The 461,373-nt window shown below is 43.5% G+C and carries 370 protein-coding genes, 23 tRNA genes and 2 pseudogenes (1 of these 395 only partly in view); 197 read left to right on the forward strand and 198 right to left on the reverse strand.

The genetic code is table 11. The annotated features are described in order from the left end of the window. Positions 1 to 153 precede the first annotated feature (153 nt). Complete coding sequence (nadA, locus tag ACXAER_RS14940) at positions 154 to 1,209, forward strand: quinolinate synthase NadA (RefSeq protein WP_474830643.1); 1,056 nt, start codon at positions 154 to 156, stop codon at positions 1,207 to 1,209. Positions 1,210 to 1,331: 122 nt separating this feature from the next. Further along, a tRNA-Ser gene (locus ACXAER_RS14945) sits at positions 1,332 to 1,422 on the forward strand. A 54-nt stretch (positions 1,423 to 1,476) separates the two neighbouring features. Here the strand turns inward: ACXAER_RS14945 and ACXAER_RS14950 are convergent. After that, entirely contained in the window at positions 1,477 to 1,911 is a 435-nt protein-coding gene (locus ACXAER_RS14950) for a hypothetical protein (RefSeq protein WP_474830645.1), read from the reverse strand. Positions 1,912 to 2,361: 450 nt separating this feature from the next. Here ACXAER_RS14950 and ACXAER_RS14955 point away from each other — a divergent pair, with 450 nt between their 5' ends. After that, positions 2,362 to 4,875, forward strand: coding sequence for a TonB-dependent receptor (locus ACXAER_RS14955; protein WP_474830647.1), 2,514 nt, complete (start codon positions 2,362 to 2,364; stop codon positions 4,873 to 4,875). A 102-nt stretch (positions 4,876 to 4,977) separates the two neighbouring features. Here the strand turns inward: ACXAER_RS14955 and ACXAER_RS14960 are convergent, their stop codons facing one another. After that, complete coding sequence (locus tag ACXAER_RS14960; RefSeq protein ID WP_474830649.1) at positions 4,978 to 6,027, reverse strand: patatin-like phospholipase family protein; 1,050 nt, start codon at positions 6,025 to 6,027, stop codon at positions 4,978 to 4,980. A 217-nt stretch (positions 6,028 to 6,244) separates the two neighbouring features. Between ACXAER_RS14960 and ACXAER_RS14965 the strand changes: the two genes are divergently transcribed. Further along, complete coding sequence (locus ACXAER_RS14965; protein ID WP_474830651.1) at positions 6,245 to 7,273, forward strand: 2-dehydropantoate 2-reductase; 1,029 nt, start codon at positions 6,245 to 6,247, stop codon at positions 7,271 to 7,273. A 61-nt stretch (positions 7,274 to 7,334) separates the two neighbouring features. Here ACXAER_RS14965 and ACXAER_RS14970 read toward each other — a convergent pair whose 3' ends face one another. Then, a complete protein-coding gene (locus ACXAER_RS14970) occupies positions 7,335 to 9,830 on the reverse strand; it encodes a hybrid sensor histidine kinase/response regulator (RefSeq protein ID WP_474830653.1) in 2,496 nt (831 codons plus the stop codon). 150 nt (positions 9,831 to 9,980) lie between these two features. Between ACXAER_RS14970 and ACXAER_RS14975 the strand changes: the two genes are divergently transcribed. Then, complete coding sequence (locus tag ACXAER_RS14975; protein WP_474830655.1) at positions 9,981 to 10,340, forward strand: VOC family protein; 360 nt, start codon at positions 9,981 to 9,983, stop codon at positions 10,338 to 10,340. Positions 10,341 to 10,451: 111 nt separating this feature from the next. On the opposite strand, the gene asd is transcribed toward ACXAER_RS14975, so the two are convergent. Beyond that, positions 10,452 to 11,576, reverse strand: a complete 1,125-nt coding sequence (gene asd / locus ACXAER_RS14980) for an aspartate-semialdehyde dehydrogenase (RefSeq protein WP_474830657.1) — start codon at positions 11,574 to 11,576, stop codon at positions 10,452 to 10,454. A gap of 415 nt (positions 11,577 to 11,991) precedes the next feature. Here asd and ACXAER_RS14985 point away from each other — a divergent pair, with 415 nt between their 5' ends. Beyond that, positions 11,992 to 12,795, forward strand: coding sequence for an SDR family NAD(P)-dependent oxidoreductase (locus tag ACXAER_RS14985; RefSeq protein ID WP_474831274.1), 804 nt, complete (start codon positions 11,992 to 11,994; stop codon positions 12,793 to 12,795). Between the two features lie 208 nt (positions 12,796 to 13,003). Next, complete coding sequence (locus ACXAER_RS14990; protein WP_474830659.1) at positions 13,004 to 13,570, forward strand: cytochrome b; 567 nt, start codon at positions 13,004 to 13,006, stop codon at positions 13,568 to 13,570. A gap of 104 nt (positions 13,571 to 13,674) precedes the next feature. Here ACXAER_RS14990 and ACXAER_RS14995 read toward each other — a convergent pair whose 3' ends face one another. Continuing rightward, positions 13,675 to 14,631 carry a 2OG-Fe(II) oxygenase family protein gene (locus ACXAER_RS14995; RefSeq protein ID WP_474830661.1) on the reverse strand — a complete coding sequence of 319 codons (957 nt, stop codon included), beginning with the start codon at positions 14,629 to 14,631 and terminating at the stop codon, positions 13,675 to 13,677. A 298-nt stretch (positions 14,632 to 14,929) separates the two neighbouring features. Between ACXAER_RS14995 and ACXAER_RS15000 the strand changes: the two genes are divergently transcribed. Next, complete coding sequence (locus ACXAER_RS15000) at positions 14,930 to 15,700, forward strand: CmcJ/NvfI family oxidoreductase (RefSeq protein ID WP_474830663.1); 771 nt, start codon at positions 14,930 to 14,932, stop codon at positions 15,698 to 15,700. A 16-nt stretch (positions 15,701 to 15,716) separates the two neighbouring features. Here ACXAER_RS15000 and ACXAER_RS15005 read toward each other — a convergent pair whose 3' ends face one another. From ACXAER_RS15005 to ACXAER_RS15020, 4 genes are all read right to left on the reverse strand, one after another. Beyond that, complete coding sequence (locus ACXAER_RS15005; protein WP_474830665.1) at positions 15,717 to 17,321, reverse strand: sensor domain-containing diguanylate cyclase; 1,605 nt, start codon at positions 17,319 to 17,321, stop codon at positions 15,717 to 15,719. Continuing rightward, complete coding sequence (locus ACXAER_RS15010) at positions 17,314 to 17,757, reverse strand: hypothetical protein (RefSeq protein WP_474830667.1); 444 nt, start codon at positions 17,755 to 17,757, stop codon at positions 17,314 to 17,316. Before ACXAER_RS15010 ends, ACXAER_RS15005 begins: the two co-directional genes overlap by 8 nt. 9 nt (positions 17,758 to 17,766) lie before the next feature. Then, positions 17,767 to 19,011, reverse strand: coding sequence for a hypothetical protein (locus tag ACXAER_RS15015; protein ID WP_474830669.1), 1,245 nt, complete (start codon positions 19,009 to 19,011; stop codon positions 17,767 to 17,769). Positions 19,012 to 19,179: 168 nt separating this feature from the next. After that, entirely contained in the window at positions 19,180 to 20,094 is a 915-nt protein-coding gene (locus ACXAER_RS15020; protein ID WP_474830671.1) for a LysR family transcriptional regulator, read from the reverse strand. A gap of 116 nt (positions 20,095 to 20,210) precedes the next feature. Here ACXAER_RS15020 and ACXAER_RS15025 point away from each other — a divergent pair, with 116 nt between their 5' ends. From ACXAER_RS15025 to ACXAER_RS15035, 3 genes are all read left to right on the forward strand, one after another. Next, positions 20,211 to 21,200: a zinc-dependent alcohol dehydrogenase family protein gene (locus ACXAER_RS15025; RefSeq protein WP_474830673.1), complete on the forward strand. Its 990-nt coding sequence runs from the start codon at positions 20,211 to 20,213 to the stop codon at positions 21,198 to 21,200. A 187-nt stretch (positions 21,201 to 21,387) separates the two neighbouring features. After that, positions 21,388 to 21,885, forward strand: a complete 498-nt coding sequence (locus ACXAER_RS15030) for a M48 metallopeptidase family protein (RefSeq protein ID WP_474830675.1) — start codon at positions 21,388 to 21,390, stop codon at positions 21,883 to 21,885. Between the two features lie 189 nt (positions 21,886 to 22,074). Further along, complete coding sequence (locus tag ACXAER_RS15035; protein WP_474807835.1) at positions 22,075 to 22,494, forward strand: CBS domain-containing protein; 420 nt, start codon at positions 22,075 to 22,077, stop codon at positions 22,492 to 22,494. A gap of 124 nt (positions 22,495 to 22,618) precedes the next feature. Here the strand turns inward: ACXAER_RS15035 and ACXAER_RS15040 are convergent, their stop codons facing one another. Both ACXAER_RS15040 and ACXAER_RS15045 read right to left on the reverse strand, forming a co-directional pair. Beyond that, positions 22,619 to 25,660 carry an efflux RND transporter permease subunit gene (locus ACXAER_RS15040; RefSeq protein ID WP_474830678.1) on the reverse strand — a complete coding sequence of 1,014 codons (3,042 nt, stop codon included), beginning with the start codon at positions 25,658 to 25,660 and terminating at the stop codon, positions 22,619 to 22,621. A 3-nt stretch (positions 25,661 to 25,663) separates the two neighbouring features. Next, positions 25,664 to 26,746 (reverse strand): efflux RND transporter periplasmic adaptor subunit, encoded by a 1,083-nt coding sequence (locus tag ACXAER_RS15045; RefSeq protein ID WP_474831275.1) that lies wholly within the window; start codon positions 26,744 to 26,746, stop codon positions 25,664 to 25,666. A gap of 231 nt (positions 26,747 to 26,977) precedes the next feature. Here ACXAER_RS15045 and ACXAER_RS15050 point away from each other — a divergent pair, with 231 nt between their 5' ends. Continuing rightward, complete coding sequence (locus tag ACXAER_RS15050) at positions 26,978 to 27,592, forward strand: TetR/AcrR family transcriptional regulator (protein ID WP_474830680.1); 615 nt, start codon at positions 26,978 to 26,980, stop codon at positions 27,590 to 27,592. A gap of 758 nt (positions 27,593 to 28,350) precedes the next feature. After that, complete coding sequence (locus ACXAER_RS15055) at positions 28,351 to 30,471, forward strand: TonB-dependent receptor (protein ID WP_474830682.1); 2,121 nt, start codon at positions 28,351 to 28,353, stop codon at positions 30,469 to 30,471. 231 nt (positions 30,472 to 30,702) lie between these two features. Here the strand turns inward: ACXAER_RS15055 and ACXAER_RS15060 are convergent, their stop codons facing one another. The 7 genes from ACXAER_RS15060 to ACXAER_RS15090 all read right to left on the reverse strand — a co-directional run bounded on the left by ACXAER_RS15060 (position 30,703) and on the right by ACXAER_RS15090 (position 40,532). Continuing rightward, on the reverse strand, positions 30,703 to 31,191 hold the full coding sequence (locus ACXAER_RS15060) for an N-acetyltransferase family protein (protein WP_474830684.1): 489 nt from the start codon (positions 31,189 to 31,191) through the stop codon (positions 30,703 to 30,705). A gap of 112 nt (positions 31,192 to 31,303) precedes the next feature. Then, entirely contained in the window at positions 31,304 to 34,483 is a 3,180-nt protein-coding gene (locus tag ACXAER_RS15065; protein WP_474830686.1) for an efflux RND transporter permease subunit, read from the reverse strand. 9 nt (positions 34,484 to 34,492) lie between these two features. Continuing rightward, on the reverse strand, positions 34,493 to 35,641 hold the full coding sequence (locus ACXAER_RS15070; RefSeq protein WP_474830688.1) for an efflux RND transporter periplasmic adaptor subunit: 1,149 nt from the start codon (positions 35,639 to 35,641) through the stop codon (positions 34,493 to 34,495). A 121-nt stretch (positions 35,642 to 35,762) separates the two neighbouring features. Further along, a complete protein-coding gene (locus tag ACXAER_RS15075; protein WP_474830690.1) occupies positions 35,763 to 36,896 on the reverse strand; it encodes a GGDEF domain-containing protein in 1,134 nt (377 codons plus the stop codon). A 2-nt stretch (positions 36,897 to 36,898) separates the two neighbouring features. Beyond that, the gene (locus ACXAER_RS15080; protein ID WP_474830692.1) at positions 36,899 to 37,504 is read right to left on the reverse strand and encodes a PqiC family protein; all 606 of its coding nucleotides are present in this window, start codon (positions 37,502 to 37,504) and stop codon (positions 36,899 to 36,901) included. A gap of 236 nt (positions 37,505 to 37,740) precedes the next feature. Next, complete coding sequence (gene pqiB / locus ACXAER_RS15085; RefSeq protein WP_474830694.1) at positions 37,741 to 39,393, reverse strand: intermembrane transport protein PqiB; 1,653 nt, start codon at positions 39,391 to 39,393, stop codon at positions 37,741 to 37,743. After that, a complete protein-coding gene (locus tag ACXAER_RS15090) occupies positions 39,390 to 40,532 on the reverse strand; it encodes a paraquat-inducible protein A (protein WP_474830696.1) in 1,143 nt (380 codons plus the stop codon). Before ACXAER_RS15090 ends, pqiB begins: the two co-directional genes overlap by 4 nt. Before the next feature lie 164 nt (positions 40,533 to 40,696). On the opposite strand from ACXAER_RS15090, the gene ACXAER_RS15095 reads away from it, so the two are divergent. Then, positions 40,697 to 41,710, forward strand: a complete 1,014-nt coding sequence (locus tag ACXAER_RS15095; protein WP_474830698.1) for a hypothetical protein — start codon at positions 40,697 to 40,699, stop codon at positions 41,708 to 41,710. 117 nt (positions 41,711 to 41,827) lie between these two features. Here ACXAER_RS15095 and ACXAER_RS15100 read toward each other — a convergent pair whose 3' ends face one another. Then, positions 41,828 to 42,499 (reverse strand): fibrobacter succinogenes major paralogous domain-containing protein, encoded by a 672-nt coding sequence (locus ACXAER_RS15100; RefSeq protein ID WP_474830700.1) that lies wholly within the window; start codon positions 42,497 to 42,499, stop codon positions 41,828 to 41,830. A gap of 70 nt (positions 42,500 to 42,569) precedes the next feature. Continuing rightward, positions 42,570 to 43,520: an SDR family oxidoreductase gene (locus ACXAER_RS15105; RefSeq protein ID WP_474830702.1), complete on the reverse strand. Its 951-nt coding sequence runs from the start codon at positions 43,518 to 43,520 to the stop codon at positions 42,570 to 42,572. 244 nt (positions 43,521 to 43,764) lie between these two features. Here ACXAER_RS15105 and ACXAER_RS15110 point away from each other — a divergent pair, with 244 nt between their 5' ends. From ACXAER_RS15110 to ACXAER_RS15125, 4 genes are all read left to right on the forward strand, one after another. Beyond that, a complete protein-coding gene (locus tag ACXAER_RS15110; protein WP_474830704.1) occupies positions 43,765 to 44,664 on the forward strand; it encodes an AraC family transcriptional regulator in 900 nt (299 codons plus the stop codon). A 465-nt stretch (positions 44,665 to 45,129) separates the two neighbouring features. Beyond that, positions 45,130 to 45,465, forward strand: coding sequence for a hypothetical protein (locus ACXAER_RS15115; protein WP_474830706.1), 336 nt, complete (start codon positions 45,130 to 45,132; stop codon positions 45,463 to 45,465). Between the two features lie 21 nt (positions 45,466 to 45,486). Further along, positions 45,487 to 51,951 carry an FG-GAP-like repeat-containing protein gene (locus tag ACXAER_RS15120; RefSeq protein ID WP_474830708.1) on the forward strand — a complete coding sequence of 2,155 codons (6,465 nt, stop codon included), beginning with the start codon at positions 45,487 to 45,489 and terminating at the stop codon, positions 51,949 to 51,951. 4 nt (positions 51,952 to 51,955) lie between these two features. Continuing rightward, positions 51,956 to 52,645, forward strand: coding sequence for a hypothetical protein (locus ACXAER_RS15125; protein WP_474830710.1), 690 nt, complete (start codon positions 51,956 to 51,958; stop codon positions 52,643 to 52,645). A gap of 565 nt (positions 52,646 to 53,210) precedes the next feature. Here the strand turns inward: ACXAER_RS15125 and asnS are convergent. Then, positions 53,211 to 54,608 carry an asparagine--tRNA ligase gene (asnS, locus tag ACXAER_RS15130; protein ID WP_474807805.1) on the reverse strand — a complete coding sequence of 466 codons (1,398 nt, stop codon included), beginning with the start codon at positions 54,606 to 54,608 and terminating at the stop codon, positions 53,211 to 53,213. A gap of 456 nt (positions 54,609 to 55,064) precedes the next feature. On the opposite strand from asnS, the gene ACXAER_RS15135 reads away from it, so the two are divergent. Next, positions 55,065 to 55,442: a hypothetical protein gene (locus ACXAER_RS15135; RefSeq protein ID WP_474809298.1), complete on the forward strand. Its 378-nt coding sequence runs from the start codon at positions 55,065 to 55,067 to the stop codon at positions 55,440 to 55,442. Between the two features lie 136 nt (positions 55,443 to 55,578). On the opposite strand, the gene ACXAER_RS15140 is transcribed toward ACXAER_RS15135, so the two are convergent. Further along, a complete protein-coding gene (locus ACXAER_RS15140) occupies positions 55,579 to 56,547 on the reverse strand; it encodes a calcium/sodium antiporter (RefSeq protein WP_474830713.1) in 969 nt (322 codons plus the stop codon). Between the two features lie 250 nt (positions 56,548 to 56,797). Between ACXAER_RS15140 and ACXAER_RS15145 the strand changes: the two genes are divergently transcribed. Both ACXAER_RS15145 and ACXAER_RS15150 read left to right on the forward strand, forming a co-directional pair. Continuing rightward, positions 56,798 to 58,285, forward strand: coding sequence for a RimK family protein (locus ACXAER_RS15145; protein ID WP_474830715.1), 1,488 nt, complete (start codon positions 56,798 to 56,800; stop codon positions 58,283 to 58,285). Then, positions 58,282 to 59,553 carry a GNAT family N-acetyltransferase/peptidase C39 family protein gene (locus tag ACXAER_RS15150; protein WP_474830717.1) on the forward strand — a complete coding sequence of 424 codons (1,272 nt, stop codon included), beginning with the start codon at positions 58,282 to 58,284 and terminating at the stop codon, positions 59,551 to 59,553. The genes ACXAER_RS15145 and ACXAER_RS15150 overlap by 4 nt, the downstream gene beginning before the upstream one ends. A gap of 47 nt (positions 59,554 to 59,600) precedes the next feature. Here the strand turns inward: ACXAER_RS15150 and ACXAER_RS15155 are convergent, their stop codons facing one another. The 4 genes from ACXAER_RS15155 to bioA form a co-directional block, all read right to left on the reverse strand. After that, a complete protein-coding gene (locus tag ACXAER_RS15155; protein ID WP_474830719.1) occupies positions 59,601 to 59,882 on the reverse strand; it encodes a hypothetical protein in 282 nt (93 codons plus the stop codon). 316 nt (positions 59,883 to 60,198) lie between these two features. Continuing rightward, a complete protein-coding gene (locus ACXAER_RS15160) occupies positions 60,199 to 61,425 on the reverse strand; it encodes an ABC transporter substrate-binding protein (protein ID WP_474830721.1) in 1,227 nt (408 codons plus the stop codon). Between the two features lie 143 nt (positions 61,426 to 61,568). Then, positions 61,569 to 62,090 carry a DUF2937 family protein gene (locus ACXAER_RS15165; protein ID WP_474830723.1) on the reverse strand — a complete coding sequence of 174 codons (522 nt, stop codon included), beginning with the start codon at positions 62,088 to 62,090 and terminating at the stop codon, positions 61,569 to 61,571. Positions 62,091 to 62,265: 175 nt separating this feature from the next. Further along, on the reverse strand, positions 62,266 to 63,531 hold the full coding sequence (bioA, locus tag ACXAER_RS15170) for an adenosylmethionine--8-amino-7-oxononanoate transaminase (protein WP_474831276.1): 1,266 nt from the start codon (positions 63,529 to 63,531) through the stop codon (positions 62,266 to 62,268). A gap of 98 nt (positions 63,532 to 63,629) precedes the next feature. On the opposite strand from bioA, the gene bioB reads away from it, so the two are divergent. Genes bioB through bioD form a run of 4 tightly spaced genes read left to right on the forward strand, consistent with a single transcriptional unit; the run spans position 63,630 to position 67,967 of the window. Beyond that, positions 63,630 to 64,754 carry a biotin synthase BioB gene (gene bioB / locus ACXAER_RS15175; protein WP_474830725.1) on the forward strand — a complete coding sequence of 375 codons (1,125 nt, stop codon included), beginning with the start codon at positions 63,630 to 63,632 and terminating at the stop codon, positions 64,752 to 64,754. Further along, positions 64,754 to 66,115, forward strand: a complete 1,362-nt coding sequence (locus ACXAER_RS15180; protein WP_474830726.1) for an aminotransferase class I/II-fold pyridoxal phosphate-dependent enzyme — start codon at positions 64,754 to 64,756, stop codon at positions 66,113 to 66,115. Before bioB ends, ACXAER_RS15180 begins: the two co-directional genes overlap by 1 nt. A gap of 2 nt (positions 66,116 to 66,117) precedes the next feature. Further along, positions 66,118 to 67,200, forward strand: coding sequence for a methyltransferase domain-containing protein (locus ACXAER_RS15185; RefSeq protein WP_474830728.1), 1,083 nt, complete (start codon positions 66,118 to 66,120; stop codon positions 67,198 to 67,200). Continuing rightward, positions 67,197 to 67,967: a dethiobiotin synthase gene (gene bioD / locus ACXAER_RS15190; RefSeq protein ID WP_474830730.1), complete on the forward strand. Its 771-nt coding sequence runs from the start codon at positions 67,197 to 67,199 to the stop codon at positions 67,965 to 67,967. Before ACXAER_RS15185 ends, bioD begins: the two co-directional genes overlap by 4 nt. Here the strand turns inward: bioD and pepE are convergent. Then, entirely contained in the window at positions 67,938 to 68,660 is a 723-nt protein-coding gene (gene pepE / locus ACXAER_RS15195; protein ID WP_474830732.1) for a dipeptidase PepE, read from the reverse strand. The two genes, bioD and pepE, sit on opposite strands and share 30 nt — an antisense overlap. 93 nt (positions 68,661 to 68,753) lie before the next feature. Between pepE and ACXAER_RS15200 the strand changes: the two genes are divergently transcribed. From ACXAER_RS15200 to ACXAER_RS15215, 4 genes are all read left to right on the forward strand, one after another. Beyond that, positions 68,754 to 69,230, forward strand: a complete 477-nt coding sequence (locus tag ACXAER_RS15200) for a low molecular weight protein-tyrosine-phosphatase (RefSeq protein ID WP_014948910.1) — start codon at positions 68,754 to 68,756, stop codon at positions 69,228 to 69,230. Between the two features lie 57 nt (positions 69,231 to 69,287). Further along, positions 69,288 to 70,265: a FecCD family ABC transporter permease gene (locus ACXAER_RS15205; RefSeq protein ID WP_474830735.1), complete on the forward strand. Its 978-nt coding sequence runs from the start codon at positions 69,288 to 69,290 to the stop codon at positions 70,263 to 70,265. 16 nt (positions 70,266 to 70,281) lie between these two features. Further along, positions 70,282 to 71,229, forward strand: a complete 948-nt coding sequence (locus ACXAER_RS15210; RefSeq protein WP_474830737.1) for an ATP-binding cassette domain-containing protein — start codon at positions 70,282 to 70,284, stop codon at positions 71,227 to 71,229. A gap of 178 nt (positions 71,230 to 71,407) precedes the next feature. After that, positions 71,408 to 72,751: a class II 3-deoxy-7-phosphoheptulonate synthase gene (locus ACXAER_RS15215; RefSeq protein ID WP_474830739.1), complete on the forward strand. Its 1,344-nt coding sequence runs from the start codon at positions 71,408 to 71,410 to the stop codon at positions 72,749 to 72,751. Between the two features lie 110 nt (positions 72,752 to 72,861). On the opposite strand, the gene ACXAER_RS15220 is transcribed toward ACXAER_RS15215, so the two are convergent. The 3 genes from ACXAER_RS15220 to ACXAER_RS15230 form a co-directional block, all read right to left on the reverse strand. Continuing rightward, on the reverse strand, positions 72,862 to 73,179 hold the full coding sequence (locus ACXAER_RS15220; protein ID WP_474830741.1) for a hypothetical protein: 318 nt from the start codon (positions 73,177 to 73,179) through the stop codon (positions 72,862 to 72,864). Between the two features lie 181 nt (positions 73,180 to 73,360). Continuing rightward, positions 73,361 to 73,576 carry a DUF3820 family protein gene (locus ACXAER_RS15225; RefSeq protein ID WP_136781007.1) on the reverse strand — a complete coding sequence of 72 codons (216 nt, stop codon included), beginning with the start codon at positions 73,574 to 73,576 and terminating at the stop codon, positions 73,361 to 73,363. Next, positions 73,577 to 75,397 carry an ABCB family ABC transporter ATP-binding protein/permease gene (locus tag ACXAER_RS15230; protein ID WP_474830743.1) on the reverse strand — a complete coding sequence of 607 codons (1,821 nt, stop codon included), beginning with the start codon at positions 75,395 to 75,397 and terminating at the stop codon, positions 73,577 to 73,579. Positions 75,398 to 75,720: 323 nt separating this feature from the next. Here ACXAER_RS15230 and moaA point away from each other — a divergent pair, with 323 nt between their 5' ends. Continuing rightward, on the forward strand, positions 75,721 to 76,689 hold the full coding sequence (gene moaA / locus ACXAER_RS15235) for a GTP 3',8-cyclase MoaA (protein ID WP_474830745.1): 969 nt from the start codon (positions 75,721 to 75,723) through the stop codon (positions 76,687 to 76,689). A 129-nt stretch (positions 76,690 to 76,818) separates the two neighbouring features. Continuing rightward, positions 76,819 to 77,346: a GNAT family N-acetyltransferase gene (locus ACXAER_RS15240; RefSeq protein ID WP_474830747.1), complete on the forward strand. Its 528-nt coding sequence runs from the start codon at positions 76,819 to 76,821 to the stop codon at positions 77,344 to 77,346. 38 nt (positions 77,347 to 77,384) lie between these two features. Here the strand turns inward: ACXAER_RS15240 and ACXAER_RS15245 are convergent, their stop codons facing one another. The 5 genes from ACXAER_RS15245 to ACXAER_RS15265 all read right to left on the reverse strand — a co-directional run bounded on the left by ACXAER_RS15245 (position 77,385) and on the right by ACXAER_RS15265 (position 79,760). Further along, positions 77,385 to 79,007 carry a response regulator gene (locus ACXAER_RS15245; RefSeq protein WP_474830749.1) on the reverse strand — a complete coding sequence of 541 codons (1,623 nt, stop codon included), beginning with the start codon at positions 79,005 to 79,007 and terminating at the stop codon, positions 77,385 to 77,387. 339 nt (positions 79,008 to 79,346) lie between these two features. Beyond that, a tRNA-Val gene (locus ACXAER_RS15250) sits at positions 79,347 to 79,422 on the reverse strand. Positions 79,423 to 79,459: 37 nt separating this feature from the next. After that, positions 79,460 to 79,535 (reverse strand) — tRNA-Val (locus ACXAER_RS15255). Between the two features lie 37 nt (positions 79,536 to 79,572). Next, positions 79,573 to 79,648, reverse strand: a tRNA-Val gene (locus ACXAER_RS15260). A 36-nt stretch (positions 79,649 to 79,684) separates the two neighbouring features. Further along, a tRNA-Val gene (locus tag ACXAER_RS15265) sits at positions 79,685 to 79,760 on the reverse strand. A 793-nt stretch (positions 79,761 to 80,553) separates the two neighbouring features. Here ACXAER_RS15265 and gltX point away from each other — a divergent pair. From gltX to dusC, 9 genes are all read left to right on the forward strand, one after another. Then, positions 80,554 to 81,963, forward strand: coding sequence for a glutamate--tRNA ligase (gene gltX, locus ACXAER_RS15270; RefSeq protein ID WP_014948924.1), 1,410 nt, complete (start codon positions 80,554 to 80,556; stop codon positions 81,961 to 81,963). An 85-nt stretch (positions 81,964 to 82,048) separates the two neighbouring features. Then, a tRNA-Ala gene (locus ACXAER_RS15275) sits at positions 82,049 to 82,124 on the forward strand. Between the two features lie 92 nt (positions 82,125 to 82,216). After that, a tRNA-Glu gene (locus ACXAER_RS15280) sits at positions 82,217 to 82,292 on the forward strand. A 156-nt stretch (positions 82,293 to 82,448) separates the two neighbouring features. Beyond that, positions 82,449 to 82,524: transfer RNA gene (locus ACXAER_RS15285), tRNA-Glu, on the forward strand. A gap of 152 nt (positions 82,525 to 82,676) precedes the next feature. After that, positions 82,677 to 82,752 (forward strand) — tRNA-Glu (locus ACXAER_RS15290). Between the two features lie 350 nt (positions 82,753 to 83,102). Then, positions 83,103 to 84,032: a M14 family metallopeptidase gene (locus ACXAER_RS15295; protein ID WP_474830751.1), complete on the forward strand. Its 930-nt coding sequence runs from the start codon at positions 83,103 to 83,105 to the stop codon at positions 84,030 to 84,032. Between the two features lie 35 nt (positions 84,033 to 84,067). Next, the gene (locus ACXAER_RS15300; protein WP_025254684.1) at positions 84,068 to 84,289 is read left to right on the forward strand and encodes a hypothetical protein; all 222 of its coding nucleotides are present in this window, start codon (positions 84,068 to 84,070) and stop codon (positions 84,287 to 84,289) included. Further along, entirely contained in the window at positions 84,286 to 84,459 is a 174-nt protein-coding gene (locus ACXAER_RS15305; protein ID WP_474830753.1) for a DUF1289 domain-containing protein, read from the forward strand. Before ACXAER_RS15300 ends, ACXAER_RS15305 begins: the two co-directional genes overlap by 4 nt. A 320-nt stretch (positions 84,460 to 84,779) precedes the next feature. Then, positions 84,780 to 85,718, forward strand: coding sequence for a tRNA dihydrouridine(16) synthase DusC (gene dusC, locus ACXAER_RS15310; protein ID WP_474830755.1), 939 nt, complete (start codon positions 84,780 to 84,782; stop codon positions 85,716 to 85,718). Between the two features lie 26 nt (positions 85,719 to 85,744). On the opposite strand, the gene ACXAER_RS15315 is transcribed toward dusC, so the two are convergent. From ACXAER_RS15315 to ACXAER_RS15325, 3 genes are all read right to left on the reverse strand, one after another. Continuing rightward, the gene (locus tag ACXAER_RS15315) at positions 85,745 to 86,719 is read right to left on the reverse strand and encodes a transposase (RefSeq protein ID WP_474830757.1); all 975 of its coding nucleotides are present in this window, start codon (positions 86,717 to 86,719) and stop codon (positions 85,745 to 85,747) included. 311 nt (positions 86,720 to 87,030) lie between these two features. Continuing rightward, on the reverse strand, positions 87,031 to 87,213 hold the full coding sequence (locus tag ACXAER_RS15320) for a hypothetical protein (protein WP_474830759.1): 183 nt from the start codon (positions 87,211 to 87,213) through the stop codon (positions 87,031 to 87,033). A 46-nt stretch (positions 87,214 to 87,259) separates the two neighbouring features. Beyond that, positions 87,260 to 87,916 (reverse strand): arylesterase, encoded by a 657-nt coding sequence (locus tag ACXAER_RS15325; protein WP_474830761.1) that lies wholly within the window; start codon positions 87,914 to 87,916, stop codon positions 87,260 to 87,262. A gap of 16 nt (positions 87,917 to 87,932) precedes the next feature. On the opposite strand from ACXAER_RS15325, the gene ACXAER_RS15330 reads away from it, so the two are divergent. Together ACXAER_RS15330 and ACXAER_RS15335 are read left to right on the forward strand one after the other, a co-directional pair. After that, positions 87,933 to 88,631 carry an ABC transporter ATP-binding protein gene (locus tag ACXAER_RS15330; protein ID WP_474830764.1) on the forward strand — a complete coding sequence of 233 codons (699 nt, stop codon included), beginning with the start codon at positions 87,933 to 87,935 and terminating at the stop codon, positions 88,629 to 88,631. Continuing rightward, on the forward strand, positions 88,632 to 91,154 hold the full coding sequence (locus ACXAER_RS15335) for an ABC transporter permease (protein WP_474830766.1): 2,523 nt from the start codon (positions 88,632 to 88,634) through the stop codon (positions 91,152 to 91,154). A gap of 130 nt (positions 91,155 to 91,284) precedes the next feature. Here the strand turns inward: ACXAER_RS15335 and ACXAER_RS15340 are convergent, their stop codons facing one another. Continuing rightward, the gene (locus ACXAER_RS15340; RefSeq protein WP_474830768.1) at positions 91,285 to 92,181 is read right to left on the reverse strand and encodes a TIGR01777 family oxidoreductase; all 897 of its coding nucleotides are present in this window, start codon (positions 92,179 to 92,181) and stop codon (positions 91,285 to 91,287) included. 22 nt (positions 92,182 to 92,203) lie between these two features. Further along, positions 92,204 to 92,572, reverse strand: coding sequence for a dihydroneopterin triphosphate 2'-epimerase (gene folX / locus ACXAER_RS15345; protein ID WP_118489729.1), 369 nt, complete (start codon positions 92,570 to 92,572; stop codon positions 92,204 to 92,206). 73 nt (positions 92,573 to 92,645) lie between these two features. Between folX and ACXAER_RS15350 the strand changes: the two genes are divergently transcribed. Beyond that, a complete protein-coding gene (locus tag ACXAER_RS15350; protein ID WP_474830770.1) occupies positions 92,646 to 93,686 on the forward strand; it encodes an AI-2E family transporter in 1,041 nt (346 codons plus the stop codon). Between the two features lie 381 nt (positions 93,687 to 94,067). Here ACXAER_RS15350 and ACXAER_RS15355 read toward each other — a convergent pair whose 3' ends face one another. The 10 genes from ACXAER_RS15355 to ACXAER_RS15400 form a co-directional block, all read right to left on the reverse strand. After that, positions 94,068 to 95,399 (reverse strand): ATP-binding protein, encoded by a 1,332-nt coding sequence (locus ACXAER_RS15355; RefSeq protein ID WP_474830772.1) that lies wholly within the window; start codon positions 95,397 to 95,399, stop codon positions 94,068 to 94,070. After that, entirely contained in the window at positions 95,396 to 96,070 is a 675-nt protein-coding gene (locus ACXAER_RS15360; RefSeq protein ID WP_118489726.1) for a response regulator transcription factor, read from the reverse strand. The genes ACXAER_RS15355 and ACXAER_RS15360 overlap by 4 nt, the downstream gene beginning before the upstream one ends. A 1-nt stretch (position 96,071) precedes the next feature. Then, positions 96,072 to 96,341: a PepSY domain-containing protein gene (locus ACXAER_RS15365; RefSeq protein WP_474830775.1), complete on the reverse strand. Its 270-nt coding sequence runs from the start codon at positions 96,339 to 96,341 to the stop codon at positions 96,072 to 96,074. A gap of 445 nt (positions 96,342 to 96,786) precedes the next feature. Continuing rightward, positions 96,787 to 97,086, reverse strand: coding sequence for a YciI family protein (locus tag ACXAER_RS15370; RefSeq protein WP_474830777.1), 300 nt, complete (start codon positions 97,084 to 97,086; stop codon positions 96,787 to 96,789). A gap of 4 nt (positions 97,087 to 97,090) precedes the next feature. Further along, positions 97,091 to 97,900 carry a tryptophan synthase subunit alpha gene (gene trpA / locus ACXAER_RS15375; RefSeq protein WP_474830779.1) on the reverse strand — a complete coding sequence of 270 codons (810 nt, stop codon included), beginning with the start codon at positions 97,898 to 97,900 and terminating at the stop codon, positions 97,091 to 97,093. Next, on the reverse strand, positions 97,900 to 99,081 hold the full coding sequence (gene trpB / locus ACXAER_RS15380) for a tryptophan synthase subunit beta (protein ID WP_014976090.1): 1,182 nt from the start codon (positions 99,079 to 99,081) through the stop codon (positions 97,900 to 97,902). Before trpB ends, trpA begins: the two co-directional genes overlap by 1 nt. A gap of 20 nt (positions 99,082 to 99,101) precedes the next feature. Next, on the reverse strand, positions 99,102 to 100,511 hold the full coding sequence (trpCF, locus tag ACXAER_RS15385; RefSeq protein ID WP_474830781.1) for a bifunctional indole-3-glycerol-phosphate synthase TrpC/phosphoribosylanthranilate isomerase TrpF: 1,410 nt from the start codon (positions 100,509 to 100,511) through the stop codon (positions 99,102 to 99,104). Further along, positions 100,504 to 101,535 carry an anthranilate phosphoribosyltransferase gene (gene trpD, locus ACXAER_RS15390; RefSeq protein WP_474830783.1) on the reverse strand — a complete coding sequence of 344 codons (1,032 nt, stop codon included), beginning with the start codon at positions 101,533 to 101,535 and terminating at the stop codon, positions 100,504 to 100,506. The genes trpCF and trpD overlap by 8 nt, the downstream gene beginning before the upstream one ends. Further along, entirely contained in the window at positions 101,528 to 102,160 is a 633-nt protein-coding gene (locus ACXAER_RS15395; RefSeq protein WP_474830785.1) for an aminodeoxychorismate/anthranilate synthase component II, read from the reverse strand. The genes trpD and ACXAER_RS15395 overlap by 8 nt, the downstream gene beginning before the upstream one ends. Next, complete coding sequence (locus tag ACXAER_RS15400) at positions 102,157 to 103,893, reverse strand: anthranilate synthase component 1 (protein WP_474830787.1); 1,737 nt, start codon at positions 103,891 to 103,893, stop codon at positions 102,157 to 102,159. Before ACXAER_RS15400 ends, ACXAER_RS15395 begins: the two co-directional genes overlap by 4 nt. Positions 103,894 to 104,171: 278 nt before the next feature. Between ACXAER_RS15400 and ACXAER_RS15405 the strand changes: the two genes are divergently transcribed. The 6 genes from ACXAER_RS15405 (at position 104,172) to dkgB (ending at position 109,510) form a co-directional block, all read left to right on the forward strand. Beyond that, a complete protein-coding gene (locus ACXAER_RS15405; RefSeq protein WP_039216287.1) occupies positions 104,172 to 105,029 on the forward strand; it encodes a PHP domain-containing protein in 858 nt (285 codons plus the stop codon). Between the two features lie 240 nt (positions 105,030 to 105,269). Continuing rightward, complete coding sequence (locus ACXAER_RS15410) at positions 105,270 to 105,890, forward strand: L-threonylcarbamoyladenylate synthase (RefSeq protein WP_014948946.1); 621 nt, start codon at positions 105,270 to 105,272, stop codon at positions 105,888 to 105,890. Positions 105,891 to 106,111: 221 nt separating this feature from the next. Beyond that, complete coding sequence (locus ACXAER_RS15415; RefSeq protein WP_474830789.1) at positions 106,112 to 106,975, forward strand: segregation and condensation protein A; 864 nt, start codon at positions 106,112 to 106,114, stop codon at positions 106,973 to 106,975. After that, entirely contained in the window at positions 106,962 to 107,555 is a 594-nt protein-coding gene (gene scpB / locus ACXAER_RS15420; RefSeq protein ID WP_474807721.1) for an SMC-Scp complex subunit ScpB, read from the forward strand. The genes ACXAER_RS15415 and scpB overlap by 14 nt, the downstream gene beginning before the upstream one ends. 40 nt (positions 107,556 to 107,595) lie before the next feature. Continuing rightward, positions 107,596 to 108,492 (forward strand): 23S rRNA pseudouridine(2605) synthase RluB, encoded by an 897-nt coding sequence (gene rluB, locus ACXAER_RS15425; RefSeq protein WP_136781075.1) that lies wholly within the window; start codon positions 107,596 to 107,598, stop codon positions 108,490 to 108,492. Positions 108,493 to 108,706: 214 nt separating this feature from the next. Continuing rightward, positions 108,707 to 109,510 (forward strand): 2,5-didehydrogluconate reductase DkgB, encoded by an 804-nt coding sequence (dkgB, locus tag ACXAER_RS15430; protein ID WP_474830791.1) that lies wholly within the window; start codon positions 108,707 to 108,709, stop codon positions 109,508 to 109,510. Positions 109,511 to 109,806: 296 nt separating this feature from the next. Here dkgB and ACXAER_RS15435 read toward each other — a convergent pair whose 3' ends face one another. Beyond that, complete coding sequence (locus ACXAER_RS15435) at positions 109,807 to 110,379, reverse strand: sugar O-acetyltransferase (RefSeq protein ID WP_474830793.1); 573 nt, start codon at positions 110,377 to 110,379, stop codon at positions 109,807 to 109,809. Between the two features lie 41 nt (positions 110,380 to 110,420). Then, positions 110,421 to 111,092, reverse strand: a complete 672-nt coding sequence (locus tag ACXAER_RS15440; RefSeq protein ID WP_474830795.1) for a DUF4097 family beta strand repeat-containing protein — start codon at positions 111,090 to 111,092, stop codon at positions 110,421 to 110,423. Between the two features lie 709 nt (positions 111,093 to 111,801). Between ACXAER_RS15440 and ACXAER_RS15445 the strand changes: the two genes are divergently transcribed. Both ACXAER_RS15445 and ACXAER_RS15450 read left to right on the forward strand, forming a co-directional pair. Continuing rightward, positions 111,802 to 112,296 carry an arsenate reductase family protein gene (locus ACXAER_RS15445; RefSeq protein WP_474830797.1) on the forward strand — a complete coding sequence of 165 codons (495 nt, stop codon included), beginning with the start codon at positions 111,802 to 111,804 and terminating at the stop codon, positions 112,294 to 112,296. Between the two features lie 12 nt (positions 112,297 to 112,308). Beyond that, positions 112,309 to 113,595, forward strand: a complete 1,287-nt coding sequence (locus ACXAER_RS15450) for a DUF445 domain-containing protein (protein ID WP_474830799.1) — start codon at positions 112,309 to 112,311, stop codon at positions 113,593 to 113,595. 133 nt (positions 113,596 to 113,728) lie between these two features. On the opposite strand, the gene tmpT is transcribed toward ACXAER_RS15450, so the two are convergent. From tmpT to ACXAER_RS15480, 6 genes are all read right to left on the reverse strand, one after another. Continuing rightward, positions 113,729 to 114,382, reverse strand: a complete 654-nt coding sequence (gene tmpT, locus ACXAER_RS15455; protein ID WP_474830801.1) for a thiopurine S-methyltransferase — start codon at positions 114,380 to 114,382, stop codon at positions 113,729 to 113,731. Positions 114,383 to 114,484: 102 nt separating this feature from the next. Next, on the reverse strand, positions 114,485 to 114,841 hold the full coding sequence (locus ACXAER_RS15460) for an outer membrane protein assembly factor BamE (RefSeq protein ID WP_474830803.1): 357 nt from the start codon (positions 114,839 to 114,841) through the stop codon (positions 114,485 to 114,487). A gap of 124 nt (positions 114,842 to 114,965) precedes the next feature. Further along, positions 114,966 to 116,651: a DNA repair protein RecN gene (gene recN / locus ACXAER_RS15465; RefSeq protein WP_474830805.1), complete on the reverse strand. Its 1,686-nt coding sequence runs from the start codon at positions 116,649 to 116,651 to the stop codon at positions 114,966 to 114,968. A gap of 407 nt (positions 116,652 to 117,058) precedes the next feature. After that, complete coding sequence (gene dps, locus ACXAER_RS15470; protein ID WP_014976104.1) at positions 117,059 to 117,568, reverse strand: DNA starvation/stationary phase protection protein Dps; 510 nt, start codon at positions 117,566 to 117,568, stop codon at positions 117,059 to 117,061. A gap of 261 nt (positions 117,569 to 117,829) precedes the next feature. Further along, the gene (gene nadK, locus ACXAER_RS15475) at positions 117,830 to 118,705 is read right to left on the reverse strand and encodes an NAD(+) kinase (RefSeq protein WP_014948959.1); all 876 of its coding nucleotides are present in this window, start codon (positions 118,703 to 118,705) and stop codon (positions 117,830 to 117,832) included. A 90-nt stretch (positions 118,706 to 118,795) separates the two neighbouring features. Further along, the gene (locus ACXAER_RS15480) at positions 118,796 to 121,138 is read right to left on the reverse strand and encodes a fatty acid cis/trans isomerase (protein WP_474831277.1); all 2,343 of its coding nucleotides are present in this window, start codon (positions 121,136 to 121,138) and stop codon (positions 118,796 to 118,798) included. 210 nt (positions 121,139 to 121,348) lie between these two features. On the opposite strand from ACXAER_RS15480, the gene ACXAER_RS15485 reads away from it, so the two are divergent. Further along, the gene (locus ACXAER_RS15485) at positions 121,349 to 122,536 is read left to right on the forward strand and encodes an iron-containing alcohol dehydrogenase (RefSeq protein WP_474830807.1); all 1,188 of its coding nucleotides are present in this window, start codon (positions 121,349 to 121,351) and stop codon (positions 122,534 to 122,536) included. A 70-nt stretch (positions 122,537 to 122,606) separates the two neighbouring features. On the opposite strand, the gene ACXAER_RS15490 is transcribed toward ACXAER_RS15485, so the two are convergent. The 4 genes from ACXAER_RS15490 to ACXAER_RS15505 form a co-directional block, all read right to left on the reverse strand. Then, entirely contained in the window at positions 122,607 to 123,374 is a 768-nt protein-coding gene (locus ACXAER_RS15490; protein ID WP_474830809.1) for a 3-hydroxybutyrate dehydrogenase, read from the reverse strand. Beyond that, positions 123,367 to 124,437, reverse strand: a complete 1,071-nt coding sequence (locus ACXAER_RS15495; protein ID WP_474830811.1) for an extracellular catalytic domain type 2 short-chain-length polyhydroxyalkanoate depolymerase — start codon at positions 124,435 to 124,437, stop codon at positions 123,367 to 123,369. Before ACXAER_RS15495 ends, ACXAER_RS15490 begins: the two co-directional genes overlap by 8 nt. Further along, positions 124,434 to 125,594, reverse strand: a complete 1,161-nt coding sequence (locus ACXAER_RS15500) for an E22 family MetX-like putative esterase (RefSeq protein WP_474831278.1) — start codon at positions 125,592 to 125,594, stop codon at positions 124,434 to 124,436. The genes ACXAER_RS15495 and ACXAER_RS15500 overlap by 4 nt, the downstream gene beginning before the upstream one ends. Positions 125,595 to 125,919: 325 nt before the next feature. Further along, entirely contained in the window at positions 125,920 to 127,215 is a 1,296-nt protein-coding gene (locus tag ACXAER_RS15505) for a GntP family permease (protein WP_474830814.1), read from the reverse strand. Between the two features lie 263 nt (positions 127,216 to 127,478). Here ACXAER_RS15505 and ACXAER_RS15510 point away from each other — a divergent pair, with 263 nt between their 5' ends. From ACXAER_RS15510 to ACXAER_RS15520, 3 genes are all read left to right on the forward strand, one after another. Further along, a complete protein-coding gene (locus tag ACXAER_RS15510) occupies positions 127,479 to 129,857 on the forward strand; it encodes a TonB-dependent receptor (RefSeq protein WP_474830816.1) in 2,379 nt (792 codons plus the stop codon). 243 nt (positions 129,858 to 130,100) lie between these two features. Then, on the forward strand, positions 130,101 to 130,769 hold the full coding sequence (locus ACXAER_RS15515) for a response regulator (RefSeq protein ID WP_474830818.1): 669 nt from the start codon (positions 130,101 to 130,103) through the stop codon (positions 130,767 to 130,769). Between the two features lie 216 nt (positions 130,770 to 130,985). Next, positions 130,986 to 131,879 (forward strand): aspartyl protease family protein, encoded by an 894-nt coding sequence (locus ACXAER_RS15520; protein WP_474830820.1) that lies wholly within the window; start codon positions 130,986 to 130,988, stop codon positions 131,877 to 131,879. A 134-nt stretch (positions 131,880 to 132,013) separates the two neighbouring features. On the opposite strand, the gene ACXAER_RS15525 is transcribed toward ACXAER_RS15520, so the two are convergent. Continuing rightward, on the reverse strand, positions 132,014 to 135,535 hold the full coding sequence (locus ACXAER_RS15525) for a PAS domain-containing hybrid sensor histidine kinase/response regulator (protein ID WP_474830822.1): 3,522 nt from the start codon (positions 135,533 to 135,535) through the stop codon (positions 132,014 to 132,016). A gap of 246 nt (positions 135,536 to 135,781) precedes the next feature. Between ACXAER_RS15525 and ACXAER_RS15530 the strand changes: the two genes are divergently transcribed. Continuing rightward, positions 135,782 to 136,684: a tetratricopeptide repeat protein gene (locus ACXAER_RS15530; protein ID WP_474830824.1), complete on the forward strand. Its 903-nt coding sequence runs from the start codon at positions 135,782 to 135,784 to the stop codon at positions 136,682 to 136,684. 10 nt (positions 136,685 to 136,694) lie between these two features. On the opposite strand, the gene ACXAER_RS15535 is transcribed toward ACXAER_RS15530, so the two are convergent. Both ACXAER_RS15535 and ACXAER_RS15540 read right to left on the reverse strand, forming a co-directional pair. Beyond that, positions 136,695 to 137,204: a cupin domain-containing protein gene (locus ACXAER_RS15535; protein WP_474830826.1), complete on the reverse strand. Its 510-nt coding sequence runs from the start codon at positions 137,202 to 137,204 to the stop codon at positions 136,695 to 136,697. Between the two features lie 138 nt (positions 137,205 to 137,342). Then, positions 137,343 to 138,446, reverse strand: coding sequence for an L-dopachrome tautomerase-related protein (locus tag ACXAER_RS15540; protein WP_474830827.1), 1,104 nt, complete (start codon positions 138,444 to 138,446; stop codon positions 137,343 to 137,345). Between the two features lie 371 nt (positions 138,447 to 138,817). On the opposite strand from ACXAER_RS15540, the gene grpE reads away from it, so the two are divergent. Next, positions 138,818 to 139,441, forward strand: coding sequence for a nucleotide exchange factor GrpE (grpE, locus tag ACXAER_RS15545; protein ID WP_474830829.1), 624 nt, complete (start codon positions 138,818 to 138,820; stop codon positions 139,439 to 139,441). A 116-nt stretch (positions 139,442 to 139,557) separates the two neighbouring features. Further along, a complete protein-coding gene (dnaK, locus tag ACXAER_RS15550) occupies positions 139,558 to 141,486 on the forward strand; it encodes a molecular chaperone DnaK (protein ID WP_474830831.1) in 1,929 nt (642 codons plus the stop codon). 10 nt (positions 141,487 to 141,496) lie between these two features. On the opposite strand, the gene ACXAER_RS15555 is transcribed toward dnaK, so the two are convergent. Next, on the reverse strand, positions 141,497 to 141,652 hold the full coding sequence (locus tag ACXAER_RS15555; protein ID WP_474830833.1) for a hypothetical protein: 156 nt from the start codon (positions 141,650 to 141,652) through the stop codon (positions 141,497 to 141,499). 39 nt (positions 141,653 to 141,691) lie between these two features. Between ACXAER_RS15555 and dnaJ the strand changes: the two genes are divergently transcribed. From dnaJ to ACXAER_RS15575, 4 genes are all read left to right on the forward strand, one after another. Then, positions 141,692 to 142,825 (forward strand): molecular chaperone DnaJ, encoded by a 1,134-nt coding sequence (dnaJ, locus tag ACXAER_RS15560; RefSeq protein ID WP_015066791.1) that lies wholly within the window; start codon positions 141,692 to 141,694, stop codon positions 142,823 to 142,825. A 435-nt stretch (positions 142,826 to 143,260) separates the two neighbouring features. Then, a complete protein-coding gene (locus ACXAER_RS15565; RefSeq protein WP_474830835.1) occupies positions 143,261 to 143,743 on the forward strand; it encodes a c-type cytochrome in 483 nt (160 codons plus the stop codon). A gap of 478 nt (positions 143,744 to 144,221) precedes the next feature. Continuing rightward, positions 144,222 to 146,798 (forward strand): EAL domain-containing protein, encoded by a 2,577-nt coding sequence (locus ACXAER_RS15570; protein WP_474830837.1) that lies wholly within the window; start codon positions 144,222 to 144,224, stop codon positions 146,796 to 146,798. A gap of 201 nt (positions 146,799 to 146,999) precedes the next feature. After that, positions 147,000 to 148,904, forward strand: coding sequence for a propionyl-CoA synthetase (locus tag ACXAER_RS15575; RefSeq protein ID WP_474830839.1), 1,905 nt, complete (start codon positions 147,000 to 147,002; stop codon positions 148,902 to 148,904). Between the two features lie 202 nt (positions 148,905 to 149,106). Here the strand turns inward: ACXAER_RS15575 and ACXAER_RS15580 are convergent, their stop codons facing one another. Beyond that, complete coding sequence (locus ACXAER_RS15580; RefSeq protein ID WP_474831279.1) at positions 149,107 to 149,802, reverse strand: cytochrome b/b6 domain-containing protein; 696 nt, start codon at positions 149,800 to 149,802, stop codon at positions 149,107 to 149,109. Between the two features lie 392 nt (positions 149,803 to 150,194). Here ACXAER_RS15580 and dapB point away from each other — a divergent pair, with 392 nt between their 5' ends. The 7 genes from dapB (at position 150,195) to ACXAER_RS15615 (ending at position 159,380) form a co-directional block, all read left to right on the forward strand. Then, complete coding sequence (dapB, locus tag ACXAER_RS15585) at positions 150,195 to 150,998, forward strand: 4-hydroxy-tetrahydrodipicolinate reductase (protein ID WP_474830841.1); 804 nt, start codon at positions 150,195 to 150,197, stop codon at positions 150,996 to 150,998. Between the two features lie 372 nt (positions 150,999 to 151,370). Then, complete coding sequence (carA, locus tag ACXAER_RS15590; RefSeq protein WP_039230462.1) at positions 151,371 to 152,501, forward strand: glutamine-hydrolyzing carbamoyl-phosphate synthase small subunit; 1,131 nt, start codon at positions 151,371 to 151,373, stop codon at positions 152,499 to 152,501. A 13-nt stretch (positions 152,502 to 152,514) separates the two neighbouring features. After that, positions 152,515 to 155,736, forward strand: a complete 3,222-nt coding sequence (carB, locus tag ACXAER_RS15595; RefSeq protein ID WP_474830843.1) for a carbamoyl-phosphate synthase large subunit — start codon at positions 152,515 to 152,517, stop codon at positions 155,734 to 155,736. Between the two features lie 117 nt (positions 155,737 to 155,853). Continuing rightward, positions 155,854 to 156,330, forward strand: a complete 477-nt coding sequence (gene greA, locus ACXAER_RS15600) for a transcription elongation factor GreA (RefSeq protein ID WP_474830845.1) — start codon at positions 155,854 to 155,856, stop codon at positions 156,328 to 156,330. Positions 156,331 to 156,494: 164 nt separating this feature from the next. Then, a complete protein-coding gene (locus tag ACXAER_RS15605) occupies positions 156,495 to 158,345 on the forward strand; it encodes a hypothetical protein (RefSeq protein ID WP_474830846.1) in 1,851 nt (616 codons plus the stop codon). A 9-nt stretch (positions 158,346 to 158,354) separates the two neighbouring features. Continuing rightward, a complete protein-coding gene (locus ACXAER_RS15610) occupies positions 158,355 to 158,894 on the forward strand; it encodes an NUDIX domain-containing protein (protein WP_474830848.1) in 540 nt (179 codons plus the stop codon). 93 nt (positions 158,895 to 158,987) lie between these two features. Continuing rightward, positions 158,988 to 159,380, forward strand: a complete 393-nt coding sequence (locus ACXAER_RS15615; protein ID WP_474830850.1) for a DUF3224 domain-containing protein — start codon at positions 158,988 to 158,990, stop codon at positions 159,378 to 159,380. 125 nt (positions 159,381 to 159,505) lie between these two features. On the opposite strand, the gene ACXAER_RS15620 is transcribed toward ACXAER_RS15615, so the two are convergent. Beyond that, positions 159,506 to 159,955 (reverse strand): Hsp20 family protein, encoded by a 450-nt coding sequence (locus tag ACXAER_RS15620; RefSeq protein WP_474830852.1) that lies wholly within the window; start codon positions 159,953 to 159,955, stop codon positions 159,506 to 159,508. 390 nt (positions 159,956 to 160,345) lie between these two features. Here ACXAER_RS15620 and ACXAER_RS15625 point away from each other — a divergent pair, with 390 nt between their 5' ends. Continuing rightward, positions 160,346 to 161,527, forward strand: a complete 1,182-nt coding sequence (locus ACXAER_RS15625; protein WP_474830854.1) for an acetate kinase — start codon at positions 160,346 to 160,348, stop codon at positions 161,525 to 161,527. 50 nt (positions 161,528 to 161,577) lie between these two features. Beyond that, positions 161,578 to 163,716, forward strand: a complete 2,139-nt coding sequence (gene pta / locus ACXAER_RS15630) for a phosphate acetyltransferase (protein WP_474830856.1) — start codon at positions 161,578 to 161,580, stop codon at positions 163,714 to 163,716. A 64-nt stretch (positions 163,717 to 163,780) separates the two neighbouring features. On the opposite strand, the gene ACXAER_RS15635 is transcribed toward pta, so the two are convergent. From ACXAER_RS15635 to miaB, 6 genes are all read right to left on the reverse strand, one after another. Beyond that, positions 163,781 to 164,506 carry an NYN domain-containing protein gene (locus ACXAER_RS15635; RefSeq protein ID WP_474830858.1) on the reverse strand — a complete coding sequence of 242 codons (726 nt, stop codon included), beginning with the start codon at positions 164,504 to 164,506 and terminating at the stop codon, positions 163,781 to 163,783. Positions 164,507 to 164,582: 76 nt separating this feature from the next. Continuing rightward, positions 164,583 to 166,088, reverse strand: a complete 1,506-nt coding sequence (lnt, locus tag ACXAER_RS15640; RefSeq protein WP_474831280.1) for an apolipoprotein N-acyltransferase — start codon at positions 166,086 to 166,088, stop codon at positions 164,583 to 164,585. A 102-nt stretch (positions 166,089 to 166,190) separates the two neighbouring features. After that, on the reverse strand, positions 166,191 to 167,048 hold the full coding sequence (corC, locus tag ACXAER_RS15645; protein ID WP_334059216.1) for a CNNM family magnesium/cobalt transport protein CorC: 858 nt from the start codon (positions 167,046 to 167,048) through the stop codon (positions 166,191 to 166,193). Positions 167,049 to 167,164: 116 nt separating this feature from the next. After that, entirely contained in the window at positions 167,165 to 167,641 is a 477-nt protein-coding gene (gene ybeY / locus ACXAER_RS15650; RefSeq protein WP_474830860.1) for an rRNA maturation RNase YbeY, read from the reverse strand. Further along, the gene (locus ACXAER_RS15655; RefSeq protein WP_474830862.1) at positions 167,638 to 168,720 is read right to left on the reverse strand and encodes a PhoH family protein; all 1,083 of its coding nucleotides are present in this window, start codon (positions 168,718 to 168,720) and stop codon (positions 167,638 to 167,640) included. The genes ybeY and ACXAER_RS15655 overlap by 4 nt, the downstream gene beginning before the upstream one ends. Positions 168,721 to 168,749: 29 nt before the next feature. After that, positions 168,750 to 170,183, reverse strand: coding sequence for a tRNA (N6-isopentenyl adenosine(37)-C2)-methylthiotransferase MiaB (gene miaB, locus ACXAER_RS15660; protein WP_156078169.1), 1,434 nt, complete (start codon positions 170,181 to 170,183; stop codon positions 168,750 to 168,752). A 307-nt stretch (positions 170,184 to 170,490) separates the two neighbouring features. Between miaB and ACXAER_RS15665 the strand changes: the two genes are divergently transcribed. The 3 genes from ACXAER_RS15665 to ACXAER_RS15675 all read left to right on the forward strand — a co-directional run bounded on the left by ACXAER_RS15665 (position 170,491) and on the right by ACXAER_RS15675 (position 172,990). Further along, positions 170,491 to 171,690 carry an FAD-dependent monooxygenase gene (locus tag ACXAER_RS15665; RefSeq protein WP_474830864.1) on the forward strand — a complete coding sequence of 400 codons (1,200 nt, stop codon included), beginning with the start codon at positions 170,491 to 170,493 and terminating at the stop codon, positions 171,688 to 171,690. After that, positions 171,690 to 171,866 (forward strand): hypothetical protein, encoded by a 177-nt coding sequence (locus ACXAER_RS15670; RefSeq protein WP_474830866.1) that lies wholly within the window; start codon positions 171,690 to 171,692, stop codon positions 171,864 to 171,866. Before ACXAER_RS15665 ends, ACXAER_RS15670 begins: the two co-directional genes overlap by 1 nt. A 107-nt stretch (positions 171,867 to 171,973) precedes the next feature. Continuing rightward, entirely contained in the window at positions 171,974 to 172,990 is a 1,017-nt protein-coding gene (locus ACXAER_RS15675) for an acyltransferase family protein (RefSeq protein WP_474830868.1), read from the forward strand. On the opposite strand, the gene ACXAER_RS15680 is transcribed toward ACXAER_RS15675, so the two are convergent. Then, on the reverse strand, positions 172,987 to 173,580 hold the full coding sequence (locus tag ACXAER_RS15680; RefSeq protein WP_474830870.1) for a TetR/AcrR family transcriptional regulator: 594 nt from the start codon (positions 173,578 to 173,580) through the stop codon (positions 172,987 to 172,989). The genes ACXAER_RS15675 and ACXAER_RS15680 overlap by 4 nt on opposite strands. A gap of 152 nt (positions 173,581 to 173,732) precedes the next feature. Between ACXAER_RS15680 and ACXAER_RS15685 the strand changes: the two genes are divergently transcribed. Beyond that, entirely contained in the window at positions 173,733 to 174,284 is a 552-nt protein-coding gene (locus ACXAER_RS15685) for a carboxymuconolactone decarboxylase family protein (RefSeq protein WP_474830872.1), read from the forward strand. Between the two features lie 174 nt (positions 174,285 to 174,458). Here the strand turns inward: ACXAER_RS15685 and ACXAER_RS15690 are convergent, their stop codons facing one another. Beyond that, on the reverse strand, positions 174,459 to 174,866 hold the full coding sequence (locus tag ACXAER_RS15690; protein WP_474830874.1) for a hypothetical protein: 408 nt from the start codon (positions 174,864 to 174,866) through the stop codon (positions 174,459 to 174,461). Positions 174,867 to 174,880: 14 nt separating this feature from the next. Next, the gene (locus tag ACXAER_RS15695; RefSeq protein WP_474830876.1) at positions 174,881 to 175,063 is read right to left on the reverse strand and encodes a hypothetical protein; all 183 of its coding nucleotides are present in this window, start codon (positions 175,061 to 175,063) and stop codon (positions 174,881 to 174,883) included. A gap of 184 nt (positions 175,064 to 175,247) precedes the next feature. On the opposite strand from ACXAER_RS15695, the gene ACXAER_RS15700 reads away from it, so the two are divergent. From ACXAER_RS15700 to ACXAER_RS15710, 3 genes are all read left to right on the forward strand, one after another. Next, entirely contained in the window at positions 175,248 to 175,418 is a 171-nt protein-coding gene (locus tag ACXAER_RS15700; protein ID WP_474830878.1) for a hypothetical protein, read from the forward strand. Between the two features lie 351 nt (positions 175,419 to 175,769). Continuing rightward, the gene (locus ACXAER_RS15705; RefSeq protein ID WP_474830880.1) at positions 175,770 to 176,492 is read left to right on the forward strand and encodes a tyrosine-protein phosphatase; all 723 of its coding nucleotides are present in this window, start codon (positions 175,770 to 175,772) and stop codon (positions 176,490 to 176,492) included. A 496-nt stretch (positions 176,493 to 176,988) separates the two neighbouring features. Beyond that, the gene (locus ACXAER_RS15710; protein ID WP_474830882.1) at positions 176,989 to 178,389 is read left to right on the forward strand and encodes an undecaprenyl-phosphate glucose phosphotransferase; all 1,401 of its coding nucleotides are present in this window, start codon (positions 176,989 to 176,991) and stop codon (positions 178,387 to 178,389) included. 53 nt (positions 178,390 to 178,442) lie between these two features. On the opposite strand, the gene ACXAER_RS15715 is transcribed toward ACXAER_RS15710, so the two are convergent. The 4 genes from ACXAER_RS15715 to ACXAER_RS15730 all read right to left on the reverse strand — a co-directional run bounded on the left by ACXAER_RS15715 (position 178,443) and on the right by ACXAER_RS15730 (position 181,938). Next, entirely contained in the window at positions 178,443 to 179,552 is a 1,110-nt protein-coding gene (locus ACXAER_RS15715) for an O-antigen ligase family protein (protein ID WP_474830884.1), read from the reverse strand. Positions 179,553 to 179,840: 288 nt separating this feature from the next. Further along, the gene (locus ACXAER_RS15720; RefSeq protein ID WP_474830886.1) at positions 179,841 to 180,323 is read right to left on the reverse strand and encodes a hypothetical protein; all 483 of its coding nucleotides are present in this window, start codon (positions 180,321 to 180,323) and stop codon (positions 179,841 to 179,843) included. 33 nt (positions 180,324 to 180,356) lie between these two features. Further along, positions 180,357 to 180,965 (reverse strand): MYXO-CTERM sorting domain-containing protein, encoded by a 609-nt coding sequence (locus ACXAER_RS15725; RefSeq protein ID WP_474830888.1) that lies wholly within the window; start codon positions 180,963 to 180,965, stop codon positions 180,357 to 180,359. A gap of 397 nt (positions 180,966 to 181,362) precedes the next feature. After that, the gene (locus tag ACXAER_RS15730) at positions 181,363 to 181,938 is read right to left on the reverse strand and encodes a transglutaminase-like cysteine peptidase (RefSeq protein ID WP_474830890.1); all 576 of its coding nucleotides are present in this window, start codon (positions 181,936 to 181,938) and stop codon (positions 181,363 to 181,365) included. 327 nt (positions 181,939 to 182,265) lie between these two features. Here ACXAER_RS15730 and ACXAER_RS15735 point away from each other — a divergent pair, with 327 nt between their 5' ends. The 17 genes from ACXAER_RS15735 (at position 182,266) to ACXAER_RS15815 (ending at position 203,306) form a co-directional block, all read left to right on the forward strand. Continuing rightward, positions 182,266 to 183,459: an outer membrane beta-barrel protein gene (locus tag ACXAER_RS15735; protein WP_474830892.1), complete on the forward strand. Its 1,194-nt coding sequence runs from the start codon at positions 182,266 to 182,268 to the stop codon at positions 183,457 to 183,459. Further along, positions 183,456 to 183,989 carry a polysaccharide biosynthesis/export family protein gene (locus tag ACXAER_RS15740; RefSeq protein WP_474830894.1) on the forward strand — a complete coding sequence of 178 codons (534 nt, stop codon included), beginning with the start codon at positions 183,456 to 183,458 and terminating at the stop codon, positions 183,987 to 183,989. The genes ACXAER_RS15735 and ACXAER_RS15740 overlap by 4 nt, the downstream gene beginning before the upstream one ends. Positions 183,990 to 184,013: 24 nt before the next feature. Continuing rightward, positions 184,014 to 186,218 carry a GumC family protein gene (locus ACXAER_RS15745; protein WP_474830896.1) on the forward strand — a complete coding sequence of 735 codons (2,205 nt, stop codon included), beginning with the start codon at positions 184,014 to 184,016 and terminating at the stop codon, positions 186,216 to 186,218. A gap of 40 nt (positions 186,219 to 186,258) precedes the next feature. Then, positions 186,259 to 186,924 carry a hypothetical protein gene (locus tag ACXAER_RS15750; protein ID WP_474830898.1) on the forward strand — a complete coding sequence of 222 codons (666 nt, stop codon included), beginning with the start codon at positions 186,259 to 186,261 and terminating at the stop codon, positions 186,922 to 186,924. A gap of 38 nt (positions 186,925 to 186,962) precedes the next feature. Further along, positions 186,963 to 187,922 (forward strand): endonuclease/exonuclease/phosphatase family protein, encoded by a 960-nt coding sequence (locus tag ACXAER_RS15755; RefSeq protein ID WP_474830900.1) that lies wholly within the window; start codon positions 186,963 to 186,965, stop codon positions 187,920 to 187,922. Positions 187,923 to 187,931: 9 nt separating this feature from the next. Beyond that, entirely contained in the window at positions 187,932 to 189,296 is a 1,365-nt protein-coding gene (locus tag ACXAER_RS15760) for an oligosaccharide flippase family protein (protein ID WP_474830902.1), read from the forward strand. Then, positions 189,297 to 190,301, forward strand: a complete 1,005-nt coding sequence (locus ACXAER_RS15765; RefSeq protein WP_474830903.1) for a glycosyltransferase family 2 protein — start codon at positions 189,297 to 189,299, stop codon at positions 190,299 to 190,301. It abuts the gene before it with no gap. Further along, positions 190,298 to 190,807, forward strand: coding sequence for a serine O-acetyltransferase (locus ACXAER_RS15770; RefSeq protein ID WP_474830905.1), 510 nt, complete (start codon positions 190,298 to 190,300; stop codon positions 190,805 to 190,807). The genes ACXAER_RS15765 and ACXAER_RS15770 overlap by 4 nt, the downstream gene beginning before the upstream one ends. Before the next feature lie 3 nt (positions 190,808 to 190,810). After that, positions 190,811 to 191,827 carry a glycosyltransferase family 2 protein gene (locus ACXAER_RS15775; protein ID WP_474830907.1) on the forward strand — a complete coding sequence of 339 codons (1,017 nt, stop codon included), beginning with the start codon at positions 190,811 to 190,813 and terminating at the stop codon, positions 191,825 to 191,827. After that, positions 191,824 to 193,023, forward strand: a complete 1,200-nt coding sequence (locus tag ACXAER_RS15780) for a glycosyltransferase family 4 protein (protein ID WP_474830909.1) — start codon at positions 191,824 to 191,826, stop codon at positions 193,021 to 193,023. The genes ACXAER_RS15775 and ACXAER_RS15780 overlap by 4 nt, the downstream gene beginning before the upstream one ends. Beyond that, complete coding sequence (locus tag ACXAER_RS15785) at positions 193,020 to 193,949, forward strand: glycosyltransferase family 2 protein (RefSeq protein WP_474830911.1); 930 nt, start codon at positions 193,020 to 193,022, stop codon at positions 193,947 to 193,949. The genes ACXAER_RS15780 and ACXAER_RS15785 overlap by 4 nt, the downstream gene beginning before the upstream one ends. A gap of 360 nt (positions 193,950 to 194,309) precedes the next feature. Further along, positions 194,310 to 195,035, forward strand: a complete 726-nt coding sequence (locus tag ACXAER_RS15790; protein WP_474830913.1) for a WecB/TagA/CpsF family glycosyltransferase — start codon at positions 194,310 to 194,312, stop codon at positions 195,033 to 195,035. A gap of 28 nt (positions 195,036 to 195,063) precedes the next feature. Then, complete coding sequence (locus tag ACXAER_RS15795) at positions 195,064 to 196,368, forward strand: glycosyltransferase family 4 protein (RefSeq protein WP_474830915.1); 1,305 nt, start codon at positions 195,064 to 195,066, stop codon at positions 196,366 to 196,368. Positions 196,369 to 196,393: 25 nt separating this feature from the next. Then, the gene (locus ACXAER_RS15800; protein ID WP_474830917.1) at positions 196,394 to 198,280 is read left to right on the forward strand and encodes an acyltransferase family protein; all 1,887 of its coding nucleotides are present in this window, start codon (positions 196,394 to 196,396) and stop codon (positions 198,278 to 198,280) included. Positions 198,281 to 198,334: 54 nt separating this feature from the next. Next, positions 198,335 to 200,902, forward strand: a complete 2,568-nt coding sequence (locus ACXAER_RS15805; protein WP_474830919.1) for a class I adenylate-forming enzyme family protein — start codon at positions 198,335 to 198,337, stop codon at positions 200,900 to 200,902. 30 nt (positions 200,903 to 200,932) lie between these two features. Continuing rightward, on the forward strand, positions 200,933 to 202,267 hold the full coding sequence (locus ACXAER_RS15810; RefSeq protein ID WP_474830921.1) for a hypothetical protein: 1,335 nt from the start codon (positions 200,933 to 200,935) through the stop codon (positions 202,265 to 202,267). Continuing rightward, the gene (locus ACXAER_RS15815) at positions 202,257 to 203,306 is read left to right on the forward strand and encodes an acyltransferase family protein (RefSeq protein WP_474830923.1); all 1,050 of its coding nucleotides are present in this window, start codon (positions 202,257 to 202,259) and stop codon (positions 203,304 to 203,306) included. The genes ACXAER_RS15810 and ACXAER_RS15815 overlap by 11 nt, the downstream gene beginning before the upstream one ends. 40 nt (positions 203,307 to 203,346) lie before the next feature. On the opposite strand, the gene ACXAER_RS15820 is transcribed toward ACXAER_RS15815, so the two are convergent. Next, a complete protein-coding gene (locus ACXAER_RS15820; protein WP_474830925.1) occupies positions 203,347 to 206,160 on the reverse strand; it encodes a hypothetical protein in 2,814 nt (937 codons plus the stop codon). A gap of 158 nt (positions 206,161 to 206,318) precedes the next feature. On the opposite strand from ACXAER_RS15820, the gene ACXAER_RS15825 reads away from it, so the two are divergent. Then, entirely contained in the window at positions 206,319 to 207,128 is an 810-nt protein-coding gene (locus ACXAER_RS15825) for a 2OG-Fe(II) oxygenase (RefSeq protein WP_474830927.1), read from the forward strand. Positions 207,129 to 207,454: 326 nt separating this feature from the next. Here the strand turns inward: ACXAER_RS15825 and ACXAER_RS15830 are convergent, their stop codons facing one another. The 3 genes and pseudogenes from ACXAER_RS15830 to ACXAER_RS15840 form a co-directional block, all read right to left on the reverse strand. Continuing rightward, positions 207,455 to 208,408 carry a sulfotransferase family protein gene (locus ACXAER_RS15830; protein WP_474830929.1) on the reverse strand — a complete coding sequence of 318 codons (954 nt, stop codon included), beginning with the start codon at positions 208,406 to 208,408 and terminating at the stop codon, positions 207,455 to 207,457. A gap of 584 nt (positions 208,409 to 208,992) precedes the next feature. Beyond that, entirely contained in the window at positions 208,993 to 209,880 is an 888-nt protein-coding gene (locus tag ACXAER_RS15835; RefSeq protein ID WP_474830930.1) for a sulfotransferase domain-containing protein, read from the reverse strand. A 285-nt stretch (positions 209,881 to 210,165) separates the two neighbouring features. After that, positions 210,166 to 210,336, reverse strand: a pseudogene (locus tag ACXAER_RS15840) (IS30 family transposase); the annotation flags it as partial. Positions 210,337 to 210,781: 445 nt separating this feature from the next. On the opposite strand from ACXAER_RS15840, the gene ACXAER_RS15845 reads away from it, so the two are divergent. Then, a complete protein-coding gene (locus ACXAER_RS15845; protein ID WP_474830932.1) occupies positions 210,782 to 213,343 on the forward strand; it encodes a TonB-dependent receptor plug domain-containing protein in 2,562 nt (853 codons plus the stop codon). Positions 213,344 to 213,452: 109 nt separating this feature from the next. Here the strand turns inward: ACXAER_RS15845 and ACXAER_RS15850 are convergent, their stop codons facing one another. The 3 genes from ACXAER_RS15850 to ACXAER_RS15860 all read right to left on the reverse strand — a co-directional run bounded on the left by ACXAER_RS15850 (position 213,453) and on the right by ACXAER_RS15860 (position 217,549). Next, positions 213,453 to 214,547, reverse strand: coding sequence for a DUF917 domain-containing protein (locus ACXAER_RS15850; protein WP_474830934.1), 1,095 nt, complete (start codon positions 214,545 to 214,547; stop codon positions 213,453 to 213,455). Between the two features lies 1 nt (position 214,548). Then, a complete protein-coding gene (locus ACXAER_RS15855; protein ID WP_474830936.1) occupies positions 214,549 to 216,132 on the reverse strand; it encodes an ROK family protein in 1,584 nt (527 codons plus the stop codon). 73 nt (positions 216,133 to 216,205) lie between these two features. Next, the gene (locus tag ACXAER_RS15860; RefSeq protein WP_474830938.1) at positions 216,206 to 217,549 is read right to left on the reverse strand and encodes a purine-cytosine permease family protein; all 1,344 of its coding nucleotides are present in this window, start codon (positions 217,547 to 217,549) and stop codon (positions 216,206 to 216,208) included. Between the two features lie 152 nt (positions 217,550 to 217,701). Here ACXAER_RS15860 and ACXAER_RS15865 point away from each other — a divergent pair. After that, a pseudogene (locus ACXAER_RS15865) lies at positions 217,702 to 217,833 on the forward strand (Lrp/AsnC family transcriptional regulator); the annotation flags it as partial. 39 nt (positions 217,834 to 217,872) lie between these two features. Continuing rightward, the gene (locus ACXAER_RS15870; protein WP_474830939.1) at positions 217,873 to 218,184 is read left to right on the forward strand and encodes an Lrp/AsnC ligand binding domain-containing protein; all 312 of its coding nucleotides are present in this window, start codon (positions 217,873 to 217,875) and stop codon (positions 218,182 to 218,184) included. Positions 218,185 to 218,298: 114 nt separating this feature from the next. Here ACXAER_RS15870 and ACXAER_RS15875 read toward each other — a convergent pair whose 3' ends face one another. After that, positions 218,299 to 218,892 (reverse strand): acyl-CoA thioesterase, encoded by a 594-nt coding sequence (locus ACXAER_RS15875; protein WP_474830940.1) that lies wholly within the window; start codon positions 218,890 to 218,892, stop codon positions 218,299 to 218,301. A gap of 92 nt (positions 218,893 to 218,984) precedes the next feature. Between ACXAER_RS15875 and ACXAER_RS15880 the strand changes: the two genes are divergently transcribed. From ACXAER_RS15880 to ACXAER_RS15890, 3 genes are all read left to right on the forward strand, one after another. Then, a complete protein-coding gene (locus ACXAER_RS15880) occupies positions 218,985 to 219,605 on the forward strand; it encodes a flavin reductase family protein (RefSeq protein WP_474830942.1) in 621 nt (206 codons plus the stop codon). Positions 219,606 to 219,654: 49 nt separating this feature from the next. Further along, on the forward strand, positions 219,655 to 220,308 hold the full coding sequence (locus ACXAER_RS15885; protein ID WP_474830944.1) for a cupin domain-containing protein: 654 nt from the start codon (positions 219,655 to 219,657) through the stop codon (positions 220,306 to 220,308). Positions 220,309 to 220,375: 67 nt separating this feature from the next. Then, a complete protein-coding gene (locus ACXAER_RS15890; protein ID WP_474830946.1) occupies positions 220,376 to 221,374 on the forward strand; it encodes an acyltransferase family protein in 999 nt (332 codons plus the stop codon). 36 nt (positions 221,375 to 221,410) lie between these two features. Here ACXAER_RS15890 and ACXAER_RS15895 read toward each other — a convergent pair whose 3' ends face one another. The 15 genes from ACXAER_RS15895 to ACXAER_RS15965 form a co-directional block, all read right to left on the reverse strand. Further along, entirely contained in the window at positions 221,411 to 222,817 is a 1,407-nt protein-coding gene (locus ACXAER_RS15895; RefSeq protein ID WP_474830948.1) for an alanine/glycine:cation symporter family protein, read from the reverse strand. Positions 222,818 to 223,160: 343 nt separating this feature from the next. Next, a tRNA-Gln gene (locus tag ACXAER_RS15900) sits at positions 223,161 to 223,236 on the reverse strand. Between the two features lie 4 nt (positions 223,237 to 223,240). Further along, positions 223,241 to 223,325: transfer RNA gene (locus ACXAER_RS15905), tRNA-Leu, on the reverse strand. 32 nt (positions 223,326 to 223,357) lie between these two features. Then, positions 223,358 to 223,434 (reverse strand) — tRNA-Met (locus ACXAER_RS15910). 52 nt (positions 223,435 to 223,486) lie between these two features. Next, positions 223,487 to 223,562, reverse strand: a tRNA-Gln gene (locus ACXAER_RS15915). A gap of 2 nt (positions 223,563 to 223,564) precedes the next feature. Continuing rightward, positions 223,565 to 223,649: transfer RNA gene (locus tag ACXAER_RS15920), tRNA-Leu, on the reverse strand. Positions 223,650 to 223,684: 35 nt separating this feature from the next. After that, positions 223,685 to 223,760 (reverse strand) — tRNA-Gln (locus ACXAER_RS15925). Between the two features lie 4 nt (positions 223,761 to 223,764). After that, positions 223,765 to 223,849 (reverse strand) — tRNA-Leu (locus ACXAER_RS15930). A 35-nt stretch (positions 223,850 to 223,884) separates the two neighbouring features. Then, positions 223,885 to 223,961, reverse strand: a tRNA-Met gene (locus ACXAER_RS15935). A gap of 171 nt (positions 223,962 to 224,132) precedes the next feature. After that, on the reverse strand, positions 224,133 to 225,146 hold the full coding sequence (locus tag ACXAER_RS15940; protein ID WP_474830950.1) for a peptidylprolyl isomerase: 1,014 nt from the start codon (positions 225,144 to 225,146) through the stop codon (positions 224,133 to 224,135). 124 nt (positions 225,147 to 225,270) lie between these two features. Further along, the gene (gene ychF / locus ACXAER_RS15945; RefSeq protein WP_118489665.1) at positions 225,271 to 226,362 is read right to left on the reverse strand and encodes a redox-regulated ATPase YchF; all 1,092 of its coding nucleotides are present in this window, start codon (positions 226,360 to 226,362) and stop codon (positions 225,271 to 225,273) included. A gap of 41 nt (positions 226,363 to 226,403) precedes the next feature. Then, entirely contained in the window at positions 226,404 to 226,985 is a 582-nt protein-coding gene (gene pth / locus ACXAER_RS15950) for an aminoacyl-tRNA hydrolase (RefSeq protein WP_025254772.1), read from the reverse strand. A 5-nt stretch (positions 226,986 to 226,990) separates the two neighbouring features. After that, the gene (locus ACXAER_RS15955; protein ID WP_474830953.1) at positions 226,991 to 227,623 is read right to left on the reverse strand and encodes a 50S ribosomal protein L25/general stress protein Ctc; all 633 of its coding nucleotides are present in this window, start codon (positions 227,621 to 227,623) and stop codon (positions 226,991 to 226,993) included. Between the two features lie 334 nt (positions 227,624 to 227,957). Continuing rightward, positions 227,958 to 228,959 carry an NADPH-dependent aldehyde reductase Ahr gene (gene ahr / locus ACXAER_RS15960; RefSeq protein WP_474830955.1) on the reverse strand — a complete coding sequence of 334 codons (1,002 nt, stop codon included), beginning with the start codon at positions 228,957 to 228,959 and terminating at the stop codon, positions 227,958 to 227,960. A 129-nt stretch (positions 228,960 to 229,088) separates the two neighbouring features. Next, complete coding sequence (locus tag ACXAER_RS15965; protein WP_474830957.1) at positions 229,089 to 229,544, reverse strand: ribose-phosphate pyrophosphokinase; 456 nt, start codon at positions 229,542 to 229,544, stop codon at positions 229,089 to 229,091. A 606-nt stretch (positions 229,545 to 230,150) separates the two neighbouring features. On the opposite strand from ACXAER_RS15965, the gene ACXAER_RS15970 reads away from it, so the two are divergent. Then, a complete protein-coding gene (locus ACXAER_RS15970) occupies positions 230,151 to 230,456 on the forward strand; it encodes a hypothetical protein (RefSeq protein WP_474830959.1) in 306 nt (101 codons plus the stop codon). A gap of 75 nt (positions 230,457 to 230,531) precedes the next feature. On the opposite strand, the gene ACXAER_RS15975 is transcribed toward ACXAER_RS15970, so the two are convergent. The 4 genes from ACXAER_RS15975 to lolB all read right to left on the reverse strand — a co-directional run bounded on the left by ACXAER_RS15975 (position 230,532) and on the right by lolB (position 233,114). Then, complete coding sequence (locus ACXAER_RS15975) at positions 230,532 to 231,479, reverse strand: ribose-phosphate pyrophosphokinase (protein ID WP_012517998.1); 948 nt, start codon at positions 231,477 to 231,479, stop codon at positions 230,532 to 230,534. Positions 231,480 to 231,512: 33 nt separating this feature from the next. After that, a tRNA-Gln gene (locus tag ACXAER_RS15980) sits at positions 231,513 to 231,588 on the reverse strand. Positions 231,589 to 231,621: 33 nt separating this feature from the next. Next, positions 231,622 to 232,488, reverse strand: a complete 867-nt coding sequence (gene ispE / locus ACXAER_RS15985; protein ID WP_474830961.1) for a 4-(cytidine 5'-diphospho)-2-C-methyl-D-erythritol kinase — start codon at positions 232,486 to 232,488, stop codon at positions 231,622 to 231,624. Further along, the gene (lolB, locus tag ACXAER_RS15990; RefSeq protein WP_474830963.1) at positions 232,488 to 233,114 is read right to left on the reverse strand and encodes a lipoprotein insertase outer membrane protein LolB; all 627 of its coding nucleotides are present in this window, start codon (positions 233,112 to 233,114) and stop codon (positions 232,488 to 232,490) included. The genes ispE and lolB overlap by 1 nt, the downstream gene beginning before the upstream one ends. A 131-nt stretch (positions 233,115 to 233,245) precedes the next feature. On the opposite strand from lolB, the gene hemA reads away from it, so the two are divergent. The 6 genes from hemA to kdsA all read left to right on the forward strand — a co-directional run bounded on the left by hemA (position 233,246) and on the right by kdsA (position 239,712). Then, entirely contained in the window at positions 233,246 to 234,520 is a 1,275-nt protein-coding gene (gene hemA, locus ACXAER_RS15995) for a glutamyl-tRNA reductase (RefSeq protein WP_474830965.1), read from the forward strand. 15 nt (positions 234,521 to 234,535) lie between these two features. Continuing rightward, positions 234,536 to 235,621: a peptide chain release factor 1 gene (prfA, locus tag ACXAER_RS16000; RefSeq protein ID WP_474830967.1), complete on the forward strand. Its 1,086-nt coding sequence runs from the start codon at positions 234,536 to 234,538 to the stop codon at positions 235,619 to 235,621. Positions 235,622 to 235,657: 36 nt separating this feature from the next. Beyond that, a complete protein-coding gene (gene prmC / locus ACXAER_RS16005) occupies positions 235,658 to 236,497 on the forward strand; it encodes a peptide chain release factor N(5)-glutamine methyltransferase (protein ID WP_474830969.1) in 840 nt (279 codons plus the stop codon). A 151-nt stretch (positions 236,498 to 236,648) separates the two neighbouring features. Next, complete coding sequence (locus tag ACXAER_RS16010) at positions 236,649 to 238,214, forward strand: DUF3369 domain-containing protein (RefSeq protein ID WP_474830971.1); 1,566 nt, start codon at positions 236,649 to 236,651, stop codon at positions 238,212 to 238,214. Between the two features lie 257 nt (positions 238,215 to 238,471). Further along, positions 238,472 to 238,837 carry a SirB2 family protein gene (locus ACXAER_RS16015; protein ID WP_474830973.1) on the forward strand — a complete coding sequence of 122 codons (366 nt, stop codon included), beginning with the start codon at positions 238,472 to 238,474 and terminating at the stop codon, positions 238,835 to 238,837. Between the two features lie 20 nt (positions 238,838 to 238,857). Next, entirely contained in the window at positions 238,858 to 239,712 is an 855-nt protein-coding gene (gene kdsA, locus ACXAER_RS16020) for a 3-deoxy-8-phosphooctulonate synthase (RefSeq protein ID WP_474830975.1), read from the forward strand. Positions 239,713 to 239,773: 61 nt separating this feature from the next. On the opposite strand, the gene ACXAER_RS16025 is transcribed toward kdsA, so the two are convergent. Further along, a complete protein-coding gene (locus ACXAER_RS16025; protein ID WP_136781123.1) occupies positions 239,774 to 240,052 on the reverse strand; it encodes a hypothetical protein in 279 nt (92 codons plus the stop codon). Between the two features lie 216 nt (positions 240,053 to 240,268). Here ACXAER_RS16025 and ACXAER_RS16030 point away from each other — a divergent pair, with 216 nt between their 5' ends. From ACXAER_RS16030 to fusA, 5 genes are all read left to right on the forward strand, one after another. Next, the gene (locus ACXAER_RS16030) at positions 240,269 to 241,171 is read left to right on the forward strand and encodes a transcriptional regulator GcvA (protein ID WP_474830978.1); all 903 of its coding nucleotides are present in this window, start codon (positions 240,269 to 240,271) and stop codon (positions 241,169 to 241,171) included. Positions 241,172 to 241,241: 70 nt separating this feature from the next. After that, a complete protein-coding gene (locus tag ACXAER_RS16035; protein ID WP_474831281.1) occupies positions 241,242 to 241,892 on the forward strand; it encodes an alpha/beta family hydrolase in 651 nt (216 codons plus the stop codon). Between the two features lie 42 nt (positions 241,893 to 241,934). After that, the gene (locus tag ACXAER_RS16040) at positions 241,935 to 242,447 is read left to right on the forward strand and encodes a DUF423 domain-containing protein (protein WP_474830980.1); all 513 of its coding nucleotides are present in this window, start codon (positions 241,935 to 241,937) and stop codon (positions 242,445 to 242,447) included. Then, complete coding sequence (gene rlmM / locus ACXAER_RS16045; protein WP_474830982.1) at positions 242,440 to 243,537, forward strand: 23S rRNA (cytidine(2498)-2'-O)-methyltransferase RlmM; 1,098 nt, start codon at positions 242,440 to 242,442, stop codon at positions 243,535 to 243,537. The genes ACXAER_RS16040 and rlmM overlap by 8 nt, the downstream gene beginning before the upstream one ends. Positions 243,538 to 243,720: 183 nt before the next feature. Continuing rightward, the gene (fusA, locus tag ACXAER_RS16050; RefSeq protein ID WP_474830984.1) at positions 243,721 to 245,808 is read left to right on the forward strand and encodes an elongation factor G; all 2,088 of its coding nucleotides are present in this window, start codon (positions 243,721 to 243,723) and stop codon (positions 245,806 to 245,808) included. Between the two features lie 115 nt (positions 245,809 to 245,923). On the opposite strand, the gene cynS is transcribed toward fusA, so the two are convergent. From cynS to ACXAER_RS16080, 6 genes are all read right to left on the reverse strand, one after another. Beyond that, positions 245,924 to 246,373, reverse strand: a complete 450-nt coding sequence (gene cynS, locus ACXAER_RS16055) for a cyanase (protein ID WP_474830986.1) — start codon at positions 246,371 to 246,373, stop codon at positions 245,924 to 245,926. An 18-nt stretch (positions 246,374 to 246,391) separates the two neighbouring features. Beyond that, positions 246,392 to 248,269 carry a bifunctional protein-serine/threonine kinase/phosphatase gene (locus tag ACXAER_RS16060; protein ID WP_474830989.1) on the reverse strand — a complete coding sequence of 626 codons (1,878 nt, stop codon included), beginning with the start codon at positions 248,267 to 248,269 and terminating at the stop codon, positions 246,392 to 246,394. Positions 248,270 to 248,430: 161 nt separating this feature from the next. Continuing rightward, entirely contained in the window at positions 248,431 to 249,279 is an 849-nt protein-coding gene (locus tag ACXAER_RS16065; protein ID WP_179982984.1) for a formate/nitrite transporter family protein, read from the reverse strand. A gap of 493 nt (positions 249,280 to 249,772) precedes the next feature. Then, positions 249,773 to 251,839 (reverse strand): transglutaminase TgpA family protein, encoded by a 2,067-nt coding sequence (locus ACXAER_RS16070; protein ID WP_474830992.1) that lies wholly within the window; start codon positions 251,837 to 251,839, stop codon positions 249,773 to 249,775. A gap of 1 nt (position 251,840) precedes the next feature. After that, the gene (locus ACXAER_RS16075; protein ID WP_474830994.1) at positions 251,841 to 252,965 is read right to left on the reverse strand and encodes a DUF58 domain-containing protein; all 1,125 of its coding nucleotides are present in this window, start codon (positions 252,963 to 252,965) and stop codon (positions 251,841 to 251,843) included. Between the two features lie 36 nt (positions 252,966 to 253,001). After that, positions 253,002 to 253,949: an AAA family ATPase gene (locus ACXAER_RS16080; protein ID WP_474830996.1), complete on the reverse strand. Its 948-nt coding sequence runs from the start codon at positions 253,947 to 253,949 to the stop codon at positions 253,002 to 253,004. A gap of 233 nt (positions 253,950 to 254,182) precedes the next feature. Here ACXAER_RS16080 and seqA point away from each other — a divergent pair, with 233 nt between their 5' ends. The 7 genes from seqA to ACXAER_RS16115 all read left to right on the forward strand — a co-directional run bounded on the left by seqA (position 254,183) and on the right by ACXAER_RS16115 (position 263,104). Next, positions 254,183 to 254,992 (forward strand): replication initiation negative regulator SeqA, encoded by an 810-nt coding sequence (seqA, locus tag ACXAER_RS16085; RefSeq protein ID WP_474830998.1) that lies wholly within the window; start codon positions 254,183 to 254,185, stop codon positions 254,990 to 254,992. A 45-nt stretch (positions 254,993 to 255,037) separates the two neighbouring features. Continuing rightward, positions 255,038 to 256,690 carry a phosphoglucomutase (alpha-D-glucose-1,6-bisphosphate-dependent) gene (pgm, locus tag ACXAER_RS16090; RefSeq protein WP_474831000.1) on the forward strand — a complete coding sequence of 551 codons (1,653 nt, stop codon included), beginning with the start codon at positions 255,038 to 255,040 and terminating at the stop codon, positions 256,688 to 256,690. Positions 256,691 to 256,908: 218 nt separating this feature from the next. After that, the gene (locus tag ACXAER_RS16095; RefSeq protein ID WP_474831002.1) at positions 256,909 to 259,386 is read left to right on the forward strand and encodes a glycogen/starch/alpha-glucan phosphorylase; all 2,478 of its coding nucleotides are present in this window, start codon (positions 256,909 to 256,911) and stop codon (positions 259,384 to 259,386) included. 309 nt (positions 259,387 to 259,695) lie between these two features. Further along, positions 259,696 to 261,000 (forward strand): putative bifunctional diguanylate cyclase/phosphodiesterase, encoded by a 1,305-nt coding sequence (locus ACXAER_RS16100; RefSeq protein WP_474831005.1) that lies wholly within the window; start codon positions 259,696 to 259,698, stop codon positions 260,998 to 261,000. Between the two features lie 286 nt (positions 261,001 to 261,286). Next, positions 261,287 to 262,318, forward strand: coding sequence for a succinylglutamate desuccinylase (astE, locus tag ACXAER_RS16105; RefSeq protein ID WP_474831007.1), 1,032 nt, complete (start codon positions 261,287 to 261,289; stop codon positions 262,316 to 262,318). Next, entirely contained in the window at positions 262,311 to 262,721 is a 411-nt protein-coding gene (locus ACXAER_RS16110; RefSeq protein ID WP_474831009.1) for an HIT domain-containing protein, read from the forward strand. Before astE ends, ACXAER_RS16110 begins: the two co-directional genes overlap by 8 nt. A 56-nt stretch (positions 262,722 to 262,777) precedes the next feature. Continuing rightward, complete coding sequence (locus ACXAER_RS16115; RefSeq protein ID WP_014949040.1) at positions 262,778 to 263,104, forward strand: heavy metal-binding domain-containing protein; 327 nt, start codon at positions 262,778 to 262,780, stop codon at positions 263,102 to 263,104. 97 nt (positions 263,105 to 263,201) lie between these two features. On the opposite strand, the gene ACXAER_RS16120 is transcribed toward ACXAER_RS16115, so the two are convergent. From ACXAER_RS16120 to ACXAER_RS16145, 6 genes are all read right to left on the reverse strand, one after another. Then, positions 263,202 to 263,465 (reverse strand): DUF2897 family protein, encoded by a 264-nt coding sequence (locus tag ACXAER_RS16120; protein ID WP_474831011.1) that lies wholly within the window; start codon positions 263,463 to 263,465, stop codon positions 263,202 to 263,204. After that, complete coding sequence (locus tag ACXAER_RS16125) at positions 263,462 to 264,166, reverse strand: M15 family metallopeptidase (protein WP_474831282.1); 705 nt, start codon at positions 264,164 to 264,166, stop codon at positions 263,462 to 263,464. The genes ACXAER_RS16120 and ACXAER_RS16125 overlap by 4 nt, the downstream gene beginning before the upstream one ends. Before the next feature lie 9 nt (positions 264,167 to 264,175). Next, positions 264,176 to 265,312 (reverse strand): succinyl-diaminopimelate desuccinylase, encoded by a 1,137-nt coding sequence (gene dapE / locus ACXAER_RS16130; protein WP_474831013.1) that lies wholly within the window; start codon positions 265,310 to 265,312, stop codon positions 264,176 to 264,178. Continuing rightward, on the reverse strand, positions 265,306 to 265,653 hold the full coding sequence (locus ACXAER_RS16135; protein ID WP_474831015.1) for an ArsC family reductase: 348 nt from the start codon (positions 265,651 to 265,653) through the stop codon (positions 265,306 to 265,308). Before ACXAER_RS16135 ends, dapE begins: the two co-directional genes overlap by 7 nt. Positions 265,654 to 265,891: 238 nt before the next feature. Continuing rightward, on the reverse strand, positions 265,892 to 266,392 hold the full coding sequence (locus ACXAER_RS16140) for a PTS sugar transporter subunit IIA (RefSeq protein WP_474831017.1): 501 nt from the start codon (positions 266,390 to 266,392) through the stop codon (positions 265,892 to 265,894). A gap of 4 nt (positions 266,393 to 266,396) precedes the next feature. Then, positions 266,397 to 266,786 carry an ACT domain-containing protein gene (locus ACXAER_RS16145; protein WP_474831019.1) on the reverse strand — a complete coding sequence of 130 codons (390 nt, stop codon included), beginning with the start codon at positions 266,784 to 266,786 and terminating at the stop codon, positions 266,397 to 266,399. A gap of 481 nt (positions 266,787 to 267,267) precedes the next feature. Between ACXAER_RS16145 and ACXAER_RS16150 the strand changes: the two genes are divergently transcribed. Further along, positions 267,268 to 267,633 carry a VOC family protein gene (locus ACXAER_RS16150; RefSeq protein WP_474831021.1) on the forward strand — a complete coding sequence of 122 codons (366 nt, stop codon included), beginning with the start codon at positions 267,268 to 267,270 and terminating at the stop codon, positions 267,631 to 267,633. Positions 267,634 to 267,819: 186 nt separating this feature from the next. Here ACXAER_RS16150 and hppD read toward each other — a convergent pair whose 3' ends face one another. After that, a complete protein-coding gene (gene hppD, locus ACXAER_RS16155; protein WP_474831023.1) occupies positions 267,820 to 268,893 on the reverse strand; it encodes a 4-hydroxyphenylpyruvate dioxygenase in 1,074 nt (357 codons plus the stop codon). A 292-nt stretch (positions 268,894 to 269,185) separates the two neighbouring features. Beyond that, complete coding sequence (hmgA, locus tag ACXAER_RS16160; RefSeq protein WP_474831025.1) at positions 269,186 to 270,481, reverse strand: homogentisate 1,2-dioxygenase; 1,296 nt, start codon at positions 270,479 to 270,481, stop codon at positions 269,186 to 269,188. A 221-nt stretch (positions 270,482 to 270,702) separates the two neighbouring features. Between hmgA and ACXAER_RS16165 the strand changes: the two genes are divergently transcribed. The 3 genes from ACXAER_RS16165 to ACXAER_RS16175 all read left to right on the forward strand — a co-directional run bounded on the left by ACXAER_RS16165 (position 270,703) and on the right by ACXAER_RS16175 (position 272,661). Continuing rightward, positions 270,703 to 271,131, forward strand: coding sequence for a MarR family winged helix-turn-helix transcriptional regulator (locus ACXAER_RS16165; RefSeq protein ID WP_474831027.1), 429 nt, complete (start codon positions 270,703 to 270,705; stop codon positions 271,129 to 271,131). Positions 271,132 to 271,352: 221 nt separating this feature from the next. Beyond that, the gene (locus ACXAER_RS16170) at positions 271,353 to 272,426 is read left to right on the forward strand and encodes a patatin-like phospholipase family protein (RefSeq protein WP_474831029.1); all 1,074 of its coding nucleotides are present in this window, start codon (positions 271,353 to 271,355) and stop codon (positions 272,424 to 272,426) included. 158 nt (positions 272,427 to 272,584) lie between these two features. Further along, positions 272,585 to 272,661 (forward strand) — tRNA-Val (locus ACXAER_RS16175). A 231-nt stretch (positions 272,662 to 272,892) separates the two neighbouring features. Here the strand turns inward: ACXAER_RS16175 and ACXAER_RS16180 are convergent. The 3 genes from ACXAER_RS16180 to ACXAER_RS16190 all read right to left on the reverse strand — a co-directional run bounded on the left by ACXAER_RS16180 (position 272,893) and on the right by ACXAER_RS16190 (position 277,800). After that, positions 272,893 to 275,178, reverse strand: coding sequence for a carboxypeptidase-like regulatory domain-containing protein (locus ACXAER_RS16180; protein WP_474831031.1), 2,286 nt, complete (start codon positions 275,176 to 275,178; stop codon positions 272,893 to 272,895). Positions 275,179 to 275,520: 342 nt separating this feature from the next. Continuing rightward, positions 275,521 to 277,140, reverse strand: a complete 1,620-nt coding sequence (locus ACXAER_RS16185; RefSeq protein ID WP_474831033.1) for an ATP-binding protein — start codon at positions 277,138 to 277,140, stop codon at positions 275,521 to 275,523. Between the two features lie 18 nt (positions 277,141 to 277,158). Next, the gene (locus ACXAER_RS16190) at positions 277,159 to 277,800 is read right to left on the reverse strand and encodes a response regulator (RefSeq protein WP_474831035.1); all 642 of its coding nucleotides are present in this window, start codon (positions 277,798 to 277,800) and stop codon (positions 277,159 to 277,161) included. A 616-nt stretch (positions 277,801 to 278,416) separates the two neighbouring features. Between ACXAER_RS16190 and ACXAER_RS16195 the strand changes: the two genes are divergently transcribed. Then, entirely contained in the window at positions 278,417 to 280,141 is a 1,725-nt protein-coding gene (locus ACXAER_RS16195) for a sensor domain-containing protein (protein WP_474831037.1), read from the forward strand. Positions 280,142 to 280,244: 103 nt separating this feature from the next. Here ACXAER_RS16195 and ACXAER_RS16200 read toward each other — a convergent pair whose 3' ends face one another. The 6 genes from ACXAER_RS16200 to ACXAER_RS16225 form a co-directional block, all read right to left on the reverse strand. After that, positions 280,245 to 282,179, reverse strand: a complete 1,935-nt coding sequence (locus tag ACXAER_RS16200; RefSeq protein ID WP_474831039.1) for an EAL domain-containing protein — start codon at positions 282,177 to 282,179, stop codon at positions 280,245 to 280,247. Between the two features lie 191 nt (positions 282,180 to 282,370). Next, positions 282,371 to 283,444: an MBL fold metallo-hydrolase gene (locus tag ACXAER_RS16205; protein ID WP_474831042.1), complete on the reverse strand. Its 1,074-nt coding sequence runs from the start codon at positions 283,442 to 283,444 to the stop codon at positions 282,371 to 282,373. A 243-nt stretch (positions 283,445 to 283,687) separates the two neighbouring features. Continuing rightward, on the reverse strand, positions 283,688 to 286,735 hold the full coding sequence (locus tag ACXAER_RS16210) for an efflux RND transporter permease subunit (RefSeq protein WP_474831044.1): 3,048 nt from the start codon (positions 286,733 to 286,735) through the stop codon (positions 283,688 to 283,690). Positions 286,736 to 286,738: 3 nt separating this feature from the next. Next, the gene (locus ACXAER_RS16215; RefSeq protein WP_474831046.1) at positions 286,739 to 287,872 is read right to left on the reverse strand and encodes an efflux RND transporter periplasmic adaptor subunit; all 1,134 of its coding nucleotides are present in this window, start codon (positions 287,870 to 287,872) and stop codon (positions 286,739 to 286,741) included. Positions 287,873 to 288,145: 273 nt separating this feature from the next. Beyond that, the gene (locus tag ACXAER_RS16220; RefSeq protein ID WP_474831048.1) at positions 288,146 to 290,095 is read right to left on the reverse strand and encodes a monovalent cation:proton antiporter-2 (CPA2) family protein; all 1,950 of its coding nucleotides are present in this window, start codon (positions 290,093 to 290,095) and stop codon (positions 288,146 to 288,148) included. 1 nt (position 290,096) lies between these two features. Then, on the reverse strand, positions 290,097 to 290,735 hold the full coding sequence (locus ACXAER_RS16225; protein WP_474831050.1) for an NAD(P)H-dependent oxidoreductase: 639 nt from the start codon (positions 290,733 to 290,735) through the stop codon (positions 290,097 to 290,099). 231 nt (positions 290,736 to 290,966) lie between these two features. Here ACXAER_RS16225 and ACXAER_RS16230 point away from each other — a divergent pair, with 231 nt between their 5' ends. After that, positions 290,967 to 291,461: an acyloxyacyl hydrolase gene (locus ACXAER_RS16230; protein ID WP_474831052.1), complete on the forward strand. Its 495-nt coding sequence runs from the start codon at positions 290,967 to 290,969 to the stop codon at positions 291,459 to 291,461. A gap of 106 nt (positions 291,462 to 291,567) precedes the next feature. On the opposite strand, the gene ACXAER_RS16235 is transcribed toward ACXAER_RS16230, so the two are convergent. Beyond that, the gene (locus tag ACXAER_RS16235; RefSeq protein WP_474831054.1) at positions 291,568 to 293,865 is read right to left on the reverse strand and encodes a xanthine dehydrogenase family protein molybdopterin-binding subunit; all 2,298 of its coding nucleotides are present in this window, start codon (positions 293,863 to 293,865) and stop codon (positions 291,568 to 291,570) included. Continuing rightward, positions 293,862 to 294,353, reverse strand: a complete 492-nt coding sequence (locus tag ACXAER_RS16240; protein ID WP_474831056.1) for a (2Fe-2S)-binding protein — start codon at positions 294,351 to 294,353, stop codon at positions 293,862 to 293,864. Before ACXAER_RS16240 ends, ACXAER_RS16235 begins: the two co-directional genes overlap by 4 nt. A 232-nt stretch (positions 294,354 to 294,585) precedes the next feature. On the opposite strand from ACXAER_RS16240, the gene ACXAER_RS16245 reads away from it, so the two are divergent. After that, a complete protein-coding gene (locus ACXAER_RS16245) occupies positions 294,586 to 294,945 on the forward strand; it encodes a winged helix-turn-helix transcriptional regulator (protein WP_474831058.1) in 360 nt (119 codons plus the stop codon). 95 nt (positions 294,946 to 295,040) lie between these two features. Here the strand turns inward: ACXAER_RS16245 and ACXAER_RS16250 are convergent, their stop codons facing one another. Continuing rightward, on the reverse strand, positions 295,041 to 295,316 hold the full coding sequence (locus ACXAER_RS16250) for a putative quinol monooxygenase (protein WP_474831060.1): 276 nt from the start codon (positions 295,314 to 295,316) through the stop codon (positions 295,041 to 295,043). A gap of 299 nt (positions 295,317 to 295,615) precedes the next feature. Between ACXAER_RS16250 and ACXAER_RS16255 the strand changes: the two genes are divergently transcribed. Beyond that, positions 295,616 to 296,905 (forward strand): diguanylate cyclase, encoded by a 1,290-nt coding sequence (locus ACXAER_RS16255; RefSeq protein WP_474831062.1) that lies wholly within the window; start codon positions 295,616 to 295,618, stop codon positions 296,903 to 296,905. A gap of 45 nt (positions 296,906 to 296,950) precedes the next feature. Here ACXAER_RS16255 and ACXAER_RS16260 read toward each other — a convergent pair whose 3' ends face one another. The 7 genes from ACXAER_RS16260 to xdhA form a co-directional block, all read right to left on the reverse strand. Beyond that, on the reverse strand, positions 296,951 to 298,231 hold the full coding sequence (locus ACXAER_RS16260; RefSeq protein ID WP_474831064.1) for a urate hydroxylase PuuD: 1,281 nt from the start codon (positions 298,229 to 298,231) through the stop codon (positions 296,951 to 296,953). A gap of 44 nt (positions 298,232 to 298,275) precedes the next feature. Further along, positions 298,276 to 299,571: a guanine deaminase gene (gene guaD / locus ACXAER_RS16265; protein WP_474831066.1), complete on the reverse strand. Its 1,296-nt coding sequence runs from the start codon at positions 299,569 to 299,571 to the stop codon at positions 298,276 to 298,278. A 5-nt stretch (positions 299,572 to 299,576) separates the two neighbouring features. Beyond that, the gene (uraH, locus tag ACXAER_RS16270) at positions 299,577 to 299,903 is read right to left on the reverse strand and encodes a hydroxyisourate hydrolase (protein ID WP_474831068.1); all 327 of its coding nucleotides are present in this window, start codon (positions 299,901 to 299,903) and stop codon (positions 299,577 to 299,579) included. Positions 299,904 to 299,981: 78 nt separating this feature from the next. Next, entirely contained in the window at positions 299,982 to 300,485 is a 504-nt protein-coding gene (uraD, locus tag ACXAER_RS16275; protein WP_474831070.1) for a 2-oxo-4-hydroxy-4-carboxy-5-ureidoimidazoline decarboxylase, read from the reverse strand. 42 nt (positions 300,486 to 300,527) lie between these two features. Continuing rightward, positions 300,528 to 301,415, reverse strand: coding sequence for a xanthine dehydrogenase accessory protein XdhC (gene xdhC / locus ACXAER_RS16280; RefSeq protein WP_474831072.1), 888 nt, complete (start codon positions 301,413 to 301,415; stop codon positions 300,528 to 300,530). Beyond that, positions 301,412 to 303,790: a xanthine dehydrogenase molybdopterin binding subunit gene (xdhB, locus tag ACXAER_RS16285; protein ID WP_474831074.1), complete on the reverse strand. Its 2,379-nt coding sequence runs from the start codon at positions 303,788 to 303,790 to the stop codon at positions 301,412 to 301,414. Before xdhB ends, xdhC begins: the two co-directional genes overlap by 4 nt. After that, entirely contained in the window at positions 303,783 to 305,228 is a 1,446-nt protein-coding gene (gene xdhA / locus ACXAER_RS16290; RefSeq protein WP_474831076.1) for a xanthine dehydrogenase small subunit, read from the reverse strand. Before xdhA ends, xdhB begins: the two co-directional genes overlap by 8 nt. Before the next feature lie 416 nt (positions 305,229 to 305,644). Here xdhA and ACXAER_RS16295 point away from each other — a divergent pair, with 416 nt between their 5' ends. The 3 genes from ACXAER_RS16295 to ACXAER_RS16305 all read left to right on the forward strand — a co-directional run bounded on the left by ACXAER_RS16295 (position 305,645) and on the right by ACXAER_RS16305 (position 307,578). After that, positions 305,645 to 306,289, forward strand: a complete 645-nt coding sequence (locus ACXAER_RS16295; RefSeq protein ID WP_474831078.1) for a TetR family transcriptional regulator C-terminal domain-containing protein — start codon at positions 305,645 to 305,647, stop codon at positions 306,287 to 306,289. A 1-nt stretch (position 306,290) separates the two neighbouring features. Next, positions 306,291 to 307,220, forward strand: coding sequence for an allantoinase PuuE (gene puuE, locus ACXAER_RS16300; RefSeq protein ID WP_474831080.1), 930 nt, complete (start codon positions 306,291 to 306,293; stop codon positions 307,218 to 307,220). Between the two features lie 100 nt (positions 307,221 to 307,320). Next, on the forward strand, positions 307,321 to 307,578 hold the full coding sequence (locus tag ACXAER_RS16305) for a DUF3862 domain-containing protein (RefSeq protein WP_474831082.1): 258 nt from the start codon (positions 307,321 to 307,323) through the stop codon (positions 307,576 to 307,578). Between the two features lie 122 nt (positions 307,579 to 307,700). Here ACXAER_RS16305 and ACXAER_RS16310 read toward each other — a convergent pair whose 3' ends face one another. Continuing rightward, positions 307,701 to 309,032, reverse strand: a complete 1,332-nt coding sequence (locus tag ACXAER_RS16310; protein WP_474831085.1) for an NCS2 family permease — start codon at positions 309,030 to 309,032, stop codon at positions 307,701 to 307,703. Positions 309,033 to 309,356: 324 nt separating this feature from the next. On the opposite strand from ACXAER_RS16310, the gene ACXAER_RS16315 reads away from it, so the two are divergent. Beyond that, a complete protein-coding gene (locus ACXAER_RS16315) occupies positions 309,357 to 310,358 on the forward strand; it encodes an adenosine deaminase (protein ID WP_474831087.1) in 1,002 nt (333 codons plus the stop codon). Positions 310,359 to 310,419: 61 nt separating this feature from the next. Here ACXAER_RS16315 and ACXAER_RS16320 read toward each other — a convergent pair whose 3' ends face one another. Continuing rightward, positions 310,420 to 310,782 (reverse strand): Hpt domain-containing protein, encoded by a 363-nt coding sequence (locus tag ACXAER_RS16320; RefSeq protein ID WP_474831089.1) that lies wholly within the window; start codon positions 310,780 to 310,782, stop codon positions 310,420 to 310,422. 187 nt (positions 310,783 to 310,969) lie between these two features. Here ACXAER_RS16320 and ACXAER_RS16325 point away from each other — a divergent pair, with 187 nt between their 5' ends. From ACXAER_RS16325 to ACXAER_RS16335, 3 genes are all read left to right on the forward strand, one after another. Continuing rightward, a complete protein-coding gene (locus ACXAER_RS16325; RefSeq protein WP_474831092.1) occupies positions 310,970 to 313,075 on the forward strand; it encodes a two-component system response regulator in 2,106 nt (701 codons plus the stop codon). A gap of 203 nt (positions 313,076 to 313,278) precedes the next feature. Beyond that, complete coding sequence (locus ACXAER_RS16330) at positions 313,279 to 314,199, forward strand: diguanylate cyclase (protein WP_474807488.1); 921 nt, start codon at positions 313,279 to 313,281, stop codon at positions 314,197 to 314,199. A 154-nt stretch (positions 314,200 to 314,353) separates the two neighbouring features. After that, positions 314,354 to 316,357 (forward strand): ATP-binding protein, encoded by a 2,004-nt coding sequence (locus tag ACXAER_RS16335; RefSeq protein ID WP_474831094.1) that lies wholly within the window; start codon positions 314,354 to 314,356, stop codon positions 316,355 to 316,357. A gap of 183 nt (positions 316,358 to 316,540) precedes the next feature. Here the strand turns inward: ACXAER_RS16335 and ACXAER_RS16340 are convergent, their stop codons facing one another. From ACXAER_RS16340 to ACXAER_RS16390, 11 genes are all read right to left on the reverse strand, one after another. Then, positions 316,541 to 317,707 carry a purine nucleoside permease gene (locus tag ACXAER_RS16340; RefSeq protein WP_474831096.1) on the reverse strand — a complete coding sequence of 389 codons (1,167 nt, stop codon included), beginning with the start codon at positions 317,705 to 317,707 and terminating at the stop codon, positions 316,541 to 316,543. Positions 317,708 to 317,835: 128 nt separating this feature from the next. Beyond that, positions 317,836 to 320,253 carry a TonB-dependent siderophore receptor gene (locus ACXAER_RS16345; RefSeq protein ID WP_474831098.1) on the reverse strand — a complete coding sequence of 806 codons (2,418 nt, stop codon included), beginning with the start codon at positions 320,251 to 320,253 and terminating at the stop codon, positions 317,836 to 317,838. Between the two features lie 243 nt (positions 320,254 to 320,496). Then, positions 320,497 to 322,050, reverse strand: a complete 1,554-nt coding sequence (locus ACXAER_RS16350; protein WP_474831100.1) for a uracil-xanthine permease family protein — start codon at positions 322,048 to 322,050, stop codon at positions 320,497 to 320,499. 218 nt (positions 322,051 to 322,268) lie between these two features. After that, a complete protein-coding gene (locus tag ACXAER_RS16355) occupies positions 322,269 to 322,634 on the reverse strand; it encodes an AraC family ligand binding domain-containing protein (RefSeq protein WP_179983035.1) in 366 nt (121 codons plus the stop codon). A gap of 36 nt (positions 322,635 to 322,670) precedes the next feature. Next, positions 322,671 to 323,915, reverse strand: coding sequence for an allantoate amidohydrolase (locus ACXAER_RS16360; protein WP_474831102.1), 1,245 nt, complete (start codon positions 323,913 to 323,915; stop codon positions 322,671 to 322,673). Next, entirely contained in the window at positions 323,908 to 325,176 is a 1,269-nt protein-coding gene (locus ACXAER_RS16365) for a pyridoxal-phosphate-dependent aminotransferase family protein (RefSeq protein ID WP_474831104.1), read from the reverse strand. The genes ACXAER_RS16360 and ACXAER_RS16365 overlap by 8 nt, the downstream gene beginning before the upstream one ends. A 10-nt stretch (positions 325,177 to 325,186) precedes the next feature. Then, a complete protein-coding gene (locus ACXAER_RS16370) occupies positions 325,187 to 326,005 on the reverse strand; it encodes a sulfite exporter TauE/SafE family protein (protein ID WP_474831106.1) in 819 nt (272 codons plus the stop codon). A gap of 196 nt (positions 326,006 to 326,201) precedes the next feature. Further along, positions 326,202 to 327,779, reverse strand: coding sequence for a gamma-glutamyltransferase family protein (locus ACXAER_RS16375; RefSeq protein ID WP_474831108.1), 1,578 nt, complete (start codon positions 327,777 to 327,779; stop codon positions 326,202 to 326,204). A gap of 192 nt (positions 327,780 to 327,971) precedes the next feature. Beyond that, positions 327,972 to 329,255 (reverse strand): amidase, encoded by a 1,284-nt coding sequence (locus tag ACXAER_RS16380; RefSeq protein WP_474831110.1) that lies wholly within the window; start codon positions 329,253 to 329,255, stop codon positions 327,972 to 327,974. 274 nt (positions 329,256 to 329,529) lie between these two features. Next, entirely contained in the window at positions 329,530 to 330,093 is a 564-nt protein-coding gene (locus tag ACXAER_RS16385; protein ID WP_474831112.1) for a DUF924 family protein, read from the reverse strand. Between the two features lie 153 nt (positions 330,094 to 330,246). Continuing rightward, the gene (locus ACXAER_RS16390; protein WP_474831114.1) at positions 330,247 to 331,080 is read right to left on the reverse strand and encodes a MurR/RpiR family transcriptional regulator; all 834 of its coding nucleotides are present in this window, start codon (positions 331,078 to 331,080) and stop codon (positions 330,247 to 330,249) included. A 427-nt stretch (positions 331,081 to 331,507) separates the two neighbouring features. On the opposite strand from ACXAER_RS16390, the gene ACXAER_RS16395 reads away from it, so the two are divergent. After that, positions 331,508 to 332,134, forward strand: a complete 627-nt coding sequence (locus ACXAER_RS16395) for a CPBP family intramembrane glutamic endopeptidase (protein WP_474831116.1) — start codon at positions 331,508 to 331,510, stop codon at positions 332,132 to 332,134. Positions 332,135 to 332,181: 47 nt separating this feature from the next. After that, the gene (locus ACXAER_RS16400) at positions 332,182 to 333,660 is read left to right on the forward strand and encodes a mechanosensitive ion channel family protein (protein ID WP_474831118.1); all 1,479 of its coding nucleotides are present in this window, start codon (positions 332,182 to 332,184) and stop codon (positions 333,658 to 333,660) included. 46 nt (positions 333,661 to 333,706) lie between these two features. On the opposite strand, the gene ACXAER_RS16405 is transcribed toward ACXAER_RS16400, so the two are convergent. The 3 genes from ACXAER_RS16405 to ACXAER_RS16415 all read right to left on the reverse strand — a co-directional run bounded on the left by ACXAER_RS16405 (position 333,707) and on the right by ACXAER_RS16415 (position 336,783). Next, on the reverse strand, positions 333,707 to 334,972 hold the full coding sequence (locus ACXAER_RS16405; protein WP_474831283.1) for a DUF3080 family protein: 1,266 nt from the start codon (positions 334,970 to 334,972) through the stop codon (positions 333,707 to 333,709). Between the two features lie 101 nt (positions 334,973 to 335,073). Then, positions 335,074 to 335,835 carry a pteridine reductase gene (locus ACXAER_RS16410; RefSeq protein WP_474831120.1) on the reverse strand — a complete coding sequence of 254 codons (762 nt, stop codon included), beginning with the start codon at positions 335,833 to 335,835 and terminating at the stop codon, positions 335,074 to 335,076. Positions 335,836 to 335,898: 63 nt separating this feature from the next. Next, complete coding sequence (locus tag ACXAER_RS16415) at positions 335,899 to 336,783, reverse strand: fructosamine kinase family protein (RefSeq protein WP_474831122.1); 885 nt, start codon at positions 336,781 to 336,783, stop codon at positions 335,899 to 335,901. A 468-nt stretch (positions 336,784 to 337,251) separates the two neighbouring features. Between ACXAER_RS16415 and thrS the strand changes: the two genes are divergently transcribed. The 4 genes from thrS (at position 337,252) to rplT (ending at position 340,511) form a co-directional block, all read left to right on the forward strand. Further along, positions 337,252 to 339,168 (forward strand): threonine--tRNA ligase, encoded by a 1,917-nt coding sequence (gene thrS / locus ACXAER_RS16420; RefSeq protein ID WP_474831125.1) that lies wholly within the window; start codon positions 337,252 to 337,254, stop codon positions 339,166 to 339,168. A gap of 112 nt (positions 339,169 to 339,280) precedes the next feature. After that, complete coding sequence (infC, locus tag ACXAER_RS16425; RefSeq protein ID WP_179985174.1) at positions 339,281 to 339,820, forward strand: translation initiation factor IF-3; 540 nt, start codon at positions 339,281 to 339,283, stop codon at positions 339,818 to 339,820. A gap of 118 nt (positions 339,821 to 339,938) precedes the next feature. After that, positions 339,939 to 340,136, forward strand: coding sequence for a 50S ribosomal protein L35 (rpmI, locus tag ACXAER_RS16430; RefSeq protein ID WP_012518091.1), 198 nt, complete (start codon positions 339,939 to 339,941; stop codon positions 340,134 to 340,136). A gap of 18 nt (positions 340,137 to 340,154) precedes the next feature. Continuing rightward, positions 340,155 to 340,511 carry a 50S ribosomal protein L20 gene (gene rplT, locus ACXAER_RS16435; protein ID WP_012518092.1) on the forward strand — a complete coding sequence of 119 codons (357 nt, stop codon included), beginning with the start codon at positions 340,155 to 340,157 and terminating at the stop codon, positions 340,509 to 340,511. Between the two features lie 151 nt (positions 340,512 to 340,662). On the opposite strand, the gene ACXAER_RS16440 is transcribed toward rplT, so the two are convergent. Together ACXAER_RS16440 and ACXAER_RS16445 are read right to left on the reverse strand one after the other, a co-directional pair. Then, positions 340,663 to 341,034 carry a glutathione S-transferase N-terminal domain-containing protein gene (locus ACXAER_RS16440; RefSeq protein ID WP_474831127.1) on the reverse strand — a complete coding sequence of 124 codons (372 nt, stop codon included), beginning with the start codon at positions 341,032 to 341,034 and terminating at the stop codon, positions 340,663 to 340,665. Between the two features lie 394 nt (positions 341,035 to 341,428). Continuing rightward, complete coding sequence (locus ACXAER_RS16445) at positions 341,429 to 342,883, reverse strand: undecaprenyl-phosphate glucose phosphotransferase (protein ID WP_474831129.1); 1,455 nt, start codon at positions 342,881 to 342,883, stop codon at positions 341,429 to 341,431. A gap of 680 nt (positions 342,884 to 343,563) precedes the next feature. Here ACXAER_RS16445 and ACXAER_RS16450 point away from each other — a divergent pair. The 5 genes from ACXAER_RS16450 (at position 343,564) to ACXAER_RS16470 (ending at position 349,054) form a co-directional block, all read left to right on the forward strand. Beyond that, a complete protein-coding gene (locus ACXAER_RS16450; RefSeq protein ID WP_474831131.1) occupies positions 343,564 to 344,769 on the forward strand; it encodes an outer membrane beta-barrel protein in 1,206 nt (401 codons plus the stop codon). 83 nt (positions 344,770 to 344,852) lie between these two features. After that, positions 344,853 to 345,314: a polysaccharide biosynthesis/export family protein gene (locus ACXAER_RS16455; protein ID WP_474831133.1), complete on the forward strand. Its 462-nt coding sequence runs from the start codon at positions 344,853 to 344,855 to the stop codon at positions 345,312 to 345,314. 26 nt (positions 345,315 to 345,340) lie between these two features. Continuing rightward, a complete protein-coding gene (locus tag ACXAER_RS16460) occupies positions 345,341 to 347,557 on the forward strand; it encodes a GumC family protein (RefSeq protein WP_474831135.1) in 2,217 nt (738 codons plus the stop codon). Positions 347,558 to 347,566: 9 nt separating this feature from the next. Further along, positions 347,567 to 348,295: a tyrosine-protein phosphatase gene (locus ACXAER_RS16465; protein ID WP_474831137.1), complete on the forward strand. Its 729-nt coding sequence runs from the start codon at positions 347,567 to 347,569 to the stop codon at positions 348,293 to 348,295. Positions 348,296 to 348,298: 3 nt separating this feature from the next. Continuing rightward, positions 348,299 to 349,054 carry a VpsP family polysaccharide biosynthesis protein gene (locus ACXAER_RS16470; RefSeq protein WP_474831139.1) on the forward strand — a complete coding sequence of 252 codons (756 nt, stop codon included), beginning with the start codon at positions 348,299 to 348,301 and terminating at the stop codon, positions 349,052 to 349,054. Positions 349,055 to 349,132: 78 nt separating this feature from the next. Here ACXAER_RS16470 and ACXAER_RS16475 read toward each other — a convergent pair whose 3' ends face one another. From ACXAER_RS16475 to ACXAER_RS16495, 5 genes are all read right to left on the reverse strand, one after another. Beyond that, positions 349,133 to 349,543: a 3-phosphoshikimate 1-carboxyvinyltransferase gene (locus ACXAER_RS16475; protein ID WP_474831141.1), complete on the reverse strand. Its 411-nt coding sequence runs from the start codon at positions 349,541 to 349,543 to the stop codon at positions 349,133 to 349,135. A gap of 30 nt (positions 349,544 to 349,573) precedes the next feature. Further along, complete coding sequence (locus ACXAER_RS16480; protein WP_474831143.1) at positions 349,574 to 350,992, reverse strand: O-antigen ligase family protein; 1,419 nt, start codon at positions 350,990 to 350,992, stop codon at positions 349,574 to 349,576. Positions 350,993 to 351,030: 38 nt separating this feature from the next. Then, a complete protein-coding gene (locus ACXAER_RS16485) occupies positions 351,031 to 351,600 on the reverse strand; it encodes a hypothetical protein (RefSeq protein WP_474831145.1) in 570 nt (189 codons plus the stop codon). 121 nt (positions 351,601 to 351,721) lie between these two features. Next, positions 351,722 to 353,656 (reverse strand): bifunctional diguanylate cyclase/phosphodiesterase, encoded by a 1,935-nt coding sequence (locus tag ACXAER_RS16490; protein ID WP_474831147.1) that lies wholly within the window; start codon positions 353,654 to 353,656, stop codon positions 351,722 to 351,724. Continuing rightward, a complete protein-coding gene (locus ACXAER_RS16495; RefSeq protein ID WP_474831150.1) occupies positions 353,656 to 354,315 on the reverse strand; it encodes a transglutaminase-like cysteine peptidase in 660 nt (219 codons plus the stop codon). The genes ACXAER_RS16490 and ACXAER_RS16495 overlap by 1 nt, the downstream gene beginning before the upstream one ends. Before the next feature lie 393 nt (positions 354,316 to 354,708). Between ACXAER_RS16495 and ACXAER_RS16500 the strand changes: the two genes are divergently transcribed. The 10 genes from ACXAER_RS16500 (at position 354,709) to ACXAER_RS16545 (ending at position 365,609) form a co-directional block, all read left to right on the forward strand. Next, positions 354,709 to 355,848, forward strand: coding sequence for a glycosyltransferase (locus tag ACXAER_RS16500; RefSeq protein WP_474831152.1), 1,140 nt, complete (start codon positions 354,709 to 354,711; stop codon positions 355,846 to 355,848). 2 nt (positions 355,849 to 355,850) lie between these two features. Further along, positions 355,851 to 357,170, forward strand: a complete 1,320-nt coding sequence (locus ACXAER_RS16505; RefSeq protein WP_474831154.1) for an O-antigen ligase family protein — start codon at positions 355,851 to 355,853, stop codon at positions 357,168 to 357,170. After that, entirely contained in the window at positions 357,160 to 357,726 is a 567-nt protein-coding gene (locus ACXAER_RS16510) for a serine O-acetyltransferase (RefSeq protein ID WP_474831156.1), read from the forward strand. Before ACXAER_RS16505 ends, ACXAER_RS16510 begins: the two co-directional genes overlap by 11 nt. Further along, entirely contained in the window at positions 357,727 to 358,839 is a 1,113-nt protein-coding gene (locus tag ACXAER_RS16515) for a glycosyltransferase family 4 protein (protein ID WP_474831158.1), read from the forward strand. Beyond that, a complete protein-coding gene (locus tag ACXAER_RS16520; RefSeq protein WP_474831160.1) occupies positions 358,832 to 359,713 on the forward strand; it encodes a sulfotransferase family protein in 882 nt (293 codons plus the stop codon). The genes ACXAER_RS16515 and ACXAER_RS16520 overlap by 8 nt, the downstream gene beginning before the upstream one ends. 5 nt (positions 359,714 to 359,718) lie before the next feature. Beyond that, positions 359,719 to 360,552 carry a glycosyltransferase family 2 protein gene (locus ACXAER_RS16525; RefSeq protein ID WP_474831162.1) on the forward strand — a complete coding sequence of 278 codons (834 nt, stop codon included), beginning with the start codon at positions 359,719 to 359,721 and terminating at the stop codon, positions 360,550 to 360,552. Between the two features lie 70 nt (positions 360,553 to 360,622). After that, a complete protein-coding gene (locus tag ACXAER_RS16530; protein WP_474831164.1) occupies positions 360,623 to 361,579 on the forward strand; it encodes a hypothetical protein in 957 nt (318 codons plus the stop codon). 137 nt (positions 361,580 to 361,716) lie between these two features. Next, entirely contained in the window at positions 361,717 to 363,183 is a 1,467-nt protein-coding gene (locus tag ACXAER_RS16535) for an oligosaccharide flippase family protein (RefSeq protein ID WP_474831165.1), read from the forward strand. Between the two features lie 189 nt (positions 363,184 to 363,372). Next, entirely contained in the window at positions 363,373 to 364,029 is a 657-nt protein-coding gene (locus ACXAER_RS16540) for a hypothetical protein (protein WP_474831166.1), read from the forward strand. Positions 364,030 to 364,490: 461 nt separating this feature from the next. Next, on the forward strand, positions 364,491 to 365,609 hold the full coding sequence (locus tag ACXAER_RS16545) for a sulfotransferase family protein (protein WP_474831167.1): 1,119 nt from the start codon (positions 364,491 to 364,493) through the stop codon (positions 365,607 to 365,609). A gap of 61 nt (positions 365,610 to 365,670) precedes the next feature. Here the strand turns inward: ACXAER_RS16545 and ACXAER_RS16550 are convergent, their stop codons facing one another. Beyond that, entirely contained in the window at positions 365,671 to 367,794 is a 2,124-nt protein-coding gene (locus ACXAER_RS16550; protein ID WP_474831168.1) for a right-handed parallel beta-helix repeat-containing protein, read from the reverse strand. A 211-nt stretch (positions 367,795 to 368,005) separates the two neighbouring features. Between ACXAER_RS16550 and ACXAER_RS16555 the strand changes: the two genes are divergently transcribed. Then, positions 368,006 to 369,118, forward strand: coding sequence for a glycosyltransferase family 4 protein (locus tag ACXAER_RS16555; protein WP_474831169.1), 1,113 nt, complete (start codon positions 368,006 to 368,008; stop codon positions 369,116 to 369,118). On the opposite strand, the gene ACXAER_RS16560 is transcribed toward ACXAER_RS16555, so the two are convergent. Both ACXAER_RS16560 and ACXAER_RS16565 read right to left on the reverse strand, forming a co-directional pair. Continuing rightward, complete coding sequence (locus ACXAER_RS16560; RefSeq protein WP_474831170.1) at positions 369,104 to 370,237, reverse strand: glycosyltransferase; 1,134 nt, start codon at positions 370,235 to 370,237, stop codon at positions 369,104 to 369,106. The genes ACXAER_RS16555 and ACXAER_RS16560 overlap by 15 nt on opposite strands. Positions 370,238 to 370,248: 11 nt before the next feature. After that, positions 370,249 to 372,291: an acyltransferase family protein gene (locus ACXAER_RS16565; RefSeq protein ID WP_474831171.1), complete on the reverse strand. Its 2,043-nt coding sequence runs from the start codon at positions 372,289 to 372,291 to the stop codon at positions 370,249 to 370,251. A 238-nt stretch (positions 372,292 to 372,529) separates the two neighbouring features. Between ACXAER_RS16565 and pheS the strand changes: the two genes are divergently transcribed. The 5 genes from pheS to ACXAER_RS16590 all read left to right on the forward strand — a co-directional run bounded on the left by pheS (position 372,530) and on the right by ACXAER_RS16590 (position 377,942). Then, positions 372,530 to 373,510, forward strand: coding sequence for a phenylalanine--tRNA ligase subunit alpha (pheS, locus tag ACXAER_RS16570; RefSeq protein ID WP_015066912.1), 981 nt, complete (start codon positions 372,530 to 372,532; stop codon positions 373,508 to 373,510). Positions 373,511 to 373,524: 14 nt separating this feature from the next. Continuing rightward, positions 373,525 to 375,912, forward strand: a complete 2,388-nt coding sequence (gene pheT, locus ACXAER_RS16575) for a phenylalanine--tRNA ligase subunit beta (RefSeq protein WP_474831172.1) — start codon at positions 373,525 to 373,527, stop codon at positions 375,910 to 375,912. 3 nt (positions 375,913 to 375,915) lie between these two features. Continuing rightward, positions 375,916 to 376,215: an integration host factor subunit alpha gene (gene ihfA / locus ACXAER_RS16580; RefSeq protein ID WP_012518129.1), complete on the forward strand. Its 300-nt coding sequence runs from the start codon at positions 375,916 to 375,918 to the stop codon at positions 376,213 to 376,215. A gap of 114 nt (positions 376,216 to 376,329) precedes the next feature. Then, positions 376,330 to 376,875 carry a hypothetical protein gene (locus ACXAER_RS16585; protein WP_474831173.1) on the forward strand — a complete coding sequence of 182 codons (546 nt, stop codon included), beginning with the start codon at positions 376,330 to 376,332 and terminating at the stop codon, positions 376,873 to 376,875. 473 nt (positions 376,876 to 377,348) lie between these two features. After that, complete coding sequence (locus ACXAER_RS16590; RefSeq protein ID WP_061094791.1) at positions 377,349 to 377,942, forward strand: hypothetical protein; 594 nt, start codon at positions 377,349 to 377,351, stop codon at positions 377,940 to 377,942. A 60-nt stretch (positions 377,943 to 378,002) separates the two neighbouring features. Here ACXAER_RS16590 and ybaK read toward each other — a convergent pair whose 3' ends face one another. Then, positions 378,003 to 378,473, reverse strand: a complete 471-nt coding sequence (ybaK, locus tag ACXAER_RS16595) for a Cys-tRNA(Pro) deacylase (protein WP_474831174.1) — start codon at positions 378,471 to 378,473, stop codon at positions 378,003 to 378,005. Further along, entirely contained in the window at positions 378,470 to 380,947 is a 2,478-nt protein-coding gene (locus tag ACXAER_RS16600) for a penicillin acylase family protein (RefSeq protein ID WP_474831175.1), read from the reverse strand. Before ACXAER_RS16600 ends, ybaK begins: the two co-directional genes overlap by 4 nt. A gap of 98 nt (positions 380,948 to 381,045) precedes the next feature. Here ACXAER_RS16600 and nagZ point away from each other — a divergent pair, with 98 nt between their 5' ends. Further along, positions 381,046 to 382,056 (forward strand): beta-N-acetylhexosaminidase, encoded by a 1,011-nt coding sequence (gene nagZ, locus ACXAER_RS16605; RefSeq protein WP_474831284.1) that lies wholly within the window; start codon positions 381,046 to 381,048, stop codon positions 382,054 to 382,056. Between the two features lie 130 nt (positions 382,057 to 382,186). On the opposite strand, the gene ACXAER_RS16610 is transcribed toward nagZ, so the two are convergent. The 4 genes from ACXAER_RS16610 to ACXAER_RS16625 form a co-directional block, all read right to left on the reverse strand. After that, complete coding sequence (locus tag ACXAER_RS16610) at positions 382,187 to 382,702, reverse strand: cob(I)yrinic acid a,c-diamide adenosyltransferase (protein ID WP_474831176.1); 516 nt, start codon at positions 382,700 to 382,702, stop codon at positions 382,187 to 382,189. A gap of 230 nt (positions 382,703 to 382,932) precedes the next feature. Further along, a complete protein-coding gene (locus ACXAER_RS16615) occupies positions 382,933 to 384,693 on the reverse strand; it encodes a CsiV family protein (protein WP_474831177.1) in 1,761 nt (586 codons plus the stop codon). Position 384,694: 1 nt separating this feature from the next. Further along, positions 384,695 to 388,192: a transcription-repair coupling factor gene (gene mfd / locus ACXAER_RS16620; protein WP_474831178.1), complete on the reverse strand. Its 3,498-nt coding sequence runs from the start codon at positions 388,190 to 388,192 to the stop codon at positions 384,695 to 384,697. A gap of 58 nt (positions 388,193 to 388,250) precedes the next feature. Beyond that, on the reverse strand, positions 388,251 to 388,853 hold the full coding sequence (locus ACXAER_RS16625) for a PilZ domain-containing protein (protein WP_474831179.1): 603 nt from the start codon (positions 388,851 to 388,853) through the stop codon (positions 388,251 to 388,253). Between the two features lie 192 nt (positions 388,854 to 389,045). Here ACXAER_RS16625 and ACXAER_RS16630 point away from each other — a divergent pair, with 192 nt between their 5' ends. Next, complete coding sequence (locus ACXAER_RS16630) at positions 389,046 to 390,326, forward strand: lipoprotein-releasing ABC transporter permease subunit (RefSeq protein WP_474831180.1); 1,281 nt, start codon at positions 389,046 to 389,048, stop codon at positions 390,324 to 390,326. Between the two features lie 77 nt (positions 390,327 to 390,403). Beyond that, complete coding sequence (locus ACXAER_RS16635; RefSeq protein WP_118489551.1) at positions 390,404 to 390,967, forward strand: phosphoribosyltransferase; 564 nt, start codon at positions 390,404 to 390,406, stop codon at positions 390,965 to 390,967. 23 nt (positions 390,968 to 390,990) lie between these two features. Here the strand turns inward: ACXAER_RS16635 and ACXAER_RS16640 are convergent, their stop codons facing one another. From ACXAER_RS16640 to ACXAER_RS16660, 5 genes are all read right to left on the reverse strand, one after another. Continuing rightward, positions 390,991 to 392,433 (reverse strand): ATP-binding protein, encoded by a 1,443-nt coding sequence (locus tag ACXAER_RS16640; RefSeq protein WP_474831181.1) that lies wholly within the window; start codon positions 392,431 to 392,433, stop codon positions 390,991 to 390,993. Continuing rightward, positions 392,430 to 393,605, reverse strand: a complete 1,176-nt coding sequence (locus ACXAER_RS16645; protein WP_474831182.1) for an FIST signal transduction protein — start codon at positions 393,603 to 393,605, stop codon at positions 392,430 to 392,432. Before ACXAER_RS16645 ends, ACXAER_RS16640 begins: the two co-directional genes overlap by 4 nt. Positions 393,606 to 393,708: 103 nt before the next feature. Further along, the gene (locus ACXAER_RS16650; RefSeq protein WP_474831184.1) at positions 393,709 to 394,350 is read right to left on the reverse strand and encodes an energy-coupling factor ABC transporter permease; all 642 of its coding nucleotides are present in this window, start codon (positions 394,348 to 394,350) and stop codon (positions 393,709 to 393,711) included. 42 nt (positions 394,351 to 394,392) lie between these two features. Next, positions 394,393 to 395,202 (reverse strand): exodeoxyribonuclease III, encoded by an 810-nt coding sequence (gene xthA / locus ACXAER_RS16655; protein WP_474831186.1) that lies wholly within the window; start codon positions 395,200 to 395,202, stop codon positions 394,393 to 394,395. A gap of 230 nt (positions 395,203 to 395,432) precedes the next feature. After that, the gene (locus tag ACXAER_RS16660) at positions 395,433 to 396,113 is read right to left on the reverse strand and encodes a heme oxygenase-like domain-containing protein (protein WP_474831188.1); all 681 of its coding nucleotides are present in this window, start codon (positions 396,111 to 396,113) and stop codon (positions 395,433 to 395,435) included. Positions 396,114 to 396,387: 274 nt separating this feature from the next. Here ACXAER_RS16660 and ACXAER_RS16665 point away from each other — a divergent pair, with 274 nt between their 5' ends. Then, a complete protein-coding gene (locus tag ACXAER_RS16665; RefSeq protein WP_474831190.1) occupies positions 396,388 to 396,783 on the forward strand; it encodes a DUF2750 domain-containing protein in 396 nt (131 codons plus the stop codon). 16 nt (positions 396,784 to 396,799) lie between these two features. After that, a complete protein-coding gene (locus ACXAER_RS16670; protein WP_474831192.1) occupies positions 396,800 to 397,192 on the forward strand; it encodes a SufE family protein in 393 nt (130 codons plus the stop codon). 19 nt (positions 397,193 to 397,211) lie between these two features. Here the strand turns inward: ACXAER_RS16670 and ACXAER_RS16675 are convergent, their stop codons facing one another. Then, a complete protein-coding gene (locus tag ACXAER_RS16675; RefSeq protein ID WP_474831194.1) occupies positions 397,212 to 398,510 on the reverse strand; it encodes a glycosyltransferase in 1,299 nt (432 codons plus the stop codon). Between the two features lie 490 nt (positions 398,511 to 399,000). On the opposite strand from ACXAER_RS16675, the gene ACXAER_RS16680 reads away from it, so the two are divergent. Further along, positions 399,001 to 399,846 (forward strand): HDOD domain-containing protein, encoded by an 846-nt coding sequence (locus ACXAER_RS16680; protein WP_474831196.1) that lies wholly within the window; start codon positions 399,001 to 399,003, stop codon positions 399,844 to 399,846. A 37-nt stretch (positions 399,847 to 399,883) separates the two neighbouring features. Here the strand turns inward: ACXAER_RS16680 and ACXAER_RS16685 are convergent, their stop codons facing one another. Continuing rightward, positions 399,884 to 400,699, reverse strand: a complete 816-nt coding sequence (locus ACXAER_RS16685) for an acyl-CoA thioesterase (RefSeq protein ID WP_474831285.1) — start codon at positions 400,697 to 400,699, stop codon at positions 399,884 to 399,886. 169 nt (positions 400,700 to 400,868) lie between these two features. Here ACXAER_RS16685 and ACXAER_RS16690 point away from each other — a divergent pair, with 169 nt between their 5' ends. Further along, complete coding sequence (locus tag ACXAER_RS16690) at positions 400,869 to 402,191, forward strand: spinster family MFS transporter (RefSeq protein ID WP_474831198.1); 1,323 nt, start codon at positions 400,869 to 400,871, stop codon at positions 402,189 to 402,191. A gap of 71 nt (positions 402,192 to 402,262) precedes the next feature. After that, a complete protein-coding gene (locus tag ACXAER_RS16695; protein WP_474831201.1) occupies positions 402,263 to 403,075 on the forward strand; it encodes an alpha/beta fold hydrolase in 813 nt (270 codons plus the stop codon). Positions 403,076 to 403,198: 123 nt separating this feature from the next. Here ACXAER_RS16695 and glgC read toward each other — a convergent pair whose 3' ends face one another. Then, positions 403,199 to 404,485, reverse strand: coding sequence for a glucose-1-phosphate adenylyltransferase (gene glgC / locus ACXAER_RS16700; protein ID WP_474831203.1), 1,287 nt, complete (start codon positions 404,483 to 404,485; stop codon positions 403,199 to 403,201). Positions 404,486 to 405,133: 648 nt separating this feature from the next. On the opposite strand from glgC, the gene ACXAER_RS16705 reads away from it, so the two are divergent. Further along, positions 405,134 to 405,667 (forward strand): SRPBCC family protein, encoded by a 534-nt coding sequence (locus ACXAER_RS16705; RefSeq protein WP_474831205.1) that lies wholly within the window; start codon positions 405,134 to 405,136, stop codon positions 405,665 to 405,667. Between the two features lie 74 nt (positions 405,668 to 405,741). After that, positions 405,742 to 406,896: an MFS transporter gene (locus ACXAER_RS16710; RefSeq protein ID WP_474831207.1), complete on the forward strand. Its 1,155-nt coding sequence runs from the start codon at positions 405,742 to 405,744 to the stop codon at positions 406,894 to 406,896. On the opposite strand, the gene ACXAER_RS16715 is transcribed toward ACXAER_RS16710, so the two are convergent. From ACXAER_RS16715 to ACXAER_RS16745, 7 genes are all read right to left on the reverse strand, one after another. Continuing rightward, positions 406,865 to 407,878: a transposase gene (locus ACXAER_RS16715; protein ID WP_474831286.1), complete on the reverse strand. Its 1,014-nt coding sequence runs from the start codon at positions 407,876 to 407,878 to the stop codon at positions 406,865 to 406,867. The two genes, ACXAER_RS16710 and ACXAER_RS16715, sit on opposite strands and share 32 nt — an antisense overlap. Before the next feature lie 293 nt (positions 407,879 to 408,171). Continuing rightward, entirely contained in the window at positions 408,172 to 409,125 is a 954-nt protein-coding gene (locus ACXAER_RS16720; protein WP_474831209.1) for a hydroxymethylglutaryl-CoA lyase, read from the reverse strand. After that, positions 409,073 to 411,079, reverse strand: a complete 2,007-nt coding sequence (locus ACXAER_RS16725) for an acetyl/propionyl/methylcrotonyl-CoA carboxylase subunit alpha (RefSeq protein ID WP_474831211.1) — start codon at positions 411,077 to 411,079, stop codon at positions 409,073 to 409,075. Before ACXAER_RS16725 ends, ACXAER_RS16720 begins: the two co-directional genes overlap by 53 nt. Then, positions 411,069 to 411,869, reverse strand: coding sequence for an enoyl-CoA hydratase/isomerase family protein (locus ACXAER_RS16730; RefSeq protein ID WP_474831213.1), 801 nt, complete (start codon positions 411,867 to 411,869; stop codon positions 411,069 to 411,071). Before ACXAER_RS16730 ends, ACXAER_RS16725 begins: the two co-directional genes overlap by 11 nt. A gap of 11 nt (positions 411,870 to 411,880) precedes the next feature. Continuing rightward, positions 411,881 to 413,488 (reverse strand): carboxyl transferase domain-containing protein, encoded by a 1,608-nt coding sequence (locus ACXAER_RS16735; protein ID WP_474831215.1) that lies wholly within the window; start codon positions 413,486 to 413,488, stop codon positions 411,881 to 411,883. A gap of 253 nt (positions 413,489 to 413,741) precedes the next feature. Continuing rightward, positions 413,742 to 414,911 (reverse strand): isovaleryl-CoA dehydrogenase, encoded by a 1,170-nt coding sequence (locus ACXAER_RS16740; RefSeq protein WP_474831217.1) that lies wholly within the window; start codon positions 414,909 to 414,911, stop codon positions 413,742 to 413,744. Further along, entirely contained in the window at positions 414,908 to 415,315 is a 408-nt protein-coding gene (locus tag ACXAER_RS16745; RefSeq protein WP_179983106.1) for a MerR family transcriptional regulator, read from the reverse strand. Before ACXAER_RS16745 ends, ACXAER_RS16740 begins: the two co-directional genes overlap by 4 nt. Positions 415,316 to 415,666: 351 nt before the next feature. Here ACXAER_RS16745 and ACXAER_RS16750 point away from each other — a divergent pair, with 351 nt between their 5' ends. The 4 genes from ACXAER_RS16750 (at position 415,667) to ACXAER_RS16765 (ending at position 420,798) form a co-directional block, all read left to right on the forward strand. Continuing rightward, positions 415,667 to 416,842: a thiolase family protein gene (locus ACXAER_RS16750; RefSeq protein ID WP_474831219.1), complete on the forward strand. Its 1,176-nt coding sequence runs from the start codon at positions 415,667 to 415,669 to the stop codon at positions 416,840 to 416,842. Between the two features lie 93 nt (positions 416,843 to 416,935). Beyond that, positions 416,936 to 418,036: an alpha/beta hydrolase family protein gene (locus tag ACXAER_RS16755; protein WP_474831221.1), complete on the forward strand. Its 1,101-nt coding sequence runs from the start codon at positions 416,936 to 416,938 to the stop codon at positions 418,034 to 418,036. After that, complete coding sequence (kynU, locus tag ACXAER_RS16760; RefSeq protein WP_474831223.1) at positions 418,026 to 419,261, forward strand: kynureninase; 1,236 nt, start codon at positions 418,026 to 418,028, stop codon at positions 419,259 to 419,261. Before ACXAER_RS16755 ends, kynU begins: the two co-directional genes overlap by 11 nt. Before the next feature lie 103 nt (positions 419,262 to 419,364). After that, entirely contained in the window at positions 419,365 to 420,798 is a 1,434-nt protein-coding gene (locus tag ACXAER_RS16765; protein WP_474831224.1) for a diguanylate cyclase, read from the forward strand. Between the two features lie 76 nt (positions 420,799 to 420,874). Here ACXAER_RS16765 and ACXAER_RS16770 read toward each other — a convergent pair whose 3' ends face one another. Both ACXAER_RS16770 and sbcB read right to left on the reverse strand, forming a co-directional pair. Next, on the reverse strand, positions 420,875 to 422,530 hold the full coding sequence (locus tag ACXAER_RS16770; protein WP_474831225.1) for a FapA family protein: 1,656 nt from the start codon (positions 422,528 to 422,530) through the stop codon (positions 420,875 to 420,877). A 125-nt stretch (positions 422,531 to 422,655) separates the two neighbouring features. Continuing rightward, positions 422,656 to 424,086: an exodeoxyribonuclease I gene (gene sbcB / locus ACXAER_RS16775; RefSeq protein WP_474831226.1), complete on the reverse strand. Its 1,431-nt coding sequence runs from the start codon at positions 424,084 to 424,086 to the stop codon at positions 422,656 to 422,658. Positions 424,087 to 424,319: 233 nt separating this feature from the next. On the opposite strand from sbcB, the gene ACXAER_RS16780 reads away from it, so the two are divergent. From ACXAER_RS16780 to ACXAER_RS16790, 3 genes are all read left to right on the forward strand, one after another. Next, positions 424,320 to 428,078 carry an ATP-binding protein gene (locus ACXAER_RS16780; RefSeq protein WP_474831227.1) on the forward strand — a complete coding sequence of 1,253 codons (3,759 nt, stop codon included), beginning with the start codon at positions 424,320 to 424,322 and terminating at the stop codon, positions 428,076 to 428,078. 124 nt (positions 428,079 to 428,202) lie between these two features. Further along, a complete protein-coding gene (locus ACXAER_RS16785; protein WP_474831228.1) occupies positions 428,203 to 429,267 on the forward strand; it encodes an isoaspartyl peptidase/L-asparaginase family protein in 1,065 nt (354 codons plus the stop codon). Positions 429,268 to 429,448: 181 nt separating this feature from the next. After that, positions 429,449 to 429,868 (forward strand): CBS domain-containing protein, encoded by a 420-nt coding sequence (locus ACXAER_RS16790; RefSeq protein ID WP_474831229.1) that lies wholly within the window; start codon positions 429,449 to 429,451, stop codon positions 429,866 to 429,868. A 208-nt stretch (positions 429,869 to 430,076) separates the two neighbouring features. On the opposite strand, the gene ACXAER_RS16795 is transcribed toward ACXAER_RS16790, so the two are convergent. From ACXAER_RS16795 to ACXAER_RS16805, 3 genes are all read right to left on the reverse strand, one after another. Further along, a complete protein-coding gene (locus ACXAER_RS16795) occupies positions 430,077 to 432,308 on the reverse strand; it encodes a phytase (protein WP_474831230.1) in 2,232 nt (743 codons plus the stop codon). A 5-nt stretch (positions 432,309 to 432,313) separates the two neighbouring features. Beyond that, complete coding sequence (locus ACXAER_RS16800) at positions 432,314 to 433,432, reverse strand: metallophosphoesterase (protein ID WP_474831231.1); 1,119 nt, start codon at positions 433,430 to 433,432, stop codon at positions 432,314 to 432,316. Between the two features lie 81 nt (positions 433,433 to 433,513). After that, the gene (locus ACXAER_RS16805; RefSeq protein ID WP_474831232.1) at positions 433,514 to 436,219 is read right to left on the reverse strand and encodes a TonB-dependent receptor; all 2,706 of its coding nucleotides are present in this window, start codon (positions 436,217 to 436,219) and stop codon (positions 433,514 to 433,516) included. A 374-nt stretch (positions 436,220 to 436,593) separates the two neighbouring features. Here ACXAER_RS16805 and ACXAER_RS16810 point away from each other — a divergent pair, with 374 nt between their 5' ends. The 6 genes from ACXAER_RS16810 (at position 436,594) to ACXAER_RS16835 (ending at position 446,011) form a co-directional block, all read left to right on the forward strand. After that, entirely contained in the window at positions 436,594 to 437,505 is a 912-nt protein-coding gene (locus ACXAER_RS16810; RefSeq protein WP_474831233.1) for a diguanylate cyclase domain-containing protein, read from the forward strand. A gap of 62 nt (positions 437,506 to 437,567) precedes the next feature. Then, the gene (locus ACXAER_RS16815; protein ID WP_474831234.1) at positions 437,568 to 438,896 is read left to right on the forward strand and encodes a helix-turn-helix domain-containing protein; all 1,329 of its coding nucleotides are present in this window, start codon (positions 437,568 to 437,570) and stop codon (positions 438,894 to 438,896) included. Between the two features lie 462 nt (positions 438,897 to 439,358). Continuing rightward, positions 439,359 to 440,705 (forward strand): Na+/H+ antiporter NhaC family protein, encoded by a 1,347-nt coding sequence (locus ACXAER_RS16820; RefSeq protein WP_474831235.1) that lies wholly within the window; start codon positions 439,359 to 439,361, stop codon positions 440,703 to 440,705. Between the two features lie 100 nt (positions 440,706 to 440,805). Then, a complete protein-coding gene (hrpA, locus tag ACXAER_RS16825; RefSeq protein WP_474831236.1) occupies positions 440,806 to 444,801 on the forward strand; it encodes an ATP-dependent RNA helicase HrpA in 3,996 nt (1,331 codons plus the stop codon). A gap of 317 nt (positions 444,802 to 445,118) precedes the next feature. Then, on the forward strand, positions 445,119 to 445,421 hold the full coding sequence (locus tag ACXAER_RS16830) for a PilZ domain-containing protein (RefSeq protein ID WP_118495239.1): 303 nt from the start codon (positions 445,119 to 445,121) through the stop codon (positions 445,419 to 445,421). Between the two features lie 314 nt (positions 445,422 to 445,735). Next, positions 445,736 to 446,011, forward strand: a complete 276-nt coding sequence (locus tag ACXAER_RS16835) for a DUF2061 domain-containing protein (protein WP_474831237.1) — start codon at positions 445,736 to 445,738, stop codon at positions 446,009 to 446,011. A gap of 109 nt (positions 446,012 to 446,120) precedes the next feature. Here ACXAER_RS16835 and ACXAER_RS16840 read toward each other — a convergent pair whose 3' ends face one another. Further along, on the reverse strand, positions 446,121 to 447,314 hold the full coding sequence (locus ACXAER_RS16840) for a class I SAM-dependent rRNA methyltransferase (RefSeq protein ID WP_474831238.1): 1,194 nt from the start codon (positions 447,312 to 447,314) through the stop codon (positions 446,121 to 446,123). Between the two features lie 214 nt (positions 447,315 to 447,528). Between ACXAER_RS16840 and ACXAER_RS16845 the strand changes: the two genes are divergently transcribed. Next, on the forward strand, positions 447,529 to 448,506 hold the full coding sequence (locus ACXAER_RS16845; protein ID WP_474831239.1) for an NAD(P)H-quinone oxidoreductase: 978 nt from the start codon (positions 447,529 to 447,531) through the stop codon (positions 448,504 to 448,506). 112 nt (positions 448,507 to 448,618) lie between these two features. Here ACXAER_RS16845 and rnhA read toward each other — a convergent pair whose 3' ends face one another. After that, the gene (gene rnhA, locus ACXAER_RS16850; RefSeq protein ID WP_014949181.1) at positions 448,619 to 449,089 is read right to left on the reverse strand and encodes a ribonuclease HI; all 471 of its coding nucleotides are present in this window, start codon (positions 449,087 to 449,089) and stop codon (positions 448,619 to 448,621) included. A gap of 111 nt (positions 449,090 to 449,200) precedes the next feature. Here rnhA and dnaQ point away from each other — a divergent pair, with 111 nt between their 5' ends. The 9 genes from dnaQ to ACXAER_RS16895 all read left to right on the forward strand — a co-directional run bounded on the left by dnaQ (position 449,201) and on the right by ACXAER_RS16895 (position 455,963). Further along, the gene (gene dnaQ, locus ACXAER_RS16855; RefSeq protein ID WP_474831240.1) at positions 449,201 to 449,920 is read left to right on the forward strand and encodes a DNA polymerase III subunit epsilon; all 720 of its coding nucleotides are present in this window, start codon (positions 449,201 to 449,203) and stop codon (positions 449,918 to 449,920) included. 54 nt (positions 449,921 to 449,974) lie between these two features. Next, positions 449,975 to 451,471 carry a TIGR03503 family protein gene (locus ACXAER_RS16860; protein WP_474831241.1) on the forward strand — a complete coding sequence of 499 codons (1,497 nt, stop codon included), beginning with the start codon at positions 449,975 to 449,977 and terminating at the stop codon, positions 451,469 to 451,471. A gap of 216 nt (positions 451,472 to 451,687) precedes the next feature. Further along, positions 451,688 to 451,764: transfer RNA gene (locus ACXAER_RS16865), tRNA-Asp, on the forward strand. A gap of 30 nt (positions 451,765 to 451,794) precedes the next feature. Next, positions 451,795 to 451,871 (forward strand) — tRNA-Asp (locus ACXAER_RS16870). Between the two features lie 30 nt (positions 451,872 to 451,901). Next, positions 451,902 to 451,978 (forward strand) — tRNA-Asp (locus tag ACXAER_RS16875). 32 nt (positions 451,979 to 452,010) lie between these two features. Further along, positions 452,011 to 452,087, forward strand: a tRNA-Asp gene (locus ACXAER_RS16880). A gap of 311 nt (positions 452,088 to 452,398) precedes the next feature. Further along, complete coding sequence (locus ACXAER_RS16885; protein ID WP_474831242.1) at positions 452,399 to 453,952, forward strand: EAL domain-containing protein; 1,554 nt, start codon at positions 452,399 to 452,401, stop codon at positions 453,950 to 453,952. Between the two features lie 87 nt (positions 453,953 to 454,039). Further along, entirely contained in the window at positions 454,040 to 454,750 is a 711-nt protein-coding gene (gene lolD / locus ACXAER_RS16890; protein WP_474831243.1) for a lipoprotein-releasing ABC transporter ATP-binding protein LolD, read from the forward strand. Further along, the gene (locus ACXAER_RS16895) at positions 454,737 to 455,963 is read left to right on the forward strand and encodes a lipoprotein-releasing ABC transporter permease subunit (protein ID WP_474831244.1); all 1,227 of its coding nucleotides are present in this window, start codon (positions 454,737 to 454,739) and stop codon (positions 455,961 to 455,963) included. Before lolD ends, ACXAER_RS16895 begins: the two co-directional genes overlap by 14 nt. A 179-nt stretch (positions 455,964 to 456,142) precedes the next feature. On the opposite strand, the gene ACXAER_RS16900 is transcribed toward ACXAER_RS16895, so the two are convergent. Continuing rightward, complete coding sequence (locus tag ACXAER_RS16900; protein ID WP_474831245.1) at positions 456,143 to 457,489, reverse strand: dicarboxylate/amino acid:cation symporter; 1,347 nt, start codon at positions 457,487 to 457,489, stop codon at positions 456,143 to 456,145. Between the two features lie 114 nt (positions 457,490 to 457,603). Here ACXAER_RS16900 and ACXAER_RS16905 point away from each other — a divergent pair, with 114 nt between their 5' ends. Next, entirely contained in the window at positions 457,604 to 460,180 is a 2,577-nt protein-coding gene (locus ACXAER_RS16905; RefSeq protein ID WP_474831246.1) for a beta strand repeat-containing protein, read from the forward strand. A 344-nt stretch (positions 460,181 to 460,524) separates the two neighbouring features. Here ACXAER_RS16905 and astB read toward each other — a convergent pair whose 3' ends face one another. After that, positions 460,525 to 461,373 carry the 3' portion of an N-succinylarginine dihydrolase gene (gene astB, locus ACXAER_RS16910; RefSeq protein ID WP_474831247.1) on the reverse strand. Its footprint extends 492 nt past the window's final position, so 849 of the gene's 1,341 nt are visible here — the last part of the coding sequence; its start codon lies off the right edge, out of view; the stop codon is at positions 460,525 to 460,527.

Below are 461,373 nucleotides of genomic sequence, written 5' to 3' on the forward strand. Positions count from 1 at the left end.
ATTTTTACTTTGATCTGGTTAACTTAACCCCATGTAGTAGAAAGGTAAGTACAAATACGACTATTTAATTACGCTTATGTTGAATAGGTAGTATGTAATTTTTATGACAGTTGGGTATAATCCGCACCCTTGTCGCAACAGAGATGTAGGTTAATGTCAGTAGCATTTCGAGTGGATCAGGTAGAGTACCCGTTCCCAGCAAAACCACAGCCATTATCAGAAGCACGTAAAGCTGAGTTAAAGGCAGAGATCAAAGCCTTACTAAAGGCTCGCAACGCTGTGCTTGTCGCACACTATTACACCGACCATGAAATTCAGGCGCTTGCTGAAGAAACTGGCGGTTGTGTAGCTGACTCTTTAGAAATGGCGCGATTTGGTAGAGATGTAGAAGAGCAAACATTAATTGTTGCTGGCGTTCGCTTCATGGGTGAAACGGCAAAAATTCTTAGCCCTGAAAAAACCGTACTAATGCCTACCCTTGAAGCGACCTGTTCGCTTGATATTGGTTGCCCGGTAAAAGAGTTCAGCGAGTTTTGTGATCAGCACCCTGACCACACCGTTGTGGTTTACGCTAATACTTCGGCCGCTGTGAAAGCGCGCGCTGATTGGGTAGTGACCTCAAGCATCGCGCTTGAAATCGTTGAGCACTTAGACAGCCAGGGCAAAAAGATCATTTGGGGCCCTGACAGACACTTAGGCTCTTACATTGCCAAGCAAACCGGTGCCGACATGCTAATGTGGCAGGGCGAGTGTATTGTTCACGATGAGTTCTCTGCGCAGAAGCTTGCAGACATGAAGGCGCTATACCCTAACGCTGCAGTACTGGTTCACCCTGAATCACCAGCCAGCGTGGTAGAGATGGCGGATGCAGTTGGCTCAACCAGTCAATTGATAAAAGCATCGCAAACCATGGGTAACGACACCTTCATTGTTGCCACTGACAAAGGCATCTTTTACAAGATGCAACAGCTTACGCCAGAGAAGACGTTTATAGAGGCTCCAACGGGCGGTAACGGCGCTACTTGTAAAAGCTGTGCTCACTGCCCTTGGATGGCAATGAACGGCTTAGAAGCGATTAAGGCCTCTTTAACAGGCGAAACTGATGGGCACGAAATCTTTGTTGATGATGAATTGCGTAAAGGTGCACTTATTCCACTTGATCGCATGCTTAACTTCTCAGCCGAGTTAAAAGCGAAAGGCGGGCTATAAGCGCACGTTTTATAAGCACTTGTTGAATATTTTCCAGCAAGTTCTTGATTAAGCGCGCGGCTTTACCTACTATACGCGCGCTCAAAGGTTTTCGTAGTTGAAATCTTCTTGATACAAAATTTGGAGAGATGGCTGAGTGGCTGAAGGCGCACGCCTGGAAAGTGTGTATACGTTTATAGCGTATCGAGGGTTCGAATCCCTCTCTCTCCGCCAAATACAAAAAACCGGCTTTAGGCCGGTTTTTTTGTGCGTATAAATTAGCGCTGATTACTTAGCAACCTGCTGGTAAACTTTTATTAGGTCAGGAAGCTTTTTCGCGTAAATCGCTTTCTTTGTACCCGGGTGAAGTAGTTGGCTCACGAAAGTGCGTAGGAAGCCAAGTACAAAGGTTTGTACACGGTCAGCGTCTGCTTCGCTTGGATTGGCGATAAGCTTTTCTGTTTCTTCCTGTACTTTATGTACAATTGGATCCATGGTGTCTTTTCCTGCAACAAGGTCGTTACCTGTCACTACGCCTTTGCCAAGTAAGTCGCGTACGGCATCGTAAAGGTCGGCAGAAACAGCATTAGTTTGGCCCCAATTTGCGATATTGTACTCTTCAGAAATTTTATCTAGCTCGGCAGTTGGATCGCTAGATTTCAATAAACCTTCAATAAGTTTGTGTGCTTCAGTTTGTTTTACAGGTGTTGATAATTCTGACATGTTTGACTTCGCTTTATACTAAAAACGCGCTTTATAATTTTTTTAATACCTTCTGTCAAGTTGGTTGATAAAAAGTCTGATTTAATCAATTACTTGTATTTTTATTGTTGATGTTAGTAAGCCGAAAAACGAAGGTAAACATTTAGCAATATTCACTTTCTTTAACGAAATCGGCGTTACCTAATCGATTTCAATGATTTCAATATATTAAAATATTAAATATCACCTTTTAATTCCTACTTGGTTCCTCTACATCCCTCTGTTTTCTTGCTTTAGACTAAATTGTAACCGTTTTACCCGTCATCACTCTTATTATCATGTTATATACATTCTGTTTACATTTCGAATGATGCGTAGTTATTGTAATTACGACTAAATTTTGAGCCATGTTGAATTCGCCGCGCAAGCAAAGGCTCTTTACAACAATAATTAGCAAGAGAATCGTAAAAGATGAGTAAACGCTTACCCGCCCGCTTTAACTTAAACCGCACTACTAAATTAATTGCGTTGTGCTTAGGCTTGCATTGCCACGCCGCTATGTCGCAGGAAATTAACGAACAAGCTGAAGACGAGTTGTATGAACAAATACTAATCACCGCTTCTAAGCGAAGTACGGGGCTTCAGGAAACGCCTATCGCTGTGTCTGTTACTAGCGGAGAAGCTATCGAGCAAACTCAAGTACTAGATATTCAGGATTTACAGGCGTTAGTGCCAACATTAAGAGTGAACCCTTTACAACGTTCAGCAAATACCAATTTCTCGATTCGCGGTTTTGGCAATGGTGCGAACAACACGGGAATTGAACCTTCTGTTGGGGTTTTTATTGACGGTGTATACCGTTCAAGAGCCGCCGCACAAATTGGTGACTTACCGCGCGTCCAGCAGGTTGAAGTATTAAGTGGCCCGCAAAGCACACTCTTTGGGAAAAACGCATCGGCTGGGGTAATAAGTGTACGAACGCAAGGACCCTCTTTTACCGAAGAGGGTAAATTGACGCTAGGAGTAGGCAATTATGATCAGCGATTGCTAAAAGGGTACTATACAAATGGTATAACCGATGAGCTTGCATTTAGTTTGTCTGGTGGAGTGAACAAACGTGATGGTTATACTGAAAGCGTTGTTGATGGTGTAGATACGCTAAATAATCGTGATAGGTGGAATATCAGAGGGCAGGCTTTATACGAACCTAGCACCGACGTTAAGTTTAGATTTATTGCTGACTATAGTGAGATAGACGAACGCTGTTGCACTGTCGCGGACGTTATTAATGGACCTACAACGGCTGTCGTACGTGCATTAGGCGGTACCGTGTTAGAGACTGATGATCCCTTTGCTTTTAAATCTGCGCTGAATTTTAATCCCAGTAATACGGTAGAAGATGGCGGAGTCTCTCTGCAAATCGACGTTGATTTTGATACATTCGCGTTAACCTCTATCACCGCTTACAGAAACAATAAATCTGACTATTTCGCGGATGTAGATTATACATCGCTCGATATTTTGTCAGAGGAAGGGCACACAGAGATAGATACCTTCACTCAGGAACTTCGTCTTACTTCCCTTGGTGAAAATACATTGGATTGGATGTTCGGGATGTTCTACTTCTCAGAAGAGGTAGACACAGGTGATACCTTATTCTACGGACAAAACATTCGGTCTTATTTCGACGTACTGTTGAATTCGGGGGTTGCACAAGCACTCGCTTCGTTACCCACACCGTTGCCATTTGATGCAGTTTTCCCAGATGGATTTCTTGGCGCGTTTGAACCTTTGTATGGTCAGCCGGCGGGCACTTTTTTTAATGAAAACCAGTTCGTGAACAGCGAGTTTCTACAAAAAAATGATGCATTATCTGTGTTCTTTAATCTTGATTATCATATTTCAGATAGGCTCACTACAACAGTGGGCGTCAGTTACACAGAAGACGAGAAAGACGTATCAGTAGAACAAAACAATAACGAAGTGTTGTCCTCTATCGACATCATAAATGATCCCACAGTTTTCGGTGTGCCGTTATCAACAGCGGTACCGGCTTTAGCTGGTTTTATTCCCACGCTTCAAGGCGTTCAGTTTTTGCCTCCGCAACTCGTTTTTCCTAATACTGTAGAAGACGGTAATACTAACGATGATAAAGTGACATGGAGTGCGCGTATCGCATACGAGATTAATCAAAACTTTAATGTATTCGCTACTGCTGCTACAGGCTTCAAAGCCTCTTCATGGAACCTTTCCCGCGACACACGGCCGTTTGCTTCTGACCAATCGGCACTGGAATCTGGCAATTTGGCGCGTGTTAATCAGACGTATGGAACCCGCTATGCTGGGCCGGAAGAGTCAACGGTTTATGAATTGGGGGTAAAAGCAAGGTTCAAACGGGGAGCATTTAACGTCACGCTGTTCGACCAAACAATCGAAGGCTTTCAATCGAGTACATTTGTAGGTACGGGGTACGTGTTGGCGAACGCCGGGAAACAGTCAACGCAGGGTCTTGAATTTGATTCAACTCTAGATGTAACAGAGAATTTAGTATTTAGCTTTGCTGGGACAATTTTAGACCCAGTTTACGACTCTTTTGTTGGTGCAAATGGCGTGAATGGGCCAATCGATCTTTCAGGTACGCAGCCCGCAGGCATACATGAACGAAGCTTCGTTGCAGGCCTCACTTATCACTTAGAATTCGAAAATGGCACTACTGGCTTTATTCGAAGTGATTATCTACATGAGAGTGAGACACAACTTGTAGAGAATGTTCCACCTGAACTCACTCGTGAAGTTAATATGCTAAATGCCAGTGCAGGATTAACCTTTACTAACGGAATTAGTGTTCAACTATGGGTGAGGAATTTAAACAATGATGAATACTATTTGTCAGCATTTCCACCGCCCATACAGGCTGGCAGCTTCAATGCTTACCCAAGTCAGCCAAGAACTTTCGGCGCAACAGTATCTTACATGTTTGACTAGTAACTCGTAATTTCACAACGCAAAGCCAGCTATGGCCGGAGCATAGCTGGCTTTTTATTATTTTACTGCATTGATCGTGTTGAAAACCTTTGTAACCGTTTTTTAGGCGCTAAGACCTATTGATGCAGCAACTTGCCTAGCAGGCTTGGGTTGTATAGGACGCATCGCCTTTGGCGATGTAGAGCGTATGTTTCTGCCATAAGCGATTGAAGGTATTTCAATCTTTTTCAAAAATGAAGACCCCGCCATTAATCCCAGTTTGTAGTCATGGCGAAGCTGCGCGTCGGTGCTACCTAAAAGCTTACTTTGTAGCTTATCTGAAGCAAAAATTTGAATTACCTCAACGCCTTCAGGTGGATTTTCTATAAACGCCAATTCTTTTTGATACGCATGTTCGTGCTGCAGTAAATAGTCGATAGTTTTTGGGCAGGTTCCCGTTGCACACATTACTGCGCTTAACTTTTGTAGCCAAGGTGATTGAGCTTGAAAACCTTTATCAACGGTTCTAATCACCACGATTTTTGTAGCGCCCCGGTTATAAGCTTCTGTTACGGGCAAAGGCGCGGCTAAACCACCATCTAAGTAAAAATCTGTATTGGCAGCTTGCTTGGCTTCAATTTCAGTGTGAAGCGGAACGCCTTGTTTGTAAAGTAAGGGGAGGGCGCTCGAAGCCTTGATAAGATCGACCCAATTGTGAGTACTTTTCATCGGGTCGAGAAAGTACGCCTGTCTGTCTCTGGAATTTGTGGCGGTAAATAAAATTTCTCTGTCCGCAACATTAGCCTTCGCAGTCTCAAGATCAAGTAAACGGTTCGCTTCTTGGGTTTTGTCGAAATACCAGTCTAAATCGACAATATGCTTGCCCATCAAACCGCGGCCCATCTGAAAGAAACGCTTGTGTCGTGTTAAGCCTCGAATAAGACGTTTTGCATAGCCTTTTTGACGTGCAACAAAGCTTGTTAAGTTTTGCGAGCCTGCCGATGTGCCAATAAGGATATCGAAGGGGTCATGCCCAGCATCTAACCATGTATCAAGTACACCTGCTGTGAAAATACCGCGTTGACCGCCACCTTCTGCAACCAAAGCAACTTTGCTTTTGGCAGAATTTTCAGCGTTACGAGCATTAGTTGACGCGAGTTGTTGACCGAACATGATGACCTCTATTTGACCATATATAATTTGACTACTTGGTCTAATTGTAAGGAGATCACGTCTTAGGAGAAAATTGAAAGATTGAATCACATTAATAGGAAATATCTGATACAAAACGTTTTTTGTTATTTGTGTGTGATTTTTATGTTTACATTTCGATCGTTACGAAGCAGTCTGAAGAAATAGCAAAAAGTTAGACATGATAGGAAAAGCATCAATGAATATCGTGGTGTTAGGCGCGGGTAGTATTGGTTGTTATGTTGCAGGTTGTTTGTTGGCGTCCGGCCGTGCATTCAACAGTTCAAATATGCTTACGCTTGTTGGGCGCCAGCGATTACACAACGACATCGTAGAAAATGGCTTGAAAGTGACTGACTGGCAGGGCCGCAATCAAATGACCGACGCTCACCACGTCAATTTTTCATTAAATAACGATAGCTTAGCTAATGCAGAGATCATTCTACTTTGTGTTAAAAGCCAAGATACCAAGAGTGCTGCCAGCATCATTAACCAGTGTGCAAAGCCTAACGCGCTTGTTATTAGTCTGCAAAACGGTGTGGGTAACACTGACTTATTACGACAACATTTAACACAGGTTATTATTGCGGGCATGGTGCCATTCAACGTTTTTTACAAAGGAAAAGGACACTTCCATTGTGGTACAGAAGGAAACATCGCCATAGAAGACCCCAATAATCACTGTGCCGAGTTGGTGAAGGCACTTGAGAACGCTTCCTTGCCGGTGACGGTTTATAGAGATATGGCAGCGGTGCAGTATGGCAAGCTCATTATGAACTTGAATAACGCGGTCAATGCATTGTCTGGTATACCGCTTAAATCTCAACTAGGGGATAGGCAATACAGGTTGGTTATGGCTAAAGTATTGTCTGAAGCATTGAGGGTATTAGAAGCGGAAGGAATTACTCCAGCAAGAACCGGTAAGGTCATTCCCAAGCTGATGCCAAAAATTATGAAGCTGCCTAACTTTTTGTTCAAGGCGATTGCTGCATCGACGCTTAAAATCGACCCCGAAGCACGCTCCTCCATGTATGAAGATTTGGTACTAGGAAGGCGTACTGAAATAGATTACTTAAACGGAGAGATAGTTAGGTTAGGCAATAAACATCATATTGCTACACCAGTAAATAGCCATGTTGTTGAACTAGTTAAACAGAATGAGCAAAAACAAAAAGGAAGCCCGTGTATGTCGGCAGGCGCTTTGCTACCTACTGAAAAGCATCAGTAAAACTTACCGTCTGCAAAAAACTGATTAGCTATTTATTTTTGTGCAGCAAAATTAATAGCGATTAATTGTGTAAAAGGAATTTTTGAAGTGTATTCACCAAGTGCACTTTATCAACCGGTTTACCAACGTGAGCATTCATGCCTGCGGCTAGGCATTCGTCGATATCCTGCTGCATTGCATTTGCAGTCAACGCCACGATCGGCGTATTTTTCTTAAGGATTTGGCGGATGTGTCGTGTCGCGCTTATGCCGTCCACCTGCGGCATCTGGACATCCATAAGAACTAAGTCGAATTCTTGTTTTGCCATTGCATCAATGGCCTCTTGTCCGTTAGACGCATAATGCAGATCCAATTTAAACTCTTCCAATAACGCCTTCATTACCTCTACATTAATATCATTGTCCTCGGCTAATAACACCCGCTTTCCAGCCAATAAACAGTGAGAATCCTCCTCATTAGCTGCAGGAGGCATACTGTCTTCGTCTGCGGCTAAAGCAAAGTTTACGTCAAATGAAAATGTGGTTCCCTTGCCAAGTTCGCTTTCTACGGTTAAAGAAGAGCCCATTAATTTAAGCAGGTTGTTGGTAATATTAAGCCCCAATCCTGTACCGCCGTATTTTCGTGCGATAGAACTTTCCGCTTGCGTAAAAGGCGTAAACAGCTTTGCCTGGTTTTCTTTAGATATGCCAATACCGTTGTCCTTGACCCAGCAATGAAGGGTGCAATGACTATCGCAAGCCTCAGTAACGCGAACACCTATCTCGACGATACCATCTTTAGAAAACTTGATGGCGTTACTGAGCAAATTAGCCATAATTTGCTTAAATCTGAGTTCATCGAACATCAGCTCATTTTTGAGGTTTTCATCAACATTTAGCACTAGGTTCAGAGCTTTGCGCTGCGCTTGGTCAGAAAAAATGTCAATTAATGCACTAATACTCGATTTTACGTGATGCGGTCCTATCGCTAACGTTAGTTTGCCGGCTTCTATTTTCGAAAAGTCCAATAGGTCATTAATAAGCTGTAGAAGCATTTCCGATGCAGTGACGATTTTCTTTGTTAAATCTTTCGTTTCTAAATCAGATGAACGTTTAGCTACGGTTTGACCAAAGCCAATTATGGCATTCAGAGGCGTGCGGATCTCATGGCTAATATTTGATATAAATTCTGACTTGATGCGGCTGTGTAGTTCGGCTTTGTCTTTTGCAGTCGAGTACAGTGCATTCGCCTGTTTTGATTTTTTTAGCAGAATTAAAATGATTACAATGGTAACCATCGTTAATGCGACCAACACAGAAAGTAGCATTGAGAATAACTCTTGTGTCTGTTGCGCTTCGTTTTTCAACTTTAACGCTTCTTCAAAAGCTTTGTTCTCATTCTCAAGTAAGTTCGCTCTCTCTTTTTCTTGGGTAATTTGTTGGACCAAGTTAGCGCTTTCAATTAGTTCTAAATCTTCGTACTTTTTCGCTTGTAAATATGCTTCGTGAAACACCTCAAACTGTTCGAACGCTAGTTTATAATCACCTTTTGCTGCGGTGATATAAGCCGCAGTTTTGTCTAACTGCGCACGCCATGTCGTTTGTTCATCCTCCCGATTTTCATCATAAAGTTCGCGTGCAAGTGCTAACGATTGATAGGCCTCATCTAACTCACCTAAAGTAAGATGTGCTTCTGCTTTCAAACGATAAATTTCACTATTGTAAAAAGATGAAGAAAGGGGGTGGGCTATTACTTTTTCAGATAGCGCTATTGCAGCTTTTAATTTTCCAGCACGATAGTAAGTGGTTGCTATCCCGTAGGTTGCTAAAAATTCTGAATAGTTAATATCAATATTTTTATCGTGCTCAACGGCGCGTTCGAAGTAGCCAATAGCGTTATCATAATCACCTAAATTTCGGTATAAAATACCAATGGCATAAAGGTTGTCGCTTTCTAAAATTCGTTGGTTGGCCGCTTGCGCGCCAGCTAGTGACTTCTCGTAATAGCGCAAGGCAAGCTCGTAAGCACTTACCGACTGATAGTAATCTGCCACGATAGAATCGTAGAGAGGCCTGAGGTAAGAAAGATCATGAGTGACAAGCAAATCATTAACCGTATTAATAAGCTCTGCATTAGGAGCAAAAACCTGCCCCTCACTGTAAGTAAGAATTTGGTAGATTAGGGCATAGGCTTTGACATCAGCGGGAAGGGATGGCGTAGAAATTAACGCGTCAAAACGTTTGTAAGCTTCTGTGTAGTCTGCACTTATGCCATACATTCTCGCTATTCCTGCTGCGATAATGAGGCCATCTCTGGATTTATCTTCTAGCTCTTTTAATTCGCGTAAAATATTGTCATTCGGTCGCTGATGGATTAACAATTGGTAGCGAGCGTATAAAGCGGCGACCGTTCTTTTTTCGTCTACTATCAATGTATCTGATAGCAAAAGCGTTTCTAACTCATCAATTGCAGCGCCTATTGGCGTGGGCGAGACAGTTTCTACTTGCCGACTGATTTCGTTAACCCGGTCAGCTATCGAAGCGTGAACATGAAACGCAGCAAAACTTATTGCAAACACACATAATAATTTAGAACAAAAAAAACGGGTCAAAGTCAGGCGCCTCCCATACGAATGCAGCTTTTATATTAAACGATTAAGGTAGTTTATAACTTAGTCAATAAGTCTAAACTATTCGAAGGTACAACAACATTTCAGGGAGAAGAGAAAATGAATGAGAGTATTAAACTCAACTACGTTGAGTTTGGGTCATTAAACTTAAACGCATCTAAAACGTTTTTTGAATCTGCGTTCGGCTGGTGCTTTACTGACTACGGTAATGAATACAGCGCGTTTAGCAATGCCGGTTTGGATGGTGGGATATTCGCAGCGGAACGGGTTTCAAAAGCAGAGAGCGGGGCGCCCTTGTTAGTACTTTATGCCGCTGACATTGCTAAAGCTCAGCTTAACGTAGAAAGCGCGGGCGGTATGATTACCAAATCCTTATTTGATTTTCCCGGTGGGTGCCGTTTTCATTTTGTAGAGCCTGGCGGCAATGAACTTGCTGTTTGGTCTGAGTTAGTTAACTAGCATCATACTCTTTTCTAATGTTTTACGTACATTGCGAGGAATACTAGAAATAAAAAACGCCTTACCAGTTAATGGTAAGGCGTTTTAGGTTTTACTGAGTAAAATTAAGTTTTAGTTTTGCTCAAGGACAATACGCAGCATTCTGCGAAGCGGCTCTGCAGCGCCCCATAAAAGCTGATCGCCAACGGTGAACGCTGAGATATACTCAGGGCCCATGTTAAGCTTGCGGATACGACCTACTGGAATAGATAGCGTACCGGTTACCTTGGCTGGCGTGAGTTCCTGCATAGTCACTTCACGATCATCAGGCACGACTTTTACCCAGTCATTGTGTTTCGCTAAGATTTCTTCAATCTCGCTAACTGGCAGATCTTTCTTCAATTTAAGCGTAATCGCTTGGCTGTGACAGCGCATGGCACCTACGCGTACGCAAATACCGTCGATAGGTACTTCGCCGCCTTTTATGCCTAGAATTTTGTTTGCTTCGGCTTGGGCTTTCCACTCTTCACGGCTTTGACCTGAAGGTAGTTGTGAGTCGATATACGGGATCAGGCTTCCTGCAAGAGGAACGCCGAATTGCTCACTTGGGTAATCTGCGCTTCGTATAAACTCGGACACTTGCTGATCGATATCTAAAATTGCGGTAGCCGGATCTTCTACTTTATCTTTTACATTGCTGTGAATAGCGCCCATTTGGCTAATAAGTTCACGCATATGCTTAGCACCTGAGCCTGAAGCCGCTTGGTAAGTCATTGGTGATGCCCACTCAACAAGGTCTTTTTCAAATAGACCTCCTAGCGCAAGCAGCATAAGGGAAACGGTACAGTTTCCACCCACGTAGGTGCGAATACCTTTTTCAATACCACTATCAATTTCTTTACGGTTTACTGGGTCTAGTACAATGACCGCATCATCTTTCATGCGAAGGGCTGACGCTGCGTCAATCCAATAGCCGTTCCAGCCTGTTGCACGAAGGTCATCATAAACGGCTTTCGTATAGTCACCGCCCTGACAGGTAATAATAATATCTTGTTTTGATAGCGCCTCGATGTCGTGCGCATCTTCTAAAACACCTGCATCTTTGCCAGCAAAGTTTGGCGCTGCAATACCCTTTTGAGAGGTGGTAAAAAAGGTGGGCTCAATGTGCGCGAAATCTTGCTCTTCTTGCATTCGCTGCATTAAAACTGAGCCAACCATACCGCGCCAGCCCACTAAACCTACTTTTTGTTGTGACATTAAACTGAGAACCCTTGTTACTAAAATGAAAAGTACCTCATCACTTATGTTTGTAGCAATTGGCCAATACCCAGACCTTTTCGTTCATTGGTGCGTATTGGAAAAACATAAAAGTGATGTCGAGCACCGCGTGCCTAGCGCACTGGCGCAATACCTGTCGTTTTTATTTTTATCTTCGCAGTCTAAGTGTTATTTAGCGCGCTGGCTAGATGGTTTTTATAAATAATCTATTGCTGATATAAGCATTTTAAACACGATGAAAATGTAAGCTGTTTATTATATAGATTACCTTGAAACTGCTTTAACGAAACCTGCGCTTATCTAGTTTAGGCATTATTGATAACTTAATGTTAGGCAATTAATTAAAAGAAAGATTGAGCCATAACTTTTTAATAAAATTAACGGGTAGAGAGCAATAATGAAAACAGTATTGATTACAGGTGCCACTGACGGCATTGGTCTAGAAACGGTAAAGATGTTGGGCAAAGAAGGTCACAACGTAATTTTACATGGTAGAAATAACGCGAAACTGGAGAATATAAAAGGTGCGCTAGAGGCTCAATTTCCAGGAAGTACGTTTGATACTGTTCAAGCCGATTTATCTTCGTTCGATGATGTAAGGCAACTCGTAATTGCAGTAAAAGCCAAAAACAAACATCTAGATGTATTAATAAACAATGCCGGCGTATTTACAATGGAAAACCCTGTTACAAACACAGGGCTAGATGCCAGATTTATGGTTAACACCATAGCGCCTTATATGATCACTTTAGGGTTAATCGATGTAATGGACGCACAAAGTAGAGTGATAAATGTGTCATCGGCTGCACAGGCTCCTATTAATTGGAGCGCGTTACGTGGTGAAGTTCAGCTCTCAGATGGTGCTGCCTACGCGCAAAGCAAGCTAGCGATTACCATGTGGACCATGAACTTGGGCAGTAAATACAAAAATAATGGCCCTAAAATGGTATCGGTAAATCCGAAGTCGCTTTTGGGCAGCAAAATGGTGAAAAGCGCTTACGGTATTGCTGGGGGCGACCTGAAGCTTGGCGCACAAATTTTTATGGATGCCGCTTTCTCTGACCGGTTTGCCGATGTTGCAGGAGATTACTTTGATAATGACCATAATACCTTTGCAGCACCACATCCGTTTGCTAATGATCCTTCTCATATTAAAATGTTAATTGCCGAATTAGACGTCATCATCGCGGCGCATTAACGTTTTTGATGCGCTGTAAAATTAGCTTCTCTATTTTACGCTCTGATTAAATAGACAAGACTTCAAACACCTTTGCTAGTGAAAAATAGGCCTACAAATTGCTTTAAACCTTATTAGTAATCCCTCACAATGTGTGAGGGATTATAAAATGTTGAGATACGTTAGACGAATAATGTAGTTCTTAACATGGACAAAAAGTGAGGAAAGCATGCAGTACGATAGCCACAACAAATTTGCTACGACAACCGTATTTTTACACTGGCTGGTGGGGTTAACCATTATCGGGTTACTCGCTACCGGCATTTACATGTCAGAAAATGGTGTTTATGCGCTTTATCCATGGCACAAGGCCATTGGTTTTATCATCTTATTTGTCGCGTTAGCCCGCGTAATATGGCGTATGAAGAACGGCTGGCCCAGTGCAGCTGCTAACTACAAACCCATTGAACACAAGTTAGCCACAGTGGTGCACTGGGTTCTGATTATTGCAACATTAATGATGCCTATATCAGGTTTAATGGCCTCGGTACTCGGAGGGCACGGCTTATCCGTATTCGGGGTGGAAGTGTTTGCCCAAAACTTTAGTGTAGAAGACCCAGAAAAAACACTGCCTATCAATTACGAACTGTCTAAGCTGGGTGGAGCGATTCACTTCTATTTAGGATACACGGTAATTGTCGCTTTATCGCTACACATTACTGGCGCGCTTAAGCATCACATCATTGATAAGGACGGTACGTTAAAGCGTATGCTGGGTAAAACAATTAGTGAATAAAGTGTGACGCACTTAAATACATCTATCTAGATGTACCATTGAGTGAGTAATAGCACTAAGATGAAAAAGAAAGCCGAGTTATCTAATAACTCGGCTTTTGTATATTAGAAAGGCGCAAAACTATCTTTTGGCGCGTTGGGAACCGTCCATCTCGATTTAGCATCAGCTTTTGACGTTGGTAAAACGCCCCGCGGAATTTGCATACTATCGCCATAAAGCCATAGCACCATGTTAGTTCTGCTGCCACCAGTAATTGGCTGGGCGGCGTGAGGTACACTGCCTCTGTGCAGCATAGCAACACCTGGTGCAAACACTGTACGTGTTACCTTGCCCGTTTCCTGATTAAAGAAGTCAACTTCCGACCCTTTAAAGGTTTCCCCTGGCACATTGAGGTTGATATTCATTGTCGCTGCCGACGCGTCAGTGTGCGGTCTAAGCGATGTATCCATGCCTTCCTGATATTGAATTGAAAACCCGAACGTCTGGCTATCGAACCCCATTACTTCAGGAAATAGCATACGTGAAATAGGGCGCATGTACTTGTCCATAATTAGGTTATAAAACGTTTGGAACGCAGGTGCGGCCAAGTAACCTTCAGAACGTGCATCCAACATGCCGCCGTTGCGATTTAGCGCAATACCGTAAGGAGGGCGAAGGGGTATGCCGGCATCGGCTACACCGTCTAAATAAGCGCGCAGAAGATGAAGTTTTTCAACATCAAATAGCTGTGCCTGATATACACCTGGCAGAACCTCTTCCCATAAATTTGCTACAGCTTGTTCTTTAGCTGGGTCTTCCCAAGCTAGCGTAACAGCATTGCGAAGCGGTTCACTTATCAAGTTTTCTGTTACCCACTCAGCTAATTGCTCGTTTTGCTCACCCCATTCCTGCCATGCGCTCTTTAGTAATAAGCGGTTGCTGTCCCAAAAGCGTTGAACCGAGGGCGCTCGTTTTAACATTTCATCGTGGCTAGGAAGGACTAGCGAGCGTGCTTGTTGCAAGGCTCCGTTTGTTTCTTCAACGTTATCTATAGTTGCTCTTTGCGTTATTGAAAGGGTCATAAATATTCTCCGTTTAAATGCACTGTATCGGTGCAGGTTACTCGTTTGCATTGATGACAGTGCGTCGATGGCAAAAGAATATTGCACTTTTTAAACTTTAAAAATGCGTTATTTATAGAGTCAGAATATAGATTTTGTTGAAAATGGAAGTGTGCCAATAAATTATCAATAAAAACTAAATACTGCTTCAGTACTTATGGGGTTTTCCATTCAAATTGCTGTAGGTATAGTTCTCGACCTATTTAACGCTTCGTCTTAAAAACGAATAGCGTGCAACTTTTTAATGGGGGGAGATAAGATGAATGCTTCAGTTAATTACCATGTAAGAAAGCCTTTTACACAGGCATTTGAGTTTGACGTAGATGGTATTGATGGCAATTTGATATCGCCTGAACTTTTCTCGACCAATGTTGATGTCTACGACATACGAAATAGCGACGCGAATATTGGTTTCAAAACCCATGGAATTACTTTTTTAGAGGGGCTTAAAGCGGTTCCTTACCCATTCAATGAAGATGTAGAAGCACTATATAATCGTAAAATAGTGGAAATGCTCCAAACGCAAATTGGTGCGAAAGAAGTCTTGGTATTTGATCACACTGTACGTATAGATGATGAAAACGCGTCGCGCAGACCTGCGAGAAACGTGCACAATGATTACAGTGAAAAAGGCATTCAAAAGCGTCTTATCGATTTAGTTGGAGAAGAAAAAGCCGCTGAATATCACAAAGGGCATTTTGGTTTCGTAAACCTGTGGAGACCCGTTGAAAACACTATCATGTCTTCTCCCTTAGGTTTTATCTGCCCTGACTCCATGGATGTCGAAGACTGGATAAACATTGAGCTTTGGTATCCAGACCGCAAAGGGGAGATTTTAGGCGTAGCACCTAACCCTCAACATCGCTGGTTCTATAAATCTAAAATGCGCGTGGATGAAGGTATTATTTTTAATATTTACGATAACAGTGGGATCCCCCACTTAGCGCACAGTGCATTAGACATGAGCGAAGAAGGCGCTAAAAGTACAACGCGTAAAAGTATTGAAAGTAGAATGCTGGTAAAATATTAGGTTGGCGTAAAGAGCGCTAACTCATATCTTCATCATCTAGCCTGCACTGGTTAGCAAAGATAAGGTAGTCGTCTGGCGCCGATACTTTATTTTGTTTCGCTTTATACATAGCAATATCGGCCAGCTTAATCAGTGCATGCAAATTTCGACTTGTTTGAGGGTAAAAGGCAACGCCGACGCTCATAGAAACCACCGTTGGCTTGCTATCGTTATTAAAATAAAAAGGTTGTTTAACACCAGCATTCACTTTATCTACCACTTTCTGAACCGACTCTTTATCGTCCGCTTGCAGTAACAACATAAATTCATCGCCGCCCCAACGTATCGCGACATCGTTTTTGCGTATTTTTTCTTTCAATTGCTCAGCAACAAAAATGAGAACCTCGTCACCCGCATCGTGACCGTAAATATCATTTACCGCTTTAAAACCGTTAAGGTCAATCAGTGCCAACGCGAACTGGTGTTCCTTTCTCATGAGTTTGGTTATGAGCTTTTCACCGCCATTTCGATTGTAGATACCCGTTAAAGCGTCAAAATCTGCTTGTAGCGCAAGCTTTTGTAACTCTTGTCTACGACTCGAAATGTCATTTAACGTAAGCTGGTAGTAACGTTCACCTTCTTCTGTCAATAATGGGCTAGCAATAAGTTGAACCCAAATGGCATTGTCATTTGCGCTACTTTTTAGCTTGTACTCTCCCGTCGCAAACTCGTTTCGCGCAAAGGCTTCTTGAAGTGCAGCTTTCATTGCTTCTGGTGTTTCGAATAGTTCGTCTAACAGTTCGCCATAGCCTTGCTTTATTCCTAGCTCCGTTTTCTCTACTAAATCATTAAACGCGTCGTTTCGAAGCGCTATAGTGCCATTCTCAGCCATCAAAACAGTTGCAGTTTTGGCGTTTTCAAACAGCATTCTAAATCGCTTTTCAAGAAACTCGATTTCTTCTCTTAATTGCCGTTCTTGTGTAAATTGCTCTTCAACTTTGTTCAGCAGCTGGTTGGTGTCGTAGACGAGTTTGCCTATTTCACTGCGCGAGTGATATTTAGGCGTTGGGATCCTCTGAGATGTTCCAGGCGTGATTTGGTGTAAAGAGCGGCCTACTCGTAACATAGGGGAAATAATAATGTAGTAGGTGATTATCAACGCCACTATACCAACTACCAAGGCTTCAGCGTACAGTGAGTAGCTGTTGTCGATACTGGTTTTTTCTGCTTGGTGAATAATGTATTCGAAATTAGGGTAGACATTCACCTCAGCAAGCGATTCTTCTGGCATAAAAGGGTGCCTAACCACAAATACCCGAGGTTCAATGCTTTTATTGATAGCTTCAGTTACATTCGTCTGGTAATAAAGGGCCTCGCTTTTTATAGAGGCCGCTAGAATTTTGTCAGTTTTAACCAAACCATTAATGGCTTCTTTTGCTAAGTCTTCATCTTCTAAAAAAGCCGCGATGGATGCGGTTGCACCAACGGTTTGATAAAGCTCTTCGATATCCCTGTTAGCTTCGTTTATTTCGTTTTCATAAGTCACGCGATAAAAGAATTCAGCGGTAGTAAGTACCACTAACATTGCCGCTGCGACTAAAAACAGTGAAAAACGAAAACCTAGACCTTGTACGTTAATCAAAACGATAAACTACCTTCATGTTGCTTGTGACCGTCGACTCATAAACATAGGCCAGTGCCGATTCGTCTTCTTCAAGCCGCACCTTAATATCGTCGATGGTTTGCTCTACCGCAGGAGGTTTAACGCGGCCTGAGAATTTTAGTCGCGACCAATAGGCATTAACCCTCGCAAGAGGAAGGCCCACTAAAGACTTGTAAAACTGACTTTTCAATTCGGAATCTAGTTCTACATCAATAGGCGTGGCTTCTTTGCCATTTGGAAACGCTGAGTACTTACCCATAAATAGGTCTATTAAGCCTTTTTTGTCCAATACCTGCACATCATTGTTAGGGTTAGTGACAACGACAATTTTTTCTTGCGCTTGCGCCATAGAAAACATGCTTAGCATTAGTAGTGTTATAACAGTTATCAAGGGGATGGGTTTTAATAAATACATACTCCCCCCTTAAAAGCTAAAACTTAAGGCGAGGAATAGGGTGTGTGCTATACCGCCTTCATCGTCAACGACTAAACCATCGCGGGCACGAAGGCCGGTACCTCTTGCTTTAACGTTGGTTCGTTCAACTTGTGCCTTAAACGCTAGGTTTTCTCGTAGGTCCCAGCGCCAGCCCACAGAGAATGTCTTCTGCCGGTGAGCCAGTGTGCTGGCCACCTCTTCTACAAACATAGCGAGTTCAGCTGTAGCAGGAATGATGGGAAATTCAGGCTGCTCTTCGCTAAGAAAGTAGGTATCGGTTTCTGCAAAAGAAAATAGACCGTAAAAGGTATGCGCACCATAAAGGTAACTAATATTTAGAAAGCCGTTAAAAGAAGGCCTTAGTGCGACAGATTCTGAATCAATATGCGAAAGCTCACCGGATACTTCCCAGTCACCTAAATAACGGTTGGCATAAAGAGAGGTATACTGAATAGTAGCGTCGCGAAGTTGCAGTGAATCCGAAAAGTCAGCCGCGCCGCTCCAAAAAGGTTGTAATAACTCTACAGCGGAGGTGACTTGTGCTATATCAAAATTATCATTTCCAGCTTCAGTGCGCGTGTGTTTTAACGCTACGCTCCAATCAAAAGCGGTTAATTCAATGCCAAGTGTGCGTAAATTTTCAAAGGTGATAGGTTCGAAATCCCTACTTGAAAAGTCGCTTTCTCCTTTACCCCAAAACCCCTTTACCGATAGGTTAAACTCTTCATAACGTTTCAAGTAACTAATATCAGCGCCATCAAGGCTTCTAGCCGGGACAATGCCGTAAACTTCTGTAGGCACTTTCACCCAAGGGTAGGCAATAGATACATCCCTCGTATCACTAAAATGGAAGATATCGGCTGCAAGTCTTCCGGCTCTAACCTGCCACGAAGGCGTTAGGTTATAGCGCAAAAAAGCCATTTGCGTTATTGAGTCTATGTCCTGCTCATCTTGCTCTCTATAAACAAATTGCCCTACGAAGTCGAGGTTGTTTGACAGACTGTAATCGAGCTGCACGCCAATAAGACTTAAAGGCTTTAATGCAAAGCCATCTTTTTTGGCAAATTCGGCTTGAGCCCGGTCGTTTCGAAATTGATACTTGTTGGTATCAGCGGTAGCGGTTGCTAAGGTGCCAAAACCGCTAATCTTAAGTTTGCTTTGTTCTGCTGCTGCAACGTTAGCTAGCAGCAGGCTTAAGATGGCCGTGAAGAACAAGTACGGCTTTTTTATCATTGTATTACCCAATTTGAAGTCTGCCTTAAATGTTGCCTAAAAAGCATTGTTCTGACAATTTTACTTTAGTACAAGCATAGTAGAGAAACCACGAAGCTACTGAAAAGTTGGTGGTTTGTTTTGAAAATAAAAAAAGTGAGAAAACCAGTTCTCTTAAATGAGATAAACTTAAATAACTACGCCGTTTAACTTTTCGTCCCAATACGGCGTGCCGCTAAAGCGCTCAGCTAAAAAATCAATAAACGCGCGAACCTTAGGGGCTAATAACCGGTTGCTAGGATACACTGCCCATAGTGCACAATCGGTAGCAAGAGGATAGTCAGGCAGTATTTGAACTAACTCGCCACTTTCTAGATTAGGGTAGCTGCACCATGTAGCAGTAAGGGTTATACCACAGCCTTGAATACAGGCGTCGCGTACCGCTTCACCATTGTCCATACGCAAGTGATTAGGCGTTTTAATTGAAGTGATACCTTGGCTGGCTTTAAAGTCCCACACTTCTAAGCCGGTAAGATTGACTATTTTGTGATTTTTGAGATCTGCTGGCGTTTCTGGCTTACCGTATTTTTCAATATAGTTTTTTGACGCCACAATAATGCGTTTATCATCAGCTAGCTTTTTGGCGTGTAAGTTAGAGTCTTTTAATTCTGCGTCGCGAATGGCGACATCGAACCCACCTTCTACTACATCTAAAATACTGTCGCTGAACCTGAAATCGATATTTAGCTGTGGGTATTGTTCTAAAAATTCAGGGATCGCAGGTACTAAATGCATTCGACCAAATGAAGCAGGGGCGGTGACGCGTAATGTTCCTTGTGGCGTTAACGCGCCGATCCCCACGGCTGCTTGCGCAGTTTCAATACTGTCTAACACTTCTTGCGCATGGGGCAGAAAAAGCTTTCCATCGTCGGTAAGCGATACTTTCCGCGTGGTTCTGTGAATTAAGCGAACACCTAGCGTTTCTTCAAGTTTACCAATATGCGCGCTCGCCACGGCAGGTGAAATGTTAAGTTCACGCCCCGCTAAGCTGATATTTGCTGTGCTCGCAATACGCACAAAAAGCTTGAGGTGTTCTATGTTCATTTGAATTATCAATAAAATCTAAAAACTGTTTGTCTTTATACACCAATTATCATCTGAAGTTCTAGTACTTATGATTAGTCCCGTACCCAAACAACAGGCTTTAAAGGAGCTTAATCATGAAAGCGATGGTAATAAACGAATTTGGCGGTTCTGAACAATTTACACAAAACGATATTCCAGAGCCAACCGTAAAGGCCGGGCATGTTGTTGTGCGTATTGCAGCAAGCAGCGTTAACACAATCGACATGATGATTCGCCAATCGGGTGCCGACTTACCCTTTGCTCCACAACTACCAGGCGTGTTAGGTATGGACTTCGCAGGCACTGTTGAAGCTGTTGGTGAAGGCGTTACAGACTATAAAGTAGGTGATGAAGTTTACGGCTGTGCCGGTGGTCTTGGCGATTTACAAGGCTCACTTGCAGAAAAAATGCTGGCCGATGTTCGCCTTATCGCCCACAAACCTTCGTCTCTTTCTATGAAAGAAGCGGCAGCCATTCCTCTTGTAGGTATTACCGCGTTTGAGGGGCTAACTCGCGCACTCACCAGTGAGGGGCAAAAAGTACTCGTTCATGGCGGTGCTGGTGGAGTAGGGCATATAGCAGTACAGCTTGCCAAGCATATGAAGGCTACCGTATTTGCGACGGGTGGCTCTGATGAGCAAAAAGAAATTATTGAATCTTTAGGTGCAACCTACATCGATTTCCGTAGTGAATCAGTTGAAGACTACGTAAGTAAATACACAGACGGTAACGGTTTTGACGTGATTTTCGATACGGTCGGCGGTAATAACCTTCAAAACTCGTTCGCTGCTGCCAAATTAAACGGTCAGGTTTCGACTACTTTATCTTTACTAGAAACCGACTTGTCGCCTGTTCACTTTAGCGGGCTAAGCCTGAACGTAGTCTTTATGTTGTTGCCTATGATCCACAACGTAGGCCGTGAAGCGCATGGCGAAATTCTAAACGAGCTGGCAAGTATTGTAGATGCAGGCGCACTAAAGCCAATTATTGATGCTGAAGACTATACATTCGAGCAAATCGCACAGGCTCACGATCGTTTAGCAAGCGGTAAAGCAGTAGGCAAAGTCGTCGTTACCGTAGACTAGTTTTTTCCTTTGAAGTTTAGGTAAACAAACTTCCCGTAGTGCTTCCCTTAGCACACCCTTCGCCGCAGTAATCTTTACTGCGGCTTTTTTATTTTTATCTTTTATATAAAAAAGCCGGTTCGCAAAAGTCAGTGCTATCTACATAGTTTAAATGCTTTATAATTCTTCTTGAAAAGGAGAAACATACGTGAACGAATATGCTCGGTATTTTAATGGCTACCCTTCAACTATTGTAGAGCAAGCCCTACAGCTAATTTCAGACAATCGGCTAAAAAGCTACTTGTTGAAGAAATATCCCAAGGCCCATGATGTAACTACAGATAAGCTGCTTTATCAATACGCGACGGAATTTAAAAAGCAGTACTTAAAAAATGCGCCACCATTTGGTCGGGCAGCATTTAAGAAGCAGGGGGATATGGTTACCAATGCGTTAGGTACGCATACCTACCGCATGCAAGGTAAAACGCGCAAACACGACTTAGCCATTAACAACGATTTGCTCTATGCACCAGAGCCTCTGTTAAAAGCACTGGTAGTTCACGAGCTTGCGCATTTTAAAGAAAAGGACCACAACAAAGCTTTCTATAAACTTTGTTGCTACATGGAGCCTGATTATCATCAGCTTGAGCTAGACTTGAGGTTATTCTGCGTTGCGGTGGCCATGGGCGAGAATCCGTACGTTTGAAGTATACGCAACCGATATTTATCTAAGAGTGTTTTATGTTAATGGGCCTAGCTAATACTATTAGTAGGCAGGATGGCTTAATTTACCAAGCTAGTATGCAGAATTGTGGTTGCGATCTACAGTTGTCGCGACACGTATTTAGCGACAGAATGTTGCAAGAGAAAAAAGCTGAGTGAATAAGGAGTATTGATGAGCATTGCTAAAATTATGTCTACACGTGTAGTTAGCGTGCATATGGACGATAGCTTGCAGTCGTTAAGAGAGTTATTTGCGGCAACAGGGTTTCATCATTTGGTTGTGGTTCACGATAATAAACTTCAGGGCATTATATCCGACAGAGACTTAATGAAATCGGTTAGCCCTTTCGTCGACACGTTAAGTGAGCGTATGCTAGATCGCGCGACGCTTGATAAACGAGCCCATCAAATTATGACCCGTGAAGTGATAACGCTAAATCCCACTGATTCAGTATTCGCGGCCATTGAGCTTTTCAATACGCATAAAATTTCCTGCATTCCCATCATTGATAAAGATAAGCACCCAGTTGGCATGGTGTCGTGGCGAGATGTAATGAAGTTTATGCAAAGTCGGGTGGAGGCTAAGCGCTAGTCTGGCGCGTTTGCGTTAATATCTGAACGCTTGTATTAATGGTGTAAGCATGGCTAAAAAAGAACGTGGTCTCTCTACCAGCGTTTGTGAATATTCTGGTAAAGAGACCATTAGTTTTTAAGCCTTAGCTTTTGCGGTAACTTACTTTAAACAGCAGGCTATAAAGCACGGGTACAGCGATAAGCGTAAGCACTGTGGCAAACGCTAATCCGCCCATAATCGTCACAGCCATGTCAGCAAAGAAGGCGTCGAATAGCAGCGGTGCCATACCTAGTATGGTAGTAACTGCCGCCAATGACACAGGACGTACACGGCTTATTGTGGCATCGACTATCGCTTGTCGAATGGCCAACCCTTCTTCTATCTGAAGGTCAATTTCTTCAATAAGCACTATGGCATTCTTAATAAGCATTCCAAACAAGCTTAAGAAGCCGAGGAGCGACATAAAGCCAAAAGGCATATCTGTACTAAGAAGGCCTGTGACAACACCTACAACCGCCATAGGTACCACAAGCCAAATGATAAGTGGCTGGCGTGCATGACCAAACAGCAATACCGAGATAATAAACATAACTAAAAAGCCTGCGGGTAAGCCTGCGCCCAGCGCTTTTTGTGCATCGCTAGAGCTTTCAAATTCGCCGCCCCATTCCAGGGAATACCCTGATGGCAGGTCAATGTCTTCAATGAGTGGGCGTATTCTAGCCAAGGCTTTAGCCGCGGTTTCATCATCACCCGGCTCCGCTTCTACGGTAATGGTGCGCACACGGTCGCGACGATGAATACGCATTTCTTCGGTCATTAACTCTAAGCCTTGCGATACCTGAGTGAAAGGCACGTACTGTCGCTGCTGCGTAGACCATACCTGCGATTCGCGTATCGACTGCAGCTCGGTATCTTCTGCTTTGCCCATTTTCGCAACGATGTTGTAGGCATAGTCGCCGTCTTGTACTGTACCTAGCTGAACGCCGCTACTTGCATACTGTATGGTTTGGCTAAAGTCGCTATGCGATACGCCAGCAATACCTGCATTGTAGTTATCAAACTGCGTGTTGATGGCAAAGCCTTTTTCACGCCAATTATGGCGTACGTCTTTTACTTCTCCGTCAGCAAAGAGCAAAGCCTTAGCTTTTTCCGCTAATTCACGAAGCACTTCAGTATCTGGGCCAGAAAACCTTGCTTCCAGTTTTGCACCAGAACCGGGCCCAAACTGCATGCGTTCCATATAGAAATTGGCGTCGAAATCTAAGCCCGTGAGCTTACTTCTAAGCTCCTCTTGAATAGCAGGGATGTTATCCAGTTCATTCGCCCGAACCATGAAAAAAGCATAGTTTTCGTTAGCGCTTTTAGGTGCATAAGTAAGGGTAAAGCGATCTGCACCCTGGCCAATAAAAGTAGTTACAGCCGTCACGTTTTCCATTGCTAAAATGCGTGATTCAGCTTCTTTTGCAATGATTTCAGTTGCACGAATGTCTCTGTCTTGCGGGCCCCAATAGTGCACAAAGAATAGCGGGGCATTTGATGGTGGGAAGAAACCTTGCTTTACCATACCAAAGCTTCCATAAGCCACGATAGTAATAATAAACAATGCACCAATAGTTACCCAACGAAGTTTAAGTGCGCCTAACAACGTGCGCTTGAACCAGCGCTGCGATGCTGAGAGTTCGTTGCCTGCAGTTTGACCCATGCCTTTGCGGTAGAAATAAGCGCCGAGAACAGGCACTAACGTTACTGCTAATACCCAGCTGATCATTAGTGAAACTAAGACTACGGCAAATAACGAGTAAAGAAACTCGCCGGTGGCATCGTTTGAAAGACCTATGCCTGAAAACGCCGCAATGCCAATAACGGTTGCGCCAAGTAGCGGCCACTGTGTGCGCTTAACAATAAAGCTGGCAGACTCTTTAGCGGTTGAGCCAGTGGCCATGCGAAGCATCATACCTTCAGCAACCACAATAGCGTTATCTACTAGCATACCCATGGCGATAACCATAGCACCTAGCGAAATTCGCTGAAGCTGAATATCCATGAGCCACATAACAAGAATAGTACCTAGCACGGTAACAAGAAGGACTGAGCCAACTACCACACCTGAGCGCCATCCCATGAACAAACACAGGGTTAAAGTAACCACAGCGACTGACATGACAAGGTTGTTAATAAAGCCGGTTACCGACTCATCAACTACTGAAGCTTGGTCGTATATGGGCGTAAGCGTAATACCAACAGGCAACTCTTGGAGTAGCTTCTCCACTTTTGCGTTAACGCGCTCGCCTACATCAACAATATTTACGTCAGTTAAGGCTGAGACAGAAAGTGTTAACGCTTCTTCGCCATTGTAGCGCACATGAACTGGCTGTATGTCCGCGGGCTCTAATTTCAATGTGGCAATATCGGCAACTCTAAGTGAACGGTTAGTGCCCGGCACTACCACAGAAAGGTTTGAGATTTCTTCAAGCCTATCTGGTGCGCGCTCTACAATTAAGCGTACATTCTTCTCGTCTACTTTAATTCGGCCACCGTTAAAGGGCCTTAAGTTATCTTCAAAAAGGGCGGCGAGATCAGGAAAGGAAATGCCTAAGCCCGCTAGTTGGTAGGGGTTGATATACGCTACAATCTGTTCTTTTTGAACGCCTGTCACATTAACTTTAGCTACGCCTTCTGTCGTAAGCAGGTCGCGGCGTATAATGCGGGCAAACTCGCGAAGTTCACGCGTATCAAAATCCGGCGCACTTAACGCATAGTAAAGACCGTATACATCACCAAAATCGTCGAACACAATGGGGTCTTGTGCGCCGGTGGGTAGTGAACTGGCAGTGTCTCGAAGGCGCTTTCTTAATTCATCCCAAATTTGTGGCAGCAGGTTACTATCGTACGTGCTTTTCACTTCAACCGTAATTTCAGACAATCCCGGCGATGAAACTGACGTTACTTTTTTTAATTGTGGCATTTGCTGAATCGCAATTTCCAAGCGCTCGGTAACTTCACGCTCCACTTTTTCAGCGCTGGCGCCAGGATAGCTGGTGTATACCTTTACTTGTTTGATGGTAAACGCAGGGTCTTCCAAGCGACCAATTTTGCTCATGGCCAAAATGCCGCCTAAAAGCAGGATGACTACCATTAGCCAAATGTTGACGGGCTTATCAATTGAATAGCGTGCGATATCCATAAATTACTTCTCTCCTTGGTAAGGAAGCACTTTCATGTCTGCACGCATTTGTGTTGCTCCAGCAGCAACTACTTGCTGGCCAAGTGTGATTTCGCTTTGGCTATTACTCTCGATAATTGCTAGCTCGTTTTCAATATGCTTTACGTCAACAGGTGTTTTTGTCACCGAACTCGTTTCGTCGTTATATACCCATACCGCAAACCCTGAGCTTTTGTTACCAACAAGGGATTTTACTGGCACAACAAAGCCTTCAGGATACATGCTACCTTGTAAGCTTACTTTAACCACAGCGCGGGCACCGGGTGTAAGCGGGAGTTCTTCACGAGGCTCCATAGCAAATACCACTTCATAGGTTTGCGAAACCGGGTCGGGTTGTGTGGAGTGCTCTACGTAATTCACTGGATACCACTGACTGCGATTAGTGGCTAACGTGGCGCTTGCCTGTTTGATACCACGGCCAATATTGGCGGTGAGCAAACGCTCGGGTACGTTAATGTTGAAGTAAATCTTGGAAACATCTTGAAGGCGAGCAATAGGAGTGCCCGCAGCAACAAAGCTGTTGTTTTCAACAAGGCGTTGTGACACCTTTGCGTCGAACGGGGCATAGAGCTGAGTGTAACTTAAATCCTGCTCGGCATTCTTTAAGTCAATAACCGCTAATTCGTAAGATGTTTTTGCACTATCAAGCGAGCTTTGTGCGACTAACTTTTGGGCGAACATCTTCTGAATTCTATCTAGTTCGCGTTTTGCTTGGTCTAGGCGTGTCTTCGATTCTTCAACACGACGCTCAAATGGTTTACGGTCGATAGTGGCCAGCAACTTTCCTTTTTCTATATCGCTACCTGTCACTAAGTCAGTTTGAATAAGGCGACCAGACACTTCAAAGCTTAAATCCACAGTCTTAACCGCCGAAACAACGGCGGGGAAGGTAAACTCGTCAAAATCTGGAATGTTGCTTACCGTAGCAAGCTTCACGTAGCGAGGAGTTGCGCTAGATTGTTGTTCAGCGGGCTCTTCTTGAGAACATGCAGTCAGGGTTGAAACCGATAAAACGCTTAAAAATAGAATGTGAGAAAATTGCATTATGGACATAGGTGTGTGTAATCCATTGTCAGGGTAAATAAAGTATAGACATGAGAACGTTAAGTAATAATGCTTCAGCACAAGAGCGAATAAGCAGTTAATACCTAAAGTAAACTGGTGAGTGCATTTTAGTGCGGTTGCATTGAAAAGTAAACTGTTCGGTGTAAAATGGAAACCAAGCGAGTTCGCGAAATGACGGGCAAAGCATAGGGGATTTATTTTGAGACTTTCAACATGGTAGGCAATACAAGAACGCGTAGTGATATAAAACGCGAAGCCATCATTCAGGCGGCTACACAGGCGTTCCAAGAGTTTGGTGTTAACGGCACCAGTATGGATAAGCTGGCTGAATTGGCGAACGTGTCAAAGCGCACCGTGTATAACCACTTTTCTACTAAGGAAGAGTTGGTGATGCACTTGGTTACCAAGCAATTTGAAGACGCCAAACTAAGTATAACGGTGGAATACGACTCGTCTCGTGATTTATCCGAACAGCTATGTGAGTTAATTCTTCAAGACATTGAATTTACCGTTACTGAAGAACATTTAGATATTGCAAGGGTCGCAATAGGGCACTTTTTTTATGACCCTGACAAGCTGAAAGACGAAGTTGCTCAATTAAAAGCGCAAGAGACAGCATTGCATCGCTGGTTAAAAGCCGCGAAAGCAGATAATAAAATTGAGTTTGATGATCTAAGTCGAGTTGTTGATGAAATTGAGAGTCTTGTAAAAGGTCAGTGCTTTTGGCCACAGCTTTTTAAAATTGAAGACACCCTGAGCGGTAATGACAAAAAAAATGTAGCGAAGAATACGGTTGCGCTAATCCTAAGCCGTTATGCTGCGGCATAGCGGCTAGTTCTTATTCTAAACTAAGTAAAAATTAGTTCGGGTTCTGAATGCGAACTTAATACATTACCCTAATGTGCCTCCAATCTATTACCTGCACATTTTAATATCTGTACAACTGACTTCCCTTACATCTAATACTCAATTAGACCATACCTCAAAAGCGTCATATCACTATCCTTTTACGTGCGCAGTGTCCCATTATTTCAACGCCCCCCTTAACTGGCGTCATCAGTACATCAGGCTCGAGAGATTTTATGTCAGTCATTTAGTTGACTAGATAAACAACTTTGAATAAGCGTTGGAAGGACAACCTGTTTTTGTAACACAGCAGTTGCTCTTAGATTTAAATACTGGAAGGTAGTGAAGCTCAAATCGCAGCTAAAAATGCCGAACCGTAAACTACACGAAGCGGGCTTTTAACATTTCTCCTAATTAACTTTTTCTTAAACATTTTGAGAAAAAAACGATAATTTTTAGTTCTTGTGTTCGAAAAGTGTACTGGCAGACGTTTTTTTAAACTAAGGATTAAGGAAATTTATAAAGAGTTTTTAAATTTTGATGTATTTGCTCTCGTCATCTTGACATTTTTTCTATATTATCCAGACCACAAATAGCAACTATTATTATTTGCAATTGCAAAACGAATGAAAAGTTAAGCGGTTTGGAAATGCTAGCGACTTAAAAAAGTATTGCCGAATAATAAGGTTCTTGGTTGCCAACAAACACACAACACTTTGAAGAACATTTGGAGAGCAATTTTGAAATTCAAACTTACGAGCATTGCTACTGCGATCATGTTAAGCCCTGCTGTATTTGCTGCCGATATGGAAGATATTGAGAGACTCACAGTGGAAGGTAAGTACCTTTCTGTTAATCAGTCGAACTCTATCAAGAGCCCCACACCCATCATTGATGTTCCGCAAAGCTTGTCGATCATTACCGCTGAAGAAATTACGGCTCGCGGTATTACTAGCGTTGGTCAAATTATTGATTACACGCCAGGTGTTAATACGTCTCAAGGTGAAGGTCACCGCGATGCAGTGGTATTTCGTGGCGTACGTTCAACAGCCGACTTTTACTTAGATGGCAATCGTGATGACGTTCAATACTATCGTGCACTTTACAACGTTGAACAGGTAGAGATTCTTCGTGGACCGAATGCATTGCTATTCGGCCGAGGCGGTACTGGCGGTATTTTAAACCGTGTATCTAAAAAGGCGAAAACGGGCGAACAATTCGTAAATTATAACGTTTCTGCTAACACCTTTGGTGCTTACAACCTTCAATTAGACACAAACGTTGATACAGGTGACAAGTCGGCGCTTCGTATCAACGCTATGTACGAAAGCTTAGATAACCATCGTGACTTCTACTACGGCGACCGCTATGGCTTTAACCCAACGGCACGCTTTGAAGTAAGCGACGATACTAATGTTGATGTGTCATACGAATACATCGATCACGAGCGCTTCATCGACCGTGGTGTGCCAACGGCAAACGGCGAACCAGTAGAAGCATTTGAAGAAATCGTATTTGGCGACCCAGAAAATAACTATCAAACTCTTGGTGCCGACGTATTTCGTGCAAACGTTGAACACAGTTTCTCTGACAACCTAAAAGGTAACTTCAACGCCTTTTACGGTGACTACGACAAAGTTTACTCAAACTTTTACGCAGCGGCATACGACGCCGACACTGAAGTAGTAACCCTTGACGGTTATGTAGATACCACGCAGCGTGAAAACCTTATCTTGTCTTCTAACTTAGTGGGCGAGTTTGCAACGGGCAACATTGAGCATACGGTTATCTTTGGTGGTGAGGTTATTAATACCAAGTCGAATCAAGACCGTTATAACCCAGAGTTCGATTCTCGTGTAGGTGCAAATGATCCTGAAGATACACTGCGAAACGATCAGGAGATGTTTAATGTTTCTCGTCCTCTTAATTTTAGAGGACTGAGCGGTGTGAACAGTGCCGGTAATGCAGTTACTGCTACATTCTACAATGGCGTGGATAGCACATTAAACGATGACACCCATGTAGACTTGGACGTTTACTCTTTCTACGTGCAAGACGAAATTGCACTATCAGGAAACTTCGACCTAGTGCTGGGCGCGCGTTTTGATAGTTTCGATATTGAAGTGTTTAACGTTAAAGCAGCTGAAACGCGCAGCAGAAAAGACGAAGAAGTATCGCCGCGAGCGGGCCTTGTTTATAAGCCACAAGAGAATATCTCAATTTATGCAAGCTACAGCGAGTCATTCTTACCTCGCAGTGGCGAGCAGTATGCGAATATCAATGGTGATGCTGACGCACTTGACCCAGATACCTTCACTAACCAAGAAATTGGTATTAAGTGGGATTTCAATGACAGCATGAGCTTCACGGCTGCTATCTTTGAAAATGAGCAAACGTCATTGGACAACGACCCTAACGATGCAGAAAGCTTCGTGGAAGTAGATTCAGATGTATCCGGTTTTGAACTTCAGTTGCAAGGCTATATAACTGACAAGTGGTACGTTACGGCTAACTACAGCAACCTTGATGGCGAAAATGCAAGCGGTGTGGAGCTTCGTGAGCTACCTGAAAACACCATGTCGGTATGGACAACTTATGAAGTGAATGAAGTATTTGGCTTCGGCATTGGCGCAACATACCAAGACGAAAGCAAGGTATCGACAAGTGCTACGTCACCTGCACTGCCAAGCTATACCCGTATTGATGCATCAGCGTACTACACACTTAGCGACAAGACTCGCCTTCAGCTAAACGTCGAAAACTTAACTGATACGCTTTACTTCCCTAATGCACACTCTACGCATCAGGTTACAGTTGGCGCACCAATCAACGCGCGTTTATCTTTGGTTGGTTCTTTCTAAGTAAAACGGAAAGATTATCCATAGAATTTAAAAGCCATTCGTGAAAGCGAATGGCTTTTTTATTTTGCAGAAAAGTTGTTCCAAGTGGCGTTGGAGTTATAAGCGTATTTGCAGCTAATATTGTTGTACCTTCATACTGACTAAGTCAGCAAGTCAGCAAGTCAGCAAATCAGCAAATCAGCAAATCAGCAAATCAGCAAATCAGCAAGTCAGCAAGTCAGCAAGTCAGCGTTAAGCCTGTTTTGCGAAGTCGATAAGTGTCTGTCCATCCATGCGATAGCCTAGCCATTCACTCTTTGGTTTAGCGCCAAGGGACTCATAAAAATCGATAGCTGGCTTATTCCAATCTAAAACACTCCACTCAAAACGGCCGCAGTCGTTTTCTACCGCTGTTTTTGCTAAATGTTGCAGCAGCGCTTTACCCGCACCTAGGCCACGAGATTTCGGCGAAACATAAAGGTCTTCAAGATAAAGCCCGTTGCGACCTTGCCAGGTTGAATAATTAAAGAAGTACACGGCAAAGCCAATAGGAGCACTGTTATTCTCGCAAATAACGCAATGAGCAGTGGCACCTTCGCCAAATAGAGTCTTTAGAAGCGCCTCTTCAGAGGCCTCTACTTCATGCTCAGCTTTTTCATAAATGGCTAGTTCCAGGATGAACTGGCGAATTTGTGAAATATCGCTAGGCGTTGCTGGTCTTATTGAAATTGCATTGTTCATAGTGTTTTCCTTTCAATAGGCTTGAAAAAAAATGAGCCTCGAAGGCTCATTTTTTAAAGTAAAGTGCGTTTATAACACTAACTTTGAACGGCTACATAGTGAGTACTGGCCGCTATTCAGCAGAGCCCGAAGCCTCAATGGTTAATGTTTCATTCGCACTGCTGCTTACCACGCCGTTGCTTGACTTTTTGCGTGTAATCAAACTTTTAATGTACGAGAAAGGGCCTCGTAAATCGAGCAATATCAGGTATAAACAAGGTACTAAGATTAAAGTCACCAAAGTGGCATAAAGTACAGCAAAGCCGAGCGCAGCAGCCATAGGTACTACAAACGCTGCTTGCAGGCTGGTTTCAAACATAATTGGCAGTACGCCCACAAACGTAGTAATTGAAGTTAACGTAATTGCTCTAAAGCGCGCAGTGCCGGCCTCAGTCACGGCTTCTTTAATGCTGTAACCTTGTGCACGGCGCTGATTCACAAAATCAGTCATAACCAGCGAGTCGTTAATTACCACCCCGGCAGCTGCGATAAGGCCAAAGTTAGACATCATCGATAAATCTAGGCCTAATACAAAGTGGCCGAACACTGCACCTGTAAAGCTAAATGGAATAACCGACATGATGATAAGTGGCTGTCCATAACTTTTTAGCGGAACAGCTAAAAGGATATACACCATGATCATGGCCGCTAGGAAAAAGAGTATTTGCTCGTTTTGTTGTGCTTGCTGCTCTTCAATATCACCGCCAAGCTCTGTCATTACCGAAGGAAATGACTCTTTAAGTTGAGGCAGTAGCTTGTCCTGAATTTCAGTAACGACCTCATTAGGTTCAACTTTTTCTTCATCAATGTTGCCCCAGATATAAACACTGCGGTAACCACCTTCTCGGCGAATGTAGCTAATACCTGGCTTCTCTTCTAATGCAACCACATCACCAAGCATCACTTCTTGGCCGTTAAGTGTTTTGATTAAAGAGTACTTCAAGTCAGCAAAGCGTTCACGGGTGAGTTCAGGGTAGCGAACCATGACCCTAACTTCTTCACCGTTGCGGATAACACGCTGTGCTTCGCCGCCGTAAAAGCCCGCGCCAACCTGAGAGGCGATATTAGAAAGGGTAAGCCCTAGATCGTAGGCAACTGGAAGTAACGTCATTTGCACTTCTTTGCTCGGCGGGTCAATAGTTGAGCTTACGTCAAACAGGCCTTCTTGCTGCTGCAGCATTTCAATGAACTTAAGGCCAGCCGCGTTTAAGGTGTCAATGTCTGGGCCAAAAAGTAGATAACCGAACTCACCGTCGTCACCGTCACCGTTTACATCATCAACCACGGTAAAAGACTTCATACCGGTAATTTCTGGAATGGCTTCGCGCCAGCGTCGTGCAAGCTCAAAGGTGTCGATAGGGCGATCTTCTTCATTAACCAGTGGTGTGAGTATGCGCCCTTCAGTTCTATCTTCGTTAAAAGCAAGACGATCGCGTATCATGCCCTGGCCAAATTCATCTATGATCTGCTCTTCAACGTCCAGAATCGTTTGTTCCACCACTTTAAGCGCATTAATAGTAGCCATATCAGAGACGTTTTCGTTCATCTCTATTTTTACGCTAGGAAAGTCGTGTGGCACTTTAGGATTTGGCACCATGCGTACATAGTTTGCGCCAATCAGGCCCATGCTTAGCATTAGCATAGCCACGAACATCATAAGTACTGCCCAGCGCCATTCAATCGCTTTTGTAACAGTACGCTTGTAAGGGCCATTTACGAACGCAAAGAATCCTCGGTTAAAGCGTGCACGCCAGCTGTCCTGTCGCACCGGAGAGAACTTGGTGTGGGCTAAATGCGCGGGTAAGATTAATTTTGACTCAATTAAACTAAACGCCAAACACAAAATAACTACTACAGCGATGTTATAGAAAAATGCACCTTCAGGGCCGCTGCTCAGTGTAAATGGAGCAAATACCGCGATAGTAGTTAATACACCAAAGGTAGCAGGAGTTGCCACGCGTTTAGCGCCGCGAACCACGTTGTCAACGCCGCCGCCCTTGCTTTCAATTTCGGTATAGGCGCTTTCTCCAATAACAATGGCGTCGTCAACTACAATGCCCAGTACCATGATAAACGCGAAGAGCGAGAGAATATTAATGCTCACCCCGAAAACCGGCATAAGCATCATTGCACCTAAGAAACACACCGGTAAGCCGACCATAACCCATAGCGCCAAACGAAAGCGCAAGAAAAGGGTAAGCATAAACGCGACGAGTACAGACCCTTGAACAAGATTCGATAACATCATGTCTAGGCGTGCATTAAGGTAGTAGGTCATATCCACCAAAACTTCTAGACTGACGCCCTGAGGAAGGGTCTCATTTCTCTGGTCGATATAGGCTTTTACAGTTTCAGCTACAGGAATGGTGTTTTGGGTTTTAGTGGCTTTTACAGCAATGTAGATGGCGTTCATGCCGTTGTACTTAAAGTAACGTTCGCCCTCAACAAATCCATCATTGATATAGGCAACATCACCTAACGTTACTTTCGCGCCACCAGTGCCAATTTTAATTGGTATTTGTTTGAACTCGTCGCCGCTGTAGTATTGATTTTCAACGCGAACTGACACTATCCCTGAATTAGTTCTTAGCTGGCCGGCCGAAATATTTGCTGAATAACTATTAATAGCTTGAGTAACATCGGCAATGGTTAAACCGTATTTTCTTAGCGTATCGGGCTTAATTTCAATAGCAATTTCATCATCGGGTGTATTGGCTTCCACCAGAGAAATGGAGCCAAGCTGAAGTAGTTCATCTTCTATTTCTTTAGCCAGCACTTTTAGCTCTGATAAAGGCAAGTCGCCAACAATAGGCATTTCGATAACTTGCTGCTGAAACTCTACTTGCGAAACGTTGACAGGCTCCATACCCGCAGGAAAAGTAGCAATGCTGTCTACGCGAAGTTTGACCTTGTCTAGAACGTCAGTCAGTTCAGCTTTAGTATCAATTTCTAAGGTGACTGCACCGCCACCGCGAAATGCTCTGGATACGGTGCGCTTAATTTCAGTGATGTCTTTTACCGCTTCTTCAACTTTGATGAAGATACTTTCTTCAATCTCTTGTGGAGACGCGCCGGGGTAGTTGGCTTCAACAGTAATGTAATTAATTTCGATGTTAGGAAACATCTGGCGCTGAATAGTAAAATAGCTGGCAATACCCATGACAATAATGAAAAACATTAAAAGGTTAGCCGCTACAGAGTTTCTTGCAAACCAAGAAATAATGCCGCTTTGTGTATCGTTGTGATTTTCCATGACAGCTCCTTAGTTAGCTTGTGCTGTCACGATTTCAGCCGTAGTCTCAATAACTTTTACCGGCATGCCGTTTTGCGGGTATTCAGGAAGACTCATCACTACTTTATTCGCATTGAAGTCGCCCTGAATGAGGAAGTCGCCATTTTCCTCACGCACCACTTTCACTTTCTGAGATTTCAATCTGTCTTCACCGTCAAGGGTCCACAGCAAGCGGTTAGTTACCAACTCCTGAGGTACTCGGTACACGTCACTTAACGTTTTACCTTCAAAAGCTATCGTGCTGTAAGAGCCAAATTTAACGATAGGTTTTGACGAGTTAATTGCATAGGGGTCTTCAATGCGTGCCACGAAATAACTCATGCGCGTGGTGTTGTCCACAACGCCGGTATCTCGGTGGATGGTGCCTTTTACCGTAGCGCCCTGAATGTCATCGACTTCGATGGCAATTTCACTTCCTATTGTACTATCTGAAAGAAAAACGCGGTCGAACCCGGCAATAGGGAAAGTGACTTCGGCATACTCTATGTTATTAAGGACTGCGACAGGTGAACCCTGAGTCACATAGTCACCTGTGCTGATGTCTCTTGAGACAATAAGCGCATCGTATGGGGCTTTTACTTTACAGTTATCTAAATCGCGCTTTGCTATTTTAAGTTGAGCTTCTGCAGATTTAAGCGCTGCCTTTGCGCTCATTACTTGTGGTTTGCGCAGGTACAAATCGGTAACCCGTGCATTAGGCATTGTTTTCGCTTCCTTTGCCGCCACATCTGCTTGCGCTTCTTCTTGGATTAACTGAGCTTGTGCACTAGCTAAGTTTGCTTCTGCCAATAGAAGCGCTGCCTCATACGCATCAGCTTCTATTTCAAAAAGGACTTCGCCACGCCTTATTAAGCCACCGCTTACAAATTTAGGGTTCCACCTCTCAACTTCACCCGATACTTGCGCAGCAAGATTTGTGGTTTCAAGAGGCTTGATTTCGCCGTAGGAAGTGAGTTGAACACGCACATCTTCGGGCGATAACGCTTCAATAGTGACGGTTGGGCGAGTATCAACTTCCTCTGTTATAGCGTTGTCAGAAGCAGACGCTTCGATTCCTTTCATTCCTAAATAACCTACCAGTAAGACACCAATAGGTAACGCAACTTTCATCCATTTCATGGCTAGATCTACTTTTATAGCGAATACTAAACATAGTGTAGCGCTAAAGTGTTTCAGTAATACAGCGCAAATGTAACTAAACGTGAGTCAATTTTGTGTAAAGGACACAAACTTTTTTTGATTACTGAACTTTTAAAGACGTTGTGTTAGAAGTAGGTGATGAGATTATAGAAGAAGAGGTGCAGATACGATTGCGCCCATTATCTTTCGCAAAATAGAGCGCCTTATCTGCAAGGCGTATAGCACTTGAAACATCGGTGTCACCGCTGACCTCACTTACGCCAAAGCTACTGGTAACGTGGATCTTTTTACCGTCTATATTTAGCGGATCTTTGCTGAGTACTTCTTTTACACTTTCTAATGCCCTCACCGCATCGGATTCCTTAGTTTCGGCAAAGATAAACATAAATTCTTCACCACCCCATCGCGCGAGTATATCTTGACCACGAAGCCGAGAACTAAATATCTTACTGATTTGTCGAAGCACCTCGTCACCTTTTTCATGGCCGAGGGTATCGTTTATGCTTTTAAATCTATCTACATCGGCGATGGCAACAGAGAACGCTCGTTTACTACGTAGCATTCTTGCGTACTCCCTGTCTAAACACTGCTGGGCACCACGTCGATTCAACAAACTCGTTAAATGGTCGTGCTTCGCTTGTCTCTCAAATTGTTCACTGAGATAAAGTGCAGTGTCGTAACTTTTCTGTCTGCTATATTCGTAAAAAGCAGATAAAAAAGATACGGTTAGAAATGAGTAGAGTAAGCGAGTTTTAAACGCATATGTGTAGTTGGCAATAAAGGCTATATCATTAAACCCAAAGAGTACGATTGCGCAGGTAATCGTAAAGGCGATGAGCGCCAGTAGGCCTCGAATAAACCCAGCAAAAAACATGGTTACAGGCGGAACGAGATAAATCCAAAGTGGGCCAGTGTTATCCTTACCACCAGTGATAATCAATAGTAATGTTAGTATCATCAAGCAGCTGATCAGCAGTGTGATAGACCAGGTGCGAGCAAGGGCTGATGCGAAGCGTACTTGCAATTGCTGAGATACTGCAAAGGCAATACTTGCTATAAAAAGCGTTGTAGAGAGTGAATATTCCGCCTCAATAAAAGCGCGAGCACCAAGCAAAAACGTAATAGACATACCCACGGCTGCAAACAGGTTAACCACGATAATGCGCCTGTTAGTTTCGTCTTTATGGTAGCTTTTTACACCACTAAAAATGTATTGCTTGAATCTACTAATCATAATCAAATCGGCTGGTGAACCGCATTGCTGATGTCCTTAGCTAACGTTTCAATAGTCGCTCTCATTGCAATTATGCTAGATGCAAAACCATCGTTGTTGAGCGGAGCTTTGTACATAAATGGGTGGAAACTGGCTTCTTGAGGTGTTCCCGTTACTACATATTCTCCTGAAAATATAACTTCGCCTTCGTAAGTACTGACTAAGTCGTTTATATATAGAGATATGTGCAACGACTCTTCACTTGCATAATAGTCAGGGCGAACCAGTGCAACATTGTGTGACACTAATGCGCTGCCGAGCGCTTTTATAAGGCCTTCATCTACAGGCTCTGCCCATAAATGGCTGGTAGAAATGTGAAGATTTGTGTCGCTCGTTTGATATACCAAGCCTCTGTGCTTTAGGTATTCTGGTAAGTTTACGTTATCTAAAACCACCGTTTGCTTTGCGTCGCGGTGCGACATTGATGCATTATCAGTGGAATGGAGAAGGTAATAAGTCAGCGCGTTTGGTGTGCTTCCGCATGCAGATAAAAAAGAAAACACTACAGCTAAAGTAATGATTTTAAGCCATTTGTTGTCCTTATTGAAAGAAAAAGTCTTAGCCTGCATTATCATATAATTTAATCCTTTCTTCCCTATTTACGGGTTCGCTGCCTCGAGTATCGGGTAGGTTTTGCAATCTTTCCAAAAATAAAGTTTAGGGTATATGCCCAATTAGTCGAATTAGGGCATATCTTGTCTATCTTCAGACTTATTCATTTTACTATTCATCTCACCATTCATTTTTTGCGCCAAACTAAATGTTTTCTATACAGTTTTGTAAGGCCGTATCTTAAATAGTCACATCAATTTTTTGCCTTGGGCTGAATATCCGACTCGTCATCTTTGGAAAATATCAAACTGTTCGGAGATTGATTTAATTTCAATAGCAACGGCTGAATATTGCGCATGGTTTCTTGCAAGGCATCGACGGTTTCTTTAATTTCAGATTGATTGAAGCCTCCCTCACTGTAATTCTTCAATAGGCTATCTAGGCTCACAAGAACCTGGTTAAGGTTACTGTTGAGGGCTTTGGCATCAATGTCAGCAATAAGTAAGTCGAAGTCGTCACTCGCAGTTTCTACTGATTCAGCTGCAAGGCGCATATCCTCAACAGCTAACTGTACATTTTCTACCATTTCCTTTAACGGTAGCTGATTAATTTTGTCTAAGATAGCGTCAGCTTTTTGCGTTAGCTGGGTAAACTCGTTACTTACGGTAGGAATAACCTCATATCCGTTAATGATAGCAATTTCATTCTTGGCATCTACATCAGGAAAATGCTGTAAATCAACGTAAAGGCCGCCCGTCAATATATTACCCATGCGAAGAGAAGCCCTAAGATCTCGGTGCAGCCAATTTCTAATGGTCTGCTTAATGGCACTCAAGCCTTCTTCAGTATCGGGTTGACGAGCTTTACCCGGGTAGATGTTAATGAGAACAGGAATAGGATAGTCCCGCTCAAGAATGTTTCCCTCTATAGCAGGAAAGGAGTTAATTGCGGTAACATTTCCAATTTCAATTCCACGGTACTCGACAGGAGCGCCGACAGTTAGTCCTCTAACACTTTCGTCGATGAGCAATAAATATTCCGCAGCCACTTTATAACGAGCATCTGAGGCAGATGTACTGTCGCCATAAATAGTGAAAAAGGCGTTGTCTAATACTTGTTCACCCTTTGGTACGCCTTCAGGAATGCCAAAGGTAATGCCATTGGCTAATAAGGTTTCTAAGCTTCCGGTTTCTACACTGACCCCATTTGATTCAAGTAGAAGCTTTACGCCACTGACGTCCCAAAAGCGGGTCGTGTTAGTAATTAGCTTGTGATAGGGCGCTTCAATGAAGGCATCGTAATACACTACACGTTCTTCAATGTTGAACGTGGCATCTTCAAACTCACCAACTTTAAAGCCCTTGTAAATGATGGGGTCGCCAGGTTTGTAGGCAAATTCGTCGTCGCTTTTTAGCATGACGTGGAGGCCAGGGGTACCAGGTGGCGTTACTGGTGGGCGCTCAAGCGCAGTGAAATGTAGCTGTTCTTTTCCTTTGTCGTCGGCCGACATGGCTATATAGCTGCCAGATAATAGGGTATTGAGTCCAGATACTTCTGAAAAGCTAATACGAGGGGCTACCACCCAAAACTTTGCGTTCTCGTTAAGCAAATGAGCTGCACTAGCGTCTATTCTTGCCGTAACCAGTACACCGTTTAGATCTGGCTTTAGGGTTATTTTTTTGACCTGACCAATATCCAAGTCGCGCACTTTTATCGGGGTTTTGTTTACTTCAATACCTGTAGCTGACTGAATCTCTATCGTTATAAGTGGGCCTTGGTTTTTCCATTGGTAATAGACCATCCATCCGCCAATAATGATAACGAGGATCGGAATAATCCAAATGCGAGAAATGGATGAGGTGGGTTTTACCTTTGCCTCGTTAATGTTCGGATCGTTTGTGGTCATGGTAATTGCTTCCACTGCTGCCAAATAAGCCTAGAGTCAAACGTCATCGCGGCTATCATTGTTACAAATACTACGGCACAAAAGGCAAGTGCCGCTTGGCCCGGGTAAATAGACATGGTGTTGCCCATTTGAATAAGAGACACCAACACTGCTACAACAAAAACGTCTATCATAGACCAGCGTCCTATTGCTTCGGTGACGCGGTAATAACGTATACGTAATTGTTTTGATGTGGTTTTCTCTCGTTGTACGGAAAAATTAAGCCAAGCAAGAATTAAAATTTTCGCGACCGGAACAACCACACTGGCAACCAAGATGATTATCGCAACCGGATACGAGCCAGATTCCCAAAGTGATATCACACCGCCAATAATGGTATTGGGTGTTTCTTGGCCAAAGAATTCAGTATACATAATTGGCAGTACATTAGCAGGAATATATAAAATACAAGCGGTTAACAATAATGCCCACGTGTGCTGAATACTAATTTGCGCTTGTTTTTCGCATAGCGGTTTGGGTTGAGGGGGCTGACCTTGTGACATCCATAAGGCATAACTTGTCGTGTCGAATTGATAAATACAAAGGGCTGTAAATGCTGAAAAGCCGACAAACGCATAAAACGACAGCCCTATAGATACGTCGGCTAACTCTGTAATCTTGATAAGACTTACCAAGGTGCCCACCAGAAATATTTCAGCCATGCTCCAAGGCAAAAGCGCTTTAACCAACTTATACAGCCTAGCTAAGTAAAAAGGGCGACGGTTTTGAATTTGCGCTAATGAAAGCAATAACAGTCCAGCGAGGACCATTCCGGGTAGCAAAAGCGTGGCTAAACTAGTTATTATCGCAAGAGATAAGTAATCATTTTCAATGAGCACGGTAATGCCCGTTGGCAGGTCGATACTGTGCTTTTGCCCGCTCGCTTTAAATGTCAGGAAGTTAAAGGGCAGTGAGAGCAATAAAAAAATCAAAGCACTGAAAGCGTAAGCGAGTAACTTTTCGCTTGCTCCATTGCGATGAGACAGTAGCGTGTGGTTGCATACCGGACATACGGCCCGTTGCCTATGCGCGAGAACGGGTATGTGTACCTGAGTATGGCACTGCTCACAAACTATAGATAACGTATTTGATTCAGCCATATGCTTTTGTACGACACTTTTTGTATGCTCGTTGTAAGATAAATAGTAGCCTAGAGGTATAACCCGTTGATTTTTAGCATCAACAGCATAGCTTATTGCGAGCATGTCGGGAAGTATAGCTAGCCTTATTTAAAAGTATAACAACAATAATTGACGACTAAGTGATGGAAACAGCAAACGAAATTCGCAGCGTGTATGGAAAAGTAAAGAAGCAGTTAAACCGTTTACTTCTAAAAAGGCGTATTGGCTTTTTACGTTTTTGGGTAAGTATTACCTTCGCTCAGCGTTGCTATTTCTTGGCAACGACCATGCTCTTGTTGCAACTATTTTTCGATATCGAAAGTGGCTTGTTTGAAGCAATCATGTTTGGTCTAGCACTGGCTGGCATTGTCAGCGAGACATGGCCTAGGTTCATGGTGCTGTGGAACAGCTTACCAGGGAAAGCTATAATTTTATTTGTATACGCAATTATCGCGAATTTCGCATTAGCGTCGGCTAGTGGGCTAGTGAATAGCATAACCGGCGTTTCTGCTGTCGCGCTGCCCTACAGTCACAATTTCGCGCTCATACTTATGGTGCCAAGCTGGTTCTTCGTCACCACGCTAATGGCGCTCGTAGGCGGAATGCTAGTTATCTTTGTTTATGTGTTCTTCTTATTATTACTAAAGCCCTTTGGTGTACAAAGGCTATGGCATCAACCCGGCTACCGTTATGTATTATCCACCGCTGTAGCAAGGTTTGTGTGGACCCTTGGCGTGGCACTGCAGCTAGGGGTTTTAGCAGGACAGGTGGGGCTACTTTCTGAATTCAGTAATGAAAGCGCCAATGCGCTAATAACAATAGAAGATGAGATTAAAACTCAGCCTGAAGATAGTGAGCGGAAATCCACCGAGGGGCAAACAGAAGAGGTTTCAGAGTTAGAAGCAGATTTAACCGCGCTTTTAACCGATGCAAAGCAAAAAAGTATTCGCTATAAAAAAACACAGCGCCAGGCGCTAGCTAGTTTTATTTATGAGTTTGAAGCAGACTCTCGCTCCCGCTGTGCTCATCCGGAAGGGACGCGGGTGATTGAGCTTAACGACTACGAAATTTTACAAATAGTGCCAACACAGGAAGATGAGATTGGCTATGCTTACACTGTAGTCCCATGTCGTTCAGCTGCCATTGGGCTCGATTAAAGAGACGGCTTCTGAAGAATATGCTTAGTAATGCCTATACTAATAAACTAAGAGACTCTCTATTAGAAAGTCTCTTAGTATTAAAAGTCTAACGCGAACTTTCTACAGTTTTTGTTGCTACTTTATATCTCGCACACAACGGACGCTAAACATATAGTCCTTGTTTAGCTTAGCTCTTCTAATTTCGCCTTTATGCGAGTTCCACCAAGAATAGGCGAGGGTGCGGGCGTACGCCTCTTTTTCAGTGGCGCTTGTACTGGTCCAAAATTCAGTATACATCCCTTGAGTTATATACCAGTTACCTACTTTTACACCTGCTGCAGTAGCACCAAAATGGTTTTGGTTAACACGAGTTTGGTCGAACTTTTTGAATAGTGTGTCTGGCTCTTCAGCTTTAAGGGTGATAGCAATATCGTTTTCGCCTCGCCAGCCTTCTTTGGAAAGTTCACTTTCAGCTATGCCAATAGCGCGTTCCATATCTTGCCAATCTTCATCGGTAGCTATTCGCCACCCTGCAGGGCATAGCTTTCGCTCGTCACTTACGTCTTGCCAGTGATAAAGCCTGCCGTGTTTAAGTAGGTTCTTCTCGTCGTCTTTTGGAATAAACCCCGAATTAACAGGGCTACCATCTTGAAACTGGGTAGCGCGCAAGTTTTCAGCAAACCATTCAAGCTTACCGAGCTTAACAGTTTTATAACGGTTACCTTCTACGTCTGTAAAAGCGCCAACGATGTTGCCTGTGGCGATAACTTTGTGTGTGGAAACCGTGTTCGCGTACGTTGATGACATTGCTAATATTCCTAATAAAAAAAGGGCGCTTTTCATTTCATTACACTCTCAATACGTCCAAACCAGTTAATCAAAATTGCCAAGAAAAGCCCGTTTTCTCTTCTGACAGCGCCCATAGTTTCGTCAATACCTGTTTATCTACTGCAAAGTCTTCTAGCTTGCATTCTCCAACTGGACCGCCAAAATTCATTAGCCCTGTTGGTCCGTAGTAGGCACGTTGTTTGAGGTTTTCTGCCGTTGCACACATCACTTCAGGGTAAGCGCCTTTTTCTGCAGACTGGGCTAGCCCAATTTTCACCATAAAAGACCAAGAGATACGGGTTAAGAAGCTAGCACTTTCTCGTATAAGGGTAGTATTCGACGCACCGGGGTGACAAACAAACACATTCACATGTTTATTATGTGCTTTTACTTTGTCTTGCAGTTCGTATGCAAACATCATTTGAGCAAGCTTACTTTGGCTGTATACCTTATTCGGGTTGTAATTTTTGTCCCAGTTCATGTCGTCAAACTGCATGGTTCTAAGACCCATTTTGTGACCTTCACTGGCAACCACTACAATGCGCCCTTTCGATTCATTAATGCGATCAAACAACAGTCCACAAAGCAAAAAGTGCCCGTAGTGGTTAACACCCAGTTGGCTTTCAAAGCCGTCTTCGGTAAGTTGTTGAGTAGAAATTTGTGCGATAGCGGCATTACAAATTAGCGCGTCGATAACAAGTACTTGTTCTAATATTTCTTTAGATGATTGTCGCACAGAAGCAAGGCTGCCAAGATCTAAACGGATATAGCTGACATTAGCGGTTTCACCAAACTCTTGTTTTAACTTAGCAATAGCGTCATGGGATTTGCTCGGGCTTCGGTTCAACATGACTACTTTGGCGCCTTTGGATAGCAAAATGCGCGTCGCTTCAAAGCCTGCCCCTGTATTCGCCCCGGTTATTAAAAACGTTTTGCTTTCAGCGTTTTCTATTTGTGCTGGTGTCCAGCCGTCTTTTCCAAACTGATTAGTGTTGGCCATGTTCGCTTACCTTTTAATTACTAAAAAAATTATATTTGTAATATAGTAACTATGAAGTTGTGAAAGTAGGCGAAATGCTCTTTAAAAGTTGCCTATTTGTATCACTTTGTTGTTAAAGAGGTGGTTGGGTGCTAATTTAAGTAAACTTGAAAAGTTGACTTTGACTAGGCTTATTGTGCTGTGCAGTATTGAAAAGTCGACAGTTTCTAAAAGCCAACATTGACTGGACGATGTTAATTTAGAAATGAGTAAATCATTAATTAAACAACTTATTGAGGACAAGGTGACGCAAAGCGGGCTTTACGACACCGGAATAGAAGGTGTTCAGCTTTTTAAAATAACAGCACCTATCGATTGCGCCCCCGTGGTGTATGAACCGTCTCTTACCGCCATTGTTTATGGCGGGAAAGAGGCAATCTTAAACGGTGAAAAACACACGTTTAGTTCAAGTAAATATACGTGTTGCACTATGTCTATGCCGGTTGAGGCAGGAATTCCCGACGCTTCAGAGGCTAATCCGTTACTTGGCGTTTATATCTCTTTAAACAGCAGGATGATGACTGACTTAGCAATTGAGTTTGAAAGTGTGTCAGGAAGTTTAAAAACGTCGTCAGCAGAAAGTGCAGTTTCTGGTATTGCTTCAGCACAGTGGAGCGCTGACTTTGAAGATGCCCTATATCGCTTACTTTTGCTAACTGACAGAACAACAGATATTGCAATGTTGGCAAGTAATCGATTACGCGAAGTGTATTACGCTGTTCTAAAAGGCGAGGCGGGTGGGGCCGTGCGCCGAAGCTTTTATGTGGGTAACGGTATTGTGCGAGCTATCGAGTACTTGGCTTCTCACGTCAATGAAAGTATTACCATTGACGATATGGCAAACAAAGTAGGCATGAGTCGGGCCGTATTTCATCGTAAATTTAAGCAAGCCACTAATATGTCGCCTATTCAGTTCGTTAAAGCGATGCGGTTGAACCACGCAGCAAAACGCATAGCAGAAGGTACAAATGTAAGTGTTGCTGCTATGGATGTTGGGTATATCAGCTCATCCCAATTTAGCCGAGATTTTAAGCGAATGTATGGCTTATCGCCAAAGCAGTGGGAAAAAGAAAACAAAGCTAAAGTAACGACTATGTTGCAGTAGGTGACAATTTAGTCTCTAGAGAAGGAAGATAGTACGTTTGTCAACTGTAAATGTACATTGCAGTACTGAGATCATAGCCTTTAAAAATATATTTTTATCCAATGATAGAACAGCTTATATAAATACTTTCTATAATTTCTTTCGCTCAATATTAGGATGTACCTCAATCTAAGAATAACGAATCAATATTTACACTTTATAAACTTGCATTGTCTATGGCAAACGGGCTTATCACCGTTGCCTTAAAGCTTAGCCATAGAAGTAAAAATACCTAACCACGACATCTAACTATCGCTACTACCTCCGCTATTTCGTCAAAATTAAAAGTGCACCTGGGCTTTCTTTTTCTTTAGTCCAAACTGGATATTTCATTTTCTAGTGGTTGATTTTTAATCACTTGGTGAGGTAGTCTGCATATTATGTCGATGAACGACATGTATAGGACCTCTTTTCAAAAGTGAAAACATGGATTTGTTAGTTATGAAAATAAAACCTGCTTTGCCATTCCTACTACTTTTTTTGCCGCTTATTTGTGCCGCAGATAACCTGGCTCCTGAAGTACTTTCTGTAACCATTTTAGATAATGAAGACTCTGAAGAGTGTGCTATAAGTGGCCCCACCTCTGCATTTATTGAGTACGACCTTAAAGGTGAGCGTTATGCAAATCTTTTGATTCAGGTTATGTACGAAAACGATGTTATTTATGACACAAGCTACAGCCTCTATAGTGAAGATAATTCGTTCATAGTCGAACTCCCATATATCGACTGTGCAACTGATTTAATCACATCCTTCGATTAAAAACTAAAAAGGGAAGATTTTATGAAAGTTTTACAGTCATTTTTGGCCATATTGTTGACTATATTTTCTACTTTTACCTTTGCAGAAAAAGTTGGTCTTACGCCCGGTAATTTTCGAGTAGATGAAAGTGGCGCCGCAACTTTCTCTATACCAATAGCGGCGCCCGCAGGTCGAGCCGGTGTTAAGCCACAGATAGAGTTATCTTATTCGTCTTCTAACTTAATCGAAGGCCCCTTAGGAGTTGGCTGGAATATTAGCGGTTTGTCTGCAATATCGCGCTGTCCTAAAAACCTTTCTCAAGACGGTAGAATAGAAGGTGTTAATATAAATAAAAACGATCGGTTCTGCCTTGATGGTCAGAAGATGAAAGTTAAAAGTGGTACTTACGGGGCGCCAAACACTAACTACTACCTGGAAAACGATGATTTTAGTCACGCCAAAGCTCTAGGGGGCGATACAGAGAATGGGCCGCGTTGGTTTGTAGTTTGGAAAAAATCTGGTGAGCTATTCTATTATGGCGATACGCGAAACGATTCGACCGTAGGCAGTATTACCCCTGGGACTGATGCTTTTATTACCGCAGCAGGTGCCACTAGCGCTAGAGCAAATACATGGATGCTAAAAGCTATTAGAGACCGCAAGGGTAACTACATTCGCTTTTCTTATCTAAAAGATTATGGCTCTGTATATATAAGTAAGGTGGAATATACAGGCCATATAGGACAAAGGTTATCACCTTTTGCTTCAATCAATTTCAACTATACAAATAAAAACTTCTACACATCGGGCTTTAACTTCAAAGGCTATTCAATGCGTCGCAAGGTATTAAGTAGCGTGGTATCTAAAGTTGATGACGTTGAATATCGTGCATACAAACTGGCCTATAGTGAAAGTAAGCGAAGAATGCTTACATCTGTTCAAGAATGTCCAAGATTATCTTCTTCTGTTTCTGACTGTTTAAAGCCAACTTCCTTTACTTGGACTCATCCAAATAGTTCGACAGCGGTAGATTATACTAACTCATATTCTTACATCACTGGAGATGAAAACAATCGCTATGAAGCTCAAGTTTTCGACATAACTGGTGATGGGAAGTCTGACCTTATGTATGTAAAAAGCGGTTACTGGCGCTTAAAGTCAGCTACATCTGCTTCCACTACCACGTTAACCAATATAGGTGATAGTAGCTCACAACGACAATATGCACTGAACATTGATTATAATGGCGATGGCGTGCGCGACCTATTAGTAGCTGATGGTGAAAATAAGAACTGGTACATAGTGTACTATGAAAATAATAGGTCGGCACCATCACGATGTGAAGGAACAAACAAATGCCCTGGGCATAGCGTTACCCGCAGTTTGAAAAAAGGATATATCAAAAGCTCTTCTGGGGCTTACTTGCGAGCTTGGGGGTTCGAAGGGGGCGCGGCCGTCATGGATGTGAATGGTGATGGGTATGAGGATATTGTTTACCGGAAAGGAAAGGAAGTTCGAGCTTATCTCAACACCGGTAACAAATCGTTTACTGATAATCATCTTTTCACTTTTAGTTCAGAGTTGAGCGGCGATGCACTTTTTGGACATGCTCAGATGTATCGCGCTACAATAAAATCTGCAAGTGCCATAGACATCAACGGCGACGGTTTATCAGACGTCATTTTACAGGTGACTTCAACTGACGGTTACTGTACAAATTCGCGAGGCGACCGCTTATTTGCTCAAACTCGCCGAGAATGTGAAGGAGATTTGAGGGGCACCTGGCATGAGAATTCGACGTCAAATAGACAGGTATTTATCTCCAAAATTAACGGTGCGAATGATCCCTATTTCAGCAAAGTACAAACGCTCAGCGCATCTTACAAAGATATACGTTACGCAGACTTAAACGGTGATGGTTTAACGGATATTATTTATTCCTATGCCGGCAAATGGCGTTATCGTTTATCAAATGGAAAAACTTTCGGCACCGAACAAGTACTGCCACAGCACTACGATAGTGACAGTGCAAACTACTCTCACTTTGTTGATGTAAATTATGATGGCAAAGCTGATATGCTTTACGCGACAAACGACTCTTCATGGAGTATTTACTTAAGTAGCTTAACTACATCATCTAGCAAAATAAATTTTTCTTATGTGAGATCAAGGAGTTTTGGCAGGAAAAACTCAGTACGTTTTGGGGACGGAAATGGAGATGGAAATCTTGATTTATACATTGGCTCATCGAGTGACTGGCGGCGTTACTCTATACGTGCGAATCAAAACGAATATACAGTGAATAAGATCACCAATGGATTTGGTGTTGAGACAACTATCAAATATTCGCCGATGACAAATACGGCGCTATATTTCCGCCAAAACTCTTCCTATAACACGCACAGCAATGTCTTTTCACCCTTAAACGGTCAAAAACTGGTATCTGAAGTGCGTACCGATGTTACAAATAGCAACGATCTCGTGGTGAAGTACCAGTATGGTGGTCTTTTACTTCATAGAAAAGGTCGTGGAAGTTTAGGCTTTGAAGTACTTAGAACCACTGACCAACAGAGCGGAGTCGTCACAGAAACATATAATCACCAATATCATGGCAATACTAATTTTGTCATGACAGGAATTCCCCGGATCACCGCACAGTTTATTGGTAATAATGTGCTGTCTTGGGCTAAAAATAATCTGAAAGCAATGAAGACTGCGCAGGGAGGTTATCATGCATATGTTTATGATTCTTTTGAAAAAAAATATGTGTATGACGGCTTTGATACACAATTTGTCAGTCAGACAAATACTAGAACCGTAAAGGACACGTGGGGTAACGTAGATAATATTAGCGTCACAATCTACGACAAAGATAGTAACGATTTCAGCGGAACATATGGTAACAGCCAGAAAACTTATACTGTAAACACGTATAAGGATAGGCGCTGGGGTAGGTTAGAAACTACAAAAGTAGAAAAAACGCTCAATGGTGGAGGGAAAATTACGCGTAACAGTAAATTTACGTATAATAGTAGCAATTATCTTCATCAGGCAATCGTCTCACCAAGTAACGACAAATACAAAACAACCACCACTTACTCATACGACACCTACGGTAATAAAACCCAGGTTTCAGTTACGGGGTATTCAACGGATACAGGAAGTTCGGAGACTCGCACTTCAAAAACTGAATATCAAGGTAATGGGCGTTTTATTCATCGTAAACATGACGCTATGGGTAACTACGTTACCTACCAATATAACGGTGTGTATGGAAACTCTGCAACAGGCCTAATTAAAAACTCAACGGTATACTCAGTTAATTCAAGGCCAACTAAGACATTTTACGATGACTTTGGAAGAGCTTACAAAATTGACCATCCTGATAGCCGCATTACCTTAATATCTCGTAACTGGTGTTTAAATTGTGTCTCTGGGTCATATTATTACGAGTCAAAAACAGAATCTGGCAAACCTGCTGTTAAGGCATATTACGATAAGTGGGGCCGTGAAGTTGCTAAGTTTGTACGAAGCGCAGAAGAAGACTGGGACAAAGTTTACACCTATTACGATGACCTAGGACAAGTAGATTATGTTACGGAACCATCGTCAAGTAGTTATCGCACAACTTACTCGTATAATAAGTTGGGGCAGGTTGAGCAGGTAACCAAGCCCAACGGAGAAACAGTAAGCTACTTCGTCAATGGGTTGGAGCAAACTACGGTCGATGAACGTGGAAATTCCTATTTCAAATACACTAATGGGTTTGGACAGATAACTAAAACCATTGATCCACTAGGCGGAGAGGTGCATTTTGTCTACGACGCGTATGGCAGCCTGAAAGAAACTATCACTAAAGCCGACGGGAAGAGTAGTAAAGTTCAAAGCTGGTACGATTCATATGGCCGCAAAACAAAGACGACCGACCCTGATAAAGGTACTTGGACCTATACATATAATGCTTTCGGGGAGCTATATAAACAGAAAACTGCTCGCGGACACACCTTCACTCTCAATTACGATAAACTAGGTAGGAAAGTTCGTAGTTACGAAGCGAACGAAGGGACACTTTGTTGGTATTATGCAACAAACAATACAGATAACAGAAATGCTTATAAAGCAGGCAAACTATTTGCGACCGCAAAATATGATGGTAAAAACCAGTCTTGCGGTACATCTCCAACCTCTTCGGCAACAATTCGTAAGTACTACAAATATGACAGTGCAGAGCGCCTTACTGAAACACGCAGTTATGTAGGCGGAAAGACTTATTATCAAAATACTACTTTTGATGGTTATAGCCGTCCTTCTTTAAAAACCTTCCCAGCAGACAGTCAAGGTAATCGACTGCAAGTAAAAATGCATTACACGAGATCGTCTGGGGCTCTTTACAAGATTACAAATAATGCTAATGGAGCTTTGCTCAAAGAGGTTAAAGAATTCAACAGACGCCGCCAAGCCGTCGAAATCCTATATGGCAACAATATTCGCTCATACTTTGGATATCGAGGAGATACCGGTTGGCATACAAGTACGCGTGTTATGCGCGCATCATCGGAGATTTTTTATTCAGGAGTTACACACGATGAAATGGGTAACATTAAAACTCGAACTACTGATTACGGTGCCAATCCAGGTGTAGGCACAAATTTTACAGAAAATTACAGTTATGATGACTTGAACCGTCTTGACTACCGTTCAGTGAGTGTAATTGATAGGGGCACTAGCATGCCTTCAAGTTTTGACGATAGTATTGATTATCAATATGACGGTTTCGGTAATCTAAAAAAGAAAAATGGTGTTGGTAGCTATAGATACAGTGATGCAAAACGTGTTCATCGCCTCACTTCAGCAGCTGGTTTTGGTTCGTTTGCATACGACAATAACGGCAACATCCGCAGTGACGGAATTGGACGCACGTTCAATTACGGCTCGTACGATAAGCCTACTAGAATCACCAAAGGTAGTTTATACGCAGATATGAAGTACGGTGTAGACCGTGAACTTTATTTCAAAAAAGAGAAACGTGTAGAAGCCGGAAAAACAAACTTATATCAAACTATCTACTTAGGTAGTTATGAAGAAGTGAGAAGGACTGGTGGAAGTGGCTCTTCAACTGAACACAAGTACTACGTAGGTGGAGATATTGTAATTTCACATCGAAGTAACGGCACAAAGGAGTACTCCTATTTACATAAAGATCATCAGGGATCTATTACTACAGTAACAAACAAAAATGGTACGGTGATACAGCAGGCATTATTCGACCCATTTGGAAAGCGTACACAAATTCATCAGGCGTCTGTCTTCGCTAATGCTAGTTACATGCAGCCAACCGACCGAGGTTACACTGGTCATAATATGATGGATGGACTAGGTATTATCCATATGAACGGTCGGATCTACGATCCAACCTTGGGTAGATTTTTGCAGGCTGATCCGCATATTCAGGCTCCGATGAATAGCCAGAATTACAATCGTTATAGCTATGTGCTGAATAACCCGTTGAGTTATACCGATCCGAGTGGCTATTTCTTTAAGAAACTCTTTAAAGGGATTAAGAAATATTGGCGACAAATTGCATCTATAGGAATGATGTTTATACCTGGAATGCAAGCATTTGCTATGAAGTCATGGATAAATGCTGCGATGGTCGGTTTTGCTTCTGGAGGTATAGCTACAGGAAGTTTACGAGGCGCATTAGTCGGAGCGTTCTCAGGTGCGGCGCTACAACAAATCGGAGCTAGTGCAACATGGGGGAAAGCTGGGAGTCCCGAAAATATTATTGCAAATGCAGCAGTTGGTGGAGTTGCAGCAGACTTAAATGGTGGTAAATTTGGTCATGGCTTCTTTGCCGCAGGCTTTACTGCATCTCTAAAACCACAAATCAATCAGATAGGAGATGGCGCTGCAAGCTATGCACCTGGTCGAATCACTGCTGCTGCGGTTGTTGGTGGTACAGCATCTGTAATATCTGGTGGGAAATTTGCAAACGGAGCAGTTACAGGGGCCTTTATTCAAATGTTTAATGCTGAAACTCGTTTAGCTAAAGAGAATAAAATGGAAGCTGAATATGGTGTTGCAGTAAATAAAGCAATAAAGAAATTAGGTAAGTTAGTTGGTAATATTGGGGTTGATGAAGATGGTGGTTTTCATGGTGCAGCAGGAGGGAAGTTACTCGAAGGTGTCACCGTTGTTGTTGATGATTCACAAAAAGTAACAGTCTTAGGTGGACCAGTTGGCTTTTCCGAAACTTTTCAAGGGGTTTTAACGGATAGTATAATCGCTTTGTCACCTGGGGTTTTAACATTTGGGTATGCCCCCGCATCTCATATGACTACCTGGAGTGCAACCGTTCAGTTTCCAGGAGCGATAGGACCTTACGTTAAGCTTTCAGGACAGTTTAACTTACAGCAGGCTATGGATTGGCACCCTTACGTAAGGCGAACAATAAGAACGGATAACTATATTTGTAATTCTGCTTACAAGCAGGTTTGTGGTGGATAGTGACATGTTAAAGCTAATATTATTCCCATTTCTAATAGCACATTTAGCTAGTGCGACTGACTCTTTTGATAAGTGTCAGCCGCTATATGAAAGTTCAGAGCAATTGTTAGATAGTTTCTACATTGAAGATTCCTTTGAGCAGGGTGATTTAGGTTCGCTTGAAAATCACTTAGCATCAACAAAGAATTGTGCTGATAAAATTTGGAATCTGCGACTTCAAACCATGGAGCTATATATTGTTTTACTTAGTCAGAAGACAGAGGGGAAAGTTATGATAGATCCTTTAAATAATAACTGGAGCCTTTATTTATCAGAGCAAAATTTTCTCCTAAATAATATGAGTGTACTTGAGGGGTTTTCAGAGTTTTTAAATGGTATTAGGTTGCAATATAAAATACTTGATAGTGGTCAAAGAGCAAAGAAAGGTAAGGCGCTTCAGGAGTTACAGCTACACTACTCTCAGAAAGTTATTGATGCAAATAATGGTAATAAATGGGTCCTTTATAACCAGCATCTAAATAGCCAACTAAATCATCTTTCTCATATCGACTCATATGAAGATCAGGATAGCTACTGTGAAGCGTATAATAACCTGAAAAGCTTCATGAGAAAAAACCAGCAATACTTTACTCCACCTCAAATAGAGGCTATTGAAGATAGGTATAGTGAAAAATATTTAAAAATATGCAATTGAGTCTTTCATTGCGCTCAACTTAAGTTAAGAGCAACTAATCAAGCAAACGAAAACCAGCGAAAGCTGGTTTTCTTTTATGTAATTGTGTATTTATTAAATCAAAATTTTTCTGTACATCTGAACTCCATTTTAAAAAGTAGCGAGAGGTAAAATCTTTGAACCCATTCGATCATCTTATAAAAGAATGACAAGAAGCTGAGCAAGAATTGCAAGGATTAATATCATCGGTCAATGCTGAAGCGTTGCTCTCATCCATGATTGCTCAACTTATTTTTTTTCCGACTGGTTCAAGCTTTGGCGACAGGTATGGTAATCACCATGCTATGTTGGAAATATTAGCTAAACATTGTATTCCTAAATTTAGTGATAACAATGAGACAACGCACCTGTACCCATCACACAAAATTATAAAGCAATTAACTGTCTAGAGAAGTCTGGTCGATTCAGATTTATAGTTAATTTATAAATCGAAGGTGTCGCTATCAATTAACTGATATTGTGACATAAAAAAGCTCGCGACAGCATACTGTAGCGAGCTTTCATTTCATTAGTACAGCAACACTGCCTAGAAGCTAGCGTTACCCGGTGTACGTGGGAATGGGATAACGTCACGTACGTTTTGCATGCCGGTTACGTATGCAACAAGACGTTCGAAACCTAGACCGAAACCTGAGTGAGGTACAGTGCCGTAGCGGCGTAGGTCGCGATACCATGCGTAGTCTTCTTTCGATAGTCCCATTTCTTCAAGACGAGCATCGAAAACATCTAATCGTTCTTCACGCTGAGAGCCACCGATAATTTCACCGATGCCAGGCGCTAGTACGTCCATTGCTGCAACGGTTTTGCCGTCGTCGTTAATGCGCATGTAGAAGGCTTTAATATCTTTCGGGTAGTTCTGCATGATAATTGGCGCACCAACGTGCTCTTCGGCAAGGTAACGCTCATGTTCAGAAGACAAATCGATACCCCATTCAACAGGGAACTCGAACTCTTTGCCACAGTTTTGCAGAATTTCGATAGCGTCAGTGTAGTCCATGCGAACAAAGTCAGAGCTAACTAGCTTCTCTAAACGCTCAACCGCATCTTTCTTAATGCGCTGAGCGAAGAATGCCATATCATCAGGTAGCTCTTCTAGCACCGCTTTACACACATACTTCAGCATGTCTTCAGCAAGCTGTGCAACGTCTTTCAATTCAGCAAACGCCACTTCAGGCTCAATCATCCAAAACTCGGCAAGGTGGCGAGATGTGTTTGAGTTCTCTGCACGGAACGTAGGGCCGAAGGTGTACACCTTAGACATAGCTGTACAGTAAGTTTCAACGTTAAGCTGACCTGATACCGTAAGGTAGGTTTCTTTTCCGAAGAAATCTTCTGAATAGTCAACATTACCTTTGTCGTCTAGCGGAAGGTTCATCATATCAAGGGTTGATACGCGGAACATTTCACCTGCACCTTCTGTATCGCTAGCCGTTAGGATTGGCGTAGAAATCCAATAGTAACCCTTTTCGTGGAAGAAACGGTGTATAGCCTGAGACAAACAGTTACGTACACGAGTAACCGCACCAATAACATTGGTACGTGGGCGCAGGTGTGCGTATTCACGAAGGTATTCAATACTATGGCGCTTTGCCGCCATTGGGTAGGTATCAGGGTTTTCAACCAAACCTACGATTTCTACCTCGGTAGCATCAATTTCTAGTGATTGCCCTTGGCCTTGCGATTCTTTCACTGTACCGGTTACCGACAATGAACAACCAGCAGTAAGGCGCTGGATATCGGCGTAATTTGACAGAGAATTTAGCGCAATAACTTGTACAGGATCGAAGCAACTACCATCGTGTAGTGCAATAAATGATAACCCCGCTTTAGAGTCGCGGCGTGTTCTTACCCAACCCTTAACGGTTACCGATTCGCCAACGGCGTACTTACCTTTAAGTACGTCAACTACGGGCGCATGCGTCATGTTAATTTCTCCGTCTTACTGATCTTATGTTGTTGCTCGAATACGCATCGAGTGTATCAACCCAGTGCAATAAACTATGTATGAAAAATTGCACTAAAATTTGCTTTATGGTCAATGTTTTGGATTGTTGTGCCGATAAGTCTTTAATGTCGGTAAAATGCAATTTGAAGCTGTGGTTAACTTCTATCTGTCATTTAAGTATCACGAATTATAGAAAAAAGTATAAATAACGAGATACACCGAACGGAATTTGCTTCGGCGGTGTAAAAATAACCAATGAAATACAATCCAATAGCACGCTAGTATACCCAACATAAAGCGGGATGCCAGAGAACAGAGTGACAAATGGGAAATAAAAATGATTCAGGCACGTCGGTACATAGCCCACAGCAAACGGAGGGGGAATCGCAACGTGCGTCACAATCTTCTGCAACAGGCGATATTGACAGGCGCTCTATGACTTATGAGCAACTAGCTGAACGGCGTTCGACACCGCGCTCAAAAACACCATTTTATAAGGTAATGCTTGGCCTCAATGTGTTCGGCTGGGTGGGAATGGTGGTGGTACTTATATTGTTTCACTACGCTAGGCCCGACTTCATTAGTGGGGTTCAGCAGTATTGGGGAATAGAAGGGGACTCGTCTTGGTCTGAAAGTCATTTGTCTGCCATGACTATTATGCTGCAGGTATGCTTAATAGTAAGCCTTGTTAGTATTGTCATGCGTGCAAGACGAAACCGTCGACGCACAGACTCTTTCGGCGTAAACCTTATTATTTTGTTTGCTATAGCGGCAATTAGTTTAATTACCCTTGCTACTACGTTGGGTTTATAGCAACGGACAGTAATAAAACTAGAAACCGATGTAACGGCGGGAAAAACAAAAAAAGCTTGGCACTTACGTCAGTAGAACAGCCAAGCTTTTAGTTGTTACCTTCAAATTTTGCTTATACTTTAAAAGTCGCACCTACTTATATAAACGCTGCCTGAATTAGCCAATAGGTATAAGCAGCATAAGCAAGCACAAATGCCCCACCTTCTAAGCGATTAAGGCGACCTTGACGTTTAATACCAATACAGAAAATAAAGAGTGCGACGGTAGAGGCAAACATAACCATAGCGTCACGGTATAAGAACTCAGCCCCTACTGTCATAGGCTGTATCGTCCCTGCAATACCCACAACGGCTAGGGTATTAAACATATTAGAGCCAATAACATTGCCAATTGCTAAATCATGCTCGCCTTTTTTAACTGCCATTAATGACGACGCGAGTTCAGGTAGTGATGTACCAATAGCGATAACGGTAAGGCCGATTATCGTATCGCTTACACCAAAGAAGGTGGCGTATTCAACCGCGCCCCAAACCAGCATCCGAGAGCTTGCAACAAGTAACAGTAAACCTGCAATTAACCACATAACGTGGGTTTTAACGGTGCCCTCGTTACTATTGATTTCCTCATCGTATTCATCGGCAAGGGCGTCTTTATCGCCTTTCATTGCGTGATAGATACTCCATGAAATCAACAGTACAAATAGCCCCAGCAAAGAAAACGCGTCATCTTTGGAAACCGTCAAGTCCCATACCTGCCACACAGCAAAAAAGGTGATGCCCAGTAATACGGGCAATTCTTTTTTGATAATTTCCGATCTAACCGCAATAGGGCTAATGACGGCGGTCAAACCTAAAATTAACAAAATGTTGGCGATATTCGAGCCGTAGGCGTTACCTAACGCAATGCCCGAGTTACCCTGGTACGCGGCGAAAATAGAAACGATAATTTCAGGAGCGGACGTACCAAACCCAATAATAAGCATACCTATTAGGAGGGGCGATACACCATAGTGATTAGCGACTGATGCGGCACCACCTACAAACTTTCCTGCACTCCAAAGCAGTACGGGTAACCCGATCAAAATAGCCACACTGGCTAATAACATACTTACTCCTCAAACCGTTTGTGTCGTTCTGTCTATCTCTATTTATAGACAAAATTAATAAACTAAAGCTGTATCAATAGATTTAATTGTACATCAGTTTTTATTGTCATTTCGATGAAAAAAAGCCGTGCAGATTGTGCTATGCAAATTTGAAGTTAGGCGTAAACTTCGCGACTAAATAACTGTGTATGCTATTTGAGCACCGCAGTTTACGTTTTAACTTACCTACCATCTTTTAGAAGCGACATTAATGCACAAAACCTTGATTGTTACTGACGATGTTATCCCTTTTCGTAACTCTTCATTAACTGTACTTACTTTTCAAGAATACCTTGCTGAGTTCCCAAAGCTAAACGAACCCAAAACCCGGGTTATTAATATTTGCGATACCACGCGATATTTAAGCGAGGGCTATTACTGTTCGCTGTTGGCTCAGGCTCGTAACCATTCTGTGTTGCCTTCAGTAAATACCATCAATGATTTGCGTATGGCTGAAGAGAAAAGTATCGATCGCATCGCTTTTTCCTTGTCGGTATCTCACGATAATACGGAAATTACCGATGAGCCTTTATTAGTACTTTTCGGTGAAGTGAAAGATCAGCGCTTTAAGCGCTTGGCCCGCCAAGCGTTTGAAAAATATTCGTATCCGGTATTGGTACTAAGCCTCATGGTTACCGATACCAACGAATTGCCCAAAGCTACGAATAAAGTACAAATTGAAGGTTTTGCAACGTTGCAAGCTAAAGCGTTTAAAGACTTAGATGCAGCGCAACAATCACGCTTTATTGAGCAACTTGAGAAACAGACAAAAATACAATGGAAAGCGAGTAAAACGAGCAAGCGCACGCGCTGGGATATGGCGATTTTGGTTAACCCAGAAGAAAGTACGCCTCCCAGTGATGAGCGAGCCATTAAAAACTTTGTAAAAGCGGCTGAAAAAGTAGGTTTTCGAGCTAATGTGGTCAGTCGCTTGTCGCAAGAAGAGCTAGGTCACTATGACGCACTGTTTATTCGTGAAACGACAGCAATTGACCACCATACCTATCGTTTAGCCCGAGCCGCAGAGCGCGAAGGTATTGTGGTAATGGACGACACGCAGTCAATTTTGCGCTGCTGTAACAAGGTGTACTTGCAAGATGCGTTTGCATACCAAAAAGTACCTGCGCCAAAAGCGACCTTTGTATCGAGTGCATCCGATGAAGTATGCGAAAAACTCATTGCCGATTTTGGTTTGCCACTAGTTTTAAAGCTGCCAGAAAGCTCGTTTTCTCGCGGTGTGCACAAAGCTGAAAATAAAGAGGCGTTAAAAACGCGGTTAGAACAAATGCTAACTGAATCGGCGCTTGTTTTGGTTCAGGAGTATATCTTCACTGAGTTCGACTGGCGAATCGGTGTGTTAGGTGGCAAACCGATCTACGCTTGTCAGTACTTTATGGTGCGCAACCACTGGCAGATATACAACCACCAGGGCGATCGATTCTCTTCGGGTGGGTTTGCCACAATGCCAACGTTTGAAGTACCTAAGCCGGTGCTACAAGCCGCTATCAAGGCCGCTAGAGCAGTGGGTGATGGCTTGTACGGTGTAGATATTAAGCAAACCGGTAACGCGGTTTATGTTATTGAAGTGAACGACAACCCAAGTATCGACTCGGGCGTCGAAGATAAATATTTAGGCAAAGAACTGTACGAACTGATTATGCAGGAATTTGCTGACAGGTTGGAGCAAAGAGGGCGATGATCACATCGGCTGAGCGAGTCATTGAAGTGAATAATGCAAGTCCACATGAAAGCGCAAATCGTGCATATGGCTTAGCAGAAGGCGCGTCGAATACTAAGTCGGCCAAAGGCGCCAATGCGCCTTCAACGCAGTCGAGAGTAGTGCTGCGTGTGGCGACATTACACGACCTTGCTTCGCTTCAGCATATTGAGCAAACCTGCTTTACAACCGACAGGCTAAGCAAGAGCCGTTTCAAGTTTTATATAGATGCCCAGCACGCAGAGCTAATCGTGGCCGAGCGTGCGCCGTTAAATTCAGGCTTGAAGCTCGATAATAAGCCGGGTTCAATTAACATAGTAGGCTACGGACTGTTACTGCTGCGACGCGGAACACAACTTACCAGACTGTATTCTATTGCGGTGCTGCCCGAAGCGCGAGGGCTTGGCGTTGCTGAAAAGCTTATACATAGCTTGGGGGAGCGGGCGCTGCTGCGGGGAAAGCGATTTATGCGCCTGGAGGTAGCAGTAGGTAATGCTGGCGCCATTGCTTTATATAAAAAGTTAGGGTTTAGTCAGTTCGGTATGTATACCGATTACTACGACGATCACACTGACGCATTACGTATGCAGAAAGTATTGGTGCCGAGCAAGTCGGTTAAGCCAGAGATTTACCCGTGGTACCAACAAACAACAGATTTTACCTGCGGTCCGTCAGCATTAATGATGGCAATGTGTGCATTGAACAATCGCTATGAAATGACACAGGAAAAAGAACTATCATTGTGGCGTACTGCTACCACGATATTCATGATGTCAGGGCATGGTGGCTGTCACCCGGTGGGGTTAGCACTAGCTGCAGTAAATGAAGGTTATGCGGCGAAAGTGGTTATTAACCAAGACGTCCCGCTTTTTGTTGATGGCGTTAGAGATGCTAATAAGAAAGCGATCGTTGAAAACGTTGAATCTCAGTTTATGGAAGAAGCACGGAAAAAAGGCATTTCCGTTGAAATTTCTGACTGGCGGACTGACGTAATCGACCAAACACTAAAAGCTGGTGGAGCAGTACTATGTCTAATCAGTACATACGCGTTCGATAAGAAAAAAGTACCCCATTGGGTAGCGGTAACTAGCTGCGATCCTCACTGCTACTATCTGCACGACCCAGATGCGAGTGAGGGACAGCCTGTTGAGTATCAACACATTCCGGTCGCTCGCGAAGATTTTCTAAGGCTTGCGAGTTATGGCACGCGTAAAGTAAGAACATTAGTCCTCCTTAAAAAGAAAAAGTAATACAAGTTTTGAGTTAGGGCCTAGGGCATAAATCAATGCCTAAGGCCTTAATGGTGTACTTGTATAACGTTTACCTTTTTATTTAATGTTTTAAGCTGCTTTACTAATTGAGACAGCTCTTTCACCGAACCTGAATAATCAATATGCTTATTCATTTCTTGGCCTTTCACTGCACTCTTATAGAGCGCTTCACTTTCAAAACATGCAGTTTGCCTATTTAGCGTGTTCCATTCCGCTTCTAAGTCGCTTGGAATACAATGGCGTTTTGCAATAATTTTGTCTTTTATTTGCAACACTTTCCCGATTAATAATTGTGCATCTGTAGGCATTGTCGTATCTCTGTTCAATAACTCTGTCTTAAGTGTTTGATAGTTTTGGCTTATTGGCTTCCCTTGTTCTAAAAAAATACAATAAACGAATCTTTCTCACTTAACTTCACTATAGATGCTGCATTATTGATGCCACGTTCAATAAAAAGTTGAGGATGGGTATTGGAAGATTTATGACTAAAAGCGGGGGAGTAGGAATTGTTATATACGTGAATTGCAGTGGTAATTGAGGCTGAGTTGAAAAGGCGATGAGGGTACGATTCTAATTAATTACATGAGATAAAGAAGAGAGAATACGAGGTTCGTGTTCCTTGTACTAGGGGAATAGTGAAGTCTCTTTGCGAGCCTGCTCTAACGCTGTAATGGTGTTGTGCATATCGCCATTTACAATAAACTCATCAAGAATAGGCATTACGGCGGCGGCAAACGCTTCGTCAGCGTCACGATCGAAAAATTGTGAAAAGCCATCAGCAGAAGAAAGCGCCATATAGGCCTCTTGAGTAAGTGGAGCCGTTTGCTTCTGCGCTAATTTATGTGGAGATATAACACCTAGTTTTTCATTTAATTTGGTTTGAACTGAGTGGCTTGCCGCAAAAGCTAAAAACTTTCTGGCTAATGAAATGTTCTCCGCGCGCTTGGGAATAATCAGCACGTCAGTTGGTGCTTCTTCATATTTAGGGATAGTTTGGCTTATTTCAGGGAAAGGAAAAAAGCCGATGCGCGAGCGCATATCTGGCCTTATTTCTTGAGTGACATAATTTCCGATAAGCGACATACCCACTAAGCCTCTTGATAACAGAGGTAGGCTTACTCTCCACTCCAAAGTATCGTGGTCTTCGATGAAGTATCCATTTTTTCTTAAATCATTCAAGAAACTCAGGGTGGATCTAACACGTTCATCACTAAACGCTATCTCTCCTTTTGTTAGCTTCTTTTGAAAATCAAGACCGTGCAATCGCAGATTTAAATAGTCAAACCACGCCGTGGCGGGCCAATTACTTTTGGTTCCAATGAAAATGGGAGGTAGGCCATTCGCCTTTATAATTTCACAAGCGTTTATAAACTCCCGCCACGTTGTGGGCTCGGGTAATGATAAGCGCTCGAACACGTTTTTTGAATAATAAAAGCCGATTTGATAATAGGAAATGGGCACTGCAAAGTAGCGACCATTGTAACTGAGGTTTTGCATTACGTTTTTGTCAAACGCGGCGTCTAAGTTGCTTTCTAGCCACAAATCATCGATGGGTAACACTAAGTCTTTTTCGATGAAATTAAACAGGCGTTGACCAGCATGCCAGTATAAAACATCAAAGCGCTTCTCATCTAACAGCATATTAGGAAAAGCGCGCTTATATTCTTCGCTGCTTAAGGCCGTAAATTTCACTTCGGCAGTTGGGTAACGCAACTCAAAATCGTGCGCTAAGGTATAGAAGGCTTCTCGTTGTGCGCTTGTTGATACGGATACGCCTACATTAAGCTGCTCAGCACAACTCACTGCAATTACTCCGCAGTAAGCTAATAAACCCCAAAAGCGCTTAATCATAATGTTCCCTATTCTACACGTACAATTTCGTGTCGGTGTTCAACGACAAAAAATTGCAACACCTAAAAAACATTATAACGAGTTTTGTTTTGTCACTATTAAACTTTAGTCTCTACAATTCGAGACTATATGTATACAACATACTATTTATAAGCGTAGCGCTTGGGTTTATTTTTAATTTTCTTAACCTGACAGTAGCAGAAGTGTGGCGTCCAAATTAACAGGTTCAACAAAATAGCGGTAACAAGGCTAAACACAATTGACGAAGGCGTTAGTGGGACAGAGGGGCTGAAATTATCTAACACGCGCTTCAGCGTACCATATTGAGAAGGCGAAGCCATAAACACAAGCTTTTCGAAGTAATGACCGTGCTCTAGCTTCCTCATGCCTTGCTCTAAAGTGGTGATCTGTGCGAAACGTGTAGCTTTCATCGAGGCATTCTCTCGCACAACTCGCTCACTGTTTTTCTGTAAGCTTTCAAGCATGGCTTCAACCGAAGAAAAACCATGCTGCTTAGCGAGCGCCGACGAACTAGAAACTTCATCTCTCAGTGCATCATAATAACCATTGAGGTATTGACGATAATGATCCGCCAAGATGGGGACTTGAAGTGTAACGATAAACAAAACTGCAAATACAACTTTATCTAAAACACGTACTATCATTCAAATCTCGCTATAAACACTCTGCATTAATGATCTAATTAGTGACCCGCTTTAAAGTTGAATGTTCACTCTATAGCAAAACTAACATCAACCCTCGGGCCATCTGACGTCAACTGGTCGTTCAAAACTCATATTTCACCCAAGAAGGAGATAGTTAGCGTAACAATCTCACACACTATTTCAATGCGGTGTAAATTGCGTGGGTTAGCTTACTTAACTGCTCGGAAGATATAATGTAAGGAGGCATAATGTATACCAATTTCCCGAATGGCCGTATCCACACGCCATGTTTCACAAAATGGCGTTGAATTTCGGCAACATTGACGGGGTTTACCGTCTCGACTACACCTATAGCACCTAACACCCTTACGTCAGCGACTCGCGGCAAGTCTGCACATTTTGCCAACTCGGCTTGTAATTGTTTCTCAATAGCAGGAACTTGTTGCTGCCATTGATTTTTGTTAATTAGCGACAGACTAGCATTGGCCACCGCGCAAGCTAGCGGGTTCCCCATGTAGGTTGGACCGTGCATAAATACGCCAGGCTCCCCTTGGCAAACTCCTAGCGCGACATCTTCGGTACACAAAGTAGCGGCAAGGGTCATATAGCCACCGGTGATCGCCTTGCCTAAACACAAAATATCAGGCGAGATACCCGCATGTTCACAAGCGAAGAGCTTACCTGTACGACCGAAGCCTGTTGCAATTTCATCGCAAATTAAAAGTACGTCGTAGGTATCGCAAAGCTGTCGGCAGCGCTTTAAGTATTCGGGGTGATAAAAACGCATTCCCCCTGCGCCTTGAACAATAGGCTCTAGGATAAGGGCAGCCATGGTGTGGTGATGCTTTTCAAAAATCTCTTCAAGTGGAAGAATGTCATCTTCGCTAAACGTTTGGCCAAAGCGAGTTTGAGGGGCAGGCGCAAAAATTTGTTTGCTTAATACACCTTCAAACAAACTGTGCATACCGTTTACTGGATCGCATACGCTCATTGCGGCAAAGGTGTCGCCATGATAGCCATTGCGCGGCGCGACAATGCGCGACTTCTCTGAGCGCCCTTGACACGCCCAGTATTGAATCGCCATCTTTATCGCTACTTCAACAGACACTGAGCCAGAGTCAGCCAAAAATACTCGCTCTAAACCTGCCGGCACCATGTTAAGTAACGATTTACACAAATCTACCGCCGGCTGGTGGGTAATACCGCCAAACATAACGTGAGAAAATTCGTCAATTTGCTTGTGCGCAGCATCGTTGAGCACAGGATGGTTGTAGCCATGTATAGCTGCCCACCAGCTCGACATTCCGTCGACTAATACTTCACCGGTGGCTAAGGTAAGCTCAGCACCTTTTGCACTAACTACTTCATAGCAGGGAAGGGGGGTTACCGCCGAGGTATACGGGTGCCAAATGTGTTGTTTATCAAATTCAATATTGTTCACAAAATAACCGTTAGTAAATGTTTGGAATTGGTCAGAGTTGACAACTCGATATTGGGGCATAGACTAAGCCAGCAATAATAATTAGTAAAGGACAGTCAATGACGCTGGCTAGTGCGCCTTCTGCGCAAACGACAACTATTCGAAACGATTGGAGCAAAGCCGAAGTCGAAGCTTTGTTTGCCATGCCATTTAACGATTTACTGTTTAATGCCCAAGTGGTGCATAGACAGCATTTTAATCCGAATGAAGTGCAGGTCAGCACGCTTTTGTCGATTAAAACCGGTGCTTGCCCTGAAGACTGTAAGTACTGCCCGCAAAGTGCTCGGTATGATACGGGCCTTGAAAAAGAACGATTACTGGAAATTGAAAAAGTCATCCAGCGTGCGAAAGAAGCAAAGCAAGTGGGCTCAACCCGTTTTTGTATGGGGGCTGCTTGGCGAAATCCACGCGACAGAGACATGCCTTACATTTTAAAAATGGTTGAAGAGGTGAAAAGCTTAGGCTTAGAAACCTGCATGACGCTGGGTATGCTAACCCGCGATCAAGCTGTGGCCTTAAAGCAAGCGGGCCTTGACTATTATAATCACAACCTTGATACATCACCGGAATACTACGGCGACATTATCACGACCCGTACTTACCAAGACCGATTGAATACGTTAGAGAACGTGCGTGCTGCAGGTATGAATGTTTGCTCTGGGGGAATTGTTGGCATGGGAGAAACGGTGAGCGATCGCGCTAGTATGTTAGTGCAATTAGCAAACCTTCCTGAGCAGCCTCAAAGTGTACCTATTAACATGCTGGTTAAAGTAAAAGGTACGCCACTCGATAGTGTAGAAGACTTGGACTATTTTGAGTTTATCCGCACTATTGCCGTTGCTCGTATCATGATGCCTAAGTCACATGTGCGCTTGTCGGCAGGCCGTGAAGCCATGAATGAACAAATGCAGGCCCTTTGTTTTATGGCAGGCGCGAATTCCATTTTCTATGGCTGCAAGCTATTAACCACGTCAAACCCAGATACCCATGAAGACGTAATGTTGTTCAAAAAGCTTGGTATTAATACTGAGCGTACAAGGGATTACTCAGACGAAGCACATCAACAAGTGTTAGAAGAAGAAATTGCCCAGCAACAAGAACAAGCCGACGACAGTAACGACTTGTTTATTGATGCAACCAAGCCTAAGGTAGCGCCAAAGAAACAGCATTTAACGGAGGCGTAATGGCCTTTCACTGGTTAGACGATTCGCTGAGCGCGCGTGCCGAGCAAGGTTTGCTGCGCCAGCGCCACTGCCAACAATACGAAAAAGACAGCATTATTTGTATTAACGGTGAGCACTATCTTAACTTTTCAAGCAATGACTACTTAGGCATGCGCCAGCATGAGGGTGTATTGCAAAGTTGGGTTGAGGGACTAGCGCAATTTGGTGGTGGCAGCGGTGCATCGCCTTTGGTAACTGGGCACACACAGGCTCATTTAGCGCTAGAAGCCTACATTGCCGATGGTTTAAACCGAGAAGCTGCGCTGTTGTTTAACTCTGGCTTTGCGGCCAATCAGGCACTGTGCATGGCACTTTTTCCTCACATGTCTCGCCCTAATAAAAGCGCTAGTGCTGGTCATATTATTACCGACAAGCTCATGCACGCTTCGTTTCTAGAGGGGGCACAGTGTGTATCTGACAGCGCTAAGCTTCGCCGTTTCAAGCATAACGATCTAAGTCATTTAGAGAGCATGCTATCAAACGTTTGTCACAGCCAGTTATCCGATGCGGTTGGTAATTCTGATGTAAACCAGCAAGACATTCTGATTGCTAGCGAAGGTGTGTTTAGTATGGACGGTGACGTAGCGCCTTGCAAAGGTATCGCCGAACTGGCCGCTAAATATAATGCATGGTTCATGTTAGATGATGCACATGGTATGGGTGTATTGGGTGAAAACGGCTTCGGCACAGCAGAAGCACTAAACTTAAACCAGCAACAAGCGCCTATTGTTATGGGAACATTTGGCAAAGCAGTGGGCACGGCCGGCGCCTTTATTGCGGGAAGCCAAACCCTAATTGATTATCTGGTGAATTTTTCGAAGCACTACGTGTATTCCACTGCCATGCCGCCAGCACAAGCGGTGGCTACTTTGTACTCCCTCACTCATATCGCCAGTGATACTGCCCGCCGCGAAACGCTACATACCAATATCGCCTATTTCAGAGAGTTGTTTCAAAAACGTTTTGGACAGACACTCAATTCAAGCGAGAAAGACAAAGCACCGATTGAAATCACTTTGGGGCAATCGCAAAGCGCGATTCAGCCTATTATCGTTGGTAGCCCAGAACGTGCAATTGCACTAAGTGATGGGCTAAAACAGCGCGGCATTTGGGCAACGGCTATCAGGCAGCCTACTGTACCGAAAAAACAAGACAGGCTGCGCATAACGCTTACGTCAAATCATACATCACAAGATATTGACGTATTGCTTGATGCCCTAGAGCTTTCACTTAATAACTTTCTGTTAAGTGAGACTACAGTAGAAAAAGAATCAGACAGCGCTGTGAATACTCCTGACTCTGTAAGTAAAAAAGAGATGTAACGATGTCACTAAGTCCCGCTATAAAAGCTGCTATGTCGGCAGAATCGAGAAGTCTCTTCGACGGTAAGCTGTCGCGTGACGCGGCGCAGGCGACTTTCAAGGCAAACGGGGCTTTTTCGTCCGAGACATCTTTTGAATCTGAGAGAGCGACCAACGCTAAAGGGACTCTCACAGTTAAAACTGCTTACCCTTCTGATTGCTCTTCCAAAGCTGCGGCACATTTGAATGCTGAGGAAAACGCTAAGACTGAGAGCTATATTACAGCTGAAGGCTCTATAACAACTAAAGGTGCTGCAAAAGCTGAACGCAATGATTCTGCTTCAGCAATTAACGAGCAGGACGTGGCACATCGCTTTTCAAAAGCGGCTGCGCAGTACAACAGTATTGCGAGTGTTCAGCGCATTATTGCTAAGCAGGCATTAGCGAACTTACCGATAGACTTACAGGGTACGGTTCTTGATATCGGCTGTGGTACTGGCATTCATACCCAAACCCTTGCAAATAAAGGTGCAGCTGCAACTGGCGTAGACATTGCCGGGGGCATGTTGGCTCAGGCCAGCAAAATGTACTCTGACCCCATTTTCGTAGAAGGTAGTGCTGTTGATTTGCCTTTCTCTGATAGCCAATTTTCAACCGTATTTTCATCTATGGCGCTTCAGTGGGTTAGCGATACTGGGCTTGTTGCTAATGAGATAGCGCGAGTGCTTGAAAAGAGTGGTATTGCCGAGCTGGCGATTATGGTGGCGGGTTCATTTAGTGAGCTTAAAACGGCGCGCAAAGTAGCGCAGCTTCCACAGGCTGAAACCTATATGCCAACAACCGCACAATGGGTAAATGGCTTTAAGCAGTCGGGTCTTTCTTTGCAACGGGTGATTACTAAGGACTATGTCGATACTCACTGCGATATTATGTCGCTATTACGCTCTGTGAAGGGAGTTGGGGCAGGAGAGACCGGCCGAAGACAACCGCCGCTCACCCGTCGAGATATTAAAAAATTAGCCATGGCTTACAGCAATATGAGCGGTGTAGAAAGTCAGTTACCGCTTACCTACCGCGTAAGTCATTTTAGATTGGAAAAACGATGAAGCAGTATTTCATTACCGGTACCGACACCGAAGTAGGTAAAACCTATGTTACCTGCCAACTACTACAAGCTGCGCAAAAATCCTCGTTAAGCGCCATTGGCTACAAGCCTATTGCAGCCGGATGCGAACAGATAAACGGCGAGTGGGTTAACGAAGATGCGCTAACTATTCAGAACGCGTGCTCCAAAATACGCGCAAATAAAGCCATTAAAATTACAGACAATAACGAGCTAAAAAGCGCAAATGAAAACAACGAAGAAAGTGGACAGACACTTCCTTTGCATCAAATAAACCCAATTGCACTAAAGCCGGCTATTGCACCACATATTGCAGCCCTTGAAGAAGGTGTTGCGTTAACGTTTGACGAGATTGCAAAAGGGCTTGACGAACTGCACGCCTATCAACCCGATCTTCTGTTAATGGAAGGTGCAGGTGGGTGGCGTTTACCGCTAACGGTAGGTGATGAGTATACGCCCACTTACTATCTTTCTGATGTTGTGAAAACACTCAAAATGGATGTGATTTTAGTTGTAGGCATGCGTTTGGGTTGCTTAAATCATGCGTTATTAACTGCAGAAGCAATTCGCGCCGATGGACTTACCATTAAAGGATGGGTTGCGAACGACATCACAGGTAACATGACGCGATACCAAGAGAATCTGCATTCTCTTAAAGCCATGTTACCCGAGCCGCTACTGGCAGAAATTCCCTACCAGATAGCGCCTAGCGATGAGGCGCTATTCGCCGCTATCAAGCAAATAAGTTAAATCATCACCTGAATGAATTGGCGTTTTTTCTTCACCTAGAAAGATAAAGCCGTCTTTTTCACCCACTAGGGTAAGTTGATTATTAGTAAGGCGCAGCGCTGTGCCCTCGCGAATAGCAACGACTGGCGTGGTTGGATTAAGCGTGGTGAACTCAGCCAAACGTTGGTCGCGGGTTTCACCATTGTGGCCCGGCGGCTGATAATCGGTATAGTGCGGGTTCAACTGAAACGGCACGATATCTAGTGCATCAAAACTCGGCGGCTCGATAATGGGCATGTCGTTAGTGGTTCTAATTGATTGACCACAAATATTCGAACCTGCACTCCAGCCAATATAAGGCGTGCAATCGGCGATGGCGTGCTTTATTGGCACAATAAGCGCGTTTGCATAAAGGGTAGAAAGCAGGTGAAAGGTGTTTCCACCGCCTACAACAATGGCTTGGCCGTTTTTCTTTGCGTTATTTACCGCGGCAACCGGGTCTTCAACGGAATGTAGCCCAGTAATCTTGCACTCTGGCAGGGCGGTAGCAACGGCGTCTACATAGCTATCGTACGTTTGAGTTATGGCGGCATAAGGAACAAATAGAAGGTCGCGAATTTCGCCCAAGTGTGCAAAAATAAGTGCTCTAGCGTGCTCTAAGTAAGCCTCGTCGCCTTGGCGTGAGCTACTTAGCATAAGTACATGTGCGGTCATACTAACTCCACAATTTTTCTGACGGCGTATCATACGTGAAACTAGGCTGAAAGTTTAGTCGCGCTCCGTCACTGTGTTGAAATAGGAATTTGAATGAAACAATCTACATCGGTGTTGTTCGTGTGTTTGGGTAATATTTGTCGTTCTCCAACCGCAGAAGCCGTGTTCAAACACAAGGCTGCACAAGCCGGATTAAATATTGAAATTGACTCAGCGGGAACCCACGGCTATCACATTGGTAACCCGCCCGATAAGCGTTCGCAAGCCGCAGGCGTAGAACGAGGCTACAGTTTCAAAGGGCTAAAATGCCGACGTGTGGATGAAAGCGACTTTGAACGATTCGATTTCATTCTTGCCATGGATAACAGCAACCTTGCTAATTTGCACGGTATGTCGCCAAGCCAATATCACGATAAAATTAAGTTGTTTCTTGATTTTGCAAATGCAGACGATAAGGAAGTTCCTGATCCTTATTATGGCGGCAAGCGCGGCTTTGAGCTGGTGTTGGATCTTATCGAAGAAGCGTCGGACGGTTTGATTGCGCATATTAAACAAACCCAACAACAATAAACGCAAGTCATATTGATAAATCATCTCGAAAGCCCACGTTGAGAACCCATATTGACAATGACAGGAACTAAACGCACCGCCGTCACTTTGGTTGTAATAACAGTACTTTTGTCACTCATCATTGGTGTGGTAGGTATTGTTAGCGTGACAGGGCTGTCTGATACGGCGGCTGAACTAAAACAGCATATTATTGTTCAGCTTCAAATACCGCTTATTCTTACTGCGTGTTTAGTAGGAGCTGCACTGTCTGCAAGTGGCGCTACCTTGCAAGTAGTGCTGCGAAACCCTTTGGCAGACCCGGGAATTATCGGCATTACGAGTGGCGCAAGCTTGGTTGCTGCGCTTTTGCTACTGCTAACCCCACAATGGGCTGCAGCGTACCTACACTATTTGCTTCCTATGGGATGTTTTATTGGTGCGTTGTTATCTACATTTATTATCTACCGCTTAGCAAGAAAACTGCTGGGCTCCTCTACGGCTGTTATTCTAGCAGGTATTGCGATCTCTACTCTTAGCGGCGCCGTTATAGCGTGGCTTTACATGTTCAGCGACGCTAATGCCCTGCGCAATCTTACTTTCTGGTTAATGGGTAGTTTGTACCAAACTAACTGGTTAATTTTGTCAGTGGGCGGCCCATTAATCGCTGTTGCTGTCGCATTACAGCTTTATTTCGCTGGCGATTTAAACAAACTCTATGCCGGTGAACTTGCAGCAAAAAGCAGTGGTGTGGATGTGGAAAAACTCACTGAGCGCGCACTCATTGCCTGCGCTATTGCTGTAGGCACTGCGGTTTCCATGGCGGGCTCTATTGCTTTTGTGGGTTTATTAGTACCGCATATTTTGCGCTTGATCATCGGGCATAATAATCGCTATTTGTTGCCACTAAGTGCGTTAAGTGGGGCAAGTCTATTGATGCTGGTTGCGTTAAGTTCTGAAATGACCCGTGCCATAACGCTTCCGGTTTCAATGGTGACGGCTACCTTAGGCGGTCCATTACTAATTTGGGCATTAGCAAAAGGTCAAATAAAAGGGTAGTGGAGGGGCAAATGAAATGACGACAAAAAATTTTAGTACCCAGCAACGCCCTGATTCTGGCATTAATGAACAAATAGATGAACGAATAAATGCTAGTGAGCAAGACACCATAATTAGTTACCCTAAGCAAAACGTTAGCGTTAAAGATGACGTTGCTGATAGCAATAGCCCAGCGAATAGCCATAACCTAGCAGATAGCCATACCGTTTTAAGCTTACAGAATGTAAAAGTGGCATCGCGACTTTCGGTGGAAGGTTTACGTGCAAAAAAAGGCGAGTGCGTTCACATTATAGGGCCAAATGGGGCAGGGAAATCAACACTGCTGCTTACTCTTGCGGGCCTTATTGGCGCTGATGAGGGCACAGTCATGCTGCTAGGTAAACCAATGAACGATTGGTCGCTGGCAACACTTGCGAGTGTGCGCACCTTATTGGCGCAACAAAGCGAAAGTGGTTTTCACTTGTCGGTAAAAGAATACCTAAGCTTTTATGCAACAGCACAGCAAGATGAACTAATTCCTCCGGTTTTAGAAAAAGCACTCGAAATATCGGGTTTCTTGAACCAAATTGTCACCCAGCTTTCTGGCGGTGAGCGTCAGCGAGTAGAAATTTGTCGTTCGCTTTTGCAAATATGGCGGCAGTTAGAGCGCGGAGAGGGGGTTGTGCTTTTAGACGAACCATTGCAAGGACTTGATATAAGGCATCAATATGCACTGGCTAGTTTGGTAAAATTCCTTTGCGATAAAGGGAATACCCTACTTATGACGTCTCACGATATCGCGCTTAGTGCCAACTACTGCGATAGTTTATGGCTTATGCAAAAAGGTCGCATGGTAGCGTTCGGTAAGCCACAAGAGGTGGCCACGCAAACAAACTTAGAAAGTGTGTTTGAATGCCATTTTGCTATAAGCAAGCACGATAACTTTCTAGAAATTCAAGTTTGCGCACCTATTTCCCTAGAATAAATGTGGTAAAGTGCTCCCAGCATTATTTTTGATTCACATTTTCACATTAGACTGATTAGAAAAAAGCGCTACAGACGCACTGTTAAGCGCGTTACAGTCTTTTTATTCGAAGCATCTAGCTTGAATGTATATTTTCAGTAAAACGTTTGCCCTACGTTTTTTATTCAGGAGAACACCGTTGAGTAATTGGCAAGTAGACAGTTGGAGAGATAAACCTATTCTTCAGCAACCAGAGTACGACGACAAAGTACGTTTAAAAGAAGTAGAGCAAACATTAAGTTCTTATCCACCGCTTGTATTTGCTGCTGAAGCCCGTGAGCTTAGACGCCAGCTAGGAGAAGTGAGCTTGGGTAAAGGCTTTCTTTTACAAGGCGGCGACTGTGCTGAGTCGTTTGACGAATTTAATGCGCCTAAAATTCGCGATACCTTTAAAGTTATTCTTCAAATGGCCATTGTGCTTACCTTTGCTGGTCGTTGTCCGGTAACTAAGGTTGCCCGTATGGCAGGCCAGTACGCCAAGCCGCGCTCATCAGATTTCGAAACCCGCGGTGGCGTGACTTTGCCAAGCTATCGTGGTGATATCATCAATAACTTCGAATTTACCGAAGCGGCCCGTCGACCAGATCCTGACCGTTTGTTGGAAGCCTACCATCGCAGTGCATCAACACTTAATTTACTTCGCGCGTTCGCACAAGGTGGTTTGGCCGACCTTCATGAAGTTAACCGCTGGAACATGGCGTTCGTTGAAAACAATCCGCTTAAAGAGCGTTATTCTGATATGGCCAACCGTATTCAAGATACCCTTGAGTTTATGGATGTTATTGGTATTAACGCACAAACCAGTTCTACGCTGCACGAGACTTCACTGTTTACGTCGCATGAAGCATTGCTGTTGAACTATGAGCAGGCGCTAACACGCATCGATACCCTTACCGGCAAGCCTTACGATTGTTCGGCTCACATGGTGTGGATTGGCGAGCGTACCCGTCAACTTGACCATGCGCACGTTGAGTTTTTCCGTGGTATTCACAATCCAATTGGTGTGAAAGTGGGGCCAAGCATGCAAGAAGACGAGCTTATCCGTTTGATTGATGCGCTTAACCCGCTAAACGATCCAGGTCGTTTAACGCTAATTACACGTATGGGCGCCGATAATTTAGCCGACAATTTGCCACGCTTATTGCGTAAAGTGAAAGCTGAAGGCAGACATGTAGTGTGGAGCTCTGACCCGATGCACGGCAACACGTTCTCGGCATCTAGCGGTTATAAAACCCGTAATTTCGATGCGATTTTGAAAGAAATTAAACAGTTCTTCCAAGCGCATGAAGCAGAAGGCACACACGCAGGTGGTATTCACCTTGAAATGACCGGTCAGCACGTAACTGAATGTACTGGCGGTGCTTATGAAATTAGCGATGAAGACTTAGCGCAAGCCTACAAAACGCAATGCGACCCGCGCTTAAATGCAGACCAAGTACTTGAAATGGCATTCTTGGTGGCTGATCATTTGCGTAATGCGTAATGCGTAATGCGTAATGCGTAATGCGTAATGCGTAATAGATAGTACCAATCCCTAAACGCACATCGTACTGGTATCAAAAATGGGCAGCGAAATAAACGCTGCCCGTTTTTTTACAGCAGTTGTTCTCTTTCTTGCTCGCTCAATATACCCGTGAAAATAGTTTCTCGCCTTAAGTTAGCGGTGCGCTCATCATCGGCTAATAACAGGGCTTTAAATACGTCAGGCTCATTGCGGGCTTCTATAATCCCCTTCCAAAGCAGGTAGCTACCGTAACGCATCATTTTGTTTTGATAACGCATTTCCAAGGTTTGTTCAACTTGCTCAAAAAGTTCGGGATGAGACATCAGCTTGTCTGCTATCGCACTGTGAATAGTTTTAATACGTTGGTTCACGTCACTTCGACGTTGCTTTCTGGGTCTTGCAAACATAAATCTTCTGGCGTTTTTACTATTATTAATAAAGTGTATAGGCTTGTTGAAAGAGAAATTTCGCAATCTGCGACGTTCTCGCACTTTTTTACACTATCTCTTAATGTAGCGAGATGGCGTCGTTTGAACGAAAAAGGTAGTTAATCAAGTTCTAGTTTTGAGAGCATGAAGCGAAATAAAATCAATCTTCATTTAACAGGGGCTCTACAACAGACTCTAAGCCGTTTAGCTTAATCTCATACATTAAAGCAAGCTGCTCGCCAAGCTTGTTTTCTGGAAAGCCTTGCTTGTGAAACCAGACTAAATAGGGCTCAGGTAAATGAAATAGACGTCTTCCCGCGTATTTGCCAAAGGGCATGACTTGATTAATAGCGGCTTTGATAAGCGTTGGATCCATTTACTGGTTACCTTTTGTCTGGGTATTTTCGTTATGCTTTTCATCTTCACGCAGTTGCGCTTGCCATAGTGCTGCGTATTCACCACCTTGCTCAAGTAAATAAGCGTGTGTCCCTTCCTCTACTATGGTACCGTTTTTGAGTACAAGGATCTTGTCGGCATCCACAATGGTGGACAGTCTATGGGCGATGACTAAACTGGTGTGTCCCTTGGCCGCGTCTCGAAGGGCCGCTAATATTGCACGCTCTGACGTACTGTCTAACGAGCTGGTGGCTTCATCAAAAATCATGATTGGCGCGCCTTTAAGTAAGGCCCTTGCGATAGATACGCGCTGCTTTTCGCCGCCAGAAAGTTTCAGGCCTCGCTCACCTACCGTTGTGTCTAGCTTTTCAGGTAAGCTTTCTACAAATGCTTCAAGGTGCGCTAGTTTGATGACGTGTTTAATGTCTTCATCGCTGGCGTCAGGGTTACCGTAGCGAATGTTCTCAAGCAAGGTAGTGTTAAACAGCACCGTATCCTGAGGGACAATACCGATATGTGAACGCAGACTTTGTTGCGTAACCGATGCGATGTCTTTTCCATTTATCGTGATGTCGCCCTGTTGAGGCTCATAAAACCGAAAGAGTAGTTTCATCAGCGTTGATTTTCCCGCGCCGCTTTCACCCACTACCGCTACTTTTGAGCCTGGCGGTACATTAAAGCTTAAGCCGTTAAGTATCTGTCGATTATCAGTGTATGCAAAATGAACATTGTTAAATCGCAGTGCGGGGTTCGCACAGGTTAATTCTGTAGCGTCGTGGGCATCTTTTATGGCCGGAGTTTGGGCGAGAAGGTCAAACAACTTATCGATATTCGCAAGGCTCCCTCGAATTTCACGGTACACAAACCCCAAGAAATTTAAGGGCATAAAAATTTGCATAGTGAACGCGTTTATCAAAACAAAGTCACCTATGGTCATCTCGCCATTCATGACGCCAAAGGCGGCGTTTGCCATCATAGATGTCATAGCGATAGCGATGATGGCGGCTTGCCCACCGTTTAGTGCAAATAGCGACAAGCGGTTTTTCCTTCGCGCCTTTTCCCATGTTGCTAAATCCGTGTCGTAGCGATTGGCTTCAAACGATTCGTTGTTAAAGTATTTTACGGTTTCAAAATTAAGTAGACTGTCTACAGCTCGGGAGTTAGTGGTTGAATCTGCTTCATTCATTTGTGTGACAAAGCGAGTGCGCCAATCCGTCGCTTTCATTGAAAAACCAATATAGGCCACAACGCTGAGCACAATTATCAGCGCGAAAGATACGCCAAACTGAAATAAGAGCAAGCCGACTACAAGGGCGATCTCTAGCAGGGTAGGGACAATATTAAACACCATAAAACGCATGAGAAAACTAACGCCGTTGGTACCGCGCTCGATATCACGCGACAATCCGCCTGTGCGTCGATTTAAATGAAAACCTAAATCTAAGTTGTGCAAATGTTTGAAGACTTTGAGCCCTAAACGGCGCATGGCGCGCTCAGTCACCCTACCAAATAGCGTATCACGCACTTCGCCAAGTAACACATTCAATAAGCGCAGCGTTCCGTAGGCCACGATCAAACTAATAGGAACCGCCAAAGCTAACGTGGTTACATCGCCATTTAAGCTATCAACAGTGTACTTCAGCACGTAGGGCAGGCCAATACTTGCAAGCTTCGCTGCTACTAGGCACAGCAGGGCTAAAAATACGCGTTGCTTAAACTCGAGAAGATAAGGCCATAGCTGTGAGAGAACGTGCCATTTAACAGGTTCGTCGACATTAGTAGGAAAACGGTTTTTTCTCATTTTATAGTGTGCTTTATTGTTTGGTTTACTGTACTAAGAGCGGAAAGATATAGAAAATAATTCGGTGTAAACACTTTTTTAGAATTTGAACAAGCTTGCCCATACTTATTTATTTTCGCCTTTTGTAATACGTTTTGAAATAGGCTAGAGATTAAAATGGTCTTATTTATAGCAACGAATGTGTTTAATTTTAATTTCACCCCGCGTACACTAAGGTAGTTTAATTTAGTTACCTTGTTATTTACTCAATAATTTGCTGGTTTTTGTAACGTCTAAAAATCTCTGTAGCGATTCATGAAGCAGCAAAGGATTAAGGAGTTGGTTTGTTAGAAGATAGTTTCGGTAGGCAGTTTCATTATTTACGTTTGTCAGTGACCGAAGCGTGCAACTTTCGTTGTCAGTACTGTTTGCCTGACGGGTATGAAGGCCCAACGAGCGATCAATTTATGACATTAAATGAAATTGATACCTTGCTTCAAGCGTTCGCTAAGCTAGGTACGTCGAAAGTACGTCTAACAGGCGGCGAACCAACGCTGCGAAGAGACTTTCTTGATATTTTACAGCTAACCAGCAATACACCGGGTATAGAGCGTGTAGCGATGACAACACACGGAGCGCGAATGGAAAAGTTTGCGCATCAGTGGAAAGAAGCAGGGTTACATCAAGTAAATGTCAGTATTGACAGTTTAGATCCCCGTCAGTTTGCTGCTATAACAGGACAAGACAAGCTTAAAGCTGTACTGCGAGGGTTAGATGCAGCAATTGATGCCGGCTTAGACGTGAAAGTGAACTCTGTCTTACTCAACGATTTTTCCGATAGCCGCCTACATAGGTTTCTTGCTTGGCTTAAAGATATGCCGGTGACGCTCCGTTTTATTGAGTTAATGGAAACAGGCGATTTAAATCAATTTTTCAATAAGCAACATCAAAGTGGTACGCCGCTAAAGAATACGTTGTTAGAAATGGGCTGGCAGCCTTTGTTACGTAGGAAAGATGCGGGGCCAGCGCAAGAGTTTTACCACCCAGACTATGCTGGTAAAATTGGCTTAATCATGCCCTACAGCAAAGATTTTTGTAAAACCTGTAATCGGCTACGTGTTTCGGCCCCAGGAAAGTTACATCTATGTTTGTTTAGCGAAAATGGGATCGACATGAGACATCTACTTGCTAATGGTAATGTGGATGATGTGGTCGCTTTTTTACAAGATGTGTTGGGTCAAAAGCACGAAACCCATTATCTACATGAAGGAAAAACAGGGGCCACTAAGCATCTAGCTATGCTAGGAGGCTAGCAAACTATTCCTACGTTAAGGGAAGATGTAGGCCAGAATAAAAAGCATCGAATAAGTTTGGTTTGTTGTAAAAATAAGCTATATTCTGCGATGTAAGTATATTAAAAATAATAATGACAAAGGAAGTATATGCATATCAAGGACAGTGCGCGCCTTTCCTACCACTATATCACCGAAAAAGACGCCGACTTTTTATGGGAGCTCGACCAAGACGAGCTTGTTATGAAGTTTATCAACGGTGGTAAGAGGTCTTCAAAAGAAGATATCCGTGATATTTTTGTCCCTCGTTTTCAAGCCTACTCTAACCAAGCTCTAGGGTGGGGACTGTGGCGAGTAGAAACGTTAGCTGAAAAAGAAAGCATTGGTTGGATTTTAGTTCGTCCCTTCGGTTTTTTCACACAAAACCCTGAAAGTGACAATATGGAATTAGGGTGGCGTTTTAAGCGCCATACGTGGGGCAAGGGCTACGCAACAGAGGCTGCGGAGTCTGTTAAAGAAGCGCTGTATGATATTGGTGTTGAAAAATTCTCTGCTATTGCAAACCCGCAAAATAGTGCGTCTATCAATATTATGAAAAAGCTGGGAATGACGTTTAGTCACGAGCTTGAGTATAAAGACAAAATCTATCACGAAACGGTTGTCGTCTACTGCAATTAATTAATCGTGTAAAACAGTGTAGTGTATAACAGTCGTTATCATTCGCTTTTTAGAATGCTTTTTACGTTCTCGTAGCGAACATACTGCTCTTCAGACAAAGCTGCCGACTCAAGTGTTTCTCTGCATTTTTTGATGGCCGAGACAGTATTGGGAAGCATAGGCGCGTTTGCTTTTCTGGCCCTCACTATTGCTTGAAGGTAATTAAGCGCGATAGAAGGGTTTTTGGGCATAACTTGAAATGCTTGAGCGAAAGTTGTGTAAGACTGCTCTAAATTACCTCGTTTATACTGTGTAACGGCGGTGTTATTGAGCACTTTAGGGCTGAGTGAAATGGTTTCTTTTTCTTTTTTCTCTTGTTTTAAATAGGTCGCCACAAGATTGAGTTCGTCATTCGCCTCATGGTGCCTTGATGAAATGGCGTCCAAAATTGCTAGAGACTCTTTTTTCATCCCCACTTCGTGAAGGGCTTTTGCTCTATCAAGCAGCGCTTCGGTAGAGTGGTGTTGTGCATGATCGGTATGAAAGTCTGACAAGAGCATCTGTGCCTTTACTGTATCGTCTTTCAAATAGTGGAGGCGTGCGTCGATGACCGTTAGTTCATCGTTCAATAGCGCTTTAGGATGAGCCCTCTTCAACTGCCGCAAGAATTCACTGGTTTGTTTGACTATGCTATTTACGTGCTCGGGCTCAGATGTCATGGCAAAATCAACGCCTGCTCTCGCTGCAGTTAGATAAATATCTGGTTTATCGTGGATTGAGTTTTTTGCGTAGCGCACGACTTTCTTCGCACTGTTAAACTGACTCTCGTAATCGTGAGTGATACGCGCAAGGTTTATTGCGATCTGATGCCTAGGGATGTTCTGAGGAGAAATGTTGCATGCAAGTGTTGTGCATTCAAGAGCATCATCAAACGATGATTGTTTAATCTGAAGTTTGGTGAGTAAGTCGTATGCTTCTAATGCAGAGTCAGGGCGTGTGGCCAGTTGGATGATTTCTCTCTCGGCATCGTCCAGTTCATCGAGTGCAAGCAGACATTTTGCTATCCCCATTTTTGCCCAGCTAAAATCTTGTATGTTGATTATTGATTCAAAGAAGGGAATAGCTTCTTGGAATCTCTCTGTGATAATAAACAAATCACCTTTAATCTTCATTGCAAGAGGAAAGTGCTCGGCATTCTCGGGTTGCAGTAAGAAATACTCAACCTCGGCTAGCGCCTTTTCATAGTCTTGTTTGTCCATGAACGAATAAACATTTTTGAAGGCTTTTTTTCTCGCTAGAACGCGAGAAAGTCGACGGTCTAATTCGTTAACGGAAAATGGCTTGGCAATGAATTCGTCTGGCTGCAGTTCAATGATTGCATGAACAGTATCTGCTGACGTGTCTGCACTAGTGAAGATAAATGCGCTGGTGAGGGGAAGCGAGTGAGACTCATTGAGTTGCTCGAGTAAAAAATAACCGCCTTGTTCCGAGCGTAAATTATAGGAACAAATGATGGCGTCATAAGTGTGTTCTTGTAACGCTGACAGGGCATTAGAGGGCCTATCAACATAGTCCATGTTTCTGAAACCTAGCTGCTCAAGGGCGTAGTGCATGTGGCTTTTAGCCAGCACCTGATCTTCAGCAATTAACAACTTAGTATTTTTAGCTAAGTGCAATTTCATTAAAGGATAGCCTTTAGAACGTTATGGTCATTACCATACCACGTTAATTATCTCTAAAGTATAGCTTGTCAGCGAGCTAACGCACAGTTGAGGTTATTCGTAGCCATATGGCTATTTGAGTATCGTGGCGACTAGGGTGGTTAAGCGCTTGGTGCGATTTTGGAAGTGAAGCTTGGCAGAGCTAAGTAGTAACCAACCGCGCAGCTTGAGTAGCGTGTTTTTCAAGAGGTTTGATTGGTACTGAGTATGAGTTGCTTTGTGAAATTTCGAGATAAAGATAAGGTGAAACTGTCGTTAATAAAAAATATAGATGTTGATTCTAAAAAGACTTGAAAGGGATGGTGGACGCTACTGGGCTTGAACCAGTGACCCTCGCCTTGTAAGGGCGATGCTCTCCCAACTGAGCTAAGCGTCCATCTTTATGATTTCACTGTTTAACCACGGTGAAGAAGTGGTGGACGCTACTGGGCTTGAACCAGTGACCCTCGCCTTGTAAGGGCGATGCTCTCCCAACTGAGCTAAGCGTCCATCTTTATGATTTCACTGTTTAACCACGGTGAAGAAGTGGTGGACGCTACTGGGCTTGAACCAGTGACCCTCGCCTTGTAAGGGCGATGCTCTCCCAACTGAGCTAAGCGTCCATATTTTGACTTCACTATTTAGCCACTGTGAAGAAGTGGTGGACGCTACTGGGCTTGAACCAGTGACCCTCGCCTTGTAAGGGCGATGCTCTCCCAACTGAGCTAAGCGTCCGTATTTTCTATAACCTTGCCTAAGCAAGTGGGGCGGTATTATAGAGTCGGTTCCGTTAGTGTCAACAATAAAATTAAAGAAAAATGACTGTGTGCCCGAAATTTAGCCACTCTGACCGTATCTTAACTAAATTGATGAAAAGAACAGCGTTTTAAGTGCTCAAAATGCTCAAAATGGACAGACACTTATTCGTGAATGCTCAAAATGGACAGACACTTATTCGTGAAAGTGGATAGTTTAAATTGGACACACACTCATAATTTAGCAAAGTTCAAAGTAAATAGGCACTCGCTTGTCTCATGCAAGGAAGCGCACAAAAAAACAGAAAAGAAAACAGTAAAGGGACAGACACTAGTTCGAATATAGTGTGGACTAGATATCCTTACCTAGATCAAGTCTGCAGCCAGTAATTATGTTATTTCTTCGTATCTACGAAGTCATGCCGGACAGACACTTATATAAAGAAAGTTCAGAAAGTTAAATTGGACACACACTAACTTGTTTTGGACTGAATGTGTCAGTGCCCCCAAAGCACATCTACTTTACTCATTGGACACCCACCCATTAAGTAAACACAGTATCAAAAAAAGTGTCTGTCCCTTTTCTGTTTTTCAAGTAGTAAATGGATATTAGTTGTGCCCATATCAGTTGAAAAAGCTGTTGGATAATTAATAAACGAAAATAAGTGTCTGTCCACTTTCTTATCCATCTATTCTTATCTTACTTTTGAAGTCGCGCGGACACTGGTAGAATGCCCCCAACTTTAGAAATACATTAACAATAGAGAGTGACCATGTCGGTTGTTACACGATTTGCACCCAGCCCAACAGGCTATCTTCACGTTGGCGGCGCACGAACTGCGCTTTATTCTTGGCTTCTTGCTAAAAGCAAAGGCGGCGAGTTTGTTCTTCGCATTGAAGATACAGATATCGAGCGTTCAACAGAAGAAGCTAAGCAGGCCATTCTAGACGGAATGCAATGGCTAGGTTTAACGTGGGATACGGGGCCAATTTATCAAACTGAGCGTTTCGATAGATATAAAGAACTTATTCAGCAGCTTTTGGATGAAGGCAAAGCGTATAAATGCTTTATGAGCTCTGAAGAGTTAGATGCGATTCGTGAAGCGCAAAAAGAACGTGGTGAGAAGCCTCGCTACCCAGGTACGTGGAGAGACAGAACGGATCACCCAGAAGGTCAGCCTTTTGTTATCCGCTTCAAAAACCCTCTAGAAGGCAAAGTGGTAATTAATGATCACGTGCGTGGAAAAATTGAGATTAGCAATACTGAGCTAGACGATCTTATTATTCAGCGCTCTGACGGTACCCCTACTTACAACTTCTGCGTAGTTGTTGATGATTGGGATATGGGTATTACTCACGTAGTTCGTGGTGAAGACCATATTAATAACACGCCACGCCAAATCAATATTCTTGAAGCGCTTGGTGCACCTGTTCCAGAATATGCTCACGTTTCTATGATTTTGGGTGATGACGGCAAGAAGTTATCTAAGCGTCATGGCGCTGTAAGCGTGATGCAATATCGCGATGATGGATTCCTACCGCAAGCTGTGCTTAATTACCTTGTTAGGTTGGGGTGGTCTCACGGTGATCAAGAAATTTTCTCAGTTGATGAAATGATTGAGAAATTCAGCCTTGATGCCATTGGGCAATCTGCATCGGCATTTAACACAGAAAAGCTAATCTGGTTGAATCAACACTACATTAAGACATTACCAGCCAGTGAAGTTGCTTCACATGCTAAATGGCATTTTGAAGAGTTGAATGTTGATTTAACGACAGGCCCAGCACTTGAATCTATAATTGCTATTCAGGCTGATAGAGTAAAAACGCTAAAAGAGTTGGCTGAGATTTCTACTTACTTTTATCAAGACTATGAAGATTTCGATGCGAACGCTGCAAAAAAACATCTTCGTCCAGTCGCTCGCGGCCCACTAGAGCTTGCTAAAGATAAATTAATGGCAATTGAAGAGTGGAACCCAGAAAACATTCAGGCTGCTATAAACAGTACAGCCGAAGAATTGGAAGTGGGCATGGGTAAAGTAGGTATGCCGCTGCGTGTAGCTGTGACAGGTGGTGGTAATTCACCGTCGTTAGATATCACGTTGAATCTTATCTCAAAAGAGAAAATTGGCGAGAGAATCGACAAAGCGCTTACTTTTATAGCAAACAGAGAAAATTCATAAAAAAAGCGTTGACATGACAGGGGCGGATGCCTAGAATGCGCCCCGCTGTCACGGAACAGTCACACAAAATGACTGGTACCATGATGGGGCCATAGCTCAGCTGGGAGAGCGCCTGCATGGCATGCAGGAGGTCGGCGGTTCGATCCCGCCTGGCTCCACCAAGTCACATTGAGATTTGGTTTGATATAGGCTGAAGTTGTTAACGCAGCTTCGGACTGAAAATTCGAAAACTTAGTTTCGAAGAAAGAATTCAGTCCCCTTCGTCTAGAGGCCTAGGACACCGCCCTTTCACGGCGGTAACAGGGGTTCGAATCCCCTAGGGGACGCCATTTTATCGCGTCACAGTCGATTAAAACTGTGAAATAGGCTGGAGTTGAGCATTCAACTTCTGACTGAAAGTTTCGGTAAGGAAAAGTCGCGCAGTTCGCTAGCTCACTTCTCCTAACTGAAATCTCGAAAGCGGTGCTTTCGACAGAAAATTTTCAGTCCCCTTCGTCTAGAGGCCTAGGACACCGCCCTTTCACGGCGGTAACAGGGGTTCGAATCCCCTAGGGGACGCCATTTTATCGCGTCACAGTCGATTAAAACTGTGAAATAGGCTGGAGTTGACTCTTCAACTTCTGACTGAAAGTTTCGGTAAGGAATAAGATTGTTTATTTCATTCTTAAGCTTACAGAAATTTAGTGAAGTGTGTCTTCACTGGCAAAATTTCAGTCCCCTTCGTCTAGAGGCCTAGGACACCGCCCTTTCACGGCGGTAACAGGGGTTCGAATCCCCTAGGGGACGCCATATCGAAAAAACCAGCCATTCGGCTGGTTTTTTTGTTTTTGTCTCCGGAAGCTCTGTGGACAGACACTTCTATACTCCCTCAACCACCAGCCGCATTTAATTGCCAATGGACAGTCACTTACATTTTCTTCCTTAACAAATAACTATCCAAGTGTAACTAACTCAACCTTTCATGCTTATTCTAGGGAACTAATCCTTTGCAAAGCTAAGCCAACATACAGTTGAACAACTAACTTTTTAGGATACGAAGCGTAAAGATCTTATGGCACAACTGTCGATTAATCTCTTGTAGAGTAGATACGTTAGCTTGCTGAGCTGTTATGATCTTTTAAATACAAAAGAGGTGTTATATGCAGAATTATCCAATTGGAACTCCGGGTGAGCCTTGGAACGAGAAAGAGAAATCGCAGTGGAAATCTCAACAGACTGTGAAAAGAAGTTACCAAGAAGAAGTACTCGATAAACTTTTCAATATTATTCCTGAAGGCTTTGAACTAAAGCAGTATGGTTCTCTCCCATACGATTCTGAACGCTATCCGTTATATGCAGTAGTTCCAAATAACTTTGATACTAAAAAGCCTACAGCGCTTGTTACGGGTGGAGTTCACGGTTATGAAACGAGTGGAGTGCAGGGTGCACTTCAGTTTATTAACACAAAGCTGTCTCAGTACGCAGAGCAAATAAACATTGTAGTTGTGCCATGTGTAAGCCCTTGGGGTTACGAGACGATAAATCGATGGAATCCAATGGCACTAGATCCAAATCGCTCGTTTTACAGCGACTCTCCGGCACCAGAATCCGCTCAGCTTATGCAGTTAGTGTCTGATCTAGCGTTGTCGTTAACGCTTCATATCGATTTACACGAAACTACCGATACAGATAACACTGAATTCAGACCTGCGCTGGCCGCACGGGATGGCGTAACCCATGATAATTGGAATATACCTGACGGTTTCTATACGGTCGCAAACACGCCAAATCCACAAATAGAGTTTCAAAAAGCTGTAATCGATGCGGTGAAGAAAGTGACGCATATCGCTCCTGCAGACGAGAGCGGCAAGATTATTGGAGCAGATGTAGTGAGTGAAGGTGTTGTCTGCTATGACAAAAAGGCTTTGTATTTATGTGGCGGTATGACAGATGCCAAATACGTTACAACAACGGAAGTTTATCCCGATAGTGATAACGCGACACCTGAAAACTGTAACGACGCTCAGGTCGCTGCCATCTGCGCAGCACTCGATTATTCTAAATGGACGCTTGAACGTTTAGACGTCTAGATGTATATTTAAGCCTCTTTCAAAGGAGGCTTTTTGTGTTCACTTATTCTGCGGTTATTTATGACGGTAAAAAACAAAATTTAGTGCGATATGAATGTGGGACAGACACTGAGTTTGCTTCATACCTTGAATCGCGTTTTGGTTGCCATGTTTGTTTATGGTCAAATAAAGAACTGTCGGAAAACACAATGGCAGCTATTGCTGCTTCGCATGCTCAAAGTAAAAATGAAGGTTTAGATAAAACAGAAGCTTTATGAACTCAACATCTCCGTGTATCGCCTTGTGTAAATTGAATGAAGATGAAATTTGCGTTGGATGCAAACGTACTATTGATGAAATCGTAAAATGGCGGACATACACCGATAACCAAAAGCTGGCCGTTATAGCTCGTCTAGAGAGCATAAGGAAGGATACTACTTCCCAATAGTATGATAATGAAAAACTATAAGTTGACGTTGTAATTCAAATAAGAAACCGCTTTATAACAGCCCTTTTTTTAGTGGACAGACACTCAAGCTTTAACTCAGCACTTTAGCCGAAAATCCCCACGACTTAGATAGTTTCGTAGATAGACACTTACTCATCAATAGCACAATCCATTCAACAGTGTTCTTAGTCCAATAAAACGGTCCAATAAAACGGACAGTCACAAAGTTGATAAACTGAGCCCCAAATCCTGGCTGAAATTAACGCTTTTTGCTACACTCCCGCGCCAATTTTATGTTCTAGTAACACGAGACGTTTATAATGAAAGTAATGCTTGCCCCTATGGAGGGCGTTGTCGATCACTTAATGAGAGATATGCTCACTCGAGTTGGTGGCTTCGACCAGTGTGTTACTGAGTTCGTAAGAGTTGTTGATCAAAAACTGCCGAAGAAAACGTTTTATAGACTTTGCCCGGAGCTACACAACGGTGGCAAAACGCCCTCAGGCGTACCAGTAAGAGTTCAATTGCTAGGGCAACATCCACAATGGCTCGCAGAGAATGCACAAACTGCAATAGAGCTGGGCTCCCCAGGAGTTGATCTGAACTTCGGTTGCCCTGCTAAGACCGTCAACAAAAGTAAGGGCGGGGCTGTGTTGTTGAAAGAGACGCAAACCCTTTACGATATTGTGAAAGCGGTTAGGGAGGCCGTTCCTGTTGATATCCCGGTTTCAGCCAAAATAAGACTGGGCTTTGAGGATAAGTCTTTAGCTATCGAAAACGCTATCGCTATTACTGAAGCAGGAGCCTCTGAGCTCGTTGTTCATGCAAGAACAAAAACGGAAGGCTATAAGCCACCGGCTTACTGGGAGTGGATAGCGAAAATTAAGCAGCACACTGATATTCCCATTGTAGCAAATGGCGAAATTTGGAACGCTGACGATGCTAAGCGCTGTCAAAGCCAATCAGAGTGTACCAATCTAATGATAGGACGAGGTGCATTGGCAATGCCTAATTTGGCGCTGAGTATTAAAGAGGGCGTAGCACCTATGCCATGGTCTGAACTGGCTGCGTTGTTGATACAGTACTCTGGCTACGAAATTTTTGGGGACAAGGGTAAATATTACCCCAACCGAATTAAGCAATGGTGCGGCTATCTGAAAAGACAATACCCTGAAGCTGAAATACTGTTTAATGACATAAGACGTCTCACGAACTCTCAAGACATCGTCGACGTCCTTGCTCGTCAAGCGGATATTTAGCCAAATAATGTCGTTACGTTACCGACTCAAGATAAATATTTCTGAGCATTAGAAACATTGGGGCGACATGCTCTTTGACAACACTTAGCAAAATTCTCCATCATTTCTGGGCAGCCAACAGGGCCGGTAAAGAGGGTTTCGAAGTTACTGGTCACTAATTGCCAGTTTTCTTTTGTCATCCCAAGTTTATTGAGCAACTTGTTTGGAAGCTTAGGAACTCTGCAGGCGTTGCTATTCCGCTCTACGTTCAACGTATCAGTAATAAGCTGCAAGTAATCTGTAAAAGCAAAAGGCAAACTCTCAGCTAGCTTTTTCTCACTGTCATTAAAGGGCATCAAAAACTTAGGTATTTTGTTCGAGCGCTTAGCATTTAAGCGGTATTGAATACTGGTGTAATGGGAGTTGCTGAGTGTCTTCGCTATTTTCGCCCTAATGGGGTTCAAATCAACATACGCCATTACACTTGCTAGCGCTTTTTCATCTAATATTGCTTGAGATCTAAACCTTCTTTCCCAGAAATAGCCTTTACACTCATCTTCTTTATTAGCTTTGCGCGCTATGTATTCATTTAACATGCGCATAAACCAGCTTATGCTTTGAAGTCGCTCTCGATATAAGACAGATAGCGACTTCAATTCTTCCCGCTCTTCTGCTGTTACTGAATCGAAGTTTTCTAGGTATCGCTGTACTAGGGGAGGGCATTTGTAAAACATTCTCCATCTAAGCAATACTTCGTCCATAGTCCAACCATCAGCTCTACCCTTCGCTATATGGAGTACAACATGAATATGGTTATGCATTACAGCGTAAGCGCATAAATCAATGGCAAATGCTTGCGATAGCTTGTGAAGTCTATCTTGAATCCATTTTCTCCTATGTTCGTAATTTATGCCTGTGCGTGAATCACGACCACACAAATAAGATTGCCTTACGCAGCGCGAAATACAATGGTAGTAAGGGGTGACATCGGTGTTAATTTGTTTGTAACGAGGTAAAGGCATATCCGTATCCCATAGCTATTTATAAGTATTATGAGATTTATAGCGCTAATTTTAAGTGGTCTTTGGAACAGTTTTGTTGGTGTTAGCGATTAGTTGACTCCAAAAAGGACTTCCTGGATTATTTTGTCGAACGGAAGTTATGTATTAGTTGAGAAGGATGGTTATGGACAGACACTTAAATTTAATAGTGTGTGAGAAAAAGGACAGACACTCTTTGGCTAGCAAGTGTCTATCCTTTCATATTCAACTTCCAAGCAAACTAAACGTGGACAAAAACAAGTGTCTGCCCTTTATGAGCCTTTTTAGGAGAGCTATACAAATACATCCACTCTTGAACCTACTCGTCCATCATTAGTATTTGATGTCTGCTGCGTACTTTGAGGCTGAGCCTCGCGACTTTCTTGCACACTACGTGACTCCGCTTGCTGAGATGGTCGCTCAGGCGATTCCAAAATAGTGGAAACAGGTGTCGAATTAACAGATGAAATATCCATAAACAAACCTCTTATTGAAGCAAATTATCATTTAAAGGTAGCACATTTATTGAGCATTAAGAATTAAACTTCTTAAGTGTCTGTCCATTAAGTTAGCGATCAACGGCTGTGCCTCAGCATTTGGATGAATACCATCGTTTTGCATTAAGTCCTTATTTAGCGCTATGTCTTCAAGAAAAAAGGGAATCTTTTCAACGTCCTGAGCTTCCGCTACTTTATTGTAGTTCTGAGTAAACATTTGGGTGTAGCGCTTACCGTAATTAGAAGGAATTTGCATTTCTTGCAGAAACACGACGGCATTACTCTCCTTCGCAACACTTACCAGCGAATCTAAATTATCCCTAATCTTACCGATATTATGGCCCTGGAGGCCGTCATTACCGCCCAGTTCAATCAATACATGGGTAGGGTTGTGTTGCTCTAATAAACGGGGAAATCGCGCTAAACCACCGTCAGTGGTCTCTCCGCTTACCGCAGCATTTATAATATCAATCGGAATGTTGTCGTCTTGCCACATCTTTTGTAACAAACTGACCCATCCCTCATGTTGCTGTAATCCATAAGCCGCGGATAAACTGTCACCTAAGATAAGTAAAACCGCATTTTCGCTTGTGTCGCTCTGCTTGGCTTGATCTGATAGCGCTTGAAAGGGTATTAAAAGAATAAGTAAAAAAGCAAACAAATAACGAAATTTAACAAACACGAATTGATGACCTCTTATGATAAAAGCTAATGCTGTAACCAAAGTAGTGGATACGAGTGAAGGTTCACTGCAGATCCTTCGTCCTATTTCTTTTGAAGTCAAGTCTGGTGAGTCCGTTGCCATTATTGGCGCGTCAGGCTCGGGTAAGTCAACCCTTTTGGGCTTGTTAGCTGGGCTTGACCAAGTTACAGAAGGGGAAATTTTCTTAGATGGTGAGGCACTTCACAGTATGGATGAAGAAGAGCGCGCAATTTTAAGAGGAAATAAAGTAGGCTTCATTTTCCAAAGCTTTATGTTAGTTCAAAGCTTAACAGCCTTGGAAAACGTGATGCTACCGGCAGAAATTGCAGGGCTTGATAACCCAAAGGCACTAGCTTTGGATATTCTAGAGCAAGTCGGATTAAAGCATCGCGCACATCACTTCCCTAATCAGTTGTCCGGGGGCGAGCAACAGCGCGTTGCCATAGCGCGAGCATTTATTACCTCTCCCAAAATACTTTTCGCCGATGAGCCTACCGGCAACCTAGACGCCAAAAATAGTGAAAAAATCGAAGCGCTGTTGTTCGAGATGAATAGAGAAAAAGGCACAACTCTCGTACTTGTAACTCATGATAACGAGCTAGCGGAACATTGTGACAGGCAACTCACTATGAATGCTGGCGAATTAGTTGAAACAACTGGCGCGAACACAATGAATAAGAAAGAGGCGGTTTAGATGTCGACGTCTTTTAATTTAGCTTGGCGGCTTTTTAAGCATGAGGCTAGGCGCGGCGAACTTACCATTATATTGCTGGCTATTGTGTTATCTGTAGCAGCCGTGTTGTCGCTGTCGCTTTTTAGTGAGCGCTTGCAAAGTGCACTTAAGTCTCGCTCTGCTGCGTTTATTGCAGCAGATGCTCAGCTTCGCTCAGACGATCCTATAAACGAAGATTGGTTAGCTAGAGCCCAAGAAGAGGGCCTTGCGACGGCAAAACAGGTGGCAACACGTTCAATGGTGTTTAAAGGCGACGAGATGTCGCTTGTCGATTTGCGAGCAGTGAACAACGCTTATCCCCTTAAAGGGACAGTCAATATCACCAATCAGCCTTTCGGAGAAAAACGCGCAACCGCAGCATTACCACAGCCGGGTGAAGCCTGGGTACAGTCTCGGCTTTTCCAGAGTTTAGGGCTTTCTATTGGCGATAATATCGAAATTGGCGATGGCACTTTTACCGTAACGCATGTGTTGGTAGATATTCCAGATGCAGGCTTCAGCGTATTTAACACCGACCCAATCGCACTAATCAATTTAAGAGATTTAGATAAAACCTCCATTACTGGTCCGGGAAGTCGCGCTCGTTATGTTGGCTTTTTTGCGGGCGACACAGGTGATATCGAAAGTTTCAACAATTGGTTATTGCCTCAATTAAATGACGACTTACACTCGTGGCGGACAGTCGAAGATGACGAGTCAGCTATAGGGCGTTCTGTCGCAAGTGCTGAGCGCTATTTTTTGTTGGCAAGTTTGTTAGCAATAGTATTAGCGGCCGTTTCCATTGCCGTTGCTGCTCAGCGTTATGCTCAGCGTCATTTTGACCCCGTGGCAATAATGAAGACCCTAGGTGCAACAAGTAGCACAATCCGAAAAGTGTACTTGTTTCAAATCTTATTTATTACCGCACTTGGTATTTTAATTGGTCTCATTATTGGTTTTATCGGTCAGCAAATGGTGGTTTCTCTGGTAGCTGATAGAGTGGATGTGTCTCTTGACGTATGGCATTGGCGCCCGCTTTTAATTGCCGTTGCTACGGGTGCTACATGCGCTTTGCTCTTTTCTTTGTATCCTCTATTACAGTTATTTTCAGTACCCCCGCTTCGCGTATTGAGAAAAGATATCTCGGCGAATCTACGTTCCAGAAGCATTCAGTTTGTCGCTTCTGGCGGCGCGATATTCTTATTGATGTGGATGTACAGCCGCGACCTCAAAATTAGCGCAATTTTATTCGTGTCTGGTGCAGCGCTTGTTCTTGGGCTACTTGGAGCAACGTATATATTGATAGCTATTGGCCGCAAGCTGGGCAGTGGCAGAATGGGGGCGTGGCAGTTGGCATGGGCTCGTATCAAGCGCCGTGCGATGGACAACAGTGTGCAGCTAATTAGCTTTTCCGTCACCATTATGTTGCTTTTAGTGGTGCTGGTAATGCGCAACGATATGGTTTCGCAATGGCGCTCGCAATTGCCCGAAGGTACACCGAATTACTTCTTAATTAACATTACGCCGGATATTCAACCCGAGTTGGACAGACACTTCGCTGACAATGGCGTAAAGATTGAAGAGTTTTATCCTGTCATTCGAGGCCGATTTGTTTCGGTAAATGGAGAAGGGGTAAATACCGAGGTTTCTAAAGAAGATGAGCCGAATCGAGAAGGCCGAAGAGGTTTAGGCAGAGAAGCAAACCTGACGTGGAGTAATTCGTTACAAAAAGAAAACGAGATTATTGAAGGGAATTGGCATGGAAATGTGGAGACACAATACAGCGAAGGGTGGTTCCCAGTTTCTGTTGAAGAAGGTGTTGCTGAAAGATTAAATATTGAAATGGGTGATAGGCTTACTTTTAATGTGGGAAGCGAAATTGTTGAAACGAAAGTAACGAGTATTCGTACCGTTAACTGGCAGACCATGCAGCCCAATTTCTTTTTTGTTATTCATCCAGACGCGATGGCTGCGTTTAGCCCAACGTATATCACTAGTTTTTATCTGCCCACTGATAGGAAGGCTGAGTTAACGAACCTATTAAAGCCGTTTGCGTCGATCACAATGTTTGATGTAGACGCTCGAATAAACCAGCTTCGAGAGATTGTGGACCAGGTTTCTGTCGCCGTTGAATTTATTTTGGTACTGGTTTTAATGGCGGGAAGTCTAGTATTGATTGCTCAGGTACAGGCGAGTATGGATGAACGTAAACAGGAAATAGCCATACTTCGCACACTTGGTGCTAAGGGTGGTTTAATAAGGAAAAGCGTGATTTTCGAGTTTGTTATTATTGGTGTAGTCGCAGGCTTCATGGCTGCTATGGCCAACGAATTAAGTCTGTACTTACTGCAAACCACAGTTTTTCAAATGGAAGCGAGTTTGCATCCTGAGTACTGGGCTATAGCACCGAGCGTCGGCGCCATTGTTGTGGGCATACTAGGAGCGTTTGGTTGCTATCGACTGCTTACACTTAATACTGGTCAGATGCTAAGAAATATGGTTTGAGTCTACATTTATGGTTTGGACAGTCACTTTATTAAATAAAGTAAGGCGAGTGGACAAAGGCGGTTGGACAGACACTCTCTTTTTAAATTGAGTGTCTGTCCACAATCCCCGAGAACTATTGGCTATAAAATCAGTCGCTGTAGATCTCGTTCAACGCCTCGTCGATAGAAGGGTGCTCAAATTTGAAGCCGGCGGTGGTGAGATTTTTAGGAATGACCCGTTGTCCTTCTAATATCATCTTTGATGACTCGCCCATTGCTATTTTCATAACGAAGCTAGGTACGTTAAAAAGGCAAGGGCGACCCAGCACTTTCGCAAGAGTTTTAGAGAACACCTTGTTCGTAACAGGCTCCGGAGCGGTTAAATTAAACGCACCGGTACAAGCACTATCATCTAACAAAAAAGAGATAGCACGAACCATGTCCTGTAAGTGGATCCAAGCCAAGTACTGAGTTCCGCTACCTAGTGTTCCTCCGGCCCCTAATTTAAACGGTAGTGCCATTTTTCCAAGCGCTCCGCCTTTCGCAGTAAGCACCACGCCAGTACGAAGCGTAACCACACGAGTTTTCGTTTGATCTACGCCTTGAGCAATAGCTTCCCATTTTGCGCATAAATCATGGGTGAACTCATTGTGAGGAGAAGTATCTTCGGTAATAAGCCTGTCACCTTGGCTGCCGTAGTAACCAATTGCAGAACCAGATAGGAAAACTGATGGTGGTGTTTCACAGCTGTTTATTTTAGATACTAATTCAGCAGTAATATCCCAACGGCTGTCGCAAATCCTTTTCTTTTGAGTGTCTGTCCAGCGTTTGTCGGCGATAGGTTCACCGGCTAAATTAATAACAGCATCGAAGTTCTCGAAGTTTTTTATCGAAGCGATGCTTTCTACAATATCAACGCGATTACCTAATTTATCCTTTGCCTTTGTAATATCGCGAGAAATCACAGTGAATGAGTGCTTATCTGAATATTGGCGAATAAATTCACCGCCAATCAGCCCCGTACCACCAGTCAAAAGAATGTTCACAGTTGGCTCCTTGAGGTATGACCTATCCCGACTTATTGCAAGACAGCGTCAGCGACACTGAATCAGAAAATCTAAGAGCGTGTGGTTTATCAACTTCAACCTCGGCGTAACGTACCGAAGAGTGTTCCGACGCAATACTTAACACATCAGCGGTAAGCTTTTCTAAAAGGGAGAAACGGTTGTCTTCGACGAGTTTGATAATTGCCTTAGTAATCGTTTTATAGTTTAACGCGTCACTCATATCGTCAGTGTTTGTCGCCTTTTCAGCGTCATAATCAATTTTCACGTTAACAACAACGTCCTGCTTGTTTTTTATTTCATCTTCATTGATGCCAATGTATGTGCGTAGTCTTAAGTTTTTAATTTTAATAGTGGCAAGATTAAAGTTCATTGAAGTCTCTTGTTTGTAGTTGTTTATAAGTCGTTGTAAAGTGTTGTCGTTTCAGTCAGGAATGTAGCACAAAATGTCAATGGAACTACGCTCGCCAACAGCAAAAATTCTAATCGTTTTAGCATGTTTAGTAGTGGTAATGGCTGGTATCAAAGCCGCCAGTACTATAATGGTACCGTTTTTTCTTTCTATTTTTATAGCGATCGCGTGTAGCCCAATAATACGCTGGACCTCTAATTTCGGCGTCCCCAAATGGCTCTCCATCACTTTTGTTATACTGCTTATCGTTGTTTTTGGTTTTCTTTTAGCTGGCTTAGTAGGCCAGTCTATGACCGAGTTTCGAGAAAATTTGCCAGAATATAGAAGTAAGCTTGATACAGAGTTTGCCTGGGTTGTGTCCAAGTTGGCTGAATTTAACATTCACATCAATAGAGAGCTGATTGCTTCTCACCTTGACCCAGCAACGGCTATGTCCGTGGCTACAAATTTTATCAGCGGAATGGGTGGCGTGCTTTCTAACTTATTCCTAATTCTTTTGACTGTCATTTTTATGCTCTTTGAAGCAGATAGCATTCCTCGCCGTTTCCATATCGCACTCGCAGACCCTGGCATGAAGCTAAAGCATATCGACAAATTTATACGTTCTGTAAATAGCTACTTAGCGATAAAAACGGTGGTTAGTTTAGGTACGGGTTTGATAATTGGCGTTTGGCTTTACGTGCTAGGAGTAGACCACTTCATGTTATGGGCCGTCTTGGCCTTCATGCTCAACTTTATTCCAAACATTGGTTCTATTATTGCGGCAGTGCCAGCAGTATTAATCGCGTTTGTTCAACTTGGCCCGGCCTCAGCAGGCTTCGCGGCCCTCGGTTTTGTGCTTGTAAATACCATCATGGGTAATATGGTCGAACCAAGATTAATGGGTAAAGGCATGGGACTCTCTACACTTGTGGTATTCTTATCATTGATATTTTGGGGTTGGTTACTGGGCACCGTTGGAATGCTACTATCGGTACCGTTAACCATGGTAGTAAAAATAGCGCTTGAATCTCGCGAAGAAAGTAAGTGGCTTGCGGTGTTGTTATCAAGTGAAGGTGAAAAGTCTACTTCGTAAAACAGGGGTGATATAGCGCATCAATAGATAGTGGACAGACACTTGCTCGGATTTGCGCAAAGTACTTTAGAGCAATAGGTAGTGGACAGACACTCGCTTGGACTTGTGCAAAGTACTGTAGAGGACAGACACTTTTTTAAAGAAAGTGACGGTCCGTTACAAGCTATTGGCCCATAAAGCTTTAAAGAGAAAGCTTTAAAAGGGACAGACACTCAAATGTTTTTAGCAACCTTAATGCCGAATAGCTAAACGATAAATTTAAAAAGTGTCTGCCCGATATCAGGCTCTTTGAGAAAAATAAAGTGTGTGTCCACTTTTAGGCTCGCTTTTAGTCATTAAAGGCTCACTGATTTACGAGTTAGCCTGTGGGCCTTTATACTATTAATCGTGATTTGGAAACTGAATAACGATACGAGCGCCGCCAAGCGCGCTGTCTTTGATAAGCATTCTACCTTCGTAGATAGAAACTAGGTCTGTGGCCAAGGCCATTCCAATTCCGTGGCCTTCAGTGTAGGTGTCAAGACGAGTTCCTCGCTCTAGTAAAAGTACTTTTTTGTCGTCAGGAATACCTGGCCCGTCGTCTTCAACATTGATTGTAAGCCAACCCTCACTTGTTTCTGCAGATATAACTATTCTATCTTGAGCCGCTTTGCATGCGTTATCTAACAGATTACCGCAAAGCTCCATCAAATCTGTTTCGTCCCCTTTGAACTGGATATTGTCATCCATATCAAATTCAATGGTTAGGGCTTTGTCTTGATAAACTTTGTCCATAGCATCGGCAAGTTTGTGCAATACTGGCAAAACATCAATAGCTTGTTGCCAACCAGATTTTCCTGCACTCGCTCTTTTCAGTTGGCGTTTAATAATTTTGTCAATTTGTTGAAGCGACTCCTTTACTTCGGTTGGCAAATTACTGTTCCCCGAAGCTACTGCAAGTGGTGTTTTCAAGCTATGTGCTAGGTCACCTAAGCTGTTTTTGTATCTTGCTCTTTGTGCCGCTTCAGTTTGAAGCAATCCGTTAATAGACTCTTTTAAAGAATCGAATTCGACTGGGTATCGCGATTCTAACTCGCGCTTGTTACCGCTAGACGTTTGTGAAATTTCGTCAATTAGCTTTCTAACAGGTAGAAGAACTAAGCTTATGCCTATGATAATAAAAACTAAAAGCGCAATACAGAGGGTGACTATCCATTGCCACGTCGTGCTCAAGAAAGTATTCCGCTCAGCTTCAAACAGTGCTTTGTTATTAAATATATAAAACCTTACCGGCTCAAAATCTCTGCTTGATGCAAACTCAGCAGTAAAGGCATATACAAAAAATTGGGACTCTTCCTCAAATGCGGGTGTATAGGACTCCAAGAACAACTCGTTGCCTACGGCGACGTTTATTGCGGGAGGAGAAAAGGTATACTCAAGGGCGGAAGCTGATTGCCAAATCACTTCATCTCGAAATACGATAACGCCAAGATAACCAGAGCCAGGCAGATTAAGCTGTTCTTCGTATAAAATTTCAGGCATGTAAGGCATGTCGCCGTCTAACTCAAAAGCAGATAACAGCCCTAAGTTCATCAACCTAAGTTCGCTCATCTTAGCTTGTGTAAGGCTATCGGTATAAGCCTCGTCCAAAATGACAACAGTGAAAGGTGCAAAAAATGCAAGTAGAACTATCGCTAGAAAAATACTTCGCAAACGAAGCGACAACTGCCTCATAGACTTCTATTTATCCTGTAACCTCTACCCCGAAGTGTTTCGATCGGCTTCAATTCACCTGATGGGTCTAATTTTTTGCGCAGTCTTCCTACAAAAACTTCAATGACATTGCTGTCTAAATCAAAATCTTGGTCGTAAATATGTTCGGTTAACTCTGTTTTGGAGATGACCTTTTGCGGATTAAGCATAAGGTACTCCATAACTTTGTATTCATACGCGGTTAAGTCTAGGGCCTCACCGTTTAACGATAGTTCTTCGCTTACTGTATCTAGCGAAATAGGACCGAACTGAATGGTAGGGTTTGCTTGACCTGAAGCTCGTCGAATGAGGGCTTTTGTCCGAGCAAGTAGTTCTTCGTTGTGAAAAGGCTTAGTGAGGTAGTCATCAGCACCTGCATCAAGCCCTTCTACTTTTTCTTGCCAACGATCTCTCGCTGTTAGAATGAGTATGGGACATGCAATGTCAGCTTGGCGAGCTTTTCTTATAACCTCAAAGCCGTCAAGTTTTGGCATACCAATGTCGACGATAGCCAAGTCATAGCTATATTCTTTAATAAGAAAAAGCGCGTGTTCGCCGTTATCAGCTAAATCTACGCTGTAACCGTTTTGTTGAAGCAGTGCATCAAGTTGAGTTAATAATCTGCTGTCGTCTTCCGCTACCAAAATGCGCATGTTAGTCCTTATCTTTGCTTGTTTTTACCTTGCCGGAACGTTTGTCTACATCTACCGATACTACTCGTCCAGACTTTTTGAGGACTTTAACACGGTAATTTTTTGAGGTTTTTTCAACTTTTAAAACGCGTCCATTTGCGGCAGTGCGTGCTCGCTCTGCAGCTTCGCTTTTTGATATATCGCTCCCAGAGCCTTGCAACGCCCAAGCCGGCGCTATGCTAGACGTGGCTAACACTAAACAAACTACTGCAACACGAAGCGATGATGCCATACAACCTCACAATTATTATCCCACTAAGGCGAAACTAAAGATAAGTATAACTTGGTTAACTGAACCCATTCTGAATTGAGTTTAGTCTACCTTGAGGATTAAAAACTGTATATAAGCCTTAAGTAAATAGCATTTACAAAAGAGGGTTTAGCGTCTGATATATAGTGGACAGACACTCTAATTATGAATGTGCATAAGTAGCAGGTTTGTAATTAGAGTGTCTGTCCACCAGGGACTATTTAGTAAATAAGTGTCTGTCCATAATTGGCTTCATAATTGGCTTCACATCAGTCAGTAGACTAGCAAATGAGTGTCTGTCCAAAGTTAGCTTCAAGAGCTAGCTTTATTACTGTTAAAGCAAAAAAAGCCCCTTAAAACCGGAGCTATTCGGTCTTAAGGGGCTTCGTTATTTATCGCTGTTTACTACATAGCGTTTAGCTAAAAACTAAGGCAGAACCTTTTTGTAAGGTTTAACCACAACATTTTCATAAACACCTGCTTCGATGTACGGGTCAGCGTCTGCCCATGCTTGAGCAGCTTCTAGTGAATCAAACTCTGCTACTACTAGCGAACCAGTGAAGCCGGCTGGGCCAGGATCTGGGCTATCAACAGCAGGGAAGGGGCCTGCGATGACTAAACGGCCTGCATCTTTTAACGCATTTAAACGTTCAAGGTGAGCAGGGCGTGCAGCAAGGCGTTTTTCTAGACTGTCCACTACATCGGTTGCACAAATCATATATAGCATACGTTTATCCTTTTGCCGTAGCTGCTTTCATGCTCTCAACAAAGCTGCCGAGCTCGCTTAGCATTTTGTGACTGTCCGATAAATTGGCTGCGATAATATTCACTGTCGCCGAGCCTGAAATTGCGCCAGCGGCTCCAGCGTCAATAGCAGATTTAACCTGTTCCGGTGTAGAAATACCAAAGCCTAACAATGCTGGTGCTGCTTTATGTTTATTCAAGCGCTCAATAAGCTCTGAAGCAGGAACATTTGCCGCCGTTTCTGCGCCAGTAACGCCCGCACGACCCAGCAAATACGTGTAACCTTTCGAGTATTCCCCAATTTTTTCCATGGTTTCATCGGTTGCATTAGGTGGCGCAATCAGAATTTGTGAAATGCCAGTGGCTTCGGCTACTTTTTGAAAAGGTGCCGCTTCGCGAATAGGAACGTCGGCAACCAAAATTGAGTCAACGCCTGCATCCTGCGCCTTGTTGTAAAAGTTCTCGATACCCTGGGCCATTACCAAGTTGCTATAAAGTAGCAAGCCGATAGGCACATTAGGATATTTTGCGCGAACACGTGCAATAACACCCAAGCAATCGGCTACCGTCACCTTATTACCTAAAGCGCGAATGGCTGAAGCTTGGATAGTAGGGCCATCAGCAATGGGGTCAGAGTAAGGTATACCTAACTCAAGTGCGTCAGCACCGCTTTCAATTAACTTACAAATAATGGCTTCAGATTGCGCTAAATCAGGGTCGCCAACCATAACGAACGGTACGAATGCGCCCTGGTTTTTCTCATTAAGGCCCGCAAACATTTGTGCATATCTATCCATTATAAATCGTCCCCTAAAATATTGATAACGTGCGCTAAATCTTTGTCGCCACGACCTGATAAGTTAACTACGATGATGGTTTCTTCTTCCGCTTCATCAGCCATATTAAGTGCGTGCGCTAAAGCATGCGACGATTCAAGGGCTGGAATAATACCTTCTTTTCTTGCAAGCAATTGGAATGCATTCAGCGCTTCTTCGTCGGTAGCGGCAACGTATTCCGCTCGGCCAATGTCGTGAAGATAAGCATGCTGAGGGCCAACAGCAGGGTAGTCGAGACCAGCAGATACTGAGTAGCTTTCTTCAATCTGGCCTTCTTTGTCTTGCATGATGAAGGTGTACGCGCCGTGAAGAATACCTTTTGTACCCGTCACGATAGTGGCGCCGTGCTCTTTGGTGTGCACACCTTTACCCGCAGGCTCAACGCCCACTAAGCGTACAGATGGCTCATCGATAAAGTCTGCAAACATACCGATAGCATTTGAGCCTCCGCCCACACATGCCACTACGGCGTCAGGTAAGCGACCTTCTTTTTCCATAATTTGTGCACGAGTTTCTTCACCAATCATACGGTGATATTCACGAACAATAGTAGGGAACGGGTGTGGGCCCGCGGCTGTGCCTAACAAATAGTGCGCTTTATCATAGTTCGCTGACCAGTCGCGCATGGCTTCGTTTACGGCGTCTTTAAGGGTACCTGAGCCTGCGTTTACAGGAATAACCTCTGCGCCCATAAGCTTCATACGGAACACGTTAGGCGCTTGACGTTCAACGTCTTTCGCACCCATATAAATACGTGCTTTTAGCCCCAATAGTGCACATGCTAACGCGGTGGCAACACCGTGTTGGCCTGCTCCAGTTTCGGCGATAACTTCTTTTTTACCCATGCGCTTGGTAAGTAGCGCTTGGCCCAACACCTGGTTAGTTTTGTGTGCGCCACCGTGAAGCAAGTCTTCACGCTTTAGGTATAATTTTACCTTCGGGTTACTTACTAGATTGCGAGTTAACGTCATTGATGTGGGGCGACCGGCATAATCTTTTAACAGAGATAAAAACTCTTCGTTAAATGTTGGGTCGTCCTTGGCATCTAAAAATGCTTTTTCCAGTTGGTCTAGTGCTGGAATAAGTAGCTCGGGCACGTACATGCCACCAAATTCGCCAAATTTTGTATCTAACTGGTTCATTACGTTGTCCTGTATTTAAATTAGTAACGGCGGCAAATGGCAAAAAGCGCATCGAGTTTTTCTTCACTTTTCACGCCGGGTGCGGTTTCTACACCTGAATTTACATCAATAGCACCACAGCCGGTTGCAATAGCTTCTGCAACATTCTGGGCGTTAATACCGCCAGCAAGCACTAACTTATGCTTCGCTTCGATATCATTTAATAACTGCCAATTGAAGGCTTCGCCTGTACCGCCTTTTGCATCGCCTACTTGGCAATCCAGAAGAACACGGCTTACAAGGCTATTTTTTAAGTGTCTGTCCACTGCGTCTGGTAGTGCGTCAGAAGAGGTTGCTTTTACACCTTCGACTTTCCAAATTTCACAACCTTCTGGAAGCTTGGCAGCAAGCGCTGAAATGTAAGCGTCATCTTCGCTACCGTGTAGCTGTACGGCAAAAAGGTTAAGCGAGGCGGCGAGTGAAGCCACTTCATCAATGTCGTGATTAACAAACACGCCTACAAATGCACCGTCAACGCCTTGCGTTATGGTCAAAGCCTGTGCTTCGCTCACACAGCGAGGCGATTTTTCGGCGAAGATAAGCCCGCAAAAGCTTGCGCCTTTATCAAACGCCATTTGCGCTTGTTCGGGGTTGGTAAGTCCGCACACTTTAACTGCGCCATTCACTAACGTTTTCACTGCGCGCGGAAGGTCAGCCTCGGCCATTAACGCACTGCCCACCAAAAAGCCTTGGGATACAGGCGCTAAACGAAGCACATCTTGGTGTGTGTAAATGCCCGACTCTGAAATAACCACGTAGTCGTGCGTGGCTTTTTCAAGCATGGGCACAAGGCGTTCTGTGGTGGCTAAATCGGTAGAAAGGTCGCGTAAGTTGCGATTATTGATACCAATGATGTTGGCTTCAAGGGCAATAGCGCGCTCCATTTCTTCTTCATTACTTACTTCGGTAAGAATGTCTAATGACAGAGCATTGGCAACGCTTGCCAACTCGCGATATTCGCCATCATTTAGCACACTAAGCATTAATAGCACTGCGTCAGCATTGTAGTGACGGGCTAAATACACTTGATAGGTATCAACTAAGAAATCTTTGTTAAGCACAGGCTGAGCAACACGCTCAGTGACATAAGCTAAGTACTCAAATTTACCTTGGAAGTACTTCTCGTCTGTCAGCACAGAAATACCGGCAGCATAAGGCGTGTAAGCTGCTAAGATCTCGTCTAAATCGAAATTCTCTCGAATAAGGCCTTTTGAAGGCGATGCTTTTTTGCATTCGAAGATAAAGCCTGCGTTTGGCTCACTAAGTGCGGCAAATAAACTCTTTTCGGAAGGAACTAGATTCGCCTTGAAGCTTTCTAGCGGCAGTGCTTCTTTGCGTGCGGCCACTTCTTCTCGTTTGTCTGCAACAATTTTCTCAAGCACATTAGCCATTCGTGCTTACCTCCTGAGTAATTTTGGCAACCTTCGTTAATAACTGCATGGGTAACCCTTCGGCCATAGCGTTCATCGCAATTTCAGCCCCTTCTTTGAAGGTTGAGGCTTTGCCGGTTACTTTCAACAGTGCCCCGCAGTTCATAGCGATAGCGGCACGGTGCGCCTCTTTACCTTCGCCGTTTAGCGCTGCTTCAACAAATTGTCTGTTTTCTTCAGGTTCACCGCCTTCAATCGCAGAAAGAGGATAATGAGGTAAACCGAAGTCTTCGGCGGTAACGGTAAGCTTGCGAATATCGCCATGCTCAAGGTCGTAAATAATTGATTCGCCGTGAAGCGCTAGTTCATCCAAGCCATCGCCATGCACTATCATTGCGCGGTGTTGGCCAAGCAGCATAAGGGTTTTTGCGTAAGGTTCAAGCAGTTCAGGCGAGTATACGCCGAAAACGCCGTGAGTTGGACCCGCCGGGTTTGCCAGCGGCCCCAGTATATTAAACAAGGTCCTGGTCTTCATCGCAGCGCGCACGGGGGCTGCGTGGCGCATACCGGCGTGATAAACCGGTGCAAAAAGAAATGTGAAATTTGCTTCATCTAAGCACTTGCGGGAAGTTTCTGGGCTTATTTCTAAATTAAGACCAAACTGGCGAAACAAATCAGCAGAGCCAGACTTACTCGATACACTGCGATTACCGTGTTTCGCCACCTTCACGCCACAAGATGCGGCAACTACACCGGCTGCACTGGAAATATTAATGGTGTTGTGGCCATCTCCGCCTGTACCAACGATATCTGCAAACTCATAAGACGGTGTGGGGAAGGGCAGTGCGTTGGCAACCATGGCACTCGCTGCACCCGCAATCTCGCCAGGTGATTCTTTTTTCATTTTTAGCGCAGTCAGCACTGAAGCAATCATCACCTCGCTTTGCTCACCGTGCATGATGCTGTTAAACAAGCTGTATGCCTCGGTTTGCGACAGTGATTCTCGCAACATAATTTGTTCTAGTAGAGGGCCTGCATTAAGCATGGTTCGCTCCCTGTAACGTTAAATAGTCAATACTTTGCTTTAACAGCAAACTGCCGTGGGCTGTTAAAATAGATTCTGGGTGAAACTGAAAACCCAACATGCGATCTTCGCTATTGTAAACTGCCATTACGGCCTCACTGCCGTCATCGTTTATTGTAGATGCGCAAACAGTAAGGTTTTCAGGCAATGAATGTGCCACTAAAGAGTGGTATCGTGCTACATGTAAGGGCTGCTGTAGGCCTTTGAACATAGCGTCTTCAGAATGGGTGATTGCTGATGACTTACCGTGCATAACCTGAGTTGCACGGCCTACATTACCGCCGTAATGCTCAACAATAGCTTGATGGCCTAAACAAATACCAATTACGGGGAACACACCGTGTACTTTTTTAAGTAGCTCAGGCATACAGCCGGCTTCACTTGGTGCGCCTGGACCTGGTGACAACATAAGAAGCACTGGGCCTTTCGTTGCTTGTTCCTGCATTCTTTCAAACAGAGCATTTGCTGAAACCGTGTTGCGATACACCTTGATATCTAAGTTTAAGGTACGCAGTTCATCCACAAGGTTGTAGGTAAATGAGTCTACATTATCGAGCAAAAATAGGGTGGTCACTTGTTGATTCATGCGTTGCCTCCTTCATTTAACGCAACGCCAATACTTTTAGCTTCTTCTTGAAGTGCAGCTTTTACTGCACCAATCACCGCTTGTGCCTTAGCGCGGGTTTCATCAGCTTCAGCTTGTGGAACCGAGTCATAGACCACGCCTGCACCCGCTTGAATATAAGCCGTGCCGTTTTTCACAAACGCTGAGCGAATGACTATACAAGTATCCATATCGCCTTGACCGTTCAAGTAGCCAACCGCGCCGCCATAACTGCCGCGGCGTTTTTTCTCTACTTCGCGAATTAACGTCGCTGCGCTTACTTTCGGTGCGCCAACTAGGGTGCCCATATTCATGCAGGCTTGATAAGCGTGCAGTGGGTCTAAGTCGTCTCGTAGCTGGCCAACAACGCGCGACACCAAGTGCATCACGTGAGAGTAACGGTCAACTTTTAGCAAGTCTTTCACGTAGCGCGTACCCGGGCGACTCACCTTTGCCACATCGTTTCGGGCAAGGTCAACCAGCATAATGTGCTCAGACTTTTCTTTGGTGTCTTCGCGAAGGTTAAGCTCAATACGGCTGTCTAAATCTCTGTCGATACTGCCATCAGGGCGCTTGCCGCGCGGACGGGTACCCGCAATCGGGTAAATCTCTACCTGATTGCTTTCTCTTTCGTATTTAAGCGCTGATTCAGGAGAGGCACCAAATATGCTGAAAGCGGCATCTTGCATGTAAAACATGTAAGGGCTTGGGTTTGATTCTTTAAGCTTAGCGTATGCAAGTAGTGGCGACGGGCAGGGGAGAGAAAATGTGCGCGAGGGCACAACCTGAAAAATGTCGCCGGCTAAAATGTGCTGCTTTAAGTCCAGCACATGGTTGCAAAACTGTTCATCACTTAAATCAACACTCACTTCAACGCTTGGGTCAAAAGAAGAAAGTGACTGTCCGTTTTGAGTTTCGTTTGAGTTTTCTGAGTCGGAAACGAGTGACTGTCCGTTTTGTGCTTCACTTTCTACATCAGCAATCTTTGCTGTATTTGCACCTACTAGCACTGGCTCAGCGGGCATATCGTGTAGCTGCTGATGAATGGCTTCTAAGCGCTGAGCAATGGCAAAGTATTGCTGGGCAACGTCTTGTCCACTAAAAACACTGCCAATTAAATGTGTCTCGCGGGTTTGGTGGTCAACGGTAATTAAGGTCTCTGCCAAGTAAAACACAAAGTCTGGGCAGTCATTTTCACCTTCTGCAACATCGGGTAATTTTTCAAAGCCTGCTAGCATGTCGTAGGCAAATACACCGCCTAAGAAAACCGCGTGGGGATGTTGGCGAATTGGCGTTATCTTATTGATAACAATGCGAAGCGCGTCCATTACGCTTGCGGCCTTTAAGCGGCTGTCTTCGTCAAGTTCACCGTCGGCTTCATCGCATATTAAGGTGATTGAAGTGTCTGTCCTTTCTTTGATGTGTAGGCCGTCAGGGGCGTGGTCAACAAATAAAGGTAACACTGAAGCGCCGTTGCCTGTCAGTGCTTTCACTTCAACGCGGTTGCCCCGGCATTCCATGCGCAGTGCTGCGTCAACCATTAACAAGCTTTGTAAATCGTCTTTAGAATCAATTTCTGCCGACTCTAAAAGCAATGCGTTATTTTTATTGCCACAAAGGTGGGCAAACGCGGCAAGTGGATCATCGACATAGTGTCCCACCTGCTCAATTGTCTCTACCTTACCTGGGGAAATCCCCAGTTCCGCTAAACTCATTTTTGCTACTCTCCAACTGCAAAAAGACAAAAAAAAGGCCCGTATAAACGGGCCTTTATGTGTATTCATTCACGCACTACAGTGCACACCGCCCGTTAAGTTAGGGAGTGCCACCACCAAGCTGCAACTGTCATTGCTGTTGAAATATTGTATGAATGCATGAATTACTCGTTGTTTTTCCAAACTTCAATAGGATTTGAAGCCGTTAGTACGTATACTTTGTGTGTATAGAAGAAAACAAATTGCCGTTTGTGTCAACCTAAAATTTGCATAAGACATTGAAAATAGATCTACATAGTCATACAAAATTCTCTGATGGCCACTTAACGCCAGAAGAATTAATCCTTCGCGCACACACCATGCAGGTGGATGCGCTTGCCGTTACCGACCACGATACCGTCGCTGGTTTAGAAGAAGCACATGCTACCCAATCGAAGCAAAAACGTGCATTAACTATTATTGATGGTGTTGAAATTTCCACCACTTGGCACAGTTTCGATATCCATGTAGTTGGATTAAATGTGGACAGACACTGCCCAACGTTTCTTGAGCGGCTGCAAGGCCAGTCTCAAACCCGAGAAGCCCGAGCTGAAAAAATTGCTGATAAGCTCGAAAAGTGTGGGTTTGAAGGTGTTCTAACGCGAGCAAAAGCGCTAGCGGGCGTTGGCCAGGTGACACGGGCGCACTTTGCGCGCGTATTAGTAAACAACTACGGTGTGCCAAGTATGGACGCCGCGTTTAAGAAGTATCTTGGCAAAGGCAAACGAGCTGCAGTTAAAGCAGAGTGGCCAAGTATCGAAACGGCTATCGAGTGGATACACGATGCAGGTGGACAAGCAGTACTGGCTCATCCTGCTCATTATGATATGACAGCGAAGTGGCTACGGCGTTTGGTGGCCTTGTTCGAACAAGCTGGTGGCGATGCCATTGAAACTGCATTTCCAGGTATCAATAAAACCAAACAAGAGCTTATTAATGAGCTTGCACAAACCCATCAGTTACTAGCATCGGCGGGCTCTGATTTTCACTTTCCGTCTCGTTGGACTGAGCTTGGTAAGAACCTCGGCATTAGCAGTAAGCTCACACCCGTATGGCATAATTGGAAACAATTTGAAGGGCAGATGGCCGAGAGCTAAGGAAATCTAATTTGCAACGCTCTCGGTATAAATGGGCAAGGTAAGGCAAATGGTTCGCGTACGGTTAATGAGCGCTAAAGCTAATTAAAATGCCGAGATTTGGTTAGTAAAAAGCCCAAAAGCTAATTTAACCAGCGAGTTTTACCAACGAGCTCCAACCAGCAAGCTTAATAAGTGGACAGACACTTATCCCGTAGGCAAAGTAGTATCGTTATGCGCGTTTAAGAAAAGGAAGCAATTATGAGTCAATTTTTCTATGTGCACCCCGACAACCCGCAAAAACGCCTAATTAGTCAGGCTTGTGAGTTAATTCGAGAGGGTGCAGTGGTGGTGTATCCGACAGACTCAGGCTACGCCATAGGTTGCCAAATGGAAGATAAAAAGGCGCTTGAGCAGCTATGTCGTATTCGTCAAATCGATAAAGATCACAACTTTACCTTAATGTGTCGAGACATGTCTGAGCTATCAATTTACGCGAAGGTAGACAATACGGCGTTCAGGCAAATTAAAAACAACACACCAGGGCGTTACACCTTCGTGTTGAAAGCGACCCGCGAAGTACCAAAGCGTTTGCAAAACCCTAAACGTAAAACCATTGGAATTCGCGTGCCCGATAACGCCATTGCACTTGCATTATTGGAAGAGCTGGGAGAGCCGTTGATGTCTACGTCTTTGATTTTGCCAGGTAACACCATGGCTGAATCAGACCCAGATGTCATTCGCGACAACTTAGAAAAGCAAGTAGGGCTTATTATTCACGGTGGTTACATTGGTGAGCAGCCCACTACCGTGGTTGATTTGTCGGAAGACACGCCAGTAATTGTGCGACATGGCACGGGCGATCCGTCTCCCTTTGAGTAACTTTTTTGACTGTTTTTTGAACAGGTTGTTCTAAATAGCCTATTTTAAATAGTTTCTTTTGCTTGTTGTAGGTGAAAGTTATAGTAGGAAACCGTAAGCTAAGTTTCTAAGGCCTGTTGTGCGTTGGTGTACAGCAACGCACAACAGGCTCCTGCATGAACGCGTAAATAATAATATCAATAATCGCCGCTTTGTTAGCGCGTAAAAACGGTTGTGGAACTGTGTCAGAGCTTGTTGAAGAAAATAATAACAATAACGAGGTCTCAGTTGAGAAGGGGCTTTCGACACCTGTTCAGCAGCCGTTGCCACTTGCGTTTATTAATGGCGAAGCGCTAATTGAAAAGCCTGAAGATCTCTTCATTCCCCCCGATGCGCTAGAGGTCATATTAGAAACCTTCGAAGGGCCGCTCGACTTACTGCTTTATCTGATTAGAAAACAAAAGTTTGATATCACTACACTGCCCATCGCTGATGTTACCAAGCAGTATATGGAATATGTGGATGCCATGATGTCGCTAAAATTAGAGCTGGCGGCAGAGTACTTGCTGATGGCAGCCATATTGGCAGAAATTAAGTCCAGGCTTCTATTGCCTAAACGCAGTGACGATTCCGACGAAGAAGAAGACCCGCGCGCAGAGCTTATTCGCCGATTAAAAGAATACGAGCTAGTAAAGCAAGCGGCAGAAGATTTAGATATTCAGCCTAGACTTGAACGGGATATTTTCACCACTCACGTTGAACTAAGTGAGAATGTGGCGCCAATTCGCATTGAGCCCGACGTGTCTTTAGCCGAAATTGTATTGGCGTTCAGTGCGGCCATGAAACGCGCCGAAGCGTTTGAACACCATACCATTGCAAGGGAAGCACTGAGTACGCGAGAGCGTATGTCACTCATCTTATCGTTACTCACAACAACAGAATATACGCCGCTTGAACGCCTATTTACGGTTGAAGAAGGTAAAGCTGGCGTGGTGGTTTGCTTCTTAGCAATTTTAGAATTAGTAAAAGAACAGCTAATTTTATGCATTCAGGCAGGTCCTTATGCAAAAATTCATGTAAAATTAGGTGCCCATGAAGAAAATTAACACGGCGCAGCTTAAACAATTGGTAGAGGCAGCAATATTTGTTGCTGATAAACCTATTTCAAAGCAGCATTTAAAAGAAACGGTACTTAATGAGTTTACCGTCGCTGATAGAACCTTGAGTAAGGTGATTAACGAACTAAAGTTAGACTATCAGCCAAGAGGCATTCAATTGGTGGAAGTAGCAAGTGGCTATCGCTTTCAATCGTTAGATGCGTTAAGCCCGTGGTTAAGCAAATTGTGGCAGGAAAATGCGCCAAAGTATTCTAGAGCAATGCTCGAAACCTTGGCACTCATTGCCTATCGTCAACCTATAACCCGCGGAGAAATAGAGCAGGTCAGGGGCGTGGCGGTAAGCAGTAATATTATAAAGACACTCACAGAACGAGACTGGGTAAAGGTAGTGGGTCACAAAGAAGTACCTGGGCGACCAGCACTTTATGCAACTACCAAAGGCTTCTTAGACTATTTTTCGATGACGTCGTTGAGCGATTTGCCCAATGCTGATGTTTTCGAAAACATGGCTGAAAGCGTTGCGTCAGACTCGCCGCTTAAGGTGTTAAATGAGGCACCGTCTGAATAGACCGTGCGACCGTAAACAAGCAATTAAAGAGTGAAAACCCATGACTGAAAAGTTGCAAAAAGTACTGGCTAACCAAGGGCTAGGCTCGCGACGAGAAATGGAACGTTGGATTGAAGAAGGCCGAGTATCGGTCGATGGCACCAAAGCAACATTAGGAGATAGAGTCGATCATACTGCGCAAATTCGTGTGGATGGTCATTTGTTATCTCGCCAGACAGAACAGCCAATTTGCCGTGTGTTGATGTACAACAAACCCGAAGGTGAATTGTGTAGCCGTCACGACCCTGAAGGTCGCGATACGGTATTTGACCGCCTTCCCGCCATTCGATTAGGGCGCTGGATCACCGTTGGTCGTCTAGACATGAACACCAGTGGCCTGCTGTTATTCACCAACGATGGTGAACTGGCCAACCGCTTAATGCACCCTAAGTGCGAAGTAGAACGCGAGTACGCAGTGCGTGTATTCGGTGAGGTAACGGGCAAAACGCTACATACCCTTCAAAAAGGTGTAGAGCTGGAAGACGGCGAAGCAAAGTTCCTGACAATTTCAGGAGCGCCTACGCCGCAGCATGCTGAAGATGAAAGCATGAACCGTTGGTACAATGTGACGTTGAAAGAAGGGCGTAACCGAGAAGTTCGTCGTCTTTGGGAATCGCAAGGCGTTCAAGTCAGCCGTTTGATCCGCGTGAAGTATGGTCCAATCGAACTGCAAAAGCGCCTACCGCAAGGGGCGTGGGTAGAGCTAGGTCTAGAAGATGTGAATGCCCTTCGTAGCCATGTTCAATTGCCGGATGAAACGCAGACGATGGTCAATGTGCGCCAAGGTAAACTGGATCACGCCCGCTTAAGTCGTATGCGTCGCTCGGTTAAAAAGCACAAAGTACGCAAGCAGCAAGGCTTGAATAAACGTGCTGGACGTCCAGGCAAACGTAAATAGTATTTATCGATATCTATGTGAATACTTAAGGCCGCGAGCAAATGCTAGCGGCTTTTTTATACCAGTGTTTGATACAAGTCCAATAACAACCAGAGTTGTTTAATTAACCCTATTAATCATTAAGCGCGTTTCGATCTTCTTTTCAAACAGTGGCGTAGGAAATTACGAATCAGCTACGTCAAGTAGTTAAAGGCACACGGAATAGGAGATTGTTATGAAAGACATGCCTCAACTAGGAATGGGAACGTTTCGGTTAAAAGGTGATGAGGCCCGTGAATCAGTAAGTAAAGCCCTAAAAGTAGGGTTTAGGCACATCGATACCGCACAAATCTATGATAACGAAGCTGAAGTTGGCGATGCCATAAAAACAAGCGGGCTAGATAGAAGCGAATTATTCGTTACCACTAAAGTGTGGCACGAATCTTTGGGCGACGGTCACTTTATACCCAGTGTTCACGAAAGCTTAGAAAAGCTGAAGCTAGAGTATGTAGATTTACTTCTCATTCATTGGCCGTATCCAGGAAATGATATTTCACTAGAGAGTTACTTAGGCAATCTTGCCAAGGCGAAAGAGCTAGGACTTACGCGTCATATAGGGGTATCTAATTTCACTATCGATTTGTTAAACAAGGCTGAAGAAATTTTAGGTGAAGGCGAAATTTACACCAATCAAATTGAAATTCATCCTTTCATGCAAAACAAAAAAGTTGTGGAAGCTGGCAAGGAAAAAGGCATTAGAGCTACCGCGTATATGCCGTTTGCTGTTGGAAAAGTAATGAAAGACGGAACGCTTTTAAACATTGCTCAAGACCATAATGCTACGCCGGCGCAAGTGGTATTGGCGTGGATGGAAAAACGTCACATTTACGCGATTCCTTCATCAACCAGTGAATTACACCTAGCGGAAAATTTAGCTTATGGTGGTGTTAAACTTAGTGAAGAAGAGCTTATTCTTATTGACGACCTGGATAATGGCGAACGTATTGTTAACCCCGATTTTGCGCCCAGCTGGGATTAAGGCTTAACAAAGCTAGCATTTTGTTAGGGTGTATATAATACGGTGAATAAGGCTAGCGTAAGTTTACTAACCTTGTCTTGTTTCGTTGTATTCGACATCAATTTAAGGCCGCTTTATTGGTTACATCCGCGGCCTTTTAACACTTCTTATTTCAGCAAATAAAATTGACTCAGTGATTAGAAGGAATGGTGAGTTCGTTGAAAAAGGCCTTTTTCAGAAAAGCTTTGTTCAAAAAAATGCCGTCTACATAAGCTTAATTTATAAAGCTTTCATTCTTAAAGGCATCGGCTAAATCGTTAAACATTTTGAGCGACGGGTTCAATCTCTTTGATTACTTTGGCTGGGTTACCGCCTATGACTAGGTTATCTCCAAAAGATTTGGTTACCACCGCGCCAGAAGCCACAACCACATTATCACCCAATGTCACGCCAGGGTTTATTACCGCCATCCCACCAATCCAGCAGTTATTGCCGAGAGTAATAGGCTTGGCGAACTCTATACCTGTTGCTCTTTGCGCGGGATCTATAGGGTGGGTGGCTGTATAAAGCCCTACTTGAGGCGCAATCATACAGTTGTCACCAATCGTCACCTTTGCCGCATCCAAAATGACACAATTAAAATTGGCATAAAAGTTTTCGCCAACGTGGATATTTTCGCCGTAATCGCATTTAAACGAAGACTCGATGTATAGTCTTTTTCCTGTGCTGCCAAACAATTGTTTTAGCAATCTAGTACGCTTTTTGTGGTCACTTTGACAAGTTGCATTAAGCTCGTCTAATTGAATATGGCATTGCTTACGCAACGCCGTTAAAGTTTTGTCTGACGGGTAATATAAATCGCCAGCGAGCATTTTTTCTTGTTCAGTCATGTATTTCCGAAACATTAAGCTTTGTTGTTAAAGCGGCTACGTTACTTTGCACCGCCGTAGCTTACAACGACTTTTTGCTTTAGTTCATCGCTCTCAATATCTAAATTTACAGGTCGATGTAAAATGATGTTGCCATCTACAGTAACAGAGGCACTAATCGATAGGGTAGGTTTGTTGTCTGATTTCTTGCCCCAAGAGCTTTCACTTTCCTTATATACGATATCGCCTAAAACGTGAGAAGAGCCAGTTAACGTAATATCACCATTTAATGTTTTGATGTGTTTCTCAATGGTTGTATCAACAGCGGTGATATCACCGTTTACAGTTTCAACGCTAGCGCCAATCATGCTTTGTGTAGGAAGCGTAACATTTCCATTTACGGTCTCTACACTCTTAAGCACACTGAGGTGTGAAGCTGCACTTACATCGCCATTTACAATGTCGATATTTCGGACAGACACATGGCTACCCATTTCAAGATTGCCGTTAACGATGCTGACTTCATCCGCGCCACCATGATCGCTAATTTCCACATTGCCATTAACAGAAGAAATATCGCCAGCGTGTTTCCCTTCAGCTATGTCAATATTGCCTAGAATAGAACTGAAATCGCTGCCTTCTAATGCGCTAGCGTCGCCAACATGAATAACGCAGCCAGTAAGCAAAGAGGCTGAAAGCAACATAGCTGCACTAGCAATAATAGACTTTTTCATATTCTTATATCCTTGATTGTTTCATAACTACTTAATAACACGCTTTAACGGTTTTGATATCAAACACAAATTTTTTTGTGTATTTATAAAATACAAATCACGTATCATGCCACTCTTAAAAAGCATTTCAAATCAGAAGGTTAGTTAAATATGCTAAAGGGGGAAACTGGCTCAATGGTGTAATAACTAATTTTATAGTTTCATCTGCCACCGGATGGCGAATTTGACCATTCTCCACCACATGGCCCTAAGCTCAGAAGGGGACAGACACTCGCTTGAAGAAATTATTTAGAGGAATGGACAGACACTCAATGTGAATACATCTTTTTGGTTACAAGCTGCTTTTTTGAGTGTGTGTCCAAGAAGTACAGGTAGGAATTTGAGTGTATGTCCAAGAAGTACAGGTAGGAATTTGAGTGTGTGTCCAGTGAGGACAGGGTGGGTTTTAGCCTATGTGATTGTCCGTCCTCGAATTGTATTTGGCCACAAGCCGTTTTTTAAGTGTGTGTCTAAGAAGTACAGGTAGCTATTTGAGTGTGTGTCCAACGAGTACAGGTATTTTAAGTGTGTGTCTAAGAAGTACAGGTAGCTATTTGAGTGTGTGTCCAACGAGTACAGGCAAGGTATTAGCCTTTGCGAGTGTCTGTCCTCGAATTTTAATAGTATGTTGGTATATATGGTTTTTACTTTTTAGTGAGGTTAGGTGGCGATGATAAAGATTTATCACAACCCAGAGTGCGGCACGTCTAGGAATGTACTGGCGGTGATCAAGGCCGCTGGGTATGAGGTGCAGGTTATTGAGTATTTACGTGTTGGGTGGGAACGTGAACAACTAACTTATTTATTGAATGCAGCTAACCTTAACCCTCGACAAGCGCTTCGCACAACAAAGTCGCCTGCTGCTGAATTAGGGTTACTTGATGAAACAGTGAGTAACGAAATCATCTTTGAATTGATGCTGGAACATCCCATCTTAGTGAATAGGCCTATTGTTTGCATTCCCAAAGATGAACACGAAAAAGCAGTTTCTTTACCTCTTGGGATAGTTGAAGGTAATTCCTATTCTGATAACGCGAAAGAAACAGTGAAGTTATGCCGTCCAAGTGAAGCTGTACTGGATATTTTGCCTGTATGGCCACAAGGCCCTTTTGCTAAAGAAGACGGAACACCACTTATAGACCAAGATGGTAAACGAGTAATTTAAACGGAGTAGTTTATGCAGGACAAGTACACGCAATTGAATAAGGCTAAAAGGCTTGCATTGGCCTGTTTGATCTTTGCCGCAAGTGTATTTGTTTTAACAGTTTTACTTCCTAAGTTTTATCCAAACTTGCAAGGAGCATGGTGGTTGGGGCTTATTAAGATGGCTAGTGAGGCGGCGCTCATCGGTGGTCTAGCTGACTGGTTTGCAGTGACGGCATTATTTAAGCCAATTCCAGCGAAGTACCCCATTCCGCACACCAATATCGTGGCTAGTAACAAGTCTGTTATTGCTAATAATCTGTCATTGTTCGTTAAAGAAAAGTTCTTTCATCCCGAAGCAATAGAAAAGCTAATTCGGGACAGTGACCCTGCAAAGGGCGCGGGAAGGTGGTTGTCACAAGATAGGAACGCTACTCGTTTAAGTCGCTTTCTATGCGATGCTTTTGCAGGCGTTCTTCGCGTGCTCGATGACAAACCTGTGAAAGCGTTTATCGCTAAAACCGCACAGAAGGGCATTAACCAACTTGATCTTAGGCAATTGATGGCAACCTCGTTAAGCGCCGTTACGAAAGATCGCCAGCATCAGGTAGTGCTTGATAGGGTGTTAGGGAAATTGGCCTCACTGCTTGCAGAGCCAGAAACCCAAATCTACATAGCAGATACGTTAGTAGTCTGGCTAAAAACCGAATACAGTCGTATTGAAAAGCTATTGCCGTCTAGTTGGCTAAGCGAGCAGGGGGCACTCATTGCTGTTAAAGCGGTTTCAAGTATTTTGGAAGATGTATACGAAGATGAGCATCACCCCATTCGCCATGCATTTGATGAGCAAGTACACGAATTTCTTTACGAACTACAGCACAGCCCGTTAATGGAGAAAAAGGTAAACAGCTATCGGGAAAAAATTATTAGTGACCCAGCGTTAAACGCGTATGTTCAGCAATCATGGGCCAAGTTTCATCAATGGCTTTTAAGGTCTCTTGAAGAGCAAAATGGTAAAGCAGAAACAAAAGCGTCAGGTCTTCTAAAAGATTTGGGCACCACGTTGACGCAAGATAGTGAATTAGCAAAGGCTTTCAATAAACATATCGGGGAAGCGGCTAAATACATGGCGCCTGAGTTGGCTGAATTTCTAACCCGTCACATTCGCGACACCATCAATAGTTGGGATGAACGTGAAATGGCTGAGCAGGTAGAGTTGAATATTGGCCGCGATCTTCAAAAAGTTCGCATAAACGGCACGATTGTAGGCGGGTTGATAGGTGCAATATTGTTTGGCATAGAGGCACTGCTTGGCCTCTAGTCATTTATTTAAGCAAGTCGCATTAGCAGGTGTGGGTATGAATAGCTTAAGTGTCTCTGGTAATCAGCGCTAAAACGCAAACAATAAAGCAACCATTTAAACGCTTTGTATTGGAAACGAATCTAAAAAAAGTCTACTTCGCCGTTAGTGCAAATACCAAATTATCAGCGTCTACTTTGCCTTTCAAACCGCCTTCAAGCACAGAGCGCTCTAACCTTTTAATGTCGTAGTCGCCAGCGTAGAGTGAATCAACGGTTTTTTCGTTTACGCTAAAGGGAGGGCCGGCCATTTCATTCTGGTCATACTCGAAAGAAATGATTAGCTGGGGGGCACATTGAGTAATGGCCGTTAAATGCGCAGCATATTGCTCGCGAAGCGGGCTAGGCAGCGCAACCAAGGCTGCTCTATCGTAAACGCCTGTAACGTCACCTAAGTCGCTTGATGTAAGTTTAAAGATATCACCTACGTAAATGGTTAAACCGTCTTTAGCGTAAATTTTACCGTTGGAAGTAGTGGTAACGGTAGGCTCTACACCTAACTCTTCAAACAGCTGTATAATAGCCACTTCGCTTAGCTCAGCACCAACCACTTCACAACCCTTGGAGAGTAACCAACCAATATCACGGGTCTTTCCACATAATGGTACAAAAATGCGCTTTAAAGATGTGCTAGGACTATCGTCGCCAAACAGAAAAGACGCATACTTTACCAGAAGTGCATTCCCTTCAGGTTCGTGAAATCCAATCTCGTTCTTTTGCCATTTACTGTGCCAAAAACTATGTTCCATATAAACCTCAAGTAGGTAAGCGATATATCTAAAAAACAGGCGTTTTTATGAAGGGTATTAGAAACAAAAAAGGTAGCGAGAAACGCTACCTTTTAAACAAAATTAGTCATCAAGCGGTGTATTGAAGTCTTCAGATAACTCGAAGTCACCTTCAACCGTTGTCACTTTGTTGTCTACAAAGTTAATCACCATTTGCTTTTGAAAATCTTCACCACGCTTTTTCATACCGCGCTTCATATCGTAAACGTAGTACCAAGTATCATCGTCGAATGAGTCTTGAACAACAGGGTTACCTAGTACATAAATAACTTGTTCTTTTGTCATTCCAACGCGCAGCTTTTCCACATCTCTTTGATCAAGGAAGTTTCCTTGAGGAACGTCGATTCGATAAATCCAGTTCGAGCAAGCGGTTGATGTTAGTGTGATACCAAGAATTACTAATAGGTGTTGCAACTTCATGCGTTAATTTGTCCAGTATTGCCTTTGTTAGTGTCAATGAACTTCGCTAAAGCGAATTTCGAGACTGTTTTATTGCAAGCGCGAAGGCATGCTACATTGACAACTATGACCAATCAACTGCATTTTAGTTCGATGCTGCGCTTTTAAGCAGTTCTTTTGCATTCGCTAGCGCCGATTTGGTTACTTTATCACCGGCTAACAGTCTTGCAAGCTCATCGATCCTGTCTTGCTTAGTCAGCGCCAACATCTGGGTTTCAGTACTTTCCCCGTCGGTAAGCTTGGTAACAAACAATTGATTATGTGCCTGTGCCGCTACTTGAGGTAGATGGGTAACACACATTACTTGCGATTGTTTACCTAATTTACGTAAAAGCCCGCCAACGATTGATGCTGTTGGGCCGCTAATGCCCGTATCGACTTCATCGAAAATCATAGTAGGGGTAGCGTGATGGCCGCTCGCGATAACCTGAATAGCCAGTCCTATACGAGAAAGTTCACCACCTGATACGACTTTTTCTAATTTGTCTGCATCTTGACCAGGGTTGGTAGACACTTTAAATTCTACGGTATCTAGACCTGTGCTCACCGGCTTCTTAAGTTCGTCGTATTGAATCTGAATATCCACTTTTGCGTGGGGCATATTCATCTGGCGAATTTGCACTTCAATATCTTCGCTTAGCTTACCAGCAGCACGTTGCCTGCTCTCAGAAAGCGCTTTGGTCGCGGTTAAATACGTTGCTCGTGCTTCTTCTACTTCGCCTTCAAGCGTACCTAACAGTGTTTCCTGTTCCGATAAAGCATTGAATTCGGCGGCTAGCTCTTGGTGATGCTGATAAAGTCCTTCTGGCATCACAGTATGTTTACGGGCAAGTTCCATCGCCTTCGCATAGCGCGCCTCAACTTGCTGTAAGCGAAGTGGGTCAATCTCTAAGTGATCGCAGTAGCTACGTAGTTCTCCTGCCGCTTCTTCTACTTGAATTGCTGCATCATTAAGCATTGTAATGATTGGCGTTAAACTAGCGTCGTGCGCCTCTAATTCGCCTAAACGTTCAATACTGCTTTGTATAACTGACAGTGCGTTGCCTTCATCGCTTTCATATAAGTTATATACGCTGGTCTGTGCTTGCTCTAAAAGGCTTTGCCCGTTACTAAGGCGTTTGTGCTCTATTTCTAACTCCTCAAATTCACCCTCTTCAATGGCGAATTCATCAAGTTCTTGAACCTGATAAGTTAGTAGCTGAATTCTGTCTTCGCGCTGCTGGGCTTGTTCTTGAAGCGCCTTTAATGTGCGTTGCTTATCACGCCAAAGAGAGTAGGTTTCTCTAACTTGCACTAATATGTCGTTGTGCTTAGCGTAACCATCAACTAATTCTCTTTGATGGTCTTCTTTCAGCAGCTGTAGGTGAGTATTTTGACCGTGAATGGCCAACAAAAACTGGCCTAAACCTTTTAACTGCTGAAGTGAGGCGGGAATACCGTTGATAAAAGCTTTTGAACGGCCTTCCTTTGAAATAACTCTGCGAATAAAGCAGCTATTCTCATCTTCATCTGAGGTGAGCTCATGTTCATCGAGGAAGGCTTTAGCTAATACATTGCCGTTTAAAGAAAAGTGAGCAATGATTTCCGCTTTTGCACTACCTTTTCGCACCGCATTTGCGTCGGCACGCTCGCCTAAGCACAAGCTTAAAGCATCAATAGCAATTGATTTACCTGCACCGGTTTCACCGGTTATAGCAGTTAAGCCGTTTTCCAGTTGAACCGATAATTGTTTTACAACAGCAAAATTAGAAATAGAAAGATGCGCTAACATAACCACACTCGAAAAAGTTGAACATGATGATATATACAGGAACTGATAATATATACAGTATTTTGACTGTGTAAAGTTAAGTCGGGAAAAAATTGCGTTAAAATGGAGGGGGATGCTAACAAAACTCATAAAATCAATATCATAAGTTTAGCGACTTTTGTGATGTTATGAGTAACCTGAAGATGTGAAACAATGGAAATGCGTGCTTTACAAAAATTTATACAGTACTAGGTTTAGTAAGGGTTCAGTGGCGAAAAGCCCGATTACAAAAAAAAGTTAGTAGCCAGATACGTTAACCTATTTTAGAGTTTATTGAAAACCAAACAGCAAAAAGGAGAGCCTAAGCTCTCCTTTGAAATTCTAACTATAGATAGTTAGATTAGTGTATAAAATTCAATGATTAGAGGCTATTGCTGCAATTCACCGCTGCCAGACTCAATGTGTGCGCGCACAAACCACTGAAACTGTTCTAAGTCTGCCAGTTGGCCAGTAATCATATCTTCTGATACTGGGTCAATTTCACCTAAAAGCTCTAACGCTTTTCTATGGTCACCATTTACACCGTCATATACGGCATCCAGCGCCTTAAGGTGGTCAAGTACTAAACCTTTACCCAACTCATAATCGTTCCAGCTGCGACCTTCAACAATGGCTTTCGGTGTACCTTTTGGTACGCCACCTAACGTGGCAATTCGCTCTGCAATTGTGTCGGTCATTTCGCGTACCGCATCTACCTGCGGATCCAACATCTCATGCACGCCAATAAAATTTGGTCCTACTACATTCCAATGAATGTGCTTCAACGTTAACTGTAAATCTAATAGTGCAACCAATCGCTGATCCAATACCTTGATTGTTTTGGCAGCAGCATCGTTATCCATTCCTGGGGCTGTAAATTTGATATTGGTGTTACTCATGATATCTCCTATTGAATGCAAATAAATCGGCATGATGTGGAACATCAATAGGGCTAAAGTCTCGCTAACCCTGTGCCAACAACTTACCTAGGCAGTTGCAACGGGTATGCCGAAATTTGAGATTTTTATAAGTACGCGTTTTCATTGGAGAAATCAGGGGGAGATTAAAAAATCTTTATTTTTCAAGCCTGTAGCGATCAAGAAAATGCTACAGGCTTATGTAATAAATGCACATGGAATCAACTAAATGGAGCAGGGAGGTTAGTAAAGCTTACTACCCCAACCTAACTTTTTACGAAGTACATTGAAGTAGCTGTAGCCCTTAGGGTGAACAAGATGGAGTTTGTCTACGCTTTTGTTTATTCGAATTTCATCGCCAGGTAGCACCGGCAGAACAATATGGCTATCGCAACTCACTTGTAGCGAGTCACTATTAACCTTTGATACTTTCATCGATACCTGACTGTCAGCATCAACAACGATTGGACGGCTGCTAAGTGTGTGAGGAAACATGGGTACCAACGTAAGTGCATCTAGCTTGGGCATAATAATAGGGCCGCCCGCTGATAAAGAGTAAGCCGTTGAACCTGTAGGTGTGGCTACTATTAATCCGTCGCTGCGCTGACTGAATACAAATTGCTCATCGATGTAAATTTCAAATTCCATCATATGGGCAACTTTTCCGTGGTGAAGTACCACTTCGTTTACAGCAGAGTTGTTACTTTTAAGTTTTTCGTGTCGATAAACTTCTACTTCAAGTAAGAAGCGCTCTTCTACTACGCATTCACCGTTAAAGATAAGGTCAAGTTGTTGAACAATATCATCGGGGTGGATATCAGTTAAAAAGCCGAGATTTCCGCGGTTTACACCGACAACGTGAATGTCAAAGCGAGCGAGCACACGTGCTGCACCAAGCATGCTGCCGTCACCGCCTACCACAACGGCGAGGTCAGCCTCTTTGCCAATAGTGACAAGGTTACAGCTTTTGAAGTTTTCGGTTTCAAGTTCTTCAGCAATACTTTCCTCAACCAATAATTTACAGCCTTTTGCCAATAAATATTCGGCAAGAATGTTCAGGCTGTCGTGGGTTGCAGCGTGCTGAGGTTTTCCAATTAAAGCAACGGTTTGATAGGGCATGGAATGCTAATGTCCTTTCATTTCCAATGGTTGGACATTAGCACAGGTTTTTTGCAAAAGAAAAGCGTTAAACGGCACACAGCGCAAGGTTTAGCGATCTTCTAACCGATTATAGTCGAGAAGACCGCCTTCAATAGGATAGAGCTCGCTAGACCATTGGATTAGTTTATCACTAAACGCCCAAAAGTTAGGGTTGGTTCGGCGCATGCCAACATCGTCGAGCAGGGCTTTGTAATCGGCTTCGCTTTTAATGGACTTAAGCTTCTCAATCGAAGACGTTATTTCTGAGGCATTGATATACCAGAATGCGTCAGGGTAACTGCCCAACAAACCATGAACTAGCGTGATTGAATCTTTAGAAGGCTCCCGGTTTTCCTCTTCTTCAAATAGGCTATTTACATTGTAATGCGCGCTATTTCTAAGGGCAGTGAACACATCAATGTTGTCTGGGTTCTTGTCGTCTTGAATCACAATCATGGTAGTTTCAGGCATCAACGTCGCTTGTTGAGCAGGAAGCGAATCTAAGCGCTTTAATGCTTCGAACTGTTCAGCTGATAGCAAACGTTCATTGTAGGTTGAGGCATTCGGTTGAACTTTAGCCAAGTATTGCGATAACAATTGATAAAGTTCTTGTTGAGGATTATCTGTTTCGAACGCTATGCCAGAAGGTTGTTCGAAACTGTTGATATCACCTTCTAAATAATCGGTAAGTTCAGGGCTTGCGTTTTGATACCAATCGTCGAGAAGGTCATGGCGGGTAGTTGGAGGAAGTAGATTAAGGAAGTTCGATTCACCTTCCATGCGCAAGAAATCCATGTACAAACGGGTCAATAACTGATGGCCATAATTGCCGTAAACATCAAAGCCAGCCACAAGCAAATAGTGAATGCGCTCTAACAAGGCATAGTCAATCACCCATGCTGTTTTAGTGGGCTGGCCAACCATCCCCTTAACAACTGTGGCATTATCGAAATGACGAAATACGGTCAAGCTGGCATTGGTATTACCGCCGTCGCCATCCCATATACTCGACACACTCAAATGCTCTTCATTTTTGAATTCATTGTTCAAAAAGGTGGTTCTTGCACGCATATATTCGCCTTGGCGCTTTGCGTATTTAACCCAGTTTACCGCAAGGGCTGAGCTATCTTTTTCAGCGGGAAGGTGAAGGTTTTCTTTTTGAGAAGCGTAAAAAGCATTCACTTTCTCAGATGCTGCAATGTCTGGGTCGACAAAGAACACCCAGAATCGATCGTTAATGACGTTAAGCGCGACTTGGCCTCTGCACACGGGACCTTTGATATAACCCATGATGGTGTTTTGCGCACGCTCAAGCATAAATCGATAACGACTTTCTACTGGCAATAAGGTAAAGGCCGTTAATGGGTTGGCCGCCACTTGGGGTTTGTATGATGGCAATGTTTCTACAGAAAATTCTGCGTCGACAAACCACCATTGCCATTTATCCATCAGTGTTTTATTAATGGCGTAAGCTTGATGTGTTTTACTCACGATAGTTGAATGCACTGGCTGTAGACGATAGTAAACGCGCTCGACCTCTGGATCGTCGAAGGGTCTGCGAGTAGCAATAATATCTAACGCTTGTCCGGGGGGGGTACGTGAGCGCACTAGATTAAAAAACTGAGGCGTTTTACCTTTTTCTGAAATATCTTCGAAATAGAGGTGAGACGTAAACAAGTGTTCGTAAATATAGCGTGCGGAAAGCTGCATCTCATTGCTATCCCCATTAAGCCACACTTCCAAATCAGTTATGTTCTCATTCAGCTCTTGTGAGAGCGCTTTGGGTAAAGGTAACGGCGCACCATGGTTTAACCACTGAATGAGTGTAGTGTGCTCTGCATCCGACAGGGCTGGCAGTGCGTAGGGCATGCCTCCCAGGGGCTGGCCTGCTATGTACCCGCCCATTTCATCTATTGTTGGGCATTGGTTTTGTCGATTTAAGCTTATATCGAAACTGTCACCTAAATGAGCGGTGTTGGGCAAAGGGTGCTGTTTTTTTAGCAAAAGCATTTGTGCTAGCACCGAAGATTGGGTCGGCGAAGTGTTAGGTTTTTCTTTCGATTCTAGCACGTCGAAAAAGCCACGCTCTCGCCATGCGTCTACGTTGTGGGCGTCGAGAAACATTCTATTGGGTTGGGCAGCGGTGAGTCGTGTTCCTTCATAGACTTTTTCTTTGTTAGCACCTCTGGCTATACCTTCTGGAGATGACATTTTTAGTTGGCATGGCGCATCGTAGCAGGCGTGGCAGACAACACAGCGCTGCGTTAGTACTGGGTTTACTTGTGTATCAAAGAAATTGTCGGGCAAATTCTCCATGGCGGGCATGACGTTGTTTGATGAAAGTAAAGGAGCGTCAGGTTTCGGCCATTGCCATATCGCTATAGCGATAATTGCTATAAGCAACGAAATCATACCGAGTTTCTTCATAATCGTAGTCCACAGAAAAGTTCTAATCAGTCTATCACTCAATTCACGTACGGTGATGTTAATAATTAACCATTAACTCTTGGCAATGGAAACAACCACGTATTTGTAAGTATTTGGAGGAAAGCTGGAGAGGTAGTGGGGCGGTAACATTATTTTTACATTGTCATTGCTTTGGGCGTTGTACTAGGTATGCTGATGAAAAGAATTCGCAGCGAGGGAAACATGTCTCATCAAATTATTCTGCCAAGAGTGATGCACATAGGGAAAGGGGCGAGTCAGCGGGTTGCTGAAACGCTAAAAGGACTCAACTGCCATAAACCTTTACTGGTTACCGATAAAGTTATGGTCGAGTTGGGATATAGTGCTGCCATAGTGCAAATGCTGGAAGAGGCAGGAATAAGCGCCGATGTATTTTCAGATACGGTGCCAGAGCCCACGGTGAGGTCTATTTATCGCGGTGTGGATGCGTTCAAAACCCACGCTTATGACAGCATCATTGCTTTAGGTGGTGGAAGCCCCATCGATAGCGCAAAAGCCATCGCTATTTTGGGTAAGTACGGCGGCGAAATGCGAGATTACAAATTCCCGCGGGTTGTAGATGAAGCGGGACTGCCGATCATTGCTATTCCCACAACAGCGGGAACGGGCTCAGAAGCAACGCGATTTACCATTATCACCGATGAAGATACCACAGAAAAAATGTTGTGTGTTGGTTTAGGGTTTATGCCAACGGCAGCCTTGGTCGATTATTCATTAACGCAAAGTTTGCCTGCCCGCGTGACAGCCGATACAGGCATTGATGCGCTTACTCACGCTATTGAAGCGTTTGTTAGCCGCAAAGCCAATCTTTACAGTGATGCACAGGCGTTATCAGCCATGGCGTTAATTGCGCCTAATCTACGCACTGTATTTGCAGACCCATCAAATGAAATGGCGAGAGAATCAATGATGCTGGGCTCAACGCTCGCGGGCATTGCTTTTTCAAACGCCTCAGTGGCCCTTGTTCATGGAATGAGCCGACCCATTGGCGCAGCTTTTCATGTGCCCCACGGCTTGTCTAACGCCATGTTGTTGCCCGCGGTTACCGCCTTTTCTATTCCTAGTGCCTCTGTGCGTTATGCACAATGTGCTCGAGCTATGGGTGTTGCTACGCAAAGTGACTCAGATGAGGTGGCGAATCAAAAACTTATCGACGAACTAAAAGCACTGAATGCAGATTTGCAGGTACCTACGCCTGCCGACTTCGGTATTGATAAAGAGGCATTTCTTGCAGCAACGTCAACAATGGCAGAACAAGCTCTGGCATCAGGTTCTCCCGGTAATAATCCACGTGTACCTACCATTGAAGAAATGGTTGCCATCTACGTATCGCTTTGGGAATAACGCTTTTGCGAAAACATTAAACGAAAAAAGAAATATTGTGTAAAAAGCTAAGCGTTAAAAAGCTTGCGGGTTATCGAGCCGTCCAGCCCCCATCAAGTACCATGGTTTGCCCTGTTATATTGCGAGCACTGGGCGACATTAAGAAGCTTGCGGTATCGGCAAGTTCTTCAACGCTAACAAATTGCTTTTTAGGCATGGGTTCTAACATTATTTTTGTTATTACCTCTTCCTCGGTGAGGTTATTCTCTTTCGCCTGTGCTGTAATTTGTTGTTCTACCAAGGGCGTTTTAACATACGCAGGGCAGAGAGTGTTAATTGTTACATCACAGTCACCCGTTTCAAGAGCGATGGTTTTTGCAAACCCTAACAGCCCATGCTTCGCCGCTACATAAGCAGATTTATAGGGCGAGGCTACCAACGAGTGAATAGAGCCTACATTAATAATGCGCCCGTAATTTTGCTTACGCATGGCAGATAAAAACGCTTGGGTTAACAGAGCAGGGCCAACCAGCATAATGTTTATAAGTTGCTGCCACTTATCTGCAGGGAAGTCCTCGATGCGTGAAACGTGCTGAATACCGGCATTGTTTATAAGCACATCAACGGTATGTTTCCCTAGTACCTCAGGTAGCGCTGCGACTTGTTCTGCATTGCATACGTCTACCGCTACTGCACTGGCCGATCCGTCTAAATGAGCAAGTCGAGTCACAGCCTCTTTTGCTGCCTGTTCGTTTATGTCGGCGATGATCACATGGTGCCCTTGTTTCATCATTGACTCAGCAATGCCAAAACCAATGCCGCTTGCTCCACCCGTGATAAATATTGTGCGCTTAGTCATTGTTACTTCCGTTTGATTTATTTAATGAAGGTGCACTATTTAATGAAAACAGCAGCTGTTTCACTGCGTTTATTTGTGCGCCGTTCCTGTTGGCGTAATCGCCAGAGGCATAGCCCCACCAATCCCAACAGCCTTGTGGATTTAACGGCATGAATAACGACTTCTTAGTTTGCGGATAAAGCACAACAATATTGTTGTCATCAGCCCATTCATTAAGCCCTGTTTGGGTAGTGTAGGCATCGCCAACGGCATCGGCATACTGGTTACACCCGTGGAAACTAATATGGGCTCTGCACGGCTCGCCTTGTGCACAGCTTTCAGGCACATACACAAAGCCTTCACTTGCTAATGTCTTTGCATCGCCACCCGCTATTTTTTGCTGATCAATTGAATGAATTTGCCCTGACAGTGACTCGTCGGGTGTCGAAACATCTTCAACGAGATGAGAGAGCATGGCACCTGCTGCATCGTAATCACAGTTTCCAATGAAGGGGCTCTCTGATTTCATGCAGTTAACCCCATTGTTTTTGGTGGGAAAGAGGTGTGCCATGGGTTTGTCATTGATATAGGCAATATTTTGTGTGTCTGTCCACAATTTGTATTGCTCAAATAATAAATCGCTCACTGGTGCAATCACTCTGGTATCTTGCGTACCGTGAAAAAGCCAGACTTTTGCGTCTTTCATATTGGAAAGCGACGCAATTTTTCCCTCAGTTTCATACTGTTTGGCTTTTTCATTCAACGCTTCAAGGTTAATTTCTCCCTCTACCTTGTTCACGCACTGTGCCAGGGCAGTGGTTATATCACCTTGTGCACAGAAGTACGGGCCACCAGCAATAACGCCAACGCCTTTTACCCAGTTGCTGTGTGCTAATTGAAATTGTGTTGCCATGTAACCGCCTGACGATAAGCCAGATACGGTAACGTTCGTTAAATCAATGGTGAGTGAAGGGAGCGCGTCTTGCGCAGGTGACTCGTTACCGAATACCGGTACACTAACGGCAAGTGCGCTTAATACAGACAGACAAAGCGCGTGGCGTAAAAAGGGGGTAGATTTCATCATTGCATTGCTGCCTTATCATTTTCTAAAAATTGGCGAATAGCCTGAGCCTGAGCGGATACATTCGTCACGCCTTCCAAATGACCTAATTTGCCATTTAGCGTAACCAATGTGCTGTCGATATCAGTTGAAATAAGCTCTTGGTGTGCACTTTGAGATAAGTAGGGCATAAGAAGCAAATCAGTTTGGGCTGGAATAAATAGCGTTTTGGCCTTTATCGACGCCAACCCTTGCTCCAGACCATCTTGGTGCCCAGCAACAAAAAGCTGGCAAGCGCGAACCAAATATAAAAGGTGATTAGCATCCATTTTCTTAGCGCGAGCTTTTGCTCGTTCGCGAAGCCAGCTTACAATACTGTGTGACTGACGTATGTCACTAAGCGGCGCTGACTCAACATTTTTAAAATCCAACGTTTTGCCGGTTTGGTTGAAAAACGAAGGAGTAAGAGCATTTTGCGTAATAAGCATAAGCGAGGCCGCTAAGCCATCAAGGGGTGCTTGCTCAATGGAATAAGCGCCGTTGTTCCAGTTTTTATCAAGAGTAATTGGCGTTGCCCAGTGTTCCAGTGCTGCGGTGGTCCATGCATCGCTTTGACCTGCGCCGATAACTGAAATCATACGTTCAACCCAGTCTGGGTAAGCGCTCGCCCAATCGATAGCCTGCATAGAGCCCATAGAAGGCCCAACAACCGCGTGCAATTTGCCAATACCTAAGCTTTCAAGAAGTGCTTTTTGAACGTTTACAAAGTCACGTATGGTGACGACGGGAAAGTCCAGTCCATAAGGTTTTCCTGTATCTGGATTAATTGATGCTGGTCCTGTGGTGATTACGTTCGGGTCGTACGCATTTAAGTTGACCAGCGTATCAACGCTAATTACATAAAAGCGGTCTGTATCAATGGCCTTGCCGGGGCCGATAATACTATCCCAGTAGCCTGGCGCTGAATCGTATTCATCGTACTTTCCTGCGGCATGAGAAGATCCAGAAAAATAGTGGGTAATCAGTATAACGTTACTCTTAGCATCATTTAGTGTTCCGTATGCCTCCCAGCCTACCTTTACATTTTTTATTTGTTTGCCGCCAAAGGTTGTGAAATGAGCAATTTCGAACGTCTGCTTTTCTACCAGAAGCGAACCCTTTTGCTCTATTTCACTCGCCATTACCTGAAAATGTAACGTTATGAGAAGCAACGCAAGCATCCTTAATAGGGCGCGTAACTTCCTAGCAGTTTGTAAGGCTACTAGTTTGGGTGAAGTCATAAATTTTTGTGACTTCAAAGCGCGTGGCATTTTTAATCGCAGGCTGTTGCGCTTGCTTCCTCTCCACATTTGTTTTGGAACACACTTAGTTTTCCGGCTCATTGTCTTTATTCCTTTTTCGCTGTGCTGCCTTTTTCCAGCAGAGTCTTTATATAAAGTGACTCTAGCTTCGGCTTTATAAGCGCTTACCCTTAACGCAATTTCGTTTTTATCAGCTGGGCTCATGCTACATAAAGCTAAACAAGCCAATTGCCATCGCCAAACCAATAACTGGCACCACAACAGTTAGCGCACCAACCGCCCAGTAGGCAGCCTGATGGGTTTCGTTACAAATAGCGCGTATGGTAGTGACCACGTAACCATTGTGAGGTAATGAATCTAGTGCGCCTGAAGATATAGATACAATTCTATGCAGCTGCTCTGGTTCTACGCCTTGGTCAAGATAATGCGGAGCTACCAAGGGTAAGGCAATGGCTTGTCCGCCAGATGCACTTCCTGTTAACCCTGCAATCACGCTTACGGCAATGGCAGCACCAATAAGCTCGTTACCAGGAATTTGGGTCATAAGCGCTACTGTTGTTTGAAACGCTTCGGTGTTTTTTGCTATAGAGCCAAAACCTACAACAGCGGCGGTGTTACCTATGGCGATCAATGCGCCGGTGGTACCTGCATTTATGGCAACAGGTAAACTGTGAAAATGTTTGTAGTTAATAGCCAGCAAACACAGTACGCCGCCGCCTAACGCCAGAATAAGCGCAAGCTGAGCGAGTTCTTCATGGAATAAAAACGAAATGACTAACACCACGACCAAGGGCAAAATACCGGTAAGCGGGTGGGGTAACGCTCTGTCTCGTACTTCAGGGTCGCTTGCTCTGGCTTCGAAGACCTCGCCATTATTAACGGCTTTTCTGATCATCTTAGCCAGCCACCAGTAACCGAAGCATGCCATGAATATGGCGACGATAAGGCTAACTTCCCATGCTGCAAAAGGTGAGGTGCCTAAATACTTTATAGGGATCCAGTTTTGGATTTCTGGCGAGCCCGCCGAGGTCATCGTAAATGTTACCGACCCGAATGCCATGGCAGCAGGTATGAAGCGACGGGGTAAATTGGCATCTTTAAACAAACTTACCGCCATTGGGTAAACAGAAAACGCTACCACAAAAACGCTAACACCACCGTAGGTCAAAATAGCGCAAGCTAGCACAACAGCTAATACTGCGCGTTTGTAACCGATTTTGGTGATGATCCAGCGAGAAACAGCATCTGCTGCCCCTGTGTCTTCCATGAATTTACCGAATAACGCACCAAGTAAAAACATAAAAAACCAAGAGGCGATAAAGCCAGAGAACCCGCTCATATAGGTTTGAACGAAATTCACGTCGCCAGTGAACACGCCGATATTATTGGTGATGGCAACCACAAGGGCACACAAAGGTGCAGCAATAAAGAGGTTCATTCCGCGTATTGTCAAAACAATAAGCAACAACAGACCGCCTACTAAGCCAATCATACTTAACATAGTTATTATTCCTTAAAAAATCTGTGACCGCAGATGATCCGAAACAGTTAAGTCGATTTAAGATTTGCTTACACTCAAAACCACAAAGTGTATACAAATCAGATAAAAAGCGTTCATAACAGACATAAAGTTTGACGTTACTTTTATCAAAATCCCATAGTACGATGGTACTACATACTATTAACAATTAATTAACTAAAGTGATTTTGACCGTAGGCAATACATCCGGCAGTGACCAGAACTTAGAACAACAAGGACTCACTATGTCTCAATCAATACACACAAATGGCTTGGTTTCCCCCTACCAATCACATTCAGCTGCTGTTAGCACAGTAGAACACAAAAGCGCTTCAGTTAAGCTCCCCATGCGCAGCCTTTGTGCCCTAGCGGTGGCTAGCGTTTTAAGCACCGCGCCAGTATTTGCTCAGGATAGTCAAGCTGATGCCGATGCCGAAGCGCAAAAAGGAAAATTAGAACGCATTGAGGTGACAGCGCGAAAAACTGTAGAGTCGCTACAGGAGACGCCGGTAGCTATCACGTCTATTGGTGCGGTTGAACTTGGCGAAAAAGGGATTAGCGTGCTGACTGAAGTGCAGCAGTTTTCGCCCAACACTACGCTACAAACCAGTCGTGGTACCAATTCCACTTTGACGGCATTTATTCGCGGATTGGGTCAGCAAGACCCGCTTTGGGGCTATGAGCCAGGCGTGGGTATTTATGTTGATGATGTTTATATTGCTCGCCCACAAGGGGCCGTGCTTGATTTACTAGACGTGCAGCGTATTGAGGTGTTACGCGGTCCGCAGGGGACGCTTTACGGAAAGAATACGATTGGTGGCGCGGTTAAATACGTCACTAAGGAAATGACCGGCGATACGCAGATGAACGTTGAAGCTACGGTAGGTAGCTACAGCCAGCGGGATATCAAAGTGACAGGTCAAATACCATTGATTGAAGACACTGTGTATCTAGGCGTGGGTTATTCCAACTTAAACCGCGACGGCTTCGGCGAATATCTGGTAAGCGCGTTGCCCAATCAAGATAAAGAGAACTATAACAAAGATCTTTGGGCAGCCCGTGTAACGCTAGAGGTTCATCCGAGTGAAGATTTGTTTTTCCGTATTGGCTGGGATAAGACCGAAGATACGTCAAATGCGAAAGGTGGCTACCGTCTAATTCCGAGTATTTTAACAGATGCACCTGTGCCTGATTCGGTTTTCGATTCTTACACCAGCTTACCTACATGGAACAAAGTCGAGTTAGAAGGCTATAACTGGCTGGCACGATACAGAGTGAATGATGATTTAGAGCTAAAATATATTGGTTCACACAGAGAAAGTTATTCACCTACCAACATTGATTTCGACAACACGCCTCTGCCTATTTTTGATGTGCCGGCAGAATATGATGACAGTAATGATACTCACGAGATTCAAGCGAACTATACCGGGAACGCATTTAGCTTAGTATCAGGGCTTTATTTTTACGATGGTGAGAGCTGCGGTAATTTTGATGCAATTTTGGGTGTGTTAGGGCAAGCGCTTGGAGCTTCTGGATTGACGCGAGAAGTGACAGGCTGCAATAACTCAGAAAGCTGGGCTGCTTACGCACAAATGAACTATGACGTTACCGACAAGCTATCGCTTTCGCTTGGTGCCCGATACACCGATGAAGAAAAGACCGCGTTTGTAAATAACGGTCTGGTATTCGCCAATGTTTATCCTTATACCGACTGGATTGATGGGTACGTGCGTCCCGACGGACAATTAGTGCCTCAAGTACTTGGGACAGACACCGATGGCGATGAAGTGTTAGATGCGCCAGCGGTAGAGAGTTGGTCGCGCTTTACCCCGCGAGTGGGCGTGGAGTATCAAATGGACCGCGATACCATGTTCTTCGCGAGCTACTCACAAGGCTTCAAATCGGGTACGTTTAACCCTCGTGCTCAGACTAACGAGCCTGGTGTTGAACCAGAAGTCGTTGACAGCTTCGAAGTGGGTGTGAAGAGTGACTTAACCGACGCACTTCGTATGAATATCACATTGTTCTCATACGACCACAAAGATCGTCAGTATATTGGTGTAGAAGGGGATTTGTCTGATCCAACAGCCCTAGATCAGCGACTGCGCAACGCAGCAGAAACGGCCGCAAAAGGCGCCGAGTTGGAAATGACGTGGGTAGCCACAGATAACCTTCAGTTTGACGCTGCTTACGGCTATATTGATTTTGAAATTAAGAAAAACAATGCCATTCCACCGTTGATTGGCCTAGCGAGTACACCTGAGAACACCTTTAATCTTAATGCTAACTACCTACTAGAAACGAGTTTTGGGGATATTACGTTCAACGCCAACTACTACTATCGCGATGATTACCTTATCTTTGAAACCAGCGATCTTATTCAACAAGATGCCTATGGTATGGTGAACTTAAGCGCGCGCTGGGAAAGCGTTGAAGGCGACTGGTATGCTGGACTACACGTCAAAAACCTGACCGATGAAGAGTATCTGGTTGGTGGTTATGACTTTGTTACGCAAGACGATGAAGGTAACTTTGGTCCGGGCCTTGGTGGCGATACTACACTTATTGGTTATTACGGTGACCCACGTACAGTTCACCTTACGGTAGGTTATCGATTCTAAACGGTATGTTCTGAAGAAGACCGGCAACACGTTCACGCCTAGGCCATTGCGCTTAGGCGTTCTCACGTTTGCTCGACCTCTTTCGATTGTGTTGGCCGGCGGATATGTCGAGCAGTGAAGGGCGTGGTGCGGAGCCTTACTCAATAACAAATGCGCCAATAACAGATACGCCAATAAGATTAACCTTTTCTTACCGGCGTGGTAGTATGTTGATTAACAAGGTAGTTACAAGTTGATAGCATTATGTCTGTGAAAATTTTGATTGCTGACGATCATCCTTTGTTCAGGGCTGCTATGTGCCACGCGTTAGCTAGTGTGGAGCATATCGAACTTGTAGAAACTTCCACATTCCCCGATACGCTCATTAGTCTTGAAGAAAATGACGACATCGATCTGCTTTTTTTAGATCTCACTATGCCAGGCAATGAAGGGTTAAATGGCCTTGCTGAGGTACATGCGCTCTATCCTGATGTACTTGTTGTTGTTATTACCGCACAAGAAGAGCCTGATGTTATGGCAAAATCGTTTGCGTTAGGCGCAAGCGGTTTTATACCCAAATCAGCTTCGGTCGATTGCATTATTGAAGCGGTAAATACGGTGTTAGACGGTGAGACTTGGATACCGCCTACTGTTACCATAGCATCGTCGACGATGCCAAATTCCTCTGCATCCAACGTGAATAGTCGCTCTGACCAAGATGATTTCACAAACCGACTAAAGCAACTTACCCCTCACCAACTTAAAGTGTTGCGAATGGTATCAGACGGCTTGCTTAACAAGCAGATTGCTTACGAACTGGCCATTTCTGAGTCCACCGTTAAACAGCATGTATCTGCAGTATTGAGGAAACTTGGCGTTATTAACAGGACCAAGGCTGGCATCGCATTCAAAAATGCTATGCACTTAAGTTAGTTTGACTCTAGATAGTTAATTACCTAAATCGGTGTATTTCACTAGAGATATTTCCACAATATAGCGAGCATTTTTGCCGAATATTGACTAAAAAACCTCATCCATTAACATGTGTTCAACTTTTTACGCAGCGATTTGCCTCACAGAGTCGGGCTTTCTTTGATTTGTGCTCGCGTAACAGTTTAGGAAAATTTTAATAAAACAAAAGGGATACTCATGAAGCGCTTTTCATTTTTAATTTTTCTTCTGCTTTCTTCTTGCCAAGCTTCTGGAGCAGTTACTCAGTGGGCTGATTTCACATTAGATAACGGCCATGTTTTTCTTCCAGTCACCATTGACGGCATCGAATCTCGGGTAATGCTAGATTCAGGCGCACAAATAAATAGCATCAATCGTGCCTTTATAAGAAAGCATAACTTAGAGTTCAGTAAAGGCAGGCCGGTAAACGTGAAGGGGGTCTACGGGGTCGAAAAAAGAACGGCTTACAATAATGTGAACGTCGAAATTTTTGGAACCACATTTGAATTAGACTCATTGGTTGAGATCAACCTCGGCCATCATTCTAACGGCATGCTGTTAGGAGCGGGATTCTTCAATAGTTTTGTTGTGCAATTAGACTACCCTAAGAAGAAAATTCGCCTTGTAACTCGAGACTCTGTCGATATGACGGAAGCAGCTAACGTTCCGGCGACAACACAAAAAGGCAGCGGTATGCCTATCGCACAAATTGAAATTAACGGCGTACCACTATGGCTTCGCATAGACACCGGCAATGCTGGCACAATACTAGTTGATCGCCGCGCTGCATCTAAAGCGGGGTTACTTGAAAAAGTGGAGGGCACAAGCATGTCATTTGGTGCCAATAGCTCAGGCGTAAATGAATTTGCCACATCTGATTTAGTAAAGTTCGGACCCTTTGAAATTAGCGACGTTAAGGTGAGCTTTCCAGCAGAAGGGCAAACCACTAACTTAGAAAGTCAGTACGAGAGAACGGGCAGCCGTATAGGTGGAAAAAGAGTCGTGGGGCTTATCGGTTACGACCTGCTAAAAGATTTTGTTGTTACATTAGATTATCGATATGGCAGGCTTCATATCGATTTACCTCAATAACAAAAATATACCTATGGCTTCTTAAGAAAAGTGAAACGTATACATACTTCATCAACTACTTTTTAAGTAGTCAATGTTGGGAGTTAAAACCGACGTATGCGACGCGTCCTCTGCGCTATTGGGTTAGCGGAGGGTTAATGGTGAAGAGAAAATGACTGTTTAAGAAGCCGCTTAAATGCTGCTGGCTTTAAAGGTTTTGGCAGATAGCTAAATTGCTGCTCTGCCGCTTCTTCTCTTATGTCATTACTTCTGTTGGCTGTGACCAAAACCTTCAAGGTAAAACTCACTTTGTTTTCAGAAAGTATTGCTGAAACGTCAAAACCGGTTTCACCATAATTTAGGTGATAATCGGCAATGAGCACATCAAAGTGTTGGTGCGAAATACTTGATGCCTCTGTTCCGCTCGCTATCAATGTCGTACTTCCTCCCCAGTCTTGAAGTAGAGTGCACATTGCATTTGCTACTTGCTCGTCATTTTCTACAAGCAGAAAACGCGTGTTCTTCAAAAATGCGTTATTATTCTTACTCATTGAATTTAGCGGTGATGTATGATGGGGGCGCGAATTGATAGGAGGCGATTTGCTACTAAAGGCACGCTCTACAACATTTGCGGGATTATTTGGCCTATTTGCTGAGTCAACTGGTAACACCGAGTTTTTTGTTAGGGTATCAGCATAAGTAGTGCTACTTGGACGCACAGTAGATAACAAGCATTCGCTTTGATTTACTCTGGAAATCGCCACACTAAAACAGCTTCCTTGATTCGGCGATGAAGCCAGTCCGACTTTATGACCTAGTAGTCGGCATATCTTATCCACAATAGTTAGGCCTAAACCAATCCCTTCGCCTTTGTTATTGCTTTCAAGTTGGTGAAATTCGCTAAAAATCTCATGTTGTTGATTAGGGGCAATACCAGAACCTGTATCATATACGCAAAGCTTTATGGTTGGTTCTGCGTCTGAGTGAGCGCGTCTAACGCCTACTAGTATGCTGCCCTTTGATGTGTAACGCACTGCGTTGGACAGCAAGTTTTGAATCACCCGGCGCAATAGAACTTTGTCTGAATAGATTATCACTGCGCTCGGTATATACCTCAGCTCAATACCTTTCTGCTTGGCAATGACACCGAACTCTTGTACCAGCGATGACAGCATTTCATCGATGGGAAACGCGGTCTTTTGCGGTGTTAATACGCCAGCATCTAATTTGGTAATATCAAGCAGCATCGAAAGTAAACTTTGCGCATTATCCAGCGAATTTACGACGCCCTCTGATAGCACAGCCAGCTCGCTGCCCTGTGTTTTTTTACTTAGCATACTGGCAAACAGTGTCGCGGCATTGAAGGGCTGCATGAGGTCGTGCCCGGCGGCTGCCAAAAATTTGGTTTTACTCTCATTAGCTTTATCAGCTTGGCGTTTTGCGTCTTCTAATTCGGCAGTGCGTAGCGCAACCCTTTCTTCTAAGTCTTCTTTTGCGCTTTCTAGTTCTTTTTGTATTGCCATGTACTCAGTAATATCGCTATAAGTGGTTACATAGCCGCCGCCAGGGAGCGGGGCACCATTTAGCTCTATAACTTTTCCGTCAGGCTGCTTGCGAATATGCTTGTGGCGGGTACCCTCACGCATATAGCTCACTCGCTTATCAATTGATGAGGGGCTAAATAGGCCTCGTTTGGCGTTGAAATTGAGTATTTCGGTAATAGACATGCCTGCTTTCAAAAAGCCTTTGGGGTAGGCGAAAAGTTCCACATAGCGCTCGTTCCATGCCAATAGCTGCAGTTTGTCATCAAGTACACTAATACCCTGTTCGATATTTTGTACCGATGACTGAAGTACTTCGTGGTTGAATTGAAATGATTGGGACGCTTCTTCTACCCAATCAACCAATTCGGGCAAGCTATCACTGCCGGTATCTGCAATGGCGCCCAATAAAATTCGCGCACTCGGTGCTCCTACTTGGGCGGCAAGCAGCTTATTCACTCTGTCAATAAGAGCCTGACTGGCATATCCGCTACTCGAGGCGCGGTTAACATCCACAGAAAGCTGCTGCACAAGTTGACTGTGAGTACTGGTATCAAGAACACGTTCGGTAAGCGCTATTAAATCACGGACTTTTACCAGTAGATGAGGAGCACCGTCATGTGGTGTTTCTACATTATTCTCGTTAGCACCACGTTTTGATGTGATCAGCGCTACTGCAATAAAGGTTATGCAGTTGGCCATTAATGAATAAGCAAATCCAAGGCCTAAAGCTTGGTCAGTAGGTACTGGGTCAAAATAGTAGCTAGACATTAAACTGGGGTAGAGTAGAAATACAGCCCAACAAATAAAGCCCACTAGCAATGCGCAAATAGCTGCAGTTTTCGTACTCCGTTGCCAGTAAATACCAAACATAAGTGCAGGCATAGATTGCCCCAATAAAGCAATGGCAATTACGCCGCTTTTCACCAAAGGCGCAGCTTGGCTAACATTTAAGTGATACCACAGTGCGATGCTAAGTACGATTAAAACGGTAAGCCGCCGGATTGAAAGAATGTTGCTCGGCTCCATTGAGCGGTTAGGTGAGGTTTTCAGTCGCGCCTTTAGCCAGAGGGGCGTGACCACATTATTGGAAATCATGATCCCGAGGGCTAAGGTAGCTACAATTACCATGCTGGTGGTAGCCGATAACCCCCCAATAAAAGCAAAGCCGGAAAGGGCGATGTTTTCGGTCGATAAGGGCAGGGCGAGTACGTAGGCATCTGAACTTGTTGTTGATGGAAGCAGCATTTTGCCGGCAAGGGCGATGGGGATAACAAACAACGTCATACCGAGTAGATAGAGTGGGAACAACCACCTTGCAGTACGAAGTTCGCTCTCACCATTTTGCTCGACAAAATTCATATGAAATTGCCTAGGTAGTACGAACATGGAACAAACGCCAAGAACTACATGTGATGCATAAACCCAGGGTGCGCTATCAGCGTAAATGACATCCCTGGCACTGTCATTTGACGAGGCGTTAGAAACTAAATCTAAGACGCCATCGAATAAAAAGAAGCAAACAAAAACACCTACTGCCAAAAGCGCCACAAGCTTAATCACCGACTCGAAAGCAATGGTTAGAAGTAACCCAGGGTGTTTTTCGGTCAAGTTTAGCGTGCGCGTGCCGAAGGTTATGGCAAAGATGGCCAGTAAACTTGCTACGTAAATGCTCAACCAAGGTGTGCTTGATTGTGGCTCTGCGGTGAGCAAATTTATGGATTTCGTAATGGCGTCTAACTGCAAAGCTATATAGGGCACAACGCCAAAAAAGCATAGCAAAGTGATAAGAGCGGCAATTAAATGAGAGTGTTGGTACTTGAGTGAGATGAGGTCAGCTAGCGAACTAATGTTGTGCTGCTGGCATAATCGACTTATATGAAGCACTACAGGAAAGGCAAATGCCATGGTGAGCATAATGCCTAAATAGGTGGGAATAACTGCCCAGCCATATTGGGCAGCCTGCGACGTGGTGCCGAAGAAAGCCCAAGATGTACAGTGTACGCCAAGTCCTAGGCTATAAAGCACAGGGTGCTGCCGATTATCGCGTAAATGCCTGTCGCCCCAAAATGCCAAGGCAAAAAGCGCAAGAAGGTAGAAACCGACGATAGCGCCAACCGTCCATATACTTAGCATAGGTATTCCGTGTGATTGAACGTATTTAATAGCATATTGAAAGCGCGTTTTTTTGTTTATTTACATTAACATAGTTTTCACATGCGAGGTATCTTCTGTTACTACACAACCACTATCACAGGATTAATTGTTTGCAATTTGAACCATAAGTGGTACGTTTTTTATGCAAGGTCGCCGTCTTTTTGAGTAATAGGATGCAAACATAAGCGGTTTTAGCCAGTCACCGAAATAATAAAAGGGAATTTAATGAAACAAAATTCAGCAAGCACGCGTTTTCTGCGAATCACACTACTAATTTCAACTATGTTATCTGCATCTGTATGGGCTATCCCGAATCAGCCTGAATGTGCAGACGAAGATTGTTCACTTGCTAAACTGAATACACTTCGAGCTTTGTCTTCCAGAGGTCATGAGCAAACCAGCTTCTCTCTTGGCCACATCTTTATGAATCCTGAATCTGGGGTAAAAACAGATTTGGAAAACGCCTATTATTATTTTGATAAATCTGCCAAACAGGGCTTCCTGCCAGCTTACCGACAAGCTGCGGGGATGGCTGCACAGGGCATTGGTACACAGAAGAATATGGCCGAAGCTAAGCGAATGATGAAGTTTGCTGCAGATCAAGGCGTTAATAGAACCGCAGAGGAGTATGCCGTTCTCGTCTTTTCTGATAAAGCATCGACGCAAAAAGAAAAAGAGACCGCAATCAAATTCCTAGAAGCGGAAGTTAGAGAGGGAATGAGTTACCTTGCCAACTACTTACTAGCGATCCTTCATATCACTGGAGAGTTTGTAGAAAAGGATATGGTGAAAGCGAAAACGTTATTAGCATTTCCAGCGTCGGGTAAATACGCCAATTCTGTAGAGCTACTACAACAGTTAAATGGGCAACCCGTTGTTGAACAAATTAGTGATAATTCACAGCAAAACTCCGGCCTTGATAGCGATATCGAAACCATCACGGTTACTGGAATTAGTACCAATATGGTTGATATTCATGCTTTGATGTTGGCGGAACTAAGACGAAACCACGGACAAACGGGAAGCCGGATAAAAGGTAACGGTTGCAAAGCGGGCGAACCTAGCTGCGTGATAATGGACAGTGGCGCTATCCGAAGCAAAACGTTTTGGTCGATAGGTGCTAGGTAAGCCAGTTTAACTATTTAATGTAGTCAGCAGTGCCGTTAATCCAATCCTGACGTGCAGGCACGAAAAAATCGATATCTATTGCGTCTTCTGTAAAGTGAAATTCATGAGGTACGTTTGCTGGAAAGACCATGATATCACCCGCTTTCATCATGTATTTTTTTCCATCGGAAAATACCGTCGCTTTTCCTTGCAAAAGCCAGGTGACTTGTTCGTTAGGATGTTTGTGAAGCGGAACTTTAGCGCCTTTTTTGACATCCCAGCGAACAAATGTAGATTCGTTACCGTGAAAATACTGACGGGTTAATTTGTCGGTCACACTTTCTTTAGGTTGCTCTGCTAAATTGAATAAAACTGCTTGAGATACCAAGTGGCTATTTACATCATTTATCACACCTTTGCCGGGCGCTGCCGATATTTGCTTATCCTCTGTTGTTAATGGTTTTTCGATTACTGCGGTGGCAGAAAGAGAGACTAGCAAGCTAAGAGGTAAAAGGGTTACAAGACCAAACGCTCTTTTCATTATTTCCTCACATAAATTCAGTTATTAGTAAAAGTGAGGGGCTGATTGCCCCCCCTCCGAGATGATTAGGTGTGATTAGGGATGATTAGGGATGATTAGGGATAAATAGGGAGAATAGGTTTTATTCTCTATCTATATTTATTGCTCAAAGCGGAAGCGATAAAGCACATAGGGTGGCTTGGCATTACCTAGCCCTTGGCTGAAAGCTGGGTGCTGATGCAGCTGATCTTGAGTGACGTAAACATAACCGTTGCTTGTTGCAAGGCTATCGGGCCAAGACAGGCGCTTATCTTGAATAAGCGTTTGATACTTTCCTTTAGTTGTTATCCCAACCGCGTTATTTTCTAAATCGGTGGCTAACACACCAGCTCCTGGCGCTAGTGCAATACCGTCACTCGGGTTTTTGGGGCCAAATACCTGGATAGATTCCTCTAGTTCATTGTCTGATAGTGACGTGTCGCTAATAGTGGATGTTGATATTTGATAAATTTTGGTGCCGGTGAACGCGCCAAAATAAAGCGTGTCAGAGGCTGGGTCTAAGGCTATTGGATTTAAACCAAATTTAAGCGGGTTTGGCTTACCATCATCGGTTTTAGAGGCAAGTAGCGATGCTTCAATAACAAGTTCTCTATCTTCAGGCATAAGATAAGAAGCGCTTTCTAATACGCGCTTAGATTCGCCCGTCTCGGTGTCTACGACAATAATTGCCGGCTTTGTTGCACCAGCAAAGTTGCCAAATGTCATGTCTGCTATATAAATTTTGTTGTGCTTTTCATCAATAACAAAGTCTTGAACAAACGAATTTGCTTTAAGTGCTTTGCTATCAAGTTCAATGGTTTTAAGCAGAGCATTTTCATTGCTATCCCACGCAACGAGTTTGGCTGGTGAGGTTTCACTTCCCATGTCTAGCATCCATACAATGCCTTGACTATCGCTGTGTATACCAATAACGGCACTAAAGCCCACATCACCAGTTTCTGGGCCATCTGCCCAATCTAAATTAGGGAAGGGTTGTTTAGATCCATTAGCCATTACCTCAACAATCTTTAGCTTTGGATTATCAAGCGGGTGCATGCTAATGAGTAATCGGCCAGACGGAGTAATGGTAATACCTGCGCCTCTCGCGTCTTCAAATGTGGTGACAGGCTCTAATGGGCCTACTTCAGTAGCAGCGGAGGCCACGCCGTTTAACATGCTTAGCCCAACAGTGGTAGCGATAACAAGTTGCTTTAATTTGATCATCTCTCTTCTCCAATTTTTGGTACGGGGTAAAAAAGTCGGTACAGCTCAATTGCGACTGGCAGGAGAAGTGTAGAGATATAATTTGCAAACAGTAACAGGCTTGTTTTTGAATCTTTGTCAAAAATTATTTGATAATGAAGGTGGGAAGCGAGAATTCAGGACGCTTCGTTTTAAACACATCACTTAGAGTCCGAAGTAGTTTTTATATTAAAACTAAAATTTCTCAGTATTTTTAAAATCGTCCACAAAATTATTGTGGATACCCTTGATCACCTTAAAACTAGCCCCATAACTAAGCGCAACGAAGTTATTCCCAGTAATTTTAGTGTTATTGGGCATCGCCTAATTAAGAAAAACGTTTGGAGGTAGGCATGAGCGATAATCGCGACGTGCAGGCAGAACAAGAAAATACAGTAGATGAGACTGTAATTAATGCTGATGAAGCGCAGGTAGAAGCATCAGAAGCAGAAGGTGTAGAGCTAGACGAAAATGCGCAGCGCATTTACGAACTAGAAACCGCACTTTCTGAGGCGCAATCAACCATTAAAGAACAGCAGGATGGTGTACTTCGAGCGCGCGCAGATGCTGATAACGCACGTCGTCGTGCTGAAGGCGAAGTAGAAAAAGCGCGTAAATTTGCGCTTGAACGTTTTGCTGGCGAATTGCTTCCGGTTATCGACAACTTAGAGCGCGCTATCGAAATGACCGACGGTGACAATGAAGCTGTGAAGCCGCTTTTAGAAGGTGTGGAAATGACCCACAAAACTTTCTTAAGCACTATTGAGAAATTTGGATTAAGCCTTATTGATCCGCAGGGTGAAACCTTTAACCCTGATTTGCATCAAGCTATGTCGATGCAAGAAAGTGCAGACCACGAGCCAAATACAGTAATGGCTGTGATGCAGAAAGGTTATCAAATTAATGGTCGTTTGCTACGCCCTGCCATGGTTATGGTATCGCGTGCACCAAGCGGCGGTGTGGATACGCAGGCCTAAGACGCTTTTTGCGACGAACACACAAAAATGTCAGTTTTTTTACTGGCATCTATTGAAAAGGCGGGGAATAACCCCACTAAAAGTACAGTATTAAGAAAATCATTCGGAGACACGAAATGGGTAGAATCATTGGTATCGACTTAGGTACAACGAATTCATGTGTCGCAGTTCTAGACGGCGACAAACCTCGCGTAATTGAAAACGCGGAAGGCGATCGTACAACACCTTCAATCATCGCTTACACAAACGATGGTGAAACACTTGTAGGTCAATCAGCGAAGCGTCAGGCGGTAACTAACCCTGAAAACACCTTATTCGCTATTAAGCGTCTAATTGGTCGTCGCTTCCAAGATAAAGAAGTACAGCGCGACATCGACATCATGCCTTTCAAAATCGTAGGTGCTGATAACGGTGATGCGTGGGTAGAAGCTAAAGGCGAAAAAATGGCGCCTCCTCAGGTTTCTGCTGAAGTACTTAAGAAAATGAAGAAGACCGCTGAAGACTACCTTGGCGAAGAAGTAACTGGCGCAGTAATTACTGTTCCTGCTTACTTTAACGATTCTCAGCGTCAAGCAACTAAAGATGCGGGTCGCATCGCAGGTCTTGAAGTTAAGCGTATCATTAACGAGCCGACAGCTGCTGCTCTTGCCTACGGCATGGACAAAAAGCAAGGCGACAACGTTGTTGCAGTTTACGACTTAGGTGGTGGTACCTTCGATATCTCTATCATCGAAATCGATGAGGTAGACGGCGAGCACACGTTTGAAGTACTAGCGACTAACGGTGACACACACCTTGGTGGTGAAGACTTCGATAACCGTGTTATTAACTACCTAGTTGAAGAGTTTAAGAAAGATCAAGGAATCGACCTACGTAAAGACCCGCTTGCAATGCAGCGTCTTAAAGAAGCCGGTGAAAAAGCGAAAATCGAACTTTCTTCTTCACAACAGACTGAAGTTAACCTGCCTTACATCACGGCTGATGCAACAGGTCCTAAGCACTTAGCGATTAAGCTAACTCGTGCGAAACTTGAGTCTTTGGTTGAAGACCTAGTGAAAAACTCGCTTAATCCACTTAAGCAAGCACTAGCTGACTCGGATCTATCTGTAGGCGACATCAACGATATCATCCTTGTTGGTGGTCAAACGCGTATGCCGCTAGTACAGAAGTATGTAACTGAGTTCTTCGGCAAAGAGCCACGTAAAGACGTTAACCCTGATGAAGCAGTAGCGGTAGGTGCGGCAATTCAAGGTGGTGTACTTTCTGGTGACGTTAAAGACGTACTACTTCTAGACGTAACACCTCTGTCTCTAGGTATCGAGACAATGGGTGGTGTAATGACTGCGCTTATCGAGAAAAACACGACTATCCCTACTAAGAAGTCGCAAACCTTCTCTACAGCGGAAGACAACCAGTCTGCGGTAACAGTACACGTACTACAAGGTGAGCGTAAGCAATCAAGCGGCAACAAGTCTCTTGGTCAGTTCAACCTTGAAGGCATTCGTCCAGCAGCGCGCGGTGTGCCGCAAATCGAAGTTACTTTCGACCTAGATGCTGACGGTATCCTACACGTGTCTGCGAAAGATAAAGACACAGGTAAAGAGCAGAAGATCACTATAAAAGCTTCTTCAGGCCTAAGCGATGAAGAAGTGGAAAAAATGGTAGCAGACGCAGAAGCGAACAAAGAAGCGGATGCGAAGTTTGAAGAGCTAATTCAAGCGCGCAACCAAGCTGATGGCATGGTCCACGCTACACGTAAGCAGCTTGAAGAAGTTGGCGATGCACTAAGTGCAGAAGACAAAGCGCCAATTGAAGAAGCCCTTACTGCGCTAGAAACAGCGTCTAAAGGCGAAGACAAAGCGGAAATCGAAGCGAAAACGCAAGAACTTATTCAGGCGTCTAGCAAGCTGATGGAAGCGGCGCAAGCTCAACAAGCAGCAGCTGGTGGCGCAGAAGGCGCTGAGCAGCAAGCTTCTTCTGGTCAAGCAAACGATGACGTTGTTGACGCAGAATTTGAAGAAGTGAAAGAAGACGATAAAAAGTAAACTGTTGTGATTAGCCCGGCGCGCCGGGCTGTGTAAGCAGTTCAGGCGCAACAGGATATTCTTGTTGCGCCTTTGTTGTGTAAATAACTTGGTGTAAGTGAATTGGCGTTATTGAGCAGCCAATCAGGTTATTTTCACAACAGTCAGATGTAGATTCGATAAGCATTACATGCTTGTCGACAAAAAAGTAGGATATGTAAACGATATGTCGAAACGAGACTACTACGAGGTACTCGGGGTAGATAAAAGCGCGGGCGAACGTGAAATTAAAAAAGCGTATAAAAAGCTTGCGATGAAATATCACCCTGACCGTACGCAAGGCGATAAAGGCCTGGAAGATAAGTTTAAAGAAATCCAGGAAGCCTACGAAATTCTGTCAGATTCGCAGAAGCGTGCAGCATACGACCAATACGGCCACGCAGGTGTTGATCCAAACCGCGGTGGCGGCGGCTTCGGTGGTGGTGCCGACTTCGGCGATATCTTTGGCGATGTTTTTGGTGATATCTTTGGCGGCGGTGGTCGCGGTGGACGTCAGTCGCGTGCTCGTCAAGGTTCAGACTTACGTTACAACCTAGAGCTAAGTTTAGAAGAAGCAGTTCGCGGTAAGAGCGTTGATATTCGCGTACCTACGCTGGTCGAATGTGACGTGTGCGACGGCTCAGGCGCGAAAAAAGGTTCTTCACCTAAAACCTGTCCAACCTGCCACGGCAACGGTCAGGTTCAAATGCGCCAAGGTTTCTTTGCTGTACAGCAAACCTGTCCGACTTGTTCAGGCAAGGGCAAGATTATTGAAGATCCTTGTAACAGCTGTCACGGTCATGGTCGCAAAGAAAAGACTAAGACTCTTAATGTTAAGATCCCAGCAGGCGTAGACACAGGCGATCGTATTCGTCTTTCTGGCGAAGGCGAAGCGGGTGAAAACGGTGCGCCAGCAGGTGACCTGTACGTTCAAGTACACGTTCGTGAACACGACATCTTCCAACGCGACGGCAACAACCTGTATTGCGAAGTACCGCTAAGCTTTACTACAGCTGCACTCGGCGGCGAACTTGAAGTACCAACGTTAGATGGTAAGGTGAAGCTGAAGATTAGCGCCGAAACGCAGACTGGTCGTATGTTCCGATTACGCGGCAAAGGCGTTAAGTCTGTTCGAAGCGGCGCTATGGGCGACTTGATGTGTAAGGTTGTGGTTGAGACACCAGTTAACTTATCATCACGCCAAAAAGAGCTACTTCAAGAGCTAGAAGAGTCTATGGGTAAAGCTTCAAGCAAGCACAGCCCCAAAGCGCAAGGCTTCTTCGATGGCGTGAAAAAATTCTTTGACGACTTAACCAACTAGTTTCTTTGCTTCAATCAAAGTTCAAACGCCCTCATTTATGAGGGCGTTTTTGTATCTGAGTGCCTCTTTCCCCGAACCTACAGTTTGTTCGGATGGCTTTAATCTGTAAACGAGATAATATTGAGTGTCTGTCCGAAACTGTACTTTGCTTTGTGAGAGTAGGGCGAGTGACTGTCCGAAACTGTACTTTGTAAGAGTAGGGCGAGTGTCTGTCCGAATCTGTACTTTGTGAAGGTGAAGTAAGTGGGTGTCCCTTTGTAGTTCGTCTATTCGTTAAAACCAAATTTACGCGCGGCTAATCCCTTGAAAGCGTTTGTTCACCGTTAAATTTCTTGCGCTAAAACGAACTATTCGTCACGATAGGCTTATAAGTAAAAGGTAAAATATCTGCAAACGTAAAAGTAGATAACCAGTAATTAAAAAAAGGGAACAGGCATGAGACTATTCAATAAAGCGATGATTGTAGCAGCTACCGTTAGCGCAGTAATTTCAGGTTCAGCGTTAGCTGAAGTAACTGAAGCTTCTTCTGAAAAGCACGCTAAAGCAGCAACTCAGTACCGCCAAGCGGTTTTTCAGTTAGTTCGTAGTAACATGGGCCCATTGGGCGGTATGGCAAAAGGTGCGCTACCTTTTGACGAAAGCGTAATGCAGACTAACGCTGTGCGTCTTGAGCAACTTGCCGATATGATGGGTGACTATCTTGCTGTCGACACGCGTAAGTTTGACGTAGAGACCGGTGCGAAGGATGAAATTTGGGAAAACTTCTCAGATGTAGAAAAGAAAGTGATGGCACTTAAAACGGCCGCACAAGGTCTACAGGCTGCAGTGGATGCAGGTGACGAGAGCGCGTATCGCGGTGCTATAGGTAAAATCGGTGCAAGCTGTAAGTCTTGCCACGATGACTACAAAAAAGACTAAATTTTAGGTGCTGTTGACGTCAGTGTTCTATCACTGCTCAACAGCACTTGTTCTCTCAGCATCTATTCTGTTAACACCTACTTTTTCAACCTCTAACCTTTCGATAGGCGTGCTGAGGCTTGAAAATATTCTAATAATTGTTTTATAAATCTTCGGCAAGTAGCAAACGTTAACTTCCTCACTCTTTATTTCGCCTCTTCGGCTTAATCTTTTTTACCTCCCTATAGCTACAAAATGCTGGAAATTTGTACAATTTTTGTCTATGTTTGTGAATGAAAAACCAACATATTAATAACTCATATTCATGATAAATATCTTACCTACAAATGTATTAAAACAGCATTTACTAATAAGGTAACGTGTCACTGTTGGAAAATAACGAAGCGCAAAAGCGCAAACAACACTCTACCCATCTGGTTAAATCAATGGGGGAGGTGCTTTTGTATGCGAGTATTATTGTTCTCGAGGACCTAGTTAGATGGATTTACGCAGTGAGCGCATGCTTTCCACAATGCGCACAACGCAGAATAGTATTTCTGCGTTATTAACTGAAAATAGGGATAAAATAGAGTCACCTTGTATATTATTGGTTTCGATAAACCCAAACAGTGGCCGCGCCACCGTTATAGCAAGCGATAGTGAGCACTCAGAAATTGAATCACATCACATCGTTTTCCCGCCCCATACACTACTCATGCTGCCTTTAACACCGATGAGCGCACCATTACCGGCAAGAGAATTCACCTTACCCCAATCACTTAAGCATTTTCGTGAACAATATGTCGTTGTGGCGTCGGTAAGAGATATGCAAAATGACGTGTTGGGGGTTGTGCTTACATTTGTGAGAAACAGCAACTTAAATGCACACCAACATACTTACGTGGATATTCTGCGCCAGAAGGTCGAATTAAACTACCTCTATGAACTTGCTAGGCACCCTTATTCAGATAAGTTGTCAGAGCAATTGTCACTCCTTGAAGAGGTAAGCGCTATTTCAAAAGTAGGGGCGTGGCAAATAGACAGGTTCACCGGCGCGTTTTCTTCAACTCAAATAATGAAAAGCCTGCTGGGACTGCTACATTCAAAAAGCGTTAACCTACAAGATGTGCTCGAAGTTATTTCATTTGAAGACAGAGATAACCTTAAACAACGAATTCTCAAAGCGATTAAGAAACAAAGGCACTTTGCAAAGCATCTCACTATTTCCGATAAACAAGGGCGAACTAGAAATATAAAGCTAACCGTATTTTTACAGGTTGAGCGTCAGACTAATTTGGGCTTAAAACTTACTCGCTTATATGGTGTCGTGCAGGATGAAACAGAAACTCAGAGACTTTCTGATTCACAACATAATTATACAGACTATCTAACAAGTATCTTAAATGCTGTTGATAGCGTGGTTCTCAGCATTGATAAGAATGGCACCATACTGTCGGCAAACGAACAGGTTATCTATGTATTGGGGTTTCAGCCGGAAGAGTTAATAGGGCAAGATATCAAGCTTCTAGCGACGAAGGTTCAAAATAGTGACGGGCCTTCCTACTTGTTAAATTTAGACGAAGGCGTTGCACGTTGCTGTAAGGTTGAGACCATAAACGAGTGCATACGTCACAAAAACGGTAAGAGAATAGCGTGCGATGTAAGCTTAAAAGCATGCACGGTACATAACCAAGACTTGGTTATTATAAGCATTCGCACCGTTTCAAACTTGCATTTTGAAGTAGACCGCTTTAAACAATTAGCGTTAACAGACCCTTTGACGGGACTTTCTAACTTTTATCATTTCGAGCAATACCTTTTAGATAAAGCTGCATTAGCATCGTCTGAGAAAGCGCTATCTGTGTTTATTCGGGTTAGCATTGTCAATGTTAAAGAGTATGAAGACGCGTTTGGAGAACCCACAGTTGACTACATTCTGCGTATATTAGCTAGTCGCTTTGTGCGTGCTTTTGACGTCAATAGGCAGCTTGAAGTGAGAGTATTTAAATACGATCGCGGCAACTTTGTTCTTCACTTAGAAAATTATTTTAAGGACGACCATACAGCGAAAAATGTGGCTAAGCAGTGTGCCCATTATCTCAGAGATAACGTGTTGGCCCCTATCACTCTACACAACAGTTCACTGGCTATCGAAACCAAGACAGTGAGCTGTGCTATCCCCATAAAGTACTTTTCCTTCAAAAAAATAAAAGAGCTATTGTCTAGAAAGGCCTTCAATGAAGATATTGTTTATTTAGACGATGAGAGAGAGCACACTTATTTACATATCGATGGTAGCGACATAGACCGCTATAACTATATAAAGCATTCCTTAAATAGAGCTATTGCCAACAATGAGTTATTCGTTGAGCTTCAGCCTCAATATTGTAGTAGTGGAAACTTAGTAAGCTCTGAAGTGTTGCTTAGATGGAACCATCCTCACCTTGGCGTTGTTACGCCGGCGGAGTTTATCCCCATTGCTGAGCAGAACGATTTTATTGCCGACATTGGATTATGGGTTTGTAATGAAGCTTGTAAATTATTAAGCGAATGCCACGAGAAGAGTATAAACACTAAGCTATCAATCAATATAAGTGCGAAGCATTTAGCGCGGGCTGACTTTGTCAGCAAATTTGTAGCAATAGTGAATAGGTGGAGGGTGCCACACAAGGGTCTAAAACTTGAATTGACAGAAGGCGCTTTGATAAAAGGCGTTAACATAATACAGCGCCGAGTTAGAGATTTAGCCCAACAAGGTTTTAGTTTATCTATTGATGATTTTGGTATTGGTGACTCAAATCTTAGCTCACTTCAAGCGCTTCCGATTAATGAGCTCAAATTTGATAAAGTTTTTATTGAAGCAATAGAAGATTCGAAAGAGAAAAACGTGCTCGTTACAAATATTTGCAACATGGCAAGAGCGCTAAAACTCGATACTGTGGCAGAAGGTATAGAAACCACAGGGCAATTAAACGAAGCAAAGGCGTGTGGATGTAGCGCTTTTCAGGGTTATTACTTAGATAAGCCGATGAGCATAGGTGATTGGCGCGATAAATTCGTCGATGCTCAGAACTAGTTGCTAGTGGGGAAAAATATTAAATACGTTTAAATCAGCGCTCGTTTGGCTACTCACTAGAAATTTTACGCTATTTGAAAATGTTTCTTTAAGTTTAAATTAATGTAAATCAAATTGTTAGTTGGCCTACGCCATAAGTCTTATAAGCAGGTCTGATTGAACTGAAGTAGGGTAGATATACACCCTAATCAGGACATGGATATGACTTATAAAAACGAATACATTGCCTCTACCAAACATCCAGATAATTTTTGGTTGGAACAAGCTCGCAAAATAGCGTGGTTTCAACCGCCAGAGAAGGGATGCCAAAAAACAGATAGTGGTTACTATGACTGGTTTAGAGGAGGGCAGCTCAACACCAGTTACCTAGCACTGGACCATCACGTTAATAATGGCCGTGGTGATAAAACCGCACTTATCTACGACTCACCTGTTACTCAAACTACCCAGCACTTTACCTACAACGAATTACTTACTGATGTTGCACAGTTTGCCGGGGGCTTGTCTCGCCTAGGTGTTAAGAAAGGCGATCGCGTTATTATCTATATGCCAATGATCCCTCAGGCGGCAATCGCAATGCTTGCATGTGCTCGATTAGGGGCGGTGCATTCAGTGGTATTTGGCGGTTTTGCAGCAAATGAACTTGCTGTACGAATAGATGATGCGAAGCCAGTGGCTATTGTTACAGCGTCCTGCGGCATAGAGGGCAGTAAAGTTTTGCCCTATAAGCCCCTTGTAGATGAGGCGGTAGATATATCAGAGCATAAGCCTACGGCATGCGTTTTGTTTCAGCGAGAACAGTTAACTGCAGAGCTAAACAAAGAAACTGATTACGACTGGCATACTCTGGTTGAAAATAGCGAGCCTGCCTCTCCCGTCGCCGTTGATGCAACTGACCCTCTTTACATTCTTTATACTTCAGGCACAACTGGTAAGCCTAAAGGTGTGGTTCGAGATAACGGCGGTCATGCGGTCGCATTACACTATTCAATGGGCGCCGTATACGGTACGAGCGAAGACGACGTATTCTGGGCTGCCTCTGATGTAGGTTGGGTGGTGGGCCATTCCTATATTGTCTACGCCCCTCTCATCAAAGGCGCTACAACCGTAATGTACGAGGGTAAGCCGATTGGCACCCCTGATGCAGGATCGTTTTGGCGAATGATAGAATCGCACAAGATAAATGTACTTTTTGCTGCACCCACTGCGTTTCGAGCAATTAGAAAAGCCGACCCCGAAGGCACGTTTTTATCCAAATACGACACGTCGAGTTTACGTACCTTATTTATGGCGGGTGAGCGACTTGACCCTCCAACTTATTACTGGGCGAGCGAGAAAGTGGGTGTACCCGTTATTGATCACTGGTGGCAAACCGAGACTGGCTGGCCTATCTGCTCAAACCCTATGGGGCTTGAACCAATGCAGACAAAACCGGGTTCGTCCAGTGTGCCAACACCAGGCTTTAACGTTAAGGTGTTAAAAGGGCTCGATATACAGCAAACAACAGGTGATAAAGGCGCTATTGCCATTCAACTACCACTTCCCCCAGGTTGCTTAACAACGATATGGCAAGACCATCAACGGTTCGTAGATGGCTACTTACGCGAATTTGAGGGGTACTATAGTACTGGCGACAACGGATATGTAGATGAAGAAGGTTACGTATTTATTATGGGTCGCACCGATGATGTTATAAATGTTGCCGGTCACCGCTTGTCTACCGGTGAAATGGAAGAAGTGCTTGCGGCGCATCCAGATATTGCCGAGTGCAGTGTGATAGGGATTAATGATGCACTGAAAGGACAACTACCGGTCGGGCTAGTTCTACTAAAAGATGGTGTGAATGTGGATGAAAAAACGCTAGAGCAGGACTTGATTCAGCGAGTTCGCGATAAAATTGGCCCAGTAGCCTGTTTTAAGCGAGCGATAGTCGTGAATCGTTTACCGAAAACCCGGTCAGGTAAAATACTTCGAAAACTACTGCGTCAGATCGCCGCCAACGAAACTGTCGCCGTCCCTTCAACTATCGATGACCCGTCAAGCGTAGAAGAAATAGAATCGATAATGCGAGATAAAGGGTTAGTTCGTGAACCGGCTGCCATATGATGTTACAGCAAGCGTCAAAAAGGCGTGAGGGCTATAAGCGAGAATGCTAGAGAAGACCAAAAGCGGATAACGTTAAACGCAGTTTCCTATGGCATTTTCTTTCATCAATAAAGGGGCGATTGCCCCTTTATGGTTTTAAATGGCGCGCTCGTTATAGACCTGCCAATCGTTAAGCGATGATTGAAAAAGATCGCTGTGTAGCTCAGTAATAATATTCGTTTACTTGTGGCTCTGGTGGATAGACTTCAATTGCCACATAAACGAAGGCCGCAGCAATAATCGCCACAACAAGTGCGCGCAACAGTCGAGAGTCCGCGATACCTGCAGTTTTTGATTCATTTATCGAGTCTTTACTACCGTGCACCATGGCGGGAACCAATTTTTGCTTTTTATATACGCTGTAAAAAATAACTGCGCCTATATGCAATGCAATGACATAAAGTAATGCATCAAACGCAAGGTGGTGTAGGGTGTTCATCAAACTCAATGTTTCTTCACTGGCTAACTGTCGATAAGGACCGTCTAAGAAAATATCGTCTGTCATAAATAGTCCAGATACGGCTTGTATAGCCAATAGCACCAGCATAACAATAACAAACCAGCCGCCTAGTGGGTTGTGCCCAATAGCAGGCTCTGACTGTCTGTTAAAAAGCGTTTTTACATAGCTAAAAACCTTTTTAGGGCCAGTAACGAAGCTGCTAAACCTAGCGTGGCGCGTGCCAACCACTCCCCATATAAGGCGGAACACAATAAGAAATAAGGTGAAATACCCTATGTAGAAATGCCACTGCACTTTGTTTTCAAGCCATTCAACGGTGGCATATTGGGCTAATAGGCTCGCGACAATCAGCCAATGAAAAAGGCGGGTGGGTAGGTCCCAAACAAGGGTTTTCTGCATCGTCATTTTATTTCACGCTTTGTGTAGGTCTGTTTAGCTTAAGTACACGTCAAAAAGTGTTTAGAAAGTTGAATAGACCTAGGTCATTAAATCTAGGCCATAGCGTCGCCCAATTTGCCGGTTAACACAAGAAAGCCCAACTACATAATATTAGGTTTTATCTTAAAAGCTATCGAGCAATGGCTCGCAGATAATTAGCCTATTGCTGAGCAGATGAGGTTTGAACCAATATTTTCGTACATAGTATTTCGAGTAAATTAGTTAAGCGAAAGGGGAGTGGGGGCGATTGGTTTCTAATTATGCGTATTTAATATGAATCTCACATTGCAATAGTACCTGCATTTGGCAAAATGCCTGATAGTTGAAGGTTAATAAAAGTGTAAAGCTATAAAATGAAAGTAGGATTATTTGGCGCCAACGGGCGTATGGGGCGCGTATTAGTTGAAGCGTTGGATTTAAATGAAAATGCTGAGCTTAGCGTTGCTACAGTACGCGATGATTCGCCTTGGATTGGCCTAAATGTAGGTGAGCTGGCCGGAATTGGTAAAAAAGACATCGATTGCACTGCACTTTCGAATTTGAGTGGCAACGACGCCGATGTGATGATCGACTTTACTTTGCCATCGGTGATTGAAAGTAATTTGGCGTGGTGTGTAAAAAACAATATGCCTGTTGTAATCGGTACTACCGGTTTGAACGATGCACAGTTAGCGGCTTTAGATGAAGCGGCAAAGCACATTCCTATTGTATTCGCTGCTAATTATAGTGTGGGCGTGAACTTAATGCTTTCGCTAGTTCGCCAGGCTGCAAGTGTATTAGGTGAAACCGCTGATATCGAAATTACCGAAGCCCACCATAGATTTAAACAAGACGCGCCTTCGGGCACAGCTATGGCTATTGGTGAAGCTATTGCCGACGAATTAGGCCGCGATTTAAAAGCCTGCGCTGTATACGGAAGGGAAGGGAAAGAGCCTGAACGCGACCAAGGTACCATCGGCTTTGCCACAGTTCGCGCAGGAGACATTGTTGGTGAACATACCGCACTGTTTGCAGACATTGGTGAGCGTTTAGAGATCACGCATAAAGCGTCGAGTCGCCTTACATTCGCAAAAGGTGCAGTGCATGCAGCAAAGTGGTTGTATGGAAAACAACCTGGTCTATACTCCATGGTTGATGTACTTGATTTAAAGCTGTAGGCGTTTTGGGATACTAGCGTGCTAAAGCTTAAAAGCATGCAAACTCCAAGGCGTTATTAAAGTGTTAAACTAAAGTTGCACTTTAAATGAGCAATAAGCCGCACTTTCGGTGGTTCTGCGCAAAAAAGGTGGTAAAAGCGTTATTTTAGTAAATTATTACAAATAAATTTGCCATTTTCGGTCAGTGATGTATACTCGCCGGAATTTGCCAGAATTTCGTATTCTGAAGCCACTAAAATGGCTGAAGAGTGCGGTTTTATTAGCTGCAAAGATCGTAAAACGGGATGTATTGTTTTCAATAACTCCCGTTTTTTGTGGGGTTTGTGTAGAAAACTGCACAAACACATAGTTATCCTTAATCTGGAGGTTGACTTGGCTAATTCTGCCCTTTTGGTGTTAGAGGATGGTTCTGTTTTTAAAGGTACGGCGATAGGCGCTACAGGCTCCGCCGTTGGGGAAGTTGTTTTTAATACTTCCATGACCGGCTATCAAGAAATTCTCACCGACCCATCCTACGCTGAACAACTCATCACCCTTACTTATCCACACATTGGCAACACCGGCACTAACGAAGAAGACGTCGAAGCAGATAAAATCTGGTCGAAAGGTCTAATCATCCGTGACCTACCTCTTGTTGCTAGTAACTTTCGTCAACAGCAAACTTTGTCTGAATACCTTAAAGCGAAAGGCGTTGTGGGTATTGCCGATATTGATACACGTCGCTTAACGCGTATCTTGCGAGACAAAGGTGCACAAAATGGCTGCATTATTTGCTCTGATGAATTAGACGAGTCTAGCGCACTAGCGCAAGCAAAAGCTTTCCCTGGCCTTAAAGGTATGGATTTGGCAAAAGTAGTGAGCATTACTGAGCCTAAAACATGGACAGAAGGCAGTTGGGAACTTGGCAAAGGCTATGTAACACCAAGTGAGTTCAAATATCACGTTGTTGCTTACGACTACGGTGTTAAAAATAATATTCTTCGCATGCTTGCTGACCGCGGTTGTAAAGTTACGTTAGTACCAGCGCAAACGCCTGCTGAAGACGTACTAGCCATGAATCCTGACGGTGTATTTTTGTCAAATGGCCCGGGAGACCCAGAGCCATGTGACTATGCAGTAACCGCAATCAAAACTATCGTCGAAACCGGTACGCCAGTATTTGGTATTTGTCTTGGTCACCAGCTGCTTGCTATCGCAAGTGGTGCGAAGACAGTTAAGATGAAGTTTGGTCACCACGGGGCAAACCACCCGGTTAAAGACCTTAAGCGCAATGTAGTTATGATCACTAGCCAAAACCACGGTTTTGCTGTTGATGAGTCTAGCTTGCCAGATAACCTAGAAGTAACTCACATTTCGTTGTTCGACAAGTCGTTGCAAGGTATTCATCGCACCGACAAGCCTGCGTTTAGCTTCCAGGGTCACCCTGAAGCCAGTCCAGGTCCTCATGAAGCGGCGCCGTTATTCGACCACTTCATCGAACTTATTGAACAACACAAGCAGTAGGAATTAGCCAACTATGCCAAAACGTACCGACATAAAAAGTATTCTTATCATTGGTGCTGGCCCTATTGTCATCGGCCAGGCTTGTGAATTCGATTATTCAGGCGCGCAAGCGTGTAAAGCCCTTCGAGAAGAAGGCTACCGTGTTATTTTGGTTAACTCTAACCCAGCAACCATTATGACCGACCCAGAAATGGCAGATGCGACTTACATCGAGCCTATTCACTGGGAAGTGGTTCGCAAGATCATCGAAAAAGAACGTCCAGATGCCATCTTACCTACAATGGGTGGACAAACTGCGCTTAACTGTGCGCTAGAGCTAGACAAGCACGGCGTACTTGAAGAGTTCGGCTGCGAGCTTATCGGTGCTACGGCAGACGCTATCGATAAAGCAGAAAACCGCGAACGTTTCGATAAAGCGATGAAAAACATTGGCCTTGAGTGTCCACGTGCGGAAATTGCGCACACTATGGATGAAGCGCACGATGTGTTAAGCCGAATCGGCTTCCCTTGTATTATTCGTCCGTCTTTCACCATGGGTGGAACCGGCGGCGGTATCGCGTATAACATTGACGAGTTCAATGAAATTTGTCACCGCGGCCTTGATCTTTCTCCTACCAACGAGCTTCTTATCGATGAATCCTTGCTTGGCTGGAAAGAGTACGAAATGGAAGTAGTACGAGATAAAGCGGACAACTGCATTATTGTATGTACTATCGAAAACTTCGACCCTATGGGCGTGCACACGGGTGACTCCATCACCGTTGCTCCAGCGCAAACCCTGACTGACAAAGAATTCCAACTGATGCGTAATGCCGCTATGGCTGTACTGCGTGAGATTGGTGTTGAAACCGGTGGTTCAAACGTACAGTTCGGTGTAGACCCGAAAACAGGTCGTGTAGTTATCATCGAAATGAATCCTCGCGTATCGCGTTCATCTGCGCTTGCTTCTAAAGCAACGGGCTTCCCAATTGCGAAAGTAGCGGCAAAACTTGCGGTAGGTTACACGCTAGACGAATTAGCAAATGATATTACAGGTGGCTTAACGCCAGCGTCGTTCGAGCCGTCTATCGACTACGTAGTGACTAAGATCCCACGCTTCAACTTTGAAAAGTTTGCCGGTGCTAACGACCGTCTAACTACCCAGATGAAGTCGGTAGGTGAGGTAATGGCTATTGGTCGTAACCAGCAGGAATCACTTCAAAAAGCCCTTCGCGGTCTTGAAGTAGGCGCTTCAGGTTTGAACCCTATGGTCGACCTTGAAGACCCTGAATCACGCAATAAAGTGGTTTACGAACTTCGTCAACCTGGCGCAGAGCGAATTTGGTACATCGGTGATGCATTCCGTATGGGCATGACGGTTGAAGAAGTATTCAACCTTACCAACATCGACCGTTGGTACTTAGTGCAGCTTGAAGACCTTATCCTTCTTGAAGCAAAAGTGGCTGAGCTTGGCTTACCGGGTATTGATGCTGACTTTATGCGTGCACTCAAGCGTAAAGGTTTCTCTGATGCACGTCTTGCTGAACTAACCAAAGTGGCAGAAAGCGATATTCGTGATACTCGTCGCGGGTTTGGTATTTCTCCTGTCTACAAGCGTGTAGATACTTGTGCAGCAGAATTTTCTACCAGCACAGCTTACATGTACTCAACGTATGACGAAGAGTGTGAAGCAGCGCCTACAGACAAAGACAAGATCATGGTATTGGGCGGCGGTCCAAACCGTATTGGTCAAGGTATCGAGTTCGACTACTGCTGTGTTCACGCGGCGCTTTCAATGCGCGAAGACGGTTACGAGACTATTATGGTTAACTGTAACCCTGAAACGGTTTCAACCGACTACGACACGTCAGATCGTTTGTACTTCGAACCAGTAACGCTGGAAGATGTACTTGAAATCGTTGCTAAAGAGCAGCCAAAAGGCGTTATCGTGCAGTATGGTGGTCAAACGCCACTTAAACTTGCTCGTGCTTTAGAGGCGGCTGGTGTTCCGGTTATCGGTACCTCACCAGAAGCGATTGACCGTGCTGAAGACCGTGAGCGCTTCCAGCAAATGGTAAACAAGCTTAATCTTAAGCAGCCTGCAAATGCCACGGTAACTAACGTTGAGCAAGCGCTAACTATGGCTGAAGAGATTGGCTTCCCGCTAGTGGTTCGCCCAAGCTATGTGCTAGGTGGTCGTGCGATGGAAATCGTGTATGACATCAAAGACCTTAAGCGTTACCTAAACGAAGCGGTTAAAGTGTCTAACGACGCGCCAGTACTGCTAGACCGTTTCCTAGACGATGCTATTGAAGTTGATATCGACGCTATCTGCGATGGCAAAGACGTAGTCATTGGCGGCATCATGGAACACATCGAGCAGGCCGGGGTCCACTCAGGTGACTCAGCGTGTTCACTGCCTCCGCACTCGCTACCAAAAGACATTCAGGATGTCATGCGCGAGCAAGTTAAAGCCATGGCGCTTGAACTTGGCGTAGTCGGTCTAATGAATACACAGTTTGCGATTAAAGACGGTGAAGTATACCTCATCGAGGTCAACCCTCGTGCAGCACGTACCGTGCCGTTTGTATCTAAAGCAACGGGTATTCCACTTGCTAAAGTAGCAGCACGTGCAATGGCTGGCGTCAGCCTAGCCGAACAGGGGGTAACAGAAGAAGTGATTCCTCCGTTCTACTCTGTGAAAGAAGTGGTGCTTCCTTTCGCTAAGTTCCAAGGTGTTGACCCACTTCTAGGCCCAGAAATGCGCTCTACGGGTGAAGTCATGGGCGTTGGTGATACCTTCGAAGAAGCCTATGCGAAGGCTAACTTAGGTGCTGGTGCGCCACTACCTAAGCAAGGTAAAGCGCTTATATCAGTACGCGATACCGACAAGCCTCGTATGATTGCTCTGGCAAAAGCGTTGGTTGAAGCGGGCTTTAGCATTGAAGCTACCCGCGGTACGGCTACCGAGCTTTACGATGCGGGCATCATGAGCACAGTAGTAAACAAGATGTCTGAAGGTCGTCCTAACATTGTTGATGCTATCAAGAACGGCGAATACGCTTACTTGATCAACACAACAGAAGGTCGCCAAGCCATCACAGACTCAGTATACATTCGTCGTGAAGCCTTGGTGAATAAGGTGACTTACACCACGACAATGAACGCTGCGTTTGCAACTATCCGTGCTAAGTCTGCCGATGACCGCAATAAAGTGGCATCAGTTCAAGAACTACACGCTAGACTCAAACACTAATGACATACGCTAGGATACGAGGTATCCTAGCAATATTACATTTGTGTGAACCAATAAAAAGTGCGCCTTCGCGGCGCACTTTTCTGTTTAAATTACTAGCTAAGTGAGACGGTATTCATGAGTCAGTATCCAATGACAGCGCGCGGCGCTCAAATGCTGCGTGACGAATTAAATGAGCTAAAAACAAAAACACGCCCACGTATTATCGAGTCTATTGCCGAAGCACGTGAGCATGGTGATTTGAAAGAAAACGCTGAATATCACGCTGCCCGTGAACAGCAAAGCTTCTGTGAAGGCCGCATTCAAGATATTGAAGGCAAGCTTTCAAACGCACAGATCATCGACGTTACTAAAATGGAAAATACCGGTAAGGTTATTTTCGGTACTACCGTAACCATTCTTAACGTTGTTACCGATGAAGAAACCACTTATCGTATTGTTGGTGACGACGAAGCTGATATTAAGAATAACTTGATTTCAGTTAACTCTCCTATTGCTCGCGGTCTTATCGGCAAAGAGCTTGATGATACCGTAACTATTCAAACGCCAGCGGGCGCAGTTGAAGTTGAAATCATCGAAGTTGAGTATATTTAATTACTATCGGTCAGTGGTGCAATGCCGCTGACCTTATTTAAACGCATATTTTAAACACTCAAAGTCTTTTTCTTTCTCTTTTAATTTGTAAATTCTCAACAAGTCATTGCCCAATCTACTTACTCTAAGTATGCTTTTTCCTTTTGTTTTCGAAAGGATGCATCATGGCATATGATTTTGGTTCTCAAACGCTAGGTATAAAGAACCCGTTTAAGACAGAAGGGACGCTTAGAACACTTGGTGGTGTGTTGACGCTATTGCTAGCGGTTTACGTTGTGTTCTCAGTGCCAGCAATATTTGAAGCTAATAAGGTAAAAGGGTATACCTTGTTAGCAGTGGGCTTCTTTTTAGTGGTATCGGGAATACGCCATACTGCGGTTGGAATATTACAGCTCATGCGCTTTTTCGTAGGTAGAACGGTTCCTACTTCTCTTGCGTATAATTTCTCAAAATCTGAACAAGACGCTGCCCAAGCAGAGAAAAAAGCACTACTCTACTCAAAAGAGTCACTTCACTCTATGCTTATGGGTAGAAGGAACACGACTTTTGAAGAGCCAAAAGGCTGGTTAGCTCGATTAGTTCACAGTATTTTCCCGAAGCTAGTTTTCTTACCTTATCCATTACGCCATCTTGCCCAAGAAATTCTCGCGATGGGTGCAACACTTATCGTGGGCTTAGTCACCTATGCTATCGTTTATTTTCTTGTAAGTAATGGATTTGCAGGCGAAGTAGCAAAAGTGGTCGTTATGCCCATTCTTTCTCTGATACTGCTTATCTATTTCGTTGCCAATTGGACATCCACTGCGAAAGGGATCCATAACGAAGGAAACTCTCAACTCGCTAAAGCGGGTGGGTTATCCATTGGCGTAATCATTGGTCTAGCTCTCGTCGTTCCCCTAGGAGCGGGTGTGTTCCTTGACGGCATAGTGGGGAGCAACATCAATGAACTTAAAACTTGGTCAGAAGAACATGCCTTTTTTAGCGCTTGGCTAAATTTCGTCTATCTATTTATTAGTATTGGTGTGGTGATAGGTCTTGTATTTCCATTGCTTAAAAAGCGCATGGATTTAGTCACTCCTCAAACTGAAGTCAGTGAATTTAGAGCAAATATGCAAGAGTCTGTTCACCCCAACGAGATCTTCATTAATATTGAAAATATTGTTCTGGCCAACCGTCGCTACAAAGAAGTTCCAAACAGAATATATGCTGACTTTGTTCCTAAGCTTAAAGAACAGGCTGAAGGGAAAGGGAGTTTCGAAGGAGAACTATTGATTGAAACTCAACCAACCCTAAGCGAAGGATTGGCGTTGCCGAAAAGTGCGAAAGTCGCGTTAAGTGCTATGGCGCAAGTCGCAGTTGTTGTTTCAGCAGTATTATTTTACTCATCGGGTGTGCAGCTTGCTGAATTGCTTCATTTGGTTATCAATATAGGCGTAGATAATAGCGCATTACTAAATAATGCTTTTTCGATGGTAAACAATTTGCTCATGCTTGTATTTGCATGGCTTACTTTCAGAGCAGCAGGCAGTATTTTAAATAACGCCTCTCACATGTTTTGGGGTGAGTTAAATTTTAATTCTTTACTCATGTACATGAAAACAGAAGGTACATATACCGAATCAAGAGTCTCAACAGGGATGGCTATTCACGATTCTACGCGTTCTGAAAACGTTGTAGTAAGAAGTAGTATTACGCCTTGGATTATTACTAGTCGAATTAATACATCAATATTTGCCACTAGTGGTATGAATAACCTGGAAGCTCCGCGTTTTGTTATGGGAATGAACAAAAACGACGGTGAACTGAATGAAATTGTTGATGAAATTAAAGCCTTTTTACGCGGTAGAGAAACCATCGCGTCCATCACAAATGAATCAGATTTAGCTAACGCGAGCACCATTCACCAAGTCAATCAGCAGACCCGCGCATTCAATCAAAATTCAGAGGAGCGTTTAACGCTTAAAGACACGGAAGAAAGCGCAGGCTTCCTTCGAAACGAGAAAGACAGCGAGTGAGGGGGAATTGTGTCAGATATTGAAACGTTAGATTCAAAAGTAATTTATGAAAACAAATGGCTTCGCCTTAGAGAAGACAAAATTCGTCGCAGTAGCGGGAGTGAAGGCATATACGGTGTGGTGGAAAAGCCTGATTTTGCCATTATCTTACCGATTGAGGGCGATACCGTGTATATGGTTGAGCAATACCGCTATACCATTAAAGAGCGACAGCTTGAGCTCCCCCAAGGGGCATGGGAGAGCAACCCCAACGCTGATCCAGTAGAGCTTGCAAAAGGTGAGCTTAAAGAAGAAACAGGCTTAACTGCTGAATCAATGGAATATGTAGGCTTTCAATATCTTGCATACGGCTTTTGTAATCAGGGGTACCATATTTACGTGGCTAAAGGGTTGACCCAAGGCGAACAAAAACTAGATGTTGAAGAAGAAGACTTGCAGGTTGTTCCGCTTTCCTTAACTGCCTTGAAGGAAAAAGTTATCAATGGAGAGATAAAAGATGCTAGTACCTGCAATGCTTTAGGTTTGGCCATGCTTAAGGGGATTATTTAAACCAACAGTTACAATTTTCAGGTTGCCTTCTTGCAGCTTTAGAAGTTAGTTTATGGAAACCTTACCAAGGAACTAATAATAAAAGAGATATCTATGTCAATTGAAGGAAGCTTTTCCATTACGCAATGGAATGAAGACACACTCAGTGAAAAAGCTGAAGGAATAAAGTTGTCACACGCCAGCATTAAGCAGATGTACACCGGTGAAATGAGCGGCGAGTCGAGTGTTGAGTTCTTGATGTCTTATCAATCTCAATTGACTGCTAAATTTTCGGGTTTTGAAACCTTTGTCGGGGTGATAAATGGTTCTCGTGGTACCGTTACTCTTCAGCATAACGGTAAATTTGAAAACGGTATCGCCAGTAGCGAATTCGTATCTATTGAAGGTAGTGCTACGGGAGAGCTTACAGGTAAAACCTTCCGAGGTAGATTTACGTCCGGTGAGTCGGGTAAAGCTAATTACACACTTGAAGTTGATGATGTCTAAGCCGTCAATGGCTAAGTAGCGAGATTTAGGTCAGCAGAGTGTGTATTCTTGCAGTTTTCCAAAGCAAAAAAAACGGCGCCGAGAGGCGCCGCTAAAAGTTGGGAAACAAACCAAGAAACTATGTATTAACTCTCAAGCAAACGAGAACCAATTTCTATTTGGCGTGGCTTCTTGGCTTCAGGAATGACTCGCTCCATATCGATATGTAATAGACCATTTTCCATATCTGCAGCCAACACTTTCACATGGTCGCCTAGCTGGAATTTACGCTCAAAGTTACGCTCTGAGATGCCTTTATGTAAGAACTTACGTTCGTTACTTTCTTTGTTTTCCGCTTCCGCTTTCTTGGTTCCAGTAATGGTTAATGTATTCTCTTCAACCTGAATTGACACATCGTCTTTACTGAAGCCCGCAATTGCCATAGTCACGCGATACTTGTCATCGCCAAGTAACTCGATGTTGTACGGCGGATAAGTGCTCTGTTTCTCTGCGCGAGATGCTGCATCAATAAGAGATGCTAGGTGGTCAGAACCAATGAATGAACGGTAAAGTGGAGATAGATCGATAGTACGCATAGTCATATCCTCAAAATTAAGCAATATGTTTAAAATTTAAATGCCCCGACTCTGCGGCGGCGGTTTCGTCGACCTGACTCTTCAGCGCCGACAAATCATATATAGGAATGGCCCAAATACTTTTCAAGAAAGAAAGTTGAATTATTTTATAAAATAATTGCTAGTAATGGGTAAGTTATTGAAATTTATGGTTATTATGGGGGGTAATTATTTTCTAAATAAGAGTGGGGTGCGGTAACCTAGCGAAAATTTTCCATAAAACCCTATATAAAATAAGAGTATGCGATAATTTTTATAAAACATTTAGCATTTGTTTAACCCCTCTAATTGCTTAGAAATGCTACAATTGGTTTAACAAAATGTCTTACTACATTAATTGAAATTACGAAAATGAAAAAAGAAGTTATCGTTTTAAACTGTGGCAGCTCTTCAGTAAAGTTTGCCATTATCGACGCTGATACTGGTGAAGCTGGTCTCTCTGGTATTGCTGAAGCGTTAGGCAATAAAGATGCAAGTTTATCTTTTAAACTAAAGGGTAAAAAGGAGAAACGTGTACTTTCTGAGAATGCAGGTCATACCGAAGCGCTCAACGCTATCTCTGAGGTTATTGCAAGTACAGGTGTACAGCCTATTGCCATTGGTCATCGTGTTGTACACGGCGGAGAAAAGTTTAAAGGTGCTGCCCTTGTAGATGACAGCGTGCTTGAAGCAATCGAAGATTATGCGAGCATGGCACCGCTTCACAATATGGCAAACCTTAAAGGCATTGTAACCGCTCAGGCAGCATATCCAAACTTGCCTCATGTTGTGGTATTCGATACTTCATTTTTTCAAACACTTCCGCAAAAAGCCTTTATTTATGCACTACCTATGTCGCTTTATCGCGAGCACGGTATTAGACGCTACGGCTTTCACGGAACCAGCCATAAGTTCATACTTGATAGCATGGCGAAAATTCTTGAAAAGCCAGTTTCAGACACCAGCATAATCAGTGCGCATTTAGGCAACGGTTGTAGTGTGTCAGCCATTGAAAAGGGGCAGGCGGTCGATACTAGCCTTGGTTTCATTCCTTTAGAAGGGTTAGTGATGGGCACGCGATGTGGTGACTTAGACCCTAGCTTGCCCGGTACGCTACAGAAAAAGCTAGGGAAGACAGCAGATGAAATCAGCGACTTATTAAACAAAGAGTCTGGTTTGCTCGGTATTTCAGAGCTTAGCAACGACTGCAGAACCCTCGAAGATGCTGCACTTGAAGGTCACGAAGGCGCACTTTTGGCAATTGAAATTTTCTGCTATCGCTTGGCTAAATACATAGCGGGCTACATGGTAGCTGTGCCAACGTTAGATGCAATTGTCTTTACAGGTGGTATCGGTGAAAACTCGTCTCTCATTCGAGAAAAGACAATGGGATATTTCGCTCACTTCGGTATTAGCCTTGATGAGCAGAGAAATACTGACGCGCGATTTGGGCAAGGTGGAAAAATTTCTACTGATACAGCATCAACCTCTGTTTATGTCGTCCCTACTAATGAAGAATGGGTAATTGCAGCTGAAGCTGCGACCTTCGCGTAAATTCAACTAGCAACGCCAACGGTGAAACGTTAGCAATAGCAGGAGTAATTATGTCTCGCAGAATTATGTTGATCCCCGTAGGCACTAGTGTGGGCCTTACCACGGTCAGCATGGGCCTTGTTCGCGCAATAGAAGAACAAGGTATAAAGCTTAATTTTTTCAAACCCGTTGCCCAACCTAGAAAGGGCGACAATGGGGAAGAGCGCTCTACAGCGATCATTGCCCATCACGCCAGTGTGTCGCCAATAGAGCCGTTCGGACTTGAATACGTAGAGCGCATGATCAGCAGCGACAATACTGATGAACTGTTAGAAGAAATTATTGAACGATTTGAAGAAAAGAGCGCTAAAGAAGCGGTAACCGTTATAGAAGGGCTGGTGACAACCCGTCATCATCCCTATGCGGAGCGTTTGAATTTAGAAATTAGCCGTGCTCTAGATGCCGATATTGTTTTTGTGGCGGTGCCTGGCAACGAGTCGACAACAGATATTAATCACCGCCTTGAAATAGTTGTTGATACCTATGGCGGTCATAAAAGTCAAAAAGTGGTTGGTTGTATCTTCAACAAGGTTAACGCGCCTTTTGATGAACACGGTCGGCTTCGTGCCGATATCGGTGCAATAGAAGCGCCAGAGCACGATGAAGAGCGTACGCAGGCACTGCGTGATTTGCCTATTTTCAAAAGAGGGTTGAGCCTGCTTGGTACCATCGATTGGAGTGCTGACTTAGTATCTCCTCGCGCTACAGATGTAGCAAAGCATTTGAACGCTAGCTTGTTAAATGAAGGTGAATTGGCAGAACGACGTTTAAGCAGCGTTACGTTTTGCGCCCGAGAAATTCACAATATGACACACACCCTCAAGCCAGGTGCGTTACTAGTGATGTCAGGCGACCGCGGTGATGTGTTTGTGTCGTGCTGTTTGGCTGCGTTAAACGGTACTAAGCTAGGCGCGCTCTTGCTTACCGGTGGCTACCAGCCCGATGAAAATATTATGGCATTATGTAGTCAAGCCATGGAAACAGGCCTGCCAGTAATGTTGGTAAATTCAAATACATGGCAAACAGCGCAGGCACTTCACGCTTTTAACCAAGAAGTGCCGGTTGATGACAGCCAACGTATCGAAAAGGTGATGGTGCATACGGCAGAAAGCTTAGATGCAAGCTGGGTGAATTCACTAACCCAAAAAGTATCTCGCCAGAAAAAGCTTTCGCCATCAGCATTCCGTTTCTATCTTACCAACCGCGCAAGGCAGGTAAACAAACGTATAGTGCTGCCAGAAGGCAATGAACCAAGAACCGTTGTAGCGGCTTCGATCTGTGCTAAGCGTGGTTTAGCGCGCCCGGTACTTATTGGTGATGAAACAGAAATACGCCGAGTAGCAGAGCAGCAAGGTGTGGTACTGAGCGACGGCGTAGAAATACTTTCTCCTAGTGAGATAAAAGATGACTACGTTGAAGGTTTAGTGGCTCTGCGCGGTCACAAAGGTGTTACTGAAGTGGTTGCAAAAGAGTTACTGGAAGATAATGTAACTTTAGGCACAATGATGCTTCAGCAAGACGATGTGGATGGCCTAGTCTCTGGCGCGGTAAATACCACGGCTAATACAATTCGCCCGGCACTACAGCTTATTAAAACGGCGGAAAATGCATCACTAGTATCGTCTGTATTTTTCATGCTGTTGCCAGATCAAGTTTTGGTTTACGGCGACTGTGCCATCAACCCTGACCCCAACGCTCAGCAGCTAGCCGACATCGCGATTCAGTCTGCGGAATCGGCGCAAATGTTTGGCATTGAACCACGGGTAGCTATGATAAGTTACAGTACAGGCTCGTCAGGTGCTGGTAGCGATGTAGAGAAAGTGCGTGAGGCTACTAAAATTGCGCAAGAGCTACGCCCCGATTTACTTATCGACGGCCCGCTTCAATACGATGCTGCAGCCATTGAAAGTGTAGGTAAGAGCAAGGCACCAAACAGCCCGGTTGCCGGTAAAGCGAACGTGTTTGTTTTCCCAGACCTAAACACAGGTAACACCACTTATAAAGCGGTGCAGCGTAGCTTCGACTTGGTGTGTATTGGCCCAATGCTGCAGGGCATGAGAAAGCCAGTTAACGATTTAAGCCGCGGTGCGCTGGTGGATGATATTGTATTTACCATTGCACTTACTGCTATTCAGGCGGCGGGCAATTAATATTTATGCGTCATCTAAGTAATCTACCTGAGGCGGCTCCTTAGATTAGGAGCCGTTTTATTATTTATTTCATTTTGTTGAACTGCTTCGCTTTTTTCTTATCTCTTACCCATAAAACAGAACCATGGGTTTTCTTCATTTCAAAAAGGTCGATTGCCTGAAACAAATCACTCAATTTCTTAAAGCCATAATTACGCTGGTCGAACGACGCGTGATTTGATATGTGTGTGCCAATGGGCCCCAGCATTGCCCAACCATCATGCTCTTCTACTGCTTCAATCGCCTGTCTAAGTAGATTTATTAACCGTGTGTCACTTTTTATATTTTTTGCTTCTTTTTGAATGGGAAGCTCTTTTTCGTTTTCCTTATCAAGGTAAAGAAAACGAGAGCAACTATTAACAAAAGCTAGTGGCGCCTTTCTCTCGCCAAAGCCTATCACAAATTTTCCATCTGCTAATGAGCGGGTAACAAGGGGAGTGAAATCGCAATCTGATGAAACAAGGCAAATAACGTCTATATCTTTTGTATATAAAACATCCATAACATCAATGACTAGCGCCATGTCTGTCGCATTTTTGCCTTTTGTGAGATCGAATTGTTGGATGGGTTGAATTGCAAATTCATGTAGAACGTCTTCCCATGACTTTAAATTTTGATTTTTCCAGTTTCCATATGCCTTTCTTATATTGACTACACCATAGCGAGCCAATTCAGAGAGTACCTTGTCTATCTTTTGTGCAGGTGCATTATCAGCATCAATAAACATTGCAATTTTTTCTTTATCTTTCAATTTTGCCTCCTTGCAATTAACGTTATTTTCTTTTTTTCCTAATTTCAGACTTGATATTGACGTGACACTTAAAGCATTAGAAATACCGTCTTTTGAGTGCTATGGCAGAAACCATCAATACAATCACAAGCGCCCAAACACCCAACTCCTGTAAATGGTAATAGGGAGTAAAACCGCGAGTTGCAACAACTGGCGCTGAAATATTACCTGCTATAAATTGCGGCAGACGAGCTGTTACTTCACCTTTATGGTTGATAAAAGCCGTTATGCCATTGTTTGTAGCTCTAACGACGGGGCGCCCCAACTCAAGGGCGCGCATTTGCGCTATTTGCAAATGCTGAGCTGGGCCGTGGGAGTGCCCAAACCACGCGTCGTTACTTACGGTGATTATCATGTCTGTATCTTCATATACGTTAGCCATCACTTGGTGAGGAAACGCAATTTCAAAACAGATAGCAGGCGCTAAGTGAATGCCATTAGCTTCAAGATTAGCCTGCTGATAGTCACCACGAGAAAACGACGACATAGGTAAGTCGAATAGGGGGGCGAGGGGGCGAAGCCAATCTTCAAAAGGCACAAATTCTCCTACAGGTAATAGGTGGTGCTTGGAAAACCGGTTATTGTGGAAATATTGGTAGTCAGGGTATGTAGCATCTGGCGTGCGTTTACCAAGCACGATAAGGTTATTCCACGCTTCGTCTGTCTCCCAGTTGTAGTTAACAATTCCAGTAATAAGCGCGGTGTTTTCGTTAAAAGCTCTTTCATTAACTTTAGCAAGGTAAGGCTGGGCCAATGGCTCAAGCTTGGGAACCGCGGCCTCCGGCCAAATGATGAGGTCGTTATCCCACAAGCTTTCGGTTAGTTTCCAATAGGTATCCATAGTAGGTCCATCTTGCTCCGGCACCCATCGCAAGCTTTGCGCAATGTTGCCCTGCGCCATGCCTACAGAGTAGGTTTTGTTTGGGGTAACCCAAGTATGCTGTTTAAGCAGATAGCCACTGGTAAACAAACACAGCGCCACCAATGTGGCATTAGCGAAAGTTCGCTTATTATGTATTAAAGCAAATAGGGTAGCGCTAATAACGATAAGCGCGCTTATTCCCGTTTCGCCAATAATAGGTGCAAAGCCAGACAGCGGGCTTTCCAACTGGCTGTAGCCTAACGATAGCCATGGAAAACCACTTAACATCCAGCTTCTAAGCCATTCAGCTACAATCCAGAAAAAAGGCAGTGCCATGGGCCATAGCTGAGGTGAAAAATACTTGGCGGTGAATCTGGTGGCAAGCGCTGGGAACAGCGCTAAATAACCGCATAGCAATGCCATGAGTGCGACAGAGGCAATAAGAGGAAGGCCACCAAAGTCGGCGATACTTACATGTACCCAACTTATTCCAGCCCCAAACCAGCCTGCGCCAAATAACCATCCGGCTAAAAATGGGCGATGCTTCAGCTTGATAACTTGACGTATAGCAAGTGCGAGGGCCGGAATAGTTAAGAGCCACATATTAAATGGGGCAAAAGCCAGCGTTAAACTAGCACCGCTTAGCAGAAGAAGAAAGTGAGGGATAAACCGTTTCAGCATAGAAGTCATCTGATGGTGATTGATAGGTTTTGTATTCACAGGGTAAGCGCTTAAAAATTCGCGCTACCCTATGCTGAAATAAACGTTATTGTGACGATGTCTCTATTCCAATGAAGGCACTGAAACCTTTAGTTGAATAAGTCGGCGTTTATCAGAGTTAGTCACTTTGAACTGAACATCGCCGATGGTGATTTCGTCATTGGTTTCAGGCATATGGCCAAAGGCTTTTAGCACAATGCCGCCAATAGTGTCCGCTTCTTCTTCGCTGAACTTGGTTTCAAAAAACTCGTTAAAATCATCCACTGGGGTTAACGCTTTAACCGAGTAGGTCGACTTATTTAAAGGACGAATATCATCGGTACCATCTTCTTCGGTATCGTACTCATCTTCAATTTCACCCACGATGATCTCGAGAATATCTTCGATTGTTACCAGGCCGGACACGCCGCCGTATTCGTCTACAACAATAGCCATGTGGTAGCGCTGTTGGCGGAATTCTTTAAGCAGAACGTCCACGCGTTTGCTCTCTGGAACAATAACCGCAGGGCGCAGTATATCTTTTAAATTGAACTCTTTTTCTGCGTTAAAAGCAAAAGCCAAAAGGTCTTTTGCAAGCAAAATACCTTCGATATGGTCTTTATCTTCACTAATAACGGGGAAACGGGAGTGAGCAGATTCAAGCATTAAAGGTAGAAATTCTTCTACTTTCTTCTCTACATCGATAGTGGTCATTTGAGCGCGAGGGATCATAATATCTCTCACTCGCATTTCATTTACCCCAATAACCCCTTCAATCATTTCTCGGGTTTGTGGGTCAATAATTTCGTTTTGTTCAGCATCAGTAATAACCGATACTAACTCTTCTTTACTTTTCGGCTCGCCAGAAATCGAATTTTTTAGTTTATCTAACCAACTCTTGCCTGAGGAGCCGTTGGTAGAGTGAGGGTTATCGTCGCTCATAATGTCCGTTTAATTGTTAGGTCAACGCCAACGTTAAAATGGTTCGTGCTGGTCGTCAATGTTTTATTGTTATTAAGTGTTAAAGTGCTTTTATAACAACAGTTTATGGTTTTTTGTTAGTTGCTAACTTCGTAGGGGTTATTAATGCCAAGACTTGCAAGAATATCAATCTCTTTGCTTTCCATTTCCTCAGCTTCCGCATCATCAATATGGTCGTAACCCATTAAATGCAATAACCCGTGAACCGTCATGTGGGCATAGTGATCGCTCACTTGTTTTCGTTGCTCTTCAGCTTCACGGCTTATAACCGGGGCACAGATAACGAGGTCGCCTAATAAGTTTATTTCAATGCCTGGAGGTGCCTCAAATGGAAAAGACAACACATTCGTGGGCTTATCTTTCCCTCTGTACTCGTGGTTAAGACTTTGACTTTCGGCTTCGTCAGTAAAGCGGATAGTCACTTCTTGATCACTTAAGCCTTCATACTTGAGCACTGCATTAGCCCAACGCTCAAGCTCTGAAGGTGAGGGAATGGCCAACAAAATGGCTTCGTCACCTTCAAACGCTTGCTGTACATCAATAATGGCGGTCACGATGCGTTGTCGTCTTTCGTTTGTGTCGCGCTATCGTTTTGAGAAGCCTGTTCACGTTGAAGTCGCAACGCTTCTTCTTTACGTTCTTTGCGAAGGCGCTCTTGTTCAGCGTCGTGCACTTCATATGCTCTTACAATACGCGCAACCACAGGGTGGCGCACCACGTCTTCAGCGTTGAAGAAGTTGAAAGAAATATCATCCACTTCGCTTAATACTTCAATAGCGTGGCGTAGACCTGACTTTGCACCGCGAGGTAAGTCTACCTGCGTGATGTCACCGGTGATCACTGCTTTCGAATTAAAGCCAATACGGGTTAAGAACATTTTCATTTGCTCTACCGTTGTATTTTGGCTTTCATCCAAAATAATAAAGGCGTCGTTTAGTGTTCGGCCACGCATATAGGCAAGCGGCGCAACCTCAATCACGTTGCGCTCCATTAGCTTTTCGACTTTTTCAAAGCCCAGCATTTCAAACAGAGCGTCGTAAAGCGGACGAAGGTACGGGTCTACTTTTTGTGAAAGGTCGCCGGGCAAGAAACCGAGCTTTTCACCAGCTTCTACCGCAGGGCGGGTAAGCAAAATACGGCGAATTTCTTGGCGTTCAAGTGCGTCCACAGCAGCGGCAACGGCTAGGTAGGTTTTACCCGTACCGGCAGGTCCAATACCAAAGGTAATATCGTGGTTTACAATGTTCGCCACATATTGCGCTTGGTTAGGGTTACGCGGCTTAATAACACCGCGCTTGGTTTTAATATTCACTTCTTTGCCATAGCCGCCAGTGGCGTCTTTTTCGATAACGCGGGCTTCTTGAATGGCAAGATGAACTTGTTCTGCTTCTAGCTCAGGAATACGGCCCTTAATAGGCTGAGTTTCTATATAAAGAAGCTTAAGTAATTCGCTGGCACTTTTTATTTGCTGCGGTTCACCCAACACCTTAAACGCGTTATTCCGGTAGGTAATCTCTACGCCTAACCTGCGCTCAATTTGTTTAATGTTGTCATCAAAGGGGCCACATAAACTCGACAAACGTTTGCTATCTGCCGGTTCTAAATCAAATTCGTTACTAACCAATGTACTCAAGCTACTTTTTTCCTCGCTATAAAATGTATCTAGGCTGGGTTAAATTGACCCACGCCAAGCTCATCGGGCAAATCTGCCTGATGCTTTGCCATGATAGATTGGGGCGAAACGGCAACACGCAAGCCCATTTCACTTTCTCTGCGCACAACTTCGCCACGTAGTGAGTTGGTAAATACGTCTGTGATGTTTACATCAACAAATTCACCAATCATATCTGGTGTGCCTTCAAAGTTTACTACGCGATTGTTTTCAGTACGTCCTGAAAGCTCCATCGGGTTTTTCTTAGACGGACCTTCAACCAAAATTCGCTGCTCTGTGCCAACCATGTGACGAGCAATACGAAGCGCTTGTTGCGTAATGCGCTGCTGTAATAGATGAAGGCGCTGCTTCTTAGTTTCTTCGCTTACATCATCTACTGCGTCGGCAGCAGGCGTACCTGGGCGAGCACTGTAAATAAAGCTGAAGCTAAGGTCGTAATCAACAGCCTGAATCAAATCCATGGTGGCTTCAAAGTCGGCATCTGTTTCACCTGGGAAACCAATAATGAAGTCGCTCGATAAGCTAATGTTCGGGCGAATTTTCTTCAGCTTACGCATTTTAGATTTGTATTCGATTGCTGTATGGCCACGCTTCATCAAGTTCAATATACGGTCAGAGCCGCTTTGAACAGGCAAATGTAGATGGTCTACTAACTCCGGAATAGACGCATATGCCTCTATAATGTCGTCAGTAAATTCAACCGGGTGAGATGTGGTGTAACGGATTCTGTCGATACCGTCGATGGCCGCTACCAATTCAAGCAATTCAGAGAAACGACAAATTGTACCGTCGTAATTCTCACCGCGATATGCGTTAACGTTTTGACCTAGAAGGTTTACTTCACGTACGCCTTGACCTGCAAGCTGCGCAATTTCAAGCAGTACGTCGTCAACAGGGCGGCTTACTTCTTCACCACGGGTGTAAGGCACTACGCAGAATGTGCAGTATTTTGAACAGCCTTCCATAATAGAAACGAATGCTGTTGGTCCTTCAGCACGTGGCTCAGGCAAACGGTCAAACTTTTCAATTTCAGGGAAGCTCACGTCAATGACTGACTTCGCGCCGCCCTGAAGTTCGTTGATCATTTCAGGCAAACGGTGCAGTGTTTGCGGGCCAAATACCAAGTCTACAAAAGGTGCGCGCTGGCGTATGGTATCGCCTTCTTGTGAAGCCACACAGCCGCCTACACCAATAATAAGTTCAGGTTTATCTTGCTTAAGTGTTTTCCAACGTCCCAGCTGGTGGAAAACCTTCTCTTGCGCCTTTTCGCGAATAGAGCAGGTGTTAAGCAGGATAACATCGGCTTCTTCAGCGCTTTCTGCAGCACTATAGCCGTGTGTTGAGTCTAGTAAGTCTGCCATTTTCTCCGAGTCGTACTCGTTCATTTGGCAGCCCCAGGTTTTGATATACAGCTTTTTAGTCATAACAACTATTCGATAACCTGTTAGTGTTCCTGTAAGTGAATGCAGTATCACCTTTCGTTTAGCTAAGGTGTCTACCAGAATGTTATTCTGCATAGCGCCTTTAGAGTGCCCATGCAGAAAGCATCGGAAATGTCAGTTACAGGAAGATGTTCAAAATAGCCGCATATTTTACCTGTTATGCAGGCATATTCCCAGTGTCTTACGACGATTCGTGAAGAATTGATCTAAGCCAAGCCTGTTCTACGTTTTACTTCACAGCGCTTTGTGTTTTAAGACATAATGCAAGTGCGTGTTTTAAGGAGAGTAAATGGTCGATTTTTGTATAAATGGCGGCGGTATGGTGGGGGCTGCGCTAGCCTTGGGACTTGCCCAACAACAGTTTAAGGTAGCAGTGATAGAGCCGTATCTACCCGCATCTTTTAACGCAGAGGACGGCCCTGACTTAAGGGTTTCAGCCATCAGCGAGGCGTCGGTTACGCTTTTAAAAGCCCTTGGCGCTTGGAAGCATATAGCGGCCATGCGCGCTAAACCTTACACCGGCCTAAGCGTGTGGGACGACCCTGCCCATAGAACAGACTTTACCGCAAAAAGTATCGACATGCCTCAGCTGGGTTTCTTTGTAGAAAACCGTTTGTTGCAGTTGGGATGCCACGAAGCACTAAAACAGTTTGACAACGTTGAGCTAATCACGGGCGAAGCGGTACAAGATATTCAGTTAGCCAGTACGGCGAAGGTTAGTCTTTCAAACGGCAGAACTCTTGAAGCGCAATGGCTAATTGGCGCAGATGGTGCAAACTCTCAGGTAAGAAAGGCAGCTGGTATTGGCACCACAGGTTGGCAGTATGCGCAACAGGCAATGGGCATCACCATCAAAATGGACAAACCCGTTGAACCGGTCACGTGGCAGCAGTTTACATCAAGCGGCCCCAAAGCCTTTTTGCCAATGTTCGACAACTATGCCTCGCTAGTTTGGTACGACTCGCCCGACGAACTAAAACGGATTAAAAGTTTAAAAGCGAGCCAACTAGAAAGTGAAATTCTTAAAACCTTTCCTAATGAATTAACCAAAAATGGCAACAGCTTTTCTGTTGTAGACAAAGCGGTTTTTCCGCTTACCCGTTCTCATGCTAATCACTATGTTAAAGGCTGCTGTGTGTTAATTGGCGATGCCGCGCACACCATCAACCCGCTTGCCGGGCAGGGCGTTAATTTAGGTTTTAAAGATGTAGAAGCATTCCTTTCTGTAAGTTCAGAGTTCAAACCTAATGGTAATAACAGCCTCTTATCGATAACCGATAAAGTATTTTCGCAAAGGCTTATCAGTGACTATGAAAGACCACGTAAACGAGATAACTTGGTAATGATGAGCGCAATGGATGGGTTCTATACCTTGTTTAGTAACGATATTACCCCCATTAAATGGATAAGAAACCAGTTGCTTTCTGTGGCGCAGCGCATGGAGCCTGCTAAACAACAAGTGCTTAAATATGCGATAGGGTTACGATAATGGAAGTGTTAATTTTACTAGTTGTGCTATTCGGCGCGTTAGCGCTGATAGTGCCACTTATTGAGCGCTCTAAAATGCGTATTAGTAATGAAGATGCGGCCAAATGGGCGAAGTGGATTTGGCCGTTGATGGGTATTTTACTCATAGCGCAATTGTTGCGGTTGCTGTTTTCTTAGTTTTTGAATATAAATTTATAAAAAGCTTTATTAATACTTGTTTAGCTTTAAGCTAAGTATTTCGGAGAGGCCTTTAGTCTGCCTCCATTTATTTGAGGGAAGTTAGAGTGAATAGGGATATTAGGACTGAGTGGGTAGATTACGCCAAAGCAATAGGAATAATCTTAGTTGTTTATGGCCATGTCGCCAGAGGAGTGAAAGAAGCTGGATATAATTTTTCTGATTCGTTATTTACGCTAGTAGACAGCTTTATATATAGCTTTCATATGCCATTGTTCTTTTTCTTATCTGGTCTCTTTTTTTATCAATCATTTATAAAGCGCGGTTTTTTAGACTTAACTTTAAACAAAATTGACACCATTGTTTATCCATATATTTTGTGGACTCTAATACAAGGGGGGATAAGTGTAATTCTCTCGCAGTTCACTAACAGTAATACCTCTCTCACAGAGGTGATATACTTATGGCAGCCTTTCGCTCAATTTTGGTTTCTATATACGCTGTTTATCATATTCATGCTTTGTGGACTTATCTACAAAATATGGCCTAAACGCTTCTCAATACTACTTTTATTTTTCTGTGCTTTGCTCTACTTAGAGCGCTCGTACCTCCCTGATATATCTGCGTTCTTTTTTGTAGCAGGCAATCTGGTGTTTTTTGTGCTTGGTATCGTATTTTCCTACCATAGATGTTCGCTATACTTAAGCAGTTGGCTAATGCTTTTGGTTACGACAATTCTGTTCACTATCTCGCAGTATTGGTTTCACTTTTATCTTGGTAAAACGTTTGTTGATAAAGGCATTGAATCATTAGTCTTAGCGATAATATCCATATGTTTCGTTTCAAGCTTGTCTATTTCTTTGTCTAAAACGCCTAGCAGGTTTATTGTATTCATTGGAACATCATCCATGGCTATCTACGTTATGCACATACTAGCCGGTAGCGGCGTCCGTGTAATTTTAGGAAAAACATTTGGAATAACTTCTGCGTACTTACATTTAAGTATAGGTGTAGCTGCAGGTGTTTTTCTTCCTTTGCTGGCAGTGAAAATCATTGAAAAGTGGCGCATTCCTTATGTGTTTTCTGCCCCAATAAGTAGAATTGCATTGAGGTCAAAAATTTAATGGGTGTTGAGGTTTGGCCAAACGCTTTTTAAATCGAGTAACACCTTATCAATCATAACTTCAATTTGAGTAGCGTCTTCTTGCATTAATGCAAACGCCCGTAAGCCAACAAACTGGTTTTGTAACCATTCAGCGGCAAGTTCAGGTGGTGTATGTTTTGGTAATTCGCCTTTGTCTACACCATTTTCAACTATCTCTTTAAACCCAGCTTTAAGGGTTTGCATACTTTCAAGCACCGCTTTCTTTGCGATATCGCCAATAATATCTAGCTCTGCAATAGACTTAACAAGAAGGCACTGTCGCATGTAGCGCTTTTCATCTGGCCCGGTAAGTGCTATTTCAAAAAAATCTCTAAGTGCTGTTAAGGGAGAGTCAGAATCAGCTACTTGCTTTAATCGCTCAGCACTGTTTTTAGCATAATATTCCACAACTAGCTTGAATAGGCCCTCTTTACTTTGGAAGCGGGCATATATGCTGCCAGGGCGCATGTCCAATGCCTGCTGAATATCCCGCATACCGGCCGCCTGAAAGCCTCGTTGCCAAAAAAGCGTAGTGGCTTTTTCAATAATGTCATCGTGGTCATATTTCATAGCTGCATACCTTATACGTGAATATTTTGAACATGTGTTCAATTATCGCTTGAACGATCGTTCAAGTAAACCTATTATTAATTCCACTTCAAAAAGGTAAGAGTAACTAAAAGAGTTACTTTAGTTTCTAGTCACATCGAAAGGAGAGTGATATGAGCGATTTTAAATTACATACCAAAGACACAGCGCCAGAAGCGTCAAAGCCACTAATTGATAATTCGGTTAGCGCATTCGGTATGCTGCCTAACCTTCATGCGGTAATGGCAGAAGCGCCAACGTTGCTTGAAGGTTATCAAGTACTACACAAGCTAGCGCAAGAAACGTCGTTTAACGCAGAAGAACTAACAGTAGTTTGGCAGGCAGTAAACGTAGAACACGCATGTCATTACTGTGTACCAGCGCATACCGGCATTGCTAAAAGCATGAAAGTAAGTGATGATTTAATTGAAGAGCTACGTAACGATGAAACATTGTCTGATAGCAAATTGAATACGCTGAAAGAGACCGTACTTGCCGTAACTCGCGGACGAGGAAATATTGATAGTGCGCAGCTAGAAGCCTTCTATAGTGCTGGCTACCAACATCAGCAACTACTTGAAATTATTCTTATTTTGGCGCAAAAAGTGATGAGTAACTATACAAACCACTTAGCTGAAACACCGATTGATGAGCCGTTCAAGCAATTCGAATGGTCACCTAAATAAGAAATCCATTTCAGAGAAACAAAGGCTCCGCTTTTGTTTCTCCACTGATTATTGTGCTGATCGTTACTTGTACAAGCGCAAGCATCTTAAAACGGCCAGTAGTCCCGCGCTAAAAAATATATAAATTAGAATCGCAGACAGCATTACTTTCCCTTTACTTTATTTTTACTAGCTTCACTGCGCTAACTGAATGGTTTCCAATAGCCAACGTTTAGCGGCCGCTTTGTTGTTAAACACTTCAACTTTATCTCCAGCGCGTTGATAGATACTGCCGAAATGCTGCGTGGCGAAACTGGGCGAATTTGATTTTTCTACAAGGAGTGCGGTGCCGACTCTGCCATTCTCTATATCTTTTTTTACAAGCTGAATGAGGTGCGCTTCTGCATCAGGTACATGGATCGGCTCGCCATAAATGGTTGCCATTACCCCCCAAGGTGCGCCTCTTAGCTCTTCTAGTATCGACTTAGCTTGGTTGGTTGAATGTTGAAGCGCTTCTACATTCCAAGGTCCGTGTCCTTCAATAATAAGTATGCGATCTTCCCGGTGAACATACACTTCGCCATGGGGTATGAAACGGGTCATTTTAACCAGCTGACTTATGAGGCGATTGGTAGCTGAGGCTCAAGCTCTTCAGCAGTATTGAGCGCAACAATTTCTTCATAACCTTTTTGTTGCAGCAGAACTTTTAAGTCATCTCGTGATGCACATTTTGTGTGCTTCGCAAGCGCGATAGCTTCAATGAAACAAGATAGGTGGGTTGTTGATTGTGCTTGTGTCATATACTTCTCATTTTGGTGCGTTGACAGGACAACTTTGTCGAATACTCAAGTCACTCATGTGACGTTTATGTGACTTTTTTATGAAAAAAATCAATAAAAGTTCATTATTTACCTTGAAATGTATATACATTGAATATACGTTTGTAGTTCGGATTGGTGCTTCTTACCTATGAAAGCGGTCGAGATGTCTGAAAAAAGCAATAAAAAGAAGAAAAAGAATAGTCAGATGATTATTCGTATTAATGACGAAGAAAGAGCGCAGTTTATCGCGCTTTGCGATTCTTTGGATACGTCTGCGGCTCGCGAAGTAAGACGCTTCATTCGTGAGTTCATTGAAGAAAACAATGAAGAATAAATGCTGTTAACCAGCGATACACTACAGAAGAAACTAAGGATATAAAAATGGCTAAGAAAAAAGAAATCAAAAAAGAGATGAAAGTAGCTAAGGCAAAAATTGCTAAGCAAGAAAGCAAACTAAAAAAGCTAAAGAAAAAGCTTAAAAAAGCTTAAAAAAGCTTAATTTACGCTTTCAATTGAAACACCATTACACAAATAACATTACGTTGTTTGTGTAATGTTTTCCCTATATTCATCATCTCAACAGTTCCTGCCTTGTTTAAAATCTCTGCCTTTACAACCGTTAAGTGATATCATTGGTAAGTGATTAAGAAAAATAATCCCAATTTTTAGGGAAGTAGTTGTAATAATGATAGATGTTCACAGTCACATTTTACCCGGAATCGACGACGGTGCTCGCTCTGTTGAAATGGCGTTAGCTATGGCGCGCCAAGCCGCGGACGTAGGTGTTACTCATATGGTGTGTACTCCTCATATTCACAGCGGAACGTTTGATAATACTAGAGATACCATCAGCCAAGCGTTCGAGTCTTTTCAGTCGGCGCTAAAACAAAGCGAAATTCCACTTACTATTTCGTGGGCAGCAGAAATAAGGCTCAGTGAGATGGTGCCCGTATGGATAAGAAGGGGTGAACTTCCATTTTTGGGGGAACTGGATGGCAAGAGTGTCGTTTTGCTAGAGCTCCCCCACAGTCATATTCCAGCGGGAACCGAGCAGTTGATAAGGTGGTGTTTAGCTAATAACGTTCAACCGCTTATTCCACACCCTGAAAGAAATCGTGATATATGGCAACGGCCAGAAAAGGTAAATTGGCTGCGAAACTTAGGCTGTAAATTTCAAGTCACCGCAGGTGCAATTACTGGACGATTTGGAGAGCATGTACAAGATATCTCGATAAGCATGTTAGAAGCAGGGTTTATTGATATGGTGGCTTCGGACACCCACGATATAAAGCGCCGACCTAATGATATGAAAGACGCTTACGAAGTTGTGGCTAGTCAACAGACTGAAGACATTGCCAACACTCTCTTTCGAATCACGCCAGCTAAAATGATCGGTATTACTGCTTAGACTTTTGTCTAGTTTTTTTACAACCTTTCTGTTTATCTTAATAATGTCTCTCTAGATTTTTTGTGTTTTATCCATCTGTTATTTAAGGCTTTTTTGTATTAATGGCATTGGAATCATAAAATAGTAAGCTCGTATAAAGCTTTGAAGCGTCAAAGATTTTTCCATATTGAATTCTAGTATGAAATTAACTTTTCCCCGCTGTATATAAACAATTACACGCAACACCGCAGGAGCAGTGCCTTTTTATATAAAAATACGCATATAGCTCGATAGTTTTGTGAATTATGTTGCCACAATGTTGCTTTCTGGTTTGCATAACGTAACTGATTATTAAATAGAGTAAGCCAATGAATAATGGATTAATTTTTGCTTATAACTCTAGGAGATTAAAAGCTCCAACTATTGTTAGCGGTCAACCTAGCCATTAAGAAGCAAGCGAAGCTAGCAATAAAATAATGATATTCCCAACCTTTACTATGTTTGCAAGGAAATGCTCATGGGTAAGAAAGGCTTCGTCCGAAATAATATAAACCAGTTTGCGGTACTCTTTCGCTTTCTAGATCTTTTGTTTATTCAAGTATCGCTAATCGCTGTTGCACACTTATACGGCATCGAGTTGAATTTACATTACTATTTAATTGGCGTAATTGCGTGTGTAGCGTTCCTTTTTAGCGCTGAAATGCTTTGGTTATACCGTTCGTGGCGAACGGGCACCAGCAAAGAGATTTTATTTGTAACCTCAATAAGTCATGTTCTTATGGTTGGCGCCGTAGTAGCTTGGATGTTTATATCTAAAACAACGGAAGACTACTCTCGAATAACTATCTCACTTTGGTTCTTCGCAAGTTGGGCACTGTCTTGTTCTTGGCGAATTGCATTTAGATATGTGTTATTTATTGCGCGAAAAAATGGTCGTAATAGTCGATCTGTAGCGATTATAGGTGCCAACGAAACTACGCTAGCATTAATCCAAGAGATCCAGAGTACACCGGAAGCGGGGTACAACATTGTTGGTGTATATGACGACCGAGCGCCATCGCGTTTAGAGCTGCCTCGTGAAGTATCGCTAAACGGAAATATCTCAAACCTTTACCAAGCTGTAGAAACAGATAAAGTCGATACTGTTTTTATCGCACTACCTATGACCGCAAACAAGCGAATTGAACAGGTGCTGCGCGTTTTAGGTGACACTAAAGCTCAGGTTCATTTGGTTCCCAATTTCTTTGTATATAACCTACTTCACTCTCGTATCTGTAATGTAGGCGATATGCAAACTGTTAGCGTCTTCGATTCACCGATGAAAGGGGCGATGAACTTTTTGAAGCGTGTGGAAGATATTCTGCTGGCCTCAGTTATTCTGGCCATCATTTCTGTTCCCATGCTAATTATTGCAGCTGCAGTAAAGTTAACTTCAAAAGGGCCTGTAATTTTCAAGCAAAACCGATACGGAATGGATGGCAAGAAAATTAAAGTATGGAAATTTCGTAGCATGACGGTTACTGAAAACGGAGATGCTGTAACTCAAGCTACAAAAAATGATGCTCGAATTACAAAGGTAGGTGCATTTCTTCGACGTACCTCATTAGACGAACTGCCTCAATTTATTAATGTATTACAGGGGCATATGTCAGTAGTTGGGCCTAGGCCACACGCTGTGGCTCACAACGAGGCGTACCGCAAGAAAGTTGAGTACTATATGCTTCGTCATAGAATCAAACCAGGTATTACCGGGTGGGCACAGGTTAATGGTTGGAGAGGTGAAACCGATACTCTGGATAAAATGCAAAAACGCGTTGAGTACGACCTTGAATACATTAAAAACTGGTCGCTTTGGTTAGATTTTAAAATAGTATTGTTTACTTTGTTCAAAGGGTTCGTTAACAAGAACGCCTATTAAGCGAAAGATAATACAAAAAAAGCAGCTAAGGCTGCTTTTTTTGTATCTGAAAGTCATTTAACTTTTACTAGCCTTCGGCTTTTGCTTTTGCGTTCTTTGCATTTAATGGCAATCACTAATACTGCAATAAAAGTAACTGCATTAGCGGTGGCCTGTAGTGGAAAATCAACGGATATATGAATGAGCATGGCGACCATTGCCATTACAGCACCAAAGGCAAGCCCCTGTGCAGTTGGGTCGCTTCTAGTTCTTAGAGCCGTTATGGCGCTATACAAAGCATATAAAATCGCAACGCCTAAAAGCAAAGTGCCAACTATTCCGTACTCAATTAGAAACTGTAAGTATTCATTGTGGGCGTGGTCGTAGTGCAAATGAATAGTTTGCGTGTGGTATTTTGGAAAGGCAGTGTAAAAAGTACCAGCACCAGTGCCTGTAAGCCATGTATCTTCAATTAAAGGTAGGCTCATAGTGACCACATCGTCTCTTGTTTCACCTTCAAAAGATGTAGTGTCAATACGCTCTTTAATTTTATCAACACCAAACATAGCCCCTACAATGGCCACATCAACCACTACCAAACTTACAATTAGCCACTTGAGCATAGGTGGTGGCTTTTTCATCAATACTAAAGCGAGTACCGATGTAGCGAGTAAACTAATAAAGAACGCGCTATTTCCCATACGGCTACGGGTAAGTATTAGTGCTACAACAATGGTAACAATAGCTACGCGAATTAACCATTTAGAGCTCATCATTGCTTCCATAGCACCTATAAATAGACGTTTAAAGCTTTGTTCATTCTTGCTTTGTCTTTTTAACTGACTTATTAAAAGGCCAATGGCAAGCGCACCACCCATTAGTAAGTAATTAGCCAAATGATTGTGATAAACAAAGCTGCCGTTAGCCCGTTCATATATTTCATATCCAAAAATTGGCGTTAGCGTTATGCCTGAAAATTGTAGGTATACGGCATAAAGCGCTTGAAGAAATACAGCGCCAATAATACAAAGCACGAATTGTTTTAGCCGTTTTGGCGAGTCTAGTAGCCAAGCACTACAACAAATAAACAAGCAATAGCTTATGCCTTTAACAAGCGAGACTTGTGTTTGCGTAGCGTCTATCGAAATGCTCACGCCGCCAATATTTATAAGCTGTATCGCCACATAAATCTGTGTTAAACAAAATAGTGCCAATAGTATTGCATAGGGCTTCAAACGTGAAAGCAGAGACTGCGAAGGTATGCCAAAAACGCAGAGAAGCGTGGTTAGGCTTATTAAAACTTCAAAAATACTCCAAGCCCATGGTCTGTTCGAGCCTAAAGGAATGGGTAGAATAAATAATGCGCTAAGCAGTGTATAAAATGCAAGGCGCGGAAACGAACTATAAATAACCGACTGCATAAAATCCCATAAAAAAAAGGCTCTTGCGAGCCTTTTTATTTCCTAACAGTTTTAGTTGCCTGAAATGCTCACGCCACCGCTTCCAGAGCCACCGCCTGTGCTTGGTGGTGGTGGTGGTGGAATGTCACCGCCGCCCGTGCCACCGCCAGGAGGTGGTGGAGGAGGAGGTGGTGGCAGTATAAGTGCAAACGCCGTTGGCTCTAGCATTACCGCAGGGTCTACACCTTCGCTTAACGCTTTAGCAATAAGGTAGTCATCGTTGTAGCCATTAGCCTTGGCAATGGCGTAAACCACATTGGCTTGCGATGCGTTATTTTTAAATAAAGCCGTGATAAACGCGTCTTTATCTTCTGATGCAGCAAGTTGAGCCGACACCATGTCAAAGTAAGCTGGAGCTTCTTCTTGCGATAATAAATTTGTTTCAACTAGCAGTTGGCTTTCGCTTACTTTCTGTGATGCTACTTGCATGTCTATTGCGAAGGCTGAAGTGCTTAAGCACGCTGCCACGGCAATTGCTAAAGAGAGTTTTTTCATTGGCTAATCCTTAAGTCGCTAATAGCAAGTATCTTAGTTCTTACGACGGCGCATTAAAAGGCCGAACACAGATAAAGAAAGTAAACCTAGTGTTGCTGGAGTAGAAACGCTAGATACCGGTGGTGGCGGGTCTATTAAATCCAAACCCCAGTACTGAGGGCCAATGTAAAACGTATTTTCAACTAGGGCTAACACTAAGTAATCTGCTTCACCGTCAGCAGCTTTTCTAGCAGTGTTGTATGGGCCACTAACCACTTCTTTGAAAAAGCTATCGAAAGTGAGTTCGTCATTTGAATCGGCACCAGCTTGGCTAGCTTCGATTTCGTCCCATGTAACTGAATTGTCAGAAATGGTATCCCATGTAATGAATACAGGCGCTGCCGCGTCATAAAAGTAGTACGCAAATGCTACGGTTAAAAAGCCGTCACCATTCAAGTCGTCAGTGCTTCGGTCTAACGCTGTAAGCTGAAACTGGGTAAGTACGCGAATATCGCGATTAATGTTTAGAGCGCCGTTATAGCGATTGCCTTCAAATTCAACTAGCGGATCGCTAGGAGTTGAACCGTCTGGTAAGCTTATAAACGCAGCGTTTGCTGAAGCAGCGCATAATGCACAAGCCAAAAATGCGAGAATTTTCTTCATTGTATGGGATCCTTTGTCCATCAATTTTCCACAATCAATATTGGGGGATTTACAGCTCGATACCCTAAATGCATTCCAGCACTACATCACTTCCACTGTCATGACACATCGAGTAAATCTGAAGCACAAATCGTTCCGCTTGCTACTGTGTTGTTATTTTACATAGCGTTTTGGCTGCATGCTAAAATTGTGCCGCAATATTTTATTTACTATTAATCAATATTTTACGGTGTGGTTGATGATGGTTTTTGGGCTTTTAGTTGTTAAGGTGTAAAAAATATAGACACCAAATTAATAGTCAGAATGTTGCTAAGTTGTTAAATTAAGTGGGGGTTTTACATGTTCTGCACTGTTGTGGTGCATTTAGTGCACTGTTGTCAGGCAGTTCGTTGGAAGGCTAGTCTAGAAGCGCCTTTTCATATTCCCATTTCTGAAGTAACTCAGCCCACACTTTTATTTGGTTTGGATCGCTACCGCTAACGGCAGAAAAAGTGGGTGGCCTTCCGGTAAAAAGCGTTGTGGTGTTAAAGCTGTATTTATAGGTTAAATCCTGTCTTAAAAATGAAGGCTTTATCTCGCTCACAATATTATCTAATACATAGAAGCCGTTATCTTCAATGTTCTCATAAATCAATACCATATGCGGGGCTTCTTGGTATTTATAGTCAACATGGCTAAGCACAAGTTTAGACGGCTGTACACCGGCCTCTATAAGCAGAAAATACTTGGCAACCGCATAGTCTTCGCAATCCGCAGCTCCTTTTATTAGCGCTTCCAAGGGCGAGGCCCAGTAATCTTCTACCTGCCAAATTTGAAGGTCGGTACCTTGTTGAAGTTGGTTATTAACCCACTGATTTACCCTGGTCACCGTTTGCCATTCCGATAGATGGCCAAGGTTTTGCAGTAAATATTTCACCTTACTGGTAACGGTTTCGTCGTTTCTAGCGTTATATTCATCAGCCTGTGGGGGCACTGAGGTTGAGCCACATGATTGGCAGCAAATAAGTATTGTTAAAAGTAAAGATACACGCCACAGTTTCATTAGAATATGCTCAAATATAAGGGCTAGAATAGTAGGCCAACAGTTGGAACGATAAATGCTTTAGTTTAATATGTCGATAAACGCAATAAAGCTTTAGCATAATTAGCAATTAAAATGCGTCTTAATTCAAGCTGTTAATTCAAGTCAGCGAAAAAAAAAGAAAAATGTCATAGTGTTGACGCGAAATTTAGTTAACATATAGCAAGCTTGTAATAAAATTACAAAAGAACGTGGAAAGTACGAATTGCAGGGAGCACAATGAACAGGCTGTATCACACATTAACACTCTCTTTGTTGTCAGTTTTGTTTAATACAGCGTTAAATGCGCAAGAAAGTAACGGTATTAAGCTAGATAACGGCGCAGTGATCGCTCCATCTGTTTACATTGGTAGCGGTTATGAAAGTAACATTGCGCTAACCGATACTAATGAGATTGACTCATTCTATTGGCAAGTTTCGCCTTCCGTGTTGTTCACTGCCACGCCTAGCGAAACTGAACACCAAATACAATTTTCTTCAGATATTGCTAAATACTCGACCAGCAGTGAAGACGATTACGCTGACTTTTTCATTAAATATAACGGCGGGTGGGAGCCAACCAGCAGGCATCGGTTTAAATGGAACTTCGACCAAACCTTTGGGCATCAAAAGCGGGGGTCTCAGCAAACGCGATTTCAACTAGACCGGTTTGATGAAGTGCTCGAGTTTTCAAGTAGCAACGCATTATTTTCTTATGAGTTCGGAAGCTTAGCGGCTAGAGCACAGTTTGGTTCTAGCGTGGGGTTTAACTCAATTGATTATTCAAATTTCGACGAGTTTTCGCGTCAATTCAATAGAAGTACAGTCGATACCAGTGCTTGGTTTTACTATCGTCCAGGCAACGTTACTTATTTTAGCGCAGACATCACTCACAGTGTTATTGATTACAAAGACGAAGTAGTTGGTAAACCGACGAGAAATGCCGACACAACAACGTTTTTGCTTGGCGCAATTTGGGAAGGCTTAGCCAAAACAACAGGTAAATTTAAAATAGGTATCGAGAACAGGTCGTTCGAAGATTTAAGCAGAAATGATATAACAAGCTTAGCGGTAGACGCTCAGGTGGAATGGTCTCCCAAAACCTATTCGATAGTGACTACAAGTGTAAGCAGACGAACCGTAGAAGGCGTTGCAGACAATGACGCTACGTTAACTACGTCGTTCGACATTAACTGGAGTCACAGTTGGTCGCAGCATACCACAACTCAAGTGGGTTATGATTTCCAGAAACGCGATGAACAGGGTTCGTCACGTAACGATAATCAGCACTACGTTTACACCTCTTTCAACCGGGCTTTAACGAAATGGTTGGTGTTTAATACCCAGCTTCGCTTCCTAGTTAACAGTTCAAATCAACCTCTTTTTGACTACGATAACCAACAATTAAGCATTGGAGTTACAGCACAGCTATGAGTATTTTTCGTCTAACATTAACCGTTTTGTGTATGGCGTTCTGCTTGAATTCTTATGCCCAAAGCAATGATTATGTTCTTGATACTGGCGACACCATTAGTATTCGCGTTCACGGCGAGCCAGATTTAACCTTCGATACAAAGATAAGCACTTCAGGAAAAGTACTTTACCCGTTTTTAGGAGAGATCAAGGTAGCTGGCCACACAACAGAAGAAGTGCGCATGCTCATTTATGGTGGCTTAATAGGTGACTATTTACTGAAGCCCGAGGTAGACGTAAATGTTATTGAGTACCGACCTTTCTATATTTTGGGAGAGGTACAGTCGCCAAAAAATTACCCATATCAGCCTGGGTTAACACTTTCACAAGCCATTGCTATAGCAGGGGGCTTAACAGAACGCGGCTCTTTAAATGGTATTGAGCTTAAGCGTAAGCTGCAAAGCGGCAGTGTTCAGCTTTTTCAAGATGTTGGCATGGACGAATTACTGCAACCAGGTGATGTGGTAACAGTAAAACAGAGCTTTTTCTAAAAGGTACAGGAAGTAGATTTAGTAATGAACAGAACAACAACCAATAATGACTTTAATAGTACCGACGAAAAACAACTCGATATAGGGCTTTTTGTTAAAGCGCTGTGGCGAAGTAAGTGGAAAATTATGACCTTTTCTGCGGGCGTTACTGTTATTGCTGCGCTTTTAATTTTGCGTTTGCCGTCTATTTACGAAGCCAAAGCTACCCTGTATATCAAAAAAGAAAACGCCACTCCTGTTTCAAGTAATGCTGCGCCTGGCATGGACATGGGCGCCCGTGAATATTTGAAAACCCAGTTCGGAATTTTACAATCTGAATCATTGGCGTTAGAAGTTATCAACAAGCTAAATTTGGTAGCCTTAAATAGTGACGATGCTAAGCCTGAAAAAGCTGATAAGACATCGATGCTTAATATTATCAAAACATCGGTTAAAGAGTTTGTTGGCGCACCAGAAGACAAAGCGCAAAGTTCAATATCTGAAGAAGATATCAAGCTTCAGCGCGCTTTAAAGTGGTACAGAGCTGGCATTACCGTACGACCTGTTGCATTAACGCAGTTAGTTAATATTAGTTTTCAGGCAGAAGACCCACAACTAGCGGCCGATGTAGTAAATGCTTTGGGTGAAGCATACATCGACAGCTTTTTAAGTGCAAAAATGCAGCAAACCGACAAAGCCATTGAATGGTTGCAGCAGCGCGGTTTAACCGTATCTGAAGAGTTAGCGCTGGCAGAGGCAGAACTACAAGCGTTTATTCAACAAGAAAACATCGTATCTTTAGACGGTGGTATGCAAGCGTTAAATCAGGACACGCTGAAAAACCTGAATGAAAGGCTATTAGAAGTACGTAGTGAGCGTATACGTTTAGAAAATATATTAAACCAAACCCAATCTGCAGAGGTGCTTGAAACCGGTATATTAAGCCAGTTCAACGAAAGCGCGGCTATTCAAGATTTAAGCAGAGCGGAGCTTGCAGCAGAAACTACGTTCAACGAAGTAAGCCGTAGGTACGGGCCAAAGCACCCAAAGTATATTGCTGCCGATACCGAGCTTAAACAACTACAAGCTAAACTTGCAGAACGTGTTAAAACCGAAATGGTCGATTTAAAGCAAAAGCTTAGTAACTTAAAGCAAACAGAGCAAAGCCTTAAAAATGAACTTAACACTGTTGAAAGTGACTTTGTAAGCGGTACGGGTAAAGAAACTGAACTTAAAAAGCTAACCGCCAATGTGGCAAGGCTAACAGAATTAAACGAGTTGATAAGCAAACGCTTCAAAGAGCTTGATATTACCAGTGACTTTAACGAAGAAAATGCTCGCTTTATAGATGTGGCTAAAGCGCCGCTTTACCCAATTAAACCAGCTAAAGCTAAATTGTTGGCCGTAGCGCTTATTGTGAGTGCAGGTTTTGCGTGTTTCGTGGTTATTTTACTTACCTTCTTAAACAATACCTTCCGACGCTCAGTTGAAGTAGAAGAAGAGCTAGAGGCGAAGTTCATGGGTGTGGTACCCAAGATCAAAGTAAAACGTAACCAAACGCTTCCTTTGCATATTTACTTCGATAAAGAATACCGTTCGTTTAGCGAAGCAATAAAAACCATTCGAACCGGCCATATGCTAGGCCAGCTAGACAACAATACCATGGTTACATTGGTAACATCCGCAGTGCCTAGTGAAGGTAAGTCGACTACGTCGGTAAACTTGGCGTTTAGCTTTGGGCAAATGGATAAGGTTTTACTTATCGATGCCGACTTACGCAAACCTTCATTAGCTAAACGTTTTGGTTTACCTGCTTATCAACAAGGTCTTAGTGATGTGCTTAACACCGATATGGATGTAGAAGGCTGCATTGTTAAAGATAACGAGTCGGGCATAGATTTATTACCAGCAGGGCACTATGCGCACAACGCACTAGAACTATTCGCAGGTGATAAATTCGCTAAACTTTTAGACAAGCTTAAGCACAAATACACCAAAATAGTTATCGACTCTGCACCTTGCCAAGCGGTGAGCGATACCTTAGTGCTAGCAAAAGTTGTCGACAGTGTAATCTTCGTGGTTAAAGCCGACTCAACTAAAAAGCAAGTGGTTAAGACGGCAGTTCGAAGACTACGAGAGTCGGGCGCTGTAATAGAAGGGGTGATATTAAATGCCGCCGATGTGAGTAAGCAGGGCGACGAATACTCTGGTTACTACGATTACTATGGTTACTCTGATGAAAAACAGTAGAAACTGTTTTCTCATGCTGTAATAGGGTAAGGCTAACGCAATGAAGTATATCGCCAAGATTTTGCTATCAATTGTATGTGTTGTAGTAATTGTTTTTGCTTATCGCTGGGGCGCCGCAAACGTATTTTATTTTAAGGTAACGAATAAGCTTAACTCGTATACCGATACTGCGGTGTTTCAGATTGCCGATGATGAAGGGCTAGAAGCAAACATAAAAACTATGATGGCGCTTCACCCTAATCACCCTCACTACATGGTAACAGCGGGCACGTATTTCGAAAAACGCGCGTTTGTAGAAAGTGACACTAAAAAGAAAAAGGCGTACTTATTAAAAGCGCTCGCGCTATATCGTGCCTCTGCCGAGCAACGTATTGCCTGGCCAAGAACATGGGCGGATATATTTCGCGTTAAAGCTAAATTGGGGGAATTCGATAGTGAGTTTTCTCGTGCAGTTTCTATGGCAAATAACTATGGCAGTAAAGACGAATACGTTGCTAAAGAAATTGTGTTTTTGTTGCTTAAACACTGGCGAGATTTTTCGAAAAGCGATATCGAAATAGCCATTAAACAAATGAACAACGTTACCGACTACGCCAGATTTAAAAATGTATACGATTATGCATTGGTGATAGGTGAAAAAACGTTCTTTTGTAATTTGGTTCGAATCAACAATATTCAAACGCGATTCGGTGGCTGTAAGGCTTAACAGCGCACAAACCGAATATTTACCAAGGGATATGGGTAATGCTAACGGTAGTTAGAGCATTTCTTTTTTTGTTATTAATTTTACTGGCAGCCTGGAGCTTGGTCGGTATCTTTGACGACAGCGTTATTGCGTTTAAATTTTTAAATTTCTTTGGTCAACTGGTGCCTTACGTTTCAATTGCACTAGCTGCACTGTTATTTTACCTGCTTAAAGCTTCACGGTTTAAATGGGTGGCAATAATAATTTGCATGCCTTCATTTATCATTCCTTTTGTAGTACCAAGTATAAATTTATACACGGGGCTAGATGCGCCGTTAACTCCTAACGCAGCCGAGCAGAAGTTTACATTCATCACGTTTAGCAAAATGTCGCACAACTTAAATTATGCTGAAGTTGCCAACGTTATCGACTGTACTAAATACGATGTTATTCAGGTGCAAGAAATATGGGATTTACCTGCTTTCTTAGCGGCATTCCCTAAAGTAAAAGAATATTGTAAGTATGCTATTCATCCTGAAAAGCCGTCGTTGGCAACATTTTCTAAATTTCCATTGGTAGCGAAAACGGTTGAAGGTAAAGCGTTTGTTGAAGTTAACGTAAACGAAGTGCCTATTGCTGTGGTTAATGTTCATGCTTTAAAAGCGATAACACGCACTGCAGACAGCCAAATTGCTCAAGCCAAGCGAATGGTTAAACTTGAGCAAGCGTTAAATTTACCAACCATTGTTGCAGGCGATTTTAACGCTACGCCGTTTAACGAGTCGATAATGCTTATGCGTAAGCATTTCAAGCAAGCGCAGCTTGATAGTGGCATGTTTACTAGGCGGTCTACCTGGCCAGGTGAAGCAAGGCGCTTAGGAACGTTTGGCCCATTACTGCAAATAGATTACATATTCTATAAAGGCCTAAATAGTGCAGAAACCGTTATTCATGAAAGCAGCTATGGGTCGGACCATTACCCCATGGAAACTACATTTTCGCTAAGCGCTAAGGGGTAACGCAGTTTGATGTCGCTAGTGAACAAAATGCAATTCTACATGAAGGCTGACTCTACTAAAGCGCGAGCTATGCGAGGCAGTTTGTGGACGATTTTAGGCCATGCAACATCTCAAGGGGTTAGGTTAGCTTCTAATCTTATTTTAACGCGTTTGTTGTTCCCAGAAGTATTTGGGGTAATGGCTATTGTGCAGGTGGTACTTCAAGGCCTGATTATGTTGTCAGATGTCGGCTTGACCCCTTCAATTGTGAGAAGTAAAAATACGGAAGATCAACGGTTTTTAGATACTGCTTGGACTATTCAGTTGATAAGAAATGGCTTTTTATGGTTCTGTACCATCGTAGCCGCATTTCCGTTGGCTTCATTCTATGAAAGGCCAGAGTTACAATATCTAATTCCGTTGTCTGGGCTAGCTCTTTTAGTTTCAGGTTCTTTCCCCATCAAAGTAATACTTGCCAGTCGAAGTATGAGTCTTTTTCGAGTCACTACAATTCAATTGATAGGGCAAGTTGTAGGTACTGTTACTTCAATAGCTTTGGCGTTTTATTATCAAAATGCACTTATTTTCGTAGTAGGTGCAATTCTCGCTGAACTTTCCCGTCTTGTTCTGTATTGGTTTTATTTACCGGGAAAGGGGAACAAGATCTCATGGCATAAACCTTCTGTTCAAGAGTTACTTTCTTTTGGTAAATGGATGATGTTGGCATCTGCATGTGGCTTTCTAGGCCAGCAAGCTAATGTTTTCATATTGGGTAAGTATCTAAAGCCAGAGACATTCGGTATTTACACTGTAGCTTTGGTACTAGCCATGCTGCCTTTTACCGTTTGCCAAATTTTAAATAATAAAGTGCTTCTTCCTCTATTTAGTGAAATGCACCGCAATGGCGCCGACAGAAGTGCTATTTTGAAGGGGCGATATACCGTATTAATGGGTAACGCTGCGGCGGTAATTGCGCTTATGTTTATTTCCCCGTTCTTCTTCCAAATACTTTACGACGAACGCTATGTATTAGCGGGTTACATTAGCCTAGTGGTTCTGTTTTCTATATTGCCAGAAATGCTGCTAATGGTTACGCAAAATAAACTACTAGTTGAGGGCAGAAGTTTAGTATACGCATCGCTAAATGCGCTAAAAGCAACACTACTTATTTTGCTTGGTTTATTTTGGGTTAAAGAACATGGAGTGCTAGGCGTATCTGCGGCTGTGTTTTTGTCTGGCCTAGTAACATATTTTCTAACGTTAACGACAAAAGGCACAACACAAATTATAAAAATATCTTATGAACTCTTAATTGCGCTAGCTTTGGCAAGTGCCGCACTGCTTTGTGTGTATTTGTATTCTGAAGGGTTAATAAAAGTAATGGAGTTACAATAAATGGAAGGATACGTAGATATCATTATGGTTAACTTTCGTCAGCCTCAGTTAACCATTGAATGCATACAGTCTTTAGAAGCAGAGCGTGAGAAATTTTCTAACTTTACTGTATGGCTTTGCGAGAATGGCAGTGGCGACGATTCCGCCAGCGTTTTAGATAAAGCAATAAAAGATAATAACTGGGGGCATTGGGTTCAGTTTAGAGTAAGTGAAGCCAACACCGGCTTTTCCGGTGGAAATAATTTGCTTATTCATGAAGCACTTCAAAAGGCACCAAACGCTAAAGATGAACACAGCTACGTATTTCTTTTAAATAACGACACTATAGTACGGCCTGGCGCATTACAAAAACTTGTAGGGTTTATGAATACTCAACAAGTACATGCCTGTAGCAGTAGATTAGAGTATCCAGATGGTACGTTACAGCGCTCAGCGTTTCGGTTTTTTTCTTTTAGAAGTGAACTAGCCAGTGCTATAAGTTTTGGCCCTATTTCGAACTTGTTCGCATCGAAGCAAGTGGCCCCTGAGCAGCCAACATCGCCCGCGGTTGTAGATTGGGTTGCCGGCGCAAGCTTAATGGTATCTCGAAAAGCAATAAGAGAGGTTGGGCTGCTTGATCATGGTTTTTGGACCTATTTTGAAGATGTTGATTACTGCCATAGACTGAAAGTTCATGGCTTCCCACTATGGTATGTGCCAGAAGCTCGCATAGTACATCTTGTGGGAGCAAGTTCAGGCATTACAAGCGATAAGGCATGGCTGAAACGCCGCCCTGCATACTGGTTTCAAGCAAGACGGCGCTACTTTCTTAAATACCAGGGTTTTATAAAAACGTGTGTAATTGACATTGCTGAATTAGTAGGTAGTGCATTAGGTTTGTTAATTAAAAAACTAAGAAAACAAGACCCACACAGGCCCATACATTTCCTGAAAGACTTTTTGGCTGAGTCGGCACTACGCAAAGGGCGTAAGCTACCTATTGTCGAGGCACCAAAACCCAAATGAGTTTATTAAAACAAATTCGTGAAGATTGGGAGTGCAATGGTAAGCAGTGGTTTAAACCTGGCTTTCAGGCCATAGCATGTGCCAGGTTTGGCCAGTGGCGTATGGGTATTAAGCCCAAGTTGCTACGCATTCCTTTTTCCATCATTTACAGAATATGGTTTTTACGCTGCCGCAATGTTTACGGTATCGAGCTGCCTTATTCGGTAAAGCTGGGTAGAAAAGTCATCATTGAGCATCAAGGCAATATTGTAGTGCACGGCAATGTTGAAATAGGCGATGGGTGTATTATTCGGCAAGGATGCACACTAGGCAATAAAAGCCTAGACAGACCATACGACTGCCCTAAATTAGGTAACAACGTTAATGTAGGTGCGGGCGCTAAACTACTTGGCAGTATAAGAGTTGGTGACAATGTGCAAATTGGCGCTAATTCTGTAGTTGTAAAAGATATTGAAAGTAACCTTACTGTAGTTGGAATTCCAGCTCGGCCGCTTACAGGGAAGTAAAAAATGAGCACATTGGGCATAGTGGCAATTGGTCGTAACGAGGGCGAGCGTTTTAAAAAATGTGTTGAGTCTTTTTCAAAAGTAACACAAGCATTTACCTTTGTTTATGTAGACTCGGGGTCAACAGATGGCAGCGTTCAAGTTGCAACAGAGGCGGGCGTTGGCGTTGTAGAACTCGATACAACTGTGCCTTTCACCGCTGCTCGTGCTAGAAATGCAGGGGTAGACTACCTTTCGAAACACTACCCCAATTTAACTTATATTCAATTTGTAGACGGTGATTGCCAAATTGCACCAAATTGGTTAGCAAGCGCCATCGAAGTGCTTGAAAAAGAGCAAGACGTGGCCGTTGTTTGCGGAAGAAGAAAAGAAATTAACCTCCAAAGCAGCACATATAATGCACTTATAGACCTAGAATGGAATACACCTATTGGCTACAACAAAGCATGTGGCGGTGATGCTCTATACCGTGCATCGGCATTTTTAAAAGAAGATGGCTTCAATGGCACTGTGATTGCAGGCGAAGAACCTGAACTGTGTTACCGGTTGAGACAAAGAGCCTGGAAGATAAAGCGCATCGACGCAGATATGACATATCATGATGCAGCGTTAACTACGTTTTCGCAGTGGTGGAAGCGCGCGGAGCGGTATGGACATGCAGCCTTCGAAGGCGCATATCGCTATGGCAAGCAAGAAGAGCGATACTATGTAAAAGAAGCAAAGGGCATTGTGTTATGGGGCGCTTTGGTTCCATTTACTTTTATCGCATCACTTTTCGTATTTTGGCCTTTGGCTATATTAACGTGCGTACTCTTGTTACTTCAGTGGTTCAAGCTTAAACGCTTCTACGCAAGGTCTAACACGCCAGGCGAACTGGTAAATAAAAGAGCTTGGTTAACCCTAGTGTGTAAAATAGCTGAGTTTAAAGGTGGCTTACGTTTCTTGAAGAATAAAATTCTTAAGCGACAAAATAAGCTCATCGAATATAAGGGCAGTGCAGTAGGGGAGGCGCGAAAGTGAGTCGTGTTGTTGTATTTTGCGCGGAATACCCTGTTTTAAGCGAAACGTTTGTTTGGCGTGAAGTTGAAAGCCTAAAACATAGCGGTTTAGAAGTGAAAGTAGCAGCATTAAGGCATGCATCGAAACCAGCTGTACAAGTTTCGCCTGCAAATTGGGTGTTGTTTCAAAACGGCATTGTTAGCATTTTAGTAGCAAGTATAAAAGCATTACTGTTGCACCCTAGTAGCGCGCTTAAAACACTTGGCTTTGTATTTAAGACTGCGTTTACAAGTAATGCGACTTTTAAAGATAAACTTAAAATATTGTTTCAAGGTATATGCGCTATAGGTTTCGCGGAATCTATTGAAAAATTTAAGCCAGAATGGCTGCATTGTCATTTCGCTCACGCACCTGCAACCTACACTATGTTTGTAGCGAAATTTCTTAATGTACCTTGGAGTTTTACGGGGCATGCAAATGATTTATTCCAGCGCAGAATTCTTTTAAAGGAAAAATTAATAAATGCGTCAAAAATTGCATGTATAAGTAAATGGCATCAAGAATATTATTTAAATTTCGTTCCAGGCATCGAAAATAAATTAAAAATTGTTCGTTGCGGGGTGGCAATGAATGAAAATTCTGTTGGTAGATCAACCTCCGTCTTTAGTATAATATCGGTTGGCAGGCTTATTGAAAAAAAGGGTTTTCATATATTGCTCGAAGCTTGTCAAGAATTAGCGCATATTAATGAAAACATTAATATAGACATAGTAGGCGACGGCCCAGATAAAAATAAACTAGAACAATTGGCCGTAACTTTACCAAATAATATAAATGTTAAATTTCACGGCCCGTTGCCACATAACGAAATTCTAACCTTATTGGTTAGTGCCGACTTGTTTGTGATGCCGTGCATAGATGATGAAAACGGCGACAGAGATGGCATTCCCGTGTCTATGATGGAGGCTATGGCGGCTGGTGTACCTGTTTTGGCAGGTGATCTTCCCGCAATAAGAGAGCTTATTACAGACGAAATTACCGGCTGGATAAAAGCTTCAACTCCAGAAGAAATTAAAAAAACATTACTACATATATTAAAGAATAAGTTAGCGACAAAAGAAATAGGACAAAACGCAAAGCGTTGGGTTCAAGAAGAGTTTTCTACAAGTGTTAACACGGATAGGTTGATTAAGATGATAAGCGGAGACGTTCAGTGAAGGGAAAGTACTGTTTAATAAGCCCATGTAGAGACGAAGAAGATTACATGAGGCGTACGCTAGAATCTGTTATTAATCAATCAAGAAAACCCGACCTGTGGGTTATTGTTGATGACGGTTCGTCAGACTCTACACCTCAAATTTTAGAAGAATACTCGCAAAAAGTAGACTTCATAAAAGTGGTTAGGCGTGAAGACAGGGGCGTGCGCAAAGTTGGCCCCGGTGTTATTGATGCATTTTATTCTGGCTACGACCAAATTAATCCAGACGAGTTTGAATTCATTTGTAAGTTTGATTTAGACCTAGAATTACCGCTTCAATACTTTGAAATAATTATTGATAGAATGAACAAAAATCCACGCATTGGCACATGTAGTGGTAAAGCGTATTACCCAGCACCTGAAAATAAAGATAAAAGCTTTAATGGCAAGTTAATTTCAGAGGGGTGCGGAAGTGAGATGTCGGTTGGCATGATAAAGTTTTACCGCACCAAGTGTTTTAAAGAAATAGGCGGGTTTGTTCGTGAGGTAATGTGGGATGGCATAGATTGCCATACTTGCCGAATGCTAGGTTGGATAGCAATATCGTGGGACGACCCGGAAATTCGCTTCATTCACTTACGTGCGATGGGCTCTAGCCATAAAAATATTATAACTGGTCGAATGCGCCATGGCTTTGGCCAGTGGTTTATGGGAACTAGCCTTTTATACATGACGGCAAGTGCAGTATTTAGAATGACCAAACGCCCGTTCATAATTGGTGGGCTTGCCATGTGGTGGGGCTACGTTTCTAGTATGCTTAAAGGGAAAAGACGCTACGATAACATGGCGTTTAGAAAACATTTAAGAGCATTTCAATTCAATGCACTTATTAAAGGAAAGAGCGATGCGGCTGAAGAAAGCACCGCACCTATAGAAGCCAAATAATTAAAAAAGCAGGACGGTTTAGAGTGAAAAGGAATTCAACTAGTGGTTAAGCTACTTATTGCTAAGAGCACGCTTAGCATTTCAACATATATACACACACTCTTTAAAACAAAGTGCGCTTTTGCATTTAAGCAAGCTTTGCTGCACGCAATGTGCGGTTATGAAGCTAATCAGTTTTTCAAAAAATTCTCATATTACGGTCCAAATATTTTAGAGGTGCAATGTACACGATCATTGCGCCTTTATTTTGCACATGATGTGCGTTCTAAGCGGTACAACAACGGCCAATTCAAAGTAGTAGAAGGAAGTTTTCTTTTTGTTTGGCTGCGCCAAAACATAACAAGAAATGCAGGGTGAAAAATGGAAGAGTCAAAACAACCTATTGTCAATTTCGACGACATTAAAATAGATGAAGCTGCAGATGTTATTTCAGCCATGAGCACTAGTGAAGGGTTTGATGTTGTAATTACTCCTAATGTTGATCACTTGTCTAGATTAATAGGCAACAGAGATCCTGAATTGCACAATATTTACAAAGAAGCGTCGCTGACACTTTGCGACAGTAAAATTGTTGAAAAGCTAATGCGCTTCAAAGGCAAGCTAATAAAGAACGTAATTCCAGGAAGTACGCTAACTGAATATCTGTTCAAGAAAGGGCATTTAGACAGTGGTAAAGTGTGTATTGTAGGGGCCGAAGAAGATGATATTCAAAAGCTTAGGCTGTTGTATCCGCGAATAGATATTTTACATATAAATCCAAGTATGGGCTTTATTAAACGCCCCGCAGAAGTTAACGCAATCATTGATGAGATTTGCCAAGAGCAACCTGAGTTTGTATTCCTTGCAGTGGGTTCGCCACGGCAGGAAATACTGGCTGATAGGATTAAGAAGAAATATAACAAGGGGGTAGGGCTTTGTATTGGTGCTTCTATTCTGTTTCTTGTTGGAAAAGAAAAACGCGCCCCTGAAACTTTTCAGCTTATGCATTTAGAGTGGCTTTATCGCGCTTGTCAAAGGCCACGTACGTTGATGGCTCGCTATGCGAGAAATTTTTTGGCGTTAGCGTCTATTTATTCTGAGTTGTAAACTTTTTACCAGTTAGTAGAGTGATAGTATGCAAGAAAAAAAGCTAAGAATACTTGTCATAGCTGAAGCCGCAAACCCTGAATGGACAAGTGTTCCGCTTTTAGGCTGGTCTTTTGCCAATGCTTTGTCTAAGCAATTCGATACCCATTTGGTTACACAACAGCGAAACAAAGAAGCTATAGAACGAGTGGGTTGGGTTGAGGGGGAGCACTTCACCGCATTAGACACAGAAGTAATAACGAAACCACTCTACAACCTCGCGAATAAACTTCGCGGTGGGAGATCTTTGGGGTGGACGATTGCTACTGCTTTTGCGAGCATCTCGTACCCGTATTTTGAATACCTTTGCTGGAAGAAATTTGAAAAAAAATTAGAATCCGGTGAGTTCGACATAGTTCATCGTATTACTCCTGTAAGCCCTACGGCTCCAAGTTACATTGCTAAAAAACTTAAAAAGCTAAACATACCTTTCATTGTAGGGCCCTTAAACGGCGGGGTTGCTTGGCCTAGTGAATTTGATGAACTTAGAAAAAAAGAAAAAGAATGGTTAACGAAAGTTCGCTCGGCATACAAACTTCTACCGGGGTACCGTTCGCTCAGGAAAAACGCTTCAGCTATCATTTGCGGGTCTATGGCAACATTGAAAGAAATGCCTGAGCAAGTTAAATCTAAAACATTTTATCTTCCTGAAAACGCGATAGATACAGATAGATTTACTCCCTCAATGAGCAACACTAGGTCAAGCCCACTAAAAGCAATATTTGTTGGTCGTTTAGTTCCATATAAGGGCGCGGATATGGCTATAGAAGCTATGTTAGGAAGCCTGAAAGCGAATAAGATTACATACGATATATACGGTTCTGGCCCCGAGAAAGAAAGGCTACAGTCGATGATCGACGAACATGAGTTGAATGGAAAAGTAACTATACATGGCTTTGTAGAACACTCAGAACTGCAACAACGAATTAAAGATAGTGATGTTTTAGTGTTTCCGAGCATTAGGGAGTTTGGTGGTGGAGTGGTATTAGAGGCCATGTCATTGGGGGTTGTTCCGGTAATAGTAGACTACGCGGGCCCTGCTGAATTAGTTAATGACTCGAGCGGTTTCAAAGTTCCGTTAGCGCCACGAGATGTCTTAATAGCAAATCTAAAAACAATGATTACGTCTATTGTTGAAGATCCTGACATTGTGTATTCCAAAAAAGCAAGGTGTGTTGAAAGGATTGAAAAGCACTTTACTTGGGCTGCAAAAGTTGAGCAAGTCAGTGAGATATATCAATGGACTCTTGATGGTAAAAATAAACCAGATTACAGCACCGATAGCTTTAATTAGTATTAAGAGATAGAAGGATCTCATTTTGAAGTTCAGAAATGATATAAATGGTCTGCGGGCATATGCGGTATTGGCTGTAATTATATTTCACTTTTTTCCTGATTTTTTGACTGGTGGTTTTGCTGGAGTAGACGTTTTTTTTGTTATCTCAGGTTTTCTGATGACAGCCATAATTACAAATGGGATACATCAACAGCGGTTTTCTTTAGTTAACTTTTATCTTGCTAGAGCTAATCGTATTATTCCGGCACTAGCGGTGCTCTGCCTTTTCCTTCTTATTTTTGGTTATTTCTTTCTGCCTATTTATGACTTTAGAATTGTTGGTAGAGACTTGTTTGGTGCAATTACATTTACAAGCAATGTTGTTTTTAGCCTTAAGCAAGATTATTTTGAAGGTGACACTAACTTTTTACTCCACACATGGTCGCTCGCGGCAGAGTGGCAGTTCTATATTGTTTACCCGATTATTATTCTTTGCGTTTCGAGGTTGTTTGGGGTCGATAAAGTTAGATTCTTTATCTTAGGTTTTTTTGCTATCAGCCTTTTTACGAGTGTCGTATTTTCTTCGCAATATCCCAGTGAATCTTATTATTTATTGCCAACAAGAGCATGGGAAATGGCAGCTGGCGGGCTTGTTTTTTATTTTCCACTAACGCTTAGGGGGCCTACCGCTAAAGTAGCGGAGATAGCTGGCTTAACCCTTATTTTAATTAGCTATGTAATGGTAAGTGAAAGTGTTATGTGGCCCGGCTACATGGCACTTTTACCGGTTCTAGGTACTTGCCTAGTAATATCGTCGTCATCTAATAGCTTTTTTACTACAAATAAAATAGCCCAGTACATAGGGCAATGGTCATACTCGATTTACTTATGGCATTGGCCGTTTGCGGTAGCATGTAGTTATTACTATCTACCTCAAGAATTTAAGTTCATTGGTATGTTTTGTTCCATATTACTTGGTTTTATAAGTTACAGTTTTATAGAGAAAATTGATTTTAAGGCTGTAAAAAAAACAAAATTAATACTTGGGCAATGCGCAGTGGTATGTGTGGTAGCTGGTTTAGGGGCTTTGACGTATGTGAGTAACGGTGTAGCATTTAAAGAACCCTTAAATGCGAACAGTCTAATTTACGGTGGTATGGACAATAGTTATAGTCAAGACGAAGGAGTTCGCTTTCTCAATACAAATTCAGAATATGATTATGTGTTAATTGGTGATAGTAAAGCAGGCCACCTCATTAGGGGAATACTAAATTCTGATGACAAAATTAAGTTAAGCTGGTACTCAGATTGCCTTTCACTACCTGGAGTTTTTACTTATTCTCACTCATATGGGACCGCGTGGACCGAGAAGTGCAAAAATAACTATAAACAAGCGATTGAATCTTCAAAAGATATTTTGATATCACAACGCTGGATTAGAGAAAACAGCAGGAACCCCCTTTTCTGCAGTGCTGAGCCATGCTCACTCAGCGGAAATTATAGTGAAGATATCTCACAACAATTAACCAATTTTGCAACCCTAATTGGTGAAAGAAACCTATTTATATTGGGCGAATTAGCGAGGCCAGCAACCGGAGAGGTCGAAAAATGTGCTAGAACCAATATGCTTCTATCAACCTCAGTAAAGTGTGCTGAGAGAGCTACTAGTGTAGCAGTTGCTCGGGATATTAATTACATACTCAAATCGGTAGCAGAAAACAATGCAAACGTGATTTACATAGATCCCAATAAAGAACTATGTAACGAAAATACATGTGTTTACGTTATTGACGGAAAGTCGCTTTACCAGCCAGATTTGGGCCACCTAACAGGCTATGGTTCAGAACTGATATGGGGCTTGATCTCTAAAGAAATTAAGAAAGCGCGAGAGCAGAAATTACATGTACAAATTAATAAGCTGAAAACTTGAAAAATCTTTTTATAGGACATTATAAGTTGTTATCAGAGAAGGGATCGTACTCCAATGTCAACTGACACTCATATTTTCATCACGCCAACAAATTCTACAGAATATGTTAAGGCTGCTTTTGAGAGTCTAAACAATGGCTACACCATTGAACAAAGTAAAAAAAACAATGGTTATTCTGAACCTTTCGAAGTTCAACCAACATATGGCTGGTACAAGGGAATTTCCTATATTCCAGTTGACGTTGATGAAACAGCGCAATTGCTTTACACATCAGGTACAACCGGCGAACCTAAAGCCGTTCATATATCCCATCGAGCACTAAAGAACACTACCGAACGCCTTATTTCAATCATGGAAATGACAAATGAGGTGAAAGAGTACATTGGCGTACCTGTTACATATTCATTTGGTTTTGGAAGATGCCGAGCAGTTTCACTTGCTGGCGGTAGCTTTTATATTCCGCAAAAATTCGACCCATTAGAAATTGCTACTATGCTCAAGCGGGATGAAATTAACGCTATTTCTGCCGTTCCCAGCTTATGGCGCGTGCTGTTGTCCGTGGCAGAATTATTTCCTCTTGCTATTGGTGAAAAAGTAAGGTGGATAGAAATTGGCAGTCAATACATGAGTGCGCGGGAAAAGTTACAACTTATTGAATTGTTTCCAAACGCAAAAATTGTACAGCATTATGGCCTCACAGAAGCGTCAAGAACCACATTCTTAAAGATTCACGAGAAACAAGCATTAGAATCTGTGGGGAAAACTTACTTTGAAAATGTAGCAGTCAGAGTTAACGATAACGGTAGGATTGCTATAAAAGGCCCACACCTAACCTCAAAGATTGAAAACTCTGAGCGTAGTGTAGCCTTCAATAGTGATGATTGGTTCGAAACCACTGATTTAGGGAAGATTGAAGACGGGTACCTTTACTTCTTAGGGCGCGACGATGATGTGATTAACTGCGGTGGTGTAAAGCTTTCCCCCGAAGCTCTGGAAACTGAAATAAGCCGTGAATCGAATGTAGCAACTGATAGTTTTGCGGTGTTTAAATATACCGATGAATTAAGAGGCGAGGTGCCGGCGATAGCGGTATTGTCTGAAAATAAATCACAGCTTGATGCTATTAAGAATAACCTTTTTCGATTGCTTAAAGAGAAAAAGTTAGACATTGAATCGCTAGTAAAAACTATAGAAGTAGAGCAGATACCTAAAACTTCCACAAACAAAGTTAAGCGAAAACAATTAACACGACTAATGGAAAGTTCAATTGTTGAAAAAGCAGAGGTAGAAGAACGCTATGTAACTATTAGTGATGATAAAGATTTTGAGACATTAATAGAAAATACATTAAAACGTGTTTTAAAAGTGAAACATGTAGGGGCGAATGACTCTATAAAATCGCTAGGCGGGGATTCTCTTTCTACCCTCCTATTAATGGTAGAACTCGAGAAGACAGGGCTACCAAATGACGAGATACAATGGTTAGTTCAAGGGCTAACGCTAGAGCAGGTTGTAGAAAAAAAACGTCTTAAAGAATGCAGACAACCAAATGAAAGGGTTAGCAAAACGTCGCAAAATGTTTTCATTAACCAAGACGTAAATGTATCGATGTACATTGTTCGAGGTTTGTTTGTTTTAGTTAATATTTTTGCACATTGGTCTGCGGGAATATTTGAACGCTTACCTTCGCCTTTCGACACTATAGATAGTTATTTAGCTATTTTTTTTAATTCAGGTACTACTGGCTTCGCACTCATGTTTGGCTTTGCGTTTGGTGCTCAAGTTGCAAACGGTAATAAGAAAACAACAAAGGAGTTAGGGCATACAGCCGTACTGAACGTTAAAGTCTTGTTTGTTGGCATGGCCGCTCTTTCAGTACTAAAGCTTACTAGTTGGTCGATAGATGGCAAAGATCTCTCAGCACTGTTAATTGCTAACTCGTTTTATTCGGTCTTGTATTATTATTTCTTTGCGGTTCTTATTTTTCCTTATCTGGTTCATATACTAGCGAAAAGTGCAGATTTTAGGATGGCAGCTTTCATTGTTGCCATGGTTTTTTGGTTTATTTCCTTAGGTATAAAAGCGTTAGAGATTCAACCTTCTCAAAACGCTTTGTATCAACTTGGTATTCTCCTAATCAGTTCTAAGTATAATTTCTTCGGCATGACTGCATTTGCGTTACTGGGCGCGATGGGGGGATACATACTTAGACAAACGCCAACTAAAAATCTTGAAGTGAAGTTTTATGGTGGGTTTGCGCTCTTTATTACAGCGCTTTATGTAGGTATGGCAAATGGTGAGCTAGAAAGGTGGATTTCGTGGCCTACCGGCGCATTATATCTTTCTATGGGGCTCTTGTATTTTGGGGCCATCGTCGTTCTTGATGCTGTTTTAATTAAAAAGCTAGATTTTATCGGTGAGAAGGCGCCTTATGCACTGATGGCTCGCATCATTGCGGCTGTAGGGTTATTGGCTTTTCCTTTATTCGTTTTGCACGAACTTGTACTTCCTGCTGTCAACATTTTAAGGTCGTTTGAGCTAGGAGTGTTTATCTATTCACCATTTGTGTTTTTTGTAGTTGTAGCAAGTCTTATGGTCAAAAAGGTAATAAAAGTTGTTTAATAATAAAAATATCTATAGTGAAGCCGAATAATGCAAGATTTGATTAATTTAACGCTAATATTGATTTGGCCACTACTTTGCTGCTTTTGCTTCACTAGGCTTGATACGGTTACTGCTACATTTATTAGCATAGTTGGTGGAATGTTGTTTCTACCAGTGAAAGTTCAGCTTGATTTACCGCTTATTCCTGGTATCGACAAATACGTAAGCAGCTCAATTGGTGCAATAGTCGGTATTGTTGTAGTTAAAAAGAACAGCTTCAACTGGTTTGGTAGTAATGGTGTAGTTAAACATTTTATCGTCGCCATTGTGGCAATTTCGTTTTTTAACTTTTTGTTTAACACGTCGCCTGTCTTTAATGGTGGCGTGTGGAAAGCTGGCTTAACGGCGCATGAAGCGGTTTCCGCTGCTATCTTAACTTATTTGACGTTGCTGCCGCTTATCATTGGAATTAACGTTGTTAAAAGCGAAGACGATGTAATTAAACTGCTGAAGCTTTTAATCGTAGCGCTACTCGTATACCTGCCGTTTGTATTATACGAGATTAGATTTAGCCCGCAGCTTAATAAAAATGTGTATGGATTCTCACCCCACTCGTTTATACAGCAAATACGAGATGGCGGCTTTAGAGCAGTGGTGTTTTTAGGCCATGGATTGTTAACAGCAAATTTCTATCTAGGTGGCTTTTTAGCCTTGCTTATTCTTGCAAAACTTAAGAGGTTCTTTGTTTCTCGTACTTTTCATCACACACTGATAGCCGTCGTATTCATTTGTTTAATACTTCTAAAGTCTGCAACGGCAATAGCTATAGCGTTGTTAGGTGCTTCTCTCTTATTTTTATTTAGTGCACGTACACAAAGGCACATACTCAAACTAATTGTTGCATGCGTTATTGTTTACCCTTTGTTTGTTTACTCAAGTATTTTACCGCTCGACTGGCTATATGAAAACTTGCAGCTAGTTTTTTCTGAAGAACGCCTGCGCTCGCTGTATTTTCGGTTTTATAATGAACAGCTTATGGTTGATTATCTAGGCAGTTACTTTCTTATAGGGTACGGTGGTTCCGGGCGAAGCTATTTTTACGGCGCAATCCCCGACGGCACGTGGTTGGTTTGGACAATGCGATATGGTTTTGTCTTCTGGGCTTTAAATGTACTGCTTTATTCAAAAGCCTTGTTCAGCGCTTCACAGGGTCACATACATAAAAATATGTTAGTACTTTTGTCGGTTTTGCCTACTATGATTTTAGTTGATCAAATTCCAAATTCTTCATGGTCAATGCCTTGGGTATGGCTGCTAACAGGCGCAATAATCAAGCTTGCCCTTATTGCTAACCTCAAATCGGAAAAAAATAATGAAAGGTGAAAACACAATTGATAAGAGTGATTTATTTTATTATCCGCTGTTTGACTACTTGAGGTTTGCGCTTGCTAGCGTAGTAATGTTTTATCACGGCGGTTTAATAGAGTGGGCTGTTGCTGGAAAGTTCGCTGTCGAGGTGTTTTTTGCGCTGAGTGGCTGGTTGATAGGAAGTATTTTGTTAAAGTCTGAAAAGGATGATTTAACGAAGTTTTATTTTAACCGAGCAGTCAGAATATGGATTCCATATTACATTGCGTTTCTGTTGCTTATAATCGCAAGTTTTTTGAAGGACCCAATTAACGCAAAGTGGTTAGAGTTTGTTTTCTATAAGATAACTTGGGTTTACAATTTATTCGGTCCTCCACAGCTCGCTGAATTTAAAGGCCAGATGCCTCTAGATGGCACGGGAAACCACTTTTGGAGTGTGAATGTAGAAGAGCAGTTCTATTTATTGGCGCCTCTCATAATGGTGTTTATCCCTAAATTGGGTAAAAGCTTAGTTACCTGGATTTTTATTGGCATTTTATTATTTATTTTAGGTGGTTACTTTTCGCTATGTGGTGGTGTAATCGCCGCTATTGTTAGGCAACACCATCCAAGCCTGTTTTCTAAATCATCCTTCCGTTTCTTTGCATTAAGCATTGCTGTGGTTTGCTTCTACCTGTTAGTTTACAGTGGAAATTATGATGCATACGCGCCATTCGCGGCAATTTTTCTTGTTATTGCACTCTCAGTACCGGGAGGTAAATCGAAGCTAGGCGCCTTTCTAGGAGGAATTTCATATCCTTTGTATTTAAACCATTGGATAGGCTTGATCGCTGCAAATGTGGTCTTGAAGCTGTTTCCGTCATTCCAGTTTAAGCACGCAATGTACAGTATATTTAGCTATGCTATTGCTGCGCTGCTATATGTCGTTATCGATAAGAGGATTATGAAACTGCGGAATAGTTGGTATACCGTAAAGCGTGCAAAAGTAATCATTGTTTATGCTTATCTTTCGGTTTTTACCGGGTTGAGTGGGGCACTTATTTTAAACTTATAAGTAGCCCTCAAACTAATTTGCGTTTGTACCAATTTAACAATTAGTTTCTACTTGCCGCTTTTTTGACTATTAGCGCGATAGCACTTTCTGACGTTAACTTATTTACCTTTATTGTTCGGTCACTAATTTTACTTGCTGTTTTTTCTTTAAATTTGGATTGGGCCTGTATGGCTTCACTTAAATGAACCTCAGTGACCATTGAGTTATTGTATTCAGCGGGTAATGTAATATTAATAATAGAATTTTTACGCGAATCTATCTTTCTTGAGAGGATAAAGATAACTAGCTCGGTTTGATTTGCAAATGCGAAAATATCAAGGTTGGGAGCGCTGTCAGCGGCTTTACGATGCTTAAATGCTTTTATGTTCCTAGTAGGTACATTTTCGCTAGTCGTTTTTAACAGCGAGTATGAATCGTTAACGATATGATTAAAAAAAGTAATCCATTGCCAAGAAGGGTAGGCTTCTCCTCCGTCGTACCATTTTGCGTGGGAGCTCCAATAATCACCGCGCTGGAACAAAAAGAAGTTTTGCGTGCTGTAACCCTCTCTTAGTTGTGTTAAGAAAGTGTCTAATGTAGCAGCTGCCGCAACAGGCCCTTTCATAACACGCTCTTGCTCTAAGTATTGCTCCTTGGTTACTTTTTCGTTATTCAGCCCGTTTCGTGCGTAGCCTGGCCCAGCTTCGTAAGTGCCAACTTTTAACGTTTTATTGTGCAACTTGGAAATTGCATTTACTTTTTCTACATGCCTTCTAGCACGCTTAGCTGCCGTTTGTTGTGCAAAGTCTAATAACGTCTGTAGGCTTTCTGGTGAGCCGGTAACAACGCCCTCTCCCTGGTCCCAGCCGCCAATGTACTCAGCAACAGTTACTACATCTGTACTCGGGCTCATTCGTGCGGCAGTTTCACCATAACTATTAATTGTCCAACCGCCAATTACCACTTCGAACTTGTTTTCTATATTTGGCCAGTAGGGGCTGCGTTTAATTATACCCATAACGTATTCTTGGTAGAGCCCGTAAACTTCAGCGTTGCTGTAGTGCTTACCGGTTATATCGTCAGTCATTGGGTGGAAGGTCCATGGTCGAAACATTCTGTTCCAGGTTTCGTTACCAATCTCTAATCTTATGGCGCTAAATTTGTCGGAGTAAGGTTCAAGCTGGCCTTGTTGATAGCGTTTATGAGCCCACGGTTTGGCCTCCACTGTATCTTCCTGTGGGTTATAAGGTGCCGCTAAGTACTCTATTAGGCCCAACCATTCTTCTTCAGCGAAATGCGGCTCTATTTGAAGCCAGGGATTAGTACCCACTTCTACAAATGAATTTAGCGTTTGCGGCAGGGTGTTTCCATAGTTAGCCGTAATGTTACCCGCATTGTTGGTAAGTTGTTCAAGGTTATACGTGTTGTAAAAGGTTTTTATGAAGCCGTGGGTTCTAAAAAAAGACATTTTGGCTTGTTTCGCTGCTTTATGGTCTTCAGGTAGAAATGCTAAGTATTTTGCATCGGAACGGTAAATTTTTATATTGTCTATGTCTACGCGGCCTGGGCCTTTTAGCACCATCTCCATTTTTCGTGGCTTGGCATCATCATAAAGTTCAGGCGGCGAAAACGGGATTATGTGATGTTTCCATTTATTGTTTATTTCAAGTTTTTTAGTCAAGCCCGGCAGTCTCAACTCGGCAGACACATTACTGTCACCCCTTGTCCAAACTTCAAATGTATAGCTTTTCGTCGGGTCTAGTACGTCGTACCATTGCTGTGCTGTTCCGGAGTAATTGTATTGACCTATGCTTAACGGGGTCTCGTTTGTAAGATTTACTGAAAAGTAGGTTTCGCCACTATTGGGAACAATCGTCTCTTCCTCATGTGGTGTCAGTTGCCAAAAATGCCTTTCAAGCTCATCTTTGAATAAGGGAAGCATAGGCTGCCTAAAATAGCGATGATGCCTATTAGATAGCCACACTCTATTGGTTAACAGTTCATACCGATATAAAGAATAAAACTTCTTTCTTACTATTACCAAGTCACCTTTTTTAATGGCAGGGCCGCTGTCGGTAAGTCGCAATGAATAGCCTTTGTGGCGTTCTGGTGGAACATCCGAGCGGTAAATTACATAACCTTTTGCGCCTTCAACAGTATTCCATTTCAGGGTGATCTCGCCGTTTTCATCAACCGAAAAATGTGCGTTAGTAGGTGCTGAAAGAGCAGATTTACCCGAAGCTACTTTTACTTTAGGAAGAGACTGGAGATTCGTTTCGCCTTTTGACGAAGCAGATGGCTTTACAATTACAGTACTTGAGGGTACTGATAATTGGTTATTCTTATCTAAAGTTTTTACCATGAAATAGTAGGGCGTATTTTGTCTACTCCACCCAGGTATTTTTAGCTTAAATTCGTTGGTACCCTGTGGAATGTAGTGACCATAAAGCGGTGAATGCCAGCCACTTGCGAAATGCCCATTTTTAGCAACAATGTCTTGCCGTATAGATTTAAATTGCCCATTTTCGATACGCAGTATTTCAACGCTTGCACCGTCTAACGCACCTTCTTTCCAAGAATCGTAGTAACTTAAATCCTTATATAAGCCATACACTATATTTTCCGCTGATTCAGTAGCAAGAAAGGCGGTTCTAAAAATACTTGGCTCGAACCCACCTCCATCACTTAAAGTATGACCATTTCCGAAAGCGGCGATTGTTGTAGTAAATGGCTCGTAATTACTTTGGTGTATTTCATCGTGGATGGTAAATGTAGGAGTGTTAGCGGATATTGCATTTGGCTGTATGAATAGTAGTAAAAAAAAGAGAGCAAGCAATCCATTTACAACCCGTGACATAACTTTTATATTAGTCATTTAAGATATCCATATATCGGTAAGGAATTTGCACTTATTCGTGCTTCTGATTTTTGGTTGTAGTAAACAGAATTACATTATTTAATTAAAAATAATATTAAATAAATCAGTTTGCTTAAACAGCTGTAATAATAAAACATTTTAAAAGGGATTTTACCATGTCAAAAATATTTTCTGCGCAAAACTGGAACCGCATGAGCGAACAGTATCAGTGTGCCGAGCCATTTCCATCGATATGTATAGACAACTTCCTAACAGAAGAGTTTGCAACTCGAGTAGCGAGTGCTTACCCAGAATACGAAGATGCTAAAAAAGTAGGGCGCGAATTTAACGCAACTAACGAAAGTTTAAAAGTACAGATAACTGAACCACCGCTTTTTCCATCACCGGTTGCAGAACTTTCAGATGCTTTATCATCAAAAGAATTTATTGAAATTATGTCGAAACTGTCAGGCATTGAATCTTTGGTTTGGGACCCTAGTTTCGTCGGCGGCGGGATGCACCTTACAAAATCGTCTGGCCTTTTAGATGTACATGTCGATTTCAACTTTGAATCTAAATTAGATTTGTTTAGACGTATAAATATTCTTATTTATCTAAACCCTGTATGGGATAAAACCTGGGGCGGCGAAGTTGAGTTGTGGGACAAAGATGTAAGAAACTGCATTCAGTCGTTCGAGCCCAAGTTTAACCGGTGTGTTATTTTTTCTACCAGCGATATAAGCTTTCATGGCGTTACTGCTGTTAAGTCGCCAAGCGATATCTCTAGAAACTCATTCGCAGCATATTATTACTCTAGTGAACCTGGCGACAATGCAGGGGATTTGTACGGTGGAAACCACACTACAATTTTCAAGGCACGCCCGTACGAGTATAAGAAGAAATATGTCACTATGCCGATGGATAGTTTTAAAAAGACTCTTCAACAGAAGAAGCGAAGCCTTAAAAAAGTACTAGTAGGCAAATAAACTCCAAAAGAGAATTTTTCTGTTTTATGATGGATGAAAATATCCGGTTTACTGCATTGGACGCACTCCGTGGTATGTCTGCAATAATTGTCTAGAGAAGTCTGGTCGATTCACTTCTTGCTTGCAGTTGATTTATTGTTTGGTGGGGGAAGAGCGATTGCTGAAAGTTATGTTTTGCTTCCTGCTTTTCTTGTTATAAGCGTATGTGTAGCATTTTTGACCTACTATTACTTCGAGAAACCGCTTAACAATATCTTGCGCCAAAAACTGAAGTAACTGCGTTACCTTATTGCTATATATACAAAAGGTAACGCGTAAGTGGTTAGTTACTTTACTAATAGCTGATCAATATCATTCAGCTTTAATTTAATATTGTGATGCTTTTTGTTCAATTTAACCACTCGGGTAAATTTTTCTCCAAGGAATAACTTCCAGCCATATCGTTCAAATCCAATATTCCAAAGGAATTGTTTCTGCTTCATAAGCATTTTTAAAGACTCAAAGAATGATGGTTTTCTGCCATTAGTCGATGGCTCATAACCTTTCTTCTGCATTATGTCTGAAGCATACCCCTCTAATAAGGCAATATCTTCAGCACTGCATTTGCGTTTCCATTGCCAGATTAAATTAGGATCGGGTTCCGAGTATGTGCTGTTTTCATGATAATTCAGCATGTTGTCGCTCCATTCAACATTTAAAAAATCACATACTCTTCTTAATTCACTATCAATATTCATGAACAAGTCTTCGTAACGCAAAGTGGTGTAGCTTGCTGGTGATACATTTGCTATTCCACTGTCCCAGGCTTGTTCTGTTTTTACCCAGTGGCGAACGCCGTAATAAATATTATATGCCCAACCCATGCCTATAGAAGACCTAGCAACATCTCTAGGGTCTCTTAACATGTGTATGCATTTTGTATTCGGAAAAATCTTGAAAACTTTATCAATATGCCTATGGATGTTGATAGACATAACGTTCTTGCCACCGTGTTTGGCGTTTATTTGCAAAAGAAAATCTTCAAGAATATCTAAACCAAGTTTCGCGGCTGGAATAGTTAAGTTGTTACTGTTGAAGATTCTATCAAGCTTTAGCCCTTCAACATCGTAAAACCATCCTGTGGGTTCTGACTTACTTTCATGTAAATAATCGAAAAGAAAGTCCATTTCTCCAGGGTTCGCAATATCTGGGTGGTGGTCTAACATCAGTCTAAAAACTGTTGTTCCCGAGCGAAGCGCGCCATAAACAAATACACAGTCTACTGTTGAAAATCGTTCCATGTTTTTCTCTCATTTCTTTTTTACTAGTTTTACTGGTTTATACAATTTCAATCAAGTAAAACACGATTATGTTCTAACTAATGCACACGCTTTCTTTATCGTTAACACTTTAGTTTCTCAATTTTATCGATAATGCAACAAGTGGGGTGTTTTAATGACTAGAAGTCAGCTGAAACGACCAGACGTCACTACAATTTAATCAGCATAAACAAGGCTAATTACTACTTTAGTATTATATCTTGATGCTCCTTTATGCTTAACTCTGCTCTTAAGCTGTGAATCAGCTTCACTTCCATAATAACCAGTCTTGTATATGAAACAAGCGTTTAGCAGTACTCCTACATTTTACGGATAAAATGAAACTGCCATTATCATGTGATGTAAAGCTCGCGCAATATGTACTTCTCTTTCAAGTAGTAAACGCATAAAATTCAGAAACAACGCAACAAGCAAAACTTAGCGGTAGAGTTATTTTTTAACTCCAGAAATATCATTTTATTCTAATTTGGTTTTGCATAGGGCTTTAAATTTGTATGGATATAAAAAACGCAAAAACTGGAAGACTCTACCATATCTTATCTTATTCACCATAGTTCAGTGTTGATAGGAAGAATCTCTTTACATTTCTTTACCTCCTCAGAAAGTACTTGCTTTACGTATTCCTTCTCGTCATCGCGAATTTTTATTTTAGTTGAATTCAAATTTGTCGCAAACTCGTAGAGTTTGCTTTTATATGACGAAGGTACAACTTTTGAGAAAAAAAGCTTTATTGGATTTTCTTCATTTAATATTTTTTTTAAAAGTTGAAAGCGATTAATACTAGAAACGTTTTCTTTTTTAACTGAAGAGAGACTAAATCTATTCACATCTAAGAAGTCGCAAACACTATCCACTAATGCTTGCTCGTTTTTAAGTTCATTGAACTCTAAAAATAAAAGTTGTTCCTTTGAAAATATATTAAGATATCGTTTAACTTGATCGCTGTAGGAGCTTCTCAACTTATGATAAAACAGGGGCTGAAAGGATTTCTTAATTCGTTGATCTTCAGCTTGAAATGACTCAATAAGACTCAGGTTTTGCATGTTATCTCGTCTCGTATGAGCGTATTCGGAGATAGCTCTTGAGACGGGATCTCGAAGAATACAAATGATTTTCGTATCAAAAGTGCTCGAAGAGTCTTTTATCTTTTCAGCAGATACAGAGCACCATAAATAGTCAGTGGAAGCATCAATACACCACTGATCTTCACTCGCGCCTTTAAAATTATTTTCATAATCTAATTCGTTAACTAACAGAGTGTCAATAAAAGGTGCTATGTTGGGCCCAGTCCAACTTACCTCATCGAAATTGGTATAATACTTAGGTTCCTTTATATTACCGAGTCTAAAACTTTCGCTTTGATTTAAAAGCGAAGCTAAAGTAGTGGTTCCAGACTTAGGGGCACCTATAATAATTAACTGCTTCTTTCTCATTATTATTCTCCGTTAGATATTTCTAATCATATGGATATCTCGAAAGAAGTATCCAAAGCCATAGACTTTTCAGTATTAGTGACTAAGAACGAATAGGTCATCGAATTCTTTTAACTCTGCTTACTTTCTTTGAATTAATCAACTCCATTTTCAAAAATGGGACGTTGACTTACCATAAGCCATTAGAATTGCCTACTCGCATTAGAAAATCAATAGTCAACATATTTTTCGATTATGCTGCGGAAATAGCTGCTAATTCAACTCCGAAGAGCACCACTTTCTAAATTAGGCAGCCTTTCGTAATTCATTGAAAACAGCAATGGGCTGCTTAAAGCCGGTGCACTTTTTCGGTCTTGTATTCAATGCCCTTCCAAGTTCGGCAATCTGCATATCTGTTACTGTCCGTAAATCGGTGCCTTTTCGTATGTACTGACGCAGTAAACTATTGAAATTTTTAATTTAACCCTCACTCCCATGTTGAATAAGGATTTATACAATTTCAACCAAGTAAAACGTGATAATGTTCTCATTAATACACACGTTTTCTTTATTGTTAACACCTTAGTTTCTCAATTTTATCGATATTTCAACAACAGGGGGGGAGCGACTAGAAGTCAACCGTGGGAAATTAGCTAATGAAGCCGCTAAAGTTTACTAAGTACAAAGAAGACTATTTACTACTTTAGTATTGTATCTCTATGCAACTTTATGCTTAACTCTGCGCATAAGCTGTGAATCAGCTTCACTTCCATAATAACTAGTCTTGTATACGAAACAAGCGTTTAGCAGTACTCCTACATTTTACGGATAAAATGAAAGTGCCATTATCACGTGATCCTTTGTTAGTGTGATATGTATTTCTCTTTCAAGCGGTAAACACATAAAATTCAGGAACAACACCATGCAACAGGCAAAATTTAGCACTTCCGCTTTTAAGCTTTCCCTTATTGCTTCTGCAATTGCAGGAATATCTTTTTCCACGTCGGTTCTTGCACAAGACCAAGCATCTGTTGATGAGCAAGATGTTGAGCAAATTCAAATTGTAGGTTCTCGTCGTGTAGGCCGCACTGTCAATGACTCTCCCGTTCCTATCGATATCATTGATGCGTCTTCGATAGAAGCAACAGGCCTAACTGAAACCAACATGATTTTAAATCAGTTACTGCCTAGCTTTAACTTTCCTCAACCGTCTATTACCGACGGCACAGACCACGTACGTCCAGCGCAGCTTCGAGGTCTAGCGCCAGATCACACGCTGGTTTTGGTAAACGGTAAGCGTCGTCATACCTCAGCACTACTCAACCTTAACGGTTCGGTTGGCCGTGGTTCTTCAGCGGTAGATTTGAATGCTATTCCAGCAAATGCGATTAAACGCATTGAAGTGCTGCGCGACGGTGCTGCGGCGCAATACGGTTCAGACGCTATAGCCGGTGTAATTAATATTGTGTTGAAAGACGTGGCAGTAGGCGGTGAAGTATCGGCAACGTACGGTGCTAACGTAACAGCGATGGATGGTGTACCAAACCTTGAAGGGGTAAGCATTGGCGCTGACGGCAATTTAGCCTTTGAAGAAGGCAGCAACCGTGAATTAACCGACGGCCAAACCTTTACCCTTCGCGGTAACATGGGCTTTGAGTGGGGCGATGATGGTTTTATAAATGTTTCTGGTGAATATCGTGACCGCGGCCAAGCAAATCGTGCTGACTACGATCAGCGAGAAAACTATGCCCGCGATGCAGAGGGTAATCTAGACCCACGTGAACTCACCGTAAACCGCTACAACCATGTTTACGGCAACGGCGAGGTAGAAGACTACGCGCTGTTTATTAACGCAGGTAAAGCGCTAACTGACAGCGTTGAGTTTTATACTACTGCTGGCTATAGCACGCGAGACTCTCTTGGTAGTGGTTTTTACCGTCGTGCACAAGACTCACGCAATATCGTTGAGATTTATGAAGATGGCTTCTTACCTTCTATTCAAACCGATATTACCGATATGTCGCTTATCGCTGGAATTAAAGGCTATGGGGATGTCTGGAATTACGACCTATCGTTAACTCACGGTGGTAATGAACTAGAATACGGCGTAGTTAACACACTTAATACGTCACTTGGCCCAACAAGCCAGACCGAATTCGACGCGGGTACCCTTGAATATGATACGACTATAATCAACGCAGACGCGTCTCGTCTTGTCGATACAGGGCTGTTTTACAGCGAAATGAACTTTGCGATGGGCGCAGAATACCGTCATGAAAGCTACGAAATAACTGCTGGTGAAGAAAACTCTTACATTCAAGGTACCTTTGGGCCAGGTGGAGCTGTGACAGACCCGATTGATGGGCCATTTGGCGCCGCTGGTTCTCAAGTATTCCCTGGCTTTACCCCAGAGTCTGCAGGTGACAATAGCCGTCACAACTACAGCTTTTATGTTGATTTAGAAGCTGATGTCGTTGAAAACTGGAATGTAGCGGTGGCTGGTCGCTATGAAGATTATTCTGACTTTGGCAGCACGTTTAACTGGAAAATGTCGCACCGTGTAACGCTAAGCGATGCTTTTGCCCTTCGTGCGTCGGTATCAACAGGCTTTAGAGCGCCGTCTCTTCAGCAGCAGTTCTTTACCTCTATTGCCACTGTTTTTGTTGATGGAGAACCGACAGAAACCGGTACGTTCGCACCATCAAGCGATGTAGCGCAAGCCTTAGGTAGCCCAGGCCTAGATGCGGAAGAATCGACTAACTACAGTGCCGGTTTCACCTACTCACCAAATGCCGACTTCAACTTAACGGTAGATTTCTACCGCATTGATATCGACGATCGTATTGTGTTGTCGAATAACCTATCTGGTGACGCGATTGAAGCTTTGCTAGAGGGGACTGGAGCAAACCGTGCTCGCTTCTTCTTAAACGCTATCAACTCTCGCACCGAGGGTGTCGACATCGTATCTACTTACACCTTGAACACAGCAGATTATGGTGCGTTTAACTTTAATGCGGGTGCGAACTTCAATGACAACGAAGTGACCGACATTCTGGATGCGCCTGACGTACTGCAAAATGCTGGGTTCGACCAAGACAACTTGTTCAGCGATGTGGAGCTTCGACGTTTTGAAACAGCGTCACCAGACAGCAAGCTGAACTTAGGTGTTACGTGGAATTACGACCGTTATACAACAACATTACGTACCACGCGTTACGGTGAGGTGGAAGACCCATCTTCGGTTGATGCACGAAATGAAATCATTCCATCAGAGTGGATCACAGACCTAGACGTTCGCATTTCGTTAACGGAAGGACTTACCGTTTCTGTCGGTGCTAACAATCTGTTTGATGTGTACCCTGAAACCACCCGTGAACTCGTAGATGATGTAACCACGTTCTCGCGCTTATTCCCGTATTCAGGCTTTTCGCCTTACGGTTTTACAGGCCGTTTTGTTTACGGAAAAGTGTCTTATAGCTTTTAACTAAGGCGTAACAATACGGCTTAAAAAAAGAAGTAAACTGCAATGAAAAAGCCCCTGATAGGTGAATACATCATCTATCAGGGGCTTTTTGTATCAATACTTAAAACGTTTATTTTTCAGACAACGCAACATAGTCAAAATCAAAACCGAAGGCTCTGGGCGAAACCACCGAAAGGGCTCGTTCCGATTTGTAAAACGCAGGGCATTCTACGGCAATAATTGCTACCCGTTGTCCGTATTTTATGCGTTCAGCATTAATAGGTTCGCTAGTTTCAATATCTACAAGTACGATCAAGTCGGGTACACTTGCTAACACCTTGTCGCTTTGTTTTGCAATCAGATATTCATTTTTGATGTTTACGGTCACGGGAGGTTCGCCATTAAAACCCGCTACAGTAAGCTCACCAACGTCGTACCCTCCAACAATAGCTACACTTTTATCGGTGATCTTACCTTCAAATAGCAGTTTGCACTGCCCGTAAACTGATTTCTTAAAGCACGCTTTCAAATGTGGCATCATTTGTTGAACGTGACCTCGATGCTTTATCAGCACCTTGCCCAAATTTATGGCGAACGAAACTGTGTGAGGAATAATCGCTGTTTTAACAAACGCGCCTGACATAGGGTGCTCTGCTGCGGTTATCATGCCGCCAGCCGCCATAGAAAAGCTTCTAATATGGCGCTCATAAGTTGTTGTATCTGATGTCGAAAACGCAGCTGTGTTTCCTGCGTAATCTCGTGCTACCGCAGGGGTCGGCTTTGCGCCAGCAATAGCATAGGTCATCATTTGCGCTTCGGGTAAAGCGCGGCCCATACCATCACCATCTATCATGGGAATGCCGGCACCGGCGGCGGCCACAAGCGGCAACAGTGAGTTTCCTCCACCAATTTCAAACGATGCAATGGCATTTACTTTTTTGCTGGTATACTTTTCAAATGCCCGAAGTGTGTCTCCAGCCTCATCAATAGAGGGCAGCAGTTCTAGACTGACCGTGGGCGCACCAACGGCGCCAAGTGCTACCACGTAGTCTTCGCTGTTTAACTCATCAGGCGCGACAAGGGACACCGGGCCGTATTCTAACAAAGCTTGCTTAGCTAAGAGCATGGGCAAGTAGGGGTCACCACCGCCACCCGTTGCCAGAAAAACTGAGCCCATACTTAGCGCCTCTAAATCGTCTATCGTTACGTATGCATTGCGCTGCATGTTAGTAGGCTCCTGTGTGGTGTTCAGAGGTTTTGACACTAGCGTCATCAGTGGCTATGTCACCCACCACTTTCACTCTTACACGTCGCATATCACCTTCCATGTAAGGCACCTCTATTTCTTCTATATCGATAGTACGTACTGTGGTTTTGTCGGCACCAGCGGTAACGGCTTTGTCTATGGCAAGCTGAGTTACACCTTTTATTGCGTGGTCGCGTGACATTGCACGGTACGACAACATGCTTTCAGCTTCCCCGCCAATTTGCGCGATAGCAGCGCCGATGGCATTAGCTACACCAGCGTTTACGGGCCGAATAACTTCGCTGGCAGCAGGTAAGTCGCCTTGTATCAACACGGCTCCTCCACCCACTAAAATTACCGGTACTGGTTTGTCGTCGGGTTTCATCATTTCAATGTGATAATTCAGGGTTTCACGCATGGTTGTTATGGCGCTTTGGATGACGTCACTGGATACATGCTTCACTTTCTCACTATCACCAATGTCTGCATGGCCACTGGCAACAATAATGTCTGTGGTAGTTAAGGTGTTGCCGTTAAATATCAATGCCTCGTCTACCAACTTGTGCCCACAGGAATCTGGCCCAATGCGCTTGCCTTCATCACGTACAATACTCCCACCACCGAGTCCAACAGCATTAATATCAGGCATGCGAAAATTCGTTCGCACCCCGCCTACTTTTATAATTCGGTTTGACTCTCTCGGGAACCCGTTTTGTAGAACACCAATATCTGATGTAGTGCCGCCAATATCCACAACGATAGCGCTTTCTTTGCCGGTAAGTTTGTAGGCGCCTCTGAGTGAGTTTGTGGGCCCAGATGCAAAAGTAAGGGCCGGATACGCTCGCACGAATTCGGCATTCATGAGTGTTCCGTCGTTCTGGCTAATAAAAAATGGGCAGTTAAAGGCATGCTTCGTCAACGCGTTTTCAAATGCATTAACCACAGATTGAGCAAATGGGCGTAACGTCGCATTTAAGATGGCGGCATTTTCTCGTTCAAGCAGGCCGATACTCCCAATTTGGTGAGATAAGGTGATTTCACAGTCGGGAATTTCCGCGCGTATAAGTTTGGCTACCAGCAGTTCCGGCTCAGCGTTCATGGTTGAAAATGCTGACGCAATTGCAACCGACTTTATCTCTTTTTGTTTAATATCAGCTATTACGGCTTCTATTTCTTGAATATCGATATCCGCAACAGGGTTGCCGTCGTACAAGTAGCCACCATGACATTCGTAAATACTGGGGTTTATGGCGTTGACCAAATCTTCAGGCCACTCAATCATAGGAGGGCAGCCTTTTCCGCTAGGAAGGGCTAAGCGAATAACAGCAATGTTAGATAACTGGCGACGCTCTACAATGGCGTTGGTAAATTGGGTTGTACCAATCATTACCGCATTTATATTGTTTGCAGACACCGATGCCTTGTTAAGGAGGGCGTTAAGGCTATCTATAATTCCGCTTGCCACGTCTGCAGTCGTTAATGACTTGTTAGTGGCTAAAATCGTCTCATTGTCGAGTAGTACAGCATCAGTATGTGTACCGCCAACATCAATGCCTATACGCATAAGTGTGCCTCAAAATGGTAAGATGAAGTAGTAAGAAAGCAGATAATTACAGGTTGTGTTATGTCATCTAAATTCATAGTGAAACTCGTCTAACTGCAAGCAAGCGTAAGCCTGAACAAACAACAAAGTGTAATATCGCACTGACTAAAATTGCGTCTAACGCGGCAACCCCTGTAACAAGGGAGAACGGCTCGAACAAGTCATAGCCGGCAATTCCCGCACCTACTGCCCAAGCTATTAACGCGCTTTTGTGGCCGGAATGTTTAGGGTTTTGCGCATCGGATGACATTTGTTCAGAAGAAAGAGAGGTAGCATGGTGTGACTCAGAATTTAGTTTCACAAAATACGCGCTTTTATTTAGCACAAAAAAGTCTACGGCGATTATACCGGCCACAGGAATAAACACGGCTGTTAGAACGGATAAGAACAACACGAATATTTCGAGAATATTAGCAAAAGCGGCGAACATGCCCACCACACCTAAACCAATAGCCACAAGATTTTGTTTTAAGCGGGGCAAGCTTGCATTGACCGCAAGCTCCGCGCTGTAAAGGTTCAACGCATTTAAAATCCAGCTGCCTGCGACAATGATAAGCAGTGACCAGCTGCCTATTCCTAGAGCCAGCAATACATCAAGTATATTGTTCGCTTCAAGCGCATAAGCGGCGAAGCCGGCAATAACAATTACGGCGCTTTGAGCAATTAAATATGACCAAAATGCGGTATATACACCGCCTCTACGCTGACGACTAAAGCGAGTAATATCAGGCAATATAATGGCACCAATAATAATCACTCCGACAATAAGGCTGACCCCTTGACTAATAGAGCTTTGGGCTTGGCTCATATCATTGGTAAAGTGTTCAAAAGAGGTAGTTGTAAGAGACTGATACAAAAGAATGGCACTTACGGCCATCATGATAGGCACCAGAACTACCGACAAACGGTTGATGACGTTAAATCCATACATGGTGGTAAGTATCATCAGTATGCCCACAATAGCTTCTATGCCTATGGTAAGGGGGAGCTCTGAAGTGTCGTGATTTAAAATGGCGGCAACAGACGATGAAAATAAGTCTAAATTTAAGCCAAACCAGCCCACCAGTGAAACGGCAAAAAGTAAATTGAGGATTTGAGCCCCCAAACTACCAAAGGCTACCCGAACGAGCATGTAAGAATTTTTACGCGTTATAGCGCCGATAGAACCCATTAACCCGCCAACGAGGGTGAGCAGCATACCTCCTATAAGCAGTGTTATTACAGTTTGTTGCCAAGAAAGTAATGCGAATAACTCTATGCCAGTCATAAATGTTGGTATTGAAAATGACACCATAGCTGACACGGCAGCAACTCTTGGCCATGAAACTAATGCGCCGTCTTCAATGTCTTGTTGTGATGTGTCGTATGGTGGTTCCATATCTTCTGCTCTGATGAAAAGAAAACCTAGTGTAAGTGAGTTAACGGTGAATTTCTGACGGATGTTTAGCGCTTTTCAAAAACTTTCTTTTTAAGTACAGTCGCAAAACAAAAGATAAATTTGGTAGGAGACATCGCATCGCCAAAAAGACCATTAAGCTAGATGAGTACAATAAAAAAATTCTAGCTACCATTCATAAATACGCAGATATTTCTAATCAAGAATTAGCAGATCGTGTTGGCTTGTCGGCAAGCGCATGCTTTCAACGAAAGAAAGCACTGCAGGAAGCAGGATACTTTTTTAATTTTCATACTGAGATGGATTTGGATCGTATCTGTGAGCATGTGTTGGCATACGTAGAGTTTTATCTTAAAAGCAATACAGCGCAGCAGCGGCGACAGTTTGAAAACGCATTGCAAGGCATTCCTGAATTTATGGACTGCTTAAGAATGAGCGGTGATGTTGATTATATTTCATTCACCTGTTTCCCTAACTATAACGCACTTAAGCAAATGTGCGACAGTTTATCTGACGATCCAAATTTGGGGATAAACAGAATTGTTATTCGCCCAGTGCTAGAGCGTACTAAGTGGTACTTGGGGTACCCTCTGGAAAAACTGAAATGGATTGACTGACGATTTCCGCCCGCAAGATGTAACGTTATTAATGGGTTAGTACTAACTCGCCCGTGCTCCAATATGCCTTTTAACGGCGATGTACCTCACATACACGGGCGCCGAGTCATCTACTTACTCACCATCACAATGAGAATTGGTTTTATCAAAAGCGCTATCTCTTTCAAAACTAACTGTACATCGGTGGGCATCGATAAGCGCAAAATCCTCTTTGGGAATGAAAGCGTCGTAATCGCGTTGAAGCTTGACCTGTGCTTCTTTGCGAATTTTACTGCGGCGGATAGCCGTTACAAAATTGCGCATTTCATGGTGGTTCGTGAGTTCTAATTCAGGCACAGATACTGGTGTGCCGTTATCATTTTTAGCTACCATGGTAAAAAAGCTATTGTTGGTGTGCTTAACTTCATTCGTTTTAATGTTTTCCGTGGTGACTTTTATTCCCACTACCAACGATGTATTACCCACGTAATGAACCGTTGCATCTAGATGAAGTAAATCGCCAACCTCAACAGGCTGTAAGAACTCCACCCCATCAACCGTGACGGTGACGCAGTAAGCGCCCGCGTGCTTACTTGCGCAGGCATAGGCGACCTTATCCATTAAAGATAAGATAACGCCACCATGTACTTTTCCGCCAAAATTAGCGAAAGAAGGCACCATTAACTCAGTGAGTCTTGTTCTTGAAAACGCAACACTACGTGCAGTCATAAACAACCTTTAATTTTTAGCACTTGAAAAGAGCCATTTAAGCGTTCATATCAGTATTAGTTTTACCCTACCACACATTTTAAGGAATGGTTTTGTCACAAACGCATTTTTATCAACCAAAAGAAGGCCATGGCTTAGCTCACGACCCCTTTAACGCGATTATTGCCCCGCGCCCCATAGGGTGGATTTCTACAAAATCAAAAGCGGGAGTGCTAAACCTTGCCCCTTATAGCTTCTTTAACGCCTTGAACTATACGCCACCTATTATCGGGTTCTCTGTTGTAGGCAGTAAAAAAGATTCTTTGGTAAACGTGCAGCAGACCGGAGAGTTTTGTTGGAACTTGGTGTCGGAAGATTTGGTTGATGCAATGAACACAACAAGCAAACCTCTAGCCCCGGAAGAAAGTGAGTTCGACCATGCACGGCTGCAAACTATTGACAGTGAAATTGTGCAGGTTCCTCGCGTAAAAGCAAGTAAGGTCAGCATGGAGTGTAAGCTTACCGACGTCGTGCAGCTAAAGTCTGCCTCAGGCGATGAAGTGAAAAGTTGGTTTATTATGGGCGAAGTCGTAGGTGTACATATCGATAAGTCGCTTATTGAAAACGGTGTTTATAGCACGCTAAAAAGTGCGCCAGTTTCACGTGGCGGAGGACGTGGTGATTACTACACTATATCCCATGAGAATTTTTTCGAAATGCTAAGACCTGAGTAACGGTCTTTAATAGAGTATCGGCAAAACTTAATCCTCATTGGTGACCTAGATGTTAAATATGAACTTTGATGAACGCTTGGCAATAAACACGCAGTTGCAAGAGTGGCAAGCATCACCATCGTCTACGGTATGGCGAAAGCCGTTAGAGCGTGAAGCGAAAGAGTCGGGCCACACAACTAGCCTAGTGAAGTACGAGCCTGGCGCTAGCTTTAAACAGCATAGCCATCCGTATGGTGAAGAAATTTTGGTGCTAGAAGGCGTATTTTCCGACGAGCATGGAGACTACCCCGCAGGCACTTACCTGCGCAATCCACCGGGCAGTAAACACAGCCCGTTTAGCAAAGAAGGCTGTGTGATCTTGGTTAAACTGAATCAATTCGATAAGCGCGACTTGGCTGAGGTTAGGGTGAATACAAATACCTCAGAATGGCTACAAGGGCAGGGCGGCTTGCAAGTGATGCCGCTTCATAATTTCGAGCACGAGCACGTTGCCTTAGTTAAGTGGCCAGTGGGTGAGGTATTTAAGCCTCACAAACATTTTGGTGGCGAAGAGATTTTCGTGCTGTCGGGTACATTTAAAGACGAACACGGTGAATACCCCAAAGGCACCTGGATTAGAAGCCCGCATATGAGTCAGCATCATCCGTACGTTGATGAAGAAACAATAATTTGGGTTAAGACAGGGCATTTGCTTAGCCACTAAAATTGTTAGTACTGGCATGCTAAATCAGTTAGCACGTTGTAAATAATGGTTTAGGGAAGAACAACGCTTGAGCAAGCTAATCAGTCAGCGCATTGAGTACAATGAATACCTCCACAACATATCTGACTCAATCAAAATAGCACGGGTAATCTGTATATTTTTCATGATTTATGTTCATATACACTTTACTCAAGTAAATCCTTTAATTAAATCAATTTTTTCCGATGTGTTGGGAAGGTCAAGTGTCCCCCTTTTATCAACAATATCGGGTCTTTTGATGATAGGTTATTTCAGGCAGCCATTTAAAGAAATAATCAGAAAACGCTTCACCGTGTTAATTATTCCATTAGTGAGCTGGGGGGTAGGAACTGCCGCTTTTTTTTATCTCTTAGACAATACGCTGTCTCTTGATTTAAACGATGTATTCCCCATCACCCATGCGGGAATAGCTATTCACTTGGCGTTTTTGCGAGATATATTCGTTTTAATATTTATCACGCCCATTTTATTGAGACTACTAGAGAGAAAGCGAGTTTATCTGTTACCGATAATAGTTATCGGCTTATTTGCGCCGCTCGAACCGTTTCTTTTAAGGCCCCAGATTTTACCTTTTTACGCAATTGGTCTTTTTTGGGGGCTGTATAACGTAAGAATTTCACCATTACTGAAAGTGTGCTCATTGATACTTTTTATAGTGACGTCGTACTTAGTAATTTTTTTTAAAGAGTCATCGTTTGTGAGCAGCAATTGGTTCTTAATTGATAATCTTTTACTGAGACCCCTTTGCGCTCTTTTTTTCTGGAACCTTTCACATAGAATAGCAAGGAGTTGGGGGGCTCGGGCTATTATCAAAATAGAGTCATTCATTTTTATTGTTTTTCTTTCTCACTTAATAGTTGGAAGACTAATCATTGGAGTATACGGAAAGCTGAGCCTCCAATTTGACACTACAATATGGCTTGTATCTCCATTTTTATGTGTTCTAGCGGGGGCAGTACTACACAAAATACTTGAATCTCAAAGGCTTGGTAAAAGTTTTGCGCTAGCTATTTCCGGTAGACCTTAATTATTTGGAAGTTTGGGACATTATGTCCCCTTAGTGTTAATCCCAAATACCATCTTCTGATTTACCTTGTATTTTACAGTCACCCGCTTTGTATTCCATGTTTGCGCCACTGTCTTTTTTCTTAAAATAGTCTTTGCTGATAGAAACAATGGTAGGGGTCATCCATACAATAGCGATGATGTTGATTACCGTCATTAAACCTAACGCCATATCGGCCATTGCCCATACCTGAGGTAGCGCTGCCTGTGCGCCCCAGTAAATCATGCCTAAGTAGCCAATGGTGTAGACTGCACGGCCTATTTTATTATCTAGCTTGAACATGTGAAGGTTACTTTCGCCATAGGCGTAGTTTGCTACTACAGATGTAAATGCAAATAAGCTGATAGCGGCTGCCACAAAGTCGGTACCGCCTTCGCCTAGATGACTGCTCATGGCGTCTTGGGTTAGGCGTATGCCTTCCATTTGATCAGAGCTTGAACCGCCAGCAAGTAGAATGATAAAGGCAGTAGACGTACACAGTATTAGTGTATCTAAGAAAACACCGAGCATCTGAATGTAACCTTGAGAAACCGGGTGGTTAGGGTTTGGAACAGCACTTGCCGCTGCGTGTGGTACCGAGCCGCTACCCGCTTCATTTGAATAGAGTCCACGCTGAATTCCGTTTTTGATTGCGGCACCTAATGCACCAGCCCCTGCTTCTTGTAAACCAAATGCCGACTTCACGATATCAAGCAGCATGGCTGGCAGTTCTGAAATATTAATGAAGGTAATGGCAAGCGCTACTAGCACGTAGCCAATCCCCATGAAAGGAACCACAAACTCGGCAAAGCGGGCGATACTTTTAAGTCCACCCACAACAATTAACGCTGCTAAGGCAATAATGGCTAGGCCAACATACTCAGTAGGGAAGGAGTACGCATTGTTTAACGCATCGGTAATGGTATTAGCTTGAACGGCACTGAAAACGAAACCGTAGCCAAAGAACAAACACAGCGAGAAAGCAACGGCTAGCCAAGTTTTGTTCAAACCTTGCTTTATATAGTACGCAGGGCCTCCACGGAACTCGCCGTTTTCGTCACGTACTTTATAAAGCTGACCTAATACACTTTCAGCAAAGCCGGTGGCCATACCGAGAAGGGCAATCATCCACATCCAAAATATAGCGCCCGCACCGCCTAGCGATATAGCTACGGCAACGCCAGCTAAGTTTCCGGTACCCACGCGGGCAGATAAACTGGTACATAAGGCTTGGAATGAACTTATGCCGTCTTTAGTCGAGGTGTTACTGCCTTTAAGCAGGCTAAACATATGGCCGAAGTGCCTAAGCTGAACACCACCAAGTTTTACGGTAAACCAAATACCACATGCCAGAAGCATGATAATGAGTACCTGGCCGTCTCCCCACAGAATATTGTTAACTAATGAAACGAATTCGTTTATCACGCACTTTCCTTCGTTATTGTTTTAATAGCTGCTCGGCGTGTAAAGATGAACTGAACATGACAGGTGCGTTGTCAGAACAAACGCTTCAGTTTAAGCAAACATATAGTTGCTAAACCTTAGGATAAGCCGAGCTATATCGATAAAGAACCAATACTAGCACGACAGCTAAATGATTGGACAATGAAAACGTACTGAAACTATGACGTTTTATGCTCGCATATAGCAAATTTATTCATTTAGAAGGGAAAGGGCGTAGAGTTTTTAACTAAAATCTATCAGTACTTTTTAGAAAGGGTAAACACAAACAAAAAAGCCGCTCAAAAGAGCGGCTTTTTCAAGAATATGGCTGGGGTAACAGGACTCGAACCTATGAATGGCGGGATCAAAACCCGCTGCCTTACCAACTTGGCTATACCCCAATATTGGTGCGGAAGGAGAGACTTGAACTCTCACGCCGTGAAGCACTGGAACCTAAATCCAGCGTGTCTACCAATTCCACCACTTCCGCAATGTAGACTTCCAATTAAGGAATGTAAAAGTTGGTGGCTACGGCGAGATTCGAACTTGCGACCCCATCATTATGAGTGATGTGCTCTAACCAACTGAGCTACGTAGCCTTAACTTTTATCTTCAATAAAAAGCCGCTCAATGAGCGGCTTCTCAAGAATTTGGCTGGGGTAACAGGACTCGAACCTATGAATGGCGGGATCAAAACCCGCTGCCTTACCAACTTGGCTATACCCCAAATGGTGCGGAAGGAGAGACTTGAACTCTCACGCCGTGAAGCACTGGAACCTAAATCCAGCGTGTCTACCAATTCCACCACTTCCGCGTAGACGCTAGCTATAATAGTCATTCAAAAAAGAATGGCTGGGGTAACAGGACTCGAACCTATGAATGGCGGGATCAAAACCCGCTGCCTTACCAACTTGGCTATACCCCAGTCGTGGTGCGGAAGGAGAGACTTGAACTCTCACGCCGTGAAGCACTGGAACCTAAATCCAGCGTGTCTACCAATTCCACCACTTCCGCGCAGCTAGACTTTCCTAAAAGAGATATGTGAGAATTGGTGGCTACGGCGAGATTCGAACTTGCGACCCCATCATTATGAGTGATGTGCTCTAACCAACTGAGCTACGTAGCCTTGCTATTCTCTTCCCTCTCAGGAAGTGGCGCGTATTATGCGTATATGACTGGCAACCGTCAACCCCTTTTTTACTAACTTTTTTTAAATGCTCATTAAGTGTGCGCATTAGGGCGAAATACGCACAAAAAGCCGTGAATTTGAACAACTTGCAAGGGGGAAAGTACGCATTTACCAAGCTTTGTCACTGGCTTTTGTTTGGTAATAACACACGTCAATTGGGCGCGGGCCGTAGGCATTGTCATGAAAAAACGGGTTATCTAGGTTTCTTCCCGTATTAGCCCGCTTTTTGTATTCTTCATGATGTGGCGTTTGTAAAAAGAAAGGCGTTGAGTTGCCATTATGTACAAAAGCCTGCTTTATTTTACTCTCTTGGGTTATGTTATCTAGTACACCGCCAGTGTCGATATTTCCTCTAGGCAATTTTTGAAGTACATCCATACCTTTCACAACGCGGCCAACTACCGACATATTTCTGTCTAAGTGTCGTGGTGCTTGACCAATTACAATATAAAACTCGGTACTGGCGGTATCTTTTTCGCTATTGCGAGCAAACGCCACAACGCCAGGGCAGTGAAGCCCCCACATTTCTTTACGGCTTTTATCAATGCCTACTGGAAAGCCGTCTAGAAAGCCGGTGTTAGGAGCAAACATATCCTTGGTTTCAACCAGATTTACGTTGGTATTGAGAGGTTGAGTAAACTCAGCGTTAATAGGCTGCAGCAGTGTTGGCGAAAATTGTGATGCGTCGTGAGTATCGTTACTGCCTGCCTGTGCGACAAAGCCACCTACTACACGATAAAACGCTTGTTCGTTGTAAAAACCTGCATCTATTAAACTTTTAAACCTGGCCACATGTTTTGGCGCAAGGGTAGGGTGAAGTGCAATAACCACGTCGCCATGTGCGGTTTTGAAGGTTACCGTATTAGCTTGGGGTACCTGATACCAACTGTCGGCATTGCTTACCAACGTTGGCGCTATTTCGCCGCCGCTGATACTAGATTGTGTGTTTTCCGCTTTAATCTGAGTTTCATTGGCAATGGAAAAACTAGTAAAACCTAGTAAACATAACGTTCTAACCAAGGCTTTAAAAAGGGGTTGTCGGTTTTTTAGCTGTGTGTCTCGTTGCGACTTATTTTGCAATAACGCGAACGGTTGTAAATTGCTAAGCTGTTTTAGAATCATTATAGAAGCCGTTAGTTTTTTGTCAGTTATATCAGCCCTATGAAGGCTTCACAATTGTTTACCGCAAACAAAAAAGCCACCTTGCGGTGGCTTTAGTAAACAGTGCTAGTTTCTGAGTTAGAAATTATACGTTAAAGCGGAAGTGGATAACGTCGCCATCTTTAACGATATAGTCTTTACCTTCAAGACGCCATTTACCTGCATCTTTAGCACCTTGTTCGCCGTTAAACTCCACAAAGTGGTCGTAGCTGACTATTTCAGCGCGAATAAAGCCTTTTTCGAAGTCGGTGTGAATTTTACCCGCGGCTTGTGGCGCTGTTGAACCTTCTGGGAAGGTCCATGCACGTACTTCTTTAACACCGGCAGTAAAGTAGGTTTGAAGCGTTAGCAAGTTATAACCGGCACGAATTACGCGGTTAAGACCAGGTTCTTCTAAGCCCATGTCCTGCATGAATTCTTCGCGCTCGTCATCTTCAAGCTCTGCAATATCAGACTCAATAGATGCACAAACTGCTACTACCGTAGCATTCTCGCCTGCTGCAATTTCTTTTACCTGGTCAAGGTACGGGTTGTTTTCAAAGCCGTCTTCATTCACGTTAGCAATGTACATGGTTGGCTTAAGAGTAAGCATGTTCATGTAGCTGATTGCTGCAAGTTCTTCTTTGCTAAGCTCAAGTGAACGAAGCAATAAGCCTTCATCTAGGTGCGGCTTAATCTTCTCCAGCACTTTCATTTCGTACTTAGCGTCAGCGTCGCCGCCTTTGGCGCGTTTTGCTACACGGTGTAGTGCTTTTTCTGTGGTTTCTAAATCAGATAGCGCAAGCTCGGTATTAATAACGTCAATGTCATCTTTAGGGCTAACGCGACCTGCAACGTGAACAATGTTTTCATCGTCGAAGCAGCGAACCACGTGACCGATAGCGTCGGTTTCACGGATGTTAGCTAGGAATTTGTTTCCTAAACCTTCACCTTTAGAGGCACCTTCTACCAAGCCAGCAATGTCTACGAACTCCATGGTAGTAGGAATAACGCGTTGTGGATTTACGATTTCAGCCAACTTGTCCAAACGAAGATCTGGCACAGGTACTACACCTGTGTTTGGCTCAATAGTACAAAACGGGAAGTTTGCCGCTTCAATACCTGCTTTTGTTAATGCATTGAAAAGTGTTGATTTACCTACGTTTGGTAGGCCAACAATACCGCATTTAAAACCCATGGCATGGATCCTTAGTTTGGAAAAGTGAAAACTGGCTAGGTTTACCCTTTGTGAGAGTGCAACCTGTTTTGTGCTTGCTTAAGGTCTTCTTTCAGCAAAATTTCGGTACAGCGTACCGCTTCATCAACGGCGCTTTCAATAGCTGCCTTTTCATCTGCTGGTGGCTTACCAAGAACATGGCCGGTTACTCGGCTTTTATGACCCGGATGACCAATACCTATGCGCAAACGCAAAAAATTCTTGTTGTTACCCATTTTAGCCACAATGTCACGTACGCCGTTCTGACTAGAACTTCCACCCACTTTGTATTTTGCTACGCCGGGGGGTAAATCTAATTCGTCAAACGCTACTAATATTTGTTCTGGTTCTATGCGGTAAAAATTAGCCAGTGCTGCTACGGCTTGTCCACTTTTATTCATAAACGTAGTGGGGTAGAGCAAACGGACATCTTTGCCAGCAATAGTAATGCGAGCAGTTTTACCGAAGAATTTGGTTTCTGGTTTTAGCGGGGCGTTGTAGGTGTCGGCAAGTTGGTTGAGAAACCATTCACCGGCATTGTGTCGGGTATTTTCATATTCGGGGCCTGGATTACCCAGGCCCACGATTAGGCGGATATCAGCCAAGAGGATTATTCCTCTGAAGCTTCTTCTTCGCCGTCTTCTTCTGCATCAGCCGCTTTAGGAGCAGGCTTAACAGTCACAACTGCTAGGTCGTGAGCTTCGTCGTTCTTAGCAAGTTCTACTGAAGCAACGCCAGCCGGAAGAGTTAGGTCAGAAAGGTGTAGCGTTTGACCCATCTCAACACCAGCCATATCTACTTCGATAAACTCAGGAAGATCTTTAGGCTGACAAGTAACTTCGATTTCAGTTACGTGGTGCTCTGCGATACCGCCAGCTTTAACAGCAGCAGAAGCTTCTTCGTTTACGAAGTGAATTGGAACGTTAGTGTGAACGTCTTGACCAGCGATAACACGTTGGAAGTCAATGTGCATGATCTTTGGCTTGTACGGGTGACGCTGCATGTCTTTAACTAGAACTTCAACAACTTTACCGTCAAGGTTTAGTTCAAGAACGTGAGAGTAAAACGCTTCAAAGTCAGCAGAGTTGTTTACTTTGTTGTGATCTAGTGTGATAGAAACTGGTGCTTCTTCACCACCGTAGATGATACCAGGAAGCTTATCTTCGCGACGTAGGCGGCGGCTCGCACCTTTCCCTAGGTCTGTACGAACAGAAGCATCTAGTTTGAAATTTGCTTCAGACATTGTCTGTCTCCAAAAAATATAAGTCTAATGATGTGGGTTTTTGCGACCAAAACCCACTGTAATTTGATGTTTATCACGTTTGAAAATACTTTCATGCGCACAATAAATCATCAACCCAAAATTCAAGGGCGGCGAATTCTAACACCACCTACTACAACATACAATTGCCAACACAGATTAAAATCGAAGAGAGTAAATATAAAATTGGCACAACTAAAATTAAAAACGCGCAAAAGCGCGTTTTTACTTTAATCAAGAAAAGTATAGACAGATTTCCATCCGAGCTATCTACTCTGGTTTCACTATTGGATGTTGAAGTCTTAAGCGTTATCGCTTATTTGGTCAGCACAACCCTGTAATGGGCTTTGCCTTCTCGTAACCGGTCAATAGCGTCATTTACATTATCAAACTTAAAAGTTTCGGTAACGGGTTCAATATTATGCTGGGCTGCGAAATCTAGCATGGTTTTGATGGTTGCTGGGCTACCTACAGGTGAACCTGATACGCTTTTTTGACCACCAATTAAATTAAACGCACCTATATCAAGAGGCTCAAGGGTAGCTCCAACAAAGTGAAGTCGACCCTTCGGCGCCAATGCAGATAGATACAGGTTCCAGTCTAGCTTTACATTAACGGTCGAAATAATCAGGTCGAAGCGACCGCGTGCTTTCTTTATCTCGTTTTCATCACGACTATTAATAGTATCTGATGCACCTAGCTCTAACGCTTCCTTTTGCTTAGATTCGCTTGAAGTAAACGCGACTACTTTACATCCCCACGCGTTTAAAAACTGCAAAGCCAGGTGCCCTAGACCACCAATACCGATAACTCCAACTTCACTCGCTGGGCTAATGCCAAACTGAACAAGAGGGTTGAATACAGTAATGCCGCCGCAAAACAGAGGACCTGCTTTTGTGCTGTCGATTGTATCAGGAAGGGGAATAACTGCACGGGCTTGGGCGCGTACTTTATCTGCAAATCCGCCGTGGCGACCACCGATAGTCATAGTCGCGTCAGCACAAAGATTGTGATCGCCTTCCTCGCAGGTTCTACAGCTATTGCAATAGGCTGAATGCCAACCGAGACCCACACGCTGCCCTACTTTAAGAGAGGTGACATGTTTGCCCACTTGACAAATAGTACCTACCACCTCGTGACCCGGCACAAAAGGGTACTCGGTCATGCCCCATTCATTGTCGAGCATGCTTAAATCACTGTGGCAGATACCACAACTTTCAACATCTATTTCAACGTCATGCGAGGCAAGCTCGCCGGGGTCGTACTGAAACTTTTCCAGCTTTCCGCCTGCTTCTTTAGCTGCATATGCATTAATCATCAATGATCATCCTTTTAAGTCTAGGTATGTACCACTAGCGCGAGAGCAAAAGTTATTCGCTGCTTAAAAACACAAATTATGTAATTTAGATAAATGTGTTATTTGCTACTTATTTCGCGTAAAGCATGATCATTGTGTTTGAAGGTTATCAATAACTTTGCTGGTATCAAGCACCTTAACGCTTGACACTTGAAGTACGGTGCCGAATTGGGTGAAGGTCATCATATCTGGTTTAGGTGTGCCTTCTAATTCAACAACAAGTCCATTCTTTTGATAAGTTTCGTCTAGGCCATTCAACGTATAACGGTCGCCGCTTTCGGCGATAAATGCATAGAAACCGCCTTCTAGGTCTTTATATATAATGCTGCCTTTCATGGTCACTTCGCCTTTGACATTATTTTCAACGGCTTCAGCCTGTGTAACAGGCTCTGCAACCAATTCTTTAGGCATAGATTCCGTTTTGGTTTCCATTTGCGTTTCTTTAGCTACCATTGTGACGTCCTTAGTCTCTTCTTCTGAAGAGCAAGCGATAAGTGTAAGTGCAGAAGTGAATATGAGTGCGAGTTTTAGTCGATTGTTTTTCATTCTTATGTTCCTCTATTAAACAAGAGCAGTGTTTGATGGTTAGCGCTCACTTGAGCCAAGTGTGCAGCAGTGCATAATTTTTGGCTTCTACCGATTAAAGCTTTGCTTAACAGTCTTCCATGGTGTTTAAGTAATTTCTACAAAAAACGCAGAAACCTATACATATTTTTTACATCATTAAACAAATACTTGCAGTCTGTCTATGGGAACAATGTATTTGCTTTTCAAAAACGAGAGGAATTTTCGGAGAAAAGTTTAGGCTTTATCTAATCTATTAAAACCTACCTGCGAAAAGTTTATTAAGTGAACCTAAGCCGCTGTTTAATAGGTATCTGATAATGTTCGCCTTAGGATTTAGCATTGTGGATAGAGTCTCGCTTTTTCTTAACCACTAAGAGTGAAATAGATTTCATAATATTTTCACACATTTGGCTAAAAAGACGTTCCAAGTCAGTTGGCACAGACCCTGCTTCATAACTATTGACTTATGTAATAACAGCGAACGGGTTTTATTCATCTAGCCCACAATCGATGTATTACACAGCGAGGGTAACCTCCATAAATTTATGTGGGGATTATCAAAAGCAACGTTTTTAAGGAGAGAAAATGAAGCACTTAACTAAAATTTTTGCAGTATCGAGCTTGGCACTAGCGGCAAGTGCGTGCGACGTGAACAAAACTGAAGGTGGCGAAATGCCTAATGTCGACGTGGAGTCTGGTGAGCTTCCTGAGTATGAAGTAAAGAAAACCGATGATGGGCAAATGCCAGATGTTGACGTTGAGGGCGGAGAGTTGCCTGAGTATGACGTCGATACGGTAGATGTTGATGTGAGAACAGAGACTAAGGAAGTTGAAGTACCTGTTGTAGACGTAGACATGCCCGAAGACGAAGAAGAAGAAATTGATAATTAATCAATACTTCGTATAAAAGAAGCGAGTGAAACAATGCTATTGAAATGCATTGTCTCACTCGCTTTTTAGTGTGAGTTAGTACTCAAACATTGCTGAAATAGACTCTTCGTTGCTAATGCGACGAATGGTTTCAGCAAGCATCTCAGATAAAGTAAGCTGTTTTACTTTTCCGATTTGCTTCATATCCGCACTTAATGGAATTGAGTCGGTAACGATAATCTCGTCGATAACAGACTCTTTAAGGTTGTTTGCAGCGTTACCCGAAAAAATAGCGTGAGTCGCGTAAGCATAAACGCGACGAGCACCATGTGCTTTAAGCGCTTCTGCTGCTTTTGCAAGCGTACCGCCTGTATCAATCATGTCATCAACAATAATGCAGTCTCTGTCTTTAACGTCACCAATAATGTTCATTACCTGAGCCACGTTCGCTTTAGGGCGACGTTTATCGATAATAGCAAGGTCGGTGTCGTTAAGTAGTTTTGCAGTAGCACGTGCACGCACAACACCACCAATGTCAGGAGAGACGACTACAGGGTCGGCAAAGTCACGTCTTACCATGTCAGCAAGAAGGATAGGGGTACCGAATGCGTTATCTACCGGAACATCAAAGAAACCTTGAATCTGTTCGGCGTGTAGGTCGATAGTAAGTACGCGGTCAACACCAACGTTAGACAGGAAGTCAGCTACTACTTTCGCAGTAATTGGCACCCTAGCTGAACGAACACGACGGTCTTGGCGTGCATAACCAAAGTAAGGAATTACTGCTGTAATACGACCAGCTGATGCGCGACGTAGTGCGTCGATCATCACAATAAGTTCCATAAGGTTATCGTTAGTAGGCGCACACGTAGACTGGATAATAAAAACGTCCGAGCCACGGACGTTTTCATGAATTTCTACGCTGATTTCACCGTCACTAAAACGGCCAACTTTGGCATTTCCAAGTTTGGTATAGAGGCGATCGGCAACTTTCTGGGCAAGTTCTGGTACGGCATTACCTGCAAAGAGCTTCATATCTGGCACAAGTGGTTCCTCAGTGCGTTGATAAAAGAGGTTTGGCTGGGGTAGCAGGACTCGAACCTACGAATGGCGGGATCAAAACCCGCTGCCTTACCAACTTGGCTATACCCCAATTTTTAAGTTCTTGTCCGATGTGGCGTACACGCTATTTTTGTTGTTCTAATTTGTCTAATAGTGGTGAGCGATTCACACCTTTTGCGACAAAACTCTGCCAGGCTTCAGGCATTTGAGCCTTAACCTGCTTGGCTAAAGTGTAGTCAGAAAAAGTGGCAAATACGCAAGCACCTGTGCCCGTCATTCGCGACGGTGCGTAGTGTACCAACCACTGTAATAATTTTGCAACTTCAGGATAGCGATTCGCGACTAATTGCTGACAATCATTCCAAGTTTTTTCAAATTTATAGTCTTCCCAACGCATCGCTGGTGTATTTCTGGGTAAATCGGGAGAAGTAAACACTTCAGCCGTACTCACATGAACATTAGGGTTTGCCACAAGATAGTACACTTCTTTTTGAGGTGCGGGCGTTATCTCTTCTCCCACACCTCCTGCAAATGCTGTAAGGCCTCGCACAAAAATAGGTACGTCAGCGCCTAAAGATAACCCAAGTTCAGCCAGTTCATCTTCACTTAGCCCTGTGTTCCATAAATGATTAAGCGCAACTAGGGTTGTTGCTGCATTAGATGAACCGCCCCCAATGCCGCCTCCCATAGGAAGGCGCTTGTCTAGCGAAATAACGGCACCTTTATTACATTCTGTTTTTGTTGCCAGCAGTCGCGCCGCTTTTACAATTAAATTGTCATCGTCTGGTACGCCATCCAGTGGTGTTTCCATGCGAATACTTGTATCGCCTGTGCTTATGTCAAAGGCGAGCGCATCGCCGTAATCCAGCATTTGAAACAGACTTTGAAGCTGGTGATAGCCGTTGTCGTAGCGGCCAAGAATGTGTAAAAACAGGTTTAGTTTGGCAGGGGAAGGCCACCAATCTTTTTGCGTTGATTCAGGTGCGTTCACTACAGAGTCCACTGATAAATTTTAATTTTAAGCTGAGTTTGAGGCATTTCCGGCGTTTCGTTTTGAGTAAGCGTTATGCTGTGAGGCAGCCATACAGATGTGCCATCATCTAGCTCAACACTACCGTAGTTACCATAAGCGACTTGCCAATTGCGGCAACCTTGGCAATAGCTCTCTAGGGTATTAACCAACCCTTTTTCAGTTAGGGTGAATTTGTCACCGTCTAGCGGTAAACCTTTTACCCAAGACAACAGTGGTTTAACCGGAATTACCATTCCCGTAATCTGATAAATAAGTGGTTCCGGTAGGGCATCAACGTATGTTTCGCCGTCAGCCTCTAATACTGACTGGTTTTTGCTCACGTTTAGATTAACTAGACTTACTCCTAAGAAATTAGTTAATCGAAAATCGAAATCGCCGGAATCGTTTTTCCAGACTAAATTTAGGCTGGCCGCTTCTTTTCCTCGGCGAAAGGCAATTTTTCCTCGCATTTGCCATTGGTGGACTTCAGCCACTTTTTCGAGTTGTGCGGTAAGGTTTACCGCATTTTCTGGGCCTTTCGGAGCAGTCGTACATGCACTTAATAAAAAGCAAACGGCAAACAATAAGGAAAATAAGCGAATCATCAAGGCAACATACCCGTATAAAAATAAGACACATTTAGTTGTGACATTATGGGAACACAGTTTCACCAACACTTTCAATCATTTTGGGTTTTTCGTACAATGCCGCTCCGACGTTGCCAGCACAGATTTTAATGACTTTACTCGCCCTTGGTATTAACCACAAAACAGCTCCAGTAGCACTTCGCGAAAAAGTGGCCTTTACACCAGATTCTCTGGTAGAAGCGCTTGCGAGTTTAAAAAAGCTGAACGGCATAGACGAGTCTGTCATTGTATCGACCTGTAACCGCACCGAACTTTACGTCAACACGCAGGACGATACGGGTCAAAAGCTTCTACAATGGCTAAGTGACTTTCACCACTTAGATGTAGAAGAGATTGCTAGTAACAGCTATGTGCTCGCGCAAGACGAAGCGGTAAAGCATATTATGCGCGTAGCCAGTGGCCTTGATTCACTTATTTTAGGTGAGCCTCAGATACTAGGGCAAGTAAAGCAGGCGTTTGGCGATGCTAAGCATTCGGGAATGGTGAGCAGCGAGTTTGATAAGTTGTTCCAACATACTTTTTCAGTAGCGAAACGCGTTCGCAGTGAAACTGATATCGGGGCAAACGCTGTAAGCGTGGCTTACGCCGCCGTGCAGCTTGCCAAGCATATCTTCGCCGAATTACCTAAGCGTTCTGTGCTTCTAGTAGGTGCTGGTGAAACTATTGAGTTAGTTGCTCAGCATTTGAAAGAGCAGGGAGTAAGCTGTTTAGCCGTAGCAAACAGAACGGTAGCCAGAGCAGAGGCTTTAGCCGAAACGCTAGATGCAAGCGTGTTTACCTTGTCGCAAGTACCAGAGCACTTAAAAGATTTTGATATCGTGATAAGCTCTACTGCTAGCCAACTGCCCTTAATTGGCAAAGGCATGGTGGAAAAAGCGCTTAAACAGCGCAGAAACATGCCTATGTTTTTGGTCGATTTGGCAGTACCGCGAGATATAGAGTCAGAAGTAAACGAGCTAGGGGATGCCTATCTTTATACTGTCGATGACTTACAGCACATTGTTCAAAAGAATTTAGAAAACCGCGAGCAAGCTGCAAAAGAAGCGGAAAAGCTTATCGACAAGCAAGCTGGCGACTATATGACGTGGAAACAGTCGCAGCAATCTATAGATTTAGTTAGACAGTATCGCCAGAAAGGCATGGCGCAGCGTGACGATATTGTGGAAAAAGCCAAAGCGCAATTAGCGGAAGGTAAAAATGCCGAAGCGGTATTAGAAGAAATGGCGTATAAACTAACCAATACGCTGTTGCATTCAACAACCCTAGCGTTACGCGAAGCTGCCATGCACGATGACCCGGCGTTAAGCCGTTGGATGGGACAGGCATTAGATTTATCTGACTTTTCGTCAGACAATAATAAATAAGGTAATAAGAAGCATATGAAAGAGTCGGTAGTTAGGAAACTCGAACACTTAGTCGAGCGTTTCGAAGAAGTTCAGGCGTTACTCGGTGACCCTGAAGTTATCGGCGATCAGGATAAGTTTCGCAACTTGTCAAAAGAGTTTAGTCAGCTAGAAGATGTAGTCGCTGGCTTTAATGCCTATCAGCAAGCGCAAGAAAACTTAAGCTCAGCACAAGAAATGCTGAACGAAGACGATGCTGAAATGCGTGAAATGGCACAAGAAGAGATGAAAGAAGCTAAGGCAGAAATTGAGCGCCTTGAAACTGAGCTTCAGGTTTTACTTCTGCCTAAAGATCCAAATGATGACAACAACTGCTTCTTAGAAATTCGCGCAGGGGCCGGTGGCGACGAAGCGGCAATATTTGCAGGCGATTTATTCCGTATGTATAGCCGTTACGCAGAAAGCCGCGGTTGGCGTGTTGAGTTGGTGAATGCCAACGAAAGTGAACATGGCGGCTATAAAGAGGTGGTTGCTAACGTTAGTGGTGATGGCGTTTATGGTGTGCTCAAGTTCGAGTCGGGCGGTCACCGCGTACAGCGTGTGCCAGAAACCGAATCACAGGGTCGTATTCACACCTCTGCATGTACTGTTGCAGTATTGCCTGAAATCCCTGAGTCTGAAGCTATCGAAATCAACCCGGCTGAGCTTCGTATCGATACCTTCCGTGCATCGGGCGCAGGTGGTCAGCACGTTAACAAAACTGACTCTGCTATTCGTATTACTCACTTGCCAACAGGCTTGGTTGTAGAGTGTCAGGACGAACGTTCACAGCACAAAAACCGTGCTAAAGCTATGTCAGTACTTCAAGCGCGTTTAAACCAAATTGAAGAAGAAAAGCGCGCGGCTGAAGAAGCTTCTACCCGTAAGAGCTTAGTCGGTAGTGGTGACCGTTCAGAGCGTATTCGCACTTACAACTTCCCGCAAGGTCGCGTTACTGATCACCGTATCAACCTAACTATCTATCGTTTAGATGAAGTAATAGAAGGGGATCTAAAACAGCTCGTCGATCCGATTTTGCAAGAACATCAGGCTGACTTGTTAGCCTCGCTTTCTGACGAGTAAATTCGTCTTGCAGCAAAAATAGCGTTAAAAAAGATAATGCGAATAGATGACGCCCTAGCATGGGCGGTTGAACAACTAGAGGGTGGTGAGTCACCCTCTGTTGATGCCAAAGTTATGCTGGCAAATATTCTAGGTAAGTCTCAAACCTATTTGTTCACATGGCCAGATAAAAGCCTGGATGACACTGAGCAGACCCAGTTTGCAGCTGCAGTGGCAAAAAGAAGGCGGGGTGAGCCTGTTGCTTATATTATCGGCAAGCGCGATTTCTGGACCTTATCACTATTTACCTCACCGGATACTTTAATACCGCGCCCTGATACTGAAGTGCTGGTTGAGCAAGTGCTTAACTGGGCCAATGAACATCTAGCTCATCCTCTATCAATCTGCGACTTAGGAACAGGCACGGGCGCTATTGCTCTGGCGTTAGCAAGCGAATTACCTGAAGCGTCAGTTACTGGTGTGGACTTCCAACATGGAGCGGTAAAACTTGCTACTCGCAATGCACAAGCTAACAACTTAACTAATGCCTGCTTCGTGCAAAGTGATTGGTTTAGCGCACTGGCAGGTCAAACCTTCGACATTATTGTTTCAAACCCACCTTATATCGAAGAAGCCAGCCCATATCTTGACGAAGGCGATGTACGTTTTGAACCGAAAACAGCCTTAACCTCGGGTAGTGACGGACTAGACGACATAAAACACATCATTAATAGCGCGCCGCAATATCTCAATAAAGGTGCCTTACTCGCATTCGAACACGGTTTTGACCAAGGGCCGGCAGTTAACGCTTTGCTCGCAGACGCGGGATTTGCGAACGTCAAAACCGTTAAGGACTACGGCGACAACGACCGTGTAACGCTAGGGCAGTGGCAGTAGGTCGAAACCACCTAAAAAATCAAACAACCTGTAGTACCGATTTTTAGTTGCAAACTTGCTTATATTTAGTTTTGCATTAGTATTTATCTAGCATCAAAGAAAACTAAAAAGCGCCAATTTAAACAATCTCTTACAGGACAGGACGTACCAGATGAACGATGACTTTCTTTTCGCAGAAGATGACGATGAAAATGAAGTAGATGATCTGGGTAGCTGGAAAGTACTTATCGTTGATGATGAACCCGAAGTACATGCCGTTACTAAGCTAGCGCTAAATGACTTTAGTTTAAATGGCAAAACCCTTGAGTTCGTAAGTGCCTATAGCGGTGAGGAAGCCAAATCTATTTTTAAAACCCATGACGATATAGCAGTTGTGTTGCTCGATGTAGTAATGGAAACCGATGATGCCGGCCTTCAAGTGGCAGACTACATTCGCAACGAACTCGATAATCACTTCACTCGCATTATTTTACGCACCGGTCAACCCGGCCAAGCGCCAGAAAAAGATGTCATCATTAACTACGACATCAATGACTATAAATCTAAAACCGAACTAACTGCACAAAAACTATTCACTGTTATTATTGCTGCACTGCGCTCTTATCGCGATATTATTGTTATCGAAGAAAATAGACGCGGTCTTGAAAAAATTATAGATGCCTCTGTAGATCTATTTTCATCACGTTCCCTCGAAAAATTCATGCAGGGCATTATTCAACAGCTTGCATCTATTTTGGGCTGTTCAAAGGACGCTGCTTATATTACTACTGCGGTAGCAACTACATCGCGCACTATTAATACCAGCAACAACACGCTGGGTGACGACGAATTATATGTTTTTGCTGGTAATGGCGAATATGCCAGTAAAGAAGGTGTACCACTAAAAGATGCGATTAGTGCACAAGAATATGCACTTTGTGCGCAAGCGATGCGCGAAAAGCAAATTGTTTATGCAGAAGATCACGTTGTGGCTTATTGTAATAGTAAAAGTCACAATGGCGCACTCTTGTATTTGTCTGGATTACCAAGACGAATAGGGGATAATGATCGCCATCTGGTAAAGCGCTTTTCAGACAGTGTTCAACTGGCTTTTGACAATGTTCTTAAAACCGTTGATGTTGAAGCGACGCAAAAGGAAATTATTGAGCGCTTAGGTCGAGCATTAGAGCATGAATCAAATGCGTCAAATAACCTCACAAGAATGGTTGAAATGGCGCAACTGTTGGCGGAAAAAGTCGGGCTAGACGAGCAAGATACTCACGCACTGCGTCTTGCCGTACCACTCCATGATATTGGTACGTCTATAGTGCCAAAGTCTATTTTGCACAAAACGACACCGTTAACTGAAGAAGAAGTGTTTAAAATACGTCAGCACGCTGAATTTGGGTATCAAATTTTGCGAGATTCAAGCCGGCCCACAATTCAGCTTGCAGCAATGTTAGCGAAGCAACACCACGAGCGCTGGGATGGGAAAGGGTATCCCGATGGGCTTAAAGGCGAAGAAATTGATATAAAAAGCCGTATCGCGACCTTGGTTGATGTATTTGATGCGCTATTAAACGCACGGCCTTATAAGCCAGCATGGACAGTTGACAAGGTTGAGACGGTATTAAAAGAGGAAAGTGGTAAGCACTTTGACCCGAATTTAGTCCAGTGTTTGCTAAACGACCTTCCAGCCTTTCTAGCAATACAAGCTCAATATCCTGATGCAAAGTAATAACGCGTTGCCCCGTTATTTACGATGGGTTATGCGTTACAATAAGGGTTTATGCGCTAAAAAAGTTGAAAGAAAACAGGTGCTCAAAGGCACCTGTTTTTTTTGAATTCAAAGCCAGTATATTTAGGTTATTGAACTTCATTTTGCTACAGCACAGCGAAAAAGACGTTGAGTTGTTAAACTTGCTAGTTAGCTCATGTGCTAAAGTAGCTAGAAGCTGCCTTAATATCTAATAAGAATAGGAAAATACTATGTACATGATGGCAAAACACCTTCATTTAACCGCCGTTGGCTTAAGCATTTTATTCTTTGTCTTTCGGTTTATTTGGAGCCAATTCGACGCAACAGCACTCAGCAAAAAATGGGTTAAAATTCTCCCTCATATCATTGATACCGTGCTGTTGGCCAGTGCAATCTGGCTATGCTTCATTTTATCTCAATATCCTTTGGTTAATGCCTGGCTTACATTCAAAGTTATCGGTGTAGTGTTGTACATCGTGTTTGGATTATTTGCATTGAAAAAAGCCAAAACCGCGTTAGGCAAATGGAGCTTTTTCGTTGCAGCACTTGTTGTGCTTATGGCAACGGCCATGGTTGCTGTAACCAAACAACCTCTTTTTTAAGATTTAATTGGAAATAAATAATGTCTGAATCTAAACAGATTATTAATGTAGGTAACGTCGAGGTTGCCAATCACTTGCCGTTCGTTCTGTTCGGCGGCATGAACGTACTAGAGTCTCGCGATCTTGCTATGCGTATTACTGAGCACTATGTTGAAGTAACGCAAAAGCTTAATATTCCGTACGTTTTCAAAGCGTCATTTGATAAAGCGAACCGTTCATCGGTGACTTCTTACCGTGGGCCTGGCATGGAAGAAGGGCTGCGTATTTTTGAAGAAATTAAGTCGACCTTTAACGTTCCACTTATCACAGATGTACACGAACCCTATCAAGCGGCACCTGTCGCCGAAGTGGTTGACGTTATTCAGTTACCTGCCTTTTTAGCACGCCAAACCGACCTTGTTGTTGCAATGGCAAAAACAGGTGCCGTAATTAACGTAAAGAAACCTCAGTTCTTAGCACCACATGAAATGCGCCATATTATTGGAAAGCTAGGTGAGGCAGGTAACGACAACGTTATTCTATGCGAGCGCGGCAGTTGCTTTGGCTACAACAACTTAGTTGTAGATATGTTAGGTATGGACGCTATGAAAGAATACGCTCCGGTAATATTTGATGCGACTCACGCACTTCAAATGCCTGGTGGCCGTGCTACGTCTGCAGACGGTCGTAGAGCGCAAGCGGCACAGCTAGCAAGAAGTGGTATGGCGTTAGGTTTAGCAGGCTTATTCATTGAAGCACACCCTAACCCTGATGAAGCTTTGTGTGACGGCCCTTGTGCATTACCGTTGGCTAAATTAGAGCCTTATTTACAGCAGATGAAAGCATTAGACGAGTTAGTGAAAGGTTTTGACGCGTTAGATACAAGCAATACCTAAGCATGTATTGATGGCGTATGCCGGTGCTAGCACCGGCATGCGTATCAGGTGTGTGAGTTGCTTATTCCGCTTCAGAAACGTTTACGCGCTCTTCACCTTTTGCCATTGCTAATAAGTTTTTGTGAAGCTGAACTTGGATCTCTTCAGCTAAAATCGCCTTTGATTGCTTTTTAACAACAATGTGAGCATCGTTTTCTGGCAATACTTCAGCCATTTTTACGCTTGTCATTGCAGTATTGATTAACGATTGTAGATTGATCTTTTCTGGTTGTGCGTTAGCATTTGCAGCAGCGCTTGCGAAAGCCATTACAGAAACGCTAGCTAAAAGTAATTTTTTCATTTTCACACCTAATAAAAATAATTAAAAATTTGTTGATGAATGTTAAAATGATTAACATTTAATCATCATAATGTACTGAAATTAAATGCTCTTTCTTAATTTCGGGTAAATTATAGTCAGCTGGTGGTGAAAAATAAAACGAGTAAAAGTATGGGTTGTCATTAGAAAAACTAATGAATTTGTCATGCTTCGGTCACACTGGATTCAAAACAAACTATGCATCGACGTTTACCCCCTCTTAATGCCTTAAAGTCGTTTGAAGCGGCCGCGCGCCATTTGAGCTTTACCAAGGCAGCTGATGAACTGTTTGTTACTCAAGCAGCGGTGAGTCATCAAATAAAAGCGCTTGAAGATTTCTTATCCATGAAGTTATTTCTTCGAAGAAATAGAACTTTGCTTCTTACCGAAGAAGGGCAGGCGTATTTCTTGGAGTTAAAAGATATCTTCAAAAACTTACAAGACGCGACAGAAAGGCTACTTGCGAAGGGCAGTAAAGGTGCTATCACGGTAGCTATGCCACCGAGTTTCGCTAGCCAATGGTTGGTACCCCGTATTCATAAATTTAGTTTGGCCCATCCAGATATTGACGTACGCATAAAAGCAGTAGATTTCGACGAAGGTTTCTTAGAAGACGATGTGGACGTTGCCATATATTACGGTAAAGGCCGCTGGGCAGGGCTACAGGCTGATCAGCTGCACCGAGAGTTTTTAACGCCGCTATGTTCACCTATGCTTTTTCAAGGACCTAAGCCTCTTTCTAGTTTGTCTGACTTACGACACCACGTGTTGCTTCACGACTTAAGCCGTACTGCGTGGAAAAATTGGTTGAAGCACGTGGGTGTAATTGGCGTAAATGTTAACCAAGGCCCGGTGTTCAGTCACTCCATGCTAGTTTTACAGGCAGCGGCACTTGGTCAAGGCATTGCCTTGGGAAACACAGTACTCGCTAGGCCAGAAATTGAAGCGGGAAGGCTAGTTATGCCGTTTGAAGAACGGGTAGAGAGTCGCGATGCGTTTTATCTAGTATGTGAAGAGTCACAGGCTGAATTAGGAAAGATTGCAGCATTTAGAGACTGGATCTTAGCGCTGGTTGAAGCTGAGCAAGAGGATTTGTTGTAGTATGGCTAAATTAAAAGAAAGTAATACGCAAACCAATACACAAACGTGTGCAAATGACGTTGTTTTCGATATGGAAGTGCACGATGCCAAATCACCCGTTGCATGCTTAATACTTGGGCACGGCGCTGGTGCGGGTAAAGAGCATGAGTTCATGCAAGACATGGCAAACGAACTTGTTGCTCAAAACATATCTACGGTGCTCTTCAATTTCCCTTATATGCAAACCATTAAGGCTACTGGTAAGCGCAGACCTCCTGATAAGGCCGACAAACTCATGTCACACTTTACTGCGGTAATTGAAACCTGCAGTAAAGATAACAGTGTCCTGCATAACTTACCTGTGTTCATCGGCGGAAAATCTATGGGCGGGCGAATGGCCACCATGGTGTATGAAGGTATAAGTAACGTAAAAGGCGCAATAGCGCTGGGCTACCCATTTCACCCCCCGGGTAAGCCGGAGAAAACCCGCACAGAACACTTGCTAACAGCAGCGAAACCTCTGCTTATTATCCAGGGGGAAAGAGATACTTTTGGTACTAGAAATGAGATTGAAAGTGGTGAAAAGAACTACGCGCTACCATCAAATATTGAGTGCGTATTTTTAGAAGACGGTGACCACAGCTTCAAACCAAGAAAGGCCAGTGGTAAAACCCAACAAGAGCATATTGTTAAAGCTGCTGAATTAACTGCGGCGTTCATAACCCGCAATCTGTCTAGTTGATATTCAAAACAACATTTGAAATGAAAGCGAACGATTAAATTAATGAGTAACGAAAAACTTAGTTTGGCTAGCCTTGCTAAACCTTATCTTGTCATTGGAGCGGCGCTTGCAGGCTTAGCGGTTGTGCTAGGCGCGTTTGGCGCACATGGTTTAAAAAGTATATTAAGTGCACAGCAACTCAATACATTTGAAATAGGTGTGCGCTACCAAATGTATCACGCGTTAGCTTTGATACTATTGCCCGCTCTGTCTGCTTATGTCTCATCGAAGTGGGTTAATCGCGCGGCGTTTTGTTTTGTTACCGGTACGGTATTGTTTAGTGGAAGTTTATATGCGCTCGCCATCAGCGGTATTAAATGGTTTGGTCCAGTTACCCCATTGGGCGGTCTATTCTTTATCACTGGGTGGACTTTATTAATGATTGGTTTGCTTGTGGGACGATATAAAGAGAACGAAAGCGCACAGCAAAACTTATCTAATTTAGACCGGACAAATGCTAAACACATGGCGCAAGCCGAAATAACGGACAAAAACAAAGGAGCAGGTAATGTCTAATGCTAGTATTTTAGGCTATTGCCGGCCGGGGTATGAAAATGACACGGCTAATGAGCTCACGTCGAGATACGGTGAAGCTCAGTGCTACGGTTATCCTGTGTCAAAGAAAAATAGTGGCTTTGTGCACTACCATTTATACGATGCTTCGCAATTAGAGCAAACCATTACTCAGTTTACTGTTCACGACAGCATCTTTCCTCGCCAGTTAGTGGCCGTTTTTGCCACGTTAACTGAAGTGGAAAAAGAAGATAGAGTGGGGCAGGTACTTGAAGCACTAAAAGAAGTAGAAAAGCCGTTCTCTATATTTGGTGCCATCGACGTGGAGTACCCTGATACCGAAGATGGGAAAACCCTCGCTAAGTTTTGCCGTAAATTTACCGTACCCCTTCGCCAAGCGTTAAGGAAGGCAGGGTGGCTCACTGCAAAAGAAAATTTAGGTAAACCTAAGCTGCATATTTTCTTTGAGTCATTTGAAATTTGTCATATTGGCTATACGTTACCTAGCCACGCAAGTCGTGATCACTTGGGTATCTGCCGATTGAAATTTCCTAGTGATGCGCCTAGCCGGTCTACGCTTAAACTCGAAGATGCACTTGTAAACATGCTGAGTGCCACTCAGCAAACGAAAGTACTTCGAAGCGGTGGTCGTGCGGTTGACTTAGGGGCGTGCCCTGGCGGCTGGACCTATCAATTGGTGAAGCGCGGCATGTATGTGGAAGCTATCGATAATGGACTGGTTGCCGATAGTTTAATGAGTACCGGGTTGGTTGAACATCACGCAGCAGACGGGTTTACTTATCGACCACAATTTGGTCGCGTCGATCTGCTTGTCTGTGATATGATAGAACAACCCGATAGAGTAGCGAAATTGATGGGGGATTGGCTGGTTAAGCACTGGGCAACTCACGCCATTTTTAACTTAAAGCTACCTATGAAACAGCGCTATGAAACTGTAGTCGAAGCCATGGCGTTGTTAAATAGCCGTTTAAATGCCTTAGATGATGCATTCGCGGTTAAGGTTAGGCATCTCTACCACGACAGAGATGAAGTTACAGTAACAATTGTTCGCACTTCAGCTGATGAGGTGTGATTTTGTTATTTTTCAAAAAAGTGTCATAACATATTAAGTTGTTGATACTTATAGAAAAGAATTGATGCTGGCGCGGATTTTGACAAGCGAATTTGAGGTTTATGCTAAAAAAGGTGTAAATCTGGTATAGAAATCCTTTATAATCCAGCCGTTTTTTTACTCTGAACCAATGAAAGTGAACTAATGTCAGACTTATCTTTATACAGAAACATTGGTATTTTCGCCCACGTAGACGCGGGTAAAACTACCACAACAGAACGTATCTTGAAGCTTACTGGTAAAATCCATAAAACTGGTGAGGTTCACGATGGTGAATCAACAACTGACTTCATGGAGCAGGAAGCTGAGCGTGGTATTACCATCCAGTCAGCGGCAACAACCTGTTTCTGGAAAGATCATCGCATGAACATCATCGATACTCCGGGACACGTTGACTTTACAGTTGAAGTATATCGTTCACTTAAAGTACTAGACGGCGGTATCGGTGTATTCTGTGGTTCTGGCGGTGTTGAGCCTCAGTCAGAAACTAACTGGCGTTATGCTAACGAATCTGGCGTTGCACGCTGTATTTTCGTTAACAAACTAGACCGTATGGGTGCAGACTTCTACCGTGTTGTTGGCCAAGTTAAGAAAGTACTTGCTGCTAACCCACTAGTAATGACACTTCCAATCGGTATCGAAGACGAGTTTAAAGGTGTTGTAAACCTTCTAGACATGAAAGCATACATCTGGGACGACTCAGGCCTTCCTGAGAACTACGAAGTAGTAGATATCCCAGAAGATATGGTTGAGAAAGCTAACGAATACCGTGAGCAACTAATCGAAACTGCTGTTGAGCAAGACGACGACCTAATGATGGCTTACATGGATGGCGAAGAGCCGTCTCTAGAAGACATCAAACGTTGTATCCGTAAAGGTACTCGTGACCTAGCGTTCTTCCCAACATACTGTGGTTCTGCATTCAAGAACAAAGGTATTCAGCTAGTTCTTGACGCAGTTATCGACTTCCTACCTTCTCCAACAGAAGTAGACCCACAGCCTCTTACAGATGAAGAGACTGGTGAGCCTACTGGTGAAGTAGCAACAGTATCTGTTGACGAGCCGTTCCGTGCGCTTGCGTTCAAAATCATGGACGACCGCTTCGGTGCCCTTACGTTTATCCGTATCTACTCTGGTAAACTAAACAAAGGCGACACTATTCTTAACAGTGCAACTGGTAAGACTGAGCGTATCGGCCGTATGGTTGAGATGCACGCTGACGAACGTACTGAACTTACTTCTGCACAAGCTGGTGATATCCTAGCTGTTGTTGGTATGAAGAATGTTCAAACTGGTCACACACTATGTGATCCTAAGAACCCTTGTACACTAGAGCCAATGATCTTCCCTGAGCCAGTAATCTCGATTGCTGTTAAGCCAAAAGACAAAGGCGCTAACGAAAAGATGTCTATCGCTATCGGTAAACTAGTAGCAGAAGATCCATCTTTCCAAGTTGAAACTGACGAAGATTCAGGCGAAACCATCCTTAAAGGTATGGGTGAGCTTCACCTTGATATCAAAGTAGACATCTTGAAGCGTACTTACGGCGTTGAGCTAGAAGTTGGTCAGCCACAGGTTGCTTACCGTGAAACTATCACGCTACCTGTTGAAGACAGCTACACGCACAAGAAGCAGTCTGGTGGTTCTGGTCAGTTCGGTAAGATTGATTACCGCATCAAGCCAGGCGAAACTAACTCTGGCTTCAAGTTCACATCTACTGTTGTTGGCGGTAACGTACCTAAAGAATTCTTCCCTGCAATCGAAAAAGGTTTCGCAGGTATGATGGAAGTAGGTCCTCTAGCTGGTTACCCAGTACTAGACGTTGAAGTTGAGCTATACGACGGTGGTTTCCACGCAGTTGACTCATCAGCTATCGCGTTCGAAATTGCAGCTAAAGGTGCATTCCGTCAGTCAATGCCAAAAGCAGGTCCTCAAATTCTTGAGCCTGTGATGAAAGTTGACGTATTCAGCCCAGAAGACAATGTTGGTGACGTAATCGGTGACCTTAACCGTCGTCGTGGTATGATCAAAGACCAAGAAGCTGGCGCTACTGGCGTTCGCATCAAGGCTGACGTACCTCTATCTGAGATGTTTGGTTACATCGGTCACCTACGTACTATTACATCTGGTCGTGGTCAGTTCTCTATGGAATTCAGCCACTACTCAGCATGTCCTCAGAACGTAGCTGACAAAGTAATTGAAGAAGCGAAAGCACGTAAAGCTGCTAAGTAATTAGCCTTTGCGAACGTTAGCTGGCTTGTGCTAGCTAACGCTTCAAGAAATACAAAAAGCCGGTCATTCGACCGGCTTTTTTTATGCCAACAGCGCAGGGCTCTAGTAAATGGCTTTAGTACATTTTGTACGGCAAAAACTTCCCAGACATAACTACGCTAACGCGGTCGCCTTTAGGATCGTTCTCACGCTGTAAATCCATCGAAAAATCAATGGCACTCATGATGCCATCGCCAAACTCTTCATGAATAAGTTCTTTTAAGGTAGTGCCATATACATTTACGAGTTCATACCAGCGATAAATAAGCGGGTCGGTAGGGACTTCTGTAGGTAACGAGCCTTTGTAAGGTACGATTTGAAGCCACGCAATCGCTTCGTCGGTAAGCCCAAGTAATTCGCCTACCGCTTCTGCTTGTTGTTTTGTCATGGCCATCTGACCTAAACAGGCTGCGGTACTCCATTCTTTTGACTGGCCAACAACTTCAGCTATCTGACTCCACTTTATGCCTTTTAGAATTTTGGCTGATTGGATCATGTCGGTAACTTGTGTTCTTGATGTAATCATTAGTAGTTCCTCAACGGGTTAATTAAATAAAATGAGCGTTATTAGGTTGCTAAAAATAAGGACCAGTATTAGTGTTTTGTAGACAAAAAGTGGATGGCGTTTTACTAAGGGCTGATACGTTGTGTGCTCTGAAGGATTAGGGTAGCGCAGCGAGTAAATAAACTCTGAAAGCGAAGAGTAGCGTTTGTCAGGGTTTATGTGTAAAGCACGTTTTAGCGCACTATCAACCCAAGAAGGTATTGGACGTTTAGGATCTAACGCCGTCTCATATTTTAGTTTTTTCTGTTCAGCAAAAGTGCGACAGTGGGCAAGCTTAGTGTGGTAGGGATAACGACCACATAAAAGGTAGTAAGTGAGTACGGCTAAGGAAAATAAATCTGAGCGCTCGCTGCCTACGTTTTCTAAAAAGTATTCTGGTGCAGCAAAGAGTGCTGCGCCAGGAATAGGCGAATCACTATAAAGGCTAGGGGCATTTTTTAGGGCTGCTGACCCGAGGTCGATAAGGGTACAATGACCGTGTTCGCTGATGATAATATTGTCGGGGCGTATATCCCTGTGAAGAATGCCCTGGCGATGCATTGCTTGTAATCCATTGCTGACCTGCTCAACAATATTCCTAACTTGCTCTAATGAAGGTGTAGGGTTATCAATAGACCACTGTGCCAAGGTCTGCCCTTGCACATAGCTACTCACGCTGTAAAAGGCTGTGGGTGTGTTTTGATAACCCAACTCCGTAAAAGTGGGGCTTTTTACAATATGGGGTGAGTCGACCCGCCTTAAAAACCAATTCTCTATTAGAAAACCGTTTAACATTTCCTGTGATTGAGAAAAGTCAGTGGCTGGTGTTTTTACAACCACAGTATCATTTGGGTTTGCAACGGATGAACTGCGTCGCGAGGCGATAAACACATGGCTTCGCGCAGAGGTATAGAGCTGTCGCTCTAATTTAAAGCCATCTATTTCATCACCAGTTTTAAGTTCGGCAAACGCTAACTCGCCGGTAGTCTTTGGTGGTAATTTACCATCGTTATAGCCGACTGCATTAGATACGCCGTGACAGTTGCTATCTATATCTGCAACAGCCGAGATCAAGCTTTGTTCACCATCAATATCACCACTACCATTAACGTCACCGAACTCGACTTTTATAAGCAGAAGGGTGAGGTTATCGTCGCTTCCATTGTTAAACGCCTCGTGTACAACTAATGCAGCTTGGTTTTCAGATAGCGTATTGGCATTATTTATTTTATTGAGTATGGTCGGCAGCGCGACGAATTCATAAACGCCGTCGGTACTTATCGCAATGGTACTTGGTGAGGTTATAGTTAATGCAGTATGGTCAATATCGATGTTTGCTTTCACGCCCAACGCATTAGCAAGGTAAGTTTGCGAAGGTTCACTATCTGATGCTTGTCGATGAGGACGAGTTAGCAATATAGGGTCTTTAGCATCGCTTGTAACAACTTGAATCTGGCTATCTCCAACGTGAAATACGTCTAGGTGATTGCCTGTTACGATTGCTACTGAGAACGTGCACACATAGCCTTTTTCTGGGGTGTAGCAAAAAGCGCTTTTCTGCGTTCGGGTATAAAGCAGCGCATTAATTTCTTTGATAATGGTTTCGGCGCGGGTTTTAACCGACCATTGTTCAGGCGCTATGCTAAACAGCTTAATAAACTGACGGGTAGCAAAATCGCTGGCAATCTGGCTTACCGTGCTACTGCTGACACCGTCAGCAACCACAAAAATACTACTTTGATTTAGCTCATCAGAAGATACATGGTAGGTGTAAGCATCCTGGTTTATCTCTTTCACGCCAGGTGTTGAAAAAGCACTTACTGAAAGTGTGCAAGGTAGCGAGTAGTTCGATGTTTGTAGCGCTGCTTGCTTATTCATATTCAATGGCTTGTTACCTTGTTACCTTGTTACCTTGTTACCTTGTTACCTTGTTACCTGGACATTGGGCTATCGACTTACTTTAAAATAGGAAAGAATGTTGCCATCACGACTTAATATAAAGCTTCATGTCGTGATGGCGGTTTAGATAAATAGCTTGATTAGATAGGTAGCGTTTGAGATGCCGCTGCTTTATCAACAGGGATTGTACGTTTTGGCAATGTCTTCACATGGGTGGTATAAAGCGTAAGGCCGGTAAATGCTAAGCCGCCTACCAAGTTGCCTAATGCTGTTGGAATTTCATTCCAGATGAAGTAATCCATAACAGAGAAATCACCGCCCATGATAAGACCAAATGGGAAAAGGAACATATTCACTACAGAGTGTTCAAAACCCATGAAGAAGAACAGCATGATGGGCATCCACATAGCCAACACCTTACCGCTTACGTGGGTTGAGATCATCGCTCCTACAACACCTAGTGACACCATCCAGTTACATAGCATGCCGCGAATGAAAATGGTGAACCAGCCGGCCGCGCCATGCTCTGCATAGCCTAACGTGCGGGCTTCGCCAATACTGGCAACCTTGGTCGCAATCGCGCCGCCATCTACGTTGTATCCCATGGTAAAAATAAACGACATCATAAAGGCAACGGTCAGAGCACCGCCGAAGTTACCTAAAAAGACTAAGCCCCAGTTTCTCAATATCTGTTTTGGCGTAACCCCTGGGCGCTGAGCAAGCCATGCTAGCGGCGTTAATACAAACACGCCGGTTAAAAGGTCGAAACCCATAAGGTAAAGCATACAAAAGCCAACTGGGAAGAGCACGGCCCCTAGCAGGAAAATGCCAGTTTGAACGGCTATGGTAATTGCAAAAACGGCAGCGAGTGCCAAAATTGCACCTGCCATATAAGCGCGTATTAGAGTATCTCGTGTAGACATATAAATCTTCGCTTCACCTGCATCTACCATTTTGGTCGCAAACTCAGCGGGGAGAAGATAAGCCATGGTTTCACCTCACGTTGTCGTTATTAATAAGTTGCCAGTTGTGTTCCGAAAGTTAGCCATCTACATGCGCTCTTGCAGATCAAAAAAAGGCGTCCGCAGCACTCTCGTTAGAGAGAACTGGGGACGCCTTTGTCCAAAAATTGTGCATTGTAGTAGCTATCTGATGTAATTTTTTAAAACGCTATGTATGTGTACGCCTTTGTACACTAAAGTTCTTAAGCAATAATTCATAGCAGCCATCGCTTCGAACTTTTACTATCTATGGTTTTAAAACAACAAAAGAGTAGCCAAAAAAGTGCCAACAGATGAAAAATTAACAATGGTGTCGAAAAAATCATATAAAACAAAATGTTAATGTTGTTTTTTTGGCAGGGTGAAAAGTGGCCTCGGTGAAAATATCAGCCATTTGCACTAAAAAGGTGGGTTCGTGAATGTTTAAGGTGCAATGTCGCTATCTATTTCACAAGCACACTAACGCTTTTAGCCAGGCTCTTTATTTGAGTGACTGTTTGAGTGTTTTTAATTGAAGCTTCATGGCTACATGTCTATCAGAACCTTGATTCCTCTTTGCATAATGCTCATGTTCAAATAGCTCACACAGTTGTTTAAAGGCCTTAGCTGCATGCGGGGATAAAAAAGCGCTGGTTTCATTAATATAGGCTGATAAGGTTTTATTATCTCTATGTACCCCAGTCTTTGTTTCTACAAGTTTTATCGCTTTTAGTAATATGCGATAAGAAGGCGACAAGTGGCTCGTTTGTTTTTTGGGTAAAAAGTATAGCGCTAATATGAGCCCAATTAGCCCAAGCGCCGATAAAAATACTGCACGCATTTTTTGCGGAGTCAGTGCGCCTAATAGCTCCTCGAGCATATTGGTCTGGGCTGCATTATCAAAGCCCAGCACCCATTTGCTCCATGAATAGTCTAGTTGCTGAAACCAGCCTTGCAGGGTAGCAAATAAAGCAGAATTGCCAATTTCGCGCAAAATAGTTGTTTGACGTGATTCCCCTAGTTCTTCTAGTGCTTGTTCAAGACCAAAGGTTAAGCGTGATGGCGCCACCATACTTGTAGGGTCGAAACGCACCCACACACCATTAATTAACGCTTCTACCCATGCATGGGCATCGTATTGTCTTATTTGAAGCACGTTGTCGTTAAGTGCACTCCCGCCTTGATAGCCAGTTACCATTCTTGCAGGCACCCCGGCTGCACGAAGGACATATACCATTGCACCTGCATAATGCGCGCAAAATCCAGCGCGTTGCTCGAACAAGAAACTATCAATTGGATCTACAGGCATAGCGTTTGGAGACAGGGTGTAGCGGAAACCACCTTGACTGAATTCTCGCATTACTGCGTGCACTCGCGCTTGCACGTTTGTATATTGCTTCGCCAGTGCTTGCCCCCACTCTCTAGCTTTAAGATTACCATTTGTGGATAGTTGAAGATTCAGCTGCGATTCAAAGTCTCCAATTCCATTGGTGATTTGGGCGCCTGGAAAGTAGCGTAAATAAAAGGCTTTTTTACTTGAGATAGGGGTATTTGCACGCAAGGTGTAATCAAAAAGCGTGCTTACAGAAATGTTATTTTCGCGGTTGTTGGGAGACGACGGTTCTAAAGCAAATAGCCATGTTTGTTGCGTGGGCTCAACAATCAATTGATAGTCTATTACCTGAGAGCTACCGTTTTCAGCCAACAAGGATAACGGTGTCTCTCTATCTAGGAACGCCAACTGTTGTTCTGCTTGCTTGCGCTTATCGCTAATAGACCAGGTTTTCCCGTCGAAGTGTTCTAGTGTCATTGCGCGCCAGTACCTAGATTGTGCACTTGGGATCTCACTGACATTGTCAAACGTAGCACTGAATGCTAAGTCAGAGGAACTGGCAAGCGACGCTATATCACCTGGTGTTACTGTATCGGAGAGCCCTGTTTCTGTTGACTTTGATGTAGGCATTTGCCAAAGCGGGGGGAGTTGAGGTAACAATAAAAACAACAGCAGCGCAATAGGTAGGGCTTGAACAATAAGCACCGCGACAAATTTGGCGCATTGCGCGATAGGAAAGCCAGCGCCGTGATACAGGGCGGTGGCGATTAACAGCAGCGCTAATATTCCGGTGTAGCCAACCCATGCAAATACGCTGAGTGAGGAAATAAAACCGCAACCAATCAAAAATAGACAAGTGCATATCAGCAGGTGAAAATCTCGTTTCTTTTCTACCTGCATAACTTTGAGTGCGCTCGCTACCGCCAGTAAATTGATCATGCTGTCCAGCAGACCTACCGACAAGCCGAACCAAGACAAGGCGAACATGGCGAGTACAGCAAGTAAATTAACCGTACGAGAGGTTGGTAAATTTTGCAGCGTACTAAGGCCTGCAATTCTCACAATAACAGCGCACCCACCTAACATCAGTACCCATAACATTAGAGGCGCAGTTAACGTAAATAGAATTAGTGAAAACGCAAGGCTAAGCACGAGTATTGCCATTGAATTAGGCTGGCTTAGTGCGCTCCTAAAAACAGAAAGTTGTGACAGGCGATTTAGCAAAACATCATTCATGTTACTGGTCGCCCGTTTTTTTCTGTCTGGTAGATATTGAAACTGGTACGTTAACAGCAGCTGTGGCTGAAAAAGGTGGGAGGTTGAAACAAGCAAGCGCACTAAGACATTCATGCATGTGGTTTGTACCTTGGTCAGGCGAGATGTTCAGCCCTTTGTATTGTATTCCAAACACGCGGCCTTCACTCGTCCATAACAATGTGGCTTGGGTTAGCGCTGAAACAGCAGTTTCCACATTGACGCTTGACGGCATTGAAAGCACAAAACTTTCACTTTGTTGTGAAGAAAATGACTTTGAGACCCAATTCCCATTTTTAGCCACATGTTTCCAAGATACGCGATTAAGTGGCTGTCCAATTTCGTAATCGTTCAGTCCATAAAAATCTTCGTTACTGTCTGGCGCATTTATTTGGCTTACACTTGTTGATTCATTGTGACTAGCCAGTTTATCGATAGTAATGGGGCCTTCTTGAGGCTTTGCATACACCATGACTTCCTGATCGAAATCAAGGTGAGTCCAACATCTATAAAGCCCAAGCGGAAAATCACAAGCGATAGTCATTCGACCTAGAGTAAACCGGCCACGGCTAGATATCCGAAGCGGTATATTCAGCGTTTGTTTTTGCGAGCTGGGATCTTTGTTTAATGAAAAGTTGTAGCTTTGCTGTTGGGCTGAAGTTTTACTCCCACCATGGATATAGTCAAATTGAGTATCTGTGTTCCTTACCACATTGAGCCATTTTATTGATAGTACTCCATTGCAACATTTCATCTGCGCGTTCAAATGGGGAATAACCTGAAGTTGAACTTCACCATTTTGGTTACAGTGAAACGAATTAGGGGGGAGGGCTTTAAGTGCTAGCCGCGCAAAGTTTTGATGCGTATAAAAAAGTGTTAGCAGCATAATGCTCAAACACAAATAGCTAAGCAGTAACATCAAGTTGTTTTGATAGTTAGTACCAAGTAAAAACAAGCACAGCGACAAGATAATAAAAGACCAGCCAAATCCACTTGGCAATATAAAAATACTGTTCAAGTTTAAATGGTGCTCCTGAGAAGCCGGCACGCGCTTATCTAACCATGCTGATAGTCGACGCCGAAAGTAGTTGAGAAAAGTTGCTGACACTTTACGCACCTCTAATACTCCTGGAGCTCATAGATACTAGGCTGCCAGTGGGTCGACGCTATCAAGCAATTTTTGACTTAGCTTCTCCCCATCGAAAGCGTGGCTCTGCTGCCCTTGAGCGGCTTGATGCGAAGACAATGTTAGCCTATGGGCGGTAATTGCCACGAACACGGCTTGCACATCCTCGGGTGTTACATAATCTCTACCAGAAACGTATGCCCATGCTTTTGCGCCCTGAAGTAATGCTCGACTGGCTCTAGGTGAAAGCGGGTTGGGGAAATCACTGCTCTGTCTGCTTTCGCCAACCAATCGCAGTATATAGTGAAGAATGGCGTCGCTGGTGTGAATGGCAGAAACATCGTTTTGCATTTTTCGCAAATTTGTTTCATCTAACATTTGGTTTAGGGGGGCCGAAGCATCTTCTTGCATGAGCATCGCCTTCTCTGCTTCCCACGCTGGGTAGCCTAAAGAGATACGCATAAAAAAGCGATCTAACTGCGATTCTGGAAGCGGATAAGTACCCGACTGATAGCTAGGGTTTTGCGTTGCGATAACAAAAAACGGCGTAGGCAGCGCGTGTGTTACACCGTCGATACTTACCTGACGTTCTTCCATTGCTTCTAACAGGGCACTCTGGGTTTTGGGACTTGCCCTATTTAACTCGTCGGCCAATACCACTTGGCTAAAAATAGGGCCGTGTCTAAACGTAAAACGTTTATCTTCGTCTTGCTCGTGACTATGAAAAATATTAACACCCAGCATGTCGGAGGGAAGCAAGTCTGACGTGAACTGAATGCGCGAATAATGGAGGCCAAAAACCTGCGAAAGTGCATGCGAAAGGGTCGTTTTTCCCATTCCTGGCAAGTCTTCGATTAACAGGTGACCGTTGGCCAGTAAACATGTGATGGCGAGTTTCAGTTGGTGCTCTTTTCCAATAATTTTTTGACTAAGAGCTTGCTGAACACGATTAATATCTTGGCGCATAGATTTGTCACTTTTATTTAAAAATACTTTGTCATAGTAGACGTTTAGCTCGTTACCATAGTAGCAGCGATAGTGTATCGCTTTCTATTACTATAACTTTGAAATTTTATACGTTGGTATGCAATCGGTCTGTTCAACATTTAATATTCACGATTCCTCAAAACATCTGCTATTAAGTGCTGCGTAGTTTAACTGTGTTGTCTATAATGGTGCCTCTTAAAAAGGAAGTAGTTATGAAAAGCATTGAAATAGATGACGATTTATATGCCTTCATCGCCAGCCAGACTAAGCATATTGGTGAGAGTGCATCGCAAATTTTAAGACGTTTACTTTTACCTGAAGATGGGGCGGTATCGCAGGGCTCAGAGCCTAGTGAAGCTTCATCGACGCCTGCAAAAACAAGCGAAACAAAAAGTGCAGACGTTACAGAGTCGATAAGTAAACCAAGCTCGGCGGTAGAAGCAGAAGTGGAGCCTAAAGCTCCATTAGCCAAAACTGCTACAAAAGAGGCTAGCGCTTCGGTAAGGTCAACGGCGAATAAAGCATCGGTAAATAGAGCCGCGGCGAAGAAAGCTCCTGCGAAGGCCACGCCTGCAAAAACTGCTGTAGCAAAAACATCCGCAGGTACCAAAGCAGCGAAAAAGCCATCGGCAGCTACTGAAACATCACTTTCAAACGAAGCCCACACCAAGCGAGACATTTTGGATGCCGTGTCAAAAGATGCATTAAGCACCTTTACTAAACGGGTTGATCAATTCTTGTTTGTTTTAAGTGCAGCGCACAAGCTTAATGCAGAAAACTTTGCGCGCGTTGAAAGCATTAAGGGCAAAAACCGAACTTACTTTGCGACAAGTAAGGAAGCGTTACTTGAAAACGGCAGCAGCACTAATCCGAAAGCTATCCCAGATAGCCCGTTCTGGGTAGTGACAAATAACAATACTGCCAAGAAAACGAATATGCTGGAACAAGTTTTGCGTAACCTAGGTTATCAAGCTGATGTAATTGAAACCGTCGTCGCGCGTTTCTCTTCAGAAGGTAAATAGCAAGCCAAGCAACAAATAACGAAACTTCTAAATAAGGACTTTTTCATGGCATTACATCCGCAGGCTGGAAAGCATGCAGCTAAAGAACAGCTCATTAACGTACCCCAGTTAGTGAGCCAGTATTACAGCTACAAACCGGATATTAACGATCCGGGCCAGGCGGTGTCTTTCGGTACTTCTGGCCACCGAGGCACGGCGTCAAACGCTACCTTTACTGACACTCACATCGGTGCAATTTGCCAAGCTTTGGTAGAATACCGCAAGCAGGAAGGTATCAACGGCCCGTTATATGTTGGAAAAGATACCCACGCGTTATCTGAACCGGCCATGATCACTGCCATAGAAGTTTTATGTGCCAACGGCATAGATGTTGTGGTGCAACGTTCAGATAACGAGAGCATGGGCTATACGCCAACGCCTGTAATTTCCCGCACTATCATTCGTTATAATCGCGCTGGTAATACAGACAAGGCTGATGGAATTGTTATTACGCCTTCTCATAATCCTCCTTCAGACGGTGGGTTTAAATACAACCCGCCGCACGGTGGTCCAGCCGACAGTGATGTAACTAAGCAAATTCAAGAGCGTGCGAACACGTTAATTGCTGATGGCAATAAAGATGTTCAGCGCATTGATATTCGCCAAGCTACCGAGCGTAAACTGGTTCGTGAAGAAGACTTTATGGAACCTTATATCGAAGACTTAGCTAAAGTTATTGATATGGACGCGATTGCAAAAGCGAACTTAAAACTAGGCACTGACCCTCTTGGTGGCGCCGGGGTAGGCTACTGGTCGCGTATTTCTGAAAAATATGGGTTAAACATCACAGTGGTTAACGATGCTGTCGACCCTCAATTTGGTTTCATGCGCCGCGACAAAGACGGCAAGCTTCGCATGGATTGTTCATCTGCTTACGCCATGGCAGGGTTAATCGAGCTAAAAGACAACTTCGATTTAGCATGGGGCAACGACCCGGATTTCGACCGTCATGGTATCGTGTGCAAAAGTGCAGGGCTGATGAACCCTAATCACTATTTGGCCGTGGCGATTAATTACCTTTATACCCATCGTCCAGACTGGCCAAGTGACTTAAATATCGGCAAGACACTTGTATCTAGCAGCATGATTGACCGCGTAGCGAATAGCCTAGGTAAGCCGCTGGCTGAAATGCCTGTTGGCTTCAAATGGTTTGTAGGTGGTCTATCTAACAGCACTATTGGTTTCGCTGGTGAAGAAAGTGCGGGCGGAATTTTTCTTGAGCGCAATGGAAGCACTTGGGCTACAGATAAAGACGGCTTTATTCTCTGCTTGTTGGCAGCAGAAATTCTAGCCGTTACAGGCAAAGATCCGGGCGAGCACTACAAAGCGCTAACGGAAAAATTTGCAGCACCGGTATATAGCCGTGTTGACGTAGCAGCAACCTTAGAGCAAAAGCAGAAACTTTCAGCGATGGATGCATCGGTAGTTACTAGCGATACGTTAGCAGGTGAGTCTATCACTTCTGTGCAAACTCACGCTCCAGGTAATAACGCGGCCATTGGTGGTGTTAAAGTGTCAACAGAAAACGGCTGGTTCGCAGCGCGTCCATCGGGCACCGAACAAATTTATAAGATTTATGCGGAAAGCTTTAAAGGTGAAAGCCACTTACAGGATTTAATTGCTGAAGCCGAAGCTTTAGTTGGTAAAATCATAAAGTAAGTATAAAAATAAACCGTCTTTTATTTTATTGTGTGAATAAGATGTTAAAAAACGCATGAATGCATACGAATTCATGCGTTTTTTTGTAATTTTAACAAAATTATTACAACATGATCGTTTAAGCGCTGTTATATTGATGTCATATTCTGAAGTTACTCTGTAATTAAATTACACTTTTGGTGTGTAAACACCGCTTCTACTTAAGAGTGAGACGCAAAATGAACGCAAAAGCGACCAAGACGCAAACCTCTCCTGTGATCGATAAGGCTGCATTCAAAGCGGCGGTTATCAAACACTTACACTGCACGCTAGGCACCGACGAAAACAAAGCAAACAATCACGCTTGGTGGAAAGCAACGTGCGCTGCAATTCAAGAACAAGTACTTGAAGGGTTGCGCAAAACCCAGAAAAGTCATTACCTGAACGACACCCGCGCCGTCCATTATTTCTCGGCTGAATTCCTTATGGGCCGTTTGCTTTCAAACAACCTGCAAAACTTCGGATTGTTCGATGTTGCGGGTGGCGCACTGAAAGAGCTAGGTGTTGAAATTTCAGACATTCTTGAAGAAGAGCCTGATATGGCGCTAGGTAATGGTGGCCTTGGCCGACTGGCAGCGTGTTTTATTGACTCGCTAGCGACCATGGAGTTGCCTGCTATTGGCTATGGTATTCACTACGAACACGGCTTGTTCCGCCAAGAAATTAAAAGCGGTGCACAAATCGAGCGTCCAGACAGCTGGCGTGATTACGGTAACCCGTGGGAAATTTGCCGTCCAGAATCTATTCAAGAAGTATCGCTTTATGGTTATGTAGAAACAAAATACGGCGAAAATGGTCGTGTGCTTAAAGAATGGCACCCCGGCTCAATTGTAAAAGGTGTGCCGTGGGACATTCCGGTTGTAGGCTACGAAGGTAAAACCGTAAACGTACTGCGGTTGTGGCAGTCAGAAGCGTCTGATTACTTCAATTGGGACGTATTCAATGCTGGTGGTTACGTTGATGCACAGCGTGAAAATGTATCAGCTGAAACGATTTCAAAAGTACTTTATCCAAACGATGAGACCGAAGCGGGTAAAGAGCTTCGCCTTATTCAGCAGTACTTCTTCTGCTCGTGCTCGCTTAAAGACATTATCCGTCGTTACAAGCGTGCTCATGGTGACGATTGGAGCCGTTTCGCCGATCAGGTTGTTATTCAGCTAAACGACACGCACCCAGCTATTTCGATACCAGAACTAATGCGTATTCTTGTGGATCGCGCCGAGTTAGGCTGGGACGAAGCGTGGGGGATTTGTACAAAAGTATTTGCATATACCAACCATACCTTGCTACCAGAAGCGCTAGAAAAGTGGCCAGCGCGCATGATTGAGAAAATTCTTCCTCGTCATCTAGAAATCATTTATGAAATTAACCACCGCTTTATGGCTGAGGTTGATAAGAAGTGGCCTGGCGACAATGCCATGAAAGCTAAGCTTTCAATCATTGAAGAAGGTAACGAGAAGATGGTTCGTATGGGCCACCTGTCGGTAATCGGCTCGTTTGCAGTGAACGGTGTGGCAGAAATGCACTCTCGTCTTGTTAAGTCGTCTCTGTTCCCAGAGTTCGATGAACTGTATCCAGGTAAGCTAACTAACGTAACCAACGGTATTACACCACGCCGCTGGTTGAAAGCGTGTAACCCAGGGCTGTCTAAGCTTATTGACAAGAAAATTGGTGAAGATTGGCCGCGTGATTTAGACAAGCTGCAGGGCTTGGCAAAATTCGCAAGCAACAAAACGTTCCAAAAGCAATTCATGAAAGTGAAGCTTGAGAACAAAGAGCTGCTAGCAGAGGAAATTCGCAAGTCACTTGATATAGAAGTAGACGTTAACGCCATTTTCGATGTGCAAATTAAGCGATTGCACGAGTATAAGCGTCAGCACTTAGCACTACTAAATATTATGGCGTTGTACCGTCGTATTCTTGAAAACCCTGATTACGATATGCATCCACGTGTCTTTGTATTCGGTGCAAAAGCAGCACCGGGCTACAAGCTTGCAAAAGACATTATTTACGCGATTAATAAAGTTGCTGACAAGATCAATAACGACCCGCGCGTCAATAATAAGATTAAAGTCGCATTCTTACCAAACTACCGCGTGTCGCTAGCAGAGAAAATGATTCCTGCAGCAGACGTGTCTGAGCAAATCAGTACGGCAGGTAAAGAGGCATCAGGAACCGGTAATATGAAGCTTGCACTGAACGGTGCGGTAACTATTGGTACACTTGATGGTGCAAACGTTGAAATTGCTGAAGAAGTAGGCGATGACAACATCTTTATCTTCGGACTTACAGTAGAAGAAGTGAACGAGCTTAAAGCGAATGGCTATAACCCACATGACTACTACTATAAAGATCCAGAAATTAAAGCTGTGCTGGATTGGTTAGAAACCGATTACTTCACGCCGGGTAAACCAGGTGCCTTGGTATCTATCAAGCAAAGCCTTCTAGATAACGGTGACCCGTACATGGTACTAGCGGATTTCCGCGCCTATTCTGACGCGCAAATAGCCGTTGATGCTGCATATCGCGATAAAGAGCGCTGGGCAGAAATGGCGATTATCAACACAGCTAAGATGGGTAAGTTCACTTCAGACCGCTCAATTCGTGACTACGTAGAGCGCGTTTGGAAACTTTCACCGTGTAAGATAGAAAGCTAGTCGCAAAACAGCAAAGAAAAAGCCCGGCAGTGTTAAGCTTGCCGGGTTTTTTATTATCTTTAAAAAAAGCCTGTAGGTTTACTTAAATTAACATTGGCATGCTTTACTTGATTAAAATAGCTTAAACATTTGTTACAACGGCCAGAAAAGGTGACATGCTATATTAGGCATATTTAGAATTATGTTTTACAAAAGTATAAGATGGTATGCAGAATAATACGTTACCAGTATTGCGCCTTGCGCGACGTCATGGTTTGATATAAGTAGTTGTTTTTATTGCCTAGAAGCGTAATGCGGAAGGAAAACATCATGAGCCAACACACATCACTGGCAACCATTCCCAATCGCTATGCCTTTATCGATAGCGTCTCAAAACAAGCGTCTCAAAGCACATCTATTTCTTTGATGCTGGTTGATGTTGTGCGTTTTTCAGATGTAACAACAAGTCTAGGTATCCACATCGGCGACCGTTTTTTGCTTGAGATAGCCAACCGTATACAACATCTTTTTGGGGAACATGTGCTTATTGGCCGAATAAGCGGCGATGTATTTGGAATCGTTTTTCCCAACGAAAACAAAGAAGCTGTGATGCGACAAATGTTCGAGCGCCTTGTAGAACATTTTAAAACACCTATGCATTATGATGGCACGGCATTTATCGCCGATTTCAATGTGGGCGTAGTGTGCGCCGAAAACGATGAGTTTGATATCACCGCTTTTGTATCTCGAGCAGAGTCTGCATTGAAGCAGGCAAAAGAAAATAAGTACGAAAATTACTTCGCGCTCACTAAATCGGACAAATCTGATACTGGAAGAAGCTTAGCGTTAAAAGCTGACCTAAAACGCGCGCTGGCTCAAAATGAACTTGAGCTTTATTACCAACCTAAGGTTAATTTGAATACCCTCGAAGTGGTGGGTGGTGAGTGCTTGTTACGTTGGAACCATCCTCTTGATGGCGTATTGTTTCCTGGGCCATTAATTGAAGCCGCAGAGTCATACAACATGATGAATGAACTGGGTTACTGGACGTTAGAGCAAGCATTTAAGGCCCTTGCTGAACTCGATGTGTTTAAATTGCCTATCGTTCTGTCAGTAAATATTTCACCTACCCAGCTATATGACAATCAGTTAATTCCTACGCTGACAAAGTTAAGCAACACTTATGGTTTGCCGCTGTCGCTTATTGAATTAGAACTCACGGAAGATGTAGCACTATCCAATTCACTAATGGTGAAAAAACAACTAGATGAGTTGAGAAGTCTAGGAGTGGCTATTTCAGTAGATGACTTCGGCAAAGGATATTCTAACCTTGCTTATATTCGCGACCTCGACCTTGATGCTCTTAAAATAGATAAATCTTTTGTGATGGAGTTAGAAGCGCACCCAGTCAATAGGGCGATAATAGAGGCTGCGAAAGTAATAGGCCACGCAAAAGGCTGTAGTGTAGTGGCTGAGGGCATTGAAACCGTAGAACAGCTTCACATTTTGCGAGAAGTGGGGGTTTATCAAGGGCAGGGGTATCTATTCTCTCGTGCCGTACCTTTTAATGAATTTATTCAACTTGCGCAGCAAGAGATTATTATTGGTAGTTCGCCAAGAAGAGCACAGGCCTAACTCCTACCAACGCTAGCCAATCGCAATTCACTTCAATAGCTTTGCACCTTTTTGCGTCTTGATTTCTTGTTTTTGCAAATTCGGTCACCGAACTAGGTTAAATATTGGTATACCCTCGTTATTAAAGAGCGGGCTGGCCATGCAAAATATCGCTACTAACGCGCGAGAGCGTTATTTATTAGTTACAGCCTAGCGCAATAAAACCCTGAGATAAGGTGATTTTGATAGACTGTCTCGGTACACTTAAGCTATTCGAGATTAGACAAAGTCAACAAAGCTCATACTTATGCAAGAACTTATCGAAAACGGCCAATTTTTAACACTTTCGCGCCGTCAACCCGAGTTATTCGAACGCGCTCACCAATTCACGCTAGCCAATGGCACTGACGTTAGTATCATTGCGCCTGGCATCATTAGTTTTTCTGTACAGCCTACCTCTACGCCAAACAAGCGCATAGTCTTGTCCTGTGGTGTTCACGGTAATGAAACTGCGCCTATTGAAATTTGTGATGAGTTGGTTAAGGGGATCCTTACAGGGAACATAAGGCTTGCACATGATGTTTTATTCTTATTTGGCAACCTGCCCGCGATGGATATTGCAGAGCGTTTCGTTGAAGAGAACATGAACCGATTGTTTAGCGGGGCGCACTCAACTGGCGAGGGTTTAGTGAACGCTGAACGTGTGCGTGCTAAGCAGCTAGAAAAGGCGGTGGCGTCTTTCTTTGAAGCGGCTGAAGGCACCCGTTATCACTACGACTTACACACGGCAATTCGCGCTTCGAAAAATGAAAAGTTTGCAGTATATCCTTATCTTCACGACAGAGTTCATAGCAAAGGGCAACTAGCCTTCCTTGCGGCGTGTGGGGTAAAAACCATTCTACTTTCTGAAAGTTCAACCACCACGTTTAGCTATTTCTCTTCTTATCGATATAACGCTCATGCGTTTACCGTTGAACTTGGCAAAGTGCGTCCATTTGGGCAAAACGATATGCGTCGATTTGAAGATGCGAAACAAGCGATAACGCAGTTAATTACTCAAACCGAGTACGCACCTACGGTTGATATGGATGACCTTGATATTTATCGCGTGAACCAAGTTATAAACCGAAACGAAGAACAGTTTACGCTTCATTTCGATGACGATACGCCCAACTTTACTGACTACCCTAAAGGCACGGTATTGGCTTCTGAACCGGGTAAAGAGTACATAGCAGAGCAGGACGGCGAAGCCATTGTTTTTCCAAATGCAAAAGTGGCCATTGGACAACGCGCTTTGTTAACGGTTGTGCCTACTACGTTGGATAAGCTAGATGTTTAAACTTGATAGCCGTTTACACAATGATACATTTTTTGTCTGTGATCTTTCGCTGTGTCGTGTACTGTTGATGAATGATAGTCAGTTTCCGTGGCTTATTTTAGTACCGATGAAAAATGATATTGCGGAAATTATCGATTTGTCAGAAGAAGAGCAGATTACTTTACTTAAAGAGTCTGCATTGACATCAAAAGCCATGCAGGCCTTGTTTTCACCGCTTAAACTTAACGTGGCAGCACTAGGTAACGTGGTAAGACAGCTCCACGTTCACCACGTTGCACGTTTTGAAAACGATTGCGCATGGCCAAAACCTGTTTGGGGCAATCAGCCCGCTGTGGCTTATGATTCCAACAATGCACAGGCGCTTGTTAAGTCTATTCAGCAGTGGTTTAAAGATAACTGCTAAAGGACGTTTGTCCTAAATAGCGACAAATAAACAGTTCAAATTAAAAGGAGTTACGCATGATTGTTTCAACTACCCCAACCTTAGAAGGTCACAAAATTGAGGCTTATTACGGCATTGTTGTAGGCGAGGCCGTAATGGGCGCAAATGTGTTCAAAGATCTCTTCGCGTCTATTCGCGATATCGTGGGTGGGCGTTCAGGGTCTTATGAAGAAGAGCTTACCACTGCGCGCAAGTTAGCGTTTACCGAACTAGAACATGAAGCAAGAAGCATGGGCGCAAACGCTGTAGTTGGAATAGACCTAGACTATCAAGTCATTGGTGATAAAGGCAGCATGCTAATGGTGAGCATTAGCGGTACTGCAGTAAAAACGACGCCTTTATAAGCTAAGAAGCGCGCTTTTTTGCGCACAGACTTTAGTGAATTAACGTTCATCAGTTCTACATTGAGCAAACTAGCGATAATGGACTTAAATGAAAAAGCTATTTCACGGTTTTCTTGTTGCTGTCACCACTATCATTATGTGCTTGTGTCGACGAAGCCTGGTCGCCGGATGTTTCAGTCTCGGCATGTGAGTGGCTAGTGTCTCTATTGGGGGTGACGTACTCGTCACCGCTTTTGTCATCATCATAAGGCTTAGAGGGGGTAGGGAATTTAAACTTAGCGCTGTATTTAAGTAGCGTGATGTTTCCTATAACCACGCCCAATACTAAAACAATAACGATGATGACCCAGGTAGTACTCATAAAAATTCCGTAGGCTCGCGCCCTTTGTTCAATACGTAGCGATTATACAACTTTGGTAGCTGCGGCAAAATACACGATTTACCTTCTATATCGCTTTGTTCAATGGCTTGTGTAAAACCGTCTAGGTTTCTGGCTTTTTCAAAGGTGCTTGCTGCGCTTTTAAAACTCAAATGCCAAGGCTCAACAGCCACGCCGCCACTATTGACTGAGAAAGGACGGTAGAAACCGAACTGTTCCATATGATCAGCTAACCAACAGGAAAGGTTGTGGCAGGGGCCGCCTGTAAGGTATTCGCTTTCTACAAGGTTAAAGTTGCCGTCCCACTTGTGTACAGCAGCTCTGTCATAAACGTCAATATCGGTGCCCCAATGATGACGACTGCCGCCAGGTAGCGCAGACCAGGTCAAAATAGCGTGCAGTTTTTCATCGTCACTTAGTGTTTCGAAAGGAAGTGCTGTGCCATTAACATCAAGAAGTTGCGCCTGCCCCGTCCATTTACGGTTAAAAATGACGGTTTGCCTATCAAAATCTCGAAAACTACTGACTAAATGTAAGTCTATACCGTCATTGTGCGCCGCATCTTGCATAGCAAGAAAGGGCGAAATAACGTCTTGATGAAGCCTATGGCCATTGCCAGCATCTACAAGGTAGTCGTTGTGCTGGCCTAGCCATGCTTGTTGCGGTATCTGATTCATGAACAACAATAAGGGCTATTTAGCCAATAAGCGTTCTAAGATACCGAAGTACATATCAGCAAGCTGTTCAAGGTCAGCCATTTTTACGCACTCGTCAATTTTGTGGATAGTGGCATTAACCGGGCCTAGCTCTATAACTTGTGCTCCCGTAGGCGCAATAAAACGGCCATCGGATGTACCGCCTGCGGTAGAGAGTACCGTAGGTGTGCCTTTAACTGCAGCAATAGCACCTTGGGTTGCTTCTAATAGCGCGCCTGTATCGGTCAAAAATGGTTGTCCATTAAAGGTCCAGTTTATCTCGTACTCAAAGTCGTGGGCGTCTAAAATAGCGGTGACACGTTCAATAAGAAGTTGGTCGGTCACTTCTGTTGAAAAGCGGAAGTTGAAGCAAACGTGAAGTTCGCCTGGTATTACATTACCTGCCCCTGTACCTGCGTGAATATTTGAAACCTGAAAGCTAGTGGGCGGGAAGAAGTCGTTACCGTTATCCCAGTGTGACTTTGCTAATTCATCAAGGGCCGCCATGGCGCTGTGCACAGGGTTATTTGCTAGATGAGGGTAGGCAACATGGCCCTGAACGCCCTTCACAACTAAATCACCCGTTAATGAGCCTCTACGACCATTTTTGACAATATCACCCACTTCGTCTGTTGAAGAGGGTTCACCAACAATACACCAGTCAATCTTTTCATTTCGCGCTTCTAGGGTGTCGATAACGCGAGTAGTACCGTTAATAAACGGGCCTTCTTCGTCGCTCGTAATAAGGTAGGCGATACTTCCCTTGTGATCTGGGTACTTGTTCACAAATTCACGGGTGGCTACAAGCATAGCGGCAAGGCTGCCTTTCATGTCGGCAGCGCCGCGACCATGCAAATAGCCATCAACTTCTGTCGCAGTGAAAGGTGGTGTTTTCCAAGCCGACTCTGGGCCGCTTGGTACCACATCAGTATGACCAGCAAAACAAAATACGGGGCCTTCTTTACCTCGGCGAGACCAAAGGTTAGTGGTGTCTTCAAACACCATTGTTTCATTATTAAACCCCAGTGCGCCTAAAAACTCGCCCATGGCCTCTTGGCAGCCTGCATCTTCTGGCGTTACAGAGCGACGGTTTATGAGTTGCTTAGCAATTTTAATAACAGAATCGTTTAACAAAATATTTCCTCATACTGTGCAGGCTTAAAACCGATGTGAAAAGCATTGTCGTGAAAAAGAATAGGGCGTTTAACCATAGCTGGGTGGAGTTCTAACAAGGCCAGCGCTTTTTCTTTATCTAAGTTTGCTTTCTCCTGCTCTTCTAGCTGGCGGTAGGTGGTTCCACGTTTATTTAACATGGATTCCCAGCCAAGCTCAGACTCAGCGCGTACAAGGAAATCGTTGTCGATACCATCTTTACGGTAGTCGTGAAAGGTGAACGAGATATCGTTATCTGCTAACCATTTTTTCGCTTTTTTGATGGTGTCACAGTTTGGGATCCCATAAAGGATTGTACTCATGGTGATTTATTCCGTACTACTTTGTTGTTTGTAAATTATTGACGCTGGTTAGAACAGTGCCATTATGTGGCGCTGTTTCGAAGAGCTAGAGGAAATAGAAAACCGCAATAGCCCGAAAAGAGTGCGCCTGTACATCTTTTTTTTCAATGTGCTACATCATACAAGCTGTTAATACGTTGATAAACTCACTTGCGATGATTTTTGAAGGTGAAAGCCTGTGTTTAGGTCGAGGATAACGTTATAGATATAGCGTTAGAAGTGTATCCTCACCGGCTTCTACAAATTTTTGGTGGGTAGGCAATACACCGATAAGCGCTTGGGCGTTAAGCAGGGTTAGCGCACATGTGTTGATTACACCACGTTGTTTCAGCCATGCAGCATTCACAGTAAAAAGTACTTGCTTAGGCTTAATTTCATCGCCTCGTTTTAGCGAACAGACGAACTGTGCACCATGCAGATGACTAGTATCGCCACCATATTTAATCTTGCACTTGAGGCCCGCGCTAGACTGTACATCGATAGCGTAGTCTAACGGCGAAACGCTTAGTACTCTTCCGGCAAAAGGCGAGACTATTGTATTTGACGTAGAGCTTACCGCTGCCCCAGGCCCCATAAGGCCGCTTTTATAATAAGGATCGTCAATGTGTGATAGTGAAACCACTTGCCCTGAAAACGGACTTACAGTTGCAAACTGCTTGGCAAAACTATCTGGAGCGTACTGTAGTTGCTTAGCGTTCACGGTATTAGACGTCCTCACTTACCGAGTAGCCAGCTTTCTTAAGCGCACTAATGGCATCTTTTAGTTTGTTGTCTTTTACTAAAAAGAAGTCAGTATCGAAGGTTGATACCACGAATATGGCCACTTTTGCTGATGCTAACACTTCTCCAATTTGGGCCATTATCCCTACCATAGATAAGTGTAAAGGCCCTAACAGTTCAAGTGCGCGCCAACCTTCATCACTATCCAGTGACGCTACATCTACCGAGTCAGGCACAACAATAGATAATTCATCTTCTGTTTTACCTAAGAAAAAAAGGGGACTATTTAGCACAGATGCAGGGATATTGGTTTCAGGATCCAGGCTGTGAATTGTAAATAAAGATTCTCTGACTAAAAGTGTTTGTTTGGGCATGAGAAACCGAAAAAAAGATAACTTCGAAGATATTCACATTAAACCATTAACTGTGATTAAGTGCTACGTGTTATCCACTTAATCTGTGGATAAGTTTGTTGAGTAGTTTGGGGCTTTGCTGTAACTCATTGTAAATAAAGAAATAAATAAACTGTACAAACAATGTTCAGTGGATAACATTCTCAATTTCACAAGCATTTTCCACAGGCCATGTCTACAACTAAAATAAAAAATGTTTGGTAATTTTGTAATTTCTTAGCTTGACAATAGATGTCTTTTGAAAAAATTCACCATCAATAAATCACTAAACTGATCAAGATCGTGCGTATGCAAAGATTGAGTTTTTGCGTAACAAGTAAATTACTAGTTAACAAAGCTTTATTAAGGTGGCACAGTCGGTTATGCAATGGTATTAACAGACCTTAACCTTTGTTGACAAAGATCAATAGCCCTTGAATATTACAAGAGATAAGGAAAGACTATGTCAGATTCTTCATGGTGCGATATAACGGTAGAAAATGCGGACGAACTTGTCAGCTTTTACGAAGCGGTGATGGGCTGGAAGAAAGAACCCATTGATATGGGCGGCTACAATGATTACGTTATGATGAAACCCGACGGAACACCAGTAGGCGGTATTTGTCATAAGAAGGGCGTTAATGCGCAGTACCCAGGCGGGTGGATTAACTATTTCACGGTGGAAAATCTCGAGTTAGCTTTAAATGCGGCTATTGAAAAGGGTGGAAGGCAGGTAGGTGACATACGCCACCATGGCAAAGACAGCTTCTGTGTGATTACTGACCCAAGTGGTGCGGCTTGTGCGCTTTATGAAAAAGCACAAAGCTGAGCAGGGATTAAAAAATCACCACGATTAGAAATAGCGCTCTAAAAGCGAAAAATTAAAAAGCAGCGTGTAGCGTTACTCGCTGCTTTTTTCGATAGGCTACTAAGCGATTTAGCTCACCTAGCGCGACGGGATTACTTGCTAAGCGTTACGCGCTCGTACGCCTGGGGTTACTTTTTTGTGTCGGGGCTACTTGTTTAGCACACCGCGGTTAACTTGGTCTCGTTCAATAGATTCAAACAGGGCTTTAAAGTTACCTTCTCCAAAGCCTTCATCCTGCTTGCGCTGAATAAATTCAAAGAATACCGGGCCGAAAACGGTTTCAGAAAATATCTGAAGTAGTAGTCGAGGCTCACCATTTTCTGTAGTGCCGTCTAATAGAATGCCACGTTTTTGTAGCTCATCTACGTTTTCGCCGTGCCCAGGAAGACGCTCTTCAAGCATGTCGTAGTAGGTATTTGGTGGAGGCGTCATAAACTTCATGCCTTTCGCTTTCAGCTTATCTAAGCACGCTACCAAATCGTCACAAGCGAAAGCGATATGTTGGATACCTTCACCGTTGTATTTCATTAAGAATTCTTCAATTTGGCCGCCACCACCAACCGCTTCTTCATTTAACGGAATACGAATTTTACCGTCTGGCGCCGTCATGGCTTTCGATAGTAGGCCGGTATATTCACCTTTAATATCGAAGTAACGGATTTCTCTGAAATTAAATAGCTTTTCGTAAAATCCTGCCCAGAAATCCATGCGACCGCGATACACATTATGGGTAAGGTGGTCGAGAGTATGGAATCCACAGCCTTCAGGGTGGCGATCTACCCCTTCAATCCAGTTGAAATCGATATCATAGATAGTGTTCTCGCCTTCATAACGGTCTATGAGGTACAGCATTGCGCCACCAATGCCCTTTATTGCAGGGAGTTTCAACTCCATTGGGCCGGTGTGGGTGTCCATAGGCTGTGCACCGCGGGCAAGCACTTCCTTATAAGCATGCTGTGAATCTTTAACGCGAAAAGCCATGCCACACGCAGAAGGACCGTGCTCTTCAGCATAGTAGCCTGCATGGCAGTTTTTCTCGTAGTTACTCAACAGGTTGATGTCGCCCTGACGCCATAGTTCAACGTCTTTTGACTTGTGGCGTGCAACAAGCGTAAAGCCCATCGCTTCAAAGATAGGCTCTAGTATGCCTTTTTCTGGCGCAGTGAACTCTAGGAATTCAAACCCATCTAAACCAATTGGGTTTTCAAACAAATCAGCCATAGCGATACATCCTCAACGTAAATGGTATTTTATAATTGTTACCTGATTGTAAGGGCGCAGTGAAAAAGCAAGCAATAGGTGTCGAGTTCAAGGATTCTGGGTATGGAAAGCAAAGCTGTAACGTTTTATTTTCACCTGTGAATGTTGAGCTGAGTTAGGGAAAGCTTGCTTCCCCTAACTTATTGAAAATAAATACCATTAAGCAAAAGAGATGATTGTCAGTAGTGTTCAAAAATCGGTACAAGTACTCGTTTAGGTGTGAGTACGCGTAACGTTGCTAATCTCATGGTGCTTATTTTTCACCGTCATAGTACTTTTTAAGACCTTTCCAGCATGCCAGATAGTCTCGTTGACGGATATCACTGTTTAAAGCGAACTCCGTTGGCGCAATGGCATAGCGAGACTCGAGCATAAATGCCAATGTGTTTTCGTAGCGCTGGGGGGCTAATTCAGCGTTAGACGCTTTTTCGAAAACTTCAGCTTCAGGTCCATGAGGCGTCATACAGTTGTGAAGACTCATGCCGCCCGGCACGAAGCCATGTTCTTTTGCATCGTACGTACCTTCGATAAGCCCCATAAATTCACTCATAATATTTCTGTGGTAATACGGCGGGCGAAAGGTATTTTCAGCAACCATCCACCTCGGAGGAAAAATAACGAAGTCAACGTTCGCCGTACCTTCCAGTTCAGATGGTGAGGTAAGCACGGTAAATATCGACGGGTCAGGGTGGTCGAAACTTACAGTATTCATTACATTGAAACGAGAAAGATCGTATTTGTAAGGCGCAGAATTGCCTACCCAAGCCACTACATCAAAAGGAGAGTGATCGAGTTTTGCTTCGAACAAATTTCCACAGAATTTGTTTACCAAAGTGTGAGGCGTCTCATTATCTTCAAACCAAGCCGTGGGGTAGCAGAAGTCACGTTGGTTCGCGTAGCCATTCGCGCCTACCGGGCCGCGCTCTGGCAGCACAAAAGGATGACCGTAGTTTTCGCATATATAACCGCGAATTGGCCCGTTAGTAGGATTAACCGCAAAACGAACACCACGAGGAATAACCGCTATTTCACCTACAGAAAGGTTGAGCCTGCCAAACTCAGTGGTGAGCAGCATGTCACCTAGCTGAGGGACAATCAGCATTTCACCGTCGGATGAGTAGAAAACACGATTTTGCATATTGGTATTGGCACTGTAGCAGTGAATGCCCATACCCACTTGCTTCTTGGCGTCTCCGTTAGTGGCAATGGTGATAAGCGAATCTACAAAATCAATGTCTTTCTCCGGTAATGGCACAGGGTCCCACCTAAGAACATTCGGAGGGCAATGAACATCAGTCTCTGGGGCTGTTCTCACTAGGCCATTATCAATTTTTTCAAAGTCGCCCATTGCGATAGATGGACGCAGGCGATACGTCCAGCTGCGGCGGTTTTCTGCTCGTGGGGCAGTAAATGCGGTACTGCTAAACTGTTCAGCGTAAAGCTTATAATTCACTTTTTGTGGGCTGAACTGGCCTTTAGGAAGGGCACCAGGCAACGCCTCTGTTTCGTGCTCGTTGTTAAAGCCCGTTAAATAAGTCAAGTTATCCATATACGCTCCAATAGGCGGGACCAGTGTTGGGATCTGCTCCTAAACCAACAATAAAGTAGTTGCAAATGAAACTATGTGTTTTAGGCTAGTGGTAAATGAAATGTAAATCAATAATAGGTATAAAGCGGGCGGGATAAGAGCAAAGCAGACTCCGGTACGCTAACTTTACACTGCTAATGATAGGCGTTGACTGGCTTACTTTTATAAAAAGGAAATAGCACATGAAGCTAGAAGAGATGCTTGCCTATAAGGTGACGATGCTAGCAAGCGAGCTAAGTGAGTCGCTAGCAAACGAATATGCTGAATATAAGCTTACCAATTCAGAGTGGCGTATCCTCGCCACATTAGGTGCTACTAATGATAGTGCGCGAGAGCCGTCTATGACGGCAAAAGAACTCGCTATGGCAACACGCCTTGATAAGGTTCAAGTTTCACGAGCACTAGAGCGACTGGTGAAACGAGACGCTATCCACAAACGTTCCTGTGAAGATGACAAACGCGCCGCCTTTATTTCACTGTCAATAAAAGGGGAGCAAATTTACCAAACTTTGTTACCAAAAATCATGCGCTGGCAAAGTAAACGATTAGAAAATATCACTGATGATGAGTACCAAATATTTCTAAAAGTGATAGAAGCACTCAGGCCTTAAAACTCGGGTTAAGTCCTTGATAAATCTGGTCTGAGCAGATATGAGGATATCGCCATAAAGGTTACTTTTACCCCTTTAACTGTTAAATTCTTCTGAACTAATCAAACGGTGCAGCTTTTACGTCTATTCATCATGGCTTATTGCTTTATAAATATTCAACAATCGCTATTAGTCAGAGCTTGCAATAAAGCTGTATTCAAAAAACTTAGCAAGGAAATTGAGTGGTACCTCTAGACATATACGCAGGTAAAAAAGCACGTGAAACCATAATGAGAAACGGGTTTACGCCAGAGTTGTTTAGTTATTTTTTGGGGGCTTCTGGCGGCCCTAAATGGTTTTCACTTGCGGGCTTAGACCGCGTGCTATTTCCGGAATGGTTTGCCAATATTGACCATCAAGTACATGTTATAGGCTCATCAGCAGGTGCGTTTCGTGCAATTTGCGCTGTTCAAGACGACCCGTTAGCTGCCATAAACCGCCTAGCGACGTCTTACTCGACAACTACGTACAGTGAAAAACCAACACCGAGAGAAATCACTGCTAAAGCTGAAGACTTGTTGAAAGAAATGGTAAATGAAGTAGGCAAGCAAGAGGTGCTGTCTAACTCTCGCTTCAAAGCCCACCTTATCGTTGCTAAGTGTTTGGGGGCTACCCGCTTTGAAAGTAAATTCAGGCAGCTTTCGGGCTTAGCTATGAGCGCAGCGGCTAACACGGTCAATCGCAAAAATTTGTCGCGCTTATACACACGTTATGTCTTTTCCACTCCGAATACGGACTTTGCCATTAACGACCCCTACAAGCTTCCTACCAAATACCATGAGCTAACACAGGGAAATATATACACAGCATTACTTGCATCGGGTTCAATTCCTATTGTGATAGAAGGCGTACCGGAAATTGAAGGTGCGCCTGCAGGTATGTATCGCGATGGTGGTATTATCGACTACCACTTTGATCTGTCGTTCGGACCGGATGACGGATTAGTGCTGTACCCGCATTTTTACGATAAGCCTATCCCGGGATGGTTTGATAAAGGCTTGAAGGGTAGGGTTCCTCACCGTTCGAGCTACGATAACGTTGTAATGCTAGTACCTTCAGCTTCTTTTGTAGCAAACTTGCCTTACAGCAAAATTCCAGACAGAAAAGATTTTGAAGTGCTCGATGCCGAAACGCGCATTAAATATTGGCAAACGGTGTTAAAAGAAACCGACAGGTTGGGTGAATATTTTATGCGTGCAGTAAGCGACGGAACCTTAGTAGATGCTATTAAGCCGCTTCCATTTAAAATGGTTTAAATTAACCGGGATTGTTGAGTAAAGTGGCTAATTGCTGTCAAATTAGTCACTTGAATCATCATTTGATAAGTTTTACTTGCAGGTAACGCTCGTGCTAAGTATTATACGCGCCGTTGCTTGGCATTCGCCAACCTATCAGGTGCAACACAATTCTATATGCGTCTATAGCTCAGTTGGTTAGAGCGCTACCTTGACATGGTAGAGGTCCCCTGTTCGAATCAGGGTAGACGCACCACTTATTTCTCCTCTAAAAATTTTTTTAGCCCCATTCTAAAAATATCTAAGCTTCCTAACTCATTGTCAGCATTGAATTAATCGGTTTTATGTGGCTTTTCCATAAACTTTTAGCAAAGTGAAGTTACAAATAACATGTTTTCTTGCATTGGGTAAGTGCCCGCTTCCCAGCAAATACAACCGCCTTAACGGTTCTATCTCAGTTCAGAGGAAAGCGGACATAACAATAACTTTATATTTGACTTACCTTGACTGATCTTCGGACAATAAGGTCAATTTCTTCATTGTAGGATTTTCTGAACTTAACACCGTCATTATTCTTGATTTGTAAGGAAAACGAGGATTTCGCACCAATATTATCTTCTGTAAATAGAGAGTAGATTTCCTGATCCGTGGACGTCCAATCTGTGCATCCTTCCTCAGTAACAAAGCATATTCTCCATTCGGTTGATAAGTTATTTGGATCATCAACATCAACTGAAAATGCGGCGTTATCATTTGGCCTAACAATTGCGGATGGGCTATATACATTGAGACCGTTCACAAATACATCTTTAAGAATTGGTGGCTTTTCAATTCTTTCAGGTCTATAAGTAAAACCAAACTCATCCGTAGTGGCGACTAAGCATTCGCTGTCGTCACTGCTCGAAGGATTTTTCTCGCATAAACTAAGTATTACATTGTAGTCATAATAGTCGGGTGGAAAACATTTGAGTGGGACGGTCAATTTTACGCTTTGATCACTTAGCATCTCTAAGTCGTTGACATTTGTATATTCTGGGCAAGAACGAGGATCTTGCACCGTGTATTTAACAACAGCATCATCAGACTTAAGTTTGTCTTTCAAAAAAATTGTTATGTCTAAAGGGGCTACCGGTGATTCTGATTCATAAGTAATAAAATTAGTGCGGTACTGAATTGATTGAAACGTTGAATCATTAACGACTATATAATCAACCTTATCTAAATTAACTCCATCTGGCTCAATCCAACCCGAGTTTGTTGCGCTTACACCAAATCGAATATCATGTTCCGTTTCTCTGCCGTTTAAGATGTCATCTGTTTCACCTGTATATAAGAAGCCATGACGACCATCTTCATTGGTTACAATATAAAAGAACTTTATTCTGTATATTTCGTTATTTTTCTGCGGCAAGCCAAGTTCTTGGCGTCTACGTTGGCACGTAGGAGCAGTAATCGAACCAAAAGGTAGATTATTTAGACTTAACTCACACGAGCCCTGTTCTATATGGAGATCATATTCGATTACCTGGATGCTGGGGTCGCTTGTCGGTTGTAGGGCAATGGACAATGTGTCTGGGTTGCCCACATCAACGGGTTGCTGAGAAAGTAGTGAGTTGATATAAAGGTTTCTTCTGCTAGGTTCAAAAAAGAACTGCTTGTAAGTTAGCGTTACTTTTTCGTCTGTCTCTAAATTGTAAAAATCAGGTTCTTCGCTTTTTATTAATTTCGGGTGTATTGTCAGCGGTAAGTCAGGAATTTCAGTGTCTTCTGTTAAATTTACAAACTCTATATTGCCATAATTTTTACCACCAAAACTTGCGATGATCTTAATAAAGTATTGGCCAGGCTTTAAATCTGACAATGTATATATCCCTTCTTCATCAGTTTCAGTACTTGCTACGGGCAGCAGGGTCTGTGAATCGAGAACTAATACTTCGGCAAGAGCTGCTGGTATTTTACCAGAGAGGTCTAGAAGCGAGTAGTCTGCACTACAGTCGTTATCTTCATCTATATTTGTATCTGCAATGTAATCACCATTACTATCAATATTTATATTTGCTAAGCCGTCGTAATCACTGTCAAAGTTTAGAACTTTTATATTACTTGGTTGCTTTTTAGGAAAGTCTATAACATTAACGTCCGCTATATCGTCACCGTTAGTGTCTATATTATGTACAGCGATCCGCTCTATAGAGGATTGGTTTAGGATTACGCCATTGCTGCTTGGCTTGTCTAATACTAGTCCTTTATGTAGGTCGAGCAGAAAAGTGTTCCCAAATTGGCCTTCTTCTATAAGTTGTGCTTCGGATTTTCCGGCGCTATTTGAGATGATGTTTTTAAAAGGAAGGTTGTCGTCACCTGATATATTTGAATCAACTATTCCGTTAACATCGATGTCGATGTCGCTAACCATGTCTTTGATGTTAAATTTTTCATAGCACAATATCTCTCTTAAACTTGTTTTTGTGTTCGGCACCATAGTGTCTGCGTGTGCAGTGGGTATAAGTGCGTTCGTAACTGAGTTGACAGCATGTAATGAAAGTGTCCGAGAGTTTCTAATCAGGCTTTCGATGGGAGACTGAATAGGGCTAAAGGTAATAGCTACAAGCTCTTTGTCAAGCGTTGCAGTTCCGCGTATATCGTAAGCTCCTTCTTGGGGAGAACTTGGTGAATTTCGATTGGCATCTTCACTAAGTGAATTAGCTTCACCGCCTCCACAGCCAGCGATAAAAATACACAATAAAACAGTTAAATAACAAATGTGTTGTGACACTTAATATTCCTTGTTCATTCCAATAAATATTCAAAGCTTTAAGTGGTAGAAGTAAAAAGGTTTTACTTGTGAAGGCATTTAAAGGGCCTATCCTCCACTCAACGCTAGGTTAGTTTGTTTCTTGATATAGTTTTATAGGAATAATTCCTAGTTTTTGAATACTGAAGTTTTTTGGGGGAGAGCCACGATAGATCGCGGAATGGAAATAACAACATTAAACACCATCAGGTAAAAATTCGCGTTGTCAGCGAAATAGTTACTTAGAGCGTATGGTTCACTTTTTAGCAAAATACAGCGTATTGATAGACGACAAAACCCGATTTGACTCAAGCATAAGCATGCCTAAGTTTGAGTGAATTTGTTTGAATACTTAGGAAATTCGACTTTTAAGATAAAACCAATTTTGGATTCGAAGCTTACTCTACCGCCGAGTGCTTCGACACGCTCAGCGATTCCGTACAACCCGAAACCACTAATCGGGAATGTATTGTTAGTGTGGCTGCATCCTTTACCATCGTCTTGAACTTTGAGAAAAACATCAGAATCCGTAACACGCAGTTTAACAGTCATTTTACTTGCATTAGCGTGTTTTATTGTATTCGTGATGGCCTCTTGAAGTATCCTGAATATGGCAACCGTCTGGCTTTCATCAAGCCTATCCACCTCGCCAGAGACAGTTGCGCTATAGTTTATCCCAGCCACACTAAGCTTTTGCTTAAAATAGTCTCCAGTAATAGCATGCTCCAACCCTTGGTCATTTAATACGCGAGGGTGTAGCCAGTGCAACAAGTCATAAATGCTGCTATAAATGGTCTCTGAACTTTTCTGCAAAGTCTTGAATATACGGGTATCGATGTTGTTGAGCTTATTTTTAGACGCTTGCAATGAGACTTGAAATGCGGTTATATTTTGACCTAGTTCATCGTGCAGCGCAGTAGCGAGCATTTTTCTTTCTTTTTCTTGAACATTTTGCACTTCCTTTAAAAGCTCTAAATGACGCTCGTTGAGTTTCACTAATGACCTGTTTGAAGCTGTCAATTCCTCATTCTTAATGTTGATAGATTGTCTATACTGACGATTTTCCTCAACAAGGCAACCAACAAAAATTGCGACAAGAGCGTAGCTGATAATGTATGGTTGAAAACTCAATAAAATATCGTCTGGAGCTTGATAGGCTTTAATCAACATCATAGCTATAAGACTGCTGGTGCAGAGCATCGTGCCAAGCCATCCAAAGCGATAGGCAAACCATACGACAGGTATAAAAGCGACCATTTTAAGTATATACAATGAAGCTGGTTGATATACATATAATAGGACGGTCACAAAAGCCAAAAAAGCAATTGCTAAGAAAACTTTGACCCTCTCCATCTTTTGATATCGACGCCAATGCTCGCTGAAGTGTAAAAAGGTAAATCCAATGATAAGCACCACAAATATTGCGACAAAACCGCTAGTTATGTGAATAGAAAATAGTTCAAATTTATGTTCTGCCGGAGTATCTCCATACAAAGTGCTACTATGGTTAATGTAAAAGTAATATACGAACCGAGAGAGACGCATTAGTAAGCCAGCGAAAAGGAGCGCCACAGCCGACTTTAGAGAGTCAAGTCTAATAGGTATTTTCTTGATTTTTATATAAAACAAGCCAGTAATTGGGATTGTCCAGATGAACAAAGTATCTCTGAAATTGAACGCCTCCCATAGGGTACTTCCATCTGTAACACTAACATGAAAAAATAAACCGACCTGCATTGAAATGATTATAAACAACCAGTGTCTGAGGGGCGTTAGTGCTAATGCTAATAATTGAAACCCAATAGGAAAATACCAAGCGGCTGTCCCTTCGAATAAGGTGTAGTCAAATACCCAATCCATTGAGAAATAAGCTATCGCAAAGCTTATTATGCATAGCATTAAAATTTTTGAGAGATTTTTTGCGATAGGGATTAATTTATGCATCTTACTATTACTTGGCTCTTATAAATTAATAGCATCAATAAGGCCCAATTTAAGTGCTAGCCGCGTTGTAGAGAAATCGTCATATATTTCGAGCTTCTCAAATAATTTGGCTTTGTGGGCATGCACCGTCTTGGGTGCTATACCAAAGCCCGCAGCGATTTTTTTAATTGGTATTCCTTTAGCCAAGTTGATAAATATTTCTTTTTCGCGTTGAGTTAAAGCCTCATACTTTTTGTATGCTTCTTTAGAATAAGAGGAGTTTCCCTCAAGTGCTTCATCGAAGAATACTTCCCCACGCATCACAGAATTAATTGCCTCAAGTAGTAATCCAGCTGCTTGCCGTTTTGGTATATAACCGTCTACACCGTTACTCTTGGCACGGTCAACATAATAAATGGATTCATACATACTCAGTAAAATTATCTTGGCATCTGGCTGTGATTTTCTAACCTTTTTCGCAAGTGCAATTCCGTCAATACCGGGTAGTGCGATATCGGATATTAATAAATCAAAACGTAAATTCTCAAGCGATGAGAGCAGTTTCTCTGCGCTGCCTGTTGAATATACCACCTCAAATCCTGTTCCGCTCAAAATTAGATGTTCAAAGCCTTCGCGAACCAATTCATGGTCTTCAACGAGCGCTATTTTTATTACGGTCATGAAGCTTCCTTTTTGTGGATTACAATTATTTACGCTGAGTTAAAAGTTTATGAACTACGGTTTAATGCAAGTGTTCCACATTAGCAAAGTATTTTCCTGGTCCTTTACCACATATTTCGCTGCAGCAGTGATGTATGGCTATTGAATTTGCTACTCTTTTTCATATTCAGTGTGCAACACCATTTCTTAAAGTTAATACAGCTACTAAGTAAAACCAGATAAGAGCTGCTCTTATCTTTTAATGCCAAAATTAACTATAGTTAGTCGCCGTTGATAAAAAGTAATTTGAGGTAATGTCAGCTAAGTTTAATTCGGTCGTTTCGTTCGTCGAATGTGAAAGGACCAAGGAAATGTTATTAACTGAAACTTAAGGTTAAATAACCATAGTTTTCAACAGAACTTTTTTCTATTGGGAGGTAAATTGTAACAATCTTTGACTTATCCTACATGTGCTATTGCGCGATGCGGTGTGTTGGCAGTTACACAATTTATTTATTCATCCGTGTTCGGTATTTCGTCATATAAGACCATTTAATTGTTGGTTTTAGACTACACTAAAATAGTGCTGTTAATTTTTTCGAACGCTGAGTACTTAAGAAGTGGTTACGGGAGTACGATGAGCTTGCAGAGATATGAAGGACCCTTGTTGTTTGGACAACACGGTGCTGCCGAAAGGCGGTTCCTCGAGCTTATCAGTGCGCTTCCAAAAGTGTCTGTGCAAGGGTATGACAAGCATCGAAAGGTGATTTACTGGAATAAATCAAGCGAAATTATCTATGGCTACAGCGAAGCCGAGGCGCTGGGTAAAAAGCTTGAAGATCTCATTATCCCAAACTTTATGCGCGATGAGGTTATCAAGCTTCACAAGCGCTGGGTTGAGTTTGACGAGCCTATTCCCTCGGATGAATTGGTGTTGAGGAAAAAGGGCGGGAAGCCCATCCACGTATTCTCTTCTCACGTAATGTTGAAGCAAGGTACTGATTCGCCTGAGATGTACTGCGTTGATATTGATTTAACGGAACAGCACGAGATACGCCAAGAACTGGAACGAATGGCGTGCACTGATTTACTTACGAATTTACCCAACAGACGCGCGTTAGAACAGTGTTTAACCTCTGTTATTGAAGATGCAAAGTCTTCTAACACAGGTTTTGCGTTGTTCTTTATCGACTTAGATATGTTTAAAGAGGTTAACGATACCCTAGGGCATACTTGGGGTGATGAACTTCTAAAATCAGTTGCCAAGCGCTTGTCAGGCTGCATTGACAACGCTAATGGCGTACTAGCCCGGTTTGGCGGAGACGAGTTCGTTTACTTGGCTATCGATGTAAGCAGCGAAAATAGGTGTGAGGAAATCGCGAAAACCCTGTCCGCGTGTTTTCGTGAGAGCTTTGCGCTAAGTACTGAAAATGTTCATATTACCTCTAGCATTGGCATTAGCTTGTATCCCCGTGATGGCGATACGATTGACGACCTTCTAAAACATGCCGACGCAGCTATGTACCAGGCGAAGGCCGAAGGCCGTAACAGATACCATTTTTTCACCAATGCTTTAAGTCAGCGGCTTCGAGAGCAAAGAAACATTACCGCGAATTTAAGGGAATCGCTGCGCAATGATGAATTTGAGCTAGTATTTCAGCCTCAAGTTGATGTTAAGACCGGTAAGTTTTCTTCATGTGAAGCATTGCTTAGGTGGTGCCCAGTAGATAAAACCAAAGCTGCGCCCCCTGATGTCTTTATTTCTATTGCAGAGCGTAGTGACTTGATAGGCGATATAGGAAAATGCGTGCTTAGAAAAGCATGCCAACAGGCGCGGGCGTGGAAGCAAAAGGGGATTGAAATTCGTATCGATATAAACGTATCGGGCAAAGAACTAGAAAAAAGCTCGTATTTCGAGTGCCTAGCTGCTTGTCGCGACGAATACAATTTGTTGCCTAAAGATATTGGTTTAGAGCTTACTGAAAACGTACTAATTAAATCCGACAGCACTATATTAGCAAACCTTAAAAGGCAACGAGACTTAGGCGTAGAAATTTCCCTAGACGACTTTGGCACAGGCTATTCGTCGTTGAGTTATTTGAAAGAATTTCCAGTAACGCATCTAAAAATCGACCGTTCTTTTCTAAAGGGTGCACCGGAAAATGAGTACGATAGTGCATTAATGGAAGCCATTGTAAACGTTGGCCAAAAGCTTGATTTAAAGATTGTTGTAGAAGGTGTTGAAACAGAAAGTCAGTCAAATTACTGTAAATCGTTAAACGTAGAGTTTGTGCAAGGTTTTTTGTATTCAAAACCGATAAGTGCAAATGTGCTGGAAATGCTTTACAAAGCGCAACATTGAAAGGTTTGAAGCGACGCGTAATATTCCTTTCAACTTGGTATTTAGCGAGTTAGTTCGTGTTCCGCTAAATACCTCTTCCAAAAATTTTAAAACAGCCTTAGCGTTAATAAACGTTCCACATCGCTGGCTTCGCAAAATAATACCCTTGCTGATGAGCAACGCCTAACTTGTTCAGGGCCACTGATTCTGCTTCAGTCTCAACCATTTCCGCTATCACTTTTATATTCAAGCCTTTCGCTATACTGACAAGACTTGAAACAAACAGCTGGTTGTCTTTATTTGTGTGAATGCCCTGAGTCAATCGACCAGAGAGTTTGACAAACTGAGGTTGTATTGCTCGAAGGCCGGATAGAGAAGCAAAGTTATCACCAAAGCGCTCAATGGTGATACGACTACCATGGCTAATCAACTGTCGACAGAGTGACTCTGCGGATTCTCTGTGCTGAATTAACGCAGCATCTTCTACTTCAAAAAGCAACCTATTGCTTAACGCTTTGCGTTTCGAAACTTCTGAAACTAACCACTCTCTGAATTCTGCGTTGGCAATTGAGGTCATGCTTATGTTTATGGCCACGTGCTGAGAAGTAGCGCCCAACTTTTTCAATACAATACTTATAACAAGCTTATCTATTTGCGGGATTAAATCCAGTCGCTCAGAAGCGGGGATAAGCTGCGCCATCGGAATGACTTCACTCGTGTTTTTGTCTTTGAACCTTCCTGATGCTTCATAATAAGCAGAGACATTTTGACTTAAGTCCATTACAGGCTGAATCATAATGTCGGCATACTGCTTAGACAAAATATAGTTGAGTTGTTCACGCCATTTAGCGTTGCTGTGAACTTTTGATATTTCGGAAGCTAATTGCCAGCCGCGCTGAGTTTTAGATGCAGCAACAAGCGCGCTGTCCACGCTCTCCATTACCTGCTGCATAGACATACTTCCTGTGAATCGTGCAATACCCATGTACGCTGCTTTTGTGCCATCCTTCATCGGAGAGGCGCTAGCACATTGCTTAAGAATATTTGTAAGGATAACTTCTCGGGAGTCGTTCTCCATTGCCTCACTTACAAGCGCAAAGTCGCCGCCAGACAACCTAAAGACAAAGCGAATGTTATGGTTATTCTTGGTTTCTTCAACAAGTATGTGCGCTATGGCTTTTACATAGTTGTCGCCATTTACCATTCCTAATTTGGTATTTATGCTGCCAAGTTGGGCTAGCCTTACAATGATGAGTTCTTTTTCTTGAGAGTTTGCGTTTTCATTTAATAAGGCGCGCATATGGCGCTCAAAAGCACCTCTATTCGCCAGCATAGTAAGAGGGTCCTTACTTGCTTCTTTTTTGTAGAGCTCAGATTGGCGCTTGAGCTCTTCAAATCGCGAGGCCAAAGTATTCGCAAGAGAATTGGCTGCTTCTACAAGGGGCCTAAAATCTTCACTAGTCAAGCTAACTTCAGGTGACGTAAAGTTAAGGCTGCTAATTTCGTTAAGTTTTTTAGTTGTATCTTCGACAGGTTGTTTTACTTTTCTATTAATAAAAACAACGAACAATGAGATAAGAAACGAAAGCGCTAAAAATAAAGCGCCATTTTTTATCAATGTAATAAAAAATTCAGTGGCAATTTCTTGCTTACTCGAAGTTAATGAAAGTTTGTTGCCACTATCTCCCAACGATATCCGCTTATGAAAATTATCTTCTGTATCTATCAGTGAATACCAAACTGGGAGTGCAGTATTCGATACTGTTTCTTTTTTCGCTATTTCATCACCGTTTGCATTCGTTATCGATGCTGCAGATATGTATGGCTGGGCTACAGCGCTCTCTAAAAGGGTGTTAAAAACTAATGTTTCTGCTTGAGTTGATTCGTAAGAAAAGTTATCAACGGCCTTGTTGTAACTTACAGCGCTTCTTTCGGCCAAGAGCGAGACTGCTTCAGCCGTGCGAGTTTGTAGTTCTCGTAACTCGACAACAGATAAGGCAGTAAATGCTAAAAGTAAAAGGGTTACAATACCCAGATTAGTCCGACTAGATAGCTTCATTATTAACAGTTAACTCCTTTAACCGATAAATTACATTTACGCATTGATGGTTTGATCCGAGCTTGATTGCGGTAAGTGTCGCCCATGCGCATTGTAGCCTAGAAAGTGTGTGAGTGCTATTTATACAATCTATCCATAAATGTATAGCAAAACATGAAGTTAAGCGAGCAGAAATGAACACTTTTTAAACGTTAAGTATCATCTTCATCTAGCCACCATACCTTATTGGGTACTTCACCTGACTGCTTTATTGGCACGATTTCGCCAAAAATAGGAATGCTTACAGGGACTTCTTTTGCGCCAGCAAGCTTCGTTATTTTGATAAGAGGCTCATTCCAGTTATGCAGCGCCAAATCAAAGGTACTGTTGTGTACAGGCATCATGACACTGGCTTGAATATCGATATGCGCTTGCAAGCTTTCTTCAGGCAGCATGTGAATGTCAGACCACAATTCGTTGTATGCGCCGGTTTCAATCATCGATAAATCAAACGGACCGTACTTGTCACCTATTGCTTTGAAGCCTTCAAAATAGCCCGAGTCACCGCTGTAAAAGATGTTAGTGTTCGACGATTTTATAACCCAACTTGCCCAAAGGGTTTCGTCTTTATCAAATAAACCTCGCCCAGAGAAATGCTGGGAGGGGGTCGCTATGATTTCAATATCTCTAACCCCTGTGTTTTGCCACCAATCCAACTCAACAATTTTGTTTGCATCTACGCCCCAGTCACGTAAATGATTGCCTACTCGTAACGGTGTAATAAACACGTCGACTTTGTTTTTTAGTACTTCAATGCTGCCCTTATCTAAATGGTCATAATGGTCGTGACTTATGATAACGGCATCTAATTTAGGCAGGTCTTCCAGTGAAATTGGTGCTTGGTGGAAACGTTTGGGTCCCGCCCATTGAACGGGAGACGCGCGCTCACTGAAAACCGGATCGATCAATATATAGCGCTCAGAAAGTTTCAGTAGGGTAGTAGAGTGGCCTAGCTTTATCACGCTATCTTCTGCAACTGCGTCAAGCATTTGAGGTGTAAGTGTCGACACGGGTATATCAAACGTTGGTGTTGCGGCATCTCTGTTGTCGCGAAAGTACGCCTTGGTGACTTTCCACATGTCTCGCCACGTCGTTTTATATTCAATATGGGTATTAGTGAATTTTTCAGGTTGTGACGCGCTCGCAGCAAGGCTGTTTGAAGAACCACAGAAAGATGTCATAAATAAAACTCCAACAAGAAAGCGTGTGCGATTAAAAACGGGCATGCTCTCACCTTAAATTAAAAGTATACTGCACAGTGTAGTTTACTAATAATAGACTAATTTGGTTAAAAGTAAACTGGTGGGTGTAGGTTTGTTAAGAAGGATAGATTGCAGGTAAGCGATATTGTGCAGCCAGCATGAATAGATACTCCTCATGCTGGCTGTTAACAATATTAGGTCTTCACCGTTTTTGTGCTACCTACACGAACTAGCACACAACTAATCGAATTTGTTGTACGTACTTTTTTATTCAGACTTAATACCGTGGAACGTACAGTGCAGCACAGGCAGTATAAGTAGTGTAAGCACGGTGGCGACGGTCAGACCAAATACAATAACAACTGCCATTGACGCAAAGAACGCGTCAGAAAACAGCGGGATCATACCCAATATGGTAGTGATGGCTGCCATTGAAACGGGACGTACACGTGATACTGATGCTTTAACAACCGCTTCAAACGCGCCACTATTACCTTTTGCCTGTACGTTTATTTCTTCCATCAATACGATCCCGTTTTTAAGCACCATACCGATAAGGCTTAAGCTGCCCAGCAGCGCCATAAAAGTAAAAGGTGCACCAACCAGTACCAAGCCACCAATAATGCCGATGGTAGTAAGTGGTATTATGCCCCATATCGCTAAAGCTTGGCGAAGCTTGCCAAATAGCAATACGGTGATAATGAACATACCCAATATACCAATAGGCATGCTGGCGAAGAGGGCGCTTTGCGCGTCGGTTGAGGTTTCGTATTCGCCGCCCCATTCAATACGATAGCCATCAGGCAATTTAAGCTCTTCTACAAGAGGGCGAACTTTCGCTTGCACGCTCGCTGCCGTTTCTCCGGATAAAGGCATGGGCTCAGCATAAACCGCCAGCATACGTACCCGGTTGCGGCGTTTGATGATAGGGTTATCAAGCGATACATCCACATTGCTGATAACGTCAGCCATACTTATGTATTTACCTTGCTCTTGGCTCCATACGTTGAGTGAGGCAAGATTATCAATGTCATAGCGCTGGTTTGGATCGTTACGCATGACAATAGGTATTAAATCGCTACCTTCGCGGTAAAGGCCAACAGTTTCCCCTTCGTTGTTAAGCAGAAACGCGGTGTGAACGGCATCTCGAGTTACGCCGATACGTCTGGCTTGTTCCTCCAGAAACACAGGTTCAACAAATGGCACTTTGTTGCTCCACGACAAACGCACGCTGTCCATGGTTTCCTCTGCTTGAAATATGGCTTCTATGTCGCTGCTGATCTCACGCAAAACTTCAGGCTCTGGTCCGTAAATTCTCGCTTCTATCGCCGCTTTTGCAGAGGGGCCTACTTGCAGTGCTTTTACCTTGTATTGCACATTGGGGAAGTCTTGCCGCACCAGCTCGATAATTTCTCGCATTCGAGCATCACGAGACTCAACCGTATTAGTTTCAACAATAAGCTGGCCATAACTGGCGTATCGGTCTTCTGGCGCATAGGTTAGGGTAAGGCGCTGTGCACCACCGCCTATAACGCTGGTCACGTTGGCGATATCTTCCATGCTTAACACGTTGCTTTCTAAGCGCCGTATAGTTTGCTCTGTCGTTAAGATGTCGCTTCCTTCGGGCAGCCACAAATCTACAAAGAAAAGCGGTGTGGATGAATCTGGGAAAAACGCATTTTTCACGAATTTACCCGATGCCATGCTGCCAACCAGCGCAACAAGTACCAGTACTATCGTAATGTACCTGTGATTGATAGCTGCAGTTAGCACACGTTTGTAAGCCGTAAAAATAATGCCTTTGTATGGATCGTCGTCTTCCTCACGATTGCCGCGTTCTTTTTCAGTTTTAAATAACAAGTCGAAAAAGAAGGGCGTAATGGTTAGCGCGGTGATCCAACTTAAGAAAAGCGAGAAGCACAGTACCCAGAAGAGAGATCCAACGAATTCCCCAGTGGCATCTGGCGAAAGGCCAATTGGCGCAAAGGCGGTAATAGCAATTACTGTAGCGCCAAGAAGGGGGAGACCGTTTTGAGACACCACGTCTTTTGCTGCCTGAAGCTTAGTTTGCCCTTTTCTAACACCAATCAACATGCCTTCAGTAACTACGATGGCGTTGTCGACTAGCATACCAAGGGCAATAATGAGCGCACCTAGAGAAATTTTTTGCAGCTCAATACCTTTTACCGACATTAAGATAAAGGTGCCAAGAATGGTGAGCACAAGAATAAGCCCCATTAGCACGCCACTTCGCCAGCCCATAAACAGCAGAAGTACGAAAATAACAATGGCAACGGCTTCAGCTAGGTTAATCAAGAAGCCGGTAACAGAATCGTCGACCACGGTAGGTTGGTTGTAAACGGTGTTGAGGCTCATGCCAAGGGGCATACGCTGCTCTAGCTCGGCAATTTTTGTATTAAGTCGCTTACCTACATCAACCACATTTACCGCCGATGCGAAAGACACGCCAATAGACAGAGCAGGGGTACCAGAACTGTGATAAAGAATAGAAGGCGTATCGTTAAGCTTGCGCTCAATAGTCGCGATATCTGTTAAGCGAATAAGGCCGCTAGCCGGTGAGCCAATGACTACTTGGCCTAACGCCTCTAGGTTATCAAATTCGCCAGTGGGCTGAATGGATAGGCGCTTGCCCTGAACCTTAATCGACCCTGCGTTGCCCACCACGTTTTGCGCGGTTAAAAGGCCAGCAATGGATTCTGCAGACACATTAAGGGTTTTCATTTTATCGTGATCTAAAGACACAATAATTTGTTCGCTTACTGTGCCGGCGATAGATACTTTCTTAACACCCTCAACAAGCTGTATTTCGCGCTGCATTAAATCAGCGAAGTCTTCCATTTGCTTAAGGGAATAGTCTTCACTTTTAAGGGTAAGCAGCAGCCCAAATACATCGCCGAAATCGTCATTTACAATAGAGGTGCTGGTACCGGGGGGCAGCGATGCCTGTGCGTCACCCACTTTACGCCGTAGGTTATCCCAGTATTGTTCTAGGTCTTTAGCCTGAACACTACTTTTAAGCTCCACCGTAATTTGTGATAACCCCAACATGTTAACTGAGCTTACGCGTTTTACGTTGGGTATACGCTGAATTGCTTTTTCAAGCTGGAGCGTAACTTCTTCTTCAACTTGTTCAGGTGTTGCGCCTGGGTATTGGGTTATAACTAGTGCATTTCTAATGGTGAATTCGGGAAATTCTAGCTGACCTAAGCCAAGAAAGGTAACGATGCCGCCCACACCTAAAATGATGGCAACCATCCAGCTTATTACTTTTTGACGAAAAAAATACTCGACCATAATTTACAGGCCTCCTTCTTTCGTCCACTCAGTAACTGCTTGGCCTTCTTTTACAAGATGTGCACCTGCAGCAACAATTCTATCATCGTCGTTTAGCGGGCCTTCTACTAGCAGGCCGTTAGAAATACCGCGTGATATCACGACTTCTACTGCTTCGACTGTGCCTTTTTTAGCATTGTCGTTGTCAGGTTTGAAGCGCCACACAATGGCTTTTTCTGGCTTGGCATTATCAGTGACTACCGCACCAAAAGGCACTAGCCAAAGCTTTGCATCAGACTCAATTAACTTCGACATATCAAGTAGTACGGTAGCGCTCATGCCTGAAAGCACATTGATATCGTCGGGTTCAGGTAGGGTGATCGTAACTTCGTAGCTAAGCTCACCCTGGCGCGTGGTGCTTTCGTGGTCTTTGTACATGGCAGCGTAACGTTTTTCTGGCATGCCAGAAAAAGTAACCCATGCCATTTCCGAGGAACGGTTTTCGCGTGCTCTAGAGCGGTCAATCATGCGCATTTTTTGCTCTGGCAACTGAAACGTTACGTCGATAGCGCCCGGCATATGAAGCTCGGCGATGGTTTGCTGCGGTACAATGACTTGGTAATTTTCAACAGGTACAGACGCAATAAGTCCTGCAAAAGGTGCACGAAGCTCGGTATAACTTAGCTGATCTTGCGCATTGGTCAGATTGGCCTTAGCGGATAAATAATTAGCTTTCGCCTCATCAAACGTAGAGCGGCTTACCGCGCCTTTTTCAACCGATGCTTCCATACGTTCAAACATGGCAGAGGACACATCAAACTGAGACTGAGCTGTGGCGAGCTGTGCTTTTGCGTCTCTGTCATCAAGTCGTGCGATAAGCTGGTTCTCGGACACTTCCTCGCCCGCTTTTACTTTGAGTTCTTGCAGTTTGCCGCCAATGCGAAACGAAAGGTTTGAATATTCAGCCGCCTCTACTTGCCCTGGGAATTTAGCAATGGTCTCGTCTGAATGCTGCACGTTATAAAGCGTTACCGGTGTTGATGATACAGCTTTAGGTGGAGTAGGGGCGTCTTCACAGGCGCTTAATCCAGCGAGTGAAGCAATAGCAACCACAGTGCGCAGGGCTAAGCTGTGAAAGAGGTTTTTTTCAGACAACATGGTAACTCTCCATTTAAATAGACCGCTTCTTCCCATTTGTATTTTCGCAATGGGTAATTTAGTAACGCGCATTAGTATCGCGCGCGTCCACACCGGCAAAAGTGTGGTCAAATATCAATTAACGCTAAGTTGAATCTTCTTACAGGTTATAGCGTTATTTGTCGTTTTCGATCAGATTTTTATTCACATTTACATGCGCCAACCATTGGTTTTCCGCCGATTTATTCGATGCGAAATATAAATCCGCAAAAAAATGCATTCAGCTCGGCACGATCAAGTATTGTTTTTATCTGGGTTTCTATTTGGGTTTTCATCGGGTGCAAGGCTTTCAGCATAGCCTTTAGGCGGTGGAGTCCAACCACGCATCTTTGAATGTTTGTCGTGTAAATCTGCTTTTAGGGCATTTTCGATTAGCGACTCTAGTTCAATAAATAGCTTCAGGTAATTGTTATCAACGCGTTCGCCGCTAGCGTCATCTGCCCACGCGTGATAAAGCACGTCGTTTTGCTGAGTCTCAATATTTTTGTAGGCCATTTTTTGTCGCTCAACGTGAAAGGGGTGAATATTCAGCGAACGCAATGCTTCTGCACCCATTTCCAGGGCACTGTGGTAGGTTTCAGATACGACAAAATCTGCGCCCAACTGGCGCAAGCGATAGCCATGACCACGGTCAAAGGCTCGGGCTAGCACTTTGGTGTTAGGAAGCGCGTGCTTTGCGTATTTCACCATTTCTGCAGCAGTTTCCCTATCGTCGATGGCAATAACCAACAAAGCGGCTTCGTGGGCGCCAGCGGTATGCAAGATATCAGGTTTGGACGCATCGCCAAAATAGGCTTTGGTGCCAATTCGTCTGATAAGGTCTATCTGCTCAGCGCGAATATCAAGCACCACGGTATTTACATCGTTGGCCACTAAAAGGCGATTAACGATTTGGCCAAAGCGCCCAATACCAGCAATCACCACGGTGCCTTTTTCGTCAATGGCGTCTTCCGCTCGCTGTGACTTCACGTTTTTATAGTGGGGGATAATGGCTTTGTCGAAAAGAATGAATAGCCCTGGTGTCAAGAACATAGAAATGGCTACCACAAGGGAAAGAATAGAAATAACGTCGCTGGGCAGCACGTAGTTCTGCGAGGCAAAACTTAACAGCACAAAGCCAAATTCACCCGCCTGTGCAAGGCTTAGTGTGAATAGCCACTTGTTAGTGCCTTTTATCTTAAAAATAAGGGCAATAACAAACAGCACTGCAGCTTTAACCAGCATAACAGCAATAGTTAGCCCAGCGATTAACAGCGGGCTCTCAGAGAGCACTGAAAAGTTAATACCAGCGCCTACTGTTATAAAAAACAAACCTAACAGTAATCCTTTAAATGGCTCAATATTGGCTTCAAGTTCATGCCTGAATTCACTGTTTGCTAAAACAACGCCGGCTAAAAATGCGCCGAGCGCAGGAGACAGCCCCACAAGCCCCATTAACGCCGCAATCCCGATAATTAGCATAAGCGCTGTTGCGGTAAAAATTTCTCGTAATCCGGATGCGGCAACAAACTTAAATAAGGGGCGACTTAAGTAGTGTCCTCCAATGGTCAAAAAGGCAATTGAGCTAATGATCACAAGACCAGAAGCCCAGGGTGCAAGTCCTTCCACTAAATTAAAGCTATCGTGAGACCCTGTATCGCCGCTGTGCGCGTTACCTGCTTGTACCAACTCAGGTATGGCAAGAAGGGGAATAAGCGCAAGCATGGGAATTACAGCGATATCCTGAAACAGCAAAACTGAAAAGGCGCTTTTACCCCCTTCCGTTTTTTGAAGCCCTTTTTCTTGCAACGTTTGTAAAACAATGGCGGTTGATGAAAGGGCGAAAATAAGGCCTATTGTAAGGGCAATGCTAAAAGGCTGATCAAGCAATAAGGCTACGCCGGTGATAAGCGCTGTGGTTAGCGCTAACTGAAGACCGCCTAACCCCATAAGTTTTGACTTCATTGCCCATAGCGAGCGGGGCTCTAGTTCTAGCCCAACCAAAAACAGCATCATGACCACACCGAATTCAGCAAAATGCTGAATAGCGACGGTTTCATCGCCGACTAAGCCGAAAATTGGGCCTATGACAAGCCCGGCTATTAAATAGCCTAGAACAGATCCTAAGCCAAGGCGCTTCGCAATGGGTACTGCAATTACTGCGGCGACCAGATAGATAAATGCATATAAGAAATAGCCCGTCACATTAATCTCCTTTCGCCGTACAAAGGTCGGCGAGGTTCTCGATGTGTTTTGCTTTTTCTAAATCGAGAGTGTTGGTGGTTAACTTTTTAAGCAGGGTTACCCACTTGCCTCTGTGTTCAACAAGGCGATGCTCTTCTTGGGCGGTACGCGAGCCGAATATTGCAAACGGGGCAATGTAGGTCATATTTGTGATTTGGGCCATTTGCTCTAAAGGCTGAAGAAGTTGCCTGATGGTGTAGTGGTTGAAACCGTCAGTTTGATAGGCTTCCTCTTTGCCACCCGCACTTAACGCACAAAGAAACAGTTTATCTTTAAGTGCAGTACCTTCATGGCCGTAGGCGAACCCATATTCCAATACTAAATCTTGCCATTCTTTCAAAATGGAAGGTGTGGAATACCAGTACAGCGGAAACAGGAAAACAATGACATCGTGGTCGACTAAACGCTGCTGCTCCCGTTCAATATCAATATTAAAATCTGGATATTCTGCATACAAATCAACGGCGGTCACGTGCTTATTTAGTTGAGCTTCATGAAAAAGCGGCACGTTCACTTCAGAGTGCGTTTGCGCAGGGTGAGCGAAAAGAACCAGTACTTTCTTACTTCGTTTTGTGTCTTCTATGGCGTTTAGGTTGGTCATACTTCTCTACTCAGCTTTACTGCCTGAGTCTCTAAGAATTTTTCTTGCCACTCTACTTTATAAAGCAACATAAACGCTTAGAGCAAATCAGAATTAATATTTCTTCAAAGTTATAAGGTTACCAATGTTTATCAGGTTGAAAAAAGTAACCTAATTACCATTATGAACTTGAAAACGGATTATTGCTACGACGGAACACTATTTTTTTACTTTGCTTAGAACCATATAACCATGAAAACATCACTAAAAACACGCGTACTTGCACTATCATTACTTTCTTTTTTTGCGCCGCTATCCACCCATGCTCTGCCTCAAGGTAGTGAACTAAAAGCAGGGGCTGCCGTTTGGAATCTGTTTGATGACGCAGACCGTTACGCATTGCACGTGGCTTACATACACAAACCGCTTGAGCCATTTTACGGATTACGTCCTACCGTACTTTTAGTGAATGCAGACCAAGGTCAACATTATTTCGCAGCCGGTGTGGCAAAAGATATCTATGAGTACAACGACTTTTCCGTACGGGTTGCGTTTCATGCGGGCATTGTCGATGAGTCTGAAAACTTAGGTGACACGATAGAGTTTTATTCATCACTTGCTGGGCAATATAAGCTCACTGATTCATTATCGATAGAAGCTGAAATCGGTCATATCTCTAACGGTGGGCTAGGGGATACAAACCCGGGATCAGAGTCATTAGTTTTAAGCGCTCACTATCTTTTTTAATAATGTTTTATCTGCAACGTGTTCACAATGCGCTTCTTTTAAATAAAAACAACCCGCCAAAGTGCGGGTTGTTTTTATTTTTGCTTCTGCTTTGTGGTTTAACGGTTTAAGCGTTAAGTGCTTTTTTTACGTCGCTAGATAGCATGGGTAAGTGGCGCAGTCTGACGCCAACAGCATTATAAACAGCGTTACCTACTGCTGGTGCCACGCCAATAACCCCTGGCTCGCCCAACCCCACTGGAAATTCATTACTTTCAATGTACTCAATGTCCATATCTGGTACGTCGTTCATTCTAAGTGGTTGGTACGTAGTTAAGTTTTTCTTCGCCACATAGCCGTCTTTAATTTCGTTGTGTTCAAATAACGCAAGGCTAGTTCCCCAAAGCAACGCGCCTTCCATTTGCGCCATAGCGCCATCGGGGTGAACGATAATTCCCGCGTCTGCGACCACCCACAACTTTTTAAGCGTGATTTTTCCACTGTTTTTATCTACGTGAACATGTGCTGCGGTAGCAAGCCATGCGGGCATAGTACGTTCTTGTCCTGCAGTTACACTAAACCCAATACCTTCGTTCTCACCTAGTTCAACGTTAGCTGTCTTGTCCTTGAGCTTTTTCAGGGTGTGAGCAAGGCGAGTGGCACCACCAACGCTTTCAGGCGCTTTGCCCGCTTGCTTACCTTTGCCGTCAAGCATAGACAACCTAAAATCCACGGGGTTTTGGTTAGCTTTATGTGCCACTTCATCGATAAAGCTTTCTAATCCCCACACTATCCAACCTTGACCCACTGAGCGAAGCCAGCCCGGTGTGAAGGTATCCTGCGCCACTTTGTTGTTTATCACTCGGGCTTGGTGATGCTGCATGGTGTACCAATGGTCTGCCCCTGAAGCTGAAAACGGGTCAACTTTTCCTTTCCCATCTACTCCGTCAGGCATAAAGCTCGGTGCCATTGCCAGCGTTGGCCAGCCCGCAGCAAGTGCGTGCTCCATACCAGTGAAATTCCCAGAGTCGTCGAAATAGGCGTTGAACAACGACGTTGACGCCGAGCGAGGTTGGTCGAACATGGTATCGTCAGGGCGCATGAACAGCATTTTAACCGGTTGCCCGGCCGCTTTCGCGGTAAGCACTGCTGGAATTATCCAGTCACCAAACAAACGGCGGCCAAAGCCTCCACCAAGATAGTATTGGTGAATAACGACGTCGGAATCAGGCACTTCTGCCGCTTTAGCTACAGCGGGAAGGGTAAGGCCTTGCCATTGATTACCCGTGTGAATATGCCACTTACCCTCTTTAAATTCAGCAATTGCGTTAAGCGGCTCTAGTTGAAAATGGCTAGCCGTTGCTGTGGTATACATTGCTTCAATTGATTCAGCCGCCTGCTTTTCAGCATTTAAAATATTTCCTTCATCGACAAATAATGTGCCTTCACTTCGGTCGCGGCAGATTCGCTCGCCCTCTTTTTGAATGTCAGCTTCGTTAACGTTCACCGTTTTACCTGCGTTGTAGCTAACCTTCACTTTATCGATGGCTTTAATTGCCGTCGGGTAATCAGAAGCCAGTACAGCAACCCAGCCTTCTATCGTACCCGATGGATCACTTAGTACCTTATAGCCTCTATATCCAGGGAGCGATTTCGCTTGACTGTCGTCTACCTTAGTGACTTTACTACCATAGCGCGTAGGCGGAAGAATGGGGCGGGCATACAGCATGTTGTCTACTTCAACATCTATACCGTAAACTGCGGTGCCGTTGGTTTTTGGTGGAATATCCAAAGCTTTATATTCGTTACCCAAACCAATGAGGTGTTTTTTGTTCCCAGGTTTAATTGGTAGACTTTCTAATTCGTCGGCTGAATAAACCTTATCGATGTTGCCATTTGCAACAATGTCACCGTAACTTATCTTTTTCGTGCCAGATACAACAAAACCCGTGTTAGCTTCACAATCTGATACCGGCACGCCCAGTAACTTAGCGCCGGCGTTAAGAAGCACTTGGCGTCCAGCTGCACCTGCTTGCGACATAGGTTTGTAGGTTTGGAAAACCGACCATGAACCACCTGTTACCATGTAACCCCACTTAGGGTCAGTATCTACGTGCACAATTGCTACTTTGTCCCATTCACACTCTAGTTCGTCCGCTAAGATACGCGCTAAAGCAGTACCTACATGTTGTCCCATTTCAGCCTTGGCGATATTCACTGTTACACGGCCGTGTGTATCCATTTCAAACCAGACGTTAGGTGAAAACGATTTATTTTCAATGGCTTCTTTAGCTGACAGAATAGATGGAATTGCCGAAGCGCCAAACGCCATGAAAAGCGACGTTTTAACAGAACCGGCCACAAATGAGCGACGAGACAAATTAATGGTGTCTTTTTTCTCTTTGGAAAGGTCTTTTATGCTCATGCGTTTTCACCTTTTGAGGAAGCCTTCGGGTCGAAATGCTGTACAGTAGAAGTTGCGGCACGTTTAATCGCTTTTTTGATTCTAGTATAGGCCATACAACGGCAATAATTACCATTCATGTGATTTACGATATCCTGCTCGCTTGGGTTAGGATTACTATCAAGCAGTGTGGCAGCTTGCATTATTTGACCGGACTGACAGTAACCGCATTGGGGCACTTGTTCTTCCACCCACGCCGATTGTAAAGGGTGCTCGTTGTTAAGGCTTTCTATCGTATTAACCTGTTTACCATTAACGAGAGAAACAGGATAAGAGCAAGAGCGAATAGCATTGCCGTCAATATGAACAGTACATACACCACACATGGCAACGCCACAGCCAAACTTGGTGCCTTTAAGTCCAAATTCATCGCGAATTACCCACACGAGTGGGGTATCTGAGGCAGCATCCGTCTGCACTTTTTTTCCATTTAACGTAAATTCAATCATGGTAATCATCACCGTGAAGTTAGAGTCTAAATAGCTCTCGCCAAGGTAAAGACTTGGTTTGAACGGTCTGGTTTGCCTGGTCTTTTGTGAACCTTTAACTTATAAAGTAGACTAATTGATTACAGGTATACGACTGTAAGCCAAAATAGTTTATGTGGTATAGTTTAGTTACCTTGTTCAACTAAGCAATTAGTTTACTTTTGGTTACTAGGTGCTTTTTCAAAGGACATCAATGAAAACAGAGATAAAAACAGACGCTAAGGGTAGAAAAACCGTTTTAAATACGTGCACAGAGCCGTGTGCTATAGAGCGTGGAATGCGCCTAATTGGTGGAAAATGGACGGGTTCTATTATTTATCATCTCAAAGATGAACCTGTAAGGTTTAATGATTTGTGCAGAATGCTTGGCGGCGCCAGCCGGAAGATGGTTGATCAGCGCCTTAAAGAGTTGGAAAACAATGGCATGGTGATCCGCAACGTTATCGACTCTCGCCCGATCGCTGTTGCTTACAGTCTCACCGCTTTCGGGCGCTCAGCGTTAGATATTCTTGAACAGCTAAGAATCTGGTCTGAAGAGCACACAGACGATTAATTCCTCATCTAAAAACGCAGAATAACGGCAGAATATCGAATACGGTGAGCGTTACAGTTCACCGTTTTGAAACACAACCGCTTAGAGTTGCAGTTCTAAACTTTCACAATCGGTAACCTAAGCACCTTGTCGACAAGCGCCCCCGCTTTCTCCTGAAAGGCTTTAAAGTGCGCTGTCACTTCGTGGGCATCAAGCGCTTCTTGAGATTCCCATTTCTCAGTAATGACAAAAACACCGTCTTCGCATGAATGCAGATCGTACATTACGGCGCCTTTTTCTGCGCGGCTAGCTTTGACCAAAGGCGCTAGGGCTTCTGAAAGCGCGTTTTGATGATGAGGCTTAGAAAAGATAATGACTGAGAATTCGATCACAAAGAAGTCCTAATGCTAAAGCGCTCAACATAAGTAAATTGGAAATATTATGTTAGCCGTAAGCGTTAAGTTGGCCTTTTTATCGGATAAGGGGCACGTTGCCTACTTCAATGTATTTAACCTTGTTCACACTAGCTTTGATAATGATTATCTAGGCCTTTTTCTTAGTTATATTCATTCGCTAATGTAAAAAAAACATCTATACTTGCTTATACTAAAGTATATGTGGCGCTTGTTGTGGGTTTAGCATCACTTTTGTTGAGGCGACGGAATGCAATCATTTTTCGGGGCGGTGCCCTATGTTTGAAAAAACCTTTTACTCTTGTCCAGTGGGGCTCGCTCACGTCAGTGTAGATGGCAGCTTCATTCGTGTGAATAAATGCCTGTGTAATTTTTTAGGTTACTCAAGTGAAGAGCTTACAAAACTCACGTTTCAGGAATTAACAGCACCTGGCTATCTTAACGAGGATCTTGATTATCTAGAAAGCCTTCTAAAAGGGGATATTGAAAACTACTCGTTGGAAAAGCGCTACTTAAGGCGCGACGGCGAGCAGGTTTGGGCCCAACTGACGGTTTCTCTCGTCAGAGACCAGCGGGGGAACCCAGAATACTTTATTTCTGTGGTCGAGGATATTGATGAGAAAAAGCGTATTCAATCTGAGCTTTTCCAGATCGACGCTTTGTTCAGTAAGATCGTAAGCGCATTTTCTGACAGAACTTTCATTTGGGTAGCGACGCCGGATTTAACTACGCTGAAATATGTCAATGATGGATATGAGAAGATTCTCGGTCGCAACGAATACGAACTCTACTGTAATCCTATGAGCTTTATCGACCATGTCCATGAAGATGATAAAGCGCGGGTGTTAAAACAGTTTAGTCAGCGCCCATTGCAAAATTGGGATATCCAATACCGTATTTATGATGCGAAAGGCGAGGTGAAATACCTTCATGACCGAGGCAGTTTAATTTATGACGACAGAGAGATGCAGTCGCTTATTTTAGGTACCGCAGACGATATAACAAAAGAGAAAACTCAGCAGCAGGCTCTGATGAGCGCTGTTACTAAATTAGAGCATCTTTCAAAAACTGATTCGCTTACTGGGCTTGCCAACAGAAGAGAGATATTTAGTCAGTTAAGTGACGAGATTTCTCGCATGGAGCGAGGCCAAGCAGCGTCTACCCTTGTTTATGTCGACCTAGATAAGTTTAAAGAAGTTAATGATAAATATGGGCATAAGATAGGCGATAAAGTGTTAGTTGAATTCTCTAAGGTAATGGGCTCGCTTTTGCGAGATAGCGACCGGTTTGGCCGTATCGGTGGCGATGAGTTTGTCATTTTGCTCTACGGTACTAATGAGGGCGAAACAGCTTTATTTTTTGACAGAATAAAAAACAGTAAATTCGAAATTGATATCGATGGTAAAGGTGTCGTTCCTATCAGCTTTAGCGTTGGGTGGGTGCAGTGGAACGAGGGCATCAACACCGTTCAGGAATGGTTAGACCGAGCAGATGGGGTAATGTATGAAAAAAAGCAATGTGGGCAAGTTGTAACAGCGGTAGATAGCGAAGTAGATAAAGCGATGTAGCGAAACTGCTAATACTGAAACTCCTGCTACATCGCTAAACGTATTTTACTGCTGCCGCTGGGCAAACCAGCGAGCTATAACTTGCCTTTCCTCTTTTGTCATTTTTGTCTTGTTCAAAAATGGCATGTCTTTAGTCACAGAGGTTCTTCGAACCACTTGTGGCGCGAACCTCTCAATATCCTCCCATGAATCTAAGACTACGCCTAACGGGGCTACTCTGAAAATCTCGTCGGTGGGGGTGCGCGAGTGGCAGCTTACACAGTGAGTTGTGATTAAACTTGCCACACGTTCGTCACTAACTACCGATGAAGTTTCGTTTGCTATCCCGCTTGCCGGTGCGCTTAATTCAGGTTGGTTCGTCGACTGCGAATTCATAGTTGAAGAAGATAGAGCGTCATCATGACTTACCGGTCGAATTGAAGATGTTTGTGGCCAAGATACCCATAGTGCTATACCGAGCATGGCGGCAGCACCAGAGACTAATATACTTGGTTTAGTAGTGCCCACATGACGTAAGTTAAAGAAATGACGTATCCAAGCGGCTGCGGCCATAATGGCAATAAGTACAAGCCAATTTTGCGGGTGCTGATAGGTCATGGGGTAGTGATTTGAAATCATAATAAACAGCAGGGGCAGCGTGAAGTAGTTATTGTGCACCGAGCGAAGTTTGGCACTTGCGCCCCACGCAGGGTCTATATCTTTCTTGTCAGCCACGGCAGCCACCATTTTGCGCTGGTTTGGCATAATATTGAAAAACACATTACCCGCCATGATAGTGCCAATAAGGGCTCCCACGTGAATATAGGCACCACGGCCGCTAAACCACTGGGTAGACAGATAGCTAACGACGCACACTAGAGCAACTAACCCAATACCAAAAGCAAGAGGGTATTTGGCCAATGGGCTACGACATGCAAATTCGTATATGGCTAGCCCACCAAAGATTAACCCCAAACCTAACGATATTGCCGTAGCTGGCGACATGGCGTTGACAGATGGATCAATAAGGTAAGCGCTGGCACCGAAGTAATAAACAATAATCAAAAGGGCAAAGCCTGATAACCAAGTTGTATAGGCTTCCCATTTGAACCAATGTAATGTTTCAGGCATTTTCTCTGGTCCGTAGGCGTATTTGGCTACCTCGTAGAAGCCACCGCCATGAATGGCCCATAAATCCCCTTTAATGCCTTTATCTTGTTTCCACTTAGGTGGCGTTCGCAAGTTGTTGTCTAGCCATATGAAGTAGAACGACGCGCCAATCCAAGCTACACCGGCCACAACGTGAAACCAACGTACAAATAAACTTATCCAATCTAGCCACGGCATTATTATTCTCCTTATTTAGGGCCGGCTGGCCCTATAGTAGCTTGTTACTCTTTATCTTCTTTGATGTAGCGGCAGTTACCGCTTATCCACGTCTGCTCAATAGCGCGGTCATCACCTAAAATGCTCAACGCGAAAAACACATCGTCGAAGTCGGCATCTTCTTTTATTCTCAACCGTGTTAATTCATCGAACCTTGGCTCTACAACGATAAAGTCTGCGGTAGAACCCGGGTTTAAGTTACCAATTTCATGGTCAAGCGCATGGGCCACTGCTGCGCCTTGGGTCATAAGATAAAACCCTTCCAACGGGCTAATGGGCTCGTTGCGCAACTGACTGACCTTGTATGCATCGCCATAGGTCTTAAACATGTTAAACGTGGTACCTGCGCCCACATCGGTAGCCATAGCAACATGTACTTTGTTAGCACGCGCTGCGGTCATATCAAAAAGCCCGCTACCTAAAAACAAGTTAGACGTAGGGCAAAACGCAACCGTAGCACCGCTGTCGCCAAGGCGCGCCCATTCGTTAGGCGTAAGGTGAATACCGTGGCCAAACACTGCACGCTCGCGCACTAGGTTGTAGCTGTCGTAAACATCTAGATAGCCGTCAGCGTTAGGGAATAAGCTTTTTACCCATGCAATCTCGTCTAAATTTTCAGACAAATGGGTTTGAATGAAAACGTCCGGATACTGCTGGGCAAGTTCACCTAATGCAGCAAGTTGGGCTTCTGTACTGGTAGGGGCAAAACGAGGGGTTAGCGCGTAGCGGTTACGGCCTTTGTTGTGCCAAGTCTCGATTAATGCTGCGCTGTCAGCCTGTGCTGTAGACGGGCAGTCATTGAGTGCGCTAGGGCAATTTCTATCCATACATACTTTGCCCGCTACAATCGCCATATCAATCTCACTGGCTGCGCTAAATAACGCATCGCTACTGCTTTTATGAACGGTAGTAAAAACAAAACCTGTGGTGGTGCCGTTTTTTAGCAGTTGGTTTAAAAATACCTTAGCGATGGTGTCGGCGTGTTCGCTATCGGCAAACTGCATTTCAGTGGGAAACGTGTAGTTTTCTAGCCAACTTAAAAGCTGCTCGCCATAGTGGGCAATACTTTGGGTTTGCGGATAATGCAGGTGGCTATCTATTAAGCCTGGTAAAATCCACTTGCCCGAAAAATCAGTGACAGTGGCGGCAGGGTAACGTTCAGCTAGGTCACTAAACGGGCCAATGTCTTTTATTTCTTTGTTATCTACCAGCAAACCACCGTCTTTAAAAATGACAATGTCATTATCAAATTGTGTGGTTTGTTTAGGAAAGTGCGCAATGCTTGCACGAAAAAGCTGCATGTTTATTAGCTGCCCCTGTAGCTGCTGAAACCGAATGGAGAAATAAGAAGTGGTACGTGATAGTGACCGCCATTCTCAACAAGTTCAAACGTAATATCAATGTGTGGATAGAAACTGCTGCCATGAGTTTGTGTTAGGTATGGCTTGCAGTGAAAGCGCAAGGTATAAACCCCAGCATCAAAACCATCCTCAACGCCCCAGTTTTTAAAGCGCCCATCACTGTCTGTTTCACCAGAAAGGGTGCTGCCGTCAGGTAGTGTAAGGGTAAGTTCAATGCCTTGTGCAGGCTTACCCAAAGTGGTGTCTAGTATGTGACTTGAAAGCGTATTCATACTGTAGTCCTTAAAATTTATTCAATTCGCATTATTGTTATGCGGCATAGCGCTCGGGTCGGCCAACAACGCTCCGCATTAATCTAATGCTTTATTAATACGTAAAAGCGTTATCTTTATTTGCTGTGCGGCTGCATTGGATATTTCTTGCTGCGTGGTATTTGGCAGCCTTTCCTGTAGAGCTTCCAGCATAGTTTGCGCAGAAAGCCCGGTGGCACAGATAATAAAAATAAACCCATGCTTATCTAAATAAGCCTGATTAGCTTCTTTTAGTTGATGCAAAACGGCTTCAGACGCACTCGCTGTACCTGATTGTTCGCCAGCAGCAATAGCTTTAGTATTGGCAAACTTTTTACGTAAAGAGTCTACGTCGCCAATCATAGGATGCGCCGTAAAGGCTTCTAGGTAGTCATCATCGCTACATTTTGCCCAAGCATCTTTTGCTTGATTAACCAGGGCGTCTTGATCGCTGTAAGGGCGGGCTTCAACCATTTGGTAGATCCATGCTTTTGCTGCGCAGCATTGCTCAAAGTAAGAAAATGCGTCTTCAGCGCTTAGTGTATTTAGTTCAGTCAGTGTCACTGCTGTTATCCTTTTCTATTTGCTGCACTTTTTTACAGCTCTTTAGCAGGTTGTTTTGTGTGCACCCGTACGTGCGTCAGTATTTTTTTCAGTACTTGTCTCTGAAGCCGCTGCTGCATTGTCCGCATGAAGGCGTTCAATTATTTGTGCTGATATAGAAACAGCAACTTCAACAGGGCGCTTTCCAGGAATATCTCGATTGCCAATAGGGGTGAACAGCCTTGACAGCGCATTGTCGTCAAACCCTCGATGAGTCAGCTTGGTAATAAAACGCTTCGCTTTAGTATCTGATCCTATTAACCCAACGAAAGGCAGAGAAGGCTGCTTTAACGCCTGCTCCGTAATGCGATAGTCCAACTGATGATCGTGAGTGAGTATTATCAGCCAACTGTTTTCATCTAGGTGCCTTACCTCGCTCTCTGGCGCTTCTTCCACCACTTTTTGTACGTTGGCTGGAAGTGACGAAGGAAACAGGTCTTCGCGATTGTCTATCCACGAAATTCGCAGGGGTAACTGAGCCAAAATAGGCACCAGTGCTTTTGCAACATGACCTGCACCAAAGATGGCGATATGCTGCTGATGAACGTTACACACGTCAAACAATACTTTTACCGCACCACCACAACACTGCCCTAAAGAACTGCTCAACGGGTAGCTATGAACTTCGGTATGCACTTCGCCTTTAGCAAGAAATTTACGGGCGCGGTCGATAGCATCAAACTCAAGATGTCCGCCACCAATGGTATCGATGCTTTGTGAAGCAGTAACCACCATTTTACTGCCTGGCTCACGGGGAGTGGAGCCCGCTGTACCTACAACGGTAACCAAAACATAGCCCTCATTACGCTCCTGGCACTCGGCTATTGCCTCGTGCCAACGCGCCGCGCGAAATGAATGCGTTGCATTAAATGAATGGGGGGCGCGAGTCATACAGCAGTACCCCGGTTATCGGCTTGTTGATCTGCCTGTTGGATTGCGGCGACAGCATTTAACACGCGTTCTGGTGTGGCTGGTGTATCTAGCTGCGGATCAATCGTGTAGCCAGATAGGCTAGATATTGCATCTTTTAGGGCACACCACACTGAAATTGCTAGCATAAACGGTGGCTCACCCACGGCTTTCGAGTGGTAAATGCTGTCTTCAGCGTTTTCTTTACCGAACAGTTTCACGTTAAACTCTTGCGGCGTATCGCCAATGGCAGGGATCTTATAGGTTGCCATATTTTCACTTATCAGCTTACCTGATTCGTTCCATTTAAGGTCCTCTGTGGTAAGCCAGCCCATACCTTGAATGAATGCGCCTTCAATTTGGCCAATATCAATGGCGGGGTTAAGGCTATTGCCCACATCGTGAATAACGTTAACCTTATCTACCGTGTATTCACCGGTCAGCGTATCCACCGACACTTCGCTCATTGACACACCGTAAGCAAAGTAGAAAAACGGGCGGCCTTCGCCTGTGTCGCGGTTGTACTGCAACTTAGGGGTTTTGTAGAAACCGCTTGAAGACAGTGATACGCGTGCAAAATAGGCTTGTTGAACCAGTTCAGCAAAGGAAATGCTGTTATCGTCTAGTACAACATGCTGATTGATAAACTGCACATCACCAGCACGGCCTTCTAACCCTAAGCTTTTGGCGTAGCATTCAGCCAAACGAGTTTTTAATGTAATACACGCGTTTTGTACGGCTTTTCCGTTCATGTCAGTACCACTTGATGCCGCTGTTGGTGAGGTGTTCGGTACTTTATCCGTGCGTGTTGCGGTAACCTCAATCATATCTAGGTCTAGGCCGAATTCATTGGCCGCAATTTGGCCTATTTTGGTATGTAGCCCTTGGCCCATTTCAGTACCACCATGATTCACCTGAATACTGCCGTCGGTGTATATGTGTACCAAAGCGCCCGCTTGGTTTAAGTGCTTAGCAGTGAATGAAATACCAAATTTAACGGGCGTTAGTGCCAGACCTTTCTTGATTACTGGGCTCTCGCGATTAAACGCTGCAATAGCTTCACGGCGCTGCCAATACTGAGCGGATTCTTCAAGCTCGGCAATCATATCGGGCAAAAGGTTGTGTTCTACCTTCATGCCATAGGGGGTCAGACTACCTGTAGTCGGACCATATAAATTACGTTTTCTTACCGATAGCGGGTCGCTGCCGATAGCGCGGGCAATTTTATCAATCATGGCTTCAGCCATGATCATGCCTTGCGGGCCGCCAAAACCTCGATAAGCGGTATGCGATACCATATTGGTTTGTAGTCTATGACCGACAATATCACTATCGCCGAGGAAGTAGCCATTATCCGCGTGAAACATGGCCCTATCTACGATAGCGTCTGACAAGTCAGGGGAGTGCCCACAAATGCCATTTATGGTCATGCGAGTGGCTTCAATTTTGCCTGTTTCGTCGAATGCTACATCAAATTCATTTTCAAAAGGGTGGCGTTTACCCGTAACATGCATATCGGTGAAGCGCGGCAAACGAAGCTTAACTGCACACTGGTTGCGCGAGGCCAGTAAAGCCGCGATACAGGCCCATTGTGCTGCTTGGGTTTCTTTTCCTCCGAAGCCACCGCCCATTCGTCGCATGTCTACCATTACACGGTGCAATTTTACATCAAGTACCTCGGCAACGAGTTTCTGCACCTCACTGGGGTGCTGGCTAGATGTGTAGATTTTCATGCGATCTTCTTCATCATGGATCGCAAGGGTCACTTGCCCTTCAAGGTACATGTGCTCCTGACCGCCAATGCTTAGCGAACCATGTGCTCGGTGGGGCGCATTTTCAAATGTACTTTCAACGCGGTCAGCATGCTGGCCAAACCTGTGTAGGGGACGCACGAACGTTTGCTGCTGGTGAGCAGCTTTTGCGGTAAGTATAGGTTTAGCTTCATTGACTTCTAGTTTGCCTTTAAGCGCAGCTTGGCGGGCAAGGCTTACTGAAGTGGCAAGTACTGCAAAAACAGGCTGACCAAAGAACTTGATTTCGCCGTTAGCAAGTAGCGGGTCGCCTTCAAACACAGGGCCAATATCTTTGTGGCCGGGTACGTCATCAATGGTAACGACATCCACAACGCCATCGCTTTGGCGAACAGCGTCGAGATTAATCGATTCAATCGTACCTTTTGCACATTGGCTTACACCTACTGCTGCGTAAAGTGTGCCTTTAGGTTCAGTGACATCGTCAACGTAATTAGCGCTACCTTGTACCTGGCGTGTCGCACTTTCGTGTTTTTTAGAAACGTGAACAACACCTTGTTCGCCATTTGTTTCTAAAGGATTAGGGGCATCAATTAACTTACGCATGCTGCACCACCCGTGTTTCAATTTGGTTTACTGTTTGGTTTTCTAACCAGAAGCGATGCCAAAGGTTGGCTAAAACGGCTTTGCGGTATTCAGCGGTAGCGCGCACGTCGTCAATAGGTGAGAAAGCATCGAATAAAACTTGTTTACCTAACGTTAAACATTCTTTGCTAGCGAATTGCTTACCTTTTAAAACGCTTTCCAACGCCTCACAGGTCGATGGAACGGCAGCTACACCACCAAAGCCACTTGTAATGGCTTCGACCTTACCGTTGTCGAGTGTGACATTAAATACGGCGCATACGGCCGATATATCATCTTCAAATCGCTTAGAAATTTTATAAGCGCCAAGTGACTGATTAGGGTTCGAAAAAGGGATTTCTATCGCGCTTATCCATTCATCTTTTGCCAACGTGGTTTCGCGATAGCCCTTGAAAAATGTGCTGATTGGGATTGTACGAACGCTATCGCCGTTATCTAAATGGAGAACGGCATTTAATGCGAGTAATAACGGCGGCATATCTCCAATAGGCGAAGCGTTAGCCACGTTACCGCCAATCGTTGCTTGGTTGCGAATAGGTAGGGACGCAAAGCGCGTTACCAGTTCAGCGACTTGTGGAAATGCGTTTAGTAAAAGGGGAGCCGCATCATTGAGCGGAACTGCTGCACCAATAATAAGAGAATGCTCGTTTTTGGTGCATTGTTTTAGTGCATCGATATGCGTGACGCTGATAAGCGTTTGCACATCTTTTAACTGTTGAGTGAACTGCAAACTTAAATCGGTACTTCCCGCAACCAGTTGCGCGTCAGGATGTGCCTTAATAAGTGCTTTCAACTCTTCTCGCGATGTAGGCGTGTTTATATTGCCTGTACCCGATGGCTTCTCCCCAGATAGCGATAATAACGTGGCAAGGGTAGTATCTTGGCGCGCCGTGAACTGATCATCAGGCGTTTGTTCGCACACCGCCAGTGTAGCGTCGATAATCGGGCGATAGCCAGTACACCGGCACAAGTTGCCAGATAAAGCATGAAGCACATCGTCACGGTTTGGTTTCGAATTGCTGTGGTATAGAGCAAACATCGACATGATAAACCCTGGTGTGCAGAAGCCACACTGCGAGCCGTGATAATCAACCAAGGCCTGCTGTACAGGGTGTAAGTGTTTACCATCGCTTAAATGTTCTACGAACAATAGCTGTTTACCGTGTACAGCGCTCATAAGCGTGATGCAGCTATTTACTGTACGGTATTTCAATTTCGTCGCGTTATCAGATGATGCTGGCTCTACAAGCACTACGGTGCACGCGCCACAGTCGCCTGCTGCACAGCCTTCCTTAGTGCCTGTTTTCTTGCGATGTTCTCGTATAAATTGCAGAAGGGTGAGGTCGGCTCGCGCTTCGTTTAATTCAACAACATCGTTATTTATTAGAAAGCGAATCATACTCACACCTTCTTGTTATATTCATTCTTGTATTCATTAATATAGCTGTATTTTTATCATAAAAGTAGACCATTTGGTCAATTTATTGCTTATAAAAAATGGCCGAGTTATAAAAGGCCATGATTTTGTGCAAATTTAGTCGGAAAAGTGGAAGAGCGATTTTCCAAACGTTTTTGCTAAGCAATACATTTGTTATAAGAGTAACAAGGCAAGATTCGTGCTAGGTTTTGAGGTAATTGCAGAATTAGTGTTATCGAATGGCCTATTTCATCGGCAAGAAGCACAGACAGTGGGTAACTCTGAGATTTAAGAGCATAGAAACATGTTGGCAATAAATGCTAACCTATCGAAAAGGCACGCAGCATTTATCCTGCCTGTACGCTTGCAAAGTAGATTGCAAAGGAATTTAGATAATAATGATAAAGGTAAAGAGCGCTGACGCTGGCGTTGGCGCTATGAACAGAAGAAAAATACTCCAAGCCGCTGAAAAATGTTTTGCGCAGTTTGGTTTTAAAGGTACGGCAGTACAGAAGATTGCTGACGAAGCAGGACTACCTAAAACCAATGTTTTGTATTATTTCAAAACGAAACAGGAGCTTTACGTAGCGGTATTGGAAGAGACGCTTTCATTGTGGAATTCCCGCTTTGACAAAGCAACGGTAGAAGATGACCCCGCCGAAGTACTTGCCAATTACATAGCTGAAAAAATGGAAGTATCCCGAACGCATCCCATGGCTTCGAAGATTTTTGCTATGGAAATCATTAATGGTGCACAAAACCTCAGTGGCTACTTTGATGAAGAGCATGCGCTTTGGATGAAGGGGCGTCTTGAGGTTATCGAAGCGTGGGTAAAAACAGGTAAACTTCCCCCGGTTGAGGGTGAGTACTTGCTTTACACTATATGGGCAAGCACCCAGCATTACGCTGATTTTTCAGCTCAAATTACCCGACTGCGCGGAAAAAAAATGGCAAAAGCAGATTTTGAAGATGCCACAAAACAAGTGGTTAAGCTTGTGCTAGGCGGCTGTGGGCTGGCTGTTCCTGAAAGTTTCGAGGTTTAGTATGAGTGAATCTGTGTATCCTCGCGATCTCATTGGGTACGGTGAACATGTACCGCACGCGAATTGGCCAAATAAAGCAAAAATAGCTGTTCAGTTTGTCTTGAACTACGAAGAAGGCGGCGAAAACTGCGTGCTTCATGGCGACGAGGCGTCGGAAATATTCTTATCGGAAATTATAGGTGCACAAGCCTATAAAGACCGTCACCTTAGCATGGAGTCGATTTACGAATACGGCAGTCGTGCAGGTTTTTGGCGTTTACATCGACTACTTAATAAGTACGACATACCTGTAACTGTATTTGGCGTTACCATGGCAATGCAGCGCCATCCTGACGCTGTTAAAGCTATGATGGAGTCAGGTTGGGAAATAGCCAGCCACGCCATGCGCTGGGTGCATTACCAAGATATGAGCGAGGAAGATGAGCGCAAGCAAATAGATGAAGCCATTATTCTTCACGAGCAGTTAACGGGTAGTAAACCTGTAGGATGGTACACAGGAAGAACCAGTCCCAACACATTGAAGTTAATAGCGGAGCGCGACGATATTTTATATTGCGCTGACTCTTATGCTGACGATTTGCCATATTACGACTGCCACTACAGTAAGCCGCTGCTTATGGTGCCTTACACGTTAGACACAAACGATATGCGCTTTGCCACACCGCAAGGTTTTAACAGTGGTGAACAGTTCTTTACCTATTTAAAAGACGCGTTTGACGTGCTGTACGAGGAAGGGGAAGAGGCGCCTAAAATGCTTTCTATTGGTCTTCACAACCGTATTGTAGGCCGACCTGCAAGGCTTGCTGCGCTTAAGCGTTTCATCGAGTACGTGAAATCACATGACAAAGTGTGGTTAGCCACGCGAGAACAGATTGCTCGTCACTGGTTGGCCACTCATTCTAAAGATGGTAGTGACAAGGCGTGTTCATAGCGTTTACATTACGCCTACTATATTTGAAGCACAGTAAAGTGAAGAGACGAAAGTGAACCAACGGGTGCACTGCCGCCTTCACTTAATAAAGGACAAAACTATGAAAACAAAACTAGCTATTATTGCTTTTGGGGCGCTAGCGCTCACTGCATGCTCAAAGCTGACTAAAGAAAACTATGATAAATTAGAAATGGGAATGACTCAGGACGAAGTTGAAGGAATCATTGGTTCAGCTGATGCCTGTGGCAAAACTATGGGCGCCATGGCGTGCACGTGGGGTAACGAAGACAGCAAACACGTAAAAATTGTGTTTATGGGTGATAAAGCGGTTACTTTCACTTATGACGGTTTAAAATAATCATTTAGTTCGTTTATATAGCTGATTAAAAAAAGAAAGGTGGCCTTAAAAGCCACCTTTTTTGTATCTAAACCAAGGTTTTGTGCGCAATAGTGCCCACATTGTACCTACGCACCGATAAATTATTTTAAATCTAGCAAGTATCTTAGTAAGAAAACAATAGCCAATGCATAAGTCAGCGGGGTTACTTCCTTAAATTTTCCTGTACCTACTTTAATTCCCACGTAGGTTATAAAACCAAGGGCAATACCTTCGCTTATGCTAAAGGTTAGGGGCATAGCGATGAGCGCAACAGAGGCTGTGGCCAAGGCGCCTAAGTCGTCGAAATCAACCTGACGAATCGACTCCATCATTAAAATACCTACCATTAGTAATGCCGGAGTAGTAGCCATTAGCGGAATAACTTTCATCAATGGCGTAAGGAAAAGCGACAACAGGAAACAGACAGAAACCACAACGGCGGTAAGCCCTGTTCGTCCTCCCGCTGATACGCCCGTAGCTGATTCCACATAGCTAGTTACTGGTGAAGTACCTACGAAGGCACCAGCAATGCTTGCTGATGCATCAGCGGTCATGGCTGGGCCAATTTTCGGTAGCTTGCCTTTTGAGTCTAACAAGTTAGCTTTGCGAGAAACACCAATTAATGTGCCTATAGTGTCGAACATGTTCACGAACATAAGCGCGAAAATAAGGTCCCATGTCTCGGCAATATGGTCGATAGGGTACCAGAAGTCCATTGCCATAAAGGTGTTAGACATAGATTCCGGCATGCCTACAACAGCGGATGGTGTAGCAGTTAACATTCCACTTTCGGTAGGGATAAAAGCACCGATTAAAGTAAGGGTAACGATAGAAATTAATATAGCGCCGGTAACGCGTTTAACCATAAGAACGATAGTGAAAATAATACCAACGAGGGCAAGCATCACTGCAGGCTCTGAAAGGTCGCCAAGCTGAACAAATGTCGCAGGGTTATCAACAATAAGACCTGCATTCTTAAGGCCGATAAAGGCAATAAATAAGCCTATACCGCACTGAACGCCTATCTTGAGAGAGGGCGGGATAGACTCGGCGATTTTGGTTCGAACACCAGTAAGTGAAAGAATTAAAAAGAGAATACCGTTCCAAAACACAATGCCTAGTGCAGCTTCCCATGGAATTTCACGGCCAAGACAGATAGTGAAAGCAAAAAAAGCGTTTAAACCCATACCCGGTGCTAGTGCTATAGGGTAGTTAGTCATCAACGCCATCATTAATGTGCCAATGCAGGCCGCGACTGCTGTCACTGTAATTAGACCTTCTACCGGCATGCCGCTAAGGCCCAAAATACCCGGGTTCACCACGAGGATATAAGACATAGCCGCAAACGTAGTAAGACCTGCAATGATCTCAGTTCTTACCGTTGTACCGTGCTCCTGCAGCTTAAATAGCCGTTCAATAACGTTGTTGGACATCTAGAGTTCTCTGTTTGTGTTTTATGTAGTGTTTTGTGCGTTTGAAAGCAATAAACTGACCAATTAGTCAACTTGTTGGTGTGTTTTGTGCTAACTTACATTTCAGTGCAATGATTGAACAACAACCATTGCGTGACTCAAGGTCACTAGCCAGGCAGCACAAAGCCAGCCAAACGGTTAGTAAACAACATAGATGATGTTATAAAAACCGCAAACAAAAACCTAAATGAGCAATAGAACTCGTTTACAGATAGCATTAAAGATAAACTATTACGCACCAATTAAATGCCATTGCATTATTATGGTGCAAATAAGTGAGGGGCCATGTCGCTGTCATCAATAATTAAAAACATACCAAAGGCCGAACTGCATCTGCATATAGAAGGTAGCTTAACGCCTGAACTCATGTGGCGCCTAGCTGAAAAGCACAGTGTATCACTTCCTTACGCAAGCGTGGAAGAGATTGAAGCCGCTTATAACTTCAAAGATTTACAAAGCTTTCTGGACCTCTATTACGCAGGGGCTGGGGTATTAAGAGATGAAGAAGATTTCTTTACGTTGATGTGGGAATACTTATCTCGGTGCGCTGAAGAAAATATCGTCCATACAGAAATCATGTTCGACCCTCAAACCCATACTGAGCGGGGAATAGGTTTCGATGTGTTTATGCCTGGCTTTTTACGTGCTATACAAAAAGCAGAAAGTGAATTTGGTATAACTAGTTATCTAATCATGTCTTTCTTAAGGCATTTGCCCGAAAGTGAAGCTTTCGAAACACTGGAAGCGGCAAAACCTTATTATCAGCACATTACAGCGGTAGGACTTGATAGTTCAGAGTTGGGGCATCCGCCTTCTAAGTTTGAGCGCGTATTTAAAAAAGCGAAGTCTCTAGGCTTTAAGGTTGTTGCCCATGCAGGGGAAGAGGGGCCGGCGTCTTATATTTGGGAAGCGATTGAACTGCTTGACGTGGACCGCATTGACCATGGTGTTCGCTGCCAAGAAGACCAAGCACTTATGGCGTATTTAAAGGAAAAGCAAATACCGCTTACCGTATGCCCATTAAGTAATTTGAAACTATGCGTGATAGACGATATGAAAGAGCATAATATCGTGCAACTGCTTAATGCTGGGTTATTGGTTACGGTTAATTCTGACGATCCCACTTATTTTGGCGGTTTTTTGAATGAAAATTTTGAAGCGCTTCATACTTCGCTAAACATAGATGAGGGTATTATTCGCACGCTAGCCGCAAACAGTTTTAAAGCCAGCTTCTTACCCGAAGAAAAGAAAAGCGCTCTTATTAAGCAAGTAGCAGGGGCTATGTAAGCGACCTGCAAAAGCATAAGCACGAGCTTACCTACGTAAACTCTAGTAAGCTCGCTTCGCCTTAAGGTTGCATAATAACAAGAGTTTGATCGATTAAGCTATTTAGTTCTTCTATATCTTGAACTATCTCAGTTAAATTGCCTTGCTTGGCTTTATTTTCAATAGACGACGCTTTTTCTCGAATAGCATCAGCACCTACATCCCCAGACACGCCTTTCATTGCATGACTTGTAAACTTTACTGCATCGACGTCTAAATCAGTGGCGGCCTTTTGTAAGGTCTGTTGTTTCTGTGTTATTTGAGCTAAAAACATTTCAACGATGCGGTTTAACAACCCTTCGTTGCCGCCGAGCCTGCTCAGCGCAGCGTCTCTATTCCATAATTGTTCTTTGGGAAGCGCGGTATGCGTATGTAACGTATCCATTTTTATCACCAAGCAGTTGATACAAAGTTTTATCGTATATTAATTGTGCGTTACCAAACGCATTATAGTCAATGAGTTACCCTAAGAGTTCTTCTTAGAATAACCATTGTAGACTAAAGGTTAATTTTTTTTTGCGTATGTCGGACGATACTAGTTTAGTAGTCTTTAATACAGTGTGGTATCTCTCATGGAAATTGAGACGAAAAAAGTAGTCATCATTGACGATGAACCGACAACACTCTTGCTATTGGAAAGTGCGGTAGAGTCTTTAGCAGAAGTCGTTACGGTCTCGCAAAGCGCTATAGCATTTTCGGTAATCCAGTCGCAGCAGCCTGATTTGATCGTGTTGGATATAAGCATGCCTGAGCTTTCAGGCTTTGATGTGTGTAAGCAACTTAAAGCATGTCCAACAACAGCTTCAATTCCTGTTATCTTTGTTACTTCTCACAGCGATACTGAAAACGAACATCGTGCGTTGTCGCTTGGGGCGATAGACTTTATCTCAAAGCCCATTGATATAGAAATGTGTCGAATGAGAGTGGGGAACCATCTCACAATTCAATCTCAAAAAGCCTTATTGAAAAAAGTTAACCAAGAACTCGAGGCTGAAAAAAAGCAGCTCGCTATTACATTGAAATCTATAGCTGATGGCGTAATTTCGATTAACGCTGCGGGTGATATCACATTCATAAATCCTGTGGCACAAAGGCTTACCGGATATAGTGTGCAGGATGCCTTAGGCAAGCCTATTGATGAAGTAATGAATCTGCGCGATGCATCAAACCATGAACCACTGTTAAACCCGGCGCTTTACGCACTTGAAGTGAAACGCCCCGTGGCGATGTCGTACAACGCAACCCTCGTCAGTAGGCACAAGCAAATTTTTAGGGTTGAAGATACGGCATCCCCAATTGTGGACGATGAAGGCAATATTAACGGTGCTGTTATGGTTTTTCAGGATGTTTCTGAAGCCGTAGAAATGGCGGTGAAGATGACGCACCTAACCAATCATGACCAGCTTACAGGCTTGCCCAACCGGGTATTGCTTCACGATCGCGTTGTCCAAGCTATAGCCAGAAGTTTTACAAGCAAACAAAGCATTGCCTTACTGTTAATTGATATTGATAATTTTAAATACCTCAACGATAGCCTGGGACATCAGGTAGGCGATTTCGTCATATCAACAATGGCAAAGCGTCTCGCTGACACGTTAGGGCACAGCGCGACCCTCGCACGTGTCGGTGGTGACGAGTTTGCTTGCCTTTTATCAGATATTGGCTCTGGATACAGTGCGGATAGTATTGCTATGGCTTGCCTTCAATCGGGTAGAGAATCAATAGAAATAGACGGAAAACCCCATAGATTAAGTTTAAGTATAGGAATAAGCTTGTACCCACAGGATGCAACGAATGCAGAAGAGATGATGCGTCATGCTGACTCCGCAATGTATCGGTCCAAATCAAAAGGGAAGGACACTTTCAGCTTTTTCTCAAAAGACTTGCAGCATGCCATGCATCACAGGGTCGAAATGGAAATTAAGCTTAGGCAAGCCATTGAAAACAACAGTTTAGCTATTTATCTTCAGCCAAAATACGACTTTAAAAGCAATGAAGTAATTAGCGCTGAAAGTTTAGTTAGAATGTTCGATGACAAAGGCAACGTTATCGGACCAGACGAATTCATTCCCCTCGCCGAAGAAACCGGTCTAATACATCAGCTCGGTAAACAGGTGCTTCAGAAAAGCTGTGAATTCATTGCCCGTTGTAATGAACAAGGTAAGCATTTCAAAGTGGCGGTTAACGTGGCTGCCAAACAACTAGCGAACCCAGGGTTTGCGGATGAAGTTGCAGAAATTATTGATTTAACGGGTATCGAAGCTAGTTCAATAGAGCTTGAGGTCACAGAGTCGGCGCTAATGCACGACTTTGAGCAAACGCGTGATATTCTAAACAAGCTGACCTCACTAGGCGTTACCATAGCCCTTGATGACTTCGGTACGGGCTATTCTAGTTTATCTTATCTACGTCAGTTTCCACTGAACGTGTTAAAAATAGACAGGTCCTTTGTTATTGATATGGATAAGGAGCAGCAAGCTCACGATATTGTCACCGCTATCGTACATCTAGCCTTAAGCTTGGAGCTGACTATTGTAGCAGAGGGCATTGAAACCCAATCACACTTCAATGGATTAAAAGCTCTAGGCTGTCATCAAGGTCAAGGCTATTTTATGTGTCGTCCCATAGCCATTAACGATTTTTTCGCACAGTTTATCGGTAGTGAAGAAGTCGCCTGATTGAAGGCTGCTATCTCATCTCAGTAAATCCTCAAATCGTTAGGTGTTTTTCCTAATACCTATAGCGTATCTAAATTCAACCTTTTCAATATACATCTTTCTTTAAGGTGTTAGACTGTAAAGCAATACTATAATTATTAAAAAAGCTTTATGTTACAATGCGAAATCGCTTGTATGGCTAGCAGGCCGCATTAGAATAAACGATGGACAGAAAAGAAATCAAACCCTACTCACAGTGCAATGTACTTATTGTCGACGACGAGCCAATGAGCCGATTGCTATTACAATCTATACTTGAAGCTGAGTTTCATTGCACGACGGTCGAATCTGGCAGCGATGCCATTTCCCACTGTGCCAAAGCGCTGCCCGATCTAGTTTTACTCGACATGAACATGCCTGATATCAGTGGGTTGGAGGTGTGTGCAACATTAAAAGCATCCCCTGATACCAAAGATATTCCAGTTATATTCGTCACGTCTACCATGGATATTGAAAGTGAAAACGCGTGCTGGGAAGTAGGTGCATCTGATTTTGTAATGAAGCCAGTGAATGCGTCAACGCTAACCCACCGAGTGAAAACACACCTTCAAAACAAGCTGCGTACTGAGTTTCTTGAAATGATGACGTTTCACGACCAGCTAACTGGCCTTTACAATAGAATGTACCTGACCAAGGAAATTCCTTTATTGATAAAGCAGGTAGCCAGAGACAAGGGATCGGTAGGGGCAATAATGCTCGACATCGATTACTTCAAACTCTTTAACGATACCTATGGGCACCTTGAAGGTGACTTGTGCCTTCAAAAAGTGGCGCAGATAGTCTCTGATACAGTGAAACGACCCAAAGATGCTGTGATACGTTTCGGCGGTGAAGAGTTTTTAATTATCCTGCCTTATATCGACCGTCAAGGGGCAAAGCTCGTGGCAAATCAGCTTGTAGATGCAGTAGCCAAAGCGAAAATACCTCATGGAAAAGGCATCGAAAATCGTGTTTCTATCAGCGCAGGCTTTGCGGTTTGGAAGGCAACGGAAGTTGTGCAAGACAACCTTGCAGCCTTAATTGAAGACGCTGACGTATCCTTGTTTGAAGCTAAGGAATTAGGCCGAAATCAAGCAAAAGGTTAAACATTGCTAAAGGCCGTATAAACTAGCCTATTGTTTAATGTCGAAAGTGTTGCTTGCACGCTATCATCTAGTGTAATGACATACTATTCGCTAAATTTGTGATGGCAGTGGATGGTACCCCTCTAGTACACGTTTGAGGCTTAGGTTACGAGCAATGGTTTATTTCGACGAGCAATCGAGTTTGAATGTAAAGCTGGAAGAGCAGCTAAAAGCATCGCTTTCTCAGTTAGTGCAACGTGGTTGTGACTCTTTAGGCATTTTCCAAGGCTTACTTTTGCATCTTGACCAGGACACGGTCAACGTTCTTGTAAAAGCATCATCAGCTTATCCACCCAATTTTAAATCAATCCCTTCTTACGCAAATTGTTCCCCAGTAGACAATTGTTTTCCAATAAGTAGTGCTAAGTGTTCGACTGCATTTAGACAGTGGTTTAGCACCTATTTCAGCGCGGAAAAATACATAAGAGGCAAAGTTCACAATCTCGACGGTGGGCAGGTCTGCCTAGTGTTCATCAATTCATGCCCAGACCAGCCAAGTAACTTGGACAAAGTGGCGTTGCTCGATGAATGGTTGTCCGTTACTTTGGAAAAGTTTCATATTGAAAAAGCTGAATCAACCCAAAACACACTTTATGAAAAACTACAAAGTGTTGCGAATGTTGGTACGTGGGAAGTCGACCTTATTACCAATGAGCTAACATGGTCATCTCAAACTCGCATAATCCATGAAGTAGACGATAGCTACATGCCCTCGTTAGAAACGGCAATTAACTTCTACAAAGAAGGGTTTGATAGAGATGAAATAAGCCGCATTGTTTCTCATACCACCGAGACGGGGGAGCCTTGGAGCTCAACCCTCGAGCTTACAACCGCAAAAGGAAATTCGGTATGGATAGAAACCCACGGTATGGCAGAGATGAAGCATGGTAAATGCATTCGCTTGTTTGGAACCTGTCAAAACGTTAATAAATCGGTTCAGCTTAGGTTAGAGTTGGACGCGCGACGTAAAGAAGCAGAAGCTGCATCTAGAGAGCGTGGAATGTTGCTTTCACGTATAAGCCACGAGTTAAAAACACCGCTGAACGGCATCACAGGAATGCTTCAGGCCATAAAATTTGAAACAAAAGATAACGTTCGAATTAGAAAAGCTGACATTGCATTACACAGTGCGGATCGTTTGTTATCTCTTATCAACGATGTACTGGATTACACGTCGATTATAAACGGTGAATTTACGTTAAAGCACAGTGATTTCTGTGTTCGCTCTTTATGCGAAGACATTGTCGATGTGTTCAAAACAAAATGTGCAGAAAAGGGCGTACGTTTCTATGCTGTGCTGTCTTTTGATGAAAAGACCTATGTGCATAGTGACGCGGCCAGGATAAGTCAGGTAATAACCAACTTATTGTCGAATGCCGTAAAGTTCACTGCAAAAGGCTACATTTCAGTACAGGTTACGCTTAAACATCAAGGCGACGTTCCTATTCTGCTGGCTTCAGTCGAAGACACCGGGGTAGGCATGAGCAACGACATTTTGTCGCGGGTGTTCCGACCGTTCCAAAACGATACCGACAGTGCTTGTGAAGAGCTCAATGGAAACGGATTAGGACTTTCCATTGTGAGCCAACTCGTTGAAAAAATGGGTGGTGAACTTGAGGTGCGCTCGACGGTAGGCAAAGGAACCTGCTTTGACATTGCCATTCCAGTTGAAATGGCAACACTAAACGAAACGTCTAATGGTGAAATTACGCTTTCTTCTGAACTTTTAAGTGTGCCGTTAAATATTTTGGTTGTTGATGACAATGACATAAACCGTCTGGTTTTAGGGTCTATGCTAGAAAAGTTCAATTACATACCTGATGAAGCTGAAAACGGTGAAGTAGCGGTACAAATGGCAAGGGCCAAGAAATACGATATTATTTTCATGGACTGTGCGATGCCGGTGCTTGATGGCGTAAGCGCAACGAAAATTATACTGCAAGAAGAGTTAATTCCTAAGCATGGGCGAATTATCGCGGTTACTGCTAATACCACAGCTGAAGATAAATCCAGTTGCAGCGAAGCGGGCATGCAAGACTTTCTGGCAAAACCCGTTGTACAAAATGATGTTACTTCACAGCTTAAGTCAGCGCTAGATGCAAAATCTGTAGTGGCTTAGTGGCTATTTAATCTTTTGAAGTGCTTTTAAAAGCCCTTAATAATCAGGTGACTAAACACCCGTGTTAACGCTAGCAGTACTAATAATAAGCAAGATTTGGCGGTTTGATTAATAACACCTTAATTAATTTCAACTCATTTAACTTCAACTAATATATTGTACTTAAATCAATCGTTCTGACTGTTAATCAGAAACGGGAATAGTGTGTTTTGCAGATTCCCAGTTCTCAACAATAGCATTAACAACACCAGAGCCAACATTGTACGCAGCTTCAATTGCTGCGCCCATTGCAGCGTAGCCTTCACCAGAGCTTTCAAGTTTCAAGTTTTGCGCAGCACTTAACGAAGGCGGTTGCATGGTAAAATTACTTGCCGTTCTTAAAATCATCAAACGATCTTTATCTACCAAGCCAGCATTATCTAAATACGTTAAGCTTTGAAGTGTAGCTGAGTCTTCCATGCCTGATGTGACGAAGTTACCTTTGCCTTGCGTCCAGTAAGCTACCCATTCGTTAGCCCAGGTATTAAGTTTTTCCCCGTGCCAGAAAGTAGACGCAGATAAATGTGCTCCCATAGACACACTAGGAAGTGCTTTTGCATTGGGTGAGAGAGTATATTTTGCTCTTAGCATATCCATTGCTTCATTGTTTAAAAGCTTGGTGTCTTTTGTAAGAGAATAGGCCCATTTTGCCAATGGTAGGTTAAGCGTGTAAACCTCACCATTTGGGCTGTTATATACGTCAACTAACTCGGCGTTTTCATAAGGTTCATGAGTAAAAAGAGGAAAGTAACCTGTTGGCCACCGTGAAGGAATTTCTCTTGCATCAATGTGATGTGCAAGGTCACCATCTACAACGTAATCGGTCCAAATAGCACTGCCAATAGTGTTATCGGCAGGGTCGACACCAGCAATGCCAGCTACAAGCCAATAGGCTTTTGACAAGTCGAAACGAGGGTCGAGCCCTAGCGCCATTATTGCCGCTGAAGCGCGCGCAATGCCCATACCCGTTACTATGCCAATTACGCCCGTTTCAGTGTTTGCATACACATCGTGAAAGCCGTGGGGCAGTGGGTATTTTGTTGTGAGGTTTTGACGGGCTTTCCACAACTGAAATTCGCCGGGTGCGTCACCTTCATCATCGCCAATTTCAAACATACTCACCACTACCACTTTAACTTCCATCGGCTTTTCTTCGCCATTAGCGTAAGCATGAGTTGATAAACAACTTATGACTAAGCCTATGAAAGCAGCCAATATAGTCGATCTACGAATAGCAGAATTGCGGCTTTTTTTAGCAATACTCAATAGCGGCTGCTTTGATACGTGGCGAATGAAATAGGGTAGAGGCATAAAATACTCCTAAAAAAAGAGCCCAGATATAAAAGCTGAGCTCTTTATTAAACGTAATTTGAATGAACGATGATATCGCGCTTCCAAGAATTATAGGAAGCGTAATGCCATTCATACGCTAAGCATACTTAGAATGAGTAAGTAACTTTAGCATTAAAGTGACGCGGTAGTTCAGGAAGAACGATTTGGCTACCGAATAGATCAGGGAAGTTAGAACGGAAATAACGTTCATCAGTTAGGTTTTTAACGGTTAAGTTAAATGACCAGTCTTCAGCCTGATAAGATAAGCCAGCATTCACTAGCGTGTAAGCTGGTAGTGTCACTGCAGCAGAGAAACCTGATGCTACTTCTTCAACATCTACCACGCTTACGTTAGCCGCATAACCATTTTGGAAATCATAAGTCGCTGTTAGCGTATAGATGTTTTCAGGGATACCTGCTTTACGTCCATCTGTATTATTAAAGCCTTCACCGATAAGGTTAAGACCAATCACGTTACCACCGAAGATCAATGAAGGATCTTCAAGGTTCACTAAGTCTTCAGCACCCAAGAAACCAAACTGGTTACCATTTTCAAGTGCTGTAAGGTTAATTACCTTAATGTTGGTGTAACCTGCAGATACAACAAGGTTGTCGTTTACTACCCAACGAAGTTCAAACTCAGTACCTTTGTTGTTGGTGGTATTATTAGTTACCGTGTTTTGCGCGTTAAAATCGGTACGTTCCTGTTCAAACGATGAAAGCGCAAAATACAATGTGTCTTCTAACAGCGAGCCCTTTACACCAAACTCGATGAGCTCAGACGTATCGAACGCACTGCCGTCGCCAAGTTGACCAACGCCAATTTCTGCACCTTGACCTGCAACAAGTGTGGCTTGTTCTGCGGCGGTTACATAAGGAATAAGGCCAAACTCGAACTCGTATGAAAGGCTCGCGTTCCATGACCATCCGTCTACTGTCTCTTCAGCGTAAACTGGCGTTTCATCACCTGTAGCTCCTAACAGAAGGTCGGTACGTGATGTACTTTCAATATCAATCGTGTCGTAACGCAAACCTAGTACTAGATTTAATCCCCAGTCCCAAGTTAAATCTGTCATTGCAGCAACACCTAGATCTAGATAGTTACCTACGTCATAGTTATCAAAGTTCTTACCTGAGCGGGTAGATAACAAACGACGATCCAATGCTGAAGATGGCATAGTCAGGTCGCGACGGTTGAAGTATTCGTAAGTGAAATCATCACCGTGCTCGAAATCAGTGTAACGAACAGAAGGAGAGAATTGAAATTGTGCTAGTAGCCCGTCGTTTTCATACTCTGTAGCGAAAATTAGCTTGTCTTCAATAACCCAACTGTCGTGGAACTGTGAGAAACCGTAAGCATTTTCGTTAATGTTGTCGTATGCATCATAGAAGAACTGATTGCGGATTTCCCAGTTATCCGTGTAGTAAATCGTGTCAAAATACAGCGTAATGGCTTCGTTACCAAGCTGATCATCAGGCGCTACCAACACTTGGTTTCCACTAAGGGTTGTTGTGCCCACATTTTGCAATTGCATTAACGCTGTTGCTTCGTCATCCGTAAAGCTAGATGCTGGTACGTAGAAAAAGCTTTCACCGGCAATGTTTACAGCACCGTACTCTTCGTGGCTAATTTGGCCGTCGCCATCCGTATCTAGTGGCTGTGCCGTACCAGTAATATAAGTACCGTCATCTACCAATTCTTGTGTCAGTCGGTTCCAGCCTGCGACTTGGTTACCATCATAGTCATGATACATGCCGCCAAACTCGAAGCGAAGATTGTCGGTGATATCAATGTTGAATGAAGCTTGAAGTACGGTTTGATCAGTTTGCGTATTGTCGTAATAGCTATCTGAATTTTCTAGCTCGCCGTATATGTAGTAGCCCATCTCTTTACCAGCTACGCTAGTCGGGCCGCCAACCTCGGCGGTTAAGATGCTTTTATCCCAAGAACCAGTGGTATATGACAACGCACCCGTTGGGGCATCTAGGTACTGGCCGCCAGAAGCACGAGCAGACTTAGGATTAAAGTTTAGGTAACCACCAATTTTAGAAGGTCCATAAATAGGTGATGCAGGGCCGCGTACGATATCGATACGGCTGGAAGCACCAATCGGAGTAGGATAGTTACCGGGGTTATCTAGGCGTTTAACGCCACGGAAATATGTCTCACCGGGCGTACCACGTACGTCAAGTGAACCAGCAACACCAAAGAAAGACTGGGTGAACGTACCCGGTGCAAATGCTACCAGCTCATCAATGTCAGAAACGTTAAAACGCTCCATTTGTTCTTGAGATATAGTTGATGCAGAACGTGGCGTTTCAAGAATAGACTTGCCAAAGCCAAACACAGACTCTACGTCTTGGCCTGGAAGACTGCCAAGCGAGCCTGTTACTTGGATCTTCTCAACGTCTTTTTCTTGTACCTCTGTATCTTCCTGAGCAAAAGCTTGTGACGAAAGCGCGACCGCAGTGGTCATCGCAAACGCTTTTGCAAGAGGAGATAATTTGAATGTAGTGTTTTTCATGGTTTCCTCATTATTTTTAGTTGCCCTTTTTTAGGGCTTTATCAACGCACTATTTCTATTGCGCCTTGCTGTATGCAAGAGGTTTAGCAGGATGAGTGCCAACTTCCTAACCAGTTGGTCAACTTTTAACCTGCTCTTAAGTTACTGAATTATATGGATTTAAAAATATAATGTTGTTCCTATATTGTTATTATTATGTTAACGAGTGAGGTTTTTCTTATTTTTGCACCTTCGCAGTGATTTCTATCGTGGTTTTGCACTATAAAGAGCAGGGCGAAGTACTTGGCGCTGCTTTATACCTAATATCGCTTTACGGGGTGAAGTCGCTGAGTTATTGCGATTCTCTTTAGTACGCTTTCTTACCTCTAAAGAAGCGGGTTTTACCGAGTTATCCAAATCTTCACTCGCATTACCTTCTGAAAGTTGATTGCCGGTGGCGGCTAAAATTTCTGACTTCTCATTTGCGGCTTTTTTCCCGGGAAGCGTTAAATCTAAAATGACCGCCGTAAGTCCTGCTGATGTAACAGGGGAAAGGAGAATATTTTCAAGCCAATTAGGGAGTTCGGCTAAGGCTTCGGGTACCATCATTACCCCAATTGCCATACCAAGGGCGCAGGCCGTAACTAAACTGCTGCGTCTATCCAAGGCGTAGCTGGCAAGAAGTTTGAGGCCGCCTACTGCAACCATGGCAAACATCACTAATGTTGCGCCGCCTAAAACAGGCTTAGGAATAGCCTGCAGCACACCACCCACAATTGGAAAGCAGCCAATAAGAACAAACAGCGCAGCAACAAAGAAGCCCACTTTGCGACTTGCAATGCCAGTTAGCTGAATAACTCCATTATTTTGGCCAAATGTGGTATTTGGAAACGTGTTGAACATGCCGGCAAGTAAAGAGTTGACGCCGTCACCCAAAATACCGCCCTTTATTCTAGTTAAGTAAATGGGACCGCTTACGGGCTGCTTGCAGAAAAGGCTGTTGGCCGTGAGGTCGCCCGCTGTTTCTATAGCACTAAATAAGTAGATTAGCGCAATGGGTAAAAACAGGTTGATATCGAATGAGATGCCGAACGCAAACGGCGTAGGAATAGCAACAATAGATAAAGAGGCAAGGCCGCTAAAATCAAGACCTTTTGTGAACCCAACATAGGTAGCACCTATTGCCATGCCAATGAAAATAGCACTTAAGCGTAGCCAATGATTGTGTGAGGCGTTTAAAAATACAATAACAAGCAAAACACCAAGACCTACCGCTAGGTTGTCAGTACTCGCAAAGTCTGCAGCGTGAAAACCTCCTGCAAGGTCTGTCATACCTACATTGATCAAGCTAAGCCCTATGGCCGTGATCACAATGCCCGTAGTTAAAGGGGTAATAATACGCTTAAGTTTATCTACAAATAGACTGAACACTACCTCAACAAGCGCACCTGCCATAGTAAGTCCAAACAGCAATGCTAAGATATCTTCGGCCGTACCGCCATTTGCTTTAACTTGATTTCCCGCCAGAATTAGCGCGCTAATAAACGCAAAGCTGGTACCTTGAATGGCTACCAAGCCACTGCCTACTGGTCCAATACGTTTTGTTTGAATTGCTGTGCCAAGGCCGCTGACAAACAGCGCCATGCTGATAAGGTAAGGCGTATATTCGGTAAGACCTAATGTTGATGTGACGATAAGTGTTGGTGTAATAACGCCAACAAAGCTGGCTAATAAGTGCTGGAACGCCGCGGTAAGAGAGGGAAGAAAGGCCGGGCTATCATGTAAGTCGTAAAGTAATTCGCTGTGATTTGAAGACATGAGCAATTTTTCTTGATGACAGTTGCTCATTGGTTGCAAGATATTGACCAATTGGTCTGCTCGTAATTACCGCTGTATCACACTGTTTTTAATAATGAATTTATAATTCCTATATCTTGATGGATAAAAAGGATGAATGGGTAAGCCCCAATTTGGTGCTTAAACAAAAAAATGCGCTAAATTAGCGCATTTTTTCAAGAGAGATTCGAAGGCTTAATTTAAAGCGTAACGCCTTCATCTAGCGTGACAAAGATTGAGTGACGTACTTCATTGTACATGGCACGTGAGCAGTGGCCTTCACCTTCGGTATCTTCCAGTAACAGCACGTCGCCCGCCCCAAATACATGGCGCTCTCCGTTTGATACTGTAAATTCCGCACGACCTTTTATAATGAAAAGTAGTTGTCGTGCGGGCGCAGGGTGCCATTTGAAATCATAGTCGGCAGGTGTCTCGCGAAAGATTATTTTATCTGCACCAAATTTCTCTGAAAGCATACCGATTGGACCACCGTCTTTTAGCGCTATTTCAACCTCGCCAAAGTGGCTTTTGCCCGCTTCATCGTTGTAAATCCTTGTTATTTTCATTATCGACCCTTGTTTAAGACTGTACTGATTTGAACATTACGCGTGCTTGAGTTTGCCTATGGTTTTATAAAGCACCGACAAACTGGCAGCCACATCCTCATGGGTAATAGACTCAGCTGGGTGATGGCTTATACCACCCTTACAGCGCGTGAAGAGCATGGCTACTGGGCAAATATCTGCTATAGCCATGGCATCATGACCAGCACCTGAAGCAAGAATTCGCGGTGCTATACCGCTTTCTTCAACACCGCGAACTAGCGCTTCTTTCAACTGGCTATCGCAATGTACCGCAGGCGCACTATGGGTTTGCTCGCGGGTAAGTGTTAACTGCCTAGCTTGCGCAATGCCATCAAATTTTTGCAATATTTCTGCCAATACTGAATCGCGTAAATCATCATCTTCGCTTCTAATATCAAGAGAAAATCGCGTGCGACCAGATATCACATTTACGCCGTTTGGTGCATTCTCAATCTTACCTACGGTGGCCACTACGCCGGGGCGTTGCAAGCTAATGCTCTCTACCGCTAGTAACATTTCTGCACTTGCGCATAGGGCGTCACGACGCATAGACATGGGCACAGTGCCGGCGTGTCCAGCCATACCTTCTACCGTAAAGTTAAAGCGCTTAGCACCTGCAATAGCACTTACTACACCCACAGGCAGGTTTTCTTGCTCTAAAACAGGGCCTTGTTCAATGTGAAGCTCTAAGTAGCCCAGAACATCAGTGGGGGAAATAGCCGCGCTGTTAACCGCATCGAAACTAAGCCCAAAGTTAGCCATGGCTTGCTCTAGGCTTACACCGTTTTCATCTTTTAAGTGACGCCATTGCTCTTGCCATTTGCCGGTTAGTGCACGGCTCCCTAGTAACGTGGTGCCAAAACGCGTGCCTTCTTCATCACAAAAACCCACAATGTCGATGTGGAAAGGGAACTTAGTTTGTGTGCCGTCAAACATAGCAACCATCGAGATAGCAGCAACTACGCCCAGCATTCCGTCGTACTTTCCGCCGTTAGGCACGGTGTCCAGGTGACTTCCTAGAATTAATCGCGGTGCATTAGGCACACCTGAGGTATAGCGCCCCCAAATGTTGCCAACGGCATCTTGCCACGTGGTCATGCCTGCCTCAATCATCCAGCCAGACGCCAGTTGATTGGCAAGCTTGTGCTGCTCGGTTAAATAGCGCCTGTCTAGGCAAGTTGGGTCTTGGCTTAAGGTGCCTAACGTTTCGCACCTTGCCATTACCTGGGTCGCTAGTTCAGTAAATTCTACGAATTCACCCATTCGCAACTCCCGTTGCTTTAGCCTCAGCATAAACGCTAAGTGCAGCGTCTACTCCTTTGCCCGCAGGTAGCGCAAACCCTTGCATGCGAAGTACGGTTTCAAGCGATTGGAGTGTATGCAGTACGGCATCTTCTCTAGCGTTGTAGCCCATAGTACCAATGCGCCAAATCTTACCTTTTAACGGTCCAAAGCTGGTGCCGATTTCAATATTAAAGCGCAGCAGTAGGGTTTCGCGTACTTCTTCGCCGTGAACACCATCGGGAATATGAACACCTACCACGTTGTACATTTTGTGCTTAAGGTCACCGAATGGTTCAAGCCCCATAGCCTGTATACCGGCAAGCATAGCGTCACCAGCCACTTTATGACGAGCGATTACGTTTTGCTGACCTTCCTCTAAATGCACGCGCGCACATTCACGCGCACAGTAAAGCATACTGGCCGCCTCGGTATGGTGGTTTAAGCGCTCTTCGCCCCAGTAATCCATGATCATGGGTAAATCGAAGTAGTTAGAGCGAATCTTTGGGCCGCGCGCCGCCTCGTGATGGGCATCGCGAATACCGGCTTCAACGTGATGGCGAGTTCGCACGGTTTTCACAAACTTGTCGCTAAGGGTAATAGGCGCACTGCCTGATGGACCGCCCAAGCACTTTTGAAGGCCAACTGATACTGCATCTAACTTCCATGCATCAACATCCAGTGGGTTTCCACCTACTGACGCGGTTGCATCGCAGTAAAACAAAACATCGTTCGCCTCACAAATGGTGCCAATTTCAGCAAGTGGTTGAAGCATTGTGGTAGATGTATCGCCCTGTACTATGGCAAGCAGCTTGGGCTTTACTTCTTTTACCGCCGCTTCAATTTGCTCAGGCTTAAATACTTCACCCCAAGGTACTTCAATGGTGTGTACGTCAGCGTCGGCACGTTCTGCAATTTCAGCTAGTAAATGTCCGAAGCGCCCGAAGATAGGTACAAGGACTTTGTCGCCTGGCTCTATTGCCGATACTAAAACCGCTTCGATACCCGCGCGCGATGTACCGTCGACCAAAAAGGTTTGCTGGTTTTTGGTATTAAAAACATCGCGATAAAGCTGCATTGTCTCATTCATATAGCCAGTCATCACCGGGTCGTACTGGCCCACTAACTGGGTAGACATAGCACTTAGTACGCGTGGGTAGCAGTTAATTGGGCCCGGGCCCATTAGCAAGCGAGGTGGTGGATTAAGTGGCGCAAAAGTACTTGTAGACGCTTCTTTATACATTGGGGCACTCCTAGATAAGCACTTGCGCTAGCATGCGCAAGCCAGTGATGATGAGAACAACAGCGAAGATTTTCTTAAGTAAACCTGCGTCTAGCTTGTTGGCAATGGTCGCGCCCACTGGTGCAAACAAGACCGTTAGCGGAACAATGCAGGCAAAACCTAACAAGTTTACGTAGCCGTATGTTGCGAAGGGGGCGTCAGCAGGTGTGGTTCCTACGAATAACAACGTAAGTGCCGCAGGTAGCGAAATAATTAAGCCTACTGCTGCAGCAGTTCCCACAGCTCTGTGCGCTGGGTAATTACAAAAAGTGAGTGTAGGCACGGTTAGCGTACCGCCACCAATACCCACCATAGAGCTAAATAAACCAATACACGTTGCCATTACTGACTGACCTGCACGGCCCGGTAGCCCTTTAAATAGCGCATCTTTTTTGCCAATAAGCATATTAATGGCTGATAAGGTTGCGATAATGCCAAACAGCAGGGTAAGGAATGTTGGGTTCACCACGGTTACCGCATAGCTTCCCGCAAGTACCCCAATTAAAATGAATACTGCCCACGCTTTTAGCAGCACAAAGTCAACGTTGCCTTTACTGTGGTGAGCGCGAATAGAACTAACCGAAGTAGGCACGATAGTCGCAAGCGATGTGGCCGTAGCAATAACCATGGCACTCTCAGGCGACACGCCAAGCGCTTGAAATAAGAAAAACAGTACCGGCACAATTACAATGCCGCCACCTACGCCAAGCATACCAGCTAGTATGCCGGCAAATACGCCCGTTCCTGCGAGCGATAATATAACCGTTAGGTTATCCATTAAAAACTGCATGTGATTTCTTTCTCTCTAACAATTGTTGCTTTAGCGAATTTGTAAGCGTCGAGCTGTTGCAGATGCGCCCATGTAGGCGCATCACAGTTAACGCGGTTTAGACAACCCCCCAGTTTGAGGGGCGTTAATTGACGCAGGTTAGCCTGTGCATACTAATGAACGCGTCTTAACGTTATATTTAGCTGTAAGCACGAATCTAGCGATGACCCAAGTAAGCTTTACCGTCACTTCGTGGGTCGCTCGCGCCGCTAACCGTGCCCTCTGTGTCGCGAATAATGGCACCCGCGTGGCCCATAAGTTCGTTGCAAGGGTCTACCGTTACCATATCGTGCCCTCTGGCCAGTAAGCTCTCGCCCACGTATTCAACTAGGTCGCGCTCTGCTTTTAAGTTGTGGCTTTGATCGCCCCACGTTCTGCCAAGTAACCATCGGCCAAGGGAAATGGCTTTAGCAATAGGCTGTCCGTGGTAAATATGGCGGGCAAATAGCGCGGCTTGGGTTTGAGGTTGACCCTCACCGCCCATGGTGCCGTAACTCATACGGCGTCCGTCGATAAGCTCGGCAAACGCTGGGTTTAACGTATGGAATGGCTTTAAGCCAGGCGCTAAATATTGATTACTGTTTGGATCTAGCGAGAATGAAGTACCACGGTTATTCCATACAATGCCAGTTTGAGGGCTAACTATGCCTGAACCGAACTCCCAATAAAGCGATTGTATGTAGCTGACCATGCGCCCTTCTGAATCGCAGCAGCCCATCCAAATGGTATCGCCGTGCTTGGCTTCATGAGGCCATGGCAGAGCTTTGTCTAACGAAATGTTTTTTACCATCTCATCAAGCACGTCATGGCTTAGTAGGCTTTGTAAACTCACCGGCGTGCGAGATGGGTCGGTTACGTTTGCGTTACGGGCAATAAAGGCTTGTTTCGTACACTCAATAAGTAAGTGCACCATGTCGGCGTCGGTATTGCCTAAATGCTGAACTCTGTCATAAAGCGCTAAAATAATAAGCGACGCGACACCTTGGGTTGGTGCAGGCAGGTTATAAAGCTTGCCTTTGCTGATAGATACTGACAATGGCTCAACAATCGTTGCTTTATAATTGTTGAAATCTTCAAGGCGAATAGGGGAGCCAGCCGCTTCTAAATCTTCAGCCAGTTTTGTTGCTAACTCACCGTGGTAAAAATCACCCAGCCCTTTTTCCGCCAAGTGTTTTAAGGTTTCAGACAGCTTTGTAAGCTTTAATATCTTACCCTTTTTAAGGGCCTTTCCTTTAATCAAAAACTGGGCGAAATTCTCATCCAAGCTTAATTCATCAAATGTTTTATTGCTGGCATCTACTAAGCTTTGAGTAACTTCAATTCCCCAATTTGCTTGGCTTATCGCAGTATCGAACAATGTGCTTAAGGGCAAACCACTTTGCCATTCATGACTTATTTCAAGCGCAGCTTGCCATCCAGCAACGGCGCCGGCCATTGTTAATGCAGACTTACCGCCTCGGCTAGGGATGGCATCGCATCCTTCGTAAAAAGATGGCGTTGCACCTTTTGCTGCTACGCCAGATGCGTCAATACCAATAGGCTTTTTGCCCGGCTCACTAATTAGCCAAAACCCATCACCGCCCATACCGTTCATGTGCGGGTATTCAACCGCAATAGAGGCAGCAGCCGCCACCATAGCTTCAATCGCAGTACCGCCTTTTTCTAGTATGTTTAAACCCACTTGCGATGCAGCAAAGTGAGGGGCAGTAAACGCGATGTTTGGTTTTTCACTCATATTTATTTCCTTCTAAAACTCAGCAACCACGCCGTCAGCTTGAGCCCTAGTTAGACAAGAGCTAGGTAAATTGACGCGCATTTAGGTCTTACTTCCGCTTTCTACTTTCAACTTGAGTGCGATAGTGCGCTTTATGCCTTATTTAAGTGCGATTTAACTGTGACTCAAGTAAGACCAGCACACTGTGCACGTTTAGCGAGAGGTTAGCTTTTTTGCCAACGCGAGAAGTGCAAGATCGTTGCCTTTTTTGCCCACAAGCGATAATCCGCACGGGGCGTTGTGTAGGGTAAACAACGGCAAATGAAGCTGAGGTAAACCTGCAAGCCCTGCTATAGCAGTAAGTGCAAGCAAAGCGTTTCTATCATTTGCCAGAGTCGTTTCATCAGCATCGCAACGAGGTGCAATACCGGGTGTTGTGGGAATAACCAATACATCTATTTTTTCAAAGAGCGCATTTAAATGATTTATTACCACGGTTTGTTGCGCTTTAGCGTGTTGTATATCTTGGGTTGTTATGGTTTTACACCAATCTAAGCGCAACATAATGTCGTCAGCGATATCGGGTTGAGTATCTTCAATCCATTCGCCATGTTGCTGCCAAATTTCACCGCCTTGTAAGGTGCGAAATGTAGCGGCGGTTTCTAACGTATTTAAATTTAGCTGTGCTTCTGACAACTCAATACAGTCGCTGTATTCAGCAAGCGCCGAAAGCCAGGTTTTGCATAGCGAATTGTGAGCTGTTTGTTCGAACAAATGTGCTGGTATACCAAATTTTGGTGCTTCTGATATTGTGCTTTGCGTAACGCTATCTATGCAAACGCTTGCAACCTTAATTAGCGTGTCTAGGTCTCGGGTCATCCAGCCTACAGTATCAAAAGAGGGCGCAAGTGCTACCATATTATCACAAGTGACTGCCCCATGGGTGGTGCGAAGCCCCCATAATCCTTGGTAGCTAGACGGTACGCGTATAGAGCCACCTGTATCGGTACCAAGACCAATGTCGGCAAGGTGGGCGCTAACCGCCACCGCAGAGCCCGACGAAGAACCACCCGGAATATGGGCCGGTGCCACGGGGTTTACCAGAGCGCCGTAATGCTTATTTTGCCCATGTAAGCTATAGGCCAGTTCATCGGTAATGGTTTTACCTTTAAACGAGGCACCTGCTTTAAGTATATTCGCTACACAACTATTGGTATTTTCGGGTATTGAGTGCGTTGCCAACCAATCTGGGTTGCCCGCTGCTGTCGGCAAACCGTGAATATGAAACAAATCTTTCACAGCAAGGCCTAATCCGCTAAGGGGCTTTACTTCACAACGCGCGACCGTTAAACCTTTGGTTACCCCCTGGCTTGCTGCACTATTTGACGAAGACGCCTTGCCTTCACAGTTACGAGTGCCACCAAAGTGTTTTTCAAGATCTTTAATTGCCTGTGTGAACTTTGTATCACAGGACTTTATTACAAAAGGAGAGCTCACAGCGCGTTACTTATTTAATTATTGTTTCTTTATTCATGATGACTTCATGAAACAACTGTTTCATCAGAAAGTCAAGAGAAACGATTGTTACTTTTTGCTGTGTGACTAAGCGCCATCCCATCGCATCAACCGATATCTAAATGAAAAAGTAACCCTAATCGGTAAAACGGAGGGGCGAGATCTGTAAAACAAATGACGAGGGTTCGTCAAATTAACTGGCGTCAAGGCTTGACGCCAAAAACAAAAATAACTTCAAAGCCAATAAAAAGTAGTATTAGAAACCTTGAGGCGTTCTCTTCAGAAAAGCAACTTCGTCAGGGGTGGACTCGCGTCCAAGGATCGCATTTCGGTGGGGGTAACGCCCGAACCTTTCAATAACTTGTTGATGGCGTTTTTCAAACGTAAATTCCCGCTCTAATCCTTCTTGAGAAAACAGCTCCATTGCCACGTCGTGAATAGCTAGAGATTCACTGTGCATAAATGGCATGTAAAGAAAGGCAAGTTGTTGCGGTGTTAGCACTTTGTCGGCTTCTACGCTTACCGCTTCTTGAGCTAGCACTAGTGCGATACTGTCGGCACCGAATGCGTCAGGATGGCCACGATAGATGTTTCGTGAAAATTGATCGAGAACAATAATTTCGGCTAGTCTGCCTGTTGCCGTAGCACGCCAAGGCCAAAGTTCACCGCGCACAGCAACTGCTCTCAATTGAGAAAACCGTGAAGCAATAGTTTTGTCCAGTGCGGCATCCTCCACAAACCATTGTTCAGGCGATAATTCACCAAACCAAAAGTCAAGTACACCGTTTGCTTCTTCCATGACCACTTGCGTTTTCTCCATTTCAACCTCAACAACACGCTTACAGCAATAAAATTTAAGCCACTAGGGCCTAATCTTCTTTTTATTAAAAAAAATTCATTTTTTCTTGCAAAATAACAATATTCTGCTAAAGCATGCGCATAGTATTGCTTAAAAAGTGTTTCAAGGGAAGTGTTAACGCTTTGGGCTTTCTAGTTCATCCATCTCAATGTAGATATCAGTAATGGCGTCGACACGGTCGGCAGCCTTGCTACCTAAAACTTCATAAGTCAGGTTACATAGTGATGCCACCAAACTCATTGGCGCAGCGTAGCTATCAAAAGGAGAGTCGCTGCCGATGTGGGTTATAACAAAGTGGTCGACATCGTTTCGATAACCTTGGCCAGTAGGGTCGGTTATAAGTACCGTTTTGCAGTGCTTAATGTTATTTAGAACAAACTTGAATTGGCGGGTCCTGCGACGGAAGCCGAAGAGCACCACTAGGTCGTTTTCAGTGAGATCAATTAGATCTTCGCTTAGGGTCTGCCCAGGCTGGGGCAACACGCGAACAGATGCCCTAATTTGTTTAAGCTGCTGTCTAAAATGAAGGGCAATAGGGTAAGCGTTGCGAAACCCAATTAAAGTAACCTGATCTGCTGAGGCAAGCAGTTTCGCGATATCTCTTAATGCCTCGGGTGATGTACCTTCGAACGTATTGGCTAAATTTTTACTATCATTCTCATGCTGTAAAACTCTGCTAGAGAGGTTTACCACAGGTACGCCTTGCTCTCGTAGTTGCACTAATGCGTCTTTTGCTTGCTGGTGCGACTCGAAGCCTAGCTGACGAAAGAACCGACTTACAGTAGCTTTTGACGTTCCTGTTTTTTCGGCAATAAGTGATGTGGATTGGCTTAACACGGCAATGGGGTTTTGCTGAATATAATGCGCGATGGATTTGCCCGAAGGCGACAACGCGGCATAGTGTTTTTCGATCTGTTTTAAAACGTCGCTAGGGCTACTTTTTGTCATTGGTATCGCCTTATACATCTTGTGCAATTATTTCACGACTTTTGTTCGATATACAAACACAACGTCAAATCTACCAAGCAATTCCACTGAAAATTACCAAGGGTTACGAACATAAAAGCGAGAATAACGAATAAATAGGTCATTTAAGGCCGACCTTCACACTTTATTTATCGAAACTAAATTTAAAAACTTTAAAGCCAATAATGGTTTACATAAACGAAGCGTTGTATTGGGCTAAAGTTGCAGCTAATTAATTCTTCAAGCCATACATTTTGGCACTACACTTTCATACATACTAAAGGTAAAAATTCACGAAAGTGTCATCAGTTAGTAATTATTTTGTTGGCTTAGCTGTTTTTTCAGGTACACCAGGTTCAGTGGAAAGGCCTACAGCGAGTTCAGCGTGGTCTAAAGAAAGAGGTGAGTTGTGGCAAAGCTGTGGTCTGAATTGATCTTGCTATTTGTAGCAGTTCCTTTTGCCGTTCTTTACTGGATTAAGCATTTTGCAGATTATCTCATGCCTATCTTAGGGGTGATGGGGCTTTGCTGTTTGGCTGTCTTGTTAGCAGATAAACAATTTAAACGTATTAAATTGTGGCATTGGGAAGATTATCGAATACATTTTAAAAGTACGCTCAGGCTATTTTTGCCGTGGGCGAGTTTACTCGCGCTTGTGGTCTACTTTTTAAAACCCGAGCTGTTTTTGCATTGGCCTATGAATCAGCCATGGATGTGGGTAGCGACTTTGCTGATTTACCCCATAGTGTCAGTTATTCCTCAAGAGATTATTTTTCGTACCTATTTCTTTCACCGTTACAAACGTATTTTGCCTTCCAAATACGCGAGGTGGGCGCTAAGTACTTTTCTATTTGGGCTAGCCCATTTGGTATATGGTAACTGGATTGCAGTCGTAGTTTCTTGGATTGGCGGTGCTATTTTTGGCTACAGGTACATGCATACAAACTCAACGCCTGTTGTGGTTATTGAACATGCCATATGGGGAAGTTTCTTGTTCACCATTGGCTTGGGATCTTATTTAGTTATTGCTTCGTAATCATTCCTGTTAATAACAATCACGCATGAACACCAAGGAGTCGGGTTATGTTCAGTGCTTTGCAAACTTTGCTAGCAACAATCGCAGATAAGTGCTTAGAGAATAGTTTTTTTCCCAGCGGCGTATCCTTTGGCAACCCCTTTACACAAACTCTGCTTCAGCAAGATGATGACGCTGGTGCGATAACTAGCTTGTCGAGCGCTCAGTCGTTGCTCTCGCAGCTGTGGGATAGTTTTATTTATCGTTTGCCAGGCATGGCGCTAGGCATAGTTATTATGGTGGCGTTCATCCTTTTAGCGCCACACGTAGCAAAGGTTTTAGTTAAACCGTTAACGCGTACTACCACATCTCCGCTTTTGCGCTCGGTAATTCAACGAAGCGTCAGCTTGCTTTTAATACTACTGGGTATTTATCTGTTTTTGTTTTTATCCGGGCTTACCGGGTTTGCCATTGCGGTAGTGAGCGGTACCGGTGTCGTTGGGCTTATTCTTGGTTTCGCGTTTCGCGATATTGCAGAGAACTTTATTTCAAGCCTTCTGCTTACCATTCAACGCCCGTTCCGAATAGGCGATATAGTACAAATTAATGGCTTCACCGGCATTATTCAGAAAGTGACGGCACGTGCGACAACGCTGGTGGATTTTGACGGTAACCACATACAAATACCCAACGCGACTATTTATAAAGGCGTGATTAAGAACTTAACAGCTAACCCGCTTATGCGGGGCCATTTTGTTATTGGTGTGGGTTATGACGCCGACATACAAGATGCACAGCGAATTGCCCGAGAAGTTACCGCAGAGCAAGGCGATGTTTTAAGCGACCCTGAACCGCAAATTCTTATTGATGAATTAGGCGCTTCTACTTACAACGTAAAGGTTTACTTTTGGGTAGATGTAGAGAAAACAAGCGTGCTAAAAATGGCTTCTGTGCTAATGCGTAATATTACGCAAGCGTTCTTAGACGCGAATATTAGTATGCCTGATGATGCTCGAGAGCGTATATTTCCAGAGGGTATGCACCTTAGCATTGAACAAAACGAACAGTCAGGCTCGCAATGCCGAGAAGAAAACGGCTCACAACTAAGCCAAGAACAAAACCAAGAACTAGGCCAAGAACTAAGCCCCCAAGACGGCGAAAGCGCATCTACGGGGTTATCTGGTGGAAAAGAATCTTCTCGTGAAGGCAATGTTAATGATGCAACCGTTGATAGCAGTCGAACTAAAGACAGCGAAAGCGCTGCTAATAATAAGAGTCAGGGTAAGAGTCGGAATAAGAGCCAGAGCAAGAACCCGTTAGGTCACAGTGCCGCTGGCGATTATACAGTTGAGCCTAACGGTACTACCGAACCAAGGAACGGGCACGAACAAAAAAATAGTCAAACCGATGATCACTTAAGCAATGAGCACAAAGAGAATGGCCAACAACAAACATCAGGTCAAGATGACGTATCATCAGAAGCACATGAAATAAGAGAGCAGGCTCGCAAGTCGAGAGACCCAGAAGCTGGGGAAAACATTTTGTAGCAATGCAATTATGTTGGTTTAAGCGGCAAGCGGGTAGCTCTGCCCGTTAAACTGGTGGTACTGGTGAGAGGTTACACCTGCCCAGAAAACCTTGCCACAGGTTAACATGGGCTTTCATAGCGCGACTGTACTCATCAAAACCGGCTTGTGATTGCTGCCTGATATAGTTTTTGAACTCTTCATGTAACGAAGGCTGTTTAAGCCAGTCTTCCCACAAGGGGGCTAGCTTGTAATGGTACTGGTTTACCAAGCTTCCTACAGGCTGTATTTCTTCAATAAAAAATAAATAAAACACGTTGCGCAGTATTTTGGCTTTATCACTCGCCCGGCCTTCCGGGCAGCTTACGGCATCCAGTTCAGCGGTTAGCATGTTAGTTAGTAAAGAAAGGTTTTGCGTTAACGTTTGCTGTGTATGCCAAAGCGTAGCGGGTAATCGAGCTGAACGTATAATTTGTAGTTGTTGTTCTAACTCGCTGCTGTCGATAAGGCTTTCATCACTGCTAATCGACTTCTTATCAAAGACCTTATCGCTAGCGCTTACATTATAGCCGCTAGAAGCGTTGACTGCGCTTTTCTCATTCGCCGCTTCAGTTTTAGAAAGGCTTTTTGAGTTCGACTCGTCATAAGAAAATTGCATACTGTTCAAACTGCTTAAGTAAAACAGCGCATTAACGCTAGAAAGAGCGTCTTTATTACTTTCAACGGAAAACAGGCGTTCAGGTGTATTTAGCGCCAATCGTAATTCTTGGCTTCCTTGGATAAGGTTCGCCCAGGTTTTGCTGTAATCTTGTGACTTTTGTTCACGCCACGAAGCAATGGTTTCGGCCAGTGCCTGATTGTTTTTAGCCACGTTTTTAATCGTACTTTCATTTGGGCTTTGACCTGCACTATCACCTGCACCGCTACCTCCCGTTAGTGCTGCTTCACAGCTTTTCAATACGCTAAGCAGCTTGCTTTCATAAGCTAGTCTTTGAGACGGTAACTGGCTTTTTCCCAACGAAGTATTGCGCTCGGCAACCACAGTGCCTAGCTCACAATCTTGCAGCGCATAAAACTCGCGCAAGTTAATGCTAACACTCTCTATAGTGTGTTTTAGCGTGGCCGAGTCGGCCAGTTTAGGAAGTGGGGTAGTGATCTTGTCGTTGAATGTATCGGGTAGGGGTTTGTCTAGTACTCTAGAAAGCCGTTCTGCATAGTCTTCAATACTCTGCTTTACCGTATCGCCTCCAAAGCATCCGAACAAGGTCACTAAGCCAGCGCTAAAAACGCCAATGCGAAAGAGCTTTGTAAATTTACCGCCGCTTATGCCCATACAATCCGTGCCGTAAGTATGTTTACTTTCAAAGGCGCAGGCCCTTTTATCCCCATAGCCGCAGGCGCTTTTAAATCGGAAAGGCAGGTTGCGTAAAGCCTTCATGCTGATGCGCCAGTATGAAGGCCACGGCCACCGTCAACATAAATGATTTGCCCGGTGATATAGGGTGCCGACACTAAAAACGACAGTGTATTAGCAATATCTTCAGGTGTACCTAATTCGCCCAATGGGATGCTTGATAGCAGTTTGTCTTTTTCTGCATCATCCATTTCCCGCTCTGGCCATAAAATGGCGCCAGGGGCGATACCATTTACACGTATGTTAGGGGCTAAGTCTATAGCTAACGATTGGGTAAGCGAAGCTAACCCAGATTTAGCGATTAAATAAACGCTATGTTTTGGAAGCGGCCGGTCGATATGCATGTCGACCATATTGATAATGCAGCCCTTGTTAGCTTGTAAAGCGGGGGCGAGCACTTGTGATAAAAACAGGGGGCCTTTTAGGTTGCTTCCTACTAGCGACTCCCAATCATTTTCTGAAATATCACCCACAGGCGTAGGGTAAAAGCTTGAAGCATTGTTTACTAACACATCTAGCTGGCCCCATACATCTAACGCTTTCTGACCTAGCGCGTTTACCTCGTCTGAATCGCAGAGATTAGCTTGTAGGCAGGTGGCAGAATCCGCTCGTTGACTATTTAGTTTCTCAGCCAGCGCAAAAGCATCGTCTTTAGAATGCCCGTAATGAATGATAATGCGATAGCCTTCACTGTGAAGCTTACACGCCATTGCAGCGCCAATTCGTTTAGCTGCCCCAGTTATAAGCGCAACAGGAAGTGCCACAGGGCCTGAACTTGTCATAATAAAAGCTACTCTCTATTTTAAATCGTTTGGCGGTTATAAGGCTTGTGCACTGCGCTTTTTCTAATGCCTATAGATGTCTTCTAATATTTGTTCGGCTTGCGCAATATAATGTGCGCCGAATAATAACCCGTGATTTAAAATATGGTAAAGCTGGTAAATTGGTTTTCTTAACGCGTAATTTTTTTCAATTGGCGTGTGCTGGTGGTAGCCGTCAAAGAAGGTATCAGGGAAACCACCAAACAGTTCAGCCATAGCAAGGTCAGTTTCACCGTCGCCAACATACACGGCAGGGTCGAACAAAACAGGCCCTTTTTTATTAAAGCCCGCATTACCCGCCCATAAATCGCCGTGAAGCAGAGAAGGGTGGGGTTGATGCAAGCTTAATAAGTGCCTTACCTTTGTAACGATATTATCAATATCACCGTTTTGTTTTGTCCATAGACCATTTAATGCCAAGCGTTCTAACATACTGCCTATGCGTTTTTCGGCAAAAAAGTCGGCCCACGATGCCATGCGCCCGTTAGTTTGCACGCTGGCGCCAATATAGTTGTCGTGGGGCCACCCGTAGCTAGTGTAAGCGTTAACGCTATGCAGCGCAGCTAGCTGCTGCCCTAGCGTAAAAAAATCACTTACAGCAGGCTCAACAAATCGAATATGCGAAAGTACTAAATACTCCATATTGGGCGATTCGTTTGCCGTAATACCATGGCAAATAACCTGGGGCGTACAAATGGTTTGTGTGTTGGCAATAGCAGTAAGCCCTTCAGCTTCATGGGAAAGTTGCTGGGTGTCGTCGTAGCGCCTTGTTTTTACAAAATACCTGTGAGTCTCATCTTTTATGATGTAGCTTTCGTGAGTATCGCCACCGCTTACGCGCTCGGCTTTTTGACAGCTAAAGAATTGCTGGGTCTCATCTGAAATATGCTCGCTAATAAAATGCCACATATTACACACTCTGCTCGGTTTAATACTTAAGCCCAAGGCGGAAAGGGTGTTTTGCGACTATTGGTCTAATGCAATTTAATGGGCATCTAGGGATCGCTTATTCACCGTTATCGCCTGCAACTAAAGTATGGGTTAAAAATGGTGAAATGCATAAATTACGACATCAAATCTAACTAAAAACCTATTCAACATATACAAAGGCGCACTAATTAGTGAATTAAGGCTTTTCAATATTGAAGTTGACCATACACTAGTTATAATCCACCACTTGCTTTAACACGGCTTGATTTATAAAAGCTTATTAAACAAGCGCAGCGCGTGTGTTCTACTCTTACGCCAACGTAGATTGCCAAAGTAGACCGCTAACGTGTATTAGCTAAGCAAGTTTCGAGTGCTAAGAAGCACGATTAATTTATTAAATAAATGCATGTGGCGCAGAGTAGGCGTCACCACTGTAAAGGAATTAAAATGCCTGTAATTACCCTTCCTGATGGAAGCCAACGCGCTTTCGATAACGCTGTTTCTGTACTAGATGTTGCAAATGACATTGGCCCTGGTTTAGCCAAAGCAACCATTGCAGGAAAAGTAAACGGTGAGTTAGTTGACGCCGTTGATATGATTGATGCGGACGCACAACTTCAAATTATTACTGCAAAAGACGATGAAGGGTTAGAAATTCTTCGTCACAGTTGCGCGCACTTGTTAGGTCACGCTATCAAACAACTTTGGCCTAACACCAAAATGGCTATCGGCCCAGTTATCGACAACGGTTTCTATTACGACGTTGATATGGAAGAAAGCCTAACCCAGGAAGATTTAGCCAAACTAGAAAAGCGTATGCTTGAACTGGCTAAAACCAATTACAACGTGGTTAAAAACAAAGTGAGCTGGCAAGAAGCACGCGATGCATTTGAAGCACGCGGCGAAAGCTACAAAATGGAAATTCTTGATGAGAACATCAGCAAGGATGACCGCCCAGCACTTTATCACCACGAAGAATACACAGACATGTGTCGTGGCCCTCACGTGCCAAACATGAAGTTCTGTCATCACTTCAAACTAATGAAAGTGGCAGGCGCTTACTGGCGTGGCGACAGCGACAACAAAATGCTTCAGCGTATTTACGGTACTGCCTGGGCTGACAAGAAGCAGCTTAAGTCTTACCTACAGCGCCTAGAAGAAGCAGAAAAGCGCGACCACCGTAAAATTGGTAAAGCACTTAACCTATTCCATTGGCAAGAAGAAGCGCCAGGTATGGTGTTCTGGCACAACGATGGTTGGTCAATTTATACCGAACTAGAAAGCTTCGTACGTAAGAAGCTTCGCGAATACGGCTACGATGAAGTAAAAGGCCCATTGATGATGGACCGTACGCTTTGGGAAAAATCAGGTCACTGGGACAAGTACGCTGAAAACATGTTCACCACTGAATCTGAAAAGCGTGAATATGCGGTTAAGCCGATGAACTGCCCAGGGCACGTACAAATTTTCAACCAAGGTTTGAAATCGTACCGCGACCTACCGCTTCGTATGGCTGAGTTTGGCTGCTGTCACCGTAATGAACCATCGGGTGCACTACACGGCCTAATGCGTGTTCGTGGCTTTACGCAAGACGATGCTCACATTTTTTGTACAGAAGAACAGATCCTGGAAGAGGTGAGTGGCTGTATTAAGATGGTGTACGAGACATACGCTGCGTTTGGTTTCGAAAATATCAAAGTTAAGCTGTCTACTCGCCCTGAAAAGCGTGTAGGTGCTGACGAGATTTGGGATAAATCTGAAGCTGCGCTTGCGGAAGCACTTAAAGCCAACGATATCGAATTCGATTATCAGCCAGGCGAAGGAGCGTTCTACGGGCCGAAAATTGAGTTTACGCTGCACGACTGTTTAGACCGTGCATGGCAGTGCGGAACCGTACAGCTAGATTTCTCAATGCCAGGTCGCTTAGGTTCTACCTATGTAGCGGAAGACGGCGAGCGCAAAGTACCGGTAATGATTCACCGCGCTATTTTGGGTTCACTAGAACGCTTCATTGGTATATTGACCGAAGAATTTGCAGGTTTCTTCCCACTTTGGTTAGCGCCTCAGCAGGTTGTAGTAATGAACATTACTGACAAACAAGCTGATTACGCAACAAATTGTGTAAAAAAACTGCAAGATTTAGGGTTTAGAGCAAAGTCTGACTTGCGAAATGAGAAGATCGGCTTTAAAATCCGCGAGCACACATTGAAGCGTATTCCATATATGCTAGTTGTGGGCGATAAAGAAATGGAAGCGGGCGAAGTAGCAGTGCGCTCTCGTCGCGGCGACGACCTAGGCAAAATGCGCCTGGAAGACTTTATTGCCATGGCTCAACAAGAAGTTGTAGAAAAGACAATTAAATAGTTGAGCAATTTGTGTATAATGCACAAGTAAGGTGTCTGCTTTTGGTTTTACTTTAGGTCAACCGACCATCCCAGAAGCAGACAAAAGAATTAAATGTTTGGAGGAATAGCACATTAAAGGCGCTAACAACAAGGCTCAGGGCGACAAAGCCCGCATTAACGATGAGATTAAAGCCAGAGAAGTAAGATTAATTGGCAAAGACGGTGAACAGGTTGGTGTGGTTTCGCTAGCAGATGCTACGCGTGCCGCTGAAGAAGCGAGCCTAGATCTAGTAGAAATCAGTCCAAATGCCGAGCCGCCAGTCTGTAAAGTTATGGACTATGGCAAATTCCTCTTCGAAAAAAGTAAAGCTCAGAAAGAGCAGAAGAAAAAACAGAAGCAAATTCAGGTCAAGGAGATTAAATTTCGCCCTGGCACTGATGAAGGCGATTACCAGGTAAAACTGCGCAACCTGCGTCGCTTTCTTGAAGGTGGTGATAAAGCCAAAGTTACGATCCGCTTCCGCGGTCGTGAAATGGCGCACCAAGACATCGGTATCGATCTACTAAATCGCGTTAAAGGTGATTTGGAAGATATCGCTACCTGCGAGTCTTTCCCACGTCGTGTGGAAGGCCGTCAGATGATCATGGTGCTAGCCCCAAATAAGAAGTAGTAACGGTCTAAAGTTTTAAGGAATCTGCACCCTTAAACACCTTGCTGCTAAACATTAGCCGGTATGAAGTGACTGCAACACGAAAAATACCGATATTAAACAATGCGGAGTTTTAGCAATGCCTAAAATGAAAACTGTAAGCGGTGCCGCCAAACGTTTCAAGAAAACGGGTTCTGGCCGCTTTAAAAGCAAACAGTCTCACTTACGTCACATTCTGACTAAGAAGAGCTCTAAGCGTAAACGTCACCTTCGTGGCAAAAAACTGGTTCATGATTCTGATACCAAATTGGTTCAGCGCATGTTGCCTTACGTATAAGACTTAGGAGACTGATTAATGGCTAGAGTAAAACGCGGCACTATCGCACGTGCTCGTCACAAAAAAGTCCTCAAGCAGGCAAAAGGTTATTACGGCGCACGTTCACGTGTATATCGCGTAGCGGTACAAGCTGTAACTAAAGCTGGTCAATATGCTTACCGTGACCGTCGTCAGCGCAAGCGTCAATTCCGTCAACTATGGATTGCACGTATCAACGCTGCTGCACGTCAAAATGGTATGTCATACAGCCGTTTCATTAACGGTTTGAAGAAAGCGTCTGTTGAAATCGATCGTAAGATCCTTGCCGACATCGCAGTACATGACAAAGCAGCTTTCAGCGCACTAGTCGAAGCGGCTAAAGGCGCATTAGCTTAATTATTAACTAATTAAGTTTAAGTTCTTTCGGAAAAAGGCGAGCAGGATGCTCGCCTTTTTTCGTTTTTGGGGTTTAGATAACTCACTCTCTTCAAAGCAAATTTACCTTGTCGCCAATCTTGTATTCCTTCAATCGGCGAAGATAGACAACTTACTGAAAACGTTGCTGCAAATATTTAATAATTTCTGAAGACTCGTACAACCAAATATCCTTCTCCGGGGTTTGTATGCGTAGGCAAGGGGCTTGTACTTTCCCGCCGCCTTGCGCCAATTCATCACGATGCGGTGACCCATTAGATACGCTGCGTTTGCTAATAGGCAAATTCATTTTATATATAGCGCGACGTGTTTTAATACAAAAAGGGCATGCAAAAAATTGATAAAGTGTGAATTCTTGTACGGCTTTTTCGACTTGCTGTTGTTCTTGTGGTAATCGTTTAAGTTTTCTGCCACGAGTTATTATATCAAGTGAGGCGATAACTCCGCCAAGTGCGTTACGAATTAGGGAAATGAATAAGCGCAATTTTATGTCTTTATAGGTTGAGAAATAGAGCGGCGTAGTATAGCAAAATTTCTATATAGGATTCTATGTGAAGGGAAATGTGAATAAGCGCTAAGTGTTGAATCATAGCGAAAAGGTAAATCGCAACGGCTCATACTGATAAGTTAACGATTAATTTAGGCGATAGCACCTTTTCCAAAAAGCAACGCTCGTAAGGCCCCTTAAGAGATTTTCATATCTCGGGCGGCCAAACAGCTACCAAGTTTTATTTTGTAAAAGACAGGCCAGTAACTAGCTTAGGGGCGTCATCGATAGTAACGCTGGCGCTTCCTCAAACCGCAATTAAGTGGTTTTATAGTTAAGGGCATAGAAAAAGCGGCATACAGCCGCTTTTGTGAAATGTTAGCGTACGTTATCAATAGGCGTTCTTATTAATAAAGCCATTGAATACGGTCATAAATACAATTTTGATATCAAACCAAATAGACCAGCGGTGTATGTAATCTAAGTCGTATTCTACGCGCTGTACCATTTTGTTCGTTGTTTCAGTTTCACCTCGTAGGCCATTCACCTGTGCCCAACCTGTAATTCCAGGTTTAACCTTATGGCGCAGCATATAGCCAGTAATGATCTTTCGGTATTCTTCGTTATGGGCCACCGCATGTGGGCGAGGGCCTACAATCGACATGCGGCCTTGCAGAACGTTGATAAACTGCGGAAGTTCATCCAAAGAAGTTCTTCTTAAGAAGCCACCAATCTTAGTTAAACGCGCGTCATTTTTAGTGGCCTGTTTTACAACCGCTCCGTTATCTTGCGTGGTCATAGACCGGAATTTATAAACCGTAATTTGCTTACCGTCTAATCCGTAACGCTTTTGTTTGAAAATTACAGGGCCTTTGGACGTAAGCTTAACAGCGGCCGCAATCGCTAACATAGGGAGTGATATAAGCATTAAAATTAAGGTACTCAAAACAATATCTTCAAGGCGCTTCAATACGTCACTTGCGCCTTGGAACGGGGTGTCATAAACGCTAAGCGCTTGTACGTTACCTACTGTCTGCCAACGGGCATTTAATAGGTTGTACATGAAAAAGTTAGGGATAACGTAAACGTTAGCTGTGGTGTCGCTACATTGCTCTAAAATGCTGCGAATGCGGTTTTCTGCACTCATCGGAAGGGCAATGTAGATGTAATCAACTTCATTGCGCTTTGCCATCTCTATGGCTGCTTCTATATTCCCTAACACCGCACCTTGCATTTCGTGTGGTAATCTTTCAGGTTCTCGGTCATCGAAAAGCCCGTTGAACTTTATACCCAAATGCTCGTTTTGTTGTATCTGAAGAGCGACGTTTGCACCAAGTTGAGTAGCACCAATAATAATAGAGCGACGTGAGTTCAAACCACTTTTACGAATGCGAAATAAAAACTTACGCATTACAAAACGCCACATTATTAGTACAACAAATGACGAAGCGAACCATAATAGAATTGCTGGAGGGGGAGTTTTAATTTCTTGAACAAAGAAGTACCCCAACGACATGGTGCCGAGAACGCTCAAAGTCCAAGTTATTGCAGCAGCTCGTAGCATTTCAGGCGTTCTGTGTCCTCGCCAAGAACGATAAAGCTCAACACCTTCAGCTGATATCTGAAAACAGATAACATTAATAAAAAGCAGAATTAAGCTTGTGGTGTCTATCTGGGTTCCATAGTAGCCGGCAGACGAGTAATAGAGAATAGTGACTAGCGAAAGATCGATAAGTCTGTAAATAGTAGAGAAGCCGCTTTGGTTTCGAACCACCAAGCCCCCACTCGTGCTAGGCTCTACAGGGTGAGCCTTCAACGCTTTGTTAGATTCTACTCTATTGTCCATTTAGGTTATCTCTAAGTGAAATACGATGCCCTTAGCGAATACTGTTGGTTGTTTAAAACATGCCATGACGTATCTGTAGAAAAGCAGTAAAGACAAATTATGCTGATTTCTTTTTTAAGCAATATTGATGCCTGTCCTCGTCTAGGCAACGTCAAAGGAGTTGAGGTTGCCTAGTATTATCGAGGTTTTACTCACTCGATTCGAGACTGTACGTATCAATGATAACAATATTCTTTGCTGATTGTAATTTTATTACAATCAGCAATATATTTCGTTCTAATTTGGTGCAAAACAAGTAGAATATGTATAGATCACTTTTCATTAATTACTTAAATGAGATAGCATTATATTATAGCGCAACATTCAGACACATAGATGAAACAAAGCGTAAGTAACATTTTTCATCATATTTAAGTTAGTAATGTGCACAGAACTAGGTTCTGAAGCATCTTATGGAGTTTAGCTTCATATGCAATCAGTTAGTGTTGAAAGAATTTAAAAGCGGCGCGTCTATTGCATGCTTAGGAGGGTTTCTTTCAGAATCTCGGTAACAACAGCGAGAATACTGCAAAGAATGCTCACTTTGAGGAAAAGTGAGCATAGGGCGAATTCATTTTGAAGAAACCATGTCTCAAAACACATTATATTTTACACAAAGGTCGTCGAAGAAAGGAAAAATCATGAGAAAATGGACCAAAAGCATTACAGCGTTGTCGGTAGTTTGCGCCACGCCGACATTGTATGCTCAAGAAGCCGGGCGAATTCAAGCTGGGCAATTCGATTTAATACCCTCATTTTCGTCGTCGATGGCTTACGTAGATAACGTCGCCTATGCTCGAGATGATGACCCAGAAATCTACAGTTGGCGCGCTACGCTTTCTCCTGAGTTAATTGCCGCGACAGAAGTAGATGGCAACCCAGTTCAATTAGGTTACAGGTTAGAGCGAGGCGAGTATTTCTCTAGCAGCAATGACAATTACACTGACCATTTTATTGAGGCGTCGGGCGACTTCGATATAAGCAGCCGCCATCGCGTAAGCGCGCTAGCACAATATGAAGATGGTCATGAAGATCGAGGAACTGGTTTTTCGTTAGGTCTTGGAACAGCTATTACTACTCCGGACAGATATAAAAGTACCTTCTTCGGTGGCGAGTATATGTATGGAGCTGTCACATCAGAAGGCTCATTAACGGTAAAAGCAAATCGCGAAACCCTTGATTATGATAGGTCTGAGCAAGCTTATTTAATTCGAGACCGTGTGAAGAATAGAGTGGGTGCAGAGTTCGGATACAGAGTGAGTTCGGCAACTACGGCCGTTCTTGACGTAACACAGACTTATGTTAGATACGACAATCAAATTGGAATTGAAACTCGTGACAGTGACGAAACACGCATTCTGCTTGGTGTGAGGTGGGAGTCGACAGCTGCTACTACTGGTTTTGCAAAAGTAGGATACAAAGAAAAAGATTTTGAATCTGCCTCCAGAAGTACCTTTTATGGCACAGACTGGGAAGTTGGTGTGGAATGGGAACCTGTTTCATATTCAACATTTCGTTTCTCGACCAGTGCAGATACTCGAGAAACAAACGGTGAAGGAAACTTTATTAGAGGCAGAGATTATTCTGCTTCTTGGAGACACGAGTGGTTAGAACGCCTAAGTTCCTCTGTTAGCATTACCCGTGATACGAACGAATATGTACTTGATGACGAAGGTATAGAGAATCGTGATGACGAATTAATGCGTTACTCTGCTTCTTTAGATTATCAGGCGCGTCGTTATTTGAGGTTCTCGTTGTTTTACCAATTGGCTGATCGTGACAGTAATAGAGAACTTATTGGTTACGATAGAAGCGTAGTAGGATTATCTGCAGAGGTTACGTTGTGAAGATAGGTGTAGTTGTTAGTTTCTTCTTTATTTGCTCTTTGTTTCTTTCTAATGTTGCTATAGCCCAAGAAGGCAACCTAAGTATGAGCCAATATCAATTAGGCTCTGGTGATAGAATACAAATAAGCGTCTTCGGTCAAGAAGACCTCTCTATGGAGGTCCGTTTACCCGATGTAGGAACTATTAACTATCCATTTTTAGGTGAAATTAAACTGGTAGGTATGACAGCCGCTGAGGTTGAACAACTCATTTATAATGGGTTGCTTGGGGATTACCTCATTAACCCGTCTGTATCTGTTGCCATTGTAGAATATCGCCCGTTTTTTATCGACGGCGAAGTGAAACGCCCCGGTGGTTACGCTTACCAGCCTGGCTTGTCGGTTAACAAAGCCGCTGCCTTAGCTGGTGGTTATACTGAGCGCGCTGCACGTGACAAAATCACTATTATTCGAGAAAAAGACGGTCGAACTAACGAGTTCACTGTAACAGTAAGCGATATGATCCAGCCTGGTGACATTATCACCATCAATCAGCGTTTCTTTTAATCTATACGTAGCGTTCAGGAAAAAAAATGGCAGTAAATAGCAGGGAAGAGTTGAATGCCGGTGTGTTTGAAAATGAAACCATCGATATTGCTCACTATCTTGGAATTATAAAGCGTTACGCATTTCGTATTATTTCGCTAGCAGTTGCGTTCACAATACTAGTGGCACTGCTTGTAATGCGTATGACGCCCATGTTTACCTCTACCACTACTATTTTAGTCGAAGCTGACAAAGCAAACGTGGTTTCAATTGAAGAAGTCTACGGCTTGGATACAAAGCGCAAAGACTATATGCAAACCCAGTTTGAAATACTTCAATCTCGTCAAATTGCAGAGCGCACTGTTGAAAGTCTTTCGCTGTGGACTAATGAAGACTTTATGCCCGCGCAGGAAGAGCCTGGAGTTGTTGACAAACTTAAGGTTAGTCTTTTGGAAGCACTGCCTTTTTTGCCTCAGGAAGAACCGAAAGACCTCACGGATGAGCAGGTTTTAGCGGCTAAAAAGCGCAAAGCTACATCTATGTTAATGAGCGCTTTATCTGTTGAAATGGTTGATAATACCCAGGTGATGCGCATTACCGTAACAACCGAGTCTCCGCAGTTGTCAGCAGATTTAGCTAACGCGGTTGCTGACGTATACATTGAGAACTACCTTCAAGCTAAGTTAGATATGACAGCTAAGGCAACCTCATTCCTTACTGATAGTCTAGAAGGCTTGAAGCAAAAGTTAGATGTTGCTGAACGAAATTTGGCAAGGTTCTACGAGGAAAATCAAGTAGTAAACATTGATGGTGTTGTTGGTTTAGCCTCTGAAGAACTAGAGCAATTAAGTAAACAATTGTTGGATGCGCAAACTGCACTTAAATTAAATGCAGTTATTTACAAGCAAACACGAAATGACGTCTCACTAGACGATATTGCTCGTTTACCTGAAGTACTTAATCACCCGACAATAAGAGACGCTCGTCGTGACGAAGCTAAAGCGATGACGCGTGTTAGCGAACTGAGCAACGTATTTGGCCCCAAACACCCGCGTATGATTGCTGCTAATGCAGAACTTTCATCAATTAGAGAAACTTTGAGCGGCCAGGTACGTGATCTTATCCAAAGTATCACAACTCAATATGAAGTATCTGAAGACAGGGTTGAACAGTTGGAAAGAGAGGTGACGCGAGCGAAAGCCGAATTCCGTAGCCTATCTGCACTAGATAATCAGCGCAAAGCACTTCAGCGAGAAGTTGACATAAACCAGCAGCTATATAACTCGTTCTTTACACGTTTAAAGGAAACCGACGAATTAGGTGGTTTCGAATCTGCCAATGCACGAGTGCTTGACTCTGCTTTGCCAAAATATATACCTTCCAAACCGAATAAGAAGCTATTAATTGGTGCTGCCTTTGTTTTTAGCGTGGGCTTTGGCGTATTTTTAGCTATTGCAATGGAAACACTTAATAGCGGTATACGTTCTGTTGAGGACGTAGAGCGTAAACTAGGGCAGCGTATGCTTGGCTTAATTCCTTGGTCACCGCATAAAAAGAAAACCGACTTGCCAGTGCGCTCTTTCTTTGATGGGAAAAAACATCAGTTTGCCGAATCTGTTCGTACCCTACGTACCAGTTTGTCTTTGTTAAACTTAGATAAGGAACAACAGGCAATAATGGTAACGTCAAGTGTACCTAAAGAGGGTAAAACTACGGTTTCTATTAACTTGGCATTTGCACTAGGGCAGCTAGATAAGACTATCCTTATTGATGCAGACTTGCGTCGACCTAGTGTTGGAAAACAGTTCAATATTCCTAACTATCAGCCAGGTGTAGCAAATCTTATTTTAAAATCGCATACTTTCGATGAGTGCTTAGTAAGAGATGAAGAATCAAATATTGATATTTTGTCGGCGGGTACAATTCCGTCTAACCCACAAGAATTATTATCAGACAAAGGTTTCAACGAACTAATTCAACAGTTGAAAACCCAATACAAATACGTGGTTATCGACACGGCACCTACTCAAGCGGTAAGTGATTCTATGGTTATAGCGAACTCTTGTGACTCGGTAATTTACGTTGTACGTGCCGACAGTACCAGCGAAAAGCTAATCAATAATGGGCTATCTCGTTTCTTACAAGTAGGTCATCGTCTTGATGGCGTGGTACTAAATCAAGTAGACTTACGCAAATCAGGAGCAGCACAAAGGTATGCTGGTTTTTATGACCAATACGGATATACCAGTCATAAAAACAGCTAGCAGTATTTATTGATAGATCTACATAGCCATATATTACCTGGCATCGACGATGGTGCCAGGTCGTTAGATATAGCCTTAGAAATGGCACAGCAGGCTGTAGATGGCGGAGTTCGCCATATGGTTTGCACACCTCATATTCATAAAGGTTATTTTGACAACACTTCCAGCTCCATTGAGCACGCTTTTAAGCAATTCCATAAAGCAGTTGTTGACGCATCTATTCCACTTTCTCTGTCTTATGCCGCGGAAGTTCGTGTAAACGAATTGATTCCTGTTTGGTATAAGCAAAACGCTCTACCTTTTTTAGGCCATTACAATGGCAAGCATATCCTTTTACTCGAAATGCCACATAGTCATATACCACAAGGGTTAGATGCGCTTACTAAATGGCTTTTAAAGAATAATGTACAGCCACTTATTGCTCATCCGGAACGTAACCGAGAACTTTTAGCTCAACAGCATAAATTTAATTGGTTGCAGCGCTTAGGGTGCATGTTCCAAGTGACTGCAGGCGCGTTAACAGGGCGTTTTGGCGAGAAAGTAGAAAGGTTCGCGTTAACTATGATGGAAAGGAAAGCGTTTCATGTTGTAGCGTCAGATACCCACGACCTTATTCGCCGCCCTAATGACATGAAGGCAGCTTTTGAGGTAGTGTCTGAATTCAGTACTGAGTTTGCTAACGAGGTTTTTATCACAAGGCCCGGTGCGATTGTGTCGGTTACGAGTGATAGCGAGTAAATAATGTATAACCGTTTACTTAACTTGCTTACAGAGCCCAGAGCGATGATTAAATGGATAATGCTTTTAATTGCTGGATACAGCTTCGTATGGAGTATGCAGTTATTTAAAGCGGGGAACGCGTACTACAGCGTAAAAAATGATATTGAGATATGGCAATTGTCTCCAGAGAAAGCCTCGACACAGGAGGTTAATTACGCCATAAATAGAATCAACAAAGCTCTTACCTACTTCCCCGATAATGCGTTGTACTATCAAATGCAAGGCCAGTTATTCGAGTGGAAGGCCATTACCAAAATGAGAGAAAAAAGCGTATATAGCATGAATGCTGGCTCGCAAAGTAAGATATCTGATCTTCAAAAAGCAGCGGCTAGTTACGAAAAAAGCCTGAAACTAAGACCGACTTGGAGCGGTAGTTGGGTTGGACTAGCTTCGGTAAAACTTCAGCAAGATGAAATAGATAGTGTATTTTATGAATACCTTGAAAATGCGAAGAGAGTAGGTCCTCAGGACGCTATAGTACACAAGTTTATAGTAGAGTTTGGCTTAAAGATGTTTAACTCTAGATCCATTCACTACGTTAAAACCAAAGACCTATTGAAGCACCATTTAGATTTAGGGATTCAAAACCCTCTTAGTAGAGATTATGTGCTAAAAACTGTTGAAAATTACAAAGCTAATGAAACCGTTTGTAGATGGTTACGTGATGCCAGTTACCCAGTAAGAAAACGAATTCCAGATTGCATAAGTTACGACTAATTGACTTTGTTTAAGAACGTGTTGTTTGATACCTGTGAGGGCTATTTAAAAAACATTTCGGGCATATAAGTTATCCAGCTAACCATTGCCCTTCAGCCAGTCCCATAAGCCTAGAGAAAAGCCTTCAAATAAGTTAATGCCAAGCCAACTTTTTAATATATAAAGAAGCACTAACCCTACCACAAGGGACACACACAGAAATAGTGCAATAAAGGCTGCCATTACCAGCTTGCCAATTCTACTTTCAGTTCGTGAAAGGTCGCGTTTGTCTCGTCCCGCTAGCAAAACAAAATAATACCGGCTTCGTAATAGCCCTATAGTGCCTCTTACATCAACCTTATGGGTTCCCCAGCGACGACCAGCGAGTGCGGTATTTAAGTGAAACAGTTGATCATCGGTAAAAGAATCGGCTACGTCTTTAGGCATGCGTGTGAGCATATGCTGTACATTAGGTTCTTCTTTTATCGGTCGCTTAATCTTCAATACCACGCAGAGCCTCTTATCTTGTTAAGACAGTACTTATTTACTTACCTTATTTCTTCCCATAGAAATATCGCGGCTTAGCGCACCTAGCGCTAGTAGCACTATAAATATAGCTGTGTTTGCCGGTGCTTGTAGAGGAAAGTCGACGGTGCTGTGTAAAGCCATGCCGATAATAGCCATAACACTGGCAAAGGCAACACCTCTTGGTAACGGGTGACGTCTATGGCGAATGGCACTTAATGCGCTTTTAGAACACAGCAATACCAATGCAGCAAGTAGTGCAGCACCGACTAGACCAAACTCAATAGTAAACTGAAGGTATTCGTTATGGGCATGATCGTAAAAGTGTTGGATAGTGTCGCTTTGAAACTGTGGGTATACCGTATAAAAAGTACCGCCGCCTGTTCCCAAAATGCCGTGCTGATTAAGTATAGGAAGCGCGTCAGTAATTACTTCATCTCTACTTTCTTGTGCTAAATTTGTTTGCTCAAGGCGCTGCTGAACTTGTTTAAGGCCGAAAAGGCTACTTACGATAAGAATATCTATCACTAACATGCTAATAAATAAGACAACATAGTTTTTTTGGCGGGGTTTGAAATAGATTAGACCTAATGTAGCTGTAATAGTCATAGCGATAAAAAACGCACTATTACCCATGCGCGATCGCGACATAACTAAGGCAATAACCATAATAATAATACCTATGCGAAACAGTACTTTATTACTTAGCCAAAAATGCACTATTCGGCGTAATCGCTCTCTATGGCTAGAACCTACTTGTATACGCAGGCTGGCTATCATGTAGCCAATTGCTGCGCTTAGACAAAGAAGTAGAAAGTTAGCGTAATGGTTTTTATAAACAAAGCTTCCAGTAGCAATGTAAGAAACAGGAAGTTTAAAAACCAAACTGTATTTTAAACCAGACAAAACCTCTAGTGAGCCATAAATAGCTTGAAAAACTCCAGCAGCACTTATCACTATTAAGGTATATCTAAGGCGTTTAGCCGTGTTAATAAGTGTTAGCGAAATAAAGAACAAGAAGCAATAGGCCAGGGATTTAAAAAACGTTATGTCGCTTTGCCCAACATCGAAACTTAACGAAAGCCATTGTGACTTTATATCTTTTAACTGCCCCATATATTCGTTCAGTAGAATATGAACCCGCTCTGGGCGAATAGCTTCAACGACAAAAAAGGGGAGGGGGACTATATTAATAAGTTGCCAAGCTAAGAACGCCAGCCAAATAAATACTAGCGATTTATATTGTACATATAGCTTTGAAAGGAGCGATTGGTGAGTAATTAACAATATGCCGCCAATAAAAAAAAACGACATTTGCATTAGTGCCCATGCCCAAGGGCGGTTAGCGCCTAACGATAGGGGAAGCCAAAATAAGGTAAATAAAAGAAAACCGAAAAGAAACTTTTCGGTTTTCTGAAAATTAAATATAACCACTTACAAAGCGCTAGTTGTGAAACTTGAGTATAACTTACTTAGTTAGCTGAAATCGTGGTATCGCCGCCACCAGCACCTGCTGCACCAGTGCCTACGCCTAGCGGTGAAAAAGCATTGCCCGCTCCACCTGCTGCCGTAGCTGTTAATGTACTTGGGTCAATACCCGCGTTGATAACCGCCAGTAACGCATCTTCTTCTGTGATAACCTGCATTTGAAGCGCAATGTTATAAATTTCATCGGCGCTTTCAGGAAACATCAATATAGCGATGGTAACAACTTCTGATGGTTTTTCGGGCATTTCACCAAAACCCGCTATTGCGATTTCAAATCCGCTAGCGTTATCATTTAGAAGCGCCACCATTGATTGATACTCGGCATTGTTGTCGGTTAGGTAGGTTAAACCGGCTGCATCAAAAAACATGCCTTCGTCGAGCACTGTCTGACTTATTTCTGAAGCGGCCTGTTTAACGGCAACACCTTTTTCAATGTCTGCCAGTAAGATACTTCTTATCTGCAAGCCCGGAACGTTTTCTTCTTGAGCAAAAGAAATTGTTGAGACAGCGATAAAAGCGCAAAAAAGCACAGATAATAAAATGTTGCTACGCATACCTTATCCTTCAATAAATACATCGGGCTAGCTTCTTGCTAACGCCATATCTTTATATTGTACAACAAGTGAACGAGTTAGATCTCTTTTTTATTAATCATTTTTCAAAATTAGTTGAATATTATTGCCACAGCATGGGTTTTGCAAAATAAAAACCTTGTTGGTAGACAACATCTAATCGAGTTAACGCCACCGACTCTGCTTCATTTTCAACAAGTTCTGCTATAACACCAATACTTAACCCACGAGCAATGCTTAATAAACTTGTTACAAATAACTGACTGTCTTTATCTGCGTGAATCTCTTTTGTTAGTTTGCCAGATATTTTTACAAAATGAGGTTGTATAGCTCTTAACCCAGCTAACGATGCAAGGTTTTCACCAAAGTGTTCAATCGTTATCTTACATCCTAAACTTACCAACGACTTACATAAGGATATCGCTTCGTCTTTGTGATGAATTAAAGCTGAGTCTTCTAGTTCAAAGATTAAATGTGTGCAGAGTGCTTTATTTTGGTTCAATAAGCTAAGTAGCCATTGTCTGAAAGCAGCATTAGCTAACGATGCGTTCGCTATGTTAATAGCAATATCGCGTTTGTTTGATGCTAATTTTTGAACCACTAAGCTTACCACTAGCTTATCCACTTCAGGAATCAAGTTTAAACGCTCTGATGCTGGAATAAGTTGCGACATGGGTATTGCATTACCACTACTTTTTTCTTTAAAGCGTGCAAAGGCTTCACAGTAGCTCGGTGAGTTTAATTTAACATCCATAACAGGCTGAATGACTATGTCGGCGTACTGTTGCTGCAATATGTGGTTTAAACGCTCTTTCCACGCGGTATTGCTGTGGATGAGGGAAAGTTCAGAGGCGAACTGCCAACCGTTGGGTTGTTTAGTTGCCGCCATAAGCGCGCTGTCAGCATTTTCCATGATTTCAGAAAAAGACTGCTCGTCGTTAAATTGTGCTGCACCTATCCAAACGGCTTTACTGCCATCTTTAAGCGGGTTGCAGCGGGATAGGTTAAGGCTTAATGTTTGTAGGTGCGCCTCGCAATCTTGCTTAGTCATTGCTTCTGTAACTAGAACAAAATCAGCGCCCGACACCCTAAATAAAAAAGCACTTTCTTGAATGCTGGAAGTAAAGCTTTTCAGTTCTTTAGCCACTTTGGTTACGTAGCTGTCGCCCTCTTGCGCACCCAATGTCATGTTAATAGCGTTTAATTGCGCAAGGCGTACCAATATCACGTAGCCTTCGTCAGTAGTGGCCGTTTTACTGAGAAGCGCGTTCATATGCCGTGTAAAGGCATTTCTATTTTGCAGTCCAGTAAGACTATCTTCATAAGCCTGAACTCTAAACTGCTCAGCCTTTTGAGTAAGCTCTTTAAACATAACCTCAACAGATGAAGACAGCCGATTCACTGCTTTAGTTATAAAGGATAGCTCCTTAGTGAAAGGCTTATAGTTGATGTGGGAAAACTTTTGGTTTTGAATGTCATCAATTTTATCAACTACAATGCGAAGTGGTTTTGTGATTGCAGTTATAATGAAAAGCAACGCAATATAGGCAAAAACGAATGCGGCAAAAAACATAAAGGCGCTTTGCTTCACGCTTTCCCACAAGGTTTTATTGGCAAGCCCTGGGTGACTTTGAACCGCCAGTTCTCCCGCCATCGTCCAGCCATTATTTAGTTCGGTTTTCTCAACGGGTGGAGTCACTTCCACAATATCTGTAAACCAGGTAGGAACAGTATCGACCGTATCAGGGTTACGTCTTTCAATCAGTAAATTGCCTTCCATGTCGGTTATGGTTATATATTGATAAAACCCTCTATCAAAAATAGCGTTTACCATTGTCTCGGCTACGGCAATACCATTGGCCTCTCCCAAGTGTGGAGTAATTGAAAGCCCTAGAGAAGTGGCGGTATCCTGCGCATGAGTAGCAAGCTGCTCGTTTACATATTCTCTGGTTAGCTTCACGTTAATAATGAATGAACCAGCAAAAACCAGTATCAAAAAAACGAGTAAGCTTGTACTTAGTTGGGTAGATAGTCTCATTATTCTTTTTTATCTCCGTACATATCGCGGTCTAGCCGCTCTACCATATCGTCCCACATCTTCATCGGTCCGCTTCCCCTCAGTTTACGGCCCGTTCCCATAGCTTTTGCGGCCCACAAGCCGTTACCATTAAAGCTATAAATGGGTGACAAATCTCTTCTTTTATTCGCAGGCAATATACGCCTATTTATATTGTCCAAAACAAGTGGAATAGAGGTTGGGGTTTCATAATACGCCAAAACCATATGTGACTGGCGCAATTCCAAAGCTGTGACGTACATCAAACGAAGCTTAGATTCAGGGATACCTAGCTCAATTAACGAAAAGTATTTCGCTATCGTATAATCCTCACAATCGCCTGCGCCTGTGGAAATGAATTCTATTGGCGTGGCCCAGTAATCTTTTTGCTGCCAATGAACAAGGTCGTCAACAAAATCGAATCGGTTAAAAAAACGATTTACTGCAAACAGTTGCTCATCTATATCTTCGGCTTGTAATTCGCTTACAAGTTGTCGCCATTTAGCTACATTCTCACTAGCATCCCTACCGTAAATTGTATTTATTCTAGAATACACCTGTTCGGTGAATATGCTTTTTTGTTGGGCAATGGAGGAACTTAGTACCGCTAAAACACCGGCTACGAGTAAACCAACGCACATGCTTTTACGCTTAAAACGCAAGATTTTTGAGGCTTTAAAAGCTGAGCTAGTGTGACTTTCTTGATGCAAACCGTAAGTACTTTATGTAATGGATAAGAAATAAGTGTAAAAAATGTTTCACCACAACCGCGTATAGTAGCTTGCGAATTAGTAGCGTTATAATCTCAAAGTTATTAGAAACTTGAAAGGTTTTTAAGCAATACCTTTTGCTTTAATCGTTTAATGATACTTATTGGCATGGTTCGTGTTTAATAATCAATGCAGGAATCGTGGTGTTATAAAGGCCACAAAGTTTTATCTAGCAAAATAATACAATGCCAGACTGTACTGGATAACGACAACTGTTATCATATAAGCCTAACTGCAGTTTAGTTAAAAGTAGAAGGAACATTCATGGGTTACTCAGCGCGTCCGGCGGTGTTTATCATTAACTCACTTGAAGGCGGTGGCGCTGAACGAGTTATGGTTAAATTATTAACCATAATGAAAGCGTATTTCGATTCAAAAAACATTCCTGTTCATCTTATTCTTCTTGATAATCTGCCCGAATCTCAGGTTTGCCCGAGTTATGTAAACAAAATAGTGCTGAATTCCGAAGGTAGCTTGGTAACTGGCTATAGACAGCTAAAACCCGTTTTAGCAAAACTAAATCCAGCTTTTTGTTTTAGCTTTTTAACAAGAAGTAATTTTCTAAACGTGGCCTTATCGAAGCGTTTAAAGTTTAAATCGATAATAAGCGAGCGGGTTAACACAACAAGTCACCTTTCTGGGGGGCTAAAAGATGGTGTGAGCCGCTTGTTAGTTCGTTTGCTATACAATAAAGCGAACAGTGTTGTAGCTGTATCTGAAGGTGTAAAAGCGGATCTTATCGATAACTATGCGGTATCGAGAGACAAAGTATCGGTGTTATACAACCCTTACGATATTGAACAGCTGCAGGTCCAGGCATCTGATAGCGTGACCGATTTGCCAGCAAAGCCCTACATTATTGGGGTAGGGCGATTAGTCAAAAATAAAAACTTTTCCTTACTACTTAAGGCCTACGCAAAAGCTAACATACCAGAAAACTTATTAATTCTGGGCGTGGGCGATGAAGAAACGACTCTTAAAGCGTTAGCCAAAGAACTAGGAATTGAAAATAAAATACAGTTCCTTGGGTTTAAAGCTAACCCTTACCCATACTTAGTTAACGCAGAGTACTTTGTGAGTACGTCGAATGCAGAAGGGTTCCCCAATGCCATTGTTGAAGCTATGTGTTTGGGAAAAGCGGTGATAGCGACGAATTGTGAATCGGGACCTGCGGAGATCCTTGCAGAAAAATACCCTTACAGAGTAAGTGGTGCAAGTGAGGAAAAAAACGGTATTTTGTGTGAGCTGAACAGTGTGGAAGGCGTTACAGAGGCACTGGGTAAGTTTAAATGTATGTCGGTACGTCACTCGTTCGCGTCTAGAAGTTCGCAGTGTGCCGAAAATTTTTCATACAAAGCGTTTGAAAATAAGTTAATTCAACTCATCTCACAGGTAACTGAGTAGGCATGTTCGACGCAGTAAAAGTGGTAATAGGGCTTATTAGTCTAGTGCTGGTGTACCGCACTATTGTGGGAAATTGTAACAAATATTTGGCATTTGCTATCTGTGCAATATGGCTTCGCTTTTTCTTATCTGCGTTCCATACGATAACCTACCCACCCTTAGTTGCAGGGTTCTCTATCAATGCGCTGGGCAGCATTAGTGTTGCTGCCTTAGGGCTTTTCTTCTTGCCCAAAGGGATCTTTGCACTTAAAAAACTATTTCCGTTTTATTTGTTTTTCGTATGCGTCGCAGTTAGTGGCTTTGTCAATATGAAGTTGCCAGGCACTATAAATGTGTTGGTTAAATGGTGCTATTTTTTGGTGCTTGCGGGTGCCTTATTCCTATCGTTAAGGGTTCAAGGGCAAAATGAAACGTTTAAAAAACTTCTTGTCGCCTTTTTCATGCCAGTAGCGCTGCAAATAATGTCGTTTGCACTCGGGTATGCTAAGGCGACGGAATCAGACGGCTCTGTCAGCTATATCGGCGGTTATAATCACGAAGCGGCGTTTTCTATGGTAATTGTAGCCTTCATTTTCGTGGTCGGGCTCATTGAACGCGGCAGACTTAGATATAGAACAGTACTTTTTTCTGTTTCCGTACTGCTGTTGATATTGGTTAACTATCGAACGTCAATCCTTACAGTGCTGCCAATTGCTGCGGCATTCTATTTCACATTAGTTGAACAGCGTTTGAAGCCGGCGCAGAAAGTTCCAGTCCTCATTGTTTTTGCAATGATTTTTTTCGTCGCTTTTCTCGTTCTGTCCTTTTCGATGAGAGAGCGCTTTGCTGATATTGGTATACTGCTAGGTAACCTAGACTTGGTCTTCAAGGCCCCAATGTACTTTTCCGAATCAGATCGCGATATCATGTCTTCTCGCGTATATATTTGGAGCCAGTATATCGATGCGTTTAGAAACGCAAATGTGGTGCAGCAATTCCTTGGCTTTGGTCCAGACGCTTGGAAATTGAGATTTGAGCTGTATGCGCACAATACTTTTGTCTCTTACATTTACGAATATGGTGTGCTTGGATTCATGAGCTTTGTTTTTGTATGCGGCTCTATAGTCATCGGTGCGCTTCGGCTTTATGACAAAAAGCTATCGAAAGTAATGCTGTTTTCTTTTGCTGGGTTCATCGCAATGAATATGGCGACCATGCCTTTATGGAATATAGAGGGGTTAATATTTTTCGCAATTTTTAACGCAATCATATTCGCCAACCCAAATTCTGAAGCCCGTCGTGGCTATGCCATTAATATAAAGAGCACTGTCAATGCAAATTAAAGATAAAAGTGATTATGACGCTTTTTTACAAGCCGATCTTGATGCGCTAGGTATAAAAACAACCCTTAAAAATAAACTGACTCACGATATTTGGCACTTCCAAAAATTATTAAGAAAAGTTGAATTCTTTATTAATTGCAAACGAGGGCTGGTCTTTAAAGTATATACCCAATTTCTGCGGCTAAGATTACGTAATAAGGGAAGAAAGCTGGGCTTTTCCATACCACCAAATGTGTTTGGACCTGGCCTATCGATAGCACATGCGGGCACTATTGTCGTTAACGCCAATGCAAAAATTGGCGCGAATTGCCGTATTCATGTTTGTGTAAACATAGGCGCAGATATAACAGACGGAAGTAAAGCGCCTATTATCGGCGACAATTGTTACATAGGCCCTGGGGCAAAGCTTTTCGGCGGTATCACTCTGGGAAATAATGTGGGCATTGGCGCCAATGCAGTTGTAAACAAAAGTTTTGGTAGTGATGTAACAATTGCAGGTGCGCCTGCACGAGTTATTAAAGATGTTGGGCCGTCAGAATATAGGAGCCAGAATTAGATGAAGGTAGCTATTGTTGGCTTGCGTGGTATTCCAGATGTGATGGGCGGCATCGAGTCGCATTGTCAAAATATATACCCTATTATCAGCAAAGAAGACGTAGAGTTGACAGTAATAGGTAGGAAACCTTATCTAACTGAAAAGTCTTATGAATATAAAGGTGTGAGCGTTATTGGTCTGTGGTCGGTACAGAATAAATTTCTTGAAACATTTTTGCATACTTTTATTGCAATACTGTATGCAGGGTTTGTGGTGCGTCCCGACATACTACATATTCACGCTATCGGCCCTGCTTTATTTACGCCTCTAGCTCGTATATTGGGGATGAAAGTGGTTGTTACTCATCACGGTGCAGACTATAACCGCCAGAAATGGAATAAGTTTGCTAAATTTGTTTTGCAGTTTGGTGAGCGAATGGCCTGTTTGTTTGCAAACCGCGTTATTGTTGTAGGTCGTACGCTGACAGATGAGCTAAAAAGCAAATTTGCAAAACATTCTAGCGAGATCCTTTTTATTCCGAACGGTACATTGACGCACTTTGGACAGGACTGTACTACTGCAGACTTACCTGTTGATTTAAACTTGAAAGATAAGTCCTACGTTTTGGCTGTAGCTCGACTAGTTCCAGAAAAAGGGCTTCATGATTTAATTGATGCATTTAAAGCGAGCCAATCTTCGTTGAAATTAGTTATCGTTGGTGACGCAGACCACAGTGATTCGTACTCTCAAAGTATAAAAGGCGCTGCGAGTGAAAACGTGATTATTGCTGGACGCAGAAAGGGAAAGGCGCTACAAAGCCTTTACAAACATGCGAGAGTATTCGTGCTGCCGAGTTATCATGAGGGGCATCCAATTGTAGCTTTGGAAGCAATCAGTGCGGGAACTGATGTGATTTTATCGAATATTGAACCCAATTTAGATCTCGCGCTTTGTAACGATTGTTACTTTGAGGTAGGTGATGTTCAAAGCCTTGCTCAGAAATTGAGTGATGTAGAGTCACTCAACTTATCAGTTTGTCGAACAGAGTTTTTAGCAAGATACGACTGGCAGTCAATTTCTCAAAGTACACTTAATGTATATCGCGAAATTATGGATACGCCCAAAAATGGATAATAAAAAGCTAAGCGTAATCTATATCCTGTCAGAAAAGTCATCGGGCTCTAGCTTTTTGCACAGAAGCCTAGTGAATGCACTTGGCATTGATAATTACCCGAAAACGAAGCACTTTGAGTCAGAAACGCTGTATTGGACTAAAGCGGCTTCAGTTCTCTGTCTGCCGCAACTTAAAATGTTGGCTAGTGCAGTGCCTTACAGTCAAGATCAGGCTCTTAAAGAAATAAAAACATTTTTGATTGAAAATCTTGGTGAGCTACCCGTACACAAAAACGACAAAGAGCTTATTTTCAAAGGTTGGTTTCTGCTAATAGAAAAATTTGGGCCAGTATTTATTGAAAAATCTCCTCATCATCTTCTGCAAAGTAGTGTACTGGAGTTAATGAGAGCCTTTGAGAAAGAGTACGAAAGCGAAGTGCAGTGTCACTACATTGGCATAGTCAGAAACCCAAAAGATGTTTTCTTATCTCAGTTCCGCCGCTGGAATGTCAGCTTACCGTTGTTGGAAAATCAATGGCTGGTGAACTACATGAATTGGTTTTCTTTTACTAAGCAAGTTGGCAGTAGCCATATATTAATTCGCTACGAAGATTTAGTGGCGAAGCAAATGGAAATCGTCGACAAAATATGCAGACAAGTCGGTCTTGAAAATGCATTAAGCATTAAAGAAAAAGCGAGAAAAGGGAAAGCCGCTAAGCAATCTTCGTTTTTTGGATATAGCTTTTCTAGTTCGGTAATTTCTTTGTCGCAAATGATGGGATATTCTGCCGATGAAGTGCAAGGTAAACCAAACTTAAAATGGCGGTTTTATTCTGCATATATTCGCTACTTATATAGCCCCGCGAAAAAGTTTTACGTACTACTAAAAGGATAGGTACATTGGATTTTAGCGTAGTTATTACCACATATAATCGCCCAGATTATCTTTTTCATTCATTGCAAAGTGTACTTGAACAGACGCTACAGCCGAAAGAAATTATTGTTGTCGACGACAATTCCAGCGCAGACTATAGTGATGTGTTATCAAAATTCAATGACCCAAAACTTCGCTATATAAAGCAATGCGTATCTGGTGGTGCAAACGTTGCCAGGAATAAAGGCGTAACTGAGGCAAAATATGATCTAGTGGCGTTTTTAGACGACGACGATATATGGCTTCCACATTACCTACAAGAGCATAAGAAAAAGTATGACGATGGTGCAGATGCAGTGGTTTCTGGCTTCAAACACCTTGGTGATGAAAAAGAAATACGCATAAATACAGATAATGTCGTTACAAAGTCTTCTCTTGTCCAAGGAAACAGCTACTGCGGTATGAGTGGGTTTTCGTGTAAGCGGGATTTAATCAAGGAACTCGGGTTTGATGAGGCATTAGGCAATGGGCAAGACTGGGATATATACGTTCGTTTATTCATTGGTGACTATCGATTTGCTAATATACCAAACCCCATATATTTATATAGATTCCAAAATCTTGACGGTATTGGTGCAAAGGTTAGAAAGCTAGATCCAAGTAATATCGAATCTAGGCTTGCATCTGCTAAAAAGCACCGCCAGTTTTTGGGCGAAAAATGGTATAAGCGAAGAATCGCTCAACAGTATCTTTATTCGCTCAAGTACAAAAATAATAAATTATCGTGGGTTATGAATTCGCTAAAGCAGGCTGGATTAACAGCAACGGTTCACTTTTTTTATAGAAAATTCATGTTTTAAACAATCCATTATCTGTACCTTATCAGTCTAATTAACTTATGGCGACAGTTGGAACAAAGGGACTAATTTAGTGAGAGTGGTTTTCGTACCTTTTAATCACAATAATGATTATATAGAGATAAACAAAGAAGCGATTAGGGCTTTGGAATTACAGCCCGTGGCTTTTAGTTTCAAGGTTTTGATTGCATCTTTGTTTCGCCGTTACCCTTTGGTGCTTAATTGGGTTGAGGATAAGCCATACGGCTCTAAACTGAATAAGCTTAAGCGTTTTATCACCTTTATAAAATGTTTAGGGTTAGTCGTTGCTGGCGCTGTGTTTTTTTCTATTAAAATTTCTGTAAAACACAACTTCAAACCGCATAATATCGACGGGCGCGGGTTTTATTTCAGCGTTCTTCGGGGGCTAATGCGAGGGCTAGGTTACAAGTTTGTTTCGTTGGAATTATACGATGGGGGTGGGTTAGTTCACCCTCTTTATCTTGATGATGAAGCGATGGACGTACTTGTAGAAGAAAAAAATAATAGGGTCTTAAACTATATATTTTTTGGCGCTGTCAAACCCTATAAAGGTTTAGATATTATTCTAAATTCTTGGCCGAATAATAAGCATTTGAAAATTTTGGGAAAGTGTGATGATAAAAAGTATGAAAGTGCTCTTCGCCACATTATTGCCCAACGAAGTCTCAAAGTAACATGGAACAACACATTTTTACCAATTCAGGATTTAAACAAAGAACTAAGCGACGCTGACTTTGTATTAATGAACCACCTCGATAATACAATGATATCTTCTGGCAGTTTTTACCATGCAATAAGTTTTGGGTGTAACGTTATTGCAGCACCTTCAAAATTTACTATAGCAAAAAGTAAGCAGCACCAATTTGTTCATATTTTTAGAGATTTGAATGTCGACCTTCCCAATATTGAAGCTAACTACGTTTGTAAAAACAAAGTTAAAATAGAGGCAAAGAAGGAGTATTCTCGCTATAAATTGACTGAAAAATGGCGACAGTTACTTTTGCACTAGATATTGATAGTCTGTAAAGCCGCATCCAGGCGAGCGCTTATTTTTCAGTTAATAAAATGTCCTTATCTATTTCCTTTGTTGGCACAAATCTATTAAATCTGTGTTTTGTTTAATCATTTCAATGACGAGAAGTTTTAATGTCGCTTAAGAGAAAAGCTACAAGCGGAAGTTTGTGGACATCCCTAACACGAGTTGGGATAAACATAGTTGATTTTGTTGTTTATGCATACTTAGCGCGAGTGTTGACGCTTGAAGAGTTTGGTCTTGCGGGATTTTGCTTTTTGTTTATTGAGTTTGCCAATACTTTGGTGAATGCGGGTGTAAACCAAAATTTAGTTCAAAGAGCTAAGTGGGAAGAGAGGTACGCTGCGAGCACGATGACCTTTGTTGCGGGGCTCGGGCTAATAGCAGTATTGGGCGTTGTCGGGATAGGATTCCCAGTGGCGTATTATAATCACTCGGAACTGGCCGCATGGGTTGTAATGTGTTTAGCCCCATTAACTATATTGACAAGTTTTCAAGTTGTAGTAAGCGGAAAATTGCAGCGAGAGTTCAAAAATAAGCAAATGGGCATGGCTAGGCTCTGTGGTACGATTATTTCTTCAATCCTTATTGTCTTGATGGCTGAAAATGGATTAGGGCTATGGTCTCTAATAATCGGCAAGCTAATTAATGCCATCCTCCAATACATCTTTATGCTCTTCGTGGCTAATTATAGGCCATATTTTGCTTTTAACAAAAAAGATAACCAAGAGCTCATATCCTTTTGTTTTCCGCTTTTGGGAATGGCTGTATTGAACTTCTTGCATAGAAAGTCTAGTAATATGTTTACCGGTTTAGTGTTGGGGCCCGCTAGCTTTGCTCTTCTAGCTGCTGCACAGAAAGGGGAGAGCGTCATCAACCAGGTTACCATGAGCTCTATAAACTCGATGGTCGTTCCAAGTTTTTCTAGAGTTGAGGATAAAAGTAAACTTGGCCATCACTATATAAAAATGGTTTCAATAACATCTCTTTTGGTGTTGCCAATATTCATGGGTTTAGCAGCTATAGCTACCCCCTTCATAACGGTAGTATTCGGAGAAAAATTTGCACCCAGTGCTGTCTATATGACAATTTCCGCTTTTGGAATGTTTCCTTCTGTAATTGCATGGTTTTTACCGAATTTACTCATTTCTGTGGGCCAAACTAAAGACGCATTCAATTTAACCCTTCTCAATATAGTAAGCAGTGTTTTGATAGCAGGGGCAACAATTTGGTTTGGAATAAAGATAATGTTGATAAGTATTGTTGTTGGTAATTGTTTTATTCTTCCTGTGAGGCTGTTGATTGTTAACAAACACATCGTATTGCCTTTATGGTCGGTAGTTAAGGAAATTTTACCTCCAGTTATTAGCGCATTAATGATGTTCTTTGCAGTATTAAGTTTAAAAGGTTACCTGTCAGAGGTGATACAGAATGAGATTATAATACTCTTGGTATTGTCAGTCGGTGGAGCTATCTTTTATCCGTTATTTCTATTGTTAATTTTTAGGACTTACCTGCAAAAAATATTGGCTGAAGTTCGAACGTTGGCAAGGAAGCCGAAGGCTGCTGTTCAAGAGTAACCATTGATACCTAAAGGTCTATAGAGTCGTTAAATTGAGTGTCAGAGTATTTTACATGTCAAAACTTTAAGTCAGTTTAAGTTTGAGTAAGTTGTTGATTTAATTGATTTGTTGAATTGTGGATCAAGTTTTGCTTATCACGGTTAGTTGGTTTTAAATTATCTAGCTGTATAGAGAATTGAGGTTAAAATGAAGAAGTTTTTTAATAAAGCTATTGCTGCAGTAATGCTTGTCAGCGCTAGTTTAAGTGCAAATGCTGCACTAATTGTTAACGGGTCAACTGAAGTAAATGCGTTGCAACTTAGTGAGTCTTTTGAGTCGTTCTACGACTTCAACAATTGGAGCGCAAACACAGGCTTTGAACAAGCAAACGAATTAGTTGCATTTTTTGCAACTAACGATGCGGACGAGTTAGGTTTGTATATGATTTTTAGTGGCCCTACAGGTTCTGCAGGTGCTATCAACTTCGACATTAATGGCAGTAACGGCAGCGTTATTTTCGTTGATGACCCAGATGGTCGTGATCCGGTTGTTTCAACTGCAACAGGCTCTAACGTTTCATTTTCATATGTTGCCGGTAAAACAGATGGCTTAGTCTACGCTGACTTCGTCGGTGACCTATGGAGCTTAGATATTTTGTTCAACCGCTTTACTGGTATTAACGGTTATTCGTTCTTAACGTTCGACTCTGCGGGTAACAGCAGTGCTGCTGTTTCTGGTACTGGCCTTGATAACTTAACGCTTACTTCTTTCCCAAGCTCAAGCGTTTCAGTGAGCACGCCATCAACCTTGATGATTTTCGCTCTTTCGGTTGTATGTCTTCTAGCATCACGCCGCAAATTCTAAGAGTTTGAAGCGTTTGTAAAAGGTCAGCTTTTAAGCTGGCCTTTTTAGTTTTAGCGCCACTTTTTACAATATTTCTCGTTTAGCTTACACAAAAGGCAAGTCCTTCTTTCCTCTAATTAGAAACTTGGTTAGCTAATTCTCATGTTCAATTCATAAGATAGCTACGCCACTGTACTTAATGTATGCCCCCAAGTAGCAGCTAAATTACGATAGGCTCGTACGGCGACACCAAAGATCTCTAATATTTTAATATTGTCTTCACAAACCCTAGTTACGCTGATATTTAAAAAACCTCTTCCAGAAATATGCGCGTTTCACCGTGCTTACTGATAATATAAGCTAACGTTAATGTTTAATGTTTAATGTTACTTGAGTTTAAAGGCACGGATTGAAAAGTTTCCACCGCAGTTGGCGGATATTTTGCTTTCACAATAGTAAATAGACGAGAGAACTAAACTACAATGACAACGCGACAAGGAAAAAGCCCAATATTCATAGTTGGGGCACCCAGGTCTGGAACCACGCTTTTAACAAGTTTTTTAGTATCACATAGTGGAATAGGTTCTGGACCAGAAACGCAATTTTTCAATAAAATAGGGTTAGGAAGTAAAGCGCTTAAACAGGCCTTAGAAAATGAAAATTGGCCGTATCAAGCTGTAAACCTAATGGATGAGCGGCTTACATTGTCGGGCCAAAGCGTACTATCGCTCTATGGCAGGGAGCGGGAACAAGTAATAAATTTTTTAAAATCTAGAACTCCCTCAATTAGTGCAATGTTAGAATCAATTGTATCAAGTAAACGTGCACAACTCGGCGAGGAAAGGTGGCTTGAAAAAACACCTAATCATCTAAAGCATATCTCTGATATCAAAGTGCATTTTCCTGTCGCAAAAATCATACTAATACACCGCGATTTTAGGGATAGCGCGTCATCTATACCAAAACTGCCTTGGGCTTCTAGTTCAGTAGCTGAAAACGCTGCATTAATTCATTCTTGGTATAACAGCGCTGAAAAAGAACTCAACACTGACGATGTCTATATTCAAAGCTATGAAAAGTTAGTCATGAGTCCAGAGGAAGAGCTAAGGAAATTGTTTTCCTACATTGAAGAGCCCTTTGATAAAGGTATTCTTGAAAGAAAGGGGGCTAACGCAGTAACAACCGAAAACGAGCCTTGGAAGCAAGATGTTTGTCAAAAAATAGACAATCAGAACCTTTCAAAGTGGAAGGGAAAGCTACAAGGCGACCTTTTAGTGCAAACGGAAGGTATACTTGGCAACTTGCTTGGCAAGTACGGCTACAAATCTACAACCACAAAAACCTTCAACCCCCTTCGACTTAAAAAGCTAAAAAAACAAAAGTTTGAAGGGCTAGACAGTTTCACATCAGTATTAAACGATCACAGTTTCAAGCTTTCCTATGTTAATGATATTAACGACACCTTATTATTTGTTGAAAAAGGCCTAGTATTTAGAGCGTTTTTAGCTGCCATAAAGCTCAAATTGACAAAGAATGACCCGCTATATCTTTTAGGAAAAAAGAACACGTTTCTTTCCATGTTGGGCCGGTATTTGAACTAATTGGTACTTTAAATACTTCACATGGATGTGAATGTACATACATTAACTTCTAATGTTGTACTTAAAACAGAACAGGCATTCCAGAATACAAATCACCTCTCCCCACCTTAATAAACAACTTTTCACTGCAGTTCGATAAGCATTCCTCAGATAATAACTGTATTGGATCTATTGCGTCGTCTTCGGAAATAACAATCGAAATATTAGGAATTAGGTTTGTGCTATCGATTTCCAGTATATTGATAAGAGCAGGGTCAAAGTTTTGAACTGAACTTTTATTAACCGCTGTGTTGAATGTGGAAATTGTCTCAGGTGAAACATGTACTTTGGTATCATCCATTGAGATATTGTAAATTACATCGTTGAAAAAGTGGGAGGATAGAAATTGTTGTTCGTCATATATGCCGTAACCCACCATGTTTGAGTTGTTTCGAGTTATAATCACATTATTCTGCGTTTCAATCCAAAATGTCTTATCTTCTTGAAAGCTAGAAGCAGCAATACCATTACGATTGGTTAAAATTACGTTCTCGTAAACTCGCGTGACACCAGCTGGTTGGCTTAAGAGACCTCCAGCTTTTATCGACGCCCACTCGCGACCTCTCTCATCGCCAAGGTTGTAAATAAGGTTGTGAAATATATAGCTGGGGCCAAGCCTATTGGGGGCAACGCTGATACCCGCATACCCTTGAGTAAGTTCATTATCGTAAACGAGTACATTACTTTGTCCGCCGTCTATTTCTATTAAATCGTCATTTGCATAGGCAATATAGTTACCATAAATAGCTGAATCTCTTACAAACCCGCCAACACGCCAAGCATTCTTTCTGCCTTCTATCACGTCATTGAAACGCTTATCATCACTCCCATAAAGCCTATTATTTCTAATGATAAATTGTCCGCGCTTTTCAACATCAGGGTGATATGCCCACATTTGGATAGCATTTGCTCCGTTAGGGTGGCCGTTGCCCCAGTGATTTGCCCCTAAATTAGGATTATGAATTTCACAGTCTTCAATTACCGCAATACCAGACTTCTCAAGATAGATCCCAGAGTCATAATTTATTGGAGATGAACTTTCAGGGCTAGAGTAGGCTTTTCCGCCTCTGTACTCGTATGCCGTTCTGCCGAATTCAGCAATGTCGCATCCTTTTATCCAAATGTTGTGAGTTCGGTCGGCGAAAATTCCATACCTTAACCCTCCTCGAATAGTGAGGTTTTCTAACATAACGTATGACTGTCGGCCAATGTTCACTGCAGCTAAGTCACCCTCGTCTGGGCTTATGATCGCGCCGTCACCAATTATTTTTGCGTATCCTTCTGGGGAGCCAAATATATTTAGCGCTTCGAGATCTAACTGCCCACCGTCGTATATCTCAGAAAGGTAGTAAACTTTGTTGGGGTCAATAGGAGGGCTATCTGGATTTGTGGTAAATTCAAAGCTATAGTCTTTTGTTTCATCGCTCTGATTAACCTGTATTTCAACCTCATAGGTGGTGTCAGCTTTTAAATTAAAAATGCTTCCTGATAAGGCACCGTATATTGGGTCCCAAGAAAATGAAAGTCCTTCTTCCCAAATTTCTGTTCCAACTTGTCTGTATTTAACTTCACTGGTGTTCTCTTCAACCTGGTTATAAAGGGTTATACTTGCCGAGTGGATGAGCGGCGTAACTATGTTTTCTAGACCTGTGGCTGTTACTTCCATTGCAAGGGTAGGGTCGAGGCCTGCTTGCAAAATAGCACTAAGAAGCTGCTCTTTACCAATGACGTCCGTTCTACGAACGCTTCGAATAATGGAATAACTATCGATAGGAAATATCGTCAATAACGCGTGTAGCAATACCTCATTCTTTGACAGGGCAGGCATCGCTCGAGATAAACTAAGCTCGTCAGTATTTGTAAGCAGTCCCAGCTCGTAAAGCTTAATTATATTAGTACCAAACTTCTCTAATAACTGTTTTTCAACTCTATCAAGCGAGTTGCTTTTGCTTATTAATTCAACGGCTCTTTCTGGAGTTATATTTACTTTGTTTTTTGCGTAAATGGCACTAATGAGTTGTTCATACTTGTCGCCGGTTTGCTGCGCCGTTTGCGATTGCCGTGTTTCAGAAATAGTATTGGTACACGCTGAAATGGTAAGTAAGCTTAGTATAGCGATAAGGTGGTAAAGTGGGCGTAAATGCATAGGATAAGCCTTAAAGAAGAGAAGCGATAATCGCAAGAAGATATAAACAAAAGTTTAGTTTTTCAGTTTTAAAGCCGCAAGGTGTTGGTTATTCCATTAAATACTAATAAAATAAAAGAACTAGTAAGCAATTATATGCATCTAACCTGCGCTTTTTCTACAGTATGTGAATTTTCAGCTCTTCACCCAAAGCAAATATAAAGGAATTTAAATGCCACACGTTTGTGTTATCGGCACCAGAGGCATTCCGTCTTTCGTTGGTGGAATAGAGACCATATGTGAACATCTTTACCCTGGAATAGTGACGGCGTGTAGTGATTTTGATGTTACTGTACTTAGCCGAATAGAATATGAGGGAAAAACGGATTATGAGTATGAAGGCGTAAGAGTTAAAGTGCTAAAGTCTATAAATATCAGTGGATTAGAAACGTTTATCCACACGTTTTTTGCTTTAGTTTACGCTAGACTGTTTATTCACCCTGATATTATTCATTTACACGGAATTGGCCCCGGTTTTTTCAGCGTCATCTCTCGTATCTTTGGTTTCAAAACAATAGTCACTCACCATTCGCCCGACTATAAACGCCCCAAATGGCGTTGGCATGGTAAACTCATTCTGAAGCTGGGCGAGCTGCTAACGGTACTGTTTGCGCATCGTATTATTTGTGTGAGTCAGTCTGTTCTTGAAGAGGTGAACGAAAAATATACGTTTTTAAAAAGAAAACGCATGGTTATAAGAAATGCGGGCTCTCTAATTAATAACAGAAGCGGGCATGGTGAAGTACTTTCAGAACTTGGTATAGCAGCTAACCATTATATACTGGCAGTGGGGCGCTTAGATAAAACTAAAGGTTTTGATGACTTAATTGCGGCTTTTAATATGAGCAACGTCGCAACCTTAAAGTTGGTAATCGTTGGCTCTAATTATGTCGAAGATGAATATGTGAAGTCGTTAACGCAACATGCTTGTGAACGCATAGTGTTTGCGGGTACTCGAGTGGATGAAGAGCTCACCGAGCTATACAAAAATGCTGCATTATTAGTGAACCCTTCATATATGGAAGGTTTCTGCTTGGTGCTTGCGGAAGCCTTGTCCGTCGGAACTCCCATAATAGCTAGTGATATTGCACCTCACAAAGAGTTCGAGCTTAATAAGGAGAGCTACTTTGAGCGGGGGGATGTGTATAGCCTTTCTGCAAAGTTGAACGTTGAAAGCTATCTTGTTTATAAAAGCGCACACGCCGAAAATCTACAACAACAGAATACGTGGGACGTAAATATACGTAAGCACATAGACGTATTTAAGTCGTTATTGAAGTCGTGACTTTAAAAATTGCCAATATTCGTGTGCTATCTTATCGATATGAAAATCACTAGCTCGCTGTAGACTTTTAACACTGTAAACTTCTCTAAGCTTATTATCTTGAAGATAGTTTATTGCGGCGGTGAGCTCGCTTTGCTTGTTTAACGGAACCAGTATGCCGTGTTTTCCCAGGTGCATGGTTTCACTGGTAAACGCTTCGTTTCCCTCTAATATTTCCGCTGGCCCAGAAGGACAGTTTGTCATTATTGCCGGCAAACCTACTGCCATCGCCTCTACAAGCGCATTGGGAAAGCCTTCATTAGTAGATGCTGAAATATAGTATTTCGCTTTGGCAAGAACAGAAAAGGGGTTTTTGGCATAGCCTAACAATATGACTCTATTTGAAGCACCTTTAGCTTGAATAAAGTCTAGCAACTCTTGTTTCTGTTCTCCCTCGCCAAGTATGCAAAGGGGGGCTAGTTCTTTGGAAGCAAGATACGCGTCAATAAGGTGTTTAAAGTTCTTAGCGGGTGTTAGTCGGCCAGTGCTGATAATGAATTCAGGAGGAGTGTTTATTTCTGAAGGAGCCTGTGCCTTGGTGGAAATTTCTTCGATATTGTAGGGGTTAAATACCGTAAAGGCTTTTTCTTTAGGCACAGAAAAATGAGTAACTAGATCATTTGTCACACCAGTGGATACACCCACTACAGCGTCTGCAAAGCGATAAAAAAGCGTTGGAGGTAAGGATGCAAAACTACGCTTTAAACCGGAAAACTGGTTGTCTAAATGACTACTAAGGTGCATGCGTTCACACAATATCGATTTTGGGATTTTTCTCACAAGCCGCAGAAATGCATTGGCAACGTTAGAGCGCACTAAAAAGCTTACTACTAAATCTGGCTTTGTGTGTTTAACAAAAGTATATAGCTCGTTCACACTTTTAATTAACGAGCCATCGCTGTTTAAACTCTTTAATGGTATGTGACTGGGCATTTCGCGCTCAAGAGGCTCATTATCAAGAAGTAAGATAGAAACATCTAATTCTTCGAAAAACTCTGGCTTGCTCAGCAAGTTTGCGAGTGCACGTTCCGCGCCACCAAACTTAATAGAGTTGATTAAAAATACAACTTTTCTTTTCACCTAATCCTCACTTAAAAGAAATCCTTGTCTCTCGACAAAATGCTATTAGTCATCAACTCACTTCCAGCATTCGATAAGTGGACTGCATCTTTAACCATAAGGTTAGCGCTTTTGATTATGGAGCAAGTACCTTTCTTGCAAAAGATATCGAATGGGTTTACCACTTTAACAGTTGGAGGGAATTCGATTGAAGCTATAATTTTCTCTTCTTTTTTGCCCTTCGCAGGCTTAATTGTCCATTCGTGGATTTTTTCTGAGCTATTGGACAAGCGTAATTTTAAATATAGCGGGTTGTTAACTGGGTATACGGGGAGCTGGTTTATGATGGAAATTTCTAACCCGCGGCTATATAAATCTTCAACCGTTTCACGCAACCGGAAAATATCAACGCCTTGGGATCTAGCATATTGCCAGTTTGAAGCTAAAACAACTTTGGTGACGTTAAACTGTTCTAAAATTTTTGACAAATGCGCATTATTTCCAGCGCAGTTTGGGCGACTTTTTGGTATTTCTTGAAATATCGGTGCGCAACCAGCACTTGCAAAAACAATTACGTTATTTTGTATCCTTTCTTTATGCGCATTTATGCCGAAGACTAGGTGATTAATATGTGAATCACCCCACAGCAAAGTGGTTTTTTTCTCTTTATCATAATCGCCTATGAAGCAATGTTTTCCATTCCAAATTTCAAAAGACTCTTTGGTAGATAGAAAGCAGTTCCCTTTAGGAGAAAGAATATGGGGTGTTTTTTTTATGTCCTTGTTGTCAACTACGAATCTATCCTTAAAGCCCTCGTTAATGTGCACTACACCACCAAGTACGCAAACAAAAAGCGTTGCAACTAATGTCCCTACAAAAGTGCTTTTCACTTCTTTAGAGGATAAAGCTTTTAGGCGAAATTTATTTTCAATTAACTGATATAACAGAAAGCCAGCCCCAAACGATGCGAACACTAGCCCTGTTTGTTCTAATAGTGTTGGAACTCTCATTATAGCGTAGTTGTAATATACAACTATCGGCCAATGAACGAGGTAGGTAGAATATGAGATTTTACCAATATAGACAGCAGCTTTATTTGCCAGTAGCTTCATTAGCAAAGGCTGTTGGGGGGCAAAGAGTATTAGCAGGGCTGTTCCAAAAGTAACTGGTAAAGCGCTAAGACCAGGAAAAGAAGTTTCATCATTTATAGCGATTAGCGACGCAATTATGAGTACCAAACCTAAACAAGCAGTTGCGCCATGCTTCTGGGCTTTGTGTTCTGGAAAATAGCGGATTATTACACTACAAGCTGCTCCCATCATAAATTCCCACGCTCGAAACGGTGTAAGAAAAAAAACGGCGCTGTTATCAATTTTTAAAAATAAAATACTGCCAACAAATGAAAGCAAAAAAAGCCCGATGGCGAATATTAAAACTATGTGCCTTTTTAGTTTCGCTAATACCAATATGATTACGGGAAAAATAATGTAAAACTGCTCTTCAACTGCTAGAGACCAAGTATGTAAGAGAGGTTTAAGGTTAGAGGGGCCATCGAAGTAGTCGCTTTTCAAATAGAAAAAGACATTCGCTAAATAAGTGACTACGCCAACAGTGCTTTGTCCTAATTCTTTTAGTTCATCTGGCATAAAGACGAAGTAGCCAGCAATTACTGTTAGCACAATGGTGAAGAATAGTGCTGGATATAAGCGTCGAATACGCTTTGCATAAAAAGTGCTAAGTGAAAAGTTGCCGCCAAGTATCTCTTTGCTTAGTAGCGAAGTAATCAAAAAGCCTGAGATGACGAAAAATATATCGACACCTATAAAACCACCAGAAACAAAGTTAAAGCCACAATGGTATAAAACAACAGCAAGCACAGCGATTGCGCGCAATCCATCGATTTCAGGGCGATAGCTTAATGTTGCAGTATTGAAGCGTTTCAACGTAAAAATTAGCCGTCTTACTTTAAAAGGTCGTAAGTTTACATCAACGGCCCTTGCATATAACACTTTAATTTCAAAAGACGATTGGTTTTGAGTAAACAATGCCGTCTTTACAGATGAAGCTGCCGGCACAATATTAATGCTCGTTAGCACCAGAACGTGGCGAAACGCACTGTTTATTTTATCTGTTTATAAAAAATGACTGTAAGTAGAGCAGATATAGCAAAATTTCGCCATTATCAGCTATATAGGGTAGCGGTAATGTCTGTCACTCGTGTAAACTACCGCTTTTATTTCAGGCAAGCCTTAGCGCACAGAAAAATTCTTCCTATGCTTTGGCCATGCAGTCATCATGTAAATTGAGGAAAACATGGAGCTTGACGCTATTATCAATCAGGCACAAAGCCAGATTGACGCTGCCCAAGATGCAGCCACATTAGACCAAGTTAGGGTCGAATTTATGGGTAAGAAAGGTAAACTTACCGACTTACTTAAAGGGCTTGGAAAGTTATCGAACGAAGAACGTCCTGCCGCAGGCCAAAAGATTAACCAAGCTAAGCAGGTTATTCAGCAAGCTATTTCTGCAAAAGGTGAGTTTTTACGCACTGAAGAGCTTAACAAAAAGCTAGCCGAAGAAGCTATTGATGTAACTTTGCCTGGTCGCACTGAAAAGCCAGGTAACTTGCACCCGGTTAGCCGTACAATTGCGCGTATTGAATCTTTCTTTGGCGAGCTTGGCTTTTCAGTTAAAACTGGCCCTGAAATTGAAGATGGTTTTCACAACTTCGACGCATTGAACATTCCTGCGAATCACCCAGCGCGTGCCGATCACGATACCTTCTATTTTAACCCAGACATGATGCTTCGTACGCAAACCTCTGGTGTTCAAATTCGTACTATGGAAGCGGAAAAGCCGCCACTGCGCATTATTTCGCCAGGGCGCGTGTATCGTAACGATTACGATCAAACTCACACGCCAATGTTCCACCAAGTGGAAGGTTTGATGGTTGATAAGAACGTTAGCTTTACCGACCTTAAAGGTATTTTGCACGACTTCTTACATCACTTCTTTGAAGAGTCACTAGAAATTCGCTTCCGTCCGTCTTACTTCCCGTTTACCGAGCCTTCAGCTGAAGTAGACGTTATGGGTAAAAACGGTCAGTGGCTTGAAGTACTAGGCTGCGGCATGGTGCACCCAAATGTACTTAAAGCAGTGGGTATCGACCCAGAAGAGTACACAGGTTTTGCCTTTGGTATGGGCGTAGAGCGCTTAACTATGCTTCGTTACGGTGTTAACGACTTGCGCGCGTTCTTTGAAAACGATCTTCGTTTCCTTAAGCAGTTCAACTAAGGCAGAGAGTACACATGAAATTCAGTGAAAAATGGCTAAGAGAGTGGGTTAACCCGTCGCTGTCGGCACATGAGCTGTCTGAACAGTTGAGCATGGCTGGCCTTGAAGTAGACGGCGTTGAGCCAGTAGCAGGCGATTTTAAAGGCGTGCTAGTAGGTGAAGTAGTGGAGTGCGGTCAGCACCCTAACGCAGATAAACTGCGCGTAACAAAAATTAACGTAGGTGGCGATGAGCTACTTGATATCGTTTGTGGTGCACCTAACTGTCGTCAGGGCATTAAAGTAGCGGTAGCGGTTGTTGGCGCTGTATTGCCAGGCGATTTTAAAATTAAGAAAGCGAAGCTTCGCGGCGAGCCGTCATTCGGCATGCTATGTAGCTTTTCTGAGCTAGGTATTAGCGACGACCACGACGGTATTATCGAGCTTCCAGCCGATGCACCTATTGGCGAAGACATTCGCGATTACCTTGGTCTTGATGATAACGCTATTGAAGTAGACCTTACACCAAACCGTGCAGATTGTTTGGGTATTCGCGGTATTGCCCGTGAAGTAGGCGTGCTTAATAACCTTGACGTGTGCGAGCCTGAAGTAGCATCTGTAGAGGCTACTATTGATGATAAATTATCAATTACGTTAAGCGCTGATGACGCATGCCCGCGTTACTTAGGCCGTGTGGTTAAAGGCGTTAACGTAAACGCAGCATCGCCACTGTGGTTAGTTGAAAAGCTTCGTCGTTGCGGTATTCGCAGCATCGACCCCATTGTAGATGTGACTAACTTTGTATTGCTAGAGCTTGGCCAGCCAATGCACGCGTTTAACCTTGCCAGCATTGAAGGCAACATTAACGTGCGTATGGCGAACGAAGGCGAAGCCCTTACGCTACTTGACGAAACCGAAGCTAAGCTGCAAAGCAACACTTTGGTTATTGCCGATGACAACAAAGCGCTAGCAATGGCGGGTATTTTCGGTGGCCTACACTCTGGTGTAACGACTGAAACCCAAGATATCTTGCTTGAAAGTGCGTTCTTCAGCCGTGATGCGATTATGGGTCGTGCCCGTCAGTACGGTTTGCATACCGATGCCTCGCACCGCTATGAGCGTGGTGTAGACCCGCTACTTCAGCGTAAAGCCATGGAACGTGCTACAGCACTCGTTCTTGAAATTTGTGGTGGTGAAGCTGGCCCTGTGGTTGAAGCTGTGGCTGAAGACAAGCTACCTAAGCAGGCAACGGTTACGCTTCGTCGCGAACGTTTAGCGCGTGTACTAGGTATTAGCATTGATGATGCAAAAGTAACGGAAATGCTTAACCGCCTTGGTTTAGACGTTACTCAAATTGAAGCAGGCTGGGAAGCGGTTGCGCCAAGCTATCGTTTCGATATCTCAATTGAAGAAGATTTGATTGAAGAAATTGCCCGTGTTTATGGCTACAACAACATTCCAAACGTGGCGCCCAAAGCGACCTTGGCAATGCTACCTTCGCAAGAAGCTAAGCTTCCGCTAAATGCAATGAAGTCGTTGCTTCTTAGCCGTGGCTACAATGAAGCGATTACTTACTCGTTTGTTGACCCTAAAATTCAAAACGCATTATTCCCAGACGAGAAAGGCATGGTGCTACCACACCCAATTTCTTCTGATATGTCGGTAATGCGCGTTAGTTTATGGCCGGGTTTGCTAGGTGCTACTGCTTATAATCAGAAGCGTCAGCAGCAACGTGTTCGCATGTTTGAAACCGGATTACGCTTTATTCCTCAACAAGATGCGCCTAATGGTGTATTGCAACAACAAGTAATTGGTGGTGTAGTAGCAGGGCGTCGTAATGAAGAACATTGGGACTTGGGCGATAGCCCGGTTGATTTCTTCGATGCAAAAGCCGACGTTGAGGCGTTGTTGGCACTTACAGGTAAAACCGGTGAGTTCCAGTTCGTTACAGGGCAGCATAGTGCGCTACACCCTGGTATGACGGCAAAAATTTTGCTTAATGATGAAGAAGTTGGCTATATTGGTGCTATACACCCGCAGTTTACTAAATTGCTTGGTGTTAACGGCCGTGTATTTGTGTTCGAACTAGTGGTAGATGCCATTACCGATCGTAAATTACCGTCAGCCGTACCAGTATCGCGCTTCCCATCGAATCGCCGTGATATTGCTATTACGGTTAAAGATGAAGTGCGTGTAGGAAATGTGCTTTCTTACATAGAAAATATTGGCGTAAATCAACTAGTTGCTCTAAACTTGTTCGATGAGTACAAAGGCAAGGGAATTGAGCCTGGCTATAAGAGCCTTGCTTTGTCACTTCATTTACAAGATCCGGATAAAACCTTGGAAGAAGCTGAGATTCAGCAAGCTGTAGATACTGTGGTTAAAGGTCTGGAATCTGAGTTTGGGGCCGCGTTAAGAGAGTAAACTATGGCATTGACCAAAGCCGAGATGGCTGAACACCTATTCGAGAAACTAGGCATTAACAAGCGTGATGCGAAGGATCTGGTAGAGCTTTTTTTCGAAGAGATTAAAGGCGCTCTGGAATCTGGTGAGCAAGTAAAACTGTCAGGTTTTGGTAACTTTGACCTGCGTGATAAAAACGAACGGCCTGGCCGAAATCCTAAAACCGGCGAAGACATTCCAATTAAAGCGCGCCGCGTGGTAACTTTCCGCCCGGGTCAAAAACTGAAAAGCCGAGTTGAAAACTCAGAGCCTGTCGACCAATAATCTTTAGGTCGTTACAATACTGAAAAAGAGCGAGAACTCTCGCTCTTTTTGTATTGCTTCTTTTTTACAGTGCACCCGCACTGATTTCTATATGCAATGTTTTTGGAGGAAAGTGTGAAAAAAGCACTTGTCGTTCTTGCTATTATTATTGCCGCTACCTTTTCATGGTTTGCTTATTTGTCGGTAGATGCAGATAAGCGAGACCAAAGCGCTGCGCAAGTTCCGCTTATTACGGTTATGGAAATTCTTCACGCCAGCGATTTGCAGCAGGGCGTAAAGCAAGCTGTTAAAGAGGGAAATGACGAAGCTGTAAATTCATGGATGGAGCAAGCCCGTGAAGTAGGGCAGGCTGCTAATTTATCTTCAGAGGATATGGATTATCTTAATTCGGAAACCGCAAAAGACTACGTTGTTTTTAATGCCAAACGCCAGCTGTATAACGAAGCCTTTGAAGCGCGCTATTATGCCTTAGAAGACGTTGAATCGCTGAAGGCGCAGTATCCTGAAGCTAAAGATCTCTTCCCTCGCACTGATGCGTTGATTAAAAAGCGCGATGAAATTATTCAGCAAATTGCCGTAGCTATTTCGGGCAACGAACAGCCCGATGAAGCCGCGCTTGAGGAAGCGCGCAAGCAGTGGTTAGCGCAGGCGGGTAATTAGGCTATGTTTTAGGCTATTGCTCGCGCTGCATTCAAACACTCATCAGAAACCTATACCGCAGACCAGCTTCATACCCTTTCCTACTTTTCATACTATAGATTTATTGAAAGCTTAATTTGAAAATGTACGCAATTTGGCGTACATTTGGCGTGCATGTGGAGTGCAGGGTGGGTTACAAGGAAATAAAGCGGCAGGTCATTGACTGTCTAAATAAAGGATACGTTTCCCATGAGCAGAGAAACGATATTGATGTTAAAAATCTATTGGCAATTGGGCAAGTATCGCTTGAGGAAGTTGCCGAAATTATAGGTCGAAGTCGAGGAAACGATTATTCTTCCAGCCCTCATCATTATGATAGCAGCATTACGGTACACATAATTAAGACGAGGCGAGCCGGTCATAATTGGTATGTTAAATGGTATTTCGTAGAGCCGAATAGCGTTTTTATTAGCGTCCATCATTAAGGAAAAGATATGAAAATTTTCAAAGTAGGCGAGTCGCAGAAAGCGGCATGCAGCACGTGCCAGTCATTTGAAAATGCGACATTTCAACTTAGAGATGTTCCTTTCAGTGATGGTACGGGTGTGGTTAAAAAGGTTTTGGTAGGGGTATGTGATAAGTGTGAAAGTGTGACTGTATTACCTCACCAATCCACACCTGCGGTTAAACGTCAATATGAAGCAAAGCGAAAGCCAGTGGAAGGGCGTTTACCTGCGCATTTAATCGATATTCTCAATTTAGCGACAATGGAAATTGGTGCAACTACAGACTTTGTTCCAAGCATGATGAAGTACTACATTCACTCATTGTCTGAAGATGAAAAGTCAGCAAAAAAGATAGCGAGTTACCTTCAAAGTGACTTGGCAAAAGGTAGATCAGAAAAGCGCCTATCGCTAAAAGGGCGTAAGATTTTCGAAGACATAGAGCATCTTAAGTCACTCTCGCACATAGAAAACACCACTGATTTACTGAAAGGTATTATCCTCAAGATAAACGAAGATGTGCTGATTAAAAAAAGGCTCAAACCAATCGAAAACCTTAAGAATATAATGGCGGCAGTTGCATAACCAAATACCGCGCAGTTAGTTTTTGCTAGCGCAGTTAACGAGGTTCTAAATTGCGCTAAGTTAATTTACCGAAATATCTGCAAATTTAGCGCTTGTCAGCAAAGCTAAATCGGCAGAGGAAAGCGCCACTTCTAACCCTCGCTTTCCCGCGCTTACGTGAATAGTTTGCAGATTTTCAGCGCTTTTGTGAATAACGCTTGGTAAGCGTTTTTTTTGCCCCAACGGGCTTACTCCACCCAATACATAGCCTGTGGCAACCATTACCGCGTTTGCATGGGCCATTTCTACCTTTTTCACACCTAATGCTTTCGCCATTTTCTTTTCGCTTAGCTTGGTATTTACCGGTACTACAGCAACAGCCAGTTTTTTGGTATCTGTACTCACCACTAAGGTTTTAAACACGGTATCGGAGTTAAGGTTTAGCTTTTCAACCGCTTCAAGTCCGTAGGAAGCCGCATTTGCATCGTGGTCATACTTTAATACCTTATGGGCTATACGCTTTTTGGTAAGTAGTGTGATTGCAGGTGTCATTCAGCCTCTTTTTTATAGAATGTTCGGCTATGTATAGGTTCACTCGGTAGTAGAGGCGTTGCCGCGTGGGTGGCATAGTCGTTAAAACCTGCTGTAAAAAACTCTGACAGCGGGTGTCCGCTCTGCCCACCAGGTAAGGTCAGAATGGCATCTTCTAAATGACCAGGGCTTACAAAGAATCGCTCAGAAGCACCAAAATTAGGCGCTTGCACTGCGGGCATGTAAGTATCGCCAAAGCCTTCCACTTGCTGCATATTTAACATGCTTCCAACTAGTGGAATTTGACTAGCGAAAGGGTGCTCTACAGATAGTGCATTGACCTTGCCCCAAGCTAAGGTTTCCATGTTAGCTTCTACTGGGGAATACTTATCTAATAATTTGTGTTTGGCGCGTCTGTAAGCATCTACTAATAACTCGTCAAAATTTTCAGTGTCGGCAGGTAGCCATGCATCAGGCTGGCTATGAATAAGCTGCCAAGCGGCAGGCTCAATACCTCTAAGCAGAGTACGGCTGTTTACACCTTGTTGGTCTAAGTGTGAAAGCATGCCACCAAACAGTGTTTGTATTACCTCGCGCCTAAAGTGCTTAACTAGGGTGTAGCCCACTGAGTCTTCACATGCGCACTCTTTCCACGCGTTTAAATAAGCAAGGTCTGGTTTGAACTCAACGTCTTGCATGTTAAGCAAGCCGTACAATAGGTGCTGCCATGGAATGAGGAAGCGGGCGTGATTATCTAGCTGAATAGCGTAAAAGTCGGTTTCACTGAAGGTGTCTTTTTCAAAGAGTCGGTCTCTTATTTGTTGCCCGCGGGCGCCAAGGGCATAGCCACCGTCGCCCCATACTTTGAAGTCTTTAGCTGATATAACTCTGGCATTGGCCGTCCATATTCTTCCCATTTCAGGGTTTAATAATATTGGAAGTTGTGTAGCGCGCTTTGGTTCTATTGCATCTTGCTGTTTTATGGCGGTGAACGACGCCGTTTGCCTATCCATCACCGCGCCACCAGGTAGCCACGCGGCATTACCAGTTTCATCTACAACTACTAGATTCTGTGTTGGAATGGCAATGCGCTTGGCTGTATTTATTGCGGTCTGAACATTCTTGGCCGTGCCGAAATTTATAATATTCAAGTTGGCAGCAAAAGGGTGGTGCGCAACCCAATTGAGCGCGTATCGTTTATCGTTTAGTTCTTTTACAGGGCCGTATTTGCTTACTTCAAATGTGAATTCATGTTCGCCATCGGGTAGGGAGATACGCTCTGTTACAGTATCGGTAGGCGTTGTTTCCTCTAATTCAATCCAGTCCACATTATCTAGATTTGCGTTAGTAAAGCCCCACGCAATATGACCGTTGGTACCCACTACAATTCCAGGTATGCCAGGTAAAGAAACACCTGTTACCTGCACATCGCTACCCGATTCCTGGTAGTTAAGCTGGGCGCGATACCAAATAATTGGCACACGTAAGCCTAAGTGCATGTCGTTGGCTAAAAGGCCTGCACCTGTTGATGTGTAGTTTCCTGTTACTGCCCAGTTGTTACTGCCGATGTCGGGTAGCTCAGTGCCGTTATATTCGGCACGAGCAATAGCGGTGTCTTTATTGATGATTTTACTTGGTGTAGATTCAGGTTTGCCATATTTACGGGGTGAAAATTCGATAGATGCTGAATTTTCACTTTGGCTATCGCTTATGGGCTCAACTGTTTTGTTGTCTGAGCCCTGTTCAGCGCGCTCGTCAATGCTACTAGCTGGTGCAGTTATATCTGTACGAAGGGAGGCAGGGTAGTCTGGAATTTCAGCCTCGAGTAAGGGAATTTCGCTGGCATCTAATGCGGCTTGATAGTTACTTGGCTGGGTAATAAAGCTATAGATATCATTTCCGAAAGTTGAAAGTAGTGCTTCTCTGGCTAAATCTAGTTCTACTTGGGTGCCTTGTAAGTCCAAATACATGCTATAGATGACTAGAATGCTGTCGGTGGGCTGCCATTGTTTTATGTCAACGCCTGCTGCGAGGTACTCGAACGGCGGTAAAGTGTATTCATCTAGTGCGTCATTTACACCGTGAGCGTAGCGTACTAACAAATCTTGTTGTGTTGAAGGCAGGTTCTTGAATACGACTTTTGCTCGTTTTTCAAATTGGTGAAAGCGCGCTTTTTTATCAATGTCTAGTGCTACATCACCAACCCACTGCGACAAACCACCCGACGCGGCGCGGCGCTGAAGGTCCATTTGAAAAAAGCGGTCTTGTGCGTGGGCAAAGCCTAAAGCGTAAGCAGCATCGAAAACATCGTCGGCGTTAATGACAGCATGACCTAAACCGTCGCGGCTTAACTCTGTGGGTGCGTTTACGTGATAAGTGGCGCTGTTTCCATCAAGCGCGGGTAAGCTTAGCCGAAGCGATATGTAAAGCCCCAAAGCCGCTATTAAAAGTAATGTTAAAACACTTAAAACCAACCACTTGAACCAATTTATCACGTGTAAAACTCCCTATTTTTCTCTATCCTAACCACAGAACTAGCAAAATTGAAGTGATGTTTTATGACATATACAAAGGCGGTGCTGTGGGACCATTAATGTTGGATTGTCAGGCTGAAGAACTTGCGCCTGAAGAAAAGGAAAAGTTAGCCCATCCAGTGGTAGGGGGCGTAATTTTATTTAGTCGTAATTATCATGATAAACGCCAGCTTTCTGCGCTTGTTCAAGATATAAGGCGCTATGCCAAGAGACCTGTATTGATAGCGGTTGATCACGAAGGGGGCCGAGTTCAGCGCTTCCGTGAAGGTTTCACCGCAATACCTGCAATGGGCAGTATTCTGAAGCAGTCAGAACATCAGGATGAAAGTGCAGCGTATGCTAAGGCGTGTGGGCTAGTATTGGCACACGAGCTTAAAACCTTAGATATTGATTTTAGTTTTGCGCCTGTGCTGGATATTAACGGTGTATCGCAAGTTATTGGCGATAGAGCATTTGCTGATAATGCACGCGAGGTAATACGTCTTGCTACCCACCTTATCCAAGGGCTTAAAGCGGTAAACATGCCAGCTATTGGAAAACATTTCCCTGGGCACGGCAGTGTTGCCCCCGACTCACATATCGCATTGCCGGTAGATGAGCGAGATTTTGATGCCATACGAAGTACCGATATGGTGGTGTTTGAGCGCTTAGTTGAGCGCGCTATGCTTGATGGTGTTATGCCTGCTCATGTTATTTATAACCAGGTGTGCAATAAGCCAGCCGGGTTTTCACCGAAATGGCTGCAAGATGTGCTTAAGCGTGACTTGGGCTTTAGTGGCGCTGTATTTTCCGATGATTTGTCTATGCATGGCGCGAGCGTTGCCGGAAGCTATGTGGAGCGCGCTGAAGCTGCGTTAGATGCTGGCTGCGACATGGTACTTGCCTGTAACAATCCCGAAGGGGCCGAGAGTATTCTGGATGGATTAGAAGCGCGCTTTTCTAACTTAAGCGAAGGCGATTCACAGAAGCAAGAGCGGGTTATGGCGCTATACGGGCGGGTTATGCCTGTAGGGCTTAATGATAATTACGACAGTGCTGTTGAAATGGTTAAGCGTCTGAGCGAACGGTAGGTGTTATACCTACCGTTTTATTCTTCATTTATGCTAGTAAGTTATCTCGGTGTACGTTTGCCTGCTTTATAGCTGATTTTATGACTGCCTGTTTCCCCTGGCGCATCATTGGTAAATCGACAACGACACTTTACACCTTAGTTTCTTCTACCCCGGCTTCTACATTCATAAAGCGCGCAAAGGTGAAAAGGAAATCACTCAAGCGGTTCAAGTACGCGTGCACCACTTCGGGTACGTCGTAGTGTTTGGCAAGGCTGATAACAGCGCGCTCCGCACGGCGGCACACGGCTCGGCATACATGAGCCTGGGCTGCCGCTTTACATCCGCCGGGCAGTACGAACGAAGTATTGGGCGGCATTTTGCTTGTAATGGTGTCTATAAGGCTTTCTAAGTTTTCAACGTCGGCTTGCTTCAATGTAGAGCTTGCAGAGATGGCAAAGCCAGCTTGGAACAGGTTACGCTGAATGTCGTGCAGCATTGGCTTATGTTCGTCAGCGACGTAAGCGGCTAGCAAACCAATATGGCTATTTAGTTCGTCCATGTCACCGTAGCTTTGTACAACCAAATCGTCTTTATCAACACGTACGGCTTTGTCGGCATAAATTTGCGTACTGCCTTTATCGCCAGAGCGAGTGTAAATTTTCATAAAAACCTTATTTTCTTAACTCTTTTCTTGTTCTGCTTTTACGCGTTATGCCACTAAATGCTGCAAACTCGCAACTCGCAACTCGCAACTCGCAACTCGCAACTCGCAACTCGCAACTCGCAACTCGCAACTCGCAACTCGCAACTCGCAACTTGCAACCAGCGACCAGCAACCATCGGTTAGCAACCACAAAGCTGGAAGCGCTATTGCTGTGCCAGGCCCGAAAAACGCTACTCGCTGACGTTAGGGCGGTTGTATCGGCGAACCTGAACTACAAACCCAAACAAGGGGTGGTCGAAATAGTGTAATTGAGTGCTTATTACGCGTCGCTGCTCGGCCAGCGGAACTGACACTAACTTATATTCGGTTGGTGTTGCTTGGTCAGCTGATGCAGCGTTACTTTCTTCACTACTAAAGTAACTTAGCGGCACTGGCTGGCGGTAGAACATCTCGCCATCCACATGAAGATACGGTACGCGATTGATGTATTTAAGAAAAACTTTTATTGTGCCGTCTATTTCCCAAATGGGGGTTCTTAGCGATGGGTCTAGGGCGCTGTCGTCGCCTTGCTCCACAATTATGGCGGTATCTAGCGCTTTGAACGCTTCATATTTTATAGCTTGCGGGTTTGATAGCCGGCGGTCTAAGTCAGCAAAAATATCAGACATGCTAGCTAACTCACCATCGCTCAATGCTGAAGTATTGTATGCGCTATTCGCATCTTCGCTTGTGCTTACGGGGCTAAATGCGTCGTCGTTTGGCGAATTTGATGTGTTATTAGCGCTTAAACCTGCGGTTACATCATATCCAAATTCCGACTTGCCATTTTGCGATTGGCTAATATTAGCGGTGGACTGCACTTGCTCTCGCATGTCGCCATTTAAATCGAACTGCTGCGCGTAGTTTTGGCCACCGTAGAGGCGTACATCAAAAGCCTTATTTTTGCCAAACATAACGGGCTGACGCCAGGTAGCATGAAATAAGCGTTCTAGCTGTCGGTTCGAGCGAATTTGGCGAGAAATAGATGATAGCGCCTGTTGTTCACTAGTAAGTAAGTGAGCTTTTGAGGCTAGTGGCCAGTCGTGCCCTTCAACTATAATGGGTAGATTAGCCGGGGCAGGCATTCTGTTGTCTGGTTTGTTGACCTTCCAAACAATTGCCGGCTTCAGTGCAGACTGAATTGCCCCCGTGTTATCTGAAATAGCGCTTGTTCTTGTATTACTGTTCACGTCGCTCTCTGCCGAGGCCATAACGTTTAGTACAGTGGTAATTTCTGCGCTAAGCCAAGGTTTTGCTTCTTCGCAATATTTAAACTTGGGAACAGCAACGGGCGTAGTTTGTTTTACCCCAAAAAACGATGTCCAGTAGCTAGCGATAGTTGTTGCATCTGGTGTGTTACCTGCGGTCTCGGCATTTGAATAATCTGCGTTACTGGTATACCCAGTTGATGAATAAACTACGTTATCTTGGCTTTTGTTAAACGCCGTTTGTCTTTGATTATTTACATCTGAAGTGCGAGACGAGACGCCTGCCGCCAAGCTTGAAACATCACCGTAGACTCTGCTTGTTGCGTCAGAGTGCGATACACCCTGTGTATTATTGCGTTGGGCACTCTTAGTCTTAACGCTATTTTGTGTGCTAGATAAGGTAGATAGCGATAAAAAATCTACATTTTTTGAAGGAATATCAAAAAGGGTTTCGTTTGGCCATTTTACCGTAGAGTCTGCACCGCAAACGGCTAAACCTTGCTTTAAATAGCTAATGTCGGGTGCAATTACATCGCTAATGATGTCTGCCTGAGCGCGAGGGGCGTTTAAGTTGTCGGCTAGCGAAAACTGCTCTTCTAACTCAGTCAGTGCCACATTGCGCTTAAACGCAATCACTTCCACATCAAACCACCAGTTATCGTTGGCGTAAGCTGTGGTTGAAATTGTTATTAAAAATACGGCGCTTATTGATGCGACTAACGGGCACCAGCGAGATAACTTCATGTTATCGCGACTCCTTTGCAAAATCGGCAATAATATCGCTAATAAACGCGATGCGTTCTTTAGCTGTTTCGGTCTTTTTCACCAAACGCAGTTTTTGGCTACCTTCAAACTTAAAGGTATTGGGTTTGGTTTGTACCAAGCTAATAATAAAGCCCGGATCGACCTTAGTGTTTTCTTTGAACTCTATGGTACCGCCTTGGGCCGACAAGTCTACTTTTAGAATGCCTAACTCTTGGGCTTTTAGTTTAATTTCAGCTACTTCTATCAAGTTTTTAGCTGGTTCTGGTAAAAGACCGAAACGGTCAATGCACTCTACCTGGAACTCATCAATATCGTCTTGGTTAGTACAGCTTGCCAAACGCTTGTATAGCGATAGGCGGGTGTTGACGTCGGCAATATAGTCTTCAGGCAATAGAGCAGGAATACGTAATTCTACCTCAGTGTGCCCTGATGTTGCATCGTCTAACGACGGCTCACGACCATCTTTAAGGGCGTTAACCGCTTTATCGAGCATATCCATGTAAAGGCTGAAACCAATACTGGCGATTTGCCCTGATTGGTCGTCACCTAAAAGCTCACCAGCCCCACGAATTTCCAAGTCGTGGGTAGCAAGGGCGAAACCTGCACCTAAATCTTCAAGTTGAGATATGGCTTCTAAGCGTTTCACTGCATCTTTGGTCATTCGCTTTGGATGCGGTGTTAACAGGTAAGCGTAGGCTTGGTGATGGGAACGACCCACACGACCACGAAGCTGGTGAAGCTGTGCTAAACCTAAATGGTCGGCCCTGTCCATAATAATGGTGTTTGCACTTGGTACGTCGATACCTGTTTCAATGATAGTGGTACAAACAAGCACGTTGTAGCGCTGGTGGTAGAAGTCGCTCATTACGCCTTCTAGTTCGCGCTCGCGCATTTGACCGTGCCCCATTGCAATACGTGCCTCGGGAACAATTTCGGCAATCTCTTCCACCGTTCGTGCAATACTTTCCACTTCATTATGAAGGAAGTAAACCTGACCACCACGTAGAATTTCACGCATGATGGCTTCGCGAATAACGGCTTTATTACGCTGCTGCACAAAGGTTTTAATTGATAAACGACGGGCCGGCGCTGTAGCGATGATAGACAAGTCGCGCATGCCAGATAACGCCATGTTCAGCGTACGAGGAATAGGCGTAGCGGTAAGGGTTAGAATATCGACATCGGCACGTAAAGATTTTAGCTTCTCTTTTTGACGCACACCAAAGCGGTGTTCTTCGTCGATGATCACAAGGCCTAAGTCTTTGTACTTAATATCGCTAGATAGCAACTTATGCGTGCCTACCACGATATCGACTTTACCTTCGCCAATACGCTCCACCACAGACTTTTGCGCTTTACCGCTGACAAAGCGGCTCATTACTTCAATTTCAAACGGCCAAGCGGCGAAGCGGTCTTTGAAGTTCTCGTAATGTTGCTGAGCCAGTAGGGTAGTAGGCACTAATATAGCTACCTGTTTACCTGCATTTGCGGCAAGGAATGCGGCTCGCATGGCAACCTCGGTTTTACCGAAGCCTACGTCGCCGCATACTAAGCGATCCATAGCTGATGGGCTTCCCATGTCGTGCATAACCGCAGCGATAGCTTGCGCCTGGTCGGGAGTTTCTTCAAAGGGGAAGCTGTCTGAGAATGCTTGGTAGTCGTCCCAGTTTATATTGTAAGAGAAACCGGGTTTAGCAGCGCGGCGGGCGTATACATCTAAAAGCTCAGCGGCTACGTCACGGACTTTTTCAGCCGCTTTTTGCTTGGCTTTTGTCCAGGCGTCAGAACCTAAAGCGCTGACTGGTGCGCTGTCTGCATCTCCGCCGGTGTAGCGCGAAATTAAGTGGAGTGACGCAACGGGTACGTACAATTTTGATTGTTTGGCGTACTCAATACACAAGTATTCGGTTGCAACACCGCCTGCATCTAGCGTTTGCAAGCCTAGGTAACGGCCCACGCCGTGGTCTAAATGCACTACAGGTTGGCCGATAGAAAGTTCGGCCAAGTTGCGAATTATGGCGCTTTCGTCTGTGGCGGTGCGCTTATCACGTAAACGGCGCTGGCTTACTTTTTGACCTAGTAACTCGGTTTCCGTAATAAATAACAGCTCGCCTTCCTGGGTTTGCCAGCGGAAGCTGTTATCAACCATACCTACCGTAATACCAATAGTTTCGTGGCTTGCGATGAAGTCGCTAAAGCTATCAACAATTGTTGGTTTTATGCCAGCTTTGGCTAGTACGGTTAGCAAGCCCTCTCGGCGACCTTGGGTTTCAGCACAAAACAGTACTTTAGCCCCGTTGTCAGTAGCCTGATTTACGGTTTTAATAAGTCGTTCAGCAGGTACTTTTTTCTGCGAGTTAATCGCAATGTCATTAAGTTTTTCGCACTGAAGGTTGGTAGAACCGTGTTTTTCTTCAAGTACCTTGCTGGAAAGCGACGCACGAGGCCATTGCTTAATAGCACCGAATAGCTCGTTAATGGGTAAGAACAGTTCGTCTGGTGCAAGTAACGGACGAGCTAAGTTATAACGATACTGCTCGTAACGTTCTTGCACATCGGCCCAGAAGAACTCGCCGGCGTCTTGCACATCACCGTGAAGCAACAGCAGACTTTTTGGGTGAAGGTAATCGAACAAAGTCGCGGTTTGTTTGAAAAATAAAGGCAAGTAATATTCAACACCACTTGGCATGGTGCCTTTGCTTACTTGCGAAAAGACGCTTTCAGAGGCGTTGTTAGCGTCGAATTTTTCTAAAAACTGTTGGCGAAAAAGGGTTATCGCTTCTTTATCAGTTGGGAATTCGCGAGCGGGAAGCAGGCGAATTTTATTCACCGCTTCGCCAGATCGCTGGGTTTCTGTATCGAAATAGCGAATAGAGTCGATTTCATCGTCGAATAAATCTATTCGAAACGGCTGGTCGCTACCCATTGGGAATAGGTCGATAATACTGCCGCGTACCGAGAATTCGCTATGGCTCATTACCTGGCTAACGTGAAGATAGCCAGCTTGTTCTAAGTTGCGTCTGAATTGATCTCTGTCTAAGGTGTCGCCTTTATTTAGCATCAGTAGGTACTTTGCTAAATAGTCGGTAGGCGCAAGGCGCTGCATTAGCGTGTTAACAGGAACAATAAAAACGCCTTCGACTTGTTGGGTAAAGCGAAACAGGGTTTCTAATCTTTGCGAAACAATGTCTTGGTGAGGTGAAAAGGAATCGTATGGCAGCGTTTCCCAGTCTGGAAACAGGGTAATGGGCGTATTTTTTTGATTATCGCTTAAGAAAAATGCGATTTCTTTTTCAAGCTTCATTGCCGATGGCGTATCGGCGGTAATCAATACAATAGGGCCTTTGTATTGGTTTAGCGTTTGGCTAATACATAACGCGGCGCTGCTGCCTTGCAGTTGGCCCCATTGTTTGTGATCTTGTGATGAGGCTTCTTTTTTAGGCGCAGGTAATGGAAGCGATAATAAAGTGGCTGTCATGACGTCCTGTTTTTTAAATGCAAGATGAGTTTTACGGCTTATATACTGTTGTTAGGGGCTATTCAGATCCCGCTTTTTTTTCTTTCGCCCGTTTTCTTAGTTGCTGTGTTTGAATATGCAAACTGGCGCGAACTAAAAGCTCTTGGTCTTGCTCTCGAATGGTATTAAAAATAAAGGCGATATGGTAACTATCTTCAACTTGCTCGCAAGTAATTACTTCACCAAAACAAAAAATTGCTGCGGCTTCGGCGTCAAGAAAAAGCTTTAGCTCTGCTCTAGTACCTACGTTCAGCGCGTCAGACGATTCAATAATTACACCACCACCACCGAGTTTTATCGTTTTGAAACGGTATTCGGGCTCATCTTGTTGATGCAATACATACGACATCATTAGGTCAATTTTTCGCGACTGATGATTTAGGTATTCCGCCAAGGTTTCGGCGTGATCACCTAAGTTTCTTAAAGGGCGAATTGCCTGCGCTTCTAACGCGGCCATTTCGCTGGCAATGCGAAATGCATAGGGCATCGAGTCTTCAAGGTTGTCCTCATCAGGTACTTTTTCATTGTCACCTAACGGGCGCACATTGGCATTTATGCTGTGCGCAATAGAAAAATACTCATCGAATTGGGCTTTTTTTTGTTCTAGGCTAAGTTCGCTCACATCATTCCTCTGCCACTATTTCTTGTGCCGCTAGTAACTTATAAGTAGTATACCGGTCACATGTAGTATACCCACTTTACTATTTTGGGGTTAACCCGTCATCTCGCCTTTGGGCTACTTATCTGAATTATTTATTCACTAAGCATAGCTAAATGTAAGGCAGATTACCGTATTACTGAAAAGCAAGGCGCTATGTTTTATCCTCTTTCTGCATTCATTGCTTATCGTTATGCCAAGTCTAACAAAGCAAGCCAAACCAGTTTTGTCTCATTTATCAACCGATTTTCAGTGGCCGGCATCGCGCTAGGGCTAATGGCGCTTATTATCGTAGTATCCGTAATGAATGGCCTAGAAGGGCAGTTAAAACAGCGCATATTAGGGATAGTCCCCCACATTGAAATTACAAAGACACCCATAGCAAGCAGCAGCCTTAGCAAGACACCCACCCAAAAAGAAGTTGCAAAGACACCCACCCAAAATGAAATTAGCATGACACCCATCGAAGGCGTTGTTGCCAGTATGGACTACAGAGAAGCTGAAGCCGTAGTGCAGTCACGCTCAGACTTGCGCGGCGTGCAGGTTCACGGTGTTCAGCCAGATGTGATGCTTGAGCACACCTTAGTTGCAAACCATATGGAGCAAGGTCGATTCAGTGACCTTGCTAAAGGTAGTTTCGCCGCCATCATTGGGCGTTCACTGGCTATAAAGCTTGATGCGCGTGTAGGCGACCGGCTGCGAGTTATGGTTGCAGGTGCCAGTGTTTATACTCCGTTTGGTAGAATGCCAAGTCAGAGGCTTGTGACTGTAGTGGGTGTCTTCGATATGGGCTCGCAAATGGATGACAAGGTGATGTACATGAACCTTGATGATGTGAATCGCTTAATGAGAGACCCCAAAGGCAATAAACAATCATTGCGTCTCTTTCTGAATGATGCGTTCAATTACCAAGCGGTGGTTAATGAGTTAACAGATAGGGTGGGTGTCTCTGCAAATAATATTAGAACGTGGCGGGAGCGCCAGGGGCCGCTGTTTGATGCTGTAAAAATGGAAAAGAACATGATGACACTCATGTTGTTACTTATTATCGCTGTAGCTGCATTTAACATAGTGTCTGCATTGGTAATGGTAGTAACCGAAAAGCAGGGCGATATTGCGGTACTTCAAACTCAAGGTATGTTGCCGAGTACGGTAATGTGGATTTTTGTTTTGAATGGCTTATTTAATGGTATTAAAGGCGCAGGTATCGGGCTTATCTTGGGTGTCTTTATAACGCTTCAGCTAAATAATATTCTGGATGCAATAGGTTCACCGTTGGCGCTAGCGGCTGACGGAAGAGGACTGCCCATTGAAATGGACGTAGTGCAAATTATCAGCATTACTTTGCTGTCGTTATTGTTGTGCGTTTTAGCCAGCGTTTATCCTGCACGCAAAGCGATGAAAATTGCACCGTCTCAGGCTCTTCAAAACGAATAAATAGTTGAATTTACCGTGCAAAAGACCGCGAAATTCACTATACTCGCGGTCTTTTAAAATTTGCTCAGTGAGACGTCATGAACAAGAATTTTATCACCTCGCAATCGCTTCTACAGGATTCCTTTCGCTTAGCGGCAAAGGTGTATGAAGACGGCTTCCGCCCTGACTTTATTATTGGTATTTGGCGTGGTGGTGCTCCAATTGGTATCGCAGTTCAAGAATTCTTTGAATTTAAAGATACGTCGACCGACCATATCGCGGTACGTACTTCGTCTTACTATGGAATCAATAAACAGTCGAAAGAAATCCGTGTGCACGGATTACATTACTTGGTCGAAAATGCCAACGCTGATGATAAGTTATTGATTGTTGATGATGTTTTTGACTCAGGCCGAAGTGTTGACGCGCTTATCAAGCAAATTAACAAGCTTATGCGCTTGAACATGCCAAAAGATATTCGCATTGCGTGCCCTTGGTATAAGCCTCAAAACAACACTACTGATATCGTGCCAGATTACTACGTAAACGAAAGTGATGAATGGCTAGTGTTTCCTCACGAAATTGCAGGTCTGTCAGAAGAAGAGATCCGTGAAGGAAAGGGCGAGTTAGCTGACGTTATGGACATTTTATTCCAGAAGTAACAGCCATATAGCTTTAATAGCGATTACAAATCGCTATCGAACGTATCTAAACCGCACGATTGTGCGGTTTTTTTATTGGCCAAATTCGTTGGAAACGAGAGCGTAAACGTAGTACCCACGTTAACCTCGCTATCTACGGCAATAGTGCCGCCCATGGCCTCAACGATAGAAAAAGAAATATAAAGTCCTAAACCCGTTCCTTTACCTGTAGGCTTAGTGGTGTAAAACGGCTCGAAAAGTTTTTGCAGAGCGTGTTTTTCTATACCACAACCCGTATCTTTGATGGTGATAACAGTATGGTTATCTTCTTCAAAAGAAGAAATGGTTAGCTTGTCTCCATCATCCATCGCTTGCGCAGCATTGACAAAAAGGTTCACCAACACCTGATTTAACTTTCCGGTTTTACCTTTAATTAGCGGGACTTCTGTTAAGTGCTGTTGTATTTTGATGCGGTGTTTTAATTCGCTATTTACTAACCTTAAGGCATGCCCAATACAGTCATTTACATTAATAGTTTCATCATCAGGGATGTCGGCATCATGAGAAAAGGAACGAAGGCTGGTGATTATGTCAGTGACTCTTTTTAAGCCTTCTTCAGATTCCCCACAAATATCTGCAATTTCATCACTTAGTGAATCTAACTTATTGTGCGATTGCCATAGGATTGCTTTTTGCGCTATTTCTAACCTTTCTTTATCGCTAGCACTTGATGCCAACTGCAGCACTATGTCCTGCATCTGAGATAAAGCAGGCAATACGTTTCTTAAAAAGTGAATGTTACTGTTGATAAACGCTATTGGGTTATTTATTTCGTGGGCCACACCTGCTGCCAATAACCCTAGAGAAGCCATTTTTTCAGAATCGATAAGGCTTTTTTCTACTTTGGCTTTTTCTTCTTTCAGCCTGACTGTTTCCAGCGTCATTAATTTTGCCTGCATACCCATTGCCATTTGCTCGGTAAAGGTACGGTATCTATTGGCCATATCTACGTATTCCTGGGTGTAGTAACCCAGAGATTGATGGCAAAAAACAATAACGGCCTGTTGCTGATGTACTTTAAATGGGCAGTAGAGCACCGATGTGACAGGAGATTCAAATAAGGCTAGGTGCTGTTGCCAAGTAGGTTGTTGTTGAATATTAAATAATGCAACGGGTTCACTTTTGACTGCGCGAGAAAGGGTGTCGTCTATCTTCCAAACCGTATCATATAAAGCATCATGCGTGCTATTTATACACCTCATTTTGCCCGCACTTTCGTTTTGAAGAACAAAGCATACTTCGTAGTTGTAAAGCCCCTTAAAAACGCTAAACATCTTCTTATAAAGATCTGTTTCATCCTCAGCAGTAAGCAGCACCCGCGTGCCCTCTAGCAAGACATCGCTTTCTTTTTTATGGGCCTCAGCTTGTTGCTTCAAACGGTAAACAAGGGCTAGATCTTCTAAAACATTTTCGTAATCTTTATTCATCGAGAAAACACTACCGCTGATATCATAAGGTTACCGTGTCTGTTTTTGCCGTCTAAAAAGCGCCCCTGTTCGCCAAACGTAAATGGGCCACAAATAGGTAGCGATAGAAACGTTTTTTGTAACGAGTTCAACATCGCATTTATCTCATCACCAACCATTAACCGGCATCCGGCGCAATAAATCATCAATACGCCAACGGGCGTTTTGTTTTCCGGAAGCAGCATTATTGCATTATTGATAACACGCTCTGCACGAGAGGTGAGGCTTGTAATATTGCCTTCCATTAAAACCAGCTCTTCGCCTTCTTGTACTTCGGAAAAAACATGAAGGGTCCCATCGTCGTCTACCGAGTCGGGATGGCAGAGAAGATAGTTTACTGCACCATTGTCCAACGCAACTGGCTTACCCAAAGGCGCTTTTGAAGTAAGACCTAATATTTGCCCGCCGTTAAGCTGTTGTGCAATCAAGCCATTAGTCGCATTATTGTAGATAGTGCTGGCTTTACCATTATCGAGTTGGTGAAGTTGTCGGCCTTTGGCAGTAGTGGCTTTAAACACAGTCTCAGTAGGTTTGTAACCAGAGCTATAGCTTAAACCCAAAGGTGTTGAAGGGTATAGAACTGCTACGGCAACGGTTTGAGGCCCTGAGGAAGTCGTTGTTACTGTGCACCAATTGCCTGAAACAGTATTATCTGCCATTGAGCCCCCGAAGATAGGAACCTTTGTTCCTACAACGCTGGCAAAACCTTCGAGTATGCTTTCTTCATTGCCAGGGGGAAGCGAGCACCAGATAAGGGCTGGGCTTTCGTATGGCCTCTCTGCGTTTGCTAATGCTTTCTGCAAGGAAGTTGCTCCCGCTTTAAATGGGTCGCACTCAGTTATATCCTCGCTGCCTACACCGTATGCCCCGTTCTCATCGTTAATGCAGAACAAGGCTAAATCACAGTTGGGGGAGGCTACGTTGTTATCGCAAAGCAACGCGCCTAAGCAAGAACTAGAGATGAAAAATGGTAGCGCTGTATCGGTTATAGTTCTTGTAAATGTATCTAATGATAAATCGGCATTGCCGTAACCGATGAGTAGTGAAGGCCTTTCATCGGCTAAAATACTCTCTAGTTGCGATGTTACGCTTGCAGTACCATCGCACTGTAATGCAAATGTCTGAATTTTCATTTAGCTCTACCACTCGACTTCACTCTTTAATCATAGATTGAAATTAGAAAAAGCTTATTAACTTTTAGTTTAATAAGTGAAGTGATTTGAAGAGGTAAAGGGTTTAATTGTCGAGGTAAAATTTGTCGTGGAAGGTATACACCCAAGTTGGCTGGTAAATAACGAGTAGGGTAATAGCCATTCCGTTTAGAAGAGCTTCTGGAAACACCAATAGCGGAATGAGTAAAATATAGTTATCGAAAACGATGTCCCAAGTATACGTACCTTCAAAATAATAGAAGGCGCCTAGCGATAAGGTTTTAAGAGCGATTGATAGTGCGGCAGGAAAAAATGCACACACAAAGATATATACAAACAGTTGTCTGGGGATACGGTGGAAAGACAACATGTAGAAAAGGTAAGTTGTTCCAATTGGTAAAATAGTTCCAAGCAGACCATTCACACCGAAATTTTCCCACGTGCCGTAACCTATTAAGTTTGCCCCCAAAAGCGCGATAAACGAGGCAATAATTGCATTTCTAAAGCCCAACATAAGGGTTAGGACAGAAAGGCCTAGAAAATGAACATCTAAGCCTTCAAAAATCCCCGCTTTAAACAACCAGAGCACAAATAGAGAGGCAGCAGTGCCGAATATAAGGTGTTGCTGCTGTTTGTTGCGAGCAAAGTGAGTAAAGTCGATGTGCTTAACCGCGCCTAACAAAAACGCGCCATAGATTAGCAATGCCAACAACTGTAATGAACTCACTAGTACTCCTTATCTGGGGCTACTTTATACGCTAACGGCCAACTACTTTTTATATTCAGCCCAAATTGGGGCGTGATCGGACGGCTTTTCAATGCCTCTTAATTCATAATCAATGCCAGCATCGTGCAGACGTGAATGCAAAGTTTTTGTAGCCAGTATCAGGTCTATGCGAAGGCCGCGGTTGTCGTTAAAACCTTTTGAGCGATAGTCGAACCACGAAAACTTGTCATTAGTTTCAGGATTGAGAGTTCTAAAGCTATCCTCAAAACCCCAATCGATAAGTGTGTTCAACCACTCACGCTCTTCCGGTAAGAAGCTACACTTGCCTGTTCTCAACCAGCGCTTTTTGTTTTCTTCACCAATGCCAATATCTAAATCTGTATGGGAGATGTTTACATCGCCCATCACTATAACGTTCTCATCTGGCGTGTGGTTCTCGTTCAAATACGTCATTAAATCTTTATAAAACTTGCGCTTAGCAGGGTATTTTGTTTCGTGCTTTTCGTTCTCACCTTGTGGAAAGTAGCCGTTGAGGATAGTTACCGGTTCGCCAGATTCATCAGTGGTTTTCAAGATGATCATTCTACGCTGGGCATCATCCTCGTCGGTAGGAAACCCCTTCTCTACAGAAAGGGGTTCTTTCTTTGCTAAAAACGCTACGCCGTAGTGACTTTTCTGCCCGTGGAAATAAACGTGATAGCCCATGGCTTCAACGGCTTCTAATGGAAACTGTTCGTTGTGGACCTTAATTTCTTGCAAACCAATAATGTCAGGTTGGTGAGCGTCTATAACCGCTTGTAGTTGATGCAAGCGGGCGCGTATACCGTTTATATTAAATGAGATTACTTTCATGTTTATGTTTTTTGTTGTTTCAACGTTGCGTTAAGTCTATCAGAAACTAAGCAAGCGCTTAACGAAGAACTGCCGTTATATTAATGCATCCAGTCGATTGGATGGATTAAGTTTATTTATAGCTATGAAGCTTGCGTGCCGCCCGGTGATGCCGGTGGGTGTGATTGAAACTAATTACCGCGCGATATTTACTTATTGCGGAAGTAGTCTTTGTATTTAAAAGCGCTATGCTAGCTAGCTCCAGCAGCCTGACTTATGCTGTTGTGCATTTCAGCATCAGCTAATGAAATCAAATATTCAAACCATGCATTCGCATCTTTTACTGCATCTGCAACAAAGCTTTCACTTTCTAAATCGAGTTCAGGGAGTAACTTTTCGACTTCTTGTTTGAATGACACCCATGCTTTCGCACACCCAGCCATTGCTTGGTAATAGTTTGTAGGTATGTCGCGCTCCATGGCATTTAACCTACGAACAATAATATTCGCTCCCATCGATGAGCCTAACCATACGTATATAGCTGAAATAGCTTGGCTGGTGGGCGAGCTGCTGAATGGCATAGATGGTCTGTTGTGGTGGGTGTCTTTGTTAAGTGAATCTTTGGTAAGCGCAACAATGTCTTGATTTAGCGCATCTTGAATTACGCCACTGTTTATCATCGAAGCCACTGTTTCAAGGGCAGGAACTTTGAATTCAGCTTGCTGAACAGCGTTTGCCGCTACTTGGTGGAACTTACTCATGATCTTTAAAATAGCGAGGTATGCCTTTTCATCGAACAAACTGTCTTTGTGATAGATAGAAAATGGGAAGGTGTTTTCCAAAATATCGTGGTTTGCATGGGTGTCTTGCTTAAGAGCAGTGAAAAGGTTGCGCATGGTATAAGTGTCTTGGCGTTGTTGCTGAGTAGTCATTATCGATTGGGCTTTACTTTAGCATGGGTGTCTCTGTAACCGGTAGTGAATTGAAGAAAAGCTAAATAATTTCAAATGAGCTTGGTTGATTGTTGGTTTGGGTGGGTGTCTTTGTAAGGATGGTTATGCTGCTTTTAGCATGGGTGTCTTTGTAAGGATGGTTATGCTGCCTTTAGCGTGGGTGTCTTTGTAAGAGAGGTTTTGGTGACTATTGCATTGCGCCTTTTGCTGGTGCGGGTATACTTGCCACAAATTTTGAGATAGGTGAATAAGCGTGTTTCCAGAAACAATTGCAGACAAGTTGAACGATGCGGTCATTGAGCAGGCAATGAAGCTAAGTGCTGAAGAACGACAAGAACTTGTTGTTAGCTATATAGCGAAAGCAAAAGAAATATGGATGATACAGGGCAGTGAAGGCTTTGTTATGTTCGAAGGCGGCGAGAGTGTTCAATTACCCGTATTCCCACATCGCGACTTGGCGCAAAAGTTCGTAGAAATAAATGAAATAGAAGGCCAATGCGTAAGCGTTGAATTGGCTGAATTTACAGAAACTTGGTTGCCTGGTCTCACAAAAAATGGTGTGGAACTGGTTATGTTTCCAACAACAAGCGACGTTGAAAACTTAGTTATGACCGCAGAAGATTTAGCTGCCGAACTAAACGGCAACTGAACTGGGCTTATAGCAGATGAATTCGGATGAAACTTTGCTTCCTTTAGCTTCATCGCTTGCCGCTTCGAAAGGGTGGGATGATTTCACTCGCACACTTATGTTAGCGGGTAAATCTTTAACGCCACTCCCTTTAGACGAACGTACTTCAGACACAGCAGTTGAAGGGTGTGAGAGCCCTGTGTGGATGGCATATTCAACGGAACAAGGCGGCATAATGGCGTACTCACCAAGTAAGGTGATTCGGGGTGTACTTGCAGTATTACTTGAAAAAGCCAATACCTTGTCCGAAGCGCAGCGTGAAAGTTTTGACTTCGAAAGTTACTTGTCTCGCTGCCAGTTAGAGCGTTATCTAAGCCAGTCGCGAGGCAACGGAATAAAGTCGGTGATAACAAAGTTGAAGTGCGTATAGGCGCTTCTTTCTCGCCCCTCTACTTGTTTTTTGCTTCAATCCACTGACTCATATATTTACTTGCTGCAAGCGTTTGATGCCACAACAAACTTTGCATAAACAAAGCATCTCTATGTTTATCTAGCCCTTGTTTTAACTCACTTATTCTTTCAATAAACGGCACTTCTGGCTGCTGCTGTTTAAATACGTTTAGCAAGCTAACTGCGTGATTATTGGCTAAACTCCATATCTTCTCATCTTCATACAGCGCTACAGCCTTTTCAACGTAGTCTTGAATAACGGCCGCATTAGAAGTATCGGCACCGCATAGAGCACCAGGCCATTGTGCCGATTGCAGATTTTTAACCTCGTGTTCGACTTTGGCGCTCATCTCGCTATTTACATCAACGCTATCTTCAATAATACCTTCTGCGCCAATCCAGGTCGTGATACTAGGCGTACCGCAGCGCATTGCATCCAGCAATTTTCCTTTTATCCCCGCGCCGAATCGCAAGGGAGCAATAAGAGCTTTAGCATTCATCATTACAGACTCAACATCGTTGGCCCAGCCCTTTACTAAGAAGCCTTGTTTCTCGTTGTGAAGTTGCGTTGCTTTCTTAGGTGGGTAAGCGCCGTAAATATGCAATTCAGCATGAGGCAATGCTTTTTTGATTGAAGGCCACAGATGCTGCTTTAACTGCAAAACAGCGTCCCAATTTGGCGCATGGCGAAAGTTACCAATATGGATAAAATGCGAGCGTTGCTCAAAAGATGGGGTATGGCTAATAGAACGGCCAACTATAAGAGGATGATACTGAAGTTGCGCTGAAGGTACACCGTAGTGTTCAGTCAATAAGGCCATTTCTTTTTTTGAAATAACCAAGGTTAGATCGCTTCGAATAATCGAGGCAATTTCTCTTTGGGCCAGTTCGCTATGTAGATGCGCTAGTTTTGCATCGCCATGCTTTTTTACCGCTTCATGTCGCGCTTGGCGAAGGCTATGTAAATCTTCAGTATTAAGCACTCTTAGCGCATTCGGGCAAACTTCTTTTACTCGCCAGGAAAACTGTTCTTCGGTCATGTAGCGATCAAAAATAACCACGTCTGGAGCTATGTCTGCAATAAGAGTGTTAAATGAACTGCAGTTTAGCGCCACAGGCTGAACATTTACCCCCATGGCTAGAAGATCGGCTTTGTGCTCGCTATCGGTGGCGGCTGTTAAAAAAGTCACGTTGAAGTTAGCGGCTAAGCAACGCTCAATAATAGAGAGCATGTTCTGCCCCGCTGCTGAGGAATTAGGCTCGGGCCATACATAGCCGACTACAACAACATTTAACATGGTACGAATTACAACTCTTATTTAAATTGTGCCTGAACTGCACGGTTATTTTGCGGCAGATGCTATCACAAAACTGCGCACGTCATTAATTAAAGGGGCTCTGCCTTAGAAATTCTAATTCTTATAGGTAATTACCCTAAGTTTTTCTTTGAAAAAGAATTTTAGGTTTGTAAAAACAAGCTGCTCGTTATAATACACGACGTTCCGGCATGTTCGAGGAACTACAAAGGTGTATTGTAGTCTAGCGTATTACCAAAATTGATAATGCTCAGGGTTGGAAAAACAGCTTATACTTACAAAAGAACATCAATTAATAATTACTCTTTTAAGAGTTTTTTAACTACCTGATTAGTAAAGAAATCATACTTTCTTACTAGGCGATATTAATTGACCTATTTAGGTTTAACGCCTATACCTTAATGAGGCTCATGGCGAATGGAGGTGCCTTGAACACGATAATGACAAAGACTGCATTGAAGAGAGTGCACGAATGAATTTAGATGAATTAGTTTCGAAAGCGGAAGACCTCTTTGTTTTACCAGACTCGGTAACGCGACTTAAAGCTTGTATGGACGATGAAGCTTCAAGCATTGACGATATTGGCGATATCATTGCTTTCGACCCGTCATTGGCTACCCAGCTACTTAGAGTGGCAAACTCAGCACTCTATCGTTTTCCCAATAAAATTGACACGATAACACGGGCTATTCAGGTTGTGGGAACCCGTTCTACCTACGACTTAGCGTTGGCCTATGGTGTAAGTCAGGCATTTAGTGAAGTAAATGGCCAAGCTATAGACTTAGACAAGTTCTGGGAACAAAGCGTTTCTTGCGGGTTATTGGCCAAGTATTTTGCCGATATGCGCAATATTAGAGAGCCCGAAAGACTTTTCGTTTCCGGGCTGCTTCACAATATTGGAGAGCTAGTTACCGTTTCGCTTTTGCCTGAGTCGGCAACCCGTTGTCAGGCGTTCAATGCACAGGTAAGCCCAGCAGAGCTTCAATTTGGCGTATTAGGATTTACTTACGCAGATCTGTCGGCAAGGCTGATCGAGAAATGGGAAATCCCTAGTTCAATTTATACGCCTATTGCCAGTATTCACAAAGGCGAAGATGTAGAGAGAAATGTAGAAGATAAAATTCTACAGCTTTCTTACGTGTTAGCACTAGATAACGTAAACCCAGAAATTTATCCAAGCTATCACAACTTAAAACCAGAGATGCACGAGGCGTTGTCGCTTAATCGCGAGGATTTGGAAGACGCGCTAGATATAACTAACCTTCAATGTATTTCGGTTATTTCCTTGTTTAATCCTAACGCGTTTATGCTCTATTAAGGTTAAACGCCTTCAGACATAGCTAATGCCGTAGAGATTAGTCAAAAATCGCTACGGTTTGTCTGCTTATTGCAATGACTTCGTTATCTTTATCCCAAATTGTCGCTTCCGTATGTCCATAACCGTCAGCTGCCTGTCTAGTATGGGCTTTATAGCCGAACCAATCAGTTGGGCTTACCGGCTTATGCGGGTGGATAAATTCTAAATTCCAGCTAACCGTGCTAGCCGGTGCTGGCAATTTCATCATTTGCAATAGTGTAGGCGGCCAGGCATCAATCATGGTAATAATGTGTGCATCAGTTATCGTCGCAGGAGCTTGTTTAAACCGCATGAAACCGTGGTAGTGGCTTGTTTTTCTGCGCGTAAAAGGAATACCGCCATCTTCAATGGCTAAGTCAAAGTAACGTAAAAACTTTGGCGTAACTTTAGGTATTTGTGGGATGAATTTCGCCTTATTAGGCAAAGGCATATCATGTTTTTCGGTATTCTCTACCTTAATGCCAGATTCTCTAGCAACCCCAAAGCAAGCTTGGGAAAAAACGCAGCTTTTGCCGTCTTGAATGGCATGCGCGGTATACTGCGAAACATTTTTACCCGTTCTTAATAGGGTAACTTCGATAGAGAAGGGGGCTTCGAGGGACAACGGACCAACAAAATTAGTAGTAAAAGAGCGTAACACGCGACTATCAGTTACTTGTTGCTTCACAGCGGTATATAGCATGCCGGCAGAGATGCCGCCAAACGCCGTTCGTCCTTGACCCCAAGTTTTAGGAATAACTAGCCCGTCAACTTTCCAGGTATTTTCCGATGTTTGTGATAGTTGGGGAATATTGAGCAATTCATCTACTGTCATATTGGCTTGTCTGGTCTGATGAGTTAAGTGGGGGTCATCGTACATTAAGCGCTGCTCAACGAAAAGCCTGAGTTAGAAATTTTCGTTATGTTAACAAATAAGTAACAATTAGTTGTGTATTTTTTTACCAGCTGCGTAGACTGGGATATCGTCACTCAAAAGGACTGTTATGGCCCATACGCACGTTGAAGGTATTCCCGCTAACGAAGCTGGAACATCTAGAAGTTACCGCAATTACGTTCTGTTCATATTAACCTTAGTGTATGCCTTTAACTTTATAGATAGGCAAATTATCGGAATATTATCGCCTTTCATTAAAGCCGATCTGGGGTTAGATGACGCCCAGTTGGGGTGGCTTAAAGGCATCTACTTCGCGCTACTTTATACCGTAATGGGTATTCCAATTGCTTGGCTTGCAGACCGTTATAGCCGAGTTAACATTATTGCAATATCACTAACGCTATGGAGTGGTTTTACTGCGGCATCAGGCTTAGCAGCCAATTATATGCAACTCGCTATTGCTCGTATTGGTGTAGGTATAGGTGAGGCTGGGGGCAGCCCACCATCGCACAGTATAATTTCTGACCTTTTTCCTAAAGAAAAACGCGCTGGAGCTCTGGCTATTTATTCTTTAGGCATTCCATTTGGTGTAATGCTGGCGTTTTTTGCCTCAGCGTTCTTTTTACAGGGCGGATCTGCCGACTGGCGTACGGTAATGTACAGCGTGGGTATACCTGGAGTAATACTGGCTATTTTGCTGAAGTTGACGGTAAAAGAGCCTGCTAGAACAGTTTCTGCGCCAAGTGCAGATGACGCGAATAAGCCAAGTGTTAAATCGTCATTGAAAATGCTGCTAAAAATACCCACGTGGTGGGGAATGGCATTGGGTATTTCATTTGGTTCGTTCGGTAACTATGCAATATCGACTTGGGTCATAGATTACTACGTGCGAGCATTTGCAGGGCTAGATATTACACAACTTCTTATTGTATTTGGCATCATCAACGGTACTGCGTATGCATTGGGCGTGTGGTTAGGTGGCTATGTAGCTGACAGGTGGGGCAAGCACAATAAGAAAGCTTATGCATTACTACCTGCTATCGCGCTTATTATCGGGGTGCCTGCCTTTTATGCATCGCTACAAGTTCAAGATTTGTGGTTGTCTGTTGGGCTTATGGCGCTGCTGTTATTTACAAGTGGCTCTTATTTAGGGCCTAGTTTTGCGATGGCACAAACCCTTGCACCACTAAACGTAAGGGCAATGTCGACGGCACTCTTCTTCTTTGTTTTAAATATAATTGCGCTAGGCGGCGGGCCTACACTTACCGGTATTATAAGCCAAGCGCTGGTGCCGTCTTTAGGCGAGACTGAGGCATTAAGGCAAGCTTTGATTTACCTAGTAGTTCCTTACGCCATCTCAATTGCTGTGTTCTTATGGACAAGCACGAAGATTGTAAAAGATTGGGAAATGGCAGAATCTAGGGGCTTGTAGTATTATCGATATTCCATTGTAAGGGGCTGATTATAGGCCCCTTTATTGTTTGAATGTGAAGGAGTGTATTGGTGTCGTCGTCAGAGTTGAGTTTTCATTTTGCCCATGCAAACGGGTTTCCTGCAGGAAGCTATAATGCCATGTTTTCGGCGTTACCCAGCCACTTCAACCGTTTGCACGTTGAGCGATTCGGGCACGACCCTCAGCTCCCCGTAAATGGCAACTGGCGAAATCAGGTTCAAGAACTCATCAAACATATTAAGAAAGAAAACAAAGATCCACGCGGTGTTTACGGTGTAGGGCATTCGTTTGGCGCCGTCATTACCTACATGGCGGCGTGTGAGGCGCCTGAGCTATTTCGGGGCGTTATTTTATTCGACCCGCCGCTAGTGGTTGGCCCACTGAGTTATTTCTTTAAGTTTGCGAAACATACACCTTTAATTAATAAGCTAACGCCTGCAAAACTCGCACAAACGCGTAATACACGTTGGCCAAGCAATACCGATATGGTTGCGTACTTTCATGGCAAAGCACTTTTTAGAGATATGGATAAACGATGCGTACGTGACTACGTGAAGTCTGTTACAGAGAGTAAAGGAGGCAATATCTCACTTACATTTCGGGCGGACGTGGAAGCTGATTTGTTCCGCAACGTGCCTCATAACCTCGGGAAATACAAAGGAAAGCTTAAGTGCCCTGCAGTATTGGCGACGGGGAGCAGTAGTAATGTATGTAAGCCTGAAATGTACTCGCGACTAATGAAGCATAATGCAATTGAACATGTGGTATTGGATGGTGGTCATATGTTCCCGTTAGAGCATCCTGAAGCGGTAGCGAGCTTTATTGAGCAAACCCTTATAAGGTGGAGCAACGAGGCGGAGTAAGCGGGTGGTTTCGCTTGTTGGTTACATAAATTGGGCTAAGTTATTAAAGGTTTAGCCGGTTTATCTGAGATTGATTTTGACCGTAGGCGCCAAAATCAATCTTTTAGACGTTTAAAACCTTTATTAATTCTGTTTGCTCGAGGCGCTTAGCCCACCCACAGGTTGGCCTAGCATTTCACGTGTTACAAGTACCACACCTTTTTCTGAGACACGGAAGCCTCGTGCTGTATCTTGTTCGTGGTCGTAACCAATGGTCGTTCCTTCCGGTATAACGCAGCCGCGATCAATAATCACCTTTTTCAACTTACAATGGCGTTTAATTTCAACGTCTGGAAGGATGACGGCATCTTCTATTAACCCGTATGAATGTACACGTACGTTAGAAAAACAAATAGAAGAGCGAAGGGTAGAGCCAGAGATGATGCAGCCACCGGATACAACAGAGTTAATAGCTTCACCACGTCTGTCGTGATCTTCCCATACAAACTTAGCAGGCGGTAGTTGTTCTTGGTACGTCCAAATAGGCCATTTTCTATCGTATAAATTAAGCTGAGGTACTGGCGCTACCATCTCCATATTGGCTTCCCAGAACGAATCAATTGTACCTACGTCACGCCAGTAAGCGTTATCTCCGCCACTTTTCTCAAATGGGTAGGCATATACCGGGTGGTCAGCAATTATCGATGGAATAATATCTTTACCAAAATCACGCTGAGACCCCATATTTTCAGAGTCTACTCGCAGTTGTTCAAATAAAAACTCGGTGTCGAATACATAATTGCCCATAGAGGCTAGGCAGCGCGTGGGGTCGTTCGGAAGCGGGGTAGGGTTGGCAGGTTTTTCTTCAAAACCATTAATACGGTAGTTTTCATCTACGGACATCACACCAAAAGCACCCGCTGCTTCTTCTAATGGAACTGACATACAAGATACTGTCATCTTGGCACCAGACTCTTTGTGCTTAGCGAGCAAATCACCGTAGTCCATACGATAGATATGGTCACCTGATAGGATCATTACGTATTTGGGCAGTTCATCACGGATGATGTCGATGTTTTGAAAAACAGCATCGGCGGTGCCTTCATACCAACTGTCGGAGAAGCGCTGAGACGCCGGAAGAATTTCAACTGATTCGCCGAGTTCTTTCTTGAAGTGCCCCCAACCTCTGACCAAGTGGCGAATTAAGGAGTGAGACTTGTACTGAGTGACAACGCCAATTCTTCGAATGCCTGAGTTAACACAATTTGATAGGGGAAAGTCGATGATTCTAAATTTACCGCCGAAATAAAGCGCGGGTTTGGCTCGCCAAGTAGTGAGCTCGTGTAGTCTTGAACCTTTTCCCCCAGCTAAGATAAGCGCATATGTATCGCGGGTGAGGTTACTGATGTAACGAGAACTTTGATCTGCCATTTTCTAAAAACTCCTGTAAAAAAGCGATAACCGTGTATCAATAGAAATATAAAGAGAAAACGAGGTGTTGCGATTTGCTGCGCTATCCGTGAGCCGCCCAAGTGAACAGGCTTTGCTGATAACCTAAACCCATATTACACAAGATAATTTAGAATAACAGTGCGATTTTCTTGCTTTGTGATGAAATGGTTAAATTTTTAAAAATCATGTTATTTTGCGATTTTTCTAAGCAAGATTCTAAGCAAGACACCCAACGTAACATCGAACTTTTCATTGAAAGAGCTAAGAAAGACACCCACTCATAAAACGCATACCTATAAACAATAGTCGACGCACTCATTATCACAAGGTGTAGATAGGTGAAGAAAGACATCCAGCATAAGTTTTTCGATCGCATCTTGAAAAGACATCCACTTCACTCATAAAACGATAGGTTTGCAGTTTTTATCGAACTATTTATGAAGACACCCAGCTAAACGACCAAGTTATTAAAGATGTTAGCTCATCGAAACGTTTTTAATTCCGTTAAAAATGATTCGATGGGTGTCTATCTAACGCAAATTCCGGAAAAGTGGTAACCACACCAATAAGTGACATTTGTTAATTAGATGTTATATTTGAGCGACTGGTCATTTTATGGAGTCTTAGATGGAAGCGCTGAAAAAACTTTTAGTTGTGGTTGGCATAATAATTTTATTGTTTGTCGGTATGAGCTTTTTTATTCCAAATAAGTATAGCGTGGAAAGAAGAGTCAGTATCGATGCTAAGCCATCTGAGATATATCCTTATGTTGTTGACCTAAAGGAATGGCAAAAGTGGGGGGTGTGGTTCAAACGCGACCCGAAAATGAAGCTTGACTATTCTGGCCCTGACAGGGCGATTGGAATGCGTTCGGAGTGGATAAGTGAGACGGAAGGGAATGGCGAAATGGAAATAACGCAACTAGAACACAACAAGCGAGTTCTCTATCAACTGTATTTCCCTGAGTTTGACGTAGGCTCTTCAGGCGTAGTTGAAATTGTACCTACGGTCGACGGCTCTTTGGTCATTTGGAGAGATGAAGGAACAGTAGATAATAATCCAATCAACAAATATTTTGCATTAATGGTGGATGGTATGATTGGACCCGATTTTGAAATGGGCCTTGAAAACCTAAAGGTGTTGGTTGAAAACAACAGGTAATATGCGCAACTTTCTGATCTTAAAACATATAAGTGCCGTATATACCGGATTTTATACGGTACATGCCATCGACCATGAAAGAAAAAAAACTCCTCATCGCTGGCCTTTCGCTTAATAAGCTTGCCGACCTGTTGATATCAGCTAAGACAACTCTAACGGCAGTTCTTCTGAGTGTCGGTGCTCCAGTTTGGATGGTGGGGTGGTTAGTTCCTATCCGAGAGTCGGGTGCACTTCTTCCTCAAGTACTCATTAGTATTTATCTTCGAAAACATTCGCAGCGGCATATCGTATGGCGCATTGGCATGGCAATACAAGCATTTGCTGTGCTTGGCATGCTGTTTTCGGTGATATTCTTTTCTAGCTTCACAGCAGGAACTCTACTACTTATCTCTCTTATGCTTCTTAGTTTGGGCCGTTCTGCGTGTTCGTTAACTGTTAAAGATATGGAAGCAGATGTCGCCGATAAAGGAGAGCGTGGCAATTTGATAGGATTGGCATCTACTATATCTGGGGTGGTTACACTCGTAATTTCAATACCCCTGGTCATTATAGATGACAACCTTTCTTCAAATGTACTTTTGCTAATTTTAAGTGGAAGTTTGCTTTCTTTTATTTTGACTTTGGTATGTGTGTGGCCCATCAAGACAAGTGTGGACACTGGCAGCGACGACGGAAAAGCGTTTAGTATTAACTTTGATCCTACCATTTATAAATTTATTTTTGTAAGGGGGCTTTTTGTGCATTCGGCGCTTGTTGCTCCCTATTTTATGATCGAAAATAATGGTGATGCGCAAGAGTTGCTACCGATATATATAGGTGCTGAGGCTTCGGCTGCGCTTTTATCTTCGATCGTTTGGGGGAGGCTTGCTGATAAAAGTGCGAAGTTAACGCTGCAACTATCAGGTCTGCTCGCGCTGTGCGCGTGTGGAGGGCTTCTTTATTGGCAATCAGCCTCAATTGCCACATCAGCTTTTCTGTTCTTCTTGCTATCAATAGCTCATACAGGCGTAAGAACAGGAAGAAAGACATATAGTTTAGATGTTAAAGATGGCCAAGAGCGAACTGAGTTAGTCGGTTTTTCTAACACTGCGATAGGAGTAATTTTGCTAGCGTTTGGCGCTCTCTACGCTGCGCTAACGCCTGTTTTACCGTTTTCTGTGGTGTATATCATGGCAGCAGTGCTTTTGATCGCAGTTGCTATGACTGTAATTCTACCTTCTGAGAAGTAGATTTAAGGTCGAAGCAGAGCGATGCTGATCTCTGTTTAGCCATTCGCTTTCTATTAGTGCGCTCTTTGAATTTTTGCATAGATGTTTTGTCTCCAGCAGCAAAGGAAAAAATGTTCTCAAAATCATTGATAACCTTGAGCCATTGAGCTTCTCCGAGGCCAATTAAATTTACATTGCTACAATTTTCTTGCTTAGCCGCTTGTGCACTGCCATCAAGAAGTAACTTAATAGAGTTATTAAGAAGTTCGCAATAGTCGCTTAGAGTGAGATTTAAGCAGCGGTGGCAGTCATTTATTCTATTAGTTTTAAACGGCATTAATCCATTGACAGGTTGATTATTCAATGCGCGTGAGGCCAGCCTGGTATACATGCTTGTATACAACGAGTCTTTTAGATTCGTAGCTGATCTCGCTCGAATAGGGTTTAAATCAACATAGGCCATACAGGAAAATAGTGCCTTCTCAGTCAATAAAGCCTGTGAACGAAATCGGCCTTCCCAGAATCTGCCAGTACAGTTATCTTCTTCATTGGCTTTCCTCGCGATAAACTCATTCAAGTTTCTCATAAACCAACTAATATCAAACAGACGTTTTCTATAAACTTCAGCCGTAGCTTTGACCGCATCTAATTCATTATCGCTAAGTAATTCGCCCTTCAAATATTTTTGAGTGAGTAGGGTGCCTTTGTGCATTTTATGCCATTGCCTTAAAACAGTGTCTACTGACCAAGCGAGGGCAACATTTTTATTTACTGATAAAACGACATGGACATGGTTGCTCATAACCGCATAAGCACAAATGTCTATGGAGAAAACTTTACCTAAAAATAGAAGCCTTTTCTCTACCCAAGATTTTCTATGCTCGTAACTAACATTATTATGTCGATCGTACCCGCAAAGGTAGCTACGTCTTACGCATCGAGATATACAGTGATAATAGGGCGTGTCTTGAAGACTAATAAGGGATTTTCTGCTTTGCGCCACTTTTTCATCCGGCAAATCATATTACTTGATCAAACCTTAACACCTGAGGTGTTGCTCTGTGACCTGAACAATAGCGCGGTTTTTATGATTACGTGTCAATAATGGTGGGACAGCTTACAAAGAAGCATACAAAGACATCCATCCTAAAGAAGTAGCAGCTAGTAGTGACATCCATTCTACAGAGCTTTGTATAGCGAGAGCTTGTAGAGACACCCACCTTAAAAAATTTTTGGTCTTTAGGGTGGGTGTCTTCATAAAACGGATACATGAATCCATGGGCCCGTAACTGAAGGCTATTTACCCAAAAGTGCGTTGGCTGATTTCGATACGGGCAAGCGACCCAAAACGTCAGAAATGTACGACGAGGCTACAAGCAGCTTGTTCATGTCCACTTCTGTGGAAATGTCCATGCCATTCAACATATACAGGACATCTTCAGTTGAGACGTTACCGCTGGCCCCTTTGGCATAAGGGCAACCTCCTAGTCCTGCAACAGCCGAATCTATAATAGAAACACCATATCCTAGTGCCGTGTACAAATTAACTAGTGCTTGTCCATAAGTATCATGAAAGTGGGCTGCAACCTTGCTAACACTAATTTCCTTTAGTACTTCATCAAGCAACAAGCTGGTAGCTTTTGGTGTGCCCACTCCAATGGTATCGCCTAGTGAAACTTCGTAACATCCCATGTCAATCAGTTCCTTACTTACTTGTGTAACGGCATTAGGAGAGATATTACCTTCATAGGGGCAGCCCATTACACATGAAACATAACCTCTCACTTTTATATTATGCTGGTTGGCTAGTTTAAACACGCCTTCGAAACGCTTTAAACTTTCGCCAATTGAGCAGTTGATATTCTTTTGTGAAAAAGACTCAGAGGCTGCACCAAATACAGCAACCTCTTTCACTCCTGACTCTACGGCCGCTTCTAGCCCCTTAAGGTTGGGTGTCAACGCAGAATAACGGATATTCTCCTTTGAATTTAGCGCTTTAATAACCTCACCTGAATTCGCCATTTGAGGCACCCATTTGGGCGAAACAAAGCTACCAGCCTCTATACGGTTGAGACCAGTTTCTGATAGAAGCTTTATAAGCTCTACCTTTTGTTCGACACTTAAGGTATGTTTTTCATTCTGAAGGCCGTCTCGAGGGCCGACTTCGACAATGCTTACTTCTTTAGGAAACGTCACATTAAACCTCGGTTGCTTCTTTAGTCGAAAACGCCAATAGCGTAGCCCCACCATCCACTAATTCACCTGGGTTGAAGAAGAATTCTTCTACTGAGCCGTCATGTGGAGCAATAATACTGTGCTCCATCTTCATCGCCTCCATTACTAAAATTGGAGCACCTTTCTTAACCTGCTGACCTTTCTCAACTAAATGCGCGACTATTGTTCCATTCATAGGAGCACTTAAATTGGCATCATCACCATCACTGTTATCATCACCTAACGAGGGCGAAACTACACTAAACTTAGCATGGGTGTCTTTGTTAAAAAGAGTAAACACCCCATCATTGTCTGAAAACGAAAAAGTTGATTTGTATCCATTGATTGTCGCTTTCAGCGTGTTATTTATGATCTTGCCACTTACTTCGAAGCTTTCGTTAGCTACCGTAAGCTCCCAGACAGGCTGATTCCCGTGTAGTAGATGTTTTACCTCAACACCGACCTCTTCTTGGCCGCAAAGCAACGTTAGAGTTTCTTGGTGATTTCCATTAGACCGCCACGCACCCGCAGTGGACCATACTTCAGGTGTGCGATTACTCAAGGTAACTTTTCTACTTACTAGGGAAAGTAATGCCATTACTGGGATATTAGAATGGGTGTCTTCGCTAGCTACATGGTTAAACAACGAATCGTTATGCTTTTCAACAAATGTAGTTGTCAACTCAGCAGCACCGAATGCCGGGTGGGTAGCGACGCGCTTTAGGAAGTCAATATTTGTGCTTACACCGTCAATATAGTAATCGCCCAATGCACTAATTAGGCGCTTGAGGGCTACCTCCCGGTTCTCTCCCCAAACCACAAGTTTGGCAATCATAGGGTCGTAAAATACGCTTACCTCATCGCCTTCGACAACGCCAGTATCAACGCGAACTACGTCATTTTCTTTTGGTGTGCGTAACAGGCACAGCGTGCCGGTGGAAGGTAGAAACTCGTTGTTCGGATCTTCAGCATAAATACGTGCTTCGAATGCGTGTCCTGCTAACGTTAGTTCCTTTTGTTGCTTAGGTAGGGGCTTACCTTCAGCAATAATTAATTGCCAGTGAACCAAATCTTCTCGGGTAATCATTTCTGTAACAGGGTGTTCAACCTGCAAGCGCGTATTCATTTCCATAAAGTAAAATGAATCGTCTTCATCAAGTAAGAACTCTACAGTTCCTGCACCTACGTAATTAATTGCTTTCGCCGCCAGTATTGCCGCTTCGCCCATTTTTTCTCTCACTGACTGAGACATATTAGGCGCTGGTGCTTCTTCAATAATCTTTTGGTGACGGCGTTGAACCGAGCAATCACGCTCGAAAAGGTATACACCGTTATCGTGGGTGTCACAGAAAACTTGTATTTCAACATGACGAGGGCGAGTTAGGTACTTTTCAACCAGCATATGGTCGTCACCAAAGCTGGCCATAGATTCACGTTTAGCGGCGTTTAAAGCCTGAGAAAATTCTTTCTCGCTCCACACTTGGCGCATGCCTTTACCGCCGCCACCAGCTGCGGCTTTCAAAAGCACCGGGTAGCCCATCTCATCGGCAGCACCTTTCAACACCGCTTCACTTTGTTCGTCACCATGATAGCCTGGAACCAATGGAACGCCTGCTTTTTCCATGATGTGCTTAGCGGCAGATTTTGAACCCATCGCTTCTATTGCAGATGCGGGTGGACCTACAAAAATAATGTTGTTTTCTGCGCACAGATTTGCAAATTCTGCATTTTCAGAGAGAAAGCCGTAACCCGGGTGGATAGCATCCACACCAAGCTCTTTCGATTTCTCAATAATGATTTCACCACGTAAATAACTTTCTTTTGACGGAGATGGCCCTAAATAAACTGCTTCGTCAGCCATTTGCACGTGAAGTGCATTCTCATCTGCGTCTGAATAAACAGCTACGGTTTTTATACCTTGTGCGTTGGCTGTCTTTATAACGCGGCAGGCTATTTCGCCACGGTTTGCGATTAGTAATTTATTTATCATTTTGTACCTCCACCCATGACGCACTGCGCTTTTCTAAAAAGGCTGACAGACCTTCTTGACCTTCATCAGAAGTCCTAACTTGTGCAATAAGTTTGCTCGTTTGTGTGAGAAGGACATCATCAATTTCTTGCGTAGACACCCATTGCACCAAGTCTTTAGCTTTCGCCACTGCTTGGGGGCCGTTTTTCAGTATGTCTGATACAATGTCATCTATGGTGCTGTCTAGCTCATCTTCGGTAACAGATTCGCTTAATAAACCTAGTCGTCGTGCTCTACGCGCAGAAAACACTTCAGCGGTTTGAAAGTAGCGTCGGCATACACGTGCCCCCATTGCCTCAACAACGTAAGGGCTGATCGTCGCTGGAATAAGGCCTATTTTAACTTCGCTTAAGCAAAACTTGCTTAACTTGCTTCCAATTGCAATATCGCAACAGGCAATTAAACCTACTGCGCCTCCGAAAGCTGCGCCTTGTACTCTCGCTATTGTGGGCTTTGGCATTTTATAAAGCGTCTGTAGCATGGTTGCTAATGCAAGAGCGTCACTTTCATTTTGCGCTTCGGTATAACTAGCCATCTTTTTCATCCAGTTAAGATCGGCGCCAGCGCTGAAGCTTTTACCTTCCGCTCTTAAAATAAGGGCGCGTACGTTCTCGTCTTCGCCCGCTTTTTTAAATAAACGAGTCAGCTCGATTATCATTTCGTCGTTGAAGGCATTATGTTTATCAGCCCTGTTTAAGGTGACAGTGGCAATGTTTCTTTCATCTACGCTGTAAATAACTGATTTTTCCATAACCCGAACTCCTACATTCTAAATATGCCAAATTGGGTGTCTTCAATAGGCTTGTTAAGCGCCGCTGAAAGCGATAGCCCGAGCACTAAACGTGTATCCGCTGGGTCGATAACGCCATCGTCCCAAAGCCTCGCAGATGCATAGTATGGATGTCCTTGCTTTTCGTAGGTATCAATAACGGGTTGTTTAAATGCTTTCTCTTCTTCTGCGCTCCAAGATTCTCCAGAACGCTCTTTTTGGTCGCGTTTAACCTGTGCGAGAACACCTGCTGCTTGCTCACCGCCCATCACAGAGATGCGAGCATTTGGCCACATGAAAAGAAACCGTGGGTCATAGGCTCTGCCGCACATGCCGTAGTTACCCGCACCAAAACTTCCACCGATAAGCACAGTGAGTTTTGGAACATTCGCGCATGCTACAGCGGTTACCATTTTTGCTCCGTGTTTTGCGATACCGCCGTGCTCGTATTGCTTACCGACCATAAAGCCTGTGATGTTTTGCAAAAACACGATAGGGATTTTTCGCATGGCGCAAAGCTCGACAAAATGAGCACCTTTGAGCGCACTTTCACCGAAAAGTATGCCGTTGTTCGCAACAATGCCGATTGGGAAGCCGAAAATGCGTGCAAAACCACAAACAAGAGTAGTGCCATAGAGGGGTTTGAATTCGTCAAAATCTGAATCATCCACAATACGCGCAATGATTTCTCTTACATCGTAAGTCTGGCGACTATCGGCAGGCACAATGCCGTAAATTTCTTTGGTGTCGTAGCGCGGTGGTTTCACCTCAGCAACGTCTAAGTCTTCAGGTTTCTTTCGGTTTAGCCTAGAGATAGCATTTCGAGCTAGAGAAAGTGCATGATGGTCATTGTTGGCAAGATGATCAGCGACCCCGGAAATACGAGTATGGACATCACCGCCACCGAGCTCTTCTGCAGTTACCACTTCACCTGTTGCAGCCTTAACAAGTGGTGGGCCGCCCAGAAAAATAGTCGCTTGTTCTTTAACGATAATGCTTTCATCAGCCATGGCGGGAACATAAGCCCCCCCAGCTGTACAGGAACCCATTACTACAGCAATTTGAGGGATATTCTTAGCAGACATATTTGCCTGGTTGAAAAATATACGGCCGAAATGTTCTCTGTCGGGGAATACATCATCTTGGCGTGGCAAGTTAGCACCACCTGAATCTACAAGATAAATACAAGGTAAGTTATTCTGTTCTGCAATGGTTTGAGCGCGAAGGTGCTTTTTTACCGTAAGAGGGTAGTAAGTCCCGCCTTTGACAGTAGCATCATTAGCTACAATCATGCACTCGATGCCAGCTACAATACCTATACCGGCAACTACCCCTGCACAAGGTACATAGTCTTCATACACTTCCCATGCAGCCAACTGGCCTATTTCTAGAAAAGGCGTGTCTGGGTCAATCAGTGCATTGATTCGGTCACGAGGTAGAAGTTTTCCCCGTGACACGTGGCGCTCAGCCGCTTTCTCGCCGCCACCTTGGCAAATTTGTTCTATTTTTTCGACTAGATCATTTACCTGAGCCTGCATGTGCTCGGCGTTTGAGATAAATGTTTCAGATTTCGTGTTTATACTTGAGCGAAGAACGGGCATAACCCCTCCTTGTATTGGGCATTGGCGACGGCTGTCGCTGAGCCACTAGTTAGCATGACGATTAGCAAGACACCCATGCCAAGCATTTTCGTTGCGATGGGTGTCTTTGTAATTCATTGGCCTGTAAATAAAGTTCAGCTTTCGTAAATGTCCTAATAAATCTTAGGGTGGGTGTCTTGCTAATTTCTATAAAACAAACAGCGTTTAATCTTTCATTGTTCAGTAGAATTAGCCTTCCACCCGTAATCCCGATTTACTTCGATTCGTTGAATAGCTCGCGGCCTATTAGCATTCGGCGAATTTCAGACGTTCCCGCGCCAATTTCGTATAGCTTGGCATCACGTAATAGGCGACCTGTTGGGTATTCGTTGATGTAACCATTACCACCTAACAGCTGAATGGCATCTAACGCCATTTTGGTTGCCAGTTCTGCTGAGTAAAGAATGGCGCCAGCAGCATCTTTTCGCGTTGTTTCACCGCGATCGCACGACTGTGCAACGGTGTAAACATACGCGCGTGCAGCATTCATTTGCGTGTACATGTCAGCGACTTTGCCCTGTATCAGTTGAAATTGACCAATTGATTGACCAAACTGCTGGCGGTCGTGAATATAAGGAACAACAATATCCATGCACGACTGCATGATGCCGAGTGGGCCGCCGGATAAAACAAGACGCTCGTAATCTAAGCCGCTCATTAGTACACGAACGCCTTCGCCTTCATTGCCAAGAATATTCTCCGCAGGTACTTCGCAATCTTCAAAAACTAACTCACAGGTATTAGATGAGCGCATACCAAGTTTGTCGAGTTTCTGTGCGCGGCTAAAGCCAGGGAAATCGCGCTCTACGATAAACGCTGTGATCCCTCTAGGCCCTGCGTTAGGGTCAGTCTTAGCGTAGATAACAAAAGTATGTGCATCAGGACCGTTTGTGATCCACATCTTGTTTCCATTAAGGATGTATTTATCGCCGCGCTTTTCAGCTTTTAATTTCATGCTAACGACGTCAGAACCTGCGTTAGGCTCACTCATTGCTAACGCACCAATGTGTTCACCACTTACTAACTTAGGCAAGTACTTTTCACGTTGTGCGTCGTTACCGTTTTTGAAAATTTGATTAACGCAAAGGTTTGAGTGAGCGCCGTAGCTCAATCCGATACCACCTGAAGCGCGGCTAACCTCTTCCATAGCAATAGTGTGGGCGAGATAGCCCATGTCAGAACCACCGTACTGCTCTGAAACAGTTACACCCAATAAACCCATATCACCAAGCTTAGTCCACAGTTGATTTGGGAATTGGTTATCTGCGTCTGCTTGTTCAGCAAGAGGAGCAATCTCATTTTGTGCAAATTGGTAGACCTGGTCACGTAACATCTCGATGTCTTCACCAAGTCCAAAATTCAAAGTAGGGTAGGAGGTGTTCATGCGATATTTCCTCGTTTCAATTCTGCGAGTTCTTCACGGCAACGTGCTTCAACATCGTCCAGCTCTGTCATTAACATCTGGATATCTTCTAATTGTTGTTTAAGCACTGCTCTTTTTTGCTCAGTCATTTCAAGCATAGCCTCTAGCTGAATGGCCGAGTTGGGGTTAGTGTCGTACATGTCGAACAGTGTTTTGACTTCAGCAAGGGAAAAACCTAAGCGTTTACCCCGCAAGATAAGCTTTAAGCGCACTCTGTCTTTGTTTAAATAAACACGATTCTGCCCAGTTCTGGACGGCGACATTAGCCCTTGCTCTTCATAAAAACGAATTGAACGAGGAGTAATGTCAAACTCTCGCGCGAGTTCACCTATAGCATATGTTGTTTCGTCTTCGTACTTGCTCATTACACGTACCTTGTTTTTAGCGCTGTTTAACACCCTTTATCTTAGCTTGGGTGTCTTTGTAATTAAGTTTGCTGTACTCGGTGGATGTCTTTGTAATTGCACTATTGACTTGGAGCCGTGTGTTTTTTACACCACTATGCTAAAGCGTAGTGTTAGGTTGACACACACTTGGTACAGGTTTACGTTAACGTTAATTACATTTTACGTTAAGGTAAAGTAACATTTTGCTAACGTCAATTTTTCACGGTGAAGGTAAAGCTTAGGCGCTATTTGAGGTGTTTACTTTTGTATACATCTGTGTAGTACTTTTCACTTAACATTATGATTTAAATGAATTTTAAGGGCACAGTTATGAGTAAAGAATCAGTGGTTATTGTCGCTGCCAAGCGCACACCAATGGGTGGATTTAACGGTAATTTGTCTTCACTAGCTGCGACCAAACTCGGCGAAGTTGCGATTAAAGCAGCCTGTGAAGCGGTGGATGTCTCTGTAATTGATGAAGTCATTATGGGGTGTGTATTACCCGCTGGCCTTGGTCAATCACCTGCACGACAAGCTTCACTGGGGGCGGGGCTTCCGTTAAGTGCGGGAGTAACAACCATTAATAAAGTATGTGGCTCGGGCTTAAAAGCGGTAATGATGGCGCATGACTTAATCAAAGCTGGCAGTGCGACAGCAGTTGTAGCGGGTGGAATGGAAAGCATGAGTAATGCCCCCTACATGCTGCCTAAAGCAAGAACGGGTTATCGCATGGGCCATGGTCAAGTGCTAGATCACATGATGCTAGACGGGCTAGAAAATGCTTATGATGGGAAAGCAATGGGATGTTTTGCGCAAGATACTGCCGATGAAGAAAATATATCTCGCGGCGAAATGGATGAATTTGCATTAAGTTCGCTTTCAAAGGCACATGAAGCAATAAATAGCGGTACATTCGTTGATGAAATAGTACCTGTTACAGTTTCTTCTCGTAAGGGCGATACTGTTGTTGATACCGATGAAGGCCCAGGTTCCTCTCGCCCTGAAAAAATACCAACACTAAGACCTGCTTTTAAAAAAGACGGTTCGGTCACGGCAGCTAACTCAAGCTCGATTTCAGATGGTGCAGCGGCACTGGTTGTAATGAGCGAAAGCAAAGCAAAAGAGCTGGGTCTCGCACCGCTTGCGCGCGTGGTTGCTCACGCTACAAATTCTATTGAACCTGAAAACTTCACTGTGGCACCTGTAGGGGCAATGGAAAAAGTGTTGGATAAAGCAGGCTGGACAAAAGAAGAAGTTGATTTGTTTGAGATTAATGAAGCTTTTGCAATGGTAACTATGCTGGCAGTCAAGAAACTTGGGCTTGATGAAAGTAAAGTGAACGTGAAAGGTGGTGCATGTGCATTGGGCCACCCAATCGGTGCATCAGGCGCACGTATTTTGGTAACTCTGCTGCATGCGCTTAAGCAACGTGGCGGGAAAAAAGGTATTGCATCTTTATGTATAGGCGGTGGCGAAGGCGTAGCACTGGCTGTTGAAATAATCTAAGCAGAGCCCGGCGATAATATGTCAAAAAATTAATCATAGAGTGCCACCATTTACTTGGTACTCTATGATTTAATTGAAATAAAAACTATTAATATGAAATCTTCTATCAAAGGTATCTCTCCAATCACATTAGCTGTATTAGCGACGCTGTTGCCCGCTGTAAATACTCAAGCGACTTCACTTCCGAATGAAGGTAATGTTGTAAATAACAATGTAACTTACGATGACACCCATGCGAACTCGGAGCTTCATGCAGACTCGCAAGAGTTATCTTTAACGATGGGTGTCACCCGATCAACGCCGAATTACAAAGACACCCACGATAACGTACCGAACCTTTTCCCGAAAAACGCTTCGAATGACACTCATGCAAATATTAATGTAAACGCCCATTCTAATGAGTACTCTCGCACACTGACCCAAGTGCCATATTCTGCGTTGGGTGTCTTGCCAACGTCAGAGCATGATAGTCAATTCAGCTATGGGAATGACCCGCTTCAGACTGTGTATTTATGGCATGGCCGCGGTGGGGATGAAAATGAGTTTGCTGGGGACGCATTCATCTTCGTTCATGGTGGTTGTTGGCTTAACGCATACGGCTACGACCATGCTAAAGGGTTTTATCATGCCTTGGCAGAGCTTGGGATGGGTGTCTATGCAATGGAATATAGGCGTGTTGGTGATGAAGGTGGAGGCTGGCCTGGTAGTTTGGAAGATGTAATAAGTGCTGTGAAAGCATCGATCGAGAATATTGAAGCTACAGGCGATAATGGCAACATATATTTGGTAGGTCACTCTGCAGGCGGGCACCTTGGCTTACTTGCCGCACAGCAACTATCGAGTAGCGATGTAGGTACAGGCATTAAACAAGTAATAGGCCTTGCCGCTATAACAAATGTGCAAAGTTATGCCCTTGGTGAAAATAGCTGTCAGTCAGCCACGCCACAGTTTATGGGTGGCATGCCAGCTGAAAACGAACGTGAATACCAAATGGCTACGCCAGACGCAGCTAAAATCAAGCCCTCGGTAATATTAATACAAGGCAACGAAGATAGTATTGTACCCGAACACCACGCTACAATGCCCAGCGCAAAAAGTAGAATAATAACAAACGGTGGTCATTTCGACTGGCTACATCCAGAATCAACGTCCTTTGATGCTTTACTTGAGGTTTTAAGTCACCATGATAAATAAGGTTTTTTCTGCTAAGCAGCTTGATGAGAAAGACCCCCTTTTTAGCAAGGCGGAAGAATTCGCGCTGCCAAATGATACTATCTATCTTGACGGTAACTCTCTTGGGCCCTTGCCGAAAAAAGCGGAAGAGCGCGCCAGTGAGGTAGTAAAAAATCAGTGGGGTGAGGGCCTTATCACAAGCTGGAACAAGCATCAGTGGATTTCACTTCCACAGCAGGTAGGCGACAAAATTGGTACCATTATCGGCGCAAAGCAAGGCCAAGTAATATGCTGTGATTCAATATCAATCAATTTGTTTAAGGTGCTTAGCGCTGCCTTGAAAATGCACCCTGAAAGGAAGGTCATCGCTACCACGAGAGATAATTTTCCCACCGACATTTATATGGTTCAAGGTTTGCTCGATTTACTCGGCACTGAATACAGTATTCGGTACGTAGATGAAAACAGTGTTGCTGCCCAGCTTGACGAAGATATCGCAGTGCTGATGCTGACTCAGGTAAACTTCAGAAGTGGTTTGAAGCTTGATATGAAGGGTATTACCGAGCAAGCGCATAATAAAGGAATACTTACGCTGTGGGACTTGGCACACAGTGCGGGCGCGTTTCCCGTAGCCCTAGATGAGTGCAATGTAGATTTCGCCGTGGGTTGTACCTATAAATATTTAAATGGCGGCCCAGGTGCTCCTGCATTTATTTATGTTGCCCGACGACATCAAGACGCTTATAAACAGCCTTTATCAGGTTGGATGGGCCATAGCTCGCCATTTTCATTTTCTCCCGACTACACCGCTGATACCTCAATAAAACAAAACTTGTGCGGTACGCCAGGCATTATTGGCATGAGCATTCTAGATGCTGCCCTTGACGTGTTCGAAGACGTTTCGATTAAAGCCATTGATGAAAAATCTAAAAAACTTCAAGCCTATTTTATCGCTGAAGCTAAAAGAGCAGGCTTATTAGACGAACTCAAGGTTGTAAGCCCTTCGCTAGATAATCGAGGTAGCCAGATCGCTTTCGCACACGATGATGCTTATGCCATTTGCCAAGCGTGGATAGCTGAAGGTGTCATTGCTGATTTTCGTGCACCAAATATACTTCGTGTTGGCTTTGCGCCACTGTATTTAAGTTTTGCTGATATTGAAAAAGCGGTAATAGCATTGGCTGCTATCATGAGTGAAAAGCGCTATGATCGGGAAGAATTCAAGCAACAGCAGAGTGTCACATAGCTAAATAGTGACTAAATAGTCGAATTTATTGCATTTTTTGCGTTTAACCTTAATACTTCGCGGTTGACTTGTTATTGATGTAACTATTCTTTTGGGTGTGCAGTTGAGAAAAATAAGAAAAGGCCTGCTTTGCACAGTGTTGTTTGTAGGATCCGCTTTTAGCGCGTTGTTGCAAGCGGCACCTGAGCAACCATTAGCATCTCAAAATTCAATTGAAGTAACCTATTGTATCGACCCTAACTGGGCGCCTTATGAAGCGATAAGAAATGGCATCCACGTAGGTATTTCAGCTCAGTACATGCAGCTTATTGCTGAACTCAGCGAGCTTAAATTCAAGCTTGTTTCTTCACAGAGCTGGCAGGAAAGTCTAGAGTTTGTTCAACAAGGTAAGTGCCAAGTCATTCCCATGATGAACACCTCTGATTATCGCAAGCAGTTTTTAGATTTTAGTGTGCCGTATTTTGAGGCGCCAAATGTATTGGTTGCCCGTACGGGAACGCCCATGCTGCAGGGCTATTCAGGTATTGGCAATCGTACAGTAGGTATTGTGCAGGGGTACCGCCAAGTCGAATATATCTCTCGTCATTACCCAGGGCTGCGTCTAAAACTCATCCCATCTGAGGAAGAGGGCCTTAAGCAACTCGCAAATGGTGAATTTGACGTAATGGTAGGTTCACTAATGAGTGTGAATATGCACATTAATAACCTTGAGCTTGAAGATTTACACATTGTTGGTTACGCCGAACCCTTTGATTCTCTCGCATTTGGTGTTAATAAGTCGTACAGCCATTTAGTAGAAAAACTCAATGTTGCAATAGAGCGTATTCCAGAGGCAAAGAAAGTAGAAATCTACAAGCAGTGGAATAACGTGCAAATCCGCTATAGTCGCAATTACACTGTAATGATACTGAGTTCGGTTATTGTATTGATAATGTTGCTATGGCTTATTTCGAAAAACCGACATGTGGGGGGCTACAAGCGTATAATCCAACAAAAAAATGAAGAGATAAATGCGCTACAGGCCAATTTGTTAGAGAAAAACAAAACATTAGGATTTCTTTCGGCTTACGATACAATCACGGGCCTATACAACCGCAACCACATAATACAGAGAGCGGAAGAAGAGATATCACGCTTCCATCGGTTTCATACTTCCGCCACATTGATCGCTATAGACCTAACACCTGTTGATGAAGATTTATTTTCTCACGACCCCTCTAGTCGAGAAGAGGTGCTAAAGACCGCAGCCCAAAACTGTCTTAATACTGTAAGAGAGGTTGACATTGTTTCAAGATTCAACAAAGAGCAGTTTATTGTCCTTTGTCCACAGACTCAATTAGACTCAGCGAAGATTCTCGCAGATAGGCTATTAGAGTGCATGGGTTCTCACTATCTGCTAAGCGATAAGTTTAAAATTGCTATTGGCATGGCTGAATTGCGAGACTCAGAAGAGTTCCCTGATTGGCTTGAGCGCACTAAAAAGGCACTTTATCAGTCTAAGCGGCAAGGCTACGGCAATGTGACCATTGCTCAGTAAAATTGGATTATCCTGCAGCTAAATAGAAAGGCAGATGTGCGAAGCCTGAAATGCCGGCTTCGCTAGCTAACATCATCTAAATAATTGGTTCGTAATGCCATTGGTGTGAGTCGTAGTGGATTTGAGCGCGATCATACTCCCGCTCAGAACGCCAGTTTCGATTATTTAATTTGGCAGATACGCCCGGATAGAGCCTTTTATTTGCAATAAGTTTTATATCTGTTTGATAGTTTTCTTTTGCGGCTTTGACGTCGTTAGCTTTATTCTCTAACCACTCTAGAAGGGCGCTTTCGTTGTTAAAAAGCTCAAGCGCTTCTGCAGCCTTGCGCTGTAGCTCTTTAGGAATTTTTTTACCCTGAATAAGGTCGATTTTTTCTTTGTGCTTTAAGTTATTTTCGCGAATTTGCCTTAATAACTCATCAAGGGAATCTTTGCGTTCTAGCAACTGATTAAAACCAGGGCTGAAATCAACTTTCAACGTACTTCCAGAAACAGCGCCGAGCGTTCCTGCTTCAACCCTATCTTGACTGATAATGTCACAAGCAAACAAATTGCCCATTGGCTTATCAATTTGCCCTACAATCACAGCTCCACCGCAGCGCAGACGACTGTATGCAAGCTGTCTACCGACAGTTATATTCCCAGCGCACTGGATATCGATGCCTTGGCCATGCTGTACGTGAATACTTCCTGCGGCAACGAGTTTGCATTGGTAGTCACCTTGCTTATCGTTTACCTTGCCCATTGCACCTTCAGTGATAATGATGTCGCCGCCCGACTCAATGTAAGCCGACTCTACGAAACCGTTAATAGTAACGTCTCCGGCCGCTTTAATTTGCATTTTCTCGGTGACATCGCCATTGACCAATACAGCGCCTTCATAATTTACATGCCCTGACCCAACGTTAACGCCATTACAAATAAAGGTATCATCTATATTCATAACTTGGTCACGGTATTTAGGCATTCCTGAAATGGAAGACATTAATAGGTTTGCGTCGCTGTCAGACACCACCGTTCCTGATCCCATTTTAAAGTCTACCCATTCACCTGGAGCGGCTGAGATCGTGTTTCCTTTCACGTCAAAGCCAGAACGACCTTTTGTAGGTGGAGTACGGCGCAAAACAGGCGTGCTTATTTTCACGCATATCACGTCGCCTAAGTTGCGCATGTCAACGCGTTCACCTTCGTTCGTTTGCGGTCTTAGTATTCGTTCAAGTGCGTTCGGAACAAGGGGAATAAATTTAGAGTTTTTCCCATTTCGAGCAGGAAGCCCTTTAGCTATGGTTTCCTCTAATACAGTGCCAGGCGCCACATTTCTTGCGGCTTTTAGCATGGCGTCTATTTTTTTAGCGCTAACACCTCGAATCACTCTATTTTTGACTGCTAATGATTTAACTGTCGCAAGGGATGGGAGTTTACCGCCATAGGGGGTAGTAAGGACCAAATTCGCAATCATGCCGTCTTCAGGCACCCGAAATTCAACTTCGGCGTTTTTGCGTTCGCCAATGCGTTCTTGAACCACAGTACCATCACCTGTTTTAAAGTAATGGTTGGCCGTTTCACAGGCTGATTTTAACGCTTTTTCTGACACATACAGACGCTTGGTTTCGCCACTTTCCAACTGCTGTCTAACATCACGAATATCCACCTCTGATGTAAATTCAGAAGGATTGAGCATAATGTTTATATAGGTTCTTGATTTGTCGAAGCTTATTGTAACGCCATTCATGACTACTTATTCCCTTACGCGCGTGTATTGTTATTATCGGCGGAGGTTATCAATTCCTTGACTACGTTTTATCCTTTACCGCCTTAGTTCAACTATCATTAATTTATGATGTTATAAAACCTCCGTCAAAGGTTTTTAGCATACTGATACAGGGCGCGCAGTATGGCCTGCTTGTCGGGGTTGTCGCTGTGCTCGTGAGCTAACGCTTCAAGTCGCATCATGTAATTTTCTAGTGTAATCGAGCCGCCAAATGCGGAGTCTGTTAGTCGAGCCTGACGGTGATACTGCCATTTCGTCATCTCATCAGCGGTAAGTGTATTGGGGTAGTTGCGCGCACGATAACGAAACAGTTGTTTGCGCAATCTTTCATGCTGTGTTTCATCGGCCAAGGTGGCAAGGTCGTCAGGGGCTGCATCAATAACACGCTCACACCAACGTCTATCTTCGTCATTTAAGAAACCACCGCTATACAAGGCGTGGTCTACGTCATGCTCTGTACTTTCACGTTCTTCATCATATACGTCCACAAGTTTAGCCGCGAGTTCGTTAGTGCTTGCGAGTGTTTTGTAATTGTCTAGGCAACGTTCGCGATCAAGACCTAACCTAGCGGCGTTTTCCTCAGTCATTGCTTTGGCTGTGGTAATAAAAGGGGAGCGATTAATGTGGATAAGTTTAAGACCAGGTCGTTCTTTTGTATCTGAATACGTATCCGCTGGCGCGTAAAGCGCCTGTCTTATTTCTTCGGCTGAGTCGTTTACCACGCTGTCTATATCATGGGATAAATCTATCGCTATAAACGCATTCGAATTGGTTGGATGTTTAGCAATTGGCATTACCCATGTGCAACACCCCTGAGAGGCTGGTAATTTAGAAGATATATGCAAAAGTACCGAAGGTTTGCTTAGGTCAATTTGCTGCATAACCGTATGTTTATTGCGAAGCGACAATGCATACTCAAATAAACGAGGCTGCTTTTCTTTAATAAGCTTTGCCAAAGAAATGGTTGCGTAGACATCGCTAAGCGCATCGTGTGCATTTTCGTGACCAATGTTATTAGCTGCAGTGAGCGATTCTAATTTGAAGCTAGGCGTACCATCTTCTCGTTCTGGCCAATTGATTCCTTCCGGTCTAAGCGCATAACACGCTCTTGCTACATCAATAATATCCCAGCGGCTATTCCCGTTTCGCCACTCCCGTGAATAAGGATCGTAAAAATTACGGTAAAACAAATAGCGCGACACTTCATCGTCAAAGCGAATACTATTAAATCCTACACTACAGGTGTTTGGGGTAGACATCTCTTGGTAAATTCGCGCTGCAAAATCTGCCTCGTTCGAACCATCTCTTATGGTTTGCTGTGGCGTAATGCCGGTAACCAAGCATGCCTCTGGGTGAGGTAGATAATCATTAGCAATGGCGCTCATAATGTTGATGGGTTTTCCAACAACATTTAAATCCATATCTGTTCTGACCGCGGCAAATTGGCAGGGGAGATCTTTTTGTGGCCTGGTGCCAAACGTTTCAAAATCGTGCCACAAAAATGTAGGTGCGTGCATAACCACCATTGCTTAATAGAAAAACCTTGCACGCAGTGTACACTGCGATAATTTTAATACCAAATGCTGTTGGTTTTATGCCCAATAATTCAGCCACTTGAAAGGCTGGCGTGACGTTGTAACTTACGGTTTTAACGTTTGTTTTTTATATAAAAATTTTAGACTGTAAACTTGCTAAACAAACCATCTCTGACTAGTTTTAGGTTATTACAAGTTATACGGAAATTATTGGCTTGTCAGTCCTTCCATCTAAACCTGCGTTTAACGAAGCTAAAAGTACGTTTATATTGGCTATTGTGCTTGCTACCTTACTGATTGTGTTGGTTGTTAGTTTGTTTGAAAGCAACATAAAAGCGACGGCGGAGAGTCAGGCGTTTGAGGCCTTAGAGAAAAGCGCCTTAAGCGCGGAAAATGTCGCCGAAACACAGCTAGTCAAACATCTCAACGCCCTTAATTTTTTGCACCAAACGCCGCCGATAAGCGGAATAGTTAGAGCTACGCAGAACAATAAGTTAGATCCTAAAGATGGCACTACGCTTAATCAGTGGAAGCACCGCTTAGAAACTATATTCGTTGCTTTTATCGAAAATAACAGCGAAATCGATCAGTTAAGAGTCATTAAGGCGGATGAAGAAGGGAACGAGTTCTTAAGGGTCGAGCGCGAAGGCGGGAGTGTTTTAATCGCCAGCAATACTGATTTACAGACCAAAGCAACACGAAATTATTTCATTGAAAGCGCTAAAAGTAATAGAGGACAATTTTACATATCTGATATCAACTTGAATAGGGAATATGGAGAATTAGAATACCCCTACAAAAGCGTCATTCGGCTTTCCTTACCAATCTTTAGTGAAAGTGGCGAGCGTTACGGAATGTTAATTATGAACGTTAACGCGCAGTACATGCTTTCTCAAATGACCCAATCCTTAACGAGCAACCATTCGCTCTACGTCACTGACCGTGATGGCTATTTTGTAGTACATCCCGATAGCCAAAAGTCCTTTTCTAAAGACTTAAACCCGTCTGTAACATGGCAAAGCGAATTCTCAGTATCTCAATTCAACGGGCGCGGAAAGATTACCTCCAAAAATGAAAGCCAGGACGTACATTACGCTGTTTCAAGGGCATTCACACTAGGAGCGAAAGGTCAGGGCTCAGGCTTTTACTTGCACATACTTCTACCGCAATCTCAAGTGAGTGCGTTAATAAACGAAAAGCGGCTGAGCGTTTACAGCGTGATTGGCGTCATATCAATTATCTTTGTAAGCATTCTACTTTTTGTATATCGCAGTAATAAAAAGAATATTGAGTTAGCCAAAGTGCGTGGTGAATCAGCCGCTATTGTCGATATTTCAAAAGATGCCATTTTTAGTGTGGACTCTACGGGTATTGTCAAAAGTTGGAACAAAGCTGCGGAGTCACTTTTTGGGATCCCCTCCCAAATAATCCTCAATCAACATTACTCGTCTTTCGAACCACTATCCTTATCAGGGTTAGAGGATGAGCTTGTTAAAGGTGGTAAGCAAGTTACTTTCACCACTCCTTATGTCGATGATGATAAAAATGAGCATTCGCTATTGATAACTACCTCAACGATATGGGGCGAGCATTCACAGTTTTCTGGCGTAGCTGTAGTAATTAGAGACATTACGGATGAACAAAAAGCGAAAGATGCCATTGAGCGAGTCAACTTAAAACTTGAAGAGAAAGTGGTAAGTAGAACAAAAGAGTTGGTTGAGGCAACACAAGAAGCGCGTAAAGCGAGTAAGGTGAAGAGTTCATTCATTTCTAATATCAGTCATGAAATGCGCACGCCCCTCAACGGGGTAGTTGGCTCTTTAGCTTTATTAAAACGCCAACCGCTTAACGAGAAGGCAGAGCAGCTGGTTTCCATGATGGAAATCAGCTGTAACAACTTAAACGTGCTTATAAATGATGTACTAGATCTTTCAAAAATAGAGGCGGGTAAACTAGATATTAACCAGCAAAATTTCGAAATACTCTCTCTTATCGAGTCTATTGCTAAAGTGTTCGCTATTAAAGCGGCAAGCAAAGGACTAGAGTTACTGGTGGATACCTCAGAAGTACCCAGGATAGAAATTAACTCAGATCCTCACAGAATTAACCAAGTATTGAGTAACCTACTTAACAATGCGATTAAGTTTACCAAAACAGGGCACGTTAAACTTACTCTGTTTTTAAGCGAATCGGTGTCTGACGTTCTGCAGTTACATTTCAGTGTTGAAGATACCGGTGTCGGTATAGCAAAAGACAATCAGCCCAAGCTTTTTTCTGCGTTCACCCAGGCCGATGCCTCAGTGGCGACACAATACGGCGGTACAGGACTAGGACTATCTATTTGCAAGCAGTTATGCCAATTATTAGGTGGGGATATTACCTTTGAGTCGGAGTTAGGAACGGGGAGTAAGTTTTCGTTTTACATTTCACTTCCCGATACTACATCGGACAATGAAGCAAGTTCTGACAAAATTGAACAAGACGAGAAGTCACTTCTTAGTAAGGTTAAAGTTGGCGTTTCATCTGCTTATTTACCGCTACAAACGCATATTTGCAAACTTGCGTCATACGTAGGCGCTACTCCTGAAGTCTTAGATGGGCCCGCTAGTGCTATTCAGTGGCAAGATTACAATGTACTTTTACTTGATGAATCCAGCGCTTTAATTGATGAAATAGACAGAGAATGGGAGCGAAGTGAAAAGGGCGGAAAGGATAGCAAAATGCCCGTGGTTTATATTCTTCAAAAGCTAGAGGGGGCACCCTATGAGTTTACGCATTTGACGCCTCTGTACCTACCTAAACCCCTTTTCCGCTCTACGTTTATAACGGTAAAGCAAGGGTTAGATGTTGTTAAATATGGTGGTTTGATTAAAAAAGTCACCATTGAAGACAGCCATAGCAGTGCACCAGAAGCCGAAAATTGGGCTGAAGACCAAATTAAATCACACATTTCAATTGAAAATACTCGCTTACTTATCGTTGATGACAATATGATAAATAGGGAAGTGGCTAAGGGCGTACTAGAGTGTTTACCTTGTAAATTATATACCTGCGCAGACGGTGAAGAAGTCGTTGCTTTTCTGCGTAAATGCGATGAAAAAGGCCGTCGTATTCATAGTATTTTAATGGATTGCCAGATGCCTAAAATGAATGGTTACGAGGCGACTCGTGCTATTCGAGAGGGAAAAGCTGGTGCAATGCATGCCGATGTTCCCATTATAGCCATGACAGCAAACGCTATGCTGGGCGAGAAGGAAAAGTGCTTAGGAGCAGGGATGGACGACTTTGCCACTAAACCGGTTATTGCAGATGTACTTATCCCAAAAGTCAGGCAGTGGCTAGTAAATCAAGTTACCAAGGTGGCTGGCACCGAGCTTGAAAATTCAGATATTGATTCCCAAAGCGCTGAGCGCACCAAAACTTCTTATGCAGAACCCGCCAATAGCACAAGTAATAGCGCGTCGTTGCCCCCCTTAGTAGACAGCTTGCTTGGCGCTATTGATAGAGATTTAGAACAAAGTACTGAGTCTATGAATGAAATAATCGATTCACAGGAAAGCGCTAATACTCTTGTTCACTCTGAGGCTACCGACGCATTAGGTCAGCCTGAAGTTATTTCTATCGAGAAAACGAATACAGTAAGTGACGGCTGTTGGGAAAAAGAGGATGCTATAGCACGAATTATGGGTGATAAAGCTTTATTCTCTCGGGTTTGTGAGCTCTATTCTCAAAGCGCACCTGAAAAATTTAAACGTTTAGAAAGGGCTGTAGAGCATCAAGACTTTTCACAAATACAAATTCTGTCGCTTAAACTCAAAGGAATGTCTGCTGATATTGGTGCCGTGCAGCTGAGAAAAGATTTTGAATCACTTTGGGAGTTATCAAAAGTAGCTGATTGGGAGAAAGTAAAGGCGTTGCTTCCATCTATCGGCGACGATCTCAATACCTTTTTAGAACTTCTTGAAGTGGCCTAGATTATCATCTTTTAGTGTGTCATCTTAATTCGCTATAAATACGATAATCACATCGCTCGTTTGTGTTAGTTTCATCTGCCACGGAACTAAGCGGTGTTTTATAACTTTTAAAGGAGTTAACCGTTTGAACCTTCCTCGCATTTTTCATCAGTCCAATAAAGCTCGAAATACCTTATGTGTAATCAGTGCCTTAGTAGCTTCGCTAACGCTCGTTAGTGCTAACGCATCGGCGGCTGATACTCACCAAGAAAACTCACGGGTTGCCATCGCCATTCATGGCGGAGCCGGCACTATTTTAAAGTCTTCGATGACGGCTGAAAAAGAGGCGGCGTATAAAAAGGTGTTAACGCAAGCAGTACAGCACGGTTATACCTTGCTGCAAGACGGTGTAAAAGGTGAAGTCGCGGTGGTTGAAACCATTAAAATTCTTGAAAGCTCACCTTTGTTTAACGCCGGCATTGGCGCCGTGTATACCTTTGACGGCGAGCATGAACTCGACGCATCTATCATGCATGGCGGAAGTAAAAACGCAGGTGCGGTTGCGGGCGTTAAAACTATAAGAAGCCCAATTGAGGCAGCGCTGCTGGTAATGAATGAATCTCCACACGTTATGCTTTCCGGGGAAGGGGCTGAAGATTATGCCAAAGAGAATGGCCTTGAGCAGGTGGACAATTCGGTTTTCGACACTGAGTTTCGCAAGCAGGCTCTAGATAAAGCGAAAGCCCGTATGGAGCAGGCTTCAAATGGTTATGGTTTACAGCAGGGCAACGAACGCTTTGGAACCGTAGGGGCAGTGGTACTAGATGGCGAGGGCAATATTGTAGCCGGAACATCAACCGGTGGAATGACGGCTAAACGGTATGGGCGTATTGGTGATTCACCCGTGATTGGTGCTGGCACCTATGCCGACAATGAAAGCTGTGCGGTATCGGCTACTGGGCATGGTGAGTATTTTATACGATACAACGTGGCAGCAGATATCTGCGCGCGGATGAAGTATCAAGGGCTAACACTAAATGACGCGGCTGATACCGTGGTGAACGACGTGCTAGTTAAAGCCGGTGGTGATGGCGGTGTAATTGCCATTGACGCAAAAGGCAACGTAGCAATGCCGTTTAACTCTGCGGGTATGTACCGCGCGAGCATTGATGTAAATGGCAATGTGAGCGTGGCAATTTACAAAGATTAACCACTGTAAAATCTATTTGTTGTTTTAATGTTAAATATGTTGGCTTGTAGGCAACGAAAGGTCTAATCTTAAAGTGTGGGGGAATGTTACTTTCACATGTGGTTAAAAATAATTGAAGTGCCGTAACGCCAAATAAGTCGCAGTATCGGTCACATTAGGCGCCACGGCTGGAGAATCGAAAATGGAATCGTTGCAAGTCAGTGATTATATGAATACTCACCCAGTGAAGCTTAATGTCGATATGCCCGTTGCGCAGGCTGTCGAAGCGTTGTTAGCCAGTGGGCAAAGTGGTGGACCTGTGCTTGATGTAAAGGGAAAAGTGGTGGGCTTTTTATCTGAACAAGACTGTATCGCTCAAATGATTGCGTCTAGCTATTATCGCGAGCAGATTTGTAAGGTAGGTGAAATCATGAAAACGCCGGTGGTTTCGGTTAAGCCCTATATGTCGGTGATAGAGTTGGCGCAATTGCTGCTTAAAGAGAAGCCGCGGGTTTACCCGGTAGTAGATGATGATGGTGTGCTTTTGGGCTCAATTAACCGAACGGCTGTGCTTCGCGCCATTGATGTTCAATTAAATGATGGGTATCAGCGAGCAGGCTAGCTGATATTAGATTTTGCGCTGCCTATTTAAGCTTGTCTGCAAAACTTAGGGTGGTGTTTGCGATGTTTGAGGTAATGCAACCCTAAGCGCAATTAAGCTACAGCGATAAGTCAGCAAATTTTGAGAGTAAAGGGAGAGGTTAAGCTTTAAACTTCCCCCTTTCTTTATTATTGGTGTGGGTGTTGATGGTTACTCACACCATGTGTCGTTAACCTTGTCTGTTTACTAAATCTCTTATTGCGTTTTTTAGCGTTGTACCTGCGACAAGTTTAAAGTTTTGTTTTTGGCTTGGCATTACGTTTCGGCCATCTTGCACTACCCACAGTCCTTCAGTAAAAGCCCCGCCAAGGTTGGCATTTGTTGCTTCTAGCCCGTCAGTTTCCGATACCCCGTCAATTTGCTTTGCATTGTCAGCGGCAATTTTAATTAGCCCCATAAGTGTTAACGTTTCAGGGTTTTCTTCATGTATGAGATAGATGGCGTAGCTGTTATTGCCCTGACTTGATGCAATGAGGTATTTCTTGCCATCAACGGTAAATAGTGCCAAGCCCTCAACATCAGCTTCAACGGGTGTTGTTATTGCTGAGGTAAATGTAGGTGTATTATCAGTAGAGCTGATATCCAGCGCCCAGATGCCTGTGGCCTCTTCACCAAGGTAAGCGGTATTGGTGTGGGTGTCTACCACGCAGCCTTCAGGCTGTGAGGGAAGAGAGAAGCTCTGACTTAACTTTCCTTCGACTGCTTTGCCCTGGTTGATTGATAATTCATATCTCTCGAAGCGACCACTGGTATCGTTCGCAAAAACATGAGCTATACCGTTATTGGTAAAAAGACACATACCATATATGTCGCTAAGCGTTGTTTTAATCTCACCTAAATGGGCGAGGTTACCGTTATGATCTATTTCCAAAACAGACAAGCTGTTATGTGTTCGGTTTGAAGCAACGGCAATATCAGTAAATTCTTTTTTACCGTCGACGTTGACAGTGTTTACTGCAACCCGGTACCCAACATCAACGTTATTAACTCTTCCTATCGGCAGGCTCTGATGTTGCTTGCCGGTAAGGTCGTAGGTATTCAATGCGCCTTTTTTGTCGGTGCCAACTATGCGACTGTCTGAAGGGGCCTGTGAGTTAACCCAAATAGCAGGGTCGTCAGCTGCATCACCATAGTTTTGCACAGGCTGAGTTTGCGCTAAGGGTAAAACAGTGGCCACCTTATGTTGGGCAGAAGTATCGGAACCGTTTTGAGTATCATCGTCTTTTTTAGCAAGACACCCATCGTTAAAATATGCGCCGGCCAAACTAGCCGGCAGTTCTACAGAATAAACCCTGCCGGATGCGTCATCATCTACTACCACCGAAATTCCTTGCCCTTCTTTATTTGCAAAAGTAGCTAACTGAATAAATTCAGGTTCTATGCTTTCTGCGGCCCCATCTTCATCGCGCATCAAAGTTACGAACTCAGTATGACATTGACTTTGAAGCCATACGCCGCTTTTATCTGGGCTTACCCAACCGACAAGGCTGCTATTTGAATTTAGGGTTGTAGAGGGTAAGACGCTCACGCCTTCTACTGGTGTATCTGCGTCATGAAAAATAAGTGTTTTCTCTAACTCACTCTCTATTTGGGCGTTAATCTTCCATACCCCGGCGAACTCGTCCGCCAAATAGATGTTTTGCGTTTCTAGGTCAACACTGCAACTTTTAATGCCAGGGCCTATGGCGAAACTGCGTAGTGATAAAAACTGATCATGGTGCAGTTCATATTGATTGAGGGTGCCTGTGGCATCCACATTGATAATGTGAGGGTGTCCTTGCGCACTCATTGTTGCGCAAATGGCCTCAGAGCCTTTGGCGGCTTGGCTAAGCTGCTGTTGCACTGCCAGGGTCTCAACAGATATGCGATACGCTTCAATATGTTGCGTGTTGTTATTAAACACTACCAAAGACACCCATTGCTTGTTCGTAGAGTTAGCTACTTCAGCGAGAGCAAGCGTGTAGCTGCCTTCAATAAATTGAGTTTTACCTTGGCGGTTAGTAAGTGAAATGCCTTTATGCTCGTTTATTTGAAGGTCAATAGCATGGGTGTCTTTGTAAGAGTGACTTTTCTTTGACTGCGCTACTTTAAGCGTATGATTGCCATGGGTGTCATTGTTAGACGCTGCTGGCATGGGTGTCTTTGTAAGTGCTGTGTTTTTTGCGCTGTTAGCATGGGTGTCTTTGTAAGCGTTAGCTTGATCAATGTTTTGGTAATAAAGCGTTTGCTCAAAACCTTTTTTAAGATGTGTAAGCGTAAGTACAGTGCCTGTGGGCTCGATTTGGCTTTTTGTGGCTGTAGCATTTTGAGCTGCACAGCTAAAGAGTGTGGCTAGAGCGCCGGTAAAAACGGCGGTCTTTGCTACTGCGCGGTGTAGCCCTTTTCTTTTTTGATTATCCATTGTCATTATTGATCCTGAATCGTGGTCGTCGAAGACGCTTTACTGGCTTTATTCATTGTGTGGGTGTAAATCGTCTTCCCATTGTGATCGATGTAATTAAGGAAGATGTTTTTAGCTGTCACGCTCACACTGACAAAGCCGCCGGTCGATTTTGCGAATTGTGTAAAGTCGTAGTTACTAACAGGCCGCACTTCTGAGCCGCCACCGGACACTACGTGCACTAGGTCATCTCTGGGTAATTGGTTGTGTTGAAGATCGTGCTCGTGCCCGGCAATGTAAAGGTTCACGCCATGTTCGTGAAAAATGGGTTCTAACACGTCTTTGATCGCGTCTGTTTTACCGTAGCGCTTACCACTTGAATAAAGTGGATGATGGCCTATGACAACTTTCCAGGTATATTGCTCTTTGGCCAACATAGTATTTATCCAATCAAGCTGTTTAGATGCCCCTTGTGAGTAAGCTTCCTGGTATTTAGCTTCACCTGCATAGTCGGGGTTTAGCGGAGACGTATCGATAAACAACAAGAGAGCTGAGCTTCCATCGTCAAGCTTTAAAGTCTTACTGTAATACTGCGCCGGCATTTCCCAACGTCGACTTTTAGTGCTGTAATCTATTTGCGCCTGCCAGTTTCCTCGATAGTCATGGTTTCCCAACACAGGGTACCAGTCGATGAATAAATGAGGTTGATGATAAATGTTTTCGTAAGAAGACAGCCAGTAAGGGTCGTCAACTGAGGCAACACCATTGTCGTAGAAGTTATCGCCGGTGGTTGCGATAAATTCTGCGTCTAGTTTGTAACTTGCAATATCTAGCCATTTAGCAACGTGTTTTTGATAAAAGTGACCGTTGCGGCCCCAATCACCTAACGTTAAAAAAGAAACCGCGTCATCCGGTACCGATAAACCTTCAATCGTGGTGTGCGCATAGTAACTATGTGAATACTGCTCGTTGGTAGCCTTCGCATTTTCAATAGCTACGTTAGTTTTTGCCGCGGAGTAAGCGGGGCTTGTTTGCTCTGCCTTTACAAAATCTGAGGTAAGGCAGCAGGTGAAACAAAACGCAACCGCAAACAAGGTTGCGAATGTTGGCTTTGTGGTTGGGGCGAGTGTGGGTAAACCGTGCATGAAAGACTCTCAAAAGCAGATGACGCAAGCCCCATTTTAGAAGCTTGCGAACATCTGAACATTAACAACAAATAAAAGTGATTAATTTAGCTGCCAAGTAAAACCTAGCTCGAAAGTACGGCCATACTCTTCGTACTGCGCGTTTTGACTGCGCGTATCAAAGTAGTTATAGAAAGGCTCGTCACCTAGGTTTATGCCGTTAAAATACACCTGCATGCTGTCGTTAATGTAATAACGGGCCATGAAATCAATTTGTACATGGTCATCTTCAAACCTCAGCATGTCACCGTCAATTTCTTCGAAGTTTTCACTTTTATACGTGGTAGCAAGTCGTACACTGAAATCATTCGCTTCGTAACCAATGGTTAAGTTGCCAATGCGATCTGACTGGTTAGGTAACTGAGTTTCGAAAGTTTCGCCGTCTAAGAATGTGGTGGCTTCAGAGTCCGTGAACGTTGCGTTCGCAGATACAATAAACCCGTTGTTAAAGGCTTTGACCCAAGACAGTTCTAAGCCCGTCAAATCAGCAGAGTCACCATTTATTGGCTGAATAACTTCTTCAAAACCTTCCCAGCCAGTGGTACCTGCAACATCTGCATACACAACAAAGTTGTCGATATTCTTATAGAACAATCCTGCTGAAATTACGCCAATGTCACCAGGGTAGTATTCAACTGACAAATCAACGTTTTGCGCTTCATAAGGTTGAAGCTCTGGGTTGCCCACTTCTGCCTCACGTTCAGTTACAAATACGCCGTCGTCTTCTTCGGTTTTACTTTCGATAATTTGAAACGCAGCCACATCTTCAAATTTTGGACGTGAAATGGTTTGAGTGTAGGCGGCACGAAGCTGTAGCTTGTCAGAAAACGTATATCTGGCGTTTACACTCGGTAGCCAGTAGTCATAATCACGCTCAGCTTCCCATGGTGTGTTGACCACTTCTTCTACATCAGTTTGTTCGTTTTCAACTAGCTCGACGCGCATGCCTGACGTTGAAAAGTCGGTGCGCTCATAGCGAACACCGGCGACCAAGTGAAGCTTTTCAATATCAACGCTGCCCATTACGTAGGCCGCAAAAATATCTTCTTCGTTTACATAGGTGGCACCGCGAGATTCAACTTCTGAATTAAGGCTGTCTACTTCAAGGCTTGAGCGGTTATCGTTAAAGTAGCTGCGCATTACGCCGCGATTAAGCCCTGGACCGAAGTCACCGAGTGCATACTCTGGGCTAGCAGTACCAAACTGAGAGGCATCTAGCCCGTCAAAGTCACCATCAAAAATCGTGATGCTGCTGTCTCTGTCTTTTTCTCGGCTGCGGTATTTTGAACCGAATTTGAATTCACCAATGTACCCACCCAGGTTTATAGGTCGTGATGCGTCAAATTTAATACTGGTTTCGGTATCTTTCGTGTAGTTATCTTCAAAGCTAATTTCATCTACCTCGTAGGTAGATAAGTCCATGGCATCAGCGTTTTGCGAAACCGTTGGGCGCATGGTGTTTAGATCAGCATCAATGCTGTCGTTTTCTGTTTTAAATACATAATACAAAGCGTCTGGTTCGTCTTCATCAGACTTTGCATAACCAAGTTGCCAGTTTGCTCTCCACGTTTCTAACTGGTGCTCACCACCTAGTGCCACAGTAAAGATGCTTTGGCTTTCGTAACGATCTTTACTTTCTCTTTCTATTTCCGAGTCTTCACCGTCGAAAGTGAAAATGTTGCCTTGACGGTATTCGTCATCAGAAAATTCGCTGTAAAGTGTGCGAAGGAAATACTGGTTGTTGAAGTCGGGGCGAAAATCAATATTCAGCGCACTACCTAAACGTTCGCGAGTAATTGTGTAGTCACGTTGCTCAAGCTCATCATCTCCGTTACTTTCAACGTTATCTGAGCCAAAGTCTCTGTCAAAGTAAGAGATAGCACCGGCCACGCCCCATTCAGATGAAAGCTTTTTAGTAAAGGTGCCGGACAGTTTAGGACTGGTTTTATCCACTAAATCATTCTGACTTGCTTGTACGGTAACGCTTGCTGTATCACGGGCTTTGTCAAAGGCACTTACGCTTTTTACCGCCACCGAGCCACCAATGGCGTCGCCATCCATATCTGGGGTTACAGATTTCGATACTTCTAATGTTTGAATAAGTTCTGAGGGAATAACGTCAAGGGCAACAGAGCGCACGCCTGACTCCGGCGAGGGAATATTAAGCCCGTTAATGGTTACGTTATTAAGGTTTGGATCGATACCGCGAATTCCCACAAAGCGACCTTCGCCTTGGTCACGTTCTATAGAAAGGCCGGGCAAACGTTGTAGCGATTCCGCAGCATTCTGATCAGGAAATTGACCAATAGCGTCTGCCGAAACAATAGACGAGATACGGTCAGATACGCGTTGCTGGTTAATGGCGCTTGCCTGTCCGCTTCGTTGGCCGCGCACCAGAATCTCATCGATGGTATCGCCGCTACCAAATTCGACGGCAGCGCGGGCAATACCATTATCTGTCACGTTAATCGTTTGCGTGACGGTATCTTCACCAAGATAAGAGATTTCTAAGGTATAAGTGCCTTCAGGAATAGAAGGGAAGCGAAACGTGCCGTCTCTGCCAGCTTCGGTCACAAGTCCTAGCTCGACAATTCTAATTTGTGCGCCTGTATAGCTGCGTGCTTTGGCGGCGTCTTTTACTGAACCAATAATGACACCATCCGCCGCTAAAGCAGGCGACGCAACGCTAAGGCCTAGCGCCGCTACGCAGGCAAGTGTAAGAGAAGAGTACGCGGTTTTAATTTTCATTTATTTTCCAATCAATTAAGCAGTCAATAGGAGTGTGAAGTAAGTGCTAAGTTAATGACTAAGTACCCTAAGAATGCTCCATGACAGTTATATGACGATTAAGTGGAACATGGGGCTTACTTACGGCAAATGTCGCTAATTCTCAAATCGGTGAGCTAAATTGACCCTGGCTTAAGTTTATGATTTTGTATGGTTTTTGCTTGTTTTTTTGCGTTCTTTGAATAGGTTGCCATCAATATGTCACATTGATGAGCCAAACTGACCCTCGACAGTTTCATCAAATTTGGGCAAGACTCTCGTTTTGTTTTAAGCGCTGGAAGCCGCTGGACTGGCGCGTGATGTATTCAATATTAGAGATTTCCAAAGAGAGCATTATGTTTACCTTTACAAATTCAACACAATTTAGACATCACAAGCTTTGGCTGGTATTTACGTTGTGCGTGGTAACTTTGGCGGTTTGCCTAGCTTTTATATTTGGCAATGCAAAAGAAAGCACCGTGATATCTGGCCTAGATATTGTGGGGGAGGGGAGCATCGCTTTTTTAACGCTTGCGTGGATGCTAGCAGCGCTCGCTAGCCGTCCTCCTGGAAAAGTAACTAGCCTTCTTATTATAGGGCTAGGCTGTTTCTTGTTTTCTGTCAGTTTAGATTTTTTAGACGAATTTTTTCATTACCCCGAATCCGCTTACTGGATAAGTATGATTGAGTCTTACCCTGCTGCGGTGGGGATGGTAGTGATGACCGCGGCACTTTATCAATGGCACCTAGAGCAGCGTGCGTTAAATTTGCAATTGCGACGTCGTGAATGGGACGTTCGGGATCACGATGCTATCGATCCTATTACTCAACTTTACCGTGCAGAGTATTGGAAAACACAAATAAGTAAATTACAGCAATCCGGGAAGTCGGCTGTAATTGCCATCATTGATATCAATAACTTCTCTTTGTTCAATCAAAAGCACGGGTATACAGAAGGCGACAGGTATCTGCACGACATTGCGCAATTGGTGATCATGAATTTGCGCCAGCAAGATCTAGCGTGCCGTTACGCTGGTGATAGGTTTGCTATTTTGATGCCAGACGTCTCGCCCATGCAGGCCGATGTTATCTTGAATGATATCAAAGTAAGTATTCAGCATCTGGCTTTTAGACATAGCCTCAATGCCAATGCTATTTACACCACCGCACGCAGTGCTCAAGTGACTTTGTTACCTAATCAGCGCCTTGCGACTGTGCTTAACACCATGCTGTTAGAGCTTGAGCGTTCTCATGACAGTGCAGCGTAGTTTGGACAGTTTGGTGAGACTAGTTGGTGTATGTGCACGAAGATACCTGCGGTGAATATCTAATGGATTTAACGTTACCACGAATCAACGCACTACGAGATTCTGCAAACGAAGATACAGTTGTAGGTGCTGAGCGGTGTCACTCAACACGTGTATCTAGCGTGGGTGTCTCTGTAAAGAGTAATGTTGATGAGTTAGCGGTGGGTGTCTCTGCAAAAGGTGATGTTGATGATTTAGGCGTGGGTGTCTCTGTAAATGGTGCTGTAAATGGTGATGCTGATGGGCTTAGCATGGATGTCATCGGTAGTGATAGTGCTGGTAGCTATCATGTAGTGATGTCTAGCCAAGATAAAGTGATCGCTGGGTATTGGCTGGTACAGGCAGTGCTCAATGTAGCGCTCTCTCGTGGCGGTAATAAGAATAAGCTCTTGCGCGGTACAGGTATTTTTGAGGAGTCGTTACAACACAATTCGTTAGTAAGCATAAACCAATATTCATCGCTGTTAGTCAATGTTCACAGCCAAACCAAAGGTAACGATGTCAGTTTTTTACTGGGTGGAGCTTTCGCTTCGCAGTGGCTTACTAGTCCGCTACATGTGCTTAAAACATGTGAAAATATTGAGCAGCTACTTTTACACCTTACTCAACGCCAAGCATTTAGGTGGTGTAGCTTACCGCTATGTCAGTTTCAGCGGTTTGAAAGTACCGACAAAATAATACTAGTGCCTCAGTTTACAGGCATAAGCAGCAAACAGCTTCAGTTCACTCTTGAAGTGGCATTTGCAACGCTGGTGGCGCTCATTAAGAATATTGGGAATAAGCGAATACCTTTGTCTTTTACCTTCACAGGCAGTCGCCCGAAGAATATCGCTGACTATGAAACGCACCTTGGGCTTAAATTATCGTTTAATAGCCGTTTTAACAGTATTTGCATCGAAAAAGGTGCAGCAAGTCAACCCTTAGGACTAACGGCTCAGCCGACAGACACTGTTAAATCGCACGTTTCTTTAGAAGGTTTATCGAGTAACAGCGCAACGCAAACTAAGGAACGGGCTTCTATTGAACAGCAATACCGCTTGTCTTTGCCTGATTTTGTGAGGCGTTACGTTTGTACATCCTCCAACACGCACTCGCCAAATATCGGGTTGCCTGAATTGGCGGAAACCCTAGACGTCAGCGTAGCTACGCTGAAACGGAAATTAAAAGAGTTCGGCACTAGCTATCGCGCTCTGTCTGAAGAAGTTCAGCGCAATCATGCGCTTTTACTTTTATCGGTGCACAAGGTGAGTAACGAGGCTGCGGCCAATGAAATGGGCATTAACGATTTGCCTAACTTTCGTCGTACGGTAAAACGATTAACAGGTAAAACCCCTAGCGAACTTAGAAATTAACTAGAAACCGTAAAACGTGTTCGCCCCTTAGTTGTAAAGTATAAGCCCCCTGCAAAATAACATCTAATACACTATTGATCCTACGATATAAGTATGTGAATCTGGTTCTAACACAAGGTAGTAGTAGTCTCCGTAAACGACGATAATACTCTTTGTCGCGTCACCTTAATGCAGAACTAGTATACCTGCGGTAATACGACACAATTACGAACTTTGCCAGTCTCATTGAGAGGGTAATAATCTGTTAGGCCTGATATGACATTGTCGTTGGAAAGTAAATGTCTTTTCAATATCAGCAAAACCTTTTATCCTTTGCAGCTTTAGCTTTTTAATCGTTAAAAAAACCTTCACAAAATGGTTTGGTTGAAGCTTTTTCTTACGCACTCGCACCCTCAAGGTGGCTGTTCAGCGTAGCCTTTAAACTTTTGCTGTTACGCAATTAAAACCAAAAGAGAGTTTTCTGTGCACGAAAATAACGACATTGCACCAAATTCTATCGTACCCAATCCGTTAGGTTTAACGCCTATTTTGCTTTTTGTAATTCTTGTTGTAGTGACAGGCATTACCACAAACGATATTACTGCGATGCCTATTTTGGTGGCGTTTTTTATCAGCGCTGGGTATGGACTATGTTTAAATCCGAAAGGTAACAAGGTCAGCTTTTCTGAAAAGGTACAAACCTTTTGTAAAGGTGGTGGTGATAAAAACATTATTCTCTTAGTGCTGATATTCCTGTTAGCCGGTGCATTCTATGCCGTGACTATCGATATTGGTGCACGAGATGCCACGGTCAACATGGCGTTACAATTTGTACCTTCCGCACTGATATTACCAGGCCTGTTTTTGATTTGCTGTTTTATATCATTTTCCATGGGCACGTCCATGGGCACCATTACCGCACTCTCACCCATAGGTGCAGGCCTTGCCACAAGCCTCGGGCTGCCGGTGGAAATGGCGCTGGGTATTGTCGTGGGCGGCGCTATGTTTGGTGATAACCTCTCGTTTGTTTCAGACACCACCATTGCAGCAACACGTACCCAAGGTGTACAGCTTAAAGACAAGTTCAAGGCAAACTTAATGGTGGCCGTGCCGGCCTGCATCGTTACCATGGCACTATTGCTTATGGTCGATGTTGATACCTCTGGCATTGTTGAAGGCGGCAGTTACGATTTTTGGCGCATAGTGCCGTACTTGTGCATTATTGCTTTCGCGCTAACAGGGTTTAACGTCATCAGCGTACTTGCAGTGGGTATTGCCAGTGCCTGCGTAGTAGGCTTGCTGCAAGGCAGCTTTACGCCACTTTCCATGATGCAAAGCATTCAAAAAGGGATGGGTTGGATGCAGGACTTGGCGATGATTGCCATAACCATAGGCGGTATTGTGGCGTTAATGCACGCTAACGGCGGTATAACCTGGTTAATCGAACGCTTAACCCGTAAAGTTACGTCTAAGAAAGGCGCGGAATTTAGTATTGCTGGCTTGGTCAGCTTTTTAGACATTACGACAGCAAACAATACCATTGCCATTGTTACAGCAGGCCCAATTGCTAAAGACCTAAATGAAAAATACGGTGTTGACCCTCGTCGTACCGCATCACTTTTGGATATCTTTTCGTGCAGCTTTCAAGGCTTAGTACCTTACGGCGCGCAGCTTTTAAGTGCAGCGGCCGTAGTGGGCATTTCACCTTTGGCCATTACGCCTTATTGCTGGTACCCCATGCTTATTTTTGTGTTTGGTGTGGCGGCCATTTGGTTTGGTTTTCCCCGTTTTAAAACGGCGCAAGACGATGAATTAACCCAAAGCGCTTAAATTCTCGTAACGCTTAACACACTGGCTTTTTAGGGCGGTATCTTCTAGGATCACCGCCCGAATTTTATTGATGATTAGAAACTCGCTTTAGGATGTCACTTTGTCTTCACCACTTGCAATAAAACCTCTTTACAACAAACTAGACGCTTGTTTAAGCGCAGATAAGTTTCGCTTAAAGCGCCGTATTACGCAGCTTGCGCAAAAAGTGAATGATAGATCTGGTGTTGACGGAAAAGGTGCGGAGAAAAAAGCAGCTAATCCCAAAGGTTCAATACAGGACGACGCGGTTAGCGAAGATAGCCTTAAAAAGCAGTTCGAGAAACTAGAAAGCGATATCAACACATCAATAGAAAAGCGCAATTGGCGTCAAAATAATCTTCCTAAGGTTGAGTATCCGCCGCTGCCGGTTAGCGACAAAAAAGAAGATATCAAAGAAGCAATAGCCAATAACCAAGTGGTTATCGTTGCTGGTGAGACTGGGTCGGGTAAAACGACACAGCTCCCTAAGATATGCTTAGAGTTAGGCCGCGGTGTAAACGGCATGATAGCCCACACCCAGCCAAGACGATTAGCGGCACGAAGTGTAGCTACTCGTATAGCAGAAGAGCTAAAGACGCCCCTTGGTGAAAAGGTGGGTTTTAAGATTCGCTTTAGCGATCAGGTAAGCGAACGAAGCTACGTTAAGCTTATGACCGACGGTATGCTGCTTGCTGAAATGCAGCAAGATCGCTTTTTAAATCAGTACGATACTATCATCATCGATGAAGCCCACGAGCGAAGCCTTAATATCGACTTCTTGTTAGGCTATCTGCGTCAGCTGTTAGATAAGCGCCCCGATTTAAAGCTTATCATTACCTCTGCCACCATTGACCCAGAGCGATTCTCTAAGCATTTTAATAATGCGCCGATTATCGAAGTGAGCGGACGTACCTATCCGGTTGAAATTCGTTATCACGCGCCAGAAGATAATGATGGCGATATTGATCAAAGCGACGCCATCGTAAACGCAGTCGACGAACTAATGCGCGAAGCGCCGGGCGATATCTTAGTGTTCCTAAGCGGGGAGCGCGAGATACGCGACACCCAAGATGCTTTGAGCAAACAGCATTATCGCAATACTGAAATTGTACCGCTTTACGCTAGGTTATCGGCTGCAGAGCAAAACCGCATTTTTCAGTCTCACAGCGGCAGGCGCATTGTTCTTGCCACCAACGTGGCCGAGACCTCATTAACCGTACCCGGTATCAAATACGTAATAGACCCGGGGTTTGCCCGTATTTCACGCTATAGCGCTAGAAGTAAAGTGCAGCGTCTACCTATTGAACCAATATCTCAAGCCTCAGCGAATCAGCGGGCAGGGCGATGCGGCCGTGTGTCTGACGGTATTTGTATTCGCCTATACAGCGAAGACGACTATTTAGGACGCCCAGAATTCACTGACCCAGAGATCCTGCGAACAAACCTTGCTTCGGTTATTTTGCAAATGCTTGCTTTAGGGCTAGGCGACATCGCTGCTTTTCCATTTGTTCAGCCGCCTGATAACCGCAATATCAACGACGGTTTTCGCTTACTTGAAGAAATCCAAGCTATTGCGAAAGGCAAAGCTAATAGAAAAACGAAGCAAAGCGGCAAGATGCAGCTTACCCCGCTGGGTCGTCAGGTAGCACGATTGCCCATCGACCCACGCTATGCACGCATGGTGATAGAAGCCGAGCGTACAAACGCGCTCAGCGAAGTCATGGTGATTGCGGCGGGGCTTTCAATTCAAGACCCACGAGAGCGCCCACAGGAAAAACGCCAGCAAGCAGACGAGAAGCACAGCGAATACCACGATAAAGATTCAGATTTCATAAGTCTTTACAACTTGTGGGTGGCGTTTAGAGAACAGCAAAATGCGTTAAGCCAAAATCAGCTTCGCAAATGGTGTAAGCAGAATTTCATCAATTATTTGCGTATGCGCGAGTGGCAAGACATTGTAAGCCAGCTTAAAAAGTCTATTGCTGAGCTGGGCTTTGGTATTTCTAAGCAAGAAGCCGACTATCAGGCTATTCACCAAGCTATCGCCAGCGGTTTGCTGTCGCACATGGGCTTTAAAGATAAAGACCGTGAATATATGGGGTCACGTAATTCACGCTTTTTAATTTTCCCAGGCTCAGGGTTATCAAAGTCTCAGCCAAAATGGGTAATGGCAGCTGAGCTTGTAGAAACCTCTAAACTTTTTGCCCGTATGGTGGCAAAAATAGACCCAGCGTGGGTAGAGCCTTTAGCTGAACACGTTGTACAAAGAAGCTATTCAGAGCCCCATTGGTCTAAAAAGCGCGGCGCGGTTATCGCGTTTGAAAAGGTTACTTTGTTCGGGCTGCCCATTGTGATGAAGCGCGCAAAGGTTTACAGCCTAATTGACCCGCCAATCTGCCACGAGCTATTCATCCGCGAAGCCTTCGTAGAGGGCAATACTAAGCTCAATTACAGCTTCCTACAGGAAAATCAGGCACTGCTGGAACAAGCGGATGAATTTGAACAAAAGACTCGACGTCGCGATTTGATTGTAGATGATGAAGAGCTCGTAAGCTTCTACGCTAAACGTATCCCGGTTGAAGCCAATAATGATGCAGCGTTTAAGAAATGGTTTAGACAGCACGGAAGTAACGACAGTTTAACCTTCAAAGAAGAAGACGTGTATCGTCAGCAGCCTGGGCAGTCGGTAGCGAACGCGTTCCCTGATGTATGGCGTCAGGGCAATATTACGCTGCCGCTACGTTATAACTTTGAACCCAACGCTGAAGATGACGGTGTAACGGTAGTGATCCCGCTACCAGTGCTTAACCAAGTGGACAATGTAGGTTTTGATTGGTTAGTACCTGGGCTAAGGCACGACCTCATAGTAGGCTTAATTAAAACCTTACCTAAACGCTTGCGACGCAATTTTGTGCCTGCGCCTAACTTTGCCGATGCCTGCCTTGCTGATATCAGTGAAACGGACAAAAACAATCGCCCTGTGCCTTTGCTTGAAGCGGTTAGCGATAAGCTTCGCAAAATGACTGGCGTTGTTATTGAAAGCGAAGAATGGAATTTAACCCAGCTTGATAAGCATTTAAAAATGCATTTTGCGGTAGTGAACGACAACGGTGATGATATCGCCAAAGGTGATGACCTTCATGCCCTTAAACAACAGTGTGCAGGGCAGGTCAAGCAAACTTTTGAGAAAGCCGCAACACCAGAGTTAGAGCGAAATAACATAGAACAATGGGATTTCGAAAGCTTGCCAGAAACCTTCGTGCAGAAAGTTGGCGGGTTTGAAGTTCAGGCGTTCCCGGCTCTGGTACAAAAGGGCGATAAGGTAGATATTGCTCTCATTGAAGAAGCGGATAAAGCCCAAGTGCTGCATAAGCAAGGCGTGAATGTCTTGATTAAAAACGCGATGCCGTCGCCCCTTAACTATTTGCAAAGCAAATTACCGAATAAAGCCAAGCTGGGTTTGTATTTCAATCCATTCGGGCAAGTTAAAGCGCTGATAGATGATTGCATTTTTGCCGGTATCGACGCCATTGTCACTGATTACTGCAAATCGAACGACACTGACATTCGAAATAAAGCTGATTTTGAGGCCTGTTTAGAGATTGCGCGAGCAAATATCAATGACAGAGTGTTAGAAATCGCCAAGCAGGTAGAGCAGGGGCTTACCCTTGCTCATCAGTGCCAAAAGCAGATGAAAGGCAACGTACCGCTGACTATGATTAACGCGTTAGGTGACTGTAAAGCGCATCTTGCGTCATTGGTGTTCCCTGGTTTTGTCTCTCAAATTGGTGAAAGTAGGCTGGACGATTGGAACCGCTATATTAAAGGCTTGGCCCGTCGTCTTGAGAAGCTTCCCATTGACCCCAACAAAGACAGAATGCATCAGGTAACGGTAGAAAAGTCGATTAAGGAATGGGAAAAAGCGTGCAGTAAGTACCCCAAAGGTAAAGTGCCACAAGCCCTTATTGATGTGCGCTGGATGATAGAAGAATTGCGGGTTTCTCTGTTTGCGCAGCAACTTGGTACGGCATACCCCATATCAGCGAAGCGTATAACCCTCCATTTAGCAGACTTTTAATTTTAATGGGGCTCTCGATGTACACAAAGTGTAACGCTTAGCTTACCAAGCGCGAAGGGTTTCTACTTAGAATGGTAAACTAATTAAAGCCCCGCAATGTAGTGTGTTGAGGGGCTTAATTAATTGTAATTAATAAGCATACGCCGTGTGTTTAATCGATAGCAAAACATCATCATCGAATTATTGAGGTAAGACCAATACTACTTTTGCAGTATTGTTGAATAAAAATTAGACAGTTCGATTGACAAGTTATCGCCATCAACCTATAACAACACTTGTAGTCGTCAGCGTAATGCTAAAAATCAGGAGAAGTAGACATGTTGGGATACGACGATAAGCGAAATTTTTTCAGGATGATGGTAAATTCGCCGTGTCAGTTGCAGATTACTGACGATGAGTCGAGCCGCACCATGCAGGCAATGTGCAAAGATATAAGCGCCACAGGTATGTCGTTAGAAGTTGATGAACCTTCTATTGAGGTGGGCACTCAGGTTAGTGTTGCTATAGAGTCGTCTAGCTCTCAAATCCCTTCTTTAGCAGCGTTAGCTACGGTCGTACGCTGTGAACCTGAATCTGATTCTAGCTGCATCATAGGCGTCGAAATTTCTCAGATGAAATAGATTTATCGAATGTAGTAAGGCGAAATTTAACTTCGCCTTACATGGCCATCAAAAGCGTCACACAGTACAAGTGTTATGTACGAGCGCTTTAAGTATCCTATTACCTTAAAAGCCAATTTTCCTTTTACGTTTTATTAGTAGCAGCCTGTTTCGCTAATCTTTATTCAGCGTCAGCGTTAATCGCTCTTTTATTTATCATTCAATAAAACGAATAAGCGGTTCAGTTTTTTCTATTTTTATTTCCTTTCTTAATTGATAATAATTCTCATTAATGCGAAAGCAAACAAAATTCAACTTTTGATAGAGCGATTATTATGAAAAAGACAATTACCTTTGCTGTTATGCACTTTTCAGTAGCCTTTACGGTAGCTTACCTACTTACGGGCAGCTTGGTAGTAGGCGGTGCGGTAGCATTAGTTGAGCCAGCAATTAATACTGTGGCCTTTTATTTTCACGAAATGGTGTGGAAAAAATTAGAGGATAAAGAGGTGGTTACTGAAGGGCAAGCAAGTGAGTCTTCACAGCCGCTATCGAATATCTTTTCAAATGATAGTGGCTTTTCGAATAATGTTGCAACCTTTGCTTCTTAAAATGTAAGGTTTATTGCTCGCTTTCTAAGCTATTTGCATAACCTATCGTTAATTCAATCAGTGAAATCAGCGCCCCAGTTTTTATAAGAACGAGGGCGCTTTTTCATTTCTAATCGTCGGTGACTTCGCAGACTAAACCTTTCAGGTAATAGCCTTCGGGGTAGCTACCAATAATAGGGTGGTCAGACGCTTGATTTAGCCTTGCAATGATTTTTATTGTGCGGCCAGCATCAAGGGCAGCATCGGCGACAACCTTCTGGAATAAATCTGCAGGCATAAGACCTGAACAGCTGAAAGTTAGCAGCAATCCGCCAGGTTTAACCGCATGGATACCGTACATATTAATGTCTTTATAGCCGCGAGCAGCGCGGTTTAGTGTAGCTTTGCTGTCAACAAATTTTGGTGGGTCGAGTATGACCATATCAAACTGTTTGTCCTTTTCGTGATACTCACGCAACGCCTTAAATACATCCTGGTTTACATAGTGCGCCTTTTCTTCATCTAATCCATTGATCGCCACATGGTGTTTAGCCAAATCTAAAGCTGGTTGAGACACATCAACGTTAGTCACTGACTTGGCACCACCTGAAAGGGCATAGCAAGAGAATGTGCCTGTGTAGCTGAAACAGTTTAGTACGTCAGCATCTTTTGCGTAATGAGCAGCGGCGGCACGGCTATCACGCTGGTCGAGATAAAAACCGGTTTTATGACCATGTTCTATATCAACAACGATACTAATGCCGTTTTCTTTTACTGTAACCTGCATGGGTGGCTCGCCGTGAAGCACGCCTGTTACCGGCTCTAATCCCTCTTTTTTGCGTACATCAACGTCACTACGCTCATAGATGTGAACATCAGGCATTAGCTTGGTGATTGCCCACACTATCTTATTTCGGTGCTTTTCACCGCCAGCGCTTAGAAGCTGCACCACGGCAACATTGTCGTATAGGTCTATTGTAATGCCGGGAAGGCCATCACTTTCGGACGCTATCCAACGAAACGCATTCGTTTTGGCTGGGTCAAACAAGCGCTTACGCAGCGTTAGCGCAGTTTCTAAACGGCGCAAGAAAAAGCCGTTATCAATGCTCTCGTCTTTTTTAAACGTCCACATGCGAACGCGAATTTTAGAGTTTGGAGAGTAAGCGCCTCTTCCTAACCAATCGCCTTCAGAGTCAAACACGTCAACCGTATCGCCAACTCGAGCACGGCCTTTTAACTCAGCTACGGCGCTCTCGAAAACCCAAGGGTGTTTACGGCGAAGTGATTTATCTCTGGATGGTTGTAATATGACCTGTGCTGACATGTAGGCTCTCGTGGTAGTTTAAACAATATATATTTGATGTAAGCCATCATAGAAGCTTACGGTAATGGCCGCGATTATACGCATTTTCAGAGGTTCTGTGTTTAATAATACCAATCTAGATGGGTATAAACTCAAAAGAAACCCAAACTGATTGTTACAGTAGTACGTAGACACATTACGACTGAAATTTTAAGACTAGAATTGGATGCAAAGTATGCGCTATGTGGATTTTGAAAAGGGATGTAGCCCGAGCGAGTTGGTTGTTAAAGAATGCGACGGGTTATCGCTAACATCAGGAAAAGTAAAAGTAGAGGTAAAAGCATTCGGTGTAAATCGAGCAGATACGTTGCAGCGTCAAGGTAATTATCCACCTCCGCCAGGGGAAAGTGAAATCCTTGGGTTAGAGGTAGCAGGTGTTGTAACAGAAGTTGCCAGTGATGTTAGTACCTTTAAAGAGGGAGATGAAGTATTTGGTTTGGTCGCAGGTGGTGGCTATGCCACTGAAGTCATTGTTAATCCTGCCCACCTAATGATTATTCCTAAGGGCATGCCATTTTTTGAAGCTGCAGGTCTTGCCGAAGTTTTTCTCACCGCATTTCAGTGTTTACGTACGATTGCTCATATTAAGCCCGCTGAACGAACCTTGATACACGGGGGCGCAAGTGGTGTGGGGTTGGCCGCCACTCAGCTATGTCGATATTGGGGCGTGCATAGTGCTGTAACGGCTTCAAGCCAAGACAAGCTTTCCCTTTGTGAAAGCAATGGCGCAGAGCATCTTATTAACTACAAACATCAGCAATTTGATGACGTTCTAAAAAAAGTATGGCCTGAAGGTGTTGATATGGTGCTTGATATGGTTGGTGGCGATTATCTTAACCGAAATCTTAAAGTGCTGAAGCAAGACGGCAAAGTGGTTTACCTAGCCATGCTAGCAGGTCGGTATGCTGATAACCTTGATATGGCCTTGCTTTTAGGAAAGAGAGCCTCGATTATTGGGACTACACTGAGAAATCGAAGCGACGACTATAAGGCGGACTTGATACGTGATTTCTCTAACGTATGTTTGCCCGCTTTTGAAAATAAAGAGCTGAATGTAAATATCGATACTCACTATAGTATTGATGATATCGATAAGCCTCATGCGCGATTGGAAAACAACGACACACAGGGCAAGTTGGTCATTTCTTGGTAATAGTTCGTGGTAAAAAGCTCGTCGTAAAAACTCGCGGTAAGTATTCTTAGCGAAAGCTATGAGCGAGAGCTTCTAGTAAAGGCTCTCACTAAAGACGCCTTGCTAAGATATTTTACTTTCCAACAAAGCCTTCATCTGGTTTTGTTGGGTTCGCTTCTGCTGCACCGCGAGCAAGGTCATCACAACGCTCGTTTTCCGGGTGTCCTGAATGACCTTTCACCCAATGCCAGTTTATTTTGTGCTTTTTCACCGCTTCGTCTAAACGCTGCCACAAATCTGCGTTTTTAACCGGCTTTTTATCAGCAGTGCGCCAGCCGTTTTTACGCCAGTTATGGATCCACTGATTAATACCATTTTTTACGTACTGACTGTCGGTAGTTAACTCAACGTTGCACGGCTCGTTTAAGCTATTGAGTGCTTCAATCGGGGCAAGCAGTTCCATACGATTATTCGTGGTGTGGGCAAAGCCATCGCTCAACTCTTTTCTATGCTGTTTGTAAATTAGTACAGCACCGTACCCGCCCGGGCCAGGGTTACCTAGACACGAGCCGTCGGTATAAATGTGAATGGTCTTTTGAGCCACAGCGTTTCCTTTAGTTTAACTCGCTTAATTTATCTTGTGTTTTCCCTTAGCGGATTGCGAAGGGGTTGATATACTATCAAAAAATGAAAGTGTAATTATAGTAGAGGTTCCATGCGCCAAATTGTTCTCGATACTGAAACCACAGGTATTGACCCCAAAGAAGGCCACCGCATTATCGAAATAGGGTGTGTTGAAGTTGTTAACCGCCGTTTGACGGGGAATCACTTTCACGTTTACATCAACCCAGGCCGGCATATTGAACAAGAGGCAATTGAAGTTCACGGCATAACCAATGAATTTCTTGCCGACAAGCCTACGTTTTCTCAGGTTGCCCAGGAGTTTGTTAGCTTTATCAAAGGGGCGCAACTTGTTATTCACAACGCACCATTTGACGTGGGCTTCATGGACCACGAGTTTGGAATGGAAGCCTCAACAAAAGGCGTCATCACCAACCAGATATGTGATGTACTGGATACGCTGACCCTTGCTCGCCAAATGCACCCTGGGCAGAAAAACAACCTCGATGCATTGTGTAAACGCTACGGTATAGACAACAGCCATCGTACGCTGCACGGCGCCTTGCTGGATGCGGAAATTCTGGCAGATGTTTACCTGTTAATGACCGGTGGGCAGACCAAACTTAAACTAGCATCTAGTTCTGGTAGTGATGCTGACTCAACCGCTATTCGCAGGGTCAAGCGAGGCGCAAATAAATTAAAGGTTATTAAAGCTACCGCCGATGAAATAACACAGCATGAGGCTCGCTTGGACATTGTAGAAAAAGCGGGTGGCAAATGCTTGTGGCGTCCTCAGTCTGAAGAGGCGTCTTAGCCAAAAACGTATAAATAGAAATAAAATAACCAAACAGAGCAGGAGCAGCGTAGCGTGAGAGTGTGGTTTTGTTGGGTAATTATCTTATCGCTTTTTATACACTTAAGCGCTGGCGCTCAGTCGCAAGACGACGAGCGTGACGCCGCTAGGCAGCTCGCAGATAATGCAATTCAAAACCCTCAGTCAAATAATCAAGATGTTGATGCTTCTCCGCTTACTGATTTAGGCGACAGCTACACAAACTCAATCAAACTTCTACAAAACCGATTTCGTGTTGATTACAACGTTGAAGAAATCACTATGGTTTTCTTCAGAGAGTATGGCTCTGCCCCCGTAGTACTTGTGAGACCTGATGGGTCTAAGCTGTTCCAGGGGCGAGTGGACGAAGACAAAGTAGAGTGGTTCGATGCCGACACCTTCGACATGATCACCATTAAAAACCCAGTTGCTGGACCGTGGCAGGCCGTTGGCCAGGTGTTGCCAGAGAGCCGCGTCATGGTGATATCGAACATAGAGCTGCATGCAGACCCGTTACCTGACGTTTTATTTGCCGGTGAAATTTTAAAATCTACGGCGTATCTCACTAATAACGGCGAGCCTATTGATAACAAGCAGTTTAGAGATGTGGTCGAGCTCGATATTGAATTTAAAAGTACGAACAATCCTAATTTCGGAAATTTTGGTTCAGGCGATCAAAATATTGCTACGTTTCAAGACGACGGCCGAGGAATGGACGAACGCCCAGCAGACGGTGTCTTTACCGGGCAATTTAATTTAAAAATACCGGCGGGTGAGTGGAAGCCCGTTTTTCGCGTTATTACTCCCATGTATACCCGTGAGCAAGAAAGCCAACCGATTGTCTTACATAACAACCCTGTTTCTATTGACGTCGAAATGAATGGCGGTGGTAATGGCTACCACAAGATCATAATTGATGTTGATCGGGAGCTCGTGGATATTGAGTCTTTACTTGTGGATGGAAAAGTAAAGTTCCCCAATGCAGACATGCAGAACTTTTCTTTGACAGAGGGGGGCAGTGAGCCTCGTGAGCATCTAATTGTTGCTTATGAGGAAGGCATTTTTAGAGTTAAGATTACGGCGTATGGAACAACAGTGAACGGGCGAGACTTCATTTTAGATGTGCCTGAATTTAGTTTTGTTGCAGAGGGGCCGCAAGAGCCTGAGGTTGAAGACCCACTAATAGATGGAAAAGACCCAATCGTCGACGGGAGCGCGCCACTTGTTACGTCGCCTGAGCTGAATCCCGCCGCAATTACGCCAAATGAAGAGTCTTCGGAAAAGGAAATGGATAACGGAACCTTGACCATTATTTTGATAGCGGTCAACGGGTCTATAGTTATTATCGGCGTCATTGCTGCTGCGGTTATTATTTTTATGCGCAAAAAGCGCACGTCTTCTACATCATCGCCTGAACCAGCAAAGCAAAGCTCGGCCACGACAGATGCCGATCTCTCTATGGAGGAAGCGCCTAAAGGATTTAAAAAGTTGTTGGGCATGTTTAAGAAAGGGAGCAAGCCGGAAAAATCCTAAAGCGTGTATTATCACAGTTGTGATTATGCGATGTTAAATTGTTCACTTTGAATTTTATTTCGACATAATGTCTATTTAACAGGCAAACAAACCGCAGATGACAATTTTATTAATAAAAAGCGTTGACTCCACATGGGGGAATACGTATTATCTGCGCCGCAGTCAGGGGACAGGGCAACAACAGTCAAGTCAACTCACTGATAACATTGAAGATGTGGAGCGGTAGTTCAGTTGGTTAGAATACCGGCCTGTCACGCCGGGGGTCGCGGGTTCGAGTCCCGTCCGCTCCGCCACTCTTTCAATGGTATAACTAAAAGGTCTTCGGAGCGGTAGTTCAGTTGGTTAGAATACCGGCCTGTCACGCCGGGGGTCGCGGGTTCGAGTCCCGTCCGCTCCGCCATTTAGTTATACAGCGCAATCTCGATTATGTGGAGCGGTAGTTCAGTTGGTTAGAATACCGGCCTGTCACGCCGGGGGTCGCGGGTTCGAGTCCCGTCCGCTCCGCCATTAATCGAAAAACGCGCGCTCATCATTACTGCGGAGCGGTAGTTCAGTTGGTTAGAATACCGGCCTGTCACGCCGGGGGTCGCGGGTTCGAGTCCCGTCCGCTCCGCCATTAATGATTCGCTTTCTATTACAAATTCCCCGTTCGGGGTTATCTCCAAATTACACCTATTTTCTTCAGTCACAACTCAAATACAACGTTAGTATTCCGTTTGTATTATTTCAAACACGCCTTACCAAGATTTACATTGCTTTTATCTTTCGTTACTTGAGCACCTTGCTTTATGCAGGCTGGTATTACGCACTCAACAACAGTTCGTCAAAAACTATTCAACAAACAATAATATGTGACCTAAAGTCGTAGTGTTTTTTTTTGAATCTGTACTACGTTTAGGGCGACAGTGCTTAATAACAATGGAAATTATGAATAAAAGCGATCAAAAACGGTATTTTCTTGCAGATAACTTAAAAGCGATTGGCGTTTCTCTATTAAGCGTAGCTTTGGTAACACTTATCCTTGCCATCGTTATGTTTGTGTTTATCAAAGAACAAGAAGAAAGCCGAGCCAAAGAAATTCTGGACAATGTTCGTCTTGTCTTCAGAGATGCTGAAATTACTCTCGATTACCTTAACGCATTGCCTTACCAATCCTGTGAACTCGATAATTTGGCCGAAATGCGCAAAACCTTATTTCGCTCTCGCTTTGTTAAAGAGATTGGTTTTTATGAGAATAATGAACTTAAGTGTAGTACTTATCTTGGTATTCTAGATACGCCGTTTAAAGAAGTTGAGCCCGACTTTTATACGCAGCTTGGTGATGCATTCTGGATAAATACACCTTTACAACTTTTTGATAAGCAGGCTACGGGCACCATCGTACAGCGTGGGCGCTACAACGCCGTATTAGATATGGACAGTGTAATTGGCTACAGCTACACACAAGATTGGCAGCTTTTTTACAATGGCGATCAATTTTATCATATAGCAGGTAACCCTGGCTTGGTTGACACAAGACTTAGTGAGGATGAAATGAATGCACGCACTGGCTATTTCTCTTTACAATTTATATTGTGTGACGAGCGCTACAACAACACTTGCTTAAAAGTGAAATCTGATCACGGCAGAGTATTAGATTTACACTCAGGGAAAATCGTCTTATTTGTCTTTGCCATGTTGATGACCGCAGCGTTAACGCATATGTTAATGTTTAATTATTTACGCCGTCGCCGGTCTTTGGAATCTCGTGTGAGTAAAGGCCTGAAAGAACATAAGTTCTATAGCCTCTATCAGCCTTTCGTTGATTTAGATACCGGCAAAGTAATTGGTTGTGAAGTACTGAGTAGGTTTGAAGACGAATTCGGGCCTATTTATCCTGATGAGTTTATTCCTCAAGTCAAAGAGCAGGATATGACGTGGGAATTCACCATAGATATGATAACAACAGCGATGAAAGAGCTTAACGAAAACCCGAATATTCCTGAAGGGTTCAAAGTATCGTTTAACCTTTTCCCTTTTGATTTTACAAGAGAAGATTGTTTAGACTTAGATTTTGTTCTTGAGATGAACGTCAAAAACTTTAAGTTGGTCTTGGAAATTACTGAGGACGAACAGATAGCTACTCATAGTGCCGTTAAACATATCAAGTCTCTCAAAAGCAAAGGCTTCTTATTTGCTATTGATGATTTTGGTGTGGGTTACTCTAACTTAAGTCAGCTTAAAATCTTGAACTGCGACTATCTTAAAATAGATAGAAGTTTTGTTATGGATATGGAAGACAACAGTATTCGTTCGTCACTTATTCCACATATTGTCAGCATCGCCGAGGGGTTAAACGTCGACCTGATTGCAGAAGGCGTCGAAAATACCGAACAGTGTAATGAACTGAAGGGCTTGACTATCGGGTTTGGCCAAGGGTGGTTGTTTGGCAAGCCTCAGTCTGCCGATGCGCTAGCTAAAAGCGTCCAAGACACACAATAACACGTTTTAGCGCTGTTATTTTTCAGTTGGTGTTGGTAGTGTTTAGCGCTACCATTCACCGTCTGGAAACTATAGAAGAACAGTCGCATGCAGGACGTGCTAATTTGCAGCAATATTAATAAAACCTATCAAGATGGCAGTAACGCCACCCCCGTATTACACGATGTTTCTCTTTCTATAAAAGCTGGTGAACATGTAGCCATTTTAGGAAGTTCCGGTTCGGGAAAAAGTACGCTACTACATATACTTGGAGGTTTAGATAAACCCTCCAGCGGCGAAGTGGAATTCAATGGAAAACCCCTTGGTAAACTTTCTGGTAATGCGTTAGCTAAACTTCGCAATGACGAAATGGGGTTTATTTACCAATTTCATCATCTACTTGGTGAATTCACTGCCTTAGAAAACATTGCGATGCCGCTGAGAATAAGAGGGCTGCCGACAAAAGCAGCGCATAGTAAAGCTAAGGTTATGTTAGACGAAGTTGGACTTTCCCATCGAGCGGATCATTTACCCTCAACCATGTCGGGAGGCGAGCGACAGCGTGTAGCAATAGCCCGTGCGTTGGTTACCGAACCTTCTGTGGTGCTTGCCGATGAACCCACCGGGAATTTGGATGATTCTACGGGTGAACAAATTTATAAGCTCTTGACAAGTTTAAGTGATAAAAAGGGCACTGCTTTTGTGGTGGTGACTCACGATATTGCGCTTGCTGCGAAAATGGATAGGGTGTTGAAGATCAAAGATGGCCAGTTAGCCAGCGAAGCATTGCTTGTGGAGAGTCAAAATGCTCGCCCTTGAATTGGCTAAGAGATTTAGAAAAGCAGGTTCCGAACAGCGCTTTATTTCGTTTATATCAATGTCATCGACTATTGGTATTGGTCTTGGATGTTTTGTTCTTATCGTGCTGCTTAGTGTTATGAACGGTTTTGAAAAAGAGCTAACGAGTCGTATTTTAAGCGTGGTTCCACACGGCGAGCTATACAGTAAAAGCGAAAGTGGAATAGAGAATTTAGATGCTCAGCTTTACCGCTTTTCTCAAGATAGCCGTATCGCATCGGTAACCCCTTACACAGGTTTAACAGGCATGCTGCAGTCGAAAGGCGAATTAAAGGCAATTAGCGTTACCGGTATCCCAGTAAATCAGGTTGGTGATCAATACGCTGAAAGAGTAGCTAGTCAAGATTGGCTAGACTTTTCAAAGCAATCTGATGGATTGCTTGTTGGTAAAGGTATTATGTCTTCAATGAAGCTAAATATAGGTGACACAGTTCAGCTATTAATACCTCAAACCACGCATGATTTAACCTTTAAGGCGCCACGTTCCATTACGCTAACTATCGCAGGTGTACTATCTGTTGGTGGTGAGCTAGACAATCAGCTTGGGCTGATGCATTTAGCGGTCGCATCGGAAGCTATCGGTATTACATCTAAAGCCCAGGGTATTCAGTTTACCCTTAACGATCCTTTTTCAGCATACGATACCATGCGGGATATTGGCTATAGCTACCCTCAAGCTGTTTATATGTCTGACTGGACACGAACTCAAGGGCATTTATACAACGACATTCAGCTTGTAAGGTCCGTGGTTTATATTGCGCTTACGTTAGTGATTGCCGTAGCTTGCTTCAATATAGTGTCATCGTTAGTGATGGCGGTTAGAGACAAGCAGGCTGCTATTGCCATTTTAAAAACTATGGGAGCCAACGATAGCTTAATCCGCAATACATTCGTGCTGCAAGGGGTTATAAATGGATTTGTCGGCATTACCGTTGGCGTTACGCTTGCCTTGCTGGTAGCGCCCAATTTGTCGGATATTGTTCGCTTTATCGAAACCTCGTTAGGTGTAGAAATTTTGTCTGGAGATATTTATTTTATTGATTTCCTGCCGTCAAGTTTACACTGGCAGGATGTCCTAATAACCGTTGTTGTGGCCATGTTTTTAAGCGTAGGTGCAACGCTATATCCAGCGCAAAAAGCTGCTAAAGTATCGCCATCTTCTGCGCTTCACTAGCCAAAGATAAAACGGACTATGGCTTCATAGATCTGCGACTAATGTTCACTGGCCCAACAACACAACGTTAATTAATAAGAAGGCCAGCAAATTATGCTGGCCTTCTCTGTATTTAACGGCTGTTCTTGTACGCCACTTACGTTAAGTGTAGAGCCCACCAAGTGGGCTCCAAACCCTTGCTAACTGTTCTTTTTGAAGTGCTCGAAATCTACATCTTCTTGTTTCAAACCAGCTTTAGGGTCGTTGTAAACACTCTCATCTAATGCGCCCTCACTCTTAGCAACAACGCATGACACCATGCAGTCACCGGTAATATTAACTGCGGTACGGGTCATATCAAGCAATCTGTCTACGCCGATAATAAGCGCAATACCTTCAACGGGTAAGTTCACCTGCTGTAAGACCATCGCCAACATAATAAGGCCAACACCAGGTACACCAGCGGTTCCGATAGAAGCAAGCGTGGCGGTAAGTACTACCATCATATAGTCGCTTAGGCTTAAATCGACGGCGTACACCTGAGCAATGAATACCGTCGCTACACCTTGCATGATGGCGGTACCGTCCATGTTAATTGTTGCGCCCAAAGGCAGAGTGAATGAAGAAACTGAATTACCCACACCCAATTTGTTTTTAGCGGTTTCCATAGTGACCGGAAGAGTAGCGCTGCTGCTCGACGTACTAAAAGCGAAAAGTGCAGCATCACGCATTTTTTTCAACAATATGACCGGGTTCAAGCCCGCCAAAACTTTGAGTAAAACAGAGTAGGTAACAAGACCGTGAAGAATCAGAACGCCAAATACCAGGAAGAAGTATTTGGCTAAGCTTAATATGGTATCGCCACCTATTGTGGAGAAGAGCTTTGCCATTAACACGAACACGCCGTAAGGCGCTAAGTTCATGATAATAGTAACAAGGCGCATGATAACTGTATTGATGTCTTCAAAAATAGCGGTAAGGCGCTTGCCCGCGTCACCCGTCATTGCCATTGCTATACCAAAGAGTACAGCAAAAACAATAATTTGAAGCATATTTCCCTGCGCCATAGAGTTTATGGGGTTGCTAGGAAACATGTTAACAATAACGTCTGACAGGCTAGGTGCTTCTTTCGCTTGAAACGCTGTTTCAGTTGTTAAATTTAGCCCGTCTCCCGGCGCTACTATCAAAGCAATACTCATAGCTAGTGTTATAGCAATTGCTGTTGTGACAATATATAATCCTACAGACTTTGCACCTAATCTCCCCAGTTTGCTTGGGTCTGACAAGGTGCTGGTTCCACAAATAAGGGAAACAAAAACAAGGGGGACCACTAGCATTTTTAAGCTGGCGATGAATATTTGACCGAGAGTGGAAAATATACCTTCAACAAGAATGTTATACGTTGAAAGCTCTAAACCGAATATTGAAAAAGTAAAATCTCCGCTATCATCGAACAATAGTTGGAGAATAACGCCAGTTAATATACCGGTAGCCATACCGATAAAGATCCGAGCGGTTAAACTATATTTATGTGCAGATGAAGACATCAAAGTTTCCTGTGCATTTTTATATTTTTAATCTATGGTAGTGTGCCAGATTCAGTTGATTTTTAAACATAAAAAACGACGCAATTGTCAATAAAAGAGGTTCAGGAACGAATTATGTCGACATTAGCGAGAATGCTAAGCCTAATTAGCACGATTATTATACTAACAGCATGTGGTGGAGGCGGCTCTTCAGTCTCTCGGGATAACACGGATAATGGAAGCGGAGACGGCGGAACAACTACATCTACCTACTCAATAGCTGTATCTTTAGAGAATGAGAGCGGTGAAAGCGACAACAATCTATCAGAAAGCAACAGCTTGTTTGCTGTGGCGACGGTAACAGATGAAGATGGTAACCCTCATTCAGATGCGCTTTTAACATTTACACTGAGCAATGATGAGCTAGCAGAGTTTGGAAACGACACGGGGACTGCGCGCACTGACTCAGACGGTGTAGCCAGACTTCGTTTAAATGCAAGCACAGCGTCGGGTGATGGTGAAATTACTGCTGCGCTTTCAAGTGGCGAGACGGGAACTACCACATTTTCGGCTACTGCAGTAAGTGGTACAGATCCTTCAACTGTAAGTGTTTCGCTTTCGTTGGTAAATAATAGTGGCGAGGCCGATAATAGTCTTTCTTCTAGTAATGCTTTAACGGCAGTGGCGACAGTAACGAATTCATTGGGCGAACCTCAGGCAGACCTCCTACTTACTTTTTCATTAAGTAACGATGACCTTGCCACCTTTTCTAACGACACTGCTACTGCACTAACTAATGCTGAAGGGATAGCTACAATAGGTATGTCAGTAGGTAGTGCTTCTGGCGATGGCGAAGTGACAGCGACTTTACCTAGCGGCGTTACAGACTCAACAACCTTTAGTTCTGAAGGCAGTGCCACGGTGAGTGAAGAGCCAGCGTCTCTTGAGCTTTTCGCAAATAGCATCCAACTAGCGTCAAGCGGTACAGATGATGTAGAGCTTATTGCACTGGTAAAAAACGAACAAAGCGTGTTGATGGAAGGTGTTGAAGTAAGCTTCTCGGCGGCGACAGGCGATGGTGTGGAAATCCAGCTAATCCAACCTGAAACAGCCGCAGACGGAACAGCTCGCGCTATCCTTACCTCTAGAAACGATGCTTCTGAGCGTACTATCACAGTAACAGCAGGGGCGGGCAGCCTTTCGCAAAATATTGCCATTACTGTTACTGGTACAGAAGTCACGATAAACGGAGCGTCATCGGTTATCTTGAACGACAGTGTAGAGTATAACATTCGCGTTCAAGACTCAGATGGTAATTCAATTGAAAACACTGATATTACTTTAAGTGCAGCGCTTGGCACACTGACAGTCGATGGCCAAGTTGTAGACACAGTGAATACAGGTCCTGCGGGCCAAGCAACGGTCACTTACACTTCTTCTACTTCAGGAAGCGATACGATCACCGCCTCTGCGTTAAACGTTAGCTCAGAATTTACGGTACAAGTTCAACAAGACGAATTTAACTTTGTTAATTTACCTGCAGAGGAAATCCCAGTAGGGCAGTCTCAACCTATTACTGTTCAGTGGCGACAAGACAATGCACCTGTAGTGGGCGAAGAAGTAACCTTTAGTGCTTCAAGAGGAACGCTTGCAGGCGATACAGATGTTGTAACCGATGCTGTAACCGATGCTGATGGCCGAGCTACAATATCTATTAGCTCAAACAGTGCTGGTATCTCTTCAATTACGGCTACGGCCACTGATGATAGTGGTGAAGTATTGGTATCTGCACTTACTCAAATTGAGTTTATTGCTACTACACCAGATACGTTAATTGCCGATGCATCTAAGGACTTGTTAGGACCAGATGGCCAGACAAGTACAATCAGTGCTGTAGTAAGAGATGTGGATGGTAACCTTGTCAAAAATAGTGTGGTGAATTTTACGGTTTCAGACGTATCAACCGGCTTTGTATCTCCTTCTCAAGCGACCACTGACAGCAAAGGTATTGCAACAACAGTATTCACTTCAGGGTCTGTTTCAACACAAGACGCGGTTGTTATCACTGCTTTTGTGGCAGATGACTCTGATATTGAAGATGAAGTAGTGCTAACGGTTGGAGCCCGCGCATTTGATATTTCAATTGGTACTGGTAATGAAATTGAAGAGCCGAATACAACGTTTTATCTTAAGCGCTTTGGTGTTTTTGTGTCTGACTCAGTGGGTCAACCTGTTAGCGGTGTAAATTTAACCGCGTCGGTTACGCCGGTTAAGTTTGTTGACGACGGACAATATAGAACTGGCTTCTGGGTTTACGATGATCTTGAAAGCCAATGGGTTCCCATTGTCAATCAGGAATGTAGATCTGAAGACGACAATGACAATGGCTTCTTAGATACAACGCCAAAAGATGAAGACACTAACAAAGATGGAATGTTGACGCCAGGACTTGTTGGTACAATTTCGTTTGCAGGAGGTAATGCAGTTACCGATGAAAACGGTTTTGCAGAGCTAGAATACCGTTACCCAAGAAGTTATGCGGTTTGGTATGACGCGGTAATATCTGTTAATGGCCAGTCAACGGGAACTGAAGCGAAAGCATCTATGAACTATACCCTAGGTATTTCAGCAGACGATTTGACCGATGAAGGTGCTTCTCCGCCGGCGAACCCTTTTGGTGTCACAGACCAATGTACAGAAGTTACACCTTAATAAGTGTTTAACACTAAAAAAGCCGGCTATATGCCGGCTTTGTTTTGTGTTGAAGAGTATACCGTTTGCACGTAATACCAGTCCGCATAGATAATTACGCACTCAGCGAGAGTTAAAATTTTAGTAATCGCGGCGTGTTACCGCAGGTATAGTGGTTATACATCAAGGTGACACAACAAAGACTAAGGACATTTTAAACACTCGTCCTTCGGGAAGGTCTGGCAAGCTTCCTAGTTTCATTCTGCGAATTTGAAATGGGACACATTCCTGCATTCCACGCTTCGCTAGGAAACTTGCCAACGCCTTCTGAGTGGGCGCTTATCTATGCGGATTGGTATGAATCACTAACCCATTTGGAAAGGATAAACCGAACCAAGCTTCAGAATTTGTGTAAGCTCATCTAGTGCTGTACGAGATTCAATTAGCAACTGCGGGTCGCGCAGATCATCTTCACTTAATTCATCACGATAGTGCTTATCGACCCAAGTATTTAAGCGGGCAAATTGAGTTTCGTTAATTAGCGTATTTTGATTTACTGCTTCAAGCTCTTGGTCGTTCATGGCAACACGCAAACGAAGACACGCCGGGCCGCCGCCATTACGCATGCTTTGCTTAACATCAAAATAATTGACCGACTTAATTGGCGTACCCAGAGTTACCAGCTTGTCTAAATAACGTTTAACGGCTTCGTTTTCTTGGCACTCAGTTGGCGCGATAATGGTCATATCGCCGCTTGGAAGGGTTATGATTTGCGTATTGAACAAGTAGGTTTTTACTGCGTCTTGAACAGACACTTCAGCAGTAGGCACTTCGATAAAATGAAGCGGCTCGCTACCAAATTTAGCTTGAAGCTCTTTAAATCCTGCGTCTTTGTGGTAAAACGCTTGCTCGTGGAAGAACAGTACATTCTGGTTACCTACCGCGATTACGTCGTTGTGGAATACGCCTTGGTCGATAACGTCAGGGTTTTGCTGCATGTAAACCACACCATCCTCGTCAAGGCCATGCAAACGCGCGACGGCTTGGCAGGCTTCTAAGGTTTGGCGAGCCGGATATTTTTTCGGCGCCGGTTTGCTGGTATCAAATGCATGGCGGCCATAAACAAATAACTCTATGCCAGCCTGGCCATAGTTACTGCAAAGTCGCGTGTGGTTGGCTGCGCCTTCATCACCAAAATGCTCGTTGTCTGGCAA

It is taken from the genome of Alteromonas sp. AWJ4_199, from assembly GCF_056159165.1.

Bases quoted from the DNA above. Each gene is read 5' to 3' on its own strand.
- ACXAER_RS16690 (WP_474831198.1), top strand. From the start codon at position 400,869: ATGGCCCATACGCACGTTGAAGGTATTCCCGCTAACGAAGCTGGAACA.
- glgC (WP_474831203.1), bottom strand. From the start codon at position 404,485: ATGGCAGATCAAAGTTCTCGTTACATCAGTAACCTCACCCGCGATACA.
- ACXAER_RS16520 (WP_474831160.1), top strand. From the start codon at position 358,832: ATGGATAATAAAAAGCTAAGCGTAATCTATATCCTGTCAGAAAAGTCA.
- ACXAER_RS16450 (WP_474831131.1), top strand. From the start codon at position 343,564: ATGAGAAAATGGACCAAAAGCATTACAGCGTTGTCGGTAGTTTGCGCC.
- ACXAER_RS15185 (WP_474830728.1), top strand. From the start codon at position 66,118: ATGTCACTAAGTCCCGCTATAAAAGCTGCTATGTCGGCAGAATCGAGA.
- ACXAER_RS15490 (WP_474830809.1), bottom strand. From the start codon at position 123,374: ATGACTAAGCGCACAATATTTATCACGGGTGGAGCAAGCGGCATTGGT.
- ACXAER_RS16035 (WP_474831281.1), top strand. From the start codon at position 241,242: ATGGAAGTGCACGATGCCAAATCACCCGTTGCATGCTTAATACTTGGG.
- ACXAER_RS16400 (WP_474831118.1), top strand. From the start codon at position 332,182: ATGTTCAGTGCTTTGCAAACTTTGCTAGCAACAATCGCAGATAAGTGC.
- ACXAER_RS16770 (WP_474831225.1), bottom strand. From the start codon at position 422,530: ATGAATGGCGTTACAATAAGCTTCGACAAATCAAGAACCTATATAAAC.
- bioB (WP_474830725.1), top strand. From the start codon at position 63,630: ATGACGCTGGCTAGTGCGCCTTCTGCGCAAACGACAACTATTCGAAAC.
- seqA (WP_474830998.1), top strand. From the start codon at position 254,183: ATGAAAAGCATTGAAATAGATGACGATTTATATGCCTTCATCGCCAGC.
- ACXAER_RS16025 (WP_136781123.1), bottom strand. From the start codon at position 240,052: ATGAAAAAATTACTTTTAGCTAGCGTTTCTGTAATGGCTTTCGCAAGC.
- trpB (WP_014976090.1), bottom strand. From the start codon at position 99,081: ATGAACCAGTTAGATACAAAATTTGGCGAATTTGGTGGCATGTACGTG.
- asnS (WP_474807805.1), bottom strand. From the start codon at position 54,608: ATGACGCATGCGCCCGTAGTTGACGTACTTAAAGGTAAGTACGCCGTT.
- dnaQ (WP_474831240.1), top strand. From the start codon at position 449,201: ATGCGCCAAATTGTTCTCGATACTGAAACCACAGGTATTGACCCCAAA.
- ACXAER_RS15705 (WP_474830880.1), top strand. From the start codon at position 175,770: ATGATAGATGTTCACAGTCACATTTTACCCGGAATCGACGACGGTGCT.
- ACXAER_RS16030 (WP_474830978.1), top strand. From the start codon at position 240,269: ATGCATCGACGTTTACCCCCTCTTAATGCCTTAAAGTCGTTTGAAGCG.
- ACXAER_RS16390 (WP_474831114.1), bottom strand. From the start codon at position 331,080: ATGACAAAAAGTAGCCCTAGCGACGTTTTAAAACAGATCGAAAAACAC.
- ACXAER_RS16405 (WP_474831283.1), bottom strand. From the start codon at position 334,972: ATGGGCATAAGCGGCGGTAAATTTACAAAGCTCTTTCGCATTGGCGTT.
- ACXAER_RS15845 (WP_474830932.1), top strand. From the start codon at position 210,782: ATGCAACAGGCAAAATTTAGCACTTCCGCTTTTAAGCTTTCCCTTATT.
- kdsA (WP_474830975.1), top strand. From the start codon at position 238,858: ATGTCTGAATCTAAACAGATTATTAATGTAGGTAACGTCGAGGTTGCC.
- trpA (WP_474830779.1), bottom strand. From the start codon at position 97,900: ATGGATAGATATGCACAAATGTTTGCGGGCCTTAATGAGAAAAACCAG.
- ACXAER_RS16200 (WP_474831039.1), bottom strand. From the start codon at position 282,179: ATGAAGCTATCTAGTCGGACTAATCTGGGTATTGTAACCCTTTTACTT.
- ACXAER_RS15750 (WP_474830898.1), top strand. From the start codon at position 186,259: ATGAAGTATATCGCCAAGATTTTGCTATCAATTGTATGTGTTGTAGTA.
- ACXAER_RS16505 (WP_474831154.1), top strand. From the start codon at position 355,851: ATGTTCGACGCAGTAAAAGTGGTAATAGGGCTTATTAGTCTAGTGCTG.
- bioD (WP_474830730.1), top strand. From the start codon at position 67,197: ATGAAGCAGTATTTCATTACCGGTACCGACACCGAAGTAGGTAAAACC.
- dkgB (WP_474830791.1), top strand. From the start codon at position 108,707: ATGAAAGACATGCCTCAACTAGGAATGGGAACGTTTCGGTTAAAAGGT.
- ACXAER_RS15135 (WP_474809298.1), top strand. From the start codon at position 55,065: ATGACTTATGAGCAACTAGCTGAACGGCGTTCGACACCGCGCTCAAAA.
- ACXAER_RS16630 (WP_474831180.1), top strand. From the start codon at position 389,046: ATGTTTTATCCTCTTTCTGCATTCATTGCTTATCGTTATGCCAAGTCT.
- ACXAER_RS16490 (WP_474831147.1), bottom strand. From the start codon at position 353,656: ATGAGACTATCTACCCAACTAAGTACAAGCTTACTCGTTTTTTTGATA.
- ACXAER_RS16720 (WP_474831209.1), bottom strand. From the start codon at position 409,125: ATGGTGGGGCTACGCTATTGGCGTTTTCGACTAAAGAAGCAACCGAGG.
- ACXAER_RS15125 (WP_474830710.1), top strand. From the start codon at position 51,956: ATGTTAAAGCTAATATTATTCCCATTTCTAATAGCACATTTAGCTAGT.
- ACXAER_RS15710 (WP_474830882.1), top strand. From the start codon at position 176,989: ATGGGTAAGAAAGGCTTCGTCCGAAATAATATAAACCAGTTTGCGGTA.
- ACXAER_RS16190 (WP_474831035.1), bottom strand. From the start codon at position 277,800: ATGACCGTAATAAAAATAGCGCTCGTTGAAGACCATGAATTGGTTCGC.
- nadA (WP_474830643.1), top strand. From the start codon at position 154: ATGTCAGTAGCATTTCGAGTGGATCAGGTAGAGTACCCGTTCCCAGCA.
- ACXAER_RS15315 (WP_474830757.1), bottom strand. From the start codon at position 86,719: ATGCCTTTACCTCGTTACAAACAAATTAACACCGATGTCACCCCTTAC.
- ACXAER_RS16375 (WP_474831108.1), bottom strand. From the start codon at position 327,779: ATGAGTGAAAAACCAAACATCGCGTTTACTGCCCCTCACTTTGCTGCA.
- pheS (WP_015066912.1), top strand. From the start codon at position 372,530: ATGGAGCTTGACGCTATTATCAATCAGGCACAAAGCCAGATTGACGCT.
- ACXAER_RS16095 (WP_474831002.1), top strand. From the start codon at position 256,909: ATGAACGCAAAAGCGACCAAGACGCAAACCTCTCCTGTGATCGATAAG.
- ACXAER_RS16485 (WP_474831145.1), bottom strand. From the start codon at position 351,600: ATGCGTAGCAACATTTTATTATCTGTGCTTTTTTGCGCTTTTATCGCT.
- ACXAER_RS14955 (WP_474830647.1), top strand. From the start codon at position 2,362: ATGAGTAAACGCTTACCCGCCCGCTTTAACTTAAACCGCACTACTAAA.
- ACXAER_RS15725 (WP_474830888.1), bottom strand. From the start codon at position 180,965: ATGAAGAAAATTCTCGCATTTTTGGCTTGTGCATTATGCGCTGCTTCA.
- greA (WP_474830845.1), top strand. From the start codon at position 155,854: ATGAGTCAGTATCCAATGACAGCGCGCGGCGCTCAAATGCTGCGTGAC.
- ACXAER_RS15115 (WP_474830706.1), top strand. From the start codon at position 45,130: ATGGATTTGTTAGTTATGAAAATAAAACCTGCTTTGCCATTCCTACTA.
- ACXAER_RS15095 (WP_474830698.1), top strand. From the start codon at position 40,697: ATGGAAACAGCAAACGAAATTCGCAGCGTGTATGGAAAAGTAAAGAAG.
- ACXAER_RS16320 (WP_474831089.1), bottom strand. From the start codon at position 310,782: ATGGATACGTTACATACGCATACCGCGCTTCCCAAAGAACAATTATGG.
- hemA (WP_474830965.1), top strand. From the start codon at position 233,246: ATGACTTTACTCGCCCTTGGTATTAACCACAAAACAGCTCCAGTAGCA.
- ACXAER_RS16800 (WP_474831231.1), bottom strand. From the start codon at position 433,432: ATGCACGGTTTACCCACACTCGCCCCAACCACAAAGCCAACATTCGCA.
- corC (WP_334059216.1), bottom strand. From the start codon at position 167,048: ATGAGCGACGATAACCCTCACTCTACCAACGGCTCCTCAGGCAAGAGT.
- ACXAER_RS16680 (WP_474831196.1), top strand. From the start codon at position 399,001: ATGAATTTAGATGAATTAGTTTCGAAAGCGGAAGACCTCTTTGTTTTA.
- ACXAER_RS15570 (WP_474830837.1), top strand. From the start codon at position 144,222: ATGGATTTACGCAGTGAGCGCATGCTTTCCACAATGCGCACAACGCAG.
- ACXAER_RS16360 (WP_474831102.1), bottom strand. From the start codon at position 323,915: ATGGGTGAATTCGTAGAATTTACTGAACTAGCGACCCAGGTAATGGCA.
- ACXAER_RS15605 (WP_474830846.1), top strand. From the start codon at position 156,495: ATGGCATATGATTTTGGTTCTCAAACGCTAGGTATAAAGAACCCGTTT.
- ACXAER_RS16015 (WP_474830973.1), top strand. From the start codon at position 238,472: ATGATGGCAAAACACCTTCATTTAACCGCCGTTGGCTTAAGCATTTTA.
- ACXAER_RS16165 (WP_474831027.1), top strand. From the start codon at position 270,703: ATGAAGCTAGAAGAGATGCTTGCCTATAAGGTGACGATGCTAGCAAGC.
- pheT (WP_474831172.1), top strand. From the start codon at position 373,525: ATGAAATTCAGTGAAAAATGGCTAAGAGAGTGGGTTAACCCGTCGCTG.
- ACXAER_RS15105 (WP_474830702.1), bottom strand. From the start codon at position 43,520: ATGGCCAACACTAATCAGTTTGGAAAAGACGGCTGGACACCAGCACAA.
- ACXAER_RS15140 (WP_474830713.1), bottom strand. From the start codon at position 56,547: ATGTTATTAGCCAGTGTGGCTATTTTGATCGGGTTACCCGTACTGCTT.
- puuE (WP_474831080.1), top strand. From the start codon at position 306,291: ATGAGTGAATCTGTGTATCCTCGCGATCTCATTGGGTACGGTGAACAT.
- ACXAER_RS16195 (WP_474831037.1), top strand. From the start codon at position 278,417: ATGAGCTTGCAGAGATATGAAGGACCCTTGTTGTTTGGACAACACGGT.
- ACXAER_RS16885 (WP_474831242.1), top strand. From the start codon at position 452,399: ATGAATAAAAGCGATCAAAAACGGTATTTTCTTGCAGATAACTTAAAA.
- ACXAER_RS16495 (WP_474831150.1), bottom strand. From the start codon at position 354,315: ATGTGCGTTGGTTTACTCGTAGCCGGTGTTTTAGCGGTACTAAGTTCC.
- ACXAER_RS16710 (WP_474831207.1), top strand. From the start codon at position 405,742: ATGAAAGAAAAAAAACTCCTCATCGCTGGCCTTTCGCTTAATAAGCTT.
- ACXAER_RS15155 (WP_474830719.1), bottom strand. From the start codon at position 59,882: ATGCCTACAGATGCACAATTATTAATCGGGAAAGTGTTGCAAATAAAA.
- ACXAER_RS16110 (WP_474831009.1), top strand. From the start codon at position 262,311: ATGTTTAAACTTGATAGCCGTTTACACAATGATACATTTTTTGTCTGT.
- ACXAER_RS16385 (WP_474831112.1), bottom strand. From the start codon at position 330,093: ATGGAGAAAACGCAAGTGGTCATGGAAGAAGCAAACGGTGTACTTGAC.
- ACXAER_RS15555 (WP_474830833.1), bottom strand. From the start codon at position 141,652: ATGCTTATCGAATCTACATCTGACTGTTGTGAAAATAACCTGATTGGC.
- ACXAER_RS15395 (WP_474830785.1), bottom strand. From the start codon at position 102,160: ATGAATCAACAAGTGACCACCCTATTTTTGCTCGATAATGTAGACTCA.
- ACXAER_RS15505 (WP_474830814.1), bottom strand. From the start codon at position 127,215: ATGTTAAGTATGATTGGCTTAGTAGGCGGTCTGTTGTTGCTTATTGTT.
- ACXAER_RS16355 (WP_179983035.1), bottom strand. From the start codon at position 322,634: ATGAAAATAACAAGGATTTACAACGATGAAGCGGGCAAAAGCCACTTT.
- carB (WP_474830843.1), top strand. From the start codon at position 152,515: ATGCCAAAACGTACCGACATAAAAAGTATTCTTATCATTGGTGCTGGC.
- ACXAER_RS16750 (WP_474831219.1), top strand. From the start codon at position 415,667: ATGAGTAAAGAATCAGTGGTTATTGTCGCTGCCAAGCGCACACCAATG.
- ACXAER_RS16010 (WP_474830971.1), top strand. From the start codon at position 236,649: ATGAACGATGACTTTCTTTTCGCAGAAGATGACGATGAAAATGAAGTA.
- ACXAER_RS16150 (WP_474831021.1), top strand. From the start codon at position 267,268: ATGTCAGATTCTTCATGGTGCGATATAACGGTAGAAAATGCGGACGAA.
- ACXAER_RS16065 (WP_179982984.1), bottom strand. From the start codon at position 249,279: ATGGCTTATCTTCTCCCCGCTGAGTTTGCGACCAAAATGGTAGATGCA.
- ACXAER_RS15745 (WP_474830896.1), top strand. From the start codon at position 184,014: ATGAACAGAACAACAACCAATAATGACTTTAATAGTACCGACGAAAAA.
- ACXAER_RS16315 (WP_474831087.1), top strand. From the start codon at position 309,357: ATGTCGCTGTCATCAATAATTAAAAACATACCAAAGGCCGAACTGCAT.
- ACXAER_RS15035 (WP_474807835.1), top strand. From the start codon at position 22,075: ATGAGCATTGCTAAAATTATGTCTACACGTGTAGTTAGCGTGCATATG.
- ACXAER_RS16230 (WP_474831052.1), top strand. From the start codon at position 290,967: ATGAAAACATCACTAAAAACACGCGTACTTGCACTATCATTACTTTCT.
- ACXAER_RS15070 (WP_474830688.1), bottom strand. From the start codon at position 35,641: ATGAAATGGATGAAAGTTGCGTTACCTATTGGTGTCTTACTGGTAGGT.
- ACXAER_RS14990 (WP_474830659.1), top strand. From the start codon at position 13,004: ATGCAGTACGATAGCCACAACAAATTTGCTACGACAACCGTATTTTTA.
- ACXAER_RS16365 (WP_474831104.1), bottom strand. From the start codon at position 325,176: ATGTATAAAGAAGCGTCTACAAGTACTTTTGCGCCACTTAATCCACCA.
- pgm (WP_474831000.1), top strand. From the start codon at position 255,038: ATGGCATTACATCCGCAGGCTGGAAAGCATGCAGCTAAAGAACAGCTC.
- ACXAER_RS15080 (WP_474830692.1), bottom strand. From the start codon at position 37,504: ATGCAGGCTAAGACTTTTTCTTTCAATAAGGACAACAAATGGCTTAAA.
- ACXAER_RS16790 (WP_474831229.1), top strand. From the start codon at position 429,449: ATGGAATCGTTGCAAGTCAGTGATTATATGAATACTCACCCAGTGAAG.
- ACXAER_RS15150 (WP_474830717.1), top strand. From the start codon at position 58,282: ATGATCACATCGGCTGAGCGAGTCATTGAAGTGAATAATGCAAGTCCA.
- ACXAER_RS15110 (WP_474830704.1), top strand. From the start codon at position 43,765: ATGAGTAAATCATTAATTAAACAACTTATTGAGGACAAGGTGACGCAA.
- miaB (WP_156078169.1), bottom strand. From the start codon at position 170,183: ATGACTAAAAAGCTGTATATCAAAACCTGGGGCTGCCAAATGAACGAG.
- ACXAER_RS15850 (WP_474830934.1), bottom strand. From the start codon at position 214,547: ATGCAGCGCAATGCATACGTAACGATAGACGATTTAGAGGCGCTAAGT.
- ACXAER_RS15120 (WP_474830708.1), top strand. From the start codon at position 45,487: ATGAAAGTTTTACAGTCATTTTTGGCCATATTGTTGACTATATTTTCT.
- ACXAER_RS15875 (WP_474830940.1), bottom strand. From the start codon at position 218,892: ATGACTGCACGTAGTGTTGCGTTTTCAAGAACAAGACTCACTGAGTTA.
- ACXAER_RS16900 (WP_474831245.1), bottom strand. From the start codon at position 457,489: ATGTCTTCATCTGCACATAAATATAGTTTAACCGCTCGGATCTTTATC.
- hmgA (WP_474831025.1), bottom strand. From the start codon at position 270,481: ATGGATAACTTGACTTATTTAACGGGCTTTAACAACGAGCACGAAACA.
- ACXAER_RS15200 (WP_014948910.1), top strand. From the start codon at position 68,754: ATGAAACAATCTACATCGGTGTTGTTCGTGTGTTTGGGTAATATTTGT.
- lolD (WP_474831243.1), top strand. From the start codon at position 454,040: ATGCAGGACGTGCTAATTTGCAGCAATATTAATAAAACCTATCAAGAT.
- ACXAER_RS15795 (WP_474830915.1), top strand. From the start codon at position 195,064: ATGCAAGAAAAAAAGCTAAGAATACTTGTCATAGCTGAAGCCGCAAAC.
- ACXAER_RS15700 (WP_474830878.1), top strand. From the start codon at position 175,248: ATGTCTGAAAAAAGCAATAAAAAGAAGAAAAAGAATAGTCAGATGATT.
- asd (WP_474830657.1), bottom strand. From the start codon at position 11,576: ATGTCACAACAAAAAGTAGGTTTAGTGGGCTGGCGCGGTATGGTTGGC.
- ACXAER_RS16255 (WP_474831062.1), top strand. From the start codon at position 295,616: ATGTTTGAAAAAACCTTTTACTCTTGTCCAGTGGGGCTCGCTCACGTC.
- hppD (WP_474831023.1), bottom strand. From the start codon at position 268,893: ATGGCTGATTTGTTTGAAAACCCAATTGGTTTAGATGGGTTTGAATTC.
- ACXAER_RS15815 (WP_474830923.1), top strand. From the start codon at position 202,257: ATGAAAGGTGAAAACACAATTGATAAGAGTGATTTATTTTATTATCCG.
- ACXAER_RS16755 (WP_474831221.1), top strand. From the start codon at position 416,936: ATGAAATCTTCTATCAAAGGTATCTCTCCAATCACATTAGCTGTATTA.
- ACXAER_RS16725 (WP_474831211.1), bottom strand. From the start codon at position 411,079: ATGATAAATAAATTACTAATCGCAAACCGTGGCGAAATAGCCTGCCGC.
- ACXAER_RS16410 (WP_474831120.1), bottom strand. From the start codon at position 335,835: ATGACAAGTTCAGGCCCTGTGGCACTTCCTGTTGCGCTTATAACTGGG.
- rplT (WP_012518092.1), top strand. From the start codon at position 340,155: ATGGCTAGAGTAAAACGCGGCACTATCGCACGTGCTCGTCACAAAAAA.
- ACXAER_RS15625 (WP_474830854.1), top strand. From the start codon at position 160,346: ATGAAAAAAGAAGTTATCGTTTTAAACTGTGGCAGCTCTTCAGTAAAG.
- ACXAER_RS15355 (WP_474830772.1), bottom strand. From the start codon at position 95,399: ATGAGGCAGTTGTCGCTTCGTTTGCGAAGTATTTTTCTAGCGATAGTT.
- ACXAER_RS16235 (WP_474831054.1), bottom strand. From the start codon at position 293,865: ATGAGCATAAAAGACCTTTCCAAAGAGAAAAAAGACACCATTAATTTG.
- ACXAER_RS16705 (WP_474831205.1), top strand. From the start codon at position 405,134: ATGGAAGCGCTGAAAAAACTTTTAGTTGTGGTTGGCATAATAATTTTA.
- ACXAER_RS16645 (WP_474831182.1), bottom strand. From the start codon at position 393,605: ATGAAAATTCAGACATTTGCATTACAGTGCGATGGTACTGCAAGCGTA.
- ACXAER_RS16240 (WP_474831056.1), bottom strand. From the start codon at position 294,353: ATGATTGAATTTACGTTAAATGGAAAAAAAGTGCAGACGGATGCTGCC.
- ACXAER_RS16370 (WP_474831106.1), bottom strand. From the start codon at position 326,005: ATGCAGTTTTTAATGGATAACCTAACGGTTATATTATCGCTCGCAGGA.
- ACXAER_RS15685 (WP_474830872.1), top strand. From the start codon at position 173,733: ATGAGCGATTTTAAATTACATACCAAAGACACAGCGCCAGAAGCGTCA.
- ACXAER_RS16635 (WP_118489551.1), top strand. From the start codon at position 390,404: ATGAACAAGAATTTTATCACCTCGCAATCGCTTCTACAGGATTCCTTT.
- ACXAER_RS15515 (WP_474830818.1), top strand. From the start codon at position 130,101: ATGTCTGTGAAAATTTTGATTGCTGACGATCATCCTTTGTTCAGGGCT.
- ACXAER_RS15010 (WP_474830667.1), bottom strand. From the start codon at position 17,757: ATGTATTTATTAAAACCCATCCCCTTGATAACTGTTATAACACTACTA.
- ACXAER_RS16060 (WP_474830989.1), bottom strand. From the start codon at position 248,269: ATGAATAAGCAAGCAGCGCTACAAACATCGAACTACTCGCTACCTTGC.
- tmpT (WP_474830801.1), bottom strand. From the start codon at position 114,382: ATGGAACATAGTTTTTGGCACAGTAAATGGCAAAAGAACGAGATTGGA.
- dnaJ (WP_015066791.1), top strand. From the start codon at position 141,692: ATGTCGAAACGAGACTACTACGAGGTACTCGGGGTAGATAAAAGCGCG.
- ACXAER_RS15065 (WP_474830686.1), bottom strand. From the start codon at position 34,483: ATGGAAAATCACAACGATACACAAAGCGGCATTATTTCTTGGTTTGCA.
- ACXAER_RS15370 (WP_474830777.1), bottom strand. From the start codon at position 97,086: ATGCTATATATGATTTGTGCAACCGATGTAGTGGACAGTCTAGAAAAA.
- ACXAER_RS15615 (WP_474830850.1), top strand. From the start codon at position 158,988: ATGTCAATTGAAGGAAGCTTTTCCATTACGCAATGGAATGAAGACACA.
- ACXAER_RS15480 (WP_474831277.1), bottom strand. From the start codon at position 121,138: ATGATTTCGTTGCTTATAGCAATTATCGCTATAGCGATATGGCAATGG.
- ACXAER_RS16670 (WP_474831192.1), top strand. From the start codon at position 396,800: ATGAATTCGGATGAAACTTTGCTTCCTTTAGCTTCATCGCTTGCCGCT.
- ACXAER_RS14950 (WP_474830645.1), bottom strand. From the start codon at position 1,911: ATGTCAGAATTATCAACACCTGTAAAACAAACTGAAGCACACAAACTT.
- ACXAER_RS15565 (WP_474830835.1), top strand. From the start codon at position 143,261: ATGAGACTATTCAATAAAGCGATGATTGTAGCAGCTACCGTTAGCGCA.
- ACXAER_RS15760 (WP_474830902.1), top strand. From the start codon at position 187,932: ATGTCGCTAGTGAACAAAATGCAATTCTACATGAAGGCTGACTCTACT.
- ACXAER_RS16550 (WP_474831168.1), bottom strand. From the start codon at position 367,794: ATGCATTTACGCCCACTTTACCACCTTATCGCTATACTAAGCTTACTT.
- ACXAER_RS15460 (WP_474830803.1), bottom strand. From the start codon at position 114,841: ATGAAGTTGCAACACCTATTAGTAATTCTTGGTATCACACTAACATCA.
- nagZ (WP_474831284.1), top strand. From the start codon at position 381,046: ATGTTGGATTGTCAGGCTGAAGAACTTGCGCCTGAAGAAAAGGAAAAG.
- ACXAER_RS15885 (WP_474830944.1), top strand. From the start codon at position 219,655: ATGTTAAATATGAACTTTGATGAACGCTTGGCAATAAACACGCAGTTG.
- ACXAER_RS15765 (WP_474830903.1), top strand. From the start codon at position 189,297: ATGGAAGGATACGTAGATATCATTATGGTTAACTTTCGTCAGCCTCAG.
- ACXAER_RS15740 (WP_474830894.1), top strand. From the start codon at position 183,456: ATGAGTATTTTTCGTCTAACATTAACCGTTTTGTGTATGGCGTTCTGC.
- ACXAER_RS15225 (WP_136781007.1), bottom strand. From the start codon at position 73,576: ATGGATCCAACGCTTATCAAAGCCGCTATTAATCAAGTCATGCCCTTT.
- ACXAER_RS15540 (WP_474830827.1), bottom strand. From the start codon at position 138,446: ATGATCAAATTAAAGCAACTTGTTATCGCTACCACTGTTGGGCTAAGC.
- ACXAER_RS15165 (WP_474830723.1), bottom strand. From the start codon at position 62,090: ATGATAGTACGTGTTTTAGATAAAGTTGTATTTGCAGTTTTGTTTATC.
- ACXAER_RS15410 (WP_014948946.1), top strand. From the start codon at position 105,270: ATGAGTCAATTTTTCTATGTGCACCCCGACAACCCGCAAAAACGCCTA.
- ACXAER_RS15210 (WP_474830737.1), top strand. From the start codon at position 70,282: ATGACGACAAAAAATTTTAGTACCCAGCAACGCCCTGATTCTGGCATT.
- pqiB (WP_474830694.1), bottom strand. From the start codon at position 39,393: ATGACCACAAACGATCCGAACATTAACGAGGCAAAGGTAAAACCCACC.
- ACXAER_RS16040 (WP_474830980.1), top strand. From the start codon at position 241,935: ATGAGTAACGAAAAACTTAGTTTGGCTAGCCTTGCTAAACCTTATCTT.
- uraH (WP_474831068.1), bottom strand. From the start codon at position 299,903: ATGAATACGCTTTCAAGTCACATACTAGACACCACTTTGGGTAAGCCT.
- ACXAER_RS16535 (WP_474831165.1), top strand. From the start codon at position 361,717: ATGTCGCTTAAGAGAAAAGCTACAAGCGGAAGTTTGTGGACATCCCTA.
- ACXAER_RS15520 (WP_474830820.1), top strand. From the start codon at position 130,986: ATGAAGCGCTTTTCATTTTTAATTTTTCTTCTGCTTTCTTCTTGCCAA.
- ACXAER_RS16080 (WP_474830996.1), bottom strand. From the start codon at position 253,949: ATGCGCCAAGATATTAATCGTGTTCAGCAAGCTCTTAGTCAAAAAATT.
- ACXAER_RS15825 (WP_474830927.1), top strand. From the start codon at position 206,319: ATGTCAAAAATATTTTCTGCGCAAAACTGGAACCGCATGAGCGAACAG.
- folX (WP_118489729.1), bottom strand. From the start codon at position 92,572: ATGAACTTTAATCTTGCCACTATTAAAATTAAAAACTTAAGACTACGC.
- ACXAER_RS15755 (WP_474830900.1), top strand. From the start codon at position 186,963: ATGCTAACGGTAGTTAGAGCATTTCTTTTTTTGTTATTAATTTTACTG.
- ACXAER_RS15020 (WP_474830671.1), bottom strand. From the start codon at position 20,094: ATGAACATAGAACACCTCAAGCTTTTTGTGCGTATTGCGAGCACAGCA.
- nadK (WP_014948959.1), bottom strand. From the start codon at position 118,705: ATGCCCTATCAAACCGTTGCTTTAATTGGAAAACCTCAGCACGCTGCA.
- ACXAER_RS16545 (WP_474831167.1), top strand. From the start codon at position 364,491: ATGACAACGCGACAAGGAAAAAGCCCAATATTCATAGTTGGGGCACCC.
- ACXAER_RS16795 (WP_474831230.1), bottom strand. From the start codon at position 432,308: ATGGATAATCAAAAAAGAAAAGGGCTACACCGCGCAGTAGCAAAGACC.
- rpmI (WP_012518091.1), top strand. From the start codon at position 339,939: ATGCCTAAAATGAAAACTGTAAGCGGTGCCGCCAAACGTTTCAAGAAA.
- ACXAER_RS16540 (WP_474831166.1), top strand. From the start codon at position 363,373: ATGAAGAAGTTTTTTAATAAAGCTATTGCTGCAGTAATGCTTGTCAGC.
- prmC (WP_474830969.1), top strand. From the start codon at position 235,658: ATGCGAATAGATGACGCCCTAGCATGGGCGGTTGAACAACTAGAGGGT.
- guaD (WP_474831066.1), bottom strand. From the start codon at position 299,571: ATGCAGCTTTTTCGTGCAAGCATTGCGCACTTTCCTAAACAAACCACA.
- ACXAER_RS15775 (WP_474830907.1), top strand. From the start codon at position 190,811: ATGAGCACATTGGGCATAGTGGCAATTGGTCGTAACGAGGGCGAGCGT.
- ACXAER_RS15810 (WP_474830921.1), top strand. From the start codon at position 200,933: ATGCAAGATTTGATTAATTTAACGCTAATATTGATTTGGCCACTACTT.
- ACXAER_RS14965 (WP_474830651.1), top strand. From the start codon at position 6,245: ATGAATATCGTGGTGTTAGGCGCGGGTAGTATTGGTTGTTATGTTGCA.
- ACXAER_RS15365 (WP_474830775.1), bottom strand. From the start codon at position 96,341: ATGGCATCATCGCTTCGTGTTGCAGTAGTTTGTTTAGTGTTAGCCACG.
- ACXAER_RS16455 (WP_474831133.1), top strand. From the start codon at position 344,853: ATGAGCCAATATCAATTAGGCTCTGGTGATAGAATACAAATAAGCGTC.
- ACXAER_RS15835 (WP_474830930.1), bottom strand. From the start codon at position 209,880: ATGAGAAAGAAGCAGTTAATTATTATAGGTGCCCCTAAGTCTGGAACC.
- ACXAER_RS15500 (WP_474831278.1), bottom strand. From the start codon at position 125,594: ATGGCGAGTGAAATAGAGCAAAAGGGTTCGCTTCTGGTAGAAAAGCAG.
- xthA (WP_474831186.1), bottom strand. From the start codon at position 395,202: ATGAAAGTAATCTCATTTAATATAAACGGTATACGCGCCCGCTTGCAT.
- ACXAER_RS15670 (WP_474830866.1), top strand. From the start codon at position 171,690: ATGGAAGTGTTAATTTTACTAGTTGTGCTATTCGGCGCGTTAGCGCTG.
- ACXAER_RS15445 (WP_474830797.1), top strand. From the start codon at position 111,802: ATGATAAAGATTTATCACAACCCAGAGTGCGGCACGTCTAGGAATGTA.
- ACXAER_RS16515 (WP_474831158.1), top strand. From the start codon at position 357,727: ATGAAGGTAGCTATTGTTGGCTTGCGTGGTATTCCAGATGTGATGGGC.
- ACXAER_RS15145 (WP_474830715.1), top strand. From the start codon at position 56,798: ATGCACAAAACCTTGATTGTTACTGACGATGTTATCCCTTTTCGTAAC.
- ihfA (WP_012518129.1), top strand. From the start codon at position 375,916: ATGGCATTGACCAAAGCCGAGATGGCTGAACACCTATTCGAGAAACTA.
- ACXAER_RS15680 (WP_474830870.1), bottom strand. From the start codon at position 173,580: ATGAAATATGACCACGATGACATTATTGAAAAAGCCACTACGCTTTTT.
- ACXAER_RS16460 (WP_474831135.1), top strand. From the start codon at position 345,341: ATGGCAGTAAATAGCAGGGAAGAGTTGAATGCCGGTGTGTTTGAAAAT.
- ACXAER_RS15965 (WP_474830957.1), bottom strand. From the start codon at position 229,544: ATGAAAAACAATCGACTAAAACTCGCACTCATATTCACTTCTGCACTT.
- ACXAER_RS16330 (WP_474807488.1), top strand. From the start codon at position 313,279: ATGGACAGAAAAGAAATCAAACCCTACTCACAGTGCAATGTACTTATT.
- ACXAER_RS14960 (WP_474830649.1), bottom strand. From the start codon at position 6,027: ATGTTCGGTCAACAACTCGCGTCAACTAATGCTCGTAACGCTGAAAAT.
- ACXAER_RS15320 (WP_474830759.1), bottom strand. From the start codon at position 87,213: ATGGATATTTCATCTGTTAATTCGACACCTGTTTCCACTATTTTGGAA.
- ACXAER_RS16660 (WP_474831188.1), bottom strand. From the start codon at position 396,113: ATGACTACTCAGCAACAACGCCAAGACACTTATACCATGCGCAACCTT.
- ACXAER_RS15575 (WP_474830839.1), top strand. From the start codon at position 147,000: ATGACTTATAAAAACGAATACATTGCCTCTACCAAACATCCAGATAAT.
- sbcB (WP_474831226.1), bottom strand. From the start codon at position 424,086: ATGCACGCACCTACATTTTTGTGGCACGATTTTGAAACGTTTGGCACC.
- ybaK (WP_474831174.1), bottom strand. From the start codon at position 378,473: ATGACACCTGCAATCACACTACTTACCAAAAAGCGTATAGCCCATAAG.
- ACXAER_RS16135 (WP_474831015.1), bottom strand. From the start codon at position 265,653: ATGAGTACAATCCTTTATGGGATCCCAAACTGTGACACCATCAAAAAA.
- ACXAER_RS15090 (WP_474830696.1), bottom strand. From the start codon at position 40,532: ATGGCTGAATCAAATACGTTATCTATAGTTTGTGAGCAGTGCCATACT.
- ACXAER_RS16325 (WP_474831092.1), top strand. From the start codon at position 310,970: ATGGAAATTGAGACGAAAAAAGTAGTCATCATTGACGATGAACCGACA.
- lolB (WP_474830963.1), bottom strand. From the start codon at position 233,114: ATGATTCGCTTATTTTCCTTATTGTTTGCCGTTTGCTTTTTATTAAGT.
- rluB (WP_136781075.1), top strand. From the start codon at position 107,596: ATGACTGAAAAGTTGCAAAAAGTACTGGCTAACCAAGGGCTAGGCTCG.
- gltX (WP_014948924.1), top strand. From the start codon at position 80,554: ATGTCGGTTGTTACACGATTTGCACCCAGCCCAACAGGCTATCTTCAC.
- ACXAER_RS15805 (WP_474830919.1), top strand. From the start codon at position 198,335: ATGTCAACTGACACTCATATTTTCATCACGCCAACAAATTCTACAGAA.
- ACXAER_RS15735 (WP_474830892.1), top strand. From the start codon at position 182,266: ATGAACAGGCTGTATCACACATTAACACTCTCTTTGTTGTCAGTTTTG.
- ACXAER_RS15245 (WP_474830749.1), bottom strand. From the start codon at position 79,007: ATGAAATTGCACTTAGCTAAAAATACTAAGTTGTTAATTGCTGAAGAT.
- recN (WP_474830805.1), bottom strand. From the start codon at position 116,651: ATGTTAGCGCATCTTTCTATTTCTAATTTTGCTGTTGTAAAACAATTA.
- cynS (WP_474830986.1), bottom strand. From the start codon at position 246,373: ATGATTACATCAAGAACACAAGTTACCGACATGATCCAATCAGCCAAA.
- ACXAER_RS15015 (WP_474830669.1), bottom strand. From the start codon at position 19,011: ATGATAAAAAAGCCGTACTTGTTCTTCACGGCCATCTTAAGCCTGCTG.
- ahr (WP_474830955.1), bottom strand. From the start codon at position 228,959: ATGATTAATGCATATGCAGCTAAAGAAGCAGGCGGAAAGCTGGAAAAG.
- ACXAER_RS15220 (WP_474830741.1), bottom strand. From the start codon at position 73,179: ATGTTTGCAAGACCCAGAAAGCAACGTCGAAGTGACGTGAACCAACGT.
- thrS (WP_474831125.1), top strand. From the start codon at position 337,252: ATGCCTGTAATTACCCTTCCTGATGGAAGCCAACGCGCTTTCGATAAC.
- ACXAER_RS16510 (WP_474831156.1), top strand. From the start codon at position 357,160: ATGCAAATTAAAGATAAAAGTGATTATGACGCTTTTTTACAAGCCGAT.
- ACXAER_RS15100 (WP_474830700.1), bottom strand. From the start codon at position 42,499: ATGTCATCAACGTACGCGAACACGGTTTCCACACACAAAGTTATCGCC.
- ACXAER_RS16675 (WP_474831194.1), bottom strand. From the start codon at position 398,510: ATGTTAAATGTTGTTGTAGTCGGCTATGTATGGCCCGAGCCTAATTCC.
- ACXAER_RS16745 (WP_179983106.1), bottom strand. From the start codon at position 415,315: ATGAGCAAGTACGAAGACGAAACAACATATGCTATAGGTGAACTCGCG.
- ACXAER_RS15820 (WP_474830925.1), bottom strand. From the start codon at position 206,160: ATGACTAATATAAAAGTTATGTCACGGGTTGTAAATGGATTGCTTGCT.
- ACXAER_RS16340 (WP_474831096.1), bottom strand. From the start codon at position 317,707: ATGCCTCTACCCTATTTCATTCGCCACGTATCAAAGCAGCCGCTATTG.
- ACXAER_RS16590 (WP_061094791.1), top strand. From the start codon at position 377,349: ATGAAAATTTTCAAAGTAGGCGAGTCGCAGAAAGCGGCATGCAGCACG.
- xdhC (WP_474831072.1), bottom strand. From the start codon at position 301,415: ATGACTCGCGCCCCCCATTCATTTAATGCAACGCATTCATTTCGCGCG.
- ACXAER_RS16295 (WP_474831078.1), top strand. From the start codon at position 305,645: ATGATAAAGGTAAAGAGCGCTGACGCTGGCGTTGGCGCTATGAACAGA.
- ACXAER_RS16205 (WP_474831042.1), bottom strand. From the start codon at position 283,444: ATGCCCGTTTTTAATCGCACACGCTTTCTTGTTGGAGTTTTATTTATG.
- ACXAER_RS15350 (WP_474830770.1), top strand. From the start codon at position 92,646: ATGTCAATGGAACTACGCTCGCCAACAGCAAAAATTCTAATCGTTTTA.
- prfA (WP_474830967.1), top strand. From the start codon at position 234,536: ATGAAAGAGTCGGTAGTTAGGAAACTCGAACACTTAGTCGAGCGTTTC.
- ACXAER_RS15695 (WP_474830876.1), bottom strand. From the start codon at position 175,063: ATGACACAAGCACAATCAACAACCCACCTATCTTGTTTCATTGAAGCT.
- dnaK (WP_474830831.1), top strand. From the start codon at position 139,558: ATGGGTAGAATCATTGGTATCGACTTAGGTACAACGAATTCATGTGTC.
- ACXAER_RS16225 (WP_474831050.1), bottom strand. From the start codon at position 290,735: ATGACCAACCTAAACGCCATAGAAGACACAAAACGAAGTAAGAAAGTA.
- ACXAER_RS15040 (WP_474830678.1), bottom strand. From the start codon at position 25,660: ATGGATATCGCACGCTATTCAATTGATAAGCCCGTCAACATTTGGCTA.
- trpD (WP_474830783.1), bottom strand. From the start codon at position 101,535: ATGCTTAATGCAGGCCCTCTACTAGAACAAATTATGTTGCGAGAATCA.
- ACXAER_RS15690 (WP_474830874.1), bottom strand. From the start codon at position 174,866: ATGACCCGTTTCATACCCCATGGCGAAGTGTATGTTCACCGGGAAGAT.
- ACXAER_RS15860 (WP_474830938.1), bottom strand. From the start codon at position 217,549: ATGGAACCACCATACGACACATCACAACAAGACATTGAAGACGGCGCA.
- ACXAER_RS16895 (WP_474831244.1), top strand. From the start codon at position 454,737: ATGCTCGCCCTTGAATTGGCTAAGAGATTTAGAAAAGCAGGTTCCGAA.
- ACXAER_RS16415 (WP_474831122.1), bottom strand. From the start codon at position 336,783: ATGTGGCATTTTATTAGCGAGCATATTTCAGATGAGACCCAGCAATTC.
- fusA (WP_474830984.1), top strand. From the start codon at position 243,721: ATGTCAGACTTATCTTTATACAGAAACATTGGTATTTTCGCCCACGTA.
- ACXAER_RS15665 (WP_474830864.1), top strand. From the start codon at position 170,491: ATGGTCGATTTTTGTATAAATGGCGGCGGTATGGTGGGGGCTGCGCTA.
- ACXAER_RS16145 (WP_474831019.1), bottom strand. From the start codon at position 266,786: ATGCCCAAACAAACACTTTTAGTCAGAGAATCTTTATTTACAATTCAC.
- dps (WP_014976104.1), bottom strand. From the start codon at position 117,568: ATGAGTAACACCAATATCAAATTTACAGCCCCAGGAATGGATAACGAT.
- ACXAER_RS16835 (WP_474831237.1), top strand. From the start codon at position 445,736: ATGAAAAAGACAATTACCTTTGCTGTTATGCACTTTTCAGTAGCCTTT.
- ACXAER_RS16730 (WP_474831213.1), bottom strand. From the start codon at position 411,869: ATGGAAAAATCAGTTATTTACAGCGTAGATGAAAGAAACATTGCCACT.
- ACXAER_RS15620 (WP_474830852.1), bottom strand. From the start codon at position 159,955: ATGCGTACTATCGATCTATCTCCACTTTACCGTTCATTCATTGGTTCT.
- ychF (WP_118489665.1), bottom strand. From the start codon at position 226,362: ATGGGTTTTAAATGCGGTATTGTTGGCCTACCAAACGTAGGTAAATCA.
- ACXAER_RS16185 (WP_474831033.1), bottom strand. From the start codon at position 277,140: ATGCATAAATTAATCCCTATCGCAAAAAATCTCTCAAAAATTTTAATG.
- ACXAER_RS15955 (WP_474830953.1), bottom strand. From the start codon at position 227,623: ATGTCTGAAGCAAATTTCAAACTAGATGCTTCTGTTCGTACAGACCTA.
- ACXAER_RS15770 (WP_474830905.1), top strand. From the start codon at position 190,298: ATGAGTTTATTAAAACAAATTCGTGAAGATTGGGAGTGCAATGGTAAG.
- ACXAER_RS15435 (WP_474830793.1), bottom strand. From the start codon at position 110,379: ATGACTGAACAAGAAAAAATGCTCGCTGGCGATTTATATTACCCGTCA.
- ACXAER_RS16120 (WP_474831011.1), bottom strand. From the start codon at position 263,465: ATGAGTACTACCTGGGTCATCATCGTTATTGTTTTAGTATTGGGCGTG.
- pepE (WP_474830732.1), bottom strand. From the start codon at position 68,660: ATGACCGCACATGTACTTATGCTAAGTAGCTCACGCCAAGGCGACGAG.
- ACXAER_RS15025 (WP_474830673.1), top strand. From the start codon at position 20,211: ATGAAAGCGATGGTAATAAACGAATTTGGCGGTTCTGAACAATTTACA.
- ACXAER_RS16470 (WP_474831139.1), top strand. From the start codon at position 348,299: ATGTATAACCGTTTACTTAACTTGCTTACAGAGCCCAGAGCGATGATT.
- ACXAER_RS16830 (WP_118495239.1), top strand. From the start codon at position 445,119: ATGTTGGGATACGACGATAAGCGAAATTTTTTCAGGATGATGGTAAAT.
- dapB (WP_474830841.1), top strand. From the start codon at position 150,195: ATGAAAGTAGGATTATTTGGCGCCAACGGGCGTATGGGGCGCGTATTA.
- ACXAER_RS16345 (WP_474831098.1), bottom strand. From the start codon at position 320,253: ATGAAAAACACTACATTCAAATTATCTCCTCTTGCAAAAGCGTTTGCG.
- ACXAER_RS15000 (WP_474830663.1), top strand. From the start codon at position 14,930: ATGAATGCTTCAGTTAATTACCATGTAAGAAAGCCTTTTACACAGGCA.
- ACXAER_RS15580 (WP_474831279.1), bottom strand. From the start codon at position 149,802: ATGCAGAAAACCCTTGTTTGGGACCTACCCACCCGCCTTTTTCATTGG.
- ACXAER_RS15530 (WP_474830824.1), top strand. From the start codon at position 135,782: ATGAAACAAAATTCAGCAAGCACGCGTTTTCTGCGAATCACACTACTA.
- ACXAER_RS16610 (WP_474831176.1), bottom strand. From the start codon at position 382,702: ATGAAAATTTACACTCGCTCTGGCGATAAAGGCAGTACGCAAATTTAT.
- ACXAER_RS15535 (WP_474830826.1), bottom strand. From the start codon at position 137,204: ATGAAAAGAGCGTTTGGTCTTGTAACCCTTTTACCTCTTAGCTTGCTA.
- astE (WP_474831007.1), top strand. From the start codon at position 261,287: ATGCAAGAACTTATCGAAAACGGCCAATTTTTAACACTTTCGCGCCGT.
- ACXAER_RS16810 (WP_474831233.1), top strand. From the start codon at position 436,594: ATGTTTACCTTTACAAATTCAACACAATTTAGACATCACAAGCTTTGG.
- ACXAER_RS15240 (WP_474830747.1), top strand. From the start codon at position 76,819: ATGCATATCAAGGACAGTGCGCGCCTTTCCTACCACTATATCACCGAA.
- ACXAER_RS16115 (WP_014949040.1), top strand. From the start codon at position 262,778: ATGATTGTTTCAACTACCCCAACCTTAGAAGGTCACAAAATTGAGGCT.
- kynU (WP_474831223.1), top strand. From the start codon at position 418,026: ATGATAAATAAGGTTTTTTCTGCTAAGCAGCTTGATGAGAAAGACCCC.
- xdhB (WP_474831074.1), bottom strand. From the start codon at position 303,790: ATGCGTAAGTTAATTGATGCCCCTAATCCTTTAGAAACAAATGGCGAA.
- mfd (WP_474831178.1), bottom strand. From the start codon at position 388,192: ATGACAGCCACTTTATTATCGCTTCCATTACCTGCGCCTAAAAAAGAA.
- ACXAER_RS16210 (WP_474831044.1), bottom strand. From the start codon at position 286,735: ATGGTCGAGTATTTTTTTCGTCAAAAAGTAATAAGCTGGATGGTTGCC.
- ACXAER_RS15305 (WP_474830753.1), top strand. From the start codon at position 84,286: ATGAACTCAACATCTCCGTGTATCGCCTTGTGTAAATTGAATGAAGAT.
- ACXAER_RS16245 (WP_474831058.1), top strand. From the start codon at position 294,586: ATGAAAACAGAGATAAAAACAGACGCTAAGGGTAGAAAAACCGTTTTA.
- ACXAER_RS15940 (WP_474830950.1), bottom strand. From the start codon at position 225,146: ATGATTCTAAAACAGCTTAGCAATTTACAACCGTTCGCGTTATTGCAA.
- ACXAER_RS16070 (WP_474830992.1), bottom strand. From the start codon at position 251,839: ATGAATGATGTTTTGCTAAATCGCCTGTCACAACTTTCTGTTTTTAGG.
- ACXAER_RS14995 (WP_474830661.1), bottom strand. From the start codon at position 14,631: ATGACCCTTTCAATAACGCAAAGAGCAACTATAGATAACGTTGAAGAA.
- ACXAER_RS16615 (WP_474831177.1), bottom strand. From the start codon at position 384,693: ATGAAGTTATCTCGCTGGTGCCCGTTAGTCGCATCAATAAGCGCCGTA.
- ACXAER_RS15180 (WP_474830726.1), top strand. From the start codon at position 64,754: ATGGCCTTTCACTGGTTAGACGATTCGCTGAGCGCGCGTGCCGAGCAA.
- grpE (WP_474830829.1), top strand. From the start codon at position 138,818: ATGAGCGATAATCGCGACGTGCAGGCAGAACAAGAAAATACAGTAGAT.
- ACXAER_RS16905 (WP_474831246.1), top strand. From the start codon at position 457,604: ATGTCGACATTAGCGAGAATGCTAAGCCTAATTAGCACGATTATTATA.
- ACXAER_RS15970 (WP_474830959.1), top strand. From the start codon at position 230,151: ATGAAGCACTTAACTAAAATTTTTGCAGTATCGAGCTTGGCACTAGCG.
- ACXAER_RS16815 (WP_474831234.1), top strand. From the start codon at position 437,568: ATGGATTTAACGTTACCACGAATCAACGCACTACGAGATTCTGCAAAC.
- ACXAER_RS15050 (WP_474830680.1), top strand. From the start codon at position 26,978: ATGGTAGGCAATACAAGAACGCGTAGTGATATAAAACGCGAAGCCATC.
- xdhA (WP_474831076.1), bottom strand. From the start codon at position 305,228: ATGATTCGCTTTCTAATAAATAACGATGTTGTTGAATTAAACGAAGCG.
- lnt (WP_474831280.1), bottom strand. From the start codon at position 166,088: ATGCTGAAACGGTTTATCCCTCACTTTCTTCTTCTGCTAAGCGGTGCT.
- trpCF (WP_474830781.1), bottom strand. From the start codon at position 100,511: ATGGCTAATGTGCTTGAGAAAATTGTTGCAGACAAACGAGAAGAAGTG.
- ACXAER_RS15360 (WP_118489726.1), bottom strand. From the start codon at position 96,070: ATGCGCATTTTGGTAGCGGAAGACGACAGCAGATTATTAACTCAACTT.
- ACXAER_RS15485 (WP_474830807.1), top strand. From the start codon at position 121,349: ATGAAAAGAATTCGCAGCGAGGGAAACATGTCTCATCAAATTATTCTG.
- ACXAER_RS15790 (WP_474830913.1), top strand. From the start codon at position 194,310: ATGGAAGAGTCAAAACAACCTATTGTCAATTTCGACGACATTAAAATA.
- ACXAER_RS16735 (WP_474831215.1), bottom strand. From the start codon at position 413,488: ATGCCCGTTCTTCGCTCAAGTATAAACACGAAATCTGAAACATTTATC.
- pta (WP_474830856.1), top strand. From the start codon at position 161,578: ATGTCTCGCAGAATTATGTTGATCCCCGTAGGCACTAGTGTGGGCCTT.
- ACXAER_RS16685 (WP_474831285.1), bottom strand. From the start codon at position 400,699: ATGACAGTAGATGAATTGCTCAATATTCCCCAACTATCACAAACATCG.
- ACXAER_RS15075 (WP_474830690.1), bottom strand. From the start codon at position 36,896: ATGATTAGTAGATTCAAGCAATACATTTTTAGTGGTGTAAAAAGCTAC.
- ACXAER_RS15160 (WP_474830721.1), bottom strand. From the start codon at position 61,425: ATGATTAAGCGCTTTTGGGGTTTATTAGCTTACTGCGGAGTAATTGCA.
- ACXAER_RS16260 (WP_474831064.1), bottom strand. From the start codon at position 298,231: ATGCCGTGGCTAGATTGGATAAGTTTATTTGTACGTTGGTTTCACGTT.
- scpB (WP_474807721.1), top strand. From the start codon at position 106,962: ATGAAGAAAATTAACACGGCGCAGCTTAAACAATTGGTAGAGGCAGCA.
- ACXAER_RS15440 (WP_474830795.1), bottom strand. From the start codon at position 111,092: ATGAAAAAGTCTATTATTGCTAGTGCAGCTATGTTGCTTTCAGCCTCT.
- ACXAER_RS16500 (WP_474831152.1), top strand. From the start codon at position 354,709: ATGGGTTACTCAGCGCGTCCGGCGGTGTTTATCATTAACTCACTTGAA.
- ACXAER_RS16740 (WP_474831217.1), bottom strand. From the start codon at position 414,911: ATGAACACCTCCTACCCTACTTTGAATTTTGGACTTGGTGAAGACATC.
- ACXAER_RS15830 (WP_474830929.1), bottom strand. From the start codon at position 208,408: ATGGAACGATTTTCAACAGTAGACTGTGTATTTGTTTATGGCGCGCTT.
- ACXAER_RS15330 (WP_474830764.1), top strand. From the start codon at position 87,933: ATGATAAAAGCTAATGCTGTAACCAAAGTAGTGGATACGAGTGAAGGT.
- ACXAER_RS15855 (WP_474830936.1), bottom strand. From the start codon at position 216,132: ATGCGTATAGGCATTGATGTTGGCGGTACACATACTGATGCTGTACTA.
- ACXAER_RS16555 (WP_474831169.1), top strand. From the start codon at position 368,006: ATGCCACACGTTTGTGTTATCGGCACCAGAGGCATTCCGTCTTTCGTT.
- ACXAER_RS16310 (WP_474831085.1), bottom strand. From the start codon at position 309,032: ATGTCCAACAACGTTATTGAACGGCTATTTAAGCTGCAGGAGCACGGT.
- ACXAER_RS15230 (WP_474830743.1), bottom strand. From the start codon at position 75,397: ATGAGAAAAAACCGTTTTCCTACTAATGTCGACGAACCTGTTAAATGG.
- ACXAER_RS16640 (WP_474831181.1), bottom strand. From the start codon at position 392,433: ATGAATAAAGATTACGAAAATGTTTTAGAAGATCTAGCCCTTGTTTAC.
- ACXAER_RS16335 (WP_474831094.1), top strand. From the start codon at position 314,354: ATGGTTTATTTCGACGAGCAATCGAGTTTGAATGTAAAGCTGGAAGAG.
- ACXAER_RS16840 (WP_474831238.1), bottom strand. From the start codon at position 447,314: ATGTCAGCACAGGTCATATTACAACCATCCAGAGATAAATCACTTCGC.
- ACXAER_RS16100 (WP_474831005.1), top strand. From the start codon at position 259,696: ATGAGCCAACACACATCACTGGCAACCATTCCCAATCGCTATGCCTTT.
- ACXAER_RS16215 (WP_474831046.1), bottom strand. From the start codon at position 287,872: ATGTTGTCTGAAAAAAACCTCTTTCACAGCTTAGCCCTGCGCACTGTG.
- ACXAER_RS15400 (WP_474830787.1), bottom strand. From the start codon at position 103,893: ATGAGTTTAGCGGAACTGGGGATTTCCCCAGGTAAGGTAGAGACAATT.
- ACXAER_RS15495 (WP_474830811.1), bottom strand. From the start codon at position 124,437: ATGATGAAATCTACCCCCTTTTTACGCCACGCGCTTTGTCTGTCTGTA.
- ACXAER_RS15335 (WP_474830766.1), top strand. From the start codon at position 88,632: ATGTCGACGTCTTTTAATTTAGCTTGGCGGCTTTTTAAGCATGAGGCT.
- ACXAER_RS16845 (WP_474831239.1), top strand. From the start codon at position 447,529: ATGCGCTATGTGGATTTTGAAAAGGGATGTAGCCCGAGCGAGTTGGTT.
- ACXAER_RS15525 (WP_474830822.1), bottom strand. From the start codon at position 135,535: ATGCTAAGTATATGGACGGTTGGCGCTATCGTCGGTTTCTACCTTCTT.
- ACXAER_RS16350 (WP_474831100.1), bottom strand. From the start codon at position 322,050: ATGTCTTCAAATCACAGCGAATTACTTTACGACTTACATGATAGCCCG.
- ACXAER_RS15060 (WP_474830684.1), bottom strand. From the start codon at position 31,191: ATGAACAATGCAATTTCAATAAGACCAGCAACGCCTAGCGATATTTCA.
- ACXAER_RS15720 (WP_474830886.1), bottom strand. From the start codon at position 180,323: ATGAAAAAACTCTCTTTAGCAATTGCCGTGGCAGCGTGCTTAAGCACT.
- ACXAER_RS16805 (WP_474831232.1), bottom strand. From the start codon at position 436,219: ATGAAAATTAAAACCGCGTACTCTTCTCTTACACTTGCCTGCGTAGCG.
- ACXAER_RS14975 (WP_474830655.1), top strand. From the start codon at position 9,981: ATGAATGAGAGTATTAAACTCAACTACGTTGAGTTTGGGTCATTAAAC.
- ACXAER_RS15295 (WP_474830751.1), top strand. From the start codon at position 83,103: ATGCAGAATTATCCAATTGGAACTCCGGGTGAGCCTTGGAACGAGAAA.
- ACXAER_RS16445 (WP_474831129.1), bottom strand. From the start codon at position 342,883: ATGGACAATAGAGTAGAATCTAACAAAGCGTTGAAGGCTCACCCTGTA.
- rlmM (WP_474830982.1), top strand. From the start codon at position 242,440: ATGTCTAATGCTAGTATTTTAGGCTATTGCCGGCCGGGGTATGAAAAT.
- ACXAER_RS15510 (WP_474830816.1), top strand. From the start codon at position 127,479: ATGTCTCAATCAATACACACAAATGGCTTGGTTTCCCCCTACCAATCA.
- dusC (WP_474830755.1), top strand. From the start codon at position 84,780: ATGAAAGTAATGCTTGCCCCTATGGAGGGCGTTGTCGATCACTTAATG.
- ACXAER_RS16305 (WP_474831082.1), top strand. From the start codon at position 307,321: ATGAAAACAAAACTAGCTATTATTGCTTTTGGGGCGCTAGCGCTCACT.
- ACXAER_RS15205 (WP_474830735.1), top strand. From the start codon at position 69,288: ATGACAGGAACTAAACGCACCGCCGTCACTTTGGTTGTAATAACAGTA.
- ACXAER_RS15450 (WP_474830799.1), top strand. From the start codon at position 112,309: ATGCAGGACAAGTACACGCAATTGAATAAGGCTAAAAGGCTTGCATTG.